This is a genomic window from Hymenobacter yonginensis, assembly GCF_027625995.1.
GTDB lineage: Bacteria > Bacteroidota > Bacteroidia > Cytophagales > Hymenobacteraceae > Hymenobacter > Hymenobacter yonginensis.
In genome coordinates, this window is sequence record NZ_CP115396.1 from 169,217 (window position 1) to 626,134 (window position 456,918).

A 456,918-nucleotide genomic window follows, 5' to 3' on the forward strand; every position below is an offset into this window, starting at 1 on the left:
AAGGATTTCCACAATCAGGAGAATATCACTAAACTTGTCAATACCATAGCCGGCGAACCGGCCAATGTCAACGAGCTGAAACTGCGCCTCAACGAATACATCCGCGAAATAGATAAGTGCCTTGCCTATTTGAGGGAGTAACCTAACCATCACCGAACCCCACCCACGACTGCTCCCATGAGCGAACTATCCATCAAAATCCGCATTGCCGAACGGGACTACCCGATGCGCGTCGAGCCTCAGGACGAGGAGCGGCTCCGCATGGCCGGCCGCCTGCTAGGCGAGCGGATCAAGGAATTTCGCGAGCAATACGGCATTCAGGACAAGCAGGATCTGCTGGCCATGATTGCCTTGTCCACGATGGCTGACCGCCTGAAAGTCAGTAAGGAGAAAGATGGTACCGACACGGTTCTGACCGAGCGCCTCGCGCGCCTCGATGAGCTGCTGTCGGGAGTGGTGCTCGTCTGAAGATCCAGACGCCCGCACCTGCGTAGTAGTGCAGCTTGAAACCCCGGTGGCGCAAACGGCGCAACGGGGTTGTTTGGCATGTGGCCGTTTTGCGGGGTGTGGGTCTTCCTTCCCTCTCTTAATACCTTAGCCCATGTCCACCACTCTTTATATTGTTCTTGCCGCCGTGCTGGCCCTTGTGGTCGGCATCGTGGTGGGGCGCCTGCTGGCTGGCAAAACCAACCAGGACCACGAAGCCGAAGCCAAAACCCGCGCCCAGCAGCTGCTGGCTGAAGCGGAGCAGCAGGCCACCCGCACCCGCGACGAGCGGATCCAGCAGTCGAAAGACAAGTTCCGCACCCTCAAGCAGGAGTGGGAGCAGGAGAGCCGCCGCCAGAAGCAGGCCCTCGACCAGGAGCTGACCGAGCGCCGCGCCACCGTAGTGGAGCAGGAGCAGGCCATCAAGAAGCTCACCGACACCACCCAGCGCCAGCTGGAGCAGATCCAGCGCAAGGAAACCGAGCTGGACGCCACCCGCGAGCGAATCGAGACGCAGGCCCAGGCCCAGCGCGAGAAGCTGGAAGCGCAAGAAGAAAAGCGCAAGACTGTGCTGGAAAACCAGCTGGCCAAGCTGGAGCAGCGCGAGCAGGAAGTGGAAACCGAGCTGGAGCAGCGCACCCAGGAGCTCAACGAAAAGCAGCAGCACATTCTGCAGCAGCTGGAAGCCATTTCGGGTCTGACGGCCGCCGAAGCCCGCGAGCAGCTGGTGGAGTCGCTCAAGAACGAAGCCCAGATTCAGGCCAGCTCCTACATCAAGGACGTGGTGGCCCAGGCCAAGCTGTCGGCCACTAAAGACGCCAAGAAAGTGGTGCTGGAAACCATCCAGCGCACCGCCGCCGAGCACGCCATTGAGAACTGCGTGTCGGTATTCAACATCGAAAGCGACGACGTAAAAGGCAAAATTATCGGCCGCGAGGGCCGTAACATCCGGGCCCTGGAAGCCGCTACCGGCGTCGAAATCATCGTGGACGACACGCCCGAGGCCATCATCATCTCGGGCTTCGACCCGGTGCGCCGTGAGGTAGCCCGCCTGAGCTTGCACCTGCTGGTGAAGGACGGCCGCATTCACCCGGCCCGCATCGAGGAGATTGTGGCCAAAACCCGCAAGAACATCGACGAGGAAATCGTGGAAATCGGCGAGAAAACCATCATCGACCTGGGCATCCACGGCCTGCACCCCGAGCTGATCAAGATGGTGGGCCGGATGCGCTTCCGCTCTTCGTATGGCCAGAACCTGCTCCAGCACTCGCGCGAAGTAGCCAACCTCTGCGCCACCATGGCCGCCGAAATGGGCCTCGACGTGAAGAAAGCCAAGCGCGCCGGTCTGCTCCACGACATCGGCAAAGTAAGCACCGAGGAGCCCGAGCTACCCCACGCCATCCTGGGCATGGAAATGGCCAAGAAGTACAAAGAGCACCCCGACGTGGTAAACGCCATCGGCGCCCACCACGACGAAATTGAGATGACGGCCATGATTTCGCCGCTCGTGCAGGCCTGCGACGCCATTTCGGGCTCGCGCCCCGGTGCCCGCCGCGAGATGATGGAGAGCTACATCAAGCGCCTCAAGCAGTTGGAAGAAACCGCCAACGGCTTTAAAGGCGTGAATCAGTGCTTCGCCATCCAGGCCGGCCGCGAGCTGCGCGTGATGGTGGACGCCGAGAACGTAACCGACGAGCGCGCCTCGGAGCTGAGCTACGAAATTTCCCAGAAGATCGAGAAGGAAATGCAGTACCCCGGCCAGATCAAAATCACGGTTATCCGCGAAATGCGCGCCGTGGCCTACGCCAAGTAAGCAAGTAGCACAGGCTTCCGCCTGTGTTGATCAGGAAAAGAAAAAGCCCGCCGCAACAGCTGTTGCGGCGGGCTTTTTTATGCACGGCTAATCCGTGTATCTTACCCGCTGAATCTGTCTATGTGTTACTATATGAAGCCGTTATTGCTGCTTGCCGGAATCTGGTGCCTGAGCGGCTGCGCCGTGTACATGCCGATGCAGAACGCGGCGCCGGATATCCGGGCGCAGCATGAGGCGGAGGTGCGGGCCAGCACGTTTCTGAGTCGGGGCGAGGTGTCGGGGGCGTATTCGCCGCTGAAGCACGTGCTGGTGCGCGGCGCGTTCGGCAGCCGTTCCGACAACGACGACAGTACCTTCTGGCGAGGTCGGCAGTACGAGCTGGCGGCCGGCACTTACTGGGCCCCGCGCAACTGGACGCTGGGCGTGCTGGGCGGCTTTGGCCAGATCCGCAACCAGACCCGCTACCGCAACGACGGGCAGATCATCTTTCTAGGCGAGCCGGTGCAGCATGAGTTTAACGTGCGCGCCAACAAGCTGTTCGGCGAAGCCTATGCCCTATACGAGGTCAGCAACCGGTTTTCGCTGGGCGTCTCCTGCCGCAGCACCCGCCTCTATTTTACCCGGCTCACCGATGTTGGCCAGCCCATCGACCTGCGCCAGCTCACGCGTGCTGAGCCCATGCTGCTCATGCGCTTCGGCCTCGGCGACCCCTACCAGGGCGGGCGACCCGTGCAACTGCAGCTGTCGGTGGGCGGCACGGCCACCATGGGCTACGATGGGCGCCAGCCCGACCCCGACTACTCGCGCCGACAGCTGCGGCAGGCGCGCTCCTACGTGGCGCTGGGCATTGGGCTACTGCCGCACCGCGTGGCGGGGCTGTTTCGAAATTAACATAGAATTCTACGATTGATATGCCCGATAGTATTGATTTCAAGTATTCTGGGTGGGTTTCGAGGGTTGGTGTCGTAGGGTTGACCGTGTTGCTGAATGCCTGTTCCGTCTATGCACCGATGCAGCCGCACATGCCTATGACCCGCGCCGCAGGCCAGGCCGAAGCCCAACTAAACTGGCTTCCCACAAGCCGTTTCGATGCCAGCGCAGCTTACTCCCCATTGCGCTATATGGTGCTGACGGCCGCCGGCAGCTTCCGCCCCCGCGGTGGCTATGATACCACTTACTTCAACAGTCGGCAGTATGAAGTAGGTGTGGGTAGCTACTGGCCGGCCACCAACCGGCTATTGGTGAGTGGACTGCTTGGGGGCGGGCATTCTGTCAGTGAGCGTAGTTTCAGAGAGCCTAACATATTTTTCGGTTCGACAGATGAGCTGGCTGTCTATCAGGCTCGCTACCGTAAGCTGTTTGGGCAGCTTGGGGTGGCATATGAATGGGAGCGGGTGACGCTAGGCGCCACTTACCGGCTCACAAGCGTGGACTTCACAACTATCACCTACAATAGTCAAGCGCTGCCAATCGAGAATATGCTGCGTGGGGAGCCAATGCTTTTTCTGCGCGTAAATGGCCTCAGCGACCAGCAGCCAGCCTGGGCACAGCTACAAATGACTGTCGGGCTTTCAACTCCACTGGGCCAGGAACCTCTGAATGAGGGATTCAACGACCGACGGGTTCGTAACAGCGCCTTCACGGCCGGTATCGGAGTGGTTTTTTACCCGCACCGATTTGGTACTCATCGCCGCGAGGCTAAATAGCCGTGGCCCGCGCTTCCAGCCACGCCGTGGGCACGCCCTCGTGCTCAAATTCGCCCAGGTGCTGAAACCCGACTTTCGCCAGTATGGCGCGGGAGGCCAGATTCTGCATGTCGGCAATGGCGTAGAGTACCGGCTGCCGCAGCTCCTGGAAGCCATACGCCACCGAGGCGCGGGCCGCTTCCGTGGCGTAGCCGTGGCCCCAGTACCGCCGGATAAACCGGTACCCGACCTCGTAGAAGTCAACGTGGCCGTTGAGTGGCTCGCGGATCAGTTTCAGGCCGGCCCAGCCCAGAAATTCGCCGGTTTCCTTGAGCTCCACGGCCCAGCGGCCAATGCCGTTTTCCTGATACTGCCGCTGCACAAAGGCTATGGTTTCCTGGCTTTGCGCCAGCGTCAGCACGGGCCGGTTGCCGACGTAGCGTTGCACTTCCGGGTCGGAGTCCAACGTGAACATGCCAAGCGCGTCGGTGGGCTGCAGCTCACGCAGCAGCAGGCGGGGCGTTTCGGCGAAGGTGGTCATGGTAGTAGCAGGTTGGGAATTGGGCAGCCTGAATCTACCCAAAAGGCGAAAAGCTAATTCTTGCTGGCTTTTTCCAGGTTACGGTTCAGTCTTCTAAGCTCGATGAGCAGGGAGTCCTGTTTATTGCCGAGCAACTCTTGTAGCAGGCCGGCAGCTGGCAGCCGGCTGCTGTCGGCAGAAACAGGCACGGCCAGCAGGAGGGTGTCGTTTTGCCGTAGCGGCTGCGGGCTTCGGCCTGCTACTACCACGATGCTGCCAGTGCCCAACAAGCTGCGCTCCAGCTGAAAGCGGGAGTCTTTGGGTAGCACCACGTCTTTGGCAAGCTGCAGGCGCACCAGAATCAGGCTATCGGGCTCTATGCTTAGCCCGTCTACCATTCCTACCTTCAGGCCATTCCTTAGCACCGGCGAGTCGGTCGATAATCCCTCTGATTCCGTTGATTTCAGGTAGCAAACGGTGCCGGAAGTGCAGCCGTTCAGGCCGGTCAGCAGCCCACCAAAAAAGAGGAATCTTCGGAGCATAAGGATGGCAGTTAGGCAGGGCGAAGAAACGAAAATGCGGAAGAAGCCGAGGCTTCTTCCGCATTTTCTGCTGCTGGCAGCGCACCCGCTACTTCGGCTTGTCCAGCTTGGCAAACACGTTGTTCAGGCCCTCAGCCCAGCAGGGGTGGGCCAGCACCATGTTCTGCAGCTGCTGGTACTTGAGTTTGCCGGCCATCATTAGCTGAAACATGCTCATGATTTCGCCACCCTCGGCGCACAGCACCGTGGCGCCCAGCAGCCGGTCGTCGGGCCCCACGAGCACCTTCCAGAAGCCGGCGGTGCGGCCGGTTTCGCGGGCGCGGCCTATCGTGCTGACGGGCATGGTGGCCACGCGGTAGGCTATGCCTTCTTCTTTGGCCTGCTCCTCATTAAGGCCGATGCGGCCCAGCTGGGGCTCGGTGAACACGCAGTATGGCAGGGGTCGCTGCTTGGCCGAGCGCCATTTGCGGTGCAGCAGGCCGTCGCGCACCACGCGGTAGTCGTCGTAGCTGATGTGGGTGAACTGGGGGCCGCCGTGCACGTCGCCGAGGGCGTAGACGCCGCGCACGTTGGTTTCCAGGCGCTCATTCACCCGGATATAGCCTTTCTCATCAAGCTCGACGCCGGCCGTTTCCAGGCCTAACGTATCGGTGTTGGGCGTGCGGCCGGTGGCTACCAGCAGGTGCGAGCCGCGCAGGCGCCGCTCGCCGGAGCGGGTGTCGGCGGTGAGGGTAAAGGTGCCGTCGTGGTGGCTGACTTTGCGCACTTTGGCGCCCAGCACTACGTCCACGCCTTCCTGGGTCAGCACCTCCGTCAGGGCCTGGCACACGTCGTCGTCTTCGCGCTCCAGCAGCTGCGCGGCCGCCTCCACGATGGTGACTTTGCTGCCCAGGCGGCGGTAGAGTTGGCTGAACTCCAGCCCGATGTAGCCGCCGCCCAGAATCACGAGGTGTTCGGGCAATTCTTTCAGGTCGAGCAGCTGGGTGGTGGAAAGGTAGGGCAGGCCTTCCAGCCCGTCGATGTCGGGAATGGCTGCCCGCGTGCCGGTGTTGATGAACACCTTTTTGGCCTTCAGCTCCTGGATTTTGCCGTTTTCCAGCTCCACCTGCACCGTGCGCGGGCTGCTGAAAGCGGCGTGGCCATGCAGCACCGTAATGCCGGCCGTTTCCTTGGTGAGGTTGCTGCGTACGCCTTTGCGCATCTCTCCGATGATGACGTCTTTGCGGGCAATGACGGCGGCCATATCCACGGCGGGCTCCTGGCGGCCCAGGCCGTAGTCGTCGGCGGTGCGCAGCTGGTGGGCGCGCTCAGCCGAGGCCAGCATGGCCTTCACCGGCGAGCAGCCATAGTTGATGCAGGAGCCGCCGAGCTTGTTTTCCTCAACCAGAACCACTTTCCGGCCGGCTTTGGCCAGAGCCGTGGCCAGTGGGTTGCCGGCCTGTCCGGAGCCAATAATGAGTGCATCGTAGGAAGTATTGGGCATAAAGCACGAAGTTTGAAGGAGGGGCGACCCCGGAGAAGAAAAGAGTGGTGTACGCTCTACGCAACTGACCTGCCTGCGGCTACACAACGAAACTCTGCTCCGGGCGTTTTGTCACCGGTTTTTTCACTGGCTTCGGATTTATGCCTGCTTTGTTTCGCGCGTTCCTGATTCTGCTGCTGCCTCTGCTGGCCGGCTGCTCGTCGCTTTACTTTCCGCCGCCGCCGCAGGTGCCGCTGCTCACCCAGAAGGGCGAGTGGAGCGCCGGCCTGCACACCAACTTCAGCCAGAACACGGCCGTGCAGGGCGCCTACGCCGTGTCGGATCACCTAGGCGTGATGGCCTCCGCGTCCTTCCTGCACGCTGATAAGAAGCAGAGCTTCTTCGGCAATAAAAACAACCGCCAGACCGAAGACCACGACTTCGTGGAAGCCGGCCTGGGCTACTTCACCCGCCTGCGCCAGGACCGCCGGGTGCTGGAAATCTACGGCGGCGTGGGCATCGGGGCCACCAAGTACACCGAGTACAGCCGCGAAACCAACCTGCCCACCGAGCGCCGCGAGGGCACGCTCCACAAGTACTTCCTGCAGGCCAACTACACGTCCAAGGAAAAGAAAAGCTTCCACGTGCTCGGCCGCGACTGGCCCTTCAACTACGGCACGGCCATGCGCGCCAGCTACGTGCAAATCACCGATTTCCGCCTCAACGGCGTGGCCCGCGCCCCCGAGTACAACATCTTCTTCGAGCCCATCACCTACACCCGCATCGAGGTGCTGGGCCCGCTGCAGCTGCAGCTCATCAGCGGCAGCAATTTCGGCCTCATCCCCCGCAAATACGTGAAGGCCGCCAACTCCGTGTTCCAGCTGGGCATTGTGGTGAACGTGGGTGGGCAGAAAGGGGGGAAGTAGGCCCGATATGAAAGTAGCGCTGATACCCGCTTTGGAGATTTCGCCGCCCTCTATAGACTGGCAACTGGTGGGGCCACGCCCAATAGGTCACTTCTGGCAAAACCCGTTTGAGTGGGACAACTACCAAGCACGTGTCTTACAAGAAGCTGGACTTGCTGACCACAAGCGGATAATTCAAGGCAGCCATTTTTTAAGCCTCGACAGCTGGAGCTTGTCAGACTTAAAAAGCATCATCAGGTGGCATTTAGGGCCGGAAGGAAACGATACACCAGCCGCTGATTCCTGCGCCTTGTTTGGTGGTGGCGTGCTTTTCGTTGACGATAATCCCGTGTTGGTACCGCAATGCTGCAGCACATTAGCCGACTTGCACAGCTGGAGTACGCTATTGGAGCCGCAGTTTCAGTCAGGCTATTTCTGCCTTGAAGGTCATCCTTGTCCGAAGGCTACGCGCCAGGGGCACATATTGCGTATTACTTGTCACGACGAACACGAAGACTTTAATCAGCCTGCAAAGGCTGCGTTTTCGCTGGAAATAGCGGCACTGGCCACTGCCGTTTCTGCTGCCGAAGCAGCACTAGCCAGTTTCTGTGAGAAGGTAGATTTGCTGTCTGCTGAGTTTGGCGTGAAAAGGCTCTCAGATCATCTTGTTCGGGGCAGGTAAACCAAAAAAGAGCCCCGACTCGCGCCGGGGCTCTTTTACAAAAATCAGATAACGAACGATGTCGATCCAGCGAGCAGCAATTTCAGCCTCATCCCCCGCAAATACGTGAAGGCCGCCAACTCCGTGTTCCAGCTGGGCATCGTGGTGAACGTGGGCGGGCAGAGCGGGGGGAAATGAGTGGGCCGCAAATACTCAAACGGACGATTAGCGGTTTTCGAAGAATGCACTCAAAGGCCGCTTGAACAAGCCACTCGTCGTGCTCAGGTACACAGTGTCGCCGAGTTGAGCCAGGTCTGTGAAGTCGGCCCGGTTCAGGCCGTCGTTCTTCAGCTCCCTTACGCGCGGCGTGTTGCCCTGCCAGCGAAGCGTGTATAAGCTGTTGTTATCGATACCGTGCGTGATACCCACGATACTGTCGCCGACTGCGTGAAAGGTGCTGAGCACGAAGTAATTGGGAATACCAGTGCGTAGCTGCCAGGTTTGTGCGTCATCCGACGAGGTGAACACCCCGTTTTGCCCGGAATTGTTGATGGCGTACAGCACACCCTTGTGCTTGTAGAAGGAAGTAATGGCCGTGTTTGGCGACGTCAGAACCTGCTGGACCTGGCCGCTTTCACTGATTTTATACAAGCCATACGAAATGACGTTGACCAGAAAATAGTCGTCAACGGCCTCAATGGTATACGGCAGGGCCTGCGGAAGGGGTATGGTCAGAGTGCGTGAGCTGACGGTCACGGGGCCCGTTGGTACGCCCGACTCTAAGCTTAGGCGGCTCAGCACAAAGTGCAAGGCCTGGTCGCTGGGCGCTACCGAGTAGCCGACCAGCGAAATGTTGTTCGTGGTAATTGCGCCCAGCGCAAAATAGGGACTCGCCCGATTGTTGACGAACCTCATCGCCGTCGGATCGAGGCGGCGCAGGCTGATGTCGGCAGGCAGGTTATCGGGTGGGATGTGGGTAGTCGGGAAGGCCCGCAGAGTAATGTTGTCCTCGCCAACTGGCTTCAGGTAGAACCGCCCATTCATTGGAATGCGATTGGTGAGGTCATACGGTAACGGCTGGAGTGGCTGCCTGACCGCCGAGTAATAGCCCGGCCGGTTGGGTTGCGTTGCGCCGGGTAGGGGCATGAGCCGCCCCAGATACCCTAACTGCTGCAGATACAGTGAGGCCTCATCCTGAGTTATCTGAACGATGTTCTTCTGGCTGCCGGCAAGCTGCTTCACCTCCGCCCAGCTGTATGCTTTTTCCTGCACCACAACCTTCTCGACTTCTTTGGTGCAGGCAACGGTTGTCAGCAGGCTGATAGCTGACAAGACTTTCTCAATAGTGATGCGCATAGTGAAGTTTAAGGGGTATACAATCTGCCAAATTAAAGAAACAAATCATCAAAAAAAGAGCCCTGGCTTGTGCCAAGGCTCTTTTTTATAAAATCAGCTGTCGGTAATCGACTACTTGCCGCCCAGTACGCGCAGCATGGTGTCGCCGATTTCGGCAGGCGAATCCACCACGTGGATGCCGCACTCACGCATGATGGCCATTTTGGCAGCCGCTGTGTCGTCGGCACCGCCTACGATGGCACCGGCGTGGCCCATGCGGCGACCGGGAGGCGCGGTCTGGCCGGCAATGAAGCCTACTACGGGCTTCTTGTTGCCGGTTTCCTTGATCCAGCGAGCAGCTTCGGCTTCCATGCCGCCGCCGATTTCGCCGATCATCACGATGCCTTCAGTTTCGGGGTCGTTCATGAGCAGCTCAACCGCTTCTTTGGTGGTGGTGCCGATGATGGGGTCGCCGCCAATGCCGATGGCCGTGGTCTGGCCCAGGCCGGCTTTGGTGAGCTGGTCAACCGCTTCGTAGGTCAGGGTACCCGACTTGGAAACGATGCCGATTTTGCCTTTCGTGAAGATGAAGCCGGGCATGATGCCCACTTTGCACTCGCCGGCGGTCATCACGCCGGGGCAGTTCGGCCCGATCATGCGCAGACCTTCGCGGCCTTTCAGGTATTCCTTCACAGCAATCATGTCCTTGGTCGGGATGCCTTCGGTGATGGTGACAATCACTTTAATGCCCGCGTCGGCCGCTTCCATAATAGCGTCGGCAGCGAAAGCCGGGGGCACGAAGATGATGCTGGTGTCGGCGCCGGCCTGCTCTACGGCTTCGGCCACGGTGTTGAACACGGGACGGTCGAGGTGCATGGTGCCGCCTTTGCCGGGCGTTACGCCGCCTACCACGTTGGTGCCGTACTCAATCATCTGCTGCGCGTGGAACGAGCCTTCAGAGCCGGTAAAGCCCTGCACAATCACTTTAGAATCCTTGTTTACCAGAACACTCATTAGTAGAGGGAGTTAGAGGAGCTATTCGGTTGAGGGTGGGGTATTGGGTGGCCCATAAGGCAACCGGTGTGCAAAAGTAGCCTTTTTTAAGGCCGGGGCAAGGTGGTGGATGGGTGATTTGGCGGAGTGGTGGGGTGGGAGTGGTGCCACGAGTTGCCGAAGGCCTCGTGGTACCACTATCGTGGAACAGGACGCACCAGCAGCAGCAACGATAGTGGTACCACGACAAAAAAGTCGTGGTACCACTCCGGTCCTTGCCAACCCACCAACCCACCACTCTACTACTCCACCATCTTGCCCCGCCCGAAATCCGTACCTTTGCCCTCCGCTCTCCCCAAAATTCCCCTCTCACCTCTCACGCTCACCCATGTACCTGAATAACATCGTTGAGGCCATCGGCAACACGCCGCTGGTGAAGCTCAACCGCGTCGCCGACGGCATCAAAGGCACTGTCCTGGCCAAGGTGGAATACTTCAACCCCGGCAACTCGGTGAAAGACCGCATGGCCGTGAAAATGGTGGAAGATGCCGAGAAAGCCGGCCTGCTGAAGCCCGGCGGCACCATCATCGAAGGCACCAGCGGCAACACCGGCATGGGCCTGGCCCTGGCCGCCATTGCCAAAGGCTACAGCTGCATCTTCGTGATGAGCGACAAGCAAAGCAAGGAGAAGCAGGACATTCTGCGGGCCGTGGGCGCGCAGGTGGTGGTGTGCCCCGTAGATGTGGCCCCCGAAGATCCGCGCTCCTACTACTCGGTGGCCAAGCGCCTGAGCGAGGAAACGCCCAACTCGTTCTACCCCAATCAGTACGACAACATGTCGAACTCGGCGGCGCACTACGAGAGCACCGGCCCGGAACTGTGGAAACAGACCGAAGGCACCATCACGCACCTGGCCTGCGGCGTGGGCACGGGCGGCACCATCTGCGGCACGGCCAAGTACCTGAAGGAGCAGAACCCGGCCGTAGTGACCATCGGCCTGGATACCTACGGCTCGGTGTTCAAGAAATACAAGGAAACCGGCATCTTCGACGAAAACGAAATCTACCCGTACAAGACGGAAGGTATCGGCGAGGACATCCTGCCGAAAAACGTGGATTTCGACCTGATTGACCTCTTCATCAAGGTTACCGACCAGGATGCCGCCCTCATGACGCGCCGCCTGGCCAAGGAAGAAGGCCTGTTTGTGGGCTGGAGCTGCGGCTCGGCCGTGCACGGTGCCCTCGAGTACGCCCGCGAGCATCTGCAAGAAGGCGACACGATGGTGATTGTGCTGCCCGACCACGGCACGCGCTACCTCGGCAAAATCTACAACGACGACTGGATGCGTGCCCAGGGCTGGCTGTAAGGCTGCTTTGGGGCTGCATGGCCTGTTTTGTTAGTTCACTTTCCTGATTTCCGGCCATGCCAAAAAAGCTGCGTAGTGTGGTGTTGATTGACGACAACGAAACCACCATTTTCCTGAACAACCGTCTGCTGACCCGGCTGGAGGTGGCCGACAACGTCCTGACGTTTTCCCGCGCCGAACAAGCGTTTGACGCCCTCTGGGGGACGGAGACGACCGGCGCTCCTGCCCACGGCGTGCCCGAGCTGGTGTTTGTGGATCTGAAGATGCCCGGCATGGACGGCTTCGAGTTTCTGCAACGCTTCAACGAGCTGCCCGAACCCGTGCGCCAGCAAACTGTCCTTACCGTGCTGACCACCTCCATGCACGCCGCCGACACCGCCCGCGTGGCCCAGTACCCCAACATCGAGTACCTCTCGAAGCCCCTGACGGAAGAAAAGATGAGCAAGCTGCTGCAAAAGCGGTTTTAACCTCACCCCCTAGCCCCTCTCCTTGAGGAGAGGGGGGGACTAGACTTAGTAAAAAACAGAAAAGCCCACCGAAATGTCCGGTGGGCTTTTTTTAGGCTAGATTTTTAGAGTTGGTTTGCCCTCTCTTTTGGAGAGGGGGCTAGGGGGCGAGGTCACACCACGGCTTCCACAAACCGGAAGGCCTCGCCGTCGAACAGGCCTTTGTCGGATAGCTTGAGGCTGGGAATCACCAGCAGCGCCATAAACGACAGCGTCATGAACGGCGCCCCCAGCGGCGAGCCAAGCTCCCGCGACAGCGCGTCGATGGCGGCGTAGTCGGCGGCCACGCGGTAGCCGTCCTGGCCCGACATGAGGCCGGCCACGGGCAGCGGCAGCAGCAATTCCTCGCCGTCGGCGCCCACAGCGGCCAGGCCGCCTTTGGCTTCCATCACCAGGTTCACGGCCCGGGCAATGCTCTCGTCGTCGCAGCCTACGGCCGTGATGTTGTGCGAGTCGTGGCCTACGCTGCTGGCCAGAGCGCCGCGCTTCAGGCCAAAGCCCTGGATGAAGGCCACGGCCGGCGGCGCGGCGTGGTAGCGGTTCACTACGGTCAGCTTCAGGATGCCTTGCGCCACGTCGGGCACTACTAAGCCGTTTTCCACCCGGGCCGGCACATCGTGGCGGGCCGTGATGAGCTGACCGTCAAAGCACTCGATAACGCGGATTTCGTTTTTCGTTTCTGGTTGTTCGGGGTTCGGGGCGGGGAGCTGGAACTCGGCGGCCGCAACGGGGCGGGCGTGGAAGTTGTTGACTTCGCGGCCGGGCACCGAGGCAATGCGGGTCTGGCCGTTTTCGGCCACCAGCTCGCCGTTGAGGTAGGTCTGGCGCACCTGGAAGTCCGTCAGGTCGTCCACCACGATGAAGTCGGCGGGGTCGCCTTCGCGCAGCAAGCCCACAGGCAGGCGGTAGTGCTCCACGGGGTTCAGGCAGGCTACGCGCAGCACCTTCAGTACGTCGTGGCCCAGGGCCACGGCTCGCTGCACCAGCTGGTTGATGTGGCCCAGCACCAGCGTGTCGGGGTGCTTGTCGTCGGAGCAGAACATCAGGTGCTCGTAATGCTCGGGCAGCAGCTCAATCAGGGCGTCGAAGTTGCGGGCCGCCGAGCCCTCCCGAATTAGAATCTTCATGCCCACGGCCAGCTTGTCGAGAGCTTCTGCGGCGGTGAAGCACTCGTGGTCGGTGCTGATGCCAGCCGAGGCGTACTGGGCGGCATCGGCCCCGCGCAGGCCGGGCGCGTGGCCGTCCACGGGGCGGTTGTAGCGTTGGGCCAGTTGGATTTTCTCCATCACGCCGGCGTCGCGGCCGAGCACGCCGGGCCAGTTCATCATTTCGGCCAGGTAGCCGATTTCGGGGTTCTGAAACAGCTGCTCGATGTCCTGGGCCGTGATTTCGGCGCCGGCCGTTTCAAACGGCGTAGCGGGCACGCATGAGGGCGCCCCGAAGCAGAATTTGAACGGCACCTGCCGGCCGCTTTCCAGCATAAACTCCACGCCCGCCACGCCCAGCACGTTGCCGATTTCGTGCGGGTCGGAGACGGTGGCCACGGTGCCGTGCACCACGGCCAGCCGGGCAAACTCCGCCGGAATCAGCAGGGAGCTTTCCACGTGCACGTGGGCATCCACAAAGCCGGGCAGGGCGTAGGGCAGGGCAGGGTCGGGGGCCGGGGCGCCGGTGGGGCTGATGGACCGGATGCGGCCGTCGGCAATGTGCAGAGTGGCCGGGGCTATGGTATTGGCAAACAGGTCGATGACGTTGGCCGTGAGCTGAAAATCGGCGGGCATGGGGCAGAATCGAAACGTGGGGAAAGTTGCAGGTAAGCCAAGGCGAACGGGTAAAGAACCGTATATTTGCCCAAAATCTGCGCCGGTGAGAAAGATTGTGACTTTGCTGATGGCCACCCTCGTGCTGGGTTCGGGCCTTGCTGCCACGGGCTGCGCGAGTCGCACCCCGCAGCAAAAGAAGACCTCCGCCTTCAAGCGCAAAGCCAAATTTGGCAAGGTGCCCTGCCCCTGTGACAGCCACTAACCATGGCTTGCCAACCACTCTCCCTCATGCACACGAATTATCGTTGGTCGGTAGCTATTCTTGTATTGCTACTTAGTGGGCTAAATATGGCGGCAGTTCCCTGCCAGGGCCAGTTTATTCCGATAACTCCACTGCTTGGCGCTGCTAACATGGCGCGCCGGGGTACTAATCCTTACTTCGAAAGAGGAAATTACCAGCTCGCTGATGGCACCTGGCAGCGCGCCAGACTGCTACTCGAACAGGACCGCCTGATTGTGATGTCAGTCGATAAGAAAGACGATAGTCGCCAGGAGTTTCCTGCTGAGCAGGTTCGATTGTATACCGTCGATACGGATACGTTTCGTGTGGTTCAGGCCATTGTGCTACCAAAAGACGTTGGGACAGTTCCGGCGGGTTTCGTTCGGCAGCTTTATCGGGGCGGCGGGTTTTTTCTGGGAGACTATATGTATTTCCGCAGTAATACCATGGTAGCGCACCAGTACACTGTCCTGCAGCCTGCTGGTATGCAGCCGGTGGTATTGCCAACTAGGCTGCAGGAGTTTCGGAAAGTGATGCTTACCTACGTCGGCGACCATCCGCTATTAGCCAAACAGCTAGCCAAAGGCACATTGGGGCCAGCGGATACCAAGGCTATATTAGAGTCATATGTTCGCTGGCAGCAAAACAAGGTCGCCGCACCCAGCCAATAGTACTCATGTGGACCGCACTACTAGCATCAATGCTGCTTAATAGCCTGTTGACCACGCCGGCCGCCCGGGCGCAGCGTAGGCCCCTCAACCCGTTTCTTGCTGATGCCCGAACCTACGCCTAACCCACTTGCTTCCCTCACCGCTGCCGCCGAGGCCGTGCGCCGCCAGCTGCAGGCGCCTGCCTACGACGCCGACGCCGTGCAGCGCCTGGCCGAGTTCATTGAGCAGCAGCGCCCCAGCCTCACGGCTGCCACCCGCGAGGGCGTGGTAACGGCGCTGGGCTGCTTTCTGGGGCAATGCCTGGTGGAGACGTTTGGCGGCACCTGGGCCATGGGCCCCGATGGCACCACCGGCATCGGCATCCGGCAACACAGCTTTTTCAATCCCTTCTACCGCATTTCGCAGCAACTAGACAAGGGCCTGCCCGAGTCGGTGGCAGCGTTTTTTGCGGGCATACCCGAACGGCTGGCCTCCGCGCCCCGTCGTAAAAACTGGATTTCGTGAGTGCAGCCAGCCCCCAACCCGTGCCGAGAGAATCAGCCATGAGAAAAATCGTCATTGCCATCGACGGCTACTCTTCGTGCGGCAAAAGCACGACGGCCAAAGCCGTGGCCGCCGAGCTGGGCTACGCCTACATCGATACCGGCGCCATGTACCGGGCCGTTACGCTCTACCTGCTGGAGCAGGGCATTGCCTTCGACGACCTGCCGCGCGTGGAGCAGGCCCTGCACGAGCTGCACATCACCTTCAAGCGCAACCGCAAAACCGGCCGCAACGAGCTGTGCCTCGATGGCGCCATCCGGGAAGATGAAATCCGGCAGATGCGCATTTCCAACCTCGTGAGCGAGGTGTCGGGCATTCCGGCGGTGCGCCACGCCATGGTGGCCCAGCAGCAGCGCATGGCCCGCAAGCGCGGCGTGGTGATGGACGGCCGCGACATCGGCACCACCGTATTTCCGGATGCCGAGGTGAAGGTGTTTATGACCGCCGAGGTGCTGACCCGCGCCGAGCGCCGCCAGGAAGAGCTGGCCGCCAAGGGCGAGCAGGTGGCGGTGGAGGAAATCGTGGAAAATCTGCGCAAGCGCGACCACCTCGACTCCACCCGTACTGAAAGCCCCCTGCGCCGCGCCCCCGACGCCGTGCTGCTTGATACCACCCACATGATGATCGACGAGCAGGTGGATTTCGTGCTGGAGCGGGTGTCGGCTACACTGTTTGCGCTGGCCGTCGGGGCCGGCCCCGAACGGAATGGCAATGAAGTGGTTGTATAAGTCTAGTGCCTGGTTGTTAGTGCCTAGTGCTTAGGCACTAGAATTGTATCACTGCACTTTCATTCCGTTCGGGCTCCGACACTCCACCGAATTGTGGGGTGTTTCACAGCCTAAGCACTACGCACCACGCACTAAGCACCAATCTCCATGAACGTCACCATAGATAAAAATTCCGGCTATTGCTTTGGCGTCGAATTCGCCATTCAGATGGCGGAGGATGAGCTGGCCCACGACGAAACCCTGTATTGCCTGGGCGACATCGTGCACAACCGCATGGAGGTGGAACGCCTGCACGAGAAGGGCCTGCGCATCATCGACCGGGAGCAGCTGGAGCAGCTGCACGACTGCAAGGTGCTGATCCGGGCGCACGGCGAGCCGCCGGAAACCTACCAGCTGGCTCTGCGCAACAACATCGAGCTGATTGATGCCTCGTGCCCGGTGGTGCTGAAGCTGCAGAACCGCGTGAAGCACGCCTTCGATGCCAGCCAGCGCCAGAATGGCCAGATTGTCATCTACGGCCAGCCCGGCCACGCCGAAGTTGCCGGCCTGACGGGCCAGACCGGCAACCGTGCCATCATCGTCATGACCGAAGCCGACCTCGACCAGGTGGACTTCTCGCGCCCCGTGACGCTCTTCAGCCAGACCACTAAAAGCACGGCCGGCTTCTACCATATGAAAGCCGTGATGGAAGAGCGTATTCGGGCGGCCGGCGGCTCGCTGGAGTCGTTCGATGCCAACGACAGCATCTGCCGGCAGGTAAGCAACCGCGAGCCGGCGCTGGCCAAGTTTGCGGTGCTGCACGACGTCATCATCTTTGTGAGCGGCCGCAAAAGCTCCAACGGTAAGGCCCTGTTTTCGGTAGTCAACAAAACCAACCCACGCAGCTACTTCGTGGAAAACGAGCAGGAGCTGCTCGATGAGTGGTTCCAGGATGCCGAATCCGTAGGAATCTGCGGCGCCACCAGCACGCCCATGTGGCTGATGGAGCGCGTGAAAGACCGGATTGAGGAAGTAGCCGCCAGCGTGGCGTAGGCCCATGTAGCATAAGCTTCAGCCTGTGCTGTCTCGCGGCGGTGGCCGTTGCGCGCCGCTTCTCCTTCTTTGCAGGTGAAACACACCAACCTACCAGAAAAGCCCTCCGGCGTCAGTTTCCAAACCTGCTGCCGGAGGGCTTGGCGTTTTCAGCATCAGGAGGAAGAATAAGCTGCGCTACCCGCAACTGCAAGCGTCTGACGGCACAGGCTGAAGCCTATGCTACATTTGCGGCATGCGCAGACTGATCAACTACTTCCTCAACGGCTTCCTCATTGTGGCGCCCATCGGCCTCACGATGTACATTCTCTACTCGCTGCTGCGTTGGCTCAACGACCTGTTTGCGGGGCTGAGCTTCGACGTGCCGGGGCTGGGACTGGTGGTGGCGGTGCTGCTGATTACGGCCGTGGGCTTCGTGGCGAAGTCGTTTATGGTGCGGCCGTTTCTGGTGATTGCCGAGCGGATTCTGCACCGCACGCCGCTGGTGAGCATCATCTACTCCAGCCTCAAAGACCTGTTCGACGCCTTCGTCGGCGACAACCAGAAGTTCAACTGCCCGGTGCTGGTGCGCCTCAACGCCCAGGACAACGTGTTCAAGATGGGCTTCGTCACCCAGGACGACCTGGCCGCGCTGCACCGCCCCGATCTGGTGGCCGTGTACTTTCCACACTCCTACAACTTCTCCGGCGAGCTGGTGCTGGTGCCGCAGGCTAGCGTCACGCACCTAGACCTGCCCAGCTCCGATGCCATGAAGTTCATTGTGTCCGGCGGCGTGTCGCGGCTGGGGTAGGCGAGGGGCTCCGGGAACGGGGCCTGGTCGGATGCCGTACAGCCTAGCGCCATCTAGCTGCTGCCTATGCCCACCCGTCTGCACTTTCAGAAATTCGGCTCCGGCCCGCGGGTGGTGCTGGCGTTTCATGGCTACGGGCAAAGCAGCGGGCACTGGCGCACGCTGGCCCCAGTGCTGGGTCCAGATTTGACGGTGTATGCCTTCGACCTGTTCTACCACGGCCGCAGCCAGCTGCTGAAGGCCGATGCGCCCCTGAGCAAGCAGCGCCTCGGCGAGTTGCTGGAGGAGTTTCTGCAGGAAAACAGCATCGACACCTTTCACCTGCTAGCGTTCAGCATGGGCGCTAAGTTTGCCCTGACCCTGGCCGAACGGCAGCCGCAACGGGTGGAAGGTATCTGGCTGGTAGCACCCGACGGCCTGCAGCGGCAGTTCTGGTACGCGCTGGCCACCTATCCGCCGTGGATGCGCGGGGTGCTGGGGCGGGCCGTGCTGCGGCCGGAGCGGCTGCTGCGCTTTCTGGGGGCGCTGGGGCAGCGCCGGGTGGTGCCGCCCAACCTGGTGCACTTCGCTAAGTGGCAGCTCGACAGCCGCGAAAAGCGGCTGCGGGTGTACCGGAGCTGGGTGGGGTTCCGGCGCCTCACGTTCAACCTGCGCCAGCTGGCGCAGGTGCTGAACCGGCGCCCGACGCCCGTTACGTTCTTCCTGGGCCGCTACGACCTGGTGATTCCGCAGGCGGGCCTGGCGCGGTTTATCGGCTCGTTGCAGTCGGCGCGCACGGTGGTGCTGGAGGCCGGCCACGGCGGGCTGCTGGCGTACCTGGCCACCTATCTGCACCAGCACCCCGAAATGCGACTTTAAAGGAGCAGCAAGCTGCTACTTGGTCTGGCGGAACACTTTGTTGTCGACGGAGTACCGGCCTGGGCCCACAATCATGAACATGAGGCACAGCAGCAGTACCAGCAGTGAAGTCCACAGCTCGGTGTTGGCCAGGTTGAAGCCGTTCTGGGAGTTCACCAGCAGTACGGCGCCCAGCAGAATCGGGAGCTGGCACATGAGGGCGAGGCGGGTGAGGGTGCCGGTGGCAATCATTAGCCCACCCACAATGTGGAAAAAGCTCACGAATAGTGAGGTCTTTTTGAGGTCGGCCCAGGGCTGTTGCTGGCTGAGCAGGTAGTACACATCGGTGCTGTGGTCCAGAAACGACAGCCCTTTGATGAGCAGGAACACGCCCAGTAGCAGGCGGAGGGCATCCAGCCAAACGGGGTTGCCGGCACTGGTCCGGTCTGGGCGGGAGGCGGCAGAGAATTGGGGGGTGAGTTCCATGGCGGGATGGGATAGGAAGTGGAGCAGAGCCGGCGCGTGGCATTGCATGCACCTTCTTTCAAGATACACAATTCCTGCCACCAAATCACCTCTTAGTGCCTAGTTGGCAGGCAGTTGAAGTGCCTGCTGATAGAGCTGCTCGCTTTCCTGGTCGAATACCACAAACACCACTTCCTGCGGCCACGGGTGCTGCGCCAGAAATTCCCGCGCCTCCCGCACGGCAATGGCTGCCGCCGCCGGCTTGGGGTAGCCGTAGATGCCCGTGCTGATACCCGGAAACGCCACGCTGGCCAGCTGCCGGTCGGCGGCCAGCTGCAGGCTGTTGCGGTAGCAGCTGGCCAGCTGCTGCGGCTGCTGCTTGTGGCCGCCGTTCCAGACGGGCCCCACCGTGTGGATGACATACGGCGCCGGTAGCTGGCCGCCCGTAGTGATTACCGCCTCGCCGGTGGCCAAGCCTTTGCCGTAGTGGCCGGCCCGCAGCTGCCGGCACGCGTCCAGCAGGGCGGGGCCGGCAGCTCGGTGAATAGCCCCATCGACGCCCCCGCCGCCAAGAAGGCTGGAGTTGGCGGCATTCACGATGGCCGCGGTGTCGAGCCGGGTGATGTCGCCGCGGTAGAGCAGGAGGCGGCCGAAGCGGTGGGCAGTGGCGCGCCAGTCGGCGGCAGGGGAGGAGGAATGGGGCATAGGATGGTAGGCAGATGCGGCCGGTATGGCTGCGTGGCAAGCTAACAGCTCAGGGCCGGTTTCCGACGCTTCAGCTGGCGCTGATACCGCCTGGGCAATATTCGATTTTGTATATTGAAGAGAACCGGTACGTTTGAGCATCATCCAGCCAAAAAAACACTTTTCCATGGAAACCACCGACCGTGACCCCCAACTGTGGCGCATCGCAAAAGACCGCGCCAAATTCAAGTCGCACCTGCTCACTTACGTCGTTGTGAACCTGCTGCTCTGGTCCATCTGGGCCGTGACCGAGCACCACGACCACCGCGGTATTCCATGGCCGGTATGGCCCACCGTGTTCTGGGGATTTGGCGTGTTCATGAACGGCCTGGGCGTATACGGCGGCTTCGGCAAAGCCCAGCTTTCAGAGCGCGAGTACGAGAAGCTGGTGCGCCGGCAGCGCGAAGGCCGGTTGTAGAGTAATTGAGTAGCTGAGTAGACACGCTGAGTGCACATATACTCAGTTGCTCAATTGCTCAGGTACTCTACTAGGCAACCTTCGCGGCGGGCTGGGGGTTGTAGGCAGTATATGACAACGCGCCCCCTTCTCTCCATGCTGCTGCTTGCCCCGCTGGTGCTGGCGGCTTCCGCGCCCGGCCGCCCAGTGGCCCCGGCCGCCGCCGATGCCAACCTGAGCAAGATCAAGCTCCCGGCCGGCTTCACCATCAGCTACTTTGCCCAGGGCGTGAAAAGCGCCCGGGAGCTGGCCGTGGGCCCCGATGGCACCGTGTACGTGGGCACCAAGGACGACAAAGTGTACGCCTTGCCCGACCGCAACAAAGACGGCCGCGCCGATGAGGTAGTGACCATCGCCACTGGTCTGAACGCCCCCAACGGCGTGGCTGTGCGCAACGGCGCCCTCTACGTGGCCGAAATCAACCGGATTCTGCGCTACGACAACATTGCGGGCACGCTCCGGCAGAAGCCCAAGCCGGCCGTGGTGTATGGCCAGCTGCCCAACAAGGACTGGCACGGCTACCGCTACATTGCCTTCGGGCCCGATGGCAAGCTGTACGTGCCGGTGGGCGCGCCCTGCAACTCCTGCCTGCCCGAGGAGCCCATCTACGGCACCATCAACCGCCTCAACCCTGATGGCAGCGGCCTGGAAGTGTTTGCCCAGGGTGTGCGCAACACGGTCGGGTTCGACTGGAGCCCCCAGGACAAAGCCCTTTGGTTTACGGACAACGGCCGCGACATGCTCGGCGACAACCTGCCCGCCGACGAGCTGAACCGCGCCGCCAGCGCCGGCCTGCACTTCGGTTTCCCCTACTTCTTCGCCGGCGACGTGCCCGACCCGCAGCTCAGCAAAGGCCGCTCCGCCGACACCTACCAGAAACCCGCCCGCAAGCTGGGGCCGCACGTGGCGGCGCTGGGCATGAAGTTCTACACCGGCAAGCAGTTCCCGGCGCAATACCGCAACCAAATCCTGATTCCGGAGCACGGCTCCTGGAACCGCACCAGCAAGCTCGGCTACCGCATCACAATGGTGAAGCTGGATGCCAGCGGCAAGCAGGCCACCGGCTACGAAACCTTCGCCGAAGGCTGGCTGCAGGGCCAGAAAGCCTGGGGCCGCCCCGTGTGCCTACTGGTGCTGCCCGACGGCTCCCTACTCGTCAGCGACGACCAGAACGACGCCGTGTACCGCATCAGCTACAAAGGGTGATTGTAATAGCCCATCATGCAGAGCGGAGCGAAGCATCTCGTCAGTGTGGTAAAATTACTACGCTGGCGCGATGCTTCGTTCCGCTCTGCATGACGGGCTATTGAATGTTGGTAGTACATTTAAAGCCATGAAAAAGCTGCGTGTACCAAAGCGGGTAGTGGGCCGGCGCGAGCTGGTGGATTTTCCGCAGTTTCAGCTGTGGGGCGTGGAGGCCAAGGTGGACACCGGCGCTTACACCAGTGCCATCCACTGCTCCAACATTCATCTGGCTACCCGGCCCGACGGCCGCCAGTGCCTGCACGTGCAATTGCTGGACCCGTCGCACCCGAATTTCGACGGTACGCCCATGGAATTCACCGACTTCAGTCTGCGCGACATCAAAAGCTCCAACGGCGACGTGCAGGAACGCTACGTTATCCGGGCAGTTATGCGGATATTTGGCGAGGATTTCGACACCGAATTCTCGTTGTCCGACCGGTCCGATATGAAGTATCCCGTGCTGTTGGGCCGTTTGCTGCTACGCCACGGCCGCTTTGTGGTCGATGTGACGCGGCGCAATGTATCCTACCGCGCCCAGCAGGCCGCGCAATCGTCGCCGTCCTGAGCTGTGCGGCGCCTCCTCTTCCGAAGCTTCTGCTCCACTCCACTCTATTTTTTTGACTGATGAAACTGGCGATTCTGTCGCGTGAGCCGAAGCTATACTCCACCACGCGTCTCGTGGAGGCCGCCGTCGCGCGGGGCCACGAAGCCGTGGTGCTGGACCATCTGCACTGCAACCTGGTACTTGAAAAGGGCAAGCCCGGTATCATCTATCATGGCCAGAAGCTGGAAGGCTTCGACGCCATCATTCCGCGCATTGGGGCTTCGGTCACGTTTTATGGCTGCGCCGTGGTGCGGCAGTTTGAGATGATGAAAGTGCGCACGGCCGTGGAAAGCCAGGCCATAGTGCGCAGCCGCGATAAGCTCCGCTCCATGCAGATTCTGGCCCGCGCCGGCGTGGGCATGCCCAAAACCGCCTTCACCAACTACTCCGACGAAGTGCCGGCCATGATTGAGCAGGTAGGCGGCGCGCCGGTCATCATCAAGCTGCTGGAAGGCACCCAGGGCCTGGGCGTAGTGCTGGCTGAGTCGGCCAAGGCCGCGCAGTCGGTGATTGAGGCCTTCCACAACCTCAAGGCCCGCATCATCGTGCAGGAATTCATTGCCGAAAGCAAGGGCGCCGACCTGCGGGCCTTTGTGGTGAACGGCGAGGTAGTTGGGGCCATGAAGCGCCAGGGCAAAGATGGCGAGTTCCGCTCCAACCTGCATCGGGGCGGCTCGGGCACGCTCGTGAAGCTGAGCCGCGCCGAAAAAGCCGCCGCCCTGCTGGCCGCCAAGTCGCTAGGCCTGGGCATTGCGGGCGTGGATATGCTGCAAAGCAAGCGTGGACCTTTGGTGTTGGAAGTGAATTCGTCGCCGGGTCTGGAAGGCATCGAGAAGGCCACCGGCCTCGATATTGCCGGCAAAATAATCGAGTACACCGCGGAAATAGCGCAGAAGAAGAAAGCCAAAGCTGTGCCCAAGGCAGCCGTGGCCCAGCCCGACAGCCAGCCCGATACGCCGCAGTAGCCCGCCGCCGGAGTGGTGCTACGACTTTTTTTGTCGTAGTACCACTATCGTTGAACGAGACGTGCAGCCATCAGCAATCATAGTGGTACTACGACAAAAAAGTCGTAGCACCACGGCGCTGCTTCCCAAGTTTTCAGAAGTGACGCGGCAGTTTCTTATCTTCCTTCGCCATACCTGATTGGCGCTCCGGCCGGGTTGTGGCTGAAGCCGGGGTGGCGTCTGGCGCAAGCAGTGCGCCTGTATTTCTGTTTCTGACCTGCCCTTGACCCCAGCCTCCAACCCAGCCGCCATCTGCCTCAACGGCCTCACCATCCTGCCCGGTGAGCGGGTCCTGACGCGGCTGGTGATTTCGCGGCTGCCCTCAGGAACGGTCATCGACATTCCGGTGCACGTGTTCCGATCCACGGTGCCCGGCCCCACGGTGCTGCTGATGGCCGGCATGCACGGCGACGAGGTGAACGGCATCGAAATCATCCGGCGCCTGATCCGGCGCGACTTGCTGCACCCGCTGCGGGGCACCATCATTGCCATTCCCATCCTCAACATCTACGGGTTCCTGAACTTCTCGCGCGATGTGCCCGATGGCAAGGACGTGAACCGCAGCTTCCCCGGCAACCCGCGCGGCTCGCTGGCCAGCCGCGTGGCGCACCGCTTCATGCGCGAAATCATGCCCCTGATTGACTACGGCATCGATTTCCACACGGGCGGCGCGGCGCGTTCCAACATGCCCCAGATCCGGTGCCTGTTGCACGAAGACCCCGAAACCGACGCCATTGCCGCCGCGTTTGCCGCGCCCTTCACGCTGCACTCGGCGCTGCGGGCCGGCTCGCTGCGCGAAACGGCCATGCAGCTCGGCAAGCGCATCATCGTGTACGAAACCGGCGAGTCCTTGCGCCTCGACGAGTCGGGCATTGACCTGGCCATTGCGGGCACGTTTCGGGTGCTGCACTATCTGGGCATGGTGGCCGATGCTTCGCGGCCCGAGCACCCGGCCATCGTGTGCTTGCGCCATACGTGGCTGCGGGCCAAGTTTGCGGGCCTGTTCCGCAGCCACGTCCGCAACGGCGACTACATCGAGAAGGGCCAGATTTACGGCTCCGTGGCCGACCCCTACGGCGAGCACGCCGTGCGCCTGGAGGCGCCGGTAGCGGGCTACATCATCGGCCTCAACCACATGCCCGTCGTCAACCAGGGCGACGCGCTGGTGCACGTCGGCCGCCTCGATGCCGCCCCCAGCCGCATCGACCTGGCCCCGCCCTACGAGGAAAAGCCCATGAAGCCCCTCGAACACGAGCCCGAAGACCACGACGACGACGAGCCCGAAGCCCCGTAACCGTGGCCCGGACTTCAGTCCGTAGCCCAACGCGGCCACGCCACGCGCCGGGCCAACTGAAGTTCCAGCCTGCTGCTGTCCGCAACCTGAGGGGCCGGGCATCAATAGTATCGGCAGACCTTCGTTTCTTTGGGACGCAGATTGCCCGTGCCGGGTGGTTGTCGACTTCTCTCCTTATTGTTCGAATGAAAAACTCTCTTCAACTAGCCATCAATGCCGTCCTGGTTGTTGCGGTGGCGGTGCTGTTCTACCTGCATTTCTCCAACAAGCCGTCTGCCACGGCAGCCCGCAAAGCGCCCGTAGTGGTGCAAACCACCGACTCGACGGGCGCCACCACCGAAACCACCGTGGCCGCCGAAGACCCCGCCGTGGCCCTCGCCGACACCAACAAGGTGGCCTACGTGGAATCGGGCAAGCTGCTCGACGGCTACAAGGGCATGCAGGACGCCCGCAAGGCCTTCGAGGCCAAAGCCAAGCGCTGGGAAGCCCAGAACCAGACCATGGTGCAGAACTTTCAGTCGGCGGTGCAGCAGTACCAGAAGCAGGGTGAGAGCATGAGCCCCGAGCAGCGTGCCGCCACCGAGCAGAAGCTGGGCGCTCAGCAGCAGCAGGTTGGCCTCAGCCAGCAGAAGCTGCAGCAGCAGGCCCAGGAAGAAGAAGCCAAAATGACCCAGGCCGTGCTGGAGCGCGTGAACAAGCAGATCGAAAAATACGGCAAAGCCAACGGCTACCGCCTGATCCTGAGCGGCTCGCTGGCCTACGGCCGCAAAGACCTCGACATCACCCAGCCGGTGCTCAAATACCTCAACCAGGAGTATACGGCCAAGAAATAGCCTAGCCTCCCGGCTGCCGGTCTGCGCCTGCCTTTCCATCGGAAGGGCAGGCGCTTTTGCATGCCGCCGCCGCTGGGATACTGCTGGTACAGAATTATTTTAGTTGCTAACCAACCATTGCGCAGGCCGCCGGCCCTTTCTGCCAACTCCACCTTCCGCGACGACAGTGACTGCGCTGCCTCTCTCTCCCGACCCCTCCGACGAAACCTTGCTGCTGGCCGGCTGCCTGGCCCAGGACCGCACGGCCCAGCACCAGCTCTATCAGCGCTACAAGTCGGCCATGTTCTCGTGCGCCATGCGTATGCTCGGCAACGACCGGGAACTGGCCCAGGACGCGCTGCAGGAAGGGTTTGTGGATGTGTTCCGGCACCTGGGCTCCTTCCGGCAGCAGTCGACGCTGGGCGCCTGGATCAAGGCCATCATGGTGCGCCGGGCGTTGCGGGTGCTGCGCCGGGAGCAGCGCATGGAAATCTACGACGACCAGCGCCACCCCGAGCCGATGGTGGGCTGGCACGACAGCCTCACCGGCGAGGCCCTGGACAAGGCCATCAGCGAGCTGCCGGCCGGCTACCGGGCCGTGTTCTGCCTAGTGGAAGTGGAAGGCTACCAGCACCGCGAAGTAGCCGAGCTGCTGGGCATCACGGAAGGAACCAGCAAGTCGCAGCTCTACCACGCCAAGAAGCTGCTGCAAGTGAAACTGCATTACTTATACCACGCATGAGCCAGACCCCCGAAACCCCCGAACCCGGGCGGCAGCATCTGCGGCGGGCCCTGCACCAGTTGCCCACCCATGAGCCCGCGCCCGACACCTGGGCCCGCCTGCAAACCCAGCTGACGGCCGACGACGCCGTGGCCCGCGCCCTACCCCGGCTGCCCACCCACGAGCCCGACGACGACCTGTGGCAGGCCATTGCCAGCCGCCTCGACGCGCCTGCCGACACCACTGCTACCACCGCCGACTTGCTGCCTGTGCCGCCGGCTGCGCCGGTGCGCCACCTCTGGCCGGCCGCTACGTGGCGACTGGTGGCCGGAGCCGCCGCCGCCGTGCTGGTGCTGGTGGGCGCGTGGTGGCTGCAACCCGCCCCGCACCCGGCCGTGGGAGTGGCCCAGACGGCCACTCCGCCTGCCGCCACTACCGCCCCGCGCGAAACCATTGCCTACAGCGAGGAAGTGGTACCGGCCCCGGCGGCCAGCCCCGCCGCCCCGGCCACCTTCGATCCGCTGGGCGAGCAGGGCATCAGCTTTATCGATGCGCATTGCACCTCCCTGCCCACCGTGTGCCAGTCCGACGAGTTCCGGCAGCTACGCACGCAGCTTTCGGAGCTGGAAACCCAGGAGCAGGGCCTGCGGCGCGACGTGCAGCGGTTTGGGGCCACGCCGGAGCTGCTGCAACACCAGGTTCGGATTACCACCCTCAAGGCCACCGTTACGCGGGAGCTGGTTCAACTGCTTATCTCATGAACATACACCCTCAAAACCTCCGTCTCTGGCCCACCCTGGCCACCAGCCTACTGCTGATGCTGGGGGCGGTGGCCGCGCCGGCCCAAACCAAAGTACAGGTGGTGACGCGCACCCTCGAGCAAACCCTGCCGTGCCCGGAAGGTACGCTGGTGCGGGTGCGGGCCGAGAAAGCCGCCGTGCGGGTGCAGGGCTGGGACAAGCCCACCGTGCGGGTGGTGCTCCGGCTGATAGCGCGGCACCCCGAGCGGGAAATTGCTGAACAGGAGCTGCCCGTAGCCCGCTACCAGATAGAAAAAAGCGGCAGTGTGATTGATCTGGTCAACTACTTTGCCCAGGCGCCGGGGGCCGCGGCCGTGCGCAGCGACCTGCGGGCCGAGTACACGGTGCAGATGCCGGCCGGCAACCCGCTGCAGGTGGTGAATGCCTACGGCCAGACTTCCTTCACGGGCCTCACCGGCAAGCAGACGCTGGAGCAGGACTTTGGCCAGATTACGCTGCAGGACCTGCGCGGCAGCCTTTCGGCCACCGCCCGCTACGCCGACCTGAACGCCGCCAACCTCAACCTGACGTTCGTGTGCGAGGCCGATAAGTCGGCGCTGCGGCTCACGGCGGCCAGTGGCAGCTACACCATCCGCAACCGCTACGGCAGCGTGCTGCTGCAGCCCGGCTCCTACGTGAAAAGCATCTTCATTGATGCCCAGCGCACCGAAGTGAAGCTGGACGTGCTGCAGCCCGAGCAGTTCAGCTACAACCTGAGCACCGCCCACAGCACGCTGATAGTGCCCTCCTCCTACGCCGATGCCGTGCGCAAAACCCCCGGCCAGCAGTCGTTGCGCCTGATCACGCCCGACGGGGCTCCGCTCATCCGGGTGCTCACGTCATACGCGCCCATCACCCTGCACGTGGTGCCGCTGATCATCAAGCATTAGCTTTTCTACTTCTGCGATATGCGAACCAACTCCATACGCCGGTTTTTGCGCCACACGCTACTGCTGGCGTTGCTGCCCGCTGCCGTGCTGGCCCAGACGGCGCCGGACTCTTCGCGAGTCAGCTACAGTGAGGAGACAGTCGCCCTGTCGGTGGTGCCCACTGTGCCTGCCACTGAGGGTAGCGGGCTAGGCCAGCAGTACCGTCGGCTCACCCGGCTGCAGATCGAGGAGCAGTGCCTTTGGAAACTGGGCCTCAACAACTTCGCCGCCGCTTACCTGGGCCGCGCCGATGGCTCCGATTCGCTGTTGTTTTCCCGCGTGGGCGTGCATCTGGCCTACGAGCACAAGCTGAGCCCGGCCTGGTCGGTGCTGGGGGAGGTGAGCCCCGATTTATTGCGCTACCGCGACGCCGAAACCAGCGCTTTGCGCCGCGGCTTCGCTGTTCGCTCGCAGGTAGCCGGCCGCTACTACTACAACCTCAACAAGCGCATCCGCAAGGGCAAAAGCGCCAGCAACTTCTCCGCCAACTACCTGTCGCTGGCTTTGGGCAGTGGCTTCGGCCGGCACTCCGACGAAACGCCTTTCTACGATTTCGCCCGTTCCGGCCAGGCCGTGCGCCTGAGTCTGGCGGCCGTGTATGGACTGCAGCGCCGTTTGGGCCGCTATGGCTTCGTCGATTTCAACATGGCTCTGCCCATGGCCCTGACGCCGGACCGCGGCCGCGAGGTGGTGCCGGGAATAAACATCGGCCTGGTGCTCAACCTACGCATCGGGCTGGCGTTGGGCCGCTGAGCAGCCTCAGATTACTTATCAGCTTTTATCCTTCTTTTACCGGCTTCCCATATGAAATCTATTTACTCTATTCTTGCCCTTGGCCTCAGTGCGCTGCCACTCACGGGCCAGGCCCAGCACCTCGAAGCCATTGGCGTAAGCGCCAGCTTCAATATCAGCCAGACCCAGGCGGAGCCCACCCAGATTCAGCTGGGGAAGTACACGTTCCACACCAACGACGACAACTCCCGGCTTGACGATACTGGCAACCGCTACAGCGTGTTTGCGCGCTTCGGAATGGGCGAGAAACGCCTGTTTGTGCAGCCGGAAGTAGCCTATACCTCGGTGCTGGGTAACCAGTCCAGCATCAGCTGGCTGTCGGTACCGGATGCGCCGTTCGGCAACGTGCTGTACCTCTATCCCCGGCTGCGGCGCGTGGAAGTGGCGGCGCTGGCCGGCCTGCATCTGGGGCGCCGGCTGTATCTGGTGGCCGGGCCGGTGCTGGCTCGCTACCGCCGCGAAAACAGAGGTTCGGCCACGGAAATTGAAGCACTGCAGTCGGCTATCTACGGTAGTGCCGTGCGCTACCAGGCGCTGGGCCAGCTGGGCCTGGGCTGGCAGCTCGGCCGCTTCGACCTGAATGCCCGCTACGAGCGGAGCCTGACGCCCTACTCGCGCGCATTTGATTTTCAGGGTCAGACCTATGCCTTCCGGCAGCGTTCCGGGCAAGCGCTGCTCACGGCGGGCTTCCTACTCTACGACAAGCACTGCCCCTGGCGCCGGTAGTCGCCGCCGACTTTTAGGAGGTATGGCATTAAACCTGACACCACGTTTTGCGTCTATAAAGAAGCCACGCCGCTAAACGGCTGGTATTGACCTCTTATGAAAAAGCTTCTGAGAATTCCTGCGTTGTTGATTTTGCTGGCGGTTGGCAGCCTGCTTACCAGCTGCGTGGCCTCCGCCCCGGCCGTGGTGGCCGGCCCGCCGCGTCCCTACTACGACTCCTACTACCGGGTTGCGCCCCGGCCTTACTACCGCCCGGCGCGGGTGGTGGTGCGCCCCGCCCCCGTGATTGTGCGCCCTCGCCCCGTAATAGTGCGGCCCGCTCCGCGCTACTACCACGCCCGGCCGTACCGGGGCCATATCCGCTACTAGCGGCTTTGCTCATAAAAAAACGCCCGCTCATCAGCTGATGAGCGGGCGTTTTTTGTGGGCTGGCTACCGGCGTATCAGCCGGCGTGACTGCCTAGAACGTGAAGCGCAGGCTTACGGCCGCGTCGTTGTAGAGGCCGGTGTAGCCGTCGAACACCTCGAAGTAGGGTTTATAGTCGACGCCGACCACGAAGGGCAGGTCGGGCATCTTATACTCCAGGCCCAGAATTAGGTCGGCTCCGAACACCACGTAGCTGCGGTCATCATTGACGTACACGTAATAGTCGCCGCGGTACTTGCCTTTGTTGTAGTAGTACAGGCGCTCCACGTAATAGTAGCGGCCTTTGTAGGCCCCGGCGTGGGCGCCGGCACCGTAGTAGAACTGCAGGCCTTTGAGGTCGGCTACCTGCAGGTGCTTTTCCAGGAGCACTGTGAGGCGGGCACCTTTGGCGCGGTACTCAGTGGTGAGCAGCGCTTCCAGCGCCACGTTGTTTTTGCCGCTGATGAAGTGCTTGAACGTCGCGCCCGACGAATAGCCGCCGGCGCGCAAACCCAAGCCGTTCTGGTAGCCGCTGCCGCCGCCGCTACTTTTCTTGCTTTGCGCCGCCGCCAGGTTCAGAACCCCGGCCAGCAGCACCAGCAACACACTAAAAGACAAACGCTTCATACGTGAAAAATGAAAATGTACTAAGGTGATGTTCCGGCAAAAGTACAAATCATTTCTGCGCCGCTCACGACAATCAACATAAAGCAGGTAACAGCCTAACGCTTGGCCCATGTCCGCCTCGGGCCGGCATGGCCCGGAATGCTACCCGGCGGCCCGGCCCAGCGCCTCGATGGCGTCGGAGGGATGCACCTGGATGCCGGTGCCGTTCTGCTCAGCGGCGCGCAGCATGGCGCGGGCTACGGCGGCGGCATCTATGGCACGGTAGCGGCGGAGCGGGCCGCGCAGCACCGGCCGCAGCACGCGCAGCAACACGGCCCCCAGCCGCTCGCCGGTGCGCTGCTCGCTCCGCTCGCCCAGCAGCAGCGAGGGCCGGAACAGGTGCACCGCCCGAAACGGCGTCTGGCGCACGGCCTGTTCCATTTCGCCCTTCACGCGGTTGTAGTACACCCGCGACTTCTCATCGGCGCCCATGGCCGATACCACCAGCAGCTGGGCGGCGAAGTTGCCGGCCGTGAGGGCCGCCAGCTTCACCACGTACAGATAATCGACGGTGTAAAACGCCTTTTTCGAGCCGGCCTGGCGCATGGTGGTGCCCAGGCAGCAGTATACGTCGTCGGCAATCAACGCGAAGCGGTGCTCTTCCAGGTGGTCGAAATCGAGGAGGCGCTGCTCCAGCTTGGGGTGCACGATGGGCAGCGGCCGCCGCCCCACCGCAATGACTTTGGCGTAGCGGTCGGAGGCCAGCAGCAGCGGCAGCAGTTGGCTGCCGATCAGGCCGCTGGCTCCGGCAATAAGGGCGGTTTTCTGCATGAGGAGAGGAAAAGACAACACCGGCCGGCCCGCTTCCGGGGCCGCGCCAGTACGTAAGACGACGGCCAGCGGCCAGGGGTTGTCTGGGAGTGGCGGCCAGCTGCCGGCTGGTGGTCGTTATCAGGCAATTCCTATTCACCCGGAGCGCCGCTACCAGGCCGGGAAATTGCTATTAGGGTATTACTTGTTGGTATAATTATATCAGAGTGAAATGACGCAGGATTTGCGGCCCGGCAGCTGAAACCGAAAAAAAGGAGGCCGGGAGCGGGCGGGACCTGCGGGGGCCTGCCTGTTCCCAGCCTCATCTTGGACTGATTTTCGTTTCGATGAAAAGACCTAGCGGCTACTCCCGGGCTATTTGCCGGGCAGCAGCTGGGTGCTTTCGGGCTGGAGCTGCACCTGGCCGCGCTTGTAGAGCGTGCCGAGGGCCTTTTTGAACACTTTCTTGCTCATGCCCAGGCGGCGGTAGATGTCGTCGGGCTCACTTTTGTCGCCGAGCGGGAGCAGGCCGGCGGGGGCTTTGCGGAGGGCTTCCAGCAGGGTGTCGGCGGCGGCCAGGGCTTCGTCGTAGCCGGGGCGCTGGAGGCTGAGGTCGAGCTTGCCGTCGGGGCGGATGGTGCGCACGTAGCCGGTGTGCACGTCGCCGAGGCGCAGGGGCTTGAACACCTCATTGTGGTAGAGCAGGCCCTGGTGGGTGCCATCCACGATGACCTTGAAGCCCATATCGGTTTCGGCGGCCACAAACAGCTCGGCCGTGTCGCCGACTTTGCCGGGGTAGGGCTGGTCGCTGAGGAACCACTCCCATTTGGCCGAGGCCACAATCCGGTCGGTGGTTTCGTCGAGGTACACGAACACGGTTTCGCGCTGGCCGACGCGCAGGTCGTGGCGCTGGTTGCGGTAGGGCAGGAATAGGTCTTTTTCCAGGCCCCATTCCAGGAAAGCGCCGTTGGGCGTCACGTCGCGCACGGTCAGGGCCGCAAACTGGCCCACGGTGGCCAGCGGCTCCAGCGTGGTGGCAATCAGCCGGTCCTCGGAGTCGCGGTAGACGAACACGCGCAGCACGTCGCCGATTTCGGTGCCTTCGGGCACGTATTTGCGCGGGATGAGCAGGTCGCCGTCGTCGGAAGAAAGGTAGAGGCCGAAGTCGACGGCGCGGGCCACTTCCAGGTCGTTGTAATCACCGAGCGCGAGCATGGGGAGGCAATTAAGAATTGAGAATTAAGAATTAAAAATGAGCCGAGGGAGCTTTATCGGCCATTTTCAATTGCTACTGTAGGTGCAAAGCTACGCAAAGCCGGGGCGGGCACGAAAAAGCCTTTGCTGTGTGAGATATGTAAGCGGCCGTTAGCGTCATTCAAGGCGCATATCAAAGCGTCCTTCTGTGACCTGCACGGTGCTTCCGTTGGCGGCTAGACCGGTGGAAATTGACGTGCCCGAGATGAGATGCTCACGAAGCGAAGCACAAAAGTTTCTTGTAAGCTGCCCAAGCCGCTAGTTTAAAAGTCGAAGGATGTGCCTATAAGCTGTACCGGCCGCCAAGCAAAAGTGGTGTGGGTGTTTTTATAGAAGGCTGTACCATAGCCAGGCACGTAACTACCATCTGGCAAAGTCTGCATACCAGTGTTGAGCAACTGGTCGTTGAGGCGGCGGTAGGTAAGTGGGGCGGCCGTTTCGGCCAATACGCTCCAGCGCGGCGTGATGAAGAATTGCAGGCCCGCAAAAGGCCGGGCCTCTACCTGCCAGCGCTTACTGGTGTAGCGAGAATCGTATTCATAGGGGCCATTGGCGTTAGACCAAGCCACTACTTCCCGCTGGTTGCGACGGCCTACGCCGCCACCCAGTTCCAAGCCATAGAACCACTGGAAGCGGGAGCTGATGGACCGCTGCCACTCATAGCCTGCGTAGGCGTTGAGCTGCCATTCCCACGTACCAGTTCCATCTTTTACTTGCGCATAGTTGGCCGTGTCGCGTCGGCTGTACTGCCCCACGAGGCGCATACGCAAGGCCTTATTAGATGTCAGTTGCCGCTTGTATATCAGCCCCAGCGGCAGGCTGCGGTTGTTTTTGAAGAAGCCATCAAGCACGGGGCTGGCCGTCAGGCCCAGTTGGTGGCGGTAGGTGGTGGCCGTGTCGGCGGGGGCTTGGGCGACGGCCGTGAACGGCAGGGCCAGGACGAGCAGGAAGGAGGATGTGGTTTTCATGACAACAGAGAAAAAGGAAAGGCACAAAAAAGCCCCTGACGCACGGCGCAACGGACCGCCAAAACGGCAGCCTAAAACGCAGGGCAACAGGGGTAACAGGTGAGGCGGGCGCAGCGCCGCCCGGCGCGGGAGAGGATAGGTGCGGGCGGCAGCGGTAAAGCTAAATATCGGTAACTGGTGGTAAGAATAAGGATTTTCCGCGTTCATGGTACACGGCCGCAAAAAAATAAGCGGTAGTGTGAGCAGCAAAAAGCAGTTCCTACACAAAACAAGCGGCTAAACACGAAACCACGCCCCACCTACTCGTAGCGCACCACGCCGGGCTGGCCGAAGCTGAAGTCGCTGAAGTCGTAGTAGGAGCGGGAGCTTTCGTAGATGCTGAAGCCGTTGGGCGTGGCCAGCCCGCGCGGGTAGAAGCCCAGCAGCAGCTGAAACGTGCGAATCGGCAGGTACTCGTTGCGGAAGCGCAAACCCGCCCCGAAGCCGGTGTAGGGCTTGTCGTGGAAGGGTAGGGTGCGGTTGGGCGTGCGCACGTTCAGCCAGGCGGCATCGGCAAACACCAGCATGGCCAGCCTAAAGCCCAGAAACGAAACGGGCGTAAACACGGTGGTTTCGTAGTTGAGCACCACCCGGCTGGTGCCGCGCAGGTCGGTGGCCGGCGAGAAGCCCCGCAGGCCCCGGTCGCCGTTGATGGCCAGCAGCTGCTCGCCGGGGCGGCGGTTGAGGCCGATGGCGTTGCGGCTCCACAGGAAGTGCCGCCACTGGAAGTTGCCGCGGTGGTAGAGCCGCGTGAAGTACAGCAGCTCAGTGCTCACGAGGCCCTGCTGCCAGTCGTTGGAGGGCCGCCGCACAAACGAGCCAAACTCGCCGCTCAGATACAGGTAGCCGCCGCGCGGGCTGTAGCTGGCCGTGGAGGCGCGCACGCCGTAGTAGTGGCGGTTTTGCTGGCTGTTCATCTCGTAGCCCACCGTGGCACTCAGCAACGTACCCGTCGGAATGTCCTCGGTGCGGCCGAAGCCGAACAGGTACTTGTCTTTGTAGTAGCGCCGCACGCTGTAGCCCACGGTGGCCAGCATGGCCCGGGCATCCAGGTACTCGGGGGTGGGGCGGGCCGAGAAGCTGGTGCGCTGCAGGCGGGCCGCCACAATCAGGCGGGCCGGGTTTTCGTAGCCCAGGTCGTAGGAGGGCATGGGCAGGGAGCGACCCAGCCACACATCCTGGGTGGTGTAGCGGCGGGGCGTGTAGATGGGCGGCTGGCCTTCGGGCGGCTGCTGCGGCGAGCCATCGGGCAAGGGCAGCACCACGCCCTGGTCGTAGGCGTACACCGACAGGGCCCCCGCGTACTTGGTGTTGATGGAATAGAAGCCCCGGCTGATGGTGAAGCCGCCGTACTTGTTTTCAAACTCGTTGTAGTAGCGCGCCTCACCCGTTACGAAGTGGCGGAACGGCACCTGGTAGCTGCCTTCGTAGCTCCAGGGCTGCGGCGAGCGGCTGCCGTACTGGTAGGAGTTGCGGAACTGGTGCCCCAGCCCCATAAAGTTCAGGTCGCGCAGCCCGATGATGCCCGCGCCCACGTCGCGCACTTCCCACGAGCCATTAAGGCTGAACACGTCCTTGGTCACGATTTCCACGTCCACGCTGTCGGCGGTGCTGGTGCGCTCGTTCACAAACACCCGCGCATCGAGCAGCTCCGGCGTCTGGCGCAGCAAGCGCTCCGACTCGGCCAGGTCCTGCGGCTCCAGCTCGTCGCCCACCCGAAACAGCAGCACCTGCCGCACCCGCGTGCGCGAGGTTTTGATGTGCAGCGCGTTGCCGGTCTTCTCCAGAATGTTGCGCGGCGTCCGTGTCGAGTCGGTGATGCTGTAGCCGAAGGCCGTGAGCGTGCGGATGTTGATCTGCCGCACGATTTTGTAGTTGTGCCGGTCGTACTGCCGGTCGAGCAGCGCGGCGTCGAGGCCGGCCTGGTCCTCGCGGCGGGGTGTGAAGTTGAACAGGGCGGCGGCGGCCTTGCCGGCAATGGTTTTGCGACGGGTGTAGGCCCGCAGGCCGTTGAGCAGGCGCTCCTGGTCGAAGCGGCGGCGCAGCGAGTCGGGGCGGGTGCCATTGGCGCGGCGCGTGGTGTCCACGGGAGCCACGGCGGCCTGCTGGGCCACGGCCGGGCCGGCCAGGCACAGCCAGGCCAGCGCCAGTATCCCCCAAAAAAGCCCCCAACTTTTCATGCGTGCAGCCGGCGGCGCTGCTGTGGCCGCCTGTGTGCAAGATACGCGCCTCCCGGGGGATTCGGAAAGTTGTAATGTGGCCCGGGCTTCCGTCCGGAGCCCGAAGGCTGCATGCCGCGCGGGGCCTTTGTGGCCTGTCTGCAACGGGTAGGGCTACGGACGGAAGCCCGGGCCACGGCGTAGCGCAAATACTTCAGTTTACCGGAACATTTCCAATAAAATTAGTCTTTGTATATAGTGCGAATCTGCGCGCAAGATTCTATTTTTAAGCCTCGAAACTGCCCGATGAACGAACAGCGTATCCAGGAAAAGCTAAGCATATTGGCAGATGCCGCCAAGTATGACGTGTCGTGCTCCAGCAGCGGCGGCAAGCGTAAAAACGTGGACAAAGGCCTGGGCAACGCGGAGGGAATGGGCATTTGCCACAGCTACACCGAAGACGGCCGCTGCGTGAGTCTACTGAAGATTCTGCTCACCAACCACTGCATCTTCGACTGCGCCTACTGCGTGTCCAGAAAAAGCAACAACGTGAAGCGTGCCGCCTTCACCGTCGACGAAGTCGTGGACCTGACCATGAACTTCTACCGCCGCAACTACATCGAGGGCCTGTTTCTGAGCAGCGGCATCTTCTCCTCGCCCGACTACACCATGGAGCGCCTCGTTCGCATCATCAAGAAGCTGCGCACCGAGCACCGCTTTAATGGCTACATCCACGTGAAGGCCATTCCGGGTGCTTCGGAGGAGTTGATCCAGGAGGCCGGCCTCTACGCCGACCGCCTGAGCGTGAACATCGAGCTGCCCTCGGAAATGGCGCTGCAGAACCTGGCGCCTGAAAAAAATTACGAGGAAATCCTAACGCCGATGGCCCAGATCCGGGACGGCATCACCCAGAACAAGGAGGAAAAGGCGCTTTTCAAGAAAGTGCCGCAGTTTGCCACCGCCGGCCAGAGCACCCAGCTTATCGTGGGCGCTTCCGAGGAAAACGACCTGCAGATCATCAACCTCAGTGACTCGCTCTACAAAGGCTACGGCCTGAAGCGCGTGTACTACTCCGGCTACATCCCGATTACCGACGACGCCCGCCTGCCCCAGGTGACCCAGCCGCCCCTGATCCGGGAGCACCGCCTCTACCAGTCCGACTGGCTGATGCGCTTTTACGGCTTCCAGGCCGACGAAATCCTGGACCCGGCGCACCCCTTCCTCGACCTGGAAGTGGACCCTAAGCTGGCCTGGGCCCTGCGCAACCGCCACGTGTTTCCGGTGGATATCAACTCGGCTGATTTCGAGATGATTCTGCGCATTCCCGGCGTGGGTGCACGCTCAGCCAAGCGCATCGTGGCCGCCCGGCGCTTCGGCCCGCTCAGCCTCGACCACCTGCACAAGTTCGGCGTGGTGCTCAAGCGCGCCAAGTTCTTCCTGACCTGCCGCGGCCAGGCCCTTTCCACCCGCGACTACGACGAGCAGACCATCCGCCGTCAGATTCTGTTCGGGGCCGGCTCGGTCCGCTCCGCCCTCGTCACCCAGCAACTCGACCTCTTTGCCCAAGCTTCTTAAAGTGCTGAATGGCTGAATTGTTAAATGGCTGGCTGTGAAGCAGACCAGCAAAACAGCCAACCATTCAGCCATTCAACAATTCACCCATCAGCATCATGACCATCTCCCATCGGGCCGCCGACGTGCCGTCCGCCGCCGAACTGGCCCAGCCTAAGAAAGTGGCCCGCATTGCGTGCTGCTGCAAGCTCTCCGATCTGCTGCCGCTGGTGCAGCAGCTGCACCGCGACTCGGTGCGGCCCGCCGCCAAATCCCGGCAGTCGGAGGCTGCGTAAGGCGGTGGGCGGGCGTGGTTTTGTGTTCCAGTCTGTAGTGCTATGAGTCATTCCCTGTCGCCTCTCAACCAGCCGCGTAACACGGCCGTCGGCCCGGCTGCCGCCCGCCGCCCGGGCGCACCCCAGCTCACCAATCCGGCGCTGGACTACACCTACGACGGCTCGTTTGAGGGCCTGCTGTCGGTGCTGTTCCAGATTTACGACCGGAAAGCGGCGCCCAATAGCATTCAGCCGGTGGGAGCGGTGCAGGGCGGCCTGTTCGTTCAGCCCGTGGAAGTGGACACCGACGAAACAGCCGCCGCCCGCGTCTGGGACGGGCTGCTGCGCTACATGGACAAGGACGCCCGCACGCGCCTTTTCCACGTGTTTTTGAGTGAGCAGCCCGACCGGGAGCTGCTGCTTTTCCGCTACGCCGACCTGGCCATGCGCGCCGGCCGCGACATCTCTGAGCATTACGCCGACGACAACGTGCGCCGCGTGCAGCGCCTAGCCCAGCAGATGTACCGCGAGAAGCACCGCATGGAAGCCTTCGTGCGCTTCGAGAAAACCCAGGACGGCCTGTTTCACGCCACTATCGACCCCGATTTCGACGTGCTGCCGCTGATAGCGCCGCATTTCACCAAGCGCTACGCCGACCAGCGCTGGCTGATCTTCGACAAGCGCCGCCGCTACGGCCTCTACTACGACCTCACGCGCACCGACGTGGTGGAGTTTGAAAGTGCCGCGCCGCAACGCAACACCAGCGTGTCGGCCACGGTGCTCGATGAGCGGGAGCCGCTGTTCAAGCTGCTCTGGCAGTCGTATTTCGACCACGTGAACATCCCGGAGCGCAAGAATATGAAGCTGCACCGCCGCCATATGCCGCTGCGCTACTGGCGCTACCTCAGCGAAAAGCAGCCGCGTGAGCAGCCCTTCCGGCCTATCCAGAACAAGCGCCCGGTGCAGCCCGGCGGCCCAGCGCTGGGCGCGTCCACGGCCGCAGGCGAGTAGGAGGGCGGCCGGAAAGGCGTAATTTGCGGCCTCATTCTGCCCCACGTCGTTACACTATGCCTACTACTCTCGTTTTCGGTGGCGCCGGCCAGCTGGGCCAGTGCCTGCAGCACGTTGCCAAGGAGCGCAACCTGTCCGGCCTCGTTTTCCTGCCTGAAGAGCAGGCCAACATCCTCAACACCGAAACGCTGCGGGCCGTTTTTGCCGAGCATCAGCCGGCCTACGTCATCAACTGCGCCGCCTACACGGCCGTGGATAAGGCCGAAGACGAAGTGGAACTGGCCCGCAAGGTGAACCGCGACGGCGCTGAAAACCTGGCCCGCCTCTGCGGCGAGTTTAACACCACGCTGCTGCACATCAGCACCGATTTCGTGTTTGCCGGCACCGGCAACCAGCCCCTCACGGAAACCGACGAAACCGCGCCCATCAGCGTCTACGGCCTCACCAAGCTGGAAGGCGAGCAGGTAATTCCCGAGCACACCGAGCGGTATTTCATTTTGCGCACCAGCTGGCTGTACTCCGAGTACGCCAACAACTTCGTGAAAACCATGCTGCGCTTCGGCAAGGAGCGCGACGAGATGCGCGTTATCTGGGACCAGCTGGGCACGCCTACCTATGCCATCGACCTGGCCGGCGTGCTGCTGCACATCATTGAATCAGGCAGCACCGCCTACGGCCTCTACCATTACAGCAACGAGGGCGTCACGTCGTGGTACGACTTTGCGGTGGCTATCTTCGAGCTGGGCGGCCTGCCCACCCGCACCGTACCCATCCGCACCGCCGAGTACCCCACCAAAGCCACCCGCCCCGCCTTCTCCGTGATGGACAAGACCAAAGTGAAAACCGCGCTGGGCGTGGTTATTCCGCACTGGCGGGAGAGTCTGCAGGTGTGTATGGGACGGTTATAGTAGGGGGGGATTATCTAGGTAAAATCACCGGATTGCCACTGCCATCTGTGGGCTGCACTTGAGGCTGATTATCTACAGTAAAGCGCCGTTCATATATTTCCTTGCAAGCACATGTTGCGGTAGATTCATAAGTGCTGTACGATACATTATCGATATCAAACTGACGGCCCGTAGCTGGTACGACTACCCGATAACTCCATGGAGTTTTAGGTTGCGCATAAAGCGAAAAACGAAATTCATTGGTGCGCGGCTCTCTCGTAATGGTTAACCCCCGAAAGTCGATGGGTGGGGGATTGACTGTCGCTTGCCGCATCGTGTCAATTGGATTCTGTAATCCAGGTTTAGCGTATACAACCACGTATACTGACCGCAATTCGTCTTGACGGAAACCATTGCCCCCTAAGCTGTCAGCTGAGAATCCTAACCTTAAAAAGGAAGCCTCAACAGGTTGAATACAATCCATACAGCAGGATGCCGTAGCCATTGCGACGGTAAGTACAGCAAGTCTGGAGCCGTATGGCAGATAAGGTATCATAAGAGAAGATGAAGCACGAGTTAGTATTCCAATCAGAGTAAAATAATCTTTATAGGGTTGCAGGGGGCCGCGTACTTATTTGCTTATCCTAATCTCTACTGCCCGCTGCCCCGCCCGTAAAACCGATTCGTCAAGTACGCCACCGTGCCAAACGCCAGCCCCACGGCGCACACGCCGGGCCACTGGAAATGGTCCCAGGCGAGGCCGCCCAGGAAGGAGCCAGCGGAGGCCCCGATAAAGCAGCCAGTCATGTAGACGGTGTTGAGGCGGCTGCGGGCTTCGGGCAGCAGCATGAATATGCGGGTCTGGTTGGAAATGTGCGTCATCTGCTGGCCCACATCCAGAACGACGACGGCCACCACCAGCCCCACCAGATAGGTGCCGCCGAAGCCCAGCAGCAGGTACGCCCCCAGAAACAGCAGAATCCCAAGGTTCAGCGCGTAGTCCGGCCCTTTCGTGTCGGCTGATTTGCCGGCGAAGGAAGCCGCCAGCGCGCCGCTGGCCCCGATGAGGCCGAACAGGCCGGCCACGTCGCTGTGGTAGTGGTAGGCGTCGCTTTCCAGGAAAAACACCAACGCGGTCCAGAAGGCACTGAAGCCGCCGAACATACAGGCCCCCACCAGCGCCGAGCGGCGCAGCACCGGCAGCGTGCTGGCCAGCGTGCCCAACGAGCGGAGCAGACTGCCGTAGCTGCCCTGAAACGTGGGCTGGTTGCGCGGCAGCATCCGGGCCAGAATGCCCGTGAGCAGCACCATAATGGCCGCGCCCACCCAGAACATAGTCCGCCACCCGAAGTGCAGCCCCACGTAGCCGCTAATCGTGCGCGACACTAGAATCCCGATCAGCAGCCCGCTCATCACGCGGCCTACCACCCGGCCCCGGTCGGCGTCGGAGGCCAGCGAGGCGGCCATCGGAATCAGCAGTTGCGGCACCGCCGAAAACAGCCCGATAAACAGGCTGGCCGCTGCCAGCAAGCCGAAAGTAGGCGCGTAGGCCGCCGCAGCCAAACACACGGCCGCGCACAGCAGCAGACCCAGAATCAACTGTTTCCGCTCGCGCTTATCGCCGAGCGGCACCACAAACAGCAGCCCCAGGGTGTAGCCCACCTGCGTGACCGTGGCCACCAAGCTCACCTGGCTTTCGCCCAGCCCGAAGGTGCGTCCTATTTCGGCCAGCAGTGGCTGATTGTAGTAGATATTGGCGACCACCAGGCCGCAGGTAATTGCCATCAGCCAGACCAGGCCGGGGGCCAGCGGCGGAGGAGCCGGCGCAGTAACGGCGCCAGCCTGCACAGATTCTCTCATGAAACACAAAGCGCCACGGCAGGACGCCGTGGCGTAGATGAATGCAGAGAACTGCTAAACAGGGCAGAAGGTTGTGCTGTACCGCGAAGCTCCGCTTCGCGACGAGCAAAGTGAGTAGCTACGAGGCCGTGCCAGTGGCGCGGTTCCGGTTACTCGCTGTACTCGTCGCGAAACGGACTTTCGCGGTACGGGCAAAGCCGGATACTCGCTTTGCTCGTCGCCAAGCTGGAGCTTGGCGTTACGCTGCGCACTGGCGCTTATACACGCCGGGCGTGATGCCCTCGTACTGCTTGAACAGCTTCTGGAAGTAGGCCGTGTTGTTGAAGCCGGCCCGGAAACACACGTCGGCAACGGTGCTGAGCGGGTTGCGCAGCAGGCGCTTGGCTTCGGAAAGGCGCTCCTGAATGATGAACTCCACGGGCGTGAGGCCCAGTTCGCGCTTGAACACCCGGAAGAAAGTAGCCTTGCTCATGCAGGCCAGCTCCGAGAGTTTTTCCACCGTAATCTGCTCGGTGAGATGCTGCTTGATGTACTGCACCACCGCCGCGAAGCGGTGCGAGGTGGCGTGCTGCTGGTAGTTGTGGAACAGCAGCTGCCGGGCCTGGGTCTGCATCAGGCGCACCAGCATTTCCTGAATCGTGAAGTTGGCCAGCACGTCCTTCACCCGGCCGGTGTCGCGGGAGAGCTGCACGAGGCGCTCCAGGGTGCTGGTCAGCTCGGGCGTGTTGTGAAAGTGGGCGTGCTCGGTGGTGTCCAGCTGCCAGGGCAGGTGGGCTTCGGCGCGGGGCTGGTCTTCGTTGAGCAGGTCTACGGTCTGGCGGATGGTTTCGATGGGAATGGCCACGGCCAGGCACTGCGTGGGCCGCTGCTCGTCGGCTTCCGGAAAGTCAATCACCATCGTTTCATTCTCGCCCACAATCACCGACTCGCCGGGCAGGTACTCGAAGGCCGGCCGGCCGGCCAGGTGCATCACCTTTTTGCCCTGCAGCATGGTGGTCAGCACCACGTGGCCCATGCTCAGCGGCACCTGGTGGGCGGTGCGGTGCGTCTCAAACACGTTCAGCTCGAAGGCCTCCAACGAGTACACCGTCCGGTTTTCTACCAGCGTGGTGAGCTGTTCGGGCTGGCGCAGGGCGATGGGAGCGGGCAGGTGGTGCGGCATAGCAACGAATAGATAAAAGCAGGCGGAATGCAGTGTTGATACGTCCGGAGCGCGGCGGCCGGCTGCTTGTGCAACAGCTAAAGCTAAGGACAGTTCGGGCGGAAAGCAACGCCGCCCGCGGCCGGCCCACCGTAAACAAACTCACCTGCCGGTGGAAGAGTTACACGCTGGGTGAGTGAGTACTTACAAATTTGCGATAATAGGCGGGTTTTCTGCGAGAATACTGCAGTGCTTTCGGGGAATGAAAAGCCTAGCTTGGCCTACCATTAAACCCCCACCAAACTCTCGCCAATGGAAACCCTGGAAAGAACCACCACGCTTGTTGAGCGCCCCAAGTTCAAATCCCACTACGACAACTTCATTGGCGGCAAGTGGGTCGCGCCGGTGAACGGGCAGTATTTCGAGAATCCCTCGCCGATTGATGGCAAGGCCTTCTGCAAAGTAGCCCGCAGCACCAAAGAGGACATCGAGTTGGCCCTCGACGCTGCCCACGAGGCGTTCAAGAGCTGGAGCAAGGCCTCGGCCACCACGCGCAGCAACGTGCTGCTCAAGATTGCCGACATCATGGAGGCCAACCTGGCCCACTTGGCCGCCGTGGAAACCGTGGAAAACGGCAAAGCCATCCGCGAAACCATGGCCGCCGACCTGCCGCTGTGCATCGACCACTTCCGCTACTTCGCCGGCGTGATTCGGGCCGAGGAAGGCTCCGCCACGGAGCTCAACGAAACCACCCTGTCCTTAGTGATTCAGGAGCCGCTGGGCGTGGTGGGCCAGATTATTCCCTGGAACTTCCCGCTGCTGATGGCTACCTGGAAGCTGGCCCCGGCGCTGGCCGCCGGCTGCTGCGTAGTGATGAAGCCCGCCGAGCAGACGCCTGCCAGCATCATGGTGCTGATGGAGCTGATTCAGGACGTTATTCCGGCCGGCGTGGTGAACGTGGTGAACGGCTTCGGGTTGGAAGCCGGCAAGCCGCTGGCCTCCAACAAGCGCGTGCAGAAGGTGTCGTTCACAGGTGAAACCACCACGGGCCGCCTTATTCTGCAGTACGCCGCCGAAAACATCATCCCCGTGACCATGGAGCTGGGCGGCAAGTCGCCGAACATCTTCTGCAAATCGGTGATGGATGCCGATGACGACTTCCTCGACAAGTGCCTGGAAGGTGCGGCCATGTTTGCCCTCAACCAGGGCGAAATCTGCACCTGCCCTTCGCGCCTGCTCATCCACGAGGACATCTACGACGAGTTTATGCCGCGCCTGATTGAGCGCGTGAAAGCCATCAAGCTCGGTCACCCGCTCGACCCCGAAACCATGATGGGCGCGCAGGCCAGCAACGACCAGTACGAGAAAATCCTGAGCTACCTGGAAATTGGGAAGGCCGAAGGCGCCGAGGTGCTGACCGGCGGCGAGGCTCACCGCGACCATGCCCACGACGAGCTGCACGACGGCTACTACATCCAGCCCACCATCTTCCGCGGCCATAACAAAATGCGGATCTTCCAGGAGGAAATCTTTGGCCCGGTGCTGTCCGTGACGACGTTCAAGGACAACGATGAAGCCATTGAGCTGGCCAACGACACGCTCTACGGCCTCGGCGCCGGCCTCTGGAGCCGCGACGCGCACGAGCTGTACCAGATGCCCCGCGCCATCCAGGCCGGCCGCGTGTGGGTGAACTGCTACCACGACTACCCAGCCGGCGCGCCCTTCGGTGGCTACAAGGCCTCCGGTTTCGGCCGCGAAAACCACAAGATGATGCTGAGCCACTACCGGCAGACCAAGAACATGCTGATTTCCTACAGCCAGCAGAAACTGGGCTTCTTCTAGTAGTGGCGGTTAAATCTGCGTAAAACAGAACGTCATGCTGAGCTTGTCGAAGCATCTCGCGTGCAATGGTAATTATTTACTACTGCGGTAGAGATGTTTTGGCAAGCTCAACATGACGTTCTCTCGTTTTTCAAACTTCCATTCAATGTCCCAGACCCAAACTCCCCGCGTCCTCGTGACGCCCGCCGCCGAGGCCACCATCGATTTGCTACGCGACGAGCACGGCCCGCTGATGTTCCACCAGAGCGGCGGCTGCTGCGACGGCTCGTCGCCGATGTGCTTTGCCAAGGGCGAATTCCGCATCGGCGGCAACGACGTGTGGCTGGGCCAAATCCACGGTTGCGACTTTTTCATGAGCACCAGCCAGTTTGAGTACTGGCAGCACACCCAGCTCACCGTAGACGTGGTGAAAGGCCGCGGGGCCAGCTTCTCGCTGGAAATCCCGCTGGGCGTTCGGTTCCTGATTCGCTCCCGGCTGTTCACGCAGGAAGAAGAAGCAAACATGGCCCCCGCACTGCAAGGCGAAGAATACCTGGAAAGCCAGCAGGCGTAGCAGCAAGCCTGCATCCAGCCCAGGCACCAAAACGCAAAGCGCCCCCGACAACTCAGTTGCCGGGGGCGCTTTGCGTTTCAACAGATAAAATCGGCCAGTGAAGCCGGCCAGATAAAAGCGGCGCCGGCCACAAAATCCGTGCAATCCGCTTAAATCCGTGCTAATCCGTGATCCTAGTTGGCCACTTTCACGGGCAGGCCTTCGAGCTGCACGTAGCTGAGCTTCCAGGCGTTTTTGGCGTTCTTTTTCCAGAGCAGGATGAAGTTGCCTTCGCCCTCACCGCGGGGCTGACCTGGGGCTTCGGGCAGCACTTCCGTGGAGAACGTGCCGGCCTCGTAGGCCATGGTGGCGTCGGAGCCGGTGGAGGTGCCGTAGAGCTTCAGGTCGGCGATGGTGCCCATGGTGGCGCGCACCCACTTATCGGCCACTTCCGACTTGCCGTTGAAGCGCGTAGCGCCCTGGGCGTACTGCACGTCGTCGGCCAGCAGCGAGTCGATCTGCAGGGTGTTCTTGGCGTTCCAGGCTCCCACGAACTGCTGGTTGAGCGTTTTTATGTCGACGGCGGCAGCTTCAGGAGCAGGTTTAGAGCAGGAGGCCAGCAGAGCGCCCCCGAGCAGGAGACCGAGAAAGGGTTTCATGAGAACAGGTTTTGGTTGGAGAAAAGGGAGAGAGCAGAGCAAGGGGAAAACCGAAAGCTAAGCGGCGGCCTAACAGAAAACCCAGGCCCGAAGACCTGGGTTTTCGGTAGCACAAGGCTGGAAATCTACCAGCTCTTCCGGCGCACTTCCGACGAAGGGTAAGCAGCGTTGCGGTTGCCGTACGACTCGTTGGGCAGGTAGCCGGTGCTCATGGCAAAGGCCGATGGGCTGGAAGCGGCGGGAGCCAGGCTGTTCATCATGGAAGGAGCAGCGGCGGCGGCAGCCGTAGCGGCCATGGCGTTGTTGTTGTTAGCGCGGGCCGTAGCGTTGCCTTTGGCAATGCCAGCACGGTAGGCAGCGGCGCGATTGGCCTCGGCGCGGCGGGCGGCGGCTACGCGGGCCGCTTCAGCACGGCGCTTGTTGTCGGCGTTGCGGCCAATGACGTAACCCAGGCCACCACCGGCAGCACCACCCACGGCACCACCCACTACGCGGTTTTTCTTGTTGATGAGGGCACCGGCAGCAGCGCCACCTAATCCACCAATAATAGCTCCTTTAGCGCTGGAGCTCACCTTGCGGTCCTGAGCGTAGCCGCTGAAGATGGTGGAGAAGAACATCACAAATGCGAGAAACAAACTTGCCTTTTTCATGACTAAGGAGAATTAAGTGTTGGGGGCCTGTGACCCGGTTTCGGGGAAAGAATTACAAGCACCATGCCAATACGAACGGAATGCGCCCGAGGTTGGCCTGCCCCGTAGCCGCCAGCCAACGGCCCCGTAGCGTCGGCCAGAGCCCCAAAATAGCGCTTCAATCGGCGGGAAAGCGCATTTGCGCGTATGAACCGCTATGCAAGAAAAATTACTTTTCCGGGTGGCAAAAAGTTTTTCGCTGCCCGGACTCGGGATATTACTTTTACCGGAAACCGCCCCGCCGGCCCTGTCCGGGCTGGCCCTGCACACCCACCTGCGCCTACACCTGCGCCACCCCGACGGCCGGCAGACGGCCACCATTGCCAGCCTAGAAGAAATAGCCGGCCCCGACACACCCGAAACCCGCACGCTGCTCCTGACCGAGCCTGACGCCCAGCCCGTGCTCAGCGGCACGGAAGTATGGTGGGCCGGCGAGGAGGAACCGGCAGACTGTTAGCTACGGCGCGAGCCAGCCGTTGGCGTCGAGCCAGTTCTGCAGCCGCTCGTGCCAGCTGTCTTTGGTGGTTTTGTTGTTCAACCCGAAGCCGTGGCCGCCTTTGGGGTAGAGGTGCATTTCGGCGGGCACGCTGTGGCGCACGCAGGCCTCGTAAAACCGCACGCTGTTGAGCACGGGCACCGTTTGGTCGTCCTGGGCGTGCACCAGGAAGGTGGGCGGCGTCTGGGGCGTTACGTGCTGCTCGTTGGAGTAGAGTCGGAGCTGGTCGGGGGTGGGGGCGGGGCCGAGTAGGCTGCGGCGCGAGCCGGCGTGGGCCAGGCTATCGGTGAAGCTGATGACGGGGTAGAGCAGCACCAGAAAATCGGGCCGGACGGAGGTGGCGTCGGCGCTGGTGCCCACGGGCTGCGTGAAGTGGGTGCCAGCCGTGGATGCCAAGTGTCCGCCCGCCGAGAAGCCCATCAGCCCAATTCGGGCCGGGTTGAGGCCGTAGTCGGCGGCGCGCTGGCGCACCAGCCGGATGGCCTGCTGGGCGTCCTGCAGCGGCGCGGTGGTTTTGTCGGGCTGGAGCTGGTCGTTGGGGAGGCGGTATTTGAGCACGAAGGCGGTGATGCCCATTTCAGTGAGCCGCTTGGCCACGTCGGAGCCTTCGTTGTCCATGGAAAGCCGCACGTAGCCGCCGCCGGGGCAGATGATAACGGCCGTGCCGTTGGCTTTGCCCTGGGCCGGCCGAAACACCTGCAGCGTCGGCTGCACCACGTCAGACACCCGAATGCCGCCGTTTTCGAGCGTGATGGTCTTTTCCTGCAGGCTGCTGGGCCGGGAGTTCGGGATGGTGTTGGAGTAGATGGAAAACGGCGCGCCTTGCGCGTGCAGCAGCAGGGGCAGGCATCCCATAACAACGGTGGACCAGAGGGCTTTCATACAGCCGGAAAAGAGGTGGAATCAGACGAAAGCAAATACGCGCGGCGGCAGCGTAAGTTAGGCGCTAAGCAGGCCAGCCGTGGCTTTCTTCAGCGTGGCCGAGCTGCTCCAGGCGCGCAAATTCTGCTGCACGGCCTCCGGTACTGCCTGCCGGGTGCGGCCCTGCAGGTCGGCGTAGGCTTCAATCAGCTTGCGGGTGTTGCGCAGCGGTGCGGCCGGCAGCAGCGGCAGCAGGCTATCCAGCAGCTGGCGCAGCGCGTCATCCACCAGCGCGCTGATGGCACGGGCCTGGGCCAGCGCATCGGTAAGGCGCTGCACGGGCGCGAAGCCAGTGTCCAGCAGCTGGCCCAGAACAGTGCCCAACGCCCCCGGCACCAGCCGGCCGTTGTCAACGGCGGCCAGCAGCACTTCCAGCGCCACGGCCCGGCAGTTGGGGGCGGCGTGCGTGAGGCTCAGGGCCAGCAGCAGCGTGGCAGCTTCGGTGAAGGCCGGCCCCGGCTGCAGCAGGCTGTGCAGCACCACCCGCAGGGCATCCTGCGACGACGTGTCTTTGTCGGCGGTGCGGCAGCCGATGCGGATCAGGTGCCAGTACAGCGGCTCGGGGTGGTTGGGCAGCAGCGTGAGCAGAAACGGCAGGTCCGTGGCCGTAGCCCACAGCGAATAGTTGTTGCGGGCCGCCACACTGGCGTGCAGCGAATACAGCAGCAGGCCGGAAGGCAGCTTGTGCTGCGGCGTCGGCACCTCTACCACCAGCTCCTGCCAGTATTCGGTCACAACGGGCTTCTCTTTGTTCCAGGTTTGCTTGTAGGTGTGCGAGTTCTGCTGGATTTTCCAGGTGGGCTGCCAGGGCATATCCACGCCGGGGTAGGTGGCGCAGTGCTGCAGAGCCGGCAGCGGGGCGTGGGGCTGGCGGGTGCGGGCCGCTACTGCCCACAGCCAGGGCAGCGTGGCGGTGCAGTCGGGGCTGGCGGCCGGGGCGGCCGTGTTGCGCAGAAACGGAATCAGCTGGGCCAGCCGGCCCGAAAACCGGCGTTGCGGCGGCTTCGGCAGGGTGGTCGGTAGCGCTACTTCCGGGGTGGGAGGCCCGAGAAACGACGTCAGCAGCTGGCGCAGGTCGGCGTTTCGGAAGCGGGGCAGCAGGTTGCGGGCCGTGGCCGCGTCGTCGGGGGCAGACAGGGCAGTGCGGGCCAGGGCCAGGCACAGGTCGGCGGAGTTGGGCTCTTGGCCGGCGGCCTCATAGTCCAGCAGCTTCTGCACCAGCACGGAGGGCGCCACCCAGTGCGGCGAGTGGGTGGGCGTACTGAGCAGCGGCAGCGGCGCGGCAAAAGCCCACAGGGCTTCCTCCACGGCGGCCAGGCGCTGCTGCTCCACGCGTAGCAGCGGGTCGGGGTGGTGGTACTGGGCGGAACTCAAGGACACCTGCGGCACTTTCAGGTGCGGAAACCCCAGGTACCAGCTCATAAGCAGGGCCAGCAGCAGCTCCTGCTGCCCGTTGTGGTTGCCGAAGGAAAACGTGAGCAGCGCCGCCCGCGTCTCGTCTTCCAACTTGCCCTGCAGCACCCAGGGCAGCGCCTGCACCAGATACGGGTGCAGCTGCCGGGCATAGTCGGCTGGAAACTGGCCGCGCAGGCGCAGCAGGCCATCTAGCCAGCGCTCCACTTCCGCTGGCTGACGCTGCTGCACGAGCTGCCCGGTCAGAAACAGCAACTCGTGCCAGTCGCGCACCGGCGCTATGGCCGTGGCGGCGGAAATATCAGCCACGAAGCCGGTTTGCGGCACGTAGGATACAGCGTCGCTGAAAGACGAATCATCGTCTTCCAGCGGCAGGTAGGGCAGGAGCAGGGCGCGGGCGGCCGGGGCCAGCAGGTCGGCGTAGAGGCAGAGGCCGGCGATGGTATCGGCCGCTTCGGCGGCCGTGAGTAGCGGCTTGGGGGCGCTGAGCAGGGTTTTCAGGAGCTTGGCGGCGCGCTCCTGAACGGCGGCATCGGCGTGGGCGAGGGCCGTGGAAGCCAGTGCCGCGAGCGTGGGCGCCACGCCGGCCTCGCGCTTCAGCAGCTTCTCCAGCCCGCCAAACAGGGTCCGGATACCGGTTTTGACATCGTGGCGGGTAAGCAGGCTTTCGGCGTAGAGCAGGGGCGGGGCCGAGGCGAAATCAGAATGCGCCCACAGGTCCTTGAGCTGATCCAGCGCGAAGTTGACGACCAGCGGCAGCGGATGGGCCAGCAGGTCTACCAAATCGGCTTGGCGAGCCAGCCGCTCGGCCAGCGTCGGCTGCAGGCCCAGAAACAGGTTTTTGAACCACGTCAGGAGCGGGCGGCGGAAGTCGCGGCGCAGCGCCAGCAGACAGCGGCTGAGCAGGTCGGCGCGCTGCAGGTGGCCAGTGCGCTCCAGCTCCAGCAGCACGTCCAGCCAGGTTACAATCTGGCGCGGGTGCCGCGTTTCCCAGTGCTGCCAGGCGTATTGGCCCAGCGCGTTTAGCTGGTCTTTCTGGGTCATGGGTGGCTGCACGTGGCCCTGCTGCCCGTCGACGAAAGTGTCGTAGTCGAATAGCAGCGGCAGGTCGCGGGCCAACAATACGGGGTCGGCGGCCAGGCGGGCGGCCATGGCGGCGGTGGCGTTGGCCGGCACCGGCGTGAGGCGGCTCAGCTCCGTGCCCAGCTCTGAAACCAGCCCCGGCAGCGCGTGGGCAAACAGGCGCGGCTGGTGGGCCAGAAGCTGCCGGTTTTCCAGCTCCCGCAGCAGCGCGTAAGACGGCCGGTCCCAGCTGTTGCGGTCGGCCCGCAGGGCGTAAAAGTCGGCCAGCCAATCGGGGCGGGTGTGCTCCAGCACGGCCCAGAAATAGGGCATATCCTTCGGCTGCAGCTCCCAGATGCGGAAGCTGGCACTCAGGGCCTCCTTGCGGGAGTAGGTGCGCAGGCCAGCCAGCAAGAGCATCAGCAGCTGCTCCGGCGTGCTGGTGCGGCCCCAGCTGCCGCCGCCCAGGTCGCGGAACTGCTCCAGCTCCCGCTGCAGCTGCCGGGTTTTCTTCCGGACCGCCACTACTTCATTTTTGGGGAGCTGCAGCAGAAAAGGCACCAGCTGCGCCGGCTTCTGGCGGCGAATAATGTGCTCGAAAGTTTCGATGGTGGTCATAGCCGGGGAAAGAATAACGGAGGGTAGAAAATGGATAAAGGCTGAATTCAATGGCCGCTAGCTCTGCACGAAGCGCAACTGGGCGGCCAGTACGTGCTTACAGGGGCCGCGCTGGCCCTGGTGGCCGCTGTACCAGGGGCAGGTGCAGCGGGCCGGCTCGGGGCCGCCCACCAGCACGGTGTACCACACGCCGGTGCCGCGCACCCGGGCCTCGGTGCGGCCCTCGGGCCCGATGCTCACCAGCTGCACATCGTCGGCGGCCGTGAGCAGGGCGCGGGCGTTTTTCAAGCGCGGGTTGAGGCTCAGGATGCGCTGGGTTTTGAAGGGCAGGCGGCGGTAGAAATACTGGTTTTCGAGCAGGTCGAAGCCCAGCAGGCCCATGGCCGAGAGGCTGGCGCAGAGGCGGTCCACGGTGTCGGGGGCGAGGCCGTGCTCCAGGGCAAACAGGGTGGGGTTGAAGGTTTCGTTGCCCCGGAACAGGGCGTTGGCCCCGGCCACCCACTCGGCGGGCAGCTCTTCGGCCAGGGTTTCCAGCTGATTGCCCTCGCCCGAAAACCCGCGCCACGCATCCGCTGACAAGGCCAGCACAAACTGCTGCCCGCCGCCCAGCTCCAGCACGAAGGCCGCCGCCTGCCCGCTGGGGGCGGCGTACACGCGCAGGGCCTCGCACAGCGGCAGCAGGCCTTCCAGCAGCCGCAGCCGGTGCACGCCGCCCACCCGCACTGCGCCGGGGCTGGCCACGGCCGCAAAGCTGGGCCGCATGCCGCGCATCACTAGGAAAAAATCGGTGCGGGCGGTGCCGGCGGGCAGGCTCTGCACCAGCTGCACGGCCTGCAGGCGGGTGAGGCGCAGCTTTTCCTCCATCTGGGCCAAGTAGCCCTGCACGGTGGTCAGGCCCTTGATCCAGCGCTCCGGCAGGGCCACTTTGCGCTCGGTCACGCGCCCTTCGGCCCGCTCCAGCACCACTTCTTGCTCGCCCACCGACAACAGCACCGGCTCGGTGCGCGAAATGCGGGCCAGGGCATTCACCATGGGCTCGTTGAAATCGACGTTGGTGGTGCCGCTGCACAGAAACTCGCCGTCCAGCGCCTCGGGGCCTAGGTCGAGGCGGGCGTATACGCCATTGCACGACGAAAACGCCTCGAACCGCAGCCGCCCGGCCCCGGCCGTCACAATCGGGTCGCGCAACACGGCGCTCTGGGGCACGAAGCGGGCGGCTACCACTTTGGCCAGGGTGCTCAGGCCCCGCGCCGCCAGCCAGGAGTCGCGCAAACGGCCGCGGAAAAAGCAGGCCGTACCGGCTGCATCAGCAGCGTTTTCCGCAAAGGCCGACAACAGCAGGGCCTGGCCCTCGGGCCCCGTTTCCAGCGCCGACGGCCGGGCGTAGGCATAAGCAAAATCAGTCATAGCAATGGCAGTTGATTACGATGCCAAGTAAGCGAATTATTTTGGCAAATGCTAATTTTGTTAGTAGAAAATAATTGATGTTTTAGAGGTGAATAGCTAAATAATTTAGTTAGATATTATGTGTGGTGAAGCAGGTTGTAATGCCTTTAGAGACGCGTATTCGCGTCTTGTCGTTGCTGAGGTTGTTTACATGGATCGTTTGTAGTCATTCAGTAGCAAGGCGCGTGTATATGTGCCGAATTTGCTAAATCCGCTGGGGTTGCGTGGTGCCGGGTCGTCCAACGACGAGACGCGAATACGCGTCTCTACACCGGGCACGAAAAAGCCCCGGCAGCAGGTGCTGTCGGGGCTTTTGGGGAAAGTAGCAGAACGGCTCCGGTCCGGCGGCTGTTGAAGCCGTTGGGCCGGTCGGTGTATGCTGATGTTGTATAACCGGATTGTTCTTGCGACGACCGGCCCGACGGCTGAAAAGAGCCGCCGGACCGGAGCCAAACCATATTAGGCTGGTTGTGGGGCGGCGGAATGGTCGTCTTCGCCGGGGCCGGCTTCTTGGGGGCCGCCGTGCTCTTCGTCGGGTTTGTAGTTGGCTTCCAGCTCGGCCAGCTTCTCCTTGCCGTAGGCGAAGCGGGTGATGAGCACGTAGAGCACCGGCACGATGAAGATGGCCAGCAGGGTGGCCGAAATCATGCCGCCGAGCACCGTCCAGCCAATGGTCTGGCGGCTCTGGGCACCGGCACCGGAGGCGAATACCAGCGGTAGCACACCCAGGATGAAGGCCAGCGAGGTCATGATGATGGGGCGCAGGCGCAGGCGCACGGCTTCCAGGGTGGCATCGACCAGCGGCATGCCCTTATCCACCCGTTCCTTGGCAAACTCGATGATCAGAATGGCGTTCTTGGCCGACAAGCCGATCAGCGTAATCAAGCCAATCTGGGCATACACGTTGTTGGTGAGCTTGGGCAGGAAAATCAGCGCCAAGATAGCCCCGAACGCGCCCAGCGGCACGGCCAGCAGCACCGAAAACGGTACCGACCAGCTTTCGTACAGCGCCGCCAGGAACAGGAACACGAACGTGAGCGACAGGGCGAAGATGTACACCGTCTGTCCGCCGGCCAATTGCTCCTCGCGGGTCAGGCCCGAAAACTCGAAGCCGTAGCCGGCCGGCAACGACTCGGCCGCCGTTTCCTGCAGGGCCTTGATGGCGTCGCCGGAGGAGTAGCCGGGAGCCGCGTTGCCGTTGATTTCGGCCGAGCGGAACAGGTTGTAGTGCGAGATAAGCGGGGCCGACTCGTTGCGCTTGTAGCTGGTGAGCGTGCTCAGGGGCACCATGCCGCCGCTGCTGTTGCGCACGTAGTACTGGCCCAGGTTGCTGATGTCGCCGCGGTACATGCTGTCGGCCTGGGTTACCACGCGGAAGTTGCGGCCGTACACCGTGAAGTCGTTCACGTAGGCTGAGCCCAGGTAGGTGCGCAGCGCGGTGCCGATATCGGAGATAGACACGCCCAGCTTCTTGGCTTTCTCGCGGTCAATGGTCAGCTCGTAGCCGGGCGTATTGGCAGTGAAGAACGAGAAGGCCCCTGTGATTTCGGGCCGCTTGCGCAGGGCGCCGAGGAAGTTCTGCAGCTGCGCGTCGAAGTTCTTGATGTCGCCGCCCGCCTCGCGCTCCTGAAGCACGAACGAGAAGCCGCCGGTGTTGCCCAGGCCCGGAATAGCCGGCGGCGAAATCACTACTACGTTGGCTTCCTTAAAGCGGCTCATGCGCTTCTGGATGGTGGCAATCAGGCCCTGCAACTGCAGCTCCTTGTCCTCACGCTCTTCCCAGGGCTGCAGCTGGCAGAATACGGTGCCGCTGTTCGATTTTGAGGAGAAGTTGACGGCGTTCAGGCCGCCCAGGCCGGCGTAGTGCCGGATGCCTTTTACCTCGCTCAGCTCCTTCATAATGCCCTTGAGCGTGCTCACAGTGCGCTCGGTAGAGGCGGCTTCGGGCAGGTTGAAGGTGATGATGATGCGGCCCTCGTCCTCGGTGGGGATGAAGCCGCCGGGCTTCTTGGCAAACAGCAACCCGGTGCCGGCAATGATGCAGACCAGAATCACGACTACGAAGCGGCTGTGCTTGATGCCGCGCTGCACGCCCCGGCCGTACTTGCTGGTCACCTTATCGAACCAGGTATTGAACTTGTAGAAGAGCTTGTCGAGGCCTTTCGAGTTTTCGTCGCGCTTGTGGGGCTTGAGCAGCAGCACGCACAACGCCGGCGTGAGCGACAGGGCCACAAAAGCCGAGATAATCACGGAAATGGCAATGGTGATGGCAAACTGCTGGTACAACCGCCCCGTGATGCCCGGAATGAAACCTACCGGCACAAATACCGCCGCCAGAATCAGGGCAATGGCAATAACCGGGGCCGAAATTTCGCGCATGGCGGCCAGCGTGGCATCCAGGGGGCTCATGCCCCGCTCGTTCATGTTGTGCTCCACGGCTTCCACTACCACAATGGCGTCATCCACCACAATCCCGATGGCCAGCACGAAGCCGAACATGGTGAGCGTGTTGATGGTGAAACCCAGCGGGATAAACATGATGAACGTGCCGATGATGGACACCGGAATGGCCAGCACCGGAATGAGCGTGGAGCGCCAGCTCTGCAGGAACAGGAACACTACGATGATTACCAGCACCAGGGCTTCCACCAGCGTGTGCAGCACTTCCTCGATGGACACTTTCACGACCGAGGCGGCTTCAAACGGCACCACGTAGTCGAGGTCGGCGGGGAACTGCTTTTTGAGCTGGTCCATGGTCGCCACCACGTTTTCGTAGGTTTCGAGGGCGTTGGCGCCGGGGGCCTGATACACGAGCAGGTAGGCCGAGCGTTTGCCGTCCACGAAGGAGTTGTTGGCATAGTTGAACTTGCCCAGCTCCAGTCGCGCCACGTCCTTGAGGTATACCACCGAGCCATCGTCGGGGCGGGTTTTCACGATGACGTTGCCGAACTCCTCGGTGTTGGTCAGGCGGCCCTTCACGAACACGATGTACTCAAACGTCTGGCCCGTCTGGGCCGGGGGCGCGCCGATGGAGCCGGCCGCAATCTGGGCGTTCTGCTCCTGAATGGCGGCCGTGACTTCCTGGGCCGTTACGCCGAGCTGGCTGAGCTTATCGGGCTTGAGCCACACGCGCATCGAGAAGTCGTCGGCGCGGCTCACGATGTCGCCCACGCCTTTGGTGCGCAGCAGCGCGTCCTTCACGAACACGTTGGCGTAGTTGTCGAGGAAGGTGGTGCTGTGGGTGCCTTTGGGGGCGTACATGGCCACCAGCATCAGAATGCTGGGGTTCCGCTTGCGCACCACCAAGCCCAGACGCTGCACTTCCTGCGGCAGGGTGGGCTGGGCAATACCCACCCGGTTCTGCACATCAAGAGCGGCAATGTTGATGTCGGTGCCGACTTCAAAGTTCACCGTCATGCTCATCTGCCCATTGCTGGTGCTGTTGCTTTGCAGGTAGGTCATGCCGGGGGTGCCGTTCACCTGCACTTCCACGGGCGTGGCCACGGTCTGCTCTACGGTCTGGGCATCGGCGCCGGTGTAGGTTCCGCTCACGGATACGGTGGGCGGCGTAATCTCCGGATACTGCCCCACGGGCAGGTTCAGGATGGCCAGCACGCCCACCAGCACAATCACCAGGGAGGTGACAATGGCCGTCACGGGACGCCGGATAAAGGTTTCTGCAATCATAGCGGTGAATCTTGGGGCGAGTGCGCCGAATGGACGAGAGCTAGAAACTAGCTCCCCTCCTTGGAAAGGAGGGGCTGGGGGTGGTTGACACCGCCAGAACGAAGGATAGAACTAAAAGCTAGTTTTTAAAGGCCGTTCAACGATTGTCAACCACCCCCAGTCCCTCCTTTCCAAGGAGGGGAGCTAGCTTTTAGCGTGTGCTTACTTGGCGGCTGCGGCAGGGGCGCTGGCGCCGGCTGTGGATGGCGCACCGGTGGTAATCTGGCCGCCGTCGCGGAGGCGGTTGAGGCCTTCGGTGACTACTTTGTCGCCGTCCTTGATGCCGTTCATTATCACGATTTGGTCGCGGAGGCGGGGGCCGAGCTGCACTTTGCGCTGCACGGCCTTGCTGCTGTCGCCGGCGATGAACACGAAGTTCTCGCCCATCTGCTCCACTACGGCCTTAAACGGCACCACCAACCGGCGGCCCGACTGCCGGTTGAGCACATTGAGCACGGTGCTCATGCCGTCCTTCAACTCCCGCTTGGGGTTGGCAAACTGCACCCGGATCTGCACGGTGGCCGTCTGCTGGTTTACGCCCCGGTCGATGGCGAGCATCTTGCCGGGCTGGGCGTAGCGCGTGCCGTCGGGCAGCACGAGGCGGAACGTTGAATCCTGGCGGCCGCCGCCCTGGCGCTGCAAATCGGCAAAGCGGCTCAGGTCGGTGTCCGGAATCACGAAGTCCACGCCCATCGGGTCCTCGGCGCTGATGGTGTTGAGCAGCGTGGTGCCGGGGCTCACCTGCGCCCCCAGCCGCACCTGCGAAATGCCGATGCGGCCCGTAAACGGCGCGTTAATCACGGAGTAGTCGAGGTCGGTGCGGGCCAGGGCCACGTTGGCCTGGGCCTCGGCCACTTGGGCCTGGGCGGTGGAGTAGCTGGTGGCGGCGTTGTCCACAATCTGCTTGGCAATGGCGTCCTGCTGGGCCAGCCGCTGATAACGGTTTAGGTTCACCTGGGCGTTCTGCACCACGGCCTGGGCGCTGCGCAGGCCGGCCAGGGCCTGTTGGTAGGCGGCCTGGTACTTGCGGCGGTCAATCTCATAGAGCGGCTTGCCCTTCTGCACCAGGTCGCCATCCTTGAAGTAAATCTGGGTGATGAAGCCGGCCACCTGGCTGCGCAGCTCCACGTTGTTGAGGGCTACCACGGTGGCGGGGTACTCATCGTAGTATACGGCGTCGGTGGTGCGGGCGGCCACTAGCGTCACGGGCGTAGCCGGCGGCGGCCCGGCAGCTTTTTCGTCTTCTTTCTTGCCGCAGCTGGCCAACGCCAATATGCTGGCAGCAAAGGCGAGGGGGCGGAGGAGGGTATGGTTCATATCGGAAAGCAGGAGCGGCAGAAGGAGGGTGATTGAGGCGGCGGGTGCGCGGGTGCCCAGGGTTGAAACCCTGGGCTACGGAGTGCGGTGTTACACGATGTAGAGACGCAATATTTTGCGTCTCGTCGTTGCTGATGTTGTTACGTCAATCGTCTGGCAGTGCCGTTCGACGACGAGACGCAAAATGTTGCGTCTCTACATCGTTCTCAATACTCCGTCGGCAGCTCGCCGAGGGCGCGGAGCAGGTCTACTTTGCTGCTCAGGAGCTGGAACAGGGCGGTGTAGTAGTTGAGCTGGGAGGTACGGAGGGTAGTCTGGGCCACAATCAGGTCGATGTAGGCGCGGATGCCCTCTCGGTATTGCAGGTTGATGACCTCGTACACTTCCTTGGAGGCTTCCAGGTTGCGCTTGCCCAGCATGTACTGCGTGTAGTAGCCCTTGTAGTTGGCCAGCGCGGTGGCGTACTCGGTGTTGATCTGGTTTCGGGTGTTGCTCACGTCCTCGTCGAGGCGGGTGTTTTCGAGGCGGGCGCGGCGCAGATTCTGGGTGCGCCGGAAGCCGGTAAACAGCGGCAAACCGAGCTGCAAGCCGGCGTAGGAGTTCGGGAAGCGGGTGCGGTACAGGTCGCTGGCCGAGTTGTTCTGGAACACCGAGTTGTAGTTGCCAAACGCCGACAACGACGGCAGGAAGCCCAGCCGGTAGTAATCCACCGTAATGTCCTGCAACGACTTCTGGGTCTGGAGCTGCTGGATTTCGATGCGGTTGTTGATGTTCAGGGCCACGGCCGTGTCCATGGTGGCGGCCAGCTCCAGCTTCAGGGTATCGTACTGCAGGGCCAGGGGGCGCTCGGGCGGCAGGCCCATCAGCTGCTTGAGGTAGGCCAGGCGCGCCTTAATGGCTTCTTGGGCCTGCTTGCGGCCGGTGAGGGAGTTGTTGAGCGAAATTTCGGCCTGCAGGTACTCGGTTTTGTCGGCAATGCCGGTTTCGTAGCGGGCGCGGGCGTCGCGGTAGTTGCGCTGCAAGCGGGCAATATCCTGGCTGAACACCTCCAGCTGGCGCTGGGCCAGCAGCACGTCGTAGAAGCCCTTACTCACGTCCGAGACGGTGGCAATCTTCACGTTTACCGTGTTTTGGGTGGCGGCCTGGTTGTTGAACCGCTTGCTGCGGGCGGCCAGGTACACGTCGTTGTTGTAAATCACCTGGGTGCCGCTCAGGCCCACCGTCGTCACGTTGCGCACGCCAATCTGGCGGGGCGTGAGCGTGCCGGTGGTGGGGTCGGGGAAGATGGTGAACGGCAGCTGGAAATAGTGCTGGGCCGTGCCCTGCACGCCCACTTGCGGCAACCAGCCGGCCAGCGCCACCTGGTTATTGGCCTGGGCAATTTCCTGGTCGATGCGCGCCTGACGCACCACAGGCTGATTAGCCAGGGCCACATTCAGACACTGATCGAGAGTGAAAACCTGGTTGGTAGGCTGGGAAGGAGGGGCCGACTGGGCCAGCGCCACGCTGGGCGCAAGCCATAGAAAGCCAAGCAGAAGCCTGAGCGCCTGGTGTAGGTGTGTCATACGGAAGGAAAAGCAGTTACTCCGATACGTAACTGAGCGGTTCAGGGCTGGGTGACCCAATAGAAGCGGTAGGGCGAATGTCCCGAGGGACACCGGCAGCCGGGGGGAGGCTGCACGAAGAGCGGAGGCAGAAACCAGTTTAGACGGACGCAAAAACAGCGGTCCGGGTTACGGTTGGTGCAGGGCGGAAGCAGGTTAAACTAGCCGCGCGCCGGAAGGTTTTCGGGCGGCGTTAAAAAGCTGCCAGCCGCATGGTTCAGCTTATGGGCTTTATGGACGTGCGCGCAGTAGCGCGAACTTTGTAGTTCGCGTCTCGGCACGATCAGGGCGGTGCGGGGCAATATCACGCGGCGCGCGGAAACACACGTAAGGCAACGGCGCGGAGACGCGAACTACAAAGTTCGCGCTACTACTCTAGCTCCGTCACCGTCACCAGCACGTCGGTATTGCGGCCGTGGTCGTCGGCGCAGGAGATTTTGAGGGGGCCGGGCCGGGGTCGGAAAAACACCCGCTCGGTGGCCCGGGCCGTGCGCAAAAACTGGTCGTTCACGTACCAGTGCACCTGGCGCACTTCGTTGTCGGTGGTGCAGCTGAGCAGGAGCTGTTGCTGCTCGCGCCGGTTGAGCACGTACTCAGTGTTGGCGGTGGGTGAGGTAATGCTGGGGGCCAGTTCCGGACCGCCGCGCACCAGCTGGCACTGCGGGTTATGGGGCGGCAGCCGGCGGTACGGAATGCCCTGGGCTTCCTTATAGGCTGCCACCTCGGGCAGCAGGTTGGGGTACAGCTCGCGCCGGTAGCCGGCCGCCGGAGCGCAGGCCCGGCAGTAGGCAAACCCGCCATCGGCCGATACCAGCACCTCGCGCTGGTGCTGGCAGCGCTGCCCGCTGCTCACGTTGGGCAAGAAGTAGTCGATTACCTGATGGGGGCAGTTTTCACCCGGCACCAGCCCGCTTTCGGTACACACCAGCCGGAAATCCAGCGCTGCCGGGGGCGCAAACCAGTCGTTGGGCGAGTTGTAGGCCAGGGCGTTGAAGAGGTCGAACAGCAGCGGCGTGGCCACGTCGGCCCCGGTGAGGGCGGGGCTGCCCTGGCCGCTGAAGTTGCCCACCCACACGCCGATGGTGTATTGCCGGTTGTAGCCGATGCTCCAGGCGTCGCGGCGGCCGTAGCTGGTGCCGGTTTTCCAGGCTACTTTGGGCAGGCGCATGCTGCTGGCCGCACCCAGCGGCAAATCGGGCCGGGTAAGCTGGCTGAGGATGTCGGTGGTGAGAAAGGCGGCGGATTCGGAGATGAGCTGGTTGCCGTTCTGTTGGAGGACCCCACCCCCCGGCCCCCTCCCCTCCGGGAGAGGGGGAGTCGAATGATTTCGTTCAACGTCTTCATCACGCTCCCCCTCTCCCGGAGGGGAGGGGGCTGGGGGGTGGGGTGCCCGGTAACGCAGCGGCGCGTAACGTCCCTCATCGGCCAGCGTCACATACAGATTTGTCAGTTCTTCCAGGCTGGCGCCACAGCCGCCCAAAATGCTGCTCAAACCCAGCTTAGTGCGGTTGCGCGTGACGCTGTGGAAGCCGGCCTGGCGAAGCTTGTCGGTGAAGGCGGGTACGCCGAGTTGGTTGAGCACGCGCACGGCCGGGATGTTGAGCGAGTAGGCCAGGGCGTGTTCCAGCGTTACTTCGCCGTTGCAGTGCTTGTCGAAGTTCTCGGGACGGTAGCCCTGGAAGTTGGTGGGCACATCGGGCAGCAGCAGCTTGGGCGTCACGAGGCCCTGGTCCATAGCCAGCGCGTACAGAAACGGCTTGAGCGTACTGCCCGGCGAGCGGACGGCCACCACGCCGTCGTTCTGGCCCTGGCTGGCGAAGTCGCGGAAATCGGCCGAGCCCACGTAGGCTTCCACCTGCCGGGTGCGGTTATTCACCACCAGCACGGCCGCCTGCGTGATGCCCAGCTCGCGCAGGCGGCGCACGTAGCCCAGGGTCAGGTCTTCGGCCTTGCTTTGCTTGCTGCGCTGCAAACTGCTGCTGATAATGGCCGCGTGCGGAAACTGCCGCACCAGCCGCCGCGAGAGGTGCGGGGCCAGGGTGGGCGCGGGGTGGCGCTGCACGTCCAGGGGTTCCAGCAGGGCGTCGGCCACGTCCTGCGCCGGGAATAGCCCGGCCGCTCCGAAGCGCCGCAGCCACCGGTTCCGTTCCCGGAGCACGGCCGCGTTGTTCTTGCCCAGCACCAGCCCCCGCGGCCGGTTCGGAATGATGGCCAAGGTCACGGTCTGGGCCAAAGAGAGGTAGTCGGGCGTTTGCTGGAAATAGAGCAGCGCGGCCGATTTCACGCCTTCCACGTTGCCGCCGTAAGGCACCAGGTTCAGGTACAGCTGCAAGATTTCGTCTTTGCTGTAGTGGGCTTCCAGCTGCACAGCCCGGGCCATTTCCAGCAGCTTGTTGGGCAACGTGCGCTCCTTGGGTTCCAGCAGCCGGGCCACCTGCATGGTGATGGTGCTGGCCCCGGTGGTGCGCCCCGTGCCAAACAGGTTGCGCCCGGCCGCCTGTACCAGGGCCACGGGGTTAACCCCAAAATGCCACCGAAACCACCGGTCCTCCTTCTCGATGATGGCCGCCCGCAGCACCGGCGTAATCTCGCGCAGCTCCGTCTTCATCCGCCACTTCTGAGTGGGGTTGAGGTAGGCGTGCAGCACCGAGCCGTCGACGGCCAGCACCAGGGGCGAGTACTGCGGGGCCGGCGGCACCGGAAACGCCCAGTCCAGCCCCAGCAGAAGCAGTAGCAACAGGCCAAAGCCCGCCAGCAGACGGTAAAGGGGGCGGCGTTTCATGGGATGTAGAGACGCAATATCTTGCGTCTCGTCGTTGCTGATGTTGTTATAAAGAGCAATGGGGTTATTCCCTAGCTTTAGAATCGGTTGGTTCGATGTCGTTCAATGACGAGACGCAAGATATTGCGTCTCTACATCCTTCAGCGGAACAAGCCGTCTGCTTTCTCATGGTCAGCCGACCACTGAGAAGGATTATTGCGAATGTATTCCCGCGCCTTCTGTAGCTCGACTTCGTTGCGTACCACCCGGTCAAAATACCCCTGCTGCCACATGAATTCCACGCCATTGCGCGTTGCCCACGCCTTCACGCCTACTTTGAAGCCTCGCACGACAGCCGCCAGATTCTGGCTTTGTGGGCCGAACGTGGCAGCGGCTTCCGTATTCGTATCCGGTTTGTGGAAGAAGATGATGCCGTGTACATGGTCAGGCATCACGACAAAAGCGTCCGGTACTGCAAAAGCAAAGTGGTCCGGTATTTCCTGCCAACATGTCAAGGCCCGCTCTGCCAGAGGAGTGGGAGTCAATACTGCTGCTTTACCTATGGCTTGTCCAGCTTGTATCTCCCCAAAATACCGGCGTCGTTTATGCGTGCAGATAGTGACGAAATACGCACCGTTCTGGCTGTAATCGTATACATGCCAGCGGGTTGAAGCAATACGGTATTTATCCTGATACAGCCCGGAGTCCATAGGTGAGACATAAAGCAATTGCAACGGTGTAGAGACGCAATATTTTGCGTCTCGTCGTTGAACGGCCCGGTGACGTGCTATACAAACAACATCAGCAACGACGAGACGCAAAATATTGCGTCTCTACCGCACCCGTACCACGCCGGCTCCATTATAGCTGTGGTACTCGGCGTTGTACATAGCGTCAGCACTCACCGGGCCGAGCTTGAAGGTGCCTTTGCTCACGGCGCGGCAGAGGTAGTAGAACGACTTGGGCTGGGGGGTGACGGTGGTGAACAGGTTGATTCGGTCGTCGCGTACGTCGAGGTAGTCGGGTTGGGCGGCGTCGGTGGCCCAGGTGATGTCGCGCACGGCCCCGATACGTGGGTTTTCGATTTCCAGGCCGGCGGGGAGCAGGTCGGTGATGGCCACGTTCTTCACTTCACCGGCGCTTTCGGCCGATTGGATGGTGATTTTCACGACCACCAAATCGTTCTGGCGGAAGCTGGTGCTGCCTACGGGTTGGCCGGTACGGTTGAGGAACTGGCGGCGCACCTGCAGGTAGGCGTCTTCCTCACGCACTTGGCCGGTGGGCGAGATGCCCTCGGTTTCCCAGAAGTAGTAGAGGCTGCCTTTGCCGCTGGTGCGCAGGGCCAGCTGGCGGTTGGCCACGTTGCTTACCGTGAGGTCCTTGCCCGAGAAGTTACCGATGGCTTTGCCGTCGGCCAGCAGACTGGCTGTGACGGTGCTGCCGGCGTTTTTGCGGGCCAGCTTGCCCAGGGCCAGCAGCGCGAAGGCGCGTTCCTGGGTGCTGAGCCAGTTGGCCTGCTTCACCTGGCGGCTGAGCTGGCGGGCCAGCACGTTCACCTGGGCGTTGGCGGGGTCGGCGGCAAGCAGGGCGTTGAGCACCAGCGCCTCGTCGCGGATGGGGGAGGAGAAGGCGCCATCGAGCTGGCGGCCGGCTATGGACTGCACCCCGAAGCGGGTGGGCAGGGTTTCGCGGTAGCTGCGCTGGTTGCCGCTCAGGGCGAAGGCGCAGGCCAGCACCCAGCGCGAATCTTCGGGCAGCAGCTTGCGGTTGGCTTTGTAGTAGTTGAGGCCCACGGCATCGGGGCGGCCGGCCAGGGCCAGCACGTACAGCGAGTAAGCAATTTCCTTTTTGGCCAGCGTCACGGGCTGAATCACGCCGCCGGTCTGGATGATGTTGTAGGTGTCGGTTTCGCGCTTACGCACCCGGGCCTGCAGGTAGCGGAGCACCCGGTCCAGCACGTTCTTGTTTACATCGAAGCCGGCTTGCTGGGCTTCCAGCAGGAAGTGGGCGGCGTAGGCCGTGGCCCACCAGTTGTCGTAGTCGCCGCCGGGCCAGTAGCTGAGGCTGCCGTTGTACATTTGCTGGGCTTCCACCTTGCGGATGGCTTCCTGCACGTGGTAGTTGGGGTTGAACAGGCCGGCTTTACCAGTTTTGCCGGTTTTCTGGCCCAGCGTGGCGGCTAGGTCGCCGTAGTAGAGCTGCGGGAAGGCGGCCGACACGGTTTGCTCCAGGCAGCCGTAGGGGTATTGCAGCAGGTAGCGCAGGTCCTTGGCAAACTCCGTCATCGGGGAGCGGCTCACCACCAGCTGGCTGCGCAGGGAGGCAGGCAGGAAGTCGGTGCGCAGGTTTAGCTGCTGGGCCGCGCCGCCCGCTACCACGCCCGCCCCCGTCCGCTTCTGCAGCGGCGAAGCGGGGCGGATGGGCAGTTCGATGGTTTCGGTGAAGGCTTCCTTACTACCTGTTGTAGAGAAGATGATTTCCACCTTCGCGTTACCAATCTTGGGTTTTGCGCACAGGTAGAATACAACACGTTTTTCGCTGCCTGGCTGTAACAAGGCACTATAGGAGTCGGAATAGTCGAAGCTTTTCTGACCAACTTGAACTACACTCAAGGGCTCCTCCCGTGGATTCACCTTGATGATTACTGTACCCTTAATAGCTGCTCCCGTTGTATTCGTCAGCGTAACTGGCACGTCAATCGTGTCGCCGGGGCTGAGGAAGCGGGGGAGGGCCGTTGAAATAACCACCGGGTCGGCCACTTTCATGGTGTGTTCGGCCGAGCCGAAGGCGTCGCCTTTGTAGGCCACGGCCATGATGCGGATGGCCCCGCTGAACTGCGGGATCTGCAGCTTGTAGCGCACCTTGCCGCTGGCGTCGGCGGTGAGTACGCCGCTCCATTTGGCCAGCAGGCGCACGCGGCGGTTAGGCACGGGCGTGGTGCGGCGCGAGAGGTCGTAGCCGTCGCCACCGGTGCTGCTGCTGCCCAGCTCGGGCAGCAGGAAGGGGTACACGTCGAAGGCCTGCACCTCCAGGGCGCGCTTCTGGTAGAAGTAGCCGTAGGGGTCGGGCGTGCGGTAGTCCTTCATCTGCAGAATACCCTCGTCCACCATAGCCAGCGTCACCTGCGCGCCGGGGGCGGTGGTTACTTCAATGGTCTGGGCGGTCTGGGAGCGGCTTTGGGCGGGGGCGTTGACGGCGACTTGCAGGCGGGCGCCGGGCTTCTCCACCGTGAGGGGCACGAAGCCCCGGGCCACCGTGAGCGGCAGGCGGTTGTCCTTGATTTCGCGGATGGCGGTGGCCGTCACGTAGATGTTGGGCACGTGGTTGCCCCGGATGGGCACGTCCACCTTGGCCGATTTTTCGTCGGTGGTCACGTAGAAGTGGTCGAGCACCCGGTCCCGCTCCACGGTCACGAGCACCCGGCCGGGGAAGGGCGTTTTCAGCAGCAGGTGGGCCACGTCGCCGGGCTGGTACTTAGGCTTGTCGGCCTCAATGGTCACCTCGCCCTCGTTGTTCACCTCGAAAGAGTTGCTCTGGGTGTCGCCGTAGCCGTAGGCGTACACGCGCCGGGCCACGTAGGTCACGGCCCCGGTGCCCGATACCCGGATTTCGTACTCGCCGGAGTAAGTGGGCGTGAAGTTCAGGCCGGCATCCTGGCCCGCGCCTTTCACCGACACCACGCGGTTCAGCACTACTTCCTCCCGCTTCTGCGAGTTGTAGACATAGCGGCCGCCCTGGCGCTCAATCACCGTTTCCCAGAGCAGGCGCACCACCTGCACCCGGGCCTGGGCCGTGGTGGGCTGGCCGGCCGGCGTGAGGGCCGCCAGCTGCACGGCCAGCGGCTGACCGGTGCTCACCAGATCATCGGCGCTCCGGATGCCGAACAGTACCGGCTGGGTCTGCACCTCGAAGGTGGCCAGGCGGTTCACGGGGCGGCCGGTTTCATCGAATACCGTGGTGAAGGCCGCGCCTTCCAGCGTGCCCAGGTCGGTGTAGTCGGGTACCTGGTAGGTGGCGGTGCCGCGGCCGGCGGCGTCGGTGGTGCCTTCGCGGGTGGTTTTCTCGAACCGGTCGGAAATGGGCGTCGATTCCAGGTCGCCGTAGTTGCCGCGCCGCCGCTCCCCGCTGTTGATGGCGAAGGTGAACTGCTCGAAGCCTTTGGGGTTGAAGGCCTTTTCCTTCAGCGAAAACTCGACTTCAAACTTGCGGTCGGCGGCCGGGGGACCGAACAGGTTCTGGGCCGTAATCAGGGCCGAAACCGACTGGCTGGGCTTCACCACGGCGCGGTCGGCCTTCACCGTCACCTTCATGCGGTCCGGAATAAACTCCTCCACCGACAGCTGGCGCGAGGTCAGCAGCACATCGTTGCCGGTCAGCACTTCCAGAGTATAAAGGCCGGTCATTACGGCCGGGGGCAGGATGAAGCGGGCCTCGAAGGAGCCGGCCGCGTTCAGCGTTTTCTGCAGGCTGGCATACTCCTTGCCGGTGGGCAGCAGCAGCCGGATTTTTACCGGCAGCCCTTTGGGCGGGGCCTGCCAGGCGTCGGTGCGCAGTACGGTGTTGGTCTGGATGGTGTCGCCAGGGCGGTACAGGTCCCGGTCGCCGTAGAGGAAGGCCTGGTAGCGGGCGGCGTTGGTTTGCAGGCCGCCCACCTCGAAGCGGGAGGTTTCCACCCGGCTGCGGCTCAGGTCGAGGAAAGTGAAGTCGTTGCCCTGCTGGGCCATCACCATGCCCAGCCGGAAGCGGCCGTTGGCGGCCGTGCTGTCGAAGCGGGCCACGCCCTCGTGGTTGCTGAGGCCGGTGCCCATCACCTGGTTGTTGGTGCTGATGTAGCGCAGCTCCACGCCGGAAAGCGGCTTGGCGTTGCGGATGGAGTTGGCAAACACCAGCGTGCTACCACCTTTGCCCTGCTTCACAATCAGCCCGATGTCCGACACGGCCACCAGCTTGCTCACCTGCAGCCACTGCCGCTCGGTGTCCTGCACGCGTATCACGTACAGGCCCTTCAGCCCGCCCGAAAACTCCAGGTCCTTCAGATTTAGGTTCAGCAGCCGCAGCCCCTGCGCCTTCGGCAGCCCCGACACGGTGTAGGTGCGCTCGGTGAGGACGTTGCCCAGGTTTTCCACGTCGTAGTACTGGAAGGAGCGGTCCACGTATTCGCCGCCGTCGCCTTCTTCCTCGCTGCTTTCCTCGCCGTCGTACTCGGGGTAGCCGTACTGGCTGCCGCCGCGCAGCAGCTGCTGAATGTTGTTGGCGTACACCTTGGCAATGGTCACCTTCACCTGATTCACCTCGTTGATGCGCACGCCCAGGTTGCGCGAGCCCAGGGCATCGAGGTACATGGCCTTCTCGGCGCTGCCGAAGCTGATGGTGGGCCGCTCGTCGGAGAAGCTCACCGACTGCGTCACGCCCTCCCCGAGCATCCCGCCCAGCGCCCCGCGCAGGCCCTGGTTCACGCCAATCTGGTAGGTGCGGCCCACCTCGAAGCCGCCCTTCAGCCGCACGCCGTTTTCCGTTTCCTCCACCTCGTAGGCCACCTGCGGCGACACGGTGAGGTAGCTCTGCAAATCGGTAGCCGTGACGGGCTGGTTGGTGGTGATGAGCACCATCGGGTCGGCGTTTTTCAGCGAGCCTTCGATGGTGGTTACCTGCAGGGCCTCGGGGTCGGGCACCGTTACCTGGGTTTCGTAGTCGGCGGTGCTGGGCTGGTCGCTGCCCACGGCGTGCAGGCCCTGGGCCAGCGCCACCGTGAGCGGCGTGCCGGGGCGCACCTGCTGGTTGAGGCGCACGCGCACCACTTCGCCGGGCTCCCCGCTGACCTCGAAGGCCACGGGCTGGCCGTCCTGCGTCACGCGCAGCAGGGGCTTCACGTCGGCGGGCTTCACGGCATAGTTGAAGGGCAGTTCCACGCGCATCTCGGCGGTGCCGGCCGCCCGGCTAGAGCGGCCCCAGAACGCCTGCGGCTCCTGCAGCTCCAGGTAGGGCGTGTGGAATTTCTGGCGGTTCTCGGGCAGCTCGGCGTTGCGCTTGCCCTCCGGCAACGCCTCCTTGCGCAGCGTGGCCGTGAAGTTGGTGCTGGGCTTAAACGGCGTGCTGGGCGAGAAAATCAGCTCCCGGTCCGACGTCCACTTGAACTTGCCGCGCACGGCCGGCTCGAAGCTCACCACCTGCACCGTATCCCAGCGGTCCTGCAGCTCAGGCGTCACCACGGCATCGGCAAACTGGAATACGAGGTTCTGGTACGGGTCAATTTCCTCGCCGTTGGGGTCTTGTCCACCGTCGGAACCAGACTTGGAGCAGGCGCACAGCACCGCCAGCAACACCAGCAGCGGCAGGCGGGAAAAGGAGCGAAACAGCATGGAAGGGGGAGGAGTTAGGAAAGACGCCGGAAGGTATAGAAAAACGGCGTTTCTGCTATGTTTTGTATAGGTTTGAATAGGGATAGTTATTAGTTTTTTGTCAACTTATATGGGTCATGAAGAATAAAATAGAGGTAGCTAATCGTATAATAAGCACGCTTTTGGTTGATACCCATGTTGAAAGCTTTGGTGTGCTTCATCAAAGCCCATACATCCAGTTTAGAGGGGAGCATGGTGACATAGAGCTTTACTTCGATTCTGGTATTGCTTTCTATCCTCAGCGGGATGATAAGTTGAGTGAAGCAGAGTGTATGCTGCTGGGAATGAATAGCGTCAATCTGAAGCGAGTAGCGGATGCTTTCTGTACCGATACCGCAGATTTAGAAGTGCGTTTTGATGACGGCTCATGGTTCAGAATTAACGGTACTTCTGAGGAAGGAAATGAGCCTTGGCAATTGTCAGATGGTACAAGCGTAAATGAGGGCGGTATTTTGCTTATAGCCTCATCAGGAGACTCAAACTACGCTGTCTGGGGAGGTCTTGAATAGTTTAGCGCTGTCTCCAGCCACTCAACGTCTAACTCCAGCAACATGTGTGTTGCAGAAGATACATAGAAATGCAGAAAGCCTACCCACACATGTGAGTAGGCTGCTGTCTGGCAGAAAGCACCTAAAACTCAGCGCCGGGTGAAGTGCTGGTAGACGCCTTTCAGAAACTGAAAGCCACCAAAAATGACAGCGCCCCAAGTCATAACGTAAGAGCCGCCGTCGGAAGCCAGCGCGAACGTCACGCCGGTAACTGCGCAGCCGCCCAGCAACCACAAGCCGCCGTGCAGCATGTTCTTGCGGGCTTCCTTGCGTTGGTAGGCAGCAAACTCCTCACGTAGGCTGCTGGTGATTGTCGTAGCACTTTCAGTGTCCAGTCCTTGCTCTCGCAGCTGATTTTGAATCGTTTCATCAGGCAAGCCTTTGGCCATCAGGCCGGCGGCGAAATCATACACTTCCTGAGTAGCCTGTTGTACAGCAGTTTCCATAATAAAACAATTGTATAGTTTGTGGCTAATATAGGGAGAGGCGGACTAGCCCTCTGATTTTTTTAACTCGTAGCGGGACAGATTTAGCGTTTCTGCTGCCCTCGGTGCAAACCGCTGCGAGAACGTACGATTGTGCCGCCGGTATCCGCGCGTCCATTCATACTGGCTATCCAATGGCAGGCGTTACGCAGCGCAGTTCGTGCCCCAACACCGCCCAAAAACCAGCCGGGCGCGTACCTTCGCCGCCATGCTTTCCCACGCGCACGAAGTCTTTCTGGAAGTTGCCCGGCAGTTGAGCTTTACCAAAGCGGGACAGACGCTGTTTCTGAGCCAGTCGGCGGTGAGCAAGCGGGTGCGGGCGCTGGAGGAGCACTACAAGACGGGTTTGTTTGAGCGACTCGGCAATGCGGTGCAGCTCACGGCCGCCGGCGAGTTGCTGTACCGCAAGCTGCTGCTGGCCCGGCAGCTGCAGCACGAACTGGAGCAGGAGTTCACCGAGCTGAGTCCCGAGTTTCAGCCGCGCCAGCAGATGGTAATCGGGGCCAGCACTACTATTTCGCTCTACGTCATTCCGCCGGTGCTTTCGGCGTACCTGGGCCGCTACCCGCACACCCAGCTCACGCTCAAAAACCGCAACTCCGAAAACATCCTCAAGGCTTTACTGGAACACGAAATTGACCTGGGCATTATTGAGGGCATCCACAAAGTCAGCCACGTCACCTACACTCCACTACTCACTGATGAAGTGGTGGCCGTGTGCTCGGCCCGCAACCCGCTGCACCGCCGCGAGCTGGAAGCCCAGGACCTGCGCCGCACGCCCGTGGCGTTGCGCGAAACCGGTTCGGGTACGCTGGCCGTGCTGGAAGAAGCCCTGCAAACCCACGGCATCCGCCTCACCGACTTGCTGGTGAAAGTGCGCCTGGGCGGCACCGAGGCCCTCAAGAACTTCGTGCGGGTGGATACCTGTTTGGCGTTTCTGCCCCGGCAGTCGGTGATGAAAGAGCTGGCCGCCGGCGAGCTGGTGGAAGTGCCCGTACGCGACCTGAACTTGGTGCGCCACTTCGATTTCGTGCAGCGCAAAGGCACCGAAAACAACCTGCCCTACAAAACCTTCGTGCAGTTCGCCCGGCGGTATTATGGCAACGCGCAGCGGTAACCTGGCACGTCATTCCGAGCCTGCGAGGAATCTCGCGTGCTGATGCCTGCCGGGTGTAGAGACGCAATATTTTGCGTCTCGTAGTTGCTGATGTTGTTTAGAATGTGCGGTTCCGGGCCGTTCAACGACGAGACGCAAAATGTTGCGTCTCTACACCGTTCATCATTCCAAACGGGCATAGGCTATTCCAAGAAGGCGTTTGGTTTGGGCATAGGGCGGCGGGAGCTTTGCGTTGAACTTCCATGACCACCCTCGAAACCACTACCCAATCCCGTTTGCACGCGCTGCACTGCGCCGCCTGCCACGCCCCCCACGACGCCTTCACGCTGCAGCGCGTTTCCACCTGCTGCGGCCAGCCGCTGCTGGCCCGCTATGACCTCACCGCCCCACTCACCCCCGCCGACGTCATCAACCCGGCCGATAACTCCATGTGGCGCTACCGGGCTCTATTGCCCTTGCTCGATGACGCCAACCTCGTGACGCTGGGGGAAGGCTGGACGCCGCTACTGCCGCTGCCCCGGCTGGCCGCCCGCCACGGTTTGCGCAGTTTGTTGCTCAAGGATGAAGGCCAGAATCCCACCGGCTCGTTCAAGGCCCGGGGCCTGAGCATGGCCGTTTCCAAGGCCAAAGAGCTGGGCGCAACGGGCTGCATTATTCCCACGGCCGGCAACGCGGGCGTGGCGCTGGCCGCCTATTGTGCCCGGGCTGGCCTGCGTTGCGTGGTGGTGATGCCCCGCCACACGCCCACGGCCTTTAAGGAGGAATGCTACTGGTACGGGGCCGAGGTGCACCTCGTGGACGGCCTCATCAACGACTGCGCCGCCCGGGTGCGGGAGCTGAACACTGCCGGCGAGCTGCTCGACGTATCCACCCTTAAGGAGCCCTACCGCCTCGAAGGCAAGAAAACCATGGGCTACGAGCTGGCCGAACAGCTCAGTTGGTCGTTGCCCGACGTGCTGCTGTACCCGGCCGGGGGCGGCACCGGCCTCATCGGCATCTGGAAGGCGCTGCGCGAAATGCAGGAACTGGGCTGGCTGCCGCGCCACGCCAAGCTGCCCCGGATGATAGCCGTGCAGGCCGCCAGCTGCTGCCCGCTGGTGGAAACCCGCGCCGGCCGCCAGCCCAACTGCCACGCCTACGTGGGCCAGCCCTCCATTGCCAACGGCTTGGCCGTGCCCCGCCCCCTGGGCGAACCACTCATGCTGGATGTGCTGGATGAGTCTCACGGCCTGGCCCTGGCCATCACCGATGAGCAGATGCTAGCCGGCATGCGCGAGCTGAGCCATCTGGAAGGTCTGTTCGTGGCCCCCGAAGGCGGGGCGCTGTGGAGCGCGGCCCTGCACCTGCTGCACACCGGCCAGATTCGGCCGGAGGAGCAGATTCTGTTGCTCAATACCGGTTCGGCCCAGAAGTATCTGGATAACGTGCTGGGCCGGGCCAACGGCTAGCAACCGGCCCGGTGTAGAGACGCAATAGTTGGAGTCTCGTCGTGGCTGATGTTGGGCTGTCTGAGCGAACCTAACGGCGCAGACGACGAGACACGTAGGGTCGCGTCTCTACAACCGGGCAACGAAGCGGTAGAGATGCTTCGGCAAGCTCAGCATGACGTTCTTTTCCCTGACGGTTGCAAAATCTAGCTCCGCAAACCCATCACCCACACGTACACCAGCGTGCCGCCCAGAAACGCCAGAAACAGCGGCCCCTCACCCGGCAGCGCCAGCACATCAAAGCCGATGGCCAGTACGCCCACGGCCGCCAGCCCCCAGCCAAACCACATTGACTGCTGCCGCCGCTTGAGGTGCCACTGCCGCTGCGTGCCCACCAGCGGAAACAGCAGCCCCAGCCCCACAATGCCGGCCGTGGTCAGCGGGCCAACATGGGCGTAATGGCCCGCGCCCAGCAGAGCCAGCGCGCTTAGCAGCAAAGCCAGAAACTGATTGGAATTACGCGTATCGGCCTCGCTGAGGGCAAAGCGGCCGTAGCGGTTGAAGCGCAGCAATGAGTTGAACAGGGGCTCGGCAAACCAGCTCATATACACCAGCACGAGGTACAGCGGCAGCAGCCCCGGCACTACCCGCGAGAGCAGAAACAGCCCAATAAACAGCCCCTGCCGGGTGCCCGGGCTCAGCGTTTGGGTCCAGACCATGAAGCGGTAGAAGCCGTTGTAGAGCCAGAAACGGGCTTTCAGGGCTGATACCAGGCCTTCCCGGGCGTAGTCGGAGGTGGGGTTGAGGCGTAGGGCTTCGCGGAAGTGGCCGGCGGCCTGCTTGGCGCGGCCGCGCTCCAGGGCCACCCAGCCCAGGTCGGCGTGGGTGCCGGCGTCGGTGGGGCTGTGGCGCAGGGCTTCGTCGAGGTCGGCGGATGCTTCGTCGCGGCGGCCGAGGCGGGCCAGGCAGCGCGCCCGCAGGCCCAGGCAATCCACGTGAGTAGGATCAGCCTGCAGCCCGGCTTCGGCGGCGCGCAACGCGGCGTGTAGTTGCCCTTGCTGAAACCGCAGCTGGCCCAGCACGTGCTGGTAGTCGGCATCTTCGGGGTCGAGGGCCAGAGCCTGCTCAATGGCTTCCAGCGCCGCCGGTAGCTCGTGCTGGCGCTGCAGGGTGGCGCTCAGCACGTAGAAGGCAAAGCTGCTTTCGGGGTCGAGGTAGATGGCCTGCTCGGCTTCAGCCTGGGCCTCGGGCAGCTGGGTGAGCTCCATCAACGCCAACGCCAGCAAACAGTGCAAAAAGCTGTTGTCGGGGTCGTCGCGGAGCTGGCGGCGGGCTTCCTGCTCGGCCTCCTGGGGGCGCTTGTGCTGCAACAGTAACTGGACGCGGCTAATCGACTGATAGGAATCCATGGATAGAGGCAAGAGCGGTTAATCGAGATAAGAAAAGGCCAGCAAATAGAGCCAGGTTCCGAGGTTGAAATACAGCATCAGGGCTCGCCAGCTCAGGCCGTACGCGGACTGTAGCGCAACCAGCACCACGGCCAGCAGCAGCAGCCCGGCCGCGCAAAGGTAGCCCACCCGGCGGCCCGGCACGATGCTGAGGGTTTGCTGGCCCACGACCACCGCCGTCAAGCTCAGAACAAGCAGCATCCCGCCCCCGCCTGCGGTGCCCGGTAGCAGCAGGGCCGCCAGGGTAAGGTAGAACGCCAGTATGGCCCCGGCCTCCACGGCCAGCAGCCGGCTGTGGGGAGGCGGCAGAATGTGGCGTGTAGCGGGCCGCAGCAACTGCCAGCTCAGGTGCAGGGTTTTGAAGCTGGCAATCAGCAAAGCGGGCGAGAGAAACAGCAGTACTGCCCCGGCTAGCACCGGTAGCGCATATTGCCGCAGGGTGGCAGCTTCCACATCTTCCAGTGCGGCATAAAGCACCACCAGAAACATCAATACAAAAGGGGCAATCAGGAAAAAACCGGCCCGTTTGTCTTCAACAAACCACGGTTTGGGGGGCTTAGGCTGGGGAGTTAAGCCCGCGCGTGAAATGGCCGTGGATACCACGCCCGCCCGGGCCTCCTGCGAAGTGGGGTCGAGGGCCAGGGCCTGCAGAAAATGCGCTTCGGCCTGCTGAAACTGGGCGTGCTCCAGGTGGCTGAACCCCAGATTGACGTATGTTGGCGCAAACAGAGGTGCCTCGCGCAGCGCCTGCTGGTACTCCGGCTGCCAGTCGGCCTCGCCACCCAGCCTGGACAGGGCCCGCGCCCGGAGGTTGAGGCATTGCACGTGCTGCGGATGCAGCCACAGACCCCGGTCGGCGGCAGCCAGGGCAGCTTCCGTATGGCCTTCGGCGAAAGCCACGGAGCCCTGCAAGAAATGGTAGTCGGGCACGGTGGGCTGCAGCTGCAGGGCCGTGGCAATATGCAGAGCGGCCTGCGGCAGCTGCCCATTCTGCAGGCAGGCGATGCTGAGCACGTAGAAGGCGAAGTCGTTCTGCGCGTCCAGCGCCACGGCCCGCTCGGCGGGCGGGCAGCTTTCGGCCGGCTTGTGCTGGCGAATCAGGCTCAGCCCCAGAAGCGCCTGCAACTGGCTGGATTCCGGAAAACGGGCCAGTTGCCGCCGGGCTTCCGTTTCGGCCAGATCGGGGCGTAGCTGGCGCAGCAAAACCTGAATCCGGCGCGGCTGAGGGGTATCCATGGAACACGTGATAGAGAAAGCAAAAAGGGGCGGCTACTATGCCGCTGCCCGGGCTCGGCGAAAGACCATAAACCCGGCCCAGCTAGTGAGCCCCAGTATTCCCAGCGGCCCATATGGCCAGGTTGCCGGCCAGCTTGCGCACGTAATACTAAGTGCCAGCGCCAGCGCGGCTGCCAGCACCTTTCCCAGGGGCGACTTTTCAGGCAACGGCTGCTCGGAGGCGTGTTTGAAAGCGGCCCAAATGGCCATAGCCACCGTAGTAAGCCCACCCGTGAGGCCTGGCCCCAGGCTGCTTTCCGGGACGCCCAGCCACACCAGCAACCAGAATACGCCCGTGAGCCAGGCCAGCAGCACCAGCGTAAAAGCCGCCACCGGTCCATACCGCCAGAATGTTTGCTGCGCGTACGGAAGGGCTTGGTCGGGGCGGTTGCGCAGGCGCCGTACCTGCGGGTGCAGCCGCCAGTACACGGTCTCAAACCCCATGAAAAGCAGGATTGGGATGCATAGCAGACTCAGCGGAATCAGAATCAGCAGGAAATGCCCCCAGGCCTTCAGCTTGCCTTGCTTGGTGCCTTCCGAGATGAACGTCAGATAATTATCTAGCCACACGGCCGCGCGGCCAATCCAGAGCTGGCGGCGGATTGCCTGACTGGCTCCTTGAAGGGCCGTGGCATCGGTGGGAGCCAGGCGCAACACCTCCTGAAAATGCGCCTGGGCGGCTGCATAGTACTGCCGCCGCATCGCCTCGCGGCCCAGCAGCTGGTGCGCTTTCGGCATAGTAGGATGCGCCGCCACCAGCTGCTGCAGCACCGGCGCCAGGTCTGGCCAGCGCTTCTGTTCGTGCAGCGCATTCGCCAGCGCAATCAGGCAGCCGGCATGGACTGGGTTGTTGGCGAGGCCACGCGCGGCAACTTGCTGCGCTGCGGCTGGCTGGTTTTGGTGTAAGTGAAGCTGAGCCTGCGCCGCCAGGTATTTAGGGTTGAAGGGCTGCAGGCGGAGGGCCTCCCGCAACGCCACGGCCCGAGCAGGCACCTGTCCGGCTTGGTCTTCCACCAGAAACAGCACGTAAAATGCCTCACTGGCGGTTGGGTTCAGGGCCAGCGCCTGCTGAGTTACTTGCCGTGCCTCTTCCAGCCGATTTTGTTGGTACAGCGCAAAGCTGAGCAGGATGTGCGCAAACACATCCTGCGGGTTGCGCGCCAGCTGCTGCCGAACCAGCTGCTCGGCCTGCTCCGGGCGATGTATATCCAGCAGGTTCTGCACCGCGCTATGCCACTGCGCGGCCGGGGTTCCGGGCATCATGGCAAAGCTATTTCTTGATGCCCAAGTAGGTCAGGATGTCGTTGTAAGTGCCGCCTTCGTTGGAGTAGAGGGCGTAGTTTTTGGCCGTGGCAAACCACTCCTTGGTGCTAGGGCGCACCTGCTTGGCGGCGGCCAGTAAGTGGCTCTGCTGCACCGGCCGCACCTGTCCCGCCTTCATCGACTCGCGCAGACAGGCTTCCACGGCCGTGTCCACCACGGCCTGCAGGTCGGCGCCGGAGAGGCCGGCGGTTTGGGCGGCTAGGGCAGGCAGGCGCAGGTCGGCGGCCACGGGCTTGTTGCGCAGCAGCACTTCCAGAATGGCCACGCGGGCGGGCTCGTCGGGCGGGGTCACCAGCACAATCCGGTCGAAGCGGCCGGGGCGGCGGAAGGCGGGGTCGAGCTGCCAGGGGGCGTTGGTGGCGGCCAGGATGAGCACGCCATCGTTGGAGCTGCGGGCGCCGTCCAGCTCCTCCAGAAACTGGTTGATGAGGGTACGGCCGGCGCTCTGGCGCAAGTCGTGGCGGTTGGCGGCCAGGGCATCCACCTCGTCGAAAAACAGCACGCAGGGCGCCTGCATGCGGGCCAGCTCAAACAGCTCGTGCAGCTTCTTCTCGCTCTGGCCCATCCACATGTCCAGAATGTCGTTGATGCCAACGTGGATAAACGAGGCCTGCACCTCGCCGGCCGTGGCGCGGGCCAGGTAGGTTTTGCCGCAGCCGGGCGGGCCGTACAGCAGCAGCCCGCCGCCGGCCGCCTTGCCGTAGGCTTTGTAGAGGTCGGGATGCAGCAGCGGCTGAATCATCTTCATCCCAATTTCCTCCTTCACCGCGTCCATGCCGCCCACATCCTGAAACGTAATTTTCGGCTTCTCCAGGCCCGCAAACAGCACCTTTTCATCCAGGCCCTGGTCCGAAACGTGAGTGGCGTTGTAGTCGGCGGCGGGGCCGCCCCCGGCGGGGCGGGCGGCCGGGCGGAGGCCCAGCTGCTCGTCGAGGTCCTGGTCGCGCAGGCTGCCGTCCAGCTGCAGGGCCTGCTGGTAGGCGGCGCGGGCTTCGTCGGGCGGGCCGCCGGCGCGGGCCAGCACCCGGGCATGCAGCAGGTGGGCGCGGGCGTGGTCGGGGTGGGCGCGCAGCACTTCTTCCAGCACCACCAGCGCGGCCGAGGTTTTCAGCAGGGACGCGTAGGTTTCGGCCAGCCCCAGCTGCAACTCCACGTCATCGGGGGCCTGGCGCAACCCCAGGCGGTAGTGGTCTTCGGCTTCGGCAAAGCGGCCCATCTGGCGCAGCAAACCGGCTACGTGGCGGCGCAGGGGTACGTTTTCGGGCGAAAACTGCAGCGCGTCGAGCAGGGGTTGTAAGTCGGATGGATTGGGTAAGGCGGCCATAATCTACACGATAAAGAGAGGCCGCAAGCTACGGGTTTTGCGGCCAATTGGCGCGGCAGAAACAAGCTCCATTGTTCGCAAATCCAGCTTTTTCGGTTCCGCGGTTTCGGTGAAGCTCCCGCCGGCCCGCCAGGCCCCTGCGGGGCTTCGTACCTTTGCCCATCAACCTGTCTGCCTCGTTTCCTATGCGTATTCTGCACGTGCTGTCTGCCAACTTCTTCGCCGGTTCGGTGAGCTACGCCGTGCATCTGGCCGAGGCGCACCACGCCCAGGGCCACGAGGTCTGGCTGCTGTCGGACGCGGCCACGCTGCCCACGGCCGCGCACGTCGAGCAGCTGCCTATCAGCAACCGGCGGCACCCGCAGCGGCTGCGCAACATCCGGCGCATCCGGCAGCTGGTGCAGCAGCAGCAGATTGAGGTGGTGCACGCCCACTCGCGCGCTGCCAGCTGGGTGGCCTATTTCGCGCTGCGGGGCCTGAAGGTGCCGCTCGTGAGCACCGTGCACGGCCGCCAGCACCTGCACACCAGCACCAGCCTCTTCGACATCTACGGCGACAAAGTCATTGCCATCTGCGAAAACCTGCGCCAGCATCTCATCGAGGAAGTGAAGATGCGCCCCGAGAAAATCGTGCAGCTGCCAAACGGGGTGGATTTCGGTGAAGGAGCCCGTGGCAATGCGGGTTCTTCCGAGCTTCGACTGTCCTTTATCGGACGCTTCAACGGCGGCAAGGGCGAGCGGGCGGCGGCTCTGCTGCAGCAGGTGTTTCCGGCGCTGCTCACCGGGTTTGCGGGTTTGCGGCTGGCGCTGGTGGGCGGCGAGCTGGAGCATCTGCCCGAAGCTGGCAAAATAGCCCTGGCGGCGCTGCAACAGCAGTTTGGCGAGCGGGTGGAGGTGGTAGGCTTCACTGATAATGTGCCGGGCTGGCTGCGCCGCTCCACGCTGGTGATAGGGGCGGGGCGGGTGGCCATTGAGGCGCTGGGCGCGGGCGTGCCGGTGCTGGCCCTGGGCGAGGCCACCTGCGAAGGCATCGTGACGGAAGCCAGCTACCCCACGGCCGCCGCCTCCAACTTCGGCGACATCTCGGCGCAGGTCGGCACCAGCTCGCACGTAGACTATCCGGCGCTGCTGGCGCAGGTGCAGGCGTTTTTAGTGGCCCCGGCGGCGGTGCCGGCCATCCTGCAGCAGCGCGTGCGCACCGAGTTCAGTCTGGCCCGCATCAGCGCCGAGGTCCTGACGGTGTACCGCTCGGCCATCATGAAAAAGCGGCTGCCAGGCTTCCTGCCGGTGCTCATGTACCACAAAATCCCGACGGAGCCGCTGCAAACCAAGCACCGCATCTTCGTCACAAAAGACCGGTTTGAGGAGCACCTGCGCTTTTTCCGGCAGCAGCAGTTCACGCCCATCACCTTCCTCGACTACCTGGCCTTCGCCAACGGCGAGCGGCCCCTGGCCGACTTCCCGGCCCGCCCGCTCATCCTCACCTTCGACGACGGCTACCTCGACAACTACACCAACCTGCTGCCCCTGATGCAGCAGTACGGCTACCGCGGCGTGCTCTACCTACTCGGCGACCCCGCCATCCGCTACAACTACTGGGACGTGGACACCGACCCCACCGAGCCACGCTCCGACATCATGGACGAAGCGCAGAAGCGCGCGTTTGTGGCTGCCGGCTGGGAAATTGGCGCCCATACCATGCGCCACGCCCGTTTGCCGGAGCTGCCCGCCGCCGAGGCCGCCCAGGAAATCCAGTACAGCAAAACGGCCCTGGAGCAGGCCCTGGCCACGCGCATCGTGTCCTTTGCCTACCCCTACGGCGCCCTCACGCCCGAAACCAAGGCCCAGGTGCACGCGGCCGGCTTCGCCTTCGGCGTAGCCACCGACACCGGCGGCCTGCACCTCGAAGACGACCGTATGCAGGTGTTCCGGGTGAACATGTTTCCGGAAGAAACCACGGCCACGCTGCGCAAGAAAACCTCGTTCTGGTACCGCGCCTACTACCGCTGGAAGCGCGGCAAGTAACCGTCGCTAAACCCTATAAGGCTGGAAAGTAAACCTATGCCTCCCCAATGGCGAAGTAATAGGCATGTCCTTTGTGTATGTGTTGTTTTTGACGAAATGGGTGTATTTATTAGGGTCTATTTTTGGTATTTAAGGTATTTTTGAGGATATAGGGGCTAAATACAAGGGGGTGTTGCTTGTGAAAAGGTATTTTGTTGTTAAATTGCCTTTGCATAACGCACTGCACCGATTCCTGTGGACATGATTGCTCCTTCAAAAAAGCTTACCAGTCTGAGCATGTTTTCGCTGGTGACGCTGGTCGGGCTGGCGGCGGTGGCGGCCTTCACGGAACTGCCGCACCCGGCCGCGCTGGCCGGCTCGCTCAACGGCGCCGATGTGGCCTGGATGCTGACGGCCACGGCCTTCGTGCTGATCATGACGCCGGGGCTGTCATTCTTCTATGGCGGCATGGTGCGGCCCAAAAACGTCATCAGCACCATGCTGCAGAGTTTTGTGGCCATGGGCGTGATTACGCTGGTGTTCTACTTCGTAGGCTTCTCGCTGGCCTACGGCGACTCCTGGCACGGCCTGATCGGCAACCCGCTCACGTTCATTATGCTGCGCAACGTAGGAACCGCGCCGAATCCGGCGTTTGCGGCCACCATTCCGTTTGTGCTCTACTTCGCGTTTCAGCTCAAGTTTGCCGTCATCACGCCGGCCCTGATCACCGGCTCGTTTGCCGAGCGGGTGCGCTTTAAGGGCTATCTGGCCTTTATGGTGCTGTTTTGCCTGTTCATCTACTGCCCGCTGGCCCACTGGACCTGGCACCCTGAGGGCTTCCTGCGGCAGTGGGGCGTGCTCGACTTTGCCGGCGGCACGGTGGTGCACATTTCGGCGGGCATTGCAGCGCTGGCCGGCGCCATGGTGCTGGGCCGCCGCACCACGCACGTGCGCAAAGCCGCTTTTTCCACGCCCAACGTGCCCTACGTGCTGCTGGGTACCGGGCTGCTGTGGTTCGGGTGGTTTGGCTTCAATGCCGGCTCCTCGCTGGCCGCCAACGAAGTAGCCGCGCTGGCCTTCGTGAACACCACGCTGGCCTCAGGCGCGGCCCTCACGGCCTGGCTGCTGGTCGAGACGGTGCACGGCGGCAAGCCTACCGCACTGGGCGCCTGCATTGGGGCCGTGGTGGGGCTGGTGGCCATCACGCCGGCGGCGGGCTTCGTGCAATACGGGCACAGCATTTTCATCGGGGTGCTGGCGTCGCTGATCAGCTACGGCGCCGTGCACTGGAAAAACAACCGCACCACTATCGACGACACGCTCGACGTGTTTCCGTGCCACGGCCTGGGCGGTATCGTGGGTATGCTGCTCACGGGCGTATTCGCCGATAAAGTGGGTCTGGTCCACGGCTCAGCCACCGTGTTCGGCTACCACGTGCTGGGCCTGCTGATTGTAGTGACTTACTCCTTCGTAGGCTCCTGGCTGCTGCTGAAGCTCACCGACCGTCTCTTCGGGCTGCGCGTGAAGCTGCAGGACGAAGAGCTGGGCCTCGACCTGAGCCAGCACGAGGAGTCCACCTACCACATCGATGAAGAGTTTGAACGCAGCTACCGCCGCGAGCCGATGGTAGAAGGCGTGTAAGTATCACCCGGCCACTGGCCCTCCGGCTCCGGAAAGCGGGGGCGGCCCATGCCGGGTGTGTTGAGGAGTGGGGAGAAAAAGCCGTCAGGGGGGAATCTGACGGCTTTTTCGTGTTTAAGGCAAACAACCAACTCTTTGTGAGGGGCAGCCGAAGCAGAGAGTGGGCTGAGGTGGCAGTGGTAATGAGTACTGCGCCAGCGAGATGCTTCGCCTCCGGCTCTGCATGACTGGTTTACTACTCGTTCTGCTACTCCATCTTGCTCAGGAAAAACGACACCAGAAACCCCAGCACTGTAATAAAGCCCGTGAAGTTGTGGGCCACGTCGAAGGCTTCCGGAATCATGGTATCGGCAATCATGGCCAGCACGGCCCCGGCCGATACGGCCATGGTGGCGGCCACCACTTCATCGGAAAACTGGCTGAAAATGGTATAGCCGGCCAGCGAAGCCACGCCCGAAATCAGGGCAATACCGGCCCACAGCAGCAGCACGTAGCGGGCCGGGCGGCCAGCTTTGCGCATGCCCGAGGCGCTGGAAAGCCCCTCGGGCAGGTTGGAAAGGAAGATAGCCACCACCGCTACCACGCTCACGCCGCCGCCCGCCAGCATGCTCAGCCCGATAACGATGCTCTCAGGAATGCCATCGAGCAGTGCCCCGATGGCCAGGGCCAGGCCGTTGTCGTCGCCGCTTTCGGAGGCTCGCGTCTGGCCCTGCTGCACGGCGGCGCGCTCCTGCTGCTGGTGCTCGCCGGAGCGTTTGCGGTGCTTGGCGCCGTGGCGGGCCAGCAGCCAGTTAGCCAGCGTGAAGGCTGCCGCCCCGCCCAGAAACCCCAGCGCCGTGGCCGTAAAACCGCCTTTGTGGTAGGCTTCCTCCATCAACTCCAGCGAGAGAGTGGCAATCAGCACGCCGCTGCCAAAGGCCATGATGGCGGCAATCAGCCGCTGCGGCACCCGCAGAAAATAGCCCGCCGCCGCACCCAGCAGCAGTGCCGACCCCGACACAAGCCCCCAAAAACCGGCTTGCGCCCACATCGGAAAAGTCATAACTCGTTGGTTTGATTGAGTATTGGGTATTGAGTACTGAACATTGGGTAATCAATACCCAATACTCACTGTAATGCCGCCCTCAGGCAGCAGAATAGCGGGCCAGCGTGGCCTGCACCGTCGCATCGGAAAGGCCGGCCAGCTCCACTTTTTTGAACGGGGCGGTGTGGCCGCTAAGCAGGGTCAGCTGCGACTTTGGCAGCCCAAACACTTCGGCCAGGTACGCCAGCAGGCAGGCGTTGGCCTTGCCATCCTGTGGGGGCGCGTGCAGGCGCACCGTAATGGTGCCGTCCGGGGATACCATCAGGGCGTTTTGGCGGGCGTTGGGTTTGGCCTTCAGATGAAGCACGGCCATGCCGCTACGCCGGGTCGTTGTAGGCGTCGTACACGTTCCAGGCCCAAATCACGAACGGCACCACAATTGTCCAGACCAGGAAAAAGCTGAGCGCGCCGCCCACGGCCCAGATCAGAAAGGCCTTCAGAATCTGGCCTTTGATGAGCTGCCCCAGGCCGGGGATAAAAAACGAAAGCAAAGCCGGTACGCCGTAAGTGGGTTTCATATGGTTTGGGGTGATAAGGTGATTTTGGCTGATGAAGTAATGAGGTGATGAGGTGAATGGTGGTGACGCAATAACGTCATTCCGAGTGGAGCGAGGAATCTCGCGTGCTGATGTTACAGTAGTATTCCAACATCAGCCCGCGAGATGCTTCGGCTGCGCCTCTGCATGACATTCTTCAGCACCTCATCACCAAAATTCACCTCACCCGTGCCTGGCCGAAGGGGCACTGGTCGAGGACGACGCAGCGGCCGCAGGCGGGCGTGTGGAAGTAGCAGCATTTCTGGCCGTGGAACATCAGCGCCTCGTGATGGTCGTAGACCTGTTGGGCATCCCAGCCGGGAGGGAGCAGCGCCTCCAGTAGCTTGTGCGCGGCCGCCTCGCCCACTTTCGGGCCGATGAGGCCCAGGCGCTGCGCCACGCGGTGGTGGTGGCTATCCACGGGCATGGCCGCAATACGCAGGGTGCTGAAGAGCAGCACCGCGGCGCTGGTTTTGGGCCCGATGCCCGGAATGGCCTCCAGCCATGCCCGTGCCTCGGGCACCGGCAAATCGGCCAGAAACTCCAGGTGGCAGGGGCCGCCGTTGCAGCGGGTGCTTACTTCACGCAGCACAGCCTGAATGCGCGGGGCCTTCTGCTCGGGCCACGTGCAGGCGCTGATGGCCTGCTGCACTTCTTCAGTAGGGGCGTCGCGCACAGCCTCCCAGGTCGGAAACCGTGCCCGTAGCTCCTGGTAGGCCCGGTGCGAGTCGTGGTTGCGGGTACGGTGCGAGAGCAGGGCGCTGACCAGCTCACTGAGCGGGTCTTTGGTGCTGAAAAACGGGAAGGGCGCCCCGTACTCGGCGCACAGGCGCTCATGCACCAGCAGGGCTTTGCGGCGGCGCGCTTCCGTGTCGGCATCGGCGGCCGAAAAAAGGTCTGGTATCACACCTGCAGCCTACGCAGGCACGGGCCCCGGCGTTGGCAGGGCGGCCGGTTTTGACGCGCCCTGCCTGCGCCGCTACTGTCCGCGGTTGTAGAGGCTGATGGCCTGCCGGACGTTATTCTGGGTTTTGCCGCCCAGCACCAGCGGTACAATCATCAGGGGCAGGCTGGCATACACCAGCGGCGAAATGGAGGGGCCGTTGCTATTTGGGTTAAGCGACTGTACCAGCCCGGCCACCAGCAGGCCCCCGGCCGCTACGTAGCTCAGCGTGGTGTAGGTCTGGTACTGGCGGGCCTGCAGCAGCAGGCTGGTCGCGGCCTGGTTGTCGGCGGTGGCCAGGGCCAGGGTGCGCACGTTCAGGTTCTCAATCGGGCCGTTGTCTTTGCTGAAGTACTCGGTTTTGGTGGTGCGGTACATCGGCCCGCCAAAGCCGTAGGGGTAGCCCCCAAACCCGCCGTAGCGGCCATAGCCCCCGAACCCACCCATGCCGTTGCCGGCGTACTGAGTGCTGGTGATGGAGTACAGGCTGATGCGGCCCACCTTGTCGCGGCGCAGCGTCGACTCGCGGGAGGAGCGGCCGGGTAGGGTAGTGCGCACGTAGAAGCCGGTTTCGTCTTCGTAGTAGCGTACCTGGTCCATTTCGAAGCGCTGCTGGCCGTCGAGCAGCACGTAGGGGCGGCCCAGCAGCGGCTGCTTCACCAGCACATCGAAGCCTTTGTAGACCTGCCCGGTTTTCAGGCCCACGCTGTAGCGGGTGGTGGCGGCCGGGGGCAGCGGCGCCTGTTGCGGCTGCGTAGTGGGCGCCGCGGGTGGGGCGGCCAGCTGGCGCGGGGCCGCCGGGCGGGTGGTGTCGGGGGCGGCTACGGGCGCGGCGGCGGCCGGGCGGCTGGTGGGCGGGGCCGGCGGCAGGGTATTCAGCTCACGCGGAGCCTGCTGGGCCTGCACCACGGCGGGCGCGGCCAGCCCCAATCCCAACGACAGCAGCAAGGCAGAACGGAATAGCATACGAAAAGAGCAGAAGGGCGAAGAATAGGGCGCTACAACGAAAACGGCTTCAGAATAAGTACTCAGACAAATAAGTATCAGGTAGGCTATCGACAACCGGCTCTAAGCCAGTAAATCGATACGATGCCAACCACTCCATACCCATGCCGCAGTACTGACTAAACCCGTGCGCAGATGCCGAAAAATAAGTGCCCGGTTTTAGGGGGCGCTACGGCAGCTGCGCCAGCCAGGCCCGGGCGGCGCTTTCGTCCTGAAAGTATTCTGCCTGAAAGGTATCGTTCTGCCCGATATGCAGCAGAATATTCTTCACGGATGTCTGGTTGAAAACATCTTCGCTGGTGATGATGGCCACGGCGCGGTAGCCGGCAGCCAGCGCCTGCGGAAAAAACACTTCTTGAATCCACTGCTGGTCGGCGCGCGGAATCACGCGCATGGTGCGCAGGTCGCTCAGGGATTTGGCCGTGCCGTACTGCTGCTGTAGTTGCAGCAGGGCTTCGTGGGCTTCGCGCAGAGGAGCGCCGGTAGCAAAGCCGTTCCAGACCTGAATCAGGCCGGGGATGGTATCGTCGTAGTAGATGCGGGTGGTATCGTTTTCGAACTTAAGCGTCATGATACTGGATGCTTATTTAGGGCTTACTTGAGCAGCTTTTCCAGCAGGCTCATGCTGTCTACCATGTCGGTGGTGCTTTCAAAGTCCACGGGCTTGAGGATGTAGCCGCTCACGCCCAGGTTTTGGGCATTGAGCCGGTCCACGTCCATACCGGAAGTAGTGGTGATGAACACCGGAATGTCGGCCAGCTCGGGGTTGCGGCGGATTTCGGCCAGGAACTCGTGCCCGTTCATTTTGGGCATGTTCAGGTCCAGCAGAATCACCTCGGGCAGCGGCCGGATGGGCTCCACGCCGTTCTGGCCCAGCAGCAGATCTAAGGCCTCCAGGCCGTTGAAGGCGGTGTACAGCTTGTGCTGCACGCTGAATTTCTCAAATGACTTCTTCACCGTCATGGTGTCAAAGAAATCGTCTTCTACAAGCAGTACGGAGCGCATTGTGGGGTCGTGATGAGGTGGTTTTGGGTGATGAGGTGAAAGGTGATAGGGTGATGATGAAACAGTGATGGGCAGATGAAAGGATGGGAGGATTGGAAATCAGAGCAAGCATATCACTCCATCCCTTCATTACCTCATCACCCAAAATCACCCCATCACCCAAAACCACCTAAAATTACTTCACCGGTTCTTTCGGCCAGGTGAATACAAACGCAGCACCCTGGCCGGCGGCCGACTCGACGTGGATAGTCCCTTTCTGCTCGTCGATAATCTTCTTAACGATGCTCAGGCCGATTCCGGTGCTTTCGGCGGTGTGCCGGTCGCGCAGGGTCTGGAAAATGAGGAAGATCTTCTCGTGGTATTCAGGCGCGATGCCCGGGCCGTCGTCCTGCACCCGAAATTCGTAGCACTTGCCCGCGTCGCGGCAGCCGATGCGGATGGTGCCGGTGGGCTTGTCGTGGTACTTGGCGGCGTTGCTCATCAGGTTGGTGAATACCTGCTGCAGGCTCAGGCGGTCGGTGTGCAGCACCGGCAGCGAGTCGGCCAGCTCCACCCGAAAGCTGAGCGGCACCACCAGTTCCGTGACTTCGCTCACCAGCTGGGCCACGTTCACCTCCTCAATGTGCTGCTCGGTGCGGCCCGCGCGGGCGTAGGCCAGCAGGCCGTTGATGAGGTCTTCGAGGCGGCTGAGGCGGCCCTTCATCATGTCCAGGTACTGGCGCATCTGCTCGCTCAGCTCGCCGTGTAGCTCATCCTCAATCCATTTCACCACCGTCATCACGCCCCGTAGCGGGGCTTTCAGGTCGTGGGAGGCCACGTAGGCGAACTGGTCGAGCTCCAGGTTGCGGTTTTTGAGGGCCGTGAAGTTTTCGTCGAGCGTCTGGGTCATGCGGTTGAGCGAGGTAGCCAGCTTGCCCAGCGTATCGCGCTGTTGGTCATGGCTGATCTTGACGCTAAAGTCGCCCTGCACCACCTGGTTGGCCAGGTTTTCAATGATTTCGATGCGCCGGGCCGTGTCGTCGTTCACGGTCGTCAGCTGCTGCTGCAGGCGCTGATTGGCGCGCAGCTCCCGCGAGATTTTCGAGAACAGCCACAGCACAATCAGCACCGCCAGTACCGCCGACACGACGATGGCCAGCGGGCTGGTGTTTTCGTAGAAATCCTGGTTCTGGCGGCGCTGGTCTAGCAGGGCCGTTTCGTCCACTGTTATTTCATCCAGCAGCCGCCGGATATCGTTCAGCGTGTTTTTGTCGGCCAGCACTAAGTCGCGGGCAGACTCGAGCGAGGCCGGCGCGCGCTGCCACTTGGCGAGCAGAGCCCGCTCGAAGGCAATCAGCTGCCGCAAGCTGTCGAGGCGGTCCTGCTGCGTGGGGTTGTCGCGGGTGAGTAGCAGCAGCGAGTCGAAGTTGCGCAGGGCGGCATCGAGGCTGCCCTGCACCTCATCCAGCCGGGTGGAGTCGTTCAGCAGCAGGTAGTTGCGCACGGCCAGCTGGGCGTCGCGGGTGCGCATGCGCATGTCGGAGGTGTGCTGCATCACCTGGTAGGTATGCTCCACCTGCCGCGTGTAGAAGCTTAGCTGCTGAATGCTGCGGTAGGCCAGCAGCGAGGTGAGCGTGAGCACCAGCAGCGCCACCGTGAAGCCGATAAGAATCTTGGTATTGAGTTGTAGCCTCATCTGCAGGAAAAAGACAAATCGAAAAGTCAGCACGCTTACGCGTGTGCAAGGATAACGGTTGAGGTACGGAAAAGCGCGCCGCCGCTCGCCCCCGGCCCCGTATCTTTGGGGGCCCGCCCACCTGCCGGGCCCGTTTTTCGCTATGCCCGACCTCATTTCCAGCCCTCAGAACCCGCGCATCAAAAACCTGCTGCGCCTCCAGCAAAAGTCGTCGGAGCGGCGCGAGCAGGGCCTCACTATCATCGAAGGTCTGCGCGAGCTCACCATTGCCCGGGCCGCCGGGGTGGCCGTGGCCACGCTGTTTGTGTGCCCCGAGCTGGCCGGCCCGGCCCGCCTGACGGAGCTGCGCGCCCTGGCCGCCGGCACCGCCACCGAGTGGATCGAGGTATCGAAGCCGGTGTTTGAGAAGGTGGCCTACCGGGAGGGCTCCGACGGCGTGCTGGCCCTGGCCCAGCCACCGCGCCACACGCTGGCCGGCCTGCAGCTGCCGGCCGCGCCGCTGCTGCTGGTGCTGGAAGCCGTGGAGAAGCCCGGCAACCTGGGCGCCATCCTGCGCACCGCCGACGCCGCCCGTGCCGACGCCGTCATTATCTGCGACCCGCGCACCGACCTCTACAACCCCAACGCCATCCGCAGCAGCATCGGCTGCATCTTCACGGTGCCCACCGTGGCCACCACCCGGCAGGAGCTGCTGAGCTGGTGCGAGCAGCACGGCATCCGCACCTACGCCGCCGCCCTCACCGACCACGCCCGCCCCTACACCCAGTACGACTTCCGCGGGCCCACCGCCTTCGTGATGGGCACCGAAGCCGACGGCCTCACGCCCGAGCTAATGCAAGCCTGCACCGAAACCATCATCATCCCGATGGGCGGCTACATTGATTCGCTAAACGTGAGCACCGCCACGGCCATCCTCACGTTTGAGGCGGTGCGCCAGCGCGGCTAGACGACGGGCTCGGCGACGGTGCGCCGCCGGCGCCACAGCAGCAGGCCGCCGGCCGCCAGTAGTAGCAACAGGCCCGCCAGCATAGTGCCCACCATCACGCGCAGCGAAACCGGGTAGAGCAGGCTACCGCCCATGAATATGGCCACCCCCAGCCACCACAGTGCCTCTAGGCTCCGCGGCCCGGTGCGCAAGGGCACCGCCCGGATGGTTTCAGGCTGCGCGGGCGGATAGAGCACGTACTTGAGCCGGTGGTAGTCGTGCAGCAGCAACCCCAGGGTTAGAATAAGGAAGCCGCAGACAAGGGATGGAGTACCCCGCCAATCCTCAACTCCCTGCCAGTCCTGAGACCAAGTAAACATAATGATGCCTGCCCATATCGGCACCAGCATCAGGGCTCCCAACAGCGCAAACCGGCCTGTAAGCAGTAACAAACCAATGATCAGCTGCGCTACCCCAATGAATTGGGCGAAAAGCTGCAAGCCATACTTCGCCAGCAAGGTGTGGTTCATCGGTGGCCCCATCAGCCACGGTATCTGGTTGTCGGAGAGCTTGTAGAGGCCGGCGCTCAGCATGAAAGCCCCAAGCAAGAGCCGGACACTTATCAGATATACGCGCCGCAGCCAGCCGCCAGTCCAGAGCGTTAGGGCAACCGCCAGAATGGGCAGCACGACGGTGAGGATATAGAAGAATTCAGGCGCCGGCATAGGATATCGATAAGATGCTTGGCCGCGAATCAACGCATAAAATGCCAGACGCCCCAGCCTCGGATGCAGCACGCAGGCTGCGCGGTGTTATGATGGTTTGCCACCTTTGACCTTTCTTACCTGCCAACCCGCCTCCCTATGGCCATTCAGCACCGCACGTTTCTCATTCATGGCCGCGTCCAGGGCGTTTTCTACCGCCAGAGCACCGTGCAGCAGGCCCGGCAGCTGGGCCTCCACGGCTACGCCCGCAACAACCCCGACGGCACTGTCACCATCGAAGCCGAAGGCCCGGCCGACGCGCTGGATGCCCTGCAGGCTTGGTGCCACCAGGGCCCGCCCGCCGCGCACGTCACTCAGGTAGACGTGGCCGCCGGGCCGGTGCAGCACTATACCGGGTTTGAGGTGCAACGGTAACGCCAGCCCCCGACTTACACGCGGCGCAGCTCCTGCACCTGCACATCCAGCGGCTCGGCGGCGTAGAGCAGCGGCGGGCCCAATGGCGTGGGCAGGCCGTGGCTTTCCACTAGTGTCGAGTCCCACTCCTGCAGCGTGGCTTCCCGCAGCGTCCAGGGCTCGTGCCAAAGGCGGCCGCGCCACAGAGTGCTGCCCAGCACGCCCTGCCGCAGGTCGGCCCCGGCCGTGTACAGGTGGTAGCGCTCCGTAAGAAAGTATTCCAGCGTGCCCGGTTGCGCCAACGGCAGCGCGGCCCCCGGCGTCCAGGTGGCAGCGAAGGAGGCGGGCGCCATGCCTCGGTGGGTGCGCTCGGCCACGGCCCGCAGCGTTCCGGCCGTTTCGGTGAGGCTGATGCGGGCGTGCAGGTAGGGCAGGTGGAACAGCGTGCGCGCCGCCCACACCCCCAGCGGCTGCGTGGCATCCAACGACAGAAACCACACGCCCGGCACGCCGTCGAGGGTGGCGTAGGTGCGCACGTTCAGCTCGTGCAGGGCGCTCAGGCCCGGCACGGCCGGCAGCCCCAGCGGCCGGATGTGGCTCATCGTGAACGGCACCACGCCCAGCCACGCCTGCCCCGCAAACGTGTCCACCTCCAGCCGGGCCGGCAGGCAGGGGCGCAGCAGCTCGGGCGGTACCGGCCAGTGCGCAAACAGCAGGTTGCTCCAGCGCTGCCGCATCAGGTGCAGGCGGCTGCGCATCGGAGTAGGGGAGAAGTCAGAAAGCACGGGAGTAGTTCAGGAGTGAAATGGCAGGCTGCAGTACAACAGATACAGCCTGCATCTGGCCTTTAGGTAACAAAAAAGCGCAGCCATTGGCCGCGCTTGCTACATTATGGTCTGCTGAAAAGCCTAGCCGGCTTGTTTGTACACCACTTTCTCCAGGTTCTCCAGCCGCTGCCGCAACTCCCGTACTTCGGTTTCCTGGCTGGTCTGCGTGGTCTGCGTGGTCTGCGTGGTCTGCACCCGGTCATACCGCTCCGTTTGCCGGTTCATGGCGTCCAGCACGGCCGTGGTCATGTTGTTGAAGGCGCTGATGATTTGCTCATGCTGAACCTGCTGGGTTTGCTGCATCTGCTGCTGCGTTTGCTGCATCTGTTCAAAGCGGTTGTCTATCTGATCCAGCCGCCCGACTACTTTGTCCAGCGTAATCAGGATATCAGCTACTACTTCGGGCAGGTCGCGCTTACTGCGGCTTTCGGAATCCATAATAGATAAAGGTTGGCGGGGGCTCTGCGAATATACGCAATCAGCCCAGCCCCAGGCAGGGCCGGCCACAAAAAAGGGGAGCAGCCATCGGCTGCTCCCCTTTGCAAACTAGCTGACGGGCAGTTAGTCTACTTTCTTGGCCGAGCGCAGGCGCTCGTTTTCGTCGAGCAGAATCTTACGCATCCGGATCGACTTCGGCGTTACCTCCAGGTACTCATCCTTCTGGATGTATTCCATGGCTTCCTCCAGCGAGAACTGACGCTTCGGGATGATCTTGGCGTTGTCGTCGGTGCCCGACGCGCGCATGTTGGTGAGCTTCTTGCCTTTCTGGATGTTGATGGTCAGGTCGTTCGGGCGGGTATGCTCGCCGATAACCTGGCCGGCGTACACCTCTTCGCCTGGATCAACGAAAAACTCGCCACGGTCCTGCATCTTGTCGATGGTGTAGGCGGTACCAACACCGGTGTCCATCGAAATCAGCGAACCAGCAATACGGCCGGGGATTACGCCTTTGTGCGGCTCGTAAGCCGAGAAGCGGTGGTTCATGATGGCCTCACCAGCGGTAGCCGTCAGCACGTTGTTACGCAGGCCGATCAGGCCGCGGGCCGGAATGTTGAACTCTAGGTGCTGCAGGTCGCCTTTCGGCTCCATGATGGTCAGCTCACCTTTGCGCATCGTCACCAGCTCGATTACCTTACCGGCAGTTTCCTCTGGTACGTCCACTACCAGGTGCTCAATCGGCTCCAGACGGTTACCGTTGTCGTCTTCCTGGAACAGCACCTGCGGCTGGCCTACCTGTAGCTCAAACCCTTCGCGACGCATGGTCTCGATGAGTACCGACAAGTGAAGAATGCCGCGGCCGTACACCAGGAACGAGTCCTCACGGTCGGTTTCCTTCACGCGCAGGGCCAGGTTTTTCTCGGTTTCTTTGAACAGACGGTCGCGCAGGTGGCGCGAGGTCACGAACTTGCCTTCCTTGCCGAAGAACGGCGAGTTGTTGATGGTGAACAGCATGTTCATCGTCGGCTCGTCGATGCTGATGGTGGTCAGCCCTTCGGGGTTTTCGGCGTCGGCGAGGGTGTCACCGATGTCGAAGCCTTCGATGCCCGTTACGGCGCAGATTTCGCCCGAGCTAACTTCGGAAACCTTGGTGCGGCCGAGGCCTTCGAACACCTGCAGTTCCTTGATTTTAACTTTCTTGATGGTGCCGTCGCGCTTCACCAGGCTCATGTTGGCGCCTTCCTTCAGCGTACCGCGGTGCACGCGGCCGATGGCGATACGGCCCACGAACGACGAGTAGTCGAGCGAGGTAACCTGCATCTGGGGCGTGCCGTCCAGGGTCGGAGCCGGCGGAATCGAGGCCACCACGGCGTCGAGCAGCGGAATGATGCTGTCGGTTTTAACTTTCCAGTCGGTGCTCATCCAGCCCTGCTTCGAGGAGCCGTACAGCGTCACGAAGTCCAGCTGGTCTTCGGTGGCGCCAAGGTTGAACATCAGGTCGAAAACCTGCTCGTGCACCTCGTCGGGGCGGCAGTTTTCCTTGTCGACTTTGTTCACCACCACGATGGGCTTCAGGCCCAGGTCGATGGCTTTGCCCAGTACGAAGCGGGTCTGGGGCATGGCACCTTCGAAGGCATCGACGAGCAGCAATACGCCGTCGGCCATCTTCAGTACACGCTCCACTTCGCCGCCGAAGTCGGCGTGACCAGGGGTGTCGATGATGTTGATTTTAACGTCTTTGTACCGTACCGATACGTTTTTAGAGACGATGGTGATGCCTCGCTCACGCTCCAGGTCGTTGTTGTCGAGGATCAGGTCGTCGAACTGCTGATGCTCATCGAACAGCTTCGAGGCATGAATGATCTTGTCCACGAGCGTGGTCTTGCCGTGGTCAACGTGGGCAATAATGGCGATGTTCCGGATGTTCTGCATACAAAGGGGTTTCCGGGCGCAAAGGTACGGAATGTTTGTCGCAAATAAATTACAGTAATCAATTGTTAATGAGAGAGGAAGAATCGGGCAAGCCCGGCAGGCCAACTGGCTGTGCTGCTGTGTCTCTACGGCAGCCGTTGCGGAAGATTGCGTCCGGCAAGGCCGAACCCGGGCCCGCTTGCGTATGTTCTAGCTGTAGCCTGCCCAGCGCGGGTTTTTGCTTCCCTCTGCACCCATCTTCTTTTCTCTCTCTTATGCGCTCCTCTTTCCTGATTATGCTGCTGTCGGTGCTGACGCTGAACACGGCCTGTTCCCAGAAAAAAAACACCCGCACCGATGCCAAAATGGACGCCGCCGACTCGCCGCGGACTGCTACGGCCCCTTCCGGCGCGGCTAAAGTGTACCCCAAGCCCAAGCCGATAACCGGTAAGCCCGACGAGTTTCCGGTGCGCAAAACCGACGCCGAGTGGCGCAAGCAGCTCACCAAGGAGCAGTACTACATCCTGCGCGAGCAGGGCACCGAGCGGCCCTTCAACAACCCCTACCACGACAACCACGAGAAGGGCAACTACTACTGCGCCGCCGACCACAATCTGCTGTTCTCGTCGGAAACCAAGTTTGAGAGTGGCACCGGCTGGCCTAGCTTCTGGGCTCCGGCCACCGAAAACAGCCTGAAAGTAACCGCCGACAACAGCCTGGGCATGAGCCGCGACGAGCTGGTGTGCGCCAAGTGCGGCGGACACCTCGGCCACGTCTTCAACGACGGCCCCAAGCCCACCGGCCTGCGCTACTGCATGGATTCCTACGGCATGGTGTTCGAAAAGGCCAAGTAGAGTAGTTTTCAGTTGCTCGTTGTCAGTTGTCAGGCTGTTCGGTCTCTTTTCACTGACAATGTGTAACTGATAACAACCAACCGACAGCTAATTTTGCGTCCGGCCCGCTGGCAATCCAAGCCAGCGGGCCGTTTCGTTTGTTATAGCCCAAAGCTGTGGCTGGGGCGTGTTTTCGCCAGCTACAGAAATTTGTGCCAACCAATCAATCCGCCTAATCCGCGATTCTCATGTCCACTCAAGTTCATTCTGATGCCATTGCCGGCCTGCAGGAGGCCCTTGCCCCGGCCCGGCAGCAGCTGGTAGCCCACGGCGTGTACCAGTCGTTGCACTCGCTCGACGATTTGCGCGTGTTCATGCAGCACCACGTGTTTGCCGTCTGGGATTTTATGTCGCTGCTGAAGGCCCTGCAGCGGGAGCTGACCTGCGTGGAGGTGCCGTGGGTGCCCCGCGGCAACCCCGCCACCCGCCGCCTCATCAACGACATCGTGCTGGAAGAGGAAACCGACGTCGACCCCGAAGGCCGCCCCGCCAGCCACTTCGAGCTGTATTTGCGCTCCATGCGCGAGTGCGGCGCCGACACCGCCCCCATTGAGCGCCTGCTGGCCGCCCTGGCGCAGGGCGCCACCGTAGCCGAGGCCCTGGAAGCAGCCGATGCCCCGGCTTCGGTGCGGGCGTTTGTGCTTGATACGTTCCGCATCATCGAGTCGGGCCAGCCGCACGCCGTGGCTGCCGCCTTCACGTTCGGCCGCGAAGACGTCATCCCGGATATGTTCCGCCACCTCGTGCACGACCTGCGCCAGCGGTTCCCCGGCCAACTCGACACGTTCACCTACTACCTGGACCGCCACATTCAGCTCGACGAGGAAGTGCACACGCCCCTGGCCCAGCAAATGGTACGCGACCTGTGCGCCGACGATGCCACCCGCTGGCAGCAGGCCGAGGAAACGGCCGTGCGCTGCATGCAGGCCCGCGTGGGTCTCTGGGACGGAATCCGGGCGGCGCTGGCGCCGCGCGTGGCCGGGTAATACGGCCCGGGCCAACCCAATAGGGCGGGAAGTCGTTGTTAGGGAAGGCCGCGCCAGCTTCGGGGCGGCCGGCCTTCCTTTCTGTATGAAAACGATTCGTGTTTATCCGCTGTGTGGCCTGTTGCTGCTGGGGGCTTCGGGCCTGCTGAGTTCCTGCTTCACGTCGCAGGAAACCTCCAATGAGGTGGCCCGCCCCACGGCTGCTCCCGCTGAAATCCGCACCGATGCCGACCGCCAGGCGGCCTACAACAGCGGCGGCGGCTACGGCGGCTCCGTGCCCGACGCCACTCCAGGCCGCGTGCAGCTGGGCGAGCAGGCCAGCGGCATCAACTCGCGCAAGCGCCCGGAAAGCCTCAACACCAACGAGGCCAACACCACCTCGCAGGAAACCCGCCTGCGTCGCCTCAACGGCGCTCCGGTCGATACTGTGCGGCGGCCCTAGCTACGCCTCAGGCCTCCCGATAACACACCGGCCCGCTACCTCCTGAGAAGTAGCGGGCCGGTGTGTTATCGGCAAGCAGGTTGGTTAGGCCTCCGTAGTGTCGGCTGTGGTCGGCGTATTGTCTGCGCTGGCAGCGGCGGGCTTGGGCGCGGCGGCGCGAGAGCGGGACGCCGCGGGCCGGGCGGCCGGCTTGGCCGGAGCTGCCTTGGCGGCTGGCGCGGCGGCGGGCTTCGCGGCCGTGGTTTTGGCTGCCGGCTGCTGGCGGGGAGTGGCCGGTTTAGCGGCTGGCTTAGCTGCCGGGCGGGCGGCGGGCTTGGCCGGAGCGGCAGCTGTCGTGGGGTCCGATTCGGTGGAAATGCTGTCGGAGGCGGCGGCGGTACCGTTTTCGTGGTGGCGCACTATCGTGTGCAGAGCCTGCTCAAACAGGTGCTCCATGTCGGCGTCGAGGCGCTGGGTGGCGTCTTTCACCACTTCCTGCAGCTTGGCCTTGGTTTCCTTGCGGATGCGCTTCACCACTTCGCTGATGCGGCCATCCAGCTCTTTCTGCAGTTGCTTGGCGGCCGTTTTCAGGGCTTTCTTCTGCGACGCCTTCTTGCCCGAACGGGAGTCGGAAAGGGCGCTGGCGGTGTTTTTAGCAGCTTTGGCGGCTTTGCGCTGGGCTTTTTCGGCCGGATCTTTTTCCTTTTTCGCCTTCTTGGCAGGTTTCTCCTGATCGGGGTTTTTCATGGCTTGAAAGATTAGGGAGGGGAAGACTAGTGGCCCGTAGTACGCAAAATGCCGCCGTAGGTATCCGAAATATAGAAGGATTAATAGGTAAAGTTGCTGGCCACCCCATTCCGCTGCCTGGCGCCGGCCTTCCCGCAACTAGGCGGCGGAGGCGCGCTGCCGCAGCAGCCTGTGCGCGCCAACCGGCGGCATTCCTCTTTATTCCTCGTTCCTTTGCACTCCCGTTGGCTGCCCGGCCGCGGCTTTCTTTCGATTTAGTTGATTTCTGCCCCCGATATGGCTTCATCTGCCCCTAAGCGCTACACCGTTACGGCCGCGCTGCCCTACGCCAACGGCCCCGTGCACATCGGCCACTTGGCCGGCGTGTACCTGCCCGCCGACATCTACGTGCGCTACCTGCGCGCCCAGCAGCGCGACGTAAAATTCATCTGCGGCTCCGATGAGCACGGCGTGCCCATCACCATCCGGGCCCAGAAGGAAGGCGTCACGCCCCAGCAGGTAGTCGATAAGTACCACGCCATCATCCGCGACTCGTTCCAGGATTTCGGCGTGTCGTTCGATATCTACTCGCGCACGTCCTCTAAAACGCACGCCGAAGTAGCTAGCGGCTTTTTCAAGAAGCTCTACGAGGAAGGCAAGTTCATCGAGCAGACCTCCGAACAGTACTATGACGAGAAAGCCGACCAGTTTCTGGCCGACCGCTACATCGTGGGGACCTGCCCCAACTGCGGCAACGAAAACGCCTATGGCGACCAGTGCGAGAAGTGCGGCACCTCGCTCAGCCCCACCGAGCTGATCAACCCCCGCTCCATGCTCTCGGGCAACCACCCTGTGCTGCGCGAAACCAAGCACTGGTATCTGCCCCTCGACCAGTACGAGCCCTGGCTGCGCGAGTGGATTGTGGAAGGCCACAAGCAGGACTGGAAAGCCAACGTGTACGGCCAGTGTAAATCCTGGATCGACCAGGGCCTGCACCCCCGCGCCGTAACCCGCGACCTGGACTGGGGCGTGCCCGTGCCGGTTGCCGGGGCCGAGGGCAAGGTGCTGTACGTGTGGTTTGATGCGCCCATCGGCTACATCTCGGCCACCAAAGACCTGCTACCCGACACCTGGGAAACCTACTGGAAAGACCCCGAAACCAAGCTGGTGCATTTCATCGGCAAGGACAACATCGTGTTCCACTGCATCATCTTCCCCACGATGCTCAAGGCCCACGGCGACTATATCCTGCCCGATAACGTGCCCGCCAACGAGTTCCTGAACCTGGAAGGCGACAAAATCAGCACGAGCCGCAACTGGGCCGTGTGGCTGCACGAGTACCTGCAGGATTTCCCCGGTCAGGCCGACGTGCTGCGCTACGTGCTCTGCGCCAACGCCCCCGAAACCAAGGACAACGACTTCACCTGGAAAGACTTTCAGGCCCGCAACAACAACGAGCTGGTAGCCAACCTCGGCAACTTCGTGAACCGGGCCGTGGTACTCACCCATAAGTTCTTCGAAGGCAAAGTACCCGCCGCCGTGGGCTTCACCACCGAGGACGAGGATGTGCTGCGCCAGCTGCAGGAATTCCCGGCCCGCATCGGCGAGCTGATTGACAACTACCGCTTCCGCGACGCCCTGAACGAGCTGATGAACCTCTCGCGCCTCGGCAACAAGTACCTGGCCGACCAGGAGCCCTGGAAGCTCATCAAAACCGACGAGGCCCGTACCGGCACCGTGCTGCACGTGTCGCTGCAGCTGGCCGCCGCCATGGTTACACTGCTGGAGCCCTTCCTGCCCGAAGCCGCCGCCCGTCTGGGCCGGATGCTCAACACCGAGAAAGGCACCTGGCCCCAGGCCGGCCGCCCCGACGCGCTGCCCGCCGGCCATCAGCTGGCCGAAGCCGCGCTGCTGTTCACCAAAATCGAGGATGCTACCGTGGAAGCCCAGGTGCAGAAGCTGCTCGACACCAAGAAAGCCAACGAACTGGCCGCCGCCGTAGCCGCCCCCGCGAAAGAGGACGTGAGCTTCGAGCAGTTCCAGCAGATGGATCTGCGCATCGGCACCATCGTGGCCGCCGAGAAGGTCGCCAAAACCAAAAAGCTGCTCAAACTGAGCGTAGACCTCGGTTTCGACGAGCCCCGTACCATCGTGTCGGGCATTGCCGAGCACTTCCTGCCCGAGGCCCTCATTGGCCAGCAGGTGCAGGTGCTGCTCAACCTCGCCCCCCGCGAAATCAAAGGTATCCAGAGCCAGGGCATGCTCCTGATGGCCGAAAACGCTGACGGCGTACTCAGCCTCATGCAGCCCAGCAGCCCCGTGCGCCCTGGTTCGGGCGTGGCGTAGGGTCGCGTAGCTTACCATCCACAAAAAAAGTCCCTGGCAGCTGCGCAGCTGCCAGGGACTTTTTTTGTGGAAACCTTTCGGCGCGCTACTTCCAGCGGCTCAGAAACTGGTCGAAGGCTTCGCGGTGCCGGTCGCTGACGGGGATGGTGGCGCTGCCGATCTGCACGGTGCTGCGGCTCACGGATTTCACCTGGTTGAGGGCAATGATGAAGGAACGGTGGATGCGCATGAACTGCCGGGCCGGCAGCCGCTCCTCTAGCGACTTGAGGCTGCTGAGCGACAACAGCGGCCGGGCCTCGCTCTGGCGGTACACCTTCACGTAATCCTTCAGCCCTTCGATGTAGAGAATATCCCGGAAATCAACCCGCACCAACTGGTATTCCACTTTCAGGTAGAGGTAATCCTCCTGGGGCAGGAGGGCTGGCTCGGCGGCGGTAGGGCGGGTGGCATTGGCGTAGGCCAGCGCCTTATCGGCCACCCGGCGGAACTCGGCGTAGTCGAAGGGTTTGAGCAGGTAATCGAGGGCGTCCACCTTGTAGCCTTCCAAGGCGTACTGGTTGAAGGCCGTCGTGAAAACCACCCGGGGCTTGTCGGTGCCGGGGCCTTTGTCGAGCACGCGGGCTAGCTCCAGGCCGTTGAGGTCGGGCATCTGAATATCGAGGAACAGCACATCCACCGCCGTGGTCTGCTGCTGCAGGCCGCGTAACGCTGCCGCCGCGCTGCTGTAGCTACCCACCAACTGCAGAAACGGCGTCTGCTCAATGAAATTGGCAATCAGCCGGAGCGCCAGGGGCTCATCGTCAACCGCAATACAGGTCAGCATAATTGGAAAGTAGGGAGGGAGAAAGGATGGAGCCGTCAGGACTCGTTACGCAGTTGAATACATGTCATCATCCCGGGCGAAGAAATAAGGACGTCATTTCTCGACTTCACTCGAAATGACGAACCTTTTTATTTACCCATTCACCCATTCACACCTCCAGCGAGAGGTGGACGCGGTATTCGTGGGCAGGAGTGAGCTCCGTGATGGTGAGGGTGTGACGGTCCGGGTAGAGCAGGGCCAGGCGGCGGCGCGTGTTGGTCAGGCCGATGCCGCTGTTTTCATCCAGGGCCACCGGCCGGTCGACAAATACGCTGTTCTCCACCAAAACCTCCAGCGTGTGGGCAGTGGGCTGACGCAGGGCAATGCGGATGCGGCTGGGGGCCTCGGTGCTCACGCCGTGCTTGAAGGCGTTTTCGATGAATGTGAGCAGCAGCATGGGCGCAATGGCTACCTCGTGCAGGGGCTGGGGCAGGGTAAACTCCACGGTTACATTGTCGGTCAGGCGCAGCTGCATCAGGTCGAGGTAGTCGCGCACGAACTGGACTTCCTGGCTGAGCGTGGTGGTGGCGTTCTGGTTTTCGTAGAGCACGTAGCGCATCATGCGCGAGAGGCGGTGAATGGCCTCCCGGGCCTGGCTGCCATCGAGCAGGGTGAGGGAGTAGATGTTGTTGAGGGTATTGAAGAAGAAGTGCGGGTTGATCTGGGCCTTCAGCCACGAGAGTTCGGTCAGCAGCTTTTCCTGCTCTAGGGCCTGGCGCAGCGCGGTTTCGCGCTGGCCTCGCTGCACGGCCGCCACGCTGGTGCCGAGCCCCAGCACCAGCGCCGCCGCCAGCAGTGCCGCCGGCGACACCCATCCTCCGTCCGGGCCGCCCCGCGGTGGCCCTGGCCGCTGCCCGGCGGCCGGACCCGGGGCTCGGAACCGGGGCGGGCGGGCGGTTTCGATCCGGCGCAACTGCTGCTGCACCCGCTTGTGAACCACGCCCACGCTCAGCACCGCTCCCGCCACAAAGGCCAGATACAGCACCAGCCGCTGGCGGTACAGCAGCTGAGGCACGGCCCAGTGCACGTTGGCGTAAAACAGGCCCAGCAGCACCACAAACAGGCCCAGTTGCAGGGCGTAGAACGGGCCTGCGGCCGTGCCCCCGCTGGGCTGGGTAAACACCAGCACGGCCAGCAGTGCCCCCACAATGAGGTGCAGCAAGCGGGCCGACGCCAGGTAGGAAGTGAAAAGCGGCATAAACCAAAGAATCAGGACGCGGGCACCGACGGCAGCTCCAGCACCAATACTACGGCATCATAACTTAGCGCTTCCAGTTCTACGCGGGGCGTGTCCCAGAGGCCGAGGGCATCGTGCTGGTGCAGCAGGCGGCCGGCCACCTCGAAGGCCCCGGCCAGCACCACCGCGAAAAAAGAATGGGCCGAATCCGTGAGCACGTATTCCACCTCCTGGCGGCCCGCCAGCTGGCCCAGGGCCACGCGCACCGGCGGGCCCGCAACCACCGGCGCCAGGCAGTTGGCCAGGTCGGCGAAGCGGAAGGGGAACAGCCGGGCGGCGCCCGCAACCCGGGGGGCGGGGCCGGCCAGCCACAGGTGCAGCAGCTGAATGGCGCAGTCGGAGTAGGGGTTGCGCAGCTCCACCACGGTGCCCGCCGCCACGGGCAGCAACAGCAGCTCCTCCACCTGCACCGTCATGGCGTAAGGGTCGGTGGCGGCGTGCACGGCCACGGAGCCCGTTACGGGCAGCACCAGCACCCAGCCCGCGGCTTCGGCTACCTGAGTGGTACAGCTGCCGGCAGCCAGGGTTTCTTCGTGCAGACCCTGGAGTGCGCCAAACGGCATGTGCCCGGCCCCGGCCGCCGGACTCGCGTGAAAGGTGCTGAACCGACGGAATTCGGCCGTTTCCTGGTGCTGGCGCTGGTCGGCTAGAAAGATTTTACCGGGCATGGTCTGCGGGTTGAGAAGTGGAAGCCGGGTGCAGGGCGTGAATGGCCAGGTAGGGCTGAAGCTGAAACAGGGTCGTTCGGATTTCGCCCGTGGTCGGAGCCGGGCAAGGAGAAATCAGCAGGTACGCCCCGATGGTTTCGTGCCAGATTACGGGCTCGGCGTAAAACGTAACGGCTACCTGGTGGCGGCTGGCATCAAGCAGGTCGGAGTTGATAATTTCAAACTGAAACTGCGTGAATTTCAGAAATAGCCGGCCTTGGTTGTCGGCTACGTCGGGTACCCAGCCACCCAGCTGCTGCACGTAGCCGCGGGCGGCGGCACTTACCAGAAACGAGAGCTGCGCCGCTCCCGGCACGTGCTGCACCAGCTCCGCGTAGGTGCGGTACTGCTGGTTGGGATTGACGTTCTGGGCCTGCAGCCGCAGCTCGGCGTACGTATCGGCCAGCACCAGCTTGTCCCAGGACCGCCCCGACTGCGCATCCAGCACCTTCCGATAACTCAACGTGATAATCCGCGGCTGCATATGGAGTGACGGTTTTTGACAATTAGCGGATGGCTATTGGCCGTTAGCTTTCATTTCTTCAGCTAACAGCCTCTACGCCGGCACGCCCAGGGAAATAGCCAGCGTGAAACCAGCGGCGGTACTGCCCGTGACGGTGGCAATCTGGATGCCCGCCGTGTCGTCGCTGAACACATTGTCGCTCTTGTTGGCGGTGTAGCCGCTCAGGCCTTTGGCGTAGCCGTTCACAGCGGCCAGGGCCGTGCCGCTGCCCTCGGGGAAGGCAATTTGCGTGACTTTCAGGGAGGTGCCGTTGGCCGAGTACACGTGCACGTGGATGTGGGTGGCGCGGCCGTTGTACCAGCCCGGGAAAATGGTGGTAAACTTCACCTGTCCGTTGGCGTCGGTGGTCTGGCGGCCGCGCAAAAAGTGCACGTTCTGGTAATTGGTGCTCTGCATGCCCGTGCCGCCGTACTCCGAGTAGTTGCCTTCGGCGTCGCAGTGCCAGATGTCCACCAACACGCCGGCCAGGGGGCTGCAGCTGGCGTTGCTGTTAGTAATGGTGATGGTGGCCGTCATCTCATAGCCAGACTTGCCGTCGCGGATGTCGCTGCGCACGTAGGAGGCCGGCACTTTGGTTGGGAAGGGCCCTTCGGTTTCAGTGGGGGCTACGTTGCAGCCGGTAGTTCCACCGGTCGTGCCCGTGGTGGCGGGCGTGGCATCCGACGATTTGCTGCAGGCTGATAGCACGGCCGGAACGGATAACCCGCCGACGAGCAGGCTTTTGAGGAAGTTTTTTCTTTCCATGACGAGGACGAAAACGAGGTGAGAAACAGGTAACGAAAGCAAAGCTGCCCAGCTTCCCCCTGTTTTCCGCACGCAATCGACCTTCCCCCTTCCTCAACCGACCAACGCCCGATTCTACCGATAAAGCAGCTGCGGCGTAACTGGTTGTCAGTTGTTGGTTGTTAGTAAAAAAGAACGTCATCCTAAGCGGAGCGAAGGATCCTACCAAGCCGGAACGAGTTGTTAATGCGATTCTCGTTCCAGCGTGGTAGGATCCTTCGCTCCGCTTAGGATGACGTTCTCTTTTATTCTTATTGAAAACCGACTACGCCCTTACTCCTTCACATTCACCACGTTCATGGCGCGCTCTACGCCCATAGCCCCAAAAGCCAGCACAGCTTCGGCGGCTTTTTCCAGGCGGCCTTCCAGGTCGATGTTTTCGTCGGCGGAGAAGGGGCTGAGCACGTAGTCCACCTGCCGGCCCTTCGAGAAGCTGGAGTCGATGCCGAAGCGTAGGCGGGCGTACTCGTCGGAGCCCAGGGTTTCCTGAATGTGCTTGAGGCCGTTCTGGCCGCCGGCTGAGCCCTTGGCTTTCAGGCGCAGCTTGCCGAAGGGGAGGGCCAGGTCGTCGGTGACGACGACCATGTTTTCCTTAGTGAGCTTGAGGGTGCTCAGCCAGTGGGCCGCCGCTTTGCCGCTCAGGTTCATGTAGGTGGTGGGCTTCACCAGCACGTAGGTGTGGCCTTTGTGCTTGATTTCAGTGGTGAAGGCGTGGCGGCCCAGCTGCCAGGGCGCGGCGTCGTGTTTGCGGGCCAGGTAGTCGCCCACCATAAAGCCCACGTTGTGGCGCGTATCGGCGTATTCCGGCCCGATGTTGCCTAGGCACAGCACAAGAAACTTCATATCACGGATTTAGACGGATTCTTCGGATTTCACGGATGCAAGGTTGCGCGGCCGGAACAGCAAGTGCACACTGGCCCGGCCGCGCAACGCACACAAAAAAAGCCGCCCTGCGAGCAGGACGGCTTCTTGGGTTGGAATGGCAGGTATGCCGCGTCGTCCACAAAATCCGTGAAATCCGCTTACATCCGTGCCAATCCGTGATCCTTATTTGTCGGCCGACATCTGGCCTTTCAGGGCACGTGGGATGGCCACGGTAGCAATAGGAGCCTGCTCGTTGGTCAGGATGGTGTAGTTGTTTGGCACAACTTTGCTCACCTTGATCGACTTGCCGAGGCCCAGCTCCGAGATGTCTACTTCTACGAATTCGGGCAGGTTTTCGGGGGTAGCACGCACGCGGATTTTGCGCAGCTTGCTCACCAGCTTGCCACCGGCCAGTACGCCTGGCGAAACGCCTACGTACTTCACGGGCACGTCCATCTTCACTTCTTTGCCTTCCTGCAGCTCCAGGAAGTCAACGTGCAGCAGCATTTCGTTTACAGGGTGGAACTGGGCATCCTGTACGATGGCGCTGTAGTGCGTGCCTTCCACGTTCAGGTCCACGATGTGAACTTCGGGCGTGTACAGCAATTCGCGGAAGAGGATAGCGGGGGCAGAGAAGTGAACCTGCTCTTTGCCACCGTACAATACGCATGGTACGTACGATTCGAGGCGGATAGCCTTGGCGTCCTTCTTACCGAGATTCGCTCTTTTAAACCCTACAATCTCGAGGCTTTTCATAAAAGTGTGCTTTTGAGGAAAAAACGCGTGCCCAAAGCAGGCAAACGGGCCGCAAAGATAGACGGATTATCCGACAATAGAAACCCGAATATGCCTTTCTGCTGCTGCGCGGGCCGGGTGGCCTACTGCCCGCCGCCGAGGCCGTCGGTTGCTGACGAGCCCATCTGCTGCTCCACCGTCTGGGCGGCCTGCTGGCGGGCCTGCAGCTGGCGCACGTAGTCGCGGGCGTTGGCGAGCTGGTAGTCGTAGGCGGCTTTGCGGGCAAAGTCCACGGCGCTGCTCAGGCTGCCGTTCATCTCATGGTATACGGCCAGGTTGTAGCAGGCGCGGCCCGCCACTTTCGGGTCGGTGCTTTGGGCGGCCTGGCGCCATACGGTGGCGGCCTGCTCCCAGTCCTCGGCCTGCACCCGCACGTTGGCCTGGCGCAGCAGCTCGTCGCGCTTGGCGCGGGTGTACACTTCCCGCGAGAGGTTCACGTAGGAAGGCGCAATCCGCCGGGCGTACTGGTCGCCGATGCGGGTGGAGACGCGCCGGATGCACTCCTCGGGGGCGGGCAGGCCGCGCAGCGCCTGCTGGTAGGTGTCGCCTTCACTTACAAAATTGAGGCGGTCTTCCTGGCGGGCCTGGTCCACTACCAGCCCCTGCGGGCCATACGTGCGGAAGCCCGTCACCACGCGCATGCTCATGTGCACCACCGTAACCGGCACCTTGCGGTCGGGCTTGTCTTTCTCCTTGATGACACGCTCCTCCACGCTTTGAGTAAGCTGCATGTCTGAGTCGAAGGCCTCCAGCACCACCAGCCCGTCTACCTGCGAGCGGCGGCACACTTCGCGCACGTAGTCGGGGGCCATGGGGGGCAGGAAGAACTCGCGGGTGCGGCCCAGCAGCTGCAGGCTGGCCGGCGTCACGCGGAAGCGGGGGCTGTTGCGCATCAGGGCCTCGCCCACGCTCATCGTGCACGACTCGGCCCCGGCGCGGTCTACCAGCGGGCCTTCGCCGGTGAAAATGCCTTCCAGCACATCAAAAAACTTGTCACGGGGGCTTTCGGGCAGCACGCGGTTGGCGGTGGCTATGCGCTGCATCTGCACGGGCATCGATACCGAAGCCGGCGCCAGGGCCTGCATGTGCACGGTGGTAGTGCAGCTGGCCAGCCCACCCAGGGCCAGCATAGCAGTGAAGCAGCAGAGGAGTAGAGGACGTTTCATGGCGCAGAATAAAAATAAAAAACAGAAAGGGGAACTTTTTACAGTTCCCCTTTCAAGACCGTGCCAAAGCTGCGCCAACCGCGCCGCCGCTTTGGTTTTTCTAGTGATTTTATCCTAAGCCAAAGGCGCCCCTACACAAACAGCGAGCTGATGCTCTCGTGCGACACCACGTTGTGAATGGCCTGCGCAAACAGCGGGGCCAGCGAAATCACCTTCACCTTCGGGTTTTCCTGCTTCAGCGGAATGGTGTCGGTAATCACCAGCTCTTCCAGCGCCGAGTTCAGAATCCGCTCGTGGGCCGGGCCGCTCAGCACACCGTGCGTAATCACAGCCCGCACTGACTTGGCGCCGCGCTCCATCAGCAGCTCGGCGGCTTTGCAGATGGTGCCGGCCGTGTCCACGATGTCGTCCACGAGCACCACGTTCATGCCGGTAACGTCGCCGATTACCTGCATCGAGGCAATTTCGTTGGCCCGCAGGCGCATCTTGTCGCAGACCACGATTTCGGCCCCGAACTTCTTGGCGAAGCCGCGCGTGCGCACCACGCCGCCCACGTCGGGCGAGGCGAAGATGAGGTTCTCTAGGTTGAGCGACTTAATATAAGGGGCCGTGACGGTGGCGCCGTCCAGATGATCAACCGGAATATCGAAGAAGCCCTGGATCTGGCCGGCGTGCAGGTCGCAGGTCATCAGGCGGTCGGTGCCCACGCTTTGCACGAAGTCGGCCACCACTTTGGCGCCGATGCTCACGCGGGGCTTGTCTTTGCGGTCCTGGCGGGCGTAGCCATAGTAGGGCATCACCACGGTAACGGAGGCGGCGGAGGCGCGCTTGGCGGCGTCTACCATCAGCATCAGCTCCATCAGGTTTTCGGCGGGCGGGTTGGTGCTCTGAATCAGGAACACGGCGCAGCCCCGGATGCTTTCGTTGAAGCTCGGCCCCAGCTCCGTATCAGCGAAGCGCTGAATGCTCAGGTCGCCGAGCGGCTGGCCGAACGCTTCGGCAATTTTCAAACCCAGTTCGTGGGAGGCGTTGCCCGCGAATATTTTTACCTGCTGTGACATGGGGTACTTGAAAAGAAGGGAAAGGTGAATCACAGATTTTGCAGATTAAAAAAGGGATTTCACGGATTGAGTAGCGACTACCCATCCGTGAAATCCCTTTTTTTGATCTGCAAAATCTGTGATGTAAAAAGCGAAAGGCGCCGACTCTTCCGGGGAGGAAGAATCAGCGCCTTTCGCGTTGTGGTAGTCGGTTGTCCGACCAGGGCTCGAACCTGGACTTTCTTGAATCAAAATCAAGCGTGTTGCCAGTTACACCATCGGACAATTTCCCATCCGTTTCCGTTACCGGTGTGCCGTTTGGGTTTGCAAATGTAGTACGGCTTTTTTTCAAGGCAAACTTTCGGCGAAAAATTTTTTCAGAAAATTTGGCCTCAGTAGCGTGCAAAAGGGGTTTTGCGGGCTGTGAGTGCCTGATTTTCAGGGTTGGAGAGGCGGAATCCGGACCCGGAAAATTCTTGAAAAAACCTGCTTTGGCAAAGCGGGTATTAAGCCGTAGTTTTGCGGCCTGAATCGTTGCATCCCACTCCATACATAAAAAGTAATGGCGAATACCGGCAAAATCACCCAGGTTATCGGTCCCGTTGTGGACGTGAGCTTCGCGGGTGAAGGCTCTAAGCTCCCCAACATCCTCGACGCCCTCGAAGTCATCAAAGACAACGGCCAGGTCGTTATCCTGGAGTGCCAGCAGCACCTGGGCGAAGACCGTGTGCGCACCATCGCCATGGACTCGACGGAAGGCCTCACCCGTGGCGCCGTCGTGCGTGACCTGGGCGCTCCTATCTCCATGCCTACCGGCGACAGCATCAAAGGTCGTCTGTTCAACGTCATTGGCTACGCCATCGACGGCATTCCACAGCCCACGAGCACCACGCGCCTGCCGATTCACCGCCAGGCTCCGCGCTTCGAAGACCTCGCCACTTCTTCGGAAGTATTCTTCACCGGCATTAAAGTAATCGACCTGCTCGCTCCTTATGTAAAGGGTGGCAAGATTGGTTTGTTCGGTGGTGCCGGCGTAGGCAAAACCGTACTGATTCAGGAGCTGATCAACAACGTAGCCAAGGCCTACTCGGGTCTGTCGGTGTTTGCCGGTGTTGGTGAGCGTACCCGCGAAGGCAATGACCTGCTGCGCGAATTCATCGAAGCCAACATCATTCGCTACGGCGAGGAGTTCAAGCACTCGATGGAAGAAGGCGGCTGGGACCTGAGCAAGGTAGACATGGCCGAGATGGAGAAGTCGCAGGCCACCCTCGTGTTCGGCCAGATGAACGAGCCTCCCGGAGCCCGTGCCCGCGTAGCCCTGTCGGGTCTGACGATTGCCGAAAGCTTCCGCGACGGTGATGGCACCGGCGCCGGCCGCGACATCCTGTTCTTCATCGACAACATCTTCCGCTTCACGCAGGCTGGCTCCGAAGTATCGGCTCTGCTGGGCCGGATGCCGTCGGCCGTAGGTTACCAGCCCACGCTGGCCACCGAAATGGGCGCCATGCAGGAGCGGATTACCTCCACCAAGCGCGGTTCCATCACGTCGGTACAGGCCGTATATGTGCCTGCCGATGACTTGACTGACCCGGCCCCGGCCAACACCTTTGCTCACTTGGACGCCACCACGGTACTGAGCCGCAAAATCGCCGAGCTGGGCATCTACCCCGCCGTTGACCCGCTGGACTCCACCTCGCGCATCCTGTCGGCCGCCGTTCTCGGCGACGAGCACTACAACACCGCCCAGCGCGTGAAAGAGATTCTGCAGCGCTACAAAGAACTGCAGGACATCATCGCCATCCTGGGTATGGACGAACTCTCCGAGGAAGACAAGCAGGTAGTAAACCGCGCCCGCCGCGTGCAGCGCTTCCTGTCGCAGCCCTTCTTCGTGGCCGAGCAGTTCACGGGCCTCAAAGGTGTACTCGTTGACATCAAGGACACCATCCGTGGCTTCAACGAAATCATTGACGGTAAGCACGACCACCTGCCGGAAGCGGCTTTCAACCTGGTAGGCAACATCGAAGATGCCGTAGCCAAGGGTGAGAAGCTGATGGCGGAAGCAAAATAAATGGCTTAATGGCTGAATTGATAAATGGTTGGTTGTTCAGCACCTCGTTAGAACGACCAACCATTTATCAATTCAGCCATTTAACAATACAGACCATGCATTTAGAAATCATCACCCCCGACCGCAAGGTTTTTGAAGGCGAGGTTACGTCGGCCCAGTTTCCGGGTACCGATGGCCTGTTCGAGGTTCTCAACAACCACGCCCCGCTGATTTCGGCTTTGAAAGCCGGCAACGTGGTGCTGAACGGCGGCGCTACCACTTTCCGCATCGACGGCGGGGTGGTAGAGGTGCTGCGCAACAACGTTATCGTACTGGCCGAAGGCGCTTCGGCGTAAGCGCGGCCCGAAGTAGTTTCAGCAAAGCCCCGCACCTGCCAGCAGGTGCGGGGCTTTGTGCGTCTGGGAGGGGAGGAGGCTGGAGTAGAAATTATGTGGCTTCGCTGACCGGGAAATCTGAAACGGCGCGTAGCTTGCGCCACTCTTTTTTCGCTTTACCGGCTACTATGCGCGTTATTTTACCCCTGATGGGTTTGCTGCTTGCGGCGGCCCCGGTTGTTGCCCAAACCTTTCCTATTGACTACCGGCGGGCCGCGCAGGCTCAGGATACCGCCAAGCAGCGGCGGGTGCTGGCGGCCTGGCAGCTGAAAGAGCCCAACAACCCCGACCGGTACGTGGCCCAGTTCAACTACCTGCTGCGCAAGTCGTACCGCGTGGTGGTGAGCACGGCCCCGGCCGCCGGGCGGGGCGTGGCGCTGCAGAAGCAGGATGGCAGCGCCGCCGGCTCTCTCAGCGAGGGCTACGAGCCGCGCCTGCTGGAGGCCGCCCGCAACACGCTGCGCGAAGGCATACGGCTGGCTCCGGACCGGCTGGATATGCGGTTCGGGCTAGCCAAGACCTACGAGATGACCCACGAGCCGGGTCCGGAAGTGCAGGTGCTGCGCGAGGCACTGGCCGCGCGCAAAGCCAGCGGCCAGCCGTGGCGCTGGCAGGAAGGCAAGCCGTTGCCAAGAACGGAGGCCGTTTTTCTGCCTGAAAATCTGGAAGAATACATGCTGCCCTACTGGCAGGCCGATACGCCCGAAGACGCCGAGGTAGCGCGGCAGCTGGCCGAGCTCGTCAGCGAGTATTATCCGGAAAGCTCCCTCGGGCCTTTCAACCTGGCCATGTACCACAGCCTGCACGGGCAGGAGGATAAGGCCTATGCGCTGTATCAGCAGGCCAATGCCAGCAAGCCCAACGACTGGCAGACGCTGGCCAACCTCACCCGCTTGGCCATCAACCTCAACCACAAAACCGAAGCCCAGCAGTACCTGGCGGCGCTGCAGAAGCTGCCGGCGGGGCGGCCGGCCGCGGCTCAGCTGGGCAAGGAAGTGCGGCAGATGAAATAGTGCCTGGCTGCAACCAGCGCCGTACTTTGCCGTTGTTTTGCCCCGCGCCCAGTTTCCCGCCCACTCTCCCGCCCATGCACATCCACCCCAAAATCACCCCGATCTACCAGACCTCCGTTTTCAAGTTTGAAGACCTCAACGAGCTGGAGCTGTACTTTGGGGAGCCCGGCAGCCGCTACCTGTACTCGCGCAACGGCAACCCCAACTCCGACGAGCTGGCCGAGGCCGTGACGCACCTGGAAGGCGGCGCCGGGGCAGTGGCCACGGGCTCGGGCATGGCGGCCATCTTCGCGGCCCTGCTGACCTACTGCACCGCCGGCGACCATGTGCTGTGTGCGGCCGACATCTACGGCGGCTCGGCCGCGCTGCTCAACCAGGAGCTGGACCGGCTGGGCATTGGCGTGAGCTACGTGCCGTTCGAGGACCTGACCACCAACCTGGCAGCCTACGCGCAGCCCCGCACCCGGCTGCTGCTCTGCGAAACCATCAGCAACCCGCTGCTGCGCGTGGTAGACCTGCGCGCCGCCGCCGAGGCTGCCCACGCGCTGGGCCTGAAGCTGGTACTGGACAACACCTTTGCCTCGCCGGTGCTCACGCAACCGTTCGAGTACGGCGCCGATTTGGTGATGCATAGCGTCACGAAGTATCTGGCGGGCCACTCCGACGTGACGGCCGGGGTGGTGGTGGCGCGCACGCCCGAGGATGCCGCCCGCCTCCGGCAAATCGGGACGCTGTTTGGGCTCACGCTGAGCCCGATGGAAAGCTGGCTGGCCGTGCGCGGCATCAAGACGCTACGGCTGCGGATGGAAGCGCACAGCCGCAATGCCCAGGCCGTAGCCGAGCTGCTGGCGCAGCATCCGGCGGTGCAGGAAGTGTTTTATCCGGGCCTGGCGCAGCACCCGCAGCACACGCTGGCGCGGGAGCAGGGGGCAGGCCGGTTTGGGGGCATGGTTTCGTTCCGGCTGCTGGACGACAGCACCAACGCCGTGAGCCGTTTTATGCGGGCCAGCCAGCGGTTCCCGTTTGCGCCATCCCTGGCCGGCGTCGACTCGTCGCTGTCGTATCCGGCGGGCACCTCGCACCGGGCCCTGACGGAGGAGCAGCGGCAGGAGCTGGGCATTACGGCCGGGCTGGTGCGCCTGAGCGTGGGCATCGAGCCCGTGGAGGAGTTGCTGGCCGACCTGCATCAGGCGCTGGAAGCTACCGTAGTTTAATACTGTCCGCCCTTGGCTTGTACTAGCAGCCTGACTTTATGTGCCGGGTATACTAGCTATTGAACTTTATGTGCCGCCAATCCGGGCTTTATGCTGATTTAAGGAGCGGTAGTGGCCCGCGAGGGCGTGATGGATGGCCTCGGCAATACGCTGGATGTCAGTTTCAGGAAGCGCCGAACCGGAAGACAGGCATCCGGCCTGGGTAAATAATTCGGTACAAACCTCACCGCCCAACGTCAAGAGCCGGCCGCTGTAGAACCCGTTGCACCTGCAGTGGCTTCTACAGCGGCCGGCTATTGACGTTGGGCGCTTCAACGTTCTTCCGTGTCGCCCTGCTTCTTGTTGGGTGATATTAAAACATTATTATAATTATATTAAAAGGGGATTAACCCTATTATAATTCTATTTTATTACTTCTATTTGGAGAAGCATTGCTCCTTTTTTCTCATCCCACCCACTCATTACTAGTACCCATTATGAAGCTGATCAAACAAAGCCTGCTCACTTTACTGCTTGTTGTGCTGACGGCGGCGGCCGCCCTGGCAGATAACCCGGACGCTGTGCTAGGCGTGTGGAAAAACGGGGAGGGAACGGGCATGATTCAGATTTACAAAAGCGGCGACAAATACTTCGGCCGGATTGTATGGCTGAAAGTGATGAACAACCCCGACGGCACGCCCCGCACCGACGTCAACAACCCCACCGAATCGGCCCGTACCAAGCCTTTGCGCGGGCTGGTGAACATGCGCGACTTCAAGTACGTCGGGGAAAACAAGTGGGAGGGCGGCCAGATCTACGACCCCAAAAACGGCAGCGACTATTCCTGCGAGATGACCCTGACCGACCCGAATACGCTAGAAGTGCGCGGCTATATCGGCGTGGCGCTCTTCGGCCGGACCGACGTGTGGAAGCGGCAGGTAAAGAAGTAGCCTCATGCAGCATCTCTCCCGTTTCCTGCTTCCTGGCGCCCTGCTGGCGCTGAGCACGGTGCTGGCCGCACCTGCCTGGGCCCAGGACCTGCCCACCGCCCCCGCCGACTCGTTGGGGATGGAAGATTTCAGCAGCTTTGGCAATGCCGACGCCACCGCCAACCGGCCGTATGCCAGCCAGAAGGTGCTGTTGCAAAGCCCTACCAAACTGATATCGATAGGCTACGAAGCCCAGATGCCCTTCGATCTGACGTCGACCGGCCCTTTGGTGCCCACAACTGGCGGCCCTCAGGAGGTGACCGAGCAGGTGGACCGCTTTGCAGGTCTGCGCCTAGGCTTCAACGCCCCGGTCATATCTAATTCCAGCCTGATTCTGAACCTGGGCCTCACGTACTGGAATACCGGCGTGCGGGTAGCCAACGCTGAGCGGGCGCCGCTGTTTCGGCGCCTGGAAGATGGGCTGCGCTCCACGGGCTTCAACGCCACGGTGTTTCGGCCACTTAACGACAAGAACTTCCTGCTGGTGCAGGGCAACGTCGACCTGAACGGCACCTACCGCAACTTCGACGCCATCAGCAGCAAGGCCCTGACCTACAGCGGCACGGCAATTTACGGCTGGAAGCCCAGCGAATCGTATATGTGGGGCCTGGGCCTCACGCGCACCTACCGGGCCGGGCAGTTGCTGCACATTCCGGTGGTGTACTACTTCCGCACCTTCAACCCGAAGTGGGGCGTGGAGGCCATCTTCCCGGCCCGCGTGAACGTGCGGCGCAGCTTCGGGGCCAACTCGCTGCTCATGCTCGGCTACGAGCTGGAAGGCAATGCCTACTACCTCGGCCCCGTGAACGGCCAGGACGTGTACCTGCGCCGCGGCGAGCTGAAGCCGCGCATCACCTACGAGCGCCAGCTGACGGGCTTTATCTGGCTGTCGGCCCAGGCGGGCTTCCGCTACAACTACCGTTTCGATGCCTTCAGCAAGCAGAACCCCAGCGGCGACAACGACCCGCTGTATGAAAACGAGCTGGGCAACCCGTTGTACTTCAACCTGAGCCTCAATCTGGTCAGCCCCTAACAGGGCATGTTTCGATAAGGCTGCCGCGTGTTAGCCGCTGTGGCCTTCATTTCCTGTGAAAGGTTGGTTTCGGGCCGCATCTGCTGCAACAGGTGCGGCTCGTTTGCGTTCGGCCGCTGGCACAGATCCATAAGCCAGCGGGGGCTGTCAGGCGCGGTGGTGGCAGGCGTAGGCGTCGCGGATGGTTTCGGCCACGCGCTGCAGGTCGGCTTCGGCAAGGGCCGAGCCCGAAGGCAGGCATAAGCCGTGGGTAAATAAATCAGCACACACCTCGCCGCCGAACATGGGCACGCCGGCAAAAAGCGGCTGCAGGTGCAGCGGTTTCCACAGCGGCCGGCTCTCGATGTTGCGGGCCTCCAGGTGCTGCCGCAGCAGCTCCGGCGTGACGGTGGTTTGGGTGGGGTCGAGCAGCACGCAGGTCAGCCAGCGGTTAGCGCGGCCCCCGGTGGACTCAGTCGGCCCAAAGGACAGGCCCGGCAGGTTGGCCAGGTGCTTCTGGTACCAGCTGAATATCTCGCGGCGCTTTTTCACCCGGTCATCCAGCAGCCCCATCTGGCCGCGCCCGATGCCGGCCAGCAGGTTGCTGAGGCGGTAGTTGTAGCCCAGCTCGGAGTGTTGGTAGTGCGGGGCGTCGTCTTTGGCCTGCGTGGCCCAGAAACGGGCCTTTTGGTCCCATTCTTTGATGTTGGTGACGAGGGCGCCGCCGCCGCTGGTGGTCAGGATCTTGTTGCCGTTGAACGAGAAAACGCCCACCGCCCCGAAGGTGCCCAGCGGCTGGCCGTCGTAGCGGGCGCCCAAGGCTTCGGCGGCATCTTCCAGCACCGGAATGTCGAATTCGGCGGCTATGGCTAGGATTTCGCGCAGCTGACATGGCATGCCGTACAGGTGCACGATGATGAGGGCTTTGGGACGGCGGCCCTGCCGGAGGCCGGCCTCAATGGCCTCACGCAGCCGCTGCGGGCACAGGTTCCAGGTGGTGGCTTCGCTGTCGATGAATACCGGCGTGGCCCCGAGGTAGCTGATGGGGTTGGCGGTGGCCACGAACGTGAACGACGGGCACAGCACCGTGTCGCCGGGGCCGACGCCCAGCAGCCGCAGCCCCAAGTGAATGGCAGCCGTGCCCGAAGTGAGGGCCACGCAGTGCGCCGCGCCCGTAAACTCGCAGATGTCGCGCTCAAACCCATCCAGGTTGGGGCCGGCCGGGGCCACCCAGTTGTCTTCGATGGCCTTGTGCAGGTAGTTCAGCTCGTGGCGGCCGAGGTGGGGCGGGGAAAGGTAAATTCGGTCGTAATCCTGGCTGCGCATCGGAGAAAGTATAGCTCAGGCTCTGGCCTGAACTGTAAGCGGGGAAACACGAAAACAGGGCCGGCAGGCCGCCATTCTCGGGTAGTGGAATATGTGTTTATAGCAAAACGTAAACGGCAACGGGTGGGGTTATGCTACATGCGGTTTGATAATTTGAGCCGGCACGCCCACGGCCGTGCAGTGCGCTGGCAGGTCGCGGATGGCTACGGCGCCCGCGCCCAGGATAGTGCCCGCCCCAATCCGCACCTGGTGGATGACGGTGGCGTTGGTGCCGAGGTAGACGCCCGCGCCCAGATGGGCCTCGCCGCCCACGTTGGCGTGCGGCATCAGGGAGCAGCCATCCTCCAGCACGGCGTCGTGGCCGATGGTGCAGCCCAGGTTGAGTAGCACGTGGCGGCCCAGCGTGATGTCGCAGGTGAGGATGCAGCCCTGGCTGATGATGCAGCCGGCCCCCAGCTGCAACCGCTGATACGGGGCGCAGGCCACGCCCGGATGAATCAGCGTGGGAAAGGAGAGGCGCGGCGAGGTGAGGCGGGCCACCACGGCGGCGCGGCTACGGCTGCTGCCTACCGCCACGGTCACGTGCAGCGGCCCGGGCGCGGCGTTCAGGTCGGCGGCAGTGCCGAGGTAGGGGAGGCCGTGCAGAGCAGCGCCGGCTGGGAAGGGCGCGTCGTCATAAAACCCCAGAATATGCCAGGTGGGCGCGGCGGCATTGATCTGGTGAACCAGCATCAGTACTTCGCGCCCCAGCCCGCCCGCGCCAAAAATGACGAGCGGTGTCAGCGGCGTAGCAGAAGCAGGGGAGGAAGAAACGGGCATGGCGTGCATCAGACGGAAGAAGAGCCCTGGAAGGCTTCGGTGGTAGCCTGGCCGGCCGCCGTGATGCCCTGGGCACCCAGCACGCGCCCGGCCGTGCGCAGCAGAATCCGCAGGTCGAGGCCCAGGCTGAGGTTATCGACGTACCAGACGTCGTACAGAAACTTCTGCTCCCAGCTGATGGCGTTGCGGCCGTTCACCTGGGCCCAGCCCGTGATGCCGGGCCGTACCTCGTGGCGGCGGGCCTGCGTGGCGGAGTATAGCGGCAGGTACTCGGGCAGCAGCGGCCGGGGCCCGATCAGGCTGAGGTGGCCGCGCAGCACGTTCCAGAGCTGGGGCAGCTCATCGAGGCTGGTGGCGCGCACCCAGCGGCCCAGGCGCGGCAGGCGCGCGGCATCGGGCAGCAGCTGGCCGTGGGCGTCGCGGGTGGAGGTCATGGTCTGGAGCTTGTAGAGCGTGAAGAGCTGCCCGTGCCGGCCGGGGCGCGCCTGCCGGAACAGCCACGGCCCGCCGTTCTGGGCGACCAGCGCCAGTGCCACAGGCAACAGCAGCGGCAGCGCCAGCAGCAGCAGCGGCCCGGCCAGCGCTACGTCCAACGTGCGCTTGCCCCAGCGGCGGTACCAGGTGGCGGCAAGAGACATACGCGGGCAGCGGGGAGAGTGGTTTGTGAAACGGCAGTGGTCGGCTCCTTTGGCCGGGGGCAGCTCAACTAACGAAAAAATGGCGGTGCGGGCAGTGCTTGCAACAGAAAAAATGCCGGCTGCGTGGGCCGCCGCATCCGCAAAGCTAGCACTACATTTGCGCCATGCTCGTTTTTCCGAACGCCAAACTCAACCTGGGCCTGTACATCACCGGCCAGCGGCCCGACGGCTTCCGCAACCTCGAATCGGTGTTTGTGCCGCTGCCCTGGACGGATGCGCTGGAGGTGCTGCCCGCCCCGGCCGGCGCCGACACGGCCCTGACGCTCACCGGCCTGCCCATCCCCGGCGACCCGGCCACCAACCTCTGCGTGCGGGCCTACGAGCTACTGCAGGCCGATTTCGACCTGCCGCCCGTGCAGCTGCACCTGCACAAGGTGGTGCCCATCGGGGCCGGGCTGGGCGGCGGCTCGGCCGATGCCGCGTTTGCGCTGTGGGCCCTCAACGAGCAGTTTACGCTGAACCTGCCCGCCGAAACCCTGGAAAGCTACGCCCGCCGGTTGGGCTCCGACTGCGCGTTTTTCATTGAAAACAAGCCGGTTTTCGCCTACGAGAAAGGCGACGTCTTCGAGCCCGTTTCGCTGGACCTGACCGGCATGGCCTGTCTGGTAGTGTACCCCGGCCTGCACATCAGCACCGCCGAAGCGTATGGCCGCGTGCAGCCCCGCACCCCGCGCCACGACCTGCGTACGGCCCTCGCCCAGCCCCTCAGCACCTGGCGCGACACCGTCAGCAACGACTTCGAGGACGCCCTGACGCCGGTGTACCCCGTGCTCGGCGACATCAAAGCCCAGCTCTATGCTGCCGGAGCCGCCTACGCCAGCCTGTCGGGCTCCGGCTCGGCCGTGTACGGCCTGTTTCCGGGCCTGGAGCTGCCGCCGCTCCTGGAGCTGCCAGCGGAGTATCAGGTGTGGCGCGGGCGGCTGTAGTACAGCAGTAGCGCGAACTTTGTAGTTCGCGTCCCCGCGCCGGTAGCTTCGTTGAAACGGCGCGGGGACGCGAACTACAAAGTTCGCGCTACGATTATGCTACTGCCGGGCTACTTGCCCACCAACACCTCGGCGGCTTCAGCTTTGCGCTGGCGGCGCTTCATCCATTGGTCGAGGACGGGGTGGATGAGCACGCTGAGCAGGATGACCACGGTGCCCAGGTAGAAGCCGGTGGATAGCTTTTCCTGCCCGAAGCCCGGGATGCGCAACGTGTACATCAGCACGGCCAGCAGAATGCCGTACACCGGCTCCAGGTTGATGGTTAGGTTCACGACGAAGGCCGAAATGCGCTTCATCAGCTCCACCGACGTGGAAAACGCATACACCGTGCACACGCCGGCCAGCAGTAGCAGCCACAGCCAGTCGAGGCCCTGCAAACCCAGCTGCAGGCCCTGGCCGTCGGTGAAGTAGCGGCTGTAGAGGGGCATAAACAGCACGATGCTCAGGCAGGCGCCCGTCATTTCGTAGAGCGTGAGCTGAAACGGGGTGTGGCGCTTCACCAGCTTGGAGTTGAGCACGCTGAACAGCGCCGACAGCCCCGCCGACAGAATAGCCACCAGCAAGCCCGCCATCTGGTCCAGCTCGGCCTGCGACACCAGATACAGCCCCACCATCGTCAGCAAGCCCAGCCCGACTTCATACAGGCGCACCCGCCGCCACAGCACCAGCGGCTCCAGCAGCGAGGTCCAGAGGGCCAGCGTAGCCAGCCCGGCCAAACACACACTCACCGAAGACAGGCGTGCGGCCAGGAAAAACGTAATCCAGTGGGCCGCCACCAGCGTCCCAATACCCAGCATCTTCAGCGCCTCGCGGCCGGCCACGCGCCAGGGCTGCCGCCGCGCCACCAGCAGCACCGCCAGCCCCGAGGCCGCCAGCAGCGTGCGCCAGAACACCAGCTCCACCGGCGGCACCGATATCAGCTTGCCCAGAATGGCCGTGAAGCCCCAGAGCAGGACAATGAAATGCAGGCGGAGGTAGTCTTTTAGCATGTGGTGGATTAGTGGGGTGGCGGGGTGGTGGATTAGAAGGGACGCAACGGCCAGCAGCAGATTAAAGATTAGCGAAACTTCTCCTTTGTCGATTGTGCTGCTATTATAGGGGGCCTTCGCAAGCGCGGGATGATAGAGGTACTCCACCAATCCACCATCCCAAAACCCACCACTTAGCGCGGCACCACCCGGTAGAGCACCACCCCGACGGCGGTGAAAAGGATGCTGGGAATCCAGGCGGCGAGCAGCGGCGACAGGGTGCCCACGGCCGCCAGGTTGCGGCTCAGAATCACGAAGATGATGAACACAAACGCCAGCACGAAGCCCAGCGCAATCTGCCCACCCACGCCGGCGCGGCTCTTGCGCGCACTCATAATCACGCCGATGACGGTGAGGATGAAGATGGCGTAGGGGTAGGCGTACCGCTCGTATTTCTCGCTCAGATATACCTGGGTGTCGTCGGAGCCGCGGTCTATCTTCTGCTGGATGTAGCGGTTCAGCTCGGGCAGCGTCATGGTTTCGCTCAGGCGGTAGGTGCTGGCGAAGTCTTTGGGGTAGAGGTTGAGCGTGGTGTCGCGGGCGGGCAGCGCCAGCAGTGTCTCCTTCTGCCCCCGAAACGTGCGCACCAGCTGCGGCGTGAGGCGCCAGGCCCGCTTCGTCGAGTCCCAGGTGATGGCCTCGGCCGTCATGCGGCGCTTGAGCAGCGTGCCCTCAATGGTTTCGAGCGCAAACTTGTAGCCGATGTTGTTGACGTTGTCATAGCTCTCCATGAAGGCGTAGGTGCTCGGCCCGATCTTCATGTGCACGTCGCGCCCCTTGAAGCGGTAGGGGTTCTTGACGTACTTGCGCTCAAACTCCACCCGCGTCTTGTTGGCGTACGGAATGATCCAGCCGGTGAGGGCAATGGTGGCCACGCCCAGCACAAAGCTGCCCATCAGGTAAGGCACCAGCAGCCGCTTGAAGCTCACGCCCGACGCCAGAATGGCCACGATTTCGGTGCGCGCCGCCAGCTGAGCCGTCACGAACACCACCGCAATAAACACCGTGATAGGGGAGAGCAGGTTGGCGTAGTACGGAAACAGGTTCACGTAATACTCCAGGATAATCTGCTTGGCGCCCAGGTTGTGCTGGATGAAGTCGTCGTTCTTCTCCGTGAAGTCAATCACGCAAATCACCATCACCAGCACCACCACCGTGAAGAAGAAGGCCGTGAGGAATTTCTGCAGAATGTATTTATCGAGAATTCGCATAAATCGCTGATTCGCGCCGATTAACCGTGATTTCGCTGATTTGGGAAGTGGAAATGTCGATTCGCAAAATCAGCGAAAACGCAGGAATCGACAAGGGTAAGAAGGAAGCTAGCTGTTGCGGCCATGCAACTGTCAAAAGGCGAAAATCAGCGAAATCACGACTAATCAGCGCAAATCAGCGATTTACAGCCGCGTCATCACCTGCTTCACCATCTTCTCCTTCCACTCGCGGAAGGTGCCGGCCAGGATCTGCTCCCGAGCCTGCTTCACCAGCCACAGGTAGAAGCTCAGGTTGTGGATGGAGGCCAGCTGCGGGCCCAGCATTTCCTTGCTCTGGAACAGGTGCCGCAGATAGCTACGCGAGTAAAACGTGCTGACGTGGCCGCCCAGCTCGGCGTCAATAGGCGAGAAGTCCTGCTCCCATTTCTTGTTGGTGACGTTCATGATGCCCTGGGTGGTGAACAGCATGCCATTGCGGGCGTTACGGGTCGGCATCACGCAGTCGAACATGTCTACGCCCAACGCAATGTTTTCCAGAATATTGGCTGGCGTGCCCACGCCCATCAGGTAGCGCGGCTTGTCTTTGGGCAGAATGTCGCAGACGATTTCGGTCATCTCATACATCATCTCGGCCGGCTCGCCCACGCTCAAACCGCCAATGGCGTTGCCCTCGCGCCCCTGCTCGGCAATGAACTCGGCCGAGCGCACGCGCAGGTCCTTGAACGTGGAGCCCTGCACAATCGGGAACAGGGTCTGCTGGTAGCCGTAGTGGCCCTCGGTGCTGTCGAAGCGCGCAATGCAGCGCTTCAGCCAGCGGTGCGTCATGTCGAGGGAGCGGGCGGCGTAGTCGTACTCGCAGGGCCAGGGCGTGCACTCGTCGAAGGCCATGATGATGTCGGCCCCGATAGTGCGCTGGATGTCCATCACGCCCTCGGGCGAGAACAGGTGCTGCGAGCCGTCGATGTGGGAGCGGAACTTCACGCCCTCCTCCTTGATCTTGCGCGTGCCCGAAAGCGAGTACACCTGGTAGCCGCCCGAGTCGGTGAGGATGGGCCGGTCCCAGCCGTTGAACTTGTGCAGGCCGCCGGCTTTGCTGAGCACGTCGAGGCCGGGGCGCAGGTAGAGGTGGTAGGTGTTGCCGAGGATGATCTGGGCCTGCACCTCGTCCTTGAGGTCGCGCTGCTGCACGGCCTTCACAGTGCCGGCCGTCCCGACGGGCATGAAAATGGGAGTTTCGATGGCGCCGTGCGCCGTGTGCACCACCCCGGCGCGGGCTTTGGTGTGCGGGTCTTGCGTTACTAAGTCGAAGGTCATGCGGAAAAGCTATAAGCCACAAGCTACAAGCTGCCGGCTACAAGCTCACGCCTACGCGTCAGCTCGCAGCTTGCAGCCTGCGACTTGTAGCTTCTCAGCTACAAAGGTACTCCACCCACCCCGAATGCCTACTTTTGCAGGCTAATTCATGCTGTCCGTTTTGTTGTTGAGTTTCTCCCCGGCCATCTGGCTGCTGCTGGCCACGGTGCTGGTGCAGCTCTACTACGCCGCCTACTACTTCTGGCCTTTCGCAACCCGCCCGCCCGAGCCCGCGCCCACCGAGGCCGGGGCCGAACCGGTGTCGGTGCTGGTGTGTGCCCACAACGAGCTGGACAACCTGCGCCGCCTGCTGCCGCTGCTGCTGCGCCAGGAGTATCCCGCCGACCTGGAAATCGTGCTCATCGACGACCGGTCGGACGACGATACCTACCTCTACGCCCAGCAGCTCAGCCAGTACTACCCCAACTTCCGCCTCGTCACCATCGGCCGCACGCCTGACGGCTTGTCGCCCAAAAAGTACGCCCTCACGCTGGGCATCAAGGCGGCCCGCCACCCGCAGCTTCTCTTCACCGATGCCGACTGCATTCCGGCCACCAACCAGTGGGTGCAGCACCTGGCCGCCGGCTTCCGGCAACCCGCCGACATGGTACTAGGCTACTCGGCCTACGCCACCGAGCCCGGGTTTCTCAATAAGCTGGTGCGCTTTGAAACCCTGCTGACCGGCGCGCAGTATCTGTCGTTTGCGTGGCGCGGCCAACCCTACATGGGCGTCGGGCGCAACCTGGCGTACACGCGTGCAGTATTCACCTCCACCAAAGGCTTTGCTTCACACATCCGGAGCCTGTCCGGCGACGACGACCTGCTGGTGCAGGATGCCGTGGCGCAGGGGGCACGGGTGGCCGTAGTGGCCGAGCCGGCCGCGCATACGCTCAGCGAGCCGGCTGGCACCTGGGGCGGCTGGTGGCGGCAGAAACGGCGGCATCTGTCGGCCGGCCGCAGCTACCGCCTCGCCGACCGGCTGCGGATAGGAAACTTTATCGGAAGCAATCTGCTTTTTTACGCGGTTAGCTTAGCGTTGCTGTTTTCCCGGGCCGATTGGATACCTTTGGCCGGCCTATGGGTGGCGCGCACCGGGCTGGTATGTGCCACCTACCAGCGTCTGAGCCGGCGCCTCGACGACCCTTTGCCGGTGGCGCTGCTGCCGGTGCTGGACGTTGTCTACTTTTTTTATTATCTCGCTTTAGGAATGTCGCTGTTCCTCTACCGCAACCTCCGATGGAAGTAAATAATCAGGAAAAACAATTCTCTGCTAAAGCCAAGCACGACTTCAAGCTGATTCGCGCCGCCGTGGAAAACGGCGACGAAAAGGCCTACGCCGAGCTGATGCAGATTTACAAGAAGCCGGTGTATCATGTGGTGCTGAAGATGGTGCGCAACCCCGACGACGCCGACGACCTTACCATCGAAGCCTTCGCCAAGGCCTTCCGCAACCTGCACAAGTTCAACCCGGAGTTTGCCTTCAGCACTTGGTTGTTCCGCATTGCCACCAACAACTGCATTGATTTTATCCGCAAGAATAAAATCAAGACGATGTCCATCGACTCGGCCATCAAGATTGACAACGGCGACGAAATCACCATCGACTTCCGCGACCAGAACCTGAACCCGCAGGAGACGACCATCAAGAATCAGAAAATCGAAATCATGCAGCACGTGGTATCGCGGCTGCCCGACAAGTACCAGCGCCTCGTGACGCTGCGCTACTTCGATGAGCTGAGCTACGAGGAAATTGCGCAGGAGCTGAAAGCGCCCCTCGGCACTGTGAAAGCCCAGCTGCACCGCGCCCGCGAGCTGCTCTTCGACATGGTGAAAAACAAAAAGGAAATCATCTAGTGAAAAAGCCCCGACGCAGGTCGGGGCTTTTTTGTGCCTGCCGATTATCATAATCGGTACGTCATGCCGAGCGAAGGCGCAGCCGTAGTCTAAGCATCTCGCGTGCTGACGTTGCCAAAGTAAATGAGGTTTACCACACTAGCGAGATGCTTCGACTACGGCTGCGCCTTCGCTCAGCATGACGTGCTAAGAGCTGCTACCTTTGCCCCACTATGCACATCCTTCACCACTACTTCCCGCACCTCACCGACCACCAGCGCCAGCTGTTCAGCCAACTCGATACCGAGTTTCGGGGCTGGAACGAGCGGCTCAACCTGGTAGCCCGCACCGACGTCGATAACCTGGCCGAGCGGCATTTTCTGCACTCGCTGGGCATTGCCAAGGTGGTGGAGTTTGCGCCCGGCTCGTCGGTGCTGGATGTGGGCACGGGCGGGGGCCTGCCGGGCCTGCCGCTGGCCATCCTGTTTCCGGAAGTGAAATTTCACTTGGTCGACAGCATCGGCAAGAAGATTCACGCGGTGCAGGAAATGGCCCGCGCCCTCAACCTGACCAACGTCACGGCCGAGCAGACCCGCGCCGAGCAGCTGCGCCCCAAATATGACTACGTAGTGAGCCGCGCCGTGGCGCGCCTGGCCACCTTCCACACCTGGATTGCGCACCGCTACAAGCCCCAGCACGAAGCCGCGCCCAACAGCGGCCTCTACTACCTCAAAGGTGGCGACCTGACCGAGGAAATCGAGGAATCGGGCCTGAAAGCCACCATCCACGACCTGAGCGACTTCTACACCGAGAGTTTCTTTGAAACCAAGAAGGTGGTAGTGGTGCCATCCGGCCGGTAAAGAAGCCCCACAAGTTGCCAGCAAGGTGAGTTGACAAAAAGCCCTCCGGCGTCGGGACGTACCCGCTGCCGGAGGGCTTTGTATTGCTGGCCCGGACTGCGTGGTGCTATGCCGGCACTTCAGCCGTGAGAAACTCCACGGCGCGGCGCTCGGAGTAGTACTCGCCATCGGGCGTGCCTTCGCCGAAGCCCACGTGGCCGCCGTCGGAGGGTGTTTCCAGGAATACGAACTCGCTGCGGGCGGCCACGTCGCGCGGGAAGCAGCTGGCGGGCAGAAACGGGTCGTTTTCGGCATTCACGAGCAGCGTGGGGATGCGGATGCCGCTCAGGTAGCGGCCGGAGCTGGCGTGCTCGTAGTAGTCCTCCGCCGACTTGAAGCCGTGCATTGGGGCCGTGAACCGGTCGTCGAACTGCGGGAAATCCTGGAGCTGGTCGAGGTCGGTGAGGTCGATCTGGTCGGGTAGCAGAGCCGCTTTTTGGCGCATCTTCTCACGCAGCGTCTTCAGAAAGCGGTTGAGGTACACGCGGTTTTCGAGGCGGGCAATGTGGTAGGAGCTGGCCTTGAGGTCGGTGGGCACCGAAAACACGGCGGCGCGCTCCACCTCGGCCGGCACCCGCGCCGGGTTTTCGCCCAGGTACTTGAGCGTGACGTTGCCACCGGCCGAAAAGCCGGTCAGGAAGATGCGCTGGTAGCGGCCAGTGGCCAGGGCGTGGCGCACCACAAAGTCGAGGTCGTCGGTGTCGCCGAGGTGGTAGGAGCGAAGCAGGCGGTTCATTTCGCCGCTGCAGCTGCGGTAGTTCCAGGCCAGCGCGTCGAAACCCGCCTGGTTGAGGGCGCGCACCATGCCGCGCACGTAGGGCCGGGAGGCGTCGCCCTCCAGCCCGTGCGACACGATGCAGAGCGTATCGGCCGGAGCCTGCGGCTGCCGCCACGACCAGTCGAGGTCTAGGAAGTCGCCATCGGGCGTTTCCACCCGCTCACGCTGGTAGTGCACTTCCGGTACTTCGCGCCACAGGCTGGGCACAATGGTTTGCAGGTGGCCGTTGAACATGTAGAACGGCGGCTGATAGCGGGAGTCGGCAATGAGTGGCATGGGCGAGGGCGGCTAACTAAGGTGCGGTGTGGTTGGTAGGATGCCCGGCAGATCTGTACAGAATTTAGTGCTTCTGGCGCGATTGTCAACCCCATTCCGGAAATAAAGTTCGGTAAACGGGATGCCCCACGCAGCTCCGCCGGCAAGATTAATCGGCGGCGACGCGGCAAATTCCTGGCTGACGGTTTGGACTTTCCATCCAAACCCTTACCTTTGCCCACCCAATCCGAATTGAAACCGAGCAGAACGTTCATTTCTCCTACTCATGGCAAATCACAAGTCAGCCCTCAAGCGCATCCGTTCCAACGAAGCTAAGCGCGTGCTGAACCGTTACCAGGCAAAATCTACCCGCACAGCTGTTAAGAAGCTGCGCGCCACCACCGATGCTTCGGCCGCTCAGGAGCTGCTGAAGAAAGTATCGTCGATGCTGGACCGCCTGGCCAAAAAGAACATCATCCACAAGAACAAAGCCGCCAACAACAAGTCGAAGCTGGCTAAGTTCGTGAAGTCGCTGGCCGCCTAAGCAGCACCAGTAACTTTCTGCTCTTTTGATAGAGAAGGCCCCGTGCGCAAGCGCGGGGCCTTCTCGTGTTTCGGGCGTATGGTTTATTTCCTATCTTTTGGCAGTCATATCCTTTTCTACGCCTATATGAAACAACTGTACTGTTTATTGCTGCTCCTGAGCAGCCTCACGGCCTTGCCCGCCGCCGCCCAGAACTGGCGGCCCTTCCGGCCCAACGGCGACGTGCACGCCTTCCGCAACGCCGCCGCCGACACCGTCCTGACGTTGCGCCTCGACTCGGCCGGCGTGCGCGACTCTGACTCGGTGTACTACTTCAACCGCATCATGCGGCGTGCGGGCAGCTTTGCCTGGCAGAAGGCCCGCAACAACCAGTTCGGGCAGCAGCTGCGCTACACGCCTGCCACGCGCACCTACGTGCTGTTCTGGGACGGCGGCCCCGATACCGGCTTTATTCTCAGCTGTGCTTTGGTGTTGAAGCCGTTTGCCCGCGTGGGCGATACGTGGAGTAGCTTTTTCACTGATTATGGCCTGACCACCACGCTGGTGTCGCGCGGTACGATGCTGCTGGATGGCGTGCAGGATTCCGTGGCTACATTCCGGGCCGGCAATAATCCCGGCGTACTGATCGTGCTGAGCAAAAACAACGGCTTGGTGTCGGGACCGGTGAATTTGCGGTTTGGGGTGCCCGGTGCCCGGCAACTCACGCTGGCCCGCCGTCCCGCACCCGCGGGCCTCAGCTACTACAACCCGCTCACGCTGCTGGATCTGCAGCCAGGGGATGAATTGGGGTACCAATACACGCAGTTCACCAGCAACCCAATCGGGTGCGGCAGCGGCACTGTGCTGCGCCGCGTGCTTACGCGCCAGCTCACGGCCGACAGCCTGACGTACATCTGCCAGGAGCAAAGCCGAACGGTGTACAATGGCGCGCCGGGCTGCTCACGGAGCGGTACTGTTGTTTCGCCGGTATCGAGGGTGCGCCTGTCGGCCTCGCTGCGCACCGGGCAGTGGCGCGGCAGCAGCCTCGACCGGCTGAGCCCGTTGCGCGCCCCATTACTGTCCTACGCTTACCAGCAGCTGCCCTTTAACACGGTACTCATGGGCTACCCGGTCGTAAGCAACCGGCTAGGCAGCGCCTGTGGTGGGCCCGCGGTGCTGCAGATGGAGGTGCTGTACAACCGTAGCGGTATTGGCTATACGCCGGGGCTGGATGCCCTGAATCAGCAAACTCTGAGCGCACCGGGCGTGGGCTTCGTGAGTGAGCTGGAATACCGGCTCATCTACACCCGCCGCACCAGCAGCGGCACCGTGCAAACCTGCGGCTCCCGCACCGATTTCGCCACGCTGCTGCCCACCACGGCGGCGCGGCCGGCGGCCACGTTCCAGCTCTACCCGAACCCCGCGGGCAGCAGCGCCACGCTCACGCTGGCCGGTCCGGCCCGCACCACTACCACCGTGCGCCTTCTCGACGCGCTGGGGCGCACGGCTGGCTGCTGGCCGTTGGCCGCCGGCCAGACCACTACGGTGCTGCCCCTGCAGGCCCTGGTGGCCGGCATGTACGTAGTGGAGGTGCAGGCTGCCGGCGAGCTGCCGCAGCACCTGCGCCTGCAGCTGGAACAGTAGCCTAGGCTTCAGTCTGTGCCGTGCGTGAGTAGTGAGTACCGAGGTGCTTGATGCTTGCTTCAATACTCTATACTGAGTGCTAAAACCAAAAGCCCGCTGGAATTGCTTCCAGCGGGCTTTTTCGTGTGTTGTGCGGCACAGGCTGAAGCCTGTGCTACATCAGCGTTAGGCTACGCTTACTTTCACCATGTTGGTCTTGCCCTTCTCGTTGATGGGCATGGAGGCGGTGTTAATGAATACGTCGCCTTTGTTGAGGTTGCCGGTGGCGGTCAGGGCATACTTGATGTCCGAAACCGAGCTGTCGGTGCTCACCATCCGGTCGTAGTAGAAGCCGCGCACGCCCCAGATCAGGCTCAGGGTCGTGAGTAGGGAGCGGTTGTCGGTGAAGATGAAGATGTTGGCTTTGGGGCGGTATTTGGCAATCTGGAAGGCCGTGTAGCCGCGGTGCGTCATGCCAGTAATGGCTTTGGCGCCCGTGTTTTTGGCCAGGTGGCAGGCCGCCGACAGCACGCTGTCGACCATGAACGTCGGCGACTCGGGCGAGATAGGGTGCCAGCGGTGGTAGAGCGACTCGCGGCGGGTTTCCACGCTCATAATCGTGCCCACCATCGAGCGGATTACCTCGGCCGGATACGCACCCACGGCCGTTTCGGCGGAGAGCATCACGGCATCGGCGCCGTCGAGCACGGCGTTAGCCACGTCGCTGGTTTCAGCGCGGGTGGGGCGGGGGGCCGTAATCATGCTTTCCATCATCTGGGTGGCCACGATGACGGGCTTGCCGGCCTTGTTGCACTTCTCCACAATCAGCTTCTGGGCCATCGGCACCTCTTCCATCTTCACTTCCACGCCCAGGTCGCCGCGGGCTACCATCACGGCGTCGGTAATGGCAATGATTTCGTCGAGGTTTTTGAGGCCTTCCGGCGTCTCAATCTTGGCAATTACGCGGGCCGATTTGCCGCTCTCGGCAATCAGGCCCTTGATGAAGCGGATGTCTTCGGCGCGGCGCGCAAACGACAGCGCCACCCAGTCCACGTCGTTTTCCAGGCCGAATTTCAGGTCCTCGATGTCCTTCTCGGTCATGCTCGGGGCCGATACTTCGGAGTCGGGCAGGTTGATGCCTTTGCGGGGCTTCACGAGGCCGCCGTAAATCACTTCCACGTCCACTTCCTTGTCGCGGTCGGTGGCCAGCACGCGCAGTTCAATCTTGCCGTCGTCGATGAGGATCATGTCGCCGGGCTTCACGTCGCGGGCTAGGCCCAGGTAGATGGTGCTCAGGCGGGTAGCGGTGGTGATTTCCTTTTCACCGCACACCAGCTTGATCTTGTCGCCGGCCTTGATTTCCACGCCGCCGCCTTCCACTTCGCCGAGGCGAATTTTGGGGCCCTGCAAATCCTGAAGCAAGCCCACGTTGGTGCGCATATCCTTGTTGAGGCGGCGCACCGTGTTGATAACCGACAGGTGGTCTTCGTAGCTGCCGTGCGAGAAGTTGAGGCGGAATACGTCCACGCCTTCGCGCATGAGCATGCCGAGCTTCTCGTAGGTGTTGGAGGCCGGGCCAACCGTGGCTACGATTTTAGTTTTATTGAAATGGGGCAGAGGTTCCATAGGAGGAGTGTTGGTTAAAGCTGGTCAATCAAACTGTCATGCAGAGCGGAGCGAAGCATCCCGCAAGTATGGTAAATGGCTTACTACACTGGCGAGATGCTTCGCTCCGCTCTGCATGACGGGCGAAAAATTAAAACTCAAAAGAGCAGATTTTCTTTAAACTTCAAGGTATTCGGGTCGAATTGGCAGGCGTACTGCACCACGGGCAGGGTCGTCAGTTCGGCCAGCAGAGCCTCGGCTGCCAGCTGGCCGCTGCCGTTGTTCACCTGAATCAGGTAGTCGTACTCCTTAACATCGGGGGCCAGAAACGGCTTTTTCAGCACCGAGGGGTCGATGGAGCGGTTGCGCAGCAGGCGCAGCGTGAGGTGCTCGGTGGCGTGCAGGTAGTTGCTGATGACCAGCCGGCCCTGGTGGAGCAGGTCGTAGATCAGGTCCTGCTGCTTCACCAGGCGCAGGCGCAGCGCCTGGTTGAGCTGCCAGGCCAGCGTGTGCTCCCGGCTCGACGAGACTACCCCGAACAAGTCGAAGTCACACTCATATTCTACGTCCAGCGTGAGGGTTTTCATAGACAGGTGCCGAAGCGGTGATGCGCAAAAGTACACATCCCCTTATCCGAAACGAACCACCCTGGCCAGAATCTTGTGCCGGGAAGAATCGGGGGGCAGGTTTGAAAATGTTAGGGAAGATGATGTTATTTGTGGCGAGTTTTCTCTAAACCCCCACGGAAATGTCTGAAATTGCAGAAAAAGTAAAAGCCATCATCATCGACAAACTGGGCGTAGAAGCGTCGGAAGTAACCCCCGAGGCCTCTTTCACCAACGACCTGGGTGCCGACTCGCTCGACACGGTGGAGCTGATCATGGAGTTTGAAAAAGAATTCAACGTGTCTATCCCAGACGACCAGGCCGAAAACATCGGCACCGTGGGCCAGGCTATCAGCTACCTCGAAGAGCACGCTAAGTAATTAAGCAGTAGTGAGTATATAGTATGGCGTATTTAGTTGGTGATGCCTGCCTTTGGGGCAGCCCGGCACGCCGGATAACTACATACTAACTGCTCGATACTCACTACTTCTTTCGGTTTTTTGTGCATTCCGGCCGGCCTGCCGCCGGCCGTTTTGCTTTCCCCCTTTTTCGTAATCTCTGCCCCGCCTATGGCTTTTCGGAGAGTTGTCGTTACTGGCCTGGGCGCCATCACGCCGCTGGGTAGCACCGTTCCTGCTTACTGGGAAGGGCTGCGCCAAGGCATCAGCGGTGCCGCGCCCATCACCCGCTTCGACGCCAGCAAGTTCAAGACCCGCTTCGCCTGCGAAGTGAAGAACTACAGTCCGGATGACTACTTCCCCACCAAGGAAGGTCGGAAAATGGACCTGTTCACGCAATTTGCCGTCATCGCCAGCGACGAAGCCATTAAAGATGCCGGCTTGCTCGAAGGAGTAAACAAGGATCGGGTAGGCGTAATCTGGGGCTCGGGCATTGGGGGGCTGAAAACCTTCCAGGACGAGTGTTTCAACTTCGCCAAAGGCGACGGAACGCCGCGCTACAACCCCTTCTTCATCCCTAAAATGATTGCCGACAGCTCGTCGGGCAACATTTCCATCAAAAACGGCTTCCGCGGCCCCAACTTCGTAACGACGTCGGCCTGCGCCTCGTCGTCGGATGCTATTGTGGCGGCCTACAACTACATCCGCCTCGGCATGGCCGACGTGGTGGTGACGGGCGGCTCGGAAGCAGCCATTACGGAGGCGGGCGTAGGGGGCTTCAATGCCCTCAAGGCCATGAGCGAGCGGAACGACGATGCCGCTACCGGCTCGCGCCCTTATGACAAGGACCGGGACGGTTTCGTGCTGGGTGAAGGCGCCGGCGCCCTGATTCTGGAAGCGTACGAGCACGCCCAGGCCCGCGGCGCCAAGATCTACGCCGAAATCATCGGTGGCGGTCTGTCGTCGGATGCCTACCACATCACGGCCCCCGACCCTACGGGCGAAGGCGTGGTGCTGGTGATGCAGAACGCCCTGCGCGACGCTGGCATTCAGCCCGAAGAGGTGGATTACATCAACACCCACGGCACCAGCACGCCCCTCGGCGACGGTGCCGAGGTGAAGGCCATTCAGAAGGTCTTTGGCGAGCACGCCTACAAGCTCAACATCAGCTCCACCAAGAGCATGACCGGCCACCTGCTGGGCGGCGCGGGCGGTATTGAGGCCGTGGCCAGCATTCTGGCCATTCAGCACGGCATCGTGCCCCCCACCATCAACCACTTCACCGACGACCCCGAACTGGACCCCAAGCTGAACTTCACGTTCAATGAGGCCCAGCCGCGCGAGGTGAAGGTGGCCATGAGCAACACCTTCGGCTTTGGCGGGCACAACACGTCGGTGGTGTTCCGTAAGTTCGAAGAGTAGCAGCCATGAGTGGCTTACCCTTGTTCGGGTTTTTTCGGCGGATGCTGGGCCACGATAAGGCCTTCCGCCAGGCCATTGCCACGGTAACCGGCCGCACGCCTCAAAACGTGCGGCTTTACCATTTGGCCTTTACCCATTCGTCGGTGGTGAAGCAGCAGCCTACCACCGGGCGCCACCAAAGCAACGAGCGGCTGGAGTTTCTCGGCGACGCCGTGCTGGGCACAGTGGTGGCCGAGTACCTGTTTCGCAAGTTTCCGTACGAGCAGGAAGGCTTCCTGACCGAGATGCGCAGCCGCATCGTGAACCGGGAAAGCCTCAACGGCCTGGCCCTCAAGCTGGGCCTCGACAAGCTGGTACAGTTGGACCCCGGCCAGGGCCGCGCCGCCCGTTCGCGCTCCGTGAACGGCAACGCCCTAGAGGCGCTGGTGGGCGCCGTGTACCTCGACCAGGGCTATAAGGCGGCCCGCAAATTCGTGCTCAGCCGCCTCGTAAAACCCTACGTGGACGTGAAATCTCTCACCGAAACAACGGCCAACTTCAAGAGCAAGCTCATTGAGTGGGCCCAGCGCAACGGCAAAGCCATCCGCTACGACCTCAACGGCGAGGCCCGCCCCGGCGGCGTCATGGAATTCACGGCCTCCGTGGTGCTTGACGACGAAGTGGTGGCTACCGGCATGGGGCTTTCCAAAAAGCAGGCCGAGCAGCTGGCTGCCGAACGGGCGCTGGCAGCGCTGGGCGTATAGGAAAGGCCGTCATGCAACGATGGCTGCGCCTGCTTGCCTTATGCCTGTTGGGTGTTCTTGGCTGCGTTGCTCTGTTTTACCTGTACAAAGAATGGCGCCGGGTGGAGAAGCCGGTAGTGGTGGTTCTGCGTTCCAGCAATGAGGACTGCGACGAGTTTCGCTGTATCTGGAAAGTCGAACGAGTGCTGAAAGGGCAATTGACTGCTGCGGAGGCTGCCGCGTCATGCTACTTGATAAACAGCAAACGCGAATACGGCCACCGTGACAGCGTGGAGCTGATTGAGGTGGAAGGGCTGTTTACCAACGAAAACGGACAGGCTTTCTACGCCGATTGCATAGGAACTCTGGTCTTTCAGGATAAGGCAGTCAAAAGCATTCCTTAGACGCATTTTGGGTGAAATTTCTGCGGCCTCTGCGGGCTACCATCGTACCAACGACGGAGCCCGCAGAGGCCGCAGTGTTTGCGCAGAGGATGCAGTGGACAACCCAATCCGGGGAAATAGAGTTGTTTTGCAGAAACCTACCGACCCCTCCCATGCGAATAGCCGGCGCCGCCCTCAACCAGATACCGTTTGACTGGACCCACAACCTGCGCACCATCTGCGAGGCCATAGCGCAGGCCAAGGCGGCTGGCGTGGAGCTGCTGTGTCTGCCGGAGCTGTGCCTCACCGGCTACGGCTGCGAAGACCTGTTTCTGAGCGAGTGGCTGCCCGAGGCCGCGCTGGCCCACCTGCAGCAGATCCGGCCTTGGACGGACGGTATCTGCGTGGTGGTGGGGCTGCCCATCCGGCTCAACCAGCGCACCTACAACACGGCCGCCGTGCTGCGCGACGGCCAGATTCTGGGCTTTGCGGCCAAGCAGTTTCTGGCCAACGACGGCGTGCACTACGAGCCGCGCTTCTTTGCGCCCTGGCCGGCCGGCGAAACCACCACGGTGCAGTGGGAAGGGGAGGAGTGGACGCTGGGCGATATGACGTTTGAGCACCAGGGCGTGAAGTTCGGGTTTGAAATCTGCGAGGATGCGTGGCGGCCCAACGACGTTCGGCCCGCCTGCCGCCTGATGGGCCGCGTGGATTTAATTGTGAATCCGTCGGCCAGCCACTTCGCCATGAGTAAGACGGACGTGCGCTACCATCTCGTGACGGAGGCCTCGCGCACGTTCAATTGCACCTACCTCTACGCCAACCTGCTCGGCAACGAGGCCGGCCGCATCACCTACGACGGCGAGATTCTGGTGGCCCGCCACGGCCACCTGCTGCTGCGCAACCAGCTCATGAGCTTCAAGGAAGTGGACATGGAGTACGTGGACGTGGATTTCAGCACGCCGCTGGAGCCTGCCGCCGAAATAGTGCCGCTGCCCGCGCCCGACGAATACCGGGAGCTGAACCAGGCCCTGAGCCTGGCTTTGTTTGACTACCTGCGCAAGGCCCGCAGCCGGGGCTTCGTGCTGAGCCTTAGCGGCGGCGCCGACTCCTGCCTGTGCGCTGTAGCCGTAGCCGAAATGGTGCGCCTGGGCACCGCCGAGCTGGGCACCGCTGAATTCATGCGCCGCGCCGGCTGCTTTACCGGCGAAGAAATAGCCCAGCTGGCCGGCCCCGTAACGGCCGTAGCTGACGAGGATGCGCCGGGCCCCAACGACGCCTCGCTGAGTCCGACCAACAACGAACAACGAAAAGCAAACAACGAAATCACGCGCCGTTTGCTGACCTGTGCCTATCAGGGCACCGTCAACTCCTCCGACGACACGTTCAACTCTGCCAAAGAACTGGCAGAGTCTATCGGGGCCGTGTTTCATAACTGGGAAATTGATGCGGAGGTGAGCGGCTACGTGGGCAAGATCGAGCACGCGCTGGGCCGCGACCTGACCTGGAAGACCGACGACCTGGCGTTGCAGAACATTCAGGCGCGGGTGCGGGCCCCGGCCATCTGGCTGCTGGCCAACGTGCAGAACTGCCTGCTCATCACCACCTCCAACCGCTCGGAGGCCAGCGTGGGCTACTGCACCATGGACGGCGACACGGCCGGTAGCATCTCGCCGATTGCGGGCGTGGATAAGGACTTTGTGAAAAAGTGGTTGCGCTGGGCTGAAACCGAGCTGAACTACCCGGCGTTGCGCCACGTGAACAGCCTGCAGCCCACCGCCGAGTTGCGCCCCCTCGAAGACAAGCAAACCGACGAGCGCGACCTGATGCCCTACGTGCTGCTCAACCGCATCGAGCGGCTGGCCTTCTACGACCGGCTGGCCCCCCGGCAGGTACTGGCCACCCTGCGCCACGAAGATCCCGCCGCCGACCCCGAGCAGCTGAAAACCTGCGTGAAGCGCTTCTACAGCCTCTGGAGCCGCAACCAATGGAAGCGCGAGCGGTACGCCCCCAGCTTCCACCTCGACGACTATAACGTAGACCCGCGCTCCTGGCTGCGCTTCCCCATCCTGAGCGGCGGCTACACTGAGGAACTGAACGCGCTGTAGGGGCCGGGCGGCGACTGGCTGCGCTGTGGCTCCGGTCCGGCGGCTCTTTCAGCCGTCGGGCCAGTCGTCGTCAGCGCGGCGCGGCTGCCACCTCCGGCCAGTTGCGGTTGCACGAGGATTCCGGATTTATATCTGCAAGTGCCGACGGGTTGCTGGGTTTCAATATATTATCAACTGTCAGACAAGCTGTTGAATAATATTGCTGGGCCTGTGCGCAAGTTTTGCGTGCTGATGGGGCCTAAGCAGTTGTATCCTCAGCAGGCGTCGGCAAAGGCCGGGTGCCGGGCAGGTGTCGTTTTCATCTCTCAATTCCTGCCTCCCTGGTGTATACCCTTCCGCTGCCTGCTGCTTCCGGCGTTGTGCCGCCCGCGCCCGGCGCTGCCGTCTCGCCCGATGACGAGTTGGTAGCACAGCTGCAGCAGGGCAGCGAGGCGGCGTTCCGGACGCTGGTGGAACGCTACCAGAACCGCATCTACCGCACGGTGCTGGCGCTGCTGCAGTCGGCGGAAGAGGCCGAGGACGTGGCGCAGGAGGTGTTTGTGGAGGTGTACCAGACCATCGGGCGGTTTCGGGGCGAGGCGGCGCTGAGCACCTGGCTGTACCGGCTGGCTACTTCGCGGGCGTTCAAGCACCGGCAGCGGGCCCGCGCCCGGAAGCGCTTCGCCTACTTCACCAGTCTGCTGGGTTTCGACAACCAGGTGCTGCACGAGCCGCCCGACCATGCGCACCCGCAGGCCCAACTGGAAGGCCAGCAGCAGCTGGCGTTGCTGTTGGCGCACATTGCCCGGCTGCCCGGCCAGCAGCAGGTGGCCTTCACGCTGCGCCACGAGCAGGAGTTGAGCTACGAGGAAATAGCGGCGGTGCTCGACACCACCGTGCCGGCCGTGGAATCCCTGCTGTTCCGGGCCCGCAAAACCCTTCGTATCCATCTTTCTCTGCGCCATGACTGATCCTGCCTCCCGGCCCACAGCCGACGACGAATGGGAAAACCTGCTGCGCCAGTGGCGCACCCAGCCCACTGCCCAGCCCCGGCCGTTTTTTTACAGCCGCGTGCGGGCCCGGCTGGTGGCCGAAGCCGCCGCGGAGCGCCAGCTGCTGCCCGCCTGGCTGCGCTGGCCTAGCTACGCCGTGATGCTGGGCTTGCTGCTGCTGCTGAGCGGCGACGGCGCCCTGCTGCGCTAGCGGCCGCCGGCCCACGAGTTGCCGCCGGAGGAGCTGGCAAAGCGGCAAGTGGAATGTCTGAGTACCTTTGAGTCCCTTCTATATTTCGTAACCATGCTTTCCTTTCTCTCCTACATCACTTGGACCGCCGACCCGATTCTGGCGCACATCGGCCCGCTCACGCTGCGTTGGTACGGGCTGCTGTTCATGTCGGGCTTCGTGTTCGGCACGTTCATTTTGTCGCACATCTACAAATCCGAGCGGGTGTCGCCGCGCTGGGTGGATGTCATCACCATCTACATGCTGGTGGGCACCATTCTGGGGGCGCGGCTGGGCCACGTGCTGTTCTATGACCCTGCTTATTACCTCACCAGCGAGCATTTTCTGGAGATTTTCAAGATCTGGGAAGGTGGCCTGGCCAGCCATGGCGCCACGCTGGGCATCCTGCTGGCCACCTACCTGTTTGCCCGTAACAACAAGTTCGACTACCTCTGGGTGCTCGACCGGATTGTGATTGTGGTGGCGCTGGGTGGCTGCATGATCCGCCTCGGCAACCTGATGAACTCGGAAATCATCGGCCGCGTCACGGACGTGCCGTGGGCGTTCAAGTTTGCGCGCTACAACGAAATCCACGGCGGCAACAGCAACATTCCGTTTGAGCTGCGCCACCCCACCCAGATCTACGAGGCGCTGTTCTGCATCGTGCTGCTGGTACTGCTCTACTTCATGTGGAACCGCACCAAGGAGCGCACGCCGCGCGGGCAGCTGTTTGGTCTGTTTGTGGTGCTGCTGTTCTCGTTCCGGGTGCTGGTGGAGTTCCTGAAGGAAAACCAGGAAGCCTTCGAAGACCGGCTGCCGCTGAACATGGGCCAGCTGCTGAGCTTGCCCCTGATTCTGGTGGGGCTGTGGGTGTTGCTGCGTGCCGGCAAAGACCCCAAAAACCCCTACGGCTACGCCCCGCGTGACCTGGAAACCGACGCAACCCCCGATCCGAAGGCCCTCAAAGTATAGCCTTCGGCCTAGCACAAAAAAGCCCCTTCGCCAGACTGGCGGAGGGGCTTTTTTGTGGCTGATACTGTGCGGGGGCTTACAGCTTGTAGCGGTAGAGCGCGCCCTGTTCGGTGCTGATGAGCAGCGTGCCGTTATCGAGGAACAGCAGACCCTCGGTCTGGCCGGCGCCTTTCAGCGACACGGTTTTAGGGGTGGCTTTCAGGGCGCTGCTCAGGTCGGAGCCTTCCAGCAGGTACAGCTCTTCGCGGCCCAGCAGCGCCAGGTGGCGGCCGTCGGGGCTGAGGTCGGCGCCGGTTACCTCGCCGGCAATGCTGAGCTTGGTCAGCAGCTCAGCCACGTGCGAGCCGGGCTGGTCCGACACGCTGTAGACTTTGCTGGTGGTTTGGTTAGCGCGGTCTTTCGTGAACAGGTACACCTTGCCGGCGTTCCAGAGCGAGGCTTCGCAGTCGAAGTTGCGCTCATCCTTGGCGGGCGGGAAGGCTGTCTGGTCGGGGTAGCGGAAGCTGATTTTACCCACGCTGTTGGGGTTCTGCGGATCGACGCGGTAGATGGCCAGGTCGCGGCGGGTGTTGTTGTTGTTGCCGGCATCGGTGATGAACACGGTGCCTTTGCCGTCGTCGGCCAGGCTTTCCCAGTCGATGTTGGTCACGGGCAGCTCCCGCTCGCCCAGCTTTTCGCCTTTCTCGTTGATGAGGTAGAGTGTGGGCGAGGTGCCCGCGTCGCCGTGGGTGTAGAACGTGCCGGGCCGGCCGCCGTGGGCCAGGCCCGAGCTTTCCGGAATGCCGCCCTGCAGCTCGCCTACCGGCTGTAGCACGCCCAGCGGCGCGCTGGCATCGTTACCCTTTTTATCCTTCTTCCCCTTCTTGCCTTTTTTGCCCGACTTCTGGTCGTCGCCACCCCGGTCGTTGGTGTCGGAAGTAGCGGTCAGATCGTTGGAAACTTCGTTTTGCGCCTGTGAGCACGCACTGGTGAGCAGGGTGGCCAGGCCGAGGGTAAGCAGGAATATTCTAGACATGGAAGAGCAGCGGAGATGAAAAAAAGCTGCCTGACTCGCAGAGCCCAGGCAGCGCAAACACAGTGTATACGGAAAAAGTGGTGGAGTGGTGGGGGTGGCGGGTTGATGGGGCGGTGGAGTGATGGGTTGGTCATTGTACGAAGTGCAAAGCACCCTTGGCCCATAAGCCCGCCAGTAACGAAACAGCCCGGCAATAGTAGAGAGCTGTCTGCTTAGGCCTGTTTGTTCCAAAGTAAGAGGAAGAATTGCTTCGCGCTGCTCGCCATAACAATTCCACCAACCCACCACTCCACCATTCCACCATCAAGGAACCGGGTCGTGGCCGTGGCCGCCCCAGGGGTGGCAGCGGGCGATGCGGCGCAGCGCCAGCCGGCCGCCGTGCCAGGGGCCGTGCTTTTCGATGGCCTGCACGGCATAGGCCGAGCAGGTGGGCGTGTAGCGGCAGCTGGCCGGCGTGAGCGGCGAAATCAGGTGGCGGTACACCCAGAGCAAACCCAGCAGCAGCTTGCGGAAAACAGCAGACATAGCGCAAAGAACCGCAAACCCCGTGGAATAAATCCCGGGCCCGGCGGGCGGCGCGTTGCAGCGCCTTTTTGTAAGTTTGAAGGCCGGTGCACGCGCCCGGCGCCTTATTCCTTCCTTCCCCCATTCCCCACAGTTTTATGCGCACCAATCACTGGGCCAAGGCCCTGCTGCTGACGCTGCTGCTGCCCTTCACGGCCCGCGCCGACGAAGGCATGTGGCTGCCGCTCTTCGTGAAGCGGCTCAACCAGGCCGACATGCAGAAAAAAGGCCTCAAGCTCACGGCCGAAGAAATCTACGACGTCAACAACGCCAGCCTCAAGGATGCCGTGGTGCAGCTCGGCGGCTTCTGCACCGGCGAGTTCGTCAGCAGCCAGGGTTTGCTGCTCACCAACCACCACTGCGGCTACGACGCCATCCAGACCCACAGCACGCCCCAGAACAACATCCTGCAGAACGGCTTCTTCGCCGCTACCAAAGCCGAAGAGAAGACCAACCCCGGCCTGTTCGTGGACATTCTGGTGCGCATGGAAGACGTGACCGGCAAAGTGCTGGAAGGCCTCACGGCCGCCACGCCCGAGCAGGAGCGCATGGCCACCATCCAGAAGCGCCAGAAGGAAATGGCCGACGCGGCCAAGGAAAACGGCCAGTACGTGGCTTACGTGCGCGACATGTTCGGCGGCAACGAGTACTACCTGTTCGTATACCAGCGCTTCGGTGACGTGCGCTTGGTGGGCGCCCCGCCGGAAGCCGTGGGCAAGTTCGGCGGCGACACCGACAACTGGATGTGGCCCCGCCACACCGGCGACTTCTCGATGTTCCGCGTCTACGCCGACAAAAACAATAAGCCCACCGCCGGCCCCAGCGCCGACAACGTGCCCTACGTGCCCAAGAAGCACCTGCCCGTAAGCCTGCAGGGCATCAGCGAAGGCGACTTCGCCATGGTGTTTGGCTTTCCCGGCCGCACCCAGCGCTTCCTGCCCGCCGCCGGCCTGCAGATGACCCTGGACCAGAGCAACCCCGCCCGCATCAAGCTGCGCGACACGCGCCTCAAGCTGTGGAAGGAAGACATGGACGTGAACCCCACGCTGCGCCTACAGTATGCTTCCAAGTACGCCAACATCGCCAACTACTGGAAGTACTTCATCGGCCAGAATGAAGGCATGAACCGCCTGAAAACCGTGGACGCCAAGAAGGCTGAAGAAGCCGCCCTGGCTCAGTGGATCAGCCAGGACCCCGCCCGCCAGCAGCAGTACGGCGAGGCCCTCCCCAGCATCAACCAGGCCTACGCCGGCCTGCGGGAGTACAACCTGAGCAGCCAGTACGTGAACGAAGCCGCTTTCGGCACCGAAATCATCACGCTGGCTTCGCGCATGATGCCGCTCTACATGACCCTGAAAACCACGCCCACCGACAAAGCCGCCCTCAGCAAAGCCACCGCCGACCTGCAGGAGCCCGTGGCCGAGTATTTCAAGGACTACAGCGCCAGCACCGACAAAAAAGTGTTTGCCGCGCTGATGAGCCTCTACATGAAGGACGTGCCCGCCGCCCAGCTGCCCGACGTGTTCCAGACCGTGCAGAAGCAGTATGGCGGCTCGATGCAGAAGTACGCCGACTACGTGTTTGCCAACTCCTTCCTGACCTCGGAAGCCAAGGTGAAGGCCTTCCTGGCCGCGCCCACGCTGGCCAAGCTGGAAGCTGACCCCGGCTTCAAGACCTTCAACTCGGTGTACCTGAACTACACCCAGAACATTCTGCCCAAGATGCAGGCCCTGCAAAGCGGCCTCACCCGCGCCAACCGCCTCTACGTGGCCGCCCTGCGCGAGAAGAACAGCCAGAAAGTGTACTCGCCCGATGCCAACTCCACCATCCGGCTCAGCTACGGCACCGTGCGCCCCTACAAAGGCCGCGACGCCGTGCGCTACGACTACAAAACCACGGCCCAGGGCATTCTGGAGAAGGAAGACGCCTCTAACCCCGAGTTTGTGGTGCCCCAGAAAGAGCTGGAGCTGCTGAAGCAGAAAGACTACGGCCGCTTCGCCGACAAGGACGGCAACCTGCCCGTGGCCTTCATCACCGACAACGACATCACAGGCGGCAACTCCGGCTCGCCGGTTATTAACGGCCGCGGCGAGCTGATTGGGCTGGCCTTCGACGGCAACTGGGAAGCCATGACCGGTGACCTGGCCTACGACCCGGAGCTGAAACGCTGCATCAACGCCGACATCCGCTACGTGCTCTGGTGCATCGAGAAGCTCGGCAACGCCAAGCACATCGTCGATGAAATGACCATCGTCAACAACGGTCCCAACCCCGGCGTGGGCGCCGCCACCGCCTCGGTAAGCAACGGCCTGGGCGACGTGGAAAAGATGAAAGTGAAAACCGACGACGGCCAGAAAACCAAAGTCAAGAAGAAGAAAGGCAAGGAAACCACTGCCGCCGGCATGTAGTCCTGCCTACCGTTCCGAGTGAAGCGCGGAATCTGCGCAAGCCCGCCACTAGGCTTGCTGCGGACTTTCCACGGTGGTCGGAATGACACCCAAAAACGCCCCGGTGCCGTGTTGGCGCCGGGGCGTTTTTGCGTCTGGCGGGGCTGGATTTCTCATAGGAAATAAATATTGGCTGTGCGCTATGAATAGTTGTAGAGTTGCTGGCTTTCCGGTAATTTTCATCACTTGTAAAAGATGAAAAAGCACTTTATGGCAAAATGCTACCCGATTCTGAGTGTCTTATTGCTAACCGGATTCATCACCCACGCGCAGGGCAGCGGCCCCGGCGTGCGCGGAGCCCGCGCCGCCGCCCTCGGCCATGCCTCCGTCACGCTGAACGACGTGTGGGCCGTGGGCAATAACGCTGCCGGCCTGGGCCAGCTCAGCGCCCCCACGGCGGCCGTGTACGCCGAAAACCGCTACCTGCTCAGCGCCCTCAACACCGTGGCGCTGGCCGTGGCCGCGCCGCTGGGCAAGGTGGAAAACGGGCTGGCCCGCCGCGGCGTGGTGGGCGTGGAGGTGCAGCGCTTCGGCGGCAAGCTCTACAGCGAGCAGCGCATCGGGGCCGGCTACGGCTACCGCGGCGGCCTCGTCAGCATCGGGGCGCGGGTGGATCTGCTGCAGCTGAGTATTGAGGGGCTGGGTAGCCGGCGGGCGGTGGCCGTATCGTTGGGCGGGCAGGCCGAGCTGGTGCCCAAGCGGCTGGTGTTTGGCGCCTACCTCTACAACCTCAACCAAGCCAAGCTGGCCGAATACCAGCAGGAGCGGGTGCCCACCGTGCTCAAGGCCGGCCTCTCGTACCGGCCCACGGCCAAGGTGATGCTCAACATTGAAACCGAAAAGGAAGTGGAGCAGTCGGCCGACTTTAAGGCCGGCGTGGAATACCGCGTGATTGACGCCTTGGCGCTGCGGGCCGGCCTGCGCACGCTCACCGAGGAAACTACCGGCGGCCTGGGCTTCCGCGCCGGCGCGCTGCAGATCGACTACGCCGCTGCCTGGCACGCGGCCCTGGGCCTCAGCCAGCACCTGAGCATTGGGCTGAGCTTCAACGCCAAGCAGCCATGAGGTCTGGTTGGAGCACTTTCGTATCACAGTCGGGCGAACTGTCGAGCGAGTGTAGCGCGACGCCTTTGCTTCGCGTACCGCTAAACGATTCAGCAGCCTACGGTTCAACTAGGCACGAAGCAAAAGCTTCGCGCTACCCGAAAAAATGGTGCTGCAAGGCTATCCTGACGGCCCTGATGCTGGCAGCTGGCACGGCGCAGGCCCAGGAATACGTGCGCCCCACGCCCGACCTCGACCGGTTGACGCAGGAGCTGTTTGCCGAAATCCAGAGCGACCAGGTGCCCTCCGAGGACCTCTACGAAACGCTGCTGCAGTACTACCAGACCCCAATCAGCCTCAACACCGCCACTCGCGAAGACCTGCGCGGCCTGCTGCTGCTCTCCGAAAACCAGATCAGCCAGCTGCTCACGTACCGCCAGCAGCGAGGGCCGCTGCTGAGCCTCTACGAGCTGCAGGCCGTGCCCGGCTTCGATTTGCGCACCATCTACCGGGCCGCGCCCTTCGTGACGGTGCAAACCGCCGGCGGCACCAACGGCCTGCGCGGCCCGCTGTGGCAGCGCGTGTTCAAGGAAGACAACAACGCCCTGTTTCTGCGCTACGAGCGGGTGCTGCAAACCCGCACCGGCTACACCGCCGCCCCGCTCGACAGCCTCGGCCGCGGCCCCACGCGCTACCTCGGCTCGCCCGACAAGCTGCTGCTACGCTACCGCGTCAGCCACGCCAAGGATTTCAGTTTGGGCGTAACGGCTGAAAAGGACGCCGGCGAGCAGCTCGCCTGGAACCCCAAGGGCCGCCAGTACGGCGCCGATTTTCTGTCGGCGCACTTTGTGGTGCAGGAGCGGGGCAAGCTGAAAACCCTGGCTGTCGGCGACTACCAGCTGCAGTTTGGGCAGGGGCTGCTGCTGTCGTCGGGGCTGCAGGTGGGTAAGGGCGCCGAAACCATCACCACGCTGCGGCGCAGCTCCATTGGGGTGCGGCCGTACTCTTCCATTCTGGAAAGCACGTTTTTCAGGGGCGCAGCCGCTACCGTGGAAGTCACGCCCACGGTGCGGGCCACGGCCTTCGTGTCGAGGAAGCGGGTGGATGCCAACGTGCAGCTTGCGGCTGACTCGTTGGCCGAGTTCGACGAGTTTTCGTCGGGGTTTCTGCTGACGGGCTTCCACCGCACGCCGTCGGAGCGGGCTAACCGCCAGACGCTGCGCGAAACCGTGGCCGGCGGCAACCTCAGCTACACCAGCCGCAGCGGCCACCTCGCCGCCGGCCTCACCGCCGTCGACACCCATTTCGACAAAGCCATTCAGCGCCGCCCCGAGCTGTACAACCAGTACGAGTTTCGCGGTACGCACAACCTGGCGCTGGGCGCGCACTACACCTACGTGCGCGGCAACGTGCTGGTGTTCGGCGAAACAGCCCGCAGCAGCAGCGGCGGCTGGGGTACCGTGAACGGTCTGCTGGCCAGCCTCGCGCCCACCGTCGACGTGTCGGCGCTGGTGCGCCACTACACCCGCGACTTCCACACGCTCTACGGCAACGCCCTCAGCGAAAACACCCGCAACATCAACGAAAGCGGCCTGTACCTGGGGCTGAAGGTGCGGCCGGTGGCGCGCTGGGAAGTGTCTGCGTACTACGACCAGTTCTGGTTTCCGTGGCTGAAATACGACGTAGGCGCCCCCTCACGCGGCCACGACTGGCTGACGCGCATCACGTACGCGCCCACCAAAACCAGCCTGCTCTATGCCCAGCTGCGCACCCGCCAGAAAGCCTACAACCCGTCCTCCGACCAACCCATCCCGCAGCCCGAGCCCACCACCCGCCACAGCGTGTTGCTCTACTACGACGCCAACCCCACGCCCACGCTGGGCTTGCGCACCCGCGTGCAGGGCAGCCGCTACCGCGCCACCGACGCCAGCCCCTGGCAGCGCGGCTACGTGCTGGCCCAGGACGCCTCAGTGGCAGTAGGCCGCCGCCTGCGCCTCACCGCCCGCTACGCCCTCTTCGACACCGACAGCTACGACACGCGCCAGTACGTGTTCGAGCAGGACGTACTCTACGCGTTTTCGGTGCCGGCCCTTTCGGGGCAGGGCACCCGCGTCTACGGCATTGCCGAAATCAGCTGCACCCGTCAGCTCACGCTCTGGCTGCGCCTGGCCGAAACCCACTACCGCCACCAAACCACCGTCGGCTCCGGCCTCGAAGAAATCCAGGGCCCTCGCCGCACCGAGTTCAAAGCTCAGGCACGGTATCGGTTTTGAGGCTTGTACAATCTATTTAGAACGTCATGCTGAGCTTGCCGAAGCATCTCTACCTCTGGCTAATTAATGCCAACACAACGAAGCAGTAGAGATGCTTCGACAAGCGGACGCCAGATGAGGCATGACGTGCGCAAGGTTTTCAGGTAGCCTAGACTTACTCGTGCCAACACATAAAAAAGGCGGCCCCCGAATCGGGAGCCGCCTTTTTTATGCGTTGATACTCGGTGCCGACTACTGTTTCAGCAGGCGCACCACGGCGGTGCCTTCCGGCATGTCGAGGTGGAGCTGGTAGACACCGGTGCTGAGCTTGCTCAGGTCGAGGGAGTGCTTGAGCGGAGCGCCGCCTTTGTTGAGGGCAATGCTGCTTACGGTGCGGCCTACGGCATCCGTCACGCGCAGCGTAACGAGGCCGCGCTGGGCATTGTCGACGCTCACCTGGAACTGGCCGGTGCTCGGGTTCGGGAACACCTCCACGCCGCGCAGCAGGGCCGCGTTCTGGCTGGAGAGCGTCGTGATATTCACGCAGCTTTCGTTGGTGTATACCGAGTTGCCGGTAGTATTGATGGCCCGAATGCGGTAGCAGTAGGTACCGTTAGCGCCAGCAATCTGGTCGGCGAAGAACGTGGTGTTGGGGGCCACGGTGGTCAGCAGCGCGAACGTGTTGTTGTTGGCGCCGGTGCGCTCAATCTGGAAGCCGGTTTCGTTGTTGGAGTTGTCGGCCCACACTAGGTTCACGTTTGCGCGGTTGTTGGTCACGCCGTTGAGCAGCGTGAGCAGAGTAGAAGGAGCAGCCGGCAGCTCAGCCAGCGTGCACAGCTCTAGGCTCCAGCCGGTCAGCTGGCCGCCGTTGCTGGCGTTGTTGTCCGAGATAGTCAGCGTCCAGTTGCCGTTGGCGGGGTCGTTGAGCAGCGGGGCAAACGAGTTGGCTGGGCGCACCGTGGCGCCGCTGGCCAGTGGGCAGGTCACGGCCGTGGCCGCATCGTCGCTCAGGTTCACGTTCAGGTCGGCGGTGCCGGGGCATACGTTGGCCAGCAGCACTACCGTCCGGCCAGCGGGGTTGGTCAGCGAAATGGTCAGTTCACCCACGTTGGGGTGGGTGATGGCCAGGTTGCGGATACGGATGTTGCCCACGCGCTCGGCGTTCTGCACGTTTATGGTCGACGTCACCGTAGGCGTCGTGCCGAACGGAATGCTCACGGGAACCTGCGTGGCGGCAATCGGCGCGCAGGTTACGGAGCCTACCAGGAACGAAGCCGCGGCCGAATACGGAGCCGTGCTGCAGGGGCTCACGCCCCGCACCCGCCAGAAATAGGTGGTGCCCGTGGTCAGGGGCAGCGTGGCTACCGTGAAGTTGGTGGCGGCAATGTTGGCCTGCGTGAGCAGTACGTTGCTGAAAGCGGCGTCGGTGGCTACCTGCACCTCGTAGGTGGTGGCATTGGGCACGGCGTTCCAGGTCAGGCGGGGGCGGGGGCCTACGCGCTGAGCGCTAACCGGGCTAACTGGTACGGCCGTGGCCGTGGCGCTTGGCAGCACCGTGAAGGTGAACTGCTGCGTCTGGGTGATGCTGCCGCTCACACCCGTCAGCGAGATGGTGTAGTTGCCACCGGCGGTGCCGGCTGCCACGTTCACGGTCGCCTGCACGGTGGTACCGGCGGCTGGGGCGTTGTTGTCGTAGGAAACCGTAACACCGGCGGGCAGGTTGGCAGCCGACAGGGCTACCGCGCCGCTGAACGACTGAATCTGGCCGATAGCCAGCGGGAACGAGAAGCCAGCGCCGGGGCAGATGGCCGGAATCTGAGCGGCCGTAGGCGCTAGGAAGAACGTGGGCTGACCCGAGTTGGTGATGGTGAAATCCTGGTTGGACAGGTCGAAGAATACGTTGCCAGCGGCTTTCACCTTGATGCGGGCCGTGGTGGTGGCTGCTACCGAGGTCGGCACCGTTACCACGGTGTAGCCATCGTTCGGGGTGTTGGCTTGCAGCACCGTCGGGAACGTGCGGCCGCCGTCGGTGGAGAGCAGCACGTCTACGTTGGCGGCGTTGATGGGCGCGGCCGTGGTGTTGGCCACGTCCCAGGCTACCTGCTGCGGCGCGCCGGCCTGCCACGAGGCTGCCGACGTGTTTGGCAGCGTCACCAGGAACGGACCAGCCGTGCCGATTACAGCCACGTTCATCGAGTCGTAGTCAACCCCGCCCCCGCCTACGCGGTTGTCGCGGGCTACGAGGCGGAAGATGAGCTTGCGGGCATACGAGGGCAGAATTTCGCCCCGCACCTGCACGTTGGTCAGCAAAGCACCGGGGGTGCCGGCCGGCGTGAGCGTAGCCGGGAAAGTGCGCGTAGGCGAAGTTACGGGCGAGAAAACGCGGAAAATCGGCGCGTTGCCGGTGGGCGAGTTAGGCGCGCCGCCGGGGCCGAGGTTGAACTGTTCCCAGCAGTAGGTAAGTGGGTCGCTGTTGGCGTCGGTGGCTGAGCCGGTCAGCTCAAACGGGGTGCTGAGCGGAATGGCGTAGTTGGCGCCGGCATTCACCACGGGGGCGTTGTTGCCGGTAGCGGTGTTCACGCCGCAGTTGCCGCCGTTGGTCATGTGCGCTACCAGCTCATCGAAGCTGTAGGAATGGAAATACGGGTCGGAGTTGGGCTGCGTGTTGTCGGTGCCGCAGATGCCGGCATAGGCCATGATGGTGGTGCCGGAGCCAGGCTCGTAGGCCGCGTTAGCCGAGCGGTTGCCGCCGGCGCAGGAGCCTACCGTACCGTTGAAGGTGTGGTTGCCGCCAAACTGGTGGCCGATTTCGTGGGCCACGTAGTCGATGTCGAAAGCATCCCCGAACGGTGCGGGCCGGCCGGTCATGCCGCGGGCCTTGCCGGTGGTGGCGCACAGGCTGCGCAGCTGGGCCACGCCCCCGTCGCCGGTGGCGAAGATGTGGCCGATGTCGTAGTTAGCCTGGCCGATGCGGGCCGTCACTACCGTCTGGTTTTCTGTCAGCAGCGTCGTGGACGAGCTGTTAGTGAACGGGTCGGTGGTGCCGTCGAGGAACACCAGGGTGTCATTCTTGGGCACCAGCACCAGGCGGGCGGCTACTTCCTTCTCATACACCCCGCTCACGCGGTTCACCGACGTCACCATCTTCGACAGCGTCAGGGCCGTGGTGGGGGCGGCCGGAGCGCACACGGCTACCGCGTATTCGCCGGTGCAGGACACGGCCAGGCGGTAGGTGCGCAGCGTGGCGCCGTTGGGCACGGCCACGCGCAGCGGCGGCGCCAACACCGTGCCGGCCGCGCTGCTGGCGCCCGGCGTGAGGCACTCAAAGCGCACGTTGTCCTTGTTCATGGCCGTGCGGTCGAACACCAGGTGGGTGTTGCTGCCGGTTTCCGCGGGGTCGATGAACACCGTCCGGCTGCCGCTCATAATCATGGCGTGGAAGCCGGCCGGCGACACGTCCAGGCGGGCCGTGGCCGCCGGATCGTCGATGCCCTGGGCTTCGTAGGTGCGGATCTGCGGGTATTTAGCGGCCAGCTCGGGCAGCATCACAGGCACCTGCACGATGCGAAAGCGCTGCGAGGTGCCATCCGGCAGCGGCAGCGACACCACGGTGCCGGAGTTGCGCGCGCCGGAGCCGGCCTCGCGGGGGGCGGTGGCCAGGGCATCGCGCATGGCCGGCAGCTGCACCGTAACGGCCCGGTACTGGCGCAGGGCCTGCGTGGCAGAGCGGGCGGCCGGCTGGGCGCCGGTGGCATCGGCCCACAGCACGCGTTGGGCGGAGGCCATGTGCGGCAGCCCGGTCGCCGCTAGCAGCAGGCCGCCCAGCAGCGCCGGACGCCATGTATTTCTTGGCAGAGTAAAGCTTGGTAACATAGAAGAATGGGTTGAAAAAAAAGGAAGTCAACAAGAGTCTGGTGCCCTAAGGTACTGGTTTTGCTGAAGGTGTAATGCGTTTAGAAGGGTATTTTACCTGAAGGTAGCTTCCACCCAATAGCCGGTGCCCACGCAGCGCGGGGCGGGCGTAACCGGCACAGATATAGAGGGATGTGCCAGGCTGGCTTCGGGTATAGCCTGGCCGCCTAATGCAGAAGGCCCGCCGGAAGCAGTTCCGGCGGGCCTTGGGCAGGGAGGAGCAGCTTGCAGGGTCAGGCTTCGGTTTTCACCAGCACCACCTGTGCCTTGTCAGCTTGGCTGATGCGGCGGCGGAATTCCTGGTAGGCCGGATATTCTTCGCGGGCAAAGCGGGTGCGGGGCATGAGCAGGCGCCGCACGTACAGCAGCGTGCCATCGGGCTGGGCCTGCACCTGGCTGGAATAGGTGCCAAAAGCTGTCGTCAGCTGCACCTGGGCCGGCAGGCTTTCGGGCTTGAAGCCGGCGGGCACGTGAATCCGGACGGTATCGGCGTAGCTGAAGGCGTTGTCGAGCCAGACGGCCGTGCGCCGCTCGCCCGCGGCCGCCGGCAGCGCGCTCCAGCGGCTGAGCAGGTTGGGCGTCAGAAACGCCCGCTTGCCCGACACCGAGGCCCAGCCCGGCAGCGTCAGGCCCAGGTTTTCGGTGAGCACCGGCACCGGCTGCCGGTGGTCGGGCTGGTAGCTGAGCTTGCTGATGCTGAAGTTGGCCAGCGGCAGATGCTCGGCTACGGCCTTCTTCTGATCGGCTAGGTTCTGGGAGGAGGCCAGCCCCTCGTAGGCGTCCTGCTCCAGGCCCGAAAGCCGGGTCCGGACACTGGCCGTGGCGCTGCCCTGCGCATCCAGGTACACGTCGGCCAGCCGCTCGCGGCGGTTGTCGGCAGCCAAGTACTGGGGCGTGCGCACCAGCCGGCCACCCTGGGGCGTCACGAGCAGCGCGTGGCGGTTGCCGGTGAAGCTGCTCATGTAGCCGAACGGGTTGGTCTGGCTGGTGCACTCCAGCCACACGGTGTCGGGCTTGGCGGCCTTGTTCAGCGGCACGCACAACACCACGTGGTTGAACTGCTGGCTGGGAAACTCCGTGCGGATGTCTTCCTCGTTGGCGCGCACCAAAGCCGGGTAGGCCGTGATGCCCGCGGTTTTCAGCAGGGCCTGGCAGTAGTTGGTCAGGGCCTTGCAGTCGCCGTAGCCATTGGCGGCTACGCTGCTGGCCGGAAAGGTCTGCCAGCCGCCAATGCCCAGCTGCACCGAAATGTAGCGCGTGTTGGCCTGCAGCCACTCATACACTTTCCGGATGCGGGCCCGCTCGTCGGTTTCGCCCTGCAGCAGGGCCTGCACTTTGGCCTGCACGGCGGGCGGCAGCTCGTCGCGGCCGGCATTGAGCTGGTAGTTCCAGAGGCCCAGGGTCTGCCACGAGGTAAGCGTGCCCAGGTGGCCCTGCACCTCAAACTGGGTGGGGGCGGTGTACACGGCGGGGGCGGTTTCGCTCACGGGCGGCCCGTCGGGCTCGGCTTCCACGGCGGCCAGGTTGTGCACCTGCCACTCGTAGGCCTGCCCGGCGTCGGCCGTTGGGGTTTTCACGGCCGCCGTGCCGGCGGGCAGGGCGCGCTCCTGGTAGCGCAGCGCCAGGCCGGCTGGCATCAGCACCCGGAACGTGGCGTGCTCCACGGCCAGCTGCTCGTCGGGCTGGGGCTTCCAGGTGGAGTAGAAGAGGGTGTTGGTGGAGTTGATTTCGTACTCAAACTCCACCGTGTACGGGTACACCGGCTGGCGCAGGTCGGCGAGGCGTCCCCGGCCGTCGTTGGCCAGGCTGAAGCCGTCGGACAGCGAAATGTCCTTGATTTCCGAGCTTTTCAGCGTGCGCAGCACGCGGCCGTCGGCGGCGTAAGCCGTGCCGCGCAGGTAGCTGACCGTGTTGAGCTGGTCGTAGTACACCAGCTTGCGGGCGTAGTCGGCCCCGGCCTCGTCGAAGATGGTGACGGCCCGGCGCACGGTTTCCACGGTGCGCCCCGCCGATTTCACCACCAGCGTTTCGTCGGAGCGACGCACCACGGCGTGGGCGTTTTCGCGGAGCGGGGCCGCAATATCGGCTACGGGGTAGCTGGCGGGTGTGCCGGCCAGCGCCACGGAGCCAGGCAGGCAGGCCGCCAGCAGCAAACTCAGGCGGCCGGCAGTGCGCGGGAAGTGTAGCATACGGCTCACGATTTCTTTTTAAGAACGATCTGCTCGGCCTGTTTGGCCACTACCAGCCGGTAGAACTCGCGCAGGCTGGCATATTCTTCGGCCGAGTACACGGCGCGGCTCAGATTCAGGCGGCTCATCAGCTGCACGGTACCGTCGGCGGTGGGCTGGGCCTGGAACAGGAAGCGGCCGCCGTTGTCGGGCAGGCTGATGGCCGTGGGCTTGGGCAGCTCTTCTACTTCATAGCCGGCCGGCAGCGTCAGGGTCATCATCACGGTTTCGTCTACGGGGCAGCCGAAGTCCACCGGAAACTGGCGCGACTCGTGCACGAACGGGTTTTTGCTGTTGCCGAAGTGCTGCAGGGGCCGCACGTACAGCAGGCCCGCCGGGGTATCGCCGCCGGCTGCTGTCAGCTCGTAGTCGAAGTTCAGGGACTTGGTCAGGTCTTCGCGCTGGCCGAACTGGTACTTGCTCACGTTCCAGCCCTCGCGGCCGGTCAGCAGGTCTTCCACAAACTTCTTTTCGCCTTTCTCGCGCAGCCGGCTGCGCTGGGCCGAGCCCGCGTAGCCGCCGTGCTCGGAGTGCACCTTGCCCGTGTAGCCGCCTTTCTCGTCCAGCACCAGCTGAATCTGCTGGTACTCGGTCAGGCGCTGCGTCGGCTGCAGGCTCACCCACCGCGACTCCGCGGCGTTGGGCATAATCAGGCGGCCCTGGCCGTTGAGGCAGCGCGTGGGCAGCATACCGCAGGGCAGCAGCTCCTCGGTGGCATCCACCAGCATTTCCTTGCCGTCGGGCAGCGGCACGTGCGCCACCACGTAGTTGAAGCGCGAAAGCATGGGCATGTAGTTGGCATTGACGGCGCCATGCTCGCGGGTGCTCACCAGCACGGGGTTGGCCTGGAAGCCCGCCTCGCGCAGAGCCGCAATCAGCAGCAGGTTCACGTCGGCGGCGTTGCCGCGGTGCTGGTCGTAGGCTTTGCGCACCGAGCCGGAACTGTAGAGCTGGTCGCGGCCATCGTATTTCACGGCACTGCGCACCAGCGCGTGCACGGCGGCCACGCGGGCCGCCGGGTCTTTCTCCTGCGCCAGCAGCGGCGTGAGCTTGTCTTTCAGAAAGCCGCCCCGCCGCAGCTGGGCCCCAAAGCCTTCGGCCGTCAGCAGCTCCTCGTTGATGCTCTGCCAGGTGCCGGCTACCGCCTTATAGCCCTGGCCGGGCCACTGCAGGCCGGCCAGCTCGAAGTCGATGCGCGCCACATGGTCGCGGGAGGCGGTCATGAACGGCTCTTCACGAAAGGCGGGTGCGTTCTGCACCGCCCAGCGGTGGTTGGTTACCTGGGCAGTTATGGTTTCAGCGCCGCGTCCACCCGCGCGCCCAGGCTCAAAGGCGGAAGAGGAGCTGGTATGCACTGTGAACTGTCCCTGGCCCTGGGGATGCTCATTTACAGCCAGCGACAGGTAACCCTGCATCAGCATCTTGTAGTCAAAATACTCCGGAATCTGGGCTCGGTACTCGCTCCAGCGTACCGGAATCGACTGCTGAAACTGCCAGTCCTGGAAGTTGAACAGGAAATCCGACACAACGGTGTAGCTGTACTCAATTACGGCGCCTTCGCGCACGTTGGGCAGCGTGAACTTGCGGGTGGTGGTGTTGGGCCCGGACTCCTCGCGGAAAGTAGAGGAGCTTTCCAGCTTTTCCTTCACGATTTCCCCGTTTACGAGGTTGTAGGTGAAGCCTTTCAGGTTGGTGAGCTTTTCCTCGCTATTGTTTTTGTGGTAGAGCGGCACTTCCACAGTGGCCCAGTCGTAACCGGCTTTCTGCAGAATCTTGATGCGCGTCACCCGCTCAAACACGGTCTGGAACCCCTCGCCGGCAGGCCCTGGCTCGAAGCGGGAGCGGCCAAAGTCGCAGAGTACCACCGCTTCGGCAGCAGTGTCGGCCACGAAGTTTTTGGGGTCGAAATCCTTGAGGTCGGGCTTGCCAAATTTAATGGGCTCGTTCTGGCCCAGGGCGGGCGCCGTAGCGGCACTGCCCAGCATTGCCAGCAGTGCAAGCCGGCGCAGTAAAGATGTTAGCATCGTCAACTATAAAATGAAAAAGTAAGCTCAACAGGCGCACAGCTTTTGCCTGCCAGCAGCAGGAAAAAGAAGATAAATGGATAGCAACAGGTGGCAGGAAGTAGCGGGGCAGAATAACGGAATTCTAAAGCTCCGCATTTTTAGAATATTCGCCAATATTCAAATGAAGAAATAATGAAGCGCGGCTATTTCCGGCTCAGTACCAGCATTTCTCCGCACTTAGCAGCCGCCTGCTGGTGCAGCTCGCGCAGGGCGGCGTATTCGGCCGGGCTGTACTCGGCGCGGCTGAGCTGCAGGCGGGCCATAAACTGCACGGTTTCCGGGTTGAGCTGCGTGACTTGGTACTGAAACCGGCCCCCGGCGTTGGGCAGCGCCAGCACCACGCTGGCCGGTAGCTCCTGCACCGTGGTGCCGGGCGGCAGCGTGAGCGTCACAAGGGAAGTGTACTCATGGGGCATGGCAAAATCCACCGGATAGTGGCGGGTGGGCGCGCGGAACTGGTACGGAACGGCGCCCAGCAGCCGCATAACGGGCAGGTAAAGCAGCGTAGCCTGTGGGTTATCGGGAGCCGGTAGGTGCAGGGCCATTTCTACAGCCACGGCAGCCTGGGCGGAGTCGGATAGCAGGAGTTTGGGCGGCGCGGGCTGCCATTCGGTCCACTGCCGCTGCAGACTGGCTAGGTAGTCGGCCACGGAGGTCTGCCGGATACTCCGCCGGGCTTCCAGGCCGGCATAGCCCTGGTACTCCAGCTTGAGGCTGCCATCGAGGGCACCTTGCTCCGTGAGATGCAGCTTGGCCGTCCGGAACTCCAGGTGACGCGCAGCCGGCCTGATTGTGAGCCAGCGACCGGAGGCGTCGGCTAGGCAGCCCTGCCCGTTGAGGCAGCGCTCGGGCAGCAAACCCGCCGGCAGTTGGGGCTCGGTGGCATCCAGCAGCAGGTCGGAGCTGTCGGGTAGCTGCACGTGGGCCGCCACGTAGTTGAACTGCGAGAGGGCCGGCACCAGCTGCTGCATCTGGCCGTGGCCGCGGGTACTCAGCAGCAGGGGCGTGGCGGTCAGGCCAGCCGCGCGCAGGGTGCTCACCAGCAGTAGGTTCACGTCGGCGGTGTTGCCGAGGCGCAGCTCCAGCGTGCGGCGCACAGGCTGCGAGCCAAACAGGGCAGTTTTGCCGTTGTGCTTCACGGTTCGCTGCACCAGAGCCAGCACGGCCGCCGCCCGGTCTTTGGGGTCGTCGTGCTGCTGGCGCAGGGTTTTGGCGGCGGCTGCCAGCGGCGAGCGGCCACTGAGCAGCAGGCCGAAATGCTCTTCCTTCTCAAGAACCTTCCAGAGGGCCGGCCATTTGCCCGTAACGTCCTGGTAGTCGTGGCCGGTGAAATCGGTGCCAGCCAGCTCGAAATGCACGCTGCGCATGTAGTCGTGGGGCGTGGTCAGGAAGGGCTCGGTTCGGAAGGCCGGTACGTCCTTCATCACCCAGCGCAGCTGCAACGCCAAGGCCGACAGGTGACTGTCCTGGCCGGGAGCCAGCCCCTGCGGGCGCGAGGAATAGGTGGTGGTATAGGGCACTACCGTTTCCTCCTTCACCGCAAACGGCAGGTAGCCCCGCGTGATGGTTTTATAATGATAAAACTGCGGTAGCGTGGCGCGGTACTCGCTCCAGCGCACCGGAATGCTGTGCTCGAACTGCCAGTCCTGCAGGTTGAAAATGAAGTCGGAGGTGATGGTGTAGCTGAACTCCACAATCGAGCCTTCCCGCACCGCCGGCATGGTAAACGACATCAGCACGTGGTTTTTGTCGAGCTGCTCGCGGAAGGCGGGATCGGCGGCCAGCTTGGTTTGCACCACCCGGCCGTCCTGCAGGTTGTAGGTGCTGCCCTTGAGGTTGGTGAGGCGCTCGTACTGGCCGTCGCGGGTGTAGAGGGGCACGCGCACGGTGGCGTAGCTGTAGCCGGCCTTGCGGTGGATCTGCAGGCGGGTGGTGCGCTCGAATAGCACCTGAAACTTGTCGTTGCCGCCCACCAGGCGGGAAGTGCCGTAGTCGCAGAGATATTCGGCTACGGCCGCGGCAGTATCGGAAGCCGCCGGAGCCGGCACGAAATCAGTGGACCGGACGCTGCCAAACTTAATGGGCGGGGCGGGCGCCTGCTGGGCAAAGGCCGGGGTAGCCACCGAGACACCCAGCAGCATAAGCAGTAGCCGTAAAAATATCGTCATAGCAGAAAACACAGCGGGAAGCCGGAAAGCGGAGCGTTTGAGAGCTAGGGCTTCTGCACCACAATGGGCTCGGCCATTTTGGCCAGGGCCTGGGCGTAGAGGGCACGCAGTGCGGCGTATTCCTCGGGTTGATAGTGGGTTTTGGTGAGCAGCAGGCGGCTGGAAATGGCCAGGGTCTGCGGAGTTGGCTGGCTGATGCTATAGATAAAGCGGCCGCCGTTGCCGGGCAGACTCAGGTTGGCATCAGTCGGCAGCGTGGTAGCCGTGTAGCCTTGTGGCAAGGTTAGCGTCACCTGATACTCGGCGCGGCGCGGGGCCGGCAGGTCTACCGGATAGCGCCGGTCTTCGGTCTGGAACGGCGAAGCGGCGGGGGCCAGCGCCTGCAGCGGCCGCACATACAGGGTGCGGCCGGCGGCTTCCGGGGCCGGCTGGTGCGCATCGAGGGCCAGCACCATCGGGGTGCCTGGGGTGGTGGCCGCTTCGTCCCGGCGCTTCACCGTCCAGTCGGGATGGTCTTTTTGCCACTGCACGAGCAGGTCTGGCCCCGCCCGGCGGGCCGGCGAGGCAGCATAGCCGGCGTACTCCTGCCGGATGGTACCGGCCAGCGCGCCGGCGGCATCCAGCTGCAGGGTGGCGCGCGTGAACTGCAGATGGGGCTGCGTGGCTACCAGCGGCACCCAGCGGCCCGTCGGGCCCAGCAGGCGGCCCTGCTCATTCAGGCAATGCTCGGGCAGCATATCCACCGGCAAAGTTGGGTCGGTGGCATCGAGCAGCTGTTGACCCGCTGGCAGGCCGGGCACGTAGGCTATCGGGTAGTTGAGCTGGGTGAGTACCGGCAGGTCGGTTTGTACCCGGCCATTGTCGCGGGTGCTGAGCAGCAGCGGCTGGGCCTCCAGGCCGGCGTCGCGCAGGGTACGGATCAGCAGCAGGTTCACTTCGGCGGCGCTGCCGTGGCGACGCTCACAGACTTTTTTCGGCGTTTCAAAGGCATAGAGCCGATTTTCGCCGGTGTAGCCTACGGCCTGCTGCACCAGCGCCCGGGCGGCGGCGGCACGGGCGGCGGGGTCGGGGTGGGTGGTGCGCAGGGCGGTGGCGGCGCTGGTCAGGGGCGTAGACTGCTCCAGGTAGCCGCCAAAGTTCTTGTTTTTCAGTAGTTCCTGCTCTATCTCAGGCCAGGTGCCCGCCAGATACCTGGGCGGCGTGTTGGGCTGAAACTGAATCCGCTCCAGCTCAAAGTCCACCCGGCTCAGGTAGTCTTCGGGCGTGGTCAGGAAGGGTTCCTGGCGGAATGCGGGGGCGTCCTTCAGCACCCAGCGGCGGTGCACGGCCTGCGTGCTGATGCTGACGCTGCGCTCCTGGTTAACGGACTTGCCGTGGCTATCAGGGGGACTTTGGCTATAGGCCGTGGTGTAAGGCTGCACGGTGCTTTCATCGAACGCAAACGGCCAGTAGGTGTGGCTGACTTCCTTGTAGCGAAAAAAGGAGGGCAGCACCGCCCGGTACTCGCTCCAGCGCACCGGAATCGACTGCTGAAACTGCCAGTCCTGTAGGTTGTTCAGGAAGCCGGAGCGCACCGTGTAGGTAAACTCCAGGATGGAGCCTTCGCGCACGTCGGGCAGCGTGAAGGCGTATTCGTCGACGTACTCCGATCTTTTGTGGCTGAACACGGCCTCGGTGCGCATGGGCGTTTTGAGCAGCTTGCCGGTGCCCGGCTCCAAGTTGTAGGTGAAGCCCTTGAGCTGCATCAGATTTTCCCGGATGCCGTCGCGGTGGTAGAGCGGTACCTGCACCGTGGCGTAGGAATAGCCGGCCTTGCGGTGGATGCGCAGGCGGGAAGTCCGCTCAAACAACAGCTCGAAGCCATCCTGCGCGCCTACAATCCGCGACTGCCCAAAATCGCACAGAACCTCTGCCGCCGCCGAATCGGCCGCGGCCGTCGGGGTGAAGTCGTCCTTGGTAACGCTGCCGAACTTGATGGGTGGGGGCAGTAGTTTCTGGGCACTGAGTGGGCCCGCCAGTACCAAGGCCAGGCCTGGCAGCGCCAAACGGCGCACTACGCGAAGCAACATGGGATAAGAGATAGGTAAAGGATAAGAGCTAGCCAGAACACTGCCGGCACTATTTTGCACTCTCCAAATATAATAGACGGCTGGTAAGAATTGAGTAGCAGGTGTTGAGTAGCAAGTATTGTGGTTTTACATAAGTGTCTGTATGTAATTGGTTATTGAGATAATGAATGCTCAATATTAAATACTCGGTACTCAATACTTGGTACTCCCTACGCCACTGGCTGCTTGCTGCGCACGCCCACCAGCAGGTACACCAGTGCCAGCATGAGGCTCAGGCCGTGCCCGTAAGGCAGGCGGGAAAGCTGGTTGAGCAGGTTCGGAAAAAAAGCTGAAAAGGTTGGAAGTATTAAAAAAAAAAGAACATGTTTGGCCATTGCTTTAGTAGGTATTTCTAACCGGATTACTCTTATGAATATTACACTACGTGCCACCGGCACCCTGCTCGCACTTGGCCTGTTCACTGCCTGCGACAAAGACAAAGCAGGTCCTGACATCTGTGAAGGGCAGAAGATTCCGAAGCTTACCATGCGCTTCCTCGAACAGACGGGTACGCCCACGCCTGACACAGCTTTCACGGGGCAGACGATTACGTTTGAAGCGCCTGGCCCACCTTATAATGCCTATGAATGGCAGGTAGGTAGCACGGCTAACACGCGCACCACCCGCAGCTTCTCTCTTAGCTTTGGTAATGATGTAACCGGCCAGATTCCGGTGCGCTTAATCGCTAAGCGCCGTGCCGACCCAGCCGGTTGTCCGCTTTTAGATGATGGTGTAGATACGCTCACACGCGTACTCACGCTTATTCCGCCCGGCGACCTGCGCGCGCCCATCTATGGTAAGTTTCAGGGGGCCAACCGCCACGCGCCACTGGATACATTCACCGTGCGCGTCTTTTTGGGCGGCAACTATATTTATCCCAACAACCCGGCTGCCCCACGCCTGAATTACTTATATAACTTAAGTAAAGGGTGTCGCTCTCCCTCCTTCACTGTTGGGCTGCGCTGGAACGGCATTTCGTTTAGCTACGGGCGCAATGATTTCGGCTGCCTTACCCCTCTAGGCAAGGGCTACCTGACTACGCGCGACAGTATCCGGATTGAGTACAATGAAGATACGGCACCTGGCAATCCGGTTCGCCGCGACAAAGTGTTCTTGGGCCGGCGCATTCGCTAGCGCCCTATGATAATGCCCTGCTTGTAGTGGTAATTATCTAAGCTGATAGGATGTCGGCTGGCGGAGTTGTGTGCTCTCTACGCCACCGGCTGCTGCCGGCGCACGCCCACCAGCAGATACAGCAGCGCCCCCAGCACCAGCGTCAGGCTCATGGCGTGCACGTAGGGCAGGCGCGAAATCTGGTTGCTGAACAGCCAGCCGCCCAGCAGCGCGCCTAGCCCGATGCCGGCTTCCAGGGCAATGTACATGGTGGCCACGGCCCGCCCGCGCCGCTCGGGGTGGCTCAGGTCGATGGTCCAAGCGTAGAGCGTGGGCGAGTTCAGGCCCGTAGCAAAGCCGAACAGCACCGCCGCGCCCAGAAACAGCGGCACCGAGTGCTCCACCAGCGTCATCAGCCCCAGTGACACGGCCAGCAGCGCCGTAGACCAGCGTAGCACCGGTACCCGGCCGTAGGTGTCGGAGGCGCGGCCGGCCAGCAGGCGCACCACCAGCGAGGCCAGCGTGTAGCAGGTATAAAACAGACCCTTGCTGTGGTCGGCTAGTCCCAGCGCCTCGCTCTGGTCGGGCACCACCGTCAGGATTGCCCCGAATGGGAACAAACACAGCAGCGTCACGAGGGCCGGGGCCAGCACCTGCGGCTCCAGCACTTCGCCCCAGTTCAGGCGCAGCAAGCTCCAGCTGAACTTCTGGCGCTGGGACTGGGGCAGGGTTTCGGTCATGGTGCCCTGCACCGCTAAGCTCAGCAGCGCCAGCCCCGACGAGCAGTAGAAAAGCGTATTAAGCGAGGTAGCGGCCGTGATAAGCGGGCCCAGCGCCGGACCGGCGGCCATGCCCAGTGAGCCGGCCACGCCCAGCAAACCCATGGCCTCGCCGCGGCGCTCCAGCGGGATGATGTCGGCGATGAAAGCGGCCGTGCCGGTGGGTTTGAAGCCGGTGCTGAAGCCGTGCAGTAGCCGCAGCCCCAGAAACCCCGCCACGGTGGTGGTCCAGGGATAAAAGAAGCCGCAGATAAAGCACACCAGCGAGCCGAACACCATCACCGGAATGCGCCCCACGGTATCGGCCAGCTTGCCGCTGAACGGGCGCGAAAGGCCGGCCGTGAGCGTAAACAGCGCAATGATGAAGCCCTTGTACTCGCCGCCGCCCAGCCGCGTGAGGTACGCAGGCAGCTCGGGCAGCAGCATGTTGAAGCTCATGAAAAAAAAGAACGACGACAGGCACATCAGCCAGAAGCCGGCACTGTAAGTACGAGGGGTGGTAGCGGGCATGGAACGCAAAGGTACGGCCCGGGCGCGGGTGCCACGACCAAAACGGCCACTATTTGGGTGCCGCCGCTCAGATATCCGCCGGCGGCGCGGCCAGCGTATCCATCACCTCATCTGCCGGTGCCGGTACCACCAGCGAGTCAGCATCGAGGATAACCTGCTCGTCAATTGCCGCCGCAGAGTCGGCTGCCGCTTCGGTTGGCGTTAGCTGAATAGTGTCGGGCTGGATATCGAACAGGGTAGGGGCCGCTGCTTCCTCGTTGCCATCGGTACGGGTGGCGTTGGAAGGAACGGTGGCAGCCGGTTTGCGCAGCAGGCCGGGCAGCTGCGCCGCGCCCCAGATGCCGGCCCCCGCCAGCAGGGCCACGGCCCCGGCCAGCGCCACGCGCGGCCACTGCAGCCGCCAGGTAGCCGGCGCTGGTGCTGGTGCCGGCCGCCGGGTGGCGGGGCGCGCCGCCGGCGCGGCCGCCCGGGCCGGAGCGCTGGTGAGAGCGGGAGCCGTGGCGCTGGCTGTGGCGGGCGGCACCGGCCGCGCCGGAGCCGGTGCGGCGGGCAGCGGAGCCGGGGCCGCCGGCCGGGCCTGCAACTGCTGCAGCTGCTGGCTGAGCTGCTGAATCCGGGCGTCTAGGTCGCGGTTGCGGGCGTCCGACTCGGCGCGGGCTGCCTGGATGGCGGCTTCCAGCGCCGCTTTTTCGTGGGCTTCGGCGGCAAGCTGGGCCTGCAGGCGGGCGGTTTCGGGGGCGGCAGCGGAGGCTTCGGTGAGCTGCTGCCGGAGCTGGGCAATGGTCTGGTCGCGGGCGGCTTCGCGGGTTTGCAGGGCCTGGGTCTGCTCGCTCACTTCGGCCCGAATCTGCTGCCGGATCTGCTCCAGCCGGGCTTTTTCCTGTTGGCTGTCGGCCAGGGCATCGGGGGCGACGGGCGGCGCGGCGGCCCCATAGGGCGGGTCGGCGGGCACATCTTCGGCCCCCAGCCAGCGCCAGAGTTGCCGCGCTTTGCGGGTCAGCAGGTCGTCGGTGTCGTCGGCAGGCAAGTCAGTGCTAGGCGCCGACGTGTCGTCTTCATCCGGCTGCAGCAGGGCCGTGGCCCAGGCATCGAGCGTTTCGGCCGGCAGTTGCTGCAACTTATCCGCTGGCAACTGCTGGTGCGCCAGCCGCAGCACTGACTGCGGCTGGCGCACCAGTTTAAACCGGTTTTCGATGGGCAACTGATGCAATTGTTCTTCCAGCCCGCTTTCGATGTGCAGCAACTCCTGAAAAACCGCCATAGCTCCGATGGAATCAGGCGTAATAGCCGGCAACAGCGGCTGCCCGGCCAGCCAGGCGGCCAGCGCCGGCCGCTGCCGCTGCAGCTGCTGATATGGGTTTTCGGAACCCATGAAGCCGGGCAGCGGCTGGCCGTCGAGCAGCCAGGGGCCGTGTGTGAGGTGGTCGGTGCTAAGGTGGCGGCCGCCGGGCAGTAGCTGCAGCACGGCCACGCCGTATGGCAGCAGCAGCACGGCGTCCAGTAGCTCGTCATTGAGGGCCAGGTTCAGCAGCAGCACGCCTTCCCTGAGCGCCGAGAGGCTTTCCTGCAGGGCCTCGGCGCGGGTTTCGGCGGCCGCGCTGGCGTAGGGTTCAAACAGAAGGCAGTGCAGCATAGCGGCAAAAGAAACGACGGAAAACGGCGTAAAAGTACGGCGGGCGGCAACAGAACCCCGTTGCCGTCCGCCGTACTTCGTCAGGATTGGGCTTTGCCGTCTGCACGTCCTACTCCAGCACCACGCGCCGCACCAGCCTGCCCGGCGCGGCGCCTTCCATGCTGAGTAGATACGAGCCCGCCGGCAGGCCCGCTGTGGGCAGGGCCAGAGCTGCTCCACTGAAGGACACCGCCCGCACCACCTGCCCGGTGAGCGTATGCAGCGTAGCCACGGCCGTGCCGGTATGGCCCGGCACCCGAACCTGCAGCACGGTCCCGGCAGCAGCCGGCACCGGCCACACACTCAGTTGCTGAGCAGTTGTTGCGCTGGCCACCGGCAGGGCGTTGCGGTTGAGAAACACGCGCCAGCCGCTCACACCCTGAGATTCCCGATACAGCACCACCAGGTCCAGGTCGCCGTCGTTGTCCAAGTCGCCGCTGGCTGTCAGGTTGGCGGACAGGCCCAGGATGGTGGAAAACAGCGGGGCGGCTTCGCTGAACGTGCCGCGGCCGTTGTTGGTGTACAAGCGCAGCTCCAGCCTACCAGACGCCGTCAGCGCATCAATGTCGCCGTCGCCGTCGATATCGCCAATCGGCTCGGAGTTGGCTTCAAACGGGCTGTTGAACGCGAAGCCCGGCCCCTTGGTGAAGTTGCCCTGGCCGTCGTTGGCCATTACCGAGGAGCCCCACAGCATATCCAGGTCGCCGTCGCCGTCGAGGTCCTGCAGCGGAAACTCCACGGCGCTGCTGCTGCCCAAGAAGAGCTTGGTTGAAAAGCTGCCCGTGCCATCGTTGCGAAACCAGCTTACCCCGAACGTATCCTCCGACACCAGCACATCCAGGTCGGCGTCGTTGTCGAGGTCGGCCAGGGCGCAGCCGCGCACGGTGAAAGCGGAGCTGGAGCCGGCCAGGTTGCCGGAGCTGCTGAAGCTGCCGCGGCCGTCGTTGAAGTGCACGCTGCCGTCCACCACATCCAGGTCGCCGTCGCCGTCCACGTCGCCCACGGCGAAGCTGGTCCCGAACGAGTTGCGCAGGCGTTCCTTACGGCTGAAGGTGCCGCGGCCATCATTGAGCCAGACGGTGGTTTCGTTGCGGGGAAAGCCGGAGGACATGTCGGTAATGGTCTGGCCCACAAAATCCACGTCGCCATCCTGGTCGAGGTCGGCCAGCTCGAAGCCCCACACCTGCACGTTGCCCGGCAGCAGCGGCACCGGGCTGCCAAACTGCCCCGCGCCATTGTTCAGGCACACCAGCAGCGGCGGCGAAAGGGTAGCGGTGCCCACGTAAAATTCCGTAACGAGGTCCAGATCGGTGTCGCCGTCGATGTCGGCCAGGCGCAGGCGCATGGGGTAGGCGTAGCCGTACGTCTGGCTGAAGCCCGGCGTGAAGGCGCCGGAGCCGCCCGCGTCGGCCGTGAACTGCCACACCGCCGGGCGGGCCAGCGGCAGGCCGGTGCTGCCCCGCACACCCGTCGGGATGATGGCCGTCAGCGGCTCGCCGGCCTGGAAGGGCCGGGCCGCAGAGAAGGTGAGCGTGCTGCCGCTGGCCGTGGTGGTGCCCAACTGCCGCCCCGAGTAGCGGCCATATACGTGCAGCTGGTTGGTGGGCGCGCTGCCCACCGGCCCCGAAAACGTGGCGTCTACCGTTGTGGTGCGAACGGCCGGCCGGTTGGGGGCCGGCGAGAAGGCCGCCAGGCTGATGGTCGGCAACGCGGTGCCGTTGTTGAGCTGCCACTGCACTTGGGAGTAGCCCAGGCCCAGCACATCCACATCGTCGTCGTCGTCGAGGTCGGCCAAAACGAGGGCGCGGGGCGGCTGGGTTAGTGTAAGCGGGGTACCGTCGCGGAACTCGCCGCGGCCATTATTCAGGCGAACCAGCACCCGCCGGTCCTGGTCGTTGCCCAGCAGCAGATCCAGGTCACCGTCGCCGTCGAGGTCGTTGGCGGCCACGCAGGGCATCGTGCTGTTGATGGAGCCAATAGGGTAGTTGAAGCCGCCCCCGAAGCTGCCCTGGCCGTTGTTGAAGCGTATGCCCACCATGGCGCCGTCGTAGCTGAAGTTGGTGCAAAGCAGGTCCAGGTCGCCGTCGAGGTCGAGGTCGGCCAGGTCGAGGGCCTGTGCATTACCGCCCACGGCCACGGCTGGCGCCGGCAGCAGCCCGGCCACGCCCGCGTTGAAAAAGGGTATCACGCTCTGCGCGGCGTTGTGGCTGGCCACCACATCCAGGTCGCCGTCGTTGTCAATATCGGCGGCGGCCACGGTGGCCTCCGTGCTCAGGCCGATGCGCGCGTAGGTCCACTGCACCGGAAAAGCGCCGCGGCCATTGTTGAGGCGCACCCCTACAGCCCCGCCGCCCACGCTGCCGCTCATGTTGCAGCTGAAAAACATATCCAGGTGGCCGTCGCCATTGAGGTCGGCCAGCCCCAAACCCCGGCCCGCGAGGCCGCCCAGCGCGCCGCTGCTGCTGCCCGCGCCCCCGAAGCGGCCCTGCCCGTCGTTGGCGTACACGTTGTAGAAGCCGCTGCTGCCGTCGGTGGGCTGTTCCAGCGTCACCAAATCCAGGTCGTGGTCTTCATCCACGTCGGCCAGGGTGGCGGCCATTGCCCGGCGGGTCAGCGGCTGGTCGGGCACGGCCACCAGCACGCCCCGCCCGCTGTTCAGGCGTAGCGCCAACTGCCCATCCCGGTCCGACTGAGCGTCGTTGAGCGTCAGGACGTCCAGGTGGCCGTTGCCGTCCACGTCGCCGCTCAGCAGCAGGCGGCCACTGGTGTTGATGAGGCTGCTGCTGCCGCCGCCAAACACGCCGTTGCCACCGCCACCGGCCGAAAACTGCCAGACCTGCGGCCGGGCCAGAGCCCGGCCGGCGGCGTTGCGGGCCAGCGTATCCACGGTAGCCCACAGCTTTTCGCCGGCTCTGAACCGGGTGCCGGGCGTGAAACTGAGCTGGTTGCCGCTGAGCGTGGCCACGCCGGCCAGCCGGCCGCCGGCCTGCGCGCTGTACACGCGCAACGCTTGCTGCGAGCCGGTCCGTAGCGGCTCCGAAAACTGCACGGTCACGCTTGTGGCGCGGGCCGCCGGGGCATTGCGGGCCGGCGCCAGACTCTGGATAGTGGGTTGGGCCAGCGCGTGGCCGGCTAGCAGCAGACCGGCCGCTGTAAGCGCGGTTTGGAGCGCCTGCAAGCGGATAATGCGGAGTAAGCGTGTAAGCATAGAGGATAGATGAAGTCAGAAAATCAAATATAGGGGAGTGCCTGGCACACTACCGCCCGCGCCCCGCTCGGCCACTGCCAAAACGGCCGCCGCCGCACTCCGGCCCGAAGTGTGCCGTACACAGCTTCTATGGCTCGTTCCGACTCTTTCTTTTCCACGATTTCCGCCAAAAAGCCCCGCCCCGACGGCAAGCCCGCCCTCACGGTGCGGGAGCGGTTTTCGGCCCTCAAAAACCTGCCCGCGTTTCTGCGCCTGATCTGGCAGACCAGCCCGGCGCTGGCCCTCGGCAACATGGCGCTGCGCCTGTTGCGGGCAGCCCTGCCGGTGGCCATGCTCTACGTGGGCCAACTGATTCTTGACAGTGTAGTGCAGCTTAGTAGCCAGCCCGTGGAGGCGCGGCAGCTCACGCCGGTACTCACGCTGGTGGCGCTGGAGTTTGGCCTCGCCATCTTCTCCGACGCCCTGGGCCGCGGCGTGGCCCTGCTCGACTCGCTGCTCGGCGACCTGTTCGCCAACCAGAGCTCCATCCGGCTCATGGAGCACGCCGCCCGGCTGGACCTCGACCAGTTCGAGGACAGCGCTTTCTACGACAAGCTGGAGCGGGCCCGCCGCCAGACTCTCTCGCGCACCGTGCTCATGTCGCAGGTGCTGAGCCAGGCCCAGGACGTCATTACGATGGGCTTTCTGGCCGTGGGCCTCGCTGCCTTCAACCCCTGGCTGCTGCTGCTGCTGTTGGTGGCGGTGGTGCCGGCGTTTCTGGGTGAAAGCCACTTCAACGAGCGCAGCTACTCGCTGGTACATGGCTGGACGCCCGAGCGGCGCGAGCTGGACTACCTGCGCCAGACCGGCGCTTCCGACGAAACGGCCAAGGAAGTGAAGATCTTCGGCCTCTCGGGCTTCCTCGTTGACCGGTTCCGCACCCTGTCCGACGACTTCTACCAGAAAAACAAGGACCTCGTGATTCGGCGGGCCGGCTGGGGCGCATTTTTCGCGGCCGTGGGCGCGGCCGGCTACTACGCGGCCTACGTGTACATCATCAGCGAGACGGTGCGCGGGCGCGTCAGCATCGGGCAGCTCACGTTTCTGGCCGGCTCGTTTGCCCGCATGCGGGGCCTGCTCGAAGGTATTCTGAGCCGCTTCAGCGCCGTGGCCGAAGGGGCGCTGTACCTGCAGGATTTCTTCGACTTCTTCGCGCTGCGGCCGCGCATCGTGCGGCAGGAGCTGACCGGTGAACGCCCGGTACCCTTTCCGCGGCCGATCAAGCAAGGGTTTACGTTTGAAAACGTGGGCTTCAAGTACCGCAACACCGATAAATGGGCGCTGCGCAACCTTAGCTTCCAGCTGCAGGCCGGCGAAAAGCTGGCGCTGGTAGGCGAAAACGGAGCCGGCAAAACCACCCTCGTCAAGCTGCTTTCCCGCCTCTACGACCCCACCGAAGGCCGTATCCTGCTCGATGGCTACGACCTGCGCGAATACGACCCGGCCGAGTTGCGCCAGGAAATCGGGGTGATTTTCCAGGACTTCGTGCGCTTCCAGCTGCCGGCCGGCCAGAACCTGGCCGTGGGCCGCATCGAGCAGAAAGACAACCAGCCGCGCATCGAGCAGGCCGCCCAGCAAAGCCTCGCCGACTCCGTTATTGCCAAGCTACCCGGCGGCTACGAGCAGATGATTGGCCGCCGCTTCAACGGCGGCGTAGACCTAAGCGGCGGCGAGTGGCAGAAGATTGCCCTCGGCCGCGCCTACATGCGCGACGCCCAACTGCTCATCCTCGACGAGCCCACCGCCGCCCTCGACGCCCGCGCCGAGTACGAGGTGTTCCAGCGCTTCAAGGAGCTGACCCAGGGCAAAACCGCCGTGCTCATCAGCCACCGCTTCAGCACCGTGCGCATGGCCGACCGGATTCTGGTCATCGAGAACGGGCAGTGCCAGGAAATCGGGAGCCATGAGGAGCTGCTGGCCCGCGGCGGCCGCTACGCCGAGCTGTTCCGCCTGCAGGCCGCCGGGTATCAGTAGGAAGATTAGCGAAGTCCGGGAGTGTGGGTATTTTTCGGCAAGTGAGGCTTCTATCCAAGTAGTTAAATGGAAATGCTATGCAGATTAAGACCGTATCGTTGGGGCTGCTAGTTATGGTGAGTGGGATAATGCCCGGCTGCGACGAGCCCTACTGCACCAGCCGCTTTCTGGATGTGGAAGGAATATCTTTGGTAGCAAGCACCAGCAGCACGCAGCCGGTAGTAGCCAATGCGACAGTGTATTCCATTGCACTACAGCTGAAATGCACCTTGCAAACCAAAGGTTATGGCGTTCAGCTGCCCCAGGGCGGATTCAGGGCCTTCGCTGATTGCAAACCACCTGACTATACCGAGTGGGGCGATTCGGTGGTTGTTACCAGCCGCTTTGATTATGATCTGCAACACCCTGCCGGTACGTCCCTCAATGACCTGCTGGACTTAGAAGCACGTCTGACGAGTGTACAGCAGTTCCATCCAGTCGATTTAGACCAGAATACTTTCCGGTTCTTGCAACGCCCAGCCACTTCTGGACCACAGCAGTTTAGGGTATATTATCGCCAGACAAATGGCGAGGTGTATACCGCCGAAACAGTAGTGATGAACCTACTACGCTGACTAAAATCGCTGCAGGGCATGTGGCATATAATGATTCAGCTACTGCGCGTCTGCACAATACCGACGGAGTATTCAAGAAACGGAGTTATGTTGCGGTAAGCCCCCGACAGTGAATTGCCGGCCCCAATTTAGGTCGGCATGCGTTGGGGGTGTGCGAGTTTAGCTGCACTAACTGACCGCACAGTTTACCATCAAGTGTCAAACACATATGCCAACCCAGCCGGATTACTCGAAACTCACCTTGCCGGAATTGCTGGAAGAAGAAAAAAAGCTCAAGCGTAATGAAATGCTCGCTGCCGCTGCCATAGGGTTTCTGTTGGGAGTTATGGGGTATGGGCTGGTGCGGAATGGGTTTGGGCTGCTGTACACCGCAATTCCCTTGCTCCTGATTTTAGGGATTTACCGGCATTCGCAAGGCCAGAAACTGGTGCTGCAGCAGATCCGGGCGGAAATCGGCCGCCGCCGCCAGGAATAGGGCCGGCTGTATATTGCGCCGCCAGGGACCCGGCCGGCAGCCGGCCCGAAGGACGTGCGGGCTTTCTTGGCGGTCTGAACTTTCACTGAAAATCAAATGGCAAACAAGAGCCTCAGCGGAGACCTAGCGCAGCTTGCCCTAGCCGAGCTGCACTCCCGCAAAAACAAGCTTAAGGGCGCCATCATCGGCCTCGGAATTGTGATGGTAGTGGCCCTAGTGATGGTGCTCTACGCGGCGATAAACAGCAAGAAGTACGCCTTGCTGGCGACGCTGCCGGCCATGTTTCTCTCGCTGCTGCCCAGCGTCATCGTGCTAAGCAAGATCAACAAGGAAATAGCCGCCCGCCCGCCCATCCAGTAGCTACCAGCGCCGCCTCAAATGGCACCAATCTAACCTCCGGGTATGACGACCACTTATCTATTCCACCCGGATATTTTCACTGAAGCCCAAGCCACCATTGCCGCGCTGCTGGCCACTGCCCTACAAGCCGCCGAGGCCGAGCTACTCGCCGACCTGCGCTACCAGCAGCAGCGCCAGCCAGTACAGGCGTGGCTGGCCTACGCCGGTGGCCAGTTGGTGGGCTGTAAGCTGGGCTACGAGCGCCAGCCGGGCCACTACTACAGTTGGCTGGGCGGCGTTCACCCCGATTTCCGGGGCCGGGGCCTGGCCGCCGAGCTGATGCACCGCCAGCACGCCTGGTGCCAGACGCAGGGCTACCGTGCCGTGCGCACCCACACCTACAACCGCTGGCGCGCCATGCTGCTCCTGAACCTGCGCCACGGCTTCGACATCATCGGCACCATGCAGGGGCCCCGCGGGCTGACGATTGTATTGGAAAAGGAGCTGGAGGCGTGATGCGGAGTGCAGCCGTGCAACCTTTGCCGGCAAATAGCTCTCATCCATACGTGCTACTAGAGACCCTGACATTGAGCAGACCTTGAACTGGTGCAAGACATAAAACTGTCTACTTCAACCTATCTGCTATGAAAAAGCTGCTGTTGTGTGCTCTGGCGATAATCGGCCTGCCGGCCTGTGATATATGTGGCCCTTTTGACGAGCAGTTCGGTGACGTCACGGGGCTGACAATGGTGGCAGTACAGCATCGTGCGGGCACAAGTGTTCAGGTGTTGACGGCCGGCCAAAGTGCTTCTGTAGCAGAATTCAAGCTATTAATGCGCCTCAACGTACGGCTGTATAGTGCCGCTCCGGTTCCTACTGGAGGCTTTTCAGCAATGGCATGTGATTACCCTTCGCCATCTTATGAGGCTCAGGTTGATTCCATTACAATTACGAGCCGTTACGACTTCGATGCACAGCATCCGGCCGGTACTTCGCTCAATAGCCTTCTGCGGCTTGATGACGGATACGCGAGCAGCCAACGGCTGTCAGATTTGATGAAGGATCCACAGTATATACCATACCTACAGGATCGTAATCTACAGTTCACGCAGGCCCCGACCAGCTCGGCTACGCAGCAATTCCGGGTGCGCTACCACCAAACCAACGGCGAGGTGTACACTGCCGAAACGGTACCCGTCACCATCCAGCCCTGAGCCGGCCACCATGCGCCTTAAGAAATATTTGATGGCCGCGGCTGCGGTGCCAGTAGCTTTGGCCGGGGCCGCGTTGCTGCCCGCCTGTGCCGACGACGACGACGCCTGCCGCTACGACGCGGTGCCGCGCTTCTACCGCACCCAGGCTGTGGTGCTGGCCGCCAGCAGCCAGCGCACCGGCCAGCAACTGGCCGACAACGAGGCGGTAGCCGCCGCTGACTTGAGGCTAGCTGTGCAGCTCCAGAAAACCTACTACGGCCACCAGCCCGCTCGGCGCTGGCAGCTGCTGCCCGCCGCCTACGCCTGCCCGCCCGCACCCGCGCCTGGCTACCTGGGCACGCCGCAGGTGCTCGATTCGGTGGTGGTGCGCAGCCGCTACCCCTACGATGCGCAGCATCCGGCCGGGGCCTCCCTCAACGACCTGTTGCTGGAAGCCGACACCGGCCAGCCGCTGCCGGCGCGCGCCAGCCGCAGTGCCGAGCCGCAACTGCAGCTGCGGGTGCCGCCCGCCGCGCCCGGCCCCCAGCAGTTTGTGGTGCGTTACCGGCTGTCCGATGGCACAGTGTACTCTGCCCAGACGCCGGTGCTGCAGTTGAGCCGCTGAGGCTATGCCAAAATTTTGTACGGCTGCTTTCGGCTGATTGTCAGGCGCTAACCCGCCCGGAGTTTCGTAACTTGAAGATGGTGTCACCCCATTTCACTGTTACGCATGAAACCAACTCTTACGCTACTAGGTATGGGCTTGGCCATGGCGCTTTCCGGCTGCTTTGCCGCCCGCCAGGCCCGCATCGATTCCGACTACAGCTACACCGGCAACTTCCGCCGCTACCGCACCTACGAGTTCGTGACCGGCGAAGGGCTGGCTGCCGATTCCAGCAAGCTGGGCGAAGCCGTCCGCGACGCCATCCGGACGCGCCTGAAGGTGCAGGGCTACAAGTCCAACAAGCGCCGCCCCGACCTGCTGGTGAACTTCCGGGTGTTTGAAGGCGACATGAAATTTCGGGGCTATCTGCAGGAAGACATCGGCCGCTGGGTGAAGGAAGAGAAGGTGGAAGACGAGGAAACGCCTCCGGACAACCGCCAGGGCTACCAGCCCCAGCGTATTCTGCTGGCCGAGGGCACGCTGCTCATCACCCTCATCGACAACCGCACCAACCGCGCCGTCTGGAACGGCTACGCCTCGGGCGTCACGGTGCCCAAAGGCCCGCAGGGCGAGCTGGTGCTGCGCCGCTCCGTCCGCTCCATCTTCGACCAGTACCGCGTCTTCACCGAAGGCTACCTCGAAGGCAGCCAGATGACGGAAAACTAAGGTCGAAAACGATAGATAAGAATGTCGTTCCCAGTAGAACGTCATTCCCAATAGAACGTCATTCCGAGCAGAGCGAGGAATCTCGCTAGTGTGGTAGAATCAGTTACCACACTAGCGAGATTCCTCGCTCCGCTCGGAATGACGTTCTTTCGTTACCTGTCACCTCATCACCTCATCACCTCATCCACCATTCCGCACCCGAATCAGCTCGGCGGCTACGCTGATGGCTATTTCCTCGGGGGTGCGGCTGTGGATGGGCAGGCCGATGGGGGCGTGGATGCGGTTGAGCGCTGCTTCGTCGAGGCCGGCGGCGCGCAACTCCTGGAGCAGATGCGCTATTTTGGCGGTGCTGCCCATCAGGCCCAGGTAGCGCACCGGGTGGTGCAGCAGCTGGCGCACGGCCACGGCATCGGTGCGGTAGCCCACGGTCATAATCACGACGTACTGGTGCGGGCCGGTCGGCACTTCGTGGGCCAGCTGCTCGTAGGGCACCGTGCGGCGGTGGTGGGCGTAGTGGTTGCGGAGCTGGGTGGGCAGCTCAGGCCGGTCGTCGAGCACCGTCAGGCCGAAATCCAGCGTGCTCATCACCCGCGACAAAGCCAGCGCCACGTGCCCGCCGCCCACGATGGTGAGCTGGTCGCGGAAGCCGAGGCGCTCCACGTAGTGCCAGTCGGGGCCGGGGTGGTAGTGCGTGTCGGTGGGGGCTGGCAGCAGGCGCAGCCTGGTGCCGGCCGATGCCTCCCAGGCGGCGCTGCCGGTGTGGCGCAGGCACTGCCCGCAGGCCTCCGCGGCAGCCAGATCCGACGGGAGCAGTGGCAGCAGCAGAATCTCCTGCTCGCCCGAGCAGATCATGCCCGAGCGGTCGGTGGGGGAGTGGGCGCGGTGCACCTGCCGCCGGATTTCGGGAGCGTGGGGGCCGCGCTGCAGGCGGGTCCGCATCAGCTCCACTAGCTTGTGCTCCATGATGCCGCCGCCAATGGAACCCACCGTTTCGGTGGCCGTCAAACTCAACTTGAAGCCCTGCCGGCCGGGGCTGGAGCCCTCACTGCGCACTACGCACAGCAGCGCCACCGGCACTCCCGCCCGCAGACTGGCCGTGGCGTGCTCCCACACGGGCAGGTCGCGCGGCGAGTTGGGGTGAGAAATGGGCGACGGATAATCGAGGTAAGCCACTGGAAGAGGAATGCTAGAAAGGTAGTGCTGCCGCCGTCGGAACGGAAAGGAACAACCACTACGTCAGCCACACGGCGCTCAGGGCGTAGTACACAGCCATCAGCCCCGAAAACAGGGCGCTGGCCACAAAGCGCCAGCGGGCTGAAACGTGGTTCTGAATCAGGTAATTAGCCGTAAACGACACCGGAATATTGAGCAGAAACGACCGGCCTGCCACCGCCAGTAGCCCCCACGACACCTCCTGCCACAGCCCCGAAAACAGCTTGATAAACAGCAGGTGACGAGCAATCCAGAGCGGGTTGAAGTAGAGCAGCGACAAAGCCGCCCGCGTCAGCCGGCGCCGCAAACCGGGCGCGGGCGGCACCTGCCGGTCGATCCAGCGGAAGTAGGCCGGCACTTCCAGCGAGTAGAGCGTGCCGCCCACCAGCGCCATGCCGCCCAGCCGGCCCCAGGAAAACTGGTGCAGCAGCAGCGCCGCGGCCGTGTCGCCGGCCGCGTAGATTACGAGGCCACGGAGGTGGTTGCGGAGCTGGATTTCCAAGCCGGAACAGATTCGGAGTCAGGATAAAGAGAAAGCAGCACCTTTTCCGGCGTCATCGGAGCCGAAAACGGCAGCGCCGTATGCCCCTGGAAGGCCCGCACCGCGTCGCGCAGGGCGAAGTAGGTGCCGATGCCGTACATGAGCGGTGGCTCGCCCACGGCCTTGGAGCGCAGGATGGCCTTGGGGTGGCCCGGCGTGTCGAGGAAATGCACGTCGAGAACCCGGGGGGCGGCGTAGATGTCGGGTATCTTGTAGCTGTTCAGGGAGTTGCTGAGCATGCGGCCCTCGGCGTTGTAGGCCACTTCTTCCATGGTCATCCAGCCGATGCCCTGCACCGCGCCGCCCTCAATCTGGCCCCGGTCGATGACTTCGTTGAAGCTCTGGCCGAAATCGTGAGCAATGCGCAGGGCATCCACGGTGTAGGTGCCGCGCAGGCAGTCCACCGTCACGCTGGTGAGGGCCGTGCCGTACACGTGGTAGGCGAAGGGGTGGCCCTGGTTCACGGTGGCGTCGAAATGCAGGTCGGGGGTGGCGTAGTGGGCGTTTTCGGTGAGGGCCACGCGCTTCCAGAATGCCGACGACACCAGCTTCTCCCAGTTGGTATCGGCGGGCACGCCGGCGGCCAGTACCTGCTCGTCGTGGATTTCGAGGCCCTCGTAGTTGAGCGTGTACTCGGTGCTGGCGTGCTCCAGCAGGCGCTTGCGCAGGGCGGCGCAAGCCATTTCGGTGGCCTTGCCGTTGAGGTCGGCGGTGGCGCTGGCGGCGCTGGGCGAGGTGTTGGCCACCCGGGTGGTATTGGTGGTTTCGATTTTGATGCGTGAAATCGAAATACCCAGCGTGCGGGCCGCCACCTGCGCGATTTTCGTGTTCACGCCCTGGCCCATCTCCACCGCGCCCGTGCTGATGCCCACCGAGCCGTCGGAATAGATGTGCACCAGCGCCCGCGTCTGGTTCATGGGCGTTTTGGTGAACGAGATGCCGAAGCAGATGGGCATCACCGCGAAGCCCTTCTTCTTCAGTTTATTGGTTTGGTTGAACTGCTCAACTTCGGCCCGCATGCCGGCCAGGTCGAACTCGCGGGCGGCCGTGTCCCAGGCCTGCTCGGCGTGGCACATTTCGGCCGCCTGCCGGTACGAGAACAGGTCGCCCTCGCGCAGCAGGTTGCGCCGCTGCAACTCGTAGGTGGGCAGGCCCAGCTCCTCGGCCGCCTTGGCCAGGGCCGACTCCATCACGAACATGCCCTGCGGCCCGCCGAAGCCCCGGAAAGCCGTATTCGGCGGCAGGTTGGTGCGGCACGAAAAGGCCGTGGCCGTCACGTTAGGCACAAAATAAGCGTTGGTGGCGTGGAAGAGCGTGCGCTCCATCACGGCCGGCGAGAGGTCGGCGGCAGCGCCCGCGTTCTGGTAGAAGGTGACTTCGTAGGCCACGATTTTGAGGTCCTTATCGAAGCCGATTTTGAAATCGGACGAGTAGGGGTGGCGCTTGCCGGTCATGCGCATGTCGGCCATGCGGTCGAGCACTAGCTTCACCGGCTTTTTGGTGACGAAGGCGCCCAGCGCGGCCAGCGCGCCCCAGGGCGTGGCCTGGTCTTCCTTGCCGCCGAAACCGCCGCCGAGGCGCGTCACGTCCACTTCCACCTGATGCATGCCCAGGCCCAGCACGTGGGCCGTGTGGCGCTGCACGGCCGTGGGCCCCTGCGTGGAGGAAATCATGCGCACGCCGCCCATTTCGGTGGGGAAGGCGTAGGCGCCCTGCGTTTCGATGTACAGATGCTCCTGCCCGCCGCTCTCGGCCACGCCCTCGAACACGTGCGCGCACGAAGCCCAGGCCGCCGCCGAATCGCCGATTTTGAAGGTGCGCGGCGGTACAATTAATTCGCCCTGTGCGGCCGCCACCCGCGGGTCGGTGATGATGGGTAGCGGGTCGATTTCGACCTTGATGAGCTTGAGGGCGGCGTGGGCCTGCGCCTCGGTGCGGGCCAGCACCAGCGCCACCGGCTGCCCCCGGAAATGCACGTGCCCCTCGGCCAGCAGCGGCTCATCGGCCACGATGCCGCCAATCTGGTTGATGCCGGGAATGTCGGCCGCCGTGAGCACGCGGGCCACGCCGGGCGCCGTCAGCGCGGCGCTGAAATCGAGGCTGCGGAGCACGCCGTGGGCCAGCGGGCTTTCAAACACGGCTGCGTAGAGCGTGCTCTGCTGCACGGGCACGTCGTCGAGGTACTGCGATTCGCCGCGCACGTGGCGGTTGGGGTCGAGGTGGTTCATAGCTTGGGCTCTTGGGCGTCGTTCCAGAAGAACGTCATGCAGAGCGCAGCGAAGCATCTCGCCAGCGCAACTAATTCAATCGAAAAACAATCTTGATTACTGCGGCACGCGAGATGCTTCGCTGCGCTCTGCATGACGTTCTAAATCAATTCATCCACCGCCAGCTCCGGCGCAAATTCCAGGAAATGCGCCCACAGCAGCTGGCGCAGCAGCAGGCGCTTGTAGTCGGCGGTGCCGCGCACGTCGGAAATCGGGCTGATTTCTTCCTGCATCACGGCGTTGGCGGCGGTTAGGGTTTCGGCCGACAGCTCGTGGCCCTGCAGAAACTCGCTGGTGCGGGCCAGCAGCAGCGGCACCGGCCCCACGCCGCCGGCCGAGATGCGGGCCGCCTGGATGATGCCGTTGTCGACCCGCAGCCAGGCGGCGGAGTTCACGCTGGCAATGTCGAGGTGGGTGCGTTTGGAGACTTTCTCGAAGTGGAAGAAGTCGCTGGCCAGCGGGGTGGGGAAGCTGATTTCGGTCACCTGCTCGTCGGGGGCTTTCGCCAGCCTTTTGTAGCCCAGGTAGAGGTCGGGCAGGGCCAGATCGCGGGTGTGGCCGGCCGCGTCGAGCAGCGTGACGGACGCGCCCAGGGCCAGGAACATGATGGTGAGGTCGCCGATGGGCGAGCCGTTAATGAAGTTGCCGGCTACCGTGCCCATGTTGCGGATGGGCGTGCTGCTCACCAGCTTCAGGTACTGCGGCAGCCGCGGCAGCAGCCCGCGCAGCAGCTCCGATTCGAGCAGCTTGCTGGCGGTGGTGGCGGCGCCCAGCACCACGCGGCCGGTGGTTTCGTGGCGGATGCCGCGCCGGCCGGGCTGGTCGAAAATCAGCCGCACGCCGGGCTGCTCGCGCAGCTCTTCGAGGCGCTGCACCAGCAAATCGGTGCCGCCGCCCAGCAGGGCGTGGGTAAATGGTTTGGTGCTGCCTTCGTGGCCGTGGTCGTTCTGGTTTTGGGCGTGGCCGTTGGGTGAGGTCGAAACCGAGCTGCCGCCGTTGGCGTGGGCGGTAGCCGAAGCTGCTATTGCTGCTGAAGAATCTGCCGACGCATTAGAATCTGCCGACGCATTGGCTTCAACGGAGCGTAGCTTGGCGAGTTGGGCCGGGATTTCGGCAAAGTAGCCGGGCACAAACTGCTTCTCGCTGAGCCAGGCCAGGGCGTTTTCGGTCGGGCGCTGTTCCAGCTCGGCGGTGAGCTTGGCGGCGGCGCGCTCCAGGCTCTTGTAGCCCGTGCAGCGGCAAATGTTGCCGTCGATGGCCGCGATGGTGCTTTTCTCGGTGGCCAGCGTGCTGCTCAGGCTGTGGCCGGTTAGCGACATCACGAAGCCCACCGTGCAGAAGCCGCACTGCGAGCCGCCTTCGTCCACAATGGCCTGCTGCACCGGTGTGAGCTGGCTGCCGGCTGCGTTGATGCCTTCCACCGTCACGATGTGCTTGCCGGCGGCGTTGCCCAGCGGCGTGAGGCAGCTGGTCATGCTCTGGTAGTTTACCGTCTGGCCGTCGGCGCTCAGCTCGCCGACCAGCACGGTGCAGGCGCCGCAGTCGCCCTCGCGGCAGCCGATTTTGGTGCCCTTCAGCTGCTCATGGTAGCGCACGAAATCGAGCAAGGCGCTGGCCGGGGCCTCATGGGTGCGGATGGGCTGGTCGTTGAGGAGAAATTCAAGCATAATTGGGGAATTTTCTGGAGCAGGGCGGACAAGATACACAGGTTTAGTGGTTTCTCCGGCCCTGAGCGCTAAGTGACTGCGCTGTAGCGTCTGCCGGATTATCTGCCCCATTGGCTCGCCAAAGCCCATATCCGTCGGACGCAGGGCCGCGGCCGGGCTGCCGGATGGCGCGGCCGAAACCCGGCTTTGGCCGGAGTCGTTATCTTGCCCAACCGGCATGAACGTACACCTGCAGCAAATCCTCGACAATCCCCTGGCCGCGCTGGCCATCGTGGGCAATCTGGTCATCATCGAAAGCCTGCTTTCCGTTGACAACGCGGCCGTGCTGGCCACCATGGTCGGCGACCTGCCCAAGGAGCAGCGCCAGAAGGCCCTGCGCTACGGCATCATCGGGGCCTACGTGTTTCGGGGCGTGTGCATCCTGTTTGCCTCGTTCCTGATTGAGTTCTGGTACCTCAAGCCACTCGGCGGCCTCTACCTGCTCTACCTGGCCTACGACCATTTCCGGGGCCACGCGGCATCTGAGGATGACGACGGCCCCGACAAGCGTAAGAGCCTGGTGTACCGCTACACGCTGGGGCTGCTGGGGCCGTTCTGGGCCACGGTGGCCCTGATTGAGCTGATGGACTTGGCCTTTTCCATCGATAACGTGTTTGCCGTGGTGGCCTTCACCGACAACCTGATCCTGATTTGTACCGGTGTGTTTATTGGCATTCTGGCCATGCGGCTGGTGGCGCAGGCGTTTGTGCTGCTGATGGCCAAATACCCGTTCCTCGAAACGGCCGCCTTCGTGGTTATCGGGCTGTTGGGCCTGAAACTGCTGCTGTCGTTGGTGGAGCACTTTCAGCCTGATTCTGCCTTCAGTCACTTCCTGAGCAGCGAAGCCGCCGACGCCGGCCTGACCGTGCTGACAGTGGCCATCTTTGGGGTGCCGCTGCTGGCGTCGTGGCTGAAAAACAAGCGCCGCGCGCCACAGTAGCCCACTGTTTCACAGCAGGAAGCTGTAAGAACGATGTAGAGACGCAATATTTTGCGTCTCGTCGTTGAACGGTCTTGCTTGTGCGGTTCAAACAACATCAGCAACGACGAGACGCAAAATATTGCGTCTCTACATCGTTCACGGCTCATGCAAACGGCCCGGTAGCTACAAACTACCGGGCCGTTTGCATGGGCCACGTTGCCGCTACCGGCGGCTGTTGGGCACGCGGAACTGCACGCCCACGCTGGGCACGAATGTGAAGCCGCTGAGCTTGCCAGTGGCGTTGTTGAGCAACCGGTAGGTGCCGTAGTTCTGGTAGTACACGCCCACCGACGGCAAAAAGTACACGTAGCGGTATCCCACTTTGGCGCTGGCAAAGGCCCCGAACGAATTGTAGCTCACGCGCTGCTCGGGCAGGCTGGGTACCTTGCCGCCCGGCGTATACACTTTCTGGTTTTCGAACCCGTAGCGCAGAAAGGAGCGCGAGTACACCAGCCCGTAGGAAAACGCCCCGATTTCCTCTTCCGGCCCGAAGGAATGGCTGACGACCAGCGGCACAATCAGGTCTTTGCGCGAGGCGCTGAAGCCCAGGGCGTCGGAGATGGTACTCAGGTAGGGGATGCTTGGGAGCTTGGCGCGCTGGGTGGCAAACTGCAGTCCGATGCTGCCGTAGGTGGCACCGGCCGCGCCCTGGGGCCGCTCGGGCGTGCCGGTGGGGCCCATAAACTGGTACATGGCGTCGAAGACGTGTGAGCCGAACGCGTACTTGTAGCCCACGTCGAACCGGTCGTAGATGCCATAGCGCAGGTAGAGGTCGGGGGAGGCGCGCAGCGGGTCGAGGGTGTAGGCCAGGGCCGCCAGCTGCAGGTTGTCGATGGTGCGGGAGTAGCCGACGGTGTCTTTGTTGCCAACGGCTTCGGCGGCCGATTTCAGTGTGGCGCCGGTCTGGCTGATGGTTTCGGAGGCAATGTTGAACGACACGTTGCCGCCGCCCCGGAACTCGCCGCGCGGCGTCACCTTGCCGGTGCTGACGATGTTGCGCGGGGCCGAGCAGGCGCCGGCCAGCAGCGACGTGGCGGCCGCCAGGGCCAGGGCAGGACGGGAAAAGACGGAGCGGTTCATACGCGGGCGGAGAGAGGCAAAGAGCAGAAAGGGAGAGAAGCGGCGGCGCAACGGCCAAAACCGGGCCGAAAGTTAGGAACATGCGGGGTGCTCTGCCTGCCTTCCGCCAAAATAAGCCGGGCGCCGCCCGCCCGCAGCCGGAACGAAAACGCGCAGCCCGTGGTATCTTCCCTGACGAAAGCACTGCCGGTTAAACCCATTGGCAGGTTGAGCCTCAGTTAATTTGATGCCGCCTTTCGGCCTGCCGCCTATGCCCCGACTCCTACTCATCCTTCTGCTGCTGTTGCTGCCACCGGTGCTGCGGGCCGGCGGGTCGCCTTCGCCGGTGGCCACGGTCTACGTGTTTCTGGCCGACACCTGCCCCATCAGCCAGAACGCTACACCCACGCTGCGGGCTCTGCACACAACCTATGCGCCGCGCGGCGTGCGGTTTGTGGGCGTGTTTCCGGCCCCGCAGATGCGCCCGGCCGATGTATTGCTGTTCCAGAAGCAGTACCCGCTGCCGTTTCCGCTGCGCCTCGATGCCGGCCAGCAGTTCACGCGCCGCCTGGGCGCCCGTATCACGCCCGAAGTGGTGGTGCTGGCCCCCGACGACGCCACCGTGCTCTACCAGGGCCGTATTGATGATGCCTACGCCAGTCTGGGCCAGCGCCGCACCGTGGTGCAGCACCACGAGCTGCGCGACGCGCTGGCCGCCATTGTAGCCCGCCAGCCGGTGCCGGTACCGCGCACCGAGGCCGTGGGCTGCTTTGTGGCTACGGCCTTGGGCAGCCGCTGAACCTGATTTTGAAACTTGTGCCTATCTGAAATCCTACCCGTCCCGATGAAACACCTTGTACGCCTTGCGCTGCTGCTGCTCGCCGGCCCGGCGCTGGCCCAGCAGCCTCAGCTCACGTTCAGCGAGCATATTGCGCCCATCATCTACCAGCACTGCACGTCCTGCCACCGCACCGGCGAGGTGGCGCCGTTTCCGCTGGCCAGCTACCAGGACGTGGTCAGCCACGCGCCTACCATCAAGTTCGTGACCGGCATCCGGTACATGCCGCCCTGGAAAGCAGACCCCAACTACTCGCACTTCCTCGACGAAAACACGCTCACCGACTCGGAAATCCAGAAAATCCGGGAGTGGGTGGATGGCGGCATGGCCCGCGGCAACCCGGCCCTGGAGCCGGCGCTGCCCACGTTCCCGGCCGGCTCACAGCTGGGTACGCCCGACCTGGTGGTGCCGATGGCCCAGAAGTTCACCCACCAAGGCAACCTGCAGGATTTGTACCGGGTGTTTGTGCTGCCCACCCGCCTGCCCGCCGGCCGCGACGTGGCGGCTGTGGAGTTCCGGGCCGGCAACAAGCGCATCACCCACCACGCCATCATCGGGATGGACACCACGCAGCGGGCCCAGGCCCTGGATGCGCAGGACCCCGGCTACGGCTACACGCGCTTCGGGGGCTTCGGCTTTTCGGCTACTGAGGAGAACTGGGCCGGCTGGGTGCCGGGCGCCACGGCCCGCTATTTCCCCAACGGGCTGGGCAAAAAGCTGCCCCGCAACGCCAGCATCCTGGTGCAGGTGCACTACGGCCCCACGGCCCTCACTCAAACCGACTCGTCGGTGGTGAACGTGTTTTTCAGCCGCCAGCCGGTGCAGCGCTACGTCCAGACGTTTCCGTTGTCGCCGCTTAACCTCACCAACGGGCCATTCGTCATCCCGGCCGGGCAGGTGAAAACTTTCCACGCCGAGCTGCAGGTGCCCGTGGATGTGAGCCTGGTGAGCGTGCTGCCCCACGCGCATTTGCTAGGCAAGAAGTGGCGCATTTGGGCCGTGAAGCCTTCCGGCGACACCATCCGCATCATCAAGATCAACGACTGGGACTTCAACTGGCAGGGCGCCTACCGCTTCCCGCGCCTGCTGAAAATCCCGGCCGGCTCGCGCCTCATGGCCGACGCCACCTACGACAACACCGCCAACAACCCCCGCAACCCGTTCTCGCCGCCCCAGACCGTGCAGTGGGGCGAACAAACCACGGCCGAAATGCTGCTGGCCTACCTCGACGTGGTGCCCTACCGCCCCGGCGACGAGAACATCGTGCTCAGCAACCAGTCGGCGCAGGAGCTGCTGCGTCGGCCCGAGGCGCGGCTGTATCCGGTGTACCCCAATCCGGCCGCAGCCGTCGCGGTGACTATCGGCTTCAGCTTGCCCGAAGCCACGGCCGTGACGGTGCTGCTGACCGATGCGCAGGGCCGCGTGGTGCGCCAGCCGGCCCAGGGCCAGCGCTACGCCGGCGGCACCCACACGCTGGAGCTGCCCACCACCGGCCTGGCCGCCGGCCTGTACCTGGTGAAGCTGCAGACGCCTGATTTCACCCAGACCCAGAAGCTGGTGCTGCTGAAGTAGCTCAACTGGGGCTAGCGAGCTATTTCCCCTCCTTGGAAAGGAGGGGTTAGGGGTGGTTGACCTTGCGTCAGAACGGTACTAGAGCTAGTTTTAAAACTGTTCTTTCGGCCATCAACCACCCCTAGCCCCTCTCCAAGGAGGGGAACTAGCTTTAGTTTTCACTGTCCTCAATGTGAGTAGCTTGTTTTTACAAGTTGTTACTATTCAGTTTGTCTGAAATGCAAAACGCTCTGCCGACTGGCAGAGCGTTTTGCATGTAGGCTGATGCGCCGCCGACCCGATTTATGGGGCAAAAGCGTGCCGTTGGCGCAGGGTCAGGCGTTAATTCTTCATTTTTAGCCCGCATTTACTGACTACCCGATGAACATACTATACGGAGTGCCCGGCGAGGGAATGGGCCACGCCACCCGCAGCAAGGTGATAATTGCGCATCTGCTGGCGCAGGGGCACGAGGTGAGCGTGGTGAGCAGCAGCCGGGCGTACCAGCTGCTGGCGCGCACGTTTCCGGGCCGAGTGCACGAAATCCGGGGCTTTCATCTGGCCTATAAGGATGTGGTGGTGAGCAAAGCCCGCACCGCCGCCCTCACTCTACGCACCGCCCCCGAGAGCCTGCTCACCAACTTCCGCCGCTACCGCAACCTGCCCGGCGCCGAACAGTTTGACTGCGTGATTTCCGACTTCGAGTCGTTCAGCTACCTGTTTGCCCGCTGGAAGCAACTGCCGGTCATCAGCATCGACAATATGCAGATTATCAGTCGGGCACGGCTGGATGTGGCGGTGCCGGCTGAAGAGAGGGGCAACTTTGAAGTCGCCCGCGGGATTGTGCGGGCCAAGCTGCCGCGCAGCCACCATTACTTTGTCAGTACGTTTTTCCCGCTGCCGGTGGTGCGGCCGGCCACCACGCTGGTGCCGCCTATCATCCGGCCAGAGATTCTGGCGGCGCGCCCCACGACTGGCTCACACGTGCTGGTGTACCAGTCGGCCACCACGCAGCAGGGGCTGGTTCCGCTGCTGCAGGCGCTGCCGGGGCAGGAGTTTCGAGTGTACGGCTTCAACAAAGAGGAGCACCACGGCAACGTGCAGCTCAAGGCCTTCAGCGAGCAGGGCTTCATCGAAGACCTGGCCTCGGCCCGCGCCGTCGTCACCAACGGCGGCTTTTCACTGATCAGCGAAGCGGTGTACCTGCACAAGCCCATCTGCGCCGTGCCCATCCCCGCACAGTTCGAGCAGTTCCTCAACGCCGCCCAGGTACAAAAGCTAGGCTACGGCCGCCACTTCGAAACCCTGACTCCCGACAACCTGAAAGCGTTTCTCTACGACCTGTCCGGCTTCGAAACAGCCCTGAGCGCCTACAAGCAGGACGGCAACCAGGAACTGTTCCGACAGCTGGACGAAGCACTGAACGCGCTATAAAAGCCGTACCGCGAAGTTCCACTTCGCGAAGCGCCTGCACCGTTTGTGAGTAACCCCAACGGCCCCAGCGTTTCGCGAAGTGGAACTTCGCGGTACAAGTAATCGTCCACAAAATCCGATGAATCCGCCCAATCCGGAAAAATCCGTGATTAGAAGATTTTGCCCGGGTTCAGAATGCCGTGGGGGTCGAACACGCGCTTGATGCCGCGCATCAGCTCCAGGTTGGTGTCGGGCAGGGCAATGCCGATGTAGCCTTTCTGCACCAGCCCGATGCCATGCTCGCCGGAGATGGTGCCGCCCAGCTTCACGCACAGCTCGAAGATTTCGGTGATAGGCTGGCGCAGACCCACGTTCCACATTTCGTCATCCAGGTCGCCGCGGATGATGTTGACGTGCAGGTTGCCGTCGCCGGCGTGGCCGTAGCAGACGCTCTTGAAGCCGTAGCGCGCCCCAATTTCCTTGACGCCACTCAGCAGCGTGGGCAGTTCAGCGCGGGGCACTACCGTGTCTTCCTCCTTATACACCGAGTTGTAACGCACCGAGTTGCCGATGTTGCGCCGGATGCGCCAGAGCTCGTCTTTCTGGGTGGCGTTGTCGGCCAGCAGAATTTCGTCTACGTCGTAGTTTTCCAGCACACCATATACCTGCTCGGCCTCCTTATAGAGCTCGTCCAGGTCCTGCCCGTCCAGCTCGATGAGCAGATGGGCCGCAATGTCGTCGGGCAGCGTGAGCGGAATCTTCAGGTACTCCGACGACCAGGCAATGGCCTCGCGCTCCATAAACTCCATACCCGACGGGATGATGCCCGCCCGGAACACCGCCGATACGGCCTCGGCCGCCTGCGTCACCTGCCGGAAAGGCACTAGCATCAGAATGTTGTGCTTGGGGTAGGGGAGGAGGCGGAACACCACTTTGGTGATGATGCCCAGCGTGCCTTCCGAGCCCACCATGAGCTGGGTGAGGTTGTAGCCGGTGGAATTTTTGAGCGTGTTGGCAGCAGTCCAGATGATGTCGCCGGTGGGCAGCACCACCTGCAGGTTCAGCACGTAGTCGCGGGTGGTGCCGTATTTTACGGCTTTGGGGCCGCCGCTGCTGTGGGCCAGGTTGCCGCCCAGAAAGCAGCTGCCCTTGCTGGCCGGGTCGGGCGGATAGAACAGCCCCACGGCTTGCACCGCTTGCTGAAACGCCTCATTCACCACGCCCGGCTCCACGGTCGCCTGCAGGTTGCGCTCATCAATCTGGATGATCTGGTTGAGGCGCTCGGTGCTCAGCACCACGCCGTGGTGGATGGGCAGCGCGCCCCCGCTCAGGCCCGTGCCGGCGCCGCGCGGCGTCACCGGAATCCGGTGCTGGTGGCAGAGGCGCACAATCTGACTGATTTCTTCGGCGTTAGCGGGGCGCAGCACCACGTCGGGGGCGAAGTGCAGGTCCTCGGTATGGTCGCGGCCGTAGTCGGCGTAGGTGTCGGCGGTGGCGGCAGCTTCGGCGCGCTGGGCCGTGAGCACGTGCTGCGGGCCCACGATGGCCTCGAAGGCGACGAGCAGCTCGGGGGTGAGGGAGTTGAAATCCATATATAGAAACGCCAAATGGCTGTTTTGCCTATCTTTGACCCAATGCGGGACCCTGGAACGAAGGTACAGTATACGACGCACAGACGCGTTTGGTGGCCACTGTTGATGATGGCGCTGGTAGGCTGGCTGGCCGGCTGCAGCGCCCCCAAGAAAGTAAACTACCGCAACGGCCGCTACCACTCGGCCCGCGACATGGCCCGCATCAAGGCCGAGGAACGCCGCCGTGGCGGCCGGCCGATGGCCAAATCCAAGTCCAAGGCTACCACGCCTTCCGGCAAAGCCAAAATCGTGACCAAGCACCGCAGCACGCCGGCCAATGCCAGCCGCGCCATCGTCACGGTCATCGAAACGGCCCGCTCTTTTCAGGGCACTCCTTATAAGTACGGCGGCACCTCGCGCCTGGGCATGGACTGCTCGGGCCTGCTCTACAATGCCTTTGCCGCCATTGATGTGGCCATTCCGCGTTCCAGCAACGAGCAGGCCATCTGGGGTACCCCCGTGAGGCCGCAGGATCTTAAGGCCGGGGATTTGGTATTTTTCGGAGCCTCGCCGGGCAGCAGCACCATCACGCACGTGGGTCTGGTGACGGAAGCCACGCCGGAAGGCGTGCAATTTATTCACGCATCCAGTTCGTCAGGAGTTGTGGAAAACAGTCTGGAAACCGACTACTACTTAAGCCGCTACATCAAAGCAGTACGGCCCGTATTGTAGAAATTCCCAACTACCTTTGTGTAGCAGAACGAACTTTTTCCCGGGTTACGAATCATAACAATTCTACAATGGGATTTTGGTGGTTATAACCGTACTTTTGCGCCGGATTTAAGAAGCTCCCCTCTTTTCTCACCAATACCCCCTTTTATGAAACACCAACGTTTACTCCATCTTCTGGTGCTGTTGCTGACGCTGCTGTCGGCACGCACTGGTTGGAGCCAGGGTGCCACTACCTCCGCCATGAACGGGGTTATCACGGACAAAGAAGGCTCGGGCTTGCCCGGCGCTACGGTTATTGCCGTGCACACGCCTACCAACACGCAGTACGTAGCGCCTACTAACTCCGAGGGCCGCTACAACATCCAGAACATGCGCGTGGGTGGGCCGTATTCGGTTCGCATCACGTTCGTGGGCTACAAGGATGCAAACCGGGAAGGTATCTTCCTGACGCTGGGCCAGAACCTGCGTCTCGACATCAACCTGAGCGAAGCCACCACTGAACTGGCCGGCGTAACGGTGACCGGTACCCAGGACCGCGTAATCAGCGCAGGCCGCACGGGTGCTGAAACCACCATTTCGCGCGAGCAGATCCAGCGTCTGCCCACGCTGAACCGCAGCCTGCAGGACTTCGTGCGCGTGTCGCCGCAGTCGAACGGTGGCGGTAGCAGCTCTATCGGTGGCTCCAACAACCGCTACAACAACATCACCATCGACGGCGCCGTGAACAACGACGTATTCGGTCTGGCTCCTACGGGTACGCCCGGTGGCCAGTCGGGCACGCAGCCAATCTCGCTGGACGCTGTACAGGAAATCCAGGTAGTAGTTGCGCCTTATGACGTAACGCTGGGTAACTTCACCGGCGGTGGCGTAAACGCTGTAACGCGTTCCGGTACCAACGACATTTCGGCTTCGATCTACGGCTTCGGCCGCAACCAGCGCATCGTAGGCAAAAGCATCACGGAGCCCCGCACCAAAGCGGCCGACTTCTACAACTACCAGACTGGTGCCCGCGTAGGTGGCGCCATCGTGCGCGACAAGGTGTTCTTCTTTGCCAACGCTGAAATCAGCCGCCGCAACGAGCCCCTGGGCTTCGTGCCCGGTGCTTCCGATTCGCGCATCGACCTGAACGTTATCAACACCATTGCTGCTACTGCTGCTGAGCGCTACGGCTATAACGTGGGCGACTTCGGTAACCTCACGCGCCGCACGGAAAGCACCAAAATCTTCGGTCGTCTGGACTTCAACCTTTCCGACAACCACCAGCTTACGGTACGCCACAACTTCATTGATGCCTTCGACGACAACATCACTCGTTCGTCGACGCAAATGCGTTTTGGTAGCAATGCCTACAAATTCAACAACGTAACGAACAGCACGGTAGCGGAACTCAACAGCCGTTTCGGCGCTACTTCCAACAAGTTGCTGCTCAGTTACTCGCGTATCCGCGACACCCGTGACGTACCCGGCTCACTGTTCCCGACCTTCGAAATTACTGAAGCAGGCAACCGCTATACTTTCGGTACGGAGCGTAGCTCGGGTTTCAACGAGCTTGACCAAGATATCCTCGAACTCACCGACAACGTAACCCGCGCCGTTGGCAAGCACACCTTCACGCTGGGCACGCACAACGAGTTCTTCAAGTTTCGCAACCTGTTCATCAACAACGGGGTGGGCTACTACCAGTTCAACACGCTGGCTGACTTCACGGCTGCTACGCCCCGCGTAAACCGCCTGCAGGCTGCCTACGCCCGCGCCGATAACGGCGAAGCCAAGTTCAGCGCTATGCAGTTCGGTGTATATCTGCAGGATCAGTACTCACCCGCTGAAAACCTGCGTCTGACGCTGGGTGCTCGTCTGGATGTGCCGTTCTTCTTCGACAAGCCTGGCTTCAACCAAGGTGTAACGGACCAGTTCGGTCCTAACATCCGCACCGACAATGTGCCGAACGGCCAGTTGCTGTTCGCTCCCCGCGCTGGTTTCAACTGGGACGTAAACAACGACGCCCAGATTCAGGTGCGTGGTGGTACGGGTATCTTCACCGGTCGTGTACCGTTCGTGTGGATTTCCAACAGCTTCACCAACAGCGGCCTGATCCAGGGTGCAGTGGATGCTCGCCCAATCGGCACGGCTCCTAACATCACCTACCCGCCCGTAGTAACCGACCCAACGCAGATTCCAACTGTTTTCTCAACGGCTCCTTACTCGCCGGTGCGGACTTCGGAAATCAACGTACTGGAGAAGGATTTCAAACTGCCCCAGGTATGGCGTACCAACCTGGCCGTTGACTTCCGCCTGCCCGGCGACGTAGTGGCTACCCTGGAAGGTATCTACTCGAAGACCCTCAACGACATCTACTACCGCAACATCAACCTGGTGGCGCCAACCGGCCGCCTGATTGGCCCTGACCAGCGCCCGACGTATCCAACGGCCCGCCAGGTAAATGGCACGAACTATACCAACGTTCTGTTGCTCGACAACACCAACAAAGGCTACCGCTACAACGGTACCGTACAGCTGCAGAAAAACTTCACGAACGGTCTGAACACGTCGGCGGCTTATACCTATGGTATGTCGAAAGAGGTGAACAGCGGTGCTAGCAGCACGGCTCTCTCCAACTGGCAGTTCAACCAAGTGCAGTACGATCCTAACAACCCGGAGCTGGGCTTCTCGCGCAACGACCAGCGTCACCGCGTGTTGCTGACCGGTGGCTACACCTTTAAGTATGCTGGCGACAAACTGGCTACCAACATCTCGGCCATCTACGAAGGCCTGGCAGGTGCTCCGATTGCTTACGTATACGGCCAGGGTGGCCGCGACCTGAACAACGACGGCGCCTTCACCAACGACCTGATCTACATCCCTCGTGATGCCCGCGACGCCAACGAAATCAACATCGTGACCAGCGGCACGACCGATACGCGTACGGTAGCTCAGATCCGCGAGCAGTTGGAAGCCTTCATCCAGAACGACCCGTACCTGCGCAACCACCGCGGCCAGATTGCTGAGCGCTTTGCCGCCCGCACGCCTTGGTCGCATCAGGTGGATATCCGCATCGCGCAGGATTTCAACTTCACCGCCGGCGACAAGAAGAATACCATTCAGGTGAGCTTCGACATCCAGAATGTAGGCAATCTGCTCAACAAGGATTGGGGCCGTCAGTACTCGGTACCCAACAACGCTGTTGAGCTGCTGCGTCCGGAAACGACGGGTGCCAACAACGTGCGTCCTTCCTTCTCGTTCCCCGCTACGTTTGCCGCCAACGGCAACCGCGGCTACGACTTTGCTCCCTTCGCTTCGCGTTGGCAGGGTCAGCTGGGCGTACGCTACATCTTCAACTAAGCGTCTAGCACAGAATACCGCAAAGAGCGGCCGGAGATATTCTCCGGCCGCTCTTTTTTTTATCCTCTAATCTGCTAGAGCGTAATCTGGTGTTTGTGGTTTAGTTGTTGAAAATCAGTTATGTGTATTATTGGCTATATTTAGTTTAATAACATTTTAATAATGCGAAACGTCGGCGGCCATGGGGTAATTTTGCACAGTTTTCACCAACTGCTTTTTATGAAACGCACCTTTTACCAGAGCTTCTTATTGCTGCTGCTGTTGCTGATTTCGGCACCGGCAGCTTGGAGCCAGGGCACTACCTCATCGGCTATGAACGGCGTGATTACGGACAAGGGCGGCTCGGGCCTGCCCGGTGCCACCGTCATTGCCGTGCACACGCCTACCAACACGCAGTACGTAGCCCCCACCAACTCCGAGGGCCGCTACAACATCCAGAACATGCGCGTGGGTGGCCCCTATACGCTGCGCATCACGTTTGTGGGTTACAAGGATGCCAACCGGGAAGGTATTTTCCTGACGCTGGGCCAGAACCTACGCCTCGACATCAACCTGAGCGAAGCCACCACTGAGCTGGCCGGCGTAACGGTAACGGGCCGCGAGAATCCGGTGATCAACGCGGGCCGCACGGGCGCTGCTACCACTGTGCAGCGCGAGCAGATTGAGCGCCTGCCCACCATCAGCCGTTCCTTCGACGACTTCACCCGCCTCACGCCCCAGGCTAACGGCCAGAGTTTCGGCGGCCGCAACGGCGGCTACAACAACATCACCATCGACGGCGCCATCTTCAACAACTCCTTCGGCTTGTCGCCTACGGTAGGCGGCCAGGCCAATGCCCAGCCGATTTCGTTGGACGCCATCGACCAGATTCAGGTGAGCATCGCGCCCTACGACGTGCGCCAGGGCTCGTTTACGGGCGCTGGCATCAACGCCGTGACGCGCAGTGGCACCAACAAGTTCAGCGGCTCGCTCTACGGCTTCTACCGCAACCAGGACTTCGTGGGCAGCAAGGTGGGCGACTTCGAGCGCGACTTCCCCAACTTCAACCTCAAGAACTTCGGCTTCCGGGCCGGCGGCCCCATCATCAAGGACAAGCTGTTCTTCTTCGTGAATGCCGAGCAGGAAAAGCGCATCGACCCGCCGACCGGCAACTTCATTGCCAACCGCGACGGTGCCCCTGCGCCCGGCAGCAACTCCACCACGTCGGCCGCTTCGGTTCGCGACCTGGACATTCTGCGCAACTTCCTCCGCGACAACTACGGCTACGATGCCGGCGCCTACGAAAACTACGACCTGCGCTCCTTCAGCCGCAAGGCCACGGCCAAAATCGACTGGAACATCAGCGACCAGCACCGCTTCAGCGTGAAGTACAACTACCTGAAGTCGTACCGCGACGTGCCGCCGAGCGGTTCGGGCGCCATCGGGCCCGCCAACATTGGCCGCTCCCAATCGCAGTTCGGTCTGCCGTTCGCGTCGTCGTACTACGTCATCAACAACAACCTGAACTCGGTGATTGCCGAGCTGAACAGCACGTTCAGCACCCGCTTCGCCAACAACCTCACGGCTGGCTACTCGGCCTTCCGCGACTTCCGTGAGAGCCTGGGCGGCGGCAGCTTCCCGCTGGTTGACATTGGCACGGCTACCACCCGCACGGCGGCTGGCGGCGGCGTTTCGGCCGCCAACAACTACACCTCGTTTGGCTACGAGCCCTTCACGGCCAACAACGTGCTCAACTCCGACGTGTACCAGATCGGCGACAACTTCACGGCCTTCCTAGGTAAGCACAACGTGACGGTGGGCACCTACAACGAGTTCTACAAGTTCACCAACGGTTTCTCGCCTAACTACTACGGCGCCTATACCTTCAACGGCCTCGACGACTTCTACGCGGCGGCCCGCACCACGGCTGCTCCGCTGGGCTACACCCGCAACGCCGCCGGCGTGCCCGTAGCCAACACCACCGGCACTCTGGCTTTCCCGCAGCGCTACAATCTCTCGTACTCGGCCCTGCCCGATGGCTCGTTCCCTTTTGCGGTGACGAAAGCAGCCCAGCTGGGCCTCTACGTGCAGGATGAGTGGAGCCCGCTCGACAACCTGAAGGTGACGGCCGGCATCCGCGGCGACCTGCCGATCATCTACTCGGAAATTGCTCGCAACGAAAACGCGGCCAACCTGACGTTCCGCAACGGCGTGAAGCTGGAAACCGACAAGCTGCCCGACCGCAAAGTGCTGCTCTCGCCCCGTATCGGCTTCAACTGGGACGTGAACAACGACCAGAAAACGCAGGTGCGCGGCGGTACGGGTATTTTCACCGGCCGTATTCCGTTTGTGTGGCTGTCCAACCAAGCCGGCAACAACGGCGTGCAGTTTGGCTCTTTCTCCCGCAGCGGTGCCCAGGTTTCGGCGCCCACGGCCCTCAACTATTTCGACCCGAACGTGGATGCCTACCGCCCCAGCGGCGCGGCGCCCAACACCCAGTACAACCTGGCCGTAACCGCCCGCGACTTCAAGTTCCCGCAGGTATGGCGCTCCAACCTGGCCATCGACCAGGAGCTGCCCGGTGGCATCATCGGTACGCTGGAAGCCCTCTACACGCGTGACCTGAATGCCGTGTACTTCGAAAACGTGAACCTGCCTAACCCCGTGGGCCGCGCCAACGGCCCCGATAACCGGCCGATTTTCTACACGTTCGGTACGCCCAACGCCAGCGGCCTGTACACCGGCAGCGGCCTGATCCAGAACAACCGCATCTACAACGGCCAGGGCGGTGTGTCGCCGGCTAACCCCATCATCACGGACGCCATCCTGATGAAGAACACCAGCAAGGGCTATTCCTACACCCTCACTGGCCATCTGCAGAAGTCGTTCAGCAATGGCCTCTACGCCAGCGCCGCCTATACCTACACCGATTCGCGCTCCGTGAACGACGGCGGCAGCATCGCCCAGACCAACTGGCGCGACCGGCCCGTAGCCGGCGACCCCAACGACAACGTGCTGAGCTACTCCAACTTCCTGCAGCAGCACCGCGTCATTGCCTCGCTGTCGTACCGCCGCGAGTACCTGGAGCACCTGGGTACCACCATCTCCATGTTCTTTGAGGCCGCTCCGGCCGGCCGCTTCTCCTACACTTATGCCGGCGACATGAACGGCGACGGCTCGGGCGGCGCTGGCAACGACCTGATGTACATTCCACGCAACCAGAGCGAGATTGTGCTCCGCGATATTGCCATCCCGGCTAACCAGGGCGGTGGCACCTACACGGCTGCCCAGCAGTGGACCGACCTGAACGCCTACATCGAGCAGGACAAGTACCTGAGCAAGCGCCGCGGTGAGTACGCCGAGCGCAACGGCGCCGTGCGCCCCTGGCAGAACCGCCTCGACGTGCGGTTGCTGCAGGATATCTTCACCAACCTCGGCGAAAACAAGAACACCCTGCAGCTGAGCGTGGACGTGTTCAACTTCGGCAACTTGCTCAACCGTAACTGGGGCACCTTCCAGACGGCCAACGTGTCGAACCCGTTGTCCTTCGCCGGCTACGACCAGCAGGGGCGCCCCAACTTCACGTATCCGTACCTGACCAACCCGAGCATCGTTACGCCGGCTTCGGGTACTACGCCAGCCGTAGTGTCGCCGGGCGTGCCGCTCACCAAGACTTTCCGCAACGAAACCGGTGGTCTGGGCTCGCGCTGGCAGGCCCAGGTGGGTGTGCGCTATATCTTCAACTAAGCCAACGGTTTAGGTTGAAAAAATGGGCTGGCGCTAGCGCCAGCCCATTTTTATTTTCAAAAAACAGCGTTTTTTTTCAGCCTACCTCTTGCACATTCCGATTCGCGCCGTACTTTTGTCAAACCAAACGCAACCGGCGGATGGCACACACCAAACGGGGGATTAGCTCAGCTGGCTAGAGCGCTTGCATGGCATGCAAGAGGTCATCGGTTCGACTCCGATATTCTCCACTCCCGTTTCAAAAAAGCCTGACCGCAAGGTCAGGCTTTTTGTTTTTACGGCCAGTTCCAGACGATGTACCTGCTGCCCAATAAAAAAGCCGCTCCCGAAAGGAAGAGGCTTCTTTATTGCAGCGCGCCCGACTACACGAACAGGCCTTCCACCGATAGGTACCGCTCGCCGGTATCGTAGCAGAAGGTGAGGATGCGGCCACCCTGCGGCACTTCGTCGAGCTTCTTGGCCACGGCAGCCAGGGAAGCTCCCGACGATACGCCGACCAGGATGCCTTCCTCGCGGGCCGCGCGGCGGGCCATATCGAAGGCTTCCTGCTGCGAAATCTGGATGGTGCCGTCCAGCACGTCGGTGTGCAGGTTTTCGGGGATGAAGCCCGCGCCGATGCCTTGGATGGGGTGGGGGCCCGGCGCGCAGCCGCTGATAACGGGCGAGGCTTCCGGCTCCACGGCAAACACTTTCAGGTTGGCGAATTTCGGCTTCAGTACCTCGGCCACGCCGGTGAGGTGGCCGCCGGTGCCCACACCGGTAATGTAGTAGTCGAAGCCCTCAGGGGCATCTTCCAGAATTTCCTGGGCCGTGGTTTCCACGTGCACGCGGATGTTGGCCGGGTTGTCGAACTGCATGGGCATCCAGGCGCCGGGCGTGTCGCGCACCAGCTCGTGGGCCTTCTCGATGGCGCCCTTCATGCCTTTCTCACGCGGCGTCAGCTCCAGGTTGGCGCCGTAAGCGGCCATCAGGCGGCGGCGCTCAATCGACATCGACTCGGGCATCACCAGCGTGATTTTATAGCCTTTCACGGCGGCTACCATGGCCAAGCCGACGCCGGTGTTGCCGGACGTAGGCTCCACAATCAGCGAGTCGGGCGTGAGGATGCCGTCGCGCTCAGCCTGCTCGATCATGCTCAGGGCAATCCGGTCTTTGATGCTGCCGCCGGGATTGGCGCGCTCCAGCTTCACCCACACTTCCACGTCGGGGCGGTGGGCAAAAAGCTTGTTGAGGCGCAGCAGCGGCGTGCGCCCGATGGTATCCAGAATGGAGTTGAATTTCATGGGGTGAAAGGTTTAATGGCTAGATGGCTGAGTGGTTGGTCGTGCTGACGGTTTTTGAACAGCCAACAAGGTAACCATTCAACCATGCAGCCTTTTAAATAGAAAACATGAGGTCGGCGGTGGGGTCTTCGGTGCGCGTGACGTGCAGCTGGGCCCGGTGGTATACGCGCGAATGCGACGGTACGCTCTCCGTAAGCCACACATTGCCCCCGATGATGCTATGGCTGCCAATGACGGTGCTGCCGCCTAAAATAGTAGCGCCGGCATAAATAACCGAGTGGTCTTCGATGGTGGGGTGGCGCTTGATGCCTTGCAGCGCCTTGGTGACGCTCAGGGCCCCCAGCGTGACGCCCTGAAAAATCTTGACGTGCGCCCCGATAACGGCCGTTTCGCCAATAACGATGCCCGTACCGTGGTCGATGCAGAACGAAGTGCCGATACGGGCGCCCGGGTGAATGTCGATGCCGGTGCGCTGGTGGGCGTACTCGCTGATGAGGCGTGGCACCCGGGGCACCTGCAGCTGGTACAGCGCGTGGGCCATGCGGTGCAGGGCAATGGCGTAGAAACCCGGATACGTGGTAATGACCTCGTCGAGGCCCTGGGCGGCAGGGTCGGCGGCCAGAATGGCGGCCGCGTCGCGCAGCAGCAGGTCGCGCAGGGCGGGCAGGCGGGCCATGCAGGCGGCCGCTACTGCCGCCGGCGCGTCGGGTAGAGTGACGTGGGACAGCAAAGCAGCCAGATCATGCTGCAGCTGCGTGAGGGTGGCAGCTACGGCATCGGGGTGGCGCAGGGGCTGCGGGGCACGTTCCGGGAACAGCACCTGCAGCAGCTGCTCGGTAAGCTGGCAGAAGGCCGCGCCCGGCAGTGCTGCCGCCACCTGCTGGTGCGCCCGCGCCAGCGTCCGGACAAAAGGAGAGTCAGAAGAAAACGACATAGAAAAACGAGTAAGCCGCGACGCCCGAGGTGCCGCGGCCGCAAGGTAGGGTAACCGGGTGTGGTCCGGAAGGTTTTGGCTATAGTTAGCCCCGCTTGACAACCAGCGTGCCGGCACCTGCGTTTGCCAACTTAGCTGGCCTACTGGTTGGCTTTATGTTATCAATTTCTCCTTTTTGCTTCTGTAGTATGGCTGATACCACCATCACCAAAGTAGATTCCGCCCACTCGCCCAAAGGCCCCGAGGGCGAAAAGTACTTGGCTTCCGGCGCACAGGTTTCGATGCGCCTCTGGGAAAACGAAGAGCCCGGCGACGCCAAGGAACCCACCACCCGCCCCTACGAAACGGTGGGCTACGTGCTGAAAGGCCGCGCTGAGCTGCACCTCGAAGGTCAGGTGGTCGTGCTGGAGCCCGGCAACTCCTGGGTGGTAGCCAAAGGCGCGTCGCACACATACAAGATTCTGGAAACCTTCTCGGCCGTGGAAGCCACCGCGCCGCCCGCCCAGGTGCACGGCCGCGACAAATAGCCGCCAGTCTTATAGCAAAAATCCCCCACAATGCCTGCCAGATACTGCAGGTGTTGCGGGGGCTTTTTGCTGAAGGTGTCGTCGGATCAGCGGATGAGCTCCACCTTCAGGATTTTGTCGCCGATGGCCAGTTTGGGCACCACCTCTAGGCCCTGCACTACTTGGGCGAAGATGGTGTAGCGGCCATCCAGGTGCGGAGTGGGGCCGTGGGTGATAAACCACTGGCAGCTTTCGGTGTCTTTGCCGGCGGAGGCCAGCCCCACGGCGCCTTCGCCGTAGCGCAGGTCGCCGAACTCGGAGCGCAGGTTGTAGTCGGTGCTGCCGGAGCCGTCGCCGCGGGGGCAGCCGCCCTGCGCCACGAAGTTGGGCACCACCCGGTGAAACGTCCGGCCATCGTAGAAACCCTGCTCTATCAGCTGTACGAAGCTGGCCACCGAGCCCGGCGCATCTTCCACGTGCAGCTGCATAGTAATGTCGCCCTGGCTGGTGCGCACCAGCACCCGCTGCCGCGCCGGAATCCGCTGCACCACGGACCAGTCGATGGGATGCGTAGCGGCTTTAGCCACTGGCACGGGCGTAGCGGGCCGGTTCTGCAGGTAGTCGATGGTTTGCTGCAACGACTGCCAGGCTTCCAGGTCGCGGGGCAGCACCAGCTTGTCGCGGGCTTCCACCACGAAGCCGGCATCGGGCAGCAGGCGGCGCAGGTTCAGCTGCGGATCGCGCAGGGCCTCAGCAGCCGTTCCCATGATGGTTACGTCGCCGCCGCGCAGGGCCCGGCGCAGCGTGAGGGCAAACGCGCCGTGCTGTGTTTCGGAGAAGGATGGCAGGCGGCGCATGGCTACCAAGGCTTCCATACCATAGGAGCCCACCACCAGCGGCTGGCTGGCGGCAAACGTCGCCTGCTCTACAAAAGCGTAGGCGGCCGGATCTTCAGCCAGCGCTTTCAGCAGGTAGCCTTTCTCATACGGGTCAGTGGCGGCCGTGTACCGCTCCTGAATGGCCGTGCGGATGGCACCCTGCTCGGGCCCGCCCAGCTTTAGGGCCACCGCCAGCAGGGTAGCCCGCACGCGCCAGTCAGTGAGGCGGGTGGCTTTTTCCAGAAACTGCCGGCCCGGCTCGCCGCTGGCGTGGGCTAGAAAAAACTCGGCGGCCGTCACGGCCACCTGGCTGTTGGGCTGCGTCAGGGCATCCCAAGCGGTTTCCTTCACCGGGGCATACGTGGTGGCGTTCATGGCCCGCAGCGCACTCACCCGCACCCGGTAGTCGGCATCCTGCCGCACCAGCCCGATGAGTGTGGGAGCAATGGTCGGGCTCTTTACCTTGCCCAGCGCGCTGGTGGCGGCCGCTCGCACCACCGGGTCGGAGTCTGCCACGGCGGCCGTAAGGGCTGCCTGGTAGGGCGTGAGGTCGAGGCGGGGCGTGCGGGCCAGGGCAAAAGCTGCACCCTGCCGGGCCGCCAGCGGCTGCCGCGGTTGCAGCAGCGCCACGGCTCGCGCCACCGCCGCCTCTGACGTCAGCCCGCGCAGGCCCGCCCGCATCAGTCCCCAAGCCAGGCCGGTAGAAAAGCTGGTATCCGCCGGGGCTGCGTTGCGCCACAGCAGCCGCAGCGAGCTACGGGTGGCACAGCGCCCCAGCGCCTCATATAAATACCGGCGCTGCACCGCGCTACCCGCCGTCGGAATCTGCACCGCCAGTGGCTCGGCGGCCGTGCTGTCGCCGGTCTGGCCCAGGGCGTAGGCCGAAGCGCGCCGGGTGGCGGCGTCTGGGTCTTGCAGCAGGGGAAGCAGGGCGGTGGTGGCCTGCTTGTCCTGCACCGACGCCAGCGCCAAGGCGGCTGCCTCGCGGTAGCGGGCGTCGGGGCTGGTCAGATAGGGCAGGAGGGCGGCCGTGTTGCGCTCGTCTTGGGCCGTGCCGATCAGGCGGAGCGTGGCGTCGGCAAAACGGTTGGGCGGCGCGGCAACTGTTGTAGTCTGGCGGGGGACGGCCGGCGTACAGGCATTGAGCAGGCAAGCGGTGCTAAGCAGCAGCAGGCTGGAGCGCGAGGAGAGAGGGTGGGTCATGGCTGGCCGAAAATAGCCAAAATCCCGGCCTGCAAGGTAGCCGCCCGCGCCAAAAAGCCAGCGCCCGTTCTGCACGGGGCAGAACGGGCGCTGGTAGCGAGGTTGCAGCAGTCTATTGCTGCTCGGTCAGCTTGTCTTCGCCGCCGTAGGGGGCACCGCCCGATAGGTCGCCGCGCAGGCCGCCCTGCGATACGCCGGCCTGCTGCTGGGCTTCGGCCGCCGGGCTGTTGCTATTCACTTGCGAGCCGGTGGCGGGCTGGCCGCTGCCCACAATAACGTTGGCTTTTTCGCCTACGGGGCCGGCTATTTCATCTACTTTCTGGATGTACTGGCGGCGGGCATCTGCTTCGCTCACACCTTTGAATTTGCTCCACGAATCCCACTGCGCCTGCGACATGCCTTCCTGGCCGCTGGGATTTGAAGGGGAGTCGTCGCCTACCACATCCTTCTCGGTGTCATGGTCGCCTTCGGTGGCTTGCTTGTACAGGCCATAAAGGTCTGTCATGTGAGCAGCGGCTTTGTCGGCGGGCAGAGAATCTACGCGTGCTACGGCGGCTTCAAACTGCTTCTGGAGGTCCATATTTTCTTGCAGGTTCATAACAGGAAGAGGGCTGAGGGTGAAAACTAGGCAGTGTACTAAGCTGGACCAGGTTTGGTTGCGAGGCGCCCCTGTTCGTCTTTTCCCTCAACAAGTCTGCTGAACCTTCGTACTTTTGTCCGCTCTATGTGTGGAATTACCGGACTATTTGCCTTCACCGACACGGGCCGCAGCGCGCTGGCCGCCCTGCCGGCCTCTACCGACGCCATTGTCAGCCGCGGCCCCGACTCGCAGGGACACTTCGTGTACGACCGTTGCGGCCTCGGCTTCCGGCGCCTGGCCATCCTCGACCTCTCGGCCGATGGCAACCAGCCCATGACCGATGAGTCGGGGCGCTACACCATCGTCTTCAACGGGGAGATATTCAACTTCCGGGAGTTGCGCCAGCGCCTGATTAAGAAGGGCTACCACTTCCATTCGCAGACCGATACGGAAGTCATTCTCCGGCTCTATATCACCGAAGGCCGTGGCTTTCTGAAGAAGCTGAACGGCTTTTTCGGCCTGGCCATCTACGATAAGGAGGAGGACTCGCTGTTCATTGCCCGCGACCGGATGGGGGAGAAGCCCGTGCTGATCTACCGCGACGAGGACAAGCTGTTTTTTGCCTCGGAAATGAAGTCGCTGCTAGCGCTGGGCATTCCGCGCAAAATGGATTACGTGGCGCTGAGCCAGTACCTGCAGCTCAACTACATTCCGGGTCCCGCCACCATCTTCAAGGGCGTCAAGAAGCTGCTGCCCGGCCACTACCTGTTCATCAAGGGCAAGAAAGTGGTGCGCAAGCGCTGGTATAAGATTCCGTACGATGCCAAGCGCGTCGAGAAAAACAAGACCACCTACGAGCAGCAGAAAACCAAGCTGGTGGAGCTGCTGGACGACGCCACCGCGCGCCGCCTCGTGGCCGACGTGCCGATTGGCGCCTTCCTGAGCGGCGGTATCGACTCGAGCGTGGTGGTGGCCCTGGCTACGCGCCACACCGACCACCTGAACACGTTCAGCATTGGCTTCGCCGATGAGCCCTTCTTCGACGAAACCAAGTACGCCAAGCTGGTAGCCGAGAAGTACAAGACCAACCACACGGTCTTCTCGCTCACCAACCAGGACCTCTACGACCACATCTTCGATGTACTCGACTACATCGACGAGCCCTTTGCCGACTCCTCGGCCCTGGCCGTGTACATCCTCAGCAAGCGCACCCGCGAAAAGGCCACCGTGGCCCTCAGCGGCGACGGTGCGGACGAGTTGTTTGCCGGCTACAACAAGCACATGGGCGAGTTTCAGGTGCGGCAGGGCGGCTTCAAGGCCGAAGCCGTAACCGGCCTCAACCTGCTCTGGGATATTCTGCCCAAGTCGCGCAACAGCTTCTTTGGCAACCGCGTGCGGCAGTTTCAGCGCTTCTCGCGCGGCATGCTCAGCGGCCCCAAGGACCGGTATTACGATTGGGCCTCATTCACGTCCGAGAAGGAATCGCGCAACCTGCTCAGTGCTGCCTCCCGCCGCAAAGTCGGCAAGAAGCTGGCCGAGAAGCGCCGCAAGGACATCCTGGAGAACATCCACGCCGACGGCGACCTGAACGAGGTGTTGCTGACCGACACCACGCTGGTATTGCCCTACGACATGCTGGCCAAGGTGGACATGATGAGCATGGCCAACTCCCTAGAGGTGCGCCCGCCCTTCCTTGACCCCAACGTGGTACGCTTCGCCTTCTCGCTGCCCGTCGAAAGCAAAATCGACGCGAAGATGAAGAAGCGTATCGTGCAGGACGCCTTCCGGCCGCTGCTGCCCGAGGAGCTCTACAAGCGCCCCAAGCATGGCTTCGAGGTACCGCTGCTAAAGTGGTTCCGCGGCGAGCTGCGCCCCCTCATCGAGGACGACCTGCTGTCAGATGCCTTTATCGAAGCGCAGGGCGTGTTCGACGTAGATGCCATCCGTGCCCTCAAAACCCAGCTGTTCTCCCGCAGCCCCGGCGACGTGCACGCCCGTATCTGGGCGCTCATCGTGTTCCAGCACTGGTACAAGCGCTACATGATGGCCCAGTAGCTAAAACTGTTAACCAACAGATTCTTTTCCCATACCCCATGAAAATAGCAGTAGTAGGCACCGGCTACGTTGGCTTGGTCACAGGCACTTGCTTTGCTGAAGTAGGCATTGAAGTGACTTGCATCGACATCGATCAGAAGAAGATCGATAATCTCAAGCAAGGCATTCTGCCTATTTACGAGCCTGGCCTGGAAGAAATGGTGAGCCGCAATGTGGCCGCCGGCCGCCTGCAGTTCACGACCAGCCTGGCCGAAGGCATCAAAAATGCTGATGTAGCATTCATTGCCGTGGGCACACCTCCTGGCGAAGACGGCTCGGCCGACTTGAAATACGTGCTGGCCGTTGCGCGCGGCATTGGCGAGCACATGACCGATTACGGTGTTATCGTCACTAAGAGCACGGTCCCGGTCGGGACGGCTGCCAAGGTGCGCACCGAACTGGAGCAGGCGCTGGCCAAGCGCGGTGTCACCATCGACTTCGACGTGGCTTCCAATCCGGAATTCCTCAAAGAAGGCGCCGCTATCGACGACTTCCTTAAGCCTGACCGCATTGTGGTGGGCGTATCGTCGGAGCGGGCGCAGGAGGTGATGAGCAAGCTCTACAAGCCCTTCCTGCTCAACGGCCACCCTATCATCTTCATGGACATTCCGTCGGCGGAGATGACGAAATACGCGGCCAACTCCATGCTGGCCACCAAGATTTCGTTCATGAACGACATTGCCAACCTGTGTGAAATCATGGGGGCTGATGTGAACATGGTGCGCAAGGGTATTGGCTCTGATGCCCGTATTGGTACGAAGTTCATTTATCCTGGCATCGGCTACGGCGGCTCGTGCTTCCCCAAAGATGTGAAAGCGCTCATCAAAACCGCGGCCGAAAACGGCTACCAGATGCAGGTGCTACAAGCAGTGGAAAGCGTGAACGACGCCCAAAAAGAGGTTTTGTTCGACAAAGTGAAGAAGCACTTCGGTGGCGACCTGAAAGGAAAGAAGCTCGGTATCTGGGGCCTGTCGTTCAAGCCCAAGACCGACGACATGCGGGAAGCACCGTCGCTGGTGATTATCGAGAAGCTGCTGGCTGAAGGCTGCACTGTGTCGGCTTACGATCCGGTGGCCATGCCTGAAGCCAAGCACACGCTCGGCGACACTATTACATACGCCAAGGATCAGTTTGAAGCATTGGTGGATGCCGACGCGCTGCTGGTGGTGACTGAGTGGCCGGAGTTCCGCTCGCCCAGCTTCGAGGTAGTAGGTAAGCTGCTCAAGCAGAAGGTTATCTTCGATGGCCGTAATATCTACGACCCTAAGGAGATGCAGGAGGCAGGCTTTGCCTACCACTGCATCGGTATTCGTACGGCTCATCACGAGCCAGTAGCGTCTTAGTTGTCAGGTATTCGTTGCCAGTTGTCAGCTAAGCCGGCAACTGGCAACGAATGGTGCTCCTTGAAGCCTAACAACTGACGACCAACAACTAACAACTACCAGCATGTCTGATAAAAAGCGCGTACTCATTACCGGCGGGGCCGGTTTCCTGGGCTCTCATCTGTGCGAGCGTTTCCTGGCGGAGGGCTACCATGTTATTGCCATGGATAACCTCATCACCGGCGACCTGCAGAACATCGAGCACCTGTTCGGCCGCGAGGACTTCGAGTTTCATCATGCCGATGTATCGAAGTTCGTATTCGTACCCGGCAAGCTCGATTACATCCTGCACTTTGCTTCGCCGGCCTCGCCGATTGACTACCTGAAAATTCCAATCCAGACCCTTAAGGTAGGGTCCCTGGGTACGCACAATCTGCTGGGCCTTGCCCGCGTGAAAGGCGCCCGGATGCTGATTGCCAGCACGTCGGAAGTGTACGGCGACCCGGAAGTGCACCCGCAGGTAGAAGAATATTTCGGCAACGTAAACCCCGTTGGCCCCCGTGGCTGCTACGACGAGGCCAAGCGTTTCCAGGAGGCCATTACCATGGCCTACCACAACCACCACGGCCTAGAGACGCGTATTGTCCGCATCTTCAACACCTACGGCCCGCGCATGCGCCTCAACGACGGCCGCGTGTTGCCAGCCTTCTTGAGCCAAGCCCTGCGAGGCGAGAACCTGACCGTGTTCGGTGACGGTTCACAGACCCGTTCGTTCTGCTATGTGGATGACCTAGTGGACGGCATCTACCGCTTGCTGCTGAGCGACTACGCTCTGCCTGTGAACATCGGCAACCCCGACGAAATTACCATCAAGGAGTTCGGTGAGGAAATTGCCAAGCTCATGAACGTAGAGTTCAAGCCCACCTATCAGGAGCTGCCCCAGAACGACCCGATGAAGCGTAAGCCGGATATCACCAAAGCCAAGGAAATCCTGGGCTGGGAGCCGAAGGTAGACCGCGCCGAAGGCCTGCGTCGCACCCTGGAGTACTTCAAGGAGCACGTGCAGGTAGCCGCCGCAGGGCAGGTAAATAACACGCCCCGGACATTCTAATTTCAGGTCTTCCCCGACGTATATGCAAAAGCCGCATTTAATTGAGTTTCCAAAGCTGGGCGCCACCGATATCGGCTACATTTCCGTCGGGGAAGCCAACGGGATTATCCCGTTTCCTATTGAGCGCACGTTCTGGACGTACTTTACGCCGGAAAGCATCGTGCGGGGCCGTCATGCCCACCACGCCACCGAACAGGTGCTGGTAGCCGTGGCCGGCCGCATCATCGTGACGACGGAAATGCCCGATGGCGAGGTGCAAACCTTCGTCCTGGAGTCGCCGCACGTGGGGGTGTACGTGCCCCCGAATGCCTGGCACACCATGCAGTATTCGCACACGGCCGTGCAGCTGGTATTTGCCTCCACGCGCTACAACGAACAGGATTACATCCGGCAGTACGACGATTTTCGCCGCGTATGGGGAGCCAAGTAAACCCAGCGCTGGTAGCCGCCCGGGCGGATAAACTGTTCTTTTATTCGCCTTATAATTTCCTGCGCAAGCTTGACGTAGAAACGCAGCAGCGGCTGTTCGGTACTGGTTTGGCCGAGCAGTACGCTGCTGATTCTACGCACCGGGTATTTGCGTTTGAGCAGGAGGGAGCTACCGTACAGTTTCTGTACAGCTACCTGGCCTGGGACAGTGACTTTTTCCAGGCCGAGGTCTACAAGGTGTTCACCATGCTGTTTGCCGCCGACGCTTCGGCGGCCGTGCTGGCTGCGGCGGGCACGGCGTTTCGGCAGCACTTGCAGCAGCAGGGAGCTACGTATTGCTTTGCCGAGCTGCCGGCCGAAGATACCCGCGTGGCACAGGCCCTGGGGGCCGCTGGCTGGCGCTTGGTCGAAACCCGGCTGCTGTTCTTTCACGATGCCGTTGCCACGTTTGAGCAGCCGCGCTACCCGGTACGGCTGGCCCGCAAGGAGGAAGCCGCTGCCATTGGGCAGATTTCGGCCGCCGCGCGCAACGAGTACGACCGTTTCCACGCGGACCGCTGGTTTGCGGGCGACACCGGTGACCGTTTCCTGGCCCGGTATGCCTCGGCCGCTGTGGAAGGCTATTGCGACGCCGTACTGGTACCGGCCGAGGAAAACCTGCCCGTCGATTCCTTCCTAGCCATTAGCGACCTACGGGCTCATGCCGCCGAGCTGGGCTCGGGCTTTTCTCGCGTGATGCTTACCGCCGTGGGCCCCGACAATCGGGGCTGGCACCTGAAGCTGGTGTCGGAAACCGTGCAGCGGGCCCGGCAGCAGGGCGCGGAGTATGTGCTGATGACGACGCAGGCAACCAACCGGGCCGTGTTCCGAACCTGCGAGAAGCTGGGCTTTAAGCTCGGCGGTGCCAGCCACGTGTTGGCCTGGTCAGTATAATTTATAATAGCTTTTTCGCGTTGTTGAGTTTGATGCGGCATACAAACGCGGTATATCATTGCCGCGCGGCATAGCATCGGCCCGAGCCGATTATTCCCCGTCAGATTCGGAAATTATCCGTGGCGAAGAGCGACGTGCACACAGGTTCAGGCAGGTGGCCGAACCACTGGTTCTGCAGCAGAACCAATTCAGAAAAAGGCAGGCCGGTTGGTCAGAAATTCAGGTCTGACCGTGGTGCAGTAGTAGGTGTCTGGTAAACGGACCTTGCCGGAAGTTTCCGCCGAAGGAATTGTCTTCCTATCGGTGGCAATTTCCTGCCGGTCGTTTCGCTTGTATTTATCCCGCCATTTATAGCATAGGGAATATGACTTTTAGCAATGCATTGCCTGCGGGAAGTAGTTGGGAAGAATCAGATGAGCAAACGCCCCGGCCCGGCCTGCGGGCCAGTTTGCGCAGGGCCTGGCCCAACGTATGGCCTTTGCTGCTGGTCGGCCTGGGGGTGCGGCTCCTTTTCCTGTTGGTAGGAGCCAAAATATACTATGCGGGCCGGCAAGGTGATATTTACAACAACGGCGATTCTTACTCCTATATACTCAGCTTCCACAACCTGCTGCAATACGGCCGCTACTCCTTCGACCTGCTGGAGCCGGATGCGGCCGTGGGGCGCATGCCGGGTTATCCTTTTTTCTACGGGCTGCATTACCTGGTTTTTGACCGATTTGCGCTGCTGGCCGTTGCTGTTACCCAAGTGCTGCTCGATACGCTGGGCATCTGGCTGCTGTACGTCGTTACCGCGCGGCTGGCTCCGGCCCGTTCCTGGGCCCCGCTGGTAGCCGCGCTGCTGCTGACTTTCTACCCGTTCAGCATTGTCTGGGTAACGATTATCGGCACGGAGACGCTCGGCCTGTTTCTGGTGTTGCTGTGGTGGGCCACGCTGCTGCTGGCCCGGCCCCGGACGCGGAACTGGGTACTGCTGGGCGTACTGCTGGCGGTAATCCTGTACGTGCGGGAGTTTCTGGGCGTGTGTTTGGCCATTACCGTGCTGTACCTGCTACGCCGCGCCGCGCGGGCCGGGTTCCGGGTCGGCGCGGTGCGCCCCCTGGCTTTCGTCGTGCTGGGCTTTTTGTCGTTGTACGTCTGGTGGCCCATGCGAAATTACGCAACGATGGGCCGCTTCATACCCCTGAAACCCGCGGCGGCCGGCTACGCCAGTCTGCGGGAAGACACCCAGGCTGCCCTGGCTTGGATCCTGACCTGGACCAACGATGTGACGATGGGAATCGACGAAATTCTGTTGGCCAAGCAGCCCGCCTTTCCGGCGCACGTTATCAGTACGCCCGCCGAAAAGCAGCTGATCGATTCCCTGGTTGTGCTGAGCCGCACCTGCGCTTCCAGCTTCCACGTGCGGGCTACCTTGTATGCTGCCGGGGCGGGTGCTCCCGATACGTCGGAAAACGGTTTGGAGCAGTACCGGCAGGCTCAACTCGCCAACACCCTGCGCCACCGCAACTGCAACCCGCAGGTAGCAGCTGGTTTTCAACGGCTGCAGGCCAGTTACGAACACCGCCACCCAATTCGTTCCCGGGTCGAGGTACCATTGCAGAACCTCCGGAAAATACTTTTCAAGAGTCAGTTTAAGACGGCGGCCGGAACCCAGATGACGATGGCGCAGCGGATTTCTTCCCTGCTGTTCACGTGGCGTTCCATTCTGCTGGTCATTGGCCTGGCTGGTGCTTGGCGCTATCGCAAGCTCCCCGGGCTCAGGCCAGCCTTGCTGTTCAGTGCCGTTATTTTTGGCTACATGGCCATTATTTTTCGTTCGATGGAAATGCGGTATCTGTTGCAGGCCGATGTGTTCATGCTGGTGCCGGCCGCACTTCTGCTGGCCGGTTGGATACCCCGTCGGTGGTCCCGAACTGCCCCGCCCGAGCCGGCTGATTAACAGCCTTGGCTCAGGAATAACTGCTCAAAACAACGCACTTCTCTACCGGCTTGGCCGGTATCCTTTATCTTCGCCGTATGAAAGTTCCATTTCTCTCCTTCACGCCCCAAAATCAGGCTATCCGTTCCCAGGTGCTCGAAGCCATGAGCCGGGTGTTCGATTCCCAGTGGTACGTACTGGGAGAGGCCGTCAAGCAGTTCGAAGCTGAGTACGCCCAGTTCTCCACGACGACCGAGTGCATCGGCGTCGCCAACGGCCTGGACGCGCTGCACCTGGCCCTCAAAGCCATCGATATCAAAGAAGGAGACGAAGTAATTGTGCCTTCCAACACGTACATCGCCACCTGGCTGGCTATTTCCTTCGTGGGCGCGACGCCTGTGCCGGTCGAGCCCAACCCCGCGACCTACAACCTAGACCCCGCACTGCTCGAAGCCGCCATTACGCCCCGCACCCGCGCCATTATGCCGGTACACCTCTACGGGCAGGCCTGCGAGATGGAGGCTATTATGGAAGTGGCCAAGCGCCACAACCTGTATGTAGTGGAAGATAACGCCCAGTCGCAGGGTGCTACATACCGCAGCGGCATCACTGGCAGCTTCGGCGACGTGAATGCCACTAGCTTCTACCCCGGCAAAAATCTGGGCGCCCTCGGCGACGCCGGAGCCGTGACGACCAACGACGCGGAATTGGCGAAAAAAGTTCGGACGCTGCGCAACTACGGCTCCCAGCAGAAGTACTACAACGAGGTAATCGGCCACAACTCCCGCCTCGACGAGCTGCAGGCCGCCGTGTTGAGCGCCAAGCTGCCCATGCTGATGGAGTGGACGGGCCAGCGCCAGGAAGTAGCCGCCCTCTACGATAAGCACCTGGCCGGCATTGCCGATCTGGCACTGCCCGCTACGGCCGACGGCGCTACCCACGTGTATCACCTGTACGTGGTGCGCACCAGCCGCCGCGACGAGCTGCAGAAGTACCTGGGCGAGCAGGGCATCGGCACGCTGATTCACTACCCTATCCCGCCCCACTTGCAGGAAGCCTACCGCTTCATGAATTTCAAGGCGGGTGATTTCCCCCTTGCCGAGGCCCTGGCCACCAGCTGCCTAAGCTTGCCGATGTGGCCCGGGATGACGGAGGCGGAAGTAGAAGTGGTCAGCCGCGCGATTCGCGCGTTCTTCAAGTCGTAATTCTGTCCTTATTTCCCCTCGATGCCCAAGTTATCGATCATCATTCCCTGCTACTTCAACGAAGGTAATATTCCGGTCACCAGCCGGGAGCTGATTGCCAATGAGGCCCTGTTCCCGTCCGAGCTGACTTTCGAGTACGTCCTGGTGGATGATGGCTCCGGTGACGGGACGCTGCGGGAGCTGCTGACATTTCAGGCGGCTTACCCCGATAAGGTGCGGGTAGTGGAACTGGCCGGCAACGTGGGTTCCTACAACGCCATTGTGGCCGGCATCGAGCAGGCTACCGGCGACTGTATGGCCATTATCACGGCCGACATGCAGGACCCGCCCGAGCTGATGGTGCAGATGTACGACTACTGGAAAAAGGGGCTGAAACTGATTATCGGCAACCGCCAGGACCGGGAAGAAACGGGCTTGCAGCAGCTGTTCGCTAAAACCTTTCACGCCCTGATGAAGAAAATTGCCCTGCCCAACATTCCGGACGGCGGCTTCGACTTCGTCTTTTTCGACCGGCAGGTCGGCGAGCATATCTTGGAGCTGAAGGAGCGTAACAGCAACCTGTTCTACCTGATGGTGTGGCTGGGCTACCCCTACGTGAACATTCCGTACGTGCGCCGCAAGCGCGAAATCGGGAAGTCGCGCTGGACCATCCAGAAGAAGATCAAGCTGTTCATCGACTCCATTCTGGCCTTTTCCTTTTTTCCCATCCGGGCCATTTCGGTGCTGGGCGTGGGCATGGGCTTTGTGGCCCTGCTCTACGGCCTCTACATCCTGGGCGTGAAAGTATTCGGCGGCATTGAAGTGGAAGGGTGGACCACCCTGATGCTGGTGCTCCTGTTCGTATCCGCCTTCCAGATGATTGCCCTGGGTATCATCGGCGAATATGTGTGGCGGGGCCTGGATGCCGCCCGCAGCCGGCCCCTGTACGTTGTCAAGAACCTGTATGCTAATCAGCCGCTGCCGGGCAGTATAGCCCGGTGAGGTTCCGGTTGCGCCAGTTTACCCGTAGCCGCAATCGAACAAACCCGGAACGAGTAGTTTGCTTCGCCCTAGTGCTGTTGCGCCCGAACCGGCGTAGTTGCGGCGGCAAATTCTTCTTGGGCACTACACTGTCCGTTCATGCGGGTAGTATAGTTTCTCTGTTTCGCGCACTGTAGTACCCTCACGCAAGGCTACCCTCTATGAATCACGATTCCGCCCCGCGGCTTGTTGTTTATACCGTATTAGTAGGTGCTGTAGCCGCCTTTCTCATCGGGCTTTTTCTCTGGACGATAAACAAGGGCTTCGATCTGACGGATGAAAGTTTTTATTTGCTGGGCTACACCTATCCGGCCGAGTACAGCTCCGGGTTTACTAGCTTCAACCTCATTGTCAGTAAGATACTGAGTCCGGCGTCCACGTCCATTATTGGCTATCGGTTGGCGGGTTTGTTTACTACAGTGGCGGCCGGACTGTTGCTGGCTGGTGGGTTGTGGGTATGGATAAAGGAAAAGTACCAGGCCGGGCTTTTGCCGTTCGGACTGCTGGCAGCTTTGTTCGTCAGCGGCAACTTTCTGCAGTATTCAATCTTTCCCCGCACCCTTTTCTACAATAACATCAACTCCTTCTGCATTGCGGCTTTTGCCAGCAGTGTGCTGCTCTACAGCGCTTACCCGAGCGCCAAGGGTCTGAAGTGGCGGCATGCTTTTCTGTATATCGGCGGCATATTCATCGGGCTGGATTTATTTGTGAAAGGTAGCTCCAGCTTGGGCGCCTTGGCTACCGGCCTCGTTGTGCTGGCGCTGTATGCAGGGTTAGCCAACATCCGGGAATGGTACGTGCCGGTGGGCATTGCCCTGGCCGGTTTCGTTACGGGTTTGCTGTTGTTCTTTGTTAGTATTCAGTCATTTGGGGTGTGGCACACGAATTTCGTGCACGAAACGCAACTGCTGTTGCAAACCAGCTACAACGGCGGCTTATTGGTACGGTACCTGAAGGATGCCTACCCGATTATCCGCACTCTTATTTATCCGTTTTCAATCTTTATCCTGGCGGGCTTCTTTCTGACGCGGGCTTACCTGCGCCGACAGTGGCGTCCTGCCCTCGCGCTGCAGATTGGGGCCGCCGTACTGGTGGTGGCGTTCATCGGTTATGAGGCGCTGCGCACTGGGTTGTACAAGAACACGCACCTGAATTATAACCGCTCAGCGGTGTGGTTTTTGGCGCTGCTTTTCGTGGTAACGGCTATGTTCGCCGCCGCTTATCTGGAGCAACCATTCAGGAAGCTGAAATGGCGCAAAATAATTATTGCCGCTTGGCTTATCCTGCTGCCGTTCGTTGGTGCCGTGGGTACCTACAACAACCTGTTTATGAATTTCATGCTGGACATAAACTACTGGCTGGCCCTGTTCTGCATCATGTTCGTCAGTATGCCGGCTGTTTCAGTGCTGCCGGTGGTGCGCGGCATCGTATTTCTGGTGCCGGCCCTCGTTATAGCCGAGCAGAGCGCCTACGGGCTCGTATTTGCCCCGTATGTGCAAGCCACCAATATGATGGAGCAGAAAGTGCCCGTTGCCCTCGGCCAAACCCACGCGCCGGTCGTACTGCAGCTCGACGCCCAAACGGCCGCCTACATGACGGAGCTGCGGAAAAGCATGCGGCAGGCCGGCTTTCGGCCCGGTATACCCATTGTGGCGCTCTACGATATGCCGGGCCTGGTGTACGCCCTCGACGGAATCTCGCCCGGCAACCCATGGATGTTTGGGCAACTCGACGTGCGCAACTGCGACGCCCTGGCCAAAACCAGGCTCGATTTAACCAAGGCCTTTGTGCTGGTGAATGAAAAGCCCGGCCCGCAGATACTAGAGTGTATGAAAAGCCACGGCATGAATTTCCCCAGCGGCTATACGGTTGTACGCCGGCTGCTGAGTCCGTACGCGGCCAATCAGTACGGATGGCGCGATTATCAGGATACCGTGACGGTGTACGCTCCCAAAAGCAGACCGCTTCGCTGATAGGGTGGAGCCTTACCGCTGCCCCTGAGCGGCCTGTGGTGGGGGCGGTCTGTATGCCGGCTCAGCTACCGCAGGGCCGCTAAGCGGTTGATTGCCGGAGCTGAGCGCATTGCCTGGCAACCCGGCCGGGCCTGTGCCGTTTGCAGCACCAAGCCGCCACTCCACAGACCTCGCCAGAGTGCTGCAAATCGCGAAACTGTGGGCTACTGCCAACTGTGCCGCTACCCATAAGCAGGGGGCGAAAGCAGTATCTAACACAAAATCCGTAACTTTGCTCCACCCTAAGACTTGAGAACTGCTGACTCTGCAAGGAGTATATAGCCTCCTGCCTTTCAGTTTTTAAGCGGGCCCCTTCCTTATGAACACTGGAATCATCAGCTATTCACTTAATAGCATTCGCTATTATCTGACGTCAACCCAGAAGTACAAAGCCATCTGGATGTTCGGCTTGGTTCTGATTTCTTCCTTTCTGGATGTCTTCGGTTTGGCCGCGCTGGTGCCAGTCATGATGGTGGCGGCTGAACCCGGCGCGGTGCAGAAAAGCGAGTATTTTTTTCCAATATACCAGCTTCTGGGATTTCAATCGGAGAAAATGTTCCTGCTTTTTCTGATGGCCGTTATCTTCTTGTTCTTCCTGTTCAAGAATTTATTCACGACCTGGGTTAACTACCTGCAGACGCGCTTTACGGCCGATATTGGTCTGAAAATCATTGCCAGCCAACTGTCTAAATATCTGAACCTTTCCTTCTGGAAATTCAGCGACACCGGCTCTGCGGCCCTCATGAACGCGGCCCTTCAGGTACCGGGCGTGTACGTCAGCGGTATTCTGCGGCCGTTGTTTGTCTTCTTTTCGGAAGTAGCCGTTATTGCGGTCATTGTCATCAGTATCGTTGTTTACAAGCCGCTGCTGCTCGCTATTCTGGGCGTGGTGCTAGTGCCTACCACCTGGCTTATGTATCGGCTGCTCAGAACCCGAACCCAGGAAATAGGCCACCGGGTAAACGCGCTGCGGCCGGTTTCCTTCAGCATTCTGAGTGACTTGTTTACCGGATTTATTGAGCTTAAGCTGGCCAACAAGCAGCAGGATTTCCGCCGTAACCTGCTGGACAACCAGGAAGAACTACAAAAGCTGGACGCCGAAGGCTACCTCTACAGTCTGCTGCCCATCAAGATGATTGAGATGGTCGCCATTCTGGGTGTACTCACCATCTTTATCTACGCGCTGTTTTTCTCAGAAAACGCCTCCGATCTGATTGCTCTAGTTGGCCTGTTTGCCGCCGCTGCATACCGCCTGATGCCTTCTGTAAATAGAATGCTACAGTCGCTGTTTCAACTCAAGCAGGCCCAATACACCATTGAAATCATCAACTCAGAAAATGACGCTGAGTACCTTATGCCGCAGCATCCCGAGCAGTTGCCGATTACTTTCAACCATTCGCTCTCGTTCGACGGTATTTCCTACAGCTTTCCCGGCGCTACCCAGCGCACACTCAAAGGTATTAAGCTCGACATTAAGAAGGGCGAAAAGATAGGCTTTATCGGTAGCTCCGGCTCTGGCAAAACCACCTTGATGAATATCCTGCTCCGGTTTTATGTGGAGCAGGAGGGGCGTATTCTCGTCGATGGCAAGCCTCTGACGCCCCAGCATCTGTTAGCCTGGTACAAAATCATCGGCTACGTGAAGCAGGATACGTTCCTGATGGAGGCTTCCATTCAGGATAACATCACGCTCGGCGACGTGGAGGTGGATCAGCAGCGGCTGCAGTATGCCATTGAGCAGGCTTCGCTGGCGGATTTTGTCAACAACCTGCCCGCCGGCGTAAACACGCACATCGGGGAGCGGGGCTCGAAGCTGTCGGGTGGGCAGCGGCAACGCATTGGCATTGCCCGGGCGCTCTACAAGCGCACCGAAGTGCTGGTGCTGGACGAGGCTACCAGCGCCCTCGATAACGAAACGGAGCGGGAAGTAAACGAGGCCATCAATAAGCTTTCCCACACCGACATTACCATCCTCATCATTGCTCACCGTATTACCACGCTTCGCGAGTGTGACCGGATTTATGAGTTGAATCAGGGGGAGGTAGTGGCCACGCATCAATACCAGGATCTGGTTCGCCAGATTGTACAACACTAAGCAGGTTGTATCGCCAAGTAAAATAATTCAATTGAAAACCTGTTTCCGCTTTTATGAGCATTAATGTAACCAAGTCGTATCTGCCCCCGATGGAGGAATATGTCGGCTATCTGGCTGGTATTTGGGAGCGGGTATACTTGACCAACGCGGGGCCACTGGTGGTGGAGCTGGAGAAAAGCCTGAAAGACTACTTGGGCGTTAAGCACTTATTCTTCGTTAACAACGGCACCATTGCCCTGCAGATAGCCCTGAAGGCGCTGGATCTGAAAGGCGAAATACTGACGACTCCTTTCTCGTACGTGGCGACTACCTCCAGCATCGTGTGGGAGGGCAGCACCCCGGTATTCGTCGACATCGACCCGCTGACGCTGTGCCTCGACCCGGTGCTGCTCGAAGCCGCCATTACGCCCCAGACGGTGGCTATTATGGCCACGCACGTCTACGGCAACCCCTGCAACGTGGAAGCCATTGAAGCCGTGGCCCAGCGCCACAATCTGCGCGTGATATACGACGCGGCCCACGCATTCGGCGTGACCTACAAGGATACGTCGGTGCTCAACTACGGCGACATCTCGACGCTGAGCTTTCACGCTACCAAGCTGTTTCACACGGTGGAAGGCGGCGCCATCGTCACCAATGACGACGAGTTGGCCCACCGCATCAGCTACATGCGCAACTTCGGGCACAACGGGCCCGAGGCGTTCTGGGGCGTGGGCGTCAACGGCAAAAGCTCGGAGTTTCATGCCGCCATGGGCTTGTGCGTGCTGCCCAAAGTCGACGAGCTGATCCAGCGGCGCCAGGAAATCAGTGAGCTGTACGACGCGCTGCTGGCCGATACCGCCGTGCGCCGCCCCCAGCTACAAGAGCACACGACGCGCTACAACTACTCGTATTACCCCACGGTGATGCCCTCCGAGCAGGTGCTGCTGGCCGTGCGCGACGCCCTGAACGCCGCCGACGTAACCCCGCGCCGCTACTTCTACCCCTCGCTCAACACCTTGGAGTACGCCGGCCCGCAGTCGGCCCCGGTTTCCGAAGACATTTCCCCCCGGGCTTTGTGCCTGCCGCTGTACTACGAGCTGACCAATGAGGAAGTCCGGGAAATCTGCCGCGTCATCAAGTCGGCCCTGTAAGCGTAGTTGAAAAGCCAGTTGCACCGAAAGTAGGCTGCCCCGGGCAGCCTTTCTCCCAGTTTAATTTCTACCGTTTGACTTCATGCTGATAGTCGGAGCCCGTGGCCACGCAATAGAAATTCTGCAGTGCCTGCCGCACGTCGCCGAAGCCGATTCCCTGTATTTCTTCGACGACGTGACGCCGGACCTGGAGCCGCTGCTGTTCGGGAAATACCCCGTGCTGCGCAGCCTCGACCAAGTGCCGGCCCTGTTCCGCCAGGATCCGGCCTTTGTGCTGGGCCTGGGTGGCGGGCACCTGCGGCAGCGGCTGGCCGACAAGTTCCGGGGGCTGGGCGGGCAACTGCAGTCCGTGGTGGCCTCCTCCGCCCAGCTTGGGCAGCACGAAGTGGAGCTGGGTGCGGGCCTCAACATCATGCACCATACGTTTGTAGCCAATGCTACCCGCCTCGGGGAAGGCACGCTGCTGAACGCCGGCGCGGCCGTGCATCACAACGTGGTGGTGGGCAACTACTGCGAAATCTCGCCGGGGGCGCGCCTGCTCGGCGGCTGCCAGCTCAACGACCTAGTGATGGTGGGAGCCAATGCCACGGTGCTGCCCCGCCTGAAGGTAGGAGTGGGGGCCAAAATCGGGGCCGGTGCCGTCGTTATTCAAGATGTGCCGGCAGGAGCCACGGTCGTTGGCGTGCCGGGCCGCATCGTGCGGCGGCCGGTAGCGGCCGAATAGTCGCACCTTTGCAGAAGCATTCAAGCTCCTCTTCATGATTCCAAGTATGCCCACCGTAAGCGTCTGCTGCATTACCTACAACCACGAACGGTTTCTGGCTCAGGCCATTGAATCGGTGTTGATGCAGAAAACGAACTTCGACGTGGAGCTGGTGCTGGGCGAAGACTGCTCCACGGACAGCACCCGGCAGATTGCCCTCGACTACCAGCGGCGCTACCCCGACCGGATTCGGCTGTTGCTGCCCGAGAAGAACCTGGGCGTGATGGGCAACTTTCTGGCGACCTTGCAGGCTAGCACCGGCACCTACATTGCCCTGCTGGAAGGCGACGACTACTGGACCAGCCCCGACAAGCTGCAACGGCAGGTCGATATCCTGAAGGCCCACCCCGGCTGCACCACCTGCATCCACGACGCAGAGGAGTTCATGGACGATAACTCGATACCGCCGCGCCTGTTCAGCGACAAGTATTCGGCGGTGCTGCCCAAGCACGAAAAGGAGTTTACCCAGGGCGACATTGCCCAGTACGGCTGGTTTATCCCTACCGCCTCGATGGTGTTTCGCCGCTCGGCCCTGTTTCCGATTCCGGAGTGGGTGCACAGCGCCTTCAGCGGCGACTATTCCCTGCACCTGCTGCTGACGCGCACCGGCAACATCTATTACCTGCCCGAGGTGATGTCGCACTACCGACTGCACCCCGGCGGCATTATGTCGGCCACGCAGAACGCGCGCATCATTGCCCGCAACAAAAAGCAGATTTTCGAAACCAGCTACTACAAGCAGATGGTCGACGCCCGGTACCACGGCCGCTTCGACGAGTTTCTGGAGGGCCTGCACTTCGACCAAAGCGCCCGGCTGCGGCAGGATGGCAACCGCTTGGCAAGCTACTACAACTACTGGAAGGCCATTTCGGTGGTTGGGCGGGGCCGCACCGTCAGCCATTTAAAGCAGTTGGCCTACCAGTGGTACCAAAAGCTAACCGGGAAATAACCGTGTACCCAGCGCCCCGCCATTACTTCCCGAATTCTGCTCCCAGCCTAGTTTTGCTATGATCCCTGTCGCCCGACCTGAGCGCGGTATTACCGTCCTGATCTGTACCTATAACAGCACCACCCGCATCACAGAAACCCTGCAGGCCCTGGCCCGGCAGCAGGTAAACGCCGCCGAATTTGCCGTGGAGGTGCTGGTGGTGGATAATGCCTCGACCGACGCTACGTCGCAGATGGCGGCGGCTACGTTTGAGCAGCTGAAGTTTCCCTTTGCCTATCAGGTGCTCTACGAAGGCAAGAGCGGCAAAAGCAACGCCCTGGAGCTGGGTTTCGCCACGGCGCGCTACGAATACGTGTGCATCGTCGATGATGACAACTGGCTCGAAGACAACTACCTGACCCTGGCTTGGGAGGTGATGGAAGCGGATAAGCAGATTGGTGCCCTAGGCGGAATCGGCCGCCCGGTGTGTGAAATAACGCCTCCGGCCTGGTTTCCCGAATTCGCTGTTATCTATGCCGCCGACAAGCAGGCTGACCGGCAGGGCGACATTACGCGCCACCCCAGCTACGTATACGGCGCCGGCTGTGTCGTCCGCAAAGCGGCCTGGCAGAAAATTCACCGGGCTGGCTTCAAATCGATGCTGATGGGCCGGCATGGCGATAAGCTTACCTCCGGTGAAGACAATGAAATGTGCTATGCCTTCGTACTGGCCGGCTACAAAATCTGGTACGACGAGCGGCTGCGGTTTGAGCATTTCATTCCGGCGCAGCGCCTGAATTGGAATTACGTACAGCGCATCTTTGCGGGCAATGCCGAGTCGGAATCTGCCCTGCGCCCTTACCTGGACTACATCCGGGCCATGCAGGGAAACTCGTCGGGCAGTAAGCCGCTGATCTGGCTGAGGAACGCTAAGTTCTCCCTGCAATACGCATTCGTTGCGCTGAACAAGATGCTCAAAAACAACGAGCGTTTTCGGGAGGGTGAGTCTTCGGCTATCCGAACGAGCTTTTACTGGCAGCAGTTTAAGACGTTGGTAAAAAAGGAGCTTACCGGCGACAAGAGCTACGAGCTGGTAGCTGCCTTCATTGCCCGCCTGCACCAGCTGGACAAATAGCAGGCAGCATTCCAGGCATTCTGCTGCTCGGGGCAGAATGATTTTTAAATTTTGACCTTTGCAAGGTGAACGGAATAACTTTTCTTATCTGCACGCATAACGGTGCTACGCGCCTGCCCGATACGCTCCGGCATGTGGCGGCCCAGCAGGTGAGTAATACCATAGCGTGGGAAGTGCTCATTATCAGCAATGCCTCTTCGGACAATACGATTGAGGTAGCCCATAGCCTGCGCGAGACCCTGCAAATTCAGGTTCCGTTTCGCGTACTCGAAGAGCCGGTAGCCGGCAAGGAAAACGCGCTGATCCGGGGATTCAACGAGGCGGCCTACGAGAACATTGTCATCATCGATGATGATAACTGGATAGCGCCCAACTACCTGACGCTGGTAGATGAGATAATGAGCGCGCATCCGGAAATCGGGGTGCTGGGCGCTCATGCGGAAGGCATGTTCGAAGTGCCGCCTCCCGCCTGGTTTGAGACCTTTCAGGCGGTGTACGCCGTTGGCCCCCAAAACGGAGGCAAAAGCGGCCCGTTGCCGGCGCACGAAGGCTATTTGTACGGGGCCGGCTCAGTTGTGCGCAAATCCGCCTGGCAAAAGCTGCTGGATCATGGCTTCCGCTTTACTACCTCTACCAAACGCGGCAAAATCATTGTGAGTGGGGAGGATGTGGAGCTGGGCGACGCCCTGCAGCTGGCCGGCTACCAGCTTTGGTACGATGACCGGCTGCGCTTCAAGCACTTCATGTTCAAGGAGCGTCTGACCTGGAATTATCTGCTGCGAATAGGGCAGGGCACTGCTTCTTCCCAGCTGACGAGCATTGTGTATTACTTCATTTTCCGCCACCCGGAACTGACGGAAAGCCAGTTTCGTCAGCTGTACAACAAGCGCCTGGTCTGGCTGGCCCTGCAGATGGCCAAGCAGCCTAGCAACTTATTGAACGCCGCCTTCCGCCGGCAGCAGGAAGGCATACTCAGCAATTTCGAAACGCTTCGGTTGTACTATAATTTCCAGACCTCGGTGAAGCAGCGCGAAGAAGCCGTGCGCGTATTTCACCAGATCAGTGAGCTGCGCAACCGACTTGCCAACAAATAATCCGAGCCGTGTCAGGGAAAGCCGAAGGAAACCAGCCGCCAGTGCGAACCAGTAGCCCAAGTATACACGTCGCCATAGCGTTCGACCAGAACTATGTGACCCCGGTGTATGTGCTGCTTACTTCGATCTTCCTTAATAATGCGCACAATAGGATTGTAGTCCACGCTATAGAAACGGGCCTGACGGCTTTGCAGCGGGAAGAGCTACAACACTATTGCGCGGGCTATTATAGCAGTATCAGCTTCTACACGCTGGAAGAGCGTTTTGCCAGCGACTTTGTGCTGCCGCCAACTCTTTGGTGGACGGCCTCCATTTATTATCGACTGATGTTTCCGGTGCTGTTGCCGGCGGAGGTAGAGAAATTCATCTACCTCGATACCGACATCATTGTATTAGGCCAGCTACAGGCGTTGTTCGATACTCCAATGCAGGGCCTGCCGGTAGCGGCCGTGTGCGATTTTGTTGATAGCAGACCGGAGCTGGGCATTGTTAAACCGAACTCCTACTTTAATTCGGGAGTGCTGCTTATCGACCGGATTGAGTGGCAGAAAAGGGAAATCACCGCCAAAGTACTCGACTTTATCGGCAAGAATGCCGATAAATTAGTGTACCCCGATCAGGATGCCCTGAATGCAGTACTGCTGGAGAGTTGGATGAAGCTGGATACTCGGTTCAATACGATGTATCGCGACATTCCGCATGAGCATCCACGTAAGCAATTACGGCAGTTTTTGCAAAATGTAGTTGTTCTGCATTTCACGACGCAGCATAAGCCCTGGGCCATGCTCGGCGAAAACAAGCTGCGGAGCCTCTATTTCGATTACCTCGATAAAGTGCCCAGAAAATATCGTCGGCGCTACGATAATTTTACCTGGAACCGGCATAAAATTCGGAAAATGATTGAGATACGGCTCAGTGAATGGGCAATTGATTATCCTGCTCTGGCATTAGGCCGGCGCCGGAAGTAAGCTGTGGGCTGCCAAAGTCGGAATGCCAGACTTTCCATGTCAAGTTGAGTGTTGGTTTTGTTTAATAAAAGAAAAATACCATGCTGCTAGTGGTTGATAAAATAGCAAGTCGCATTGCCGGCAAACGTCGGTTCGAGGCAAGACGCCGGCAGGTGCGTTTGGTTCGTAACAAGGACTTTACGGTATTTTCTAATGACTGCTGGGGCGCCGAAGTCTACAAGTATTTGTCTTTTCCGTTTAATACGCCTTTCATCGGCTTATTCTTAATGGCTCCATGCTATCTGGAATTTCTGCGCAATCCAAAGTATTATATAGCACAGGAGTTGGTTTTTCAGGATACTTCCCGCTACCCGGAAATCAACAAGATTCGCCAGGCGAATCCCTATCCGCTGGCTACGCTGGGCGATAAAGTCGAAATCAGCTTTTTGCACTACAATTCTGTGGAGGAAGCGCAGGAAAAGTGGCAGCGCCGGGCCGCACGTATCAACTGGGATAATCTGCTGGTAAAATTAGACGGCAGCAAAGATGGGGCAACGCCGGAGTTGCTACAGGAATTTGAGCAGATGCCTTACCGGCGTTTGCTGCTGGTGAAGGAGCCCGTGCCCACGGTGAAAAATGCCATAGTAGTAAGCCGCTACACGACCAACGGAGCACACATGTTCCAAAATTCTATGTCCAATTATGATTTGGTCAACTGGATCAATACGGGAAATTACAGCTTTACACTGGCAAGTTGGATCATGCACAAATTACTCGGAGTAGGTCAGTAGCTAGGTATATATTTGGCTTATAATTATGCTATTTGATAGCACGCAAATTTTCTTTTGTAGCGTTTCATGCTAAAGAAAGCAATTGATTTTTTGATAGCCGAGCTGTCTAAAATATTGCCCGCCTGGTAAGCAACTACGGTGGTCAATACGTTTCCGGAGGTTCCTGCGCATCGCTATATTCTGCCCGGTAATATTGGCTCAATGCCCGCAGAGGTTGCGGCGCATTATCAAAAGCTAGTTGATGCTGCGCCGGCCACGCTGCCAGCTTTGCATCTGAATACAATTGCTAATGCCAACGTCTCTTGGCATGGTGCTATGTTTAATAACCTCAGGCTGTTCAAACCTGAGATGTCGCCTTGTAGGCTTCCCCTCGAAGTAGGCCAGTGAAAAGTAGAGGAAAGGGGGTATATTTTCCCATCCTTTCCCTACTGCCCCATGAAAAAGAGCCGCTTTACTGAAGCGCAAATCATCGGCATCCTGCGCCAGCAAGGCCAGGGCCAAACCGTGGCCCAGATCTGCCGCGAGCACGGCTTGAGTGAGCCCACGTTTTACCAGTGGAAGAGTAAGTACGGCGGCCTGGAGGTCACTGAATTGCAGCGCCTCAAGCACTTGGAAGAGGAAAACCGCCGCCTCAAGCAACTGGTGGCCGATCTGAGCCTGGAAAACCAAGTGGTCAAGGAGGTGCTGCGAAAAAAGTAGTGGCCCCGGCTCAGCGGCGGGCCGTGGCCCAGCACGCCGTGGCGCGGGGGCTAAGCCGGCGCCGGGCCTGTGCCCTGGTGGGCCTGGCCCGAGGCAGCTACGCCACGCCGCTGGGCCGGGGCGGGCAGCACACCAGCGCGGCGAGCGACGCGGTGGTGGTGGCCGCACTGCTTGCGGTGGCGGGGCGCCATGCTGGGTGGGGCTTTTGGAAATACCACTACCGGCTGCGCAAAGATGGCCTGGTGGTGAATCATAAGCGGCTGTGGCGCCTGTATCAGGCCCAAGACCTGCAGTTGAACCGGCGACGCAAGAAGCGCCGCTTGCCCGAACGCATCAAGCAGTCGCTGGCCGTGCCCGAGCACCCCCAATCAGTGCTGGTCGATGGACTTCATGAGCGACGCCTTGACCGACGGACGGCGCTTCCGGACCCTGAACGTGGTCGAGGACTGGAACCGCGAAGTGCTCGGCATCGAGTTGGATTTCTCCCTGCCCGCCGCCCGCGTCGTGCGCCTGCTCGCGCAACTGGTCGAGCGCCACGGCCCGCCCGCCCGGCTGCGCGCCGACAATGGCCCGGAGCTCATCAGCCACGTGTTGCAGGACTGGTGTGGCCAGCAGGGCATCGTGCTGCACTGGATTCAACCGGCCAGCCCCACCCAAAATGCCTACGTGGAGCGCTTCAACGGATCGTTTCGCCGCGAGCTGCTCAACGGCTACCTCTTTGCTACCTTGCAGTAGGCGCGCAAGCACTGCCGCTTGTGGCAGTACGACTACAACCATCTACGGCCTCATCTGGCCTTGAACTTCATGACCCCAACCGAGTTCCGCCTAGCCGCCTGACCTCTACTTTTCACTGGCCTACTTGACGGGGAAGCTTACACTGGATTCGGTGCTACTGTCTGCGCTTTTCGAGTAGCTCGACTTCGGGATGAGGAAATAGTGGGCTGTGCGCTAGATGACTGCCAAGGCATACGCCCGATGGTAACGGGGCGGTGGCGCCAGCCCGTCGGGAACGGTTGATGGATTTGCCGCGCTTCAAAGCGGATGTCGAGGGAGGCGGGGGCCGAATCGGGTTATTGCGCCGGGCACCGTACCTTTGCGCTATTATGCCTACCACAAAGCCGCCGCTCGTTTCCGTAATTATTCCCGTCTACAATGCCGGGGAATATTTGCGGCCCGCCATTGATAGTATCCTGCACCAGACCTTTCAAGACTTCGAGCTGATCATCGTCGACGACTGTTCCCGGGATGAAAGCCTGGCGGTGGCCCGCAGCTACGAAACCGATCCGCGCGTGACGGTGCTGGCCAACGAGCAGAACCGGGGGCGCTCCTTTACCGACAACTACGGCGCCGAGTACGCCCGCGGCAAGTACATTGCCAAGATGGACGCCGACGACGTGGCCCTGCCGCACCGGCTGCAAACCCAGGTCGATTTTCTGGAGCAGAACCCCACGGTGGGCCTCACCAGCAGCTTCATGAAGTGCTTCGGCGAGTCGGATATCGTGTATGAGTACCCGCTGTCGGCCGACGCGGTGCGCAGCTTTATGCTGTTCAACATGCCGGTGGCCAACCCCACGGCCTTTTTCCGCCGCTCCCTGCTGCAGGAGCACGGCCTGCGCTACGACGACACGATTCAGGACACGTTTGGCGAAGACTACGAGTTTATTGCCCGCCTCGCGCAGGTCACCGACATCGTGAATCAGCCCGAGATTCTGCTGCACTACCGCACCCTGCCCCAGACGCTGAAGGCCGACGTGCACGCCCGGCGCAACGCCAAGTCCAACCAGATTCGGGAACGGCAGCTGCGCGTGTTCGGCATTCCCTTCACGGAGCGGGAGCTGCACGTGCACAACACCATATCGTATTTCCCCTTCACCCTCGGCGACATTACCCTGGCCGAAGTGCACGCCTGGCTCTGGAAGATTCACACCTTCAACCAGACGCGCCGCTACGCCGACCCCGCCGCCATGCTGCGCTGCGTGGCCGAGCGGTGGTTTCTGACCTGCTACCTCAACCCCGACAAGCGCGTCAACTCCCTGCGCGAATACCGGCGCCAGCCCCTGGCCCAACACCACCAAGTGCCGGCCAAGCTCCAAGGTAAATTTCTGCTGAAAAGCTACGTGCTGCGGCATTTATAAGCCGCCAAGTGTATGACGAACTCCTCGACGCCCGCGCGTAAAAATATTCTGCTGCTCATTCCTCAGCTCACCTACGGCGGGGCCGAGCGGGTTTTCCACGACCACGGCCAGCAGCTGGCCCGGCACCACCACGTGGTCGAGTGCGTGTTCGACAGCAACACGGACGTCGCCTTTCCCACGGCCAATACCCTGGTGGCCCTGGACGTGCCCGCCGGTACCGGTTTGGTGGGTAAGCTGCGCAGCTTCGTGGGCCGCATTCAGCGGGTGAAGCAGCTCAAACGTGAGCACCGCATCGACGTGTGCATCAGCCACCTGGAAGGCGCCGACTACCTGAACCTGCTCAGCAAAGGCCCCGAGCAGGTGCTCTTGTGCATTCATAACTCCAAGCGCCACGACCCCAACATCCGGGGGGCGCTGGGCTGGGTGCGCCGCCGCCTGCTGATGCCCTTGCTCTACCGCTCCGCCGACCGTATCGTGCCCGTGAGCCGCGACCTGCGCCAGGAGCTGATTGATATGTTTGGCCTGGCGCCGCAGAAGGTGCAGACCATCAACAACTTCTTCGACGTGGAAGGCATCCGGCACCGCAGTCAGGAGCCGCTGCTGCCCGGCGAGCAAAAGCTGTTCGACGAGCACCCCGTGCTGATTACGGCCGGCCGCCTGGCCCGCGAAAAAAACCAGACGGCCCTGCTGGAAGTGCTCAGCACCATGCGCGCCGGCGGGCAGCATACGGCCAAGCTGGTGCTGCTCGGCGACGGGCCCCTGCGCGCCGAGCTGCTGCAGCGCTGCCAGGAGCTGGGGCTGCGCGCCTGGCAGGTGTGGAACGAGGCGCACATGACGGCCGACTACGACGTGTATTTTTTGGGCTTTCAGAGCAACCCGTTCCAGTACATTGCCCGGGCGTCGGTGTCGCTGCTCTCCTCGTCTACCGAAGGGTTTCCGATGGCACTCTGCGAGGCTATGGCCTGCGGCGTGCCCGTCGCCTCGACCGACTGCCCCACGGGCCCGCGCGAGATTCTGGCGCCCCAAACCCCGGCCAGCGACTACGCCCGCGCGCCGGAGTGGGCCGAGTTTGGCTTGCTGCTGCCCTTGCTGGGCGCGGGGCCGGCCCTGGCCCACAGCGCGCCCGTGTGGGCCGCGACCCTGACGGGGCTGTTAGCCGATCAGAAGAAACGTACGTACTATGCCGCGCAAGCGTACCGTCGGGTGCAGGATTTTGCTCCCGGCAAAATTATGCAGCAGTGGGAAGCGCTGCTTAACCAACCAAGCACATAATGAAACTGCGTCACGTCATTATCTACGTCTACAATAGCTTTAACGACCCGTTGTTTAAAGGCAATCTGCTGTTGTTTCTGCAGCACGTCGGCCGGCAGCAACCCGACCTGCGGCTGCACCTTATCACCTACGAGCAGCAGGATTACGCCCTGAGCGAAGAGCAGGCCGCGCACGTGCGGGCCGATCTGGCGACCTACAACATTGAGTGGCACCCGCTCCAATGGCATTCGGGTAGCTTCAAGCTGCTAAAGAAAGCCTATGATCTGCTGGTGGGGTTGCTGCTAGTACTCAAGCTGCGAATCGGAGTGGGCGCGCGTAGCATCAGCGGGCTGGGTACGGTGGCGGGCTCATTTGCCTTCATGATGGCTAAGTTACTGGGACTGCGCTACTACGGCTACCAGTACGAGCCCCACAGCGAGTTTATGCTCGACTGTAACGTATGGCCCGAATCAAGCATGGCGTACCGGGGGCTGCACTACATGGAGCGCCTCAGTGGGATGCACGCCGATATTCTATCGACCGGCACTGTGCATATGGTGCGGCGAATGCAGGAATGGGGTACGTCGGCGAAAGTGTACAAGCTGCCGAGTTGCGTCGACGAAACCAATATTTACTTCCGCCCCGAGGGCCGGGCGCGGATTCGCACCCAGTACAACATCCCGGCTGATAAGCAGGTGATTCTGTACTTGGGCAAGTTTGGCGGCATTTACTATGATCGGGAAATTGCCGTGCTGTTCCGGGTGTTCCAGCAGCGGAATCCCGGCCTATTCTTCCTGATCGTGTCGCCCGACGCTCCGGCCCACATTGCCGCCCTGATGCAGGCCGAAGGGCTACCCGAAGCCAGCTATACCATCACCCGCAGCCCCTACGAGCAGGTGCAGGACTACATTTCCGCCGCCGACTTCGGCGTGGTGGCCGTTCCGTCGCAGCCGTCCCAGAAGTTCCGCTCGCCCATTAAAGTAGGGGAGTACCTGTGCTGCGGCCTGCCGTACCTGGTGTGCGCCGGGGTGTCGGAAGACGACCTGGTGGCCGAGAAGTACGGCGTAGGGATCGTGGTCAGCGGCTTTACCGAGGCCGAAGCGACGCGCGTGTATCCGCAGGTAGAGGCGCTGCTGAACCGGGAGAAAACCCAGCTTCGGCAGCAGTGCCGCGAGGCCGGTATTGCCTACCGGGGCTTGAGCCAGTACCTTGCCACGGCCGATACCATTTTTGCCCAGCTGTAGGGCTTTTTTTCGTTCCGGCGCCCCAATCCGTAGCCGAAGCGGCGCGGGTCTGCGGTGATTCTCGTACTTTTGCGGACCCGGCCCGTATGGCCCGTCGCGTCTCTTCTTAGTTGTACAACTCTAACTTAATAACTCTTAAGATGAGCTAGAAATTAATTGATTTCGAAAAGCTGCAAGCCCATGCCAACGAGCTGAAGCAGCAATGGAACGACCCCAAGAAACCATTTCACTACTTGGTGTACGATGGTTTCTTCCGCCCTGATGCCGCTGAGCAGATTCTGGAAGCCTACCCTGACGTGACGACCGGCAACTGGGACGGCACCACCTACATCAACCAGAAAAATAAGTTTGCCCTCACCAAGTTCGGCGCCGAGCATCCCTTGCTGCAGCAGGTGTTCGACGAGTTCAACGGCGAGAAGTTCCTGCACATGGTAGAGGACATCACCGGCATTCCCGAGCTGCTGGGCGATGACGAGCTGTTCGGCGGCGGCCTGCACCAGTCCGTCACCGGTGCTTTCCTCGACGTGCACGTGGACTTCAACTACCACCAGACCACCAAATACCACCGGCGTATGAATGCCATCGTGTACATGAACAAGGACTGGAAGGACGAGTACAACGGCTACTTGGAGTTGTGGGGCATGAAGAAAAAGAAGCAGCTGGAAAACGTGGCCCCCATGTTCAACCGCTGCGTTATTTTCGAAACCAACGAGGTTTCCTTCCACGGCCACCCCAAGCCCCTGGCGGCCTAACGCGTAAGTCGTTGGCCGTGTATTACTACACCAAAACGCGCCTGGCTAACGAAATTGCTGGGGAGCATAACACCGTGTATGTAAATACTGAAGGAACTGTTGAATTATTTAAAGATATCAAATCGGGTCTTAAAGCAGCAGTTTAGAGAGTTAAAAAATAACTCATTTTTGTGAAAACCTGAACGTCCGCTTCTACATCAGGAGTATAGGGCATTTGTGTTTTACGCCCGAAAGACCCCTGCAATAAATATAACGTCAGGACCGATGCGACTGATACGTCAAACTGAGGCATGACTACTTGGCTGCCCGAATGACGTGAAGGATATGAAAGAAGAATACGTATGGCAGGTTTGTGACTGATGAGGATATTACATCGTTCACGAACCTGCTGCATGTATCAACTCTATTTTAGAATTTTAGCATTTATTTTTACAAATTCAATATAAAGGTATGATAATCAGTGATTTAAGCTGTAATTGAATCCTTGGTGCTTCCCTTTCTGGTGAGCATCTGCGTATATGTACTCGTGTAAACGCTTTCTATTCCTTCTCGTAAGCCAATAGAATAATGCCAGCCAAGGGCCTGCATCTTACTCACATCCAATAGCTTGCGAGGTGTTCCATCAGGCTTTGAGATATCATAGTAAATCGCGCCAGTATAGCCGGTTACCTCTTTTATTAGCATAGCCAGATCCTTGATTGTCAGGTCTTCACCAGTACCAATATTTACCGGCTCAGCCTCATTGTAATGCACCATCAGATGCAGGCAGGCTTTTGCCAAGTCATCAACATGTAGAAACTCACGGCGCGGGGTGCCGGTTCCCCATATTTCTACCGCCTTCAGATTGCGCTCCCGTGCCTCGTGGAATTTGCGCATCAGCGCTGGCAGCACATGAGAGGTCTGCAGATCATAGTTGTCTCCGGGCCCATACAAGTTAGTGGGCATTGCTGCTATAAAGTTGCAGCCATATTGAGCCCGGTATGCTTCGCAGAGTTTTAACCCCGCTATTTTAGCCAGTGCGTAAGGCTCATTGGTAAACTCCAGCGGACCCGCAAGCAGATATTCCTCTTTGATGGGCTGTGGTGCCAGTTTGGGATATATGCACGAGGACCCCAGAAACAACAGTTTCCTAACACCATGGGCATGGCTTTGCTTGATGACGTTATTCTGAATCATCAAGTTATCATACAAAAAATCGGCACGGTAGGTATTGTTGGCCACAATGCCGCCTACCTTCGCTGCTGCAAGCAACACATAGTCTGGTCTTTCTAGAGAGAAAAATGCCTCCACGGCAGCTTGATTGCGCAAATCTAACTCCTGCGATGTACGCACAACTAGGTTATGGTAACCCGTCTGTTGCAGGCGGCGCAAAAGCGCAGAGCCTACCATACCCCGGTGGCCGGCCACGTATATTCTGGCGCTTAGTTCCATGGTAGTGAAAGCGAGAAAAGGCCCTGCGAGGCCACGAACTTAAAAGGAAAAGAATGACCTGAACCCAAGCCTTGCGTGCGGTTGAGTATAGCACTGCTATGATTTGCCATGATGACAACTGCGAATAGGTAGCCGATTCATTAGCTATTTGTGTGCTTGCCGAAGGGCGCAATGCCTAAAGACATAGAATGCCGTAGCATTGATACCAGCCTGTGTAAGAGCTACCCGCATCTTCAATATGCAAGCCCGTATGCAGCTGCTCAGTCGGCGAAGGCAGCGTGAACTAGGTGGCCGCCCGCCCGCAGATAGGCCTCACGGCGAAACAGCGATAGGTCAGCCTGCATCATTTCGCCAACCAAGGCCTGGAGGTCGTACGCGGGTTCCCAGTGCAATTGTGCTTTTGCTTTTGCCGGGTCGCCGATAAGCAGTTCAACCTCCGTGGGACGGAAATATCGTTCATCAATGCGAACAACGACAGAGCCTATTGGTAGCTGATATTCAGCCTTATGACAGGCAATTATGATACCCCGCTCGGTAATCCCTTCACCGTCAAATAACACATCGATTCCTGCCTCCGCGAAGGCCAGCCGCACAAACTCGCGCACCGTTGTTGTGACGCCAGTAGCAATAACATAGTCCTCAGGTTTGTCCTGCTGAAGCATGCGCCACATCGCTTCCACATAATCTTTGGCATGGCCCCAGTCGCGCTTAGCATCCAGATTACCTAGATATAGCTCCTCCTGGAGGCCCAAGGCGATACGGGCAGCTGCCCGCGTGATTTTGCGCGTTACGAAGGTTTCGCCGCGCAATGGGCTTTCGTGGTTGAACAGGATGCCATTGCAGGCGTACATGCCGTAAGCTTCGCGATAGTTGACGGTAATCCAGTAGCCGTAAAGCTTGGCTACGGCATAGGGCGAACGAGGGTAGAATGGGGTAGTTTCACGCTGTGGTACTTCTTGTACTAAGCCGTACAGCTCTGAGGTACTGGCTTGGTAAAGGCGAGTCTTATGCGTGAGTCCAAGAATGCGCACTGCCTCCAGCAGGCGCAAGGTGCCCATGCCGTCTACATCGGCAGTATACTCAGGTGTGTCAAACGATACCTTGACGTGCGACATGGCGCCGAGATTATAAATCTCATCAGGCTGCACCTCCTGTATAATGCGAATCAGGTTGGTTGAGTCCGTAAGGTCCCCATAATGCAGGGTGAAGCGCACCTGCTCTTCGTGTGGGTCTTGGTAAAGATGATCAATCCGCTCGGTGTTGATCAGAGACGAACGGCGTTTTATGCCGTGAACCTCATAGCCTTTGCTGAGTAAAAGTTCTGCCAGGTACGTCCCGTCTTGGCCAGTGATACCGGTGATGAGTGCGCGTTTATTCATGACAAAAGGGTTGACTATGGGCATCCGGCATTATTGTTTGCGCCGGGGAATGCTCCTAAGATAGAAATATTATTGTATAATAATTATTTTTAAAATAAATAATCCATTTTTATGACCATATATAATTACCCTATGTACTCATAATTGTCGCGAAGTGGCTTGCGAAAACCGAAGTAGGTTGCGGGGCTTGCCCCTCCGCCACTGGCGCCTGTTCAACGATTCCCGAAAAAGGCAGGCGGGTGTAAGCTCCACTCTTTACGGCACGATCAGTATATTCGCACAATAGGTAAAGCGACCTGACCCTGCTTTTGCTGACAGGGCAACTGAGCGCCTGCGCCACACCTGCAATCAGACGCAGAAGGCTCGGGTGTATTAGAATGGCTGGCAACCTGCACACTCGTTTGTGCTCAGGGTAAGGTACTACTACTATCTTTAACCCAAGTTGCGGAAAATACCAGGGCACTGGTATGCTGAATTGCAGGGAATCCCATCCGGTAATTCTAAGTTGCGGAGGATGTAGGACGACTGGCCTAGGTCATTGTCCCCTCGTTCGCCCTACGACCGGCCCGCCGGCTGAAGAGAGCCACCGGACCGGAACCTGCTCCACAACCTGTGTATACACAGTAAAGCAGACAATGCTGCCATTAGAAATATATTTCTGGCGCCGCCTAATATAATATAAAGTATACGCTATGCCAAAGCGCGTCGCCATCCTGCAGTCCAACTACATTCCCTGGAAAGGCTATTTTGACCTGCTCAACAGCGTCGATGACTTCATCTTTTATGATGAGGTGCAGTACACCAAAAATGACTGGCGCAACCGCAACCGCATCAAAACGGCGCAGGGCGTGCAATGGATGACCATACCGGTGCGGCAGGAACGGCTCACGCAGAAAATCAGCGAAACACAGGTTTCTGACCCTGCCTGGGGGGCACGACACTGGCGCACACTGGCGCAGGCGTACGCTCGAGCTCCGTACTTTGCGCAGTACCGGCCTGAGTTGGAGAGACTGTATGCTGATGAGGAAACGCGGCTAAGCGCCATCAACCAGCGCTTTATCCGGGCCATTCAGGGATGGCTGGGGAGCGAAACCCGGCTGCATTCGGCGGCTGATTTTGCCGTGGATGGCGACCGGACGGCACGGCTGGTGCAATTGGTACAGGCAGTGAGAGGCACCGAGTACGTGTCGGGTCCGGCCGCCAGCGCGTATCTTGATGCCGAACAGTTTGCCCGGGTGGGCATAGCCCTAACCTGGATGAGCTACGAAGGATACCCCGAATACCCCCAGCTGCACAGTTCATTCGAGCACCGCGTAAGCGTATTGGATCTGTTGCTTAATACGGGGCCCGCTGCCCGTCGGTACATGTTGTCGTTTCCAGAAAGCCGGTCCTTATGACGTCGCCCGACTACTCCGTGGTGGTGCCCGTGTACCAGGGCCAGGCTACGCTGCTGCCGCTGGGACGGCAGCTGCGGGATTTTTTCGACGCGCACGCCTACTCCTACGAGTTGATTTTTGTGCATGACTGCGGGCCCGACGACTCGTGGCGCGTGATACGGGAGCTGCGGGAGGAGTGGGGAGGCGAAATAGTGCGGGCCGTGCGGCTGGCGCGCAATTTTGGGCAGCACAACGCTCTGCTCTGCGGTTTCCGGCACGCGCGCGGTCGGTTTTTCATCACCCTCGATGAAGACCTGCAGCATACTCCGGCCGACATTGCGCTGCTCATCCGGCGGCAGCAGGAGGCCGACTACGACGTGGTGTACGGCTGCTACGAAGCGCGCCAGCATTCCGGGCTGCGCAATCTGTCGTCGCAGCTGTTGCGGCGGCTGCTGCGTGCCGGCATCCCCGACCTGCACCCCGACTACTCGCCGTTCCGGCTGCTGAAAGCCAGTGTAGGGCGGCACTGCCTGGAAATGCGCAACTCCTACACGTTCCTGGATGGCTACCTGACCTGGGTGACGGCCAATGTGGGGAGCGTGCCGGTGTCGCATAGCTCACGGGCGGTAGGCCAGAGTGCTTACACGCTCCGCAAGCTGCTGCGCCACTCGCTCAACATCTTTGTTACATTCTCCGATGCGCCGGTGCGGCTGCTCACCTACGCTTCAGTGCTGGTCTTCTTGCTGACCACGTGCTACTCGGCCTATATTCTGCTGCGGAAGCTGCTCTACAACGACTTGCTGCCGGGCTTCGCCTCGCTGATCATTGCCATTGGTGTCGGGGTGGGGCTGCTGCTGCTGGGAATGGGAATTTTGGGCGAGTACATCCATCAGATCAACCTCAAAACCACACGCCGGCCCAATTTCGTGGAAGCCGAGACGCTTGATTAGCCTGCCAATATGCCTGGACGGAAGCCCCGTATTGCCATAGTAGGAGCCGGCGCGCTGGGCCAGCAGATGGCGCAGCACCTGCGCCAGCAGGGGCGTGGCGTGGCGGGGTTTTTTGACGACACGCACCACACGGCTGCCACCGCCGAAGGGCCGGTGCTGGGGCCGCTGACGGCGGTGGCGGCGGCATATGCGGCCGGCTGCTTCGAGGAGCTGCTGCTCGGCATTGGCTACCGGCACATGGCGCGGCGACAGCAGTTGTTTGAAGAGCTACAGGCGGCCGGTATTCCATTCGGGCAGTTCATCCATCCCAGCGCGTACGTCGACCCGAGTGTACAGCTTGGGCCGGGCGTGTTCATCTCGCCGGGCTGTGTGCTCGATTTGAACGTGGTGCTGCACGCCAACGTGCTGCTGTATACGGGCTGCGTAGTGGCGCACGATACCCAGATAGGCCCGCACTCGTTGCTGGCTCCCGGCGTGCGGCTGGCCGGCTGCGTGCAGGTGGGCGCCCGGTGCTTCCTGGGAGTCGGCACCACGGTTATCGACTCGCTGGTGCTGGGCGCCGATGTGCGCACGGGGGGCGGCAGCGTAGTGATTGACAGCCTGCCCGAGCCGGGAACCTACGTGGGCGTGCCGGCCCGGCGGCTGCGGTAGGGGCCGCGGCGGGCGGTGCGCATCGTCGCTTCCAGCAAGCAGCATCCTGCTAGCTTTGTGATTCCGCGCCCTTCGCCATGCTCCCGTTCAACAAACCGTACTTCGTCGGCACCGAAACCCGCTACATTGAGGAAGCGGTGCGCTCCGGCAAAATTTCCGGCGACGGACTCTTCACGCGGCGCTGCGAAGCCTGGTTTGCGCAGCACCTGGGCTCGGCCCGCGCCCTGCTCACTACCTCCTGCACCGATGCGCTGGAGCTGGCCGCGCTGCTGCTCGACATCCAGCCCGGCGACGAGGTGCTGCTGCCCAGCTTCACGTTTTCCTCTACGGCCAACGCCTTCGTGCTGCGTGGAGCCCGGCTCGTTTTCGTCGATTGTGCACCCGACTCGCCGGCACTGGATGCGGCGGCGCTGGCGGCGCTGGTGACGCCTCGTACCCGCGCCATCGTGCCGGTACATTACGCCGGCACTGCCTGCGACATGGGGGCCGTGCTGGCTGTCTCCGCTAGGCATGGACTGGCCGTGGTGGAAGACGCCGCGCAGGCCATTAGTAGCACCTATCAGGGCCGGCTATTAGGCTCGTTGGGCGCATTGGGGGCGTTTTCCTTCCACGAAACCAAGAACATTACGGCTGGCGGCGAAGGCGGTTTGCTGGCCATCAACGATCCTGCTCTCGTGGCTCGGGCCGAGATTCTGCGGGAGAAGGGAACCAACCGGGCGGCCTTCTTTCGCGGCGAAGTAGACAAATACAGCTGGGTGGATGTGGGCTCCTCGTTTCTGCCTGCCGATATCAACGCGGCCTATCTGTGGGGGCAGCTGGAAGCCCTGGATTTCATTCAGGCGCGGCGCTGTGCCATCTGGCAGCGCTACCACGCCGCTCTGCAGCCGCTGGCCGAAATAGGGGTGGAGCTGCCCGCCCAGCCCGACTACGCCAGCAACAACGGCCACCTCTATTATTTCGTATGCCGCTCGCTGGCCGAGCGGACCAGCCTGCTGGCGTATCTGAAAGCCCGCGACATAGCCGCCATCTTCCACTATCAGCCGCTGCACCGCAGCCCCTATTACGCCACGCGCCACGATGGCCGGCCGCTGCCCCGCGCCGACCGGTACGCGGATTGCCTAGTTCGGCTACCTTTGTATGTGGAACTGGACGAGGAGGAACAGCTGCGTATCGTGCGGGCCGTGCTTACTTTCTACCGCTGCCGGTAGCGCCAGATTCCTCAGAGCTTCCCCCTATGCGTATTCTCTTCATCGTACCCTACCCGCCGGGCCGGGCCCCGTCGCAGCGTTTTCGGTTCGAACAATATCTACCCCTGCTCACTCAGGCAGGACATTCTTACCGGCTGGCCTCGTTCATTTCAGAAGATACCTGGGCCATCCTTTACAAGCCGGGCCACGCGCTGGCCAAAGCTACCGGCATTCTGGCTGGCTTCCTGCGGCGGTTTCTGCTGCTGTTTTCGGTGCCGGCCTACGATTACGTATTCGTTCACCGCGAAGCCTCGCCCATTGGTCCGCCGGTATTTGAGTGGCTGATTGCGAAGGTGCTGGGCAAGAAGGTCATCTACGACTTCGACGACGCCATCTGGATTCCGAATACTTCGGAGGCCAACAAAATTGTGGCCGGCGTGAAGTGGCACCACAAGGTGGGTATCATTTGCCGCTGGGCCTACAAAATCAGCTGCGGCAACGTTTATCTGCGCGATTACGCCCGGCAGTTCAACCCCAACGCCGTCGTCAACCCCACGACCATTGACACCGTCAATCTGCACAACCGTGTCCGGGACCAGCGCGCGCCCGGCTGCCTGGTAATTGGCTGGACCGGCACCCACTCCACCCTGAAATACTTGGAGCAGGTGGTGCCGGTATTAGCCGAGCTGGAGCAGCACTACGATTTCGAGTTTCGCGTGATTTCCAACCAGCCGCCCGAACTCCCGCTTCGCTCGCTCAACTTTCAGCCCTGGCGCAAGGACACGGAAATCGAAGATTTGGCCGGCCTGCATATTGGCCTGATGCCGCTGGAAGATGATCCGTGGGCGAAAGGCAAATGCGCCTTCAAAGCCCTACAGTATATGGCGCTGGGCATTCCGGCCCTAGTGTCGCCGGTGGGCATGAACACGGAAGTGGTGCAATCCGACGTAAACGGCTACGTCTGCACCACGGCCGCCGACTGGCGCCAGGCTCTGGAGAAGCTCATGCGTGACCCGGAATTGCGCATTCAGCTGGGGGAGGCCGCGCGGGCCACTATCGTGGAGCGCTACTCAGTGCTGGCCAACGAGCAGAATTTCCTGAACCTGTTCTCGTAGCGGGGCTAGGCGGCCCGCAGCTGGCCGGCCGGCCGGCCCTTTTTCTGGCCGGCCCCGCTCACATCCTGCAGGATATAGAGGGCGCCCACATAAAAGGGAATCAGCGGAATCTTGTAGCGCACCAGCGTACCGAAGTTGTTGGAAATAATCCCGACGGAAGCACCGAATACCAAGGCAAATACAAAGCTGAGCACTAATACCGGGGTTTGGGCGATGCTGCTGAAGAAGTGCTTGAGTCCTACCCGAAACATGATTTTGAGGGTAAAGAAAAGGAAAAAAGCCGATTCCAAGGCCGACAGCAGCATGACTGGATTGCGTGCCTCCCACAAAAAGGGTCGGAACAGCGCCACAACAATGGCCTGCGGCGCCAGCTTCACCATGCCCCCAATCGTGCCGTCCTGCTCCCCCAGCGTATATGCCGAGCCTTCCTGCTGTACTGAAACCTGGTACAGATAATCGGCGGTGATCTTACTTTTCTCGCCAATCTTATCAATGTCGTAACTATCGTTGCCTTCTGTTAGGTTGTTGAGGGCAAATACCGCTGCCACGGCTCCAATACCTAACAGAAAAGGCTTGGCAATCATACGCAATGCCGCGTTTTTGATTCTCTGGCTGTTTTCGTTGAATACCCAGATCAAGGCTGGTGGCAAGAAAGACAGCAGGATGTAAACCTTTGTGGCGTAAAGCATATAGGCTGCTAAAAAACCGATGATAAAAGACTTGAAAAGTCGCTTCTTCTGGATGGCCCCTTGGTAGAATGCGTAAAAAACCCAGCCTAGTGCGCCTAGGCACAATGAGTCCTTCATCAGTCCGGAACCCCAGAAAAAAACGGACGGAATGAAGAAGACGGCAATAGCCAACTGTTTGTATACCTGCGGCCGGATCTTGGCAAACGTCATGTACATTGCCCACATCCCACTGAAGCTGATGCAGGCGAAGAACATCCCGACCACTGTATATGTGTTGAAACACAGTAGACCGAATACAGCTGCAAAACGGGCTACTATCAGTTCGGTAGAGCCGGGATGCCACCAATACATGCGGGACGTATACTTCGTCAGCTCCGGAAGCCGCTCTCCGTTGCTGGTCAGTAGTTTTAGCCCTATTGAAAAGGAGTCGCCGAATGCCTCATACATTAGGCTGGAGTGTTTAAAGTAATTAAACGTGTCACCGTATCCATAGTAAAACTGAAATATTAGGCCGAAAGCAATAGCCCCGACCAGTTTCACGGACAAGGCCGGAATGAAGTACTGCCGGGTGTAAACGTTTGTGACCCGTCCCCGCACGGCGAAAGCCACCGCGTAAATAAGCCCCAGATAAAGGGGCGTTAGAAACAGGTCTCTGAGTTCCATGCGTGCGGGGCTACTTCTTATACTTCTTCAAAAACGCCTTTGACTCCCGGTACTGGTCGGACTTCTTGTCGGCTATATCCTGCACAACGGCGTAGTAGCGGCGGGCGGTTCCCAAGTCCTTTTCCTTCTCGGCAATGCGCGCTAGGTTGTAGTTGGCGTGCAGATAGAAGCCACCGTTGGCTTCATCGGTGCTCTCCGCAAATACAATGCAGCGCTGGTAGTAGTCTTTAGCTTTGGCGAAATCCTTGTAGCGGTTCTGCATCAGCCAGCCCAGAAAATAGGTAGCGTAGCGGCCGCTGATGCCTTCGTAGCCGGGCAGGCCCTGGTTGAGCTTGCTGAGAATCTCCAGGCTCACCCGCTCACTCTCCCGAAACTCACCCATGTTGAAGGCCAGCAACGCGTAGAAGCGCTGGAAATAGCCGTTATCAGGATAGGTGGAGGCCAGCTCGCGGGCAATGGGCATGGCCGCGGTGGGGTTGTTTTCTTCATTATTAAGGATGCGCATCAGGAAGACTTTCGCCTCCGGGCCCACATAGAAGCCGTTGTCGGCCACGCTGCGCAGCTGCTGCAGGCCCAGCTGCTTGCTGCCTTTCGGAAACAGCAGCAGCACGGGCTTGAGCAGCGGATAGTTGTCCGGAATCCAGACGGAGTAGTAGTTGAATAGCGCCTGCCCGAAGAGGAACTCCGGGCTCAGGCCGTTGGCTTCCTTGCTTAGCTCCAGATACTTCAGGGCACGCTTGGCGCTTATTGTGGCCCGGGGCCAGTTGCTGCGCTCGGCGTTGAGGCGGCCATCAAAACCATAGGCGGCGGCTAGGAAAAAGCAGGCTTCGTAGTTCTTTTTGTCGGCATCGTACAGCGCCTCGGCCTTGGTAATGGACGAATCCATGTAGGCGAAGAACAGCTTGTCGTACTGCTTGGTCTTGATGTTGGTCGGCACGATTTTCCACCATTGGCTCAGGCCCAGCAGGAAGTAGGGCATGGGATGCTGCGGATAGCGGCGCCGCAGGGAGCGGAACTGCTTTTCGGCCCGGTCGTACTTACAGTTGTAGAGGTTCTGCACGGCGCCTTCCAGCTCCGTCTGAATGTCCTTGTCGAGCAGCAGCCAGCCTTTGGTGTCAACGGCGTTGGGCAGCACGTCCACATTCTCCGTTTGGATGCTGCGGATGGGCGTACGCGTGGTGTCCGGCTGTTGGGCGCTGGCCAACAGCGGCAGCAGCAGAAGCAACAGGACAAATCGGAGGCGAAGAATCATAGAATCGGCGGCTTGCGGGTGCGGCCGGGCGCAGAGCCCGAAGCGCACCGCCCATCGGAAACACTAAAGTATGGCTTTTATCCTAGTTTTGGACAAATAACAGGTCAATCATGGAGCTTTTACGGACCCTCTGCCAGATTCCGGCCCCTGCCGGAAATGAGGCAGCCCTCACGCAGTTTTTGCTGAACTACATCCAGACGGCCAGCCCCGGCTGGCAGACGCAGCCCACCGTGCTGGCCGGCGAGCAATGGCAGGATTGTATTATTCTGGTTTTTGGCCAGCCCCGTACGGCCGTTTTTGCTCACCTGGACAGCATCGGTTTTACCGTACGCTATGGCCGCCAGCTGGTTCGGATTGGCGGGCCGGTGTTGGATGAAGGGATTCGGCTGGTAGGGCGGGATTCGCAAGGAGAAATTGACTGCACGTTGGGAAGTGATGAAGAAACGGGCCAACCCACGTATGAGTTCACCCGCGACATCGACCGGGGCACCGAACTCACGTATTACTGCGACTTCCGCGAGACGGACACCACCGTGCAAAGCTGCTACCTCGACAACCGCCTTGGGGTCTGGAATGCGTTGCGGCTGTGCGAAACCCTGCAGGATGGCATCATCGTGTTCAGCTGCTGGGAAGAGCACGGCGGCGGGTCGGTGGCCTATCTAGCCAAGCACATCTACGAAACCTACGGGGTGCGGCAGGCCCTGATTTCCGACATCACCTGGGTGACGGAAGGCGTGCATGCCGGCCAAGGTGTGGCCATCTCCCTGCGCGACTCCCTGATTCCGCGCCGCAGCTATGTCGAGCGGATTCGGCGCATTGCGGAGGCGGCCGGTATTCCGCATCAGCTGGAAGTGGAAGGCAGCGGTGGCTCCGATGCCAAGGAGCTGCAGCACGGCGCCCAGCCCTGGGACTGGTGCTTTATCGGCGCCCCCGAAGACAACGTGCACTCCCCCGACGAAATCGTGGACAAGCGCGACATTGCCAGCATGCTGGCCTTGTATCAGGAGCTGATGCGGCAGCTGTAGCAGCCCGCTAAACCAGCCTGCCTGACGCGCTGGAAAGCCGCTCCCAGACTACGGGAGCGGCTTTATGCGTTTAAAGAATAGCTGAAAAGACATGTAGCTGCCAGTCAGCAGGTAAATAAGAAGTTCGGATTTGACACGGCTAGGTTGAGGATTAGGCAATAACTTCTATTTTACCCGCCTAATTGTCTCATTCCCAACCAAACTCCCACTTCTTACCACCGCTCTATGATGACTGTTCTTTACGCAGTGCCCGCGTTGGGTGTCCTGGCCTTGCTGTACACGTGGGTCCGTTCGGGCTGGGTGAGCCGCCAGGATGCCGGCGACGAGCGAATGCGCACCATTGCCGGCTACATTGCCGACGGCGCCATTGCCTTCCTGAAAGCCGAATACCGCGTGATGGCCATCTTCGGCCTGATTGCCTCCGCATTCCTGTTTTACCTGGGCAGCACTGGCGAAAAGTCCAGCCCCGTCATCGTCATTGCCTTCCTGATTGGGGCTGTGTTTTCGGCGCTGGCTGGCTTCATCGGGATGAAGATTGCCACCAAGGCCAACGTGCGCACAGCCCAGGCCGCCCGCACTAGCTTGAGCCGAGCCCTGAACGTGTCGTTTTCGGGCGGCTCGGTGATGGGCATGGGGGTGGCCGGCCTGGCGGTGCTGGGGCTGGGTTCGTTGTTTATCGTGTTCTATCAGCTGTTTGTGGTGAGCAAGGGCGGCGGCGCCAATGGCATTGAGATGGAAACCGCGCTGGAAGTTTTGACCGGCTTCTCGCTGGGGGCGGAAAGCATTGCCCTGTTTGCCCGCGTGGGCGGCGGCATATACACCAAAGCCGCCGACGTGGGCGCCGACCTCGTGGGCAAGGTGGAAGCCGGCATCCCCGAAGACGACCCCCGCAACCCCGCCACCATCGCCGACAACGTGGGCGACAACGTGGGCGACGTCGCTGGCATGGGCGCCGACCTGTTCGGCTCCTACGTGGCTACTATTCTGGCCACCATGGTACTGGGCCGCGAGGTAGTGGCCACCGGCGACCAGTTCCAGGGCCTTTCCCCGATTCTGCTCCCGATGGTGATTGCCGGCATGGGCATCATCGCCTCGCTGATTGGCATCCTGTGCGTGCGGGTGAAGGAAGGCGGCAACGTGCAGGCGGCCCTCAATCTGGGCAACTACGTGTCCGTCATTGTGTCGGGCATTGCCTCCTACTTCATCATCCGCTGGATGCTGCCCACTGAGTCGCTCGTAATTCGGGGCGTCACGTTCAGCGCCATGCAGGTGTTTTATGCCGTAGTAGTGGGTTTGATTGTGGGCACGCTGATGAGCATCATTACGGAGTACTACACGGCCATGGGCAAGCGGCCGGTGCTGAGCATCGTGCGCCAAAGCTCCACCGGCCATGCCACTACCGTTATCGGCGGGCTGGCCGTGGGCATGGAGTCCACGGTGCTCCCAATCCTCGTGCTGGCAGCCGGCATCGTGCTCAGCTACGAGTGCGCCGGCCTCTACGGCGTAGCTATTGCGGCGGCCGGCATGATGGCCACCACCGCCATGCAACTGGCCATCGACGCCTTCGGCCCCATTGCAGACAACGCCGGCGGCATTGCCGAGATGAGCGAGCTGCCCAAAGAAGTGCGCGAGCGGACCGACATTCTCGACGCCGTCGGCAACACCACGGCGGCTACCGGCAAGGGCTTTGCCATTGCTTCGGCGGCCCTTACTTCGCTGGCGCTGTTTGCCGCCTTCATGGGCACGGCCAACATCACCAGTATCGACATCAGCAACGCCCGCGTGCTGGCCGGTCTGTTTGTGGGGGCCATGATTCCGTTCATCTTCTCGGCCCTGGCTATTTCGGCGGTGGGGCGCGCGGCTATGGCTATGGTGCAGGAAGTGCGCCGGCAGTTTCGCGAGATTCCGGGCATCATGGAAGGCACCGGCCGGCCTGAGTACGAGAAGTGCGTCGCCATCAGCACCCAGGCCGCCATCCGCGAAATGATGCTGCCGGGCGCCATTGCGCTGGTGGTACCCATCATCGTGGGCTTCGCCTTTGGGCCCGAGGTGCTGGGCGGCACGCTGGCCGGCGTCACGGTGAGCGGCGTGCTGATGGCCATGTTCCAGAGCAACGCCGGTGGCGCCTGGGACAACGCTAAGAAGAGCTTCGAGAAAGGCGTGATGATTGACGGCAAGATGGAATACAAAGGCTCCGACGCCCACAAAGCCTCCGTCACCGGCGACACCGTCGGTGACCCGTTCAAGGATACCTCCGGCCCCAGCATGAACATCCTCATCAAGCTGATGAGCATCGTGAGCCTGGTAATTGCCCCGCACATTGCCGCCCCGAACCGGGGCGTGGCACCGGCCCACCTGGTGCCGCGTACCGAAGTGGACGTACGGCCCAAAGTGCGCTTTGCCGACGTCACCGACCACGCTGCGGAAGCCGTGTTCGTGCTGTTGCGCAAGCAGTTGTAGGGGCGTTTTTAGTAGTTCGCGGTTGGTTTTTCGTTGGGTCGGCGGTGAAAGAATCCGGACACGAACAACGAAAAGCGAACCGCGAAAAACCGGAAACGCTCCAGTGTAAGCCGCCTTCCTTCACCGGGAGGGCGGCTTTTTTCTACTACATTTGCCTGCCCGCTCACCCACGGCCCAACCCCAAACGGATGAATCCGGACCATATTTCGCTGCACGACAAACAGTTCGAGCCCTACCTGCCGGCACAGCAGCTGGCCGCCAGCATTCAGCAGCTGGCCACCCAGCTCAACCACGACTACGCCGGCAAGACGCCGCTGCTGGTAGCGGTGCTCAACGGCTCGTTTATGTTCGCCTCCGACCTGATGAAGGCGCTGGCCGTTCCGTGCGAGATTTCCTTTATCCGCGTGGCCTCGTACCAGGGCACCAGCAGCACCGGTACCGTGCAGGAAGTGCTGGGCCTGACCGAAGACATCCGGGGCCGCCACGTCATCATCGTCGAGGACATCGTGGATACGGGCCACACTATGCGCCGCCTGCTCGATACGCTGGGCGCCCGCGAGCCCGCCTCGCTGGAAGTGGCCACCCTGTTTCTCAAGCCTGAGTGCCTGCAGCACGAGCTGCCCATCCGCTACGTGGGCCTGAGCATCCCCAATGATTTCATTGTCGGCTACGGTCTCGATTTTGACGGACTGGGCCGCAATTATCCGGACGTGTACAAGGCCGTAGGCAGCTGAATTGGCTCCCGGACGCAGCTAAAATTCGCTGGCGCCCGTAGAGGCTTTCCTATTCGTTGCTTATATTTCAGAAACACGCCCACTTTTCCTTTCCTCCGCGTAACACTTCGCTCCCCAACTCATGCTGAATCTCGTGCTCTTCGGCCCGCCCGGCGCCGGTAAAGGAACGCAAAGCCAGAAGCTGATTGCCCGCTATAATCTGGTGCACCTCTCCACCGGCGATTTGCTCCGTGCCCAGATTTCCCAGGGCACTGAACTCGGCCTGCGTGCCAAACAACTCATGGATGAAGGCCTGCTCGTACCCGACGAAGTGGTCATCGGCATGATCGACAGCGCCCTGCAAACCAACAAGCAGGCCGCCGGCTTCATCTTCGACGGCTTCCCGCGCACCGTGCCCCAGGCCGAAAGCCTCGACCGCCTGCTGGCCGAGCACGAAACTAAGGTGTCGTGCATGGTGGCCCTGGAAGTAGCCGAGGAAGAGCTGGTAACGCGCCTGCTGGAGCGGGGCAAAACCTCCGGCCGCCCCGACGACCAGGACGAAACCAAAATCCGCAAGCGCGTGACGGTGTACAATACCGAAACCGCCCAGGTAGCCGGCTACTACGCCGCGCAGCAGAAATTCCATGCCCTCAACGGCATCGGCGCCATCGAAGACATCTTCGGGCAGATCTGCGGCATCATCGAGAAGCACCAGCCCGCCTCTTCCGAAAGCAGCCATCAGGCTACCGACGAAGTAAAAGCGTAACTTTGCGCCTGCTACCCGCTTGGGGTAGTGGCAGAACCATCTGTCATCCTGTGTATTTCGCTCCTGCGGCGGAATGTGCAGGATGACAGCTGTTTTACAGACATCCTGGAATTGAGAAGTAAGAATGGAAACGATTCTTAATTTTTAATTCTCAATTTTAAATTGAAGAAAGTGGCTTCCAATAATTTCATCGACTACGTCAAAATCAACTGTCGCTCGGGTAAAGGCGGGGCGGGTTCGCACCACTTTTTCCGCGCTAAAGGCCTGCCCAACGGCGGCCCCGATGGTGGCGACGGCGGCCGCGGCGGCCACATCATCCTGGAAGGCAGCTCCCAGCTCTGGACGCTGCTGCACCTGCAATACCGCAAGCACCTGATTGCCAAGCCCGGTGAAGGCGGCGGCGAAAACCTGCGCAGCGGCGCCCAGGGTGAAGACATCATCATCCAGGTGCCGCTCGGCACCGTGGCCCGCGACGCCGAAACCGGCGAGAAGAAGCTGGAAATCACCGAGGACGGCCAGCGCCTGATCCTGACGCCCGGCGGCCGCGGCGGCTGGGGCAACGACCACTTCAAGTCGGCCACCAACCAGGCCCCGGCTTACGCCCAGCCCGGCGAGCCCGGCATTGATGAGTGGGTGATTTTGGAGCTGAAGCTGCTGGCCGACGTGGGCCTGGTGGGCTTCCCGAATGCCGGCAAAAGCACGCTGCTCTCCGTGGTATCGGCGGCCAAGCCCAAGATTGCCGATTACGCCTTCACCACCCTCACGCCCAACCTGGGCGTAGTGGCCTACCGCGACTACAAGTCGTTTGTGATGGCCGATATTCCGGGCATCATTGAGGGCGCGGCCGAGGGCAAAGGCCTGGGTACGCGCTTCCTGCGCCACATCGAGCGCAACTCCATTCTACTGTTCATGATCAGCTGCGACTCGCCGGACATCAACGCCGAGTACGAAGTGCTGCTCAGCGAGCTGGAGCAGTTCAACCCCGAGCTGCTGGAAAAGCAGCGCCTGCTGGCCATCACCAAGTCCGACATGCTGGACGAGGAACTGGAGGCGGAAATCCGGGCTACGCTGCCCACCGACCTGCCGACGGTATTCATCTCCAGCTTGGCCAACAAGAACATCCAGCAGTTGAAAGACCTGATCTGGGAGGCGCTGCAGCAAAACCGCGCCGTTGCGGCCGTGGCGACGCGCCAGAGTCAGCAGGAGGAAGAAGGCGAGGAGCCCGAAACCACCGCGCAACCCGACGAAGAGCAGGAGTAACGCCCGCGCCCAAGCTGCCAGTTCTTGCCTGCACTAACCGGAAGTGACTGAACTAACTGCCTAGGCAGGCGGGTTTCTGTGCCACAATGACAGCCGCTTGGGCTTTGGCAAACTCCTTGCGACCCGCTCCCAGCCTATGTCCTCCCGATTCAACCCATTCCGACGATTTAAAGCGAAGATGGCTGACGATAAAACCAACCACCCCGACGATACCCAATTCGACCACGCCGCTGGCGAGCTGACCCAGGAGCCCAATGCCCCCGAAGTAGGGGAGGTAGAAGGCGCTGAAGCTGCCGCGCCCGGCTCGAAAACCGAAGCCGAGCTGGCCGACCTGAAAGACAAGTACCTGCGCCTGGCCGCCGAGTTTGAGAATTACAAGCGCCGCACCACCAAGGAGCGCGCCGACCTGTTCAAGACCGCCAACCAGGAGCTGATGGCGGCCCTGCTGCCCGTGCTCGACGACTTCGACCGGGCCCGCCACCACACCAAGGACACCGACGATGCCAACGCCGTGCGCGAAAGCATCGACATCATTCATAACAAGCTGCAGAAAACCCTCAACCAGAAGGGGCTGACGCCGATGGAAACCAAAGGCGGCGCGTTCGACCCCGACCTGCACGAGGCCATCACCCAGATTCCGGCCCCGTCGGAAGACCTGAAAGGAAAGATTGTGGACGAAGTGGAGCGCGGCTATTACCTCGGCGACAAGGTAATCCGGCACGCCAAGGTGGTGCTGGGGCAGTAAACCCAGAGAAGGTCGTCATGCAGAGGCGCAGCCGAAGCATCTCGCATGGCACCGTTGACATAGTAACTCCCCCAACGTCAGCACGCGAGATGCTTCGGCTGCGCCTCTGCATGACAGACGAAGTACAATACCAACAATGGCAGCGAAGCGAGATTATTACGAGGTGCTGGGCGTAGCCAAAAACGCAGCCGCGGATGAGATTAAGAAGGCCTACCGCAAGGTGGCCATCAAATATCACCCCGACAAAAACCCCGACGACCCAACGGCCGAAGACAAGTTCAAGGAAGCCGCTGAGGCCTACGAAGTGCTGTCGGACCCCAACAAAAAGGCCCGCTACGACCAGTACGGCCACCAGGGCATGGGCGGCAACGGCGGTGGCCCGAACATGGAGGACATCTTCTCCCAGTTCGGCGACATCTTCGGCGGCGGCGGCTTCGAGGGCTTCTTTGGCGGCGGCGGACGCGGCCAGGGCGGGCGGCGGGTGCGCAAAGGCTCCAACCTGCGCATCAAGCTGAAGCTGGACCTGGAAGAGGTGGCCAACGGCGTCGAGAAGAAGATCAAGGTGAAGCGCTACGTAGCGTGTAACACTTGCTCGGGCACCGGCGCCAAAAACGGCACCGACCTCAAAACCTGCGGCACCTGCAACGGCCAAGGCCAGGTGAAGCGCGTGGTGAACACAATGCTCGGCCAGATGGTGAGTGCCTCTACCTGCCCCACCTGCGAAGGAGAAGGCAAAGTAGTGACCAGCAAGTGCGACGTCTGCCACGGCGACGGCCGCCAGCTGCACGAGGAGGTTATTCCGATTAACATCCCGGCGGGCGTGGCCGAAGGCATGCAGCTAAGCATGAACGGCAAAGGCAACTTCCCGGAGCGCGGCGGCGTGCCCGGCGACCTGCTCATTCAGATTGAGGAGGAGCCGCACGAGTCGTTGAAGCGCGACGGCAACAACATCATGTTCGAGCAGTACATCTCGTTCGTGGATGCCGCGCTGGGCGCCAGCATCGAGGTGCCGACCATCGAGGGCAAGGTGAAGATTAAGGTGGATGCCGGCACGCAGCCCGGCAAAATCCTGCGTTTGCGCGGCAAGGGCATCAAGGACATCAACGGCTACGGCCGTGGCGACCAGCTGATCCACCTCAGCGTCTGGACCCCGAAGAACGTGACCGGCGAAGAGCGGGAGCTGCTGGAGAAGCTGCGCAATGCTCAGAACTTCACCCCGAACCCCGGCAAGAACGAGAAAGGCTTCTTCGAGAAAGTGAAGGAGTACTTCCAATAATCACGGATTTAACCGGATTAGACGGATTTCACGGATTTTGTAGACGATTGGGCGCCTGCTTCCTGTTTGGGAGGCAGGCGCTTTTTTGTGTCTGCCTTAGGTTGAAATCTGTGCCGCCAGTACGATGTAGAGACGCAATACTTTGCGTCTCGTCGTTGAACGATGGCATACGAACAACATCAGCAGCGACGCTACCTCGAACAGCTTCTTAGCGGGCGTTGTGCGTGCTGGTTTCGCGGTGCTGACTGGCCTTGAAGTCGCGGCCTACCATAAACCCGAACAGCAGCAGGCTCACCAGCACTAGCCCCATCGACAGGTATTTGCGCGCCGGCGACAGAGGAACGGTTGCGGTGCTGCCTTCAGCTGCGCCGGCGGAGCGGACGTGCAGGTCGGAGAGTAACAGGCCGCCGCCTAGTGTTAGCCAGGCACCGGCTTGCAGCCAGTCGTGAGAGAAAATCAGGCTGATTAGGCCGGTGAGTCCGAAAATCGCGCCGGTAACTACATTCGGCTTTTTCATGGCAAGGCGGTGAAGAAGTGATTTGCCGGATAAATCGCACGCAGTGGCAGAGCATTACAGCGAAATCCTGACGCGGCCGAAAAATATTTATGGAGCCTGCCTGTAATGCCGCCGCCGGGCTGCCGATATAGTAGCTGAAATCCCGCTGCCTGCATGAGCCCTGCTGCACCCTCTACTGCCTTTGTTGCCGTTGTGAATGAGTACCAGCCGCTGCTGCGGCGCGTGTGCCGGCTGTACTGCCCGGACGCCGACGACCGGCAGGACCTGTTCCAGGAAATAGTGCTGCAGCTCTGGCGGGCCTGGCCCAACTACGTGCCGCAGGCTGGCGCCAAGTTAAGCACTTGGCTGTACCGCATTGCCCTGAACGTGGCCATCAGCAACCTGCGCCAGCGCACCCGCCGCCCGCAGGCCCTGCGCCTGGAGGGCGAGGCGCTGCAGCTGGCGCAGGAAACCGAGCCGCCCAACTACGAGCCCGAGGATATGGCGGCCCTCTACCGCGCCATCAACTGCCTCTCCGACGTCGACAAGGCCTTTGTGCTGCTGTATCTGGAGGAGCGCACCTACGAGGAAATGGCCGACATTCTCGGCATCACCCAAAACAACGTGCGCGTGAAAATGCACCGCGTGCAGGACAAAATTCGCCAACACCTTACCCGCCCCGTCTGATGGAACTCGATGACTTTCGCCGCCAATGGAAGCAGCCAGCTGCCGCTGATTCCTCGGTCGATTCACTGGATGCCAATACACTGGCTCGGCTACTGGCCCGTGGCTCCAGCAATCCGGTGGGCAAGATGCGCCGCAATGTGTGGCTGGAAATCGGCTTTGTACTCTTCTGCTTGGTTTGGTGCTTGGTGGCTGCATTCACCTCACACGACTCTTTTTACCTGGCTATGGCCGCTTGGTTAGCTGTTATGTCCGTGTTGAGCGGCTTTTATTTTCGGCGAAAACTGACCTTGCTTAACAGCCTTGACGACGCCAGCGGCGCTATGCGTGACACAATAACGCGCCAGTTGATCAGCCTGCGTGGGCTGGTGCAGATCTATTTTCAGGCTACTATGTGGTCGTTGCCGGTGTCGCTGGGAATTGGGTTGGTGTTTCTCAGCGGGCGCATCATACAAAAGCTGGACAGCCAGAAAATGTGGGTGGGCCTGGGAATCCTACTCGCGGTGTATTCGCTGGTAGGCTTGCTGACCTTTCTCTTCACGCGCACCTTCACGCGCTGGTACCTGCAGCGCCTCTACGGCCAGCACCTCGACCGGCTGGAAGCTAGTCTGCGCGAGCTAGAGGAAACCGAGTAACCCCGTTTGGGCGCTGTTTCTGCCGGTTCAGGTAGCTGGAACCCCCGCCTGAGAAAAGAAGAAGCAGCTTCTGTATCGGATTCGTGTAATATTACGGCACCACAAACCTTTCTTCCATGCCTCCCATTCTGCAAGCCATTGACGTGCGCAAGGCCTACGCCGCGCACACCGCCCTCGACGGCGTAAGCCTCGACATCCCGGAGCGCAGTATCTTCGGGCTGCTGGGGCCCAACGGCGCCGGCAAAACCTCGCTCATCCGCATCATCACCCAGATTACGGCCGCTGATTCCGGCGAAATCCGCATCCGGGGCGAGAAGCTCAACCCCAGCCACATCGGCCAGATCGGCTACCTGCCCGAGGAGCGGGGCCTCTACAAGAAGATGAAGGTGGGCGAGCAGCTGCTGTACCTGGCCCGCCTCAAAGGCCTGAGCCGCGCCGATGCCACCCAGCGCATCAAAAGCTGGCTCACGCGCCTGGAACTCAAGCCCTGGGCCGAGAAAAACGTGGAAGACCTCAGCAAGGGCATGCAGCAGAAGGTGCAGTTCATTGCCACGGTGCTGCACGAGCCCGAAATCATCATCCTGGATGAGCCGTTTTCGGGCTTCGACCCCATCAACGCCAACCTCATCAAAGACGAGATTCTGGCTCTGCGTGAGAAAGGCGCCACCATCATCTTCAGTACCCACCGCATGGAATCGGTGGAGGAGCTCTGCGACAGTATTGCCCTCATCAACCGCTCGCGCAAGGTGCTCGACGGCTCGGTGCAGGACATTAAGAACACGTTCCGCACCCAGACCTACGCGGTGGAAGGCCGTGGCCGGCTCATGGTCACGCACCCCGATTTTGAAGTGCTGGAGCACAAGGAGCGCGAAAACGGCCACTTCTACGACGTCATCCGGCTGCACGCCGGCACCACGCCCAACGACCTGCTGCGCTACCTCATCGGCAGCGTGGAGGTGCACGCCTTCCGGGAGCTGATTCCGAGCATCAACGACATTTTCATCCGGCGCGTGAAGGAAACCATGCCCGAAACACTGATGGAAGAAGCTGTTCTGGCATCCTGAGCCCGAGGTCATATCCAACTTCTCCCCAAGAATCTCCCCAAGACCGAAACTCATCATGGATAAAATATTCCTCGTTTTTCAGCGCGAATACCTGTCGCGGGTGCGCAAGAAAAGCTTCATTATCATGTCGCTGATTGGGCCGCTGCTGACGGTGGCGCTGTTTGCGGTGCCCGTGTTCATTGCCAAGATGTCGGACAGCGGCAAGACGGTGGTGGTGGCCGATACCGGCAACCTGTTTGCCGGGAAGCTGCCCGAGGCCAAGGACGACATCCAGTTTGTGGCGACCACGCCCGACCTGGCTCAGGCCAAAGCCGAGTTCAAGAAAAGCAAGCACGACGCCCTGCTCTACATTCCGAAGCAGGACCTGGCCAACCCCGGCGGCTTCCAGGTGTTTTCGCGCAAGGGCCTGGGCGTGTCGCTGGAGCGCGATATCAACCGCGCAGTGTCGCTGCAGATTGAAAACCAGCGCCTCACGGCCTCCGGCATCGACCGCGCCACGCTTGACAAACTCAAGGCCGACGTGAGCTTGGAAACGGTGAGCTTGAGCGACGACGGCGAGAAAAGCTCCAGCACCGGCGTCAGCACGGGCGTGGCCTACGCCTGTGGCTTCCTGATTTACATATTCATCTTCATGTACGGCGTGCAGATTATGCGCGGCGTAATGGAAGAGAAAACCAGCCGCATCGTGGAAGTGGTGATTTCCTCGGTGAAGCCTTTTCAGTTGATGATGGGCAAGGTGCTAGGCATTGCGGCCGTAGGCTTCACGCAACTGGCGCTGTGGGTGCTGCTTTCCGTGGGCATTAGTTCCGTAATGGCGCGCTCCGTGAGCCCCGAGAAGATGGTGGAAGACCGGGTGAGCCGTACTACGGCCATGGCTTCGGGTTCGACCACGGCCACGGTCAGCACCGATACGCCGCAGGAAAAAGCCGCCAAGAAAGACACCAACGTAGCCGCCAAGATGACGGCCGCTCTGCGCGCCGCCGACCTGAACGTGCCGCTGATTGTGGGCTGCTTCCTGTTTTATTTTCTGGGTGGCTACCTGTTCTACGGGGCGCTGTTCGGGGCCATCGGGGCGGCCGTCGACAACGACACCGATACCCAGCAGTTTATGCTACCCGTGACCATGCCGCTGGTGCTCACCTTCGTGGTGTCGCAGGCAATCCTCACCACCAACCCCAACGGCTCGGTGGCCGTCTGGATGTCGATGATTCCGCTTACCTCGCCCATTGCCATGGTCATGCGCCTGCCGTTCGGGGGCGTGCCGGCCTGGCAGCTGGCCACCTCCATGGTGCTGCTGGTGCTGGGCTTCATCTTCACCACCTGGCTGGCCGGCCGCATCTACCGCGTGGGCATTCTGATGTACGGCAAGAAAGTCAACTACCGCGAGCTGTCGAAGTGGATGTTCTACAAAGGCTAAACCTGGCAGCCCGGTAGGGTTCCGCTTTCATTTGGGGTATTCTGACTGAACACAACAAGCCCCGGTAGCTGTTTGCCTCACAGCTACCGGGGCTTTCCGGTTACTTTTGCCTTGCCTGATTCCCGGCTTGTCTGCTACTGCTTATGACCTCGAAACTACTGCTGCCTCTGCTGCTGGTGCTGCTGGCCGCCACCCACCTCACGGCCCAGGACCGGCCGGCCTACCGCCTGTTCACGGCCGCCGGCAAGCCCGCCGGCTACGACAAGATGCTCAAGGAGCTGGCCGCCGCCGACGTGGTGTTCTTTGGCGAGCAGCACAACGACCCCATGGCGCACTGGCTGGCGCTGCAGCTCACCAAAGACCTGCTACGCCTGCGCCAGGGCCAGCTGGTGCTGGGCCTGGAAATGTTTGAGCGCGACGTGCAGCCGCTGGTCGACCAGTACACCACCGGCGAGCTGGACGACAAAGCCTTCGAGGCCGACAGCCGTCCCTGGCCCAACTACGCCACCGACTACAAGCCACTGCTGCAGCTGGCACGCCAGCAAAAATTCCGGGTGGTGGGCACCAACGTACCGCGCCGCTACGCCTCGCAGGTAGCCAAAGGCAGCCTGACGGCGCTGGAGGCCTTGCCCGCCGAAGAGAAAGCTTGGCTGGCACCTTTGCCGATGACGGTGGACTACGAGCTGCCCGGCTATAAGAACATGGCCAAGATGTTCGGCGGCGACGCGGCCCACGCGGCCGGCGTGCAGAACATCATTCAGGCCCAGGCCCTCAAAGATGCCACTATGGCCCATTTCCTGCAGCAGGCCCGCCCCGCCGGCCACCTGCTGCTCCACGTCAACGGCGCCTACCACTCCGACAACCACGACGGTATTCTGGCCTACCTGCGCCAGCAGAACCCGCAATTGAAGGTGCTCACCCTCAGCACCGTCTCGCAGGCCAGCCTCGACAAGCTGGCAAAGGAGCATCAGCAGAAAGCCGATTTCCTGCTGGTGGTGCCCGAGGATATGACCAAGACGTATTAACTGTTTAACTGTTGACAGCAAAAAGGAACGTCATTCCGAGTGTAGCGAGGAATCTCGCGTGCTGACGTTGCAATGGTAACCAGATAGCAGCACGCGAGATTCCTCGCTGCACTCGGAATGACACAGCGTACTAGACCCATGATTTCCACTCTCGACCTCACCCAACTGCCCGATGCGGCCACGCTGCAGCGCCTTTGCCAGGCCCTGGCCGCGCTGGACGCCATCAACTCGCCCGACCCAGAGTTTCGCTACTACACCTACAATCCGGCCTGGGACGACAACGAGGCCCTGTTTGAGATGAGCGACGGCGAGGGCGACCAGATGCTGGTGCTGTTCCGGCCCGAAGGCTGCTGCATCAACGGCTTCCTCTCCGAATACGACCAGCCCGAAAAGGCGCAGGTGACGCGCGGCCTGCCCGAGGTGTTCGACGAGTTTGTGTTCGGCGAGCCGGTGGCCTCCATCGGTACCACGTTCTGCGTGTGGTACACGCCCGCCCACGGCTGGCAAACCGGCCTTGTCGAGCAGGAGGAAGACGGCTCGGAGGAGCTGCTCTACATCTTCGACAACGACCCCGACACCTACGCCGACTGGGCCAACGAGTACTACCTCGACGAAACCGAGCGGGAGCCCCTCGAAACTGCTGACGTGGCCCGCCTCTACCGCCACGAGCCTCTCACGCAGGCCACCGCCCAGGCCCTCAACTCCGACCTCACCGACTGGCCCCAGCTGGCCTCCGACCTGGAAGCCATCGGCTATCCGCACGAGCTGAGCGTTGGCTAGAAAGGCCGGGGTGTGCAGGGGAATCCAACTCTATCCAGCCCTTTCGAATGAAAAAAACTGCTGTGCGCGTTGCGTGGCTGCTGGCGGCCACCTACCTTCTTCTGCTGCGGCCGGCTCTGGCCCAGCCGGCCTTCACGGTAGTGCCGCTGGGAGTGCAGGGCGGGCTTAGCGAGGGCAACCTGTCGGCGTACCTGGCGGCGGCGGCCGGCTCCACCGACTACGTGTGTCTGGATGCGGGCAGCCTCTACACCGGCGTGGAAAAGGCCATTGCCCGCCGCGCGCTGCCGGGGCCGGCAGCCGAAGCCATCCGCAGCCGCATCAAAGGCTACCTGATTTCCCACGCCCACCTCGACCACGTAGCGGGGCTGCTGCTCAACGCCCCCGACGACGCGCCCAAGCCCATCTATGCGCTGCCCGGCTGCCTGGCTACCCTCCAAAACGACTACTTCAACTGGCGGGCCTGGCCCAACTTCGGCCCCGGAGGCGCGGCGCCGGCCCTGGGCAAATACCGGATGCAGCCTTTTGCTATCGGGCAGGAACTACCGCTGGCCAATACGGCGCTTCACGCCACAGCCTACGCGCTCAGCCACGGCCGGCCTTTCCAGAGCGCCGCGTTTCTGGTGCGCAGCGGCCGCCACTACCTGCTCTACCTCGGCGACACCGGCGCCGATGCTGTGGAGCAAACCCAGAACCTGCGCACACTGTGGCAGGCTGTGGCGCCGCTGCTGCAGGCCGGCCAGCTACGCGGGATTTTCATGGAAGCGTCTTACCCAAACCAGCAGCCCGACAAGCAGCTGTTCGGCCACCTCACGCCGCGGTTGTTCTGGCAGGAGCTGGCGGTGCTGGCCCAGCTGGCGGGGCCGGCTGCCTTGCGGGGTTTGCCAGTGGTGGTGACTCACCTCAAGCCCACCGCCGACCACGAAGCCACCATCCGCCGCGAGCTGGCCGCTGGCAACACGCTCGGCGTGCGCCTGATTTTCCCGGTGCAGGGCGAAAAGCTGGCTTTCTGAAGCTGCCGGCTTCATGAAGCGAGGAATAAGCCGGAAAAGAACGTTCTTTCAGTCTCATCCAGTCTTCTGAAACCATGGTAGACGTAACCATCCAGGGCCCCGACGTGCTGTTCAGCGTGCAGGGCCTGCACAAGCTCTGGGCCCTGAAAAGCCAGCTGTTGATTCCGCGCAGCCACATCCGGAGCGTGCGGCAGGACGCCGACGTGCTGAAAGGCTGGTGGAAAGGCTGGCGCGCCCCCGGCACCCACATCCCCGGCCTGCTGGCGGCCGGCACCTTCTACCACGAAGACAAGCGCATCTTCTGGGACATGCACAACGCTGAAAACGCCCTCATCATCGACTTGGAACACGACGAGTACAACCAGCTCATTGTGGAAGTAGCCGACCCCGCCGCCGTACTGGCGCTGCTGGCCCCGGCGGAATAGGCACAAAAAAAGCTCCGGCCGCAGGGCCGGAGCTTTTTTTGTGCGAGAAAACCAAGGGTTGCTTACGCCGAAAACGACGAGCCGCAGCCGCAGGTGCTCTTGGCCTGGGGGTTGCTGAAGATGAAGCCACGGGCGTTGAGGCCGTCCTGGAAATCAACTTCCATACCCAGCACGTACATGGCGTGCTTTTTATCCATGATCAGCGTGACGCCGTCGAGGTCGAAGGTTTCGTCCTGGTCTTTGGGCTTATCGAAGCCGAGCAGATAGCTCATGCCCGAGCAGCCCCCGCCCTGGACGCCCACGCGCAGGCCGTATTCGGCGGGCACGTTTTTCTCGTTCAGGATATTCCGAACCTCTTCCAGCGCGCGTGGCGTGAGGCTGATGGGAGCAAGTTTCGTGGAGACGGCCGTTGCCATAGTGCGTTCGTTTTTAGAAAAGTAAGGCGACAAAGATACGAAGCCGGCGGGGGAGTAGCGTTACTGCCGGACTGGCTTTGTTGTGGCTACAACAGCAGCAGTCAGCCGCTGGTTCAGCGAAGCCCGTTCTGCTGGCGCCGGGGGCGGGTAGCCGGAATGCCGCCGGGCGGGTAGTGCGGCATCTGCGCGGGGTGGTTACCTTCGCAGCGCATAGTAGTTTCCTGGTTTTTGTTCACCTCTGCTGCCCGCGTGGCGGCCCCATTCTGCATGGATACCACCGCTTACCTGTTTGATCTGCTCAAAACCCTGTTGCCGGCGCTGCTGGTAGCCGGCTCCATTTTCTACCTCGTCCGGCAGCACCTCGACCGGGAGCAGCAGCGCCGCCTGCTGGAGCTGCGCCTCGAAAACAACAAGGCCACCCTGCCGCTGCGCCTGCAGGCCTTCGAGCGCATCACGCTGCTGCTGGAGCGCATCACGCCCAGTAACCTGCTGGTGCGCCTGAGCAGCGCCGGCCAGACGGCTCCCGAGTACCATCGGCTGCTGCTGCAGGAAATCCGGGCCGAATACGAGCACAACCTCAGCCAGCAGCTCTACATGAGCCCCGACACCTGGAGTGAGGTGAAAGCCGCCAAAGAGCACGTCCTGACGGCCATCAACAAGGCCTACCACACGCTGCCCCAGCCCCAGCAGGCGCGCGGCACCGAGCTAGCCAAGCGCATCCTCGAAAGCCTCATCACCGACGAAGTGGACCCCACCGAGCGGGCCCTGCTGTCCGTCAAGCGCGAAGCTTTCGGGCTATTTTAGGCGGTTGCATGACGATGGCCCGGCCTAGATTAGCTGCTTTGACCGTGGCGCTGCTCGGCAGCCGCCTGTGTGCGGCCGAGGCCATGAAGAACCATACGTCCATGGGAGAAATTCTGTGGGCCATTGTGGTGCTGATAGCCGGCGTTCCGCTCGTCATTGCGTTTCTGATGTACTGGCTGGTGGTGTTGCTCAAAGACCGGCGACCCAGCGTGGCCGCTACTGTGCTGGTGGCGTTGAGTAGCTGGTGGCTGGGCTTGTTCGTGCTAGGGTCGCGGGAGAGTCCGGCCGAGTCGGCAAACTCCGCTACGTGGCAGGTGGTGCTGGTAGTGGCGTTGCTGACTGCTGTTTGCGCCTGGGTAAGCATTCCATCCTCAGACGAAGATTAAGCAGAGCCAAGAGGCTCGTAGCAACCCCAAACGATGACGAAAACCCGCATTGCCGTGGATATGGACGAGGTAATAGCCGACTCCATTGCCCGGTTTCAGGAATGGTACGCCCACGAGTTCGGGCTGGAAATGACGCTGGCGCAGCTACGCGGCAAAAACTTCCACGACGCCGTGGCACCGGAGCACCAGTCGGCGCTGCGCGGCTACCCCAACCGGCCTGGCTTCTTCAAAGACCTACCCCTCATGGCTGACAGCCAGCGTGTGCTGCGCGAGTTAAGCCAGCGCCACGAGCTGTTCATCGCCTCGGCGGCCATGGAGTTTCCTAACTCGTTTCTGGATAAGCACGAGTGGCTGCAGCAGCACTTCAGCTTCATTCCATGGCGCAACGTGGTGTTCTGCGGCGACAAAAGCATCCTCAACGCCGACTTCCTCATCGACGACAACGCCTTCAACTTCGACAACTTCCGGGGCGAAGGCATCTTGTTCGACGCGCCGCATAACGCCCTGGAAACCCGCTACCGCCGCGTGCATAGCTGGCAGGAAATCGGCGCCATCTTCCTGTAGCTAACCACACAAAACAGAAGGCCCGACGCATTGCGCCGGGCCTTCTGTTTTCATCGAAGAACGAAAAACGACTAGGCTGTGGCGGCCAGCACCGCGTCGATAGCGCGCTGGTAGCAGGCTTCGTAGCGGGGCACGATGTTGCCGACGGCGAAGGTTTCGGCGTGGGCGCGGGCGGCCTCCTTGAAGCGGGTTAGATTGTCGTCCTGGAGCACGAACAGGGCGTTTTTCACCATGTCGGCCACGTCGCCGACGTTGCTGGTCATGCCCGTAATGCCGTGTTCGTTCAGCTCGGGAATGCCGCCGGCGTTGGTGCTGATAACGGGCACTTCGCAGGCCATGGCTTCCAGCGCCGCCAGCCCGAAGCTTTCCTTCTCGGACGGCATCAGAAATAGATCCGACACGCTCAGCACTTCTTCCACTGCCTCCAGCTTGCCCAGGAAACGCACGTCGTTGCTGCTCAGGCCCAGGTCGCGGCAGAGCTTCTCGATGCGCGGCCGGTCGGGCCCGTCGCCGACTAGCAGCAGCTTGGCCGGCATCTGCTGGCGCACGCCGTCAAAGATGTGCACCACGTCTTCGACACGCTTCACCGAGCGGAAGTTGGACGTGTGGATGAGCAGCTTCTCGCCATCGGGCGCAATAGCAGCCTTGAAGTGGCTTTTGTCTTGCTTCTTGAAGCGGTCCAGGTTGATGAAGTTCGGAATCACCTCAATGTCCTTCTCGATGGCGAAGTACTCGTAGGTTTCCTTGCGCAGATCGGCCGAAACGGCCGTCACGCCATCCGACTGGTTGATGCTGAACGTGACCACCGGCTCGTAGCTGGCGTCTTTGCCCACCAGCGTGATGTCGGTGCCGTGCAGGGTGGTGATGACCGGCACGCGGATGCCTTTAGTGATGAGGATCTGCTTGGCCATGTAGGCCGCCGAGGCGTGCGGAATGGCGTAGTGCACATGCAGCACGTCCAGCTTCTCGTTCTGCACGATGTCTACCATCTTGGAGGCCAGCGCCAGCTCGTAGGGCGGAAACTGGAACAGCGGGTAGGGCGGAATGTAGACCTCGTGGTAGAACAGGTTCTCGTTGAAGAAATCGAGGCGAACCGGCTGGCTGTAGGTGATGAAATGGACGCGGTGGCCGCGCTGGGCCAGGGCTTTGCCCAGCTCGGTGGCTACCACGCCGGAGCCGCCAAAGGTGGGGTAACAGACAATACCGATGTTCATGACGTAGCGTGTGCTTTAGCTGGCACCGTCGCACGCAGGGGTGGGGCGGCGGGACAGGCGGAGTAGGGGAGAGCAACCGGCCAAACCGGCGAAAGGAGTAGGGCTATGGAGCAATTGATGCACTGGCGCCGGCTTTCGGGCGCAAGGACAAAAAAATCGGCGGCAAGCTGCTCCTTCAGGAACGCCTTGCCGCCGATTGCGGAGTCAAAGAAACAGAAAAGCCGGACAACAGGTCATGTCTTTTGCAGCGACTTGTAGATGACGTCGTGGATGCGGGTGCGGATGTTGTACTGGCGCAGCTTGTTGTTGCCGGCGTCGGGGTACACCCGGTTGGAAAGAAAGATGTAGAGGATTTTGTTTTCGGGGTCCATCCAGACGCAGGTACCGGTGAAGCCCGTATGGCCAAACGTACTGGCCGGCGAGAGGTTGCTAGTGGGGCCTTCGGGCTTGCTCGGGTCGCCGTGGTCCCAGCCCAGGCCGTGCCGGTTGCCGGCCACGGTGCTGCGCGCAAATTCCGTCACGACGGGGCTCTGGAAGTAGCGCAGCCCGCCGTAGCGGCCGTTCTGCAGGTTCATCTGCATCAGGATGGCCAGGTCGTTGGCGTTGGCGAACAGGCCCGCGTGGCCGCCCACGCCGCCAATCATGGCCGCGGTCTGGTCGTGCACGGTGCCCTGCAGCTGGGCGCGGCGGAAGTAGGTGTCGTTTTCGGTGGGCGCGATGCACGACTGCGGAAACTTCTGCAGCGGGTTGTAGGTAATGGTGCCGAGGCCCAGCGGCTTGTAGAAGCTCTTATCGAGGAAGTTCTCAATGGGCTCCTGCAGCAGCTTTTCAGCTACCCGCTTCAGAATGATGAAGCTCAGGTCGGAGTACTCCACCGGATACTTGCCCTTCGCCTTGGGCAGCAAGCCGGAACGCTGCACCCAGGTCCAGACCGAATCCTCGGCCGTCTGCACGCTGTACAGGTTGGGCGTCACCTCGTTGGTGAAGCCGGCCGTGCTGGTGCTGGCGTAGAAGGTGGGCTTGGGTCCGGTTTTGGTGATGGTCTTCTCCCAGGTCGGGATGCCAGCTTTCAGGCCCGCTTGGTGCAGCAGCACCTCGCGCACGGTCATGTCGCGCTTGTTGGTGCCTTTCAGCTCGGGCAGGTAGGCAGCCACCTTCTCGTCGAGGTTCAGCTTGCCCTGATCTTTCAGGTACATGATGGTCTGCAGCGTGCCGGCCACTTTCGTTACCGAAGCCAGATCGTAGAGTGTGCTGTTGCTGACCGGCTGCTTCTTGTCGTAGGTGCAGTAGCCGTAGCTTTTGTCGAACACCACGGCCCCGTTCTTGGCCACCAGCACCTGGCAGCCGGGCGCCGCGGCATACGCCACCGATTCCAGCGCAATGTTGTCGATCTGGGCCAGGACTTTGGAGTCGAGCCCTTCGCTTTCCGGCGTGGCGTAGCGCAGGCGCTTGAAGTCCGGCGTGGGCAGGCCGGTGCCCGCTGTTAGCTCCGGCGTAACCGTGACCGGCAGGCGGCCCAACGCGGGCAGCGCGCCAAACAGCACCTGCGGCACCACTAGCTGCGAGGCGTAGTTGTCTTCGTAGCCGCACACCAGCGTGCGGGCGCCATCCAGGTGCTTCAAGGAGTAAGCATTGCCCATGGCCACCACCACCGTTTTGATGCGCGGGTTAGCCTGCAGATCCTTCAGGAATTTTAGGGTGCCGTCGCCCAAACCGTAGTTGTGGGTGGGCGTGTTGTTCATGTTGTGCAGCGTCACCACCACCGTGTTGTAGGGGGCGAGGCGCGGTAGAATCCGGGCAAACGTGGAGTCGGGCGCGTAACGGTTGGCCACCGCGTACACGGGGCCGCTCTGGTACTTGCTCATGATTTCGCCCAGCGTGCTGCCCGGCCCGGCCCCGATGGTGACGGTGGCAATGCGCAGCGTGTCGAGGCGGTGCAGCGGCAGCAGGTCGTCCTGATTTTTCACCACCGTGGTGGCGTGCTCGTAGATTTCCTGGGCTACCGTGCGGCTCTGGGGCCGGTTGAGGTTGGCCATCAGGTTGGGCACGTCCACGGGCGGCTGGTTGTTGAGGCCGGCCCAGAACTTGGCACGCAGAATCTTGCGCACCCGCTGGTCGACATCAGCCTGCACCAGCTTGCCGGCGGCCAGATCGTCCTTGATTTTCTGGATGGCTACCGGCACGTCTTCCGAAAACAGCAGCACATCGTTGCCGGCCAGCAGCGCCAGCGCGTCCAGCTCGCCGGGCTTGTAGAGGTTGGCCACGCTCTTCATGTTGAGCGCGTCCGTAAACACGAGGCCTTTGTAGGCCATCTTCTCCTTCAGCAGCCCCGTCACGAGGTTGCGCGAGATGGTAGCCGACACCGAGCGGACCGTATCGAACAGCGGCATGTAGAGGTGACCCACCATCACGCCCATCACACCGGCCTCAAACGACTGCTGAAACGGGTACAGGTCCACGTTGGTTAGGCGGGCCAGGTCGGAGTTGATGACCGGCAACGCCACGTGCGAGTCCACGTCGGTGTCGCCGTGGCCGGGGAAGTGCTTCACCACGGCCATGATGCCGTGGTCTTGCAGCCCGCGGATGTAGGCCACGCTGCGTTTGGCCACCTGCTCCTTGTTCTCGCCGAATGAGCGGTTGCCGATAACCGGATTGTCGGGGTTGGAGTTGACGTCGACCACGGGCGAAAAGCTCACGTGCACGCCCAGCGTCTTCATCTTGAGGGCAATTTCGCGGCCCATCTGGTATACATACTGCTCGTCGTCCATGGCGCCCAGCGTCATCTGCTTGGCGAAGTGCATGCTGGAGTCGAGGCGCATATCCAGGCCCCACTCGGCGTCCATGGCAATGAGCAGCGGCACCTTGGCGGCGGCTTGGTAGCGGTTGGTGAGGTGGCCCTGCCGGCGCGGGCCGCCCTGCAGAAACATCAGCCCGCCGATGTTATAGTTCTTGACCAGAAACTCGGTGTACTGGGCGTGCTTCTTGTCCTTATTGGAGTAGGCGGCCACCATAAACAGCTGCCCCAGCCGCTGGTCGGGCGTGAGCGAGTTGAACACGCTGTCGACCCAGTTCTGCTCGGCTACGGAGCGTGGTTTGGCCGCGTCGTCGTAGGGCACCGCGGAGGTGATGATCAGACCCGTGGCAGCGAGCAGCAGCAGTAAGAGTCTAATCCGAAATTCCTTGAGCATGGGCTCCCGTATGGTGTCTGGCGGTAAGTGGTCTGGTTGAACGCAAGCGGATTTCGCCCTACTTTTGTTCCCATTCGGATGCCGTAAAAGCGGGGTCCGGCGGGCCCGGCCACCGCAATGGTGAGCCCCAGGCATCCGGTCATCTGCTCTTTCCAACTGTGCCAACCCGGGAGCCCGGCCAACACAACACACACGAATGTTGGCCACAAACTTACGGAGAAAATCCCGGCCGTGGTTGGCAGTTCATCGAGCAAGTCCAATTGCTCAGCGGGTTAACGCCTGCTTTTCCTGATTTCGTATCTTCCTTATTCTTCTCGAATGGCCGACATTATTCAGCTGCTTCCCGAGTATCTGGCCAACCAGATTGCCGCCGGAGAAGTGGTGCAGCGGCCGGCTTCGGCCGTCAAAGAGCTACTAGAAAATGCCGTTGATGCCGGCGCCACCCAGGTGCAGCTCATCGTCAAGGACGCCGGCAAGCAGCTGGTGCAGGTCGTGGACAACGGCTCGGGCATGAGCGCTACCGACGCCCGCATGAGCCTGGAGCGCCACGCCACCTCCAAAATCCGCACCACCGACGACCTGTTCCGCATCCGCACCCTCGGGTTCCGGGGCGAGGCGCTGGCCTCCATTGCGGCCGTGGCCCAGGTGGAGCTGCGCACCAAGCAGGCCAGCCAGGAAACGGGCACGCTGCTGCTCATCGAAGGCTCCCAAATCACCAGCCAGCAGCCCACGGCCTGCCCCGACGGCACCAGCATCAGCGTCAAGAACCTGTTTTTCAACGTGCCGGCCCGGCGCAACTTCCTCAAGAGCAACGCCGTGGAAATGCGGCACATCCTCGACGAGTTTCAGCACATTGCCCTGGCCAACCCCCAGATTGCGTTTACGCTGTTCCAGAACGACCTGGAGGTGTTCAACCTGCCGGCCGGCAAGCTCAGCCAGCGCATCGTGAGCTTGCTCGGCAACGGCTATAAGGAGCAGCTGGCGGCCTGCGAGGAAGTGACGCCGTTTCTGAGCGTAAAGGGCTTCATTGGCAAGCCGGAATCGGCCAAGAAAAGCCGTGGCGACCAGTTCTTCTTCGTCAACAACCGCTTCATCCGCTCGGCCTACCTCAACCACGCCGTGCTGGCCGCTTACGAAGGCCTGCTGCCCAAAGACGCGCACCCGTTCTACGTGCTGTTTCTGGACCTCGACCCCAAGGCCATCGACATCAACGTGCATCCCACCAAGACGGAAATCAAGTTTGAGGACGAGAAGACTGTGTACGCCATTGTGCGCGCCGCCGTCAAGCAGAGCCTGGGCTTACACAACATGGCGCCCTCGCTGGACTTTGATGGCGACGTGAACTTTGCGCCCATTCGGCCGCTGCGCACGCCGCTGGGCGAGCTGCCCAAAAGCAACTTTGACCCCGACGACTTCCGGCCCGACGCGCTGGCCTCGGCCGCCTCCGCCGCGGCCACGCCCGCCCGCGACGCCCGCCCCGGCAGCAGCTCCCGCACCGACAGCGGCTACGAGCGCCAGATTCCGCCCCGCCCCACCGAGCAGGCCAAGCGCGACTTGGAGGAGTTCTACAAGAGCCTCAGCAAGGTGAACGTGCCCGACGTGGAGCGCGAAGCCACCGCCAAAGGCGTGCCCGTGCCCAGCGCCGCCGCCCTCACAGCCGCCGCCGCGACTGCGCCGCCGCTGGTGTCGCCGGCGCTGGTGGTAGGGGCCACCTCGGCGGCGGTGCCGGCCGCACCCGAGCTGCCGCTGCGCGAGGTGCCGGCCAGCTCCGGCAATAAGGTGCTGCAGGTGCACGGGCAGTATCTGCTGGTGGCCGTCAAGTCGGGGCTGATGCTGCTGGACCAAGCCGCCGCGCGGGAGCGGATCCTGTACGAGCAGTACGCCCACACGCTGGAGCGCGAAACCGGCGCGTCGCAGACGCTGCTGTTTCCGCGCACGGTCACGTTTACGCCCCAGGATTTTGCCATTCTGCGCGAGGTAGAAGATGCCCTGCGCGGCCTGGGCTTCCGGTTCACCGATTTCGGCAAGCACACCATTGCGGTGGAAGGCATCCCGGCCGATGTGCCGGCCCGCGACGAGAAGGAGCTGCTGGAAGGCCTCATCGAGCAGTTCCGGACCCACGCCGGCCCCGTGAAGCTGAACCGCCGCGAGCAGATGGCCCGCGCCCTGGCCCGCCGCGTAGCCACCGCCGCCTCGGGCGCCCGCCTCTCCGACACCGAAATGAACACGCTGGTCGATAAGCTGTTTGCCTGCCAAGTGCCCGGCTACACCCCCGACGGCCGCCGCACCCTCGTGATGCTGGAGCTCAGCCAGATCCAGGAGTTCTTCCGCCGCTAAGTGACCGGTGTAGAGACGCGTATTCGCGTCTCGTCGTTGTTAAGGTTGTTAATCTGACGACTGACATGGCGCGGCTCCGGCCGTTCAACGATGAGACGCGAGTACGCGTCTCTACACTGCTCAATTAGGCCAGCCTCATCCGGCCAAACCGCCCGGTATAGCGTAAGGGAAGAAAAATCAGCGAAATCACTTCAATCAGCGCAAATCAGCGATTCATGTTCCGACTTACTCCCACCGTTCGCACGCTGCTCATCATCAACGTGCTGATCTACTTTCTGCAAAACCAGTTTGGGGCGCAGGTGACGGTGCTGGGCGCCCTCTACCCGATTGGGTCGGTGTACTTTCAGCCCTGGCAGTTCCTGACCTATATGTTTCTGCACGGCAGCTTCGCCCACCTGTTTTCCAACATGCTGGGCCTTGTGTTCATCGGGGCCTCGCTGGAAGACGTGTGGGGCCCGAAACGGTTTCTGACGTATTGGCTGATCTGCGGCGTGGGCGCCGGTATGCTCTATCAGGGCGTGCGCGCCTACGAGCTGCACCAGATGGACACCGACCGGATTGCGTTCCAGGAAGCGCCATCCGGCGTGGCCTTCTCCAACTACTTTCACAACTACCTGCCTGAAGCCGGTGACTCTTTCTCGGCGGTAGCCGCCCAGATGCAGCGCACGCCTAACGACCAAAGCCTGATTGCCTCTGCTACGGAAACTATCCAGGCCATCTACGACCGGGCCATCAACAGTCCGGAGGCCGGGATGCTGGGGGCGTCGGGGGCGCTGTTTGGGGTGCTGTTTGCGTTCGGGTTCCTGTTTCCGCAACAGTCGCTCATCATCTTCCCGATTCCGATTCCCATCAAGGCCTGGCTGTTCGTGACGCTGTACACCGCCTACGAGCTCTACCAGGGCATCCACCCGGTTCCCGGCGACAATGTGGCGCACTTCGCACATTTGGGCGGAATGTTGATTGGCTTCATTGTGTTGAAAATCTGGCAGCGCAACGGCACGCACTACGGCTAAGGTGCCGCCTGCCTGCCAAGTTGTAGCTTCGCGTAGCCTGCCGTTCTCCTTGCTTTCCTCTCCATGAGTTTCCTTGATGACATCCGCGCCACCCTCACCCGGCGCGACAATGCCCTGAGCCAGCTGCTGCTGATCAATGTGCTGGTGTTTGTAGTGCTGCTGCTGATTCGCGTCACGCTGTATCTGGTGACGGCGGGCCGCCTCGATATCACGCTGGTGCTGGAGTGGCTGGCCGTGCCTTCCGGCCCCTGGACGCTGCTCACCCGCCCCTGGACGCTGCTCACCTACGCCTTCGTCCACACCGATTTCTTCCACATCTTATTCAACCTGCTGAACCTGTACTGGTTTGGCTCGCTGGTGCGCGAGTACCTCGGCGACCGGAAGCTGGTGAGCCTCTACATCCTGGGGGCGCTGGCCGGCGCCGCGCTGTATCTGCTGGCCTACAACTTCGTGCCGGTGTTTGCCGGCCGCCCGGCCATGCTCTATGGGGCCTCGGCGGGCGTCACGGCTATCATCCTGGGCGCCGCCACGCTGCTGCCCGACTACACGTTCAGCATCATTTTCCTGGGTCCGGTGCGCATCAAATACATTGCAGCCGTGGTGGTACTGGTGAGTATCGCGGGCATTGACGGCGGTAACCCGGGCGGCGAAATTGCCCACCTGGGCGGCGCGCTGCTAGGCTTCCTGTTCATCAAGCAGCTGCAGCGCGGCCGCGACCTGGGCCGTCCCGTGCAGGCCATCGCCGACTGGGTGGGCGGTTTGCTCTCGGGCCCGCGCCTGCGCGTGACGCACCGCGGCAGCGCGGCGGCCGCTCCGGCCGCATCGGGCGCCCGCAAAGGCACCCTGCCCAAGCCCGAGCAGGAAGATCTCGACGCCATCCTCGACAAAATCTCCCGCTCCGGCTACGAAAGCCTTTCCAAAGACGAAAAGCAGCGCCTGTTCAAAGCCAGCCAGAAATAGATAGCAAGAGCTTAGAGTTTTGGCAATAGTTATATGTCATGTATATCAGGGCAGTATTATAAGCTTTTGCGCGTACTCAAGATATTTGTTTAAATTATTGTCTTCGCTATTTATCTTATTTATATCGACTATCCCTTGTAGAAAGGAATCACATTCACTTTCACATATGAATCTTTTATAACATTTATCATTTGTACAGTATGTTATTTCAAATGCTTGCCAATCATATTTCATGCGTTTTGATTTGCTTTTAGATAAAGTGTTGGCTTTGAATAGGCTGATATAACTTATCATTTTGGAAAGAGTATTCTTATCCACCTTGAAATTGAGAACCTCGTAATCGTTAGACTTTACATCTTCTCCTATAAGCATAGAAGATACTGATTTAGACATTCCTGGTTTGATATCATGAATTAAGATATAATCTGAGCTGACTGATTTTTGCCCATAACTAAAAAAGCACTGTAGTAACAGTATTATAATAAGGGCGTTTCTCATGATTGTTATGGTTTAAGAGAAAATGTTAGATAGTAGTCAATGTGAATCTAGCTTGCTAGCTTCTAATTTCTTCATATTTCCTTACTTCGATCACCAGTTATAAAACCGCACCTGCTTGTTCACGAAGTCGATGGTAGTGCGGTACTGGCTCAGGAACGGGTAGCCCACGAGGCCCTGCACCGGCACCTGGCCGGGCTTGCTGTTGAGGTGGGAAATGTCGGTGAACACCGTGGACTGATTGCGGAAGGCCAGCTTGCCGCCCACCTGCAGCTCCGGCACCTGCCCGCTCACCACCGTGCGCGAGAGGTTGTCGGCGCCCTGTAGCGTGACGTTTTCCTTTTTGCGCAGCGTTTTCTGGAAAGTGGGGGCGTACTGCTGGTCCAGCAGGTTGTACTGGGCGCCGGAGTCCAGGGCCAGTTGCCAGGTCTGGCCGGACGCGGTGGCTTCCAGTATCGGCAGGTGGCCGCGTAGCGTGAAGGGCACGCTCAGCAGCGGCGCCGGGCCGGTGGGATCGGGGTCGGGCTTGCGGAGCTGCACCTGGGCGGCGCGGTAATCGAGGGTGAGGGCGTACTGGTCGAGCAGGTTGTAGCCGATGAGACCCAGCAGCTTCAGGCCCTTCAGCCGCTGCTCCAGGCTGGTGAGGTCCAGGGTGGGCACTTCGCGGTTCTGGAACCGGATGCCGGCCCAGTCGAAGCTTTGGGTGGTGTGGTAGGAGTAGCTGCCCATGCTGCCGTTTACGCCGCGCATGCCGCCGGCCGTGGCGGTGGTTTCGCCGGGGTTGGCGGCAAACTCACGCTGGTTGAGCATTAGGGCCGGCGCGCCAGAGTCGAGCAGGAAATTACCGCGGCGGCCGTCTACCTCGGCTTCAACCACAATCAGGCCGTCCAGCAGGCGCATAGGCACGGTCACGGCGGGCGGCGTGGTCAGCTCCAGGGCGGTGGCGGCCGTGGCAATCTTCTTCACGCTGGCTTTGGCTAGGTTCAGCTCCAGAAATTTCCCCTCGGCACTCACCAGAAAGTCGTACTCCTTTTCGGTGCCCTGGCGGGTGAAGGCGCACACGTAGCGAATGTTGGCACCTTCGGGCGTCTGCCGTACCAGCCGCACGTTCTCCACGGGCCCGAAGCCGGGAATCAGCTGCGCCAGTAGCTGCGGAGTGTAGGTGGCCGGCAGGCTTCCCACCCGCGTTTCGCTGACCAGAAACGGCTGCAGCGGCTCCACCGATTTGGTGTTGATGGCCGCCACCAGTTGGTCGAGGGGCCGGATGCCGGTGGGCGTTTGCTGGGCCAGGGTGGCGGTGGTGCTGGCCAGCAGCAGCCAGAAACTCAGGAAGAGGGCTTTCATAGATATCGTGATAAAGCGGGAAGGCAAGACACTAGCAGAGGTACCGAAAGCAACAGACCGGAGCCGCAGGAGCCGGGTTGCCTGCATAGGGCCGCCCTTGGGCCGGAAGGTTGTATGGCTGTTGCAGAATAGTTGCAGAGTAGCGCGCGCTTTGCATTTCGCGCTACTTCCAAACGCAAAACCGGCCGCCCTGCTTGCGCAGAACGGCCGGTTTCTATTCAGAGGCTGGAGAAGCTTAGGCCGAAGCCTTGCTCATGTTGTCCAGCGCGTCCATTACTTCTTTCACGTGGCCACGCGAGGTTTCCAGCAGGGCTTTTTCCTCGTCGTTGAGCTGCAGCTCGATTACTTTCTCGATGCCGTTTTTGCCCAGGATAACCGGAGCACCCAAGTACACGCCGTCGATGCCGTACTCGCCTTCCAGCTTGATGCACACTGGGAACACGCGACGCTGGTCGCGCACGATGGCCTCTACCATCTGAGCAGCCGCCGCGCCGGGAGCATACCAGGCCGAAGTACCCATCAGCTTCACCAGCTCGCCGCCGCCGTTGGTGGTGCGAGCCACAATGGCGTCCAGCTCTTCTTTGCCGATCAGCTCGGTAACGGGGATGCCGCCTACGGTGGTGTAGCGGGGCAGGGGTACCATGGTGTCGCCGTGGCCGCCCATGAGCACGGCTTGGATGTCTTTGGGGCTCACGTTGAGGGCCTCAGCCAGGAAAGCGCGGTAGCGGGCCGTATCGAGGATGCCGGCCATGCCGAACACCTTGTTGCGGGGCAGGCCGGAGGTGAGGTGGGCCTGATAGGTCATCACGTCGAGCGGGTTGCTCACGATGATGATGATGGCGTTGGGCGAGTATTTTACCACCTGCTCGGTCACCGATTTCACGATACCGGCATTGGTCGAAATCAGGTCGTCGCGGGTCATGCCGGGCTTGCGGGGCAGGCCGGAGGTAATCACCACCACGTCGGAATCGGCGGTGCGGGCGTAGTCGCTGGTCACGCCCACGGTGCGCGAGTCGTAGCCGATGATGGGTGCTTTCTGCCAGATGTCGAGGGCCTTGCCTTCGGCGAAGCCTTCCTTGATGTCAACCAGTACGATTTCGTTGGCAATTTCGCGGGTGGCCAATACGTCGGCGCAGGTTGCGCCCACGTTGCCAGCCCCAACTACGGTAACTTTCATCGGGTGAGGAATTGGGTGAGGGTTACGTTATGCGCGTAAAGCTACGGCGTAGAAGTCGAAGAATGTAACGCGAAGTTCCACTTCGCGCCCCGACGGCACGCCCTGGCGCGCAGCCTGCGGTGCCAGATGTACGTGCTGGCCGCGAAGTAAAACTTCGCGTTACGTTTGCGGGCCTGCTACATCCGCTTCACCACCAGTACCCGTTCGGTGTCGTCGTTCACGCGGAACCGCTCGTCGGGGCGGAAACCGATGACCCAGGCAATTTTGCCGTCGCCGGAGCAGAGCACCTGCACGTTGTCTTTGAGGTTGAGGGGCACTTTCTGGTCGATGAGGAAGTCGGAGAGCTTCTTTTTGCCTTTCATGCCGATGGGCATAAACCAGTCGCCTTCCTGCCAGGGGCGCACGATGAGCGGGAATTTCAGCGCGTCGGCATCGAGGGCAGCCACGGCTTTGCCGCGCGGCACCTCAAAGCCTTCGGTCACTTCCTGCAGCTCCAGGCGCAGGTGCAGCCCGTCAATCTTCAGCACTTCCTGGCCGGCCTGCAGTTGGTGCGTGCCGAATTTGGTGAGGTTCTTCGGGGTGATAACCAGCTGCTCGCGGTCCTTCACCAGCCGGTGCGTCGGCGACTCGAAGCGGCGGCCGGGCTCGGCCGGGAAGGCGGCTACAATGTCCTTCACCACCGGAAAGCTAAACCCAAACGGCCGCAACAGTTCGTGCAGCACAAGCGTGGTAGCGGCCGTTTTCTGCAGCAGCCGGATGTCCAGATACGTGGCGTCGGTTTCGGTGCGCTGGGCCTCGGCGGCGGTGTCCTGCACGTAGCGGCGCACGATTTCCTCGGCGCCGCCCACCCGCTCGGCCGTGAACTGCAGCGTCTGGTCGAGGCTGGGGTTGATGTCGCGCAATACCGGCAGCACCTCCTGGCGCAGGCGGTTGCGCTGGTATACGGGGCTGTCGTTGGAGGCGTCTTCGCGCCACATCAGCTGGTTTTCCACCAGATACTCAAACAGCTCGGGCTTGGCCACGCCCAGCAGCGGCCGCACGATGTGGCCGTTTTTGGGCGGGATGCCGTGCAAACCGGCCAGGCCGGTGCCGTGGGTGAGGTTGAGCAGCATGGTTTCGGCGGCGTCGCGCTGGTGATGGGCGGTGGCCACGTAGGCGTAGCCCTGCGTCTGGCGGATGCGCTCAAACCACTCGTAGCGCAGCGCCCGGGCCGCCATCTGGGTCGAAATGCCTTCCTGCTCGGCAAAGGCCTTGGTCTGGAAGAACTCCACGAAATAGGGCACATCGTACTTCTTGGCCAGCTTGCGCACAAACTGCTCGTCGGCGTCGGCCTCGTCGGCGCGCAGGCCGAAGTGGCAGTGGGCAATGGCAAACTGCGTCCCCAACTGGTGCAGCACGTCGGCCAGCACCACCGAGTCCTGCCCGCCACTCACGGCCACCAGCAGCGTGTCGGTTTCGAGGTTGAAAAGCGCGTGTTCGGTGATGTAGCGGCGGACTTGGTCGAGCATATGGGAGGGGAGGCAAAGAAAAGCGAGGCGTAAAAGTACGGCCAAGGCAACGGTTTGCCCGTAGGAGAAGCAGGGAGTGTGCGAGTTTTTCCGCTACGATATCTATGTCTCTGTTTTCTGCCGGCTGGTTCCGGCCTCTGCTAAAGCGCGTCGGGCTGGGTCTGGCCCTGCTGCTGCCCGCCGCCTGCACCACCGCCCCCACGCTGCCCGCCAACTACCGGCCGCTGGTTATCGGGCACGCCGGCTCGGCGTTTCTGACGCCCATCAACCCCTTCAACCCGCTGCCGCCCAACAGCGGCGCCAGCCTACAGCAGGCTCTGGACCGCGGCGCCGACGGCCTGGAAGTGGACCTGCAACTCAGCCAGGACAGCGTGCTGATGCTTTACCACGACTCCCGGCTGGAATCGTTGACGACGGGGCAGGGCTGTGTCAGCGAGCAGCCGGCGGCAGCGCTGCAGCAGCTGCAATACCGCGCCGGCTGGCCCTACGACTGGTTTCAGGAGGAAAAGCTGCTGACGCTGGAAGACCTGCTGCGCCGCACCCAAGGCCAGCACCCGCACCTGCACTTCGACCTGCACCAGTCCGAGGACTGCCGCCCCGACGCTTACGGGCGGGCGGCGGTATGGGCCCGGGCGCTGGCCCGCCTGCTCAAGCGCTACCCCTGGCCCCCGGAGCGCCTGCTTATTCTGACCACCCATCAGCCCACGCTGGCGCTGCTGCGCCGCGAGCTGCCGGGCGTGCCGCTGGGGCTGGAAGTGACGGAGGATTTTGCTACTGGCCTGCAGAGTGCCAAGGCCGAGCAGGTGCAGGCCATCGTGCTCAGCAAAGACCTCGTGAGCCTCGAAAACACTCAACAGGCTCACGATGCCGGCCTACAGGTGGTCACGTTTGGCGGGCGCTCGGCCAGTACGGTTAAGCGCCTGCTCAGCACCCTGCCCGACGCCATCGAAACCGATAATGTGCCCGCCATGCGCGATATGGTGCCCCGGCAGTAGGGAGTGGGGCGTCGTCGGCACGGCAAAGCCGGTTTCGCCGAGCAACGGCAGGACGGCCCGCGCTCTGTTCAGCTACGCTAGCAAGTACACGAAGAACGGGCTGATGGCGTTAGGGGGCAGGTTCCGTACCTTCGCGCTGAAATGACCTTTCCCAAGCATCTTTTTCTGTTGTGGCTGGCGCTGCTGCCTGCCTTTGCCATGGCCCAGCAGCGGCCCGCTGCCCGGCCGGCTACGGCTGCCACGCCGCCCAAAGGCTCGCGCATCGAGCTGCTGCCTGGCACCCAGCGGCTGGTGGGCGGCACCTTCAACGGCGTCGAGATTCGCAAGCTGATTGGCAACGTTAGCTTCCGGCAGGGCACCACGCTGCTCTACTGTGATTCGGCCTACCAGTACCTGGAGCGCAATGCGCTAGAAGCGTTCAGCAACGTACGCATCATCCAGAACGATACCATCACCATCACTGGCGACCGAGGCACCTACGACGGCGACACCCGCAAGGCCCGCATCACCGGCAACGTGACCATGCGCGACCCGCGCATGACTCTCACCACCCAGGCCCTCGACTACGACCTCAACCGCAACCTGGCCTACTACAGCACCGGCGGCCACCTCGTCGACCCCGAAAACACGCTCGACAGCCGCTTCGGCTACTACAACACCGCCAGCAAGGTGTTCAGCTTTAAGCGCGACGTGAAGCTGGTGACCAAGGACAACGTCATCGACACCGATACGCTGCAGTACAACACCGTATCGAAGATTGCCACCTTCCTCGGACCTACCCGCATCAAAGGGCGGCAGGGCACGCTCTACGCCGAAAACGGCACCTACAACACCATCACGCGGGTTTCCAACTTCCAGAAGAACGCCAAAATCGAAACGCCCAACTACCTGCTGGGCGGCGACCGGCTGGTGTACGACGAAACCCGGCAGTACGGCGTGGCCACCGGCCACGTCTCGATGACCAGCAAGAAAGACAACCTCGTGATTCGGGGCGACGTGGGGCGTTACTGGCGAGGCTTGGGCCGCACCAAGGTGTACGGCGCGCCCGTGATGCGCAACATCTCCGGCAAAGACACGCTCTACCTTGCCGCCGATACGCTTATCAGCCAGGAAGGCCGCCCGCCGCTGAACGCTGCCGGCGTGCTCTACGCCTACCCCAAAGCCAAGATCTTCCGCCCCGATCTGCAGGGCCGCGCCGACTCGCTCACCTACGACCGGCAGGATTCCATCATCTACCTCAACAAGAACCCAATTCTCTGGAATGAGAAAAACCAGCTCACCGCCGACAGCATGCAGATCCGGCAGCGCAACGGCAAACTGGACCAGATGCGCCTGTACGCCAACTCGTTTATCATCGGGCAGGACACGCTGCTGAACTACAACCAGGTGAAGGGCCGCAACATGGTGGCCTACTTCCAGGACAACTCTATAAAAAAAGTGGACGTGCTTGGCAACGCCGAGAGCCTCTACTATGCTCTTGAGGGCGACACCGCGGTGAGTGGCATGAACAAAGCCGTGTCCTCGACCATGGCGCTGCGCTTTGGGGAGGGCAAGCTGCAAACCATCAGCTTCCTCACCAACCCCGACGCCAGCTTTATTCCGCCCCATGAACTCAAGCCCGAAGATGAGAAGCTGAAAGACTTCCGCTGGCGCCCCACGGAACGCCCGACCCGCCGCATGGTGTTGGGCAAGCACTTCGCCGTGCCGGTGAAAGCCAAGGCCAAGCCGAAAGCCAAAACGCCCGCTAAAGCCAGCACCAAACCCAAAGCCACCAAGGCGCCGGTCCGCAAGGCCGCGCCGGCCCGGGCCACTCCCAAAGCGCCGGCCAAGCCTGCCACGCCGGCTAGCCCGGTGCCGGCCCGGAAGTAGCCCGCCAGCGCCGTACGCGGCCATGGCGGCGGTCGCGGCCACCTCAAACCACAAACCCTTCAGCCATTCAGGCAGAATCCGTTACCTTTGCGCCCCTTATGCACTATTTCCGCCCGACCCTTTTTGTTCTGCTGCTAAGCACCCTGCTGCTTGGCGCGTGCACCGGCTACCAGAAGCTGCTCAAGAGCAGCGACGTGAACAAGAAGTACGAAGCGGCCATCCAGTATTACGAGAAGGGCGACTACTTCAAGGCCGGCACCCTGCTCGAAGACCTGCTACCGCTGCTGAAAGGCCGCCCCGAGGCCGAGAAAGCGCAGTTCTACTTCGCCAACACCAACTTCCGGCAGCGCAACTACACGCTCGGCGCCTACTACTTCAAGAGCTTCGCCGACACCTACCCCAACTCGCAGTACGCCGAGGAAGCCAACTTCCTGCAGGCCAAGTCGCTGTTCCGCGACTCGCCGGAGTGGGAGCTGGACCAGACCAACACCTACTCGGCGCTGGAGTCCATTCAGGAGTTTATCAACCGCTACCCCACTAGCACGTTCCGCCCCGAGGCCGAGAGCATGTCGCAGGAGCTGCAGAAAAAGCTGGAGCTGAAGGCCTATCAGGGCGCTAAGCTCTACTACAACCTGCGCTACTACCAGTCGGCCGTGGTGGCGCTGGGCGGCTTCCAGCAGCAGTTTCCGGCTTCGGCCTTCAACGAGGAAGCCGAGTTTCTGAAAGTAAGCGCGCAGTACGACCTCGCCCGCGAAAGCGTGGAAGAGAAGCAGCGCGAACGATACCTGGAGGTGCAGGCGTTCTACCAGCACTTCATCGACACGTATCCGCAAAGCCGCCGCCTCAAGGAGGCCGAGAAGATGTTCATCGACGCCCAGGCCCAGGCCGCCAAGCTCAAGCCCGCCGACCCGACGGCAGCTAAATAAATGGCTGAATTGTTGAATTGTTGAATTGCTGGTTTCTTACACCCGTAACGGCCGACGTTCAACGACAACAATTAAGCAATGCAACAATTTAACCGTTCAACCCATGAAAGCACCTAACAACGTTTCTTCGTCCATCGTGACCCGCAACATGTCGGAATTCGCCAACGAAACCGGCAACGTGTACGAGTCGATTGCCATCATCTCGAAGCGCGCCAACCAGATTTCGGTGAAGCTGAAAGAGGAACTGAACGGCAAGCTGGCCGAGTTTGCTACCACGGTTGACAACCTGGAAGAAGTGTTCGAAAACCGCGAGCAGATTGAAATCAGCAAGCACTACGAGCGTCTGCCCAAGCCCACCAACCTGGCCATCGAAGAGTTCCTGGAAGGCAAAGTGCACTACCGCACGCCGTCGGAATTCGACGAGAACGGCAACCTGCGCGCCATCGAAGGCTAATCAGCTTCTCAGGCCCTACCGTAAAGCACGTCATGCAGAGCGAAGCGAAGCATCTCGCCAGCGTAGTAATTTTACTGCCCTGGCCGGATGCTTCGCTTCGCTCTGCATGACGCGTTTTAGCAGGGCTGCAATTACCATCCGGGAAATCCGACAAATCCGCTAAATCCGTGATTCAGGGACGCAAGATCTTACTGGGCGTGTGCGGCAGCATTGCCGCCTACAAAGCCGCGCCGCTGGTGCGGCTGCTGGTGAAGGCCGGCGCCGAGGTGCAGGTGATTCTGACGCCCGCGGCCGCCGCTTTCGTGACGCCGCTCACGCTGGGTACGCTCTCCAAAAAACCGGTGCTACAGAGCTTCCTGAAAGACGAGCAAGCCGGCGAGTGGCACAACCACGTGCACCTGGGTTTGTGGGCCGATGCGCTGCTGGTGGCGCCGGCCTCGGCCAACACGCTGGCCCACTTCGCCCACGGCCTCTGCGACTCGCTGCTGGATGCCGTGTACCTGTCGGCGCGCTGCCCCGTGCTGCTGGCCCCCGCCATGGACCTCGACATGTACGCCCACCCCGCCACCACCGCCAACCTGGCCACCCTGCGCCGCTACGGCAACCTCGTGCTCGACTCGCCGGCCGGCGAGCTGGCCAGCGGCCTCTCCGGCCCCGGCCGCATGCTGGAGCCCGAAGACATTGTGGCGGAGCTGGAGCGGTTTTTTAATCGTTAAACCCTTCTGTCATCCTGAGCTTGCGAAGGACCTTATCACATTTGAGTCACTCCAGGACAATCTCCGTCCAAGCGTGATAAGATCCTTCGCAGGCTCAGGATGACGTCACTTAACACTAGTATGCGTGTTCTCCTCACCGCCGGGCCTACCTACGAGCCGCTGGACCCCGTGCGCTTCATCGGCAACCACAGCACCGGCAAGATGGGCTACGCGCTGGCCGAGGCCTTCGCTGCCATCGGCGCCGACGTCACGCTGATCAGCGGCCCCACCAACCTGCCCGACCCCGCGCACCCACGCATCCGCACGCAGCGCGTGGAAACCGCCGACCAGATGTACGCCGCCGCCGCCGCCCTGGCACCTACCGCTGATGTGTGGGTGTTTGCGGCCGCTGTGGCTGACTACAAGCCGGCGCACGTAGCGGCCGAGAAGATCAAAAAGGCCGGCGATACGCTCACGCTGGAGCTGGTAAAGAACGTAGATATTGCGGCCACGCTGGGGAAAACCAAGCGGCCCGAACAATTTTCGGTGGGTTTTGCGTTGGAGACCAACAACGAGGAAGCCCACGCCCAGGACAAGCTGCGCCGCAAAAACTTCGACCTCGTGGTGCTGAACTCCCTGCGCGACGCCGGGGCCGGTTTTCGCCACGATACCAACAAAGTGACGCTGCTCGACGCGCAGGGCGAATCCCGTATATTTGAAGTAAAGCCCAAGGCCGAAGTGGCCCGGGATATTGTCGACGCCGTTCTTGCCCGCCTGCCCCGTGAAGTATAATCTGCCGCTGTCTGCTCTGCTGCTTGCCTTCGTTTCGCTGCTGGCCCGCCCCACTAAGGCTCAGGAAATCCAGGCCGAAGTGCGCGTGACCACCGAAAACGTGACCATCGCCGACCGCCAGCTGGTGCAGCAGATGCAGAACGACATGCAGTCGTTTCTGAACACCCGCTCCTTCACCAGCCAGACCTACCGGCCCGAGGAGCGGATCCGGATGCGCATTTTTGTAGGCATCACCGAAATTCCGCAGAACGGCCAGTACAAGGCCACGGCCCGCATCGTGTCGTCGCGGCCGGTGTATGGCACTGGCTTTGAAACGAATTTGCTCAGCTTCGCCGACCGCAACTTCGTCTTCAACTACTCGCCCCAGAACCCGATTGACTTCTCGGAAAACAACTTCGTGGGCAACCTGTCGGCGCTGCTGACCTTCTACGCCTACCTCACCATCGGCATCGACCAGGACAGCTTCGCGCGCCTGAGCGGCTCGCCGTACTACGACCGGGCCCGCATTGTGGTGCAGAACGCCTCGTCGCAGACCATCACCAACGAGCAGGACGACGCTTGGAAGGACGGGCAGTCGCGCAACCGCTACTGGCTGCTCAACAACCTGCAGGACCCGCAGCTGGAAGCCATCCGCACGGGCATCTACGCCTACTACCGGCAGGGGCTCGACGTGTTCATTGAGAAGCCCGAGGAAGCCCGCACCAGCATCTACGGGGCCCTGGAGGGCGTGCACAACGCCGCCATCCGCCGTCCCGGCACGCTGCTGGCCCGCGCCTTCTTCGACACCAAGGCCGACGAAATTGCCAACATCTTCCGCAGCTCGCCCGACGCCCAGCAGAAGCAGCGCCTCACCACCCTGCTCACGGAAGTAGACCCCACCAACTCGGCCAAGTACCAAGCCATGCTGCGCTAATCACGGATTTTTCGGATTAGGCGGATTGGTCGGATTTTGTGGACGAAATTCTGCCGCCTGCTGCACAAGCGACTTTTAAAGTTTACCGGCTGATTTGCTTTTCAAGCAGTGCAAATTTCCCAAATCCGGCCCAGGAATGGTTTCAAGCCGAATCATCCACAAAATCCGATGAATTCGTCCTTATCCGAAAAAATCCGTGAGCAAATTTTATTGGCAATTGACTAAGTGAACTAGTAGCTTTGCTAAAGCTACTAGCCCCGGCTGGCTTGTGCCGGTCCGTAGCGCGTGTGTTTTGGCAGCTACGGCCGGGAGTCCGGCCTTCACTTGGTAGATTATGCTCATTGACCTCCGCATCCGCAACTACGCCCTGATTGAGCAGCTGCAGCTGCAACCCTCGGCACTGCTTAACATCATCACCGGCGAAACCGGGGCCGGCAAGTCCATTATGCTGGGCGCCATCGGCCTGCTGCTCGGCAACCGCGCCGACTCGCGCATGCTCTTCGACACCGACAAGAAGTGCGTGATTGAGGGCCAGTTTGATATCAGCAGCTACCAGTTGCAGGATATTTTCGAGGCCGAGGACCTCGATTACGACGCGCAGTGCATTCTGCGGCGTGAAATCAGCCCCGCCGGCAAGAGCCGGGCCTTCGTGAACGACACGCCCGTGACGCTGGAAACCCTGCGCCACATCGGGGCCAACCTCATGGACATTCACTCGCAGCACGACACGCTGCTGCTCGGGGATGCCGTGTTTCAGCTGAACCTGCTGGACCTGTACGCCGGGCTGGTGCCCACGCGGGGCCAGTACAGCAATGCCTACCGCCAGTACCGCAAGCTGGAAGCCGACCTGAAAACCCTGCAGGACCAGGTAGCGCAGGCCAACAAGGAGCTGGACTACCACAGCTTCCTGCTGACCGAGCTGGAAGACGCCCGCCTCGACAACGAGCGCCAGGACGAGCTGGAGCAGGAAGTGAAAGAGCTGGAGCACGCCGAGGAAATCAAATTCAAGCTCACTCATGCTCTGCAGTGCCTCACCGAAAACGAGTACTGCGCCACCGGCAGCATGAAGGAAGCCGCCACGCTGCTGGGCCAGATTGCCAACTACTCGGAGCAAGCCCGCGAGCTGAAACTGCGCCTCGACAGCTGCCTGATTGAGCTGCACGATATTGCCGACGAAATAGAAGCCGCCGAGCGCCGCACCGAAGGCGACCCGGCCCGCATTGATGAACTCCAGGGCCGCCTGAACGTGCTCTACAGTCTGCAGCGCAAGCACCAGGTGCGCGATGTGGTGGCCCTGCTGGCCGTGCGCTCCGACCTGCGCGACAAGGTCAGCTCCGTGCTCAACCTCGACCGCCAGATTACGCGCCTGCGCCGCGACGCCGACGCCGCCCTGGCCACCGTGCAGAAGCAGGCCACGCGCCTCTCAGAAGCCCGCCGCAAGGTGTTCCCGAAGTTTGAGAAGGAGCTGGCCTCCCTGTTGGCCGATCTGGGCATGCCCAACTCGCGCATTGTGGTGCAGCATCAGGAAGGCCCGCCCGCTACCAGCGGCATTGATGTGGTGAGTATCCTGTTCACGGCCAACAAAGGCGCCCAGCCCCAGACGCTGAGCAAGGCGGCCTCGGGCGGCGAGTTCTCGCGCCTGATGCTGTGCATCAAATACATGCTGGCCGATAAGACGGCGTTGCCGACCATCGTATTCGATGAAATTGACACTGGCATCAGCGGCGAAATTGCGGTGAAAGTGGGCCGCATGATGCATCAGATGGCCAAAAAGCACCAGCTTATTGCCATCAGCCACCTGCCCCAGATGGCCGCCGCCGGCGACACGCACTACTTCGTGTATAAGGAAGACCGCGCCGACCGCACCGTGAGCTGCATCCGGCCGCTGAACCTGGAGGAGCGCATTCAGGAAATTGCCCAGATGATTTCCGGGGCCAAGCCCAGCCTGCACGCCACCCAAAGTGCCCGCGAGCTGCTGGCGTTGCGCGGCGTAGAAATGGCAGGGTAGAAGCAGAGAAGGAGTATCAGAACGTCATTCCGAGCAAAGCGGAGCGTAGTCGAGGAATCTTGTTAGTGTGGTAATTGATTATGCCACACTAGCGAGATTCCTCGGCTGCGCTCGGAATGACGTTCTGCTTTGCGTGACGTTCTGTATTTTTTTGCCTCTTTTGTAGTTCCAACCACTACACCTCTGAACTCTCTATATGGCTAGTAACCTGCTCGCGGGCAAAGTCGGTATCATTTCCGGCGCGCTGAACGAAGAATCCATTGCCTGGAAAGTAGCCCTGAAGGCCCACGCCGAAGGCGCCCGCTTTGTGCTCACCAACGCCCCGCTGGCCATGCGCATGGGCGAAATCAACAAGCTCTCGGAGCTGTGCAACGCGCCAATCATTCCGGCCGATGCCACCTCCATGGAGGACCTGGAGAAGCTGTTCTCGGGCGCGCAGGAGCACCTCGGCGGCAAGCTCGACTTCGTGCTGCACAGCATTGGCATGAGCGCCAACATCCGTAAGGGCAAGCACTACGGCGAGTTGAACTACGAGTGGTACCAGAAAACCCTCGACGTATCGGCCCTGTCGTTCCACAAGATGCTGGCCGTAGCGGAAAAGCAGGACGCCTTCAACGAGTGGGGTTCGGCCGTGGCTTTGAGCTACATTGCCGCCCAGCGCGCCTTCCTCGATTATACCGATATGTCGCAGGCCAAGGCCATGCTCGAAAGCATTGCCCGCAGCTATGGCCAGCGCCTCGGCAAGCTCAAGAAAGTGCGCGTGAACACCATCTCGCAGTCGCCCACCAAAACCACCGCCGGCACCGGCATCAGCGGTTTCGATGCGTTCTACGAGTACGCCGACCGTCTCTCGCCCCTGGGCAACGCCCCAGCCGAAGCCTGCGCCGACTACTGCATCAGCCTGTTCTCGGACCTGACCCGTTATGTGACCATGCAGAACCTCATGCACGACGGTGGCTTCAGCACCACCGGCATTTCGGAGGAAATCGTGGAGCTGATGTCGAAGGCCAACTCGTAGGCTTTTCTGCCTTCTCAATAAACGACAACGCCCGGCCGGTTTGGCTGGGCGTTGTTGCATTAAGGGGCACTGTAGTCTCATCGTTGCCGATATTGCTCTACTGCAACGCGAAGCAAAGGCTTCGCGCTACAAGTTTCCTCAGAAATTCAGCTGGGCCTGCAGGCGCAGCAGGCCGCCGCGCTGGCGGTTGTCGGGCTTCTGGAAATCCTCGAAGCGGCGGTTGGAGAGGGTGTACATCGTCACCAGCTCGAAGCTGGGGAACGGCTGCCACTCCACGCCCAGCTCGGCCTCGCGCACCTGGTAGCTGCGGGCGTCCCGCTCGTGCTTCTTGCCGCCATCGTAGTACTGGGCGCGCAGGAAGGGGTAGAACTGTTGCCCTTTGTATTGCAGGCGGTAGTTGAGCAGCAGGTAGCCGCCGTGCAGGCGCTGCGTCTCGATGCTGTCGGTGCTGGGGTTGAACTTGGGGCCGCGGCCCACGTTGTACTCGGCCTGCAGGCCGAAAGGCTGGGGATACAGCACGAACGTGGCCGCCACGCGCTGGTCGGGGTAGCGCAGGTCGGGGCGGTGCTTCACGCCGCTGGACAGCTGGTCGCGGTTCACCACGTACTCGCCGGTGTAGGCCTGCAGCGCCGGCTCGATGAGCTGGCCCCCAATCTCAAGCGGATATGTGACACGGGCCACCACGTGGCGCTGGTTGTTGAGCTCGGGGCGGTTGGCGGTCTGGCCGTTGAAGACGCCCAGGCCCACCACGCCGTAGTCGCCGGAGCCTTTCAGGCCGTCTTTCACGAGGCGGCTGAAGCGCTGGCGCACGGCCGTCGGGGCCCAGTACAGGAAGGCGCCCAGGTCGCGTTCGTTGGAAAAGGAACTGTTGATGCCGTCGCTGCGGTCCAGGGCCAGGCGGTTCTGGCTGGATTGCATGTTCTCAAACCCAAACGGAATCTTGCTCTGCCCCAGCCGCACCCGAAACTGGCTGGCCTTGTCGAGGCCCACATCGAAGTAGGCGTCGCGCAGGAGCGTGGCGTTCAGCGAGGAGCTGCCGCTGATGGTGCTGGCAAAGTCGGGCTGGATGTAGAAGTACACCCGCTCGTGCAGCTGCCCGAAGAAGATGATACGAATCCGGCGTAGCGAAAACCCGCCATTGCGGCCCCACGACCGGTCGCACTGCTCGCAGGTGAGGTCGGGGTTGGTTTCCAGCAGCCGGTTGTAGCGGGCCTGCACGTAGCCCCGGATAGCTACCGTCTGGTACCACTTTTTACCCGGGGCCGGCTCCGAGGAAACCGAGTCGGCGGCCTGGCCGTGGACCCGACCCGCAGCCAGGAGCAACAGGATGGTTAACAGCTTCTTCATGAAATGATAATGCTGGCACAAAGTGCGGCATTAGATGTTACTTCAAGATGACCGGCGTATTACGGCAGTGTTACCAATGCTCCTTAACAGGTCGGCCCCTGACAGCGTGAGCTGTCAGGGGCCGGATATAATTGGAGGCAGGGATGGTCATACAGTAGCGCAAACTGTGTAGTTCGCACCCCCACGCCGTTGGGACGGGTTTATGCTGAGACGCGAACTATACGGCTTGCGCTACTAGGCGCGCTACTCTGCTTCTTCGGATACTGCGTCAGCCTGGGTGGTGGCTTCGTAGGTGTCGGCGTACTTGAAATCGTCGAGCCAGTAGGCGGAGCTAACCACGTCGAAAACCACCGACTTGTCGGTTTTCTTCGAGGGCGTGAGCTGCCAGATGATGCTGGGAGATTCGGGGAAGCTGGTGCCATCTAGCTGCTCATGGAAAAGGCGCTTGAGCAGGGTGTTGTCGGGCATGCCTTGGGCTAGCAGGCGCAGCAGCGGGGCCTCGGGCTGCTGGTCGAATATGCTCAGGGCCTCGGCGTCTTCGGCTGTAAGCTGCACCTGAAACTGTACGGCTTCAGCGCGCGGGAACTTGCCGTTGTAGGCAGTATAGAGCAGCTGGGTAGCTTTGAAAAAGCCTTCGTGCTGCTCCAGCTCGGGGTTTTCTTCCCAGAGCTTTTCGGTGAGCATCTGGTGAGCCAGGTTTTCGATCTGGCCGGTGGTGAGCTGATCCTCGAACAGATACTCCAACACCAACTGGGCCGCCTCGGTGGGCTCCAGGTCGGTGAGGGCCATGTGGGTCATGTCGGTCAGCTCGTTGGCGGCTATTTCGTCGGGGTTGTCGTAGCCGGTTTTAGTGAGCAGGGCCTTGTAATCGGCCGGCTCCCAGGAGTTGGGCAGCTTGGTGAGGGTATCGAAGGTGAGGCGTTCTATGGTGAACTTCTGCATACGGAAAGGCTGAATGGACTACGCGGCGCAGGCGCGCCGCTGTTCTGCTTGTATACGTTAGCCGTCGGTAAAGGCTGGGATAAAAACCACAAACCGGCCCCAACGGCGCCTGGGGGCGTAGTTGGGGCCGGTTTGGCAGGCTGGGTAGAATTGTGTAAAACCTAAAAGAACGTCATGCTGAGCTTGCCGAAGCATCTCGCGTGCTGATTCTGATTAGCAATCCAACATCAGCACGCGAGATGCTTCGGCAAGCTCAGCATGACGTTCTTTTACTTTCTTCAACTCCGGAAACTACGGAATCAACCTGTCGGTGCGGAGCTGCTCGAAGAGGTCGAAGAAGGAATCTTCGGTGGACTGGTAGGCCAGGAAGCCGCGCTTGCGGCTGTTGGTCATGTCAGTCATCACTTCGATGGGGCGGCCCAGATCGAGGTCGGTGTGCCAGGGGGAAGCGAGGCGGTCGAGAGCCGGCTCTTGCAGCTGGTGCCGCTCGGCAATGTCGCGCCACACGGCGGCATCCTGGCTGAGCTCGGCTTCCAGCGGGTGGATGGTGCCGTCGAAGCCCACGGCTTCTACCCCAAACCACGCGGCCAGGCGCGGCCACAGCCAGCTCCAACGGAAAATGTCACCGTTCACGATGTTGAAGGCCTGGTTTTGGGCGGTTTCGGCGGTGGCGGCCCAGCGCAACTGCTGGGCGATGATGCGGGCGTCGGTAACGTCGGAGAGGCCGTTCCACTGGGCCGCGGAGCCGGGCCAGCGGAAGGGGCGGCCGGTTTCCTTGCAGATGCTGGCGTACACGGCCAGGGTGGTGCCCAGGTTCATGAGGTTGCCCACGGCCTTGCCGATGATGGTGTGCGGCCGGTGGATGCTCCAGGTGAACCCGTCGCGGGCCGCGGCGGCGTACACCTCGTCTTCCTGGGCGTAGTAAAAGTTGTCGAGTGGCAAGCGGGCCTGCTCCTCGCGCAGCGGCGTGGGCGGCGGGGTGCCCCCGCTCACGTAGGCCTCAAACGGCCCCAGATAGTGCTTCAGGCCCGTTACCAGCGCCACGTGCTGCACCGATTTTTTGGGAGCCAGGGCGTCGAGCAGGTTGCGCACCATCAGGCTGTTCACCCGGATGTTATCGGCCTCGGTGTCCTGGCGCATCCAGCTGGTGATGAACACGTGGGTGGGGGCGAGGTCCTGCAGGGCGGTCTGCAGACTGGCGGGGTCCAGCAAATCGGCCGCCACGGGGTGCAGACCGGGCACATCGTCGGGGCGGGGCGAGCGGGCCAAGCCGTAGGTGAGCCAGTCGTGGGCCACCAGCTCGCGGGCCAGGTTGCTGCCGATGATGCCGCTGGCACCTACTACAAGGGCTATATTCTTCATAAGGAGTGAAATTCGGGGGCGGATGGTTGCCGGGTGATGTACGGCACAAGGCGTTATAACAGCCAATTCCCGAAAGTGTCCCCGTAGCGGCGCAGATTCCGCGTCCAACCAGTGCTTGGTGGAGGCAATTGTGGTTAGGATTCGGACGCTTGGTCGTTTAAGCCAGACTATTCCGGTTTGATGTAGAGCAGGGTAGACTGCCCCGACGGCCCGTACTTGTCATTGAGCAGAAAGTAGCCGCCCCGGTAGGCCGCCAACCCTTCCCAGTTGTAGGTCATGTAGGGGCGCGGTAGCTCCAGCAGCGGCTCCCAGCGCAGCTGGCGGCGGCGGTAGCGCAGGCGGATGAGCCGGCAGTAGTTTTGGTAGCGGCCCGCGCTATCCAACACCAGCCGGGTGTTGGCGTCGGTGGTAGCGGGGCGGTACACGGTGTCATCGGGGCCGTTGAAGAAGTAGTTGATGGCCGTGTAGCGGCCCCGGCCGGTGCGTACCATATCCGTCACCCGAAACGGTAGCGCCACCACCGGCACGGCCCGTAGCTGCGCCGCCGTGGTGGCCGCGGCGGAGAGCTGCAGCGCTTGGCTGCCGGCCGGAAAGGCGTTGTACTCAAACAGCAGCAGCAGTTGCCGCCGGTAGCGGGCCATAGCCTCGAAGCCGGCGTTGTACACGTGCGTGCCGTCGGGCAGGGCGGGCCTGGCCAGCGCCACCAGATACTCCGGATCCAGCTGGATGGCCGTGTGGGCGGCATCGAAGCGGCCTTTAATCAGGTAGCAGTAAGGCGCGGCCGTGGCCGTTTCGACGGTGAAGTATAGCACGCCGTTGAGCACTGTCAGGCTTTCCAGGCCTTCGTACACCTGGCCCAGGCTGTCGATGCGGGCCCGCAGCTGGTCGAGGCCGCGGATGGGGTACTTGCAGTACGGCAGCTCCCGGGGCTGCCCGCTGAGCTGGCGGTTGAGGCTGGCCAGGGAAAGGCCATATACTTTGGCCTCGGCCTGGTCCTGCAGGCGGCTTTCGGAGAGCAGCAGCAGCTCGCGGCCGTGGAGGTACAGGCCGGAAAACTGGTTGTTCTTATCGGCCAGCTCCGGCGGCAGCGCAATGGTCTGGGGCGGGCGGGGAGTGGGTTGGGCGGTGGCAAAAGCGGCCGGCAGCAACAGCGCAGGTAGCAAACGGTACTTCATCAGGCAGGAAGCGGATAAGCCGCCAAAGGTACGGTGCCGCCCGTGTCAGCCGGCCGCGTCGTCAACTCCGTTTACCCCAGCACAATCTGTTTGGGATGCATTTCCACGGCATAGTCTTGTATCACCTGCCGCAGAATGTGCATGTCGCGGGGGCAATACTCGGCAAATTCCTGCCAGTTCGTGAGCGTCAGCACGGGCGGCATCTCTACAATAGCCACGATAGAATCCCAGAAAGCGTCCCAACTCGGGCCGTACCACTCTTCAAAGCCCAACTGCTCCTTGAACAACTGGTGAATGGCGGCTTTGCTGGTAATGCCGGTGAGGTCGAGGGTCATGGGTTAAATGTAGCGCGAACTTTGTAGTTCGCGTCCCCGCGCCGTTCGAGTGATTTCGTTCTGGGGCGCGAACTACAAAGTTCGCGCCACTGCGCTGCTGTGTCAGAACTCCTGCCAGTAGGTATAGGGCCATTGCTCCCAGCTTTCCACCAAACCGGCTTTTACCGGGTTATTGAGCACGTAGGCAATTACGCGCTGCATCTCGTCGCCGCTGCGCACGATGTGGTCGTAGGTTTCGCGCTGCCAGAACTGGCCGGTGCGGCACAGGTGCTTGTTGGCCTGCAAAGCCGTATAGCCTTTGATGCGTTGCAGCGTTTCAGCCAGTGCCGGCGCCCCATCTTCAAGCGAAACAACCAGATGCACATGATTGGGCATGATGCAATAGCAGCGCAGGTAATAGGCTATTCCGTTGAAATGTTGCAATGAACCACCCACCAGATTGGCTATTTCCGGGTGGCGGAGCCACGTAGCGCCATGAGCCGCCTCATCCAGCAGCTGATCAAAGCGGCCGAAGTAGCGGCGCTGCTCGGCATAAGTAGCTTCCGGTAATTGGTTTTCTCCCGTGTGAAACTGAGCCCGCAGGCGCGCAATGGTGGCAGCAGGCAATGAATCGGCTAGTCTGAACGTCAGGAAAATATCGGAGCCCGGCGGCAGGCGGTGCGGCAGGTTGCGCTCATAGTACAGCAGATTGCTCATTCAATAACAGAGTAAATAGCTGACTGAAAGATAGTAGCGCGAACTTTGTAGCTCGCGCCCCGGAACGAAATCACTCGAACGGCGCGGGGACGCGAACTACAAAGTTCGCGCTACTATCCCGCCGTGTCGCCCACTTCGTCCTCGTCGTCCACCATTACCCGGGCCAACTTCTCGATGTTGAGGCTGCGGGCGGAGGCGTCGAAGATTTCGCGGTAGGTGCCGCGCAGGTCGTAGAGGTGCTCGTGGGTGCCGCTTTCCACCATGCGGCCCTGCTTCATCACGTAAATGCAGTCGGAATCGACAATCTGGGCGAGGCTGTGGGAAATGATGACTACAGTGCGGCCCTTTTTGATGGCGTCGAGGGAGTTTTTGATTTGCTCGGTGGCAATGGCGTCAAGGGAGGCGGTGGGCTCGTCGAGGAAGATGATGGGCGGGTTTTTCAGGAACAGCCGGGCAATGGCAATGCGCTGCTGCTGCCCGCCGGAGAGCTGCTGGGCGTCGGACTGGTAGCCGTTGGGCAGCTCCATGATCTGCTCGTGCAGGTAGGCCTGGCGGGCGGCGGCCTTGATCTGGTCGAGGGTGGCATCCATTACGCCGTAGCGGATGTTTTCCTCAATGGTACCCTTGAAAATGTGGTTTTTCTGCAGCACTAGCCCGATTTGCCGGCGCAGGGCGTGGGTGTCGTAGTCGGCCAGCGGGCGGCCGTCGAGCAGCATCCGGCCGTGGTCGGGGGCGTAGAACTTGCAGAGCAGGTTGATGATGGTACTCTTGCCGGTCCCGCTCAGCCCCACCAGCGCGGTAGTTTTGCCGGCCTCAATGGTCAGGCAGACGTCGTGCAGGGCCTGGGTGCCGCTGGGGTAGGTGAAGTCCACGTTGCAGATATCGAAGGTGCCCTGCAGGTGGTCGGGCCGGAGCGGGCCGGTGGGCTCCACGGCGTCCTCGGCATCCAGAATGTCGAAGAAGCCCTCGGCGTAGGTGAGGGCGTCGTTCATCTCGTCGTAAATGCGGTGCAGCTGCCGGATAGGGGCCGAGACGTTGTTGAATAGCAGGATGTGGAACATGATGGCCCCGATGCTGATCTGCCGATCCAGCACCAGGTAGGCCGTCAGGATGATGATGAGCACCACGCCAATCTGCTCGGTGAAGGTTTTGAGGCCGTCGTAGAGGAAGTTGGTTTTGCGCGTTTCCAGCTGGGCTTCCTGCAGGTTCTGCTGCACTCGGGTCTGCTTCTGCTCCTCGTAGTCTTCGCGCACGAAGCTCTTGATGACCACGGCCGAGTCGATGAGGTTCACGAGGCCCTGGCTGCGGGCTTCGCGCAGGCCACGCAACGCCCGGCGGGTGCCATTGAGCTTATCGGCCTGGCGGTAGCTCAGCCAGAAGTACACCGGCAGCACCGCCACCGCCACCAGCCCCACGTACAGGTTGTTGGCAAACATCACCACCAGCGCCACAATGGAGTTGGCAAACAGCGGCAGAATGTCAATAAAGAAGTTCTGCACCAGCTTCATCAGACTCTCCACACCTCTATCGATGCGGGTCTGGAGCTTGCCGGTCTGGTTGCCGCTGTCGGAGTAGAAGCCGAGCTGGTAGCTGAGCACCTTGTGCACCGCGTCGCGCACCAGCGTGCTGGATACGTTGATGCGGATTTTCTCGCCGTAGAACTTCTGCCCGAACTGAATGCCGGTATTGATGATTTCCTTGCCCAGCAGCAGCCCGCTCACCAGCAGCAGCAACTCCGCGCCCTCGGCCAGGCCCTGGTTGCGGTCGAGCAGACCCTGCACCGTATCCACGGTGTAGCGCAGCACAAACGGGTTCACCTGCGCCGCCAACGAGCCCACCAGCGTGAGCAGCAGCGTGGCAAGTACGAGCCCGCGGTACGGCCGCACGTACGGCAGCAGGCGTTTAATAATTTCCCAAAGACTCATGCAGCAGCGGCTAAGTAAGCAGTAGCCGGTTAGACGAGCGGGGCAGGGTGGGGGTTGTTCGGGGGATAAGGGACGAGCAGTATGGATCAGTGAAACTGGATTCTAGCCAATAGCGCCTGAACATTATTCTGTAATCCAGCTGCCACGCCGTGCGCTGTATTCTTATTGAAGTGACCGTAGGTCTTGTATTCAGAAAGGCAGAAATGCTCCTCCATATCGTCGTACCAAATGATGCGTCGGCCGCAGACGGCCACCACCCAAAAGCTGTCCTCTCCGCTGCCGTAGGTATCATATTGCCACTTTTCCGGAAAGATTTTCACCAGCTCCCACAGCCGCTCTACTTCACCGCGCATCTCGCTTTCTGCTGAAAGTATGTCGTCGTAGAGTTCTTCAAGAGAAATTGGTTGCCAATCCATGTAGTAGTTGAGGAGGGGATAATTGTAGTTGATTGACGAAGAATCACGCCACCACCGCATAGTGGTTCATCTCCTCAATACTGGCGTAAAACGGTTTCACCAGCTGAAAAAACGCCCCGAAATCCGCGCTTTTGCGGAAGCCCTGCAGGTGCCGCTCCACCGATGTCCATTCGATGCGCCAGATAAACAGCTCCACGTCTTCCTCGCAATGCGCCAACTGGTAGCGGAGGCAGTCGGGGGCGGCGGCCAGCATGTGATTAGCTTGCCGGATGGCTTCGAGGAAGGCCGGCTGCTGTTCGGCGGCAATGCGGTAGCGGATGTATTCGACGGTCATGGCGGCAGAAGGAAAAGGATAGCAGAAGTTACCCTTTCCGCTCCATTTTCCGCAGGAACTTAATCAGGGCCGGAAAGTAGTGTTCCGGGTCGTCCCACATGGCGTAGTGCGAGCCTTCGGGGCAGACGTAGGCCTGGCAGTTGGGAATGTGCCTTTGCATGTAAGCAATGTCGGCCGGCGGCACGAAGTCGTGCTTTGCGCCGATAACCAGCGTGGGCGGCTTGATGACGGCCAGCCGTTCGGAGAAGTCCCAGGCCAGCATGAAGGGCATAAAGGCGCCGGCGTAGGCGCGGGTGATGTGGGCTTGGCTGCGCGTGAACGTCGGGTGCTCCGGCATCCGGCGCATCATATGTAGGCTACGAAACTCCTTGGTAACGGCTGGCGTGATGTGCGGGGATAGGCTCATCAGCCCCATTGTATCGAGGCCGGCCACGACCTTGCCCTCCTGTGCGGCCTGCCGCCGGATGATATCCGCATACTGGCTGAACCGGTTCTTGTTGAACACCATGGCCTTGTAGCCGATGTTGGACGTGATGAGTCCTTTGATGTGTTCGGGGTGCTTGGCGGCGTATTCCAAAGCCAGCATGCCGCCCCAGGAGTGGCCTAGTAGGTAGAACTGCTCCAGGCCCAAGCCCTGGCGTACTTGTTCTACTTCCTCCACAAAGCGCGCAATCGTCCAGATGCTCAGGTCGTCGGTTTTATCGGAGTGGTAGGAATTGAGCTGGTCGTAGTAATAGATTTCCACGCCTTCTTTGGCGAGGTACTGCGGGAAGTTCTCGAAGTATTCGTGCGTGTTGCCGGGTCCGCCATGCAGCACCAATAGCTTGATTTTTCCCTCCCCCACCTTCTGGGTCCAGACCTGGTACTTGCCATCGACGGTGATCATGCGCACGCCGGGGGCCTGCATTTTGGCGGTGTAGCTGCTGTCTTTGGCCTGGGCGCGCAGCGCGAAAGGGGCCAGCAGCAGGGCCAGGGCGAGCAGCAGACGGTGATAAATCAAGCGGATAGCAGGAAAAGTAGGTAGACGGATAGGTGGCCGCAACCGGCCACAAAGGCATCAAGATGCGGAAAAATCCGGAGCCACCTAAGTTCCTCAGGCTGCCATAAAGGACTGCAGTACCGTCAGGGTTTCCAGCGGCGCACTCACGTGGGGGCAGTGCCCGCTGATGGGCAGGGTCACGAGGGTGGCCTGCGGAATGGCGGCCAGCAGATAGGCGCCTACTTCCAGCGGCGCTACCAAATCCTGCGCGCACTGCACCAGCAGGCAAGGAGTAGTCACCCGTTCCAGATCATGCCGGTTGTCGGAGGTGAAAGTTACGCGCGCAAACTGCTTGGCAATGAGCTGATCATTCTTGCAGAAGCGGTGCGAGAGTTCCATCACTAGGGAAGGCCGGTCGGGCGTGCCCATGACGAAATGCGCAAACGAATCGGCCCAGCCCACAAAGTCCGTTTCCATGTACGCCAGCATGGAGTCGATATCGGTTTGCTCGAAGCCGCCGTGGTAGTCGGGGTGGTTGGTGTAGCAGGGTGAGGGGCACAGCAGCAGCAGCTGCCGAAACAGCCCGGGCTCCTCAATGGCGGCCAGCATACAGATCATGGCCCCCACGGAATGACCAATCAGCGTAACCTGGGTAAGCTTCAGGTGCCGGCAGATGTCCAGCAGGTCTTGCGTGTAGCCGGCCAGCGACGCGTACTTATCTGGCTCATAGGCGGCAAAATCAGCGTCGCCGGCGCCCATCTGGTCGAATAGGACGACACGAAATTGCTTAGCCAGAGTAGGAGCCACGGAGCCCCAAATGCTCTGGTCGCAGCCGTAGCCATTTACGAGCAACAGCGTACGCGGCCCGTGGCCGAATACGCGGACGTTGTTGCGTTTGAGAATGTCCATAACAACCGTGTATAACTCTTGTGTTCTGACTGTTACGTGGATAAACATAGGAAGTAAATAAATCTCATATAGAAAACAGCATATAGTAAAATCGGGAATTCGTATCCCATATTGCGCCCCGCCAGTAGAGTGGAGGCTGGGGTGGCCGCTGATATTCTCGTAAGCTGGACAGTGCACCCGCTGAGCCAGGAAATTGCCCCAAACGCTAGGCAGATCATGCCACTGTCTGCTTGCTGCACGGCATAAAAACAGGCGGGTTTTTCAAATTGGGAGAGGTTTCCGGAGTAGACAAGCTGTCACCTACCTGCTGGCTGTGGAGGTCGGCCGACTAGCAGACGCGCAACGTCAGTGGCTTTCTGGAGACTTTGGGGTTCTGATTCTCCATTTTCCATCTCGTTTCTATGAAAGTACTTCCACTCATCACCCTGGTGGGTGTCAGCCTGGCGGCAGCCGCTCCGGCGCTGGCCCAGCAGGGCACCAAAGCCGACCCGGCCGTGCTGGCCAAAATCAAAGACGAGGGCTTGAACCGCTCGAAGGTGATGGAAACGGCCTTCTACCTCACCGACGTCTGCGGACCGCGCCTGGCCGGCTCCGAGGGCCTCAGCCGGGCTCATGCCTGGACCAAAAAGCAGCTCACCGACTGGGGCCTCACCAACGCCGAAGTAGAGCCCTGGGGCACCTTCGGCCGCGGCTGGGACATCGAGAAGTCGTACGTAGCCATGACGGCACCCTACTACCACACGCTCATCGGGGCGCCCAAAGCCTGGACGCCGGGCACCAACGGCGCCCTCAAAAAGCAGGTGGTGGTGGTGAAGGCCCGAAATGTAGCCGGCCTGGATGAATACAAAGGCCGGCTGAAAGACAAGATTGTGCTGCTGGAGGTGGCCAACCCGCCCCAGCCCAATTTCGAGCCAGATGCCCGCCGCCACACCGACGAGGCCTTGCAGAAAATGGCCGACTACAAGCCCGAAGGGCCTCTGACCGCAACCCCACAACAGCAGCAGGCCACCAAGCAACGACAGGAGTTGAGCGCCATGCGCGCCCGTATGGCCGATATGTTTGTCAGCGAGGGCGCCGCAGCCATCCTGAGCTCCCGCGGCGGCTCCGATGGCACGTTCTTCACCAGCAACGGCGCACCCTACGCCGCCGACGCCAAGCCCGTGCTGCCCGAGTTGGAAATGGCGCCCGAAGACCAACTCCGCCTGATTCGGTTGGCTGATGCCGGCATTCCGGTGGAAATTGAGCTGGAAACCCGCACCAAGTTCCAGACGCAGGATCTGAAAGGCTACAATGTGGTGGCCGAAATTCCGGGCACCGACAAAAAGCTGAAAAGCGAAGTGGTAATGCTCGGCGGCCACCTCGACTCCTGGCACGCCGCCACCGGCGCCACCGATAACGCCGCCGGCTGCGCCATCATGATGGAGGCCGTGCGCATTCTGAAAGCCAGCGGTGTGCAGCCGCGTCGCACCATCCGGATTGCGCTGTGGGGCGAGGAGGAGCAGGGTTTGTTCGGCTCGCGCAACTACGTAAAAAACCACTTTGCCGACCCCGCCACCATGAAGCTGCTGCCCGCCCACGAGAAGCTGGCTGCGTACTTCAACCTCGACAATGGCGCCGGCAAAATCCGCGGCGTCTACGCGCAGGGCAACGAAGGCGTGGTGCCCATCTTCCAAGACTGGCTCAAGCCCTTCGCCGACATGGGCGCTACCACCGTGACGCTACGCAACACCGGCGGTACCGACCACCTCTCGTTCGATGCCGTAGGGCTGCCCGGCTTCCAGTTCATCCAAGACCCGCTCGACTACGGCACCCGCACCCACCACACCAACATGGACACCTACGAGCGCCTGCCCGCCGACGACCTCAAGCAGGCCTCGGTACTGGTTGCCTCCTTCGTGTACCAAGCCGCCATGCGCGACCAGAAGCTGCCCCGCAAGCCCCTGCCCGCCGCCAAGCCCGAAAACAAAAGCTAATCTGCCAATAGCTCAGGCGACAAACGACAGCGCCCCACCGAAACTGGTTTGGTGGGGCGCTGTTGCGTTTTGGGGTCCGGGTTCGGTTAGCTGAGGGTTTCTTTGAAGAGCTTGAGTGTCCGGTCCCAGGCCAGCTTGGCTGCTTCGGCGTTGTAGCGGGCCGGCGACGAGTCGTTGTTGAACGCGTGGTTGACGCCCTCATACACGTACTGATCGAACTTGATGCCCGCGGCCGTGAGGGCCGCCGCGTAGGCGTCTTTGCCGGCATTCACCCGCTCATCTAGGCCGGCGTAGTGCAGCAACAGGCGCGCCTTGATGCTAGGCACATCCGACACGGGCGGCTGGGTGCCGTAGTAGGCCACAGCGGCGTTGAGGGCCGGGTCGGCAATAGCTAGCTTATTGGCCATGGCGCCGCCCCAGCAGAAGCCCATGCAGCCGGTGCGGCCGTTGCTTTCGGGGTGGCGGCGCAGGTAGGCCAGCCCGGTGAGGTAGTTCTGCAGGTTCTGCTTCGGGTCGAGCTTGCCGATGAGCGCGCGGCCCTCGTCCTCGTTGGCCGGCGTGCCCCCGAACCCCGACAGCGCATCCACGCCCAGCGCCAGGTAGCCGGCCGCCGCCACGCGGCGCGTTACGTCTTTGATGTGCGGCGTCAGGCCTCGGTTTTCGTGAATCACCACCACGGCGCCGCGCTTCTTCTTGGACTTGGGGTGCACCAGGTAGCCTTTCATGGTCACGCCGTCGGCGCCGGGCCAGGTTACGTCTTCCATCAGCAACTCATCGTTCTTCTGAGGTATGCTGGCGGCTTGCGCGTAGCCGGGCTCCAGCGCCGCCAGGGCCGCGGCGGCCAGGGCCGTGCCGCCGGTCAGCTTCAGCAGGCGCTCCATAAACTCCTTGCGGCTGAGCGGCGCGTGCGTGTACTCGTCGAACAGGTTGATAATGCGCTGGTCCATAGAATAGAGAAGTAAGGGGAAGACAACAGCAAGATAGGCAGGAAGCCGGAAGTCCGGGCTAGGTGGCCGGCTCGTCGCCGGCGTACACGGTTTCGCGGGGCGGAAACAGCCGGTCTACCAGGTGCACCAGGCGCCAGCGGGTGTTTTTCAGCATCTTCTTCACCGGCACAGCCCGGAAATTGAAGTCGGCCAGAGCGGCCACTTCCTCATCCACGGTGCGCGCCTTCAGGCTCGATTCCAGCAAAAACAGGCTGATGGCATCGTTCCACTCGTCCTTGTTGCTCCAGTAATGCCCGATGTAGGGCCGCGCCGCCCGCAGCTCAAACTGCTCCTGCAGCGCCACCGACAGCGCAAACTGCTCAATCAGGCGCGGCGTCACGCCCTGCCGGCTCAGGTCGTCGCAGATGGCCAGGGCCAGCGCAATGGCCGCCGGGCCGCCCACAGCCGGAATGCCCACCACGCCCGCGTTCCACATGGCGTGGCGCTCGTGCAGCTTCACGCCGCCGAAGGTTTGGCCTCCGGTCTGGCGCCACATCAGCTTCTCGGTTTTGCTGCCGAGCACCGACAGCGCGCCTTCCGGCTCGTGCATAAACGCCGTGCCGACCGCCAGCGCCTGCTGCAGCGCCGCAAAGGAGCCATGCAAAAAGGTGTCGGTGTCGAGGTACAGAATGGCCTGCCCGGGGCTGCGCCCGGCCACGTACTCCAGGGCCTTGATCTTGACGCGCCAGAAAAAGTCGAACTCGCCCTTCCACTCGCGTAGCGTAGCCGCATCAACAGGCAGCACCGTTACATGGTCGGTTAGGTGGCGGTAGAAGTCGGGCGCATCCGTCACCACCGTAATGCCACTGAGACCGGCGCGGTGGCGCAGAAACGACAGAATGGAAAACTGGGCCTGAAAATGATTCCGGACCGCGTCGCCAAACACCAGATACAGCAGGTTCATCGGCGGTACTATTCTTCCTCGCGGTGCACCGTGGCGGGCGAGAAAGCCGGCACGCACACCGACCAGTACTCGCACTCGGCCTCAAATGGGTTGGAGTAGCGCACCCGCGCCCCGGCCTTAATCAGCAGCGACTCGCCGGCGCCCAACTCCACTACGTCGCCGTCAATCTCAAACCGCTTGCGGCCCCGCACCACTATCGTTACCTCGTCGAACTCGGGGCGCTGGTGCGGCTCGCTCCACTGCGGCGGAGCCACCATGTGCGCCACGCTGTACTGGCTAGTGCCGGTGCTGGCCTGCCCGATGTGCTCCTCAATGAGCTTGCCATCGGTAGTGGGCACGATGAAGGGGTTTTGCTGACGGAAATAGCGTTTCTCAGACATGGTGAAAACTAGCGGGGAGTAGGGGTGGAGGGAGTAGCAGCACAGGGACCGGGCGTGAAGCTCGTGACGCCCGCGTTGGTGGCCGTGCAGGCGTTGGCGTAAGTCTGGCCGTCGCAGCCGCACACGGGGTCGTATTGCATGGTGCACATGGCATCTTTCCGGATCTTGGCCGGGTCGATGCAGGCGTTGGCAGCCGGTGGGGTGGCCCGCTGGCAGGCGCCAGCCAGCAGCAGCAGCAGCGGAAGAAGCGTTTTCATACGAACAGCAGTTGGAGACGAATGACCAGACGAAAGTAGAGGTTCGGGGGCACATACGGGCTGCCGGGCCCGGCAGGCCACTATTCAGCGGAGGGCATATAGCGGGTTACCCATCTTTTTTAGGGGCGAGTTATAACCCCGGCTGCCACACGCCGTATTAGGCATCAGAATGGCACAAACCCGGGCCTCAGCCAGGGTTTTGGCGGAAATCATCCCGGCCACGCCACCCAACCGAAACTCATTCATCACCATTCTCTCCCCACTACCATGTCGTATCACGAAGAAGACAACTCCGGCAAAATTCTCCTCGCTGCTCTGGCCGGTGCCGGTGCTGGCATTATTGCAGGCCTGCTGATGGCCCCCGATAAAGGCAAAGCTACCCGCGAAAAAATCGGCAGCGCTGCCACCAAGTACAGCGGCCAGTTCGGCGAGCAGCTGTCGAAGTACGGCGAAGAGCTGGACGCCAAGTTCAAAGGCTACGTTGAGAAGCTGGAAGACCTGACCGGCTCGACCGGCTCGAGCCTGAAGCTGAAAGGCGACTGGAACACCGCCAAAGGCAAGCTGAAGCAGCAGTACGCGCAGCTGACCGACGAAGACCTCGACTATGCCGATGGCAAAGGTGATGAGCTGGTGGGCCGTCTGCAGAACAAGCTCGGCAAAGCCAAAAATGAAGTAGTGAAAATGCTGAACGACCTGTAGGTCATCAGGCAGCACTATGCTGAAAGCCCCCCGGTTTCTTTGGAAGCCGGGGGGCTTTTTTTAGTTAACCAACTCGGCATTCTGCGCGTTATACCGTCCTACGCCAGCAGGCAGCTGGCGGCTCGTTTCATCCTAAACTCTGTGCGCGGTATGCAAGACACGAAAGGCAAAGTAATCTTCTCGCTGCTGGCTGGCGCCACGGCTGGCATCGTGACGGGCCTGCTGCTGGCACCCGAAACCGGCGACGAAACCCGCAGCGGCCTCAAAAAGTCCGCCTCTAAGCTTGGCGAGGATCTGAGCAAGCTGTTCAAAGATGGCCTGAGCCACTTCGGCGCCGCCGGCACGCCCGCTGCCCGCAACCCGCAGCACCAGGCCGACCGCTCCGCCGCCGACCAGCTGCTGAACTCGCTCAGCAGCGCCACCAAGGCCCCCGCCACTCCCGACCCGGTAGAGGACAACGACTCCGATTACGACGGCATCGGCAGCGACACGCGCCATTCGGCGGGCTACGGCCGCCCGAAATAATTCTTAAAAAAAATGCGTCAGGTGTAACCTGTCACGTATCTAGCCGTTAGAGAAGATATAACCGACTTGAAAGAAGATCGGAGAAGTTATTGAAGTAAAATTGCCGGCAGCCGAGCTTCTATTGAGAGAGTATTTCTCGGTAGTAAAATCTGGTTCGCCCATCGCAAGCTTCTTCAGTAGACCCCGATTGGAAGGGTAAGTCAGTTATATATAAAGGAAAGCCTCCCACGAATAATGCGTGGGAGGCTTTCTGATTTTAAACGCAGATTTTGCAGATCAAGACGAATTGCACAGATGCTGGCCTTGATAACCTAGCCGGCGCTGCATGAAATCCCCGGACTGATAAAAACCCCAACGGGGCTGACCAGATGGCCAGCCCCGTTGGGGTTTTTGCTGCTTTGTAGCGGCTGATGGGCTACGCGTGCGGGGCGTTTTCCGACTTCGTGTTTTCCGGCTTCATCTGCGGGAAGAACAGCACGTCCTGGATGGAGTTGGAGTTGGTCATGATCATGCTCAGGCGGTCGATACCAATGCCCAAGCCGGCCGTAGGCGGCATGCCGTACTCCAGGGCGCGCAGGAAGTCCTCGTCGAGCACCATGGCCTCGGTGTCGCCGCGCTTGCCCAGTTCCAGCTGCTCCTCGAAGCGGGCGCGCTGGTCGATGGGGTCGTTGAGCTCGGAGAAGGCATTGCAGATTTCTTTGCCGTTGCAGATGGCCTCAAACCGCTCCACCAGCCCCGGCTTACTGCGGTGCTTCTTGGCCAGCGGCGACATCTCCACCGGATAGTCGGTGATGAACGTGGGCTGGATCAGCTTGGGCTCCACATGCTCGCCGAAGATTTCGTCGATGATTTTGGCTTTGCCCATGCTCGGGTCGAGGCCTACTTTCAGCTCCTTGGCGGCTGCGCGCAGCTCGTCCTCGCTCTTGCCATCAATGTTGAAGCCCGTGAAGTGCTCAATGGACTCGGCCATGGTGAAGCGTTTCCAGGGACGCTGGAAGTTGATGAGGTTTTCGCCCACCTGCACTTCGGTTTTGCCGTGCAGCGCCAGCGCCACCTGCTCCACCATTTCCTCCACCAGGTCCATCATCCAGTAGTAGTCCTTGTACGCTACGTACAGCTCCATCTGGGTGAACTCGGGGTTGTGGAAGCGCGACATGCCCTCGTTGCGGAAGTCCTTGCTGAACTCATACACCCCATCGAAGCCGCCCACGATGAGGCGCTTCAGGTACAGCTCGTTGGCAATGCGCAGATACAGCGTCATGTCCAGCGTGTTGTGGTGCGTTTTGAACGGGCGGGCGGCCGCACCGCCGTACAGCGGCTGCAGGATGGGGGTTTCCACCTCTAGGTAGCCTTTGTCGTTGAGGTAGTTGCGCATGGCCTGCACCAGCTGGGTACGCTTGATGAAGGCTTCGCGCACGTGCGGGTTCACCACCAAATCCACGTACCGCTGGCGGTAGCGCTGCTCGGGGTCGGTGAAGGCATCGTAGGTTACTTTCTCGCCAGTGGCCTCGTCGGTGCGCTCCTTCACCACGGGCAGCGGGCGCAGGCTCTTGCTGAGCACCGTCAGGCCCGTCACGTGGATGGAGGTTTCGCCCACCATCGTCTTGAACACATGGCCCTTTACGCCCACGAAGTCGCCCAGATCCAGCAGCTTCTTGAACACGGTGTTGTAGAGCTCCTTGTCTTCGCCGGGGCAAATCTCGTCGCGGTTGATGTAGAGCTGGATGCGGCCTGAAGCGTCCTGTAGCTCCGCGAAGGAGGCCTTGCCCTTCACCCGAATCGACATCAGCCGGCCTGCCAAGCTTACATCCTGGAAGTTGTTGAGCTCAGGGTGGTAGTTGTCGTGGATTTCCTGTGCGTAGAAATTCACGTCAAACAGCTCGGACGGATACGGCTCAATGCCCAGCTTCTGAAGTTCTTCGAGCTTCTGGCGGCGTATGATTTCCTGTTCGCTGAGGTGCTGCATGGGGGAGGGCGTAAAAACAGGGCCCCGCAGGGCCGGAAAAGTCAAGCTGCAAAAGTAAGGCGGCCTGTCCGGCTAACCTAACAGCTAGGGGCCCCCGTTCGGTTTTCAGCCCCAAGCAAAAAGCGCCGCCCCAAAGGAGCGGCGCTTACGTGTATATGGAGTGAGGTGTACTTGGTAGCGGTTGCGGGCACTAGGCGGCAATGCCCATCTGCGGCAGCGGCGCCTCGCCCGTGAGGGTAGGCTGCACGCGGGTGCGCAGCCGGTCCTCCACGAAGCTGTGCTGCAGGTGCTTGGGCAGCTCGGCCACCAGTTGTTGGTAGCGCTCCAGGCCCATGGCCTTGGCCACGTAGGTTTCGTGGATGCCGTTGAGGTAGCTCACGATGTTGAGCAGCGACTGGTGGAACAGTTTGAAGTCAATCTCGGCCTCAATGAACCGCTCAATCTCGCGGCTGGTCTGCGAGATGCGCAAGCGGCCCAGTAGATCGAAGATGGTGGTGTAGCCGAGGCGCCAGGTGATCTGCTGCCAGTGCGAGGCCGTCCACTTGTCGAGCACCTTGCCGGTTTTCTGGCTGCGGATGGCCGTGTTGGGGTTGGCCTGAATCTGCTGGCGGGTGGCCGTAGCCTTGAGCTTGCGGGTGGTGCGCAGAAACTGCCCGATCTGGGCCTGCGCGTCAATCTCCTTGCCGGCAATGTGCAGGCCGGCCTTGTAGCCCGCCAGCGGCAGCCGATGGATGCTGAAGTCACCGTAGGCCCCGGCGGCGTAGAACGACACCGGCCGCGGGTAGGCATTGCGCACCACCAGCCGGCCCACCTCCCGCCGCACCAGCGACGGATTGTTGCCGCGCACGCCGGCCGTGTGCAGAAAGGCCTGCAGCCCGGCCATGATGGTGTGGTAGGCCTGCGGGAACGTCCAGTGCAGGGCGTTGCGCAGGTAGTCCTCGTCGCCTAGCTCGGCCGTGGAGCGCAGCGCGTACTCGGTGCTCCAGCAGGCGTGCAGCAGCTTGGTCACGGCGGTCAGGTCGGCGTCGGTCAGCTCGGCCTGGTGCGCCCGGAAGAAGGGGAGGTGCTGCAGGCCACCGCTGGCGTCGTCGCCTTCCTGAATGTGGTAGTTGATAGCGAAGAAGTAATTGAGAAACACCTGGGCCGGAATCGACTTGCGCCAGGTTTCATCAGCCAGCTTCTGCTGCTCGTCCGTAACGAGCGGAATGATCGGAGTTTCCATGTTCGTCGTCATATCTGTTCAACAGGATGATACTATAGTTAGTTCGCTGTTTGCTAAAAATATTGGGCAAATATATGGCTGTAATTATTTTTGATTATCAATTGTTTAGCAATGATAATGGTGATGCTATTGAAAATAAGTATTAGTGTCGATTTACTAACGATACTGCCGGCGTATAACTGACTGCCGCAGACGCAAAAAAAAGCCTCCGCAACGAGCGTTGCGGAGGCTTTCTGCAGCCGATGATCGGCTAGCTTACATCTGGTCTTTCACCACCGATACGGCCTCACGGAGCGTGATGTCCTTGTTGAGGGTTTTGGTGAAGCGCGAAGCGCGGTTCACTTCCACGGTGTCGGTGCCCAGCGCTTTCAAGTCGATGGACAGCGGGGCAATGGCCAGCGGCTGCGCCGACTTCTGCACGGCCTCGTATTTGTCCGACTCAGCCTTGTTCTGCTCCTGCTCGGCGCGGTAGGCGGTCAGCTTCAGCGACACCTTGGTTTCGTCTTTACGCTTGCGCATCCGCTGCGACAGCTCGTTTACGAGGCGGAAGCTGGGGCTGGCGGCTACGCGGGCCTGGCTGGCCGTACGCAGCTTGTCGAAGGCCGGCGCCTGCGGCCACGAGCGGTAGCGGGCCGGGCTGATTTCGTCCCACTTCAGGGCGTACTCCTGCTCTTTCTCGCCCTGGTCGAGGTAGCTGTACGCGTCGGGCAGGATGATGTCGGGAACCACGCCTTTGAACTGAGTGGAACCGCCGTTGATGCGGTAGAACTTCTGGGTGGTGAGCTTCAGCGAGCCGAACGGCTTGATGCTGTTGAACTCCGCCGGCAGGGCGTCGTCGAGGTCGAAGATGCGCTGCACGGTGCCTTTGCCATAGGTGCTGGCAGCACCCATCACCACACCACGCTTGTAGTCCTGGATGGCGGCAGCCAGAATCTCGGAGGCCGAGGCGCTGTACTTGTTCACGAGTACCACCAGCGGGCCGCTGTACTGCACGCGGGGGTCACGGTCGTTGAGGACGCTGGCGGCACCCTGGCTGCCCTTCACCTGCACTACTGGGCCGCTGTCGATGAACAGGCCGGCCATTTCCACGGCGTCCTGCAGAGAGCCACCGCCGTTGAAGCGCAGGTCAAGCACCATCCCTTCCACTTTCTCCTGCTTGAGCTTTTCCAGCTCCTTCTTCACGTCTTCGGCCGAGCTACGGCCGCCGTTGTCGTTGAAGTCAGCGTAGAAAGTCGGCAGCTTGATGTAGCCAATCTTCTTACCGCCCTCGTTGATGGTGGCCGACTGGGCGTAAGTTTCCTTGATCACCACCACGTCGCGGATGATGGAGATGATGCGGGTGTTGTTGTCGGGCTTGCGCACCGTCAGGCGCACTTCGCTGCCTTTTTTGCCTTTGATGAGCGACACGGCCTTATCGAGGCGCATGCCTTCCACCGATACCGGCTCCTCGGCACCCTGTGCCACGCGCAAAATGATGTCGCCGGCCTTCAGGTCGCCCTGGCGGTAGGAAGCGCTGCCGGGGATGATGTCCGTGATTTTGATCTGGCCATCTTTTTCCTGCAGCGAGGCACCGATGCCCTCAAAGCGGCCGGTCATGGCCACATCGAAGCTCTCCTTGTCACGCGGCGCGAAATACTCGGTGTGCGGGTCGTAGGTGTTGGCAATGGTGTTGGCGTACATGGCCAGCCGGTCGTTGGCATCGTTCTGCAACAGATCCTTGAACTGGTCTTCGAAGTACTTCAGCACCCGCTTGCGGGCTTCCACTTCCATTTCGGCGGGCGTGCGGGTCGGCTCGGTGGTGGTGGCCGCCGAAGGCGTAGCAGAGGTAGAAGCCAGCGGCTTGTCCTTCTTTTTGGCCTGCGTGTCCATCATTTCCGAAATGCGCACCAACGTCTGATACTTCAGAAACTTGCGCCACTCCTCACGCTGGGCCGCTTTGTCGGCGGCGTACGTCATCTTGTCGGGCTCGGTCTCGAAGGCCTCGTCGGTGGTGAAGTCGAACGGCTTGGACAGAATGTCACGGTACAACACCTGCACATCCTTCACCCGCTGATCGAGCACAAGGTTGGTCTGGTCCATGAACTCGTGGGTGCCACGCTTCACTTCGTCGTCAACGGTGTTCTGGTATTTGCGCAGCTGGGCCACATCGGAGGCCAGCAGGAATTTCTTGTTGGAGTCGACGCGCTTCAGATACAGGTCGAATACCCGCTTGGAAAAGGCATCGTCGAGTTTCTCGGGCTGGTAGTGCTGGTAGGTAAGTCCCTGCAGCATAGCCTGCACCAATATGGCGTCTTTCTGAGGCGTACGCGCATCACCGCGGTTGTACAGCTTGTAGGAGGCCAGCACGAATACTGCCAGCACCACCGCGGCGTACAAGCCTATCTTGATTCGGGGAGAAGACATGAAGAATCGGGTGAAATGGAGGAAAATCAAATGTACACAAAAGCCGTCCTGAGAGGTACGGCGCAGCCAAGGTGCCGGTTCTAAAAGAAAAACCCAACTAGTGCCGGTTAAGTGCCCGTTGGCACCGTGGCCTGCAACTGTAGAGGCACCAAACTGACAAAAGAGGTTGCACTCTGCAGCCAGATATAGCTACTTAAAAATCGGGCCACATTGCCAGATGCTCCTGTGAAAAGCCGTTGGTCTGTTACAAACAAAAAAAGGACTCTTCCCGGGTGGGAAGAGTCCTTTTTCGCAAAGCTGCCGGTACTTAGTAGCGGCGTACTTTGTCGCCGTTGTTGCGGCGGAATTCTTCTTCGAAATACTGGGCATCTTCTGCGTTACGGGGTTTCACGCCCATTACGATACCACCGTTTTTCACGTCGTTTTCGTACTCTACAGCATGCTCCTCGGGAATGCCCGAGCCCACCAGGGCGCCTACCAGGCCACCCGTAAGGCCACCGGCACCGGCACCAGCCAGAGCAGCGGCAATCGGGCCGGCAATGATGAGGCCCAAGCCGGGCAGGGCTACCGAAGTACCAATGGCCGCAATAGCGCCAATTACGGCCCCCGCCGTGCCACCGATGGCCGAACCAACGCCGGCACCTTCCATGGCCTTATCACCAAGCTCAGTTTCTACGGTGTTGTCGCCGAAGTGCGTTTTGCGCGTTTCGTCCGACATCAGCAGATTCACGTCGTCCTTGGTGTAGCCACGCGACGAGAGAGAAGAGTACGCACGCTCAGCGCTGTCACGGTCACGGAACATGCCCGTGGTGTAGCTGTTGCCGGAGCCGTAGGTGGTGTCGTTGCCGGTTACGGCGCGGGCAGCATCACCGGCGGCGTTCTGTACGGCATCAATGCCCGAACCTACTACTGCACCAGCAGTACCGGCTACAGCTGCACCTTTCTGGGTGGCGCTGTGGTCATGATGCGGGTTGTTGTCGTTGCTGTCGAGGCTAGGATTGCCGGTGGAGGCGTTGCCCATGTTGCCGCTCGAGGTCGTATTAGCGCCAGTGCCGTAGCCAGTGCCAGCGTTGCCAGTACCGTAGTTTGCGCCTGAACCAGTTCCTGAATTAGTCGGGTTATTCGAAGCAGTGCTCATGAGGTGGGAGAGTTAAATGGAAAAGAATAGAGAAAATATTCGCTGCCGGGTGGATGGTAATGAGCAGCGAATCTGTGGTACTAAACGCGGCCTATTCTGTGAGGGTTGTGCACAAAATTCGGGCTTTTGAGTATCTTATTTTCTCTATTCTATTGTCATTCAACGCTATCCGTATTTCTCGAAGTTCTGCTGGTCTTGCCAGAACGCCCGGCATTCATGGCGCAGATTTTTCAGAAAGTCCTCCTGCTGCTTGAGGGTGCGCCATTCGCCCATGCCCAGCCGCTCGCAGAGCTTGTAAAAATTGTCGCCTTGACCTTTAGAGCCCTGTACTTTCACCAGGCAGCTCAGGATTGGCCGCCCGGCGGCGTGTTCCTGTTCAGAGATTTCCGCCAGCAGTTCATTAAGGCGGCTTTTTTCGTGAGAGATATCCAGATTAAGTCCCAGCTCGGCTTCCTGAACCAGATTCAGGTAGCTGATGGTGCCCACCTGGTGGCGGGCAAAGCGTATTAAGTGGTTTCGAATTCGGCCGAACATGGCGTAGGGAGGAGAGTGATGGGAAGCGGAAAATAGGGAAAAAAAACGCGGCTTCACAATATGCGAAGCCGCGAATATAATAGGCTGTTATTCCGAAAACCTTGCCGGACAGGCAAAGAGCAATCTAGCGGCCCTGGCGGCGGCGCAGCTCTTTCTGGATTAGCAGAAATTCGCGGCTGCTCTGGCCCGCAATGGCGGTGTTTTCGTCGGCGCGGCGCAGCAGGTAGGGCATTACGGCATCCACGGGGCCGTAGGGTACATATTTGGCCGTGTTGTAGCCGGCGTGCGCCAAGTTATAGCTCAGGTTGTCGCTCATGCCGTAGAGTTGCGCGAACCAGATCCGGGGGTCTTGGGGCGCGAGGTCGTGCTGCTGCATGAGTTCCGTGAGCAGGCGCGAGCTGGCTTCGTTGTGGGTGCCGGCGCAGATGCTGATGCGCTCCACGTGCTCCACGCAGTAGCGCAGGGCGTCGTCGTAGAGCTGGTCGGTGGCGGCTTTGGTGGGGTTGATGGGATTGGCGTAGCCGCGCTGCGAGGCCACGCGGGCTTCCTTTTCCATGTAGGCGCCGCGCACCAGCTTGCCACCCAGATAGTAGCCTTCCTGCCGGGCCTCGTCGTGGGCCTGCTTGATTGCCTCCAGGCGGTCCTGGCGGTAGAGCTGGTAGGTGTTCCAGACGATGGCCGACTCGCGGTTGTACTTGCGCATCATTTCGTACGCCAGCTTGTCGATGGTGGCCTGAAACCAGCTTTCCTCGGCATCCACGAACACGCGCACGCCATACTGGTGGGCCCGGTGGCAGATGGCATCTACGCGGGCGTGGGCCCGGTCGTAGCTGGCCTGCTCGGCGGCCGTGAGGGCCGTGCCAGCCTGTACTTTCTCCAGCAAAGCGCTGTCGGCCAGGCCCGTGACCTTGAACACCGAAAACGGAATGTGCGTGGACCGGTGCGCCATGTCCAGCGTGGCCAGAATCTCGTCGCGGGTGTGGTCGAAGCTCTTGTCGCTGCCTTCGCCTTCCACCGAGTAGTCGAGGATGGTGCCGATATGGTAGCGGCCCAGTTCGGCAATCACCGGCACGCACTCCTGGATGGTTTCGCCGCCGCAGAACTGGCTGAAGATGGAGTTCTTGATCAGGAACTTGGTGCCGGGCAAACTCCATTTCAGCGCGGCCTTCATCAGGCCGCCGCCGGTTTTCACCAGCGTGTTGTTGTTCATGGCCGCAAACAGCGCATACATCTTGCGCAGCTCGACATCGGACTTGGAGGCGAAGGCTACGGCCGTATCGTCGAAGGAGATGGGCGGAGCTTGGGTTGTGGGCATCGGGTGGTAGCTTTGGGCAGGTGGATGGGTGACGCAAATATAGCCGTTAAACCCAGGCTAAGCCGGTTGGGTTATGCCAGCAACAGATGCCTGACCAACAGCAGTTGGCGGGCTTTCATTCCGGGCATCTCCCTGCCTGCTTTTATATAGCTGCTTTTTATGAACACACTTCCCGCTGCTACCTTTTTTTCGCGCCTTCTCACCACCAAAGGGCAGCCCCTGCTGATTGCCGGGCCCTGCTCCGCCGAAACCGAGGAGCAGGTGCTGACCACCGCCCGTGGCCTGCAGGCGCTGGGCAACATCGACCTGTTTCGGGCGGGCATCTGGAAGCCCCGCACCCGGCCGGGCTCCTTCGAGGGCATGGGCCGCGAGGCGCTGCCGTGGCTGCAGCGCGTGAAAGCCGAAACCGGCCTGCCCACCGCCATTGAGGTAGCCACGCCGCGCCACGTGGAAGAAGCCCTGGCCCACGGCATCGACGTGCTCTGGATCGGGGCCCGTACTACCGTCAACCCATTTGCGGTGCAGGAGCTGGCCGATGCCCTGGCCGGTACCGGCGTGCCGGTGATGGTGAAAAACCCGGTGAACCCTGACGTGGCACTGTGGGCCGGGGCGCTGGAGCGCATGGAGCGGGCCGGCATTACCGATTTGGCCGCCATCCATCGTGGCTTCAGCACGTTTGCGCCTTCGCGCTACCGTAATGCGCCCACCTGGATGCTGCCCATCGAGCTGAAAACCCGCTTTCCGCACATTCCGCTCATCTGCGACCCCAGCCACATCGGCGGCCGCCGCGACCTGCTGCTGCCCATCGCCCAGAAGGCCCTCGACCTCGACTACGACGGCCTGATGATTGAAACCCACCCCGACCCCGACCACGCCCTCTCGGACGCCGAGCAGCAGGTGACGCCGCAGCGCCTGGGCGAGATTCTGGCCGAGCTGAAGTACCGCTACCGCTCGTCGGACAATGCCGACTACCTCAACAAAGCCGAGGAGCTGCGCCAGAAAATGGACGTGGCCGACCGGGAAATTGTGGAGGCCCTGGCCCGGCGCATGGCGCTGGTAGGCGAGCTGGCCGAGTACAAAAAGGAAAACAACGTAAAGATTCTGCAGCTCGACCGGTGGCAGGAAATCTTCAGCTCGCGGCCGGAATGGGCGAAAAAAGCCGGAGTGAACGAGAAATTCGTGGCCGAGCTCTACAAGCTCATTCACATAGAAAGCATCCGGCGCCAGACCGAGATTCTGCAGCGCCCGGAGTAGCTGTAAACGCCCCACGAAAACAGCCCGCCCTTTCCCTGCAACGGGAAAAGGCGGGCTGTTTTCGTAGGGCAATATTACCCGGTAGGCGCTTATTCGGCTTTCCAGAGGTAGGTTTCGGTGTAGCCGCCATCCACGCAGGCATCTTCGCCAGAGAGCATGAGGTGGGTGCCAGTGGCGTCGGTGCTGAGGCTGTAGGCTTTGCGGTCGTTGTTGGCCAGCTCGGCCTTGAAGGTTACCAGCGGCACGGGTTGCTGGGGAGCACCGCAACGCGGCAGCGTACCCGTGGAAACCTGATAGGGCACTTCCGAAAACGGCTGGCTGTTGTGGCGGATGCTCAGCTGCCCGTTGGTGCCAAATACCAGCTGGCGCGTGTAGCCCACCGTGGCCGGCGACACTAACGGGCCTTCCGTGGCGCTGCTTTGCCATTCCCAATAGCCCTGCTGCTGGGCCAGCGTGTCGAAATTGGCAGGTGGCAGGTCGGTTTCTTCGCGGCAGCAAAGGGCGGCCATATTGGTGGTGCACACCACCAGGGCAAGCGTGAGCAGTGACAACGGGCGTTTGTACATGAGGCGGGGCCGCTATGTGTTAGAGGTTGGCAGAGGCGTACGTTTCGCTGCAGCCGTCGTAGGCATCGTCGGCCAGGCTTAGCGTGCGGGTCTGGAGGTTTAGCTCCACCATGTACTCCCGTTGCTGCGCCGTGAAGGTGATGAAGTCGGCTTCCTGGTTTTTGAGCCGCGAAGTATGGCGGCTGAGCACATAGGGCGTCGTGTAGCGCAGCACGCCGTTTTCCAATATTTTCGCTTGGCCGTCGGCCCCGATAAGTAGCTGCCGGCTGGTGCCGGTGGTGGCCGGAGAGCTGGCGCCGCCCCAGCCGCAGAAGCTGCTTTGCCACTGCCAGGAGCCCACCACGGAAGCCTGTTCCGGGGCAACGTCCTGCTTGGCACAGGCGGAGAAGAGGGTAGCGGCCAGCACCAAGCTGGCGTAGGATAGCGCTTTCATCGGATAAGGGAAATAGTGGAACGATACTGCTAAGTAGTGCGACTTAAGCGCTGCGTATTCAGACAACCGTTAAAAGCATATCAGTGATATGCTTGAACAGAATCTGCCTACTGCTTACATACATCGGCCTACTTGAACGGAAGAGCCAGCTACGCCCCCGAACGGTTGCAACCTCTCCCGAAAAATACCTGACCGTACCCCTACAGAGCCGAGGAGCTGGCCGTGGCCGTAGAGTGAACGGCTGGCAGCCGCACGTAGCTGTGGCGGGTGGTCTGGCCTTTCATTTCCTGCAGATACAGCACATTGCCCGATACCGTGTAGTACTGGCTGCCGGCATAGCCGCGGTACTGAATAATGTGCCGGCCGGGCCGCTGCTGCCGCACCGAAAACGCCGCCGCACTCTGCAGTGCCCCGTCCTGATAAAACATGGCGCGGCCCCGGCGGTCGAATTCCACCACTACTTCGTGGCCGGTGGTGGCCGGAGTGAGCACGTCGGCCGAACCGGTAGAGGATTGCTGCCACTCCCAGCGGCCTACCAACTGCTGCTCCATAGGAGGCATTGAGTCGCGGCTGCAGGCGGCAGATAACAGGCTAACAGCCAATAGCGGGGCCAGGTACTGGGGCCGGGTAAAGAAATACATACCTGAATAGTTAGTAAGTTTCGAGTATATGATCAGAATAAGGTTGAGAACGTTGCACTATGCTAATCATTTTCTGCATTTTATGCAACGAATCTGACTGTTAAGTTTTCTTAAAGCCAGTTTAAATTGAACGAAATCCTGCAAATCGGAGCAAATGCCCTGCCAGAATTGGCCTCTTTTCTGCTTCGGCCGGCAATAAGCCAGGTATTTGTGCTCACCGACGCCAACACCCACCGCCTGTGCTACCCACTGCTGGCGCCCTATCTGCCTGAGCAGCATACAGTACTGGAGCTGCCGGCTGGCGAGGAAGCCAAAACGCTGGCCTCCTGCGAAACCGTGTGGAGCGCGCTGACCGAGCACCGTGCCGACCGGTTTGCGGTGCTAGTGAACCTGGGCGGCGGCGTCATTACGGATCTGGGCGGCTTCTGCGCGGCGCTCTACAAGCGCGGAATCCGGTTTGTGCAGGTGCCCACCACGCTACTGGCGCAGGTAGATGCCAGCGTGGGCGGCAAAACCGGCGTCGACTTTCTGGGCTTCAAAAACCAGCTGGGCGTGTTTCAGGAGCCGGCCGGCGTGTTCATCGAGCCCCGCTTCCTGCAAACCCTCGACCCGCGGCAGCTGAAATCGGGCTACGCTGAAATCGTGAAGCACAGCCTGATTGCCGATGCCGCCGCCTTCGAGGAGCAGCGCCGCACCGGCATGTTCGTCGACGACTGGACAGCTACCATCGAGGCGTCGGTGGCGCTGAAGCAGGGCATTGTGGCCCAGGACCCGCTGGAGGCTGGCCCGCGCAAGCTGCTCAACTTCGGGCATACCGTGGGGCACGCCCTGGAAAGCTACCTGCTCACGCAGCCCGGCCGCGAAATCCTGCACGGCGAGGCTGTGGCGGCCGGCATTATTTGCGAAGCCTGGCTGAGCGTCCAGCGCGGCCTGCTGAGCGCCGCCGAGCTGGACCAGGTGGAAACCTTCCTGTTTTCGGTGTTTGAGAAGGTGCATTTCGTGAGCCTCGAAACCGACGCCATTGCCGAATACGCGCTGCAGGACAAGAAAAACTCGGGCGCTACCATCAACTGCACGTTGCTGGAAGGCATTGGCCGGGGCGTGTACGACCAGCCGGTTACGCTGCACGACGTGGCCGAGTCGTTGCGCTACTACCACCGGCTGTAGGTGGCCCGGTGGCGTCGGCCTGGCCCATAGTTCAGGGTTGAGGGCTATTTTTGCCGCGGGCCGGCCGCTGCGTGGCCCCCGGCGGCGGCGGCCGCTGTTTTTTCTATCACGCCCCGGGCGCCTGCCTGGCGGCTTAGCTCTCTTTGCCATCAACTCTTCCCTCACGCTCACCTGGCCGGCGCAGCCGTTGCGGGGCACGGCCCAGCTGCCGGCTTCCAAAAGTGAAAGCAACCGGGCCCTGATACTGCAGGCCCTGGCCGGCGGCGGCCAGCTCGACAACCTATCCGACGCCAACGACACCCAACTCATGCAGCGCCTGCTGCTGAACCCGGACGCGCCCCGCTTCGATGCCGAAGATGCCGGCACCGTGATGCGCTTTTTGACCGGCTACTTAGCCGCCACGGGCCGCCATACGCACCTCACCGGCACGGCCCGCATGCTGGAGCGCCCCATTGCGGTGCTTGTGGACGCCCTGCGCCAGCTCGGCGCGTCCATCAGCTACGAAGGCCAGGAAGGCTACCCGCCGCTGCAGCTCAACGGCTGGAACCCCACCGCTGCCGCCACCGAGGCCGGCGAGCTGACGGAGCTGCCGGTGCGCGGCGACATCAGCAGCCAGTACATTTCGGCGCTGCTGATGGTGGGGCCCACGCTGCCGCACGGCCTGCGCCTGCGCCTCACTGGCAAGGTGGGCTCGCGCCCTTACATCCGCATGACGCTGGCGTTGATGCAGCACTTCGGGGCCGACTGCCGCGACCTGGGCACGGTGGTGGAGGCTCGTCCCGGCCGCTACCAGCCCACCGACTACACCATCGAGTCGGACTGGTCGGCGGCGAGCTACTGGTACGCCATGGTGGCGCTGGCCCCGGCCGGCTCCTGGCTGACGCTGCCCGGCCTGCGCCGATACTCCTGGCAGGGCGACCAAGCCATTGTGGCCATCATGGCCCAACTGGGCGTGGCCACCGAGTACGTGCAGGACGGCGTACGCCTCACCCAGACCGGCACCCGCACGCCCTTCACCCAGGATTTCACCGACTGCCCCGACCTGGCCCAAACCGTGGCGGTGGTGGCAGCAGCCCTGGGCGTGCCCGTGCTGATGAGCGGCCTCGAAAGCCTGCGCATCAAGGAAACCGACCGGATTTTTGCGCTCCAGACCGAACTGGCCAATTTCGGGGCCTACCTCACTGAGGAAACCGAAGGCCACTTCCGCGTCAGCACCGACGGGTTCCGGGTGAGCGACCAGACCGTGGCCACCTATCACGACCACCGCATGGCCATGGCGTTTGCGCCGCTGGCCCTGCTCGGGCCACTCACCATCGAGGCTCCGCAAGTAGTGCGCAAATCGTATCCGCAGTTCTGGAGCGAGCTGGAAAAGGCCGGTTTTGCAGTAACTGGCTGATTTTTAGTTTTAGCAGTCAGTAGCTGTCATTGCGAGGAGGTACGACGAAGCAATCCTTCCTCTCATTTGATGCAAACTTTCCTCACAGATAAGCCCTCAGGCAGTAGAGAATTCCTCTAAGGTCGAAGGGCTTGTCTGTTATGGCTGCTTAGCGCACAGAAAGGAAGGATTGCTTCGGCACTGGCTTGATGCGCCACCTGCTCGCAATGACAACTGCCTTCGGCAAAAACTACTGCTCCTGCAGGCTCCGCAGATAAGCCGCCGATTCCAGCAACCGGCTGCCGTACCAACTGAACAGCTCCCCATCCACGACGCGGATGGCGGCCTGCGGGCAGAGTGTCTGAAACTCGGCCAGATGCTTTTCCTGGAAAGGGTAGGGCTCCGAGGATAGCAAAATCTGCTGGGGAGCGGCCGCCTGTAGCTGCTCGGGTGTGATTTCGGGGTAGCGGGCCAGGTGGCCGAACACGTTGCGGAAGCCGGCCCGTGCCAGCAAGTCGTCGATGAAGGTGCCCGTAGCGGCCACCATGTAGGGCTTGCGCCAGATGAAATAAGCGGCCGGCACCAGCTCCGCCGGCAGAGGGAGCTGCTGAAACGACACGGCAATCTGCGCGGTCATCTGTTCGGCGGCTTCCTTGCGGCCCCCGATGAACCCAACGCGCCGGATCATGTCCAACGCTTCATCGAGGTGGCTGATGTCGCTTAGCCAGACCGGAAATTGCGCGGCCAGCTGCTCGATACCCTCTTGGTAGTTTTCTTCTTTGTTGCCGATTATCAGATCGGGCCGGAGTTCGGCAATCTTTTCAAAGTCGAAATTCTTGGTGCCTCCGATAACCGTGGCCGTTTGCCGGGCCTCGGGCGGGTGAATGCAGAACTTTGTGACGCCCACCACCCGCTCGCCGAGGCCCAGTGCAAACAGCAGCTCCGTCTGTGAGGGCACCAGCGACACAATGCGGTGTGGCGGGAACGGCACCGCCACCCGGCGGCCCATCTGGTCCGTGACGGTGAGCGGCGGGAAAAGGGGAGGAAGTTGCATGTCGTAACGAAGGAAGCGTAAACGTACCGCGAAGTTCCACTTCGCGACCAGCGCGTATATGGCGCCAAACTGCTCACCAAGGCAAGCGTCTCGCGAAAAGGCAATTCAAGGCAGACGCGGCCAAGCGGCCGGTGCGGCTACAGCAAGTGGAAGTTGCAGGTTTTTCACCCAGCTGTAGTGGTACACGGACGCGTTGGCCGGCTTCATCCGCAATTTGTCACCGTTGGCGCGCCGGAAACTCTGCGCGTCCTTGTAGGAGCGGATATCGGCGGCGTTGCGGACGAAGCGCAACTCGCGGGCGTACCAGCGGCGGCTGTTGCTTATGCTCACCACCATTTCATCCACTACCGGATAGCCATTGACAAAGGCGTTGCGGATAGTGGTTAAACCGGAGATGAACACGGATTTTCTCGGATCAGACGGACTGGTCGGATTTTGCAGACCGTACGGCCGGTCAACAATTGTAGCGCGACGCCGAGGCGCCGCGCTACAATTGTCTACGAAATCCGACCAATCCGTCTGATCCGAAAAATCCGTGATTAGTTGAAATAGCGGAAATCGTGGCCGTCCTCGATGCGCAGCAGCGTTTCGTAGATGAGCTGCGTTACGCTCTGCACGTCGTCCTGATGCACGGTCTCGACGGTGGTGTGCATGTATTTGAGGGGCAGCGAAATCAGGGCCGAGGCCACGCCGGCACCGGAATAGGCAAAAGCATCGGTGTCGGTGCCGGTGGCGCGGGTGGCGGCGGCGCGCTGGAACGGAATGCCCGTTTCCTGAGCCGTCCGGATGATCAGGTCGCGCAGGTTGTTTTGCACGGCCGGACCGTAGGTAATCACCGGCCCTTTGCCGCAGAAAATGTCGCCGCTGGTCTTCTTCTCATACATCGGCGACTGAGTGTCGTGGGTCACGTCGGTGATGATGGCCACGTTGGGCTGAATGCGGTGGGCCACCATTTCGGCCCCGCGCAGCCCGATTTCCTCCTGCACCGCATTTACGATGTAGAGGCCGTAGGGCAGCGTTTTCTTGTTCTCCTTGAGCATGCGGGCCACTTCCGCAATCATGAAGCCGCCTACGCGGTTGTCGAGCGCGCGGCCTACATAAAACTTGTCGTTGAGCACCATGAACTCGTCCTCGAACGTGACGACGGAGCCGACGTGGATGCCCATTTCCTCAACTTCTTCCTTGGAAGAAGCGCCGCAGTCCAGGAACACGGTTTCGATGGTAGGTGCCTTGTCCTGCTCCACCTTGCGCACGTGGATGGCCGGCCAGCCGAACACGGCTTTCACAATGCCCTTGTCGGTGTGGATGTTCACGCGCTTGCTGGGCGCCACCAGCGGGTCGGAGCCGCCGTTGCGACGCAGGTACAGGAAGCCCGACTCGGTGATGAAGTTGACGAAGTAGCTGATTTCGTCGGCGTGGGCCTCAATCACCACTTTGTACTTGGCCTCAGGGTTAATAACGCCCACCACCGTGCCGTAGGTATCCACGAAGTACTCGTCGATGTAAGGCCGGATGTAGTCCAGCCAGATTTTCTGGCCTTCCTTCTCGAAACCGGTAGGAGAGGGGTTGTTGAGATATTTCTGGAGGAAATCGAAGCTTTCTGAGCGCATGGGATGAAGAATCAAAAGATAAAATACAAACGCAGGACCTGATGGTTTAGTCGCCCACCGATAACTGCGGCGCGTGCCAGGCCATCGGAATGTCAGCTTCCAGACCATGCGCGCCGGCTACGCGGCCCTCAAAACGGCCTTCCTGGCGGAAGCCCAGCTTTTCGTACAGCGCAATGGCGCGGGTGTTGCTCTCGCGCACCAGCAGCTCCACGCGGCTTACCTGCGGAAATCGGGCCTGCGCTTGGGTCAGCAGCTCGGTGAACAGCCGCCGCCCCAAGCCCTGGCCCTGCGCGGCGGGCGCAATGGCCACCGTCAGGTCGCCGAGCACGTGGGCGAAAATCTGCAGGCCCGCCTGGTAGGCGTGAATCTCCGCTACCAATTCGCCCGCCTGTTCCGCCACCAGCCCGATGCCCTGGCTCACGCTTCGCGCCAGAAAATGCTGCACGTAGTCCTCGGTTATTTCCTCGGGCCGCCGGGCCAGCCCGCCGCTTTCCGCCGACACGCGCTGGTACAGCCGCCGAATGGCGGGCGCGTCCTGAAGCGTAGAGGGGCGGATGGTGATGGACATGGAAACTGGTAAACCGGAAAATCTACTTGCGAAGTATTAAGTGCTAGCCAGCCAGCCGCCAGCGGGTGATTTCAACTTCCGCCCCTTTGGCCAGCGCCTCGTTAGCGGTGCTGAGTACCTGGGCGGCCACAGATGCCTCCAACTGGTAGTTGCCGCAGTTTTCACATACCCGGGCCGGCACTTCCTTCAGCACCATCACGGCCCCGTCACGCTCCAGTGTGACGGTAGTAACACCAGGCAACAGCTGGCCGGTTTTGCAAAGCGTACAGGTCATGGCTACAGTTTACGGGTGAAGGTTTCGTCCCACAACAACGGGTCCGGCACGTACGCAGTAATCAGCACGCAGATACCCGTTGCCGGATTCTGAGCTACCACTACGTGCAACGGCTGTCCAGCTTCCATGTATAGCAACAAAACGCTGGGATAGGGCGTGTCATCTTCGTAGCGGCGAATCAGCAGTCCGTTCTGCACGGCCTTTTCCACCAGCTGCATATCCAACCGACGGCTGAACATACGCTGTACAACGTGGCTGGTTAGTTCCAGGGCCGTGCAGTTCATGGGCCAAGCAGCCTACAGCGGAATGTTGCCGTGCTTTTTGCGGGGCAGCGTGTCCACTTTGTTTTCCAGCATCTTGAAGGCGCGGATCAGCTTCTGGCGCGTCTGGGAGGGCAGAATTACCTCGTCCACGAAGCCGCGGTGGGCGGCGCGGTAAGGTGTGGCGAACTTCTGCTGGTACTCGTCTACCTTCTCCTGCAGCTTGGCCTCTGGGTCTTCGGCGGCGGCAATTTCGCGCTTGAAGATGATTTCGGCGGCCCCCTTCGCGCCCATTACCGCAATTTCAGCGGTAGGCCAAGCGTAGTTCATGTCGGCCCCAATGTGCTTGCTGTTCATCACGTCGTAGGCCCCGCCGTAGGCTTTGCGGGTGATGACGGTGATGCGCGGCACGGTGGCTTCGCAGAAGGCGTAGAGCAGCTTGGCCCCGTTGGTGATGATGCCGCGCCACTCCTGGTCGGTGCCGGGCAGGAAGCCGGGCACGTCTTCCAGCACTAGCAGCGGAATGTTGAACGAGTCGCAGAACCGCACGAAGCGGGCGGCCTTGGTGCTGGCGTTGATGTCGAGCACGCCGGCCAGCACGGCCGGCTGGTTGCCCACGATACCGATGCTGCGGCCTCCCAGGCGGGCAAAGCCCACCACGATGTTCTCGGCGAAGTTCTGGTGCACCTCCAGGAAGGAGCCGGCGTCGATGATGCCGTCAATTACCTCCCGGATGTCGTAGGGCTGGTTGGGGTTGTCGGGGATGATGGTGTCGAGAGCGGGGCGGCTTTCGTCCTGGCCAGCCTCATAGGGCACCATGGGGGCGGTTTCCTCGCAGTTCTGAGGCATGTAGCTCAGCAACTGCTTGAGGTGGGTGATGCAGGCCACCTCGTTGGCGCACGAGAAGTGCGTCACACCGCTTTTGGCCGAGTGGGTGCTGGCCCCGCCCAACTCCTCGCTGGTCACGTTTTCGTGGGTTACGGTTTTTACCACGTTGGGTCCGGTCACAAACATGTAGCTCGTGTCCTCCACCATCAGGATGAAGTCAGTGATGGCCGGCGAGTATACCGCGCCGCCCGCGCACGGCCCCATAATGGCCGACAGCTGCGGCACCACGCCCGAGGCCAAAGTGTTCTTGTAGAAGATATCGGCGTAACCGCCCAGGCTCACCACGCCTTCCTGAATCCGGGCCCCGCCCGAGTCGTTGAGGCCGATAACAGGGGCCCCATTCTTCATGGCTAGGTCCATGATCTTCACGATTTTCTCGGCGTGGGTTTCGCTCAGCGAGCCGCCAAACACCGTGAAATCCTGCGAAAACGCGTACACCAGTCGGCCGTTCACGGTGCCGTAACCGGTCACCACACCGTCGCCGAGGTAATACTCTTTGTCCAGACCGAAGTCTTTGGAGCGGTGCATCACAAACTTGCCGATTTCCTCGAACGAGCCCTCGTCGAACAGCAGGTCGATCCGCTCGCGGGCGGTGAGCTTGCCTTTTTTGTGCTGGGCATCGATGCGGGCCTGGCCGCCGCCGAGCAGGGCCTCTTCGTTTTTACGGGCTAGAATTTCGGTTTTGCTCAGTTGGGCTTCAGCGTGCGGATCGGACATGCGGGGTGGGAAAGTCTGGGTTTGCTACGTAAGGACAGTGTGCCAAAGGTAACGCACAAGGCAGGAAAAGCCGCACCAGAATTTGGCGGCGTTCGGCAGCTAGATTAGGAGCGTGCATCACGTAAAAACGGCCGGCTCCTTTGCAGGAACCGGCCGTTTCTTACTTTCTATTAACGATTACTCGCCTTTCTTCTTGTTGTCCGTCGGCTCGTCGTCCGATGGCTCGGGCGCTTCCTCCGGCCGCTCGTCGCTGGCCAGATTCATCGATTCGCCGCTTTTGCTTACCGCAAACACCAGCTCCTCGGCGCCGGCCGTGTAGTCGGCCGTGATGACGTCGCCCTGGGCAATTTCGGCCTTCAGGATTTCCTCCGCAATCGGGTCTTCGATATACTTCTGGATGGCCCGGTTGAGCGGCCGTGCGCCGTATTTGGGGTCGTAGCCTTTCTCGGCCACGAAATCCTTGGCGGCTTCGGTCAGCTCCACTTTGTAGCCCAGCGTCTGGATTCGGCTCAGCAGCTTGCTGAGGCTGATATCGATGATTTTATGGATGTCTTTCTTCTCCAGCGAGTTGAAGACAATCACATCGTCCAAACGGTTGAGGAACTCAGGCGAGAAGGTTTTGCGCAAGGCGTTGGTGATGGTGCCCTTCGTCAACTCGTCCATGTTCTCGTTGCGAGCCTTGGTGCCGAAGCCGATGCCAGCGCCGAAGTCCTGCAGATCACGCGCCCCGATGTTCGAGGTCATGATGATGATGGTGTTGCGGAAGTCCACCTTGCGACCGAGGCCGTCGGTCAGGATGCCGTCGTCCAGCACCTGCAGAAGCAGGTTGTACACGTCGGGGTGAGCCTTCTCGATTTCGTCGAGCAGAATCACCGAGTACGGCTTGCGGCGGATTTTCTCCGTCAGCTGACCGCCCTCTTCGTAGCCTACGTAGCCGGGAGGCGCGCCAACCAGGCGCGATACGCTGAATTTCTCCATGTACTCCGACATGTCGATCCGCACCAGCGAATCTTCCTTGTCGAAGAGGTAGGTAGCTAGCACTTTGGCCAGCTCGGTCTTACCTACGCCGGTTGGGCCCAGGAACACGAACGAGCCGATGGGCTTCTTGGGATCTTTCAGACCAACGCGGGTGCGCTGGATAGCTTTCACCAGCTGCTTGATGGCCTTGTCCTGCCCGATTACCTTGCCCTGCAGCTCTTCGCCCATTTTCAGGAGCTTGGAGCTTTCGTTCTGCGCCACGCGCGAAACGGGGATGCCGGTCATCATGGCAATTACTTCGGCCACGTTTTCCTCTTTCACGGTGTAGCGCTTCTTCTTGGTCTCCTCTTCCCAGTCCTTTTTGGCCTGGTCGAGCTGATCAATCAGTTTCTTCTCCGTGTCGCGCAGCTTGGCAGCCTCTTCGTACTTCTGGCTTTTCACCACGCGGTTTTTCTCCACCTTGATGTTCTCAATCTGCTCTTCGAGCTTGAGAATATCTTCGGGCACCACGATGTTGTTGATGTGCACGCGGGCACCGGCCTCGTCGAGAATGTCGATGGCCTTGTCGGGCAGGAACCGGTCGGACATGTAGCGGTCCGACAGCTTCACGCAAGCCTCAATGGCCTTGTCGGTATACACTACGTGGTGGTGGTCCTGGTACTTATCCTTAATGTTGTGCAGGATTTCAATTGTCTCCTCGGGCGTGGTCGGATCGACCATTACCATCTGGAAACGACGGGCCAGGGCACCATCCTTCTCAATGTACTGGCGGTACTCGTCGAGCGTAGTCGCGCCAATGCATTGGATTTCGCCGCGGGCCAGAGCCGGCTTGAACATGTTGGAGGCGTCCAGCGAGCCGGAGGCACCGCCAGCGCCCACAATCGTGTGCAGCTCGTCAATGAACAGAATCACGTCGGGCGACTTTTCCAGCTCGTTCATCACAGCTTTCATACGCTCCTCGAACTGGCCGCGGTACTTGGTGCCCGCCACCAGCGACGCCAGATCCAGCGTAACCACGCGCTTGCCAAACAGCACGCGCGACACCTTCTTCTGGATGATGCGCAGGGCGAGGCCTTCGGCAATAGCCGTTTTACCAACGCCAGGCTCACCAATCAGAATCGGGTTGTTCTTTTTGCGGCGGCTCAGGATCTGAGCTACGCGCTCAATCTCTTTTTCGCGGCCCACAATGGGGTCGAGCTTGTCGTCCTCGGCCAGTTTGGTCAGGTCGCGCCCGAAGTTGTCGAGCACGGGCGTACGCGACTTCTCGGTGCCTTTCTTGGGCGTGGCGCCAGCCCCGGCACCGCCGCGGCCTGCCCCGCCGCCAAAGAGGCGGTCGTTGTCGTCGTCATCGGCCTCGGGGCCGTTGGTGGGGTTGTTCGCCGTGTTACCGTGGTAATCCAGCGAATCGCGGACAGATTCGTAGTTCACGTTGAATTTGCTGAGGATTTGGGACGAAATGTTGTCTTCATCGCGCAGAATCGACAGCAGCAGATGCTCCGTACCGATAATCTCGCTCTTGAAGATTTTGGCTTCGAGGTAGGTGATCTTGAGGACTTTCTCGGTCTGTTTCGTCAGCGGGATGGAGCCGGTGATGCTCGTGCCCTGGGTGGCCGTGTTGCGGGTGGCTTGCTCAAGGGCATATTTCAGCTCGTCTACCGACACGCCCAATTTCTTGAGCAGTCCGATAGCCGTGCCTTCCCCTTCGCGAATCATTCCCAGCAACAGGTGTTCGGTGCCGATATAGTCGTGCCCGAGCCGGATGGCCTCTTCCCGGCTCAGGGAGATGACCTCCTTGACTCGATTTGAGAATTTAGCTTCCATGCAGATAAGGTAGTGAAGAAAAATGGTACCCTGCAACCGGGCGTTGGGCCTCAGTACAGGTTGGGCCGATATAATCTGAAACAGATTGACTCGGGCGAAGGTTCGGGGGCGGCAGTAGGCACTACGCGAGAAAACTGCCGGCGGCCGGGCCCTGCATAAACAGCAGGTCTAAGATGCTGAGCCCCGGTACAAAATCTTTACCAAACGTCTGGGGGTAGGGCCGGCCCGACGTCCTGTCAGGTTCGGGGCTGGTCTGGGCCTTTGGTGTCAGGTGGTCGCGGCAGTCGAGCAGGTCGGGTGGGAGGAGCGAGGGGTCAGCGGCAGCAGGCAGGTAGGTGGTGGTGAGGTGCAGCGGCACGCGCAGGCGCAGGCAGCGGAGGTAGAAACGCAGAAACTGCAGGTTCAGATCAAACAAAAGCGCGGGCTTTTGCTGGTAGATGTCGTGCAGGTAGTCGGCGTAATATTCGAAGTACGGCGAGCCCCCGTACGCGGTTTGCAGCGTGCGCCAGTGCCGGTGAATCCAGTTCTGCCGATAATCGATTTCCAGCGCGGAAATGGCTACTTTCTCGCTGCGGTTTCCGTCTACGACGGGCACGGTGAGGGGTTGCTGGCCCTGCGCCGTCAGGATCAGGCAGCGGTTGCGGTAGGTTTGCTTGCGGTAGTGCTCGTGGGCTTCCAGCCACAGGGCATCGGCCCCCAGCAGCTGGCTGAAAAAGGCAATTGGCGGGTGGTAGGGCAGTTCGGATAAGACGGCAGGCATGAGCGGCGACGGGAAGCGGAAAGAAACAATAAGCCCCCAACATAGCACGCCGGCCGCGGATAATGCGGCCCGCCGCTGAAGAAATACCGAAATTATACCGGCAAAAAGGCAGTAAGAAGGCAGTCGAAGGCCAGCCGCCGCGGCCAGTATCCGGACGGCGCGTCCAGAAAAGGGACGGTGCCGCGTCGAAATGGGTCTGAATACAGCCTGATTTCGGCTGGTTGGAGGAAACCGGCAGTGGCACCGGGTTTGTTGCGTTGTACCCTGGTTTCCTGTTTACAGTTTTGTCAATCTGGCATGATGCGCTATTTCTCCCTGCTACTTCTCCTGCTGACTTCCTTATTCGCCGAGGCGGCAACTCCACCCATGCTGCAGCTGGATGTGGCGCGTTTTCGCAACGAAGATGTAGCCCTGAAGGGAGCGGTAGTGGAAATATATGCCACCGTTTCGGGCAAAAGCCTGCGCTACATGCGCCGGGCGCCGAAAATGTATCAGGCGGCGGCCGCCCTCACGCTGGAAGTAATCCGGCCCGATGGGCAGGCAGTGTACCAGGAAACTGTAGTGCTCAAGCCGCCGGTACTCAGCGATACTACGGCCGTTATCAAAAACCCGCTGAGCTTTCAGAAGCGCCTGCTGCTGCCCGAAGGCACCTACACCTTGCGGGCGCTGGTGCGCGACCAATACCAGGCCGGCAAGCAAAGCCTAGTGGAGCAGCCGCTGGTGCTGGCTGCCATCGGCCCGAAGCCGCAGCTCAGCGACCTGGTGCTGCTGGCCCGCGCCCCCGCCCGCGGAGCCGAGGCCAGCAATTTCAGCCGCAGTGGCTACACCCTCACGCGGGCCCCGGGCGGCTTTTATGCCCGCGGAGCTGAGCGGCTCTGGCTGTATGCCGAGCTCTACAACGTAGCGGCCGACCAGCCGCTGGTGCTGCGCTACCGGCTGCGGGCCGCCGCTGCCAAAACTGATGCGCTGGCCATCACCGGCGCGGTACGCGGCCAGGCCGGCCGGCCAGCGCCGGTGCTGGGCGAGCTGGACCTGAGCAAGCTGCCCAGTGGCGACTACACGCTGACCGTGGAAGTTCGCACGGCTAAAAACCAGCTGCTTACCGCCCAATCGGTGGCCGTGCACCGCGACGCGGCCGACTACGCGCCGGCCGGAGCCGGTCCGGGCCATTAACTTTGGGGCATGCCCAAGCCCTATCCCTGGTATTACCGCCCGCTGAACTGGCTGTTGCGCGGCCTTGCTTTTCTGCCGCTGCCGGTTCTTTACGTGCTGGCCGACGGCATCTATCTGCTGCTGACCTATGTGGTGCGCTACCGGCGCAACGTGGTTCTGACCAACCTACGCAACTCTTTTCCGGAAAAGCCGGAAGCGGAAATCCAGCGCATCGCTAAAGAGTTTTACCGGCACTTTGCGGAAGTGATGGTGGAAACGTTGAAGCTGGCGGTGATGCCCGCCGCGGAATTAAAGAAGCGGGTGTGGTTCAGCAACCCCGAGGTGCTGGAGCGCCACTTCGCGCAGGGCCGCACCGTGCTGGGGCTGTCGTCGCACGCGGGCAATTGGGAGTGGGTGCTGACTTCAGGTGCCTTATGGCTGTCGGCGCACGCCGATGGGGTGTACAAGCCGCTGAGCAATCCGTTTTTTGAGAGTTTCCTGCACCAGCTGCGCACCCGCACCGGGGCCGGCCTGATTCCGATGCGCGACACGCTGCGCGACATGGTGCAGCGCCGCGGCGAAACCCGCGTGGTGAGCCTGCTCTCCGACCAGGCCGCCGGCCCCGAAGACCGGCCCTACTGGACCGAGTTCATGCACCAGGATTCTGGCTTCTACACCAGCGCCGACCGGCTGGCGGCCCGCTTCCATTGCCCGGTGGTGTACGTGAGCATCCGGCGCCTGCGCCGCGGTTACTACCAGATCATCCTCACGGAGCTATACGACGGCGACGCGCCGCTGCCCGCCAACGACTTCCCCATCACCGAAGCCTTCGTGCGGCAGCTGGAGCGGGATATTCAGGATTTTCCCGCTGACTACCTTTGGACGCACCGCCGCTGGAAGCATAAGCGCCCTTAGCTGTCATTGCGAGCAGCGCGAAGCAATCCTTCCTCTCGAAGACGAAAACCTCGATTTACAGACAAGCCCTCCGGCAGTAGGCTAGTAACCTAATGCCGGAGGGCTTTCTGCTTTAGGATCGTGCCTGCCACAAGAAGAAGGATTGCTTCGCGCTGCTCGCAATGACAGCCAGCTATTACAGATACTGCTCGATGTCGCCGGCACCCTGGCGGACCAGTTCGAAGTCGTCGTTGGTGCAGTCGATGATGGTGCTGGGGACGTTGTTGCCGAAGCCGCCGTCGATGACGAGGTCTACCAGGGAGCGGTATTTCTCGAAGATCAGGTCGGGGTCGGTTACGTACTCGTCAAGCGTGTTTTCGTCTTCGCGCACCGAGGTGCTCATGATGGGGTTGCCCAGCTCGCGCACCAGCTGAATGATGATCTGGTTGTCGGGCACGCGGATGCCGACGGTTTTGCGCTGCTTGCCGCCCTGGCGCGGCACCTTAGAGCTAGCCTCAAAGATGAATGTGAACGGCCCGGGCAGGGCGCGCTTGATCACCTTATAAATGGGCGTGGTGATGCCGTGGGCGTAGTCGCTGATGTGCGACAGGTCGGCGCAGATAAAGCTCAGCATGGCCTTCTCCGGGTTCAGGCCCTTGATGCGGCACAGCTTGTCAACGGCCTTCGCATTATGAATATCGCACCCAATGCCATACACCGTGTCCGTCGGATAAATAATAATACCCCCACGGCGTAGTACATCTACTACCTGCTGGATACGGTTCTGGGGCGGATTTTCGGGATGAATGCGGAGCAGCGTAGCGGCCATAGCAGGACAAGAAATGAAGTGAGAAGACGGCCGACACAACCGAAGTGGCGTCGAAGCGGGCAAGGTAGCCCTTGTAACAGAGAACTGCCAGCCTGTTCGTGGTTTTTGCACCGCGGGTTACACGTGGGACAGTATTAAACTGCCCCGCCCCGCCGGCAAAGCCCGGCAAATGGCTTAGCTCCGGCGCTATAGCCGGTACAAAAAAAGGCTCCGGCAGTATGCCGGAGCCTTTTCTGCGGGTGGCGCTGGGGCCACTGCCGCTTATTGCTTCACGAAGCGGCGGGTAGCCGAGCCTTCCGAAGTGGTGAGGCGCACGCCGTATACGCCGGCGGGCAGCGCTGCCACGTTCAGCGGCGTCAGGTCGGTGGCGGCCGTGGTGCGGCTTACTACCTGGCCGAGCGAGTTCAGGATTTCCACCTGTGCGCCACGGGCGCCGGCTACACGCAGCGTGAGCTGGCTGGTAGCAGGGTTAGGGTACAAAGCCAGGCTCTTGGCGAAGGCAGGCTCAGCAACACCCTGCACGAACACCAGGTCGGCGTAGCGGCGGGGTACGATCTGGTAGCCAGCATCGAAAGGCGAGGTGTTGTCGAACTGCCCACCGATGCCGGTGAGGCGGAACGGACCCGTAGGCGCGGGCTTGCCGGCGAAGTCGGAGTTGGCGGGGATGCGCATCTGGTACATCAGGCCGCCGGCCGTCATCACGTCTACGTTGTAGGCCGTGGCGGCGCCGGTCCACTGGGCGGGCGTCATCAGGGTTACGGCCGTGGCAAGGGTAATCAGCTCCGACTCCTCGTTTTCGGTGAGGGCGGCGGCTACCGAGCGGGGAGCATACGTGCGGCGGGCGCGGCCCAGCGGCGTAATGCCGGTCATGGTAATCTGGCTCAGGCCGTTGAACTGGCCCAGCGTGCCGGTCACCTGCACCGAGTCGCCTTCGGCCAGCACGTTGGTGCCGATGGCGGCCGAGGCGAACAGGCCGATACCGCCCGTGTTATCAATCAGGGTGAACTGGTAGCCAGCCGTGCGCTGGTTTACGCCATACACCGTGCCGCGAGCCGAAACCGTCTGCGTGGCCTGGGTAGGCACACCGTTGGCGTCATTCACGGTCAGGGCCGCTACCGTCGAAACAATAGGGCCAGTAGGCGTGTCGTTGTCCGTGATGGTGATGGTGTAGCTGTCAGCCGACACCGTAGCCGAGCCGGCGGGTAGCGCGTTTTGCAGCTTCAGAATGATGGTTTCGCTGGATTCAGCCACGGCATCGTCCACGATGGTGAGCGTAGCGTTCTGGGCCGCTGTGCTGTTTGCCGGGAACGTGAGGGTTTGGGTGGTATAGGTATAGTCGGAGGGGGAAGTGGCCGTGCCAGCAGGGGTAGCCAGTACGACATCCACCGTAATGGCCTGCGTGCTGGCGGCGCTCAGGCGCACCGGTATCTGCACGGTACCGGCGTTTTCAACCACAGTGGCAGTAGCTGCGCCAAACACCACGGTTGGGGTAGCAGTGCCGCCAGTGGCGCTGACCAGACCGTAAGTGCGCACGTTATCTACACGCCACGAGCCGGCAATGGCTTCCGAGTTGTAGCCATAAATCCGGAACTCCACGGCCCCCGTGCGGGCGGCGAAGGCGGCGGGCAGCACAATCTTCTTGTTGGTGCGCGTGTTGCTGTCGTCGGGCACGTTCACCGTAATCAGGTCAGTCGCGAAATTGTCGACGCTGGAGCGTACCGACCAGTCGCGAATGCCGGTGCCGGAGCGGCGCTCATCCAGCACCAGGCTGTCGAGGCGCACCTGAAAGCCGGAGGCAGGCTGTACCGTGAAAGCAAAGTAATCGGTGGCATCCAGGGCAGCTACCGACCAGCCGGTGGCCGAAAACGAACCAGCGCCTGGGGAAGGCGTGAGACCTGCCCCGCGGCTCATGGGGCTAAACGAAGCATTGCTCGGCTGGGTATCGGCCGGAAGCGTAGCTTCGTCGCCGGCAGCGTTGTTGAAGCTATAGGTAGCCAGCTGTGCCTGGGCAGCCGTAGTGCCGAACAGGCCCAGCGCGGCCAGAAGGGCCAGCCGCTGCCACCGCGAAGAGTAGGAGTGTTGCATAATGAACTAAGAGGGTGAAGGAGGACTGGTTGAAAGCGTAAGCGGAAGATAAGGACACAAACCCGAACCACGCGTGGATTCCGATTCTGCCCAAACCCGCAGAAGCTCCGGCACTGCCGGATTCCGCGTACTTTTGAACCGTAAAGCTACTCCAAACGGTTTCTTCCGCCAATCTGCCGGCCGGAAGTTCACAATCCGGTAATCTGACCACCTTCCTTCCGATGGCCAAACCCCGCATCGACTACAAAGCCAAGGCCCTGAAACGCCGCAACCGGTTCGCCTACATCACCGGTATTTCGGGCCTGATTCTGATTACGTTTTCCTACTATTTCTACCAGGTTTTCTTTACCCCGAACGTAGAAACCAAAACGCCCACCTACGTGCTGGTGCGCCGCGGCGAAACGGCCAAAGCGGTGCTGGACTCCATCGAGGCCACCGGCGTTATCGTGGATAAGCTCAGCCTGCGCTTCGTGGCCAAGGTGATGAAATACGAAAAGCTGGTGAAGCCCGGCCGCTACGAGCTCAAAGATGGCTACACCAACCGCGAGCTGATCAACGCGCTGCGCACCGGCCGCCAGTCGCCGCTCAAGCTCACGTTCCAGAACATCCGCCTGCGCCAGGATCTGGCCCAGAAGCTCAATACTGCCATTGATGCCCGCCCCGGCCAGTTCGACAGCCTGCTCAGCAGCCCCGGCTACACCAAAAGCCTGGGTTTCGACACCACGAGCATCATGACCATGTTCATCCCGAACACCTACGAGCTGTACTGGAACTCCACGCCTGACAACCTCATGCAGCGCATGAAAAAGGAGTACGAGAAGTTCTGGACTCCTGCCCGCGACGCCAAGCGCAAAAAGCTCAACCTAAGCCGCGCCGAAGTCAGCACCCTGGCCAGCATCGTGGAGGCCGAGCAGCAGCAGCACGCCGATGAGCGGCCGCGCGTGGCCGGCGTGTACCTCAATCGCTTGCGCCGTGGCATGAAGCTCCAGGCCGACCCCACGGTGGTGTACGCCAACCAGGATTTCACCATCAAGCGGGTGCTCAACGTGCACCTCACCAAAGATTCGCCCTACAACACATACAAGTACGCCGGCCTGCCGCCCGGCCCCATCAACCTGCCCAGCATTGCCAGCATTGATGCCGTGCTGAACCCCGAAAGCCACGACTACCTGTACTTCTGCGCCAAGGAAGACTTCAGCGGCTACCACGCCTTTGCTCGCAATGAGCAGGAGCACCTCGTAAACGCCCGCCGCTACCAAGCTGCCCTCACGCGGAGCGGAATTATGAAGTAGCGCTTCCATGGTTAGATGGCTGCATTGTTGAATTGTTGGTCGTGCTGACGGATCGTTTAACAGTCATCCATTTAACACTGCAGCCATTTAATCATTCAACCCAATGTATTCTTCCGACACCCAGATCCGCGTGCGGTACGCCGAAACCGACCAGATGGGCTACGTGTACCACGGCAACTACGCGGCCTACTTCGAGGTGTGCCGCACCGAAGCCTTCCGGCAGCTGGGCATCAGCTACAAAGACCTGGAAGCTGAAGGCGTGGGCATGCCGGTAGGCGAAATCCGCACCCGATTCCGCCGCCCCGCTCGCTACGACGACTTGCTCACAGTCCGCCTGCTGCTCAAGCAGCCCGCCGAAGGCTCGCGGGTGCTGTTCGAATACGAAATCTACAATGAGGCCCGGGAGCTTCTTACCGAAGGCCACACCCTGATGGTGTTCGTGAACATGAGCACCGGCCGCCCCGTGCCCATCCCGCCGCACATCCAGCAGAAGCTGTCCGGATACTTTACCGACGACGAAGCCGGCAGCCCGCTCACGCCGCCCAAAGCCCCCAGCGACGCGCCGGCCCCGGCCGCGTTTCTGAAGAAGTAGGCACGTCATTCCGAGCCGCGCGAGGAATCTCGCGTGCTGATGTTGTAGTGGTATTGATTGCTACACTGGCGAGATTCCTCGCGCGGCTCGGAATGACGTGCTTAGGCATGACGTTCTGTTATTCCTCATTCACTGCACATGCGCCTGCCCACCCGCCGCTACCATTTGCCCGATGTACGCCGCCGCCGGTCGTACCGCAAGGCTATTGTGTTTCTGAAGCGGCTGCGCTTTGCTGGCGGCCGGGCCTCGGTGTATGATGTGGTGGACCGGCTGATGCAGGAAATCCGGCTGGATGGCATTGCCAAGCGCGCCTCTTACATGGCGTTCAACTTCACCATTGCCATCTTTCCCACCATCATCTTCCTGTTCACGCTCATTCCGTACATCCGCATCCCGAACCTGAACCTGTACATTCTGGAGTTTCTGGCCGACCTGATTCCGGGCGAGATGTATCGGGCTATTTCGGGCACCATCGAGGACATCGTGAACATTCCGCACGGTGGCTTGCTGTCGTTTGGTTTTGCCACGGCACTGGTGCTCAGCTCCAACGGCATCATGGCCCTGCTCGACGCCTTCGAGAAGAAGTATCCCTCGTTCAAGAAGCGCACCTACGTGCGCAAGCGGGTCATTGCCACGCTGCTGACGGTGGTGCTGTCGTCGGTGCTGCTGGTGTCGGTGGTGGGTATCTTCTTCGGTACCTATATCATTGATGCGCTGGTGTTTCACGAAATCGTGCCCGAGCAGTACACCGCTGAGCTGATTACGGTCATCAAGTACGGCTCGGTAGTGGGGCTGTTCCTGCTCACCACCTGCCTCGTGTACTACTACGTGCCGCCCGTGCACGACAAGTGGCCGTTTCTGTCGGCCGGGGCCATTGTGGCCACGCTGCTCATCTTCCTGGTGTCGTTTCTGTTCATCCTCTACGTGAAGATTTTCGACAGCTACAACCACTTCTACGGCTCGGTGGGCACGCTCGTGGGCTTCATGGTGTGGCTGGATTTCGTGTGCATGACCCTGATTCTGGGTTTCGAAATCAACGTCAGCATCGACGCCGTGACCGGGCGGCTGCGCAACAACGCCGCCGGCCTGCGCCTGATGAACCGTTTGCGCAATCAGGAGGCGAAAATTTAATCCCTGATTATCAGCTACAAGCCCTCAGGCGGAGAGCGGCGGCGGATTTTTTAGAAAAAATAAGTGGCCAAAAGTTGTGATGGGCAGGATGCGCTGCTACTTTTGTCGTCCCAAACCACTCAGTTTGGACCCTAGAGAGGTGGCAGAGTGGTCGAATGCGACGGATTCGAAATCCGTTATACCTGCAAGGGTATCGGGGGTTCGAATCCCCCCCTCTCTACAAGAGTACCTGAGTACGCTAAGCAATTGAGCAGGTCACCGGCCTGCTCAATTATTTAACTACCAATTTTTTTTTTTAGAGGAGTGGCAGAGTGGTCGATTGCGGCGGTCTTGAAAACCGTTGAGGGTTAAACCTCCGGGGGTTCGAATCCCTCCTCCTCTGCGTAGTAAACAGCAAAATCCCTCTGGCAGCCGCCAGGGGGATTTTTGTTTTCAGGCGTTTCCAAGCCGGTGAGCCGGCTTGCAACAGGCCACCGCTACATAACCGCTAGCTGCCGCACCAGTGGCGGAATAGCCGCTTACCAGCCGTAGCGCCACGCGTGGTAGAGCACAAAGCCGACCAGCAACGCCAGCAGGGCAGAGGCCAGTAGGGTTTCCCGGCGGATTCTGGGCCGCGAAGAACGCCGGCTGGTTCGTTGGCGGCGGGAGTGTCTGATAACGGCATCCTTTTCCATAGCAGGTGGCTAGCAAGTTGAACATCAGGGCTAAACCAGATACGTAGCAAGTGCCTCCCGCAGATTTAGGGTCGCCAGCCGTTGCCCGGGAAAATGGAGGCAGCGGTGGCAGCGAATAGCAGGGCCAAGCGTGGAAAGAAGGGGTGACGTAACCGGATAAGAGGTGCTGACTAGAGGGGTAGTGGCTCTGGACAGGCCTGTATGAGGAGCGGGGGAGAGGCGGGAAAATGCGTCAGCGGCCATATGACTGGCAATCAGAGCGGCAGCCAGTGGCGGCAATTGTAGGAAAATGAGAGTATTGATTTGGATTGCTGCCATCTGACCTTATCTTACCTCCGCTTTATGTGCTGCAATTGCCACGCAAACAGCACTATGAGTTCAATCCGGCTTATCGTTTCTCTTTCACTTTTCAGGTTACTCCATGCAAAAACCTCTACCCATTATTCGCCGTGCACGCCGTAGCTGGCGCCAGCTTGTAGTAGCGGCCGGGAGTCTGGCGTTGTTGGCGCTGAGCCCGGGGCAGGCCCGCGCCCAGGCCGATGCCTACCAGTTTGCGGCCACTACGGGCACATATGCGCCGTTGCCGGGCACGGCCCCCTCCGCTACGGCCGTGCAGGCCGACGATGCTATTTCCGATGCCCTGCCTATCGGATTCTCGTTTTCCTTCGATGGTATTCCGTATAGCAGTGTCTATGCCAGCTCCAACGGCTTTCTGTCGTTTAACAGCAGCGCCACCAGCAGCCTGACCAACAACCTGACCACCGGCAGCGGCGCCACTCAGCTGCCGCTGCTGGCGCCGCTCTGGGACGACCTGGGCGGTGAGCTGCCCAACAGCGCAGCCCGCTACCAGACCAGCGGCTCGGCCCCCAACCGGGTATTCACGTTTGAGTGGCAGAACTGGTCGTGGAACTACAACGCTACGGCGGCCGTGGTATCGTTTCAGGTGAAGCTCTACGAGACATCCAACCGCGTTGAGTTTGTGTACCGGCCGGAAGGCGGCGCAGTAAACTCACCTTCGGCGTCTATTGGCATTGCGGGCACGGGTACGCCCGTGCCGTTTTTGTCGCTGAGCAGCACGGCGGCCTCGCCCACAGTCAGCTCGAGCACCGAAACCAACTCGCTCAGCACACTACCCGCGGCCGGCCAGATTTACGCGTTTACGCCGCCGCCAGCTACGGGCTGCCCCACGCCCCGCAACCTGGCCGTAACTAGCACCACCGCTACTTCGGCGCTGGTTACCTGGAGTGTAATCGGGGGCGGCGGCACGTTTTCCATCAACTACGGCCCCACCGGCTTCACGCCGGGCACCGGTGGCCAGACCATCACCAGTACCGGCACTTCGGTAACCATTCCGGGCTTGTCGCCCAGCACGAACTATCAGTTCTACGTTACGCAGCTCTGCTCCGGCAGTACGTCCACCCGCTCCAACGTAGGCACATTCCGCACCGAGTGCGTGACGCCGAACTATGCTGTCCTTCCCTTCAATGAAACGTTTGAAGGCACGTGGCTGGACCGTTGCGCCACGCGCGACGTACCCGGCAACAACTGGCGCAACACGCCGCTAACGGGCAACAACTCCTGGCGGCGCGAAGACGACGGCGTGGCCGCCAACTGGGGCTCGCCCACCAGCTACGCCTACACGCCCACCGGCAGCCAAAGCAGCGCCCACTCGGCCCGTTTCCACAGCGGCAGCGCCAGCGTTGGCCTGATCGGGACGATGGACCTGTTTGCGAATCTGAGCGGCGCCGGCAGCAAACGCCTGAGCTTCGACTACATCAACACCACGGGCTCCGACTCGCTGACGGTGCAGATTTCCACGGATGGTGGCCTCACCTTTGGGCCGCAGCTGCTGCGCCTGGGCAGCGCCGCCGGTGGTTTCCGCAGCCAGAACCTGACGCTCACCAGCACGTCGGCCACCACGGTTATCCGCTTCCGCGCCCGCGCCGATTTCGGCTCCACTGATATCGGCCTCGATAACGTGCGGCTGGAATCGTTCAGCAACTGCCTGAGCCCGCTCGGGCTGGCCGTTACCTCTGTCACGGCCACCACGGCTACGGTGTCGTGGGCCAGCGCCGGCACGGGCACCTACACCGTTTTCTACGGACCTACGGGCTTCACGCCGGGTGGTGCCGGCAGCCAAACCCTCAGCGGTATTACGGGCACTTCGGCCACCATCCCGGGCCTCACGGCCAGCACCGAGTACCAGTTCTACGTGCGGCAGGATTGCGGGGGCTCTACCTCGGCCAATGGCGGTCCGGTGGCTTTCCGCACTGACTGCGTGACGCCGAACTACGCCACGCTGCCGTTCAGCGAGACATTTGAAGGCACGTGGCTGGACCGTTGCGCCACGCGCGACGTGCCCAGCAACAACTGGCGCAACACGCCGCTAACGGGCAACAACTCCTGGCGGCGCGAAGACGACGGCGTGGCCGCCAACTGGGGCTCGCCCACCAGCTACGCCTACACGCCTACCGGCAGCCAAAGCAGCGCCCATTCGGCCCGTTTCCACAGCGGCAGCGCCAGCTCGGGCCTGATAGGTACCATGGATCTGTACGTGAACCTAAGCGGTGCCGGCAGCCGGGAGCTGGCGTTCGACTACATCAACACCACGGGCTCCGACTCACTGACGGTGCAGATTTCCACGGATGGCGGCGCCACGTTTGGGCCGCAGCTACTGCGCCTGGGCAGCGCCACGGGCGGCTTCCGGGGCCAGACGCTGGCCCTCACCAGCACGTCGGCCACCACGGTTATCCGCTTCCGCGCCCGCGCCGACTTTGGTACCACCGACATCGGCCTCGATAACGTCACCATTTCGTCGTGCCCCCGGGTAAGCAACGTGGCCGTGAGCAACATCACGGGCACCACGGCCACGGTTACCTTCACGCCCGTAGCGGGCTCCGGCGGCTACACGGTGGTAGCCACGCCAACCACCGGCCCGGCCGTGACGGTATCGGGCAGCAACTCGCCCATCCAGCTGACGGGCCTGCAGGGCCTGATGCAGTACACGGTAGGCGTGGTGAGCAGCTGCGGTACCGGCCAGTCGTCGGCTCCCGTAACGGCCACCTTCACGACGCTGCTGCCACCGGTATCCAACGACGAGCCCTGCACCGCCACGGTATTGCCCGCCAACGGCACGGCCCTGACGACGTCCAACCTGGGGGCTACGGCCTCTGCGGCCAACGGCTATTCTAACCCCGGCTGCGCCCCCGCCGCCAACCCTAAGGATGTGTGGTTCTCGTTTGTGGCTCCCGGCAACGGGCCACGTTCTTTGGTTGTGACGGGCGCACCGGCCGGGCAGGTACGCCTGTTCTCGGCAACGTCCTGCAACGGGCCGTTTACGCAGTTGGCCTGCCGGGCCAGCACGGGTTCCGGCACGGCCGCCGGTTCGCTGGCGCTGCCTGCTCTCACGCCGGGTACCACGTACTACGTGTCGGTTTCGGGTTACGGCTCCAGCGATGCGCAGGGCGCCTTCACCATTGCGCTGGCTTCTACCCTGAGCACGGGCATGGGCCAGCTGCCGAGCGGTGAGGTGAGCGTGTTCCCGACGCCCCACCAGGGCGGCCCGCTGACGCTGCGCCTGCGCGGCGTAGAAGCCGGCGTGTCGGCGGTGCGGGTGGAACTGCTGAACGCCCTCGGCCAGCAGGTGATGAACCAGGAACTGGCCGTTCGGGGCGGGGCCCTGGAGCAGGCACTGCCGGTGCAGAACTTGGCCAAAGGCTTCTACACGATGCGGGTACAGGTTGGCAAGCACACCGTAACCCGGAAAGTAGTGCTGGAATAGTGCGTGCACCAGCAGGGCTGTAACGACGCCCACGCTGCAAAAAAAGAAGGCCAGGCACATGCATGGCCTTCTTTTTTTGCCTGTGAAACCATACCGCCGCGCTAGGGAGCTGCGGTGGGCAAGCGCCACAGTACAACCCCGGCCCGCACGGCGCGTAGATGCAATGCTTTCCGATCCAGGGTGCTGTGCCCGGCCTTGGTTTAGCATCTGTGTTTCCTATGCTAAAATGGCTACTTGGGATGCTGGCTTTGCTGCTGCTGTCTCCCTCTTCCGCATCTGCCTACTCGGTGCTTACCCACCAGGCCAACATCGACTCTTCCTGGACCCGCTGTCTGATGCCTATGCTGCAGAAGCGCTACCCGGGCGCCACCGAGGAGCAGCTTATCGAGGCCAAAGGCTACGCCTACGGTGGCTCCATCATCCAGGATATGGGCTTTTACCCGTTCGGCTCCGAGCTATTCACCAACATGACGCACTATGTGCGCAGCGGTGATTTTGTGCGCAACCTCCTAGACGAAGCCCACGGGCGCAACGAATACGCGTTTGCCCTGGGGGCGCTGGCGCACTACTCAGCCGATGTGATAGGCCACCCCGAAGGCACCAACAAGGCCATGGCGTCGGTGTATCCGGACTTGCGACAGAAATTTGGGACCGAAATCACCTACGAGGAAGCTCCGGTGCAGCACACGCAGCTGGAGTTTGCCTTCGATGTGGTGCAGCTGGCCGCCGGCCGCTACCGCACCGCCGACTACCAGCGCTACATCGGGTTTCAGGTGAGCAAGCCGGTGCTGGAGCGGGCGTTCCGCAAAACCTACGGGCTGGAGCTGGGCAAGGTGATTTTCAACGTCGATCTGGCCATCAGCTCGTTCCGGTTTGCGGTGCGCAGCCTGATTCCGATTGCCAGCCGGGCGGCGTGGCAGTCGCAGAAAAAGGAAATCCGACGCCTCAGCCCGCGGGCCCGTCGGCGCGAGTACGTGTACGACCAGAGTGAGCACGCCTACCGCCAGCAATATGGCACCGACTACCAGAAGCCTGGCACCGGGGCTCGGGTGCTGTCGTATTTCGTGCGGGTGCTGCCCAAAATCGGCCCCTTGAAGCCTTTTGCGTTCAAGCTGCCGACACCGGAAGCGCAGGAACTGTTCAAGGCCAGCTTCCGGCAGGTGATGACCAGCTACTGCCGCCACGTGGAAGCCGAGCCGTACGACACAGTTACGGTTTCGCGGCAAGTGCTGCCCAACACCGACTTCGACACCGGCCGCCCGACGGCGGTGGGCGAATACGAGCTGACCGATGAAGCCTATGGCGAGTGGGTACGCAAGCTGGCCGATAACAAGTTCGACGGCCTGACGGCGCCGGTGCAGCAAAACATCCTCACCTTCTTTGGCCCCAACCCCAAGGAGCCTATCGACGAAGACGAAAAAGAGGCCGGCACCCGCGCTAAAACCATGGAAGCCCTAGCGCAGCTGAAAGCGCAGGACGTAAAGTAGTACCCGCCGAAACCAGCCAAGCTTATACTAGAGCGGGGCGGGCTCCGGACCTATGTGGTCCGGGGCTCGCCCCGCTTTGTGTTGCGTTAGGTGTGGTTTAGTACTGATGCAGAGGCAGTGAGTGGTTGAGTTTTATTCAACTATCTGGCTGATTTGCCTGCTTCTAGCGATTATTCAACCACTCAGTGGCTACAGTCTCACCGCTTAGGAATACTGGCGGTATGCTTTGTAGGTGCGGTATACCGGGCGGTGGATTTTGCCGGATTTCTGCTTGACGGTAGTGCGCAGAATGGGCAGCCGGAAAAAAGGCTGGGCTGCTGCCGTGAAGGCCGAGCATACGCTCATCGAGACGAAAACCAGGATCAGGGACAGGCGGCAAATAACGGTGAACATAGTGCAATAGGTGTGTGGGAGCGAGCTTCCGGCCAGGCCACCACTGCGGCAGCTCCAGCGAGGAAGTACACAAAACTACCGGCTGCACCCGCCCTAAAACGCCTATTTCGCTCGGCTATGCCGGCTGCCCCGCCAAACCGGGTTTTTCCCCGACGAATCCCAGGCTGTTCGTCGAACTATGCTGCACTATTGGCCTCCTTCCTGCACCAATCCGCTGCTGAGGCGGCGCAGCACAATCTCGGCCTGCTTGGCCTGGTAGCGAATGTCAAGCAGGCGCACTTCGGCGTCGAGCTGGGTGCGCTGGGCTTCGCGCAGGGCCAGCGGCACCAGCAAACCTAGGCGGTAGCGCTCTAGCGCAATAGCCACGTTTTCGCGGGCCAGCAAAATGTTGGCTTCTTCCAGCTCCAGCAGTTGCAGCCGGTTCTGGTACTGGGCAAAGGCCTGCTCGGCTTCTGTTTCCAGCTGTAGCTGCGTCTGGCCAAGCAGCAGGTTGCTCTGTTCCTCCCCGATGCGGGCATTCTGCTCCAAACGGTTGCGATTGAAGCCGTCGAAGATGGGAATAGTTGCCACTACACCGTAGTTGAGCCCATACGTGCGGCCCGTGTTGGTCACGAGCTGATTGCCGAAGAACGCCGCCCCGTTGATGTTGCGGTTGTAGCCGTAGCCAGTGGTCAGGCCAATTTGAGGGAAGCGGGAGGCGCGCACCAACTTCCGGTCGTAGGTAGCAATTTCGGTGTTGAGGCGGGCCTGTTGCAGGCGAGGGTTGTTCTGCTGCACGGCCTGCGCCACGCTTTCCCGGCTGAGGTCGGTAGCTACTACAATAGAGTCGGCGGGGCGGAAGTTGAGGCGCGGGGTGCGGCCCAGCAGGTTATTGAGGTTGATTTTGGCCGTCTGCAACGCTTCTTGCTGCTGGATCAGCAGCGAGCGGTCGGCATTGTAGTCTACGCGGGCCGTCAGTACTTCCACTTTGGCGCTCACGCCCACATCCACGCGGGCCTGCGTGAGGTCGATGCGCGCCTGCCCGATTTTCAGGGCTTCCTCGCTGGCCTTGATCTTGCCGGACTCGCGCACCACCACGTAGTAGGCATCGGTGATGGTGGCCACGGTTTCCTCGACGGTGGCGCGGGTGAGTTGGCGCTGGCTTTGCTCCAGCGACTTCAGCCGGTCGTAGGCGATAAACATGCCCAGCCCGTCGAAAATGGTCCAGGTGGCGGCCACGTTGGCGTTGAGCAGGTTGGACTGCGCGCCGTTCGCAATGCTGGCCTCGGGCCGCGCCGAAGATTCCTGCCGCACATTATTGCGGTTGAAGTTGCGGGTCAGGTTGCCGTTCACCACCGGCAGCTGCCCGGCGTTGCCGCGCGTCACGTTGTTTTCGGCAATGCGCTCATCCTGCCGCGAAACCCTGATGTTATAATTGTTCTCTAGGCCCAGTCGGATGGCCTCGGCCAACGTCAGGGGCGGGGCATCGGCCACGGTTTCCGGCTTTTCCGTCTGGGGCTTGCTCTGGGGCTTCGAGGCGGGCTCCCGGGTGGGCAATACCGGCTGTTGCGCCAGAATTGGCAGGGGCAAAGCCAGTAGGAGAGTGAAAAAGAAGGAACGGGGCATGAAATACATCAACTGAAAAGAAAATCGGAAGCCGGCACGGGCGGCAACTAGGCCGTTACGGCCTTCTTTTTGGCGGCCTCCTGCTTCTGGCTGTGTTTTTTGGCCGTGGCGAAGTAGGAGTACATCACCGGCACTACGTACAGCGTGAGGCCGGTGGCGAAGAACAGGCCGCCCACCACGCCAATGCCCATGGCCCGGCGGCTCAGGGCGCCGGCGCCGGTGGCAATGGCAATCGGCAGAATGCCCAGGATGGCGCACAGGCTGGTCATCAGGATGGGGCGGAAGCGGGCCGTGGCGCCTTCAATCAGGCCGGTCATGTAGTCTTTGCCGTTTTCCACTTGCTGGTTGGCAAACTCCACGATGAGGATACCATTTTTGGTCACGAGGCCCACCAACATGATGATGCCGATCTGCGAGAACAGGTTCAGGGTCTGGTTGAAGTACCACAAGCTGAGCAGCGCGCCCGACAACGCCAGCGGCACCGTCACCATGATGATGACCGGGTCGCGGAAGCTCTCAAACTGCGCGGCCAGCACCAGGTAAATCAGCACCAGCGCCAGCCCGAAGGCAAACACGAGGCTGCTGGAGCTTTCCTGGAAGTCGCGGGAGGCACCCGACAGCTCGGTGGAGAAGGTGTCGTCGAGGTTCTTTTCGGCGATGCCCTGCATGGCCGCAATACCATCGCCGAGGGTTTTGCCGGGCGCCAGCGAGGCCGAGAAGGTGGCCGAGTTGTAGCGGTTGAAGCGGTAGAGCTGGGGCGGGGTGCTGCTTTCCGTCAGGCGAATTACGTTGTCGAGCTGTACGAGCTGGCCGTCGGCGTTCTTCACCGACAGCAGGCGCACGTCCAGCGGCTGATTGCGGTCTTCGCGCGCCACCTGCCCGATAATCTGGTACTGCTTGCCTTCCCGGATAAAGTAGCCGAAGCGCTGCCCGCTCAAACCCGACTGCAGCGTCTGGCTGATGCTCTGCACCGATACGCCCAGGCTCTGCGCCTTTTCGCGGTCGATGTTCACGCGCAGCTCGGGCTTGTTGAACTTCAGGTTCACGTCCACGAACTGGAAAGTAGGGTCCTGGCGGGCGGCATCGAGGAACTTGGGCACCGCGGCCCGCAGCTTCTCGAAGTCCTGAGTCTGGATAACAAACTGCACCGGCAACCCGCCGCCCCCGCCGCCACCCCCGATGCTCTGGTCCTGCGACACAGAGGTACGGGCGGCAGTCAGCTTTTTCACACCAGCGCTGAGGCCGGCCGCCACCTGGTCCTGGGTGCGGGGGCGCTGGTCGGCGTCGAGCAGCAGCACGCGGGCCGTGCCCGAGTTGGAGCCGCCGCCGAAACCGGGCGACGTCACGGCAAATACGCTGCTCAGGCTGCTGCCGGCCGAGTCCATGGCCATCTTGGTAATCTGGTTCATGTAGGCATCCATGTACTCAAAAGATGCCCCTTCCGGCCCCGTCGCGTTGACGTTGACGCGGCTGCGGTCTTCCACCGGCGCCAGCTCCGACGGGATGGTTTTCATGAAAAACCAGATGCCCACGCCCGTGCCAAGTACCACCAGCCACGCCATCCAGCGGTTGCGCAAAAAGGTTTGCAGGCTGCTCTGGTAGCCCCCGATCATCTTCTGGAAGAAAGGCTCGGTTTTGCGGTAAAACCAGTTGTGCTTTTCCTGCCGCTTCAGCAGCACCGAGCACATCATGGGCGTGAGCGTGAGGCTCACAAACGCCGAAATCAGCACCGAGCCGGCCACCACAATCCCGAACTCGCGGAACAGGCGCCCGGTGATGCCGGTCAGGAATACCACCGGCAGAAACACCGCCGCCAGTACCACCGTGGTGCTGATTACGGCCATCAGAATCTCCTCGGAGCCCTTGATGGCGGCCGTTTTGGGGTCTTCGCCTTCCTCGATGCGCGAGTAGATGTTTTCCAGCACCACAATGGCGTCATCCACCACCAAGCCGATGGCCAGCACCACGGCCAGCAGCGTCAGCACGTTGATGGAGAAGTCGAGCAGGTACATCACGAAGAAGATACCTACCAGCGACACCGGAATAGCCACCACCGGAATGAGGGTGGAGCGCCAGTCGCGTAGAAACAGGAAGATGATAATTACCACCAGCACAAAGGCCTCGATGATGGTGTGCTCTACCTCGTTAATGGATTTGCGGATGAACACCGAGTTATCGAAGCCCGGCTTGAGCACCAGGTCTTCCGGCAGATCCTTGCCGTAGAGCTCGATACGCTTGTTGAACTCGTCGGCAATGTCAATCTGGTTGGAACCGGGCTGCGGAATCACGGCCAGGCCCACCATCGGCACGCCGTTTACTTTGAAGATGGTCTGGTCGTTTTCGGGGTACAGCTCGGCGTAGCCGATATCCGACAGCCGCACCAGCGACGAGGCATCTTTGCGGATAATCAGGTTGTTGAAGTCCTCCACCGACGTCAGGCGGCCCATGGTGCGCAGCGTGAGCTGGGTGTTCTGGCCCTGCACCGAGCCGCTGGGCAGCTCCACGTTTTCGCGAGTGAGGGCGGCCTGCACGTCCACGGGGCTCACGCCCAGCGCCGACAGCTTCACCGGATCCATCCAGAGGCGCATGGAGTACTTCCGCTCACCGTACACCCGCACCTCCGACACGCCCGGAATCGTCTGCAGGCGTTCTTTCAGGGCGTTGTTGGCGTAGTCGGTCAGTTCCAGCAGGGTGCGCTTGCTGGAGCTGAGGTAGGTCATCACAATCGGCTGCGAGTCGGCGTTGGCCTTGCTCACAATGGGCGGGTCGATGTCGCGCGGGAGGCGGCCCTGCGCGCCCGACACCTTGTCGCGCACGTCGTTGGCGGCGGTTTCCAGGTCGGCGTCGAGGTCAAACTCCACCGTAATCTGGGTGCGGCCGTCGCGGGAGTTAGAGGTCAGGTTCTTGATGCCCGCAATGCCGTTGAGGGCTTCCTCGAGCGGCTCGGTCACCTGGCCCTGCATCACGTCGGCGGAGGCGCCGGTGTAGCTGGCCGACACGGTAATGATGGGCGGGTCGACACTGGGGTATTCCCGGATGCTGAGGTAGCGAAACCCAATCACGCCGAAAATCACGATGACGAGGCTCATCACGATGGCGAGGACCGGGCGGTTGATGCTGGTTGAAGATAAGCTCATATCGTTGTTTCTCGCAGTGTTTCGCGGTGTTGGCGCAGTGTTTCGCAGTGTTCATGCGTCAGCACACTGCGAAACACTGCGAGAAAAATTACTTGGTGGCCTTCACGGCATCGCCCGGCTTCACCTGCAGGATGCCGGTGCGAATCACGGAGTCGCCAACGGCCAGGCCGTCGGTGATTTGAATCACCTTGTCGGAGCGGATACCGATTTTCACCTTCTTCGGGACCATCTTGCCGTCTTTCACGGTGTAGATGCTGTAGCCGCTGGCTTCCGGAATAACGGCTTCGGTGGGCACCTGCAGGGCGTCAGTCGATTCGCCGAGCTGCAGGTTCACTTTCACGAAAGCACCGGGGCGCAGCTCGTTGTTCTGGTTGGCGTAGCGGGCGCGCACCGGCTGGGTGCGGCTCACGGGGTCAATCTGTGGGTCGATGGCGTAGACTTTGGCCTCGTACTTTTTGTTGGTGCCTTCGTCGGTGATGCTCACCACGTCGCCCACGCGCACTTTGGTGGCGAAGCGACCCGGCACGGCAAAGTCAATCTTCACGGGCCGCACGCGGGAAAGGGTCGTGATTTCCGAGCCGGGGCTCACGTAGGTGCCCACGGTGGCCGTAGTCAGGCCCAGCACGCCGCTGAACGGCGCCCGCACGTAGGCCCGGTCAAGGGAGGCCTGCAAGGCCTTCAGGTCCGACTGCGCCGTGAGCAGCTGGTTGTTGGACTGCTCGTATTCCTGGGCGCTGATGTATTCCTTATCCAGCAGGGTGCGCTGGCGGCGCTCCTGGTCGCGGAAAAGCTTGATGTTGTATTGCTGCTTGCGGATGGCGGCCTGGGCCTCGTCGGCGTTGATGCTGAACAGCAACTGGCCTTTGCTCACCGGCTGGCCTTCTTTTATGTTCAGGCTGGTGATTTTGCCCGACAGCTCGCTCTTGATAACCACGGATTCGTCGGCCAGAATAGAACCGGTGGCGGCTACCTCATCGGAGAGGTTGGTGGGCTTTACCACGTATACCTGCACTGGCAGCGCGCCACCGCCGCCGCCTTTGCCACCCTTCGCGCCAGGGGCGCCTTTGCCACCGCCGGCCGCGCCCTTGCCGCCGCCGCCTTTGGCGTCGGCGTTGGGCGAGGGGAAGTATTTTATCTTAACAAAGGCCAGCGCGGCAATCAGCACTACGGCGATAATCAGCCAGCGTACTCCGTGGCTTTTGCCGGGCGTTTCTTCGGCCGTCTGTAGTTCTTCCCGTTCTTGTTCCTGAGTCTGCATAAGTGAGTATCGGAGATTCTGCCGGTCTGCCACGGCCCCGGTTTGTGCGGGCAGGGCAACGGATGACAACGCGAATCAGCTGGCTGGGGTTTACTTCCTGCCCCAACTGGTCTGGCCGGCCATGCGCTTAAGACACCAGAATCGGCCCCGGGTTGCGCCTGCTTCCTGAAATTGTAAGGGCCTGCTTGGGCAGACCGCCCGGCGCGATATGCTTAGTCCGGGCTGCAGATGCCGTATATTTCTCCGGTCTTTCCTTTCCGCTCTCCCCCAATGATTCCGCGTAATCCTACCGAAGCCCAGCGCAATTTCTTTCAGGAAGTGCACGAAGTAGTGCGCTTGGTGCCGGCCGGCCGCGTAACCACCTACGGCGCCATTGCCCACTACCTCGGCGCCCGGCACGGTGCCCGGATGGTGGGCTGGGCCATGATGGCCGCCCACACCGCCGACGGCTACGTGCCGGCCCATCGGGTTATCAACCGCAACGGCCAGCTCACCGGGCGCCTGCACTTCGCCACGCCCACCGCCATGCAGGAAGCCCTGGAGGCCGAAGGCGTGCGCGTGGTCGAGGATGAAGTGCAGGAGTTCAAGCGCCTGTTCTGGGACCCCACCGCGGAGCTGGAATAGCCGCGCTAGTTGGCGGGCCTTTTCTCGCGGGCTTTAATGTGCTTGAGTTGGAACAGGCCTTCCTTGGCTGCCACCGGCTGCACGGTTGGGGCCGTGGTGCTGCTGCCCGGGGCGCAGGCCAGAAACGTAGTGGTACCGAACAGCGGCATAAACGTGTGGCATTTCTCTTGCTCCCCCTGCACGCAGATGGCCATGTCGCGGCGCTTGTCGCGCCAGCTGAAAGCCAGATACTGGCCCGGCCCCAGTTGACCCGCCTCTTTGCCGTCCACCAGCACCCGCAGGGGCGCGGCAGGCCCGGCGTCGGCGCGGCGGTACAGGTAGATGGCAGCGGTGTCGGCGGCGGCAAAACCATCTGCGCCGACGGGCTGCAGGCTGGTCGCTATTCGGCCCGAGGCTAGCCGCAACTCATACAGCTGCGGCTGGTTGGTGCCGATGCTGCCGGCAATGGCTGCCCCGGCCAGGCCCCCTAGCATCGCCCCGGCCAGCACGTTGCTGCCATCTGGCTGCCGGTGTCCCGTGAAGCTGTAATACTTGTCGGCGGCCTGCAGGGGCAAGTAGCGGCCTTGGAAGAAAATATAGGCATTCTGGCCGTCGCTCAGGCCCCAGGCGCCGCGCACCAGGCGGCGGGGCTGGTCGTCGCTGAGGTGCAGGTACCAGGCTTCCACTTCCTCGGTGCCGGCCCACTGCGCGCCCTTGCGGGTTTTACGCTGCAGCTCAAACGGCCCGGCCGTAAGTGTAGGCGCGTTCTGGCGGAACTCCTCAAACGACCGGTAGATGCCGCGCTGCAGCGGCTGGGTTTGCACCGGGAAGCGCGGCAGCGCGCCTTCCTCGCCGGCCAGCACCTGCGCCCACGTCAGGGTGGGGGCGGAGGCAGGTGGCGCGGCCGCCGCCAGCCGTTGCAGGCCTTGCTGCAGGGCGCGCCGAATGTTGTCGGGGTGCTTGTTGGTCACATCCAGGCCCTTGCCCTCCACCAGCTCCGACACGCTGAGCAGCAGCCGGTAGGTATCGGGGCCGGTGGCTTCCAGAAAGTCCATTTCCACCTCCGCACTGCCCGTTTCCGACATGGCCGTAATGGTTTCGTGCACGGCTAGGGTGTAAATACGCACCACCAGCGGCCGAGTAGCCGGGCCGGCCGGCAGCGCCTGCCGGAGCATCGGCGTCAGTTCGGTTTCCAGGCTGCCGCCTAAAGTGGCGGGCACCAGGTGGTTGTCGAGGCCGCGGTGCACGCTGCCGATACTGGTCCGGTCAGGCCGTGCGTCTACCAGCTTATCGAAGTGGAAGGCCGAGCCGGCGGCCGGCAGTACCTGCTGGGCGAGGCTGATTTCCAGCTTGGTGCTTTGGGAATAGCCCGCCAGGGGCAGCAGCAGCAGCGGTAAGTAGAGAAGCTTCACGAGGGATGAGGGAAATGCCAGAAACAAACAATAAAAAGCTACTTGGCGCAGTACGCTCAGCGGCTGGCCATGCGCGTTACTTGGGTTTTGCCTTCGCGCACCGGCACCAGTTGCAGAGAAGCGGGCGCCCCAGGCAGGTACTCGATATAATTGGCTTCGCTGAAGCTCGGCGTCAGCTCCAGGCAGGCTTCGGTGCCCACGCACAGGCGCACCGGCTGGTTGCTGTCGTGCCAGGGCAGCGAAAGATAATCGCCTTCCCGCAGTTCGCCAGCCGCCTGGCCATTGAGCTGTACCGGCAGCGGGGGAGCATTCTTCTGGCGCCGCCTGTACACCATCAAATGGGTAACCAGGCCTTCTTTATTCAAAGAAATCAGGTTCGACGGGCCCGCGTAATTGGTGGTAAGTCCACTGAACAGATTAAGCGAATAGGCATGCTTGGGCGGCCCACCGTTAAAAAGCAGCGTGTTGTTATTGTTGTAGAGCGCCGGCGCGAAAAACAGGAAGGCCGTGCCGCGCTTTTCCAGCAAAAAGTAATCGGCGCCGAAACGGATGTATAGCTGCTGGCCGTCGCAGAAGCCCTAAGCTTGCTCTACTGCCACGTGCTGGCCTTCTGGCGTAAGCATAAACGGCGATACGGCGCGCAGGCCCTGCCACTCGGCTGTCTGGTAGGCGCGGGCGTCGGCCTGCACGTTGCCTGGCCGGCCCGGTGCGTTGTAGCGAAACTCGAAAAAGTTGCTGTACACACCCGGGCGCAGGCGCTCTTCGCTCTGGATAGGGTAGGTCTGGGTTGGTAGCCGGCGCCGCAACGCCGCGGCCTCGCAGCGCGGGCTAGCGGCCTGCTGCGCCGCCCAGTCGAAGCCCGCCATCTGCTGTAAGCTGGCTTCCAGCAATGCCCCCAGGTTAGCCATGTGGCTGGTTTTCGGCTCCGCGCTGCTGATTCGCTGCGTGGTGCGGGAGGTGCGGCACAGCAGATAATAGGTGCTATCGGGCTGGCGGGCGTACCATTCGGCGGAAAGCTCAGCCGCCATTTGCACGCGAAAGTTGCCAACGGGCGCCTCCGCCACGCCTACGGACAGAATGCGCAACACAACAGGCCGGGCCCCGGCTGCCGGAAGGCGGTTTTGCAGGAGCCCGGCCAGTTCCGGCACCAAGCCCTGCTGCAGGTCCACTTCCCGCAGCGTGCTGTTCAGGCCGCGCACTACCAGGCCCAGCGGCCCGGCGGTAGGCCGGGCGTCAATCACCTGCTCCACATACACGCCCGATACGGACAGATTCTGCAGCTCGGTCTGCAGGCTGATGACCACTGGCGCCCCCGGTAAGAGCTGAGCAGTAGCCGGGCCGCAACCTATACATAGCAGAATGCTGATGCCGATTTGCAGCAGGAATATTAAGCGCATATGAGAAGAAGATAGAGCTGGAATCAGATAGAAAACACAATGGTAGAATACAGCCAAATGTACGGCCGTCCGGCAGCTTCCCGCAAACCCCGCGCTTCTGTTTTTCGGCTCCCCTTCAATCCCTTACCTTTGCTAAGCGCAAACCCCGCGCTTCCTGCTTTCTGGTATGAAACAACCCTTACTGACTTTCCTTTTCACCTCGCTGGCTGTCGTTTCGGCGGAAGCCCAAAGTACCTTTTCCATTCGGGGCCGGGTGCTCGATAAGCTAACCGGCGAGGGCCTGCCCGGGGCCACCGTCCAGATCAGCGGCAACGGCGTGAACACCGGCGCCGGCACCGAGGTAAACGGCTCCTACACGGTGCCCAACCTCAAGCCCGGCACCTACGTGGTCAGGGCTTCGTTTATCGGCTACAAAATGGGCGAGCAGAAAGTCACGATTGGCAGCCAAAACGCCGTGGCTACCTTCTCGCTGAACTCCGACAACGCCACGCTCAGCGAGGTGCAGGTGGTAGGCTCGCTGGGTATTGCCGTGGAGCGCTCCACGCCGGTAGCTTTTTCGGCCGTGAACGAAGTGAAGCTGCGCGAAACGCTGTCGAACCGCGACCTGCCGATGATTCTCAACGAAACGCCCGGCGTGTACGCCACCCAGGGCGGCGGCGGTACCGGCGACTCGCGCATCAACATCCGCGGCTTCGACCAGCGCAACGTGGCCGTGATGGTGAACGGCGTGCCTGTGAATGACATGGAAACCGGCCAGGTGTTCTGGTCGAACTGGGACCTGGGCGACGTAACCAAGAGCCTGCAGGTGCAACGCGGCCTGTCGGCTTCGCGCATTGCGGTGCCCTCAGTGGGCGGTACCATCAACGTGCTGACGCGCGGCTTCGACGACAAGCGCAGCATGCTGGCCCGCCTCGAAACCGGCTCCAACAACTACCGCAAAGCCTCGCTGATGCTGAGCAGCGGCACGCTCAAAGGCGACTGGGCCTTCACGTTCTACGGCTCGCGCCGCACCTCCGATGGCTGGGTGACCAACGCCTTCGACGACGCTTGGACGTACTTCGGCAACGTCAGCAAGAAGCTGGGTAGCCACCGCCTCTCGCTGACTGGGCTGGGCTCGCCGCAAAGCCACGGCACCCGCTCGTTTCAGTCGCAGGTGGGCTTGTACTCCGAGGCCAAAGCCCGCGAGCTGGGCGCCAACCCCGTAGCCAACGGCGACAAAGGGTTCAAGTACAACCCGTTCTGGGGCACGCTGCAGCGCTACGACCGCAACCCCGTTACGCGCCAGATCAGCAACGTGCAGGACACGGAGGTGCTCAACGAGCGCAGCAACTTCTACCACAAGCCCCAGATCAACCTCAACGATTTCTGGCAGGTGAACGACCGGCTGTTCGTGTCGACGGTGGTATATGCCTCCTACGGGCGCGGCGGTGGCGTAAGCGGCCTGACCAGCGGCAACTCCAGCACCATCAGCACCAGCTCGGCCACGGGTCAGACGGATTTCCAGGGTATCTTCAACCGCAACGCCCGCAACTACGACCTGGTGTCGGTGACGCGCAACCCAACTACCGGCCGCAACGACACCATCTTCGGGGAAGGCCGCCGCGCCACCCAGTTTTTGGTCAACAACGTGAACAGCCACCGCTGGTACGGCTTCGTAACTGGCGCCGACTATACCCTCAACGACAAGCTCACGCTGTCGGCCGGGGTGGATGGGCGCACGTACTACGGCCTGCACTACCGCGAAATCCGCGACCTGCTGGGCGGCACCTACGCCCTCAACATTGCCGACCGTAACTCGGCCCCGACCTCGCGGCTGGGCATCGGCGACAAAATCAGCTACAACTACGACGGCAAAACCCAGTGGCTGGGCGGCTACGCGCAGCTGGAATACAAAACGCCGGTGCTGTCGGCCGTGGTCAGCGGCACGGTGTCGCGCATCGGCTACAAGCGCTTCGACTACTTCCAGCCCAAAGTGGTGAACGTGGACGGCGCCAACCGGCCCGTGGGCTTCGGCCAGACTTACACCGCCGCCGACGGCCGCGTGTACACGGCCGCCGACGGCAGCACTGTAGAAACCGACTGGGCCCGCTACACTGGCTACAGCGTGAAGGCCGGGGCCAACTACAACCTCACCGAGTTCAACAACCTGTTTTTGAACGTGGGTTACAACAGCAAGGTGCCCTTCTTCAACCAGGTATACACCACGCAGGGCCTGCTCTACCCGAACGTGCGCCCCGAGGGCATCACCAGCATCGAGCTGGGCTACAGCATCAACTACCCCAGCATGAAGGCTACGCTGAACACGTACTACACGCTGTGGGCCAACAAAGCCACCAACTCGGTGAGCACGGCCACCGGCGAGGCCGTGTACAGCTCGGTGCGTAACGTGGATGCCCGCCACATGGGCGTGGAGCTGAGCGTGGCGCAGGAAATCAGCCGCCGCCTGCAGCTGAATGCCGCCATTGCCCTCGGCGACTGGCGCTGGATCGGGGAAGGCCTGCTCAACCAAACCGACGAAGGCGGCAACCCGATTCCCGGCACCCAACTCGACCAGCGCGTGTACCTCGACAACACCCACGTAGGCGACGCTGCCCAGAACCAGTTCCAGCTGGGCCTCCGCTACGAGCCGATCCGCGGGCTGTACGTGCGGCCGTCGTTCCTGCTGTTCACCAAGTACTACGCCGCCTTCAATCCCGAGAACATCGTGAACCCGGCCACGCGCACCGATTCCTACCGCCTGCCCACCAGCCGCAACCTCGACCTGCACTTCGGCTACGACATCAAGCCGCTGTTCAACGACCGGGTGAAGCTGGGCCTGAAGGCCTCGGTGCTCAACGTGCTGGACGAGTACTACTTCACCGACGTTTCGAACCGCAACAACTCCAACGTCGTCGACCCCAACCTGATCCAGGCGTTCTTCAACCGGGGCCGCACGTTCACGGTAGGTTTGTCGGCTACGCTGTAGAGTGGCTGCGTGATGGAGTAACTGAATAGTTTCTGTATCTCCACGCAAAAGCGCTGGCTTCCTGAGGGGGGGCGGCGCTTTTGCGTTGTGGCGGTGAGGCATGGCAACAGGCTGTAAAGCCCGTGGAAAAGCAAAAGCGTCGGCTGCCATCTGGCAACCGACGCTTTTGCTTTATCGGATGAATGAAATCAGCTACTCAGCTACTCTACAGCGTAGCCAGTGCCGGGCGCGACTCGTTGTTGTTGTAGGCGGCCAGAATGGCGCCGCGTACTTCCTCCGGGCTGGCGTTTTTGAGCAGGTAGCCGTGGGCCCCTTCGGCTTTGAGGCTCTCAATCAGCTCGGGCTCGTCGTGCATGGAGATGATGATGACGCGGATGCGCGGGTACTGGGCGCGCAGCAGGCGCACGGTCTGCAGGCCGTCGAGGTTGGGCATCTGCAGGTCCATGAGGATAACGTCGGGCAGGTTGCCTTGGTCGAGACGCTGGAGCAGCTCCTCGCCGTCGCCGGCTTCAAAGAGCACTTCCATGCCCGGGAAGCCGCTGATCAGCGCCCGCAGGCCTTTACGGAAAAGGATGTGGTCGTCGGTAACGGCAAGACGAATAGTAGCAGGTGTCATAGGGCGGGAGAAAAGGCAGGAGCCTGATTGGTAGTAAGATACGGAAGGGGGCAGGATATCCAAACGCGGCTACCAGCCCCCGTTTCCGACTCGTAGCGGAGGGTGCCTTGCAGCACGGCTACGCGGCTGCGCAGGTTGGTGAGGCCATGGCCAGTGCGGGCGCCAGGCAGCGGCGCCGCTTCCACCAGCGCGGGGTCGAAGCCAACCCCGTCGTCGGAGTAGTGAACGGAAAGCACGTCGGGACCGAAGTCGACGACGATGTGGATGGTTTCGGCGTGGGCGTGGCGCAGGCCGTTGCCGAGCAGCTCCTGCACCACGCGGTACACGATCAGCTCGTATTTGGGGTCGAGGCGGCGGGGCTGGCCTTTCTGCTCCAGCGTGAGGTGGGTGGCGCCATCAGCGGGCACGGTGCGGGCCAGGGCATCCAGCGCAAACGGCAGCCCGAACTTCTGCAGGGCCGCCGGCAGCAGGTTGCGCGAAATACGGCGCACCTCGGTGATGGCCTGGTCGAGCAGGGCGGTGGCTTCCTGGGTGTAGGTGGGCTGGCCCAGCGTGCTCAGGTGCAGCTTCACAATGGCCAGGGTGGTGCCCACGCCGTCGTGCAGGTCGGCGGCAATGCGGCGGCGCTCTTCTTCCTGCGCCAGCAGGGCCGCTTCCAGTGCTTGCTGCTGGCCCATTTCGCGGGCTTGCCGAAGCTGCTCCTGCTGCCGCAGCAGCCGGCGCTGGTAGCGCAGCACAAACGCCACGATACCCAGCGCCAGCAACAGCAGCACCGGAGTAGCCAGCAGTACCGGAATCAGCCAGTTGTTCATGAACGCGAAAAAGACAAACGCCGGGTGACGAGAATAATTACCAGGGCAGGCAGCAAGGAGACAAAAGCGAGGAAGATAGAAAGTAAAGCTACTGGATTTTGCCCCGGTAATCCCAACACGGCAAACTGCCCCTCCATGCTTTGCTTATGCCAGCTGATCGGAAAAGTACGGTGCTACATCTGAAATCACCACAGTCCAGCTGCAATTTCAAGTAGGCTGCCGGCGGCTATCTGTGGCTGATGTGTTGAGAGTGGGAGCCTCCGGCAACGTGCAGTTGCTGCTTAGCCGAGGGCGCGGCCAGGACGGCTCGCCAGCCAGAAGGCCCGCGTCAGGAGTAGGTGCAGCCCCAGATTAACGACGCTCAGCCCTGCGTACGCCAGGCGAAGCTCGGGACCCGGAATCAGGTGGCTCGTCAGAAACAGCGTGATAGTGCTCGAATAGAACAGTAGGAACCCTACACTGACTACAAACATGGCATCCTGCCAGAGGCTGGTGGAGCGCAGTTCCAGCAAGATCTGCTCGAAATACAGCAGTACCAGCCCGATAATCAGAATGTGCTTGAGCAGGGTAGTATAGGTGTCATTGAAAATAAGGGTTTGTGTGATGGCCTGCCACAGGTGGCTGAGCACGAAGAAGTCAAACAGCGCCAGCCCTGTAAATACTGTTCCAATCAAGGGAAAGTAGCGCTGCCAGGAAAACTGTAGCGTGTGGTAATAGGCCGCCCCGATAAACCAGAATTCCAGAATGCTAATCAGCTCATTTACTCCATTATTGTTATGCCAAGCCAATCTGGCGTATTCGCTAAAACCCATCAGCAACAGCCACATCAGGCAGCAAGTAACTAGGATGCGCAAGTTGCGCGGCAGCCGCCGCCGCCACAGCAGCCCGGCCACCACCGGTACCAGAATGGATGCCTGACAGACAAAATAGAGCACCTTCAGCCAGTATATAATGTCGCTCAGGTCGGGCATAGCAAGTGGAAGCAGCGAGAAACATACGCCTCGTGAGACAATCCACTACGCAAGGTACAAACTGAAGCTGCCCGCCAACTGCTATTGGCGAAGTCTAAAGCGGCAAACCTGCGCCTACAACAGCCGGCGGCGGGTGGCGGCCCAGCCAGAAGGCCCGCGCCAGCAGCACGTGCAGACCCAGATTGACTACGCCCAGCCCTGCGAATACTAGGCGCCGCTCGGGCCCCAGAATCAGGTGCTTGGTCAGGAATAGCATGAGCGTGCTGGTGTAGAACAGCAAGAACCCCACACTGACCACAAACATGGCATCCTGCCATAAACTCCTAGGGTGCAGTTCCGACAGGCACTGCTCGAAATACAGCAGCAGTAGCCCGATCATCAGGATATACCTGAGCAGGGTAGCATATTTATCACTGAAAATGAGCGTCTGCGTGATGGCCTGCCACAAGCCGCTGAGCACAAAGTAGTCGAACAGCGCCAGCGCCGTAAACACCATCCCAATCAGCGGAAAGTAGCGCCGCCAGGGTCGCCGCAGCGTGTGGTAGTAGGCCGCGCCGATAAACCAGGGTTCTAGGATGTCGACCAACTGATACACCCCGTTGTTGTTGCCCCAGGCCCAGCTGGCGTATTCGCCGAAGCTCATCAGCACCAGCCACATCAGGCAACAGTACACCAAACTACGCAAGTTGCGTGGCAAACGTCGCCGCCATATCAGCCCGGCTACCACTGGTATCAGAATGGACGCCTGACAGACGAGATACAGCACCCGCAGCCAGTACATGATGTCGCTCAGGTCCGGCATAATAGGCGTAGCAGGAAGTACAAACGATTCGTAAGAGGCCTGTCCCGCTGGATTGCACGCTAAGCCGGCTGTTGAGCCGTGGCCGCCGTCAACGGCTCTACGGCCAACTGCGGCTGCCGCCCCGCCAGCCAGAAACCCCGCGCAATAAGCCCATGCATGACCAGATTGAGCACGGAGTTGACGGCGTATACTTTCTGTATCTGCAATAGCGCATTTTGGTCGATGAAATAGGCCCGCATTATGAAGGCTACAACCGTACCAGCGTAGTAGAGCAACAGGGCCACGCTGATGACAAACATAGGGTCGCGCTCCAGCCGGACATTGCGCAGCTCCCGTAGCATCTGCTCGAAATACAGCAAGGTCAGCGCTATAATAAGGACGCTTTTAAGCACAGTTGTATAGGTAATTGGCAGCATCAGGCCGTGCAACACGAAGGTATCGAGTAGTGCAAACGCCGTATACAGAATGCCTAGCGGCAGAAAGTAGCGGCGGAGCCGAAACCGTAGGACGCGGTGGTAGGCTACCCCGATGAACCACATTTCCAGGATTTCTAGCGCATCCCAGATGACAACATTGTAATGCCAGGCTAGGCGAGCGAATTCCCCACACGCCATTATCACCAGCCACATCAGACAGCAGTAAAAGATGCCCCGGGGAGCCGGTGCCAGTTGCTGCCGACGCCGAAATCCAACTACTATCGGCACTACTATTGATGCCTGACCAAGGTAGCCCAGCGCATAAAACAGTTGCATCAATTCAGCAGATTCCGGCGTTGGCATGGCAGCAGGATTAGTGTTGCAGCGGGCTGTCTATTATACTGGGAGGGCTGAGCTGACCGTTGTCAAACAACTTATAGCCTTCGTCTACCAAGTCAGCGGTGGAGTTGGCACTGACCAGCACCATGGTGTCGGCGTTGCCGTTGTTAGCCAGGTAGATGCGAATGCCCTTGGTGTTGGGCTGGGCCATCAGTTCGGTGAAGACACTGTTGGAGAAGTACACCGAGCGCAACTGGTCCGGATTATCGTGCTGGTAGGTGGCAGTCCAGGCTTTGGCCTCGTCGAGGGTGATGGATTGGCCGATGGTTGCCTCTTCGTCGTCGGAGTGGAGTGGGGGATTCATGCGCAACAGGTAAGCGGTGTGTAGAGGAGCAGAACGGAATGGGACAAAAGCTGCACTGATTTGCCCCATTCAAATATAGGGCAAACATCATTGTATGCAAGCCTCCTTTTTTCGCAATGCCTGTTGCCGGCTTCGGCAGCTGCTAAAACAGCAGGCCGCCGCTGATATCGCGCGGGGTTTTGGGGGCGCGCTTGGCGGGTGGCGTAGGGGCGGGGGCTTCAGGCTCGGGCAGTTCCTCGTCCTGGTCGAGGTTCTCGAATACCCGGTCGATGGCGTCTTCGGCGGTGCGCAGCTTCTGCTTGCACAGGCGAATGAGCGTGGCCGAGCGCTGCACGCGGGCCGTTAGCTCGTCTACGTCCACGGTGTCGGTTTCCAGGGCCCGCAGAATAGTTTCCAGTTCTGCTATGGCGTCGCGGTAGGTGGTTTCCATTTAGGTGATTTTGTATGATGGGGTTATGAGGTGATGGGGTGATGGGGTTATGAGGTGATAGGGTGATGACCTCATCACTTCATCACCTCATTACTTCCTCGCCATTTCCAGCAGCCGGATTTCGGCGCGGTGTAGCAGGCGCTCGGCGGCCAGCTGCAGCTGGAAGCGGCGCGTGAGCACTTGCTCGCGGCGGCGGCGGTGCAAATAGCGGAAGCGCCGGGCCAGCAGCTGGCCCAGGCGGCGCAGGTGGCGGTGCTGGCCTTCGGCGGCGTGGTGGGCGGCCCGCTGCAGAGCTTGGCGCTGCTGGCTGAGCAGCAGCTCCTGCTGCCGCAGGCGCTGCCGGGCCAGCGGCGCCGTAGCGCGCACGCGCTGACGCAGCGCCGAATGATGGTCGTGTAGGCAGCTTTGGGCGGCTTGGTGGGTGCGGCGCCCCAGTCTATCCAGGTGGGCGGCGGCGGCGTAGAGGCTCTGCTGGGCCAGCTCCTGCACCCGGGCGCCGTAGCCCTCAAACACGGCATCGAGGCGGGCCAGCCGGTCGGAGAGGAAGGCGGCTACGGCGGTAGGGGTTTTCAGGGCCAGGTGCGCAGCCATGTCCACCACGGCCTCGTCCCGCTCGTGCCCGATGCCGGTGAGCACGGCCAGCGGAAACGCGCCAATGGCCGCCGCCAGCCCGTAATCGTCGAAGGCCAGTAAATCGGTTTTGGAGCCCCCGCCCCGGATAATCACCACGGCATCAAACTGCTGGCGGTGGGGCCGGATGGCGTCCAGCGCCGTCCGGATGCTGGCCGGGGCGTCGTCGCCTTGCATGGCGGCCGGAAACAAGGCCAGCGAAAACGCATACGCTGACTCCTCCAGCTGGCGCACGAAATCCTGGAAGCCCGCCGCCGTCGGCGACGAGATGATGGCCAGCCGCTGCGGGGCCAGGGGCAGCGGCAACGCCCGCTGCCGCTCCAGCAAGCCTTTTTCTTCGAGCTTGCGGATAGTTTCGAGGCGCTGCCGGGCCAACTCGCCTACGGTGTAGGTGGGGTCGAGGGCCAGCACGTCGAGGCTCAGGCCGTACTGCTCGTGGAACTTCACCTGCACCCGCAGCATGATTTTCAGGCCCGGGCGCAGCTCCTGGCCGGTGTGCTCGGCGAAGGCCGGGGCCAGTTGCTGGTAGCGCTGGCTCCAGATGGTGGCGCGGGCCTGGGCCTTGAGCTGGGCGCCGCGGCCGGTCTGGTGCTGGTCGGTGAGGGTGAGGTAGCAGTGGGCGCCGGCAAAGCGCGGCAGCGTGAGGTCGGCAATTTCGGCCACCACCCAATAAGAGTCGGCAAACCGCTCGGTCAGGGTCTGCTTCACGCGCAGCAGCAGCTCGGCCAGCGGCAAAGCCATGGGCGGCGGCGGAGTAGCCGGCAAACCCGGTTCGGAACGGCGGTTGTAGAGCGGTGGCATGGGCTGTAAAGGTAGGGCCTGCGCGCCGCCCATGCCAGCGCCGGCGTTAGCGCAAACGCTAGCGGCGGGCCAGCGGCTGGAACCGATAGCCCACCTGCAGGCCCACACCGCCCTCAAGCCACACGCCCCCCGTGCTGTTAAGCGAGGCTGACTGCCGCCGCCGCAGGTTCAGGCCCAGGTAGCTGTCGAGCGTCAGGCGGCGGCCCAACGACGACTGCCGGCCCAGCAGGAACTGCACCTGCGCGGTGGTGCGGGAGCGGTTGTAGTTCAGGTTGGTGTAGCGGGAGTGCTGCTCTCTGCTGTTGCGCAGGTAGGTGTGCAGGTTGGCGGCCGCAAACCAGCCGGCCAGCGGCCGGATTTTGTGGCGCCGGAAGTAGCGGCGCAGCTGCACGTTGGTATTATAGAACCGCTCCCGCGTTGTGTAGTTGTCTTCCACGATGCTCCCATCGTAGTCGTAGAAGATGGTGCCGCTGCGCTGCGAGTAGCCAAAGTAGCCCACACTGCCTATCACCGACCACTGGGTTGACAGCTGCCGCTCGTAGGTCAGGGCATAGAAACCAGGCCCGAAGCCCTGTATGCCCAGCTTGATGATCTGCTGGGGTGGGGTGGTAGCAAGGATGGTGTCGGGGGCAGACAGCAGGGTGGCGGCGCTCAGCGCCAGCGCATAGAAAGCAGGCATACGGATGTAAAAATAGCAGTAGAAACAGAGACGTAACCCTATACGAACTTGGATGGCGAATATTGTGGCTGCCCCAGATTGGGGTGGCTGCAACTTCGGGCCGAATCTGCCAGTATGGGTTGCGTATCTTTGCCGCTGATTTTCTGATCTGCCCTATTGCTTATGCCCCAACCGCCCGCTGCTGCCACGTATCTTTCCCAGCAAACCCTCACCGTGCTCGTGCCGGTGTACGACGAAGAAGAAAGCCTGCCGCAGTTTGTGGTGGAGATGGATAAATTTCTGGCCCAGACGCCCGTGCCCACCACCGTGTTGTTCATCAACGACGGCTCCAAGGACGGCTCTTTGGCCCTGCTGCGCGACATCACGCGCCAGAACCCGGTCTACCACTTCATCAGCCTGAGCGAAAACCGGGGCCTGAGCACGGCCATCAAAGCCGGCATCGACCACTGCCGCACCACGCTGGTGGGTTACATCGACTCCGACATCCAGACCACACCGATGGACTTTCTGCAGTTCTTCGAGTTCCTGCCCGAGTACGATATGGTGAACGGCATCCGGGCCAAGCGCCAGGATACGGTGGTGAAGAAGCTGTCCTCGAAAATTGCCAACACCGTGCGCCGCACGCTCATCAACGACGGCATCGAGGACACCGGCTGCCCACTGAAAATCATGAAGATTGAGTATGCCCGGCGCCTGCCGCTGTTCCATGGCATGCACCGCTTCCTGGGGGCGCTGGTGCAGCTGCAGGGCGGCCGCGTGAAGCAGCTGCCGGTGCGGCACTTCCCACGCTTCGCCGGCACGGCCAAGTACAACCTCTGGAACCGCGCCTGGAAGCCGCTGGTGGACACGTTTGGCTTCCGCTGGATCCGGAGCCGCTGGAAAAACTACGAAATAGGGGAGCAGCACCGCCCCGAAGCGCATGCTTAGTGCCACGCAGGTAGCGCTAGGTATCGGGCTTACCTCGCAGCTGCTGTTCAGTAGCCGCATTGTACTGCAATGGGTGCAGAGCGAGCGGGCCAAGCGGGTGCTGGTACCCACGCTGTTCTGGCAGATCAGCCTGATTTCGTCGTTTCTGATGATTATCTACGGCATGCTGCGCCAGGACCCCGTGATTCTGGCCGCGCAGCTGGTCAGCTACGCCATCTACATCCGCAACCTGCAGCTGCTGGGCGAGTGGCGCAAGCTGAGCGCGCCGTTTCGGGTGGGGGCCTATGTGTTTCCGCTGGCTATGCTGGGGTGGTTTGCCGTTGGCAACCAGCATTTTAGTTTGCGGGCCATGCTCAGCCACGGCATTCCGGCCGGCGTGCTGCTGCTGGGCGCGGTAGGACAGGCCGTGTTTCTGCTGCGGTTTGTGTACCAGTGGCTGTACTCAGAGCGCAAGGGCGAGTCGGTGCTGCCGCTGAGCTTCTGGGTGGTGAGTTTGGTGGGCTCAGTGATGATTCTGACCTACGCCATCCTGCGCCGCCCCGTTGATATAGTGCTGATTGTGGGAAACATTTTCGGTACCGTGGTCTACGCCCGCAACATCGTGCTCCTGCGCCGTGAGCAGCAGGGGTAGTTGCCAGTAGCGCGAACTTTGTAGTTCGCGTCTCCGCGCTGTTCACGCAATTGCAACGGTGCGGGGACGCGAATTACAAAGTTCGCGCTACTGGCAACTAACAACTTATTTCGGCTCTACGATGAATACGCGCCAGAAGCCGCCGTCGCGGTTCCGGTCGAGGTAAAAGCTGTCGACGACGTGCAGGCGGACCTGGTTGCGCCAGGTGGCGGGCAGCTGCCGGGCTATTTTCGAGCCGGTGAGTACGGCTATCGGGCGGGTGGGGCGCAGCAATACGGAGTCGGCGGAGCGGGGCCAGGAGGGCGCGGCGCGGCCGGCGCGCCACACTTCCTTGATGTGCAGCTCTTCCAGCGTGTACCAGGGCAAGCGGGCCAGCGCCGGGTTGTGCTGCAAGGCATCGGAGCGGCGCAGGCCCGGCTCAGCCTTGCGCTCCGACCACACCGCATGCGCCGGCAGAATCAGCGACACCAGCACCGCCATGGCCGTCAGCGCCACGCCCATCACAAACACTGGCCGCACTACTTGGCGCAATGTGCGGCCCAGCACCACGGCCAGCCCCCAGAACAGCACCAGCGCGCAGCCAAACGGCAACGAACCGATGCCAAAGCCCGGCAGGTTTGCCACGGCCATTGCCACCGGCACCAGCGCAAACAGCAGCGTCAGCAGGCCAGCCCAGATGCGGAGCAGCCGGGTTTCGGGCTGCTGCGTGGGGTTTTGGCGCAGCACGGTTTCAAAGTGGCGCAGCAGCCCCGCCATCAGAATAGCCAGCGGCGGCATCAGGGGCAGCATGTAGCGCTCCTTTTTCTCGGGCACGAGGCTCAGTAGCAGCAGGGAAAGCAGCAGCCAAGCCAGCGCGGTGGTGTAGGGCACGTAGCGGCCGGCGCGGGGCCGCGCAAACCGCACCGCCAGCACCGCCAACGCCACCGGCGCCCAGATGCCGGCAAACACTGCGAAGTTCCAGTAGTCCCAGAACGGGCGGGAGTGGCGCTCCACCCACGAGGTGGCCTCCAGCCGGGCCACGGCCAGCGCGGCCGGCGCCACCATATCCTGAACGGCGAGATACGTCGGCCAAGCCAGCCCTACCAGCAGCCCCAGCGCCGCCAGCAGCAGCAGGCCGCGCTTGCGGGCGGACGTGAGCGGGCCGCGCTCTGGGTGCAGGCGTGGCACCCCAAAGGCTACCAGAAACGGCAGCAGCATAGCGTAGGGCGTCACGGGGCCTTTGCTGAGGATGGCGCCGCCCAGCAGCAGGCCGCTGAGCGCAAACCACCCGCCGCTGCCTTTGGCCGCGTTCCAGGCCCGGGCCAGCGCCCAGAGCGTGCCCACCATCAGGCTGTTGGCGAAAATGTCCCAGTGGCCTTCGCGCCCCACCGTAATCATGAGCAGGCTGCTGGCCAGCACCAGGGCCCCCAGCCAGGCGGTGCGGCCCGGGGCCTCAGTCTCGCCGGGCAGCTGCCGGGTTAGCTCGCGCAGCAAGCCCCAGAAGAAAAACACCAGCAGCGTCGACATGATGGCCGCGGGCAGCCGCAGCAGCGCCGGGTTGGCTGGCTGGTGGGTGAGCTTGATGACGCCGGCCACGGCCCAGGTTGGCAGGGGCGGTTTGGCTAGGCGCAGCGCGCCGTTCATGGTCGGGATGATCCAGGAACCGCCGGCTGCCATTTCGCGGGCCGCCACGAAGTTGCGGGCTTCCATCAGGTTCACCTCGGCCTGGCCCAGGTTCACGAAAAAGGAAAAGGCGCACACCAGCGCCACCAAAGCCACGCGCAGCCGCGGGCTCTCGAAATCAGCAAACAAACCGGTGGACATCAGGCGCTAGGAACGGGGAGTGAGAGCGGCCGGGGCCAGTTCGGACGGGGCAGCCTGAGTATCCAGCCAGCCAACAAACTGCCGCAAGCCCTCGGCCAGAGTGGTTTGCGGCTGGTAGCCCAGCAGGCGGGCGGCCTTTTCGTTGTCGGCGTAGGTTATATCCACGTCGCCGGCCTGGGTGGGCTGGAACTGCAGCACCGGCGCCACGCCCACGGCCTCGCCGATGGCGGCCACCAGCTCCAGCAGCGGCACCGGCTGGCTGTTGCCCAGGTTCACGGTTTCGTAGGTGCCGGGGTGGGCCAGCAGGTACTCCAGCCCGCGCACGATGCCATCCACGGTATCGGCCACGAAGGTGTAGTCGCGGGCCATGCTGCCGTCGCCGTACACCGGAATGGGCTGGCCGGCCCGCAGCAGGCGCGCAAACTTATGGATGGCCAGATCGGGGCGCTGGCGCGGGCCATACACCGTGAAGAAGCGCGCATTCAGCACGCTCAGCTGATACAGATGATGATAGGTGAAGGTGAGGGCTTCGCCGGCCAGCTTGCTGGCGGCGTAGGGCGAGATGCTGCGCGCCAGCAGCGACTCTTCTTCCCGGAACGGCGTGCGCGGCGTGTTGCCGTACACCGACGACGACGACGCAAATACCAGCGTCTTGACTTCCTGCTGCCGCATCCATTCCAGCAGGTGGGTGGTGCCCAGCACGTTGTTTTCCATGTAGGCTGCCGGCTCGCGCAGCGAGGGGCCCACGCCGGCCTTGGCGGCCAGGTGAACCACGGCATCGTACGCAAACGCAGCCGGCAGTGCTGCCTGCAGCGCCGCCGTGCCCTGCCGCAGATCTGCCTGGCAGAAGCTAAAGTGCGGGTGCTGCCGCAGCGCGGCCAGGTTACTCTCCTTGATAGTCTGGCCGTAGAACGGGTCGAAATTGTCGATGCCGACTACGCGGTAGCCGTCGGCCAGCAGCCGCTCGCTGAGATGAGAGCCAATAAAGCCGGCCGAGCCGGTCACTAATACAGTACGCATGCAGCAGCGATAGAATGAATCCGCCAAAGGTCGGCAAGTTCGGCAACTAACGGGCAGGCCCGCGCCATGCAGGCTGCGGGCCGTTGCCGTGGCCTCCCTCAACCCCGGCCCAGAATAGACGCAACGACGCGCCCTTTGTTTTAAGTTTGTTTTAATGAATCAGCCTTTGCCTACTTCCGCCGGTGCCTTTTCGTATTCCCGCTACTGGCTGTGGGGCTTTCTGCTTCTGCTGGCCGCCAGCCTGTTAGCGGGCCTGAATGCCTGGGGGCCGCTGGAAAGCAGCGAGGCACGCTACGCCGAAATCGGGCGCGAAATGCTGGCCAGCCACGACTGGCTGCACCCGCGGCTGCTGGGTATCGGGCATTTTCATAAGCCGCCCCTCACGTATTGGCTTACGGCCGCCGCGCTGGCTATAGCGGGGCCCACGGCGCTGGGTGTGCGGCTGCTGCCGGTGCTGGCCGTGCTGGCACAGGTGCTGCTGGTGTATGGCCTGGGCAAGCTGTTTTTTGGCGGCGACCAGACCCGGGCCCGCACGGCGGCTATCATCTACGGTACGCTGCCAGTGGTGCTGGTGTCGGCCCTCAACGTCACGACCGATGCCTACCTGGCCACGCTGGAGCTGGCCGCCGCCTACGGCATCCTGCGCCACTACCACGACGGCCGTTGGTGGGGCATGTACCTGTTCTGGCTAGGGCTGGGGCTGGCGTTTCTCACCAAAGGGCCGGTCGGCTTTGTACTGCCGCTGATGGCGGTGGCGGGGCACTACGCATGGCGCGGGCAGGCGCGGCGGCCTTTCACTTGGCACCACGCGCTGGGCCTCGGGCTGTTTGTGCTGGTGGGGCTGAGCTGGTACCTGCTGCTGATGCGCGAGAATCCGGCGTTTCTGCGCTATTTCCTGGTGGGGCACACCGTAGAGCGGTTTGCCAATGCCGAGGCCTTCGGGCGAGCCAAGCCGTGGTGGTTTTATCTGGTGCTGGCGCCCGCCACCAGCCTGCCGTGGGCGGTGCTGCTGGTAGTGCAGGCCATCCGGACGCGCTGGAAGGCGCTGCCGCAGCTGTGGCGCAACGTGCTGGTGTTCTGGGTGGTGGTGCCGCTCGTGTTCTTCTCGTTGTCACAGTCCAAGCTGCTGCTGTACGTGCTGCCCATGTTCCCGGGCGTGGCGCTGCTTACGGCCTACTACCTGCACGCGCTGCCCGAAGCCGCTGCGCGCCGCTGGCACCGCGGCTTTCTGGCGCTGTGGGCGCTGCTGCTGCTGGCGCTGGCCGTACTGCCGGCTGTGGCCGAGCCGCTGAAGCTTGCCCTGTCGCCCGCGGCCGCTGTTCTGCCCGTAGTGGGCCTGCTGGCGTTGGCGCTGAGCGTGTGGCGCGGCAGCCGGCTGCCCATGGCCCTGCAACTGCTGCCGGCCGCGGCCATCTTCACGGCCACGCTGGTTGCGGCGGCCAAGCCCGTTTTCCGGCAGAATGAAGTAAAATTCAACGGAACGCGGCCGGTGGCGGCGCTGCTGCAGGCGCATGGGCTAGGTAGCCGGCCGGTGCTGGTCTACAACGAGCTGCTGCCCTCCCTGGCGTTTGCGCAGGGGCGCGTGCCGGTGTCGTTGTATGCCGGCAACCACAATCTGCTGCGCGAAACGCAGTTTGAAACCACTGCCGCCTGGCGCCGCACCTGGCTGGACATGGCGGCCTCTACGGCCCCAGCTACTCTGGACTCGTTGCAGCAGCAACGGGCGGTGCTGCTGGTGAAGGGCGAGGTAAACCAGGGCCACGAATGGCTGCCGCAGCGCTTCACGCACCACCTGGAACTGCCGCCCTGGTGCGTGTATTACAACTGACCTGCCAGGCGTGCAACTCGGCCAAAACCAACCACGTCTTTGCGGCGTGCTATTGCGGGCGGCGCACCAATTGGCAGTTTCCGCTTACTTTGGCACCTGCAAACTGCCTTTCCACCAATCAAATTCCCATGAAAAACCGCAATACGCTGACCCTGGCCGCCCTGGCTGCCACGGGCCTGTCCTTGGCGGGCTGCGCTTCCGGCACGGCGCCTACGGCCGCCACTACGGCCCCGGCTGCCATGCCGTCCACCCCCACGGAAGCCCCCGTTGTGCCCGGCATTGGCCTGAACGTGGCCAACCGCGACCTGTCGGTTTCGCCCTGCGACAACTTCTTCCAGTACGCCTCGGGCTCCTGGCTGAAAAACAACCCGATTCCGGCTGCTGAAACGCGCTGGGGCTCTTTCAACGAGCTGGCCGACAAGAACAACGCCGTAATGCGTCAGATTCTGGACGAGGCCGCCGCCAATACCTCGGCTGCCAAAGGCACCAACGCCCAGAAAGTAGGCGACTACTACGCCACGGCCATGGACTCGATGGCTATTGAAGCCGCTGGCCTGAAGTTCCTCAAGCCTGAGCTGGACCGCATCGACGGCATCAAAGACCTGAAAGGCCTGCAGAGCGCCGTGGTTCGGGCCCAGAAAATCCAGACCGGTGCCTTCTTCAACGGCTACGTTGGCCAGGACGACAAAATCAGCACCCAGTACGCCGTAAACCTGTACCAAGGCGGCCTGAGTTTGCCCGACCGTGACTACTACCTCAAGGACGACGCCCGCTCGAAAGGCATCCGCACGGCCTACATGACCTACCTGGTCAACACGTTCAAGATGCTCGGCGACAACGACGCTGCGGCCGCCAAGAACGCCGCCACGGTGCTGCGCCTCGAAACGCGCATGGCCAAGGCCAGCAAGAGCCGCGTAGACCTGCGCGACCCTTACGCCAACTACAACAAGATGACGGTGGCGGCGGCCAACAAGCAGTTTCCGAACCTGAACCTGCCCGTGGTGCTCCAGCAGATGGGCCTGGGCGCGGCCAAGGAGGTGATTGTGGGCCAGCCGGCTTTCTTCAAGGAAGTAAGCACCATGATGAAGGCCGAGCCGCTGGCCGACCTCAAAACCTACATGCGCTGGCACTTGGTAACGTCGGTTTCGTCGGCGCTGCCTAAGGCGTATTCGGATGAAAGCTTCAAGTTCACGCAGGTGCTGACCGGCGCCAAGAAGCAGCAGCCCCGCTGGAAGCGCATGCTGCGCTCCACCGATGGCGCCCTGGGCGAGGCCTTCGGCCAGCTCTACGTGGACAAGGCCTTCACGCCCGAAGCCAAGCAGAAGGCCATGGCCATGGTGGATAACATCAAGGCGGCCCTGGCCGAGCACATTCAGCAGCTGGAATGGATGAGCCCCGCCACCAAGGTGGAAGCCATGAAGAAGCTGAACGCCTTCACCGTGAAAATTGGCTATCCCGATGAGTGGAAGGACTATTCGGCCCTCACCATCTCGCGCGAATCGTACCTGAAGAACGTGCTGGCCTCGCGCGAGTGGGCCATCAACGACAACGTGAAGAAGTTTGGCAAGCCGATTGACCGCAAGGAGTGGGGCATGACCCCGCCCACGGTGAATGCCTACTACAACCCGAGCATGAACGAAATCGTGTTTCCGGCCGGCATCATGCAGCCCCCGTTCTTCGACCCTAAAGCCGATGACGCGGTAAACTACGGCGGCATGGGCGCGGTTATCGGCCACGAAATCACGCACGGCTTCGACGACCAGGGCCGGCAGTACGACGCCGAGGGCAACCTGAAAGACTGGTGGACCAAGGAAGACGCCGAGAAGTTCGACGCCCGCGCCGCCATTGTCGGCAAGCAGTTCGATGCCTTCTCGCCGCTGGACTCGGTGTACGTGAACGGCAAGCTGACCATGGGCGAAAACCTCGCCGACCTGGGCGGCCTCAACATTGCCTACACCGCCCTGCAAAAGCAGCTGCAGAAACAGTACGGCAGCAACGAGCGGCCCAAGTACGATGGCCTGACGCCCGAGCAGCGCTTCTTCCTGGCCTACGCCCAGATCTGGCGCACCAACGCCCGGCCGGAGTACCTGCGCCAGCAGGTAATGACCGACCCGCACTCGCCGGCCCAGTTCCGTACCAACGGCCCGCTCATGAATATGCCCCAGTTCTACGAGGCCTTCGGCTGCAAAGAAGACGCCAAGATGGTGCGCGTGCAGTCCGAGCGTGCCAAAATCTGGTAGGCTGAATGGCTTGATTGCCGAATAGTTGAATTGCTAAAAGGCGGCCCGCACAGCGTGGGCCGCCTTTTTTGTGTTTGGGGGTAACTGGCCCCGGTCTATGCGGCACAGCCGCGACGACCGGTGGCCGCCAAACCACCCCGGCCTCCGACCGGAAGATGCGCAGCAGCCATCCCACCCCGCGCCGCCACGGCCCAATGGCCGGTTTCCAGACCGGCAATCGGGCGTACTTGCCTAACTTGCTGCCATGCTTAAGATGTTTCGTTTGCTTGCGTGGCTGCCGCTGCTGGCCGCCTGTTCCGGTTCGGAGAGTGTGCAGGAGCAGGTGGACGACCCGCGGGTGGGCGACGTGTACGTGGTGCAGTTTCAGCCCCAGGGCAGCCCGGCCCCGCGCTACTACTTCTACCACCTGTTCCGCGTCGCGCCCGACAGCGTGTATCTGCACCCTGCCCGCCAGGACTCGCCCAGCCCCGACGCCGACCTGCGCCAGCTGGCCTTCGAGCCCACCCCCAAAACCATCGTCTACACCCGCGCCGAGCTGCGCGAGCTACTCCAGCTCCAGCCCGGCGACGTCACGAAAAGCCAGCTGATACAAGTGCGGCGGCCGTAGCGTGGTTGGCGTATGCAGTAGCTAAACCCAAAAAGACCGTCATGCAGAGGCCGGAGGCCGAAGCATCTCGCCAGTATGGTAAATTGATTCTACCACACTAGCGAGATGCTTCGGCCTCCGGCCTCTGCATGACGGTCTTACCTGACGGTAAAACGGTAAGCCACTTTACGGCAGGATTTCCACCCGGATACCTACGTCTTTAAGAGGCCATTTGTAGGCGTCGACGGGCTCGTTGGCTATTTTGTCGATAACGTCGAGGCCCTCGGTGATTTCGCCGAACACGGTGTAGCGGCCATCCAAGGAAGGCACGCCGCCTACGGTGGCGTAGGCGCGCTGCTGCTCGGGCGTGAGCGGCCGGCCGGCCATGGCTTGGCTTTGGGCGGGCGTCATGGTGGAGCCTTGCACGAAGTAGAAATCAGTGCTGGAGGAGAGCTTGCCGGGGTTCTGCTCGTCGTCGTAGCGGGCCATGCCTAGGGCGCCGCGCCGGTGGAAGTGGGCCGGGCGCAGCTCGGGTGGCAGCCGGTAGCGGTTCAGCCGGATGGTGCGGTGCTCGGAGCTACCGCCCTGCACGGCAAAGCCCTTGACCACGCGGTTGAATACCGACTCGTCGAACACACCCCGGCGCGAGAGCAGCAGGAAGTTGGCTTTGTGGATGGGCGTATCATCGTAGAGCTTCACCCGAATATCGCCGTGGCGGGTGTGCAGCACCACGCCCGAGGCCGGATACTGCCGGCCGTAGGGCAGCAGCAGGGCCGTCGCGCTGCTGTCGGCCAACGACAGCAGGGACGGGCCGGGGGTAGGCTTCTCGTTCGATATGACGGGCGCGGCCGTTTCATCCACGGGCTGCTGGCGGTTGCAGGCCGGCAGCGTCAGGCTGGCCGCGGCCAGCAGCAGCGCACCGCGCAGAGTGCCCGTTCGGGCCGAAGGAGGGAAGGAGAGCATAACCGAAAAACAGGACGGAGAGCGGGAAAAACAAACGCGTCGGCCGGGCTCCGCACGGAACCCGGCCGACGCCAAAGGTAGCAGGGTGGCCGGTAGTCTACCAGCCCGAACCGGCCGGTGCATCCCAGCCGTCGTCTTTCTGGGCCGCCTTCTTCTTGCGGGCGGGCTCCTTATCCTTGGTTTTGGTGGTGCCGCCGTCGGCCGACTTGGTTTTGATCTTCACCTTTTCCGGGCCTTTTTCCGAGGGCCGGGCGGCTGGCGCTGGGGTGCCGGCCGTGGCAGCTTTGGGCGCCGCGGCAGGGGCGGGGGCCGGTGAAGTGGTTTCCAGGGTAGGCGGAGCCATGTCGGTGGCGGCGTTGATCTGGTCGGCCTGCACTACCACGGCCTGCTTCTGCAGGGCCAGTAGCAGCTGCTGGGGCACCAGGCCGTTGTCTTTCCACACTTTCAGCTGCGCATCCAGCGAATCTTTGTCGGCCTTTTCGGGCTTGCGGGCCATCAGCTCGTTGAGGTTGGGGCTACCGCCGTCCTTCCAGGCCGTCAGCCACAACGACGAGATAAACGTGGGGGCCAGCTTCAGGCGGAAGGCCACCATGCCGCCCACTTCCTTGTGGTAGGCATCGGCAAAGGCATCGGAGTAGAAGCGGCGGGTCTTGCCGAACTTATGCGAGAAGCTGTACTTGGTTTCGGGCGTAAACTGCCGGGTCACTTTCTCTTCCCGGTCGAAGGTTTCGCCCAGGAAGCCGTACGATTCCTGCAGCACCTTCCACACGTCGTTGAGCGGCTCCTTCACGTACTTGGCCGGCTCCGAATCCAGCTTGTACTCGGCAATGTGGCGCTCGGGCAGCTTGCTTTCCCAGAGCGAGTGCATGCCGGCCTGGTTAGTGAGCTGGCCGTCGTAGTTTTCGGTGGTGTGCAGCGGCACATAGGCATCGGCCACGTAGTGGCACAGCTCGGCCGAGAGCCGCACAATGGCCACCGTGTCGCGCTGCTTGAAGGCCGTGGTAAGCTGGTCTTTCACGTCGATGATGGTCCAGGGCACGGTGCCGTACTTGCGCAGGGTGTCGGCCGTGTACTTGGCCTCGGCTTTCTCCCAGGCCTTAGGCATAGCCCCAAAGGGGTTGTCGCCGAAGTGGTCGAGGTCGATGAAGTGCTTGCTGGCCTCGGTGGGGTCGGTGTCGCGCCGCTCGTCGGGGGCTGTCGACAGGCGCACGATTTCCTTCATGTGCCGGAAATAGAACGACTGCATGCTGGCGGGCAGCGCATAGATGGAAATTTGCGCGATGGTGCGGTGCGCAAAAAAGCCCCAGCCCGGCGACGTAACCGGAACCAGCAGCACCAGACACAACAAGAGGAGAAACTGTTTTTTCATAGCAGAAGGGCAGCGTCTTGAGGTGGCCCGCAGCGAAGTTAAGGGATTGAGGCCGGGAAGCCGTAACGGCGTGGGCGTTTGGCCGCGGGTTCTGCGTATAAGCAAAGCGCAGGTTTCCAAAACACAATACCTTGCCGCCCGGCTCCAGCCGAAGCCCCTGAACTTGTGCGGTTTCCGGCCGCTGCCGCCGCGCCTTCCATCCCACCGTTCCAGCTCTGCCCACCCGTGACGCTTATCACCAAAAAGAAAATCACCTACGCCATTCAGGCGCCGCTCCGAACCTACCTGCAGCACTACGACCGCGAAGCCACGCTGCCCGTCACGTACCAGGACCTCACGCGTAGCAGCGGCTCCTATCCGCTGGCCGACCGCCAGGGCCGCGACACGATGTGGGAAACCGTGTTCTACGAGCCCCAGACCCTGCGCGAGCTGGGCACCGGCCTGGCCGAGGTGTACGCCATCCTGAAAACCGGGGGCGACCTGAGCTTCACGGAGCATCTGCTGGCCGACCGGGTGGACTACTGCCGTTTCGGCAACTCCAACCCGTTTCGGGTGCGCATCGTCAACCAGCTCAACGACAACTACGACTACTTCTACGTGAAGCGCGCCGACGCCTCGCGGGTGTACGGACTGGAGCTGGAGCACCTGCTCTCGCCCAACAGCCTCAACTACCTCGTTTTCGGCGACACCATCATCGAGGAGCACATTGTGGGCATTCCCGGCGACGACTTCATCCGCGACCGGCTGGCGGCCCCGCACCTCAACCAGGTGCGCATCGCCAAGGAGTTTGTGAAGTTCAACGAGCGGTGCTTTGCACGCCTGCTGGGCGATATGCGGGCCTACAACTACGTCATCGACGTGACGCCCGACTTTGAAGATGAGCAGTACCGCGTGCGGGCCATCGACTTCGACCAGCAGTGCTACGAGGGCAAAAAGACCATGTACCTGCCCCAGTATTTCAAGGACAACCGGGCCGTGGTGCAACTCTGCAGCCGTCTGCTCAACGCCGAAACCACCCGCCAGTACCAGACCGAGGAGCGCGCCCTGATGGCCCGCCGGGCCCGCTCGGAGCGCTACCGCCTCAAAGACCTCATCGACTGCCTCCGCCGCGACGAGGTGTCGCCGCCGGAGAAGGTGGAGCAGCTGAAAGCCCAGCTGAACCTGCACCACCACACCGACCAGTTCCGCCGCTGCCGCTCAATGGGCGACATCGTGCGGCTCAACCTCAAGCTCATGCTGACGAAGGCGAAGAAGGAGTGAGTTTGGGTGGTGAAGTGATGGGGTGAATCGTGACAGGTAAAATAAGAACGTCATTCCGAGCGGGGCGAGGAATCTCGTGTGCTGACGTTGGGACGACCCGAGTTACCACGCTGGCGAGATTCCTCGCTCCGCTCGGAATGACGTTCTTATTTTACCTGTCACGATTCACCCCATCACCCCATCACCCCATCACTCCATCACCAAAATCACCTCTCAAACGCCTCTACCCGTACGTCGTCGATGAGGATGCGCTGGGGGCCGTCGGCGTTCCAGAAGGCCACCCGGATGTTGTCGTAGGACTGGTTGCGCGGTGCCTGCAGGTCGAGGTAGACCTCGGCGGGCCAGTCCTGGCCGACTACGCGCTGCAGCCGGATAAAGCCTTCCTTCACCTTGTCGTCGCCCTGCCGGTAGCTGACCACCAGCTGGGTCATCTTCCAGGTGTCCCATTCCTTCTGCACGCATTTGGCGCGGGCGCGCACCCGCACCCACTGCACGTCATTCTGGAAGATGTTGATGCGGTAGTCGGGGCTGGATTGGTGGGTTTGGTCGAGGGCCAGCGAGCAGCGGCCCTGTAGTGCGGGCGTGCCACAGCCGGCCGTGGTGTCCTGCTCGAAATCGGTGTGCCACAGCTCCCGCACGTTTTTGCGGTTGGAGTCATTCACCAGCTGGTCGGGGTTGTCGAGCAGCCAGAACGTGGAAACCGGCACGGCGTTGCGGCCCACCACCTGCCAGAAAAACGGGCGGGTCATCTCGCCGGCCGCAATCAGGCCGGAGCCGCCGTGGGCTTGGTGCGTCATCCAGAGGTTGTAGTAGATACCAAGCAGCAGCAGCACGGTAAAGGCCGCCACGCGCACCCGCTGGGCGAGCAGCCAGCTCATAGCCGCGGCCATGGGCCAGGCCAGCACGGGGTAGCTCTGCACCATGGCCCGCTGCCCCAACGAGCCGCCGTACCACCAGATGTCCCAGGCAAACGTGACGTAGATAAACAGCACCGAGTAAATCAGCATGGCCCAGAACACCTCGGGGTAGCGCCGCCACAACGCCCCGAAGCCCAGCAAAGCCACGGCCATCAGCGGCGAGTACGTCAGCCAGCCGCTGCGGAAGCTGAAGATACCGTCGTAGAGGTGGGGGCGCAGCCAGCTGAAGCTTTGGTCGCCGTAGCTGTACACCAGCCAGCGCCCCGTCACGTAGTGCCAGTAGAGCGGCTGGATGCTGCCGATAGCCGCGCCCGCCAGGCCGGCCAGCAGCAGGTGCGGCAGGTGCCGGCGCCAGAACGCCAGCCGGGCCGCCAGCACCTGCCGGTCGGGCCGCAGCCCCCACAGAATGGGAATCAGCGTGGCCAGCACTTCGGTTGGGCGGGTCAGGGCCATCAGGCCGCACACCGCGCCGATGGCCAGGGCCCGGCCCAGCGTGGGCCGCTTGTAGAACGCCTGAGTGAGCAGAATCAGGCCCGCATACAGCGTAAACAGCCAGTTGTGCGTCATGGCCGAGTCGATGGCGGCGTAGTTGAGGTAATTGGAGCCCAGGGCCAGCACCACCAGCGTCAGGGCCGTGGCTTCCTCACTGAACCGCCGCCGCAACGTCCACCACACCAGCACAAAGCCCAGAATAGCTACCAGCTCCGCGCCTATCTGCAGGCTCAACTGGTACGGCGCCGAAAACCCGTCGGCGGGGTAGCCCAGCGTCTTGGCGGCCAGGTGGCCGGCCGCAAAAAACGGCAGGCTTTGCACGGCCAGCCCTGCCGGATACTTCATCACCTGGTTGCCGCTGGTCGAGTCCAGATAGGCCTGGTTCTGGTACGGGTCGGGCGAGTATTTCTGGGTGATGGCCGGCAGGAAATCCAGCTTCTTCAGGTCGTGGTAGATAAACGTAGCCGGCAGATACATGTAGTACCCCGACGCGTCCCAGCTGATCAGAGCCTCGGTCTGGGGCTTTTTCCAGCGCGGATAATACCAGAAGGAAGTCAGCAGAATAGAGGCGGAGCAAACCAGCAGCACCCAAAAGGAAAGAGACTTGCGAAGAGGCATTAGTACAGCAGATAGCCGATAGGAGTGAGCCGGCAAATTGCTCAAAAATCAGCAGGATGTACCCGGGCGCCGGCAAATTGGCGGGGGTGGAAAGGCAGGCTCTGGGCCGCAGATGTTTCGGCTTCGGCCGTTTTCAGCAATCGGGGCCGCCCGGGTACTTGCATTGCGCCGGCCACTCGCCAAGAGCAGACCTACTCGCTACGATACACCACGCCCTGCTTCATCACGAAGCGCACCCGCTGCATGGCGTTGATGTCCTGCACCGGGTCGCCGTCTACGGCCACCACGTCGGCCAGTTTGCCGGGCTCCAGCGTGCCCAGGCTGCCCGTCTGGCCCAGCAGCTCCGCCGCCGATACGGTGGCGCTGCGCAGGGCCTCCAGCGGCGGCATGCCGGCCTCCACCATGTAGCGGAACTCCAGCGCATTCATGCCGTGCCGGAACACGGCCGCATCCGTCCCGAAGGCAATCTTGACGCCGGCCTTATAGGCCCGCCCAAACGTGCCCTGTAGCTTGGGCCCGATGGCCAGGGCCTTGGGCGTTACGAGGGCCGGGTAGTAGTTCGGGATTTTGGCCGAGTCGGCCACCGACTTGCCGGCCGTGATGGTGGGCACGTACCAGGTGCCGTATTTCTTCATCAGCTTCATGGTTTCGTCGTCCATGAGCGTGCCGTGCTCGATGCTGGTCACGCCGGCCCGGATGGCGCGCTTCATGCCTTCGGCGCCGTGGGCGTGGCAGGCCACGTTCAAACCTAGGTCGCGGGCCGTCTGCACGATGGTGCGGATTTCCTCCTCGGTCATCTGGGCGCTGCTGCCGTCTTTGGCCACGCTCAGCACGCCGCCGGTGCTGGCAATCTTGATGAGATCGGCGCCGCGCTTGTACTGCTCGCGCACGGCCTGCCGGCCCTGCTCGGGGCCGTTGGCCACGCCGTCGGCCGGGCCGGGCATGCCCATTAGATCCTGGCGGTAGCCATTGGTGGGGTCCATGTGGCCGCCCGTGCCCGATATAGCCTTGCCCGCCGTGAAGATGCGCGGCCCCACCACCTGCCCCCGGTTGATGGCGTTGCGCAACGCAATGTTCACGCCGGAGCCGCCCAGGTCGCGCACCGTGGTAAAGCCTGAAAGCAGCGTCACGCGGGCGTGGTCGAGGGTGCCGAAGGCCACGTCGGCCGGGTTCAGGGTGAATTCCTTGAGGTACTGGTCTTTGCTGGTTTCGCTTTCCAGGTGCACGTGGCAGTCAATCAGGCCCGGCAGCACGGTGCGGTTTTTCAGGTCGATGACCTTGTCGGTAGCATTGGTTGGGGTGGTGTAGCCGCGCTCCACGGCCAGCACGAGGCCTTTTTCCACTACCAGCGTCATTTCGGTCTGGGCGCGGTCGGAGCGCATATCCAGCAGGCGGCCGCAGTGCAGGTAGGTGCGCTGGGCCAGGGCGGTAGCGGGCAGCAGCAAGGTGGCGGCTAGCAGGCTGGGGAGTAATTTTTTCAGCATGAGCTCAGGGCGAAGAAGACAGTGGGAGAGAATGCGAGAAAGATACACGAAGAAAAAACGCTGCATGCCGCCTATTTTTCCGGCAATCCGTATCTTTTGCCACAGGTTCTGCCTGGCAGAGCACCAAATCCACCATTCCACCACTTCACCCTTCCGCCTTATGGCCACTCCCGAAGAATTTGAAGCCGCCGCCGCCCGCAGCAAAGAGCTGCCCGCCAAGCCCGACAACATGACCCTGCTCAAGCTCTACGCCCTCTACAAGCAAGGCAGCGAAGGCGACATTTCCGGTGACCGTCCGGGCGGTTTCGACTTCAAAGCCATTGCCAAATATGACGCCTGGGCCGGCATGCGCGGCAAAAGCCAGGACGAAGCCCGCCAGGAGTACGTGGACTTCGTGAACTCCCTGTTCTAAGCGGCAGCAACCCTATGTAACGCGAAGTTCCACTTCGCGGGTGGACCAGGATCGGCGAGAATGTTCCCTACCATCTCTGGCCCACCCGCGAAGTGGAACTTCGCGTTACGGCTGTAAGCAATTACGCCTGTGGTGCTGGCTTGGGCGCGGGCAGGTCGAAAGCTTTGGCGTCGTGCTCGAAGTGGCCTTTGTGCGAGCCGTCGCAGAAAGGCTTCTGGCTGCTGAGGCCGCAACGGCAGATGCTGATCCGCTCCCGGCCGCCGAGGCCGTAGGGCTGGCCCTGGGCATCTACTAGTTCGATATCGGTGCCCTCCACGCGGAGGGAGCCATTGCTGAGGACGGTGAGTTTGGTGGTGGCCATGAAGAAAAGGAATGTAGCATAGGCTTCAGCCTGTGCTTGTTAAAAAAAACGGAGAAACAAAGCGGAGTTATTGGGATGGGTTGGAGAGCGGCACAGGCTGAATATGCTACAGCAACTCCTTGCGCATGACGTAGTCGTTCATCCAGTAGGGGCCGATGGCAATGTCTTCTTCGCGGTGCCGGGCAAAGCCTTCGTGCTCGTAAAACGCCAGCGCGGGGTTGTGGCGGTTTACGTTCAGCTCCAGGATGTGGCCGCCGGCTGTGCGCACGGCCGTTTCCACGGCCCGCAGCAGCCGCTGCCCAAAGCCCTGCCCCTGGTGCGAGGGCAGGATGTAGATCTTGTTGAGGTGGTAGGCGCCGGCCAACTCTTTGGCTGAGTACGACGCAAAGCCGCCCGGTTGCTGGTCGGCATCCAGCAGCAGCAGAAACTGGTGGCCCTGCTCGGTCATCTGGCGCTGCAGCGAGGCTGGCGTGTAAATCACGCGGTACATGTAGTCGATTTGCTCCTTCGAGATGATGAAGCGGTAGGTGGGCTCCCAAGTGGCTTCGGCCAGCGCAACGATGGTGGCAATATCGGCCGTGGTGGCCGCCCGGATGGTAGCAGAAGCAGGTTCAACGCGTGACATAGGCCGCAAAAACGGCATAAAATAACGGAAAACCGAACCCAAAACGCCCGCGCACTCGTTTTTGGGCCAGAAGTTGCCTGTTGAGGCATACGGCCAGGCGGCCGGTCAGCGTTGCTGATGTTCTCCCGTTTTTCCCTATGCTCATGAAACCACTTTCCCTTTTACTGGCCGCGGCACTGTTGTCGGCTTCGGCCGCAGTGGCCCAGCAAACGCCTGCTTCCAAAGCGCCAGCCTCGAAAGCGCCCGCCAGCACCACCCGCCCTACGGCCAGCAGCACGGCCTCGGCCGTGGAGCGCGACCTGCGCATCTTTTCCGACTGGGTAAGCGACAAAGTGAGCCGCGTCGCTGACGACGTAGCCCGCGAAACGCCGCGCATCACCGAGGAATTCAACCGCCAGAGTAAGCGCATCGACAAAGCTGTGGACAGCCTTACCGTGGAAGGCAAGCGTGAATACGACATCCAGAAGAAGCGCTACGGCTCCTGGCAGGCCCGCCAGGACAGCCTCGACCGCGCCGCCCGCACGCCCGAAACCGCGCAACAGTCGCAGAACAGGCTGTTGGGTGAAAACGTGACCATCAGCCGGGCCCGCGCCACCGAGCTGCCCGACCTCTACGGCCGCTTCATCGAGGCCACTCGCGCCCAGCGCCGCCAGTGGACCGCCGCCGACTGGAGCAACGCCTCCGCCGTGCTAGGCCGCCTGAATGCCCGCTACGAGCAGGTGCGCGAGCAACTGCCGCTGGAAGAGCGGGTGCGCATCCGGTCGTGGCAGGGCGAGTTCCGTACCCTGGAAAAAGCCCGCGACGTGAAAGGCGTAATGGCTGAGTAAGCCCGCAGGCCCCCTATAAACGCCGCCCCGGCAGCACACTATTGCAGTGCGTTGCCGGGGCGGCTTGTGTTTGGGCCAGTATGCGCTACAGGTACGTGAATAGCCACGCGTGGGCAGAGTCGGCGTCGTAGAAGAGCTTGATGGCGACGTGCGGACGGACTCGGGTGAAGAATTCCAGCGCCGCCAGCTGGTTGTGCATGTCGGGCGAGAAAACGTAGGCGAAGGCCCGCATACCGTACTGCTGGGCCAGCGGCAACCATTCATACTCCAGCCAGTCCAAGGCCTCGGTCCAGTCGCCGGTGGCTACGCTCTTGTCGTTGAGCACGAGTGCCGGCCGCAGCTGCTGCATACCCTGCAGGCAGGCTTTGCCGCCTGCAATAACCGATTCGGCCGTGAGGTTGCCGAACCACTGGCCGCACAGTAGCTGCTCGGGCGCATAGTAGAGCTGGCGCAGCAGAGGCGCGCCGTGCTCATCGCGCAGGAAGCCCAATTGCTGGGTGCCTGTCGGAAGCGCGTGTTCTGATTCGGGCTGCGGAAAGAAGGAGGGAAGAGGGACCGGCATGGGAAAGAAGGGCAGGACAGAGGGGGTAAATATAGGATTTAATAGATATGCGAGGAAAGCCGGCAGCCAGCTGCTGCCGACTTGCGGCGGGTTGTGTACTTTTGTGGTTCGGGCCGGGCCAAGGCGGCTGGCCGCCTTTTCTCTCAGACGTATGCACATTGCCATCGTCGGCAACATTGGGGCCGGCAAAACCACGCTGGCCAATAAGCTGGCCCACCATTTCAACTGGGAAGTATTCCTGGAGGACGTCGACCACAATCCGTACCTGAAGGATTTCTACGATGATATGCCGCGCTGGGCGTTTCATCTGCAGGTGTATTTCCTCAACAGCCGCTTCCGCCAGACCCAGCAGATCAAAAAGCTGCAGGCGGCCAGCAAGGGCGTCATTCAGGACCGCACCATCTACGAGGATGCCCACATCTTCGCGGCCAACCTGCACCAGTCCAGCCTGATGACCGAGCGCGACTACCGCAACTACCTGGGGCTGTTCGAGTCGATGGTGAGCATGGTGGATCCGCCGGACCTGCTGCTGTACCTGCGTGCCGACCTGCCCAAGCTGGTGCAGCAGATTGAGCGCCGCAACCGCGACTACGAGAACAACATCAAGATCGACTACCTCAAGCACCTCAACGAGCACTACGAGGAGTGGATCAGCGGCTACAAGCACGGCAAGTTGCTTATCATCGACGTGAACAACCTCGACTACGTGAGCAACCCCGAAGACCTGAGCGGCATCATCGAAAGCATCAACAGCACCTTGTTTGGGCTGTTTTAGAGTTTAGGTTTTAGGGATTAGGCCCGAATGAACAGAAAAAAAGAGGCCCCGCCGTAACCCGGCGGGGCCTTTCACATAATCCCTAATCCTTCATAATCTCATTGAGGAAACGGACGAAGGGCTGGGCGGCGCGCCAGGCTTCCAGCACGCGGGCCGGGAAGTCGGGGCGCAGCACCTCGGCATCGGGGATGGCGCGCCATACAAAGAAGCGCTTGAGGCGCAGCCACTCAATGTCGGGGTCGAGGCGGTCGTAGCCTTTGGGGGCGGTTTTGAGGGCGTCGGCGGGGTCTAGGCCGGCGGGGAAGTGGCGCTGGAATTCGGGGTGCTGGCGCAGGGCGTGGAAGGCGGGGCCGTTGTAGTGGATTTCCTGCCGGATGCGGGCCAGCTGCTGCGGCTCGGGCTCCCAGCGCCCGGCCCCCACGTATGACTCACCGCCCGGCTCCAGCACCACGTAGTAGCCGGCCCAGGGGCTGTGGCGACCACCGGGCTTGAGGCCAGCGCTCATGTGGCGCTTGTAGGTTTCGGGGTCGCGCTGCGAACGGTCGTTTTTGTGCAGGCGGTACATCACATCGGCCGGCGTGAGGCCGCGGATGCCGGGCTCAAACTGTTGCAGGCCATTGAGTAGCTCGCCCAGCAGCGCCGTGAATTCGGCGCGGGCCTGCTGGTAGTCAGCCCGGTGCTCGTCCATCCAGGCTTTGTGGTTGTGGGTGGCCAGCTCGCGCAGAAACGCCAGCACCAGGGCTCGGTCCATGAGGCAGAAATAAGTGAAAAGCTGACCTTGATACGACAGGCCGGCTATTCAGATGCGCTCAGGGACGTGGTTTGCCCGCTTATTTGTGCAGGGCCTGGGTAGCCGATAACGGCTGCCGGTCGTTGAGGGCCCAGCTAAAGGGCAGAAACTCAATCGGGGCGGTGGCCGCTACCGGCATGGGCGCGTAGCGGTTGACGAACTCCAGCAATTGCGTGCGGCTCCCAAACTCGGCCGCGTAGAAGTTGAACAGGCTGGACAGTTGGGGCTGGGCACCCGCCAGCACATTGCGGGCCGGGTCGTTGAGGAAGCGCCGGGTCTGGCGCTCCAGCTGCTGCGCCAGCTGCGCACCCTCGTAGGCCTCGGGCAGCAGCTGCGGCCCCGACATGGCGCCCTGCACCAGCGCAAAGTGCAGGCGCGGGTCTTGGAAGCGCGCCGTCAGCTTTTCGCGCTCAATCTGGTTGAGCGAATACTCCTGGCCGCCCACCTGCACGCTCGGCGCCTCCCACAGCGAGTGCACCTTCCCTTTCAGCCGGATATCGTTGACGTTGCTGAGCGGATAATACTGCAGCACCATGTACACGGTGGCAGCGTTGTAGATGTTGATCCAGTAGGCCTCCTGCTCGGCCGCCGACCAGCCGGCCGCTTCGGGCGAAACTTTGCGCTGGGCCAGCAGGTAGTCGAGTAGCTTGTCTTCTTCGTCCAGCAGGCCCTGGTAGTTTACGAGGCCTTCGGGCGTTACGTACTGGTGCAGCAGCTCATCCCAGGGGGCGTGCAGCCGGGCGCTGGAAATGGTTTGGGATGCGCCAACCCGGGGGAGGGCAACCGCCAAAAACAGAAGCAGAACGATAACCCGGCTGGCGAGCGTACGCGTCATAGGGGAGCAGTAAGGAGAGGAACAACAGGTGTGCGGCCCGTGGGCCCACCGGCATGCAGCCATGCCGGGTAGTGCAGATTGTAGCGCGGAAGGGTATTATGACGGTATTCCGATCAGACGGTAGACTGAAACAAGCCTGCCTGATCTTCTTAAAACACAAGAAAAAGCGTAAGAATTAGCAAATGTACATATTTCAAGGATATGTACAAACTGCTGAAAATAGTCTGATAACTAAACGGCATTATGCTGCCTCATTGCTGCCCAAAAAGCCTCTGGCAGCAAATCAGGCAATAAGGCAGGCGGACTTATTTCAGGTTTAGTACCTGTAGGGTGTCGCCGACGCGGAGCAGGCCGCGGCCGGGGCCGGTCACGTTCTGCCCGAACATCACCTTGCTGCCTTGGGTGCGGTAGGTGGCCAGCGTGCGCAGCGGCTCGCCGGCCGCGCTTTTCTCGGCCGACTGCTGGTCGATGGTTGTGAGCACGCACCGGCCGCAGGCGCGCACGGCCCGGAACGGCACGTCGCCCACCTGGAATTCGGCCCAGGTGTCTTCCTCAAACGGGGCGCCGCCGCTGAACACGAGGTTGGGCCGGAACCGGTCCATGGGTACGGGCTCGGCGAGGCGGCCGTTGAGCTCGTCGAGGGCGCTCTGGCCGATGAGCAGAAAGGGGTAGCCGTCGGCAAAGCTCACGAGCTGGCCTTCGGGGTTGAGGTCGGGCTCCACGTCGCGGCGGGCCATATCCGACATATACACCAGCTTGCAGGGGCGGCCCAGGGCCTCGCTCACCCACTCGTCGGCGGCGCGGGTGCCGCGCCAGGCAAACACCATATCGTCCCAGATGGTCACGAACAGCGTACGCTCGGGCGTGGCCTCGAAGGGCACGTACAGCGGCAGCAGATCGGGGCGCTGGGCGTGCGTGAGCAGGAAGCCGTTGTAGGCCGGCGACACCCGCAGCAGGGCCATATCGGGCGTCTGGCGCTGGGTCATGAACTGGTTGCGCTCATCTACCAGCAACCAGCGGCGGTCGTGGCGCAGGCCGCGCGGCTCTATCTCGGCCTGGGTTACCCGAATGCCGCCCAGCGACTTGACGGGGTAGATGTAGAGGTCTTGCAGGAGGAGCGGTGCGGCCATACTGCAAAGGTAGCCGCGAAACGCAAAGGTGAAATGGTAGAACGTCATGTAGAGGCGCAGCCGAAGCATCTCGCGTGCTGATTCTGATTAGCAATCCAACATCAGCACGCGAGATGCTTCGCTCCGCTCTGCATGACGTTCATTTTCCCTCAGTCTCAGTGCAGCGGCCGTTTCTTGATCATGCCGCCTTTGGTGTCTTTCACGCTGTGCATCACGATGAACGCCTGCCGGTCGATCTGGTCGATTTCGCCTTTGAGGCGCGAGAGTTCCAGGCGGGTGACGACGGTAAACACAATTTCAACGGGGTTGGGCTGGTCGCCGTGGGTGCCGTAGCCGCGCTTGCCCATGTACACAGTAGCGCCGCGGCCCAGCTTCTCGGTAATCATGCGCCGGATGGCATCGGAGCGGCCCGAAATGATGGTGACGCCGGTGTATTCCTCAATGCCGTCAATCAGGAAGTCGATGGTTTTGGCGGCCGAAAGGTAGGCCAAGATGGAGTACAGTGCCGTTTCGATGGACAGCACATAGGCCGCTACGGCGAAGATGCCGATGTTGAACAGCAGGATGATGTCGCCGACGGTGAGGCTGGTTTTCTTGCTCAGGAACACGGCCAGGATTTCGGTGCCATCGAGCACGCCGCCGCCGCGCATGGCCAGCCCGATGCCGGCCCCGAGGAAAAAGCCCCCGAAAACGGAAATCAGCAGCTTGTCCTGGGTCAGGGTAGGGAAGGACACCACCAGCAGCACCGCCGCCAACGCCAGAATAGCGCCCAGCGACTTCAGGGCCAGCGTGCGGCCCATCTGGAAGTAGGCCATCACGATAAACGGCGCGTTAATGACGATAATCAGCAACGACAATGGCAGGCCGGTAAGCTGGCGCACCAGCAGCGAAATGCCTGTCACGCCGCCGTCGATGAAGTCGTTGGGAAGCAGGAAGGCTTTGAGCCCAAAAGCGGCCGACAGTACGCCCAGGGCTAGGTACATGGCGCTGAATAGGTGGTGCCGGAACCAGCGGCGGGCCGCGGCGGCCGTGCGGTGCGGGCGCCGCTTGAGGCGGCGTTTCGGCTTGCCCGGCGGGGCGTCGGGGGTGGTTTTGTTGCGAAGTTTATCCAGGAAAATAAGTTGAGGTATGAGCATAGCGGCGGGGGTAAGGCGTCTTATAGCATACGCCCACCCTGCCCGAATGTTGAATAATAGCGCAAATACGCCGGACTTGGCCCGGATTTTGGGAGTGGCAGCCGCCAGTATTAGCGGGGGTAGCGGCCCGCGTTTTCACTCGCCTGTTTGCCATGAAACAATACGACTTTCTACAGGGCCGCCTGGGCCGCTCCGACTATGCGCTGCGGCTGCTGCTGGCCCTGGTGCCGCTGCTGCCGACCTCATTTCTGTCGGCTCCGCAGGCTTGGTACGAGGTGCTGCTGGCCGGGCTGGTACTGGCCGTCAGCACGGCGCTGGCGGCGCTGCTTTCGGTGCGCCGCCTCCACGATCTGTACCTGAGCGGCTGGTACGCGCTGGCTTTGCTGGTACCCGTCGTGAATGTGCCGGCCTGCTTGCTGCTGGCGCTGCTGCCCGGCACGGCCAGCCTCAACCCGTGGGGCCCGCCCGCCGGGGCGCGGCTGATGCCGATACCCGTGGCGACACCCGTAGGCAACGAGCCACCAGCCCGGCGCTGGCTAACCGGCGGAGCCAACTAACCGCGTACCAGAAGCCGACCAAATTCGCCAACCATCAAAAAGCCCCGTAGCGGCGACAGTTCAGATCTGTCGTTGCCACGGGGCTTTGCTATTGTTGCGGGCGAGCTACTTGGCCGCCTCGGCGTCGGCGAGCTGCACGGCGCGGTAGAGGTTCACGAGGCCGCCGGTGCGCGACAGCTCGGCGAAATCCACCGTTTTGCGGGTGCCGGGCTTGAGCACCTTGGTATGATACACCACCGCCGACTGCAGAATGATGCGCTTTAGATCAGCCGCAGTGAGCGTAGGGAAGTACGACTTCAGCACCGCCGCCATGCCCGACACCACCGGCGAGGCCATGCTGGTGCCGCTTTTGTTGCCATACTGCTGGCCGGGCAGTGTGGAGTAGATCTGGTTGCCGGGCGCGAATACGTCCACGTTCTTGCGGCCGTAGTTGGAGAAGTCGGCCACGAGGTGCTGGTCGTTGAGGCGGGCGCTGGCGCCTACCGTAATCATGTTCGGCACGGGCTGGCCATCGGGGTACACCGGCGACGGAAACTCCACGTTCACGTCGATGTCGTCGTTTTCGTTGCCGGCCGAATGCACCAGCAGTACGCCTTTAGTGGCGGCGTAGCGCATGGCCGCATCCACGGCCTCGCGCTGTGGCGAGTAGTACTTGCCGAAGCTCATATTGATGATGCTGGCCCCGTTATCCACGGCGTAGCGGATGGCGTTGGCAATGTCCTTGTCCCGCTCGTCGCCGTTGGGCACGGCCCGCACGGCCATAAGGCGCACGTTGTCGGCAATGCCGAGGATGCCGAGCATATTGGTGCGGTCGGCGCCGATGATGCCGGCCACGTGGGTGCCGTGCATGGGGTCGGGGCCGTGGTTGTCGCGGTTGCCGTAGCGGCGGTCCTGGGTGTTGGTGGGGTCGTCGCCGATGATGCTGGCACGCGGGTTGAAGGCCGGGTTGAGGCTGAACTCCAGCTGGCTGCGGCTGTCGTCGAGGCCCTCTTTCATATCCGCCAGCACCGATTCCAGGTCGGCGTAGCCGGCGGAGCGCAGGTTGGCGTAGAGGCTGAGGGCGGCGCGGTAGAGGTTGGGGTCGGTGGGGGTGGCGGCGCGCAGGCTGGCCGTATCGAGGCGGGCCAGGCCGAGGGCCTCGCGCAGGTTGTCGGCGCCCTTTTTATTGAGCGTGTAGGCCTGGTCGAGGGAGGCGGCTTGCTCCTTGTTCTCGGCAATCTTGTCGGCCTGGGTCTTTTTTACTTTCTGATACAGATCATACTCGGCGCGCTTGGCGGCGGGCACGGCGGTGCGGGCTTTGCCCTCGTAGAGCGGCCGGAGGCGGGCCACAAGGCGGGTATCCTCGTAGGTTTCCACGTCCACGTTGCGGCCGTCGGCGCCACCCAGGAAGTTCCAGCCGTGCACGTCGTCGACGTAGCCGTTCTGGTCGTCGTCGAGGCCGTTGCCGGCAATTTCGCGCGGGTTGGTCCAGAGCAGGCGCCGCAGGTCGGCGTGGGCCGTGTCGATGCCGGCATCAATGATGGCCACCACCACCGAGGTCGAGGGTCGGTTTTTGAGCAGCTCGTCGTAGGTTTTGCGCACGCTCACGCCCATCACGCCGTCGGCGGCCGGGTCGAGCAGGTACCACTGCTGCGGCGGCACGGCGGGTTGTGGGGCAGTGGAAACGGCATTCTGGGCCGTGCCCAGCAGTGGCAGCAGCAGGGCCAGGCCCAGCAGGCGCAGGCGGGAAGGAACGGAAAACGTCATCAGCAGATAGCGAGCGGATACTAAAAGAGGCCTATACGCAGGCAGGGTCTTCACGATCATCACCTGCCAACTTCAACCCCACAGACACAGTTCCGCCCGCCCGGACGCATGAGGATATAGTGGCTGGTGTGGTACTACGACTTTTTCCAGTCGTAGTACCATTACCGCTGAACGACAACCAGCCGCGCCGTTCAACGGTAGTGGTACCACGAGGCCCTGCGGGCAACTCGTGGTACCACTCGTTCGGCTTCCCCGGACAGGGTCGGCCGGGGCGGCTTATCTTCACGCCCTCAAGCTGCCCTACTATATGCGTACTCGCCTGTTCCGCGCCGTCCTGTCGGCATTCCTACTTACTAATTCTTCATTACTAATTGGCACAGCCGCCGCCCAGGCCCCCAAAACATGGTCGTCCAGTGAAATTCTGCTGGGGCTGAAGAAGCTGAACGTGCTGGGCTCGGCCCTGTACGTGGCCGCCCACCCCGACGACGAAAACACCCGCCTGATTGCCTACCTCGCCAACGGCCGCCTCGTGGAAACCGGCTACCTCAGCTGCACCCGCGGCGACGGCGGCCAGAACCTCATCGGCCCGGAGCTGCGTGAGGGGTTGGGCGTCATCCGGACGCAGGAGCTGCTGGCGGCCCGCCGCATCGACGGGGGCCGGCAGTTCTTCACCCGCGCCAACGACTTCGGCTTCTCGAAAACGCCCGAGGAAACCTTCACCATCTGGGACAAGGAGCAGGTGCTGGCCGATATGGTGTGGGTGATCCGGCAGCGCCGACCCGACGTCATGATTACCCGTTTCCCGCCCGACGGCCGCGCCGGCCACGGCCACCACACGGCCTCGGCCATGCTGGCCATCGAAGCCTTCTCGGCCGCCGCCGACCCCAAGCGTTTCCCCGAGCAGCTGCAATACGTGCAACCCTGGCAGGCCAAGCGGCTGCTCTGGAACACCGGCAGCTTCTTCGTGAAGGCCGGCGAGGACATGAGCGGCTATCTGAAGCTGGATGCCGGCGGCTATAACTCGCTGCTGGGGCAGAGCTACGGCGAAATTGCCGCCCGCAGCCGCTCCCAGCACCGCAGCCAGGGCTTCGGTAGCAGCGCCCAGCGCGGCGAGGCCTTGGAGTATTTCCAGCCCCTCAAAGGCGACAAAGCCACCACCGACCTGTTCGAGGGCGTGGATATGACCTGGAACAGGGTGCCTGGCGGCGCGGCCATCGGGAAGATGATTGACGAGGTGATTCGCAAGTACGACCCGGCCAATCCGTCGGCGAGTGTGGCTGGACTGCTGAAGGTGCGGATGGCGTTACACAATGCGGCAAAGCAGGAATTCTGGACTAAGGACAAACTCAGTTCAACAGAAACACTGTTGAAAGCCTGCATGGGGCTTCATTTAGAAGCCAGTGCTATGCAGGTACAGGTTGCGTCTGGCCAGCCTGCGGTTGTTAATCTGGACATAGTGAGCCGTGGACCGGATGCTAATCGGAAAGTCAATTTTGTGCGCTTGGAGTCAGTGCGTTTTCCAGAGGCCGGGCAGGATTCAACAATTGGCCGCTTTCTGGATAGAGAGAAACTGCTCACAGTTCGCAAGAAGCTGGTAATGTCTGCCTCTGAGTCCCTGACTGAGCCTTATTGGCTGAGTCAAGCCGGTACAGTGGGTCTGTACAGTGTGCCCAATCAGCTACAGCGAGGCAGGCCCGAAAACCAACCTGCAGCTACGGTAAAGGTGAAAATGCATGTAAGCCAGATGCAAGGCGTGAGTGGTGCAACGGATACCATCACGTTCACCGTCCCCGTCCAATACAAAAGCACCGACCCGGTGGAAGGGGAGAAGTACCGTCCGCTGACGGTGGTGCCGCCGGTGATGGTGAACGTGGGCGGCCACGCCTACGTGTTTGCCGATAACCAGCCCAAAACCGTTCCCGTGACGCTGCGCGCCGGCAAGGCGGGTGTACGCGGCACCCTGGCCCTGAGCCTGCCCAAAGGCTGGACGGCCGAGCCTGCCAGCATCCCGTTCGAGCTGGGAACCAAAGACGCCGAGCAGACCGTGCAGTTCCGGGTGCAGCCCGGCGCGGGGGCACAGGAAGGCAAATCGGAGCTGCGGGCTGTGGCTACTGTGGACGGACAGGCTTATTCGCGCGGCTACCAGACCATTGCCTACACTCACATTCCCACCCAAACCCTGTTCCCCGAAGCCGTGGCCCCGCTGGTGAAGCTGGATTTGCGGCGCAAGGGCCAGGAAATTGGCTACCTGATGGGGGCTGGCGACGAGGTGCCCGACGCTCTGCGCCAGATCGGCTACACCGTAACCCTGCTGAAGCCCGAGGACCTCACCGAGCAGAACCTGCGCCGCTTTGATGCCGTGGTGCTGGGCGTGCGCGCCTACAATACCCTTGACCGCCTCAAAACACTGCAGCCCACGCTGCTGAAATATGTGGAGCAGGGCGGCAACCTGGTGGTGCAGTACGCGGTGAGCCGCGGCACCGTGCTGCCCCAAATCGGCCCCTATCCGCTCACCCTCAGCACCGACCGGGTGACGGTGGAAAACGCCCCCGTCACCTTCCTCAACCCCACGCAGCCCCTGCTCAACACGCCCAACAAAATCACCAGCAAGGACTTTGAGGGCTGGGTGCAGGAGCAGGGCCTCTACTACCCCAGCCAGTGGGACCCCAAGTACCAGACCGTCATCAGCAGCAACGACCCCGGCGAGAAAGCCAAGGAAAGCGCCATCCTCGTCGCCGACTACGGCAAAGGCCATTACATCTACACCGGTCTTTCGCTGTTCCGGGAGCTGCCCGCCGGTGTGCCGGGCGCCTACCGTCTCTTGACCAATATGGTGTCGTTGGGCAAGTAGCCTTCGTATCTGCCGCCGTCGGTCAGGGAATCGAAAAAGCTGCCTGACCAAAGCAAGGCGCATTTTGTAGTGGGTGTTGCTATGGTTTACTTTACCTTCGTTTCCTATGTCTGCTATCCCTGAATCTGAAAAGCCGCCGCTGCTGCCTTCGTGGCGGGCCTGGTACTGGCTGGTGCTGGGCGCGCTGGTGGCGGAAGTGGCCTTTTTCACCTACCTCACCCGCGCTTTCGCTGCATGAGTACCTTCGACTGGCTGGTGCTCAGCAGCACGCTGTTGTTTATTGTCGGCTACGGGGCGTGGCGCACGCGTGGCGCCGGCGCCTCTCTGGATTCCTACCTGCTCGGCGACCGGGACGCCTCCTGGTGGGGCGTGGGCCTGAGCATCATTGCCACCCAGGCCTCGGCCATCACCTTCCTTAGCACGCCCGGCCAGGCCTACGACGACGGCATGCGCTTCATTCAGTTCTACTTTGGCCTGCCCCTGGCCATGGTGCTGATTGCGCTGTTTGCGGTGCCCATCTACCACCGCCTCAAAGTATTTACCGCCTACGAATACCTGGAAGGCCGCTTTGACCGGCGCACGCGCACGTTGGCGGCGCTGCTGTTTCTGGTGCAGCGCGGCCTCAGCAACGGCCTCTCGCTCTACGCGCCGGCGCTGGTGCTGTCGGCCATTCTGGGCTGGAACATCATGCTCACGGTGTGGCTGCTGGGCGGCATCATGATTGCCTACACCGTGGCCGGCGGCACCCGCGCCGTGATGGTGACGCAGCAGGGCCAGGTGGCCGTGATTTTCACGGGCATGGTGGTGGCCGGCTACCTGCTGGTGCACTACCTACCGCCCGAAGTCGGCTTCAAGGAAGCGCTGCAGGTGGCCGGCCACCAGGGCAAGCTCAACCTCGTCGATTTCACCTTCGACCCCACGGACCGCTACAACTTCTGGTCGGGCATGACGGGCGGCCTGTTTCTGGCCCTCTCGTACTTCGGCACCGACCAGAGCCAGGTGCAGCGCTACCTCACCGGCCGCAGCGTGACCGAAAGCCGCCTGGGCCTGCTCATGAACGGCCTCGTGAAGGTGCCCATGCAGTTTGCCATTCTGCTGGTAGGTGTGCTGCTGTTTGTGTTCTACCAGTTCAGCCCGCCGCCGCTCACCTTCAACCGCCCCGTGCGCGACCAGGTGGCGCGTTCCACTACCTACGGCCCGCAGCTGCGCGAGCTGGAACAAACCCACGCCACGCTGTTTCTGGCGCGCCGCCAAGCCACCACCCAGCTGGTAGAGGCCCTGCACACCGAGGACCCCGCCCAGCTGGCCGCCGCCGAAACTCATCTGCAGGCCGCCACCGCCGCCACCCGCGGCCTACGCGACCGGGCCCAGGCTCTCATCAAAAAAGCCGTGCCCTCGGCCGAAGCTAAAGACACCGACTACGTGTTCCTGACCTTCGTGCTCAACAATATGCCGCAGGGCCTAGTAGGGCTGCTGATTGCGGTGGTGCTGTCGGCGGCTATGGGCTCGGCGGCAGCCGGACTCAACGCGTTGGCGTCAACCACCGTCATCGACCTGTACCGCCCCAGCCGCCCCCACGTGGATGAGGCCCACAACGTGCGGGCTTCGCGCTGGGCAGCCATTGGCTGGGGTGTGCTCGGCATCGGCTTCGCCACCTTCGCCGCCCGCCTCGAAAACCTGATTCAGGCCGTCAACATCCTCGGCTCGCTGTTCTATGGCACCATCCTCGGGATTTTCATCGTGGCCTTCTTCCTGAAGCGCGTGGGTGGCACGGCCGTGTTCTGGTCGGCCATCGTGGCCCAGACGGTGGTGCTGTTGCTGTTCTGGAAGACCGATATCGGCTACCTGTGGTTCAACATCATCGGCAGTTTGCTGGTGGTGGGGCTGAGTGTGCTGCTGTCGATATCGGGAAAGAAAACTGTAGCATAAGCTTCAGCTTGTGCCGGGCCTTGCGGGTGCCTCACCCCTAGCCCCCTCTCCCAAGGGAGAGGGGGGACTAGATCTAAAATCATAGCACTAAGAAAGCCCGTCAGACGATCTGACGGGCTTTTTCAATCTTGTTGTTTGCAATGTCTAGCGCTAAAAACTAGCAGCTGGTTCCCCCTCTCCCCCAGGAGAGGGGGTTAGGGGGTGAGGCCCACGTGAGGCGCTTATTTGGCGCCGTTCTTCTTGGCTGTGGCGATGATGTCGTCGTTCATCTTCACGTAGTCCATGTTTTTGGCGGTTTGGGCCAGCTTGCGCGACTGTTCGGCGGCGGTCAGGGCGCCTTTGTAATCCTTCATCTTCATGCGAATTTTAGCCTCGGTGTGGACGTTCCAAAACTTTGGGTCCTTCTCGTTGGCTTTCTGCATCCAGGTCAGGGCCTGCTTGAGGTCCTTGTCGTTGTCGTAATAATAGACGGCGGCAGCGGCCAGGTCGTTGGTGCTGGGCGAGGCGTTTTGGGTTACCTTTTCCGTAATCTGGGCCATCACCTTGGGCTCCACGTCGGCAGCCACTTTGAACTTAACACCAGTCATTTCCCACTGCAGGTCCACGTTGGCGGTGGCGGGGGTGAGGTCGGTGAAGTTCATGGTGAAGGTTTCCACCTTGGCGGCCGTTTTGTAGGGCTTCACCAGGAAGGTAGCCACATCGTCTTCGGCTTTGAATCCGTCGACGTCGGCGCCCTGCTTGGTATTCTTGCTCAGCACCATTTTCCAGGAGGCTTTGCCGGGCACCGTGTACAGGCCATACTCGCCGGCCGGCACCTTCTTGCCTTCCACGGTCACATCGTCGGAGAATTTGATGGTAGTGGTGGCGTTGGCGCCTGTGCGCCAGCGCTTGGCGTAGGGAACAATGGCTTTAGTGGTGGAGTCGCCGAATACCATGCGGCCCTTCACGCTGGGGCGTGAGTAGGTGAGGGTGATGTCGGTGAGGCCCACGCGCTGCATGATGGTGCTTTTGGGGCTGGCCGCCGGCGTGGCAATCTGTGCCTGAGTGGCCATCGGGGCCGCCAGCACTACTAGGCCGGCCGAAATCGAGAGAAGAGCTTTCATGAAAGGGGAAAATGATGGAATGGGGTAACGGCCCAAAAGTAGCAAACCCCGCGTTGCAACGCAGGGTTTGTGGGGTTTCGATAGGTAGTCAGAAGGAAAAATGCTCCGGTCAGCTGATTCCGCCATGCTACTGAAACTACAGCTCCTGCATCGGAATCCGGTGCTGCTGCAGTAGCGCCAGCACCTGCGCGGGCGTGGCTGGGGCCTGCAGGCGGCGCAGATCCAGGTAGTAGCAGGCGGCTTCGGTGGGGTAGAGTAGGAGCCAGTCGGGTTGCACCCACACGGCGCGGCGCAGCACCTGCCAGCGCGCCTCGAAGTGGCCATCGGCGCTGCGGCCGCGCAGCCGTTCGGCATCCAGCTCGAAGCTGATGGGCGCGTGCAGGCCGGTGTTGCGGGCGTAGCCGCGCCGCAGCTGGTAGCGCACCAGCTGCATCCGCACCAGCGCATACAGTATCGCCACGGCCAGAAACGCAACGGTACTGTGGTTGCTGACGTAGCCGGTGCGGCTGATATCCAGTGCCACGCTAGCGGCCAGCAGCAGCACCGCCAGCCCCAGCAGCCAATGGTTGAAACGGGTGCGGGGCCGCTGCCGCCACAGCCGGAAGTTCACGGCCACAAATTCATCGGCCGTCATCCGGACGCCGGGCAGCAAAAGCGGGTAGGTAGTAGGCACAAGCTAGCGGGTAAGAAGCTGTTGCTGCTCCAGCAGCTGTAAAACGTCGGCCGCCGAGGCCGGCGGGTTCACGTTGCGCAGGTCAAGGTAGTAGCAATACTCGGGGTTAGGATACAGCAGCAGCCACGGACCGAGGTGCCGGACCCGGTAGAGCTCCGGCCACAGAAACGTGGTAAACCGGCCCTGGTACTCCACCACTACACCCGATTCTATTATTTCGAAGCGCGTATTCAGCCCCGCCGTCGGACTTTGCCGAAATGCCCGGCGGTACTCACGCATGCGGTACCACAGGCCGGCTGCCGTGAAGAGGGAGCCGATGAGCAGCAGGCGAATGTATCCCCGCACGCCGGGCGGCCCCCATGCGCTGCCGGCTGCCAGCAGCAGCAGCCACGCGGCATCCCACCAGCCGCTGTGCCAGCCATGCGGGGTCGGGAGGGGCGCTATCTGCCGGTGCCGTGTGTCGGGCGGATAGCGCTGCCGCTGCTGCTCCTGGTGGATGGCTGCAAACTCCCGGGCGCTGAGCTGGGTGGTCGAAACGGTGATGGAAGGCGGCATACGGCGCGGATTGCTGCGGCTACACCGGTTCGGTCAACTGGTGACGCTCGTTTTTCACCACGTTGGCCAGCGTCCAGGGGATTTCCTGGCTGAACGGATGCTGCCGGACCGGGCAGTCGGCCATCTGGCAGTGCGAGCAGGCCGAGAAGGTACAGGGGTCGGCGTGCACGAACATTTCCACGTCTACCTCAAACCGGTCGCGCACCAGCTCCTCGATGCGGTGCACCTCGGTGTGGGTTTCTTCCAGGCTGAAGTAGTAGGGCATGGTCACGTGGCAGTCGATGTGCAGGTTGGAGCCGTAGCGCTGCACGCGCAGGTTATGCACGTCAATCCAGGCGGGGCGGCGTTGCTGCTGCAGCTCCGTAATCACCTGCAGCACGGTAGCCTCGTCCGACTCGTCCATGAGCCCGCCCACCGAGCGGCGCACCATGCGGTAGCCATTCACCACGATAAACAGCCCCAGGATAACCGAGGCCGCGGCATCAAACACCACCCGGCCCGTGAGAATCACCAGCACCAGCGCCAGGCACGACACCAGCGTGCTCACGGCATCCAGGTACAGGTGCTGCCCGTCGCCGACCAGCGCCAGCGAGTGGTGCTTGCGGCCTGCCCGCACCAGCACGAAGCCTACCAGCAGGTTCACGAGGGCCGTGGCCGCTAGTAGCGCCATACCCCAGCCCGGCTGCTCCAGCGCGTGGGGCGCCAGCAGCGCCCGCACGGCCGAGTAGAAGATGTAGCCGCCCGCCATCAGAATCAGGCCGCCCTCAAACCCTACCGACAGGTGCTCAATCTTACCGTGGCCGTAGGGATGGTTTTCGTCTTTGGGCAAGCTGGCCAGGTACACGCTGTACAGGGCAAAGCCGCTGGCTACCACGTTGATGATAGACTCCAGCGCGTCGGTCAGGACGGCCTGCGAGTGGGTGAGGAAGTAGGCGTAGAACTTGACCAGCACCAACGCCACACTCACCACGAGCGAAAGCAAAGCCAGACGTTGTTTGAGGCGCTTGGTGGTCATAAGCTGCAGGAAATATTCAGACGAAGGTACGGCCAGACCGCCAGGAATGTGCGGCCGCCGACGCTGCCAGTGCGGCCCACCGCCGGACATACGTACGCCCGGTTTGCCCGTTGGCAAACGGCCAAAGAAGGCAGCCGCCTGGGTGCTATACCGTTGCAGGGCAGCCAGCCGAAGTTATCGGCTAACCCCGGCGCCCGCAAAAAAGTGGCGCTTCGGTGAGAAATAATTGCCGCGGCGGGTGGCCTCGCCAGTGGCCTTACAGCAGCAGCAGGCGCGCACTCTCTCTACCGGAAGACCACACTAGCTGCACCAGATACAGGCCGCGGACCAGGGTGGCGGTAGGCAGCGTGAGCTGCTGCCGGCCCCCCTGAACGGCTTGGCTATGCACCACCTGGCCCGATTGGTTGAGCAGGCGTAGCGTGGCCGGCTGGGGAGCGTTGGTGGCTATCTGCACTTGGGTGGTGGCCGGGTTGGGCCAGAGCGCCAGCGGCAGCTGGCTGGCTACGGCCGGGTCCGGTGCCAGTTGAAAGTCGAGCAGTAGCGGCGAGGAAGAAAGCAACGCCTTCGGGTAATCGTGGGTGGTGGTGAAGCTGACATTGTTGCCCCAGGTCCAGAGTGTGCCATCGGCGCGCACAGCCGCCATGTGGTTGAACCCGGCACTCACGTTCAGCCAGCCGGCCGCGGGCCCAATGGGCTTGGGCGTGTTCTGGGCTAAGCCAGGACCACCCGGGCCGTTGTAGGCATTGCCGATACCCAGTTCTCCGTTAGCATTGTTGCCCCAGGTCCAGAGCGTGCCATCGGCGCGAACCACTGCCGCGTTGCCCGCGCCGTTGGTCAGGCTGCTCCACTGGCCGCCTTCGCCAAACTGCACGGGCCGCTCACTGCCGGTGCTCATCACGGCCAGGGCACCGCCCCAGCGCCAGAGGGTGCCATTTTGCTGCACAGCTGTGGTGCTGTTGCTGCCCGCCGCCACGGCCTGCCAGTTGGTGGCGGTGCCAATCCGAATGGGCTCCTGCCACAGCTCATTGGCCGGGTCGCCTACTTGGTTGGCGTAGTTCGTGCCCCAGGCCCACAAGGTACCATCGGTGCGGATGGCGGCGCCGTGCACGGCGCCGGCACTAACCTGCTGCCAGGTGGTGGCCGTGCCGATGCGGGTGGGTACTACCTGAGTGGGGTTGCCAGACGGCAGGCCCAACTGGTACTGGGTGTTTCCGCCCCAGCCCCAGAGTGTGCCATCTGTCCGCACGGCCAGCGTATGCCGTATGCCAACACTGGCATTTTTCCAGTTGGTGCCGGTCCCCACGCAGGTGGGCGCCAGCCGGTTGGTCGTGGAGTTGTCGCCGAGCTGGCCGCTGCTGTTGAGGCCCCAGGCCCAGAGTGAGCCATCCTGCCGGATACCGACGCTGTGGGTTTCGCCGGCGCTGATGCTGAGCCAGTTATTGTCGGTCCCGACACGGACGGGCTGGACCCGGAAGGTGGTAGTACCGTCGCCGAGCTGGCCGTATTCATTGCTGCCCCAGGCCCAGAGCGTGCCGTCGGTGCCAATGGCCAGCGTGTAGCCCTTGCCCGCACTGCTGACTTTCCAGGAAGTGGGCGCGCCGGGCTGGGCCAGCAGGCGGGGCGTCATCTGGCAGGCGGGGCGCAGCTGCGAGCTGCCCACCTGTCCGTGAGCGTTGTTGCCCCAAGCCCACACAGTGCCATTCTGGCGCACGGCCACGGCGTGCTGGTCGCCAGCCGTCACTGTCTGCCAAGTGGTTTCGGCACTCACGCGCACCGGCTGCGGCTGCATGGTTTGAGTGCCGTTGCCGAGCTGCCCGCTGTCGTTGGCACCCCAGCCCCAGAGCGTGCCATCCCGCTGCACACCCAGCACAAAGCTATAGCCGGGGCTGATGCTCTGCCAGGCCAGCGACGTGCCGATCTGCTGCGTCGTCAGGTCTTGGGCAGAGTAGTTGAGCTGCCACAACGAGCCATCGGTGCGCACAGCCAGGGCCGTGCTGAAGCTGGCCCCCAGCTGCTGCCAGTTGGTGGCCGTGCCGAAGCGGGTGGGGACCGTTATGTAAGTGGGGAAGGCAGTCGGGATGGTGCCCCAGCCCCAGAGCGTCCCGTCTTGGCGCAGGGCCTGTGTGAGGCTGCTGCCGGCCGCCACGCTCCGCCAGTTGGTGTCGGAGCCAACGCGGGTGGGCGCGGTGCGGGAGTAGTTGGTGCCGTCGCCGAACTGATAGTAGCTGTTGCTGCCCCAGGCCCAGAGCGAGCCATCCTGCCGGATGCCCATCGAATGGATAAAGCCCGTGCTGACCTGCTGCCAGTTGGCGTCGGAACCCACGCGGGTAGGCACCAGCCGGTTGGTTGTGGAGTTGTCGCCGAGCTGGCCGCTGCTGTTGTTGCCCCAGGCCCAGAGCGAGCCGTCCTGCCGGATAGCCAGCGTGTGCAACCGGCCGGTGGCCACGCTTTTCCAGTTGGTGGCCGTGCCGATGCGCGTGGGCGTGGTCCGGTCGATGGTAGTGCCGTCGCCAAGCTGGCCGTATTCATTGCTGCCCCAGGCCCACAGCGTGCCGTCGGGGCGCACGACGGCGGAATGGTTTTGGGCCGCCGCCAGAAACGGAAGCAGCCAGAATAGCACGTAACAGCAGAGTAGAGGTAGCCGCATGCAGAATAGGTTGAAAAAGAAAGAATAAGGCCCGGATAGTATAAGCCCGGAAAAGGCACGAAGATAAAAGTGCCGCCCGGAAAGCGGGTGATGAATCACCCGCCAGTTGCAAAAAAGTCAGCCGGTCCGTAATCGACCCAAAAAAAGGGCGAAGCACCGCTTCGCCCTCTCTGATGAACTGCCCGCCCGGCACCCGGGCGGGCAGTGGAAATTCGTGCCTAGCTCATCTCAAACTGCAGCTTGAGCAGGTTGGCGTAGAGGCCATTGTCGTTGTGGGCCAGCTCCTCGTGAGTGCCCTGCTCCACAATGCGGCCGCCGTCGATGACCAGAATCTTGTCGACTTTGCGGATGGTGCTTAGGCGGTGGGCGATGATGATGCTGGTGCGGTGCTGCATCAGCTCGTCCATGGCCTGCTGCACCAGCTTCTCGCTTTCCGAGTCGAGGGCTGAGGTGGCTTCGTCGAGCAGCAATATGGCCGGGTTTTTCAGGATGGCGCGGGCAATGGCAATGCGCTGACGCTGCCCGCCCGAGAGCTTGATGCCCCGCTCGCCCACCAGCGTGTCCAGCCCCTCGGGGAAGGAGCTGATGAACTGCCAGGCGTTGGCTTTGCGGGCCGCCTGCATGATTTCCTCGTCGGTGGCGTTGGTTTTGCCGTAGGCAATGTTTTCCCGGATCGAGCCGCCGAACAGGATGGTTTCCTGCGGCACGATGCCGATGTGGCGGCGCAGCTCCGTGAGGTCGTACGACTGGATGGGGCGGCCATCTACCGTAATCTGGCCGCCGCTGAGCTCGTAGAACTGCATCAGCAGCTGCACGATGGTGCTTTTGCCGGCGCCCGAGGGGCCTACCAGCGCAATCTTCTCGCCGGCCCGGATGGAGAACGTAATGTCCTGCAGCACCGTCAGGTCGGGGCGGGTGGGGTATTGGAAGGCCACGTGCTCGTAGGCAATGTTGCCCTGCAACTGCACCGGCTGCGCGCCCGGCTGGTGGGTGGGCTCGGTGGGCTCGTCCAGGATTTCCAGAATCCGCTCCGAGGCGCCCAGCGTGCTTTGCACCTTGCCATACAGCTCGCCCAGGCCTGCCACCGAGGCCCCGATGAACATGGTATACAAGGCAAACTGCGTCAGGTCGCCGATGGTCATCTGGCCGGCCTGCACCAGCGTGGCGGCGCGCCACAGCACCAGCACGATGCCGCCGAACAGGCCAATGATGACGAACGACACGAAACCGCCGCGGTAGAGGTTGCTTTTCAGGGCCGCCCGCACCGTGTTGGAGAGGGAGGCGGTGTAGCGCTGGGTTTCAAACTGCTCGTTGGTGAAAGCCTTCACCGTGTTGATGCCCTGCAGGGTTTCCTCCACGATGACGTTGGTTTTGGCCAACTCGTCCTGGGTGGTTTTGGCCAGCCCCCGGATTTTCTTGCCGAACACCATGGCCAGCACCACAATCGGCGGAAACGTCAGCAGCATAAACAACGACAGCTTCACCGATACCACCATGATAAACACGATGCCCGCCAGCAGGGTCGTTACCTGCCGGAACAGCTCGGCCAGCGTCAGCGAAAACGAATCCTGAATGATGCCCACGTCGGAGGTGATGCGCGAGGTGATGGCGCCCACCCGGTTTTTCTCGAAATACGGAATGGGCAGCGTCACGAACTTGCGGTAGAGAGCCTGCCGGATGTCGCGGACGGTGAACTCGCTCACCTGCGTGAAAAACCAGATGCGCCCAAATGAAAACAGGCCCTGCAATAAGATCAGCCCCGCAAAGGCCGTGGCAATCTGGTTGATGGAAACGGACATGCCGTTGGGCAGCACCACCGGGTTGCCGCTGGCGGCATCGGCCAGCTTGCCAATCAGCCACGGAAAGGCCATGGTGCTGGCGCTGGACAGCGTCAGCAGGACCGTGCCCAAAACAAACTTGGCGCGGTAGGGCAGCGTGAAGCGGAAAATCCGCAACCCCTGCCGGAAGCTTTCCTTCGACAATTTCTTCTTGGGCACGTCCGGGTCAAGGGTCGCGCCGCTGGTATTCATTCCGCTTCGGGCCATTCTATGGTGTAGAAGTGAGACAGGAGAGGGGAGAAGTAAGACTGGTGCAGGCACCGCCAAGGTGATAACCGGCAAGTCTCATTTCTTACTTCTCATTTCTCATGTCTTATTTCCTTATTCAAACTTGGTTTTGCCTTGCTCTACCTTCAGAATCTGGGAGTTGCCGAACGGCACCGGCAGGCGCACCTGCACGGGCACTGGCTCGCCCTTGCGGGTGGCTGGCTTCCAGGCGGGCATGAGGGCCAGCACCCGCAGCGCCTCCGCGTCGCAGTCGGGGGCCAGGGATTTGGCTACTACCGGGTTAGTCAGGCGTCCATCGGCCCCGACGGTAGCCGTAACTTCCACGTTGCCGGTAACACCCTTGACGCGCGCCGCCTCCGGATACTGGATATTCTGCTGAAAAAAAGCGCCTATGGCCTGCGCGCCGCCCGGATACTGGGGCGCCACGTCGGGGCGGTTGGCGGCCGGGCGGGCCTGGGCCTGCATGCGGCCGGCCTTCAGCTCCACGGGCGCTTTGGGCGCGGCCGGTTGCTGGGCCTGCGCGGCGTGAGTGGCCACTACCGTCAGCAGAAAGAGGAAGAGGTGTTTCATAGGAGGAAGGGCACCGCGAAAATCCGTTTCGCGACGAGCAGAGCGAGTGTCCGATACTGCGCAGCCCGCGCAAACGGCAACTACTCGCTTTGCTCGTCGCGAAACAGAATTTCGCGGTACGTGGCACAAAGGTACGGCTACTTCCCCGTAAACACTCCTTATAAAGCAGGGTTCAATTCGGCGGCAGCGCGGGGGCGCGAAATGGCCAGCAGCCCCAGGAACGTGAGCAGGCCGTTCAGAATCAGAATCTCGAACCCGAACTCATAGCCCCACCACGCCTTGGAGTTGGCGTTGATGAACCACGTGAGCAGCGGTGCGGCCACGCACACGGCCGGCACCAGTCGGTCGTGCAGGCCGCGGCCCGTAAACAGCCCGAAGGAGTAGAGGCCCAGCAGCGGTCCGTAGGTGTAGCCGGCGGCCTTGAACACGGCCGTGATGACGCTCTGGTCGTTGATGGCGCGGAAAATCAGGATGATGACGATGAGCACCAGCGAGAAGCCAAAGTGGGTGAGCTGCCGCACGCGGGTCTGCTTTTTCTCTTCGTACTGCTTGATGTCGAGCATGTCCACGCAGAACGAGGTGGTGAGGGCCGTCAGGGCTGAGTCGGCAGAGGCGTAGGTGACGGCAATGATGCCCAGGATGAATACGATGCCCGCAAACAAGGTGAAGTGGCCCGTGGCCAGCAGCGGAAACACGTTGTCGCCGATGATTTTGCCGGTGGCCGGGTTGGTAGGCAGCGCAATGCCCTTAGCGGCCGCGTACTGGTACAGCAGCACGCCCAGCGACAGGAAGAACACGTTCACCACCACAATGGCAATCGTGAACCAGAACATGTTTTTCTGGGCGTCCTGGAGGTTGCGGCAACTCAGGTTTTTCTGCATCAAATCCTGGTCGAGGCCGGTCATGACGATGGTGATGAAGGCGCCCGAGGCAAACTGCTTCCAGAAGAACTTGTCGTCTTTGGGGTCGGAGAAGTAAATCTGCGACATGCTGCTTTCCTTCACCGTTTTCACCAGCCCGGCAAAGCCCAGGTTCAGCTCGTCGGCCATCAGGTAGATGCTCACGGCCACGCACACCAGCATGGCCATGGTCTGGAAGGTATCGGTCCAGAGGATGGTTTTGAGGCCGCCGCGGAAGGTGTAGAGGTAAATCAGGAAGATGCTGACCGTGACCGTGACGGCAAACGGCACGCCCAGCCCGTCGAATACGGCCAGCTGCAGCACGCCCGCCACCAGAAACAGCCGGAACGCCGCCCCCACGGCCCGCGAAATCAGGAAGAAGAACGCGCCGGTCTTGTAGCTCCAGAACCCAAACCGCTGCTCCAGATAGGTGTAGATGCTCACCAGCCGCAGCCGGTAGTACATGGGCATGAGCACGGTACCAATCACCAGATAGCCCACAATGTAGCCCAGCACCACAGCCATGTAGCTCCAGCTCTGCGTGGCCACCATGCCCGGAATGGAAATGAACGTGACGCCCGACAGCGAGGTGCCAATCATGGCAAACGCCACCATGTACCAGGGCGCGTTGCGGTTGGCAATAAAGAACGACTCACTCGTGGCCTTGCGCGACGTGAGAATCGAAATAATGATGAGAACGACGAAGTAGCCCGCAATCAGGCTCAGGATGAGGGTGGGAGACATAGGGCAAAGCTAACAAAGAACGTCATGCAGAGGCGCAGCCGAAGCATCTTGCCCGTGAAGTAACTGATTTTACCACTTGGGCAAGATGCTTCGGCTGTGCCTCTGCATGACGTTCCCGATGAGCTTACTCCCAGTCCTGCCAGCGCAGCACCTCGCCCACGGCTGGCACGTGCAGCTCACCGCGAAGCATGCCGCCCTGGGCCACCTGCTGCAGCTCGCGCAGCGGCTCGGAGGCCGGCTCGTCGCTGAGGTCGAAGGTGCCGTAGTGCATGGGCACCACGTGGCCGGCGCGCAGCAGGTTGGCAGCCTTGGCCGCCTCGTGCGGATTTACGTGACTCATCTGCATCATGTAGGCCGGCTTGTAGGCCCCTATAGGCATCAGCACAATGTCCAGCGGCCCAAACTGCTTCTCGATGTCCTCGAAGTGACCGGCTATGGACGTGTCGCCGGCGAAGTAGATGGTGCGGCCGTTGGGCAGGCGCAGCAGGAAGCTGCCCCATAGCACCTGGTTCAGGTCGGCGAGGCCGCGGCGGTGCCAGTGCGAGGCGGGTAGAAAAAACAGCTCAAAGGGTGGCTGTTGAGGATCTTCCAACCCCATAGCTTCCCAGTCGATGACGAACTGCTGCCACCAGCCGGCTTCCTGCACCGAAATGCCAGGAGCCATGCCCCGAAGTAGCGGCGTCATGCCGAGCGAGGTCAAAACTTGCATCGTCCGGTTTTGCCGGGCTAGGACTTTCACCGATTGCTCGTCAAGGTGATCACGGTGGCCGTGGCTGAGCAGCAGGAAATCAATGTCGGTAAGATCTTCGATTCGGCAGGGCAGGGCGTGGCGGCGGCGCAGCCCCAGCGACGAGAACAGCAGCGGATCGAAAAGCAGCGTGGTTGCCTCGATGCGTAGCAGAAACGTGGCGTGCCCCAGCCACACGAGGCCGTCGTCCTGGCCCCGCAGGAATTCGGTGCAGTCCACCACATCCGGCGTCCAGAGGTCGGCTTTCTTCTCCTTTTTCTGTGGATTCTCGCTGAGCTGCCACTTCAGCACCGTACCAAATGAAGGCTCGTACAGTTCCTCGCCGTTGCAGTATTGCCGGCCAATCATCTTGTTGCCGGGGTAGTTTGGTTTGACGATGGGCAACTGCGGGTTGCTGACGTAGCGCGGGGCGGAGGCCATAGAGGGAAATGAAGCCGATAGGATGCCAAAGAAACAACAAAGCCCCGGAACCTTCCGGGGCTCTTGTGTTGCAGCTGCGGCCAGAAAATCTTACCAGAACCCGCCCGACAGCCCCGGCACGTAGCCCGGGAAGTTGGTGCCCTGGCCGTTGCTCATGCGCAGCCCACCCGAAATAGACAGGTTTTCGGTAATCAGGTAATCGGCCCGCAGACTCATGCCCGAGCCCATGCTGCCGAAGCCGGCGTAGGGGTTGATGCGGGGCTGCGTACCCGGAATTTCCTTCCAGGCCGTGCCCGTGAGGGCCAGCCGCGGCGATACCAGATACTGCGCGCCGCCCTGCAGCAGAAACTGGTTGTAGCCGGTCCAGGGGCGCAGCTGGTTATCGGCGGCGGCGCTGGGGTAGTAGGCCGCGCCGGGCGTGAGGCGCAGGTAGGTGAGGCCGCCGAATACGCTCAGGCGCGGCGTGAGGCGGTAGCTGGCAATGGGGCTCACCCAGGCCGCCGTGCCCAGCCGGCCGGCCGTCATCATGCCGGCGCTCAGCTGCACGTTCTGGCGCGGGTTGCGCAAGCCAAGCAGGGGCGTACCCAGGCCAACCGTGGCACCCGGCAGCGGGCTTTGGGCGAAGGCGCCGCCTGCCAGCAGCAAACCGGCAGCGAAAGTGGATGGACGGAGTACAGCCATAGCGCAAGGAATCAAGACAACGAACAACCGATAGACGCACGCCGGCCCAGAAAAGTGGCACGGGGCCGGCGCCGCTTCTGAAAAGGTACCACCAGCCCGCCAAAAAGTTGGTATCTAGCAAGGAATTATTCCCGTTGCGCTATGCCTTCCGAGTTTATCCAGTACCAGACTTTTTTGACGGCCGAAGCCGCCCAGCCGCTGCTCAGGAAGCTGCAGGGTGTGGTTGGTAATCGGCAGGTGATAGAGGATCATGGTCTGTTAAGAATTCAGCCAGCACTTTGTCTACTCAAATTCTCCTCCTCCCTCATCCAGCCAGAAACGCAGAGGTAGGTTTTCATCTTCCTGCCAATTTGGATTGGCTTTGAAGTAACCCTCAATATCATTCAATAATAGGGTGCAAAGCTCGCTTTCGGAAGCTTCCTTGTTCGTGTATCTCAGGAATATATGCCACGGCGCCGGAGTAGCTGATCTGATTTTGCATGTGTTGCCAGCGCTGCCAATTATGAAATACCTGCCTGTCAACAACTGTTGCAATTCCATCTAAATATCCATAAAGATGAATGGCTAATAACTCATAGGGTAAGTCTTCTTCCTCGAAAGCAATCAATGTAGATGGTTTAGCTCTAAGCCGGTGGAGATGTTCCAGAATCTTATCGGTTAATGCTTGTCCGTGCATGGCAATCAGGATTTTGGATGACACATTCATCGTCTTCATGAATGTATGTTATGAATAACTGACGGGCAAAAAATGCCGACTAATGGGCTTCAGCTACTCCATTTTTCGCCGGCTGGCCGGGCACGCGCCACGCGGCCAGCACCGCCACGGCGGCCAAACACAGCGCAAACCACGCCCACGGCAGCCGCAAGTCCAGCACCGATAAGGCCCCGAACACCAGTGTGGTGGTAAAGCTGGCCAATCCCTGAAACGCTTGGTTCAGCCCGAAAATCTCGCCCCGGTCCGCGTCGGTGGTGCGCTGGGCCAGCAGGCCTTCCAGCAAGCCCTGAATCAAGGAGAGCGTGAAACAGTCGATGACGACCAGCGCGTAGAGCGCCACCACCGACGTGCCCACCAGCCCGTAGGCGGCCAGCACCGGCACGCCCAGCGCCGCCAGCCACACAATGGCTTTGCGCTGGTTGATGCGGTCAGCGAGGTAGGTATAGAACACGTAGTTGAGCACGATGCTCAATGCCCCGAAGAACATGAAGAAGTAGGAGATGCCGCGCGCGTCCAGGTGCATCGGGCCCTGGCTGATGAAGGGCACGAAGTAGAAATAATAGCCCGTGCTGAGTGTGAGGGCCACCTGCGTGAGCACAATGCGCCGGATACCGGGCGTGGTGGTCTCTTTCTCGCGCAGTCGCGCCCAGAGCGTGAGCGGGTTGAGGGCCAGCGCAAGCTCGGTGCGCAGCTCGGCGCCGCGCACGCCGTTGCGGCGGGTGTGGGTTTCGCGCAGCAGCACGCTCAGCACCACGTTCAGGGCGGCCAGCACCACCGCCAGCCGCACCACGTAGGCGGCTTCCTGGCCCGGCGCCACCTGCAGCAGCGTCAGCAGTACCCCCGACGCCATCGGGCCCAGCACAAAGCCCAGCGAGATGATGGCGCCCTCGATGCCCAGGTTCTTGAACAGCTTCTCGGGCGGCGAAATATCGGTGAGGGCCGAGCGCACGGTGGAATACATGCCGTTGGTGAGGCCGTCGGAAACGCGGTTCGCGAAAAACAGCCCCGCCCGCACCGGCAGCAGCAGCCCATTGGCCAGCAGCGTGCCCACCGCCGACAAAATGAAGATGGGCCGCCGCCCATAGCCATCGGAAAGCCGCCCCAGCACCGGCGCCGAAAACAGCTGCACCCCCAGAAACAGCCCCGTGCCCACCGACAGCCACAGCTGCGGCTGCGGCAGGCCCCGCACAAACTCCGGCATCACCGGCCCGATGGCCGCCCCCACAATCACGTCGATCAGGATAATGAGGTAGATGTGGGGCAGGCGGCGGTCCTTGGGGGCGGGCATGGCGCAAAGGTAGAGGCTTTGCGCTATGGCACCGGCCGGGATGTCGGGCGTTAGGTTAACCTGCCGCAAACCTCTAATTTGCCGCAACTTTATCGTCAACCCTCACCCTATTCTCATGGAAGATTTTACTTCTGAAAACTATCAGGAGCCGCAACCGCAGCTCACCCTCTCGCCCGAGGAAGCCTCCCAGGTGATGTCGCGCTTTATGACGCAGGTGTACGGCTGGATGGCCGGCGCGCTGGCCGTCAGCGGGGCCGTGGCCATGCTGGTGGCCGGCTCGGCCACGCTGCAGGAGCTGGTGTTCGGCAACCGGTTTGTGTTTCTGGGCCTGATCATCGCCGAAATTGCGCTGGTCGGTTTCCTCTCGCGCAAAGCCTTCGACTGGTCGGCGGGCACCACCACGGCGGCGTTTATGGGCTACTCGGCACTCAACGGCCTCACGCTGGGCATCATCTTCATGGTGTACACCATGGAATCCATTAGCTCCACGTTCTTCATCACGGCCGGCACCTTTGGCCTAATGAGCCTCTACGGCTACTTCACCCGCACCGACCTCTCGCGCTGGGGCAACCTGCTGTTCATGGGCCTGATTGGGCTGGTGCTGGCCTCGGTGGTGAATATCTTCCTGAATAGCCCGGCGCTGTACTGGATTTCCAGCTTCGTGGGCGTGCTGCTGTTCACAGCCCTCACCGCCTACGACACCCAGAAAGTGAAGATGCTAGCCTTCCTCGGCTACGAAGACGACGCCACCGACCGCAAAGCCGCCGTGCTGGGCGCCCTCACCCTCTACCTCGACTTCGTGAACCTGTTCCTGTTCCTGCTGCGTCTGTTTGGCCGCCGCCGTTAACGGAAACTATTCGTGCGATAAAAAGCCCCTGCCAATACAATCGGCAGGGGCTTTTTTATGGCCATGATTCAGTGAAATGTGTGGCTACTTCGCCTTGCCGCTCAGCCAGGCTTTGCGGAAGGCCAGCTGCTTGCGGGTGGCTTTGTCGTTGAGCACCACTTCCAGATCGGTGCTTTCCTGGAGCGTGACCGGCACGGTGCGCTGGCCGTCGCGGGCGCGCACTTGCACCTGCAACACGTCGCCGGGCTTGTGGGTGGCCAGCAGCTTCTGCACCTGCGTGTTGCCGGTCAGCTTCTGGCCATCGAGCTTCAGCAGCACGTCTTCGCGGTCGAGGCCAGCCAGGTAGAGCGGGCTGCCGAGCAGGGTGGTGCCCAACGTGGCGCTGCTGTCGGCGGGGTTGAACTGCAGGCGGGCGCCCAACGTGGCCTGGCCGGGGTGGGCGCGGCGCACCAGCAAGCCGGCCGGGGCCAGCAGCTCGTCGTACTTCGGCAGCTCGTGGCCGGTGATGTGCTGGCGGAAGAACTGGCCCGCAAACGCCGTGTCGCGGGTTACTTCGCCCAGCACCCGCTGCAGGTCGCGCAGGGTGTAGGGCTTGGCGGGGGCATAGTTCTGCTGGGCGCCGTGCTGCTGCCAGAGCGTGCGCATATAGGTGTCGAGGTCGGTGCGGTAACGCTGGCGCAGCTCCAGATCCAGGGCCAGCGCGTTGGCCGCCCCGATGTAATAGTAGCTCAGGTAGGTGTTTGTGCGGTTGTTGGGGTCGATGGCGGCAGCGGCATCCACAAACGGTGCCTGCTGGCTCATTTCCACCGGTGAGTAGCGCTTGGGCCCCGGCGAGTTGAGCATGGCCTGCACGATGCCGGTCAGAGCTTCCTGGCAATACTGCTCGTCGGTATACACCCCGGCGCGGCGCAGCAGCAGCTCGCCGTAGTACTGGGTGAAGCCCTCGGCAAACCACAGGTTGCTGCTCATGTTGGCCCGCTGAAAATCAAACGGCTCCAGGTCCTGCGGGCGCAGGCGCTCCACGTTCCAGCTGTGGAAAAACTCGTGCGCCACGGTGCCCAGGTTGTCGATGGCCTCGGGGCCGCGCAGCGGGCGGCGGCTGGTCAGGGAGGTGGAGTTGCGGTGCTCCATACCGTCGCCGCTGGTTTGGGGCAGGTAGTTGGCCACGAAGGTGTAGCGCCCGAAGTCGTACTCCGGCAGGCCGCCGAAGATGGCCGCGGCTTCCTTCACCACTTTTTTGGTGTTGGCGGTGTAGGCGTCCAACTCGGCCTCAGTGCCGTCGTGCAGCACCTTCAGCTCGATGGTGCGGCCGCCTTCCTGCCAGGTGCGCACCTGCTGCTCGCCCAAAGAAGTGGGTGAGTCCATGAGGTACTGCAGGTTGGGCGCCTGCCAGGTGGTGCCGGTGGCATCCGGCTGCAGCTGGCTGGCTACCGTCCAGCGGGCCGGTAGTGCAAACTGTACCTGGGCCGGCCGCTGCGCCAGCGCCGGGGCGTAGGCCAGGGTGGCGGGCATGTTGAGGTGGGCGTGGCGGGCGTCAATGCCGGCATAGGTGCCGTCGGTCCGGTCGCCGAACAGGGTGTAGGTGAACACCACCGTGCCGTCGTGGCCGGGCACGTCCCAGCCGTAGGGGTCGGGGTGCATCACGGGCAGCGCTTTCCCTTTCGAGTCGGTGGCCTGCACGTCGTAGACGTTCTTGGCGAATTCGTGCAGCGCGTAGCGGCCCGGCGACGAACGGGCCATGCGCACCTGCAGCGGCCCGGCGGGCAGCTCCCGGAACGTGGCCGTAATGCGGGCCTCGTGGTGCACGGCGTTCGGAAAGGCAACCTGATAGGCAACGGGCGCCTGCGCCGCCGCCGGCCGGGCCAGGGTTAGCGACGACGCCAGGAAAAGCAGAGCAGCAAGTTTTTGCATGGGTAGGGGAGGCAGGTAATACACCGCGAACCTACGCAACCTTGCCCAGCCGTCAGCACACCGCCCCGAAACTTACCAAGCCCAACTCAGCTGCAGCTCCGTAGCCTGCACCTGCACCTGACGCTCTAGAGTGCCGCCCGTCGTCTGGAACAGCATCGGATGGTAGCGCAGCTCCAGCGTAGGCCGGTAGGCACCCACCGGGATTTCCACGCCCGCCCCCGCTACGTAGCCCCTCGACCAGCGGGCCGCCGTAGCATCTTCGGGCAGTACAACGGCCGGGCGGCTGTCGGGGAACGACAGGGTGGTAGCCACGCTGAATTCCGACGCCAGCGCATAGCCTGCCGAGATACCGCCCAGCAGCACCGGCCGCCACCGGCCGGCTACGGGCAGCCCCACGTGGTAGCGTACCAGCAGCGTAGCCAATGCCTGCCGGCGCTTCAGGCTAGTATCCACGAGGCGGGCAAAGCTGGGCGTGTTGGTGGGCACCGAGAGGCGGCCGGAGCTGGTCAGGCCCTCGTATTCCAGCTCCGACTGCAGGAAAAACCGCTGATTGAAGCTGAGGCGCGCAAACACCGCGCCGGCCAGCCCCACCTGGCGCCCGAAGTCGGTGTCCTGCAGCTCCCCATCGTAGTGGTAGCGCAGGCGGTAGGAGCGGGGGCCCACCCGCAGGCCGCCTTCCAACCGGGCATTGGCTTGCAGCGTGGCCGCACGCACAGGCTCCTGGGGCCAGCGGCAACGGTTGTAGCGCAGCACCAGCGGCGCCAGGTCGCGGCCTTTGTACGCCACCCGGCGCCCTGGCTGCAGAAGCGAACGGGGCCGGAGCAGGCGGGCAAGAGCTGCTGCAGCTGCTTTTGGTAGCTGTTGCGCAGCAAAGGGCGGGCTTCTCCGGCGTCAGGCGCCAGAATGTACTGCTGGGTGCCCAGGGCATCATAGTAGAGCGCCGTGCGGCCCTGCACCACTTCACTTAGGATAGGGGCCGGCGTATAGGGTTGCAGGGCCTTGGGCGTCAGCACCAGATCTTCGCCGCGGCTTGTGTGCCAGCGCCGGATTTCGGTGAGCGGAATGGTGCGGGCCGGCCCGGCAGTAGGCTGAAACTGCACGGCCTGCTCCCGGTAGCGCACCCAGCCCCGCAGGGTATCGGTCGGATTGGTAGTGAGCAGCAGATAGCCGGCTTCCCAGTTTTTCTGGGCCTTAGCGGGTAGCGCCACGCTTAGCAGCACTAAGCCTAACAGAGACAATCGGGAGGATACGAACACAGGAAGTATAGTAAAATACGGCTGGCAAAGGTAAGGCCGCATAACCACCGAGCTATAGCAGATTGGCTGGTCAGGCCAACTTTTCACTGCCACACCACGGCTTCCACCATGCCGCCAAAAAACCGCTGCTCCTGCACCGGCCGCAACCCCAGCCCACCCAGCGTCTGATGAATAGGCGGCAGGCTCCGGGCGCTGATGCCGGTGGTGGCGCGGAAAAAGCCATACATAGCCGCCAGCAACCCCCGTTGCCACCAGGTGCGGGGCGTGGCAAAGTCGGCCAGCAGCCAGGGGGCGTTGGGCTGGCGTGCCTGTTGCAGGCGGGCCACCAGCTGCCGCAGCCGCCCGGGCTCAAACAAGTCCAGTAGAAAAAACGTGACGATTACCTCAAACCGCTCGGCCGGGTCCAGCGCCGCCTCGGTGCCCAGCCGAAACTCCACCTGCGAGGAGGCGCCGGCGGGCACCTGCCGCCGCGCGCGGGCCAGCATCCGGGGGGAGGCCTCCAGATAGAGCACCTGCGCCTGGGGCCGCTGGCGCAGCACTTCGTCCAGCACCCAGCCCGTGCCGCCCCCGATGACAAGCACCCGCGGCGCGCCGGCGGGCAAACCAACTGCCAGCGCCGCCTGCTGCGCCGCCAGCAGTGCCCGGCCATACACCAGTTTCGCCAGCGGATCATAGAAGGCCGCAACCCGGTCGAAGCCGGAATCTGGCAGATAGGGTGGCATAGGCAGCGGTTTGTATCGTATGTAGAGGCCGGAGCATTCCGGGGGCAGCAGCGTGCTGGCCAGAGCAAGGTACCGCCGTTGTACGCGCCGGGCCGCTGCCCACACTATAGTTTATTGCGTATGACCAATCCTGTGCGCCGGCTGCTGGCCGGCAGTATGCTGTTTCTGACCGAGTTTGCCGTGACGCTGCTGCTGGGCATCCTGGGCGTTGTGGGGTTTCTGGCGCTAGGGCGGGAGGTGTTCGACCAGGATGCGGCCACGTTCGATGCCGCGGCGTTCCGGTGGGTACGGCACCTGCTGGGGCCCCGGCAGCAGTGGGTGGAAGCCGTGACGTTTCTGGCCTCGCGCAACTTCATTACCGTAGCCGGGCTGCTGCTCATCAACTGGCTGCTGCTGATGCGGCGGCACCGCTGGTACTCGCTGCTGGTGCCCGTAGTGGCCCTGGGCAGCATCAGCCTCAACTTGGTGCTGAAGCAATTCTATAATCGGCCGCGGCCCCTGCTGCCGCTGGTGTCGGCCTCGGGGCTGAGCTTCCCGAGTGGGCACGCCATGATTTCAGCTTCCTTTTATGGGCTGCTGGTGTATCTGGTGCAGACCCACGTGCGGCCCCGCGGGCTGCGCTGGCTGCTTACGGGCATGCTGGTCAGCATCATCCTGCTGATTGGCCTCACCCGCGTGTACCTACGGGTGCACTACGCCACCGACGTGCTGGCCGGCTTCACGGCCGGGCTGGTGTGGCTGGCAGTGGCCATTCCGGTATTGAAGCGGATAGAAAATCAGGTAAAAAAACGATTTCGCCAGCTGCCGCAATCAACTGAAAAACAGCCTGAATAGCGTACAAACCGATTTTATTCAGAAAAATTTACCGGTTTTTTTTGCGCAAAGCTTGTCTGGTGACAAAAGATGCCCCTATCTTTGTATCATCAAAAGCCACCCCGGATAGGGCAGACGGCCGCTGACACACAAGATGCGCTTGTGGCGAAATTGGTAGACGCGCTGTCTTCAGGCGGCAGTTCCGCAAGGTGTGGGAGTTCGAGTCTCCCCGAGCGCACGAAAGCCGGTCCAGAAATGGACCGGCTTTTTCGTTTTTATTCGTGCCACTCTCCACTGCATGAAGAACCTAACGACTCGATTGCTCGCGCTATTCAGCTTCCTGACGCTGGAAGTACTGGTGGTGGGGAGCGTGTTTCTGGCGTCGTTGGCGCTGTTTTTCTACCTCACGCGGGTGGTGTTCGGCGTTCATTCGCTCACCTTCGACAACTGGGCCATCGGGCAGGCCAATGCCCTGCGAGCGGCGTGGCCGCCGCTAACCGGTGTCGCGCTGTTCGTGACGTTCTTTGCTTCGCTGCCTTTTCTGGTAAGCGCGGCGGTACTGGTACCGGCCGCCATGCGGTGGTGGGGGCACAAGCGGGAGGCGCTGGAGGTGTTTATGGCCGTAGCCGGGGCCTCGTTGTTCAACCAGCTGCTCAAAACGCACTTTCATCGGGCCCGGCCCGCTACGGCGCTGCTGCCGCAGCCGGGCCTGAGCTTCCCGAGCGGCCACGCCATGATTGGCATGGCCCTCTACGGCTGCCTGGCGTGGCTGCTCTGGCGGCACGGCCGCCACCCGGCCTGGGCCGCGCTGCTCCTGAGCTGGGCCGTGCTCATCGGCCTTACTCGCATCTACCTGCAGGTGCACTACGCCACCGATGTGCTGGCCGGCTTTGCTGCTGGTCTGCTCTGGCTGATACTGCTGCGGACCGCGCTGCGCCTGTACTGGCGCGAAAAGCAGCAGCTGCTGCCGTAAACCAGACGCGAAAATCGGCGTATGGCGCCATGCCTGCCGCCCGCCAAAAACCAAATGCCGGCATTTACGGTATGATACGGCTTCCCGAGCGTCTGAACCCTAAGTTTCACCCTGTTTTTCAGCTCTTATGGCTTCTGATCCTTTGTGGGAAGCTTCCTTCTATTCTGTCGACCCTTCCCTGCAGTATATGCTCTGGATGTACGAAATGCCTACCTGGCTGCTGGCGCTCTGTATCACAGGAACTACCGTGTTGGTTTCGCTGATCGGGCTGTACTTTGCCCACCGACGCCTGCATGGCAGCGCCGCCGCGGCCCTCATCGACAACGGTACGGTGGGCTGGTTTTTTTCGGGCGTGACGGTACTCTACGGCCTCACGCTGGGTTTGCTCACGGTGGCTACCTGGCAAAACTATTCCGATGCCTCGGCCATTGCCTCGCAGGAAGCCGCCTCGCTGGCTGTCCTCTACCGCGACCTGAGCGGCTACCCCGACAGTACCGCCCGGCCGCTGCAGGCCCAGCTGCGCAGCTACACCGAGTTCATCGTGCAGAAATCGTGGCCGGCCCAGCGGCAGGGCATGGCCAACGACACCGAGCGGCGGGTGCTTACCCGGTTTCAGCTTGATTTGCTGCGTACCAACGTACGCACCATGAGCCAACAGGTGCTGCACGGCGAGGCCATCGAAACCTTCAACCGGCTGGTGGAGCTGCGGCGGCAGCGCATTGAGAGTATCAGCTCGGGCGTACCGGGCGTGCTGTGGGCCGCGGTGTTGCTGGGCGCCGTCATCACCATTGCGTTTTCCTACTGCTTCGTGGTCGAAAACCTGCGGTTCCACGCCCTGCTGACCAGCCTGCTGGCACTGATGGTGGGCATCATGATTTTCCTGATTGCGGCCCTCGACCATCCTTACCTTGGCGATGTAAGTGTCACGCCCGACGCCTACCAAGTGGTGCTGGATAAAGTAATGGTGCCGCTTTCAGACACGCTGTAAACGCTGCGCACTAATGATACTTAGCTGCTAAGCAGCAGTAGTAGCGCGACCTTTGTAATTCGTATCTCTGCGCCGTTGGACTGGCGTTAATGGCGCGGGGACGCGAACTACAAAGTTCGCGCTACTGACCCAACACCACTAAAACTAATGACTTGTCTAGCAGTAGTTAAGTAACTTCAATAGTGTCATGGCATAGCAAAGCCGCGCAACTTCCCGTTTGGGAGTGGTTGCGCGGCTTTGCAGTAGGTGGCGGTTGTGGGCTAGGTTAGCTTCACTTTCACGCGCAGGGCCAGCAGGCCTTTCACGCCCTGCAACTCTTCCAGCTCCAGTTCCTCGATGTCGTCTTCGAGCATGCCCCGGTCCTGGAGGTAGTCTAGGTATTCGAGATACTCGTCGGCCTCGCGCTGCTGCGAGTACACCAGCGCAATGCGGCCGGGCTGCGTGAGTCGCTCGCCGGTGCCCTGCACGGTGGCCTTGTCGATGCGCTTCTTGATGATTTCGTAGCGGATGTTGTAGGCGCCGTCCACGTCGAACTGGCGCTCATCCTGCCGGAATCGGATGCCCAGCGGCTGGCTGTGAATCAGGATGAGCTGGGTGGTGTCGAGCGGCACGGGCAGCTGCGGCTTGAGGGCCGCCGTGCGCCGCGTAATCTCAATCATGGTGAGCAGCTGCCACAAACGCAGGTTTTTCAGGAACACCAGGTCGAAGGGCTTGTGCTCTACCAGCGAGGCACCCACATAGATGTTGTACTCCACGCCGTCGGTTTTGAAGCGTTGGAAGTAGTGCGGGAACATCTGCTGGGCCTTTTCCTCTTCGTCGTCGAGGTAGTCGCTCACGGTGTCGTTAAGCAGGGTGGTGCTTTGCTCGAAGGCCTTGCGGCGCTTGTAGAGCACGCCCAGCTCGGGGTCGATGTTCGACCAGTACTGGCTGATGACGGCCTGCAGCTCGGGCGTGTTCTGCCCCAGGTACTCAAACAGCGGCTCCACCTCCGTCCGGAGCGACTCGAAGATGCTCACCTCGTCGCCCGAAATTAGGCCCTGGCGCAAACGGCGCAGGTTTTTGTTGACGTAGAACTTCAGCTCGTCGAGAATGGGCAGGGCCTGAAACTCGGAGGCCTTTTTCAGCACCTTGTTGGCCAGCGTGAGGTGCTCCACCAGGTCGCCCTGGATGGCTTCGTTGCGGGCCGTGCTGGAGCCGCGAATGTCGCAGGAGCCGTGCAGCGGGTACACGTCGTGGAACACGATGTCCTCCATTTCGGCGCCGCGGTTGCCGTCTTCCTGCTTCTGGAGCAGGTTTTCGGCCGCGTTGGTGAACCGCCATTCCATGCTCGGGTGGATGGCCGTGAATTTCTCCTTGATAATGGACTGCACGCGGGTCTGGATTTCCTCGGCGTTGCGCTTCACGGCCACCGCAAACAGCGGCGCAAACTGGGCCACCGTCTCAATATCAAACTCGTCCAGGTCGCCGACGTTGGGCGAGCCCAGCTCCAGCAAGCCCACCGTGTCGTCGCCGTAGCGGAGCAGCGCCAGGATGGCCGAGCGGATGCCGATGCTCAGGATCTGCTGGCGCAGGTCTTCGGGAATGGCGGCCGTTTCCACGTCTTCCAGCACCAGCGGCTGTCGGTTTTGCCAGAGCTCCGTGTAGATCTGGCGGAAGCCCGAGCCGGCATCCTGGCTGTGGAGCTGCTTGGTGAGGAAGCTGTGGTTGATTTTGCGGCCGAAATCCACGAAGGCGCGCTTCTTCTCGTTGTAGGCCGCAATACCCAGCTGCAGAAACGGCCGCTTAAACAGCACCCGCAGCTTTTCCTGAATCTGCTCCAGCCGGTCGGAGGCCTGCAGCACGTCGCGCTCCAGCAAATCGTATTTCAGCTCCGACAGGATTTCCTGCTCGGTCACATCGGCTAGGTGCAGGATGTTGAAGCCTTCGAGCACGAAGCTGGCCGGCGGCAGCAGCTCCTGCCAGATATCGGAGCGGTTGGGGTTGCGCGTGAGCAGCTCCACCTGCTCCGACGTCAGCTCGGGCCGGGGCCCCACCACACGCACGTCCAGAAACGTGGAGTCGAACCCCACGCTGTAGTGCCGGTATAGCCCAATGCTGTAATCAGGCACGGTGAAGATGATGGTGCCGTTGTCGGGCATCTGCACCCCGTAGATCTTGTCCAGAATCAGCTGGTAGGCCATACGGGCAGTGTGCACTTCCAGCGTGGCCGCATCGATGTTGAGCGGCTGCTTCACGGTTTTGGCACTCGTGAGCAGCACCTCGGCAAACCGCGGCGTGTGGTAGAAGCTGTAGCGCTGAAACGGCACAATGGCCCCGCTGATGTCGTGGCGGAACGAGGCCGGCGGAAACATGGCCAGCATCAGCGTATCCACCAAGTCGCAGTGGCACTCCAACACGCTCATATCGGTGATGGGGCCGCGGCACCAGGGCTCGGCGGCCACCTTCTCGCCGATGGCGCGGGCCAGCAGCGCTACGCCGGGGTTTTCATCGTCTTCGCGGGCCCGCCAGTAGGCAATAATGGGCTCGAGGCTAAGCGAGGTCTGGAAAGGAAAAGCGGCAGAGGCCGGACGGGCAACGGTGGGTTCGGGTAGCATAGCAACAGCAACAACTCCGAAGGTAGCCAATTCGTAGCAGCCAGCCTTCAGGAGTACGCTATACGTAATGGCCGGGCCCATGGACGTATGTTGAGCGCCCCTGCCTGGTCGGCTAGCGGGTCAGCACCACCGGTACAGCTTTATCCTGGCCGCTGGGGTCGGTGACGTCGATAGGCTGCGGGTTTCCGTTGAGAAACACGCGCTTAAGGGTGTTGTTGTTGCAGGTGCAGCAGCCGTCACTCTCTAGGCGGCTGTTGAGCTGAATGCTGTCGATGGCGAAGCGCACCGTGGGGGCGCGGCGCTTGCCCAGGTAGAGCTGGTAGCGGTATTGGTTGAGCTTGCGGGTGCCGCGCTGCCCAAACGGTTGGGCGTTGTTGAGCACCACGTTGCTGCCGCGCTGCTCGGCGATGCGCACCAGCAGCACGGTATCAATAACCGGCCGGCGGGCAGTGTCGCGGCGCAAAGCGCGCACAAAAAACACCGAATCCAGCTCTTCCAAGGTGAAAGGCCGGGCCGTGCCGGCGGTCTGGTTGAAGCTGAACGACACGGCATCGTCGAGCGAGTCCTGGCAGTCGCAGGCCACGGAGCCGCAGCAGGCGGCCAGCGCCGTGGCAGCAATAAAGAACAGAAGCCAGGTAAACGGAGTGCGCAGCATAGGGCGTAAAGATAAGCAGCAGCCGGCGCCAACCAGCTGTTTGGCGCGGCGGCTGGCATCCTGCATAAAAAAGCCAGCCCCATCAGGGCTGGCTTTCAACGAACGGCGGGCCGCATTATTCTTTCACGAAGCGGCGGGTTTCGGCGCCGGTGCGCGTGCTGATCTTGTAGAAGTAGATGCCGGCTGGCAAGTCGCTCAGGTCGATGGAGAGCGTGTGCGGGCCTTTGTCCTGGCGGCTTTCCTGGGCCACGGTGCGGAGCGTGTTGCCGCGGCCGTCCAGCAGCTCGACGGTGACGGGGCCGGGCTTTTGCATTTCATACGTCAGCTGGCTGGCGGCTACGGCCGGGTTGGGGTAGAGGCTGGCGGCGGTTCCGGCCGGCGCCTGGGTTGGGGCTGCCGGATCGAGGAGCAGGAAGCGGACCGGGCGCAGCAGGTGGCTGGCGGCGGCGTGCCGAGGCGGGCCGGCCGCTGCTGCTTCCGCAGAAGCAGGCGTGTGCCGCGCCCGGATAGCGGCCAGGTCGGCGGCCCATTTCTGTTGCTGGGGCTGCAGCGGCTGGGTTAGCTGGCTGATGTCGGCCTCGTATTTCCGGGCCAGCTGCGCTACGTTCAGCAGGAGGGCTTTGGTGGCGGCGCGTAGCTGCTGGCGCTGCTGCTGTTGCTCGGGCGTGAGGTCGGGGCGGGCGGTGCCGGCGGCGGGTCTGGCCGCTTGGCGGAGCGTGTGGGCCTGCTGGCGGAGCGTGTGCAGCTCGGTGCGGTAGCTGGCCAGCTGCGTGCGGTCGGCGGAACTGAGCCGGGTTTCCAGCTGCTGGCGCTGCTGCCGCAGCACGGGCAGCACGTTTTGCTGAAGGTAGGCTTTGGTTTCGGTGCGGGCAGGAGTGCCGGGGCCCTGCCAGCGCGGGCGGGCATCGGTGCCGGTAGTCAGTAGCAGCAACAGCGTAGCAGCCAGTAGTTTGAGGGAAGTTGTGTTCATGAGGCAGCGTGTAAAATCCGTAGGGAAGATGCCGTGATAGATGCTTCGCCCACCCGCGGGTTTAACTCCCCAAACGAAAAAACCGCTCCAGTCATGCACTGAAGCGGTTCTAAGCCTGAAAAAACAGCAACCGGCTCTTCGGTTCCCAGCCAGATTACTGCCCGCTGGAGGTATTGGTGTCGACGGAATCTTCCTGCAGGGGGCCGGTAGCCAGCAGCTGCTGCCGCAGCGTATCGGCGCTGGCCTCCAGCTGGGGCCGGATCTGGTCGAGGGCCAGGCGCAGGGCCTGCATGTCGGCCAGGCGCGGGGCGTTGGCCTGGGAGTAGCCGTGGTACATGGCCACCCGCACCTTGGAGCGGCCCGCGCCGCTAAACGTCCCGATGACGTCGTTGTGGGCGTTCAGAATCTGCACTTCGGCCTGCACGTTGGTGCGGTAATACTCCACGGGCAGCCCCAGCAGGCTGGGCACCATCATCGTCACCATCTGCACGCCCTGAAAAAACCGGCCGGTGCGCGTCACTTCGGCCTGCTTCACCAGCAGCTTCACGTAGCCGTAGCGGCTGGTATCGGCGGCTTCCATCAGGTTCTGGCCCACTTCCTGCCGGAACACCCGCAGCGGGTCGTCGGGCAGGGCGCCTTCCGTGAAGGCCATCGGGCCGTTGTCAACGGTGATTTCGAGCGGCGGCAGCTGGCTGCTCAGCCGGTGGTTGGGCGTCTGGAACATCACCCGGTCGGCGGATTTGCATCCAGCCAAGACGGTAGCGGCCAGCAGCAAAGACAATGGAAGGCGAAGAAGTGCAATCATACTAAGTGGACTTTTCAGGTTTCGTAGGCCAGAACCCCGAATGTATGTATTTGGGTTCAGATAAAATGGCATTACTAATATAACTTAAAAGTGAAAATATATTATCATTAAAATGTTCTTTAAAGCAGAAACAAAACGCCCCGATCTGAAACCAGATCGGGGCGTTGAAAATCGGAAGCACCGAGTGCTTTTGCTTGAAATTAGTGGGCCTGCGCAATGCTGCTGTCAGGCTCGGCCAGCTCCTGCACGGGCTCGGGGGCCACGTAGTTGTCGATGAACTCGCCTTCCCAGCGGGCCACCACGGCCGTGGCCAGGCAGTTGCCGATAACATTGACGGCGGTGCGGGCCATGTCCATCAGGGCATCAATGCCCAGGATGATGAACACCGGCCAGGCCGGCAGGTTGAAGGAAGCCACCGTGGCCAGCAGAATCACGAGCGAGGCGCGCGGCACCCCGGCCACGCCTTTGGAGGTCAGCATCAAAGTGAACACCATCACCAGCTGCTGCCCGAAGGAGAGGTCGACGCCGGCGGCCTGCGCCACGAACACCGCCGCCAGCGACAGGTAGAGCGTGGTGCCATCGAGATTGAATGAGTAGCCGGTTGGCATCACGAAGGCCACAATGCGGCGCGGCACGCCGATGCTTTCCATGGCTTCCATGGCCCGGGGCAGCGCCGCCTCCGACGAGGTGGTGGCAAACGCAATGCTCACGGGCTCGGCAATGGCCTGCACAAAGCGCTTGATGGGAATGCGGGCGAAAAACGCAATGGGCAGCAGTACCACCAGCAGAAACACAATCAGGGCCGCGTAGAGCGTCAGGAGCAGCTGAAAGGCATTCAGCAGCGGGCCGAAGCCCATTTTACCCACGGTGTAGGCCAGCGCCCCGCCCACGCCCAGCGGCGCGAAGAACATCACCACGTTGGTGAACTTGAACATCACCTCCGACAAGCTCTCCGACCACTCCAGCATGGGGCGGCGGTGCTTGGGGTGCACCATGGCCAGCCCGATGGCGAAGATGATGGCAAACACCACCACCTGCAGCACCTGGCCTTCGGCAATGGATTTGGCAATGTTTTCGGGGAAGATGTGCAGGATGATGTCGGACGTGGACTGCTCCACCGTCTGCAGCTTCTCAGTGTCGGCCGCTACGCCGGCCTGGCTGATGCCCACGCCGGCTTTGGTGAGGTTGATGGCCGCCAGCCCGATGAACAGGGCGAAGGTGGTTACGATTTCAAAGTACACCAGCGCCTTGAGGCCCATCTTGCCCACCTGCTTGAGGTTGGCGTGGCCGGCAATGCCCACCACCAGCGTGCCGAATACCAGCGGCGCAATAATGGTTTTCACCAGCCGCAGGAAGGCGTCGCTGAGCACCTTGAGGTTGACGGCGAGGGTAGGATAGTCGTTGCCGATTTCGGCCCCGACGAACATGCTCACCACAATCCAGAAGGTGAGGGAGCGGCGCTGCACGCCATAGGCCACAAAGGCGGCCAGAAACACCCACCGGGCAGCCTGGGCCACGCCGGAGCTGATGCCGCCCACGCCGTAGGAGGCCAGCACTGTGAGAAGCACGGCCACTACAGCCAGCAACAATACGAGAGGAAGGAGTCGCGAAAACTTCATGCGCGGCGGCAAAAGGAGAAATGTGGGGGGCCAGGGAACAGCAACAAAGGTAGTTTTTGGTTTCTAGTTTCTGGTTTTCGGTTATTGCCGCCGGATTAAGGGTTGTTTGCTGCTCGTTGTCAGTTGTTCGTTGGCAATTGACGGTTGCAGAAAAAGTAGACGTGGCCCACATCAGCCGCCAACCGCCAACCAGCGCCCGACAACGAACAACTACCAACTAGCACCTATACAAGTATGCCCATCTGGTCGCTGACTACTTTGGAACTGCCGTTGCGGTTCACCTGGAAAATCTCGCGCAACGCGTCCACCGCCAAAACCAACCTGCTGGTGCAGGTGCGCGACGAGGCCGGCGGCCCCGGCGGCTACGGCGAGGCGGCCCCCAACGTGCGCTACGGCGAAACGCCGGCCGGTCTGCAGGTGGAGTTTGAGGCGCTGCTGCAGGCCGGCCTGAACCGGGTAAGCTCGGAGGCGGCCCTGCACGAATTTCTGGCTGGCCAGCCGGTGGCGCACGCGCTGCGGTTTGCGCTGGAGTCGGCGGTGGTGCACTGGGAGGCGGCACGGGCGGGCCAGCCGGTGTGGCAGTGGCTGGGCGTGCCCGCGCCGGCTGCGGCTGTGCCTACGGCCTTCACGCTGCCCATCATGGAGCCGGGCGCCGTGGCGGGCTTTCTGCAGGAGCACGACATGGCCCGGTTTGCGCTGCTCAAAATCAAGGTGAACCAGGAAATGGGCTACGAGCTGCTGCGCGAAGTAACGCGCGTGCTGCCCGGCCGGCCCCTCATCATCGACGGCAACGAGGCCTGGACCGACCCCGATGCCCTGCTGCGGTTTGTGGAGCAGGCCGCCCCGCTGCTCGGCCTGCGCGTGCGCCTGCTGGAGCAGCCGCTGCCCGCCGCCGAAGCCGCCGCCTACCGCTACCTGCACTCCCGCACGCCCTGGCCGCTGTTCGCCGACGAGTCGGTGACCGATGCGGCCGACTTCGCCGACATTGCCCGGCAGTTTCACGGCGTGAATATGAAGCTGATGAAGGCCGGCGGCTACCGCAATGGCCTGCGCATTCTGCGCGAAACCCAGGCCCACGGCCTGCAGACCATGATGGGCTGCATGGTGGAAACCTCGCTGGGCATCTGGTCGGCGCTGCAGCTGAGCGGGCTGGCCGAAATCTGCGACCTGGATGGCCTGCTCATCATCCGCGACGAGCCTTTCGGGCTGGTGCGCGAGCAGGCCGGGCAGCTGCACGCGCAGGCCGCACTGCCGGCCACGCTGTAGCTCAGGCACGAAATCCGAGGCGTAGATTTTTCATTTTTGGCCGGATTAAAATATAATCCGGCCAATTGTTTTTTGTGTTAAGGTAATATTATTTATCCGTTATATTTGCCGGAACACCAAAGTCCCAATTGTAGACTTCGGGGCCTGATGCACAGGTTTTCGGAGCTGCAGCGCCGGGCAATGGTTGCCGCTATCCAGTCTGTCTGGCGCCATAATCAGGTCGAGTATTCTTCTAGCGTTACCCTTACCCATGTTTCCTTTCTACAAGCAGCAGCATGCCGCCGATTGCGGCAGCGCGTGCCTGAAGATGATAGCCAAGCACTACGGCCGGCCGTGTGCGGGCCTGAAAGCCGCGCCGGCTGAACAGGCTGCCAGCCAGCAAAACCCCTTCAACAGCCTGAGCAAAACGGCCGAGGAAATGGGGTTCCAGACGCTGGGCGTGAAGATGAGCTTCTGCCGGCTGGCCACCGAGGCCACCATCCCGTGTATTGTGCAGTGGGAGCAGCGGTTTGTGGTGGTGTACGGCTTCCGGAAGCCTCGTTTCCGCAACCAGGACCACGCCCGCACCACCGTGCTCGTGGCCGACCCGGCCCTGGGGCTGCTAACGTATTCCTACGAGGAGTTTCTGGCCGGCTGGCTGGTAGACCGGCCGGTGGGCGTTAGCCAGGGGCAGGTGCTGCTGCTGGAACCCACCCCGGAGTTTTACCTCGACAAAGAATTAAGAGAAGATCAGCAGGTGGGCATGAAGCAGGCGTTTTCCTACCTGCTCAAGTACAAGAAGCTGCTGTGGCAGCTGCTGTTCGGTATCGTGGTGGGCTGTGGCTTCCAGCTGATACTTCCGTTTCTGGCACAGGCCGTGGTAGATGTGGGGGTGAACACCCACAACCTCAGCTTTGTGTACCTGATTCTGATTGCCCAGGTAACGCTGCTGGTCAGCCAGAACGTGGTGGACTTTGTGCGGGGCTGGATCATTCTGCACATCAGCGCCCGCATCAACGTGCTAGTGCTGTCCGGTTTTCTGTCGAAGCTGCTGCGGCTGCCCGTATCGTTTTTTGACGTGCGCCAGCTCGGCGACATCATGCAGCGCTTCCACGACCACGAGCGGATCGAGGTGTTTCTGACCAACACTCCGCAAAGCACGCTGTTTTCGGCCCTGAGCATTGTGGTGTTCGGTACCGTGCTGTGCATCTACGACAGCACCATCTTTTTCGTATTTCTGGTGGGCACGGCGCTGTATGTGCTGTGGGCCATCATGTTTCTGAAGCGTCGGCGCGAGATTGACGCGCTGCGCTTCAAGGCCCAGGCCCGCAACCAAAGCTCCATCATTCAGCTGGTGCAGGGCATCAAGGAAATCAAGCTGGCCAACTCCGAGCGGCAGAAGCGCTGGGAATGGGAGAAGATTCAGGCCTCGCTGTTCAAAATCAACCACGAGGGCCTAGCCGCCGTGCAGTACCAGAAAGCCGGGGCCGTCATCATCAACGAGGGCAAAAACATCCTGATTACGTTTCTGGCGGCCAAAGCCGTTATCAACGGGCACATCACGCTGGGGGCCATGCTCACGGTGCAATACATCCTGGGCCAGCTCAACAAGCCCGTCGAGCAGATCATCCTGTTCACCCAAACCTGGCAGGATGCCCAGATCAGCATGGAGCGCCTGAACGAGATTCACCACCTCGACGACGAGGAAACCAGCAACGACTTCAGTTTGCAGCAGCTACCGGCCGAGCACTCTGTCAGCCTTAAAAACGTGGACTTTGCCTACCCAGGTTCGGAGGCGCGGCTGGTGTTGTGCGGCATCAGCCTGCACATTCCGGCCGGCAAAACCACGGCCATTGTGGGGGCCAGCGGCAGCGGCAAAACCACCCTACTTAAGCTGCTGCTGAAATTCTACCAGCCCACGCACGGCAAAATTCAGGTCGGCCACGTCAACCTGGCCCAGATCAGCCAGGAGGCCTGGCGCCGCGAGTGTGGCGTGGTGACGCAGGAGGGCTTTATTTTCTCGGATACCATTGCCCGCAACATTGCGGTGGGCGAGGAGCAGCCCGATGCCAACCGGCTGATGCAGGCCGTACACATTGCCAATATTCAGCCCTACATCGAGTCGTTGCCGCTGGGCTTCAACACCCAGATTGGCACCGATGGCAGCGGCATGAGCCAGGGCCAGCGCCAGCGCCTGCTCATTGCGCGGGCCGTGTACAAAGACCCCGCCTTCCTGTTTCTCGACGAGGCCACCAACGCCCTGGACACCCAGAACGAAACGGCCATCCTGCACAACCTGGAGCAGTTCATGCGGCACCGCACAGTGGTGGTAGTGGCGCACCGCCTGAGCACGGTCAGGAGCGCCGACAACATCATCGTCATGAACCAGGGCAGCATTGTGGAGCAGGGCACCCACGACAGCCTCATTGCGCAACAGGGCTACTACTTCTCGCTGGTGAAAAACCAGCTGGAGCTGGACGCCTAGCCCCCGGGCGGCCCGCATTTTTTAGCGTTTATCAGGTAAGAAACTGCCGTATGGAGATAGTGCACAGCGAAGAACTAGAGGAAATTATTTCCAACCAGCCGCATTGGTTTATCCGGTTGGGAACCGGCTTGTTTTTGGTGTTGCTGGCGGGCCTAGTGGTGCTGAGCGGCCTCGTGAAGTATCCCGTGATGGTGCGGTGCTCGTTTGCCCTCACATCGGCCAACGCGCCCAAGCCCGTGGTCAGCAAAACCGACACCCGCCTCACCACGCTGCTGGTGCACGACCGGCAGCAGGTGGCCGGCCAGCAGGTGCTGGCCTACCTCGAAAACTCCGCCGACAATGCCCACGTGCTGCAGCTGGCGGCCTACCTCGACTCGCTGCACCGCCTGGGGCCGGCCGGCCACGGCCGCCTGCGCGAGCGGGCCTACTTCCCCGAAAAGCTGGGCGAGCTGCAGGCCAGCTACCAGGCCTTTGCCCAGGCCTACTCCCAGTACCGCAGCCAGCACAGCCAGACATTCTACCGCCAGAAGCAGGCCATGCTGCGGGCCGAGCTGCAGAACCTGCGGCGCATCGGGCAGAACCTAGCTCAGCAAAACAAGCTGTACGCCAGCGACCTGGCCCTTACGCATGCCGAAGTGCAGGCCCAGCGCACCCTGGCCCGGCAGGGCGTCATTGCCTCGTCGGATTTCCGGCGCGAGGAAAGCAAGGAGCTGGCCAAGCAGTTTCCGCTCAAGCAGGTGGAAGGAGCGGTGCTGGCCAATGTGGCGGCGCAGCAGGCCAAGGAAGAGCAGCTGCTGGAGCTGGAGCAGCAGCTCAGCGACCAGGCCAATGCCTACGTTCAGGCCCTCAACACCCTGCGCAGCGCCATTGATACCTGGAAAAGCCGCTACGTGCTGCAGGCGCCGGTGGCGGGCCGGGTGCGCTTTGCCCGGTTTGTAGAGCCCGGGCAGGTAGTGCGCGCCAACGAGGAAGTGTTCTACATGGAAGCCGCGCCGGTGGCCTACTACGGAGCCATGTCGGTGCCGCAGCAGAACCTGGGCAAGGTGCAGGTGGGCCAGCAGGTGCTTATCCGCCTCGATGGCTACCCGTTCAGCGAATACGGCATGCTGGAAGGCCGCGTGGCCGCCCTGTCGGCCATTCCAGCCGCCGACAACACGTTTATGGCTAAAGTAGCGCTGCCGCACGGCCTGGTGACCAGCTATGGCCGCCACATCGCCTACCGTCACCGCATCAGCGCGCAGGCCGACATCGTAACCGAGGACATCAGCTTGCTGGCGCGCATTTTCTTCCGGCTCCGCTCTATCTGGAGCGGCTCGGCAGCCGGCTAGATAAATTCCGGCGACGACTTCGCAAGCCGCATAAATGGAAAAAACCGCGCCTGGCCAAGGCCGGGCGCGGTTGCAATCAGAAAGCAAGGCTGACCTTGGAGCGTCTATCAGCGCCCGATCTGGGCATCCAGCTGCTGCAGCTGCTGGTTGAGGCTGTTGATGGCCGCCTGGTTGGCCGGGTTGGGCGTCATTAGGTTGATCTTCTCGGTGAGCAGCTGCACTTTGCGGGTCAGCAACGACGTCAGGTCGTTGGGCGTGCCGATGGCCGTGACGGTGGTGGTGGCCGGAGCAGCTGGCGTGGTACCTTTCTGCACGTAGGGCGTGTATTGCGCGCTGGCGGGCACCGAGTTGTCGCCGCGGGCGGCGGCGGCACTGGCGGGCGTGGCAAACACCACCTCGCCGGCAGTGGTTACGTAGTCGCCTTCGCCGAGCGTCGTTTTCTTGCCGGTCGGAAATTCCACAATACCGCTCTTATAATTTACCTTCGTACCGTTGGGAAGTACTACGTTTTTGGTGAGCGGCGTCAGGCGCGTGCCTTGCCGGAGCAGCACTTCGGCGTTCTGCATCACATACTGGTCGGTGCTGGCAGCAGCGGCGGCGGTTTTCGGCGCGGTTTTCGTTTGGGCGGTGCCGGCATGCGGTGCAGCCACGGCCAACAGTGCCGTAACGGCTAGAAAAGCAAAGGTTTTCATATACTGAAGTGCTTGAAATGGGGGAAGGCTTCTGCTTACGGAAGCCTGCGCCAAAAGGCTGGGACGCTCAGCCACCCAAAAAGAAAAAATATTTCACGGGAACAAATGTTGCTACATAGAATGTATGTACATATATTTGCAACATCATTTCCCCGCAGCGAATGCCGGCCATGAAAATTGAGGACGAAATCAAGCAGACAGTTTTCCGCGACTCCCATCAGAAAGCCCACATCAATGTGATGTACACGGCGGGCTGGCTGGGGCAGCGGCAGGCCGCGGCTTTCAAATCGTTTGGTGTTACGCTGCCCCAGTTCAACATTCTGCGCATTCTACGGGGCCAGCACCCCAAGCCATCCACGGTCAACCTGCTGATTGAGCGGATGCTGGACAAAACCAGCAACGCCTCCCGCATCGTCGACAAGCTGGAAAGCAAGGCCCTTGTAACGCGTACCGTATGCCCCAGCAACCGCCGCGCCGTGGACATCTGCATCACGGATGCCGGCCTGGAGCTGCTGCAGCGCATGGATCTTGTGATGCAGGAACAGCCCATCGGGCTGCACAACCTCACCGAAGAGGAGGCCACGCAGCTCAGTGCCCTGCTCGACAAAATCCGGGATTAGGCTCCCACTCGTTTCGTTTACTCCCCACACACCTTTCTTTTTTCAAAAACCATGAAAAAGCTCCTTTTGCCCGCTCTTATTGCTGTTTCGCTGTTGGCCGCTCCGGCCTACGCCGGCAACCCTGCCACGGCTGCTGCCGCTGCCCGCACCAGCAAAGCTGCCGATAAGTCGTACAAGCTGCAGCCGCAGCTGAGCACGCTGGGCTGGGTAGGCAAAAAAGTAACCGGCCAGCACAACGGCAACATTCAGTTCAAAGACGGTACCGTGCTGGTGCGCGGCACCCAGATTGTGGGCGGCATGTTCACGGTTGACATGAACTCGCTGAAAGTGGAGGACATCAAGGAAGCCGAATACAACGGCAAACTGGTGGGCCACCTGCGCTCCGAGGACTTCTTCAGCATCGAGAAGAATCCTACCTCGACGTTCAAAATCACGAAAGTAGCCGCCCTGAAAGGCGACGCGGCCGGCAACAACGCCACCATCACCGGCGACCTGACCATCAAAGGCATCACCCAGAGCATCAGCTTCCCCGCTAAAGTAGGCGTGAAAGGCGGCGTAGCTTCGGCCAGCGGCACCGCTACCATCGACCGTACCAAGTTCGACATCAAGTACGGCTCCAAGTCGTTCTTCGAAAGCATCGGCGACAAGGCCATCATGGATGACTTCACGCTGAGCTTCAACGTTATTGCCAAGCAGTAATTCTGCTGGCGGAATGCCGTTGAATGGATGATTCGGCATTGTGTTAAAAAGCCCCTCTGGCAGCTGCCGGAGGGGCTTTTTTTGTGCGTCTGGCTTTTACTGGTTGCGGCTCTGGCGTTCCAGCATCTGCTGGTGCAGCGTGTTGGCGAGGGCCGGGGAAGGTTGCCGTACGGGGGCCACGGCCAGGTTGCGCAAATCGAAGCGCAGCCAGTAGGTGCCGTCGGCATAGGTATATTCCCGGTCGTGGTTGGTGTCGGGGCGCACTTCCACCAGTAGCAGGCTGGTGCCGGGCAGCAGCAGGCGGCCCTCCAGATGGGTGCCGTCAGGGGTGAGCTGGCGCAGCTGCTGGCCGCTGCGGTCCGATACGAAAAGGGCGCTGGCGTCTTCCTGGTCCTGGTGGCCGTCGGCGTTGGTATCGGCCTTCAGAATGGTGTAGAACAGGTAGGGCCAGCGGCTGTCGGGCTTCTTTGCGTCGTCGATTTCGGTGACAACGAAGCGGCCGTGCGGCAGCAGCGTCTGCTGGGCCTGCGCACTGCTCCGCCGAAAGAACAGCACGTTGTAGCAGGTGCCCACAATACGGTCGGAGCTGCTGCTTGCGCCATCATAATAGGAGCTGCTTTCCAGCAGGCGGGTGGTGCGGCTGTTATCCTGCGCCACCACCGATACAGGTTGGTAGTAATAGTCGGTGCTGTCGAGGCTGACGGGCGTGTTGTAGTGCACGCGGTACTGCTGGGCGGCTTTGCGTACGGCGGCCGTATAGGGCGCCGCCTGGGTGGCCGGGGCATTGGCCGGGCGCCCAGCGGGGCCGTCGGACGAGCAGGAGGGGAGGGCGCCGAGCAGCAGCAGGGCCGGCAGGTAGCGGAATAGGGGCATAGCGCGGATATTTTCCGGCAAGTAACCGGTTATTCCGATACTGCCCAGCTACTCCGGCAGCACCAACTCGCGGGGCAGCTCGAACTTGAGGCTGCGGCTTTTGGTGCGGGCGTGCAGCTGCTGCAGAAAGTCGTCGATTTCGGCTTTGTACTCCAGCCACAGGTCTTCGTGCAGGTTGTTGAGCACGAGCTGGGCCGTGCGGGCCGCCAGCCGGGCCGTGCCGGTGTAGAAGCCGGCGTACATGCTCTCAAACTGCCCTGTGTAGTTCTCAAAGATGTGGCGCAGGGTGTAGAGGTTCAAATCCACTTCCAGGCGCTTGTCTTTGGTGATGCGGCGGGCGCGGGCCACTTCCTTGGTGGCTTTGCCCAGGGCCTTGGTGAGGCTGCGGTTAAGCAAACGGCCGGTAGCGCCCACCGCAAACAGTTCGTGAATCTGGTCGGAGGCCTGCTCGAACACGGTTTCGGTGGTCACGTCGGGCAGCAGCTCGTAGCAAAGCGTGTCGTAGAGCTCGGCGTCGCGGCGGGCGGCGCGCAGCAGCAGGGCCTCCTTTTCCTTGTCGGACAGCTTCTTGAGGGCGCGCTTGAATTCGGCGGACGGAACGGGCATTTCTGAGGAATTAAAAATTAAGAATTGCGCATTAAAGATTGGCTGGTTTCACCAACAGTGTCGGCCAGTCAATCTTTAGTGCGCAATTCTCACCGGGCTACAGATTGTCGTCGAAGTAGTCGGTGATTTTCTGGTAGAGGTGCACCCGGTCTTTGCCGCCGACGTTGTGCGGATGTCCTGGGTACACGAAGTAGTCGAGCTGCACGCCCTTGTCGACGGCGGTTTTCAGGTAGTCGAGGCTGTGCTGCCACACTACTACGTCGTCGATGGTGCCGTGGATGAGCAGCAGCTTGCCTTGCAGCTTGTCTACGTAGTTGAGAAGGTTGGCCTGGGCGTAGCCGTCGGGGTTTTCCTGGGGCGTGTCCATGTAGCGCTCCGTGTACATGATTTCGTAGAGGCGCCAGTCGATGACTGGGCCGCCGCCCACGCCTACTTTGAATGTGCCGGGGCTGCGTGTCATCAGCGTGGTGGTCATGAAGCCGCCGAAGCTCCAGCCGTGGATGCCGATGCGGGCCGCGTCTACGTAAGGCAGACTTTTGAGGTAGTCGACCCCCTTGAGCTGGTCCTGCATTTCCACGGTGCCCAGCTGCCGGAACGTGGCCCGCTCGAAGGCCGAGCCGCGGTTGCCGGAGCCGCGCGAATCCACGGTGAACACCACGTAGCCTTTCTGGGCCATCAACTGCATCCAAAGGTTGGATCCGCCCAGCCACGAGTCCGTAACGAGCTGCACGTGCGGGCCGCCGTAGAGGTACACCACGGTCGGGTATTTCTTGGCCGGGTCAAAGTTGGGCGGCGTGATGAGGCGGCCGTAGAGGTCGGTCTGGCCGTCGGCGGCTTTCAGCGTCACCATTTTGGTTTCGCCCAGTTGGTACTCGGCCACAGGATTGGGGGCCGTGAGCAGCGTCTGGGTGGTTTTGCCGTCGGCCACGCTCACCGTGCGGATGATGCGGGGCGTAGTGGTGCTGCTGAACACGTCGAGCAGCTGTTTGCCCGAGGGGCTCAGCGTGGCTGTGTGCGTGCCGGTTTCCCGCGTGATTTCGCGCAGCTTGCCGCCGCTGAGCTTCACGGCGTACACCCGCCGCTGCAGCGGGCTGGCGGCCGTGCTCTGGAACACCACTTCGCGGTTGTTATCGGCGAAGCCCAGCACGTCCGTCACTTGCCACGAGCCTTTCGTGAGCTGCAGCGGCTTGCGGTAGCCGCTCAGGTCATATAGGTAGAGGTGGTTGTTGCCGTCCCGCTCACTCTGCCAGAGCGCGTACTTGGCATTGCCGGGCACGAACTCCAGCGGGTGCAGCGGCTCCACGAAATCCTTGTCGGACTTCTCCTCGAACAGCGTTTTCACGAAGGCACCGGTGGCGGCGTCGTACTGCCGCAGCTGCATCTGGTTCTGGCCGCGGTTGAGCACCGCTACGAAGATGCTTTTCTCGTCGGGGCTCCAGCTGATGTTGGTCAGGTACTGCTCCTTAGGTTCGCCGGTTTGCAGAAACACCGTTTTGCGCGTGTTCAGGTCGTACACGCCCACCGTCACCTCGTGGCTTTTGTCGCCGGCCATCGGGTATTTAAACGGCTTGGCCTGCGCCGGCGTCACCGAAATATCCACCAGCGGATAGTCCGTTACCATGGTCTGGTCCATGCGGTAGTAGGCCAGCCGATTGCCGGTGGGGCTCCAGAAGGTGCCCTTCGTGATGCCGAACTCCGAGCGGTGCGCGGCCTGCCCGTTCACAATGGCCGGGTTGGTTTCCTGCGTCACGGCCTCGTTTTCGCGGCCCGCCAGCGACACGTACAGGTTCTGGTCTTTAGTGAAAGCCACCCGCGTGTGAGTAGGGTCCATTTCCACGTTGTCGGCGGCCTGGTCGTAGCCGAAAAGCCTAACGGGAGTGGTCAGGCCCACAGAATTTAGTGCACTGGCTTGTACATGATAGGTTTCGTTGCTAACCGATGTCTTGAATACTTGGTTGTCGGCTGTGATTACGAATTCGCCGCTTTTCACCCAGCGAATCGTGGAGAAAGTTGCTGTTCTCTTCGAACCTGCCGATGCCAAAGAGGCATTAAGTAAAGACAACGGAATAGAAGTGACGTTTCCGGGCTGTTGTAAACTGCTAATGACCAGCTCGTCCTGCTGTTCAGACGTTTTGAGACGCACGTAGCTGTATTCATCTTTCGAGCCCGGAATCCAGGAAAGCTGGCGCAGGTTTTCGGGCTGCAGGCTGCGGTTGAGGAAGGCGTCGGCCATGGTCAGGCGCTTCTGCTGGGCCTGGAGCGCCGGTAGCTGCGCTGCCACCAGCAGAAGCGCCAGCAGCAGCCGGCGCAAAGGAAATGTACGCATGCGTAGGGAAGGGTAGGAAGGTAGGAAAGCGGAAAATTACGGCAGATTTCCCGGAGCCGGCGCGCCGGTCCGCCCGCGGCGGCCGCGCCGGCCGGCCCCGCTGCCGATTCCGGCAAAATGCGGAAACGATTCAGGGCCTGAATCGGTTATAGCAGGCCGGGTGACGTGTTCGCAGTCCGGTTATCTGCCCGTTTTTCCGTATTTTTGCGCCATGAACAGCAAGCCGTTAATCGAGTACGACGAAGACGTACTGCTCCTGGAAGAAACCACCGATGTGCGCGACCTAATCGTGTACAACGACGACGTCAACACCTTCGACCACGTCATCAAAACCCTGATGGACGTGTGCGGCCACCAGCCCGAGCAGGCCGAGCAGTGCACGCTCCTCATTCACTACAAAGGGCAGTGCACCGTCAAGCACGGTGCCTACGAGGAACTGGCCGCCATGTGCACCGCCCTCCACGACCGGGGAATTTCGGCGGATATCCTCTAAATGGCTCAAGTGTTTAATGGCTGGATGGCTGGTCGTTCAACGCGTGAGCAGAACGGCCAGCCATCCAGCCATTAAACAATCCAACAATTCAACTGAATGGAGTTTCCTTCCAAGCTGATAGAAAACGCGGTGGGCGAGCTGTCGAAGCTGCCCGGAGTAGGCAAAAAGACGGCCCTGCGGCTGGCCTTGCACCTGCTCAAGGCCGAAGCCGACACCACGGCCACCCTGGCCGAGGCCTTGGCCAAGATGCGCTTCGAAATCCGCTACTGCGACACCTGCCACAATATTTCCGACACGCCGGAGTGCGCCATCTGCGCCAACCAGCTCCGCGACCATAGCACGGTGTGCGTGGTGTCAGACATCCGCGACGTTATTGCCATCGAGAATACCGGCCAGTACAAGGGCACCTACCACGTGCTCGGCGGCGTCATTTCGCCCATTGAGGGTGTGGGCCCCAGCGACTTGCAGATCGACAGCCTCGTGGCGCGCATGGGCGGGCCGGAGTCGGAAATCAAGGAAGTAATTCTGGCCATCAGCCCCACCATGGAAGGCGACACCACGGCCTTCTACCTCTCGCGCAAGCTCCGCGACTTCGAGGGCGTGCACATCAGCACCATTGCCCGCGGCATTCCGATGGGCGGCGAGCTGGAATACGCCGACGAAATCACGCTGGGCCGCAGCATCGTGGAGCGCCAGCGCCAGGCGCGGTAGCCGGGGAGTTGCAAGCTATAAGCTGCAAGCCGCAAGCCTTCTTTAGGTTTGCGGCTTTTTTGCTGCCTATGGCTTGCACATGGCATTCCGCTTTGGGGGTAAGCTGCAGCTTGTGGCTTATAGCTTGCAGCTAAAACTGCTACCTTTCGGCCCTCTATGCCGCCGCTATCCGTGAAGCTTTCCGTCGTCATCGTCAATTACAACGTCTGCTACTTTCTGGAGCAGGCCTTGCTGTCGGTGCGGCGGGCCACGGAGCGGCTGGGGCAGCCGGTGGAGGTATTTGTGGTCGATAACAACTCCGTGGACGGCTCGGTGGCCATGGTGAAAGCTCGGTTTCCGGAGGTTGTGCTCATCGAAAACAAGGATAACCCCGGCTTCAGCAAAGGCAACAACCAGGCCCTGCGCCAGGCCACCGGCGAGTATCAGCTGCTGCTCAACCCCGACACGGTGGTGGAGGAAGACACCTTCCGGGCCTGCTGCGAGTTCATGGATGCCCACCCCAACGCCGGCGGGCTGGGCGTGAAGATGCTGGACGGGCAGGGCAAGTTTCTGCCCGAAAGCAAGCGCGGCCTGCCCACGCCGGGCGTGGCGTTCTACAAGATATTTGGGCTGGCGCGGCTGTTTCCGACCTCGCGCCGCTTCGGGCGCTACCACCTCGGCTTCCTCGACAAAGACCAGCCCCACGAAATAGACGTGCTCAGCGGGGCCTTCATGCTCATGCGCAAAGCCACCCTCGACCAGGTGGGTTTGCTCGACGAAGACTATTTCATGTACGGCGAGGACATCGACCTCTCGTACCGCATCACGCAGGGCGGCTGGAAAAACTACTACTTACCCGGCACCCGCATCATCCATTACAAGGGCGAAAGCACGAAGCGCACCAGTGTCAACTATGTGTTCGTGTTCTACCGGGCCATGGTGATTTTTGCGCAGAAGCACTTTGCGCCCGGTCGGGCCGGGCTGTTTTCGTTGCTCATCAACGGCGCCATCTGGCTGCGGGCGGGGGCGGCGGTGGCCATGCGGCTGCTCACCCAGGCCGCGCCCATTTTGCTGGATGCCGGTCTGATTTACGGCGGCATGTTTTTCCTGAAAAACTACTGGGAAAACAACCACAAATACGTGCGCACTGACTACCCGCCGGAGTTTATGCTGGTGGCGGTGCCGGCCTACCTGGTGGTGTGGCTGACCTCGGCCTACCTGAGCGGGGCCTACGACCAGCCCACCAAAACGGCCCGCATCGTGCGCGGCATCTTCGTGGGCACGGTCCTGATTTCGGCTATTAGCAACTTCTTCGACGCCTACCGCTTCTCCAAGGCACTAATTATTCTGGGCGGCGTGTGGGCGGTGGTGGCGCTGGTGGGACGGCGCCTGGCCACGCACTTCCTGCGCTACCACGATTTACGCCTGAGTGAAAAGCGGCAGAAAAACGTGGCCATCGTGGGCTCCGGGGCGGAAAGCCTGCGAGTGCGGCACCTGCTGGAGCAGGCGGGCGTGCAGGCCCGCATCATCGGTTTCATCACGCCCGCCGCCGAAGTAGCCGCCGCCGTGCCTGTAGCAGTTGAAGCGCCCGGCGAATACGCGGCCGGGGGCGGCACGGCTACGCTGGCGGCACCTCCGCTGCTCTCGGCCGGGCCCGCCGACGAGGCTTTGGGTGAGGTGCGGCAGCTGGAAGACATCATCCGCATCTACGCCCTCGACGAGCTGATTTTCTGCGGCCGCGACCTGTCGGCCAGCCAGATTATCAGCCTCATGGTGAGCTTGCCGCAGCAGCCGCCTGTGGCCTACAAAATCCTACCCCAGGACAGCGAGTACATCATCGGCAGCTCCAGCAAAGACTCGCCCGGCGACTACTACACGCTGGATATTACCCTGAACCTGTTCCGGCCCGAGCAGGTGCGCAACAAGCGGCTGCTCGACATCTTCACCAGTCTGCTGCTGCTGCTGGCCTCGCCGCTGCTGCTGGGGTTTCAGCAGCACAAGGGCGGTTTTCTGCGCAACTGCGGGCGGGTACTGGCCGGCTCCTGCACTTGGGTGGGGCTGCGCTACGCCGCCGCGCCCCAGCGCCTGGCCCGCGCCATCCTCTCGCCCGCCGACGGCGTGCAGGCCCGCGGCCCGCTCACCGAGGCCACCCGCCGCCGCCTAGAGCTGCTCTACGCCAAAGACTACGAGCCCGGCACCGACCTGCGCATCCTGCTCCGCCGCTTCCGCTGGTTGGGCACCGAGTAGCGCTGCGTTACTTTCGCCGTACTTTTGCCCGCATCCCCACCCCAAATTCCCCCTCCCGCATGTCCGACGCCGCCCCGCTCACGTCTTCCGTTCTCTCCGACCGTATCCTGGCCATGCAGGAGTCGCAGACCATTGCTATGGCCAAAAAGGCCCGCGAGCTGGCGGCGCAGGGCGTGGACGTCATCAGCCTCAGCTTCGGCGAGCCCGACTTCCAGACGCCGCAGTACATCAAGGACGCCGCCAAAAAGGCCCTTGACGACGGCTACACGTTCTACACGCCGGTACCCGGCATCCCGGAGCTGCGCCAGGCTATCTGCGACAAGCTGCAGCGCGACAACCAGCTCAGCTACAAGCCCGAAAACATTGTGGTGAGCACGGGCGCCAAGCAGGCCCTGGCCAACGCCGTGCTCAGCCTCATTAACCCCGGTGACGAGGTGATTGTGTTTGCGCCCTACTGGGTGAGCTACGAGGAGATGGTGCGCCTGGCCGAGGGCACCAGCGTTACGCTGATGGGCTCGTTGGAAAACGATTTCAAGGTGACGGCCGCCGAACTGGAAGCTGCCATTACGCCGCGCACCAAGCTTGTTATGTACTCGTCGCCGTGCAACCCCACGGGCTCGGTGTTCAGCCGCGAGGAGCTGGGCACCATTGCCGAGGTGGTGGCCCGCCACCCGCAGGTGCACGTGCTGGCCGACGAGATTTACGAGTACATCAATTTCGTGGGCGAGCATGTGAGCATGGCGCAGTTTGAGGCCATCAAAGACCGGGTGATTACCGTGAACGGCTTCTCGAAGGGCTACGCCATGACGGGCTGGCGCGTGGGCTACCTGGCCGCCAACAAGGAAATTGCCGGCGCTTGCGAGAAGATGCAGAGCCAGATTACGTCGGGCACCTGCTCCATTGCCCAGCGCGCGGCCCTGGCGGCCCTGCTGGGCGGCCGCAGCTCCGCCGATGAGATGGTGGCTGCCTACCGCCGCCGCCGCGACTTGGTGCTGGCCTTGTGCCAGGAAATCCCCGGTTTCCGCACGCCCACGCCCAGCGGCGCCTTCTACGTCTTCCCAGACGTGAGTAACTGCTTCGGAAAAACCACGCCCGACGGTAAGGTAATCGGCAACGCGTCGGACCTAGCTATGTTCATGCTGCACGACGCCCACGTGGCGGCCGTGGATGGCGGCGCATTCGGAGCCACGAACTGCATCCGGTTCAGCACCGCCGCCGCCGATGAGAAGCTGCGCGAAGCATTCATCCGCATCAAAAACAGCCTAGTAAAGCTGAAGTAGTAGCGGGTGTAGCTCAGGTAGTAGCGCGAACTTTGTAGTTCGCGTCGCCGCGCCGTTTGCGCGTCTCCGCACTGTTGGAGTCATTCAAGCGGCGCGGGGGCGTGAACTACAAAGTTCGCGCTACTGCTTTTCCGACACCTGGTTAGCGCAACGCGTTACTTCCTACCTTTGCGGCTTCTTATGCCCGAACCTGTTGTAATGCCTGCTGCTGCCTCCGCGCCCACTTCCCTGCCCGATTTGTTTGTTGCCTTCAACGGCCTCACCGTCCTGATTGTGGGCGACGTGATGCTGGATGCCTACGTGTGGGGCAAGGCGGCGCGCCTCTCGCCCGAGGCCCCGGTGCCCGTCGTGACGGTAAGCCGCACCGAGCAGCGGCTGGGCGGCGCCGCCAACGTGGCCCTGAACGTGCAGGCCTTGGGCGCCACGCCGCTGCTGTGCGCCGTCATCGGCGACGACCAAGGCGGCGACCAGCTGCTGGAGCTGCTGCACACCACCGGCCTCGCCCCCGACGGCATGGTGCGCTCCAGCCACCGGCCCACTACCGTGAAGCAGCGCATCCTGGCCCACGGCCAGCAGCTGCTCCGCATCGACTCCGAAGTGGAAACCGACCTCAACAGCACCGAAAACGCCGACCTAACCGCCCGCTTCGAGCAGTTGCTGGACCGCGCCGACGTGGTGGTGTTTGAGGACTACGACAAAGGCGTGCTCTGCGAGGCCAGCATCCAGCACTTCATCGGCCTGGCCCGGCAGCGCGGCATCCCCACTGTTGTCGACCCGAAGAAAAAGAACTTCCTGGCCTACCGCCACTGCACGCTGTTCAAGCCCAACCTGAAGGAGCTGCGCGAAGGCCTGGGCGTGGCCTTCGACGATGCCGACCAGCCCGCCTTCGAGGCGGCTGTGGCGCGCCTGCGCGAGATGCTCACGCCTGACAACGTGCTCGTGACGCTGTCGGAGCGCGGCGTGTTCATCGAAAACGGCGAGTCTGCCAAAACCTACCTGCCGGCCCACCTGCGCAGCATTGCCGACGTTTCGGGCGCCGGCGACACGGTTATCAGCATTGCGGCGCTTTGCGTGGCCCTGGGCATGTCGGCGCCCGTTACGGCCGCGCTGGCCAACCTCGGCGGTGGCCTCGTGTGCGAGCAGGCCGGCGTAGTGCCCATTGAGAAAAGCCTGCTACTGGCCGAAGCCCAAGAAACCGGATTAGTGTTGTAGGGCTTAGTGGTGCCTGGTGTCTAGTGCTTGGTGCTTAGGAATGAGTAAACAGAAAAAAAGAGGCCCCGCCGTAACCCGGCGGGGCCTTTCATATAAGCCCTAAGCCCTAAGCCGCGTGCTGTATTCCTTTACGGTTTCGATGAACACCTTCACATTGTCGGGGTTGGTGTCGGGGTAGACGCCGTGGCCGAGGTTGGCAATGTGGCGGTGCGGGCCGAACTGGTCGAGCATGGCGATGGTGGCGGCTCGCACCTGGTCCGGGGTGCCGTAGAGGGCGCAGGGGTCGAGGTTGCCCTGCAGGGTTTTGTCGCCGGTGAGGGGGCGTACGGTGCGCGGGTCCTGGTTCCAGTCGAGGCCGATGGTGCGGCAGTTGAGCTGGGCGAAGTCTTCCACGGCCCAGAAAGCGCCCTTAGCAAACACCGTCACGGGCACTTCCGGAATGGCGGCGCAGATTTCGGCAATGTAGCGTGTGCTGAACTCCTTATAGTGCGCGGGTGGCAGAATCCCGGCCCACGAATCGAACACCTGCACGATGTTGGCGCCGGCCGCTACTTGGGCCTTCAGGTAGGCAATGGTGGTCGCCGTAATTTTGCGGAGCAGCTCGTGCGCCAGCGCCGGATCCTGATACAGCATGCGGCGGGCCTTGCTGAAGGTTTTGGAGCCGTGGCCCTCCACCATGTACGCCAGAATAGTCCAGGGTGCGCCGGCAAACCCGATGAGCGGCACCCGGCCGTTGAGGGCGCGCTTGGTCACGCGGATGGCTTCCAGCACGTAGCCGAGATGCTCCTCGGGGTCGGCGATACGCATGCGCGCCACGTCCTGCGCGGTTTTGATGGTTTCCGGGAACAGCGGGCCGCGGGCTTCCACCATTTCGTAGGTGAGGCCCATGGCATCGGGCACTACCAGAATGTCGGAGAAAATGATGGCGGCATCCACGTCCAGCGCGTCGATGGGCTGAATGGTGACTTCGGCGGCCAGCTCGGGCGTTTCTACCAGCTCTTTGAAGCCGCTGAGGCGGGCGCGCAATGCGCGGTATTCGGGCAGGATGCGGCCGGCCTGGCGCATCAGCCAGACAGGCGTGCGCTCGGTTTCTTCGCCACGGGCGGCACGGAGGAGGAGGTCGTTCTTAAGCACAGGTTTCGCTGATTATTTCGCAGATTCCGCCGCTGCCGAGGCCAGCAGCCGGGGCGCAAAGGTACGCTACATAGTTTGCAACCGCACACGCCTCATCAGCAGTCCGAATTAGAGTTCTTCTAACTACTGCACCGGTAGATAATGATGGTTTTGCGGTCGGCTAAAAAGCCAATAAACCGATACGCATTCATGGCGGAACTACCTCCGCTTAAGCTATGGGCGAATAAAGCAGGCTCTATACTGCCCGCTACTGCAGTAAATGGTCCGCTGCTGATAAATGTGGAATCATGGGCGAAAGTCACCCGTGAAAGGGTTGTATCAGTAGCCACCTCGTGCAGAATATGCTGATAAACAGAAGCCGGAACCTCAATTCGTGCGCAGGCGCTGTAGTCGCCGTGTTGGTCAGGGTAGCTTGCATCTTTATCTGTGATGCGACCATCCTCGGGAAAAGGGAAAGAGGTGATTTGGTGAAATTCTTTCTCGTAAAATTCGTCGGTCGGATAGAATGCAGTGTATATAAAGTAGCCTGCTATCAGGTAAATAGTTATGGGCAAAAACAGAAACAACCTAGCTGCTTTTCGGGAACGTTTGATCAACCAGTGGTAAACGCCCCAGCAGATGCTTAACGGTCCGATCAGCAGTAAACAGACTGCGAGCAGAAGTATCAATAAAAGACTCATTGCTACCGGCTCAGCCCCGGAAACAGCGCTATAATAGCCGTAGCCATAAAATTAACGCCGATAGCCAGCGTCAGGAAGCCCATGATGCGAGCCAGCGCCGCCATGCCGGGCCGCCCCAGAAACCGCGTAAGCCTGAGCGACGACATCAGGATGATGTAGGCCGCCAGCGCCACCAGCACAAAGCCCAGCACAATCAGGCCCATGTCGGAGTAGCTAAGCTTGCCCGTAAACAGGCCGATGCACACGGCCATGGAGCCCGGCCCCGAAAGCATGGGCATGGCTAGCGGCGTGAAGCTGATGTCGTTTTTGTGCATGCTTTCCTCTAGCGTTTCCTCCGACACCTTGGCCCGGTTGCCGCCTGGCGTGAGCAGGTCGAAGGCCGAGCGCATGAGCAGGATGCCGCCCGCAATGCGCAGGTGGTGGATATTGATGCCGAAGAAGTTGAGTACGTATTGTCCCGCAAAAAACGACACCATGAGCACGCCCACCATGTACAGGCAGGCCTTGAGGCCGATGTTGGCGCGTTCGGCCGGCGTGTCTTCCTCGGTCAGGGTCAGGAATACCGGCATGGCCCCAAAGGGGTTCACAACCGAGAACAGCGTGGTAAAAGTGGCGAGCAGTATCTCCATGGGCCGGGCGTGTAGCTACGGGTAAAGGTACGAGCCTTTGAGAATCAGCAAGCAGGGAAAATGCTATGTTTATGCCTCAACCGTAGCCCGGGCAGCCCGTAGAAGCAATTCCCCGGCAGGCCTATCCTGTTTTTCCCTCTCTCTCGTTCCGCTCGCATGAATACCACGCTTCCTCCCACCGTGGCGGCCGCCGACGCCGCTGCTGCCACCGAAACCCCTCTGGTGGGCATTATTATGGGTTCCCAGTCAGACCTGAAGACCATGTCGGCGGCGGCCGAGCTGCTGCGCCAGTTCAACGTGCCCTATGAAATTACACTGGTTTCGGCGCACCGCACGCCGCACCGGCTGGTAGAATACGCCGAAACGGCCCGTAAGCGTGGCCTGCGCGTGATTATTGCCGGTGGGGGCGGGGCGGCCCATCTGCCCGGTATGGTGGCGGCTTTCACCACGCTGCCCGTCATTGGCGTGCCCATCAACTCGGCGGCCTCCATCCACGGCCTCGACTCCATCCTGTCGATGCTGCAGATGCCGGCCGGGGTGCCCGTGGCTACCGTGGCCCTCGATGGGGCCGCCAACGCCGCCGTGCTGGCCACCCAGATGCTGGCTCTCAGCAATGCCCGCCTGCACGATGTACTGGAAAAATACCGTGCTTCGCTGAAAGACAAAGTGATGCGCACCATCGAGGAGCTGCGAAAAGGCGGCTTCAACGACGAATAGTTACCCTGCCTGCTCTCCCGCCGATTCCCTTCCACACCTTTTCTGCTCTGATGCCTGATTTCGACTCGTTGCCTTGGTGGCTCACTACCATTCATGGCCTGGTAATGCTCCTGACGCTGGCCAGCATTGTGGCCACCGTGCTGCCGCTGCTGCGCGCCACCGCCTGGTGGATCCGGGTGTTCGACTTCCCGCGTCTGCAGATTGTAGCCGTAACCCTGCTTACGATGTTAGGGGCAGTGCTGCTGGGCTGGCACCTGCTGCCGGGCTGGGGCGGCGTAGCGGCGCTGGTGCTGATGGGGGCAGCCGTGGTGTATCAGTTCTTCCGGATTGTGCCCTACACCCCGCTGGTGAAAAAACAGGTGGGCGACAGCACGCTCAAAGACGGCAAGCGCCACCTGAGCCTGGTAATGATGAACGTACTGCAGTACAACAAGCAAGGCAAGAAGGCACTGCAGGCCATTCAGAAGATGGACCCCGATATCATCATGGCCGTGGAAACCGACCAGTGGTGGTACGAGCAGCTGAAGCCGCTGGAAGAAACGCACCCCTACACCTGCCATGAACCGCTCGACAACACCTACGGCCTGTTGTTTTTCTCTCGTTTGAAGCTCGACAGCTGCGCCATCAAGTATCTACTCGACGATGACGTGCCCAGCCTGCATACCCGCGTGCAGCTCGCCGACGGCAACACCTGGGTGCAGGTGTACGGCCTGCATCCCAAGCCGCCAGCACCGGCTGAGTCCAAAACCAGCACCAAGCGCGACGCCGAATTGCTGCTGGTCGGCAAGGCTATCGACAAAAAGGACGAGCCCACCATCGTATTCGGTGATATGAACGACGTGGCCTGGTCGCATACTTCCGAGCTGTTCCGGCGCATCAGCGGCCTCATGGACCCGCGCGTGGGCCGCGGCCTGCTGCCCACTTTCCACGCCGACCATTACCTGCTGCGCTGGCCCCTGGACCACGTGTTTGTGTCGGCCCACTTCAAGGTCGATGACATGGAGCGCCTGCCCTACGTCGGCTCCGACCACTTCCCCATCTACATCAAGCTCAGCTACGAGCCCCACGACAAGGAGGAACAGGAAGAAAACTGCGAGGAAGCCGACGCCGACGACCACGCCGAAGCCACCGAGAAGATAAAGGAAGGCTTCGAGGAAGAAGACGAAGAGGAAACCGAGGAAGCCGAAAACCCGGAAAAGGCTCAAAAGGAACTGACTACTTAGCGAGGCGACTGCAAACCGCAAATCCTCAGCAGACAGCTAGCAAGGCCAGTAACGCAAACAGCCCAGGCAAGTGCCTGGGCTGTTTGCGTTACTGGCCTTGCTGTAAATCGACTGGCGGATGGCGGTCTGGTAGGTGAGGTAGCGGCCGGGAATCTTCCGCTCCGTTACGACGCACTTATGCAGAATCAGGCGGCCGCCGACGTTCAGGCCCGCCGCAGTACCGGTGCCGGCAGTAGCCGCTAAGTGGCGGAAGACAGCCCGGCTACAAAACAGAAAAGGCCCGGAGCAAGCTGCTCCGGGCCTTTCCATTATCAACAATCAGCGCTGATCAGCGATTTACTTGCCTACTTCTTCGTAGTCCACGTCGGTTACGTTGTCGTGGTTGGCGCCTTGCTGGCCGTTTCCGCCGGGCTGGCCAGCCCCACCGAAGGGGTTACCACCGTCGGCGCCGGGCTGGCCGCCTTCGGCACCGCCCTGGGCGTACATCTCCTGCGAAGCAGCCTGCCAGGCCGTGTTGATGGCCTCCATGGCGGTATCAATCTGGCTGATGTCTTTGCTCTCGTGGGCCTTCTTCAGGTCGGCGAGGGCATTTTCAACAGCCGTCTTGTTGCCGGCGCTCAGCTTGTCGCCGTACTCTTTCAGCTGCTTTTCCGTTTGGAAAATCATCGAGTCGGCGGCGTTTACCTTGCCGATGCGCTCCGTCTCGGCCTTGTCGGCTTCGGCGTTGGCAGCGGCTTCGTTACGCATCCGCTCAATGTCGGCGTCGGTCAGGCCCGAAGAGGCTTCGATGCGGATCTTCTGCTCTTTGCCGGTGCCTTTGTCTTTGGCCGACACGTGCAGGATACCGTTGGCGTCGATGTCGAAGGTTACTTCGATCTGCGGAACACCGCGGGGTGCTGGCGGAATCGAGTCGAGGTGGAAGCGGCCGATGGTACGGTTCTGCGAAGCCAGCGGACGCTCGCCCTGTAGCACGTGGATCTCCACCGAAGGCTGCGAGTCCGAAGCCGTCGAGAAGGTTTCGCTCTTCTTGGTTGGAATCGTGGTGTTGGCTTCGATGAGCTTGGTCATTACGCCGCCCATCGTTTCGATGCCCAGCGAAAGCGGGGTCACGTCGAGCAGCAGTACGTCCTTCACCTCACCGGTCAATACACCGCCTTGGATGGCAGCGCCCACGGCTACTACTTCGTCGGGGTTCACGCCCTTCGAAGGCTTCTTGCCGAAGAACTTCTCCACTTCTTCCTGGATGCGCGGAATGCGCGTCGAGCCACCCACAAGAATTACCTCGTCGATATCGGAAGTGCTCAGGCCGGCATCCTGGAGAGCCTTTTTGCAAGGCTCCATCGAGCGGCGCACGAGGTTATCGGCCAGCTGCTCGAACTTGGCGCGGCTCAGTTTCACCACCAAGTGCTTGGGGCCCGAGGCGGTAGCCGTCACGTACGGCAGGTTGATTTCGGTTTCAGTCGACGACGACAGCTCTACTTTGGCTTTCTCAGCAGCTTCCTTGAGGCGCTGCAGGGCCATAGCGTCTTTACGCAGGTCAAGGCCTTCGTTTTCCGAGGCAAACGTCTCGGCCAGGAAGTTGATGATCACCTGGTCGAAGTCGTCACCACCGAGGTGGGTGTCGCCGTTGGTGCTCAGTACTTCAAACACGCCATCACCCAGCTCGAGGATGGAAATGTCGAACGTACCGCCGCCAAGGTCATACACGGCAATCTTCTGGTCTTTGTGCTTCTTGTCGAGGCCATAGGCCAGGGCAGCAGCGGTAGGCTCGTTGATGATGCGCTTCACATCGAGGCCGGCAATGGCACCAGCTTCTTTGGTGGCCTGGCGCTGGGCGTCGTTGAAGTAGGCAGGAACCGTAATTACGGCTTCCGTTACGGGCTGGCCGAGGTAGTCTTCGGCAGTCTGCTTCATTTTCTGCAGAACCATGGCCGAGATTTCCTGCGGCGTGTACTGCCGGTCGCCGATCTGCACGGCCACCGTGTTGTTGGAACCACGCACCAGCTCGTAGGAAACGTGCTTGCTTTCTTCGGTCACTTCGCCAAAGCCGCGGCCCATGAAACGCTTAATCGACTGCAGCGTGTTTTTGGGGTTGGTAATCGCCTGGCGCTTGGCCGGATCACCGACTTTCCGCTCGCCCTTGCCATTGTCGAGGAATGCCACGATGGAAGGCGTGGTGCGGCGGCCTTCGCTGTTCGGAATAACTACCGGCTCGTTGCCTTCCATAACGGCCACGCACGAGTTGGTGGTGCCGAGGTCAATACCAATTATTTTGCCCATCTGAATGGTTATCGGTTAGGAGTTGGAGTGTCAGGTTGTAGGATGCGAATTGCTCGCGTCGGGGGAGTTACAAGACGCGTACCAGCCCGAAAAACGGCCTCTGTTCGTGACAGATTGTCATTTTGGGCAAAGCTGGGTCGTTCTTTCCGGACGGTCTGACTTCTACGGGAAAATCACCGTGGGGATTTCCTGACAGGCGGGCAGGAGCAATACTGGCGACGGTCACCTGCGGTGTGGCCTCGTTATGGAGAAGCTGTTTAGTAAGTCTAAAAATTTCAGGGAAGTCATGCACAGCATGTGGCCCAGCAAGCCAGTTCCGAAGCATAACGGTCTGCTGACTTCTAAACAGCTTCACTGCCTGCTTGATCGGCTCCGATTCATGTTGCCGCGCCTTTCCCAACTTTTTATACCTTACTCCGCGTTGCCACTCTCGCTCTGCGCACCACTAAATGAATCATCTGAGTAAGGAAACCTATCTGGGCACTACCGAACACAAGTTTAGTAGCGGGCAGGGCGTTTCGGTGATTGAGGCGGAGTACAAGCAGAAGGTTTCGGAGAACTGGCACTCGCACCAGAACGCGCACATCACGCTGTTTCTGAAGGGCGGGACTCTCGAAAAAAGGCGGCACGAAACCCACGCCGTGCACCCGGGCTCCGTGCTGTTCTACCACAGCGACGAACTACATCTAAATCAGGAGACCCTGTTCCCGTCGAAAAACATCAACGTGGAGTTTGATGAATACTTTCTGAAAACCCACGGCATTACCGAGGAGCAGCTTCAGCAAGGTGCTGCTAATTTGGTTAAGACACAGCTTCTGGTTCTGAGGATGTACAAAGAGTCGTTGGTGAAGGATGCATTTTCGGATGATTCCATCAAGATGCTGCTTGCCGACTACGCTGCGGATGCGAATTTTGCGCAACGGTTTGTGCACAACCCTCAATGGGTGAGTAGTTTGTTTGAGTTGCTGAATGATTGTTGGAATGAAAACCCTAGCTTGGGGCAGCTGTCAGCAACACTTGGTATCAGTCCGGTTTCCATTTCGAAGCACTTCCCCCGATACTTTGGCTGCACCTACGGCGAGTATATGCGGCGCTTAAAGATTAGCCGCTCGCTGGGGCTGCTGGCCCGGCCGGCTCATTCCCTGACGGAAGTGGCTCTGGAGTGCGGTTTCGCCGACCAGAGCCATTTTATCCGGACGTTCAAAGAGCAAACCCGTTTTCTGCCCAAGGATTTCAGGAAGTTGTAACGGGAGTTCGGCTGGCGAACAGCCGGCTGGGGGCAACCCGGCCGATGAGCCGATGAGCTTCCCGGCTATGTGGTTAAAGCGCCCGGGGGGCCATGCAATGAAGGTGATGCTTCACCGGCGTGGCATTTATGATAGCGCGGGATAAACCGGGCGCGGCGGCCAAACACCAGGAAACGGGCGCGGTGAAAAAATAAAGGGGAGGCTAATTTCATTCTATTTCTGGCCGTCGGTAAGGGGCACATTTGTCGCAACAACCCCTAACCCGTACTCCCATGAGCGCTGCATCTTTTAAACAGAGGGTATTGAGCACGTCGATAGCCAGAATATTCGGTGGCATACTGATTTGCTTCGTGGTATTTATCCTGGCCCAACAGCTCGCCGCCAACCTCTTCGATGTATTTCCTGTCGACAGAAACTCCCGCAACCTCATCAAAGGGCTGATTTCTTCCGCGGCCGTAGTCTGGACTTACCGCAGCTTCTACGGGCGCATCGAGCGCCGGGCCGTTACGGAACTGTCGCTGAGCCGCTGGGGCAGGACTATTGGCACCGGACTGGCACTGGGCGCGGCTCTGCAAGGTCTGACTATCCTGGTCGTTGCGTTGCTTGGCAAGGTGCAGGTGGTAGCCGTGAAGCCGGCGGCCAGCGTACTGATTCCCCTGTCAGTGGCTTTCTCGGTGGCTATTTTTGAGGAAGTGCTGCTGCGCGGTATCCTGTTCAGAATTGCGGAAGAAAAGCTGGGCAGCTACTGGGCCCTGGCCATTTCAGCACTCGTTTTCGGACTGCTGCACCTGGCCAATCCGGGCAGTACGCTGTTGTCGGGACTGTGTGTGGTGGTGGCCGGGGCGGTGTTCGGCTTAGCCTACGTGGCTACCCGCAACCTATGGTTCCCAATTGCCATTCACTTCGCCTGGAATTTTGTGCAGTCAGGCATTTTTGGGGCCGTGACTTCCGGCAATGAAAAAACCAGCAGCCTGCTCACCACGAACCTCATGGGGCATCCGCTGCTAACCGGGGGCGCGTTTGGGCCGGAGGCCAGCTTCCAGGCCGTGTTGCTGCTGCTACTGGCCGCCGCGCTGCTGCAGCAAAAAGCCAAACGCAACCTGATTATTCCACGCCGGAACCACAAGCCCGCTGCCTCCGCCGAGGTTGTGTTGGCAGGGTAGCTCAGTCCGGTTTCTGCGGCTCGTATGATAGCATAAAAAAAGCCCTGTCGACGCCGGCAGAGCTTTTTTTGTGAGGCGGATGACAAGTTATTTCACTGCCGGCACTTTCTTAAACTGCCGCGCCTTGCCGGGCAGCGTTTTCTCCCGTTCCTGGCCCAGCGCCGCAACTGGCTCGGGTACCCAGTGGTGACGGCCGCCGGCGCGCTCAACGAACCGGTGCGTGGCGGCTACACCAGTGGGCTACTCTACGTTTCCAAAGCACCTGATGCTTCCACCAGTACGGCTCGTGGCCAGAACCCACAAAATCTTGCCGCTGCTTGGGGCCGGCCAGTGCCGCGAAAATGGCGTCGGTTTCCGGGCGGGTCACGCGCGGGTCGGCGGTGCCCCAGAGCAGCAGGGTGGGCGTGCTGACTTGGGCGGCGTAGCGCGTGGCGTCGAGGTCGAAAGCCCAGAAGTTGTTGGCCAGGCCACCCCACAGCACCAGCAAGTTGGCCATCGGGAAGGGCGGCACGTGCATGGAGCGGAAGCGGCTTTGCGCGGTCTGCAGCATCGAGCCGTAGGGGCACTCCAGGATATTGGCGGCGGGCCGGACGCCCAACTCAGCTTCGGCGCGCAGCGTGGCCACGGCCCCCATGGAGTTGGCGTAGATGAACACCGGGCCGGGTTGCTGCTGCAGCCAGCGCACGGCCGTGGCTACGTCGGCGGCTTCGTGGTGGCCCACGGTGCAGACGTTGCCCGCTGAGCCGCCGTTGCCGGCAAAGTCGGTGAGCAGCACGTTGTAGCCGAGGCTACGGAAGTAGCCGGCTTCGGTCAGGAGTTTGCTTTTGCAACTGGTATAGCCGTGAAACAGGGCCACGGTGCCGCGCGCCCGGGGCACCGTGGCGTACCAGGTTTCCAGCCACCCGTTAGGGCTGCTGAGGTACACCGTGCGGTATGGGAAAGCCGGCCGCTGCTGGTTGACAGGCTTGGGGTTTTTGATACCCGTGAGCAGAATGCCCACTTTCTGCAGCGCCGTCAGCTGCTCCGGGTTATCGGTGTGGGAGCCGGCTTCAGTGGTAAAATGCGTGAAGCGCCAGGCGTGGAAGAACGCCACGGCGTTTAGGGATAGGGCTGCCAGCAAGAGACAGACGAGGAGCCGTTTTAGGATAGGGGGCATGTATAAAGCTAGCTTTAGCGCTAATAGCACGCTCGGTAAGGAGTGTCGGCTACTAGCCGCGGCTGCTACGGCCGCCACCGGCCGAACCGGGCTTGCGCCCCACCGTGCCCCGCCCCGCCGATTTTGGGCCGGGCTTGCTGCCGGTTTTGCCGGGCGAGGCGTTTTTGGGCTTGCCGTTGGAGGGCTTGGCGCTGAACGTGCCCGGCCGGCCGGCCCCGCGACCATCGGCGCCGCCGGGTTTGGCACCGCTCTGGCCGCCAAACCCGCCCCGGTTGTAGCCGCCGGCGCTGTTCTGGCCGGTTTTGCTGTTGGCCGGGCGCACGCCGCCGGGCCAGTATTCCGAGGTTTTGGTGGTGGGCTTGTAGGTGCCGGCGGCGGCCGTCTGGGCGGCCATGTCTTCACGCAGGGCCTGCACTTCCACTTCGGTCAACTCGCGCCACTGGCCGGGCTGCAGCTCCGCTACGGCCAGATCGGCGATGCTGGAGCGCACGAGGCGCAGAGTGGGGAAGCCCACGGCGGCCGTCATCTTGCGCACCTGCCGGTTCATGCCCTGCGAAATCCGGATTTGTACCCAGCTGGTGGGAATGGCGGCCCGAAAGCGCACCGGCTTGCTGCGTTCCCACAGCTCGGGCGCCTCCGGCAGCAACGCCACCTCGGCCGGGCTGGTGTAGCCGGTTTTCAGGTCGACGCCGCGGCGCAGGTTTTCCAGCGCGGCCTCGGTCGGAATGCCTTCCACCTGCGCCCAGTACGTTTTCGGCACCTTGAAGCGCGGCTCCGACAGGCGGTGTTGCAACTGCTTATCGTCAGTGAGCAGCACGAGGCCCTCGGAATCGTAGTCCAGCCGGCCTACCGGATAAATGTCGGGTACGGCCACGAAATCCTTAAGCGTTTTGCGCCCGGCTTCGTCGGTGAACTGAGTGAGGACTTCGTAGGGCTTGTTGAGCAGAATGTAACGCATGGCGCAAAGGTACCACGCATTATTGCGTCAGAGTATGTGCCGGCTATAGAACAATGTAGAGACGCGACACTTCGCGTCTCGTCGTTGGGGATGTTGTTCAGTAAGCGAGGGGCCTAGACCGTTCAACGACGAGACGCAAAATATTGCGCCTCTACGCCGTTCAAAACATTACACGCCACCCGAATACTTGCGGGTGGCCCATTCCAGCGTGGCCAGCGCCAGCAGCACAAAAAACAGCCACTTCAGGTTGATCAAGTCCTTTAAATCCTCCTGCGAGTAGATGACGGGCTTGTAGTCGGCCTTCAGAATATCATCCGTCAGCTGCTGGAGCTGCTGGGGGAAGTAGAGGCGGGAGTTGCTGCGGCGGGCCAGCTGGTAGAGCAGGTTGTGGTCGGCGCGGCTTTGCAGGGCTTCGAGCTGCTGCTCCTGCACCAGCACCTCGCCGCGGTCCTGCTGCGGCTGGCCCGAGAGGGTGGCGCGGGCCACGTAGCGGTAGAGGCCGCCGGGCAGCACGCCCAGGTGCAGCGGGGCGCCGTCTTCGGTGGTGGTGTAGGTGAAAGTGCGGGTTTTCTGCTGCTCGTCGGTGAGCGTGAGCGTGATTTGCTGGCCGTAGATGCGCTCGAAGATGGTGTTGTATGTTTCGGCCGTAAAGGTCACGTCGTCCTGCGAGTTGAAGGCGTCTTGGGTGGGGTACACGTCGAGGCGCTTCTTGTTGGCGTTCTGGGTGAGCAGCTGCAGCGTGCGGTTCACCAGCCGGTCGTAGGCTTCGGGCCGGTCATCGTGCTCCACGGCTTCCTGCAGGCGCCACTGCCAGCTGCCCTCGGTGAGCAGGGTGGCCTGGCGCTGCTGCGGAGTGCCTCCGAAGACCAGCAGCGGCTTCTGGGTGCGCACTCGGCCCACCTGCTGCCAGAGCGCGGCTTCGGCGCCGCCGCCCAGCCGGTAGTCGCCGAACGGCACCGGGGCGGGCGGGTAGGCGGCAAAGCGGCGCAGAGCATCTTCCTCGAAGGTGAAGCGCGAGAAAGCTGGGTTGAGCGTGGGCGTCACGTCGTCCGTCTGGGAGCCGCGGGGCTGCACCGTGAGGCCGGTGCCGAGGGCGTTGTAGGCCCCAAAATCAGACTGCGCGCCCAGCACGTACAAGGCCGGAATGCGGCGGCGGCGCACCTCGGCCAGCACCTCAGCCCCCACGCCGGAGCGGGCCGGGAGCTGGTGCAGAATGGCCACATCATAGTCCTGGCCGGCTTTCAGGGGGCTAATGCCGGGCAGGTAGGAGACAAGGTCGAAGTTGTCATTGCCCTGGATGGCGGCGCGCAGGGCCTTGAGGTCGGGGTGGGGGGCGGCACCGGCCAGCAGCACCCGCAGCTTGCCTTTCACCACCTCGATGTAGGCAAACTTGCTGTTGTTGAGGGCCGTGAATTCGCCGGCCTGGCGCTCCACCACCACCTCGTAGCGGCGCTTGCCGGGGGCGGGAGCCACCACCGTGAAGGCCACCTTGGTACGCCGCTGGCCCGCGGGCAGCGCCACGCGCCGGGTCTGGAGCACGCGGCCGTTTTCGCGCAGCTGCACTACCGCCGCACCGCCCGCAAAGCCGTCGTAGGTGAGGTCGGCTTCGAGGGGGAAGCGGTTGCCGCTGAATGCCACCCGGTTGTAGGTGAGGGCGGGCAGGCTGAGGTCTTTTTTCGGCACCGTGTCGCCGAGGGCTAGGCTGTAAATCGGGAACCGGAACTCCGCGAAAGTAGGCGACTGGCCCTGGTTCACGATGCCGTCGGAGGCCAGCACCACGCCGGCCAGGTTGCGGCCATCGTAGCTTTCCTGGATTCCACTGAGCAGGGCGTTGAGGTCGGTGGCCGGAGCCGTGAAGCGCAGCGAATCGGCAGCTAGTGCCGGGCCGGCCAGCGGGCGGGTTTCCACCGTGAAGCCCTTGGCCTGCAGGGCAGCGGCCAGCTCACGCAGCCCGCCGGTGGCCTGGCTCAGCACCGGCCGGGGCGTGAACAGCGCCACCGACTGCGAGTTGTCGACGGCCAGCACGATGGTGGGTTTCTCGGTGGTGGTGGTCGTAGTGTTGAGGAAGGGCGAGAGCAGCAGGAAGCTCAGGAAGCTCACCACCACAAAGCGCAGCGCCGCCAGCCCGTAGTTCAGGCGGCGGCTCCAGGGGGCCTTGGCCGAATAGAGCAGCGCCGCATAGGCCGCGCCCGCCAGCAGGCACGGCAAAATCAACCAGGGAGAAGCAGCTATAGAAATCAAAAGACGGAAATAGCGGGTGAGCAGGCTAAGAACCCCGGTAAGCGCCACAGAGTTGCGTAGCGCGCCAAGGCCGGGTAGCGAAGGTAGCAGGTTGCGGGGGGAGGGATTGGAATTATATGTGAGCTTTATGTGAGCTTTGTAGCTAGACCTGCTTATTCCTTTGCTATGGGTATTGCTTTAAAAATTCTGATCGGTGTCGGTGTGGGTATAGCAGTCATAGTCGCCGCATACGTAGGCTATATTTTGCTGATTGCAAACGCGTTTGGCGTATTTGACAAGGACTACACTCGCCAGGAACTTGTAAGCGGTTATGCGGAACACCGTAAGGCCATACAAACTGTGATTCGCTATTACTCGGCCATGATCCCGGCTGGCAAGCAAGTGGAAGTTGAGTTTGAGGGCACTGCCATCGACCGGATAATCCTACGGGAAGGACCTGAGCGAAACCCTACCTATACCTATGCTTGGGCCAGTTCATCCAAACCTCAACTCGACAGCTTGGTCGCCAGTCTGGGTTGGAGCGAGGCTACTATTCAGCAGCTTCAAGAAAAGCTGGGGGCCGCCGACTGTATTTCCATCCAGAACGGTGAGCCTGCCGTTTTGGGCTTCAAGAGAAGTGGTATGGGTATGTACTCGTTCAATGTTTTTAGCAGGCCAATTGCGGACAGCCTTCGGGAACAATACGCACGCGGTTGCACCCACATCATTCAGTCCGATGAATTAGTGCTGGAATATGGTGGCGGTGCTATTGGCCCTCAATGCTTTCCGGATGGCTACTAGTTATACACCAATCACTGCGCACAGCCGCGCAATTTCCAGCTCCTCGTTGGTGGGCACTACCAGCACCCGCACCCGGCTGCCGGGTGCCGATAAGTCGCGGGTGCCGGGGGCGCGGCGGGCGTTTTCGGTTTCATCGAGTTGGATGCCCAGGAAATCCAGGTTTGCGCACACCAGCTGGCGCACCAGCGCGTCGTTTTCGCCCACGCCGCCCGTGAACACCACGGCATCGGCCCCGTTGAGGACGGCCAGGAAGCTGCCGAGGTATTTCTTGATGCGGTGGGCATAGAGGTCGTAGGCGAGGCGGGCGCGCGGGTCGCCTTCGTTGAGCAGGCGCGTGATGTCGCGCATGTCGCTGTGGCCGGTGAGGCCGAGCATGCCGCTTTCCTTGTTGAGCAGGTTCTTCACGTCGTCGAGCGAGTAGCCCAACTGCTCTACCAGGTGGAAAATGACGGCCTGATCGGTGTCGCCGGCGCGGGTGCCCATCACCAGCCCGTTCATGGGGCCGAAGCCCATGCTGGTATCCACGGCGCGGCCGGCCACGGTGGCGGCCATGCTGCAGCCGTTGCCCAGGTGCACTGTAATCACGCGGGCGTCGGGCTGGCCCAGGTAGCGCAGGGTTTCGCGGCTCACAAACTGGTGGCTGGTGCCGTGGAAGCCGTAGGCGCGCAGCCCGTGCCGGGTGTACAGCTCCTCGGGCAGCGCGAAGCGGTAGGCGTGGGGCGGGAGCGTGCTATGAAACGCCGTGTCGAACACCGCCACTTGCCGGGCCTGCGGAAACAGCTGCTCGGCCACCTCCATGCCCAGCAGGTTGGCCGGGTTGTGCAGCGGGGCCAGCGGAAACAGCTCCCGGATGCGGGCCTTCACTTCCGGCGTTACCAGCGTTGGCTCCCGGAATTCCTCACCGCCGTGCACGGCCCGGTGGCCCACCAGCTGCACATCGGCGGGGTTTTGCAGCACGCCGGTGGCGGGGTCGGTGAGCAGGCGCATGGCATGTTCCAGGCCGGTGCGGTGGTCGGGGATGGGCAGGGTGTGGCGCTCGGTGTGCTCCTGGCCGTCGGGTTGTAGGGTGGTGTGCGTGAGCTGGCCATCGGGCAGGCCGATGCGCTCCACCAGCCCGCGGGCCAGCGGCTGCTCCTGCGGCCAGCGAAACAGTTGGTACTTCAGTGAGCTGCTGCCGGAGTTGATGACGAAGATGTGCATAGAGAGATAATGAGCAGATCGTGCTGTATTAAGCCAATACCGTTCCTGCCGGTGTAGAGACGCGTACTCGCGTCTCGTCGTTGCTGACGTTGTTTCACTGGCACAGTTTGGCTCAGTTCCGGCCGTTCAACGACGAGACGCGAATACGCGTCTCTACACCCAGGCAGACAGGAAGTCTGCGCTACTGCGCAACCTCCTTCTTGGCCGGCATCAGCTTCTTTACCAGCCGTACTACCTGGTCAACCACGAAGCCAATCACCAGACCGCCTAGGCCGCAGGCCACTACTTTGGCCAGCCAGGCCACGGCGGGCATGGAGGCCAGGGCTACTTCTAGGTCGTGCAGCAGATGGGCGGTGAAGGGGATGCCGTGGGCAATGATTTCGGCACCCACCCACAGCATGGCGGCGGTGCCCACGTAGCTCAGGATGCTGAGAAACTTCGGCATGAACTTCACGAGGCCGCGGCCGAAGCTCTTGGTGGCCGCGCTGTTGTCGCCCTCGGCCAGGTGCAGGCCGATGTCGTCGGCTTTCACAATCAGCCCTACGAAGCCGTACACGGCCACCGTGATGAACACCGCCACGGCCAGCATCACCACAATCTGGTTCACGATGGGCTGGTCGGTTACCTGGCTGTAGGCAATGGCCATGATTTCAGCCGACAAGATGATGTCGGTGCGGACGGCACCGGCCACGCGCTGCTTTTCCAGCTCCTCCGGCGTAATGGTTTCCAGCTGCTCGGTTTCCGCGTGGGCCTCGGGGTGCTGGCTGAACATGGAGTGCACCTTCTCGTAGCCCTCGTAGCACAGGTAAGCCCCGCCCAGCATCAGGATGGGCGTGATGGCCCAGGGCGCGAAGTAGCCAAGCACCAGCGCCGCCGGGGTCAGAATCAACAGCTTGTTGAACAGCGACTTTTTGGCAATCTGGAAGATGATGGACAGCTCCCGGCTGGGGTCGAGGCCGACCACGTATTTGGGCGTCACGGCCGTATCGTCAATCACGATGCCCGACACCTTGCCGGTGGTTTTAGCCACCTGCGCCGGCACATCGTCCAGGCTGGCGGCACTGACTTTCACTAAAGCCGAAATATCATCTAGTAATGCAAAAAGTCCGGAGGCCATGTAGGTTGTTTGGGTGAAAAAAGCAGAGTTAAAAGCGTGCAGCCGGCCCGCGTGCCCGGGTTATCGGGCGGCAGGCCGCTGCAAAGGTATCCGGAGCAGCTGTACGTTGGCTACAGGCCCGGAGCCGAAGCTCGGCAGGCCAGCCGGTACGTAACGACCGTAGGGGTGCGACATGCTATTACGGTTTTCCCGCAAAAAAGACGAGTGGCGTGGGTAGCTGATGGTAGGTGCCGGTAATCTTATTACTCTGGGATCGTTCGGCCGCATCAGCATCAAAACCATTGATATTTGGCCCTGTGTAGCGCGACGCAGTCGATCTGCTTCTATTCTCGATAGCCAAGGTTGTGCGGACTGAGTTTCGGAAATAAGCTTAACGTCGGTGCTGTTGCTGAAAGATTGCTGCATACACAGCGTATATTGCCAAAAATCAAACGTCCTCGCTACTTTCGGCAACAAGGGTATTGTGCGTCGTTTTATAAAAAAAACAGACACTTAAAAATATGAACAAAATAAAAATTGTAATAATCATGGCAGGGCTTTTTTCTTGGTTTACAGGTTGCAAAGAACAGTCTGACGAACAAGATTTTCAAGATGATAAATTTAAAGTAGGGCAAATATGGAAATATGATACTCGATTAGGAGAAGAAAATTCAGTAATCAAAATTTTGAAGGTTGAAAAATATGATAGTTCGGGAATTGTTATTCATATCTATGTTAACGGGCTTAAAGTGAAAAATCCACATAATCCAACAGGTTTTTCAGACGAAATCGGACACTTGCCTTTATCTAAAGATGCCCTTTTGAGAAGTGTAACAACGCTTGTTTCTGAATGCAATAAATTGCCTGACTATAAAGGGGGATATAGTACTTGGAAAGAAGTGTTTGATAATAATAAAGGTGGAATATTTTCTATTGCTGTTAAAGACGCTGTGAAATATGTTGAGGAAGCAATGATTGATGCAACAAAAATTTAAAGAACAAAACACGAATGCATAATAAGCGTTTGGCGAAATTGGGGCGACAGTGCTGAATTAAATATTTGTGCTTCTAAGTCCCCACCTTCACCAAGACCCAAAAATAAAAAAGGCCCCGTTGCTTCACCTGAAGCAACGGGGCCTTTTTGCGGCTGCCGAAACTAGCCCTGCGCCTGAATGGCCGTCAGCAGCACCGTGTTGTAGATGTCGTCGACGGTGCAGCCACGGCTCAGGTCGTTGACGGGTTTGTTCAGGCCCTGCAGCATCGGGCCGATAGCCAGGGCGCCGGTTTCGCGCTGCACGGCTTTGTAGGTGTTGTTGCCGGTGTTCAGGTCGGGGAAGATGAGCACGCTGGCCTGGCCGGCTACCGGCGAGCCGGGTAGCTTCTGCTGGCCCACGGCGGGGTCCACGGCGGCATCGTACTGGATGGGGCCTTCCACCAGCAAATCGGGGCGGAGCTGGCGCACGAGCTGGGTGGCCTGGCGCACCTTGTCCACGTCGGCGCCCTCGCCGGAGGTGCCGGAGGAGTAGGACAGCATGGCCACCCGCGGCTCGATGCCGAAGCGCCGGGAGCTGTCGGCCGAGGAAATGGCAATTTCGGCCAGCTGCTCGGCGGTGGGGTTGGGGTTCACGGCGCAGTCGCCAAACACGGCCACCCGATCCGGCAGACACATAAAGAACACCGACGACACCACCGACACGCCCGGCCGCGTCTTGATAAACTGCAGCGCCGGCCGAATGGTGTGCTGCGTGGTGTGCACCGCCCCCGACACCATACCGTCGGCCAGGCCCTTGTACACCATCATCGAGCCGAAGTACGACACGTCGGTCATCAGGTCGCGGGCCATTTCCAGGGTCACGCCCTTGCTGCGGCGCAGCTCGAACAGGGTTTCGGCGAAGTCCTGGAACAGTGCGGAATGTTGCGGGTCGAGCAGCTGCACGCGCTGCGGGTCCAGGGGGCGGCCGAGGCGCTTGGCAGCGGCCAGAATCTGGGTCGGGTCGCCGAGGATGGTGAGGCTCACCACGTCCTGCTCCAGCAGGCGGGCCGCCGCGCGTAGCACCCGGTCGTCGTTGCCTTCGGGCAATACAATGTGCTTGCGCTGACTGCGCGCCCATTGCAGCAGCTGGTACTGGAACATGTGCGGCGTGAGGCCGCGCGGCGCAAACGTGCTGAGCTGCTCCAGCAGGCGCGGCGCATCGAGGTGGCGCTCAAACGTCTGGATGGCTAGCCGGATTTTCTTGGTTTGCTGTGGCCCGATGCGCGCCTGAATATTGCCGATGCGGGTGGTGGTCTGGAACGTGCCCGACTCCACCAGCAGCATCGGCACGGCCACGGGCAAACCCTCAATCAGGCGCAGCACCGAGTCTTCGGGCCGGTAGCCGCTGGTGAGCACCAGCCCCGCTACGCGCGGGTAGCTGGCCGACATATTGGCCTGCAAGGCACTTAAAATAAGGTCGGCCCGGTCGCCGGGCGTGATGATGAGCACGTTTTCCTCGAGGCGCAGCAAAAAGTTGGGCACCTGCATCGAGCCGTTGATGAAGTGGTCGACGGGGTTGGTAAGCTGGTCGGCCCCGAACAGCAGCTCGCCGCCCAACTGGTCGTGGATTTCCTGCATGGTGGGGCTGCGCAGGGCCGGGCTTTCCGGAATGAGGGCCAGCTGGGTTTCGGGCGGCAGCTGGTCGCGCAGTAGGGTGCGTACCTCGTCCAGCTGCGCCGGGGCCACGCGGTTGAGCACCAAAGCCAGCACCTGCACCTCGCTTTCCAGTGCGTCGCGCCGGATGGACAGGGCGGCGTTGACGAGCTGCTCAACGGTTTTGTCGAGGCCTGAAATCAGCAGTACCACCGGCACGCTCAGGTTGCGGGCCACCTGCCAGTTGAGGTCCAGCTCCAGTGCCAGGCTGCTGCCCACGAAGTCGGTGCCTTCCACCACCACAAAATCGTGGGCGGCTTCCAGCTGCTTGAAGCGGTGGATGATGGTGTCGAGCAGCTCGCCAGCGCGGCCGGCCTCCACCATGCGCAGCGCCTCCTGGCCGGTGTAGGCGTAGGTGTCGGGGTAGGCGAGGGGCAGCTGGAAGTGCTGTAGCACCGTCTGGATGTGGTAGTCGGGCTGGCCGTCGGCGAGGGGCGTGATGATGGGCTTGAAGTAGCCCACCCGCTGCGCCTGCCCCAGCAGCAGGTGCACCAGCCCCAGCGTCACAACGGATTTGCCGCTGTACGGCTCGGCAGTGGCAATGAAAACGGCTTTGCTCATAAGTAAGTCGGAGGTAGTCAGAAGCCCTTACGGATGCGGCGCAAGGTAGGGCGAGCGGCGCAGAGAATCCCGCCGTGAAGCGGCAGCTACCCGCATTGCTTACCTTGACGCCTGCTATCCTTCTACGATAAAACAGCTAAGCCGCTATGGGGGCACTATCCAGACGTTCCGCCACAAGGGTATGGTTGATTGGCGCAGCCCTGGCGGGTCTGCTAACCGCTTGCACATCCAACAACAAGCTCACTCCTGCAAGCAGCGCCCCAGCGCCTTACGCCGAGGCAAAGCTCCGTGGCTGCCTGCCCGAGCGCTGGACGGTGCAGAAAGTAGCGGCCGACAGCAACAAAATTGCCCTGGCGCACATCGGCAAAGCAGACTTTGAGCTGCATTTCGAGGCGCAGTATTCGGTAGTGGATACGCTGTATGCCCGGCAGCTGCGCAAGAAGCCCAGCAATACGTACCAGCCGCTCATCGTCCTGCACTTCTACCGGCACTCAACTGAAATACAGCAACAGGCGCGCTTCGTACAGGATAACAGGGCCATTATATCGGCGCTTGAGTTTCCGCAGGATTTCGGAGAAACGCAGGATTTTCTGGTGTATGAATCCACCGGCCCGGTTGCTCTGCGCGCTGTTGATGCAGCAGAAGTGCAGCTGAGGAAGTGCCTTCAGTCCAAGCTGCGGGAGTAAACGAAAAAGCCCCGTGGCGCTGTGGCGGGCCAGTGGGAATAAACCAGATCCTTACCGCACCGTTACCAGTTCCGGGCTTTCCAGCATCCGTACCGGCGAAATCACCAGCTCATCGAGCGGGAGCTGGCGGCCGTACCGCTCGCGCAGCTTGGCCTGCACGGCGGGGTGGGAGAGGTCGAAGTCGCGCAGGTGCTGGAGCTGCCCGATTTTGCGGCCGGTGGCTTGCTGGTACATCTTCCAGAGCAGCTCCGAGCAATAAATCCGTTCGTCCGACCAGCCAAAATACAGGTCGTAGCTGCGGCCGCGGTACTGCTCGCCGGCGGCGTATAGCTTCCGTAGCACCGGGGGCGTCAGCACGATTTGGGCGTCGCGCAGGCGCTTTACCACGAAACGGCCGCCCTGGCCCCGCGCCACCCAGGCTGCCAGGGAGGTTTCACTCACGGGCTGCACGGCCTCAAACACGCGCCACTCGCCGTTTTTCCGGAACAGAATGCCGCAGTGGCTGTACTCGGAATGCGTAGCCAGCTGAATGGCCCGGCTCTGCGCTGATTGGGAGGTCTGGAAAATCAGGTCGCCGTCGTGGAGGCGCGGGGCCAGCTGCTGCACGGCGGTGCTGGCCGCCTGGGTTTGGCGCAGGCGGGTGTAGCGGCGGTGCAGGCGCGGGTAGGCCAGCACCGTGAGCAGCAGCAGTGGCAGCAGAAACAGCAGGAAGCGGCGCATGGTGGGGTGGGGGAGTAAGGAAAGGATGTAACGCGAAGTTGCACTTCGCGAAGCGCCGCAGCATCGTTTTCAGGGCTGCTACCCCAAACGACGTGTACGCTCCGCGAAGTGCAACTTCGCGTTACAGACAGGACCGCAGTGCTACGTCAGCATGCCGCCGTCTACCTGCAGCACCTGGCCGGTGATGTAGCTGCTGTCGTCGGAAGCCAGAAACGCGGTGGCTTTGGCCACGTCTTCGGGGGTGCCGCCGCGGCGCAGCGGAATGGCTTTGCGCCACTCGTCTACCTGCTTGGCGTCGAGGGCGTCGGTCATTTCGGTTTCGATGAAGCCGGGCGCTACGGCGTTGCAGCGGATGTTGCGCGAGCCCAGCTCCAGCGCCACCGACTTCGTGAAGCCGATAATGCCCGACTTGGAGGCCGCATAGTTGGCCTGGCCGGCGTTGCCTTTGATGCCCACTACCGAGCTCATGTTGATGATGCTGCCGGCTTTGGCGCGCATCATGGGCTTGGTGGCGGCTTTGGTGAGGTTGAACACCGACTTCAGATTCACCGCAATAACCTGGTCCCACTGCTGCTCGCTCATGCGCATCAGCAGGCCGTCCTGCGTGATGCCGGCGTTGTTCACCAGAATGTCCAGCTTGCCGAATTCGGCCACCACGTCGTCCACCAGCTTTTCGGCTTCGGCATACACCGAGGCATCGGAGCGGAAGCCTTTCACTTTGGTGCCGTGGGCGGCCAGTTCTTCTTCGAGCTGCTGGCCTTTCTCCACGCTGGACAGGTAGGTGAAAGCCACCTGGGCGCCCTGCTGGGCAAAATATACCGCAATGGCGCGGCCGATTCCTTTGGAAGCGCCCGTAATCAGGGCCACTTTTCCGTCGAGCTGTTTTGTCATGCGGCGAAGATAGGCGCGTTATTGGTTTTTTGTTGTTCGTTGCCCGTAGGGCATTGGCGAAGCCGGGGCGTCGGAAACCAGTGCGTCGACGGTTACCTTGCAGCTTCTCTGGCGCGTTGGTACTGCCTACGGATAGAGCGAAAAACGAAAACCCAATAACGAACAACGAGTTGCTCGAAACCGACATCTGCATTCTGGGCGCCGGGCCCGGCGGCGCCACGGCGGCCCTGCACCTGGCCAACGCCGGCCACCGCTGCCTGCTGCTGGACAAGGCCACTTTCCCGCGCGACAAAGTGTGCGGCGACGCACTCAGCGGCAAAGTCATCAACGAGCTGCGCCGGATAGGGGAGGCGCTGCCCGCCCAGCTGGCCGCCGACCCCGCCCAGGTGCCCAGCTGGGGCATCGACTTCTACGCGCCCAACGGCCGCAAGCTGGCGGTGCCCTTCAAGCCGCACTACAACAAAGCCGCTGACCGCGCCGCCGGCCACATCATCAAGCGCCTCGACTTCGATAATTTCCTGATCGAGGAAGTGCGCCGCCGCTCCGAAATCGACTTCCGCGAAGGCCTGGACGCCGCCCTGCCCGAGCAGCAGCCCGACGGCCGCTGGCTGGTGCGCGACGCCGCCGGCGCACCCGTGGCGCTGGCGCGGCTGCTGCTGGTGGCCAACGGCGCGCAGTCGGGGTTTGCGCGGCTGGTGGCGGGGCACGCGCTGGAGCCGGCCCACCACTGCGCTGGCCTGCGGGCCTACTACCGCGGCGTGCAGGGCCTGCACGCCGATAATTTCATCGAGCTGCACTTCATTCAGGACTTTCTGCCCGGCTACCTGTGGGTGTTTCCGCTGCCCAACGGCGAGGCCAACGTGGGCGTGGGCATGCTCACGGAAGCCGTATCGAAAAAGAAAGTGAACCTGCGCGAACGGCTGGCCGAAATCCTGCAGACGCACCCGGCCCTCAAAGACCGGTTCGCTGGGGCCGAGCGGCTGGGCCCGGTGCGCGGCTTCGGGCTGCCGTTGGGCTCTAGGCGCCGCGTGCTGTCGGGCCCCAGCTACCTGCTGCTCGGCGACGCCGCCTCGCTTATCGACCCGTTCACGGGCGAAGGCATCAGCCACGCCATGGTATCGGGGCGGCACGCCGCCGACTGGGCCGGCCGGGCGCTGGCGGCACAGGATTTCTCGGCAGGTTTCCTGCGCGGCTACGACGCGGCCGTGTACAACCGCCTGGGCCAGGAGCTGCGCCTGAGCCGCGCCATGCAGAAGCTGCTCGACTACCCGTGGCTGTTCAACTTCGTGGCCAACCGCGCCGCCAACAACCCCACCCTGGCCGAAACTCTCTCGATGATGTTCCTGGACCTGGATATGCGTGAGCGGCTGCGCCAGCCCAGCTTCTACCTGAAGCTGCTGTTTGGGCGGTAGCTCGCTGTCATTGCGAGCAGACTGTCATTGCGAGCGGAGCGAAGCAATGACAGTCTGCTCGCAATGACAGCGAGCTACTTACCAGCATACCGCCGCAGGCTTTTGGCGGCTTCGGGGTTGAGTTGGGTGGCTTTTTCGAGGTCGGTTTTGGCCTCGGCGGGCTTGTTGATGGAAGAGTAACTGATGCCGCGGTACTCGTAGGCGTCGGCGTAGGTGGGGTCCAGCTCGATGGCCTTCGTGAAATCAGGGATGGCGCCTTTGAAGTTGAACATCTGCATGCGGGCCGCGCCCCGGCCGAAGAAGGCTTCCTTATCGGTGGGGTTGTACTTGGTGGCCTTGCTGAAGTCGGAGATGGCGGGGGTGTACTGTTTGAGCTTGAGACGGTTCAGGCCGCGGTTGTAGTACACCTCGGCGTTGGTGGGCTTGAGGCGGGCGGCCAGGTTGTAGTCGGCAATGGCGTCGGCGTAGTCCTTGAGGTGGCTTTTGGCCTTGGCCCGGGTCAGCAGCGCGTCGAAGTTGCGGGGCGAGCCTTTGAGCGTCGCATCCGCAATGCGGATTTCGTTGCGGTAGTCGGCGCTGGATTTGCGGGCGGCGGCTTCCATGGTGCCGGGGACGGGCACGGGCGCGGCGGCGGAGGCCGTTGCTGCCTCCGTGCCGGTGCTGGCGGTAGCGGCCGGCGCGGAGGCTGTTTCCTGGCGCATGGCGCGCTGGGCGGTGCCAGGCTTGTCGGTTTCGACGGTGGTGGCGCACTGGCTGAAAAACAGCAGGCTGCCGGTGATGGAAAGCAGGGAGAGTAGACGGTGGCTCATAAGCGAAGCAGTAGGAGGGGCGCCGTGCTGGCGCGGTAAGCGGTAAATGTAAATCGGGTCTTCTACGGCACATCGGCCCGAACGGATATAGGCCAGCTGTTGTTTTAAGCGTCCTGCCGGGCTGGCAGGCGGCTGGTGGCCGTCAGTTGGCGAGTTGCGCGGCCTGCCTATCTTTGCCGGGCCCCCGCCAGCAGTTCGTGCCCGGTGTGGGTTTTTCTATCTCACCCTCAAGTACAACAACATGGCATTGCAATACGACCTGGTCGTTGTCGGCAGCGGCCCCGGCGGCTACGTGGCTGCTATCCGGGCTTCGCAGCTTGGTCTGAAAGTCGGCGTTATCGAGCGGGAGTCGCTTGGCGGCATCTGCCTCAACTGGGGCTGCATTCCAACCAAAGCCTTGCTCAAAAGCGCCCAGGTGTTTGAATACCTCAACCACGCCGCCGATTATGGCCTCAAGGCCGAAGGCGTGGGCTACGATTTTGACGCCGTTATCAAGCGCAGCCGCGGTGTGGCCGAGGGCATGAGCAAGGGCATCAACTTCCTATTCAAAAAGAATAAAATCGACGCCCTGATGGGCACCGGCAAGCTGCTGGCCCCCGGCAAGGTGGAGCTCACCAAAGCCGACGGCACCAAGGAAACCGTGGAGGCCAAGAGCATCATTCTGGCCACCGGCGCCCGCTCGCGCGAGCTGCCCACCATGCCCGTCGACAACAAGAAAATCATCGGCTACCGCCAGGCCATGGTGATGCCTGAGCTGCCCAAGCGCCTCGTGGTGGTGGGTTCCGGCGCTATCGGCGTGGAGTTTGCCTACTTCTACCGCACCATGGGTTCGGAGGTGACGGTGGTGGAATACCTGCCCCGCATCGTGCCCGTGGAGGATGAGGAAGTGAGCCGCCAGATGGAGAAATCCTTCAAGAAAATCGGCGTGAACGTGCTGACTTCGGCCGAGGTAACCAAGGTGGACACCAGTGGCGCCGGCTGCCTCGTAACCGTGAAAACGGCCAAAGGCGACCAGCAGATTGAGTGCGACGTGGTGCTGAGCGCCGTGGGCGTGCAAACAAACCTCGAAAACATCGGTATCGAGGAGCTGGGCATCAAGGTGGAGAAAGGCCGCGTGATTGTGGACGACTTCTACCAGACCAACGTGCCCGGCATCTACGCCATCGGCGACATCGTGCCCGGCCCCGCGCTGGCCCACGTGGCTTCCGCTGAAGGCATCATCTGCGTGGAGAAAATTGCCGGCCATCAACCCGAGCCGCTCAACTACCAGAACATTCCCGGCTGCACCTACGCTTCGCCGGAAATTGCCTCGGTGGGCCTCACCGAAGCCGAAGCCAAAAAGCAGGGCTACGACATCTTGGTCGGCAAATTCCCGTTCTCAGCCTCCGGCAAAGCCTCGGCCGGCGGCGTGAAAGACGGCTTCGTGAAAGTCATCTTCGACAAGAAGTACGGCGAGTGGCTGGGCGCCCACATGATTGGCGCCAACGTAACCGAAATGATTGCCGAAGTGGTGGTAGCCCGCAAGCTGGAAACCACCGGCCACGAAATCATCAAGGCCGTGCACCCGCACCCCACCATGAGCGAAGCCATCATGGAAGCCGCCGCCGCCGCCTACGGCGAGGTAATTCACCTTTAAAAATGTAGCATAGGCTTCAGTCTGTGCCGCATGCGAAAGGCCCCGAAACCGTCTGGTTTCGGGGCCTTTTCAGTATACTTGTCTCTGTTTATCCGGAAACGCTAACCCCCTACAATTATGAAGTGGCTGCCAACTTTCACGAAACTGTTTTTACTATTCGTCTTGGGGTTAATCCTGAGTGTAGTCGGAGCAATAGGTTTCAATATGACACTGGGAAACTACACTGCATCTTCAATATTCGACCTAGCTAAGATACTCGGCTTTGTTCTGACAGTGCTGGCGCCGCTGCTGATCCTGCTGAAGTTCTTTATGCGGCTGGATAGCAAAGCCTAGCCCTTTCCGGTGCTGTCTCCTTGCCGACTACGTCAGGCGGCTGCCCGTCCGGAACCGCGCCACCTTCGCCCGGATTTCTTCCAGCCCCAGGTTATGCACGCTGCCCAGGTGAGTGGTCTGGAATTCCTTATGGGGCACGTAGGAGCCGTCTTCCACGGCTAGGCCCACTTGCTTGTAAGCCGTGCGGAAGGGCGTGCCGGTCTGGATCAGCTGGTTGATATTCTCCACCGTAAACACGGCATCGTACTTGGGCTGGTTGAGCAGGTCGGGTTTGATGCGCAGCTGGGGCAACGCAAACAGCACTATGTCGAGGATGTCCAAAAACTGCGTCATCGGCTCGAACAGGATTTCCTTCAGAATCTGGAAGTCCCGGTGGTAGCCGCTGGGCAGGTTGCCGGTGGCTAGTATCAGCGTGTTGGGTAGGGCCTGCAACGCGTTGCAGCGGGCCCGGATCAGCTCAAACACATCGGGGTTTTTCTTGTGGGGCATGATGCTGCTGCCGGTGGTAAACTCTTTGGGCAGCTCCACGAAGGCCATATCCTGCCCGTTGTAGAGCACTAAGTCGTAGCTCATTTTGGCCAGGGTGGCGGCCATGCCGGCCAGGGCGAAGGCCACGGTTTTCTCGGTTTTACCGCGCAGCATCTGGGCCCCTACGCTGCTCACGGCCAGGTTCCCGAAGCCCATTTCCCGCGTCGTCTGCAGCCGGTCGATGGGGAAGGAGCTGCCGAAGCCCGCGCCCGAGCCCAGCGGGTTCTGGTCGGCCACGGTGTGGGCCGCCTCGAACAGGGCCAGGTCCAGCAGCAGGTGCTCGGCGTAGGCCGAAAACCACAGCCCGAACGAGCTGGGCATGGCCGCTTGGAAGTGGGTGTAGCCCGGCATCAGATCGGTTTTGTGTGTTTCCGCCTTTTGCAGCAGCACTTCCACCAGCTCCAGCGTTTTAGCCGCCGCGCGCCGGGTGTAGTCTTTCAGGAACAGCTGAATGGCGGTCAGCACCTGGTCGTTGCGGGAGCGGGCGGTGTGGATTTTCTTGCCCGCGTCGCCGTAGTGCTCGGTGAGGTAGGACTCAATTTTGGAGTGCACGTCCTCGAAGTCTTCGCCGATGGTGAACGTGCCGGCTTCCAGCTGCGCGGCCAGCTCCTGCAGACCCTGCTGCAGCTGCTGGTTTTCCGCCGCGGAAATCAGCCCCGCCCCGGCCAGCATGTTGGCCTGGGCCCGGGAGGCCTGCACGTCGAACTGCGCCAGGTACATATCCAGCTCCCGGTCGCGCCCGACGGTGAACTGCTCGATTTTTTTGTCAACGGCAATGCCTTTATCCCAGATTTTCATAGGTGAAGGGAGTAGCGCTAAGCCTTTGCTTCGCGTTTGATGAGTAAGTTGATTCAGGCTGTAGAGACGCAATATTTTGCGTCTCCTCGTTGCTGATATTGCTGTAGTTAGTTTCAAGTCGTTTAACGGTGCGCGTTACTACGGTCAGCATTCCACGCAGTACCAATCGTTCAACGACGAGACGCAAAATATTGCGTCTCTACCTCACAGCTCCAGCCCGTCCAGCATCTCCACGTAGCCCTGCACGCCGGCGCGGATTTCGCTGAGCAGGATGTACTCGTCGGGGGTGTGGGAGCGGGCCGAGTCGCCGGGGCCGATTTTGACGGTGATGAAGGGCATCATCGACTGATCGGAGAGGGTGACGGAGCCGAAGGTACGGCGGCCCAGCGCCACGCCGCGCTGCACCAGCGGGTGCGTGAGCGGGATGCGCGAGGAGTTGAGGTGGGTAGAGCGGGGCGTCACCTCAGCCCCGATGAGGCCGCGCACGAGCTCCACTACTTCCGGGTTAGTGTATAGCTCGTTGGTGCGCACGTCGGCCACGAAGGTGCAGCGGTCGGGCACCACGTTGTGCTGGGTGCCGGCCTGAATTTGGGTAACCGTCAGCTTCACCGGTCCCAGCAGCTCCGACACCCGCTCGAACCGATAGTCGCGCAGGCGCTGCACGTCGTCGAGGGCTTTGTAGAGGGCATTTTCGCCTTCCTCGCGGGCGGCGTGGCCGGTACGGCCGTGGGCCACGCAGTCGAGCACCACTAGGCCTTTTTCGGCCACGGCCAAGTCCATCTGGGTTGGTTCGCCCACGATGCCCAGGTCAATCCTAGGCAGCAGCGGCAGCAGCCGGCGGATGCCATTCGCGCCCGATACTTCCTCCTCGGCCGTAATGGCGCAGATGAGGTTGTAAGGCAAGTTCTCCCGCTCGTGGAAGTAGAGGAACGTGGCCAGCAGACTCACCGCTGAAGCCCCCGCGTCGTTGCTGCCCAGGCCGGTCAGCCGGTCGCCGTCTACCACGGCCCCGAACGGGTCGGCGGCCCAGGACGCGCCGGGCTTCACCGTGTCGTGGTGGGAGTTGAGCAGGATGGTGGGCTTGGCCGGGTCAAAGTGCTTCGAAACGGTCCACACGTTGTTCGCGTCGCGCTGGGGGCGGGCCCCCCGGAACGCCAGAAACCGGAAAATCAACTCGGCCGTCTGGTCCTCTTCCCGCGAGAAGGAGGGCGTCTGCACCAGTTGAATCAGCAGCTCAATGGCGGCGTCGGTAAGGGCGGTTAGCTCCGGCATAGCACGGTTTTTACGGACTCGTTGATGCGCAGGGCGTGCTCGATAACCACCCGCTCCACGCCGGCTTCCAGGGCGGCAAAGGCGTTATCCAGCTTGGGCACCATGCCGGCCGCAATGACGCCCTCGGCCTTCAGTTGCCGGTACTCAACGACGGTTATCTGCGGAATTACGGAGGCGTCATCATCCACGTCGCGCAGCACGCCGTCCTTCTCGAAGCAGTAGTGCAGCTCCACGGCGTAGTGCGGGGCCAGGGCGCAGGCCAGCACGCTGGCAATGGTATCGGCGTTGGTGTTGAGCAGCTGGCCCGCGCCGTCGTGGGTGATGGCGCAGAACACGGGCAGCAGGCCGGTTTCCAGCAACTGGCGCAGCAGGGTCACGTTCACGGCGTCGGCCGGCAGGTCGCCCACGAAGCCGTAGTCGATGTCGCGCACCGGCCGCCGCACGGCCCGGATGGCGTTGCCATCGGCCCCCGACAAACCCAGCGCATTTACGCCCGCGGCCTGCAGGCCGGCCACCACCTGCTTGTTGGTTTTGCCGGCGTAGAACATGGTTACGATGTCGAGGGTGGCCGCGTCGGTGATGCGGCGCCCCTGCACCATCTGGGGTTCCTGGCCCAGGTCGCGCAGCATCTGGCTGGCACCTTTGCCGCCGCCGTGCACCAGCACCTTGCGACCCGGCACCCGCGCCAGCTCCCGCAGAAACCGCTGCAGCTGGGCGTCATCATCAATAATGCCGCCCCCGATTTTAAAAATTTTCAGGCCTTCGCTCATAGGATGCAAGTAGGGAGAAATGCGGCATTGCGCGCCGTACGCTGCCAAAATGGAGCTCGTTGGGCCTCGGTCGCAACCGGGCGGCCTCACTGTTAAGAAATTTATTTTGCTCCCGGAGCGGCAAAGTTTCCGAAAAAAATCCTCTAGTTTTGCAACGATTTAGCGGTTTAAACGATTTAAACCGTGAAAACACTCCCTCGCCGCCCCGCGGCACCCGTCATGATTCAACTCTCTTCTATTGCGCTTCTGCGACGACCTAGCATGGTCGTGCGAATCATGCCAGCTTAACCGCTGGCTGCAATAGTACGTCCGGGTTCCGCCTCTACCGCGAACCGACGCCGGGTCCTCCCTCCGGAGCCCACCCCAAGAGACACTTTACGAATCAACCGACCTTAGTCCGAGTGTAAGCCTTCGTGTGACGTTGCCCGGTATCCGCCGGGATGCCCCGCTCCCCGGCCTGCTGGCCCCACCTTCTTTTTGGGTTTTTGTCGCTATCGGCGTTGCTGCCTGAGCATAGGCTTTGTCTGGCCCGCGCCGTTCCCCTCCTGCTTTTCGTCTTTCCGAGTCTGCTGCCCAACTCCGGCAGCCCACCGAGCTTTGACCATGTTCCTACGAGTCGCCGATGCTGCCGATGCGCAGTATGTGGAAACCCTCTGTCAATGGTACGCAGAATCCGCCAAAACCCGCGGCGTCGGCATTGCCAAGCGTGATCCTAACTATCTGATTAAGAAGATGGAAAAGGGTGATGCCATCATTGCCTTCATCGATGACCAGCTGGCGGGTTTCTGCTACATCGAAACCTTCGAGGATGCCAAGTTTGTGGTGAACTCGGGGCTGATTGTAAACACCGAGCTGCGCAAAGAGGGCCTGGGCCGCGCCATTAAGCACCGCGTGTTTGAGCTGTCGCGCACCAAGTACCCGGCGGCTAAGATCTTCGGTATCACCACTTCGGCGGCCGTGATGAAGATCAACAACGAGCTGGGCTACCGCCCCGTGACCTTCCCCGAGCTCACCCAGTCGGACGACTTCTGGAAGGGCTGCTCCAGCTGCAAAAACTACGGTATCCTGATGGAAAACCAGCGCAAAATGTGCCTCTGCACCGGTATGGTGTACGATACGCTGGACGACAGCTTCACGCAGCAATCCATCGAAATTCTGGAGCAGAAGCACTAATTGGTAGTCACCAGAACGTCATGCTCCATCTGGCGTCCGCTTGCCGAAGCATCTCTACCGCTTCGTTGCAATGGTAATTAATTGGCCAGAGGTAGAGATGCTTCGACTACGCCTCCGGCTTCGCTCAGCATGACGTTCTTTTTCCCACAACCTCAGCACGCGAGATGCTTCGGCTCCGCCTCTGCATGACGGCCCACTAATACTACACAGCACTCCATGAAAAAAAAGGTAGTTCTCGCCTATAGCGGCGGCTTGGATACGTCCTATTGCGTGGTGTACCTGACCCGGGAGCTGGGTCTGGAAGTCCACACGGTGATTGTCAACTCGGGCGGGTTCTCCCAGGAGGAGCTGGCCGGCATCGAGCAGCGCGCCTACGAAATGGGCTCCACGCGCCACGAGGTGATTGACGTAACCGAGCGGTTCTACCAGCAGTGCCTGCGCTACCTGCTGGCCGGCAACGTGCTCAAAAACGACACCTACCCGCTGAGCGTGAGTGCCGAGCGCATGTTTCAGAGCCTGGCGCTGGCCGAATACGCCCGCGAGAACAAGGCCGACTACATTGCCCACGGCAGCACCGGCGCCGGCAACGACCAGGTGCGCTTCGATGTGGCTTTCTCGGTGATTTCGCCCGACACCGAAATCATCACGCCCATCCGCGACCTGGGCCTCTCGCGCCAGCAGGAAATCGAGTATCTGCAAGCTAATGGCGTGGAGATGAGCTGGGAAAAAGCCAAATACTCCATCAACAAAGGCATCTGGGGCACTAGCGTGGGCGGCGTAGAAACCCTGACCTCCCGCCAGGGGCTGCCCGAGTCGGCCTGGCCGACGCAGCTGAGCCAGCACGAGCCCCAGGAAATCAGCATCACCTTCGAGAAAGGCGAGCCGGTGGCCCTGAACGGCGAAACCATGAAGCCGGTGGACCTGATTGTGGCCCTCAACGAGCTGGCCGGCCAGTACGCCATCGGCCGCGACACCCACGTGGGCGACACGATTCTGGGCATTAAGGGCCGGGTGGGCTTCGAGGCGCCCGCGCCGCTGATCCTCATTAAAGGCCACCACTTGCTGGAAAAGCACACTTCCAGCCGCTGGCAGCTACTGCACAAGGATTACATCGCCAACTGGTACGGCACGCTGCTGCACGAGGCCCAATACCTCGACCCGGTGATGCGCGACATGGAGGCGTTCCTGGAATCGTCGCAGGAGCGGGTGTCGGGCACGGTGTACGTGACGCTGAAGCCGTATCAGTTTGAGCTGCTGGGCGTGGAGTCGCCGTTCGATATGATGCAGTCGAAGGTGGCTACCTACGGCGAGGAGAACAACGCCTGGGACTCGCGCGACGCGAAAGGCTTCATCAAAATCTTCAGCAACCAGCTGCGGATTCATGGCTCGTTCAACGATGAAAATTAAGGCTGGTATCGTCGGCGGGGCCGGCTACACGGCGGGGGAACTGCTGCGGATTCTGCTGCACCACCAGTTTGTGGAGCTGGGTGGCATCGTGAGTTCTTCCAACGCCGGCAACCCCATCTACCAAGTGCACGACGACCTGGTGGGCGACACGGAGCTGCGCTTCGCGGCCGCGCTGCAGGGCGACGAAGACGTGGTGTTCCTGTGCCTGGGCCACGGCAACTCCAAGGCCTGGCTGACTCAGAACCCGCTGCCCGAAACCACCCACGTCATCGACCTGAGCAACGACTTCCGCCTGGAAGTCGATGCCGAGTTTGCGGGCCGGGAGTTTGTATACGGGCTGCCGGAGTTGAACCGCAGCCGCATCCAGCAGGCCCAGAGCATTGCCAATCCTGGCTGCTTCGCCACGGCTATCCAGCTGGCGCTGCTGCCGCTGGCCCAGGCCGGCAAGCTCCAAGACGACGTGCACGTATCGGCCATTACGGGCAGCACGGGCGCGGGGCAGAGCCTGTCGGAGACGGTGCATTTCTCGTGGCGCACCAACAACGTGTCCATCTACAAGCCCTTCACGCACCAGCATTTGGGCGAGATAGGGGAGAGCCTGGCGCAGCTGCAGCACGAGCTGGACGTGGACATCCACTTTATCCCGTACCGCGGCAACTTCACGCGGGGCATCTTCGCCAGCGTCTACACGCCGTCGGATTTGACCCAGGACGAGGCTCGCGCGCTGTACCAGCAGTTCTACCAGGACGCCCCGTTTACTACTGTGTCGGACAAGGAAGTGCATCTGAAGCAGGTAGTCAACACCAATAAGTGCCTGCTGCACGTGCAGAAACTCGGCAAGCAGTTGCTCATCACCTCCGTTATCGATAACCTGGTGAAAGGCGCTTCCGGCCAAGCCGTGCAGAACATGAACCTCATCTTCGGCCTGCCCGAAACGACGGGGCTGGGTTTGAAGGCCGGGCTGTTTTAAAGGACCAATCAATCCGCCGCCAAAATGCTGAAGGAAATAGGCCGCTACTATGCACTACCATTAGTGGGCTGTGCCATTCAGCAGATTAAGTACAACGGCATGATAAGACTGGTCTATGCTGATGCTGACGAACGTGTATTCCTCGACCTCCACGGAGAATTTCAGGTAGAAGCATCGGGGCACATAACCACGTTTTCTCCGCGCCAAAAAGAAGCTCTGTTGCTCTTTTTTGACTGGTTTCATGCTGATGTCACAATTGAGGAAGCAAAAGCTGATAAACAAGGGCAACTGTTTCTGAAGCTTAGTAACCAGCAGGAATTGATAGTTCAGGACGGGCCATTTGAGAACTGGCACTTCACCATTCTGAATCGTCAATTTCCCAGCAAAAACCTCTTTGTCCACGGTGGAGTGGGCACTACCTACTTCTAAATTCTAACCTCTCAGCTCTCACATCTATACCATGGAGCTTTTCAACGTGTATCCGCTCGTCAACATCACGCCCGTGAAGGCGCTGGGGGCGAAACTCTGGGACGACAAGGGCCAGGAGTATCTGGATTTTTACGGCGGGCACGCCGTTATCAGCATAGGCCACTCGCACCCGCACTACGTGCAGCGCCTCACCGGGCAGTTGCAGAATATCGGCTTCTACTCCAACTCGGTGCAGATTCCGATTCAGCGGGAGTTGGCCGAGAAGCTGGGCCGGGTGTCGAGCTACGAGGACTACACGCTGTTTTTGTGCAACTCCGGGGCCGAGGCCAACGAGAATGCGCTGAAGCTGGCTTCCTTCCACACCGGCAAAAAGCGCGTTATTGCCTTCAAAGGCGCGTTCCACGGCCGCACCTCAGGCGCGGTAGCCGCTACGGATAACGCCAAAATCGTGGCACCTTTCAACGCCGACCACCACATCAGCTTCCTGGAGTACGACCTGGCGGCGGTGGAGCAGGTGCTGCAGGGCGGCGACGTGTGCGGGGTCATCATCGAGCCCATCCAGGGCGTGGGTGGCATCATCATGCCCTCCGATGAGTTTCTGCAGGGGCTGGCGGCACTGTGCCATCAGTACGGTGCGCTGCTGCTGGCCGACGAGGTGCAGAGCGGCTACGGCCGCAGCGGCAAGTTCTTCGCCCACCAGCACGCCGGCATCCGGCCCGCCGTTATTTCGGTGGCCAAGGGCATGGGCAACGGCTTCCCCATTGGCGGCATCCTGATTGCGCCCGAACTGAAGGCGTCCTACGGACTGCTGGGTACCACCTTCGGCGGCAACCACCTAGCCTGCGCCGCCGCGCTGGCCGTGCTGGAAGTTATTGAGCAGGAAAACCTGGTGCAGCACGCCGCCGAGCTGGGCGACTACCTGCGCCTGGAGCTGGAAGCCCACGCCGGGGCCGAGGAAATCCGCGGCCGGGGCCTGATGGTGGGCATCAAGTACGACTTCCCCATCAAAGACTTGCGCGACCAGCTGCTCTCGGAGCACCACATCTTCGTGGGCAACGCCTCCGACCCCACGGTGCTGCGCCTGCTGCCCCCGCTGAATATCACCAAAGCCGAGGTAGACCGGTTTTTGCAGGCGCTGTACGCACTGACGGCAAAAGAGGCAGCAGCCATTCCACAAGCCTCGCCCCTGGATTAGAAGGGGGTAGAGACGCACTAGGTGGAGTCTCGTCGTTGAACTTCTCCGCCTCGCTTTTTGCCAATGATAGGCTGGCCCCGTTCTGCAGGAGAGGGGGCCAGGAGGTGAGGCACCCGATAGATTAAGTACCCTGCTAAGTAGAAAACCCCGGATTGCCGATACACCGGTGGGGGGAATACCGCAGAAAAAGTAACGCATTCAGCCAGACAGGATAACCGAACGAGTTGAGCAAAGCGGGGTGAAAAAAATAGCCCCGCCGGTATGTTGCCGAACGTAACAATACCGTAGCTTTGCACCATGCTTCAAGCACACAACTTGTTGATGAAGCGCGGAACCTTGCTCAACCAGGAACCGCGAGTGGACCGGAAGGTCTTCGATACCATCGGTTTTCCTGATTTTCCTTCTGTCGCTTTCGCTGTTTTTTCTGGGTATTGCCCCGCCACCGTTTCGGATTCCGAAACGGTTTTTTTATGCCCATTGAGTTCGTCGGCTTTCCTCTAGCAGTTCACTTTTTCTTCCTACCCGTATGGCCCGTAAAGATTTGCTCGACATCGCCTCCCTGCAGCGTGAGGAAATTGAGCTCCTGCTCGACCAGTCCACTGCCTTCAAGCAGCTGCTCACCAGCTCCGGGAAAAAGGTGCCCGTTTTGGAAGGTAAGTCGGTGCTGATGCTGTTCTACGAGCCCAGTACCCGTACGCACTCTTCCTTCGAGGTGGCCGCCAAGCGTCTCTCGGCCGAAGTCACCAACTTCAACGTGGCCCATTCCTCCATCACCAAGGGTGAATCGGTGCGCGAGACGATTGAAACGCTCCAGGCCATGCGCACCGATTACATCATCGTGCGGCACGGCCGGTCGGGCCTGCCGGGCATGATTGCGCGGCTCACCAAGGCATCGGTTATCAACGCCGGCGACGGGGCGCACGAGCACCCCACGCAGGCGTTGCTGGATGCCTTTACGATCAAGGAGAAATTTGCTGACCCCCGGGGCAAGCGCGTGCTCATCATCGGCGACATTCTGCACTCGCGGGTGGCGCGCTCTACCAGCACGCTGCTGCA

General features: G+C 61.7%; 398 protein-coding genes, 5 tRNA genes and 2 pseudogenes (2 of these 405 only partly in view). 204 read left to right on the top strand and 201 right to left on the bottom strand.

Features of this window, described 5'->3' with window-relative positions:
• The 5 genes from O9Z63_RS00760 to O9Z63_RS00780 form a co-directional block, all read left to right on the top strand.
• On the top strand, positions 1-141 hold the 3' portion of the coding sequence (locus O9Z63_RS00760) for a hypothetical protein (RefSeq protein ID WP_044014152.1). 156 nt of this gene lie to the left of the window's left edge; only the last 141 of its 297 coding nucleotides appear in the window; its start codon lies off the left edge, out of view; it ends in the stop codon at positions 139-141.
• A 36-nt stretch (positions 142-177) separates the two neighbouring features.
• Complete coding sequence (locus tag O9Z63_RS00765) at positions 178-468, top strand: cell division protein ZapA (RefSeq protein WP_044014150.1); 291 nt, start codon at positions 178-180, stop codon at positions 466-468.
• Between the two features lie 133 nt (positions 469-601).
• A complete protein-coding gene (rny, locus tag O9Z63_RS00770; RefSeq protein ID WP_044014148.1) occupies positions 602-2,299 on the top strand; it encodes a ribonuclease Y in 1,698 nt (565 codons plus the stop codon).
• Positions 2,300-2,431: 132 nt separating this feature from the next.
• Positions 2,432-3,190 carry a hypothetical protein gene (locus O9Z63_RS00775; protein WP_270127346.1) on the top strand — a complete coding sequence of 253 codons (759 nt, stop codon included), beginning with the start codon at positions 2,432-2,434 and terminating at the stop codon, positions 3,188-3,190.
• A gap of 20 nt (positions 3,191-3,210) precedes the next feature.
• Positions 3,211-4,005, top strand: a complete 795-nt coding sequence (locus O9Z63_RS00780) for a hypothetical protein (RefSeq protein WP_270127347.1) — start codon at positions 3,211-3,213, stop codon at positions 4,003-4,005.
• Here the strand turns inward: O9Z63_RS00780 and O9Z63_RS00785 are convergent.
• The 3 genes from O9Z63_RS00785 to O9Z63_RS00795 all read right to left on the bottom strand — a co-directional run bounded on the left by O9Z63_RS00785 (position 3,998) and on the right by O9Z63_RS00795 (position 6,529).
• Positions 3,998-4,525 carry a GNAT family N-acetyltransferase gene (locus O9Z63_RS00785; protein WP_270127348.1) on the bottom strand — a complete coding sequence of 176 codons (528 nt, stop codon included), beginning with the start codon at positions 4,523-4,525 and terminating at the stop codon, positions 3,998-4,000. The two genes, O9Z63_RS00780 and O9Z63_RS00785, sit on opposite strands and share 8 nt — an antisense overlap.
• Positions 4,526-4,578: 53 nt before the next feature.
• A complete protein-coding gene (locus tag O9Z63_RS00790) occupies positions 4,579-5,046 on the bottom strand; it encodes an MlaD family protein (RefSeq protein WP_270127349.1) in 468 nt (155 codons plus the stop codon).
• 88 nt (positions 5,047-5,134) lie between these two features.
• Positions 5,135-6,529 (bottom strand): mercuric reductase, encoded by a 1,395-nt coding sequence (locus tag O9Z63_RS00795; protein ID WP_270127350.1) that lies wholly within the window; start codon positions 6,527-6,529, stop codon positions 5,135-5,137.
• Between the two features lie 140 nt (positions 6,530-6,669).
• On the opposite strand from O9Z63_RS00795, the gene O9Z63_RS00800 reads away from it, so the two are divergent.
• Complete coding sequence (locus O9Z63_RS00800) at positions 6,670-7,434, top strand: hypothetical protein (protein ID WP_270127352.1); 765 nt, start codon at positions 6,670-6,672, stop codon at positions 7,432-7,434.
• A gap of 7 nt (positions 7,435-7,441) precedes the next feature.
• Positions 7,442-8,095: a hypothetical protein gene (locus O9Z63_RS00805; protein ID WP_270127353.1), complete on the top strand. Its 654-nt coding sequence runs from the start codon at positions 7,442-7,444 to the stop codon at positions 8,093-8,095.
• Positions 8,096-8,299: 204 nt separating this feature from the next.
• On the opposite strand, the gene O9Z63_RS00810 is transcribed toward O9Z63_RS00805, so the two are convergent.
• Both O9Z63_RS00810 and sucD read right to left on the bottom strand, forming a co-directional pair.
• Positions 8,300-9,430 (bottom strand): hypothetical protein, encoded by a 1,131-nt coding sequence (locus O9Z63_RS00810; protein WP_270127354.1) that lies wholly within the window; start codon positions 9,428-9,430, stop codon positions 8,300-8,302.
• A 111-nt stretch (positions 9,431-9,541) separates the two neighbouring features.
• A complete protein-coding gene (gene sucD, locus O9Z63_RS00815; protein WP_190784834.1) occupies positions 9,542-10,423 on the bottom strand; it encodes a succinate--CoA ligase subunit alpha in 882 nt (293 codons plus the stop codon).
• A gap of 367 nt (positions 10,424-10,790) precedes the next feature.
• On the opposite strand from sucD, the pseudogene O9Z63_RS00820 reads away from it, so the two are divergent.
• A pseudogene (locus O9Z63_RS00820) lies at positions 10,791-11,765 on the top strand (PLP-dependent cysteine synthase family protein); the annotation flags it as partial.
• A 59-nt stretch (positions 11,766-11,824) separates the two neighbouring features.
• Positions 11,825-12,235 carry a response regulator gene (locus O9Z63_RS00825; RefSeq protein ID WP_270127356.1) on the top strand — a complete coding sequence of 137 codons (411 nt, stop codon included), beginning with the start codon at positions 11,825-11,827 and terminating at the stop codon, positions 12,233-12,235.
• Positions 12,236-12,387: 152 nt separating this feature from the next.
• Here the strand turns inward: O9Z63_RS00825 and ade are convergent, their stop codons facing one another.
• Positions 12,388-14,055: an adenine deaminase gene (ade, locus tag O9Z63_RS00830; RefSeq protein ID WP_270127357.1), complete on the bottom strand. Its 1,668-nt coding sequence runs from the start codon at positions 14,053-14,055 to the stop codon at positions 12,388-12,390.
• 270 nt (positions 14,056-14,325) lie between these two features.
• Here ade and O9Z63_RS00835 point away from each other — a divergent pair, with 270 nt between their 5' ends.
• From O9Z63_RS00835 to O9Z63_RS00860, 6 genes are all read left to right on the top strand, one after another.
• A complete protein-coding gene (locus O9Z63_RS00835) occupies positions 14,326-14,988 on the top strand; it encodes a hypothetical protein (protein ID WP_270127359.1) in 663 nt (220 codons plus the stop codon).
• A gap of 102 nt (positions 14,989-15,090) precedes the next feature.
• Positions 15,091-15,492, top strand: coding sequence for a hypothetical protein (locus O9Z63_RS00840; protein ID WP_044014126.1), 402 nt, complete (start codon positions 15,091-15,093; stop codon positions 15,490-15,492).
• Positions 15,493-15,530: 38 nt separating this feature from the next.
• A complete protein-coding gene (gene cmk / locus O9Z63_RS00845; RefSeq protein ID WP_052381196.1) occupies positions 15,531-16,259 on the top strand; it encodes a (d)CMP kinase in 729 nt (242 codons plus the stop codon).
• Between the two features lie 147 nt (positions 16,260-16,406).
• Positions 16,407-17,291 carry a 4-hydroxy-3-methylbut-2-enyl diphosphate reductase gene (locus O9Z63_RS00850; RefSeq protein WP_044014124.1) on the top strand — a complete coding sequence of 295 codons (885 nt, stop codon included), beginning with the start codon at positions 16,407-16,409 and terminating at the stop codon, positions 17,289-17,291.
• Between the two features lie 235 nt (positions 17,292-17,526).
• Positions 17,527-18,081, top strand: a complete 555-nt coding sequence (locus O9Z63_RS00855) for a DUF502 domain-containing protein (protein WP_044014122.1) — start codon at positions 17,527-17,529, stop codon at positions 18,079-18,081.
• 66 nt (positions 18,082-18,147) lie between these two features.
• Positions 18,148-18,939: an alpha/beta fold hydrolase gene (locus O9Z63_RS00860; RefSeq protein WP_270127360.1), complete on the top strand. Its 792-nt coding sequence runs from the start codon at positions 18,148-18,150 to the stop codon at positions 18,937-18,939.
• 15 nt (positions 18,940-18,954) lie between these two features.
• Here O9Z63_RS00860 and O9Z63_RS00865 read toward each other — a convergent pair whose 3' ends face one another.
• Both O9Z63_RS00865 and O9Z63_RS00870 read right to left on the bottom strand, forming a co-directional pair.
• Positions 18,955-19,404 (bottom strand): DoxX family protein, encoded by a 450-nt coding sequence (locus O9Z63_RS00865; protein WP_270127361.1) that lies wholly within the window; start codon positions 19,402-19,404, stop codon positions 18,955-18,957.
• A 99-nt stretch (positions 19,405-19,503) separates the two neighbouring features.
• On the bottom strand, positions 19,504-20,088 hold the full coding sequence (locus O9Z63_RS00870) for an O-acetyl-ADP-ribose deacetylase (protein WP_270127362.1): 585 nt from the start codon (positions 20,086-20,088) through the stop codon (positions 19,504-19,506).
• Positions 20,089-20,254: 166 nt separating this feature from the next.
• On the opposite strand from O9Z63_RS00870, the gene O9Z63_RS00875 reads away from it, so the two are divergent.
• From O9Z63_RS00875 to O9Z63_RS00930, 12 genes are all read left to right on the top strand, one after another.
• A complete protein-coding gene (locus O9Z63_RS00875) occupies positions 20,255-20,545 on the top strand; it encodes a 2TM domain-containing protein (protein ID WP_270127363.1) in 291 nt (96 codons plus the stop codon).
• Between the two features lie 135 nt (positions 20,546-20,680).
• Positions 20,681-21,790, top strand: a complete 1,110-nt coding sequence (locus O9Z63_RS00880) for a PQQ-dependent sugar dehydrogenase (protein WP_270127364.1) — start codon at positions 20,681-20,683, stop codon at positions 21,788-21,790.
• Positions 21,791-21,917: 127 nt separating this feature from the next.
• Positions 21,918-22,394 (top strand): ATP-dependent zinc protease family protein, encoded by a 477-nt coding sequence (locus O9Z63_RS00885; protein ID WP_044014113.1) that lies wholly within the window; start codon positions 21,918-21,920, stop codon positions 22,392-22,394.
• A gap of 59 nt (positions 22,395-22,453) precedes the next feature.
• Positions 22,454-23,398 (top strand): 30S ribosomal protein S6--L-glutamate ligase, encoded by a 945-nt coding sequence (gene rimK / locus O9Z63_RS00890; protein WP_270127366.1) that lies wholly within the window; start codon positions 22,454-22,456, stop codon positions 23,396-23,398.
• A 262-nt stretch (positions 23,399-23,660) separates the two neighbouring features.
• Complete coding sequence (locus O9Z63_RS00895) at positions 23,661-24,731, top strand: succinylglutamate desuccinylase/aspartoacylase family protein (protein WP_270127367.1); 1,071 nt, start codon at positions 23,661-23,663, stop codon at positions 24,729-24,731.
• 185 nt (positions 24,732-24,916) lie between these two features.
• On the top strand, positions 24,917-25,564 hold the full coding sequence (locus tag O9Z63_RS00900; protein WP_270127368.1) for an OmpH family outer membrane protein: 648 nt from the start codon (positions 24,917-24,919) through the stop codon (positions 25,562-25,564).
• A gap of 166 nt (positions 25,565-25,730) precedes the next feature.
• Entirely contained in the window at positions 25,731-26,285 is a 555-nt protein-coding gene (locus O9Z63_RS00905) for an RNA polymerase sigma factor (RefSeq protein ID WP_270127369.1), read from the top strand.
• Positions 26,282-27,025: a hypothetical protein gene (locus O9Z63_RS00910; protein ID WP_270127370.1), complete on the top strand. Its 744-nt coding sequence runs from the start codon at positions 26,282-26,284 to the stop codon at positions 27,023-27,025. The genes O9Z63_RS00905 and O9Z63_RS00910 overlap by 4 nt, the downstream gene beginning before the upstream one ends.
• Positions 27,022-27,954: a hypothetical protein gene (locus O9Z63_RS00915; RefSeq protein WP_270127371.1), complete on the top strand. Its 933-nt coding sequence runs from the start codon at positions 27,022-27,024 to the stop codon at positions 27,952-27,954. Before O9Z63_RS00910 ends, O9Z63_RS00915 begins: the two co-directional genes overlap by 4 nt.
• Positions 27,955-27,972: 18 nt before the next feature.
• On the top strand, positions 27,973-28,746 hold the full coding sequence (locus tag O9Z63_RS00920) for a hypothetical protein (protein WP_270127372.1): 774 nt from the start codon (positions 27,973-27,975) through the stop codon (positions 28,744-28,746).
• 51 nt (positions 28,747-28,797) lie between these two features.
• Positions 28,798-29,511: a porin family protein gene (locus tag O9Z63_RS00925; RefSeq protein ID WP_270127373.1), complete on the top strand. Its 714-nt coding sequence runs from the start codon at positions 28,798-28,800 to the stop codon at positions 29,509-29,511.
• A 96-nt stretch (positions 29,512-29,607) separates the two neighbouring features.
• Positions 29,608-29,880: a hypothetical protein gene (locus tag O9Z63_RS00930; RefSeq protein ID WP_270127374.1), complete on the top strand. Its 273-nt coding sequence runs from the start codon at positions 29,608-29,610 to the stop codon at positions 29,878-29,880.
• A gap of 91 nt (positions 29,881-29,971) precedes the next feature.
• Here O9Z63_RS00930 and O9Z63_RS00935 read toward each other — a convergent pair whose 3' ends face one another.
• The 5 genes from O9Z63_RS00935 to O9Z63_RS00955 form a co-directional block, all read right to left on the bottom strand.
• The gene (locus tag O9Z63_RS00935) at positions 29,972-30,544 is read right to left on the bottom strand and encodes a hypothetical protein (RefSeq protein WP_270127375.1); all 573 of its coding nucleotides are present in this window, start codon (positions 30,542-30,544) and stop codon (positions 29,972-29,974) included.
• A gap of 141 nt (positions 30,545-30,685) precedes the next feature.
• A complete protein-coding gene (locus O9Z63_RS00940) occupies positions 30,686-31,354 on the bottom strand; it encodes a Rossmann-fold NAD(P)-binding domain-containing protein (RefSeq protein ID WP_270127376.1) in 669 nt (222 codons plus the stop codon).
• A 354-nt stretch (positions 31,355-31,708) separates the two neighbouring features.
• Positions 31,709-32,548, bottom strand: a complete 840-nt coding sequence (locus tag O9Z63_RS00945; protein WP_270127377.1) for a CvfB family protein — start codon at positions 32,546-32,548, stop codon at positions 31,709-31,711.
• 302 nt (positions 32,549-32,850) lie between these two features.
• Entirely contained in the window at positions 32,851-33,555 is a 705-nt protein-coding gene (locus tag O9Z63_RS00950) for a hypothetical protein (RefSeq protein WP_270127378.1), read from the bottom strand.
• A gap of 299 nt (positions 33,556-33,854) precedes the next feature.
• A complete protein-coding gene (locus O9Z63_RS00955; RefSeq protein WP_270127379.1) occupies positions 33,855-35,774 on the bottom strand; it encodes a BamA/TamA family outer membrane protein in 1,920 nt (639 codons plus the stop codon).
• Between the two features lie 285 nt (positions 35,775-36,059).
• Between O9Z63_RS00955 and O9Z63_RS00960 the strand changes: the two genes are divergently transcribed.
• The 4 genes from O9Z63_RS00960 to rfbD all read left to right on the top strand — a co-directional run bounded on the left by O9Z63_RS00960 (position 36,060) and on the right by rfbD (position 39,498).
• Entirely contained in the window at positions 36,060-37,328 is a 1,269-nt protein-coding gene (locus tag O9Z63_RS00960; RefSeq protein ID WP_270127380.1) for a putative DNA modification/repair radical SAM protein, read from the top strand.
• A 95-nt stretch (positions 37,329-37,423) separates the two neighbouring features.
• Positions 37,424-37,600, top strand: a complete 177-nt coding sequence (locus O9Z63_RS00965; RefSeq protein WP_270127381.1) for a hypothetical protein — start codon at positions 37,424-37,426, stop codon at positions 37,598-37,600.
• A 42-nt stretch (positions 37,601-37,642) separates the two neighbouring features.
• Positions 37,643-38,590 carry a TIGR03915 family putative DNA repair protein gene (locus O9Z63_RS00970; RefSeq protein ID WP_270127382.1) on the top strand — a complete coding sequence of 316 codons (948 nt, stop codon included), beginning with the start codon at positions 37,643-37,645 and terminating at the stop codon, positions 38,588-38,590.
• A 56-nt stretch (positions 38,591-38,646) separates the two neighbouring features.
• Complete coding sequence (gene rfbD / locus O9Z63_RS00975) at positions 38,647-39,498, top strand: dTDP-4-dehydrorhamnose reductase (RefSeq protein WP_270127383.1); 852 nt, start codon at positions 38,647-38,649, stop codon at positions 39,496-39,498.
• A gap of 630 nt (positions 39,499-40,128) precedes the next feature.
• Here the strand turns inward: rfbD and O9Z63_RS00980 are convergent.
• Positions 40,129-41,337 carry an MFS transporter gene (locus O9Z63_RS00980; RefSeq protein ID WP_270127385.1) on the bottom strand — a complete coding sequence of 403 codons (1,209 nt, stop codon included), beginning with the start codon at positions 41,335-41,337 and terminating at the stop codon, positions 40,129-40,131.
• Between the two features lie 238 nt (positions 41,338-41,575).
• Complete coding sequence (locus O9Z63_RS00985) at positions 41,576-42,499, bottom strand: AraC family transcriptional regulator (protein WP_044014083.1); 924 nt, start codon at positions 42,497-42,499, stop codon at positions 41,576-41,578.
• A 291-nt stretch (positions 42,500-42,790) separates the two neighbouring features.
• Between O9Z63_RS00985 and O9Z63_RS00990 the strand changes: the two genes are divergently transcribed.
• Together O9Z63_RS00990 and O9Z63_RS00995 are read left to right on the top strand one after the other, a co-directional pair.
• On the top strand, positions 42,791-44,320 hold the full coding sequence (locus tag O9Z63_RS00990; RefSeq protein ID WP_270127387.1) for an aldehyde dehydrogenase family protein: 1,530 nt from the start codon (positions 42,791-42,793) through the stop codon (positions 44,318-44,320).
• Between the two features lie 145 nt (positions 44,321-44,465).
• Positions 44,466-44,873: a DUF779 domain-containing protein gene (locus O9Z63_RS00995; RefSeq protein ID WP_270127388.1), complete on the top strand. Its 408-nt coding sequence runs from the start codon at positions 44,466-44,468 to the stop codon at positions 44,871-44,873.
• 173 nt (positions 44,874-45,046) lie between these two features.
• On the opposite strand, the gene O9Z63_RS01000 is transcribed toward O9Z63_RS00995, so the two are convergent.
• Positions 45,047-45,511: a YybH family protein gene (locus O9Z63_RS01000; RefSeq protein WP_270127389.1), complete on the bottom strand. Its 465-nt coding sequence runs from the start codon at positions 45,509-45,511 to the stop codon at positions 45,047-45,049.
• A 125-nt stretch (positions 45,512-45,636) separates the two neighbouring features.
• Entirely contained in the window at positions 45,637-46,161 is a 525-nt protein-coding gene (locus tag O9Z63_RS01005; RefSeq protein ID WP_270127391.1) for a glycine zipper 2TM domain-containing protein, read from the bottom strand.
• A gap of 220 nt (positions 46,162-46,381) precedes the next feature.
• On the opposite strand from O9Z63_RS01005, the gene O9Z63_RS01010 reads away from it, so the two are divergent.
• Positions 46,382-46,657: a hypothetical protein gene (locus tag O9Z63_RS01010; protein WP_270127392.1), complete on the top strand. Its 276-nt coding sequence runs from the start codon at positions 46,382-46,384 to the stop codon at positions 46,655-46,657.
• Here the strand turns inward: O9Z63_RS01010 and O9Z63_RS01015 are convergent, their stop codons facing one another.
• From O9Z63_RS01015 to O9Z63_RS01055, 9 genes are all read right to left on the bottom strand, one after another.
• Positions 46,658-47,578, bottom strand: coding sequence for an alpha/beta hydrolase (locus O9Z63_RS01015; RefSeq protein WP_270127393.1), 921 nt, complete (start codon positions 47,576-47,578; stop codon positions 46,658-46,660). It lies immediately after the preceding gene.
• 57 nt (positions 47,579-47,635) lie between these two features.
• Positions 47,636-50,710, bottom strand: a complete 3,075-nt coding sequence (locus O9Z63_RS01020; RefSeq protein ID WP_270127395.1) for a DUF6493 family protein — start codon at positions 50,708-50,710, stop codon at positions 47,636-47,638.
• Between the two features lie 57 nt (positions 50,711-50,767).
• Positions 50,768-52,117 carry an SWIM zinc finger family protein gene (locus O9Z63_RS01025; RefSeq protein ID WP_270127397.1) on the bottom strand — a complete coding sequence of 450 codons (1,350 nt, stop codon included), beginning with the start codon at positions 52,115-52,117 and terminating at the stop codon, positions 50,768-50,770.
• Positions 52,118-52,615: 498 nt separating this feature from the next.
• Positions 52,616-55,843 carry an efflux RND transporter permease subunit gene (locus O9Z63_RS01030; protein WP_270127399.1) on the bottom strand — a complete coding sequence of 1,076 codons (3,228 nt, stop codon included), beginning with the start codon at positions 55,841-55,843 and terminating at the stop codon, positions 52,616-52,618.
• Between the two features lie 201 nt (positions 55,844-56,044).
• Complete coding sequence (locus O9Z63_RS01035; RefSeq protein WP_270127400.1) at positions 56,045-57,199, bottom strand: efflux RND transporter periplasmic adaptor subunit; 1,155 nt, start codon at positions 57,197-57,199, stop codon at positions 56,045-56,047.
• Between the two features lie 206 nt (positions 57,200-57,405).
• Positions 57,406-58,764, bottom strand: a complete 1,359-nt coding sequence (locus O9Z63_RS01040) for a TolC family protein (RefSeq protein ID WP_270127402.1) — start codon at positions 58,762-58,764, stop codon at positions 57,406-57,408.
• Positions 58,765-59,173: 409 nt separating this feature from the next.
• A complete protein-coding gene (gene pbpC, locus O9Z63_RS01045) occupies positions 59,174-61,585 on the bottom strand; it encodes a penicillin-binding protein 1C (RefSeq protein ID WP_270127403.1) in 2,412 nt (803 codons plus the stop codon).
• A 140-nt stretch (positions 61,586-61,725) separates the two neighbouring features.
• Positions 61,726-62,274, bottom strand: a complete 549-nt coding sequence (locus O9Z63_RS01050; protein ID WP_270127405.1) for a transposase — start codon at positions 62,272-62,274, stop codon at positions 61,726-61,728.
• A gap of 123 nt (positions 62,275-62,397) precedes the next feature.
• Positions 62,398-67,923: an alpha-2-macroglobulin family protein gene (locus tag O9Z63_RS01055; RefSeq protein ID WP_270127406.1), complete on the bottom strand. Its 5,526-nt coding sequence runs from the start codon at positions 67,921-67,923 to the stop codon at positions 62,398-62,400.
• A 116-nt stretch (positions 67,924-68,039) separates the two neighbouring features.
• Here O9Z63_RS01055 and O9Z63_RS01060 point away from each other — a divergent pair, with 116 nt between their 5' ends.
• Positions 68,040-68,471 (top strand): hypothetical protein, encoded by a 432-nt coding sequence (locus tag O9Z63_RS01060; protein ID WP_270127407.1) that lies wholly within the window; start codon positions 68,040-68,042, stop codon positions 68,469-68,471.
• Between the two features lie 128 nt (positions 68,472-68,599).
• Here the strand turns inward: O9Z63_RS01060 and O9Z63_RS01065 are convergent, their stop codons facing one another.
• Positions 68,600-68,956 (bottom strand): hypothetical protein, encoded by a 357-nt coding sequence (locus O9Z63_RS01065; protein ID WP_270127408.1) that lies wholly within the window; start codon positions 68,954-68,956, stop codon positions 68,600-68,602.
• Positions 68,957-69,203: 247 nt separating this feature from the next.
• Between O9Z63_RS01065 and O9Z63_RS01070 the strand changes: the two genes are divergently transcribed.
• Together O9Z63_RS01070 and O9Z63_RS01075 are read left to right on the top strand one after the other, a co-directional pair.
• Complete coding sequence (locus O9Z63_RS01070; RefSeq protein WP_270127409.1) at positions 69,204-70,112, top strand: LysR substrate-binding domain-containing protein; 909 nt, start codon at positions 69,204-69,206, stop codon at positions 70,110-70,112.
• 242 nt (positions 70,113-70,354) lie between these two features.
• Positions 70,355-71,560, top strand: coding sequence for a threonine synthase (locus O9Z63_RS01075; RefSeq protein WP_270127410.1), 1,206 nt, complete (start codon positions 70,355-70,357; stop codon positions 71,558-71,560).
• 185 nt (positions 71,561-71,745) lie between these two features.
• Here the strand turns inward: O9Z63_RS01075 and O9Z63_RS01080 are convergent, their stop codons facing one another.
• Genes O9Z63_RS01080 through O9Z63_RS01095 form a run of 4 tightly spaced genes read right to left on the bottom strand, consistent with a single transcriptional unit; the run spans position 71,746 to position 76,909 of the window.
• Positions 71,746-72,948 (bottom strand): tetratricopeptide repeat protein, encoded by a 1,203-nt coding sequence (locus O9Z63_RS01080; RefSeq protein ID WP_270127412.1) that lies wholly within the window; start codon positions 72,946-72,948, stop codon positions 71,746-71,748.
• A gap of 18 nt (positions 72,949-72,966) precedes the next feature.
• Positions 72,967-74,223, bottom strand: a complete 1,257-nt coding sequence (locus O9Z63_RS01085; protein WP_270127413.1) for a tetratricopeptide repeat protein — start codon at positions 74,221-74,223, stop codon at positions 72,967-72,969.
• A gap of 36 nt (positions 74,224-74,259) precedes the next feature.
• Positions 74,260-75,525, bottom strand: coding sequence for a tetratricopeptide repeat protein (locus tag O9Z63_RS01090; RefSeq protein ID WP_270127414.1), 1,266 nt, complete (start codon positions 75,523-75,525; stop codon positions 74,260-74,262).
• 7 nt (positions 75,526-75,532) lie between these two features.
• On the bottom strand, positions 75,533-76,909 hold the full coding sequence (locus O9Z63_RS01095; RefSeq protein WP_270127415.1) for an ATP-binding protein: 1,377 nt from the start codon (positions 76,907-76,909) through the stop codon (positions 75,533-75,535).
• Positions 76,910-77,094: 185 nt separating this feature from the next.
• On the opposite strand from O9Z63_RS01095, the gene O9Z63_RS01100 reads away from it, so the two are divergent.
• Entirely contained in the window at positions 77,095-78,933 is a 1,839-nt protein-coding gene (locus O9Z63_RS01100) for a glycosyltransferase (protein ID WP_270127417.1), read from the top strand.
• A gap of 240 nt (positions 78,934-79,173) precedes the next feature.
• On the top strand, positions 79,174-80,553 hold the full coding sequence (locus O9Z63_RS01105) for an ammonium transporter (RefSeq protein ID WP_270127418.1): 1,380 nt from the start codon (positions 79,174-79,176) through the stop codon (positions 80,551-80,553).
• A gap of 247 nt (positions 80,554-80,800) precedes the next feature.
• Here the strand turns inward: O9Z63_RS01105 and O9Z63_RS01110 are convergent, their stop codons facing one another.
• The 8 genes from O9Z63_RS01110 to O9Z63_RS01145 form a co-directional block, all read right to left on the bottom strand.
• A complete protein-coding gene (locus tag O9Z63_RS01110) occupies positions 80,801-81,595 on the bottom strand; it encodes a ZIP family metal transporter (RefSeq protein WP_270127419.1) in 795 nt (264 codons plus the stop codon).
• Positions 81,596-81,677: 82 nt separating this feature from the next.
• The gene (locus tag O9Z63_RS01115; RefSeq protein WP_270127420.1) at positions 81,678-81,950 is read right to left on the bottom strand and encodes a DUF167 domain-containing protein; all 273 of its coding nucleotides are present in this window, start codon (positions 81,948-81,950) and stop codon (positions 81,678-81,680) included.
• A 4-nt stretch (positions 81,951-81,954) separates the two neighbouring features.
• The gene (locus O9Z63_RS01120; protein WP_044014034.1) at positions 81,955-82,155 is read right to left on the bottom strand and encodes a DUF5683 domain-containing protein; all 201 of its coding nucleotides are present in this window, start codon (positions 82,153-82,155) and stop codon (positions 81,955-81,957) included.
• 196 nt (positions 82,156-82,351) lie between these two features.
• Positions 82,352-83,080 (bottom strand): endonuclease III domain-containing protein, encoded by a 729-nt coding sequence (locus O9Z63_RS01125; protein WP_270127421.1) that lies wholly within the window; start codon positions 83,078-83,080, stop codon positions 82,352-82,354.
• A 72-nt stretch (positions 83,081-83,152) separates the two neighbouring features.
• A complete protein-coding gene (locus tag O9Z63_RS01130) occupies positions 83,153-84,082 on the bottom strand; it encodes a hypothetical protein (RefSeq protein ID WP_270127423.1) in 930 nt (309 codons plus the stop codon).
• A 208-nt stretch (positions 84,083-84,290) separates the two neighbouring features.
• Positions 84,291-84,692: an STAS/SEC14 domain-containing protein gene (locus O9Z63_RS01135; RefSeq protein ID WP_270127425.1), complete on the bottom strand. Its 402-nt coding sequence runs from the start codon at positions 84,690-84,692 to the stop codon at positions 84,291-84,293.
• A 23-nt stretch (positions 84,693-84,715) separates the two neighbouring features.
• On the bottom strand, positions 84,716-85,126 hold the full coding sequence (locus tag O9Z63_RS01140; protein ID WP_270127426.1) for a response regulator: 411 nt from the start codon (positions 85,124-85,126) through the stop codon (positions 84,716-84,718).
• Between the two features lie 175 nt (positions 85,127-85,301).
• Positions 85,302-86,801 carry a sensor histidine kinase gene (locus tag O9Z63_RS01145; protein ID WP_270127427.1) on the bottom strand — a complete coding sequence of 500 codons (1,500 nt, stop codon included), beginning with the start codon at positions 86,799-86,801 and terminating at the stop codon, positions 85,302-85,304.
• Between the two features lie 142 nt (positions 86,802-86,943).
• Between O9Z63_RS01145 and O9Z63_RS01150 the strand changes: the two genes are divergently transcribed.
• Entirely contained in the window at positions 86,944-87,747 is an 804-nt protein-coding gene (locus O9Z63_RS01150; RefSeq protein WP_270127428.1) for a TrmH family RNA methyltransferase, read from the top strand.
• Here O9Z63_RS01150 and O9Z63_RS01155 read toward each other — a convergent pair.
• Positions 87,744-88,451 (bottom strand): DoxX family membrane protein, encoded by a 708-nt coding sequence (locus O9Z63_RS01155; RefSeq protein WP_270127429.1) that lies wholly within the window; start codon positions 88,449-88,451, stop codon positions 87,744-87,746. The genes O9Z63_RS01150 and O9Z63_RS01155 overlap by 4 nt on opposite strands.
• 138 nt (positions 88,452-88,589) lie before the next feature.
• Here O9Z63_RS01155 and O9Z63_RS01160 point away from each other — a divergent pair, with 138 nt between their 5' ends.
• A complete protein-coding gene (locus O9Z63_RS01160) occupies positions 88,590-88,865 on the top strand; it encodes an acylphosphatase (protein ID WP_270127431.1) in 276 nt (91 codons plus the stop codon).
• 14 nt (positions 88,866-88,879) lie between these two features.
• Here the strand turns inward: O9Z63_RS01160 and O9Z63_RS01165 are convergent, their stop codons facing one another.
• The 3 genes from O9Z63_RS01165 to typA all read right to left on the bottom strand — a co-directional run bounded on the left by O9Z63_RS01165 (position 88,880) and on the right by typA (position 92,041).
• Positions 88,880-89,629 carry a YqjF family protein gene (locus tag O9Z63_RS01165; RefSeq protein ID WP_270127432.1) on the bottom strand — a complete coding sequence of 250 codons (750 nt, stop codon included), beginning with the start codon at positions 89,627-89,629 and terminating at the stop codon, positions 88,880-88,882.
• A 123-nt stretch (positions 89,630-89,752) separates the two neighbouring features.
• Positions 89,753-90,109 (bottom strand): hypothetical protein, encoded by a 357-nt coding sequence (locus O9Z63_RS01170; RefSeq protein WP_270127433.1) that lies wholly within the window; start codon positions 90,107-90,109, stop codon positions 89,753-89,755.
• A gap of 123 nt (positions 90,110-90,232) precedes the next feature.
• Entirely contained in the window at positions 90,233-92,041 is a 1,809-nt protein-coding gene (typA, locus tag O9Z63_RS01175) for a translational GTPase TypA (protein ID WP_270127434.1), read from the bottom strand.
• 254 nt (positions 92,042-92,295) lie between these two features.
• On the opposite strand from typA, the gene msrB reads away from it, so the two are divergent.
• From msrB to O9Z63_RS01190, 3 genes are all read left to right on the top strand, one after another.
• Positions 92,296-92,874 (top strand): peptide-methionine (R)-S-oxide reductase MsrB, encoded by a 579-nt coding sequence (msrB, locus tag O9Z63_RS01180; protein ID WP_270127435.1) that lies wholly within the window; start codon positions 92,296-92,298, stop codon positions 92,872-92,874.
• A 227-nt stretch (positions 92,875-93,101) separates the two neighbouring features.
• Positions 93,102-93,899, top strand: coding sequence for a DUF3050 domain-containing protein (locus tag O9Z63_RS01185; protein ID WP_270127437.1), 798 nt, complete (start codon positions 93,102-93,104; stop codon positions 93,897-93,899).
• 85 nt (positions 93,900-93,984) lie between these two features.
• Positions 93,985-94,341, top strand: coding sequence for a hypothetical protein (locus O9Z63_RS01190; protein WP_156109008.1), 357 nt, complete (start codon positions 93,985-93,987; stop codon positions 94,339-94,341).
• Positions 94,342-94,425: 84 nt separating this feature from the next.
• Here the strand turns inward: O9Z63_RS01190 and O9Z63_RS01195 are convergent, their stop codons facing one another.
• A complete protein-coding gene (locus O9Z63_RS01195) occupies positions 94,426-95,067 on the bottom strand; it encodes a hypothetical protein (protein ID WP_270127438.1) in 642 nt (213 codons plus the stop codon).
• Positions 95,068-95,343: 276 nt separating this feature from the next.
• On the opposite strand from O9Z63_RS01195, the gene metG reads away from it, so the two are divergent.
• Entirely contained in the window at positions 95,344-97,392 is a 2,049-nt protein-coding gene (gene metG / locus O9Z63_RS01200; RefSeq protein WP_270127439.1) for a methionine--tRNA ligase, read from the top strand.
• 85 nt (positions 97,393-97,477) lie between these two features.
• Here metG and O9Z63_RS01205 read toward each other — a convergent pair whose 3' ends face one another.
• From O9Z63_RS01205 to O9Z63_RS01250, 10 genes are all read right to left on the bottom strand, one after another.
• Complete coding sequence (locus O9Z63_RS01205; protein WP_270129227.1) at positions 97,478-98,218, bottom strand: LytR/AlgR family response regulator transcription factor; 741 nt, start codon at positions 98,216-98,218, stop codon at positions 97,478-97,480.
• Between the two features lie 145 nt (positions 98,219-98,363).
• Positions 98,364-99,452: a sensor histidine kinase gene (locus tag O9Z63_RS01210; RefSeq protein ID WP_270127440.1), complete on the bottom strand. Its 1,089-nt coding sequence runs from the start codon at positions 99,450-99,452 to the stop codon at positions 98,364-98,366.
• Positions 99,453-99,463: 11 nt separating this feature from the next.
• Positions 99,464-100,159, bottom strand: a complete 696-nt coding sequence (locus O9Z63_RS01215) for a pirin family protein (RefSeq protein WP_270127442.1) — start codon at positions 100,157-100,159, stop codon at positions 99,464-99,466.
• Entirely contained in the window at positions 100,149-100,682 is a 534-nt protein-coding gene (locus tag O9Z63_RS01220) for a hypothetical protein (RefSeq protein WP_270127443.1), read from the bottom strand. Before O9Z63_RS01220 ends, O9Z63_RS01215 begins: the two co-directional genes overlap by 11 nt.
• A 72-nt stretch (positions 100,683-100,754) precedes the next feature.
• The gene (locus O9Z63_RS01225) at positions 100,755-101,465 is read right to left on the bottom strand and encodes a dioxygenase family protein (RefSeq protein WP_270127444.1); all 711 of its coding nucleotides are present in this window, start codon (positions 101,463-101,465) and stop codon (positions 100,755-100,757) included.
• Positions 101,466-101,777: 312 nt separating this feature from the next.
• Complete coding sequence (gene pth, locus O9Z63_RS01230; RefSeq protein WP_270127446.1) at positions 101,778-102,347, bottom strand: aminoacyl-tRNA hydrolase; 570 nt, start codon at positions 102,345-102,347, stop codon at positions 101,778-101,780.
• Between the two features lie 204 nt (positions 102,348-102,551).
• Positions 102,552-103,124, bottom strand: a complete 573-nt coding sequence (locus O9Z63_RS01235; protein ID WP_044014004.1) for a 50S ribosomal protein L25/general stress protein Ctc — start codon at positions 103,122-103,124, stop codon at positions 102,552-102,554.
• A 122-nt stretch (positions 103,125-103,246) separates the two neighbouring features.
• On the bottom strand, positions 103,247-104,329 hold the full coding sequence (locus O9Z63_RS01240; protein WP_270127448.1) for a DUF6340 family protein: 1,083 nt from the start codon (positions 104,327-104,329) through the stop codon (positions 103,247-103,249).
• 131 nt (positions 104,330-104,460) lie between these two features.
• Positions 104,461-105,390 (bottom strand): ribose-phosphate pyrophosphokinase, encoded by a 930-nt coding sequence (locus O9Z63_RS01245; RefSeq protein ID WP_044013999.1) that lies wholly within the window; start codon positions 105,388-105,390, stop codon positions 104,461-104,463.
• A gap of 191 nt (positions 105,391-105,581) precedes the next feature.
• Positions 105,582-105,654, bottom strand: a tRNA-Gln gene (locus tag O9Z63_RS01250).
• Positions 105,655-105,931: 277 nt separating this feature from the next.
• Between O9Z63_RS01250 and atpD the strand changes: the two genes are divergently transcribed.
• The 6 genes from atpD (at position 105,932) to O9Z63_RS01280 (ending at position 112,039) form a co-directional block, all read left to right on the top strand.
• Entirely contained in the window at positions 105,932-107,437 is a 1,506-nt protein-coding gene (atpD, locus tag O9Z63_RS01255) for a F0F1 ATP synthase subunit beta (protein ID WP_270127450.1), read from the top strand.
• 95 nt (positions 107,438-107,532) lie between these two features.
• Positions 107,533-107,772, top strand: coding sequence for an ATP synthase F1 subunit epsilon (atpC, locus tag O9Z63_RS01260; RefSeq protein ID WP_044013995.1), 240 nt, complete (start codon positions 107,533-107,535; stop codon positions 107,770-107,772).
• Between the two features lie 167 nt (positions 107,773-107,939).
• Complete coding sequence (locus O9Z63_RS01265) at positions 107,940-108,824, top strand: tetratricopeptide repeat protein (protein ID WP_270127451.1); 885 nt, start codon at positions 107,940-107,942, stop codon at positions 108,822-108,824.
• Between the two features lie 74 nt (positions 108,825-108,898).
• Positions 108,899-110,038, top strand: coding sequence for a trans-sulfuration enzyme family protein (locus tag O9Z63_RS01270; RefSeq protein ID WP_270127452.1), 1,140 nt, complete (start codon positions 108,899-108,901; stop codon positions 110,036-110,038).
• A gap of 476 nt (positions 110,039-110,514) precedes the next feature.
• On the top strand, positions 110,515-110,967 hold the full coding sequence (locus tag O9Z63_RS01275) for a DUF2147 domain-containing protein (RefSeq protein ID WP_270127453.1): 453 nt from the start codon (positions 110,515-110,517) through the stop codon (positions 110,965-110,967).
• Positions 110,968-110,971: 4 nt separating this feature from the next.
• The gene (locus O9Z63_RS01280; RefSeq protein WP_270127454.1) at positions 110,972-112,039 is read left to right on the top strand and encodes a DUF6268 family outer membrane beta-barrel protein; all 1,068 of its coding nucleotides are present in this window, start codon (positions 110,972-110,974) and stop codon (positions 112,037-112,039) included.
• Positions 112,040-112,186: 147 nt separating this feature from the next.
• On the opposite strand, the gene O9Z63_RS01285 is transcribed toward O9Z63_RS01280, so the two are convergent.
• The 3 genes from O9Z63_RS01285 to O9Z63_RS01295 all read right to left on the bottom strand — a co-directional run bounded on the left by O9Z63_RS01285 (position 112,187) and on the right by O9Z63_RS01295 (position 114,801).
• Complete coding sequence (locus tag O9Z63_RS01285; RefSeq protein ID WP_270127455.1) at positions 112,187-113,344, bottom strand: DegT/DnrJ/EryC1/StrS family aminotransferase; 1,158 nt, start codon at positions 113,342-113,344, stop codon at positions 112,187-112,189.
• A gap of 129 nt (positions 113,345-113,473) precedes the next feature.
• Positions 113,474-114,163, bottom strand: coding sequence for an acetyltransferase (locus tag O9Z63_RS01290; RefSeq protein ID WP_270127456.1), 690 nt, complete (start codon positions 114,161-114,163; stop codon positions 113,474-113,476).
• 8 nt (positions 114,164-114,171) lie between these two features.
• Complete coding sequence (locus O9Z63_RS01295) at positions 114,172-114,801, bottom strand: sugar transferase (RefSeq protein WP_270127457.1); 630 nt, start codon at positions 114,799-114,801, stop codon at positions 114,172-114,174.
• Between the two features lie 164 nt (positions 114,802-114,965).
• Here O9Z63_RS01295 and ispE point away from each other — a divergent pair, with 164 nt between their 5' ends.
• The gene (gene ispE, locus O9Z63_RS01300; protein WP_270127458.1) at positions 114,966-115,787 is read left to right on the top strand and encodes a 4-(cytidine 5'-diphospho)-2-C-methyl-D-erythritol kinase; all 822 of its coding nucleotides are present in this window, start codon (positions 114,966-114,968) and stop codon (positions 115,785-115,787) included.
• Between the two features lie 110 nt (positions 115,788-115,897).
• Here the strand turns inward: ispE and O9Z63_RS01305 are convergent, their stop codons facing one another.
• The 3 genes from O9Z63_RS01305 to tgt all read right to left on the bottom strand — a co-directional run bounded on the left by O9Z63_RS01305 (position 115,898) and on the right by tgt (position 119,400).
• A complete protein-coding gene (locus O9Z63_RS01305) occupies positions 115,898-116,836 on the bottom strand; it encodes a DMT family transporter (protein ID WP_270127459.1) in 939 nt (312 codons plus the stop codon).
• 173 nt (positions 116,837-117,009) lie between these two features.
• Positions 117,010-118,086, bottom strand: a complete 1,077-nt coding sequence (locus O9Z63_RS01310) for an LptF/LptG family permease (protein WP_270127460.1) — start codon at positions 118,084-118,086, stop codon at positions 117,010-117,012.
• Positions 118,087-118,269: 183 nt separating this feature from the next.
• Positions 118,270-119,400: a tRNA guanosine(34) transglycosylase Tgt gene (tgt, locus tag O9Z63_RS01315; protein WP_044013980.1), complete on the bottom strand. Its 1,131-nt coding sequence runs from the start codon at positions 119,398-119,400 to the stop codon at positions 118,270-118,272.
• A gap of 148 nt (positions 119,401-119,548) precedes the next feature.
• Between tgt and O9Z63_RS01320 the strand changes: the two genes are divergently transcribed.
• The 3 genes from O9Z63_RS01320 to rsmG all read left to right on the top strand — a co-directional run bounded on the left by O9Z63_RS01320 (position 119,549) and on the right by rsmG (position 122,132).
• Positions 119,549-120,685 (top strand): glycosyltransferase, encoded by a 1,137-nt coding sequence (locus O9Z63_RS01320; RefSeq protein ID WP_270127462.1) that lies wholly within the window; start codon positions 119,549-119,551, stop codon positions 120,683-120,685.
• Positions 120,676-121,293 (top strand): RNA polymerase sigma factor, encoded by a 618-nt coding sequence (locus tag O9Z63_RS01325; RefSeq protein ID WP_187314770.1) that lies wholly within the window; start codon positions 120,676-120,678, stop codon positions 121,291-121,293. The genes O9Z63_RS01320 and O9Z63_RS01325 overlap by 10 nt, the downstream gene beginning before the upstream one ends.
• A 212-nt stretch (positions 121,294-121,505) precedes the next feature.
• Positions 121,506-122,132: a 16S rRNA (guanine(527)-N(7))-methyltransferase RsmG gene (gene rsmG / locus O9Z63_RS01330; RefSeq protein WP_270127465.1), complete on the top strand. Its 627-nt coding sequence runs from the start codon at positions 121,506-121,508 to the stop codon at positions 122,130-122,132.
• Positions 122,133-122,238: 106 nt separating this feature from the next.
• Here the strand turns inward: rsmG and O9Z63_RS01335 are convergent, their stop codons facing one another.
• Positions 122,239-123,225 (bottom strand): YheT family hydrolase, encoded by a 987-nt coding sequence (locus tag O9Z63_RS01335; RefSeq protein ID WP_270127466.1) that lies wholly within the window; start codon positions 123,223-123,225, stop codon positions 122,239-122,241.
• A 265-nt stretch (positions 123,226-123,490) separates the two neighbouring features.
• Between O9Z63_RS01335 and rpsT the strand changes: the two genes are divergently transcribed.
• The gene (gene rpsT, locus O9Z63_RS01340; protein WP_044013973.1) at positions 123,491-123,748 is read left to right on the top strand and encodes a 30S ribosomal protein S20; all 258 of its coding nucleotides are present in this window, start codon (positions 123,491-123,493) and stop codon (positions 123,746-123,748) included.
• 126 nt (positions 123,749-123,874) lie between these two features.
• On the top strand, positions 123,875-125,371 hold the full coding sequence (locus tag O9Z63_RS01345) for a T9SS type A sorting domain-containing protein (RefSeq protein WP_270127468.1): 1,497 nt from the start codon (positions 123,875-123,877) through the stop codon (positions 125,369-125,371).
• Positions 125,372-125,536: 165 nt separating this feature from the next.
• On the opposite strand, the gene pyk is transcribed toward O9Z63_RS01345, so the two are convergent.
• Together pyk and O9Z63_RS01355 are read right to left on the bottom strand one after the other, a co-directional pair.
• Positions 125,537-126,976 carry a pyruvate kinase gene (pyk, locus tag O9Z63_RS01350; protein WP_270127469.1) on the bottom strand — a complete coding sequence of 480 codons (1,440 nt, stop codon included), beginning with the start codon at positions 126,974-126,976 and terminating at the stop codon, positions 125,537-125,539.
• A 137-nt stretch (positions 126,977-127,113) separates the two neighbouring features.
• A complete protein-coding gene (locus O9Z63_RS01355; protein ID WP_270127470.1) occupies positions 127,114-127,542 on the bottom strand; it encodes an IPExxxVDY family protein in 429 nt (142 codons plus the stop codon).
• Positions 127,543-127,703: 161 nt separating this feature from the next.
• Between O9Z63_RS01355 and O9Z63_RS01360 the strand changes: the two genes are divergently transcribed.
• The 8 genes from O9Z63_RS01360 to lgt all read left to right on the top strand — a co-directional run bounded on the left by O9Z63_RS01360 (position 127,704) and on the right by lgt (position 134,765).
• Entirely contained in the window at positions 127,704-127,940 is a 237-nt protein-coding gene (locus O9Z63_RS01360; protein WP_019948606.1) for an acyl carrier protein, read from the top strand.
• A 189-nt stretch (positions 127,941-128,129) separates the two neighbouring features.
• Entirely contained in the window at positions 128,130-129,380 is a 1,251-nt protein-coding gene (gene fabF, locus O9Z63_RS01365) for a beta-ketoacyl-ACP synthase II (protein ID WP_270127471.1), read from the top strand.
• 5 nt (positions 129,381-129,385) lie between these two features.
• Positions 129,386-130,123: a ribonuclease III gene (gene rnc / locus O9Z63_RS01370; RefSeq protein ID WP_052381180.1), complete on the top strand. Its 738-nt coding sequence runs from the start codon at positions 129,386-129,388 to the stop codon at positions 130,121-130,123.
• Positions 130,124-130,134: 11 nt separating this feature from the next.
• A complete protein-coding gene (locus tag O9Z63_RS01375; protein WP_270127472.1) occupies positions 130,135-130,506 on the top strand; it encodes a hypothetical protein in 372 nt (123 codons plus the stop codon).
• A 152-nt stretch (positions 130,507-130,658) separates the two neighbouring features.
• The gene (gene nadE, locus O9Z63_RS01380; RefSeq protein ID WP_270127473.1) at positions 130,659-132,593 is read left to right on the top strand and encodes an NAD(+) synthase; all 1,935 of its coding nucleotides are present in this window, start codon (positions 130,659-130,661) and stop codon (positions 132,591-132,593) included.
• 323 nt (positions 132,594-132,916) lie between these two features.
• On the top strand, positions 132,917-133,543 hold the full coding sequence (locus O9Z63_RS01385; protein WP_270127474.1) for an RNA polymerase sigma factor: 627 nt from the start codon (positions 132,917-132,919) through the stop codon (positions 133,541-133,543).
• Positions 133,536-133,775 carry a hypothetical protein gene (locus tag O9Z63_RS01390; protein ID WP_270127475.1) on the top strand — a complete coding sequence of 80 codons (240 nt, stop codon included), beginning with the start codon at positions 133,536-133,538 and terminating at the stop codon, positions 133,773-133,775. The genes O9Z63_RS01385 and O9Z63_RS01390 overlap by 8 nt, the downstream gene beginning before the upstream one ends.
• A 93-nt stretch (positions 133,776-133,868) precedes the next feature.
• Positions 133,869-134,765, top strand: coding sequence for a prolipoprotein diacylglyceryl transferase (gene lgt, locus O9Z63_RS01395; protein ID WP_071884483.1), 897 nt, complete (start codon positions 133,869-133,871; stop codon positions 134,763-134,765).
• Between the two features lie 76 nt (positions 134,766-134,841).
• On the opposite strand, the gene O9Z63_RS01400 is transcribed toward lgt, so the two are convergent.
• Complete coding sequence (locus tag O9Z63_RS01400) at positions 134,842-135,780, bottom strand: SdiA-regulated/phytase-like domain-containing protein (RefSeq protein ID WP_270127476.1); 939 nt, start codon at positions 135,778-135,780, stop codon at positions 134,842-134,844.
• Between the two features lie 303 nt (positions 135,781-136,083).
• Positions 136,084-136,305, bottom strand: a complete 222-nt coding sequence (gene yidD, locus O9Z63_RS01405) for a membrane protein insertion efficiency factor YidD (RefSeq protein WP_270127478.1) — start codon at positions 136,303-136,305, stop codon at positions 136,084-136,086.
• A 137-nt stretch (positions 136,306-136,442) separates the two neighbouring features.
• Between yidD and O9Z63_RS01410 the strand changes: the two genes are divergently transcribed.
• From O9Z63_RS01410 to O9Z63_RS01420, 3 genes are all read left to right on the top strand, one after another.
• The gene (locus O9Z63_RS01410) at positions 136,443-138,752 is read left to right on the top strand and encodes a S46 family peptidase (protein WP_270127479.1); all 2,310 of its coding nucleotides are present in this window, start codon (positions 136,443-136,445) and stop codon (positions 138,750-138,752) included.
• Between the two features lie 234 nt (positions 138,753-138,986).
• Positions 138,987-139,856, top strand: coding sequence for a PorV/PorQ family protein (locus tag O9Z63_RS01415; RefSeq protein WP_270127480.1), 870 nt, complete (start codon positions 138,987-138,989; stop codon positions 139,854-139,856).
• A 176-nt stretch (positions 139,857-140,032) separates the two neighbouring features.
• Positions 140,033-142,108, top strand: coding sequence for a ComEA family DNA-binding protein (locus O9Z63_RS01420; protein WP_270127481.1), 2,076 nt, complete (start codon positions 140,033-140,035; stop codon positions 142,106-142,108).
• 231 nt (positions 142,109-142,339) lie between these two features.
• Here the strand turns inward: O9Z63_RS01420 and O9Z63_RS01425 are convergent, their stop codons facing one another.
• The 6 genes from O9Z63_RS01425 to O9Z63_RS01450 form a co-directional block, all read right to left on the bottom strand.
• Positions 142,340-145,873: a reprolysin-like metallopeptidase gene (locus O9Z63_RS01425; RefSeq protein WP_270127482.1), complete on the bottom strand. Its 3,534-nt coding sequence runs from the start codon at positions 145,871-145,873 to the stop codon at positions 142,340-142,342.
• 359 nt (positions 145,874-146,232) lie between these two features.
• Complete coding sequence (locus O9Z63_RS01430) at positions 146,233-148,188, bottom strand: DUF3857 domain-containing protein (protein ID WP_270127483.1); 1,956 nt, start codon at positions 148,186-148,188, stop codon at positions 146,233-146,235.
• 5 nt (positions 148,189-148,193) lie between these two features.
• Positions 148,194-150,251 (bottom strand): DUF3857 and transglutaminase domain-containing protein, encoded by a 2,058-nt coding sequence (locus O9Z63_RS01435; protein ID WP_270127484.1) that lies wholly within the window; start codon positions 150,249-150,251, stop codon positions 148,194-148,196.
• 185 nt (positions 150,252-150,436) lie between these two features.
• Positions 150,437-152,461 carry a DUF3857 domain-containing protein gene (locus tag O9Z63_RS01440; protein ID WP_270127485.1) on the bottom strand — a complete coding sequence of 675 codons (2,025 nt, stop codon included), beginning with the start codon at positions 152,459-152,461 and terminating at the stop codon, positions 150,437-150,439.
• Positions 152,462-152,505: 44 nt separating this feature from the next.
• The gene (locus tag O9Z63_RS01445) at positions 152,506-154,530 is read right to left on the bottom strand and encodes a hypothetical protein (protein WP_270127487.1); all 2,025 of its coding nucleotides are present in this window, start codon (positions 154,528-154,530) and stop codon (positions 152,506-152,508) included.
• 209 nt (positions 154,531-154,739) lie between these two features.
• Positions 154,740-154,904, bottom strand: coding sequence for a hypothetical protein (locus tag O9Z63_RS01450; RefSeq protein WP_270127488.1), 165 nt, complete (start codon positions 154,902-154,904; stop codon positions 154,740-154,742).
• A 34-nt stretch (positions 154,905-154,938) separates the two neighbouring features.
• Between O9Z63_RS01450 and O9Z63_RS01455 the strand changes: the two genes are divergently transcribed.
• The gene (locus O9Z63_RS01455) at positions 154,939-155,703 is read left to right on the top strand and encodes a hypothetical protein (protein WP_270127489.1); all 765 of its coding nucleotides are present in this window, start codon (positions 154,939-154,941) and stop codon (positions 155,701-155,703) included.
• Positions 155,704-155,780: 77 nt separating this feature from the next.
• Here O9Z63_RS01455 and O9Z63_RS01460 read toward each other — a convergent pair whose 3' ends face one another.
• The 3 genes from O9Z63_RS01460 to O9Z63_RS01470 form a co-directional block, all read right to left on the bottom strand.
• A complete protein-coding gene (locus O9Z63_RS01460) occupies positions 155,781-156,971 on the bottom strand; it encodes an MFS transporter (protein ID WP_270127490.1) in 1,191 nt (396 codons plus the stop codon).
• Positions 156,972-157,038: 67 nt separating this feature from the next.
• Positions 157,039-158,604: a hypothetical protein gene (locus O9Z63_RS01465; RefSeq protein WP_270127491.1), complete on the bottom strand. Its 1,566-nt coding sequence runs from the start codon at positions 158,602-158,604 to the stop codon at positions 157,039-157,041.
• A 109-nt stretch (positions 158,605-158,713) separates the two neighbouring features.
• The gene (locus O9Z63_RS01470; protein WP_270127492.1) at positions 158,714-161,851 is read right to left on the bottom strand and encodes an FG-GAP-like repeat-containing protein; all 3,138 of its coding nucleotides are present in this window, start codon (positions 161,849-161,851) and stop codon (positions 158,714-158,716) included.
• A 129-nt stretch (positions 161,852-161,980) separates the two neighbouring features.
• Here O9Z63_RS01470 and O9Z63_RS01475 point away from each other — a divergent pair, with 129 nt between their 5' ends.
• From O9Z63_RS01475 to O9Z63_RS01510, 8 genes are all read left to right on the top strand, one after another.
• Positions 161,981-163,864 carry an ABC transporter ATP-binding protein gene (locus O9Z63_RS01475; RefSeq protein ID WP_270127493.1) on the top strand — a complete coding sequence of 628 codons (1,884 nt, stop codon included), beginning with the start codon at positions 161,981-161,983 and terminating at the stop codon, positions 163,862-163,864.
• A gap of 77 nt (positions 163,865-163,941) precedes the next feature.
• Positions 163,942-164,478, top strand: coding sequence for a hypothetical protein (locus tag O9Z63_RS01480; protein ID WP_270127494.1), 537 nt, complete (start codon positions 163,942-163,944; stop codon positions 164,476-164,478).
• Positions 164,479-164,686: 208 nt separating this feature from the next.
• Positions 164,687-164,953: a hypothetical protein gene (locus tag O9Z63_RS01485; RefSeq protein ID WP_270127495.1), complete on the top strand. Its 267-nt coding sequence runs from the start codon at positions 164,687-164,689 to the stop codon at positions 164,951-164,953.
• A gap of 96 nt (positions 164,954-165,049) precedes the next feature.
• On the top strand, positions 165,050-165,313 hold the full coding sequence (locus O9Z63_RS01490; RefSeq protein WP_270127496.1) for a hypothetical protein: 264 nt from the start codon (positions 165,050-165,052) through the stop codon (positions 165,311-165,313).
• Between the two features lie 42 nt (positions 165,314-165,355).
• The gene (locus O9Z63_RS01495; RefSeq protein WP_270127497.1) at positions 165,356-165,808 is read left to right on the top strand and encodes a GNAT family N-acetyltransferase; all 453 of its coding nucleotides are present in this window, start codon (positions 165,356-165,358) and stop codon (positions 165,806-165,808) included.
• Positions 165,809-165,936: 128 nt separating this feature from the next.
• On the top strand, positions 165,937-166,506 hold the full coding sequence (locus O9Z63_RS01500) for a hypothetical protein (protein WP_270127498.1): 570 nt from the start codon (positions 165,937-165,939) through the stop codon (positions 166,504-166,506).
• A gap of 10 nt (positions 166,507-166,516) precedes the next feature.
• The gene (locus tag O9Z63_RS01505; RefSeq protein ID WP_270127499.1) at positions 166,517-167,110 is read left to right on the top strand and encodes a hypothetical protein; all 594 of its coding nucleotides are present in this window, start codon (positions 166,517-166,519) and stop codon (positions 167,108-167,110) included.
• Positions 167,111-167,215: 105 nt separating this feature from the next.
• The gene (locus O9Z63_RS01510) at positions 167,216-167,815 is read left to right on the top strand and encodes a DUF4136 domain-containing protein (RefSeq protein ID WP_270127500.1); all 600 of its coding nucleotides are present in this window, start codon (positions 167,216-167,218) and stop codon (positions 167,813-167,815) included.
• A gap of 180 nt (positions 167,816-167,995) precedes the next feature.
• Here the strand turns inward: O9Z63_RS01510 and O9Z63_RS01515 are convergent, their stop codons facing one another.
• The 4 genes from O9Z63_RS01515 to O9Z63_RS01530 form a co-directional block, all read right to left on the bottom strand.
• The gene (locus tag O9Z63_RS01515; protein WP_270127501.1) at positions 167,996-168,988 is read right to left on the bottom strand and encodes an XdhC family protein; all 993 of its coding nucleotides are present in this window, start codon (positions 168,986-168,988) and stop codon (positions 167,996-167,998) included.
• Positions 168,989-169,046: 58 nt separating this feature from the next.
• A complete protein-coding gene (locus O9Z63_RS01520) occupies positions 169,047-169,529 on the bottom strand; it encodes a hypothetical protein (protein ID WP_270127502.1) in 483 nt (160 codons plus the stop codon).
• A complete protein-coding gene (locus tag O9Z63_RS01525) occupies positions 169,490-171,796 on the bottom strand; it encodes a xanthine dehydrogenase molybdopterin binding subunit (RefSeq protein ID WP_270127503.1) in 2,307 nt (768 codons plus the stop codon). The genes O9Z63_RS01520 and O9Z63_RS01525 overlap by 40 nt, the downstream gene beginning before the upstream one ends.
• Before the next feature lie 140 nt (positions 171,797-171,936).
• A complete protein-coding gene (locus tag O9Z63_RS01530) occupies positions 171,937-173,502 on the bottom strand; it encodes an FAD binding domain-containing protein (RefSeq protein WP_270127505.1) in 1,566 nt (521 codons plus the stop codon).
• 217 nt (positions 173,503-173,719) lie between these two features.
• Here O9Z63_RS01530 and O9Z63_RS01535 point away from each other — a divergent pair, with 217 nt between their 5' ends.
• Positions 173,720-174,481: a TerC family protein gene (locus O9Z63_RS01535; protein ID WP_270127506.1), complete on the top strand. Its 762-nt coding sequence runs from the start codon at positions 173,720-173,722 to the stop codon at positions 174,479-174,481.
• 204 nt (positions 174,482-174,685) lie between these two features.
• Here the strand turns inward: O9Z63_RS01535 and O9Z63_RS01540 are convergent, their stop codons facing one another.
• On the bottom strand, positions 174,686-175,603 hold the full coding sequence (locus O9Z63_RS01540; RefSeq protein ID WP_270127507.1) for a hypothetical protein: 918 nt from the start codon (positions 175,601-175,603) through the stop codon (positions 174,686-174,688).
• Between the two features lie 250 nt (positions 175,604-175,853).
• Between O9Z63_RS01540 and O9Z63_RS01545 the strand changes: the two genes are divergently transcribed.
• The 3 genes from O9Z63_RS01545 (at position 175,854) to O9Z63_RS01555 (ending at position 179,405) form a co-directional block, all read left to right on the top strand.
• Entirely contained in the window at positions 175,854-176,381 is a 528-nt protein-coding gene (locus tag O9Z63_RS01545) for a redoxin domain-containing protein (protein WP_270127508.1), read from the top strand.
• A 45-nt stretch (positions 176,382-176,426) separates the two neighbouring features.
• A complete protein-coding gene (locus O9Z63_RS01550) occupies positions 176,427-177,992 on the top strand; it encodes a T9SS type A sorting domain-containing protein (RefSeq protein ID WP_270127509.1) in 1,566 nt (521 codons plus the stop codon).
• Between the two features lie 360 nt (positions 177,993-178,352).
• Positions 178,353-179,405 carry an MJ1255/VC2487 family glycosyltransferase gene (locus O9Z63_RS01555; protein WP_270127510.1) on the top strand — a complete coding sequence of 351 codons (1,053 nt, stop codon included), beginning with the start codon at positions 178,353-178,355 and terminating at the stop codon, positions 179,403-179,405.
• A gap of 149 nt (positions 179,406-179,554) precedes the next feature.
• On the opposite strand, the gene O9Z63_RS01560 is transcribed toward O9Z63_RS01555, so the two are convergent.
• Entirely contained in the window at positions 179,555-180,976 is a 1,422-nt protein-coding gene (locus tag O9Z63_RS01560; protein WP_270127511.1) for an FAD-binding oxidoreductase, read from the bottom strand.
• 105 nt (positions 180,977-181,081) lie between these two features.
• On the opposite strand from O9Z63_RS01560, the gene O9Z63_RS01565 reads away from it, so the two are divergent.
• From O9Z63_RS01565 to O9Z63_RS01580, 4 genes are all read left to right on the top strand, one after another.
• Positions 181,082-181,687, top strand: a complete 606-nt coding sequence (locus O9Z63_RS01565; RefSeq protein ID WP_270127512.1) for a C40 family peptidase — start codon at positions 181,082-181,084, stop codon at positions 181,685-181,687.
• A gap of 147 nt (positions 181,688-181,834) precedes the next feature.
• A complete protein-coding gene (locus O9Z63_RS01570; RefSeq protein ID WP_270127513.1) occupies positions 181,835-185,026 on the top strand; it encodes a TonB-dependent receptor in 3,192 nt (1,063 codons plus the stop codon).
• Positions 185,027-185,245: 219 nt separating this feature from the next.
• A complete protein-coding gene (locus O9Z63_RS01575) occupies positions 185,246-188,752 on the top strand; it encodes a TonB-dependent receptor (RefSeq protein ID WP_270127514.1) in 3,507 nt (1,168 codons plus the stop codon).
• A 156-nt stretch (positions 188,753-188,908) separates the two neighbouring features.
• Positions 188,909-188,982: transfer RNA gene (locus tag O9Z63_RS01580), tRNA-Ala, on the top strand.
• 132 nt (positions 188,983-189,114) lie between these two features.
• On the opposite strand, the gene cysK is transcribed toward O9Z63_RS01580, so the two are convergent.
• On the bottom strand, positions 189,115-190,035 hold the full coding sequence (gene cysK / locus O9Z63_RS01585) for a cysteine synthase A (RefSeq protein ID WP_270127515.1): 921 nt from the start codon (positions 190,033-190,035) through the stop codon (positions 189,115-189,117).
• Between the two features lie 94 nt (positions 190,036-190,129).
• Positions 190,130-190,969, bottom strand: coding sequence for a serine O-acetyltransferase (locus O9Z63_RS01590; protein WP_270127516.1), 840 nt, complete (start codon positions 190,967-190,969; stop codon positions 190,130-190,132).
• Between the two features lie 188 nt (positions 190,970-191,157).
• Here O9Z63_RS01590 and O9Z63_RS01595 point away from each other — a divergent pair, with 188 nt between their 5' ends.
• On the top strand, positions 191,158-191,496 hold the full coding sequence (locus O9Z63_RS01595) for a cupin domain-containing protein (protein ID WP_270127517.1): 339 nt from the start codon (positions 191,158-191,160) through the stop codon (positions 191,494-191,496).
• Between the two features lie 86 nt (positions 191,497-191,582).
• Here the strand turns inward: O9Z63_RS01595 and O9Z63_RS01600 are convergent, their stop codons facing one another.
• Together O9Z63_RS01600 and O9Z63_RS01605 are read right to left on the bottom strand one after the other, a co-directional pair.
• Complete coding sequence (locus O9Z63_RS01600) at positions 191,583-193,556, bottom strand: peptidylprolyl isomerase (RefSeq protein ID WP_270127518.1); 1,974 nt, start codon at positions 193,554-193,556, stop codon at positions 191,583-191,585.
• Between the two features lie 112 nt (positions 193,557-193,668).
• On the bottom strand, positions 193,669-194,154 hold the full coding sequence (locus O9Z63_RS01605) for an acyl-CoA-binding protein (protein ID WP_270127519.1): 486 nt from the start codon (positions 194,152-194,154) through the stop codon (positions 193,669-193,671).
• Positions 194,155-194,280: 126 nt separating this feature from the next.
• On the opposite strand from O9Z63_RS01605, the gene asnB reads away from it, so the two are divergent.
• The 22 genes and pseudogenes from asnB (at position 194,281) to O9Z63_RS01715 (ending at position 221,150) form a co-directional block, all read left to right on the top strand.
• Positions 194,281-196,191 carry an asparagine synthase (glutamine-hydrolyzing) gene (gene asnB, locus O9Z63_RS01610; protein WP_044013901.1) on the top strand — a complete coding sequence of 637 codons (1,911 nt, stop codon included), beginning with the start codon at positions 194,281-194,283 and terminating at the stop codon, positions 196,189-196,191.
• 38 nt (positions 196,192-196,229) lie between these two features.
• Positions 196,230-197,573 carry a UDP-glucose dehydrogenase family protein gene (locus tag O9Z63_RS01615; protein ID WP_270127520.1) on the top strand — a complete coding sequence of 448 codons (1,344 nt, stop codon included), beginning with the start codon at positions 196,230-196,232 and terminating at the stop codon, positions 197,571-197,573.
• A gap of 103 nt (positions 197,574-197,676) precedes the next feature.
• A complete protein-coding gene (locus O9Z63_RS01620) occupies positions 197,677-198,663 on the top strand; it encodes a UDP-glucuronic acid decarboxylase family protein (protein ID WP_270127521.1) in 987 nt (328 codons plus the stop codon).
• A gap of 22 nt (positions 198,664-198,685) precedes the next feature.
• Complete coding sequence (locus tag O9Z63_RS01625; RefSeq protein ID WP_270127522.1) at positions 198,686-199,093, top strand: sugar 3,4-ketoisomerase; 408 nt, start codon at positions 198,686-198,688, stop codon at positions 199,091-199,093.
• The gene (locus O9Z63_RS01630) at positions 199,078-200,025 is read left to right on the top strand and encodes a GNAT family protein (RefSeq protein ID WP_270127523.1); all 948 of its coding nucleotides are present in this window, start codon (positions 199,078-199,080) and stop codon (positions 200,023-200,025) included. The genes O9Z63_RS01625 and O9Z63_RS01630 overlap by 16 nt, the downstream gene beginning before the upstream one ends.
• A gap of 364 nt (positions 200,026-200,389) precedes the next feature.
• Positions 200,390-201,967 (top strand): glycosyltransferase family protein, encoded by a 1,578-nt coding sequence (locus O9Z63_RS01635; RefSeq protein WP_270127524.1) that lies wholly within the window; start codon positions 200,390-200,392, stop codon positions 201,965-201,967.
• A 77-nt stretch (positions 201,968-202,044) separates the two neighbouring features.
• The gene (locus O9Z63_RS01640; protein ID WP_270127525.1) at positions 202,045-203,151 is read left to right on the top strand and encodes a DegT/DnrJ/EryC1/StrS family aminotransferase; all 1,107 of its coding nucleotides are present in this window, start codon (positions 202,045-202,047) and stop codon (positions 203,149-203,151) included.
• Between the two features lie 21 nt (positions 203,152-203,172).
• Entirely contained in the window at positions 203,173-204,132 is a 960-nt protein-coding gene (locus tag O9Z63_RS01645; protein ID WP_270127526.1) for a glycosyltransferase family 2 protein, read from the top strand.
• A gap of 200 nt (positions 204,133-204,332) precedes the next feature.
• Positions 204,333-206,144, top strand: coding sequence for a hypothetical protein (locus tag O9Z63_RS01650; RefSeq protein ID WP_270127527.1), 1,812 nt, complete (start codon positions 204,333-204,335; stop codon positions 206,142-206,144).
• A gap of 592 nt (positions 206,145-206,736) precedes the next feature.
• Positions 206,737-208,278, top strand: coding sequence for an ABC transporter ATP-binding protein (locus tag O9Z63_RS01655; RefSeq protein WP_270127528.1), 1,542 nt, complete (start codon positions 206,737-206,739; stop codon positions 208,276-208,278).
• Positions 208,279-208,331: 53 nt separating this feature from the next.
• A complete protein-coding gene (locus O9Z63_RS01660; protein WP_270127529.1) occupies positions 208,332-209,411 on the top strand; it encodes a DegT/DnrJ/EryC1/StrS family aminotransferase in 1,080 nt (359 codons plus the stop codon).
• 82 nt (positions 209,412-209,493) lie between these two features.
• Positions 209,494-210,135: an acetyltransferase gene (locus O9Z63_RS01665; protein WP_270127530.1), complete on the top strand. Its 642-nt coding sequence runs from the start codon at positions 209,494-209,496 to the stop codon at positions 210,133-210,135.
• Between the two features lie 46 nt (positions 210,136-210,181).
• Positions 210,182-211,123, top strand: a complete 942-nt coding sequence (locus O9Z63_RS01670; RefSeq protein WP_270127531.1) for a glycosyltransferase — start codon at positions 210,182-210,184, stop codon at positions 211,121-211,123.
• A 58-nt stretch (positions 211,124-211,181) separates the two neighbouring features.
• A complete protein-coding gene (locus O9Z63_RS01675) occupies positions 211,182-212,237 on the top strand; it encodes a glycosyltransferase (protein WP_270127532.1) in 1,056 nt (351 codons plus the stop codon).
• 65 nt (positions 212,238-212,302) lie between these two features.
• Entirely contained in the window at positions 212,303-213,331 is a 1,029-nt protein-coding gene (locus O9Z63_RS01680) for a glycosyltransferase (protein ID WP_270127533.1), read from the top strand.
• Between the two features lie 41 nt (positions 213,332-213,372).
• A complete protein-coding gene (locus O9Z63_RS01685) occupies positions 213,373-214,299 on the top strand; it encodes a glycosyltransferase family 8 protein (RefSeq protein ID WP_270129229.1) in 927 nt (308 codons plus the stop codon).
• Between the two features lie 80 nt (positions 214,300-214,379).
• Positions 214,380-215,069 carry a DUF1919 domain-containing protein gene (locus tag O9Z63_RS01690; RefSeq protein ID WP_270127534.1) on the top strand — a complete coding sequence of 230 codons (690 nt, stop codon included), beginning with the start codon at positions 214,380-214,382 and terminating at the stop codon, positions 215,067-215,069.
• Positions 215,070-215,504: 435 nt separating this feature from the next.
• A pseudogene (locus tag O9Z63_RS01695) lies at positions 215,505-216,605 on the top strand (IS3 family transposase).
• 266 nt (positions 216,606-216,871) lie between these two features.
• Positions 216,872-217,903, top strand: a complete 1,032-nt coding sequence (locus tag O9Z63_RS01700) for a glycosyltransferase family 2 protein (RefSeq protein WP_270127535.1) — start codon at positions 216,872-216,874, stop codon at positions 217,901-217,903.
• A gap of 12 nt (positions 217,904-217,915) precedes the next feature.
• Entirely contained in the window at positions 217,916-219,175 is a 1,260-nt protein-coding gene (locus tag O9Z63_RS01705) for a glycosyltransferase (RefSeq protein ID WP_270127536.1), read from the top strand.
• Positions 219,175-220,398: a glycosyltransferase family protein gene (locus tag O9Z63_RS01710; RefSeq protein ID WP_270127537.1), complete on the top strand. Its 1,224-nt coding sequence runs from the start codon at positions 219,175-219,177 to the stop codon at positions 220,396-220,398. Before O9Z63_RS01705 ends, O9Z63_RS01710 begins: the two co-directional genes overlap by 1 nt.
• A 236-nt stretch (positions 220,399-220,634) precedes the next feature.
• The gene (locus O9Z63_RS01715) at positions 220,635-221,150 is read left to right on the top strand and encodes a 2OG-Fe(II) oxygenase (RefSeq protein ID WP_270129230.1); all 516 of its coding nucleotides are present in this window, start codon (positions 220,635-220,637) and stop codon (positions 221,148-221,150) included.
• Positions 221,151-221,615: 465 nt separating this feature from the next.
• On the opposite strand, the gene O9Z63_RS01720 is transcribed toward O9Z63_RS01715, so the two are convergent.
• Positions 221,616-222,581 (bottom strand): GDP-L-fucose synthase family protein, encoded by a 966-nt coding sequence (locus tag O9Z63_RS01720; protein ID WP_270127538.1) that lies wholly within the window; start codon positions 222,579-222,581, stop codon positions 221,616-221,618.
• Between the two features lie 260 nt (positions 222,582-222,841).
• Positions 222,842-223,960 carry a GDP-mannose 4,6-dehydratase gene (gmd, locus tag O9Z63_RS01725; protein ID WP_270127539.1) on the bottom strand — a complete coding sequence of 373 codons (1,119 nt, stop codon included), beginning with the start codon at positions 223,958-223,960 and terminating at the stop codon, positions 222,842-222,844.
• 692 nt (positions 223,961-224,652) lie between these two features.
• On the opposite strand from gmd, the gene O9Z63_RS01730 reads away from it, so the two are divergent.
• The 5 genes from O9Z63_RS01730 (at position 224,653) to O9Z63_RS01750 (ending at position 229,239) form a co-directional block, all read left to right on the top strand.
• Positions 224,653-225,357, top strand: coding sequence for a WbqC family protein (locus O9Z63_RS01730; RefSeq protein WP_270127540.1), 705 nt, complete (start codon positions 224,653-224,655; stop codon positions 225,355-225,357).
• Positions 225,354-226,286 (top strand): glycosyltransferase family 2 protein, encoded by a 933-nt coding sequence (locus O9Z63_RS01735; RefSeq protein ID WP_270127541.1) that lies wholly within the window; start codon positions 225,354-225,356, stop codon positions 226,284-226,286. Before O9Z63_RS01730 ends, O9Z63_RS01735 begins: the two co-directional genes overlap by 4 nt.
• A gap of 9 nt (positions 226,287-226,295) precedes the next feature.
• Positions 226,296-226,937 carry a NeuD/PglB/VioB family sugar acetyltransferase gene (locus O9Z63_RS01740; RefSeq protein WP_270127542.1) on the top strand — a complete coding sequence of 214 codons (642 nt, stop codon included), beginning with the start codon at positions 226,296-226,298 and terminating at the stop codon, positions 226,935-226,937.
• 77 nt (positions 226,938-227,014) lie between these two features.
• A complete protein-coding gene (gene rffA / locus O9Z63_RS01745) occupies positions 227,015-228,145 on the top strand; it encodes a dTDP-4-amino-4,6-dideoxygalactose transaminase (RefSeq protein ID WP_270127543.1) in 1,131 nt (376 codons plus the stop codon).
• 26 nt (positions 228,146-228,171) lie between these two features.
• Complete coding sequence (locus tag O9Z63_RS01750) at positions 228,172-229,239, top strand: glycosyltransferase family 4 protein (RefSeq protein WP_270127544.1); 1,068 nt, start codon at positions 228,172-228,174, stop codon at positions 229,237-229,239.
• A 5-nt stretch (positions 229,240-229,244) separates the two neighbouring features.
• Here O9Z63_RS01750 and O9Z63_RS01755 read toward each other — a convergent pair whose 3' ends face one another.
• Together O9Z63_RS01755 and O9Z63_RS01760 are read right to left on the bottom strand one after the other, a co-directional pair.
• A complete protein-coding gene (locus O9Z63_RS01755) occupies positions 229,245-230,591 on the bottom strand; it encodes a hypothetical protein (RefSeq protein WP_270127545.1) in 1,347 nt (448 codons plus the stop codon).
• A 10-nt stretch (positions 230,592-230,601) separates the two neighbouring features.
• The gene (locus O9Z63_RS01760) at positions 230,602-231,843 is read right to left on the bottom strand and encodes a tetratricopeptide repeat protein (protein WP_270127546.1); all 1,242 of its coding nucleotides are present in this window, start codon (positions 231,841-231,843) and stop codon (positions 230,602-230,604) included.
• A 110-nt stretch (positions 231,844-231,953) separates the two neighbouring features.
• Between O9Z63_RS01760 and O9Z63_RS01765 the strand changes: the two genes are divergently transcribed.
• The 7 genes from O9Z63_RS01765 to dnaJ all read left to right on the top strand — a co-directional run bounded on the left by O9Z63_RS01765 (position 231,954) and on the right by dnaJ (position 240,088).
• Positions 231,954-232,868, top strand: coding sequence for a M20/M25/M40 family metallo-hydrolase (locus O9Z63_RS01765; protein ID WP_044013858.1), 915 nt, complete (start codon positions 231,954-231,956; stop codon positions 232,866-232,868).
• 225 nt (positions 232,869-233,093) lie between these two features.
• Positions 233,094-235,328, top strand: a complete 2,235-nt coding sequence (locus O9Z63_RS01770) for a sodium-translocating pyrophosphatase (protein WP_270127548.1) — start codon at positions 233,094-233,096, stop codon at positions 235,326-235,328.
• A gap of 188 nt (positions 235,329-235,516) precedes the next feature.
• Complete coding sequence (hpt, locus tag O9Z63_RS01775; protein ID WP_270127549.1) at positions 235,517-236,062, top strand: hypoxanthine phosphoribosyltransferase; 546 nt, start codon at positions 235,517-235,519, stop codon at positions 236,060-236,062.
• Between the two features lie 121 nt (positions 236,063-236,183).
• Positions 236,184-236,807, top strand: a complete 624-nt coding sequence (locus O9Z63_RS01780) for an adenylate kinase (RefSeq protein WP_270127550.1) — start codon at positions 236,184-236,186, stop codon at positions 236,805-236,807.
• Positions 236,808-236,978: 171 nt separating this feature from the next.
• Positions 236,979-238,067 (top strand): GTPase ObgE, encoded by a 1,089-nt coding sequence (obgE, locus tag O9Z63_RS01785; RefSeq protein WP_270127551.1) that lies wholly within the window; start codon positions 236,979-236,981, stop codon positions 238,065-238,067.
• A gap of 178 nt (positions 238,068-238,245) precedes the next feature.
• Positions 238,246-238,812, top strand: coding sequence for a nucleotide exchange factor GrpE (locus tag O9Z63_RS01790; protein WP_270127553.1), 567 nt, complete (start codon positions 238,246-238,248; stop codon positions 238,810-238,812).
• 136 nt (positions 238,813-238,948) lie between these two features.
• Positions 238,949-240,088, top strand: coding sequence for a molecular chaperone DnaJ (gene dnaJ / locus O9Z63_RS01795; RefSeq protein WP_044013847.1), 1,140 nt, complete (start codon positions 238,949-238,951; stop codon positions 240,086-240,088).
• A gap of 208 nt (positions 240,089-240,296) precedes the next feature.
• Here dnaJ and O9Z63_RS01800 read toward each other — a convergent pair whose 3' ends face one another.
• A complete protein-coding gene (locus O9Z63_RS01800) occupies positions 240,297-240,605 on the bottom strand; it encodes a hypothetical protein (protein ID WP_270127555.1) in 309 nt (102 codons plus the stop codon).
• A 153-nt stretch (positions 240,606-240,758) separates the two neighbouring features.
• On the opposite strand from O9Z63_RS01800, the gene O9Z63_RS01805 reads away from it, so the two are divergent.
• The 8 genes from O9Z63_RS01805 (at position 240,759) to O9Z63_RS01840 (ending at position 247,624) form a co-directional block, all read left to right on the top strand.
• Positions 240,759-241,271 (top strand): RNA polymerase sigma factor, encoded by a 513-nt coding sequence (locus tag O9Z63_RS01805; RefSeq protein WP_270127557.1) that lies wholly within the window; start codon positions 240,759-240,761, stop codon positions 241,269-241,271.
• A gap of 320 nt (positions 241,272-241,591) precedes the next feature.
• Positions 241,592-241,903, top strand: coding sequence for a hypothetical protein (locus O9Z63_RS01810; protein ID WP_270127558.1), 312 nt, complete (start codon positions 241,592-241,594; stop codon positions 241,901-241,903).
• 116 nt (positions 241,904-242,019) lie between these two features.
• Positions 242,020-242,967: an ABC transporter ATP-binding protein gene (locus tag O9Z63_RS01815; RefSeq protein WP_270127560.1), complete on the top strand. Its 948-nt coding sequence runs from the start codon at positions 242,020-242,022 to the stop codon at positions 242,965-242,967.
• A 55-nt stretch (positions 242,968-243,022) separates the two neighbouring features.
• A complete protein-coding gene (locus O9Z63_RS01820) occupies positions 243,023-244,384 on the top strand; it encodes an ABC transporter permease (RefSeq protein WP_270127561.1) in 1,362 nt (453 codons plus the stop codon).
• 143 nt (positions 244,385-244,527) lie between these two features.
• Positions 244,528-245,409 carry a ChaN family lipoprotein gene (locus tag O9Z63_RS01825; protein WP_270127562.1) on the top strand — a complete coding sequence of 294 codons (882 nt, stop codon included), beginning with the start codon at positions 244,528-244,530 and terminating at the stop codon, positions 245,407-245,409.
• A 138-nt stretch (positions 245,410-245,547) separates the two neighbouring features.
• The gene (locus O9Z63_RS01830; protein ID WP_270127563.1) at positions 245,548-246,189 is read left to right on the top strand and encodes a hypothetical protein; all 642 of its coding nucleotides are present in this window, start codon (positions 245,548-245,550) and stop codon (positions 246,187-246,189) included.
• Between the two features lie 47 nt (positions 246,190-246,236).
• Positions 246,237-247,199: an MBL fold metallo-hydrolase gene (locus tag O9Z63_RS01835; RefSeq protein WP_270127565.1), complete on the top strand. Its 963-nt coding sequence runs from the start codon at positions 246,237-246,239 to the stop codon at positions 247,197-247,199.
• 74 nt (positions 247,200-247,273) lie between these two features.
• A complete protein-coding gene (locus O9Z63_RS01840) occupies positions 247,274-247,624 on the top strand; it encodes a hypothetical protein (RefSeq protein ID WP_270127567.1) in 351 nt (116 codons plus the stop codon).
• Positions 247,625-247,686: 62 nt separating this feature from the next.
• On the opposite strand, the gene O9Z63_RS01845 is transcribed toward O9Z63_RS01840, so the two are convergent.
• On the bottom strand, positions 247,687-248,040 hold the full coding sequence (locus O9Z63_RS01845; protein WP_044013828.1) for a HesB/IscA family protein: 354 nt from the start codon (positions 248,038-248,040) through the stop codon (positions 247,687-247,689).
• 228 nt (positions 248,041-248,268) lie between these two features.
• On the opposite strand from O9Z63_RS01845, the gene O9Z63_RS01850 reads away from it, so the two are divergent.
• Genes O9Z63_RS01850 through O9Z63_RS01860 form a run of 3 tightly spaced genes read left to right on the top strand, consistent with a single transcriptional unit; the run spans position 248,269 to position 249,794 of the window.
• Positions 248,269-248,844, top strand: coding sequence for a DUF7935 family protein (locus tag O9Z63_RS01850; protein ID WP_270127568.1), 576 nt, complete (start codon positions 248,269-248,271; stop codon positions 248,842-248,844).
• 8 nt (positions 248,845-248,852) lie between these two features.
• Entirely contained in the window at positions 248,853-249,230 is a 378-nt protein-coding gene (locus O9Z63_RS01855; RefSeq protein ID WP_270127569.1) for a hypothetical protein, read from the top strand.
• A 33-nt stretch (positions 249,231-249,263) separates the two neighbouring features.
• Entirely contained in the window at positions 249,264-249,794 is a 531-nt protein-coding gene (locus O9Z63_RS01860; RefSeq protein ID WP_270127570.1) for a 5' nucleotidase, NT5C type, read from the top strand.
• Between the two features lie 71 nt (positions 249,795-249,865).
• Here O9Z63_RS01860 and bshA read toward each other — a convergent pair whose 3' ends face one another.
• Together bshA and O9Z63_RS01870 are read right to left on the bottom strand one after the other, a co-directional pair.
• Complete coding sequence (bshA, locus tag O9Z63_RS01865) at positions 249,866-251,008, bottom strand: N-acetyl-alpha-D-glucosaminyl L-malate synthase BshA (RefSeq protein WP_270127571.1); 1,143 nt, start codon at positions 251,006-251,008, stop codon at positions 249,866-249,868.
• Positions 251,009-251,241: 233 nt separating this feature from the next.
• Entirely contained in the window at positions 251,242-254,196 is a 2,955-nt protein-coding gene (locus tag O9Z63_RS01870) for a glycoside hydrolase family 3 N-terminal domain-containing protein (RefSeq protein ID WP_270127573.1), read from the bottom strand.
• A gap of 318 nt (positions 254,197-254,514) precedes the next feature.
• On the opposite strand from O9Z63_RS01870, the gene mutL reads away from it, so the two are divergent.
• The 3 genes from mutL to O9Z63_RS01885 all read left to right on the top strand — a co-directional run bounded on the left by mutL (position 254,515) and on the right by O9Z63_RS01885 (position 258,506).
• Positions 254,515-256,533, top strand: coding sequence for a DNA mismatch repair endonuclease MutL (mutL, locus tag O9Z63_RS01875; protein ID WP_270127574.1), 2,019 nt, complete (start codon positions 254,515-254,517; stop codon positions 256,531-256,533).
• Between the two features lie 215 nt (positions 256,534-256,748).
• A complete protein-coding gene (locus tag O9Z63_RS01880; protein WP_270127575.1) occupies positions 256,749-257,546 on the top strand; it encodes a rhomboid family intramembrane serine protease in 798 nt (265 codons plus the stop codon).
• A 63-nt stretch (positions 257,547-257,609) separates the two neighbouring features.
• The gene (locus O9Z63_RS01885; RefSeq protein WP_270127577.1) at positions 257,610-258,506 is read left to right on the top strand and encodes a rhomboid family intramembrane serine protease; all 897 of its coding nucleotides are present in this window, start codon (positions 257,610-257,612) and stop codon (positions 258,504-258,506) included.
• A 588-nt stretch (positions 258,507-259,094) separates the two neighbouring features.
• On the opposite strand, the gene O9Z63_RS01890 is transcribed toward O9Z63_RS01885, so the two are convergent.
• The 3 genes from O9Z63_RS01890 to tilS all read right to left on the bottom strand — a co-directional run bounded on the left by O9Z63_RS01890 (position 259,095) and on the right by tilS (position 263,030).
• Entirely contained in the window at positions 259,095-260,345 is a 1,251-nt protein-coding gene (locus tag O9Z63_RS01890; RefSeq protein WP_270127578.1) for an aspartyl protease family protein, read from the bottom strand.
• Between the two features lie 235 nt (positions 260,346-260,580).
• Entirely contained in the window at positions 260,581-261,522 is a 942-nt protein-coding gene (gene mdh, locus O9Z63_RS01895) for a malate dehydrogenase (protein WP_044013809.1), read from the bottom strand.
• A gap of 176 nt (positions 261,523-261,698) precedes the next feature.
• Complete coding sequence (tilS, locus tag O9Z63_RS01900) at positions 261,699-263,030, bottom strand: tRNA lysidine(34) synthetase TilS (RefSeq protein WP_270127579.1); 1,332 nt, start codon at positions 263,028-263,030, stop codon at positions 261,699-261,701.
• Between the two features lie 104 nt (positions 263,031-263,134).
• Between tilS and O9Z63_RS01905 the strand changes: the two genes are divergently transcribed.
• The 9 genes from O9Z63_RS01905 to O9Z63_RS01940 all read left to right on the top strand — a co-directional run bounded on the left by O9Z63_RS01905 (position 263,135) and on the right by O9Z63_RS01940 (position 272,700).
• Positions 263,135-264,025: a glycerophosphodiester phosphodiesterase gene (locus O9Z63_RS01905; protein WP_270127580.1), complete on the top strand. Its 891-nt coding sequence runs from the start codon at positions 263,135-263,137 to the stop codon at positions 264,023-264,025.
• A 141-nt stretch (positions 264,026-264,166) separates the two neighbouring features.
• Positions 264,167-265,894 (top strand): OstA-like protein, encoded by a 1,728-nt coding sequence (locus tag O9Z63_RS01910; RefSeq protein WP_270127581.1) that lies wholly within the window; start codon positions 264,167-264,169, stop codon positions 265,892-265,894.
• Positions 265,895-265,992: 98 nt separating this feature from the next.
• The gene (locus tag O9Z63_RS01915; protein WP_052381160.1) at positions 265,993-266,820 is read left to right on the top strand and encodes an outer membrane protein assembly factor BamD; all 828 of its coding nucleotides are present in this window, start codon (positions 265,993-265,995) and stop codon (positions 266,818-266,820) included.
• A gap of 103 nt (positions 266,821-266,923) precedes the next feature.
• Positions 266,924-267,274 (top strand): DNA-directed RNA polymerase subunit omega, encoded by a 351-nt coding sequence (locus O9Z63_RS01920; RefSeq protein WP_270127582.1) that lies wholly within the window; start codon positions 266,924-266,926, stop codon positions 267,272-267,274.
• A 167-nt stretch (positions 267,275-267,441) separates the two neighbouring features.
• Positions 267,442-267,990, top strand: a complete 549-nt coding sequence (locus tag O9Z63_RS21150; RefSeq protein WP_408613556.1) for a flavoprotein — start codon at positions 267,442-267,444, stop codon at positions 267,988-267,990.
• A 120-nt stretch (positions 267,991-268,110) separates the two neighbouring features.
• Positions 268,111-268,761, top strand: a complete 651-nt coding sequence (locus tag O9Z63_RS21155; protein ID WP_408613557.1) for a phosphopantothenoylcysteine decarboxylase domain-containing protein — start codon at positions 268,111-268,113, stop codon at positions 268,759-268,761.
• Positions 268,751-269,674, top strand: a complete 924-nt coding sequence (gene porD / locus O9Z63_RS01930; RefSeq protein ID WP_270127583.1) for a type IX secretion system protein PorD — start codon at positions 268,751-268,753, stop codon at positions 269,672-269,674. Before O9Z63_RS21155 ends, porD begins: the two co-directional genes overlap by 11 nt.
• A gap of 334 nt (positions 269,675-270,008) precedes the next feature.
• Entirely contained in the window at positions 270,009-271,682 is a 1,674-nt protein-coding gene (gene recN / locus O9Z63_RS01935) for a DNA repair protein RecN (protein ID WP_270127584.1), read from the top strand.
• 196 nt (positions 271,683-271,878) lie between these two features.
• The gene (locus O9Z63_RS01940; RefSeq protein ID WP_270127585.1) at positions 271,879-272,700 is read left to right on the top strand and encodes an enoyl-ACP reductase FabI; all 822 of its coding nucleotides are present in this window, start codon (positions 271,879-271,881) and stop codon (positions 272,698-272,700) included.
• 138 nt (positions 272,701-272,838) lie between these two features.
• Here the strand turns inward: O9Z63_RS01940 and O9Z63_RS01945 are convergent, their stop codons facing one another.
• The 11 genes from O9Z63_RS01945 to O9Z63_RS01995 all read right to left on the bottom strand — a co-directional run bounded on the left by O9Z63_RS01945 (position 272,839) and on the right by O9Z63_RS01995 (position 283,120).
• Complete coding sequence (locus O9Z63_RS01945; RefSeq protein ID WP_270127586.1) at positions 272,839-274,047, bottom strand: porin; 1,209 nt, start codon at positions 274,045-274,047, stop codon at positions 272,839-272,841.
• A 243-nt stretch (positions 274,048-274,290) separates the two neighbouring features.
• Positions 274,291-274,989 (bottom strand): hypothetical protein, encoded by a 699-nt coding sequence (locus O9Z63_RS01950; RefSeq protein WP_270127587.1) that lies wholly within the window; start codon positions 274,987-274,989, stop codon positions 274,291-274,293.
• A 291-nt stretch (positions 274,990-275,280) separates the two neighbouring features.
• The gene (locus tag O9Z63_RS01955) at positions 275,281-276,351 is read right to left on the bottom strand and encodes an SDR family oxidoreductase (protein ID WP_270127588.1); all 1,071 of its coding nucleotides are present in this window, start codon (positions 276,349-276,351) and stop codon (positions 275,281-275,283) included.
• Between the two features lie 167 nt (positions 276,352-276,518).
• The gene (locus O9Z63_RS01960; RefSeq protein WP_270127589.1) at positions 276,519-277,526 is read right to left on the bottom strand and encodes a hypothetical protein; all 1,008 of its coding nucleotides are present in this window, start codon (positions 277,524-277,526) and stop codon (positions 276,519-276,521) included.
• Positions 277,527-277,597: 71 nt separating this feature from the next.
• Positions 277,598-277,861: a barstar family protein gene (locus O9Z63_RS01965; protein ID WP_270127591.1), complete on the bottom strand. Its 264-nt coding sequence runs from the start codon at positions 277,859-277,861 to the stop codon at positions 277,598-277,600.
• A gap of 102 nt (positions 277,862-277,963) precedes the next feature.
• Positions 277,964-278,557 carry an REP-associated tyrosine transposase gene (locus O9Z63_RS01970; protein WP_270127593.1) on the bottom strand — a complete coding sequence of 198 codons (594 nt, stop codon included), beginning with the start codon at positions 278,555-278,557 and terminating at the stop codon, positions 277,964-277,966.
• A 113-nt stretch (positions 278,558-278,670) separates the two neighbouring features.
• Positions 278,671-280,482 carry an ABC transporter ATP-binding protein gene (locus O9Z63_RS01975; RefSeq protein ID WP_270127594.1) on the bottom strand — a complete coding sequence of 604 codons (1,812 nt, stop codon included), beginning with the start codon at positions 280,480-280,482 and terminating at the stop codon, positions 278,671-278,673.
• 86 nt (positions 280,483-280,568) lie between these two features.
• A complete protein-coding gene (locus O9Z63_RS01980; RefSeq protein WP_270127596.1) occupies positions 280,569-280,898 on the bottom strand; it encodes a hypothetical protein in 330 nt (109 codons plus the stop codon).
• 43 nt (positions 280,899-280,941) lie between these two features.
• Positions 280,942-281,232: an antibiotic biosynthesis monooxygenase family protein gene (locus O9Z63_RS01985; RefSeq protein WP_270127597.1), complete on the bottom strand. Its 291-nt coding sequence runs from the start codon at positions 281,230-281,232 to the stop codon at positions 280,942-280,944.
• Between the two features lie 28 nt (positions 281,233-281,260).
• On the bottom strand, positions 281,261-282,232 hold the full coding sequence (locus tag O9Z63_RS01990; protein WP_270127598.1) for a proline iminopeptidase-family hydrolase: 972 nt from the start codon (positions 282,230-282,232) through the stop codon (positions 281,261-281,263).
• Positions 282,233-282,325: 93 nt separating this feature from the next.
• Entirely contained in the window at positions 282,326-283,120 is a 795-nt protein-coding gene (locus O9Z63_RS01995; protein ID WP_270127599.1) for an alpha/beta fold hydrolase, read from the bottom strand.
• Between the two features lie 401 nt (positions 283,121-283,521).
• Here O9Z63_RS01995 and O9Z63_RS02000 point away from each other — a divergent pair, with 401 nt between their 5' ends.
• On the top strand, positions 283,522-285,093 hold the full coding sequence (locus tag O9Z63_RS02000; protein WP_270127601.1) for a M28 family metallopeptidase: 1,572 nt from the start codon (positions 283,522-283,524) through the stop codon (positions 285,091-285,093).
• Between the two features lie 86 nt (positions 285,094-285,179).
• Here the strand turns inward: O9Z63_RS02000 and O9Z63_RS02005 are convergent, their stop codons facing one another.
• The 4 genes from O9Z63_RS02005 to O9Z63_RS02020 are packed head-to-tail and all read right to left on the bottom strand — an operon-like array spanning position 285,180 to position 287,620.
• On the bottom strand, positions 285,180-286,040 hold the full coding sequence (locus O9Z63_RS02005; RefSeq protein ID WP_270127603.1) for a dienelactone hydrolase family protein: 861 nt from the start codon (positions 286,038-286,040) through the stop codon (positions 285,180-285,182).
• 58 nt (positions 286,041-286,098) lie between these two features.
• On the bottom strand, positions 286,099-286,983 hold the full coding sequence (locus O9Z63_RS02010) for a hypothetical protein (protein ID WP_270127605.1): 885 nt from the start codon (positions 286,981-286,983) through the stop codon (positions 286,099-286,101).
• A gap of 8 nt (positions 286,984-286,991) precedes the next feature.
• Complete coding sequence (locus tag O9Z63_RS02015) at positions 286,992-287,363, bottom strand: cupin domain-containing protein (RefSeq protein ID WP_270127606.1); 372 nt, start codon at positions 287,361-287,363, stop codon at positions 286,992-286,994.
• Positions 287,364-287,371: 8 nt separating this feature from the next.
• Complete coding sequence (locus tag O9Z63_RS02020) at positions 287,372-287,620, bottom strand: Kazal-type serine protease inhibitor domain-containing protein (RefSeq protein ID WP_270127607.1); 249 nt, start codon at positions 287,618-287,620, stop codon at positions 287,372-287,374.
• Positions 287,621-287,887: 267 nt separating this feature from the next.
• Here O9Z63_RS02020 and O9Z63_RS21090 point away from each other — a divergent pair, with 267 nt between their 5' ends.
• Both O9Z63_RS21090 and O9Z63_RS02035 read left to right on the top strand, forming a co-directional pair.
• Entirely contained in the window at positions 287,888-288,319 is a 432-nt protein-coding gene (locus O9Z63_RS21090; RefSeq protein ID WP_333490328.1) for a CsbD family protein, read from the top strand.
• Between the two features lie 150 nt (positions 288,320-288,469).
• On the top strand, positions 288,470-288,844 hold the full coding sequence (locus O9Z63_RS02035) for a YtxH domain-containing protein (protein ID WP_270127608.1): 375 nt from the start codon (positions 288,470-288,472) through the stop codon (positions 288,842-288,844).
• 415 nt (positions 288,845-289,259) lie between these two features.
• Here O9Z63_RS02035 and lysS read toward each other — a convergent pair whose 3' ends face one another.
• The 6 genes from lysS to O9Z63_RS02065 form a co-directional block, all read right to left on the bottom strand.
• A complete protein-coding gene (gene lysS / locus O9Z63_RS02040; protein ID WP_044013765.1) occupies positions 289,260-290,810 on the bottom strand; it encodes a lysine--tRNA ligase in 1,551 nt (516 codons plus the stop codon).
• Between the two features lie 190 nt (positions 290,811-291,000).
• The gene (locus O9Z63_RS02045) at positions 291,001-292,032 is read right to left on the bottom strand and encodes a hypothetical protein (protein WP_270127609.1); all 1,032 of its coding nucleotides are present in this window, start codon (positions 292,030-292,032) and stop codon (positions 291,001-291,003) included.
• A 255-nt stretch (positions 292,033-292,287) separates the two neighbouring features.
• Positions 292,288-294,435: a carboxy terminal-processing peptidase gene (locus O9Z63_RS02050; protein ID WP_270127610.1), complete on the bottom strand. Its 2,148-nt coding sequence runs from the start codon at positions 294,433-294,435 to the stop codon at positions 292,288-292,290.
• Between the two features lie 307 nt (positions 294,436-294,742).
• Positions 294,743-295,573, bottom strand: a complete 831-nt coding sequence (locus tag O9Z63_RS21095; RefSeq protein WP_333490329.1) for a hypothetical protein — start codon at positions 295,571-295,573, stop codon at positions 294,743-294,745.
• Between the two features lie 165 nt (positions 295,574-295,738).
• On the bottom strand, positions 295,739-296,107 hold the full coding sequence (locus O9Z63_RS02060; protein ID WP_270127611.1) for a hypothetical protein: 369 nt from the start codon (positions 296,105-296,107) through the stop codon (positions 295,739-295,741).
• 124 nt (positions 296,108-296,231) lie between these two features.
• A complete protein-coding gene (locus tag O9Z63_RS02065) occupies positions 296,232-297,422 on the bottom strand; it encodes a proline dehydrogenase family protein (RefSeq protein ID WP_270127612.1) in 1,191 nt (396 codons plus the stop codon).
• A 159-nt stretch (positions 297,423-297,581) separates the two neighbouring features.
• On the opposite strand from O9Z63_RS02065, the gene O9Z63_RS02070 reads away from it, so the two are divergent.
• On the top strand, positions 297,582-298,676 hold the full coding sequence (locus O9Z63_RS02070; protein WP_270127613.1) for a chorismate mutase: 1,095 nt from the start codon (positions 297,582-297,584) through the stop codon (positions 298,674-298,676).
• 89 nt (positions 298,677-298,765) lie between these two features.
• Here the strand turns inward: O9Z63_RS02070 and O9Z63_RS02075 are convergent, their stop codons facing one another.
• The 3 genes from O9Z63_RS02075 to O9Z63_RS02085 form a co-directional block, all read right to left on the bottom strand.
• The gene (locus tag O9Z63_RS02075) at positions 298,766-299,242 is read right to left on the bottom strand and encodes a hypothetical protein (protein ID WP_270127614.1); all 477 of its coding nucleotides are present in this window, start codon (positions 299,240-299,242) and stop codon (positions 298,766-298,768) included.
• A gap of 19 nt (positions 299,243-299,261) precedes the next feature.
• Positions 299,262-299,675 carry a hypothetical protein gene (locus tag O9Z63_RS02080; RefSeq protein WP_270127615.1) on the bottom strand — a complete coding sequence of 138 codons (414 nt, stop codon included), beginning with the start codon at positions 299,673-299,675 and terminating at the stop codon, positions 299,262-299,264.
• A 200-nt stretch (positions 299,676-299,875) separates the two neighbouring features.
• On the bottom strand, positions 299,876-300,316 hold the full coding sequence (locus O9Z63_RS02085; protein WP_270127617.1) for a hypothetical protein: 441 nt from the start codon (positions 300,314-300,316) through the stop codon (positions 299,876-299,878).
• Positions 300,317-300,442: 126 nt separating this feature from the next.
• Between O9Z63_RS02085 and aroB the strand changes: the two genes are divergently transcribed.
• Both aroB and O9Z63_RS02095 read left to right on the top strand, forming a co-directional pair.
• Positions 300,443-301,483, top strand: a complete 1,041-nt coding sequence (aroB, locus tag O9Z63_RS02090; protein WP_270127619.1) for a 3-dehydroquinate synthase — start codon at positions 300,443-300,445, stop codon at positions 301,481-301,483.
• Positions 301,484-301,520: 37 nt separating this feature from the next.
• Positions 301,521-302,879 carry a 3-phosphoshikimate 1-carboxyvinyltransferase gene (locus O9Z63_RS02095; RefSeq protein ID WP_333490330.1) on the top strand — a complete coding sequence of 453 codons (1,359 nt, stop codon included), beginning with the start codon at positions 301,521-301,523 and terminating at the stop codon, positions 302,877-302,879.
• Positions 302,880-303,108: 229 nt separating this feature from the next.
• Here O9Z63_RS02095 and O9Z63_RS02100 read toward each other — a convergent pair whose 3' ends face one another.
• The 9 genes from O9Z63_RS02100 to O9Z63_RS02140 all read right to left on the bottom strand — a co-directional run bounded on the left by O9Z63_RS02100 (position 303,109) and on the right by O9Z63_RS02140 (position 311,788).
• Positions 303,109-303,912: an ABC transporter substrate-binding protein gene (locus tag O9Z63_RS02100; RefSeq protein ID WP_270127620.1), complete on the bottom strand. Its 804-nt coding sequence runs from the start codon at positions 303,910-303,912 to the stop codon at positions 303,109-303,111.
• Between the two features lie 105 nt (positions 303,913-304,017).
• Positions 304,018-304,314: a hypothetical protein gene (locus tag O9Z63_RS02105; protein ID WP_270127621.1), complete on the bottom strand. Its 297-nt coding sequence runs from the start codon at positions 304,312-304,314 to the stop codon at positions 304,018-304,020.
• A gap of 137 nt (positions 304,315-304,451) precedes the next feature.
• The gene (locus O9Z63_RS02110) at positions 304,452-305,522 is read right to left on the bottom strand and encodes a M42 family metallopeptidase (RefSeq protein WP_270127622.1); all 1,071 of its coding nucleotides are present in this window, start codon (positions 305,520-305,522) and stop codon (positions 304,452-304,454) included.
• A 46-nt stretch (positions 305,523-305,568) separates the two neighbouring features.
• A complete protein-coding gene (locus O9Z63_RS02115) occupies positions 305,569-306,090 on the bottom strand; it encodes a GNAT family N-acetyltransferase (RefSeq protein WP_270127623.1) in 522 nt (173 codons plus the stop codon).
• A gap of 43 nt (positions 306,091-306,133) precedes the next feature.
• Positions 306,134-306,364, bottom strand: a complete 231-nt coding sequence (locus tag O9Z63_RS02120) for a type II toxin-antitoxin system MqsA family antitoxin (protein ID WP_270127624.1) — start codon at positions 306,362-306,364, stop codon at positions 306,134-306,136.
• A 2-nt stretch (positions 306,365-306,366) separates the two neighbouring features.
• Positions 306,367-306,648, bottom strand: coding sequence for a DUF4258 domain-containing protein (locus tag O9Z63_RS02125; protein WP_270127625.1), 282 nt, complete (start codon positions 306,646-306,648; stop codon positions 306,367-306,369).
• A 12-nt stretch (positions 306,649-306,660) separates the two neighbouring features.
• Positions 306,661-308,229 (bottom strand): acyl-CoA carboxylase subunit beta, encoded by a 1,569-nt coding sequence (locus tag O9Z63_RS02130; RefSeq protein WP_270127626.1) that lies wholly within the window; start codon positions 308,227-308,229, stop codon positions 306,661-306,663.
• Positions 308,230-308,406: 177 nt separating this feature from the next.
• Positions 308,407-311,028 (bottom strand): ATP-dependent Clp protease ATP-binding subunit, encoded by a 2,622-nt coding sequence (locus O9Z63_RS02135; protein WP_044013734.1) that lies wholly within the window; start codon positions 311,026-311,028, stop codon positions 308,407-308,409.
• Between the two features lie 121 nt (positions 311,029-311,149).
• Positions 311,150-311,788: a WbqC family protein gene (locus tag O9Z63_RS02140; protein WP_270127627.1), complete on the bottom strand. Its 639-nt coding sequence runs from the start codon at positions 311,786-311,788 to the stop codon at positions 311,150-311,152.
• A gap of 297 nt (positions 311,789-312,085) precedes the next feature.
• Between O9Z63_RS02140 and O9Z63_RS02145 the strand changes: the two genes are divergently transcribed.
• Positions 312,086-312,961, top strand: a complete 876-nt coding sequence (locus O9Z63_RS02145) for a hypothetical protein (protein ID WP_270127628.1) — start codon at positions 312,086-312,088, stop codon at positions 312,959-312,961.
• 9 nt (positions 312,962-312,970) lie between these two features.
• Positions 312,971-313,855, top strand: coding sequence for a lysophospholipid acyltransferase family protein (locus O9Z63_RS02150; protein ID WP_270127629.1), 885 nt, complete (start codon positions 312,971-312,973; stop codon positions 313,853-313,855).
• 175 nt (positions 313,856-314,030) lie between these two features.
• On the opposite strand, the gene O9Z63_RS02155 is transcribed toward O9Z63_RS02150, so the two are convergent.
• Together O9Z63_RS02155 and O9Z63_RS02160 are read right to left on the bottom strand one after the other, a co-directional pair.
• Positions 314,031-314,663 carry an L-threonylcarbamoyladenylate synthase gene (locus tag O9Z63_RS02155; RefSeq protein ID WP_270127630.1) on the bottom strand — a complete coding sequence of 211 codons (633 nt, stop codon included), beginning with the start codon at positions 314,661-314,663 and terminating at the stop codon, positions 314,031-314,033.
• 261 nt (positions 314,664-314,924) lie between these two features.
• Positions 314,925-316,748: a T9SS type A sorting domain-containing protein gene (locus tag O9Z63_RS02160; protein ID WP_270127631.1), complete on the bottom strand. Its 1,824-nt coding sequence runs from the start codon at positions 316,746-316,748 to the stop codon at positions 314,925-314,927.
• A 221-nt stretch (positions 316,749-316,969) separates the two neighbouring features.
• On the opposite strand from O9Z63_RS02160, the gene mltG reads away from it, so the two are divergent.
• The 5 genes from mltG (at position 316,970) to O9Z63_RS02185 (ending at position 320,145) form a co-directional block, all read left to right on the top strand.
• Entirely contained in the window at positions 316,970-318,040 is a 1,071-nt protein-coding gene (mltG, locus tag O9Z63_RS02165; protein WP_270127632.1) for an endolytic transglycosylase MltG, read from the top strand.
• 103 nt (positions 318,041-318,143) lie between these two features.
• Positions 318,144-318,632, top strand: coding sequence for an acyl-CoA thioesterase (locus O9Z63_RS02170; protein WP_270127633.1), 489 nt, complete (start codon positions 318,144-318,146; stop codon positions 318,630-318,632).
• A gap of 138 nt (positions 318,633-318,770) precedes the next feature.
• Positions 318,771-319,763 (top strand): YihY/virulence factor BrkB family protein, encoded by a 993-nt coding sequence (locus O9Z63_RS02175; protein ID WP_270127634.1) that lies wholly within the window; start codon positions 318,771-318,773, stop codon positions 319,761-319,763.
• A 133-nt stretch (positions 319,764-319,896) separates the two neighbouring features.
• Positions 319,897-319,983: transfer RNA gene (locus tag O9Z63_RS02180), tRNA-Ser, on the top strand.
• Positions 319,984-320,060: 77 nt separating this feature from the next.
• Positions 320,061-320,145: transfer RNA gene (locus O9Z63_RS02185), tRNA-Ser, on the top strand.
• Between the two features lie 136 nt (positions 320,146-320,281).
• Here the strand turns inward: O9Z63_RS02185 and O9Z63_RS02190 are convergent.
• Positions 320,282-320,437, bottom strand: coding sequence for a hypothetical protein (locus O9Z63_RS02190; protein ID WP_270127635.1), 156 nt, complete (start codon positions 320,435-320,437; stop codon positions 320,282-320,284).
• Positions 320,438-320,858: 421 nt separating this feature from the next.
• Here O9Z63_RS02190 and O9Z63_RS02195 point away from each other — a divergent pair, with 421 nt between their 5' ends.
• Positions 320,859-324,218 carry a fibronectin type III domain-containing protein gene (locus O9Z63_RS02195; protein WP_270127636.1) on the top strand — a complete coding sequence of 1,120 codons (3,360 nt, stop codon included), beginning with the start codon at positions 320,859-320,861 and terminating at the stop codon, positions 324,216-324,218.
• A 218-nt stretch (positions 324,219-324,436) separates the two neighbouring features.
• Entirely contained in the window at positions 324,437-325,705 is a 1,269-nt protein-coding gene (locus O9Z63_RS02200; RefSeq protein WP_270127637.1) for a zinc dependent phospholipase C family protein, read from the top strand.
• 204 nt (positions 325,706-325,909) lie between these two features.
• Here O9Z63_RS02200 and O9Z63_RS02205 read toward each other — a convergent pair whose 3' ends face one another.
• From O9Z63_RS02205 to O9Z63_RS02220, 4 genes are all read right to left on the bottom strand, one after another.
• Positions 325,910-326,098, bottom strand: a complete 189-nt coding sequence (locus tag O9Z63_RS02205) for a hypothetical protein (protein WP_270127638.1) — start codon at positions 326,096-326,098, stop codon at positions 325,910-325,912.
• A 186-nt stretch (positions 326,099-326,284) separates the two neighbouring features.
• Positions 326,285-327,703, bottom strand: coding sequence for a TolC family protein (locus O9Z63_RS02210; protein WP_270127639.1), 1,419 nt, complete (start codon positions 327,701-327,703; stop codon positions 326,285-326,287).
• Between the two features lie 47 nt (positions 327,704-327,750).
• Positions 327,751-330,840 (bottom strand): efflux RND transporter permease subunit, encoded by a 3,090-nt coding sequence (locus tag O9Z63_RS02215; RefSeq protein WP_270127640.1) that lies wholly within the window; start codon positions 330,838-330,840, stop codon positions 327,751-327,753.
• A gap of 88 nt (positions 330,841-330,928) precedes the next feature.
• Complete coding sequence (locus O9Z63_RS02220; protein WP_270127641.1) at positions 330,929-332,098, bottom strand: efflux RND transporter periplasmic adaptor subunit; 1,170 nt, start codon at positions 332,096-332,098, stop codon at positions 330,929-330,931.
• A gap of 270 nt (positions 332,099-332,368) precedes the next feature.
• Between O9Z63_RS02220 and O9Z63_RS02225 the strand changes: the two genes are divergently transcribed.
• Positions 332,369-332,722: an MGMT family protein gene (locus O9Z63_RS02225; protein WP_270127642.1), complete on the top strand. Its 354-nt coding sequence runs from the start codon at positions 332,369-332,371 to the stop codon at positions 332,720-332,722.
• A gap of 5 nt (positions 332,723-332,727) precedes the next feature.
• Here O9Z63_RS02225 and O9Z63_RS02230 read toward each other — a convergent pair whose 3' ends face one another.
• From O9Z63_RS02230 to O9Z63_RS02240, 3 genes are read right to left on the bottom strand one after another with little or no spacing between them, the layout of a single operon-like run.
• The gene (locus tag O9Z63_RS02230; RefSeq protein WP_270127643.1) at positions 332,728-334,113 is read right to left on the bottom strand and encodes a hypothetical protein; all 1,386 of its coding nucleotides are present in this window, start codon (positions 334,111-334,113) and stop codon (positions 332,728-332,730) included.
• 56 nt (positions 334,114-334,169) lie between these two features.
• Positions 334,170-334,640, bottom strand: coding sequence for a hypothetical protein (locus tag O9Z63_RS02235; protein WP_270127644.1), 471 nt, complete (start codon positions 334,638-334,640; stop codon positions 334,170-334,172).
• 51 nt (positions 334,641-334,691) lie between these two features.
• Positions 334,692-335,510 carry a hypothetical protein gene (locus O9Z63_RS02240; protein ID WP_270127645.1) on the bottom strand — a complete coding sequence of 273 codons (819 nt, stop codon included), beginning with the start codon at positions 335,508-335,510 and terminating at the stop codon, positions 334,692-334,694.
• Between the two features lie 166 nt (positions 335,511-335,676).
• On the opposite strand from O9Z63_RS02240, the gene O9Z63_RS02245 reads away from it, so the two are divergent.
• Positions 335,677-338,475: a TonB-dependent receptor gene (locus tag O9Z63_RS02245; protein WP_270127646.1), complete on the top strand. Its 2,799-nt coding sequence runs from the start codon at positions 335,677-335,679 to the stop codon at positions 338,473-338,475.
• A gap of 205 nt (positions 338,476-338,680) precedes the next feature.
• On the opposite strand, the gene O9Z63_RS02250 is transcribed toward O9Z63_RS02245, so the two are convergent.
• From O9Z63_RS02250 to O9Z63_RS02290, 9 genes are all read right to left on the bottom strand, one after another.
• On the bottom strand, positions 338,681-339,091 hold the full coding sequence (locus O9Z63_RS02250) for a response regulator (protein WP_270127648.1): 411 nt from the start codon (positions 339,089-339,091) through the stop codon (positions 338,681-338,683).
• A complete protein-coding gene (locus tag O9Z63_RS02255) occupies positions 339,088-339,903 on the bottom strand; it encodes a sensor histidine kinase (RefSeq protein WP_270127649.1) in 816 nt (271 codons plus the stop codon). The genes O9Z63_RS02250 and O9Z63_RS02255 overlap by 4 nt, the downstream gene beginning before the upstream one ends.
• 281 nt (positions 339,904-340,184) lie before the next feature.
• Positions 340,185-340,874, bottom strand: coding sequence for a hypothetical protein (locus O9Z63_RS02260; RefSeq protein WP_270127650.1), 690 nt, complete (start codon positions 340,872-340,874; stop codon positions 340,185-340,187).
• 94 nt (positions 340,875-340,968) lie between these two features.
• Entirely contained in the window at positions 340,969-341,676 is a 708-nt protein-coding gene (locus tag O9Z63_RS02265) for a hypothetical protein (protein WP_270127651.1), read from the bottom strand.
• A 59-nt stretch (positions 341,677-341,735) separates the two neighbouring features.
• Positions 341,736-342,455 carry a hypothetical protein gene (locus tag O9Z63_RS02270; RefSeq protein ID WP_270127652.1) on the bottom strand — a complete coding sequence of 240 codons (720 nt, stop codon included), beginning with the start codon at positions 342,453-342,455 and terminating at the stop codon, positions 341,736-341,738.
• A 10-nt stretch (positions 342,456-342,465) separates the two neighbouring features.
• Positions 342,466-342,795 (bottom strand): hypothetical protein, encoded by a 330-nt coding sequence (locus O9Z63_RS02275; protein WP_270127653.1) that lies wholly within the window; start codon positions 342,793-342,795, stop codon positions 342,466-342,468.
• A 142-nt stretch (positions 342,796-342,937) separates the two neighbouring features.
• On the bottom strand, positions 342,938-343,225 hold the full coding sequence (gene xseB, locus O9Z63_RS02280; protein ID WP_270127654.1) for an exodeoxyribonuclease VII small subunit: 288 nt from the start codon (positions 343,223-343,225) through the stop codon (positions 342,938-342,940).
• A 90-nt stretch (positions 343,226-343,315) separates the two neighbouring features.
• Positions 343,316-344,656 (bottom strand): exodeoxyribonuclease VII large subunit, encoded by a 1,341-nt coding sequence (gene xseA, locus O9Z63_RS02285; protein WP_270127655.1) that lies wholly within the window; start codon positions 344,654-344,656, stop codon positions 343,316-343,318.
• A 58-nt stretch (positions 344,657-344,714) separates the two neighbouring features.
• Positions 344,715-345,335 (bottom strand): hypothetical protein, encoded by a 621-nt coding sequence (locus O9Z63_RS02290; protein WP_270127656.1) that lies wholly within the window; start codon positions 345,333-345,335, stop codon positions 344,715-344,717.
• Positions 345,336-345,497: 162 nt separating this feature from the next.
• Between O9Z63_RS02290 and O9Z63_RS02295 the strand changes: the two genes are divergently transcribed.
• Both O9Z63_RS02295 and O9Z63_RS02300 read left to right on the top strand, forming a co-directional pair.
• A complete protein-coding gene (locus O9Z63_RS02295; protein ID WP_270127657.1) occupies positions 345,498-346,262 on the top strand; it encodes a glycosyltransferase in 765 nt (254 codons plus the stop codon).
• Positions 346,255-346,893, top strand: coding sequence for a lipid-A-disaccharide synthase N-terminal domain-containing protein (locus O9Z63_RS02300; RefSeq protein ID WP_270127658.1), 639 nt, complete (start codon positions 346,255-346,257; stop codon positions 346,891-346,893). Before O9Z63_RS02295 ends, O9Z63_RS02300 begins: the two co-directional genes overlap by 8 nt.
• A 105-nt stretch (positions 346,894-346,998) precedes the next feature.
• Here the strand turns inward: O9Z63_RS02300 and O9Z63_RS02305 are convergent, their stop codons facing one another.
• Both O9Z63_RS02305 and O9Z63_RS02310 read right to left on the bottom strand, forming a co-directional pair.
• Positions 346,999-348,696 carry an ArnT family glycosyltransferase gene (locus tag O9Z63_RS02305; protein WP_270127659.1) on the bottom strand — a complete coding sequence of 566 codons (1,698 nt, stop codon included), beginning with the start codon at positions 348,694-348,696 and terminating at the stop codon, positions 346,999-347,001.
• A gap of 6 nt (positions 348,697-348,702) precedes the next feature.
• Positions 348,703-349,716 (bottom strand): GDP-mannose 4,6-dehydratase, encoded by a 1,014-nt coding sequence (locus O9Z63_RS02310; RefSeq protein WP_270127661.1) that lies wholly within the window; start codon positions 349,714-349,716, stop codon positions 348,703-348,705.
• 166 nt (positions 349,717-349,882) lie between these two features.
• Here O9Z63_RS02310 and O9Z63_RS02315 point away from each other — a divergent pair, with 166 nt between their 5' ends.
• The 3 genes from O9Z63_RS02315 (at position 349,883) to O9Z63_RS02325 (ending at position 354,391) form a co-directional block, all read left to right on the top strand.
• Complete coding sequence (locus tag O9Z63_RS02315; protein WP_270127662.1) at positions 349,883-351,544, top strand: ArnT family glycosyltransferase; 1,662 nt, start codon at positions 349,883-349,885, stop codon at positions 351,542-351,544.
• A gap of 128 nt (positions 351,545-351,672) precedes the next feature.
• The gene (locus tag O9Z63_RS02320) at positions 351,673-353,784 is read left to right on the top strand and encodes a M13 family metallopeptidase (protein WP_270127663.1); all 2,112 of its coding nucleotides are present in this window, start codon (positions 351,673-351,675) and stop codon (positions 353,782-353,784) included.
• Positions 353,785-354,037: 253 nt separating this feature from the next.
• Positions 354,038-354,391, top strand: a complete 354-nt coding sequence (locus tag O9Z63_RS02325) for a hypothetical protein (RefSeq protein ID WP_270127664.1) — start codon at positions 354,038-354,040, stop codon at positions 354,389-354,391.
• A 165-nt stretch (positions 354,392-354,556) separates the two neighbouring features.
• Here O9Z63_RS02325 and O9Z63_RS02330 read toward each other — a convergent pair whose 3' ends face one another.
• Positions 354,557-355,333, bottom strand: coding sequence for a peptidylprolyl isomerase (locus O9Z63_RS02330; protein ID WP_270127665.1), 777 nt, complete (start codon positions 355,331-355,333; stop codon positions 354,557-354,559).
• Between the two features lie 97 nt (positions 355,334-355,430).
• Positions 355,431-356,702: a zinc dependent phospholipase C family protein gene (locus O9Z63_RS02335; protein ID WP_270127666.1), complete on the bottom strand. Its 1,272-nt coding sequence runs from the start codon at positions 356,700-356,702 to the stop codon at positions 355,431-355,433.
• A 225-nt stretch (positions 356,703-356,927) separates the two neighbouring features.
• Here O9Z63_RS02335 and O9Z63_RS02340 point away from each other — a divergent pair, with 225 nt between their 5' ends.
• Entirely contained in the window at positions 356,928-357,962 is a 1,035-nt protein-coding gene (locus tag O9Z63_RS02340; protein WP_270127668.1) for a hypothetical protein, read from the top strand.
• Between the two features lie 206 nt (positions 357,963-358,168).
• Here O9Z63_RS02340 and O9Z63_RS02345 read toward each other — a convergent pair whose 3' ends face one another.
• Positions 358,169-359,989 carry a glycosyltransferase family protein gene (locus O9Z63_RS02345; RefSeq protein ID WP_270127669.1) on the bottom strand — a complete coding sequence of 607 codons (1,821 nt, stop codon included), beginning with the start codon at positions 359,987-359,989 and terminating at the stop codon, positions 358,169-358,171.
• Positions 359,990-360,180: 191 nt separating this feature from the next.
• A complete protein-coding gene (locus tag O9Z63_RS02350) occupies positions 360,181-361,473 on the bottom strand; it encodes an amidohydrolase family protein (protein WP_270127670.1) in 1,293 nt (430 codons plus the stop codon).
• 160 nt (positions 361,474-361,633) lie between these two features.
• Here O9Z63_RS02350 and O9Z63_RS02355 point away from each other — a divergent pair, with 160 nt between their 5' ends.
• A complete protein-coding gene (locus O9Z63_RS02355; RefSeq protein ID WP_044013690.1) occupies positions 361,634-361,885 on the top strand; it encodes an acyl-CoA-binding protein in 252 nt (83 codons plus the stop codon).
• 121 nt (positions 361,886-362,006) lie between these two features.
• Here the strand turns inward: O9Z63_RS02355 and O9Z63_RS02360 are convergent, their stop codons facing one another.
• Both O9Z63_RS02360 and O9Z63_RS02365 read right to left on the bottom strand, forming a co-directional pair.
• Positions 362,007-362,246: a CDGSH iron-sulfur domain-containing protein gene (locus O9Z63_RS02360; RefSeq protein ID WP_270127671.1), complete on the bottom strand. Its 240-nt coding sequence runs from the start codon at positions 362,244-362,246 to the stop codon at positions 362,007-362,009.
• A gap of 106 nt (positions 362,247-362,352) precedes the next feature.
• Positions 362,353-362,871, bottom strand: coding sequence for a GNAT family N-acetyltransferase (locus tag O9Z63_RS02365; protein ID WP_270127672.1), 519 nt, complete (start codon positions 362,869-362,871; stop codon positions 362,353-362,355).
• Between the two features lie 143 nt (positions 362,872-363,014).
• On the opposite strand from O9Z63_RS02365, the gene O9Z63_RS02370 reads away from it, so the two are divergent.
• On the top strand, positions 363,015-363,698 hold the full coding sequence (locus O9Z63_RS02370) for a hypothetical protein (protein ID WP_270127674.1): 684 nt from the start codon (positions 363,015-363,017) through the stop codon (positions 363,696-363,698).
• An 85-nt stretch (positions 363,699-363,783) separates the two neighbouring features.
• Here the strand turns inward: O9Z63_RS02370 and O9Z63_RS02375 are convergent, their stop codons facing one another.
• A complete protein-coding gene (locus O9Z63_RS02375; RefSeq protein WP_270127675.1) occupies positions 363,784-364,260 on the bottom strand; it encodes a hypothetical protein in 477 nt (158 codons plus the stop codon).
• A gap of 151 nt (positions 364,261-364,411) precedes the next feature.
• On the opposite strand from O9Z63_RS02375, the gene O9Z63_RS02380 reads away from it, so the two are divergent.
• Positions 364,412-365,035, top strand: coding sequence for a deoxynucleoside kinase (locus tag O9Z63_RS02380; RefSeq protein ID WP_270127676.1), 624 nt, complete (start codon positions 364,412-364,414; stop codon positions 365,033-365,035).
• 82 nt (positions 365,036-365,117) lie between these two features.
• On the opposite strand, the gene O9Z63_RS02385 is transcribed toward O9Z63_RS02380, so the two are convergent.
• The 4 genes from O9Z63_RS02385 to O9Z63_RS02400 all read right to left on the bottom strand — a co-directional run bounded on the left by O9Z63_RS02385 (position 365,118) and on the right by O9Z63_RS02400 (position 368,926).
• Positions 365,118-365,786, bottom strand: a complete 669-nt coding sequence (locus O9Z63_RS02385; RefSeq protein WP_270127677.1) for a DUF2461 domain-containing protein — start codon at positions 365,784-365,786, stop codon at positions 365,118-365,120.
• A gap of 79 nt (positions 365,787-365,865) precedes the next feature.
• Entirely contained in the window at positions 365,866-366,660 is a 795-nt protein-coding gene (locus O9Z63_RS02390) for a DUF547 domain-containing protein (protein WP_270127678.1), read from the bottom strand.
• A gap of 305 nt (positions 366,661-366,965) precedes the next feature.
• Positions 366,966-367,790: an MOSC domain-containing protein gene (locus O9Z63_RS02395; RefSeq protein WP_270127680.1), complete on the bottom strand. Its 825-nt coding sequence runs from the start codon at positions 367,788-367,790 to the stop codon at positions 366,966-366,968.
• Positions 367,791-367,945: 155 nt separating this feature from the next.
• Positions 367,946-368,926 carry a YitT family protein gene (locus O9Z63_RS02400; protein ID WP_270127681.1) on the bottom strand — a complete coding sequence of 327 codons (981 nt, stop codon included), beginning with the start codon at positions 368,924-368,926 and terminating at the stop codon, positions 367,946-367,948.
• Positions 368,927-369,078: 152 nt separating this feature from the next.
• Here O9Z63_RS02400 and O9Z63_RS02405 point away from each other — a divergent pair, with 152 nt between their 5' ends.
• Positions 369,079-369,483 carry a DUF805 domain-containing protein gene (locus tag O9Z63_RS02405; RefSeq protein WP_270127682.1) on the top strand — a complete coding sequence of 135 codons (405 nt, stop codon included), beginning with the start codon at positions 369,079-369,081 and terminating at the stop codon, positions 369,481-369,483.
• A 105-nt stretch (positions 369,484-369,588) separates the two neighbouring features.
• On the opposite strand, the gene O9Z63_RS02410 is transcribed toward O9Z63_RS02405, so the two are convergent.
• Positions 369,589-371,229 carry a S8 family peptidase gene (locus O9Z63_RS02410; protein WP_270127684.1) on the bottom strand — a complete coding sequence of 547 codons (1,641 nt, stop codon included), beginning with the start codon at positions 371,227-371,229 and terminating at the stop codon, positions 369,589-369,591.
• A 307-nt stretch (positions 371,230-371,536) separates the two neighbouring features.
• On the opposite strand from O9Z63_RS02410, the gene O9Z63_RS02415 reads away from it, so the two are divergent.
• From O9Z63_RS02415 to O9Z63_RS02425, 3 genes are all read left to right on the top strand, one after another.
• The gene (locus O9Z63_RS02415; RefSeq protein WP_270127685.1) at positions 371,537-374,080 is read left to right on the top strand and encodes a PIG-L family deacetylase; all 2,544 of its coding nucleotides are present in this window, start codon (positions 371,537-371,539) and stop codon (positions 374,078-374,080) included.
• A 106-nt stretch (positions 374,081-374,186) separates the two neighbouring features.
• Positions 374,187-374,318 (top strand): hypothetical protein, encoded by a 132-nt coding sequence (locus O9Z63_RS02420; RefSeq protein ID WP_269560167.1) that lies wholly within the window; start codon positions 374,187-374,189, stop codon positions 374,316-374,318.
• Positions 374,315-376,009, top strand: a complete 1,695-nt coding sequence (locus O9Z63_RS02425) for a sodium:solute symporter (protein ID WP_270127688.1) — start codon at positions 374,315-374,317, stop codon at positions 376,007-376,009. Before O9Z63_RS02420 ends, O9Z63_RS02425 begins: the two co-directional genes overlap by 4 nt.
• A 221-nt stretch (positions 376,010-376,230) precedes the next feature.
• On the opposite strand, the gene O9Z63_RS02430 is transcribed toward O9Z63_RS02425, so the two are convergent.
• The 12 genes from O9Z63_RS02430 to O9Z63_RS02485 all read right to left on the bottom strand — a co-directional run bounded on the left by O9Z63_RS02430 (position 376,231) and on the right by O9Z63_RS02485 (position 390,202).
• Complete coding sequence (locus tag O9Z63_RS02430; RefSeq protein WP_270127690.1) at positions 376,231-377,112, bottom strand: DUF2911 domain-containing protein; 882 nt, start codon at positions 377,110-377,112, stop codon at positions 376,231-376,233.
• Positions 377,113-377,248: 136 nt separating this feature from the next.
• Positions 377,249-377,785: a hypothetical protein gene (locus O9Z63_RS02435; RefSeq protein ID WP_270127692.1), complete on the bottom strand. Its 537-nt coding sequence runs from the start codon at positions 377,783-377,785 to the stop codon at positions 377,249-377,251.
• A gap of 3 nt (positions 377,786-377,788) precedes the next feature.
• On the bottom strand, positions 377,789-378,340 hold the full coding sequence (locus O9Z63_RS02440; RefSeq protein WP_270127693.1) for a hypothetical protein: 552 nt from the start codon (positions 378,338-378,340) through the stop codon (positions 377,789-377,791).
• Between the two features lie 19 nt (positions 378,341-378,359).
• Complete coding sequence (locus O9Z63_RS02445; protein ID WP_270127695.1) at positions 378,360-379,355, bottom strand: cation diffusion facilitator family transporter; 996 nt, start codon at positions 379,353-379,355, stop codon at positions 378,360-378,362.
• Between the two features lie 256 nt (positions 379,356-379,611).
• Positions 379,612-382,002, bottom strand: a complete 2,391-nt coding sequence (locus O9Z63_RS02450) for an RCC1 domain-containing protein (RefSeq protein ID WP_270127696.1) — start codon at positions 382,000-382,002, stop codon at positions 379,612-379,614.
• Between the two features lie 218 nt (positions 382,003-382,220).
• Positions 382,221-384,047 carry an ABC transporter ATP-binding protein gene (locus O9Z63_RS02455; RefSeq protein WP_270127698.1) on the bottom strand — a complete coding sequence of 609 codons (1,827 nt, stop codon included), beginning with the start codon at positions 384,045-384,047 and terminating at the stop codon, positions 382,221-382,223.
• A 114-nt stretch (positions 384,048-384,161) separates the two neighbouring features.
• Complete coding sequence (locus O9Z63_RS02460) at positions 384,162-384,638, bottom strand: energy transducer TonB (protein WP_270127699.1); 477 nt, start codon at positions 384,636-384,638, stop codon at positions 384,162-384,164.
• Between the two features lie 158 nt (positions 384,639-384,796).
• On the bottom strand, positions 384,797-386,281 hold the full coding sequence (locus tag O9Z63_RS02465) for a sodium:solute symporter (protein ID WP_270127700.1): 1,485 nt from the start codon (positions 386,279-386,281) through the stop codon (positions 384,797-384,799).
• Positions 386,282-386,405: 124 nt separating this feature from the next.
• The gene (locus O9Z63_RS02470; protein ID WP_270127702.1) at positions 386,406-387,449 is read right to left on the bottom strand and encodes an MBL fold metallo-hydrolase; all 1,044 of its coding nucleotides are present in this window, start codon (positions 387,447-387,449) and stop codon (positions 386,406-386,408) included.
• A 90-nt stretch (positions 387,450-387,539) separates the two neighbouring features.
• Positions 387,540-388,130, bottom strand: a complete 591-nt coding sequence (locus O9Z63_RS02475) for a hypothetical protein (protein ID WP_270127704.1) — start codon at positions 388,128-388,130, stop codon at positions 387,540-387,542.
• A gap of 379 nt (positions 388,131-388,509) precedes the next feature.
• On the bottom strand, positions 388,510-388,845 hold the full coding sequence (locus tag O9Z63_RS02480) for a hypothetical protein (protein WP_270127705.1): 336 nt from the start codon (positions 388,843-388,845) through the stop codon (positions 388,510-388,512).
• A gap of 40 nt (positions 388,846-388,885) precedes the next feature.
• Positions 388,886-390,202: an MFS transporter gene (locus O9Z63_RS02485; RefSeq protein ID WP_333490331.1), complete on the bottom strand. Its 1,317-nt coding sequence runs from the start codon at positions 390,200-390,202 to the stop codon at positions 388,886-388,888.
• A 46-nt stretch (positions 390,203-390,248) separates the two neighbouring features.
• On the opposite strand from O9Z63_RS02485, the gene O9Z63_RS02490 reads away from it, so the two are divergent.
• Positions 390,249-390,980 carry a Bax inhibitor-1/YccA family protein gene (locus O9Z63_RS02490; RefSeq protein WP_408613558.1) on the top strand — a complete coding sequence of 244 codons (732 nt, stop codon included), beginning with the start codon at positions 390,249-390,251 and terminating at the stop codon, positions 390,978-390,980.
• Between the two features lie 84 nt (positions 390,981-391,064).
• Here O9Z63_RS02490 and O9Z63_RS02495 read toward each other — a convergent pair whose 3' ends face one another.
• The 3 genes from O9Z63_RS02495 to O9Z63_RS02505 form a co-directional block, all read right to left on the bottom strand.
• Positions 391,065-392,891 (bottom strand): M61 family metallopeptidase, encoded by a 1,827-nt coding sequence (locus O9Z63_RS02495; protein ID WP_270127706.1) that lies wholly within the window; start codon positions 392,889-392,891, stop codon positions 391,065-391,067.
• Between the two features lie 72 nt (positions 392,892-392,963).
• The gene (locus O9Z63_RS02500; RefSeq protein WP_270127707.1) at positions 392,964-393,677 is read right to left on the bottom strand and encodes an outer membrane beta-barrel protein; all 714 of its coding nucleotides are present in this window, start codon (positions 393,675-393,677) and stop codon (positions 392,964-392,966) included.
• Between the two features lie 553 nt (positions 393,678-394,230).
• Positions 394,231-394,869 (bottom strand): class I SAM-dependent methyltransferase, encoded by a 639-nt coding sequence (locus O9Z63_RS02505; protein WP_270127708.1) that lies wholly within the window; start codon positions 394,867-394,869, stop codon positions 394,231-394,233.
• Between the two features lie 120 nt (positions 394,870-394,989).
• Between O9Z63_RS02505 and O9Z63_RS02510 the strand changes: the two genes are divergently transcribed.
• The 4 genes from O9Z63_RS02510 (at position 394,990) to O9Z63_RS02525 (ending at position 397,643) form a co-directional block, all read left to right on the top strand.
• The gene (locus tag O9Z63_RS02510) at positions 394,990-395,703 is read left to right on the top strand and encodes a phosphatase PAP2 family protein (protein WP_270127709.1); all 714 of its coding nucleotides are present in this window, start codon (positions 394,990-394,992) and stop codon (positions 395,701-395,703) included.
• Positions 395,704-395,838: 135 nt separating this feature from the next.
• Positions 395,839-395,920 (top strand) — tRNA-Leu (locus tag O9Z63_RS02515).
• A gap of 60 nt (positions 395,921-395,980) precedes the next feature.
• Positions 395,981-396,655 carry a phosphatase PAP2 family protein gene (locus tag O9Z63_RS02520; RefSeq protein ID WP_270127711.1) on the top strand — a complete coding sequence of 225 codons (675 nt, stop codon included), beginning with the start codon at positions 395,981-395,983 and terminating at the stop codon, positions 396,653-396,655.
• Between the two features lie 127 nt (positions 396,656-396,782).
• Positions 396,783-397,643, top strand: a complete 861-nt coding sequence (locus O9Z63_RS02525; protein ID WP_270127712.1) for a bestrophin-like domain — start codon at positions 396,783-396,785, stop codon at positions 397,641-397,643.
• A 260-nt stretch (positions 397,644-397,903) separates the two neighbouring features.
• On the opposite strand, the gene O9Z63_RS02530 is transcribed toward O9Z63_RS02525, so the two are convergent.
• The 5 genes from O9Z63_RS02530 to O9Z63_RS02550 all read right to left on the bottom strand — a co-directional run bounded on the left by O9Z63_RS02530 (position 397,904) and on the right by O9Z63_RS02550 (position 404,286).
• A complete protein-coding gene (locus O9Z63_RS02530) occupies positions 397,904-400,237 on the bottom strand; it encodes a GAF domain-containing protein (RefSeq protein ID WP_270127713.1) in 2,334 nt (777 codons plus the stop codon).
• Positions 400,238-400,349: 112 nt separating this feature from the next.
• The gene (locus tag O9Z63_RS02535; protein ID WP_270127714.1) at positions 400,350-400,892 is read right to left on the bottom strand and encodes a hypothetical protein; all 543 of its coding nucleotides are present in this window, start codon (positions 400,890-400,892) and stop codon (positions 400,350-400,352) included.
• A gap of 115 nt (positions 400,893-401,007) precedes the next feature.
• Positions 401,008-401,862 carry a T9SS type A sorting domain-containing protein gene (locus O9Z63_RS02540; RefSeq protein WP_270127715.1) on the bottom strand — a complete coding sequence of 285 codons (855 nt, stop codon included), beginning with the start codon at positions 401,860-401,862 and terminating at the stop codon, positions 401,008-401,010.
• 154 nt (positions 401,863-402,016) lie between these two features.
• The gene (locus O9Z63_RS02545; RefSeq protein WP_270127716.1) at positions 402,017-402,667 is read right to left on the bottom strand and encodes a hypothetical protein; all 651 of its coding nucleotides are present in this window, start codon (positions 402,665-402,667) and stop codon (positions 402,017-402,019) included.
• A 200-nt stretch (positions 402,668-402,867) separates the two neighbouring features.
• Positions 402,868-404,286 (bottom strand): dicarboxylate/amino acid:cation symporter, encoded by a 1,419-nt coding sequence (locus O9Z63_RS02550; protein WP_270127717.1) that lies wholly within the window; start codon positions 404,284-404,286, stop codon positions 402,868-402,870.
• 234 nt (positions 404,287-404,520) lie between these two features.
• Between O9Z63_RS02550 and O9Z63_RS02555 the strand changes: the two genes are divergently transcribed.
• The 3 genes from O9Z63_RS02555 to O9Z63_RS02565 all read left to right on the top strand — a co-directional run bounded on the left by O9Z63_RS02555 (position 404,521) and on the right by O9Z63_RS02565 (position 409,344).
• Complete coding sequence (locus O9Z63_RS02555; protein WP_270127718.1) at positions 404,521-405,552, top strand: dipeptide epimerase; 1,032 nt, start codon at positions 404,521-404,523, stop codon at positions 405,550-405,552.
• 250 nt (positions 405,553-405,802) lie between these two features.
• Positions 405,803-408,016, top strand: a complete 2,214-nt coding sequence (locus O9Z63_RS02560; protein WP_270127720.1) for a peptidase domain-containing ABC transporter — start codon at positions 405,803-405,805, stop codon at positions 408,014-408,016.
• 50 nt (positions 408,017-408,066) lie between these two features.
• Positions 408,067-409,344 carry an HlyD family efflux transporter periplasmic adaptor subunit gene (locus O9Z63_RS02565; protein ID WP_270127722.1) on the top strand — a complete coding sequence of 426 codons (1,278 nt, stop codon included), beginning with the start codon at positions 408,067-408,069 and terminating at the stop codon, positions 409,342-409,344.
• Positions 409,345-409,451: 107 nt separating this feature from the next.
• Here the strand turns inward: O9Z63_RS02565 and O9Z63_RS02570 are convergent, their stop codons facing one another.
• Entirely contained in the window at positions 409,452-410,036 is a 585-nt protein-coding gene (locus O9Z63_RS02570; RefSeq protein ID WP_270127723.1) for a DUF6799 domain-containing protein, read from the bottom strand.
• 161 nt (positions 410,037-410,197) lie between these two features.
• Between O9Z63_RS02570 and O9Z63_RS02575 the strand changes: the two genes are divergently transcribed.
• A complete protein-coding gene (locus O9Z63_RS02575; RefSeq protein WP_333490332.1) occupies positions 410,198-410,656 on the top strand; it encodes a MarR family winged helix-turn-helix transcriptional regulator in 459 nt (152 codons plus the stop codon).
• Positions 410,657-410,707: 51 nt separating this feature from the next.
• Positions 410,708-411,355, top strand: coding sequence for a YceI family protein (locus O9Z63_RS02580; protein ID WP_044013636.1), 648 nt, complete (start codon positions 410,708-410,710; stop codon positions 411,353-411,355).
• 96 nt (positions 411,356-411,451) lie between these two features.
• On the opposite strand, the gene O9Z63_RS02585 is transcribed toward O9Z63_RS02580, so the two are convergent.
• The 3 genes from O9Z63_RS02585 to O9Z63_RS02595 form a co-directional block, all read right to left on the bottom strand.
• Complete coding sequence (locus tag O9Z63_RS02585; protein WP_270127724.1) at positions 411,452-412,228, bottom strand: hypothetical protein; 777 nt, start codon at positions 412,226-412,228, stop codon at positions 411,452-411,454.
• A gap of 48 nt (positions 412,229-412,276) precedes the next feature.
• Entirely contained in the window at positions 412,277-412,834 is a 558-nt protein-coding gene (locus O9Z63_RS02590; RefSeq protein ID WP_270127725.1) for a hypothetical protein, read from the bottom strand.
• Between the two features lie 97 nt (positions 412,835-412,931).
• On the bottom strand, positions 412,932-415,160 hold the full coding sequence (locus tag O9Z63_RS02595) for a S9 family peptidase (protein ID WP_270127726.1): 2,229 nt from the start codon (positions 415,158-415,160) through the stop codon (positions 412,932-412,934).
• A gap of 211 nt (positions 415,161-415,371) precedes the next feature.
• Between O9Z63_RS02595 and O9Z63_RS02600 the strand changes: the two genes are divergently transcribed.
• From O9Z63_RS02600 to O9Z63_RS02620, 5 genes are all read left to right on the top strand, one after another.
• Positions 415,372-415,653 (top strand): ATP-dependent Clp protease adaptor ClpS, encoded by a 282-nt coding sequence (locus O9Z63_RS02600; RefSeq protein WP_044013626.1) that lies wholly within the window; start codon positions 415,372-415,374, stop codon positions 415,651-415,653.
• A 96-nt stretch (positions 415,654-415,749) separates the two neighbouring features.
• Positions 415,750-416,364: a recombination mediator RecR gene (recR, locus tag O9Z63_RS02605; RefSeq protein WP_187315005.1), complete on the top strand. Its 615-nt coding sequence runs from the start codon at positions 415,750-415,752 to the stop codon at positions 416,362-416,364.
• A 156-nt stretch (positions 416,365-416,520) separates the two neighbouring features.
• Entirely contained in the window at positions 416,521-418,590 is a 2,070-nt protein-coding gene (locus tag O9Z63_RS02610) for a glycosyltransferase family 2 protein (RefSeq protein WP_270127728.1), read from the top strand.
• Between the two features lie 59 nt (positions 418,591-418,649).
• The gene (locus O9Z63_RS02615) at positions 418,650-419,870 is read left to right on the top strand and encodes a pyridoxal phosphate-dependent aminotransferase (protein ID WP_270127729.1); all 1,221 of its coding nucleotides are present in this window, start codon (positions 418,650-418,652) and stop codon (positions 419,868-419,870) included.
• A 180-nt stretch (positions 419,871-420,050) separates the two neighbouring features.
• Entirely contained in the window at positions 420,051-421,082 is a 1,032-nt protein-coding gene (locus O9Z63_RS02620; RefSeq protein WP_270127730.1) for a bifunctional heptose 7-phosphate kinase/heptose 1-phosphate adenyltransferase, read from the top strand.
• Between the two features lie 99 nt (positions 421,083-421,181).
• Here O9Z63_RS02620 and hemE read toward each other — a convergent pair whose 3' ends face one another.
• The 3 genes from hemE to O9Z63_RS02635 form a co-directional block, all read right to left on the bottom strand.
• Complete coding sequence (gene hemE / locus O9Z63_RS02625) at positions 421,182-422,216, bottom strand: uroporphyrinogen decarboxylase (RefSeq protein WP_270127731.1); 1,035 nt, start codon at positions 422,214-422,216, stop codon at positions 421,182-421,184.
• A gap of 119 nt (positions 422,217-422,335) precedes the next feature.
• Positions 422,336-422,770 carry a hypothetical protein gene (locus O9Z63_RS02630; RefSeq protein WP_270127732.1) on the bottom strand — a complete coding sequence of 145 codons (435 nt, stop codon included), beginning with the start codon at positions 422,768-422,770 and terminating at the stop codon, positions 422,336-422,338.
• A gap of 128 nt (positions 422,771-422,898) precedes the next feature.
• Complete coding sequence (locus O9Z63_RS02635) at positions 422,899-423,525, bottom strand: MarC family protein (RefSeq protein WP_270127733.1); 627 nt, start codon at positions 423,523-423,525, stop codon at positions 422,899-422,901.
• Between the two features lie 156 nt (positions 423,526-423,681).
• Between O9Z63_RS02635 and purE the strand changes: the two genes are divergently transcribed.
• Positions 423,682-424,242: a 5-(carboxyamino)imidazole ribonucleotide mutase gene (gene purE, locus O9Z63_RS02640; RefSeq protein ID WP_270127734.1), complete on the top strand. Its 561-nt coding sequence runs from the start codon at positions 423,682-423,684 to the stop codon at positions 424,240-424,242.
• Between the two features lie 50 nt (positions 424,243-424,292).
• Positions 424,293-425,465, top strand: coding sequence for an endonuclease/exonuclease/phosphatase family protein (locus O9Z63_RS02645; RefSeq protein ID WP_270127735.1), 1,173 nt, complete (start codon positions 424,293-424,295; stop codon positions 425,463-425,465).
• A 336-nt stretch (positions 425,466-425,801) separates the two neighbouring features.
• Here O9Z63_RS02645 and dnaK read toward each other — a convergent pair whose 3' ends face one another.
• On the bottom strand, positions 425,802-427,745 hold the full coding sequence (dnaK, locus tag O9Z63_RS02650; RefSeq protein WP_044013612.1) for a molecular chaperone DnaK: 1,944 nt from the start codon (positions 427,743-427,745) through the stop codon (positions 425,802-425,804).
• A 449-nt stretch (positions 427,746-428,194) separates the two neighbouring features.
• Between dnaK and O9Z63_RS02655 the strand changes: the two genes are divergently transcribed.
• Positions 428,195-428,992 (top strand): helix-turn-helix domain-containing protein, encoded by a 798-nt coding sequence (locus O9Z63_RS02655; protein ID WP_270127736.1) that lies wholly within the window; start codon positions 428,195-428,197, stop codon positions 428,990-428,992.
• A gap of 350 nt (positions 428,993-429,342) precedes the next feature.
• On the top strand, positions 429,343-430,155 hold the full coding sequence (locus tag O9Z63_RS02660) for a CPBP family intramembrane glutamic endopeptidase (RefSeq protein ID WP_270127737.1): 813 nt from the start codon (positions 429,343-429,345) through the stop codon (positions 430,153-430,155).
• Between the two features lie 205 nt (positions 430,156-430,360).
• On the opposite strand, the gene O9Z63_RS02665 is transcribed toward O9Z63_RS02660, so the two are convergent.
• From O9Z63_RS02665 to O9Z63_RS02675, 3 genes are all read right to left on the bottom strand, one after another.
• Positions 430,361-431,275, bottom strand: coding sequence for an alpha/beta hydrolase (locus tag O9Z63_RS02665; protein WP_270127738.1), 915 nt, complete (start codon positions 431,273-431,275; stop codon positions 430,361-430,363).
• Between the two features lie 88 nt (positions 431,276-431,363).
• Complete coding sequence (locus O9Z63_RS02670; RefSeq protein WP_270127739.1) at positions 431,364-432,269, bottom strand: pseudouridine synthase; 906 nt, start codon at positions 432,267-432,269, stop codon at positions 431,364-431,366.
• 168 nt (positions 432,270-432,437) lie between these two features.
• Positions 432,438-434,477 (bottom strand): VWA domain-containing protein, encoded by a 2,040-nt coding sequence (locus tag O9Z63_RS02675; RefSeq protein ID WP_270127740.1) that lies wholly within the window; start codon positions 434,475-434,477, stop codon positions 432,438-432,440.
• Between the two features lie 198 nt (positions 434,478-434,675).
• On the opposite strand from O9Z63_RS02675, the gene O9Z63_RS02680 reads away from it, so the two are divergent.
• Positions 434,676-435,290, top strand: a complete 615-nt coding sequence (locus O9Z63_RS02680; RefSeq protein WP_270127742.1) for a hypothetical protein — start codon at positions 434,676-434,678, stop codon at positions 435,288-435,290.
• Here the strand turns inward: O9Z63_RS02680 and O9Z63_RS02685 are convergent, their stop codons facing one another.
• Complete coding sequence (locus O9Z63_RS02685; protein WP_270127743.1) at positions 435,291-436,490, bottom strand: acetate/propionate family kinase; 1,200 nt, start codon at positions 436,488-436,490, stop codon at positions 435,291-435,293.
• Between the two features lie 181 nt (positions 436,491-436,671).
• Positions 436,672-437,607, bottom strand: coding sequence for a DUF808 domain-containing protein (locus tag O9Z63_RS02690; protein ID WP_270127744.1), 936 nt, complete (start codon positions 437,605-437,607; stop codon positions 436,672-436,674).
• A 500-nt stretch (positions 437,608-438,107) separates the two neighbouring features.
• Between O9Z63_RS02690 and O9Z63_RS02695 the strand changes: the two genes are divergently transcribed.
• The gene (locus O9Z63_RS02695; RefSeq protein WP_270127745.1) at positions 438,108-438,581 is read left to right on the top strand and encodes a hypothetical protein; all 474 of its coding nucleotides are present in this window, start codon (positions 438,108-438,110) and stop codon (positions 438,579-438,581) included.
• A 161-nt stretch (positions 438,582-438,742) separates the two neighbouring features.
• Here the strand turns inward: O9Z63_RS02695 and pta are convergent, their stop codons facing one another.
• Complete coding sequence (pta, locus tag O9Z63_RS02700; RefSeq protein WP_270127746.1) at positions 438,743-440,833, bottom strand: phosphate acetyltransferase; 2,091 nt, start codon at positions 440,831-440,833, stop codon at positions 438,743-438,745.
• A gap of 146 nt (positions 440,834-440,979) precedes the next feature.
• Here pta and O9Z63_RS02705 point away from each other — a divergent pair, with 146 nt between their 5' ends.
• On the top strand, positions 440,980-441,519 hold the full coding sequence (locus O9Z63_RS02705) for a hypothetical protein (RefSeq protein ID WP_270127747.1): 540 nt from the start codon (positions 440,980-440,982) through the stop codon (positions 441,517-441,519).
• Between the two features lie 51 nt (positions 441,520-441,570).
• On the opposite strand, the gene O9Z63_RS02710 is transcribed toward O9Z63_RS02705, so the two are convergent.
• Together O9Z63_RS02710 and fabG are read right to left on the bottom strand one after the other, a co-directional pair.
• A complete protein-coding gene (locus tag O9Z63_RS02710) occupies positions 441,571-442,239 on the bottom strand; it encodes a YiiX family permuted papain-like enzyme (protein WP_270127748.1) in 669 nt (222 codons plus the stop codon).
• Positions 442,240-442,380: 141 nt separating this feature from the next.
• Positions 442,381-443,130: a 3-oxoacyl-[acyl-carrier-protein] reductase gene (fabG, locus tag O9Z63_RS02715; protein WP_270127749.1), complete on the bottom strand. Its 750-nt coding sequence runs from the start codon at positions 443,128-443,130 to the stop codon at positions 442,381-442,383.
• Between the two features lie 170 nt (positions 443,131-443,300).
• On the opposite strand from fabG, the gene O9Z63_RS02720 reads away from it, so the two are divergent.
• The gene (locus O9Z63_RS02720) at positions 443,301-444,542 is read left to right on the top strand and encodes a geranylgeranyl reductase family protein (protein WP_270127750.1); all 1,242 of its coding nucleotides are present in this window, start codon (positions 443,301-443,303) and stop codon (positions 444,540-444,542) included.
• Positions 444,543-444,616: 74 nt separating this feature from the next.
• Here the strand turns inward: O9Z63_RS02720 and O9Z63_RS02725 are convergent, their stop codons facing one another.
• Positions 444,617-445,351: a tetratricopeptide repeat protein gene (locus tag O9Z63_RS02725; protein WP_270127751.1), complete on the bottom strand. Its 735-nt coding sequence runs from the start codon at positions 445,349-445,351 to the stop codon at positions 444,617-444,619.
• Positions 445,352-445,592: 241 nt separating this feature from the next.
• On the opposite strand from O9Z63_RS02725, the gene lpdA reads away from it, so the two are divergent.
• Entirely contained in the window at positions 445,593-446,987 is a 1,395-nt protein-coding gene (gene lpdA, locus O9Z63_RS02730) for a dihydrolipoyl dehydrogenase (RefSeq protein WP_270127752.1), read from the top strand.
• 117 nt (positions 446,988-447,104) lie between these two features.
• Entirely contained in the window at positions 447,105-447,320 is a 216-nt protein-coding gene (locus O9Z63_RS02735; RefSeq protein WP_270127753.1) for a hypothetical protein, read from the top strand.
• Positions 447,321-447,347: 27 nt separating this feature from the next.
• On the opposite strand, the gene argH is transcribed toward O9Z63_RS02735, so the two are convergent.
• The 3 genes from argH to argB all read right to left on the bottom strand — a co-directional run bounded on the left by argH (position 447,348) and on the right by argB (position 450,688).
• A complete protein-coding gene (gene argH, locus O9Z63_RS02740) occupies positions 447,348-448,646 on the bottom strand; it encodes an argininosuccinate lyase (protein ID WP_270127754.1) in 1,299 nt (432 codons plus the stop codon).
• Between the two features lie 204 nt (positions 448,647-448,850).
• A complete protein-coding gene (locus O9Z63_RS02745; RefSeq protein WP_270127755.1) occupies positions 448,851-449,918 on the bottom strand; it encodes a M20 family metallo-hydrolase in 1,068 nt (355 codons plus the stop codon).
• Positions 449,906-450,688 (bottom strand): acetylglutamate kinase, encoded by a 783-nt coding sequence (argB, locus tag O9Z63_RS02750; protein ID WP_270127756.1) that lies wholly within the window; start codon positions 450,686-450,688, stop codon positions 449,906-449,908. The genes O9Z63_RS02745 and argB overlap by 13 nt, the downstream gene beginning before the upstream one ends.
• A gap of 603 nt (positions 450,689-451,291) precedes the next feature.
• On the opposite strand from argB, the gene O9Z63_RS02755 reads away from it, so the two are divergent.
• The 6 genes from O9Z63_RS02755 to O9Z63_RS02780 all read left to right on the top strand — a co-directional run.
• On the top strand, positions 451,292-451,861 hold the full coding sequence (locus O9Z63_RS02755) for a GNAT family N-acetyltransferase (RefSeq protein ID WP_270127757.1): 570 nt from the start codon (positions 451,292-451,294) through the stop codon (positions 451,859-451,861).
• A 216-nt stretch (positions 451,862-452,077) separates the two neighbouring features.
• Entirely contained in the window at positions 452,078-453,268 is a 1,191-nt protein-coding gene (argG, locus tag O9Z63_RS02760) for an argininosuccinate synthase (protein WP_270127758.1), read from the top strand.
• A complete protein-coding gene (gene argC / locus O9Z63_RS02765) occupies positions 453,243-454,238 on the top strand; it encodes an N-acetyl-gamma-glutamyl-phosphate reductase (protein ID WP_270127759.1) in 996 nt (331 codons plus the stop codon). The genes argG and argC overlap by 26 nt, the downstream gene beginning before the upstream one ends.
• 24 nt (positions 454,239-454,262) lie before the next feature.
• Positions 454,263-454,667, top strand: coding sequence for a DUF6188 family protein (locus O9Z63_RS02770; protein ID WP_270127760.1), 405 nt, complete (start codon positions 454,263-454,265; stop codon positions 454,665-454,667).
• Between the two features lie 31 nt (positions 454,668-454,698).
• Complete coding sequence (locus O9Z63_RS02775; RefSeq protein ID WP_270127761.1) at positions 454,699-455,862, top strand: aspartate aminotransferase family protein; 1,164 nt, start codon at positions 454,699-454,701, stop codon at positions 455,860-455,862.
• A gap of 526 nt (positions 455,863-456,388) precedes the next feature.
• A protein-coding gene (locus tag O9Z63_RS02780) for an aspartate carbamoyltransferase catalytic subunit (protein WP_270127762.1) crosses the window boundary here: on the top strand, positions 456,389-456,918 show its 5' portion. 454 nt of this gene lie beyond the right edge of the window; 530 of the gene's 984 nt are visible here — the first part of the coding sequence; the start codon lies at positions 456,389-456,391; its stop codon lies off the right edge, out of view.

Coding starts and splice junctions, on each gene's coding strand:
- O9Z63_RS00805 (WP_270127353.1), top strand. CDS start 7,442: ATGAAAGTAGCGCTGATACCCGCTTTGGAGATTTCGCCGCCCTCTATA.
- O9Z63_RS00945 (WP_270127377.1), bottom strand. CDS start 32,548: ATGCTCGCGCTCGGTGATTACAACGACCTGGAAGTGGCCCGCGCCGTC.
- O9Z63_RS01070 (WP_270127409.1), top strand. CDS start 69,204: ATGCTTTCCCACGCGCACGAAGTCTTTCTGGAAGTTGCCCGGCAGTTG.
- O9Z63_RS02620 (WP_270127730.1), top strand. CDS start 420,051: ATGCCCGAACCTGTTGTAATGCCTGCTGCTGCCTCCGCGCCCACTTCC.
- O9Z63_RS21155 (WP_408613557.1), top strand. CDS start 268,111: ATGCGTGTTCTCCTCACCGCCGGGCCTACCTACGAGCCGCTGGACCCC.
- O9Z63_RS02595 (WP_270127726.1), bottom strand. CDS start 415,160: ATGCGTACATTTCCTTTGCGCCGGCTGCTGCTGGCGCTTCTGCTGGTG.
- pbpC (WP_270127403.1), bottom strand. CDS start 61,585: ATGAAACGCCGCCCCCTTTACCGTCTGCTGGCGGGCTTTGGCCTGTTG.
- O9Z63_RS01100 (WP_270127417.1), top strand. CDS start 77,095: ATGCGTATTCTGCACGTGCTGTCTGCCAACTTCTTCGCCGGTTCGGTG.
- O9Z63_RS01445 (WP_270127487.1), bottom strand. CDS start 154,530: ATGTTGCTTCGCGTAGTGCGCCGTTTGGCGCTGCCAGGCCTGGCCTTG.
- O9Z63_RS02565 (WP_270127722.1), top strand. CDS start 408,067: ATGGAGATAGTGCACAGCGAAGAACTAGAGGAAATTATTTCCAACCAG.
- O9Z63_RS02100 (WP_270127620.1), bottom strand. CDS start 303,912: ATGCAACTTCCTCCCCTTTTCCCGCCGCTCACCGTCACGGACCAGATG.
- O9Z63_RS02465 (WP_270127700.1), bottom strand. CDS start 386,281: ATGTCTCCCACCCTCATCCTGAGCCTGATTGCGGGCTACTTCGTCGTT.
- O9Z63_RS01270 (WP_270127452.1), top strand. CDS start 108,899: ATGCACATCCACCCCAAAATCACCCCGATCTACCAGACCTCCGTTTTC.
- O9Z63_RS01245 (WP_044013999.1), bottom strand. CDS start 105,390: ATGTCACAGCAGGTAAAAATATTCGCGGGCAACGCCTCCCACGAACTG.
- O9Z63_RS01435 (WP_270127484.1), bottom strand. CDS start 150,251: ATGCTAACATCTTTACTGCGCCGGCTTGCACTGCTGGCAATGCTGGGC.
- lpdA (WP_270127752.1), top strand. CDS start 445,593: ATGGCATTGCAATACGACCTGGTCGTTGTCGGCAGCGGCCCCGGCGGC.
- O9Z63_RS01040 (WP_270127402.1), bottom strand. CDS start 58,764: ATGACACACCTACACCAGGCGCTCAGGCTTCTGCTTGGCTTTCTATGG.
- O9Z63_RS01955 (WP_270127588.1), bottom strand. CDS start 276,351: ATGAAGAATATAGCCCTTGTAGTAGGTGCCAGCGGCATCATCGGCAGC.
- O9Z63_RS01660 (WP_270127529.1), top strand. CDS start 208,332: ATGAGCATTAATGTAACCAAGTCGTATCTGCCCCCGATGGAGGAATAT.
- O9Z63_RS00930 (WP_270127374.1), top strand. CDS start 29,608: ATGAAAAAGCTTCTGAGAATTCCTGCGTTGTTGATTTTGCTGGCGGTT.
- O9Z63_RS02050 (WP_270127610.1), bottom strand. CDS start 294,435: ATGTCTTCTCCCCGAATCAAGATAGGCTTGTACGCCGCGGTGGTGCTG.
- O9Z63_RS01825 (WP_270127562.1), top strand. CDS start 244,528: ATGACCTCGAAACTACTGCTGCCTCTGCTGCTGGTGCTGCTGGCCGCC.
- O9Z63_RS01240 (WP_270127448.1), bottom strand. CDS start 104,329: ATGAAACGTCCTCTACTCCTCTGCTGCTTCACTGCTATGCTGGCCCTG.
- O9Z63_RS01025 (WP_270127397.1), bottom strand. CDS start 52,117: ATGACTGATTTTGCTTATGCCTACGCCCGGCCGTCGGCGCTGGAAACG.
- O9Z63_RS02115 (WP_270127623.1), bottom strand. CDS start 306,090: ATGTCCATCACCATCCGCCCCTCTACGCTTCAGGACGCGCCCGCCATT.
- O9Z63_RS00995 (WP_270127388.1), top strand. CDS start 44,466: ATGTCCCAGACCCAAACTCCCCGCGTCCTCGTGACGCCCGCCGCCGAG.
- O9Z63_RS02205 (WP_270127638.1), bottom strand. CDS start 326,098: ATGTTCACCGTTATTTGCCGCCTGTCCCTGATCCTGGTTTTCGTCTCG.
- sucD (WP_190784834.1), bottom strand. CDS start 10,423: ATGAGTGTTCTGGTAAACAAGGATTCTAAAGTGATTGTGCAGGGCTTT.
- O9Z63_RS01215 (WP_270127442.1), bottom strand. CDS start 100,159: ATGCCCGGTAAAATCTTTCTAGCCGACCAGCGCCAGCACCAGGAAACG.
- O9Z63_RS01110 (WP_270127419.1), bottom strand. CDS start 81,595: ATGACTTTTCCGATGTGGGCGCAAGCCGGTTTTTGGGGGCTTGTGTCG.
- O9Z63_RS01415 (WP_270127480.1), top strand. CDS start 138,987: ATGAAAAAGCACTTTATGGCAAAATGCTACCCGATTCTGAGTGTCTTA.
- O9Z63_RS01545 (WP_270127508.1), top strand. CDS start 175,854: ATGCCCCGACTCCTACTCATCCTTCTGCTGCTGTTGCTGCCACCGGTG.
- hpt (WP_270127549.1), top strand. CDS start 235,517: ATGAATCCGGACCATATTTCGCTGCACGACAAACAGTTCGAGCCCTAC.
- O9Z63_RS02160 (WP_270127631.1), bottom strand. CDS start 316,748: ATGCAACACTCCTACTCTTCGCGGTGGCAGCGGCTGGCCCTTCTGGCC.
- O9Z63_RS01135 (WP_270127425.1), bottom strand. CDS start 84,692: ATGACGCTTAAGTTCGAAAACGATACCACCCGCATCTACTACGACGAT.
- gmd (WP_270127539.1), bottom strand. CDS start 223,960: ATGAATAAACGCGCACTCATCACCGGTATCACTGGCCAAGACGGGACG.
- O9Z63_RS01905 (WP_270127580.1), top strand. CDS start 263,135: ATGTCTCTGTTTTCTGCCGGCTGGTTCCGGCCTCTGCTAAAGCGCGTC.
- O9Z63_RS01075 (WP_270127410.1), top strand. CDS start 70,355: ATGACCACCCTCGAAACCACTACCCAATCCCGTTTGCACGCGCTGCAC.
- O9Z63_RS02245 (WP_270127646.1), top strand. CDS start 335,677: ATGAAACAACCCTTACTGACTTTCCTTTTCACCTCGCTGGCTGTCGTT.
- O9Z63_RS00880 (WP_270127364.1), top strand. CDS start 20,681: ATGCTGCTGCTTGCCCCGCTGGTGCTGGCGGCTTCCGCGCCCGGCCGC.
- O9Z63_RS00915 (WP_270127371.1), top strand. CDS start 27,022: ATGAACATACACCCTCAAAACCTCCGTCTCTGGCCCACCCTGGCCACC.
- O9Z63_RS02375 (WP_270127675.1), bottom strand. CDS start 364,260: ATGCCGGTCCCTCTTCCCTCCTTCTTTCCGCAGCCCGAATCAGAACAC.
- O9Z63_RS01815 (WP_270127560.1), top strand. CDS start 242,020: ATGCCTCCCATTCTGCAAGCCATTGACGTGCGCAAGGCCTACGCCGCG.
- O9Z63_RS01650 (WP_270127527.1), top strand. CDS start 204,333: ATGAATCACGATTCCGCCCCGCGGCTTGTTGTTTATACCGTATTAGTA.
- O9Z63_RS01755 (WP_270127545.1), bottom strand. CDS start 230,591: ATGGAACTCAGAGACCTGTTTCTAACGCCCCTTTATCTGGGGCTTATT.
- O9Z63_RS00970 (WP_270127382.1), top strand. CDS start 37,643: ATGAGTCATTCCCTGTCGCCTCTCAACCAGCCGCGTAACACGGCCGTC.
- O9Z63_RS02550 (WP_270127717.1), bottom strand. CDS start 404,286: ATGAAGTTTTCGCGACTCCTTCCTCTCGTATTGTTGCTGGCTGTAGTG.
- O9Z63_RS01400 (WP_270127476.1), bottom strand. CDS start 135,780: ATGTCTAGAATATTCCTGCTTACCCTCGGCCTGGCCACCCTGCTCACC.
- O9Z63_RS02305 (WP_270127659.1), bottom strand. CDS start 348,696: ATGTCCACCGGTTTGTTTGCTGATTTCGAGAGCCCGCGGCTGCGCGTG.
- O9Z63_RS01910 (WP_270127581.1), top strand. CDS start 264,167: ATGACCTTTCCCAAGCATCTTTTTCTGTTGTGGCTGGCGCTGCTGCCT.
- O9Z63_RS01060 (WP_270127407.1), top strand. CDS start 68,040: ATGAAGAATAAAATAGAGGTAGCTAATCGTATAATAAGCACGCTTTTG.
- O9Z63_RS02300 (WP_270127658.1), top strand. CDS start 346,255: ATGCTTAGTGCCACGCAGGTAGCGCTAGGTATCGGGCTTACCTCGCAG.
- O9Z63_RS01940 (WP_270127585.1), top strand. CDS start 271,879: ATGGCTAGTAACCTGCTCGCGGGCAAAGTCGGTATCATTTCCGGCGCG.
- O9Z63_RS00950 (WP_270127378.1), bottom strand. CDS start 33,555: ATGAAAACCACATCCTCCTTCCTGCTCGTCCTGGCCCTGCCGTTCACG.
- O9Z63_RS02480 (WP_270127705.1), bottom strand. CDS start 388,845: ATGAAGACGATGAATGTGTCATCCAAAATCCTGATTGCCATGCACGGA.
- O9Z63_RS01675 (WP_270127532.1), top strand. CDS start 211,182: ATGATCCCTGTCGCCCGACCTGAGCGCGGTATTACCGTCCTGATCTGT.
- O9Z63_RS01960 (WP_270127589.1), bottom strand. CDS start 277,526: ATGAAGTACCGTTTGCTACCTGCGCTGTTGCTGCCGGCCGCTTTTGCC.
- O9Z63_RS01195 (WP_270127438.1), bottom strand. CDS start 95,067: ATGAAAAACCCCGATCAGGAGAAACCTGCCAAGAAGGCGAAAAAGGAA.
- O9Z63_RS02745 (WP_270127755.1), bottom strand. CDS start 449,918: ATGCCGGAGCTAACCGCCCTTACCGACGCCGCCATTGAGCTGCTGATT.
- O9Z63_RS02175 (WP_270127634.1), top strand. CDS start 318,771: ATGCGCCTGCCCACCCGCCGCTACCATTTGCCCGATGTACGCCGCCGC.
- O9Z63_RS01475 (WP_270127493.1), top strand. CDS start 161,981: ATGGCTCGTTCCGACTCTTTCTTTTCCACGATTTCCGCCAAAAAGCCC.
- O9Z63_RS01625 (WP_270127522.1), top strand. CDS start 198,686: ATGCAAAAGCCGCATTTAATTGAGTTTCCAAAGCTGGGCGCCACCGAT.
- O9Z63_RS02415 (WP_270127685.1), top strand. CDS start 371,537: ATGCGTACTCGCCTGTTCCGCGCCGTCCTGTCGGCATTCCTACTTACT.
- O9Z63_RS01115 (WP_270127420.1), bottom strand. CDS start 81,950: ATGGCCGTGCTTCATCTGAAGGCCAAACCCAACGCCCGCCAAAACGCC.
- O9Z63_RS01595 (WP_270127517.1), top strand. CDS start 191,158: ATGGCTGATACCACCATCACCAAAGTAGATTCCGCCCACTCGCCCAAA.
- O9Z63_RS02275 (WP_270127653.1), bottom strand. CDS start 342,795: ATGAATCCCCCACTCCACTCCGACGACGAAGAGGCAACCATCGGCCAA.
- O9Z63_RS02220 (WP_270127641.1), bottom strand. CDS start 332,098: ATGCAGACTCAGGAACAAGAACGGGAAGAACTACAGACGGCCGAAGAA.
- O9Z63_RS01600 (WP_270127518.1), bottom strand. CDS start 193,556: ATGACCCACCCTCTCTCCTCGCGCTCCAGCCTGCTGCTGCTTAGCACC.
- O9Z63_RS02710 (WP_270127748.1), bottom strand. CDS start 442,239: ATGCGCCGCTTCCTGCTGTTTCTGCTGCCACTGCTGCTGCTCACGGTG.
- O9Z63_RS02600 (WP_044013626.1), top strand. CDS start 415,372: ATGAACAGCAAGCCGTTAATCGAGTACGACGAAGACGTACTGCTCCTG.
- O9Z63_RS02140 (WP_270127627.1), bottom strand. CDS start 311,788: ATGCCTGCCGTCTTATCCGAACTGCCCTACCACCCGCCAATTGCCTTT.
- O9Z63_RS02255 (WP_270127649.1), bottom strand. CDS start 339,903: ATGAACAACTGGCTGATTCCGGTACTGCTGGCTACTCCGGTGCTGCTG.
- O9Z63_RS02580 (WP_044013636.1), top strand. CDS start 410,708: ATGAAAAAGCTCCTTTTGCCCGCTCTTATTGCTGTTTCGCTGTTGGCC.
- yidD (WP_270127478.1), bottom strand. CDS start 136,305: ATGTCTGCTGTTTTCCGCAAGCTGCTGCTGGGTTTGCTCTGGGTGTAC.
- O9Z63_RS02225 (WP_270127642.1), top strand. CDS start 332,369: ATGATTCCGCGTAATCCTACCGAAGCCCAGCGCAATTTCTTTCAGGAA.
- O9Z63_RS01130 (WP_270127423.1), bottom strand. CDS start 84,082: ATGCTATTCCGTTCTGCCTTGCTGCTGTCGTTGGGATTGGGGCTGGCC.
- pyk (WP_270127469.1), bottom strand. CDS start 126,976: ATGGAACCTCTGCCCCATTTCAATAAAACTAAAATCGTAGCCACGGTT.
- O9Z63_RS01645 (WP_270127526.1), top strand. CDS start 203,173: ATGCCCAAGTTATCGATCATCATTCCCTGCTACTTCAACGAAGGTAAT.
- O9Z63_RS02725 (WP_270127751.1), bottom strand. CDS start 445,351: ATGAGCCACCGTCTACTCTCCCTGCTTTCCATCACCGGCAGCCTGCTG.
- rsmG (WP_270127465.1), top strand. CDS start 121,506: ATGCACATCCTTCACCACTACTTCCCGCACCTCACCGACCACCAGCGC.
- O9Z63_RS02380 (WP_270127676.1), top strand. CDS start 364,412: ATGCACATTGCCATCGTCGGCAACATTGGGGCCGGCAAAACCACGCTG.
- O9Z63_RS02575 (WP_333490332.1), top strand. CDS start 410,198: ATGCCGGCCATGAAAATTGAGGACGAAATCAAGCAGACAGTTTTCCGC.
- O9Z63_RS01065 (WP_270127408.1), bottom strand. CDS start 68,956: ATGGAAACTGCTGTACAACAGGCTACTCAGGAAGTGTATGATTTCGCC.
- O9Z63_RS01705 (WP_270127536.1), top strand. CDS start 217,916: ATGACGAACTCCTCGACGCCCGCGCGTAAAAATATTCTGCTGCTCATT.
- O9Z63_RS01015 (WP_270127393.1), bottom strand. CDS start 47,578: ATGAAAGCCCTCTGGTCCACCGTTGTTATGGGATGCCTGCCCCTGCTG.
- O9Z63_RS01555 (WP_270127510.1), top strand. CDS start 178,353: ATGAACATACTATACGGAGTGCCCGGCGAGGGAATGGGCCACGCCACC.
- O9Z63_RS01355 (WP_270127470.1), bottom strand. CDS start 127,542: ATGAAAACCCTCACGCTGGACGTAGAATATGAGTGTGACTTCGACTTG.
- O9Z63_RS02545 (WP_270127716.1), bottom strand. CDS start 402,667: ATGATTGCACTTCTTCGCCTTCCATTGTCTTTGCTGCTGGCCGCTACC.
- O9Z63_RS02145 (WP_270127628.1), top strand. CDS start 312,086: ATGATGCGCTATTTCTCCCTGCTACTTCTCCTGCTGACTTCCTTATTC.
- rimK (WP_270127366.1), top strand. CDS start 22,454: ATGAAACTGGCGATTCTGTCGCGTGAGCCGAAGCTATACTCCACCACG.
- atpC (WP_044013995.1), top strand. CDS start 107,533: ATGCATTTAGAAATCATCACCCCCGACCGCAAGGTTTTTGAAGGCGAG.
- O9Z63_RS02455 (WP_270127698.1), bottom strand. CDS start 384,047: ATGGCCCGAAGCGGAATGAATACCAGCGGCGCGACCCTTGACCCGGAC.
- O9Z63_RS01790 (WP_270127553.1), top strand. CDS start 238,246: ATGGCTGACGATAAAACCAACCACCCCGACGATACCCAATTCGACCAC.
- O9Z63_RS01945 (WP_270127586.1), bottom strand. CDS start 274,047: ATGAAGAAGCTGTTAACCATCCTGTTGCTCCTGGCTGCGGGTCGGGTC.
- O9Z63_RS02270 (WP_270127652.1), bottom strand. CDS start 342,455: ATGCCAACGCCGGAATCTGCTGAATTGATGCAACTGTTTTATGCGCTG.
- mltG (WP_270127632.1), top strand. CDS start 316,970: ATGGCCAAACCCCGCATCGACTACAAAGCCAAGGCCCTGAAACGCCGC.
- O9Z63_RS01460 (WP_270127490.1), bottom strand. CDS start 156,971: ATGCCCGCTACCACCCCTCGTACTTACAGTGCCGGCTTCTGGCTGATG.
- O9Z63_RS02705 (WP_270127747.1), top strand. CDS start 440,980: ATGGGGGCACTATCCAGACGTTCCGCCACAAGGGTATGGTTGATTGGC.
- O9Z63_RS01390 (WP_270127475.1), top strand. CDS start 133,536: ATGACTGATCCTGCCTCCCGGCCCACAGCCGACGACGAATGGGAAAAC.
- O9Z63_RS00780 (WP_270127347.1), top strand. CDS start 3,211: ATGCCCGATAGTATTGATTTCAAGTATTCTGGGTGGGTTTCGAGGGTT.
- O9Z63_RS02110 (WP_270127622.1), bottom strand. CDS start 305,522: ATGCGCTCAGAAAGCTTCGATTTCCTCCAGAAATATCTCAACAACCCC.
- O9Z63_RS02445 (WP_270127695.1), bottom strand. CDS start 379,355: ATGACCACCAAGCGCCTCAAACAACGTCTGGCTTTGCTTTCGCTCGTG.
- O9Z63_RS00940 (WP_270127376.1), bottom strand. CDS start 31,354: ATGCAGAAAACCGCCCTTATTGCCGGAGCCAGCGGCCTGATCGGCAGC.
- O9Z63_RS02360 (WP_270127671.1), bottom strand. CDS start 362,246: ATGGCCACCACCAAACTCACCGTCCTCAGCAATGGCTCCCTCCGCGTG.
- O9Z63_RS00875 (WP_270127363.1), top strand. CDS start 20,255: ATGGAAACCACCGACCGTGACCCCCAACTGTGGCGCATCGCAAAAGAC.
- O9Z63_RS02645 (WP_270127735.1), top strand. CDS start 424,293: ATGCCTGATTTCGACTCGTTGCCTTGGTGGCTCACTACCATTCATGGC.
- dnaJ (WP_044013847.1), top strand. CDS start 238,949: ATGGCAGCGAAGCGAGATTATTACGAGGTGCTGGGCGTAGCCAAAAAC.
- O9Z63_RS00825 (WP_270127356.1), top strand. CDS start 11,825: ATGCCAAAAAAGCTGCGTAGTGTGGTGTTGATTGACGACAACGAAACC.
- O9Z63_RS02735 (WP_270127753.1), top strand. CDS start 447,105: ATGAAGTGGCTGCCAACTTTCACGAAACTGTTTTTACTATTCGTCTTG.
- O9Z63_RS02775 (WP_270127761.1), top strand. CDS start 454,699: ATGGAGCTTTTCAACGTGTATCCGCTCGTCAACATCACGCCCGTGAAG.
- recR (WP_187315005.1), top strand. CDS start 415,750: ATGGAGTTTCCTTCCAAGCTGATAGAAAACGCGGTGGGCGAGCTGTCG.
- O9Z63_RS01950 (WP_270127587.1), bottom strand. CDS start 274,989: ATGCAGAAGTTCACCATAGAACGCCTCACCTTCGATACCCTCACCAAG.
- O9Z63_RS02770 (WP_270127760.1), top strand. CDS start 454,263: ATGCTGAAGGAAATAGGCCGCTACTATGCACTACCATTAGTGGGCTGT.
- O9Z63_RS01375 (WP_270127472.1), top strand. CDS start 130,135: ATGCAACGATGGCTGCGCCTGCTTGCCTTATGCCTGTTGGGTGTTCTT.
- O9Z63_RS01690 (WP_270127534.1), top strand. CDS start 214,380: ATGCTGCTAGTGGTTGATAAAATAGCAAGTCGCATTGCCGGCAAACGT.
- O9Z63_RS02535 (WP_270127714.1), bottom strand. CDS start 400,892: ATGCTGCGCACTCCGTTTACCTGGCTTCTGTTCTTTATTGCTGCCACG.
- O9Z63_RS01280 (WP_270127454.1), top strand. CDS start 110,972: ATGCAGCATCTCTCCCGTTTCCTGCTTCCTGGCGCCCTGCTGGCGCTG.
- O9Z63_RS01710 (WP_270127537.1), top strand. CDS start 219,175: ATGAAACTGCGTCACGTCATTATCTACGTCTACAATAGCTTTAACGAC.
- O9Z63_RS00795 (WP_270127350.1), bottom strand. CDS start 6,529: ATGCCCAATACTTCCTACGATGCACTCATTATTGGCTCCGGACAGGCC.
- O9Z63_RS02530 (WP_270127713.1), bottom strand. CDS start 400,237: ATGCTACCCGAACCCACCGTTGCCCGTCCGGCCTCTGCCGCTTTTCCT.
- O9Z63_RS01810 (WP_270127558.1), top strand. CDS start 241,592: ATGCGTGACACAATAACGCGCCAGTTGATCAGCCTGCGTGGGCTGGTG.
- O9Z63_RS02265 (WP_270127651.1), bottom strand. CDS start 341,676: ATGCCGGACCTGAGCGACATCATGTACTGGCTGCGGGTGCTGTATCTC.
- O9Z63_RS01295 (WP_270127457.1), bottom strand. CDS start 114,801: ATGTCTCTTGCCGCCACCTGGTACCGCCGCTGGGGCAAGCGCACGTTG.
- O9Z63_RS01735 (WP_270127541.1), top strand. CDS start 225,354: ATGACGTCGCCCGACTACTCCGTGGTGGTGCCCGTGTACCAGGGCCAG.
- O9Z63_RS01845 (WP_044013828.1), bottom strand. CDS start 248,040: ATGGCAACGGCCGTCTCCACGAAACTTGCTCCCATCAGCCTCACGCCA.
- O9Z63_RS00800 (WP_270127352.1), top strand. CDS start 6,670: ATGCCTGCTTTGTTTCGCGCGTTCCTGATTCTGCTGCTGCCTCTGCTG.
- O9Z63_RS01305 (WP_270127459.1), bottom strand. CDS start 116,836: ATGCTAAAAGACTACCTCCGCCTGCATTTCATTGTCCTGCTCTGGGGC.
- argH (WP_270127754.1), bottom strand. CDS start 448,646: ATGAAAATCTGGGATAAAGGCATTGCCGTTGACAAAAAAATCGAGCAG.
- purE (WP_270127734.1), top strand. CDS start 423,682: ATGAATACCACGCTTCCTCCCACCGTGGCGGCCGCCGACGCCGCTGCT.
- msrB (WP_270127435.1), top strand. CDS start 92,296: ATGCGCTCCTCTTTCCTGATTATGCTGCTGTCGGTGCTGACGCTGAAC.
- O9Z63_RS01840 (WP_270127567.1), top strand. CDS start 247,274: ATGGTAGACGTAACCATCCAGGGCCCCGACGTGCTGTTCAGCGTGCAG.
- O9Z63_RS01615 (WP_270127520.1), top strand. CDS start 196,230: ATGAAAATAGCAGTAGTAGGCACCGGCTACGTTGGCTTGGTCACAGGC.
- O9Z63_RS01455 (WP_270127489.1), top strand. CDS start 154,939: ATGAATATTACACTACGTGCCACCGGCACCCTGCTCGCACTTGGCCTG.
- O9Z63_RS02015 (WP_270127606.1), bottom strand. CDS start 287,363: ATGTCTGAGAAACGCTATTTCCGTCAGCAAAACCCCTTCATCGTGCCC.
- O9Z63_RS02510 (WP_270127709.1), top strand. CDS start 394,990: ATGACCAATCCTGTGCGCCGGCTGCTGGCCGGCAGTATGCTGTTTCTG.
- O9Z63_RS02250 (WP_270127648.1), bottom strand. CDS start 339,091: ATGACACCTGCTACTATTCGTCTTGCCGTTACCGACGACCACATCCTT.
- O9Z63_RS02155 (WP_270127630.1), bottom strand. CDS start 314,663: ATGGCCGCTACGCTGCTCCGCATTCATCCCGAAAATCCGCCCCAGAAC.
- O9Z63_RS02610 (WP_270127728.1), top strand. CDS start 416,521: ATGCCGCCGCTATCCGTGAAGCTTTCCGTCGTCATCGTCAATTACAAC.
- O9Z63_RS01820 (WP_270127561.1), top strand. CDS start 243,023: ATGGATAAAATATTCCTCGTTTTTCAGCGCGAATACCTGTCGCGGGTG.
- O9Z63_RS00910 (WP_270127370.1), top strand. CDS start 26,282: ATGAGCCAGACCCCCGAAACCCCCGAACCCGGGCGGCAGCATCTGCGG.
- bshA (WP_270127571.1), bottom strand. CDS start 251,008: ATGAACATCGGTATTGTCTGTTACCCCACCTTTGGCGGCTCCGGCGTG.
- typA (WP_270127434.1), bottom strand. CDS start 92,041: ATGCAGAACATCCGGAACATCGCCATTATTGCCCACGTTGACCACGGC.
- O9Z63_RS02525 (WP_270127712.1), top strand. CDS start 396,783: ATGGCTTCTGATCCTTTGTGGGAAGCTTCCTTCTATTCTGTCGACCCT.
- O9Z63_RS01055 (WP_270127406.1), bottom strand. CDS start 67,923: ATGCTGTTTCGCTCCTTTTCCCGCCTGCCGCTGCTGGTGTTGCTGGCG.
- O9Z63_RS02585 (WP_270127724.1), bottom strand. CDS start 412,228: ATGCCCCTATTCCGCTACCTGCCGGCCCTGCTGCTGCTCGGCGCCCTC.
- O9Z63_RS21090 (WP_333490328.1), top strand. CDS start 287,888: ATGTCGTATCACGAAGAAGACAACTCCGGCAAAATTCTCCTCGCTGCT.
- O9Z63_RS00935 (WP_270127375.1), bottom strand. CDS start 30,544: ATGAAGCGTTTGTCTTTTAGTGTGTTGCTGGTGCTGCTGGCCGGGGTT.
- O9Z63_RS01975 (WP_270127594.1), bottom strand. CDS start 280,482: ATGAGTCTTTGGGAAATTATTAAACGCCTGCTGCCGTACGTGCGGCCG.
- argG (WP_270127758.1), top strand. CDS start 452,078: ATGAAAAAAAAGGTAGTTCTCGCCTATAGCGGCGGCTTGGATACGTCC.
- O9Z63_RS01730 (WP_270127540.1), top strand. CDS start 224,653: ATGCCAAAGCGCGTCGCCATCCTGCAGTCCAACTACATTCCCTGGAAA.
- lysS (WP_044013765.1), bottom strand. CDS start 290,810: ATGCAGCACCTCAGCGAACAGGAAATCATACGCCGCCAGAAGCTCGAA.
- nadE (WP_270127473.1), top strand. CDS start 130,659: ATGCGAATAGCCGGCGCCGCCCTCAACCAGATACCGTTTGACTGGACC.
- O9Z63_RS00870 (WP_270127362.1), bottom strand. CDS start 20,088: ATGCCCCATTCCTCCTCCCCTGCCGCCGACTGGCGCGCCACTGCCCAC.
- O9Z63_RS01345 (WP_270127468.1), top strand. CDS start 123,875: ATGAAACAACTGTACTGTTTATTGCTGCTCCTGAGCAGCCTCACGGCC.
- O9Z63_RS01420 (WP_270127481.1), top strand. CDS start 140,033: ATGCTGGCAGCTGGCACGGCGCAGGCCCAGGAATACGTGCGCCCCACG.
- O9Z63_RS00960 (WP_270127380.1), top strand. CDS start 36,060: ATGAACGAACAGCGTATCCAGGAAAAGCTAAGCATATTGGCAGATGCC.
- O9Z63_RS01995 (WP_270127599.1), bottom strand. CDS start 283,120: ATGGACATTCTCAAACGCAACAACGTCCGCGTATTCGGCCACGGGCCG.
- O9Z63_RS02170 (WP_270127633.1), top strand. CDS start 318,144: ATGTATTCTTCCGACACCCAGATCCGCGTGCGGTACGCCGAAACCGAC.
- O9Z63_RS02320 (WP_270127663.1), top strand. CDS start 351,673: ATGAAAAACCGCAATACGCTGACCCTGGCCGCCCTGGCTGCCACGGGC.
- O9Z63_RS02405 (WP_270127682.1), top strand. CDS start 369,079: ATGAAACAATACGACTTTCTACAGGGCCGCCTGGGCCGCTCCGACTAT.
- O9Z63_RS01550 (WP_270127509.1), top strand. CDS start 176,427: ATGAAACACCTTGTACGCCTTGCGCTGCTGCTGCTCGCCGGCCCGGCG.
- O9Z63_RS01480 (WP_270127494.1), top strand. CDS start 163,942: ATGCAGATTAAGACCGTATCGTTGGGGCTGCTAGTTATGGTGAGTGGG.
- O9Z63_RS00850 (WP_044014124.1), top strand. CDS start 16,407: ATGAACGTCACCATAGATAAAAATTCCGGCTATTGCTTTGGCGTCGAA.
- O9Z63_RS02260 (WP_270127650.1), bottom strand. CDS start 340,874: ATGCCCGACCTGAGCGACATTATATACTGGCTGAAGGTGCTCTATTTT.
- O9Z63_RS01005 (WP_270127391.1), bottom strand. CDS start 46,161: ATGAAAAAGGCAAGTTTGTTTCTCGCATTTGTGATGTTCTTCTCCACC.
- O9Z63_RS01495 (WP_270127497.1), top strand. CDS start 165,356: ATGACGACCACTTATCTATTCCACCCGGATATTTTCACTGAAGCCCAA.
- rnc (WP_052381180.1), top strand. CDS start 129,386: ATGAGTGGCTTACCCTTGTTCGGGTTTTTTCGGCGGATGCTGGGCCAC.
- O9Z63_RS00785 (WP_270127348.1), bottom strand. CDS start 4,525: ATGACCACCTTCGCCGAAACGCCCCGCCTGCTGCTGCGTGAGCTGCAG.
- O9Z63_RS01020 (WP_270127395.1), bottom strand. CDS start 50,710: ATGACCACCATCGAAACTTTCGAGCACATTATTCGCCGCCAGAAGCCG.
- O9Z63_RS02135 (WP_044013734.1), bottom strand. CDS start 311,028: ATGGAAGCTAAATTCTCAAATCGAGTCAAGGAGGTCATCTCCCTGAGC.
- O9Z63_RS01150 (WP_270127428.1), top strand. CDS start 86,944: ATGCCCGACCTCATTTCCAGCCCTCAGAACCCGCGCATCAAAAACCTG.
- O9Z63_RS01465 (WP_270127491.1), bottom strand. CDS start 158,604: ATGCTGCACTGCCTTCTGTTTGAACCCTACGCCAGCGCGGCCGCCGAA.
- O9Z63_RS02440 (WP_270127693.1), bottom strand. CDS start 378,340: ATGCCGCCTTCCATCACCGTTTCGACCACCCAGCTCAGCGCCCGGGAG.
- O9Z63_RS02310 (WP_270127661.1), bottom strand. CDS start 349,716: ATGCGTACTGTATTAGTGACCGGCTCGGCCGGCTTTATTGGCTCTCAT.
- O9Z63_RS00810 (WP_270127354.1), bottom strand. CDS start 9,430: ATGCGCATCACTATTGAGAAAGTCTTGTCAGCTATCAGCCTGCTGACA.
- O9Z63_RS01000 (WP_270127389.1), bottom strand. CDS start 45,511: ATGAAACCCTTTCTCGGTCTCCTGCTCGGGGGCGCTCTGCTGGCCTCC.
- O9Z63_RS01220 (WP_270127443.1), bottom strand. CDS start 100,682: ATGCAGCCGCGGATTATCACGTTGAGTTATCGGAAGGTGCTGGATGCG.
- O9Z63_RS00990 (WP_270127387.1), top strand. CDS start 42,791: ATGGAAACCCTGGAAAGAACCACCACGCTTGTTGAGCGCCCCAAGTTC.
- O9Z63_RS01265 (WP_270127451.1), top strand. CDS start 107,940: ATGCGCGTTATTTTACCCCTGATGGGTTTGCTGCTTGCGGCGGCCCCG.
- O9Z63_RS00925 (WP_270127373.1), top strand. CDS start 28,798: ATGAAATCTATTTACTCTATTCTTGCCCTTGGCCTCAGTGCGCTGCCA.
- O9Z63_RS02065 (WP_270127612.1), bottom strand. CDS start 297,422: ATGCCCACAACCCAAGCTCCGCCCATCTCCTTCGACGATACGGCCGTA.
- O9Z63_RS02035 (WP_270127608.1), top strand. CDS start 288,470: ATGCAAGACACGAAAGGCAAAGTAATCTTCTCGCTGCTGGCTGGCGCC.
- O9Z63_RS02335 (WP_270127666.1), bottom strand. CDS start 356,702: ATGAAAAAACAGTTTCTCCTCTTGTTGTGTCTGGTGCTGCTGGTTCCG.
- O9Z63_RS02570 (WP_270127723.1), bottom strand. CDS start 410,036: ATGAAAACCTTTGCTTTTCTAGCCGTTACGGCACTGTTGGCCGTGGCT.
- O9Z63_RS01805 (WP_270127557.1), top strand. CDS start 240,759: ATGAGCCCTGCTGCACCCTCTACTGCCTTTGTTGCCGTTGTGAATGAG.
- O9Z63_RS00980 (WP_270127385.1), bottom strand. CDS start 41,337: ATGAGAGAATCTGTGCAGGCTGGCGCCGTTACTGCGCCGGCTCCTCCG.
- O9Z63_RS01190 (WP_156109008.1), top strand. CDS start 93,985: ATGAAAACGATTCGTGTTTATCCGCTGTGTGGCCTGTTGCTGCTGGGG.
- O9Z63_RS01855 (WP_270127569.1), top strand. CDS start 248,853: ATGACGATGGCCCGGCCTAGATTAGCTGCTTTGACCGTGGCGCTGCTC.
- mdh (WP_044013809.1), bottom strand. CDS start 261,522: ATGAAAGTTACCGTAGTTGGGGCTGGCAACGTGGGCGCAACCTGCGCC.
- O9Z63_RS02295 (WP_270127657.1), top strand. CDS start 345,498: ATGCCCCAACCGCCCGCTGCTGCCACGTATCTTTCCCAGCAAACCCTC.
- O9Z63_RS02210 (WP_270127639.1), bottom strand. CDS start 327,703: ATGCCCCGTTCCTTCTTTTTCACTCTCCTACTGGCTTTGCCCCTGCCA.
- O9Z63_RS01670 (WP_270127531.1), top strand. CDS start 210,182: ATGCCCACCGTAAGCGTCTGCTGCATTACCTACAACCACGAACGGTTT.
- O9Z63_RS01325 (WP_187314770.1), top strand. CDS start 120,676: ATGGAAGTAAATAATCAGGAAAAACAATTCTCTGCTAAAGCCAAGCAC.
- O9Z63_RS01530 (WP_270127505.1), bottom strand. CDS start 173,502: ATGCTTGAATTTCTCCTCAACGACCAGCCCATCCGCACCCATGAGGCC.
- O9Z63_RS01700 (WP_270127535.1), top strand. CDS start 216,872: ATGCCTACCACAAAGCCGCCGCTCGTTTCCGTAATTATTCCCGTCTAC.
- O9Z63_RS01360 (WP_019948606.1), top strand. CDS start 127,704: ATGTCTGAAATTGCAGAAAAAGTAAAAGCCATCATCATCGACAAACTG.
- xseB (WP_270127654.1), bottom strand. CDS start 343,225: ATGGAAACCACCTACCGCGACGCCATAGCAGAACTGGAAACTATTCTG.
- O9Z63_RS02695 (WP_270127745.1), top strand. CDS start 438,108: ATGAACAAAATAAAAATTGTAATAATCATGGCAGGGCTTTTTTCTTGG.
- O9Z63_RS01985 (WP_270127597.1), bottom strand. CDS start 281,232: ATGACCGTCGAATACATCCGCTACCGCATTGCCGCCGAACAGCAGCCG.
- O9Z63_RS02690 (WP_270127744.1), bottom strand. CDS start 437,607: ATGGCCTCCGGACTTTTTGCATTACTAGATGATATTTCGGCTTTAGTG.
- O9Z63_RS01640 (WP_270127525.1), top strand. CDS start 202,045: ATGAAAGTTCCATTTCTCTCCTTCACGCCCCAAAATCAGGCTATCCGT.
- O9Z63_RS02400 (WP_270127681.1), bottom strand. CDS start 368,926: ATGCTCATACCTCAACTTATTTTCCTGGATAAACTTCGCAACAAAACC.
- O9Z63_RS02355 (WP_044013690.1), top strand. CDS start 361,634: ATGGCCACTCCCGAAGAATTTGAAGCCGCCGCCGCCCGCAGCAAAGAG.
- rpsT (WP_044013973.1), top strand. CDS start 123,491: ATGGCAAATCACAAGTCAGCCCTCAAGCGCATCCGTTCCAACGAAGCT.
- pta (WP_270127746.1), bottom strand. CDS start 440,833: ATGAGCAAAGCCGTTTTCATTGCCACTGCCGAGCCGTACAGCGGCAAA.
- O9Z63_RS01980 (WP_270127596.1), bottom strand. CDS start 280,898: ATGGATTGGCAACCAATTTCTCTTGAAGAACTCTACGACGACATACTT.
- O9Z63_RS01750 (WP_270127544.1), top strand. CDS start 228,172: ATGCGTATTCTCTTCATCGTACCCTACCCGCCGGGCCGGGCCCCGTCG.
- O9Z63_RS01830 (WP_270127563.1), top strand. CDS start 245,548: ATGATTTCCACTCTCGACCTCACCCAACTGCCCGATGCGGCCACGCTG.
- O9Z63_RS01510 (WP_270127500.1), top strand. CDS start 167,216: ATGAAACCAACTCTTACGCTACTAGGTATGGGCTTGGCCATGGCGCTT.
- O9Z63_RS02460 (WP_270127699.1), bottom strand. CDS start 384,638: ATGAAACACCTCTTCCTCTTTCTGCTGACGGTAGTGGCCACTCACGCC.
- O9Z63_RS01915 (WP_052381160.1), top strand. CDS start 265,993: ATGCACTATTTCCGCCCGACCCTTTTTGTTCTGCTGCTAAGCACCCTG.
- cmk (WP_052381196.1), top strand. CDS start 15,531: ATGAGAAAAATCGTCATTGCCATCGACGGCTACTCTTCGTGCGGCAAA.
- O9Z63_RS02450 (WP_270127696.1), bottom strand. CDS start 382,002: ATGCGGCTACCTCTACTCTGCTGTTACGTGCTATTCTGGCTGCTTCCG.
- O9Z63_RS02555 (WP_270127718.1), top strand. CDS start 404,521: ATGCCCATCTGGTCGCTGACTACTTTGGAACTGCCGTTGCGGTTCACC.
- O9Z63_RS02505 (WP_270127708.1), bottom strand. CDS start 394,869: ATGCCACCCTATCTGCCAGATTCCGGCTTCGACCGGGTTGCGGCCTTC.
- O9Z63_RS02325 (WP_270127664.1), top strand. CDS start 354,038: ATGTTTCGTTTGCTTGCGTGGCTGCCGCTGCTGGCCGCCTGTTCCGGT.
- O9Z63_RS02080 (WP_270127615.1), bottom strand. CDS start 299,675: ATGAAAGCGCTATCCTACGCCAGCTTGGTGCTGGCCGCTACCCTCTTC.
- O9Z63_RS01560 (WP_270127511.1), bottom strand. CDS start 180,976: ATGGATTTCAACTCCCTCACCCCCGAGCTGCTCGTCGCCTTCGAGGCC.
- xseA (WP_270127655.1), bottom strand. CDS start 344,656: ATGCCACCGCTCTACAACCGCCGTTCCGAACCGGGTTTGCCGGCTACT.
- rffA (WP_270127543.1), top strand. CDS start 227,015: ATGCTCCCGTTCAACAAACCGTACTTCGTCGGCACCGAAACCCGCTAC.
- recN (WP_270127584.1), top strand. CDS start 270,009: ATGCTCATTGACCTCCGCATCCGCAACTACGCCCTGATTGAGCAGCTG.
- O9Z63_RS01770 (WP_270127548.1), top strand. CDS start 233,094: ATGATGACTGTTCTTTACGCAGTGCCCGCGTTGGGTGTCCTGGCCTTG.
- O9Z63_RS02560 (WP_270127720.1), top strand. CDS start 405,803: ATGTTTCCTTTCTACAAGCAGCAGCATGCCGCCGATTGCGGCAGCGCG.
- O9Z63_RS02655 (WP_270127736.1), top strand. CDS start 428,195: ATGAATCATCTGAGTAAGGAAACCTATCTGGGCACTACCGAACACAAG.
- argB (WP_270127756.1), bottom strand. CDS start 450,688: ATGAGCGAAGGCCTGAAAATTTTTAAAATCGGGGGCGGCATTATTGAT.
- O9Z63_RS01500 (WP_270127498.1), top strand. CDS start 165,937: ATGAAAAAGCTGCTGTTGTGTGCTCTGGCGATAATCGGCCTGCCGGCC.
- O9Z63_RS02425 (WP_270127688.1), top strand. CDS start 374,315: ATGAGTACCTTCGACTGGCTGGTGCTCAGCAGCACGCTGTTGTTTATT.
- O9Z63_RS02430 (WP_270127690.1), bottom strand. CDS start 377,112: ATGAAAGCTCTTCTCTCGATTTCGGCCGGCCTAGTAGTGCTGGCGGCC.
- O9Z63_RS02475 (WP_270127704.1), bottom strand. CDS start 388,130: ATGGCTGTACTCCGTCCATCCACTTTCGCTGCCGGTTTGCTGCTGGCA.
- tilS (WP_270127579.1), bottom strand. CDS start 263,030: ATGCTCGACCAAGTCCGCCGCTACATCACCGAACACGCGCTTTTCAAC.
- O9Z63_RS01870 (WP_270127573.1), bottom strand. CDS start 254,196: ATGCTCAAGGAATTTCGGATTAGACTCTTACTGCTGCTGCTCGCTGCC.
- O9Z63_RS01620 (WP_270127521.1), top strand. CDS start 197,677: ATGTCTGATAAAAAGCGCGTACTCATTACCGGCGGGGCCGGTTTCCTG.
- O9Z63_RS02150 (WP_270127629.1), top strand. CDS start 312,971: ATGCCCAAGCCCTATCCCTGGTATTACCGCCCGCTGAACTGGCTGTTG.
- O9Z63_RS01450 (WP_270127488.1), bottom strand. CDS start 154,904: ATGGCCAAACATGTTCTTTTTTTTTTAATACTTCCAACCTTTTCAGCT.
- O9Z63_RS01835 (WP_270127565.1), top strand. CDS start 246,237: ATGAAAAAAACTGCTGTGCGCGTTGCGTGGCTGCTGGCGGCCACCTAC.
- O9Z63_RS00775 (WP_270127346.1), top strand. CDS start 2,432: ATGAAGCCGTTATTGCTGCTTGCCGGAATCTGGTGCCTGAGCGGCTGC.
- O9Z63_RS02200 (WP_270127637.1), top strand. CDS start 324,437: ATGCTAAAATGGCTACTTGGGATGCTGGCTTTGCTGCTGCTGTCTCCC.
- O9Z63_RS01780 (WP_270127550.1), top strand. CDS start 236,184: ATGCTGAATCTCGTGCTCTTCGGCCCGCCCGGCGCCGGTAAAGGAACG.
- O9Z63_RS00860 (WP_270127360.1), top strand. CDS start 18,148: ATGCCCACCCGTCTGCACTTTCAGAAATTCGGCTCCGGCCCGCGGGTG.
- atpD (WP_270127450.1), top strand. CDS start 105,932: ATGGCGAATACCGGCAAAATCACCCAGGTTATCGGTCCCGTTGTGGAC.
- O9Z63_RS02075 (WP_270127614.1), bottom strand. CDS start 299,242: ATGTACAAACGCCCGTTGTCACTGCTCACGCTTGCCCTGGTGGTGTGC.
- O9Z63_RS01430 (WP_270127483.1), bottom strand. CDS start 148,188: ATGCTACACTTCCCGCGCACTGCCGGCCGCCTGAGTTTGCTGCTGGCG.
- rny (WP_044014148.1), top strand. CDS start 602: ATGTCCACCACTCTTTATATTGTTCTTGCCGCCGTGCTGGCCCTTGTG.
- O9Z63_RS02590 (WP_270127725.1), bottom strand. CDS start 412,834: ATGCCCGTTCCGTCCGCCGAATTCAAGCGCGCCCTCAAGAAGCTGTCC.
- O9Z63_RS00865 (WP_270127361.1), bottom strand. CDS start 19,404: ATGGAACTCACCCCCCAATTCTCTGCCGCCTCCCGCCCAGACCGGACC.
- O9Z63_RS02685 (WP_270127743.1), bottom strand. CDS start 436,490: ATGCACATCTTCGTCATCAACTCCGGCAGCAGCTCACTGAAGTACCAA.
- O9Z63_RS00955 (WP_270127379.1), bottom strand. CDS start 35,774: ATGAAAAGTTGGGGGCTTTTTTGGGGGATACTGGCGCTGGCCTGGCTG.
- O9Z63_RS02680 (WP_270127742.1), top strand. CDS start 434,676: ATGGGTATTGCTTTAAAAATTCTGATCGGTGTCGGTGTGGGTATAGCA.
- O9Z63_RS01140 (WP_270127426.1), bottom strand. CDS start 85,126: ATGCGCTCCGTACTGCTTGTAGAAGACGATTTCTTTGACACCATGACG.
- dnaK (WP_044013612.1), bottom strand. CDS start 427,745: ATGGGCAAAATAATTGGTATTGACCTCGGCACCACCAACTCGTGCGTG.
- O9Z63_RS02365 (WP_270127672.1), bottom strand. CDS start 362,871: ATGTCACGCGTTGAACCTGCTTCTGCTACCATCCGGGCGGCCACCACG.
- O9Z63_RS01540 (WP_270127507.1), bottom strand. CDS start 175,603: ATGAACCGCTCCGTCTTTTCCCGTCCTGCCCTGGCCCTGGCGGCCGCC.
- O9Z63_RS01525 (WP_270127503.1), bottom strand. CDS start 171,796: ATGAACCACCTCGACCCCAACCGCCACGTGCGCGGCGAATCGCAGTAC.
- O9Z63_RS01880 (WP_270127575.1), top strand. CDS start 256,749: ATGTTCCGACTTACTCCCACCGTTCGCACGCTGCTCATCATCAACGTG.
- O9Z63_RS01920 (WP_270127582.1), top strand. CDS start 266,924: ATGAAAGCACCTAACAACGTTTCTTCGTCCATCGTGACCCGCAACATG.
- O9Z63_RS02190 (WP_270127635.1), bottom strand. CDS start 320,437: ATGGAAAAGGATGCCGTTATCAGACACTCCCGCCGCCAACGAACCAGC.
- O9Z63_RS00885 (WP_044014113.1), top strand. CDS start 21,918: ATGAAAAAGCTGCGTGTACCAAAGCGGGTAGTGGGCCGGCGCGAGCTG.
- O9Z63_RS02005 (WP_270127603.1), bottom strand. CDS start 286,040: ATGGACCAGCGCATTATCAACCTGTTCGACGAGTACACGCACGCGCCG.
- O9Z63_RS01120 (WP_044014034.1), bottom strand. CDS start 82,155: ATGAAACCCACTTACGGCGTACCGGCTTTGCTTTCGTTTTTTATCCCC.
- O9Z63_RS02020 (WP_270127607.1), bottom strand. CDS start 287,620: ATGAAAACGCTTCTTCCGCTGCTGCTGCTGCTGGCTGGCGCCTGCCAG.
- O9Z63_RS01170 (WP_270127433.1), bottom strand. CDS start 90,109: ATGGATTCCGAAAGCCGCAGTAAGCGCGACCTGCCCGAAGTAGTAGCT.
- pth (WP_270127446.1), bottom strand. CDS start 102,347: ATGAAGTTTCTTGTGCTGTGCCTAGGCAACATCGGGCCGGAATACGCC.
- fabG (WP_270127749.1), bottom strand. CDS start 443,130: ATGACAAAACAGCTCGACGGAAAAGTGGCCCTGATTACGGGCGCTTCC.
- metG (WP_270127439.1), top strand. CDS start 95,344: ATGGCTTCATCTGCCCCTAAGCGCTACACCGTTACGGCCGCGCTGCCC.
- lgt (WP_071884483.1), top strand. CDS start 133,869: ATGCTTTCCTTTCTCTCCTACATCACTTGGACCGCCGACCCGATTCTG.
- O9Z63_RS02060 (WP_270127611.1), bottom strand. CDS start 296,107: ATGTTCGGCCGAATTCGAAACCACTTAATACGCTTTGCCCGCCACCAG.
- O9Z63_RS02010 (WP_270127605.1), bottom strand. CDS start 286,983: ATGAACCTGCTGTATCTGGTGTTTGGCGACGCGGTCCGGAATCATTTT.
- O9Z63_RS01800 (WP_270127555.1), bottom strand. CDS start 240,605: ATGAAAAAGCCGAATGTAGTTACCGGCGCGATTTTCGGACTCACCGGC.
- O9Z63_RS01440 (WP_270127485.1), bottom strand. CDS start 152,461: ATGACGATATTTTTACGGCTACTGCTTATGCTGCTGGGTGTCTCGGTG.
- cysK (WP_270127515.1), bottom strand. CDS start 190,035: ATGAAATTCAACTCCATTCTGGATACCATCGGGCGCACGCCGCTGCTG.
- O9Z63_RS02215 (WP_270127640.1), bottom strand. CDS start 330,840: ATGAGCTTATCTTCAACCAGCATCAACCGCCCGGTCCTCGCCATCGTG.
- O9Z63_RS02385 (WP_270127677.1), bottom strand. CDS start 365,786: ATGGACCGAGCCCTGGTGCTGGCGTTTCTGCGCGAGCTGGCCACCCAC.
- O9Z63_RS02410 (WP_270127684.1), bottom strand. CDS start 371,229: ATGACGTTTTCCGTTCCTTCCCGCCTGCGCCTGCTGGGCCTGGCCCTG.
- O9Z63_RS01090 (WP_270127414.1), bottom strand. CDS start 75,525: ATGATGCCCGGAACCCCGGCCGCGCAGTGGCATAGCGCGGTGCAGAAC.
- O9Z63_RS02195 (WP_270127636.1), top strand. CDS start 320,859: ATGCAAAAACCTCTACCCATTATTCGCCGTGCACGCCGTAGCTGGCGC.
- O9Z63_RS02370 (WP_270127674.1), top strand. CDS start 363,015: ATGAAACCACTTTCCCTTTTACTGGCCGCGGCACTGTTGTCGGCTTCG.
- O9Z63_RS01095 (WP_270127415.1), bottom strand. CDS start 76,909: ATGGCCGCCTTACCCAATCCATCCGACTTACAACCCCTGCTCGACGCG.
- O9Z63_RS02045 (WP_270127609.1), bottom strand. CDS start 292,032: ATGGAAACTCCGATCATTCCGCTCGTTACGGACGAGCAGCAGAAGCTG.
- O9Z63_RS00835 (WP_270127359.1), top strand. CDS start 14,326: ATGCACACGAATTATCGTTGGTCGGTAGCTATTCTTGTATTGCTACTT.
- O9Z63_RS01225 (WP_270127444.1), bottom strand. CDS start 101,465: ATGGAAAGAAAAAACTTCCTCAAAAGCCTGCTCGTCGGCGGGTTATCC.
- argC (WP_270127759.1), top strand. CDS start 453,243: ATGGCTCGTTCAACGATGAAAATTAAGGCTGGTATCGTCGGCGGGGCC.
- tgt (WP_044013980.1), bottom strand. CDS start 119,400: ATGACCTTCGACTTAGTAACGCAAGACCCGCACACCAAAGCCCGCGCC.
- O9Z63_RS01050 (WP_270127405.1), bottom strand. CDS start 62,274: ATGGACTCCGGGCTGTATCAGGATAAATACCGTATTGCTTCAACCCGC.
- O9Z63_RS00855 (WP_044014122.1), top strand. CDS start 17,527: ATGCGCAGACTGATCAACTACTTCCTCAACGGCTTCCTCATTGTGGCG.
- O9Z63_RS02490 (WP_408613558.1), top strand. CDS start 390,249: ATGGAAGATTTTACTTCTGAAAACTATCAGGAGCCGCAACCGCAGCTC.
- O9Z63_RS01760 (WP_270127546.1), bottom strand. CDS start 231,843: ATGATTCTTCGCCTCCGATTTGTCCTGTTGCTTCTGCTGCTGCCGCTG.
- O9Z63_RS01185 (WP_270127437.1), top strand. CDS start 93,102: ATGTCCACTCAAGTTCATTCTGATGCCATTGCCGGCCTGCAGGAGGCC.
- O9Z63_RS01630 (WP_270127523.1), top strand. CDS start 199,078: ATGGGGAGCCAAGTAAACCCAGCGCTGGTAGCCGCCCGGGCGGATAAA.
- O9Z63_RS01765 (WP_044013858.1), top strand. CDS start 231,954: ATGGAGCTTTTACGGACCCTCTGCCAGATTCCGGCCCCTGCCGGAAAT.
- O9Z63_RS02085 (WP_270127617.1), bottom strand. CDS start 300,316: ATGTATTTCTTTACCCGGCCCCAGTACCTGGCCCCGCTATTGGCTGTT.
- O9Z63_RS01665 (WP_270127530.1), top strand. CDS start 209,494: ATGCTGATAGTCGGAGCCCGTGGCCACGCAATAGAAATTCTGCAGTGC.
- O9Z63_RS01210 (WP_270127440.1), bottom strand. CDS start 99,452: ATGCCGCTTTTCACTTCCTACCTGGCGTCGGCCCGCTTGCTGCACCTC.
- O9Z63_RS02615 (WP_270127729.1), top strand. CDS start 418,650: ATGTCCGACGCCGCCCCGCTCACGTCTTCCGTTCTCTCCGACCGTATC.
- O9Z63_RS00985 (WP_044014083.1), bottom strand. CDS start 42,499: ATGCCGCACCACCTGCCCGCTCCCATCGCCCTGCGCCAGCCCGAACAG.
- O9Z63_RS01410 (WP_270127479.1), top strand. CDS start 136,443: ATGCGCACCAATCACTGGGCCAAGGCCCTGCTGCTGACGCTGCTGCTG.
- O9Z63_RS01275 (WP_270127453.1), top strand. CDS start 110,515: ATGAAGCTGATCAAACAAAGCCTGCTCACTTTACTGCTTGTTGTGCTG.
- O9Z63_RS01885 (WP_270127577.1), top strand. CDS start 257,610: ATGAGTTTCCTTGATGACATCCGCGCCACCCTCACCCGGCGCGACAAT.
- O9Z63_RS21095 (WP_333490329.1), bottom strand. CDS start 295,573: ATGAGCACTGCTTCGAATAACCCGACTAATTCAGGAACTGGTTCAGGC.
- O9Z63_RS01860 (WP_270127570.1), top strand. CDS start 249,264: ATGACGAAAACCCGCATTGCCGTGGATATGGACGAGGTAATAGCCGAC.
- O9Z63_RS02390 (WP_270127678.1), bottom strand. CDS start 366,660: ATGACGCGTACGCTCGCCAGCCGGGTTATCGTTCTGCTTCTGTTTTTG.
- O9Z63_RS01535 (WP_270127506.1), top strand. CDS start 173,720: ATGAACGTACACCTGCAGCAAATCCTCGACAATCCCCTGGCCGCGCTG.
- O9Z63_RS01035 (WP_270127400.1), bottom strand. CDS start 57,199: ATGAACCATACCCTCCTCCGCCCCCTCGCCTTTGCTGCCAGCATATTG.
- O9Z63_RS02470 (WP_270127702.1), bottom strand. CDS start 387,449: ATGGCCTCCGCCCCGCGCTACGTCAGCAACCCGCAGTTGCCCATCGTC.
- O9Z63_RS02520 (WP_270127711.1), top strand. CDS start 395,981: ATGAAGAACCTAACGACTCGATTGCTCGCGCTATTCAGCTTCCTGACG.
- O9Z63_RS00840 (WP_044014126.1), top strand. CDS start 15,091: ATGCCCGAACCTACGCCTAACCCACTTGCTTCCCTCACCGCTGCCGCC.
- ade (WP_270127357.1), bottom strand. CDS start 14,055: ATGCCCGCCGATTTTCAGCTCACGGCCAACGTCATCGACCTGTTTGCC.
- O9Z63_RS01030 (WP_270127399.1), bottom strand. CDS start 55,843: ATGATTGCAGAAACCTTTATCCGGCGTCCCGTGACGGCCATTGTCACC.
- asnB (WP_044013901.1), top strand. CDS start 194,281: ATGTGTGGAATTACCGGACTATTTGCCTTCACCGACACGGGCCGCAGC.
- O9Z63_RS00920 (WP_270127372.1), top strand. CDS start 27,973: ATGCGAACCAACTCCATACGCCGGTTTTTGCGCCACACGCTACTGCTG.
- O9Z63_RS01160 (WP_270127431.1), top strand. CDS start 88,590: ATGGCCATTCAGCACCGCACGTTTCTCATTCATGGCCGCGTCCAGGGC.
- O9Z63_RS00765 (WP_044014150.1), top strand. CDS start 178: ATGAGCGAACTATCCATCAAAATCCGCATTGCCGAACGGGACTACCCG.
- O9Z63_RS02070 (WP_270127613.1), top strand. CDS start 297,582: ATGAACACACTTCCCGCTGCTACCTTTTTTTCGCGCCTTCTCACCACC.
- O9Z63_RS02635 (WP_270127733.1), bottom strand. CDS start 423,525: ATGGAGATACTGCTCGCCACTTTTACCACGCTGTTCTCGGTTGTGAAC.
- O9Z63_RS02290 (WP_270127656.1), bottom strand. CDS start 345,335: ATGCCTGCTTTCTATGCGCTGGCGCTGAGCGCCGCCACCCTGCTGTCT.
- O9Z63_RS01335 (WP_270127466.1), bottom strand. CDS start 123,225: ATGCCACTCATTGCCGACTCCCGCTATCAGCCGCCGTTCTACATGTTC.
- O9Z63_RS01080 (WP_270127412.1), bottom strand. CDS start 72,948: ATGGATTCCTATCAGTCGATTAGCCGCGTCCAGTTACTGTTGCAGCAC.
- O9Z63_RS00790 (WP_270127349.1), bottom strand. CDS start 5,046: ATGCTCCGAAGATTCCTCTTTTTTGGTGGGCTGCTGACCGGCCTGAAC.
- O9Z63_RS01085 (WP_270127413.1), bottom strand. CDS start 74,223: ATGGATACCCCTCAGCCGCGCCGGATTCAGGTTTTGCTGCGCCAGCTA.
- O9Z63_RS01485 (WP_270127495.1), top strand. CDS start 164,687: ATGCCAACCCAGCCGGATTACTCGAAACTCACCTTGCCGGAATTGCTG.
- O9Z63_RS01290 (WP_270127456.1), bottom strand. CDS start 114,163: ATGCCCGTTTCTTCCTCCCCTGCTTCTGCTACGCCGCTGACACCGCTC.
- O9Z63_RS01235 (WP_044014004.1), bottom strand. CDS start 103,124: ATGAAAAGCCTCGAGATTGTAGGGTTTAAAAGAGCGAATCTCGGTAAG.
- ispE (WP_270127458.1), top strand. CDS start 114,966: ATGCTCGTTTTTCCGAACGCCAAACTCAACCTGGGCCTGTACATCACC.
- O9Z63_RS01655 (WP_270127528.1), top strand. CDS start 206,737: ATGTTCCTGCTTTTTCTGATGGCCGTTATCTTCTTGTTCTTCCTGTTC.
- O9Z63_RS02755 (WP_270127757.1), top strand. CDS start 451,292: ATGTTCCTACGAGTCGCCGATGCTGCCGATGCGCAGTATGTGGAAACC.
- fabF (WP_270127471.1), top strand. CDS start 128,130: ATGGCTTTTCGGAGAGTTGTCGTTACTGGCCTGGGCGCCATCACGCCG.
- O9Z63_RS02395 (WP_270127680.1), bottom strand. CDS start 367,790: ATGGCCGCACCGCTCCTCCTGCAAGACCTCTACATCTACCCCGTCAAG.
- O9Z63_RS02670 (WP_270127739.1), bottom strand. CDS start 432,269: ATGCGTTACATTCTGCTCAACAAGCCCTACGAAGTCCTCACTCAGTTC.
- O9Z63_RS01155 (WP_270127429.1), bottom strand. CDS start 88,451: ATGCCGGCGCCTGAATTCTTCTATATCCTCACCGTCGTGCTGCCCATT.
- O9Z63_RS01720 (WP_270127538.1), bottom strand. CDS start 222,581: ATGGAACTAAGCGCCAGAATATACGTGGCCGGCCACCGGGGTATGGTA.
- O9Z63_RS02495 (WP_270127706.1), bottom strand. CDS start 392,891: ATGCAAAAACTTGCTGCTCTGCTTTTCCTGGCGTCGTCGCTAACCCTG.
- O9Z63_RS02125 (WP_270127625.1), bottom strand. CDS start 306,648: ATGAACTGCACGGCCCTGGAACTAACCAGCCACGTTGTACAGCGTATG.
- O9Z63_RS01965 (WP_270127591.1), bottom strand. CDS start 277,861: ATGACCCTCGACCTCACCGGCATTACCAGCAAAGCCGCCATTCACCAG.
- O9Z63_RS01425 (WP_270127482.1), bottom strand. CDS start 145,873: ATGGCCTCCGCCCAACGCGTGCTGTGGGCCGATGCCACCGGCGCCCAG.
- O9Z63_RS01490 (WP_270127496.1), top strand. CDS start 165,050: ATGGCAAACAAGAGCCTCAGCGGAGACCTAGCGCAGCTTGCCCTAGCC.
- O9Z63_RS01575 (WP_270127514.1), top strand. CDS start 185,246: ATGAAACGCACCTTTTACCAGAGCTTCTTATTGCTGCTGCTGTTGCTG.
- mutL (WP_270127574.1), top strand. CDS start 254,515: ATGGCCGACATTATTCAGCTGCTTCCCGAGTATCTGGCCAACCAGATT.
- O9Z63_RS01310 (WP_270127460.1), bottom strand. CDS start 118,086: ATGCGAATTCTCGATAAATACATTCTGCAGAAATTCCTCACGGCCTTC.
- O9Z63_RS00965 (WP_270127381.1), top strand. CDS start 37,424: ATGACCATCTCCCATCGGGCCGCCGACGTGCCGTCCGCCGCCGAACTG.
- O9Z63_RS01505 (WP_270127499.1), top strand. CDS start 166,517: ATGCGCCTTAAGAAATATTTGATGGCCGCGGCTGCGGTGCCAGTAGCT.
- O9Z63_RS02000 (WP_270127601.1), top strand. CDS start 283,522: ATGAAAGTACTTCCACTCATCACCCTGGTGGGTGTCAGCCTGGCGGCA.
- rfbD (WP_270127383.1), top strand. CDS start 38,647: ATGCCTACTACTCTCGTTTTCGGTGGCGCCGGCCAGCTGGGCCAGTGC.
- O9Z63_RS01635 (WP_270127524.1), top strand. CDS start 200,390: ATGACTTTTAGCAATGCATTGCCTGCGGGAAGTAGTTGGGAAGAATCA.
- O9Z63_RS01605 (WP_270127519.1), bottom strand. CDS start 194,154: ATGAACCTGCAAGAAAATATGGACCTCCAGAAGCAGTTTGAAGCCGCC.
- O9Z63_RS01145 (WP_270127427.1), bottom strand. CDS start 86,801: ATGAGGCTACAACTCAATACCAAGATTCTTATCGGCTTCACGGTGGCG.
- O9Z63_RS02350 (WP_270127670.1), bottom strand. CDS start 361,473: ATGCTGAAAAAATTACTCCCCAGCCTGCTAGCCGCCACCTTGCTGCTG.
- O9Z63_RS02120 (WP_270127624.1), bottom strand. CDS start 306,364: ATGACCTGTACGCTTTGCAAAACCGGCCAGCTGTTGCCTGGTGTTACT.
- O9Z63_RS01105 (WP_270127418.1), top strand. CDS start 79,174: ATGATTGCTCCTTCAAAAAAGCTTACCAGTCTGAGCATGTTTTCGCTG.
- O9Z63_RS01470 (WP_270127492.1), bottom strand. CDS start 161,851: ATGCTTACACGCTTACTCCGCATTATCCGCTTGCAGGCGCTCCAAACC.
- O9Z63_RS01740 (WP_270127542.1), top strand. CDS start 226,296: ATGCCTGGACGGAAGCCCCGTATTGCCATAGTAGGAGCCGGCGCGCTG.
- O9Z63_RS02345 (WP_270127669.1), bottom strand. CDS start 359,989: ATGCCTCTTCGCAAGTCTCTTTCCTTTTGGGTGCTGCTGGTTTGCTCC.
- O9Z63_RS02420 (WP_269560167.1), top strand. CDS start 374,187: ATGTCTGCTATCCCTGAATCTGAAAAGCCGCCGCTGCTGCCTTCGTGG.
- O9Z63_RS01970 (WP_270127593.1), bottom strand. CDS start 278,557: ATGAGCAATCTGCTGTACTATGAGCGCAACCTGCCGCACCGCCTGCCG.
- O9Z63_RS01320 (WP_270127462.1), top strand. CDS start 119,549: ATGCTGTCCGTTTTGTTGTTGAGTTTCTCCCCGGCCATCTGGCTGCTG.
- O9Z63_RS02240 (WP_270127645.1), bottom strand. CDS start 335,510: ATGCGCTTAATATTCCTGCTGCAAATCGGCATCAGCATTCTGCTATGT.
- O9Z63_RS00900 (WP_270127368.1), top strand. CDS start 24,917: ATGAAAAACTCTCTTCAACTAGCCATCAATGCCGTCCTGGTTGTTGCG.
- O9Z63_RS01890 (WP_270127578.1), bottom strand. CDS start 260,345: ATGAAAGCCCTCTTCCTGAGTTTCTGGCTGCTGCTGGCCAGCACCACC.
- O9Z63_RS02330 (WP_270127665.1), bottom strand. CDS start 355,333: ATGCTCTCCTTCCCTCCTTCGGCCCGAACGGGCACTCTGCGCGGTGCG.
- O9Z63_RS01590 (WP_270127516.1), bottom strand. CDS start 190,969: ATGTCGTTTTCTTCTGACTCTCCTTTTGTCCGGACGCTGGCGCGGGCG.
- O9Z63_RS01570 (WP_270127513.1), top strand. CDS start 181,835: ATGAAACACCAACGTTTACTCCATCTTCTGGTGCTGTTGCTGACGCTG.
- O9Z63_RS02130 (WP_270127626.1), bottom strand. CDS start 308,229: ATGTCCGATCCGCACGCTGAAGCCCAACTGAGCAAAACCGAAATTCTA.
- O9Z63_RS01565 (WP_270127512.1), top strand. CDS start 181,082: ATGATGGCGCTGGTAGGCTGGCTGGCCGGCTGCAGCGCCCCCAAGAAA.
- O9Z63_RS02540 (WP_270127715.1), bottom strand. CDS start 401,862: ATGAACACAACTTCCCTCAAACTACTGGCTGCTACGCTGTTGCTGCTA.
- O9Z63_RS01285 (WP_270127455.1), bottom strand. CDS start 113,344: ATGCGCAGCCAGGATTACGACCGAATTTACCTTTCCCCGCCCCACCTC.